Source organism: Rhodococcus wratislaviensis, assembly GCF_900455735.1.
Classification (GTDB): Bacteria; Actinomycetota; Actinomycetes; order Mycobacteriales; family Mycobacteriaceae; genus Rhodococcus_F; species Rhodococcus_F wratislaviensis.
This window is the reverse complement of record NZ_UAUI01000001.1, coordinates 111,264-572,636: the sequence shown is the minus strand read 5'-3', so window position 1 is coordinate 572,636 and position 461,373 is coordinate 111,264. Positions and strand designations below refer to the sequence as shown.

Below are 461,373 nucleotides of genomic sequence, written 5' to 3'. Positions count from 1 at the left end.
ACGGCATGTCACCGAGGCCGCGGCCAAGGAGTGCTTTCCCGAGTCAGCGGCAGTTGGGGTCCGAAAGTATCCGGCGATCGTCCGGCGGTGGGAGAGAACGCCTGGTCTGGGTTCGTTCCATTCCTCGATCACGCCGATCCAGCGTCTGGATCCTCCGATGCAACAGCAGCGCATCGTCTCATTCGCTCCTGGATGACGGACACGAGCGCCGCGGGATCGACTGTCGCGAATCGTTGTCGAGCGGAGCTACTTTCCGAGCATCGACCCGCGGTCGCCCAGCCTCTCGAGTGCCGTCATTTCTGCCATCAGTTCAATTCTGTGGGGTGCGGTCCGGTCCGGCCGTCCCGCTCCAGCGTATCGATCGCGGCGAGTTCGACGTCAGAGAGTTGAAAGCCGAAGATGTCGAAGTTCTCGGCGATCCGTGACGTGGTCACAGATTTTGGGATGATTACACGTCCTTGCTGGAGGTGCCACCGCAGCACGACCTGGGCGGGTGAGCGATCGTGCTTTGCGGCGAGGTCGGCGAGCAGGGGATCTTCGAGAATTTTCCCGTGAGCAAGTGGGCTCCATGCCTCGGTGACGACCTCGTGGCGTCTATTTGCCGCCACTGTTGCGCGGTTCTGCAGTGCGGGGTGAAGTTCCACCTGATTCACGGCCGGCGGAATATTGCCGGAGGCGACGAGTCGGTCGATGTGTGCGGGCTCGAAGTTGGAGATGCCGATCGCACGAACCCGTCCGTCGGAGTGCAGCTTCTCGAAGGCCCGCCAGGTTTCGAGATAGAGATCGCGTCGTGGTGTCGGCCAGTGCACGAGGTAGAGATCGAGATACTCGAGGCCGAGCTTGTGGAGGCTCTGGTCGAATGCCTCGAGTGTACTGTCGTATCCCTGGTCGGCGTTCCACAGCTTAGTCGTGATGAACAGTTCGTTGCGAGGAAGACCGGACTCAGCGATTGCCCGTCCGACGCCCTGCTCGTTGTCGTAGATGGCAGCTGTATCGATGCTCCGGTATCCGACCTCGAGGGCTGTTGTCACTGCTGCGGTCGCCTGGTCGTCGGGTACCTGAAATACTCCGAAGCCAATTTGGGGCATCGTGATGCCGTTGTTCAAGGTGACCGTGGGGATGTGCTGATTTGCCATGGTGGTATGTCTTCCCGGTGTTGTGGATGGTTGAGGAGATCGGGGCTGGTGTGCACGGAGTGCGCCTCGGGAGCGGGTGAGGTAGCTGCTACGACAGCGCTTGACTACCGCAATCCTGGTCCGCTGGCCGGATACTGTGCCGAAGCCGTAGCCACACGTGAGGGACGAGGAGACGATTGCTGGAATCTGACTACTCGGCGGGATGTGAATGTCGCGAGCATGACGACGAGAGCTGCGATGGATCCGATCAGACTTGGGTGGTGTGCTCACTGTCACTGAGTGATTCGGCGAGAGCTGTGAGCCCGTCCGCATAGATTCCGCGGAAGAGGGTGATGGCCTCATCGTCGCTGATGCCCACAGGAGTGAACTCACCGGACCATTCGATACGCGAACTGTTCTCGTCATTCTGGTGAACGGCGAGGGTGGACGTGTAGTTCGTGACGGGGAACGGTGCCTGGAGAATCGAGTATGTGTAGAAATGCCGGCTATTGTCGAATGCTTCGAGGCGTTCGATAACGGTCTCACCGTCCTGCGTGGTGAGTGTGCGCACTCGTCCACCTTCGCTGAGCTTGCTGAAGGGGATGAATGGCAGCCAGTCGGGCAGAGCGTCGAAGCCGCCAATCAGCTCCCAGACCTTGAAGTCGGGAACTGGCAGCTCGATGGAAGTCGACGTGCGGGCCATGGTGGTTCTCCTTCGAAGGTGTTGTCAGCGGGGGAGGGGTGCGTTCGGGGCGATGAGTTCTTGTTCGCGAAGGTCTTCCCAGAAACGTTGCGGGACAGTCTCCGATACCGCGGCGATGTCTTCAGTGATTCGGCTGGGGCGGGTGGCGCCGGGAATGACGGCCGCGGTGGCGGGGTGCGCCAGGGCGAACTGGAGGGCGGCCGCTTTGATGCTGATTCCGTATTGCTCGGCGAGCGTCGTCATTCTGCGGACCTTCTCGACAATCTCCGTGGGGGCTTGCTGGTACTCGAAGTGGCTTCCGCCGGCGAGGATTCCCGAGCTGTACGGGCCACCGATGACGATGTCCACGCCCCGCTTCTGCGCGGTGGGCATCAGTCGTTGCAATGCACGCTCGTGATCGAGGAGTGTGTACCGACCGGCAAGCAGAAACGCATCTGGCTGTGGTTCATCCAGGTCGAGGGTGATCTCCAGCGGTTCGACTCGGTTGACTCCCAGCCCCCAGGCTTTGATGACACCCTCCTCGCGGAGTCGGGTCAGGACACGGAAGGCGCCAGTGCGCGCGCTCTCGTACTGTTGCAGCCACTCGTCGCCGTAGAAATCTTGGGCGATGTCGTGGACCCAGACGATGTCGAGACGATCGGTCTTCAAGCGTCCGAGGCTGTCTTCGATCGAGCGCATTGTCGCGTCTGCGGTGTAGTCATTGACCATTCTGTTGGGTCGGCCGTGCTGGAACAGCCCACCTTTCTCGCCGAGTTGTCGGTCGTAGGGGTCCTCGATTTCATCGAAGATGACCCTTCCCACCTTCGTGCTCAGGACGAAGTCTTCACGGGGATGGTCCGCGAGGACCTCTCCCAGTCGGATCTCCGCGAGGCCGGCGCCGTAGAACGGCGCGGAGTCGAAATACCGGATGCCCTGGTCCCATGCCGCTCGTACGGTCGCTGAGGCCTCCGCGTCGGGAATGTCGCGGAACATGTTTCCCAGGGGGGCGGTTCCGAAGCCCAGGGGTGAGGAAAGAAGTGGAGAGATGCTCATGATGTGCTTTCTGATCTGACTGGCGGCTCGCTGAAGCCCGCACCTTGCATGTTCGACGATAGTTGCCTGAGCCGATAGTTGCAAGCGCGGTATAAAGGCGATCGGGACGGAATCGTGTCGACACCGAACCGGGGCCGTGTCCACCACCGCGCGCCCAACTCGGATATCGCGTACCTGTTGACCGAGTCGGGGGCAGGGGCTACCGGAAAGGGTGTAGTTCTGTCGGCGGTACTCAGTCTCGTGTGCTGCCGCGGATGACCAGTTCGCAGGGGAACTCCACCGTCCTGAACGGGGCATCTGGCGTGGAGATGCGTTGCAGCAGGAGTTGTGCACCGACACGGGCCATTTCGCGACTGGGCTGGCGGACCGTGGTCAGGTCGAACAGGGACCACGATGCCATTTCGATGTCGTCGTAGCCGATGACCCAGCACTCCGACGATGTCCGGTTCGCCGTCTTCAGCGTGTCGAGTGCACCGAACGCCAGATAGTCGTTCGCGCAGAAGACTGCGTCGGGCTTGTTCTTCCGGGCGAGCAGGGTGCCCATCGTCGTTGCGCTGAACTCATGGGAGAAGTCCCCGTGGAACTGGTTGCGGGAGTGAACAGGGTGCCCGAGTTCACGCATTCGCGCGAGAAATCCTTTCGCGCGGTCGCGGGACGTGCTCGCCCGGTCGTCAGCTCCGATGAATGCGACCCGGGTACGGCCGTGGGCGACGAGGTACTCGGCGACAGCGGCGCCGCCGGAGTGGTTGCTGCTGGTGACCTTGTCGCAGTCGAGGCCATCGACGACTCGGTTGATCAACACGATGGGGCTTCGTTGTTGGACGGCCGCTTCGAGTTCGACGGATTCCTCGGTCGCAGTGGTGAATACGACCCCGTCAACTGCGCGTTCCCGGATCGCTTTCAGGGCGTCGTGGTGACTGCCACCGCCGGCGTTCCACACCACGACGCGCATTCCCGCGGTGTCCAATTCCTTGGTGAGTTCGTCGAGGATCTCGGAGTAGAACGGATTGGTCAGGTCGGCGACCACGACTCCGATGACGTTGCTTCGGCGCGTTTTCATCGCCTGCGCCCCGGCGTGTGGCACATATCCGAGGGTCTCCATCGCCTCGAGGACCTTTGCCCTCGTGGCGGGGGCGAGCCCTGGGTAGGACGACATGACCCGGGACACGGTGGCCTGGGATACCCCCGCAACGCGAGCTACGTCCCGACTCGTGACCATGTCGTCCTCCTCCACCCCTGTACAGCCCGGCCTACCTCCCCGTCGTGGGGTCGTGCTCCTCGCTCAATCCTCGGCGTAGCCGCACCAGCGGCGCCGTCTCCGGGGACCAGAGCGCACCAACGATTGTAATGATCGAGGTCAGCACCATGTATACGGCTACAAGCCAATAGCGGTCAAAGTTGGGACCGATGAGTGCGGTGGCGATGAGCGGCGCAAATCCGCCGGCCAGGACGGCAGCGACCTGCGGGCCGACCGAAGCGCCGGAGTAGCGCAGCTTCGGCTCGAACAGTTCCGTGAAGTACGCCGGTTCGACCGAGTAGCACAGGTCCCGGCCGACGTTGCAGGTCAGGATCAGCACCAGCAGCACTATCAGGAAGTCACCGGTTTGCACGCCCCAGAAGAACGGGAAGGCCATCAGCGCCATCGTCACTGCCCCGGCCAGCACTGTGTATCGGCGGCCCCACCGGTCGGAGATCCAACCCCAGAACGGGATGGTGAACAAGCCGAGTCCCGCCATGATCATCGTCGCGAGCAGGATGTCGTTCTTGCCGACAAGGATGGCGGGACCGTAGGCGAGCAGGAACGTGGTGTAGATGTAGTAATTCGCGTTCTCCGCGAAGCGCATCATGATCACCCGCGCGATGGTCAGCGGGCGGGTCTTGATGACCTTGACTACGGGCAGCTTCTCGATCTCACCCTTGGCCTTGATCTCCTCGAACACAGGCGATTCGGCGACCTTGCTGCGGATGTAGAACGACAACGCGATCAGCGCGAGCGACGACAGGAAGGGGATCCGCCAGCCCCAGGCCTCGAACGCTTCGTCCGGCAGCAGCCCGACGACGAGGAAGAAGGCGCCGTTGGCGAGCAGGGTTCCGGCCGGTACACCGATCTGCGGCCAGGAGCCGAAGAACCCGCGACGTTTCGCGGGCGCGTACTCGGTCGCCATCAGTGCGGCACCGCCCCATTCGCCGCCGACTCCGAGGCCCTGCACGATCCGCAGCAACACCAGAATGATCGGTGCCGCGATACCGATCGCCGCGAAGTTCGGCAGGCAGCCGATCATGAATGTTCCGAAGCCCATGAGACCGAGAGTCATCATGAGCATCTTCTTGCGCCCGATTCGATCACCGAAGTGCGCGAAGATGACCCCGCCGATGGGCCGGGCAGCGAAGCCGATCGCATAGGTGCTGAAGGACAACAGGATTCCCATGAATGGATCGACGTTCGGGAAGAACTGGCCGTTGAGGACGATCGCCGCGGCCACCCCGTACACGTAGAAGTCGTACCACTCGATGCACGAGCCCAGCACCGACGACACCATCGCCCGTCGGCGCATGGCGGGATCGACGGCCGGGGCTGAAGTCGTTTGGCTCTGCGGTGGGTCTGTCGACGCGTCGACACTCATGTGCGCTCCAATTCTCGAGGGGGTAGAGGGTGGCGCAGGTTACATATGACCGCGCTACGACGGACGAGTGTATACGTAGTCATCGAATTTTCCGAGGGGTTTCCAAAACTTTCTGAATACGTACCCAAACTCTCTTACCTGCGAGGAAGTCGAGATTGTTCCCAGGTTACGAGGCGGTGCAGGTGAACCTCGGGGCGGCAATCCTGTACGCACTGCCTGGGGCGTTGCACGGTTGAATGAATACGTATACAGTGCTGGCACGTGACCGGGACCACATGTCCTGCGTCAACTGGATTCGACACGGCGGGCAATCTGTTCGCCATTCACGCTATGGAGGAGTCTTCCCATGACGATTACCGCAGATCACAGGTCTGGAATTCGCACCGTGGACCTCAAGGTGCCCCAACGGGAGAGCGACGAGCGGGGGAGTACCTCGTCGGTGCGTTCGACCGTGGAGGACGTCATCGCGGACATCCGCCACCGCGGCGACGCCGCGGTGCGCGAGTACTCGGAGAAGTTCGACAACTACTCGGCGGACAGCTACCTGCTCAGTTCCGAGCAGCTCGACGAGATCGTCGCCCGGGTGCCGCGTCAGGTGATCGAGGACATCACCTTCGTGCAGGAGCAGGTTCGGGTGATGGCGCAGAAGCAGCTCGAGTCCCTGACAGATTTCGAGATCGAAACGCTCCCAGGTGTTTTCCTCGGGCAGAAGAACGTTCCCATTCGAGCGGCCGGCGCCTACATTCCCGGTGGCAAGTACCCGCTGCTGGCAAGCGCGCACATGACGATCATCACCGCCAAGGTGGCCGGGGTCGAGCGGGTGGCGGCGTGCACCCCGCTCATTCGTGGTGAGGTCCCGGACGCGACGATCGCTGCGATGCGGCTGGCCGGCGCCGATGAGATCTACCTGCTCGGCGGTATTCAGGCGGTGGCCGCTCTGGCCGTCGGCACCGAGACCATCCGCCCGGTCAACATGCTCGCCGGTCCCGGTAACGCCTTCGTTGCCGAGGCCAAGCGTCAGCTGTTCGGCGAGGTCGGCATCGACCTTTTCGCCGGCCCGACCGAGGTGCTCATCGTCGCCGACGAGCACGCCGACCCGTTCATCGTCGCCGTGGACCTGCTCTCGCAGGCCGAACACGGCCCCGACTCACCCGCGGTCCTGATCACCACCAGCGAGGAACTCGGCCGCGCCGTGATCGAGCACATGGATACCATTCTGGTCGACATGCCCACGCGCGACTTCGCCGAGGCAGCATGGCGGGACTGGGGCGAGGTCCGGGTCGTCGAGGATCTGGATCAGGCGTACGCGCTGGCTGACGAGTACGCCTCCGAGCACGTGCAGATTCTCACCCGGAACCCGCGCGAGGCGCTCGAGAAGATGCACGACTACGGTGCCCTCTTCCTCGGCGAAGGAACCTGTGTTTCCTATGGAGACAAGGTCATCGGCACCAACCACGTGCTCCCTACGCGTGGGGCGGCCCGCTACACCGGTGGTCTCTGGGTCGGTAAGTACCTGCGCACGGTGACCTACCAGGAGGTGACCAACCCCGAGTCGAGCGCATTCTTCGGTGAACTGTGCGGTCGCGCGGCCCGCGTGGAGTACTTCGAGGGCCACGCCCGATCCGGCGACGTCCGCGCCGCCAAGTATCGCGGAGAGGCGCTCTCCTGGTCCGACCACCGCTTCACCAAATAGGGGAATCGTCATGACCACCTTCGATTTGAAGGGCAAAACTGCCCTCGTCACCGGGGCTGGTCGGGGCCTCGGCAAGGCCATCGCTGATGGTCTTGCCGAGGCCGGCGCGGTGGTCTACGGCACCACCCGCAGCCGTGAGACCGCCGAATCGGTCTCCGCCCGCTACGGCACCCCTGCGGTGACACTCGAGATGACCGACACAGCCTCGATTCGGCGTGGTGTCGCGGAACTCCTCGATGCCAGCGGCGGCATCGATCTGCTCGTCAACAACGCCGGCATCAACATCCCCAAACCCGCCATCGAGATCACCGACGAGGACTGGGACTCGGTCCTGGACACGAACCTGCGCGGCAGCTTCTTCCTCACCACCGAATTCGCCACATCATGGCTCGCGTCCTCGACCCCCGCGGCGGTGGTCAACATCGCCTCCCAGGCCGGGCTGGTCGCCATCGAGGAACGAGCCGCCTACGGCACCAGCAAGGCCGCTCTCATCCACTTGACGAAAGTGCTTGCGCTGGAATGGGCGTCGAGCGGAATCCGGGTCAATGCGGTGGCACCGACCTTCGTTCGCACCGAACTGACCGAGTCGACCCTCAGTCGCCCGGACTGGGCCGCAGAGCTCCAGTCACGGATCCCCATGGGGCGCTTCGGGGAGCCCGAAGACATCGTCGGCGCGGTCATCTTCCTTCTCAGCGACGCTGCCTCACTCGTCACCGGCCACACCATCGCGATCGACGGCGGCTACACCATCCGATAACCGCGCCCCGCCGGCAACCTACGTCGCACTCTCCAGGCGAACCCCGCCGCTCCTCCCGGAGTCCGAACTCGAAAGTAGAAGTGATGGCCAATCTAGACACGATCTCACGCACCAGTGTCGTGGGGTCCGGGTACATGGGCGGAGGAATAGCACACGTTCTCGCCTTGGCGGGATATCCCGTCGCCCTTGCCGATGTCGACGCGGCGACCGCCGAGAAATCACGAGATCGCCTGATCACCCAGGCGGCGCAATACGAATCTCTCGGCCTGTTCCCGGCCGACGCTGCCGCCGCGATTGCGGACAAACTGAGTGCGGCACCGTCGATCGAGCACGCAGTCTCCGACGCCGACTACATCACCGAAGCGGTGCCCGAGATCGTCGACGTCAAGCTGGAAACTCTGCGCCGGATATCGGGATCAGCGCGACCGGAGGCGATCATCGGCACCAACACGTCCGCGATACCCATCGACGAACTCGCCAAGGAAGTCCACGAACCGTCCCGCTTCCTCGGCGTGCACTGGATGAATCCGGCCACGTTCATTCCCGGTGTCGAGCTGATCGCCAGTACCTACACCGATACCGAGGCAGTCGATGTCGCCGAACTGTTCGTTCGATCCCTCGGGAAGATCACCGCCCGGGTTGCCGATGCTCCCGGCTTCGTCGCCAACCGTCTGCAGTTCGCGCTCTACAAAGAGGCGTTGGCGATCGTCGAGGAGGGAACTGCGACACCGGAGCAGGTCGACGCGGTCGTCAGCAACACCTTCGGCTTCCGCCTCGCCCTCTTCGGGCCCTTCGCGATCGGCGACATGGCTGGACTCGACGTCTACAAAGGTGCCTACGAAACCCTCGAGCAGGCCTTCGGGGAGAGGTTCGCCGTCCCTGAAGTCCTCACGACCCTGGTCGAGCAGGGCCGGCTCGGCGTCAAGTCGGGTCGCGGTCTGCTCGACATCGCCGAATCGGACAAGGACGCACTCCTCGCATACCGGGACAATGCGTACGGACGCCTGTCCGCGCTGCGGGCCGACCTCGGACCAGCGCCCGGACTGTAACGGCTCAGCACAGCACTACACCACACGCGGCTCGCTACCCGCCCGATGAGGCGGGTGGCGAGCCGGTGCACACCACCGCATCCCGGTGCGCAGACATGGCACCGCCATGCGGAAACCATGTCGGTGTCGAACAGCCCGACGGCGGTTACTGGATGCCGTTATTCGTCGACCTTGTCGACGGAGCGGAACTGATCGACCTAGTGGTGGAACGTATTCGGTCGGCCATCCGCACCAGACTATCGCCGCGCCACGTCCCCGACGAGGTGTTCGAGGTCCCCGCCCTTTCCCGCACGCTCACCGGGAAACGTCTGGAGATCCCCGTCAAACGGCTACTTCAGGGAGTTCCCGTCGAGCAGGTGATCAATCCCGCCGCTGTCGATCGCCCACAGGCTCTCGCGTGTTTCGCGCCCCGGGCGAGCGCCGATTCACATGGCTGACCGCCGACGCAGGTTGTCCGGCACGGAGCGGCTCGGCATCTCAGGGCAACTCGTCCGCGTAGCGCCCCAGGGCCCCGGGGCGGGGGAGGGAAGGGAACCGAAGACGAAAAGGCCAATGATTCAAGAGCGGACCAACTCTGCCGATCGGCGTTGTGCGTGTGCGACTGGGGAGCAGACCTGAGCTCTCTGGTCCCAGTTGTCGCCGGCGCTGAGGGCCTGCCAGTCTGGGCGGCGGGTTGGGGATCCTGCCGTCCGGAGGTGCTTGCTGCACTCGACGCGGTCTGCGCCCGGACGATGCCGCGGCCGCTATCGACATAGGGGGCGCGGCCAACTTCTACGCCCTCCTGCGGCGGCTCGGCGGCTTCGAGTCGAGATCATCAAATCGGAAGCCGCATACGTCATGTCGCAGTTGACCTCCCACCGCGAGCGACGAGGATCCCAGTGAAACCTGGGCGCCGGGCTGACAAATGCGCCGAGCCTCAGGGACTCGCATCCGGATCAGCCGATGGGTTGAGGCATCCGCACAGTTCGGTAGCTGCAGGTCAATTCGTCGGCTGTGGCCGGATCCTGCATCGTGACCTTCCATGAATCGGCGAACTGATTCACCCCGTGACGCATGGAGATCGTGCCCGATACCAGCACGGTTCCCGGCTTGTGCAACCCTTGCTCCCGAAGGACGTCGAGCCAGTATTTCGGAGCGAGGAGATCGGCCAGCGTCCCGGTCTGGATCAGGGTGGACGGTTCGCCGTCACCTTGACCGACCCATGCCGTCAGGGTGATGTCATCGAGGCGATCGGAAATCTCGGACAGCCGCCATGCGCGGGTACCGAGTACATCGGGTGCGGCGTTCTTGCTCCACGCCACGCTGTGCACTTCGAGGTCACGGTCGGTGTGGTCGCAGGCCACGGTCAGCAGAACATCGTCGTCGGTGATCACGAGTGCCCACTCGGCTTCACCCGAGGTCTGGCCGTGCTGCACGAAGACCTCGGTCGTCTGCTGCGCGAGGTAGGGGGAGATGGGGTACATCGCGGGGATGGTCGCGGGTGCCGGTACACCCAACTCTGCGAGTTCGGCGATGTGTGACGCCACCTCTTCCTGGTTCCGGCCGGCGTAACCGGCGTTGAGGAGTGTCGTGACCTCGACGGTTTCGACTGTGCCGTCCGGCAGGGTGAACGTGAGTTGCGACATGGGTAGAGGCTCCTGACTCCGGGCCTCTGGTTCCGGTCGGGACCAGGGCCGATTGTTACTTTCTTGTTTTTTCTGCGCCGAAGGGGTTGCGCATACGTCTTGTATACAGCAAGTATGTGACTAGTACAACGGCGTCGGTGAGCTGAACCACAGCACGGGCCGAGTCGTACGGGACAAGAATCCAACCCACAAGGAGTTGCCATGATCGGAGAGTCCACCTCCGTCGGTGCAGACAGACCCGCACCCGTCGACAAGAAGGGTCTGGCAAAGGCGTTCGCCGCCAGTCTCACGGGTACGGCGCTGGAGTGGTACGACTTCGCGGTCTACTCGGCGGCGGCCGCGTTGATCTTCCCCCAGATCTTCTTCCCGGACAGTGATCCCCTGACGGGGACCTTGCTGGCGTTCTCCACGTACGCCGTCGGCTACGTGGCGAGACCGATCGGCGGGTTCGTCTTCGGACGCCTCGGGGACGTGATCGGACGCAAGCAACTGCTCGTCATCACCTTGCTCCTGATCGGTGTGACGACCTTCGCGATCGGTCTGCTCCCCGGTTACGACCGGATCGGTGTCGCGGCTCCGATCATTCTCGTGATGTTGCGATTCGCCCAGGGTGTGGCGGTCGGTGGCGAATGGGGCGGCGCCGTCCTGCTATCGAGTGAGTACGGAAACCCACGCCAACGCGGCTTCTGGTCGTCGGCAGCTCAAATCGGTCCTCCCGCCGGAAACCTGATGGCCAACGGCGTACTCGCCATACTCACCGTCTCCATGACCGAGGCCCAGTTCGAGTCCTGGGGATGGCGACTTGCCTTCCTCCTGTCCGCCCTGTTGGTCGGCTTCGGTCTGTGGATTCGCCTGAAGCTCGAGGACACCCCCGTCTTCAAGGCACTGCAAGAATCTGGCGACCGCGCCGAGGCCCCCATCCGCGAGGTGTTCACGACGCAGACCCGTCCGCTTATTGCTGCCATCTTGTCGCGCATCGCGCCCGACGTGATCTACGCCCTGTTCACGGTATTCGCGATCACGTATGGAACCCGGAAGCTCGGCTTCGATCGCGGCGAGGTACTGACCGCGATCCTGATCGGCTCCGCATTCCAGCTCGGCCTGATTCCTCTTGCGGGGGCCATCTCGGATCGCATCAACCGGCGTCTGGTCTACGCCGTCGCCGCCGTCGGCGGTGTCGCCTGGAGCGCCATCTTCTTCGTCGTCATCGGTGGCGGCTCGTTTCCGCTGCTCATCGTCGGGGTGGTTGTCGGGTTGGGGTTCCACTCGTTCATGTACGGTCCGCAGGCCGCGTTCGTGACCGAACAGTTCACGGTCGCGTTGCGCTCGACGGGCAGTTCACTCGCCTACACGATCGCCGGCGTCTTCGGTGGCGCCATGGCACCGCTCATCTTCACCTACCTGCTGAGTGAGACGGACAGCTGGGTGCCGATCGCCGTCTACGTGCTGATCGTCGGCGCGGTGACCCTGGTCGGCCTCGCATTGGGACGTAACCCCGATCCCACCGAGGACGAGCACTATGCGTTGCTGGCGATCGAGAACGCTAGGCACGCAAGAGAATCTGAAGCGTAACCTCGAGGTGATTGTTGATCTGCTCGTGCACCAGGCCCTCGTCGCCGACTTCGAACGCGTCGATGATGGCCTGGTGCTCGGCGCACACCTTGTGCTGCCGGTCGGACGCGCTGAAGAGGGCCGTCATGCCGACGCGGAGCTGGCGCGCGCGCAGTCCGGCGTAGGTACGCGAGAGCAGCTCACTGCCGGCCGAATCGATGAGGAACTGATGGAAACGCCCGTCCCAGTCGATGAACGCACGGGCCGCTTCCGCACTCGGATCGCTCGCGAACTGTTCCTGCTCGGCCAGCGCGGAACGCATCGCCTCGATCGGCACCCGTCCCGCCCCCAGCGCCCGGCTCGCGGCGTGCCGTTCGAGCACGCCGCGCAATTCCATCAACTCCGCGATCTGCCGCCCCGACATGGCCGGGACGTGCGCTCCGCGCTTGGGCACCATCTCGACGAGGCCCTCCGCCTGGAGCATCAGCAACGCCTCCCGGACGGGAGTGCGGGACACCCCGATCCGCGTCGCGAGGTCCTGCTCGCTGAGGAACGAACCCGTGGCCGCCGGCGCCGTCAGCACCTGATCCCTGACGTACAGATAGGCTTTTTCGCGACCCGACAACTCGGTCGCCGAACCCTCGATCCCACCTATTTCCTGCATACAATATGTATACACCAGAGTGTGTCCAATGAGGAGCATCCCAGTGACGCTCCGTATCAGTCTCGCCCAGATCCCCAGCTCGACTGACCCCGCGGCCAACTTGGCGACGGTGGAGAAGCGGGTGACGGCGGCCACCGAGGCAGGTTCCCGGCTGGTGGTGTTCCCCGAGGCCGCGATGAACGCTTCGGTGGTCCGCTCGCCGACGTCGCGCAGCCTCTGGACGGTCCCTGGGCCGACGCCGTCCGCGAGTGCGCCGCCCGAGCAGGGATCACAGTCGTCGCCGGAATGTTCACACCCGCCGACGACGGCAGGGTGCGCAACACACTCCCTGTCACCGGTATCGGCCTCGCCACCTGCTACGACATCCGCTTTCCAGGGCTGTTTCAGACGCTCGCCGATCGCGGAGCCTCCCTGAACGTGGTCGCCGCGTCCTGGGGCGCAGGTCCCGGCAAGGTCGACCAATGGACGCTCCTCGCTCGGGCGCGGGCACTCGACTCCACCACCACCTTCGTCGCGGCGAGCGATCAGGCCGACCCGACCGCCTCGGGCGAGAAGATCCACGGCACGGCGCCACTGGGCGTCGGCCACGGCATCGTTCTCGCCCACGGGAGATGTTCTGGGACAACTCGATTCCGGCCCGGGAATCCTCACCGTCGACATCGATACGGATCTCGTCACACAGGTTCGCACGACCCTTCCGGTACTGGCGAACAGGCGGCACTGACGACAGCCGCCCGCACACTGCCCGGCATGGCGTTCATGAGCCAGGCCATCTCGCACGGCATGCTCCCATGGTTGGCCTCGTGAGTAGCGTTGCATGTCGTGAACGCCCGGTCGGCGGCCGGCGCGGCGGGTCCGCCGGCGTCGACGGAACCGGACAAACTCGCGCGCTCCCGTCAGGGTGAGTCACGCGCAACGACGACGGACCAGACCTTTCCCGCTCGGCCCCCTGGGAAGGGCGGTGTGTCCTCGCGGCTGTGCCACGCCGACATCGACCCGGCTCTCGCGCGGGAGCTGACCTACTGTTTTTGGCCGGCATCGCGGTGTATCGAGTCGGCGAGGCATCTGGCGGCATGGGTGCGGGGCCGCTTTTGCCGTTTCCTGGGTGGGGGAGTGGTTTCGACGATATCTGTCGAAAAGCTGTCACGAAGCCGATCAAAGGATCGCCAATCCTCCGGGCGTCGCATACGGATGTCCTCGTGTACGCGTCGATGCACGCAAGCAAACACCACAATATGTGAATACCCGTTCCAGAGTGCTTGCGGCACGCTCGCCGTGCGGGTCCGCGGCTGTTCAATTGCCGAGTTCAATCACCGCGTGTCGGCTCAATGCCAGTGTAGAACCACTTTCCGAGAGGAAACTCGCATCCGATCGATGGTCCAGCGGCACGCTGTCTGCGAGGGTCCGGTGTTCGACCCTTGACAATCCGTCGGAAAAAGTGAAAAGTCGTTTGTCATGGGAGAACTTAAGGTGCCCCAGATCGAGGAGTTTCTCGACGGGGCTCGGCAGTGGCTGAGTAGCAACGTCAACCCGCGGCCACCGCGTGGTGCGCTGGTGTGGGGAAGTGGGCTCGACAAGGTCTCGCTCTTCCGCGACAGTTGTCCGGAAGAGGAACGCGCCCAGATCGATGCCGTTCTGGCGTGGCAGCGCGCGAAGTTCGACGCAGGCTACGGCGCGATCAGCTACCCGCCGGAGTACGGCGGAGCGGGACTGCCTCGGGCGTACGAGTCTGCCTTCCGGCGACTCGAGCGCAGCTTCGCCATCCCGGCTGTCGCAGACGTGGCGTCGATCAGTCTCGAGATCGAGGCGCCCACGATCTTGACGCTCGGTACAGAGGAACAGAAGAGACAATGGCTGCCGAAGCTCCGTCGGGGTGACCTACTTTGTTGCCAACTGTTCTCCGAGCCTGGTGCGGGCTCTGATCTTGGTTCGATCGCGCTGCGTGCGAACCGTGCCGGAGACGATTGGATCCTCGACGGACAGAAGGTGTGGACCTCCGGCGCGCAGTTCGCCGACCTTGGCTATGTCATCTGCCGCACCTCCAAGGACGTGGACAACAAGACAGCGTTCACGGCGTTCGTGGTGCCGATGGACACCCCCGGAGTGACCGTCCGGCCCCTGCGGCAGATGACCGGCGGTGCCTGCTTCAACGAGGTCTTCTTCGATGGTGTGCGAGTGTCGGATACGGCCCGTATCGGTGAGGTCGGTGGCGGCTGGAAAGCCATGATGACCACACTCGGCTTCGAGCGAGCCTCGGCGGCCGAGGGCGGCGGCGGCGCCGGGCCCGACGTGATCGGCCGGATGATGATGACCGCGCAGCATCAGGGGCTCGATTCGGACCCACTGGTCCGGCAGTCCCTGGCAGACGTCTACGCCGTCAACAGAATGCGTTCTTGGACGTCGCATCGCGCGGCAGCCAACGCGAAGGCCGGAGTTCCTGGGCCGGAGGGGTCGATTTCCAAACTGACGATGACCCGATGGATGCAGTCGGTCAGCGAGCTGGCCACGACGATGCTGGGACCGTCTCTGGTGGCCGACACCGGCGAGTGGGGCACTTTTGCCTGGTCCGAGTTCGTGTGCTCGTTCCCGGGTGTCCGTCTGGGCGGCGGCACCGACGAGATCCAGAAGAACACGATTGCCGAGCGTGCACTCGGATTGCCGCGTGAACCGCGACAGCCGGCACCGGCGTCGGCAACGGGCCGTTCGTAACCACCAACCACGTGAGCTCTCGAGAGCTCCAGTACTTTCGACAATCTGTAGGAGAGTGAAGATGGCTCAGCGCACCTTCGTCATCGGTGTCGGTATGACCAAGTTCGAGAAGCCCGGGGCCCGGAACTGGGACTACCCGGAGATGGGAAAAGAAGCCGGTCAGGCCGCTTTGGATGATGCGGGGATCTCGTACGATCTCGTGCAGCGAGCGTTCGGCAGCTACGTGCACGGCGATTCGTGCTACGGCAACCGAGCACTCTACGAGCTCGGGATGACGGGGATTCCGATCGTCAATGTGAACAACAATTGCGCCTCAGGCGTTTCCGGGCTGTACATGGCCCGCGAAGCAGTCAAGTTCGGGCAAGCCGATTGCGTGATGGCGGTGGGGTTCGAGAAAATGAACAGCGGCGAAATTCAAATGGCCTTCGCCAACCGCCCGTCCCCGTTGCGCAAGCAGATCAAGGCGATGTGGACGCGACGGGGCCGCCAGTCCACACCGATCGCCGCCCAAATGTTCGCCAACGCGGCGAAGGAGCATTCCGAGACCTATGGCACCCCCGCAGAGACATGGGCGAAGGTTTCGGTCAAAAACTATTCGCACGCGGTGAACAACCCGCGGTCGCAGTTCCGGACGGCCCGTTCGCTCGATGAGATTCTGGCCGCGCCGATGATCAGCGATCCGCTCACCCGGATGATGTGCTGCCCGACCTCGGATGGCGGCGCGGCCGCGATCGTGGCCAGTGAGCGCTTCGTCGAGCAGCACGGCCTGTGGGACAAGGCTGTCGAAATCGCCGGAATGCACATGGTCACTGATACCCCGGACACCTTCGACGGGACCGACAAGGCAATCGTCGGGTGGCACATGAACCGGAAAATCGCGGAGGCGGTGTACGAGGAGTCCGGCCTCGGCCCAGAAAACGTCCAAGTAGTCGAGTTGCACGACTGCTTCGCGCCGGCCGAGGTCCTGCTGTACGAGGCCCTGGGTCTGTGCCCAGAGGGCAAGGGCGGCGACCTTCTTCTCTCCGGCGGCACCACCTACGGCGGCCAGTGGGTTGTGAACCCGTCCGGCGGCCTGCTCTCCAAAGGCCACCCGCTCGGAGCGACGGGCCTGGCCCAATGCGCCGAGCTCACCTGGCAGCTACGCGGTGAAGCCGACAAACGGCAGGTCACCGGGGCTACCGCAGCTTTGCAACACAACCTCGGACTGGGTGGCGCGGGTGTCGCCGCCGTATACAAGAAAGTGGGCTGAAGCATGAAAACACTTGATGGACGTGTCGCTGTCGTCACCGGCGCCGGGGGCGGCCTCGGCCGCGAGGAGGCGCTGCTACTGGCCGCCGAGGGTGCCGGAGTGGTCGTCAACGACATTGCCGGCGCGCAGGGTGTAGTCGACGAAATTATCGCCGCCGGCGGCAAGGCCGTCGCAGTCGAGGGCAGCGTGTCCGACCTCGCGGTCGGGAAGGCGATGGTCGATGCCGCAGTGGATTCGTTCGGCGACCTGCACATCATCGTCAACAATGCCGGGTTCATTCGGGATGCGTTGTTGGTCAACATGACCGAGCAGGAGTTCGATTCGGTCATCGACGTGCATCTGAAGGGTGCTTTCGCGCTCACCAAGGCTGCCGCCACGTATTGGCGGGGGCAGACGAAGGCAGGGCAGGAGGCTGACCGGTCGATCGTCAACACCACTTCCGGCGCCGGTCTGCACGGTAACGCCGGCCAGTTCAACTACTCGGCTGCGAAGGCCGGGACCGCCATGATGGTGATCTCTGCCGCTATCGAACTCAAACGGTTCGGGGTGCGCGCCAACGCAATTGCGCCCGTTGCCGGTACTGCACCGGTCCTCGCCACCCCGGGGCTCGGTGAGGCCATAGCCAACGCGGCCGCGGCCAACGGATTCGACCGCTTCGATCCCACAAACGTCGCACCGCTGGTCGGCTACCTGGCAACGGCGGACTGCCCGTTCACCGGACAGGTGTTCTCGGTGCACGGTGGGCATGTCGGCCTCTACCAGGGCTGGCACATCGCCCACGAACTCGACCGTGAGTCGCGATGGACGGTGGGTGAGCTCGCCACCGAGCTCGCCGTCTGGCCGACCCGAGTCAAGGTGAACCGCCAAAAGGTCGCCCTCTAAACCCAAGGAGCAGTACTCATGAGCTATACCATGCCGATCGAGCTCGGGAAGATCCGCGAGTTCTCCCGTGCCGTGAAGACCAAGAACCCAGCGCACAAGGGTGAAAGCCCCGTCGTCCCCCCGACCTTCCTCGTCAGTTCGCGCACATTGTGGGAGCCGGTTGCCGAGTCCGGCATTGCCAAGTTGGGTTTCGACATGCGACGGATCCTTCACGGTGAGGAGGAGTACATCTTCCACGGTCCGCTTCCGCGGGCGGGGCAGGTTCTCACCTGCGAGGCGAAGGTCACCGAGACCTACGAGAAGCCGGGGAAGCGCGGTGGCAGCATGCGGTTCGGTGTTGTCGTCACCGAGTTCCGCGACGAGCAAGGCGCATTGGTCGCCGAGGCACGCAGCACCCTGGTCGAAACCGAGAAGGCACCGAAGAAGGTCGAGGGCTGAAATGACCATTACCACCGATTCCGGAAAGATCGAACTGAAGGTCGGCGACAAGGCCGAACCGAAGACATATGCCCCGCTGACGCGGACCGACTTCGTCAGGTATCAGGGTGCCTCGGGTGACTTCCATCCTCTGCACCACGACGAATTATTCGCGAAGGCAACTGGTTTCCCCTCGGTGTTCTCGGTTGGAATGTTGCAGGCCGGACTGCTGGCGACGTACCTCACCGACTGGATGGGGGTCGAGCAGTTGCGGCGCTTCAAGGTGCGCTTCGCCGACCAGGTTTGGCCCGGTGACGAGCTGACGTGTTCGGCGACCGTGACCGACGTCGTCAACGCGGACGGCGGGACCCGGGTCACCGTCGAACTGCGGTGCATGCGTCAGACGGGTTCGACCGCACTCGAAGGGGACGCTGAGTTCGTCCTGGTGTAGCCCTGTGGCACGCCCCTCGGTAGCCGCCGACGGTGCCGGACGAGCGTGGACGTCCCTGGCGGGTACCAGGGACGTAACCCCCGGGCCGACTCCCGCCCGAACGACGAATCGTGAGAGGAAGACATTCATGGAATGGGTCTACAGCGCGGAGCAGGAAGAGCTTCGCAGCACCGTGAGGCGCTTTCTCCAGGAGAAGGCCCCGATGAACGAGGTCCGGCGCCTGGCGGAGACCGACGGGGGCTACGCGCCCGAGGTATGGCAACAGATGGCGGAGCAACTGGGGCTGCAGTCGATGGCCATTCCGGAGGAGTACGGCGGCGCCGGCTTCAGCCTCGTCGAGTTGACCATCGTCCTTCAGGAGATGGGGAGAGGGCTGTTTCCGTCCCCGTACTTTGCAAGCGTTGTGCTGGCGGCATACGCGCTGCTGAACTCCGGCGACGATGCGGCGAAGAAGGACCTGCTGCCGGGGATCGCATCCGGCCAGACGATTGCCACACTCGCATTGACGGAGGAGGGTGGCAGCTGGGACCTGCGCGCGCTCACCATGAGTGCACGTCGCGATCGGGAGGGCGGCTATCGGCTCGACGGTCGAAAGACGTTCGTGCTCGACGGGACTATCGCCGACCTGATCGTGGTGGTAGCGCGGACCGAGCGGGGACTGAGCCTGTTCACTGTGGACGCGGACGCGGCGGGACTCGAGCGCACTGCGCTGTCGACGCTCGATGGCACTCGCAAGCAGGCCCGACTGGACTTCGACGGCACCCCAGCCAGGCTCATCGGTGTGGATGGTGGCGCGCAGGGCGGTCTCGTCGAGACGTTGGACACCGCTGCCGTCGCGCTGGCCGCTGAGCAGATCGCCGCTGCGGAACGGTGCCTCGAATTGAGCGTCGCGTACGCAAAGGAACGCGTCCAGTTCGGACGGGCCATCGGTTCGTTCCAGGCCGTGAAGCACATACTCGCAGACATGTTCACGCAGATCGAGTTGGCCAAGTCGGCGGCCCACTATGCTGCGTGGCAGGCCGTCGAAGACACCGACGAGTTGCCGTCGTCTGCGTGCATCGCGCAGGCTTACGCCTCCCAGGCATTTTGGGACACCGCGGTCGAATCCATCGAAGTCCACGGTGGCATCGGTTTCACCTGGGAGCACGACCTGCACCTGTATTTCAAGCGGGCCAAGACGTCGCAGGTTCTGCTCGGCACCCCGGCCTACCATCGGGAGTTGCTGGCGCAGCGCATCGGACTCGACAAGCCCATTCCGGCAGCCTGATTCGGGACCGAGGAGATGTCCGAGATGCCCGGTTCGTTCACGAGGACGCAGACGAATACCGTCGACGCGGCCCCCGCAAGTTCCTTCCTGGAGGCCACTGCGGTCGAGTCCATTGGTCCGGGACGATTTGCGGCGCAGGTCGATCCGGCGTGGAGTGCGCGCGGTAAACCCAACGGAGGCCTTCTGCTGTCGATTGCCGCTCGGGCTGTGATGGCGGTGACCGGTCGCCCCCATCCGTATGCGGTCAGTGGGTCCTTCGTCCGGGCACCGGACGAGGGACCGGTGGAGATCCGCGTCGAGGTGCTCAAAGCCGGACGCCAGGTCGCACAGGTGCGTGCCAGCCTGTGGCAGCGTGGCGCGGTGGTGCTCGACACGCTGATCGTGGTCGGGGACACCCCTGACAGCACTCCGGCCTGGCGCGAGATTCCCGATCCCGTGCCCGCGCCCTACGCGATGTGCGTGCCGTTGGCCCGTCAGCCGGGTCGTACCGGCCTGGTCGAGCGAGTTGACATCCGGTACGACCCTGCTGCAGCGCCCACCCGCGGCAACCCGGTTCCCCGCCGGACCGGCATGGGCGACGCCCATCTTCGTGGGTGGGTGGAGTTCTCGGACGGCAGCGCACCGGATGTGCTGGCGGCGCTGCTCATGGCGGACGTGCTGCCTCCCTCCGTCCACAACCTCGGCCTGCCCGGCTGGGCTCCGACCGTGCAGATGTCGACCTATCTGCGGGCCGTGCCCGCTCCGGGTCCTCTCGCCGTGTCCGTCTCGGGCCGGCTGCTTTCCGGCCGCTGGTTCGACGAAGTGGCGGACGTGTACGACGTGGACGGGACGCTGGTCGCGCAGACCCGTCAGATCGCTCTGGTCGCGGGTCGTGCTCCCGCCCACAGCCGTGGGACGGAATCGCTGTGACGGTCGAGATCACCGGCCGGCAGCAGTGGCAGTCGTGGCAGTCGAACCTGCTTCCCGTGGTTGAACAGGTCCAGGACGGACTCTGGTCCATCCCCGTCCCAATTCCCGACAACCCGTTGCGCTACACCCTGGTTTACGCGCATGAGACTGCCAACGGGTTGGTACTGGTGGATGCTGGCTGGGACAGTGAGGAAACCTGGAAGGCGTTGGTCGCGGGCATCGCGGTCACCGGCTATCGGCCCGCGGATGTCGAGGGGGTGCTGGTCACCCACTACCACGCCGACCACTATGGACTCGCGGAACGCATCCGGGGGGTGTCCGGCGCCTGGGTTGCGATGCACGTCCGGGACGCCGAGGTCCTTGCGAACCTTCCGACTGATCGGGGCACCTGGGAGCGGAGGGTGGCGGAACAGCTGACCACCCACGGTTGCCCGGAGGGGCAGGCGCGTGCGGCTGCGGGTGAGATGCAGCTGGGGCGGTTCGTCGGTCGAGGCGTGCCGGATCGGCTTCTCCAGAACGGCCAAACCCTCGAGGTCGGCGGTGTGGAGCTGCGGGTGGTGTGGACCCCGGGGCACAGCCCCGGGCATTCCTGTTTCCATGCGCCGGACCGGCGGGTGTTGTTCTCCGGTGACCACGTGCTGCCCCGGATCACGCCGCAGGTCGCGGCGATGGATTCTGATGCGGCCGAGGATCCACTGACGGACTACCTGGGTTCACTCGAAAGGGTGAGGCTGGCGGACATCGAGGAGGTCCTGCCCGCGCACGAGTACCGCTTCCGCGGACTGGCCTCCAGGCTTCAGTTCCTGGCTTTGCACCACACTGAGCGACTGATCGAGCTCGGTGCCGCCGTGAGTGCTCATCCCGGTTCTACCGCTTGGGAACTGTGTTCCGTGCTGACCTGGTCCCGGCTCTGGGAGACCTTCAGTCCCCTTTCCCAGCGTTTCGCCCTCGGTGAGACGCTCGCTCACTTGATCATGCTGCGCGCTCGCGGCGAGGTGATCGGTCTGCCGTCGCGGCCGGTCCGGTGGTACACAGCGGCCGGAGGCTGCACCTGGTGATCGGCGTCCGCCCGGGTGCGTGCGTTCGACCCTGTCCGCGCAGGACTGTCCTCAGTTGGCCCCGGGCAAGGCGGCGAGCGGGTGGGCGTCAGAAGCACGATCGGCGAGCAGGAACTTCAACGCCAGGTCGCCGGTCGTGTGGGCGGTGGGGCGCCCGCGGCGCATCAGTCCGATCTCCTGAATCGCATTGATCACGGCGCCGAGCAGCATGCTCGCTTCTTCGTCGTTCAGGTCGGGCCGAACCTGGGTGATGACTGCGACGCAGACCTGCCGGTAGTCCGAACGGTGTCTGCTGATCCGCGCTCGGTCAGAGTCGGGGAGGGCGTCGCTCTCCCGATTCAGAACAGAGATGATGTCGGCGTTGTCGAAGACGGTCTCCGCGTAAGCCCGCACGATGTGAACGAGGGCCTCATCCGCGGAGCGGGCCGAGGCGAATGCCGCATCCAATGCGCAGGCGATCTTTCCGGAGGCGTAGTCGCATGCGTCGACCAGAATGTCGGCTTTGCTCGAGTAGGTGCCGTACACGGTTGGGCCGGAGATCCCTGCTGCCTTGCCGATGTCGTCGATGCCCACCCCGTGGTAGCCATACATGCGGAACAGGGAAGCGCTGGTGTCGCGGATCTCCTGGCGTCGTGACCGGGGTGGCAACCAGTCCGAGGGTCGAGTCGGTTCGACGAACGCTGGAGGTTGGTCGATCGGCGTGAGGACAAGGGCTAACAGCGAATTCGTGAACAGATCCTCCACCCGTGTCGGAGCCAGAGAGGTCTTGCTCCGGGCGAGATTCGCGAGTGCACCGTTGAGTGCGCGCCGACGAACTGCTGCCTCGGTCGGCGAGGTGCCGGGACCGGGACCGGCGTTACGGAGGGCGTCCTCCCAGAGTTGCGCCAAGTGCCGCTCTTTTTGGCGTAGCTCCTGCTGAGCTGTGTCGGACAACGAGTGCCACTCGCGTAGGGTGATGGCCACCTGGGCTGACTGGGACTGCGCGAGGGAAACCGCGTTTCGGATGGGTTTGCTCAATCGCGTTTCCGTCCGCGTGTGTTCGGCGGGCGGGTCGGGGAGTTCGCCTATCGCGGCGATGAAGGCGTCCATACACGTGGACACGATGCTTCGCAGGATGTCCTCTTTGCCGCCGGTGAAGTGCCGATACAAGGCACCCGGTGTGATGCCGACATGTTCGGCGATGTCGGCGAGACCGGTACCGGCATAGCCGTGCTCCGCGAACAGGTCCGCGGCAACCCGCCCGATCGTGGCGCGACGGTCCTTGGGGCGACGGGCGCGATTCGTTGCGCCGGCCCCGGACGGCCCCGAGGTCGAGGTGTCGCCGTTGTTCTGCGTCATGCTGCTCCCGCTCCTGTAGCTCTGCGGACCTGAATATAGGCCCCTGCGCCGACTCGACGCAGCCTCGCGTCTCAGAGTATTCGAAGTGTCATTCGGTTGGGCAGCAGCGTCCCGGACTTCGACCACCATGCGGGTGCGCTGGTCGGTGACTGCTCGGCTGGTCCAGCCGGGCCGTTCTTTATGCGACACAGTCGAATACAGACGAGCCGCTCCATGGTCGTTGTATCTGTGACTTGCTGTCCGGCTAGGAGTTTCGACTTTGTTTGTAAAGCAACGTTCTGTCGTGGGTTCGAGTGTCGTGCGTGTTCCCCGTGCAATCTCATGGTTGTGGCACCTGTGCAGATATAGTCTAACGATACATTACTTGAGACGTACTTTTACGCCAGCATGACCCAAGTGTCGTGCGCCAAGGGTGCGATACCACTATTTTTCGCCAAAAATGCTCGCTGCACCTCCAGGGTATTGTAACTAACGACAATTTACTTATAGGGTTGGGTGCGTCCCCTGTCCGGGACGGACCATCGCACATCCCTCGTTTGAGCAAGGAAAGTAGACACCCATGGGAACCCTCGACAACAGAGTCGCCATCGTCTCCGGATCCGGGCGCGGAATCGGCCGAGAAATCGCCCTGAAACTCGCCTCCGAGGGAGCGAGGGTCGTTGTCAACGACCTCGACGAGATTCCGGCGAAGGACACCGTCGCAGACATCCAGGCGGCCGGCGGCGACGCCGTCGCCTGTGTCGGGTCGGTGACCGAGGAGGGCTTTGCGACGCGATTCACCGACAGCGCGATCGAGGCCTTCGGCGGGTTGGACATCATTGTCAACAATGCGGGCTACACCTGGGACACCGTGATTCAGAAGATGACCGACGAGCAGTGGGACGCCATCCTCGATGTGCATCTGAGGGCGCCGTTCCAGATCCTGCGTGCCGCGCAACCGTACATCCGCTCGAACCCCACCGAGTACCACCGCAAGGTGGTCAATATCTCCTCGGCGTCGGGTGTCTTCGGCAGTGCCGGGCAGGCCAACTATGCGTCGGCAAAGGCCGGGCTCATCGGGCTCACGAAGACGCTCGCCAAGGAATGGGGCCGCTACAAGGTGAATGTCAATGCTGTCGCATTCGGTTGGATCCTCACTCGAATGACGGAGGCGGTCGTGGGGCAGGGGGATGCGTTCGTGGACATCGACGGCCGCAAGATCAAGGTCGGCGTCAGCGAACAGTTCGCTGCCAGTGCCGCCGCCACGATCCCGGTTGGGCGGCCCGGGACTCCGCAGGAAGCCGCCGCCGCCGTCTACATGCTGTGCACGAAGGACGCAGACTATGTCTCCGGGCAGTGCCTGAACGTCAACGGCGGCAAGGCCTGACGCGGCGCGTCACATACAGGTGTCGCCCCCGACCGCCGGTCGGGGGCGACACCTGTATGTGACGGACTTGGGTCCTCACTCGGTCTAGAGGTACATGTCCTTGGCGATGATCGTCTTCATGACTTCGTTCGAGCCGGCGAAGATTCGGCTGACGCGGGTGTCGGTGTAGAGGCGGGCGATGGGGTACTCGAGGATGTAGCCGTAGCCGCCGTGCAGTTGCAGGCACTTGTCGATCACCCGTCCGGCGACCTCGGTGCAGAACAGTTTCACCTTCGCGGCGTCTGCCGCGCCGAGCGCGTGTGCGTCGAAGAGCTCCACTGCCTTGTCCACCATCGCTTGGGCGGCTTCGACTTCGGCGGCACATTCGGCGAGGACGAACTTGGTGTTCTGGAAACTTGACAGTAGCTTGCCGAACACCTTGCGCTCCTGAACATAGTGGGTGGTGAAGGCGATTGCCGCCGCGGCTTGGGCGAAGCTTGTGTATCCGCAACCCAGCCGCTCCTGGACGAGGTTGTGAGTGAGGTAGCTGAACGCCATGCCCTCCTCCCCGAGGAGGTTCTCCGCGGGGACGGTGACGTCCGTGAACGACAGTTCGGCGGTGTCGGATGTGCGCATACCGATCTTGTCGAGGGTGCGACCGACCTCGAAACCCTCACTCTTGGTGTCGACGCACAGCAGAGACAGTCCCGCACGCCGATCGTCGGCAGCCGCCGGGGATGTGCGGCAGACGACAATGATCAGGTCAGCCTGGGCGCCGCCGCTGATGAAGGTTTTCGCGCCGTTGACGACGTAGTGGGAACCGTCAGCGGACAGGGTTGCGTTGGTGCGGATTCCGGCGAGATCGGAACCTGCCCCGGGTTCGGTCATTGCAAGGGCCGTCATGATGTCGCCGGACATGAATCCGGGCATCCACCGTCGACGTTGTTCGTCGGTGCCGAACTCGAGGAGGTAGGGGAGGCCGAGTAGAAGATGAGCGCCGGCCGCGCCGAGGCTGACTCCCACCCGGGATACTTCCTCGGCGACGACGGCCTGGTACTTGTACGAGCTGATTCCAGCACCGCCGTACTGCTCGGGGACTGCGATGCCGAAGTATCCGATGTCACCGAGCTTGCGATACAGATCTCTGGGTACCATTCCGTCCCGCTCCCACTGGGCGTAGTACGGAACGACCTCCTTGGCGAGGAAACCGCGAATTGATTCGCGGAAGGCATGGTGATCTTCGGTGAAGAGCGTTCGCTGCATCGGGCATTTCCTTGTTGTGCGTACGGGATGGGTGTGTGAGGGGCAAGCGGTCAGCTGCCGCTGTTGCACTCGAGACGGTCACGGAGCTTGGTCTTGAGGATCTTCCCGGTCGGAGTCGAGGGAAGGGAATCGACCACGTAGATCTCACGGACTTTCTGGTATGGCGCAACCCTGGCTGCGACAAAGGCCATCAGATCGTCGAGAAAGGTTTGGCTACAATGGATTGCGTCATCGTAGGGCGGTTGCAGCACCACGAATCCCACGGGCACCTGGCCGGCTGCGGGATCCTTCTTGCCGACCACCGCGGCCTGGGCGATTGCGGGGTGCGAGCAGAGGATTTCCTCGAGCGGTTGCGGGTAGACGTTGTAGCCCTTGTAGACCAGCATGTCCTTCGCGCGTCCGGCGAGCGAAATGCAACCGCTCTCGTCGACGCTCCCCAGGTCACCGGTGCGTAGCCAGCCGTCTACGAACTGTTCGGCGGTAAGGTCGGGCCGGCGATCATATCCGTCTGTGATCTGCGGTCCGCGTACCCACAGCTCGCCCGTCTCGCCCTGGGCGAGAACGGTGCGCCGGTCCTCGGCCCGGATCTCGACTTCGGTATCGAACACTGGAACACCGATACTGCCCTTTGGCACGAGCGATGCGTTTTCGCCGAGCGGGGTGGTCGTCACGAGTGCGGTCGCCTCGCTCAATCCGTAGGCGTCCGCGATGAGCGCGTTCGGAAAAGCTGTACGCAGACGGTTCTGGGATTCGGTATCGATCGGCCCGGCCCCGGACGAAAGCAACCGCACGGAGGACAGGTCCGCCTTCGCCATCACCGGGCTGTGCAGCAGCGCATAGAACATCGTTGGCGAGCCTCCGATGGAATTGATCCCGAAGCGACCGAAGGCATCGAGCACCCAGTCCGGGTCGAAGCGTCCGGAAAGGACCACAGTGGTGCCGAGCAGAACATGGACGTTGTAGCCCACCAAACCGAGGCTGTGAAAGAACGGGGCGATTGCGAGCGTCGCGCTCTGTCCCGGTTCGAGTGTGTACCTGGTCTGGGCGTTGGGCACACTGCGCAGTCGGATCCTGCCCGCCTCGTCCAAATCCGGGAGCGCGGCCGACTTCCAGCACCCGATCTGCAGTGTGTTGGCGACCAGGTTCCGGTGCAATACACGGACGGCTTTCGGCAGCCCCGTCGTGCCACCGGTCAATTGCAGGTGTGCCACCAGTTCGGGATCGGCATGGTAGCCGAGCAACGGATCGGTGCCGAGCAAGTCCTCGAGGGCGACCAGGCTGCCTGGCAGCGCCGGTTCGGGGGACCCCTGCTCAGCGGGAACAGGGGCAACGGCAGTGCCGGGAACCCCGACGAAGAACTGCACCGACTCCGGAGCGGTGTTCCCACCGAACACCGACCAGGTGCTGGGATGGATGAAGACAGCCTTGACGTCGCTGTCCGTCAACTGCTGCTTCAGTACCGTCGCGGGCTGAGCAGTGCTGAGAGGTGCCACTGCGGCACCCGAACACAGAACCCCGTAGTACGCGACGATGAACCACATCGAGTTCGGTAGGTGCAGGGCGACGGCATCACCGGGTGCGATTCCACGGGCTCGCAGTCCGCCGGCCACGCGGAGCGCCGCGTCGTGCAGTTCGGCATAGGTGAGCGTGTCGTCTCCGTCGCGCAAGGCGATCCGATCGGGGAAGGAGCGGGCCGCGCCCGCGAGAATCGCGTCCATCCCCACTCTCGGATAGTCGAGATGGTGGGGCATGCCCTTCGGCCAGACGACGGTCATTGGTTCTCCCTTGTGGGCCAGCGCCCCTTGTGTTGGTGTCTGTCCTGCTCCGGCGGGTCAGAGAAGTTCGAGAATCGTGGCGTTCGCCATCCCGCCGCCCTCGCACATCGACTGCAATCCGTAACGGATTCCGTTGTCGTGCATGTGATGGACCATGGTCGTCATGATGCGCGCACCCGAGCCTCCGATCGGATGTCCGATGGCCATCGCTCCGCCCAGGGGGTTCATACGTGCGTAGTCTGCCCCCGTTGCCCGGGTCCAGGCGAGGGACACCGAGGCGAAAGCCTCGTTGATCTCGTAGACGCCGATATCTCGAAGGCTCAGACCGGAGCGGCGTAGTGCCTTGGCGGTGGCAGGGATCGGACCCTTGAGCATCGTGACAGGGTCGGTGCCGGCGACCACAGCTGTGTGGATCCGGGCCATCGGGGTCCAGCCGTACGCCCGGGCCAGCTCGCTGGTCGTGATGAGTAGAGCTGCGGCGCCGTCGGAGATCTGCGAGGCATTTCCAGCCGTGATGGTGCCACCCTCACCGAAGGCGGGTCCGAGCCGGGCCAAGGCCTCCATCGTGGTGCTGCGACGTACACCCTCGTCGGTGTCGAAAACGTACACGCGCTCGTCCTCGCCGGTCACCTTGATCGGAGCAATCTGTCCAACGAAGCGCCCCTCGTCCTGGGCTGCGGCGGCACGGGCATGCGAGTCGAATCCATGCTGGTCCATCTCGGTGCGCGTGATGCCGTACTCATCGGCGATCATTTGGGCTCCCACGCCCTGATGGAACCGAACGCCGTCATAGCGGTTCCACACATCCGGACCGTATGGTTCACCGCAGCTCCCGTCCAGCCGGTTGGCTCCGAGCGGGACGGCACTCATGACTTCCACTCCGCCGGCGACCGCGATGTCGTACTGCCCGGACACGACGCCCGCGGCGGCCTGGTGCACGGCCTGCTGCGACGAACCGCATTGGCGGTCCACCGTCACACCCGGGACGGATTCGGGCCAGCCCGCCGCGAGGACCGCACCGCGGGCGATACAGCCGGCCTGCATTCCCACTGCGCTGCCGCAGCCCCAGACCACATCGTCGACAAGAGCCGGTTCCAGACCTGTGCGGTCGGCCAGCGCGACCAGGACATGAGCGGCCAGCGAGGCCGAGTGTGTCCGGGCCAGCGACCCACCCCGCTTACCGACTGCGGTCCGAACCGCGTCCACAATGACTGCATCCCGCATGTGTCTTCAGCTCCTGATCTCGTTGATTTGTTCTGGCAGAAGTTCCCTCAATGCAGCCTTGAGCACTTTTCCGGTAGCCGAGAGCGGCATCGCATCGACCACGTGCACCGCGTGGATTCGTTGGTAGGGCGCTACCCGTTCGGAAACATGTGCCAGCAACTCGGTGAGCAGCGTCTTGCGGTGTTCGGCGCCGGCGCGGACGACGACGAAAGCCACGGGGGTCTCACCGACCCCTTCGACGGCGGTGCCGACCACCGATACTTCGGCGACGTCCGGATGGTCGGCCAGAACTTCTTCCAAGTGTTGTGGGTAGACGTTGTAGCCCTTGTAGATGATCATGTCCTTGGCCCGGCCGGCAAGGAACAGAAAGCCCTTGTCATCGAGGTGGCCGAGGTCTCCGGTGCGCAGCCAGCCGCCGTCGAACTGCTTCGCAGTCAGTTGAGGGTCGCCATGGTAGCCGTCTGTGATTTGCGGTCCCCGCGCCCAGATTTCACCGATCTCGCCGGGTTCGAGCAGTGTTCGGCCGTCCTCCGAGCGGATCTGCAGGACAGTGTCGGGGGTTGGCGTGCCCACCGTGCCCTTGGGGTTCTCGGAGGGACGCGTCAACCGCATCGAGGCGAGGCTGCCGGTTGCTTCGCTCAACCCGTAGCCCTCGGCGACGACGGCGCAGGGCAGTGCCCGGCGAAGCCGGGTCAGGGTGTTGCTGTCCATCGGGGCGCCACCGCCGTACGCCAGCCGGACCGAACTCAGGTCGTATGATTCGAGGTCGGGGGCGGCCAGAAGAGCGTGGTAGAACGCGGGTGCGCCGGTCATGTACGTGGCTCGATGCTCCTCAACGGCGGCGAGGTATGCCGAGGCCTGGAACCGCCCGAAAAGGACCGTTGTCGTGCCGCAGAGGATGTTCAGAACCAGGCTCACCATTGCCAGCCCGTGGAACATCGGTGCGGTGGATACCTGCACGTCCCTGCCGGGATGGAGGGGGAAGTCGTCGGCGGACGCCAGCGGTTCGAGTGTGAGATCTTCGGAGTTGTCTATCCGGACCTGATGGCCGGCTCGCCATGCCGCCTGCTGAACGGCGTGCGCAAGAATGTTGCGATGCAGGACCCGGACCCCTTTGGAGCGTCCGGTCGTGCCACCCGTGAGCTGCAGGTGAGCGAGTGTGTCCGGCGTCGTCAATTTCTCGATGATCGGCTGTGCGGCAAGAAGTTCGGTGAAGTCGACGAGATGGGATGGAGTGAGGCCGGGGCTGGCGGGACCGATGTGGACGATCAGTCGCAGGTCCTCGGTCCCGGCGTCGGCCAGTCGTGTTCCGCAGCTGGACCCGGTGACTGCCGCGGTTACCCGCAGGTCCGCCATCTGTTGCCGGAGGGCGATGGGGGGCTGCGCCGGGTTGACCGGCGCTGCGGCGGCCCCGGCGGCGAGGATGCCGAAGTAGGCGACCTCGTGCCAGATCGAGTTGGGCAGGTGGATCATGACAATGTCGCCGGTGCCGATCCCGCGCTCGCGCAGTCCGCCGGCAACGCGCCGGACCCGATCGGCGAGTTCGGCGAAGGTCAGTGTCTCGGCTCCGTCGCGCAAGGCGATGCGATCGCCGTAGGCGCGGCCGGCGGCGTCGACGGCCGCGTCGACGCCTACATGCGGGTAAGTCAGTGAACGAGGCAAGTTCATCGTCGTGACCTCTGTCATCGAAAAGCTACCTTTCCTCTGCCCTCGTGGCGAGAGCGCGGGTTGTCGATGAGACCCGCGCAGTGAAGGGCTTGCGTAGCGTCATCGACGTTCGCCAACGGCATTGGCCGTCGCTTCGGGACGGGACAAACGCAACGTGTGCTCGTTGCGTTACAGGGGTGTGCGTCCCACTCGCGCCAGTGTCGGGTTCCTTACTGCGCAATCCTAGGTATCTGACCAACTCTTGTAAAGATTCGTTTTGCCAATCGATCCGAGTGATCTTCGAGTTGATGCTCTTGAAAGACGAGAGTCGGCGATGGATGTATAAAAGCAATCGGGTGTAGTGTCACGGTCTGGCGGTGTAGTCCGAGCAACGACCGCCATGGGCGACGACTTACGTGAAGCAGTCCGCTTCCTATTACGCCCCCGCGTGGTTGCCCACCCTGGCCCACGCGTGTACCCCGTCGGAGAAGTTGAGGTGCTTGCTGTGATACCGAAGAGATCAACCGGACCTCTGGCCGGTCTGCGGATAGTGGAACTCGGAGGAATCGGCCCGGCTCCGTACTGTGGAATGCTCCTCGCGGATCAAGGCGCGGATGTCATCCGGCTCGATCCTCCTCAGCTCACCGGTCGGCGCACACCGTTCCCCGTACTGCACCGGAACAAGCGATCGGTGACCGTCGACATGAAGACTGCTGCGGGCGTGGATCTCGTCCGAAGGATGGCCGTCGATGCGGACGCAGTGATCGAAGGTTTCCGCCCGGGCGTCGCCGAACGGCTCGGCGTCGGGCCCACCGCTTTGTGCGCGGCCAATTCCGCGCTGGTGTACGGCAGGATGACGGGCTGGGGACAGGACGGCCCGTTCGCTCAGGTACCTGGGCACGATGTGAATTACTTGGCGTTGAGTGGAGTCCTCCACAACACCGGTACGGCGGGAGGGCCGCCCATCATCCCGTTGAACCTGGTAGGAGACATGGGCGGGGGAGGGATGATGCTGGCCTACGGTCTGACCGCGGCCTTGCTGTCGGCGCGCGCGACCGGTGTCGGGCAAGTGGTGGATGCGGCGATGGTCGACGGCGCGGTGTCACAGCTGGCCGGAATATTCGGGGAGCTGAGCTTCGGCCGCTGGGTGGACGGCCGTGACACAGCGAATTTCGTTGCCGGCAACGCACCTTGGTATGGGGTCTATCGATGCGCCGACGACGGCTATGTCGCGGTCGGATGTCAGGAACCGCAATTCTACTCGGCGTTGTTGGCCGGGCTGGGGCTGGCGAATGAACCGTTGCTGGCCGACCAGATGAACCACGCGGCATGGCCGGCGATGACGGCGCGAATCGCCGAGGTCTTTGCAGCGCGTTGCCGTGACGAGTGGATGACGGTCTTCGACGGCGCCGAGACCTGCATCAGCCCGGTCCTCAGCATTGCCGAAGCGGCCGCTCATCCGCACAACATGGAGCGTGGAACCTTCGTCAGGGCTTCCGACGGGATGCTGCAGCCGGCCCCCGTGCCGAGGTTTCTGGGCACACCGGCCGCCGAGCCTGCCGGGGCAGTACGACTGGGCGCCCATACCCGCGAGGTGCTGTCCGAGCTCGGGCTGTCCGAGACCGAAGTCGACGAACTGACCGAACAGCACGTGATCCGCTGCGTTGCGGGCTGACCGTTCCACGAAAATGACTGGCCGGGAACGAGGTTCCCGGCCAGTCGTGGCTGTCTGTGTCAGAGCAGGCCGTCGGCGGCAACCTTCTTTGCCCACGGCCGATCGATCTTGCCATTCGCTGTGCGTTGCACCCTGTCGACGCGAATGATCTTCTTCGGCAGCTTGTATCGGGCGATGGATTCGGCAGCGGAGGCTTTGATTTCCTCGTCGGTGATCTCGATTCCGGCGGCGATCTCGACTATCGCGGTCACCTCCTGGCCCCAGCGCTCACTCGGCCTGCCCGCGACCGCGGCGTCCGCCACGGAGGGATGCATAGTCAGGGCCTCCTCGACTTCTTCGGCGAAAACTTTCTCGCCGCCGGTGTTGATGGTTGCCGAATCTCGACCCAACAACTCGACAAGTCCGTCGGCGCGTAGCCGTGCCAGATCGCCGGGAACGGAATAGCGCTGCCCGTCGAGGGTCGTGAACGTTGCCTCGGTCTTGGCTTGGTCGCCCAGGTAACCCAGCGGCAGCGAGCCTGCCTTGGCGAGGTATCCGGGTTCGCTGTGCCCCGCCTCGAGCTTGTGGGTGCGGGTCACATCGAGGACGGATACCCCGGCGCCCCGGCGAGGCCGGAAGACGCCGTTGGGGAGGTCTGCTCCGGTTGCATCGTGCCGTTCGAGTGCGCTCCCCGTTTCGGACGCCGCCATCAATTCGATGAATGCGGCGGGCTTCAGTGCGGCGGTCAGCGCCTGCTTGCTTCGTTGGGTGATTGGTGCACCACCTGAGAGCACCAGGCGCAGGCTGGAGATGTCGTGGCGTCCTGTGGCGAGTTCGGCGACGAGCGGTTTGGCGTAGGCTTCGCCGATCATCAGCAGGCTCGTTACGCGTTCGCGTGCGATCGTGTCCAGAACATCGTCGGCCCGGAAGTGTCCCTGTTCGCCGGTGTAGACGAGGGTGTCGCCGTAGACCAGGCCACTGAAGGTCTGGAATGCGCCGGATCCATGCATCATAGGAACGCACACCACGATCTTGCCCCGCTCGCGCGAGCCGACGTAGGCCACCAGTTCGTCGATCGTGGTCCCGTATCGGTGATCGCCCCGGGCGAGGCAGGCCGACCACACATCGTCCTGGCGCCACAACACGGCTTTGGGCATTCCGGTGGTCCCGCCGGTGTAGATCATCTGGATGTCGTCGCCGCAGTGTTCGGTTGCGCGCAGTCTTGTCGACGAGTCCGACAGTGTTTCTTCGTAATCCAGTGCCCCCGGAAGGAGGGGCGTGTGCGAGTCGTCGGCCACCTGAATCAGCAGAGGTTCTCTCCGTAGTCGCGGAAGCACTTCCGCAAGCACCGGAGCAAGGCGGGCGTGGTAGACGACGGCGGCCGCGCCGCCGTCGTTGAGCACGTACTCCATTTCGGCCGGCGTGTACGCGTAGTTGACGTTCATCGAAGCCACTCGGGAGGCGGACGCGGCCAACAGGCTCTCGGCGTACTCGACGCCGTTGTGCATTAACAGGGCCACGGTGTCTTGGCCGAGTTCCCACGGGTTCAGCTCGGACCGAGGAACACGGGTTCCGAGACCGTGTTCGGTCAGTACGTTGGCCAGTCGCGTGGCTCGCTCCCCGAGGTCGCGATACGTAAATCTTCGCTGGTGATCGATCACGGCTTCGAGCTGGGGGTGGGCGTCCGCGAGTGCGCGGAATATCTGCCAGATACTCAGATTCATGGGTTCATACTGACCCGCGTTCGACAATAAGTAAAGAATCAATTGGAACTAAAGTGTTGCATCTTTCGCTCGTGGGGGTGCCGACGAGCGTCGTGGGAGAGCGGACGTGTTACCCCACGCGGCATGGGTCGGTGCAGGCAAGGTCTCCGGTCGACTGCATTTCCGCGAGTGTCGGGCTGGTCCTCTGCGTGATCGGCCTGTCTGCGAGTACGTGCGGGCCTGGCGGCAGATTCTTCGGGTGATGTGAGTATTTCGCGGTGTGACGCTTGACACGCGACACTGTGAGCGGGAAAAGTGAAGAATCGTTCGGAGCTGAGGGTTCAGGGGGTTGCGCCGAGCATGTACATGGCATCCCTATCCGACACGAACCGACACGCCACTCGACACCCGTGTGCGGATCGCGACACATCATCCAGGCAGACAAAGCTAGGTAGACAGAGGAGTAGTAGCGGTGAGTACCGACACGGACACGGCGGGACGACGGGCCACATACCTGACCGAGGACCGACTGGCCATTCAGGCACTGGCCAGAGAGTTCGTCGCGAAGGAGGTCCTCCCAGTCGCCAACGAACTAGACCCTGTCGCCGGGGAAATTCCGGCAGCGTTGCGTCGCAAGATGGCCGACTTGGGATTCTTCGGGATTCTGATCCCAGAGGAATACGGCGGCCTCGGAATGGGTGTATTCGAGTACGCGATCGTTGTGGAGGAACTCGCCCGCGGGTGGATGAGCGTGGCCAGCATCATCGCTCGTGGCCAGCAGTTCACCCAGGGTTTCGATGACGAGCAGCGTGCGAAGTACCTCCCGCTCATGGCCACGGGGGACTTCCTCAGCGCATTTGCACTGTCCGAGGCAGATGCCGGATCGGATGTCGCCAACATGCGTTGCCGAGCAGAGCGCGACGCCGACGGCTGGCGGATCTCCGGCCAGAAGATGTGGTGCACGTTCGCAGACGGATCGGACTACCTCCAGGTGTTCGCCCGGACCGGCCCGCTCGGCACCGACCCCAAGCGTCGCTCCGACGGCATCAGCTGCTTCCTGATGCCGAAGCCACGCGGTGCATTGCCCGAAGGAGTAACCGGAAACCCGGTGCGAAAGATCGGCTACCACGGTTGGAAGACCTGGGAACTGTCCTTCGACAACGCCTACGTCGCACCCGGCATGATGCTGGGTGAGGAAGGCAAGGGATTCGCGATAGCCATGAGTGACCTGGACATCGCTCGAATCCACACTGCAGCCAGAGCCATCGGCCTGGCACGGGGCGCGCTCGAGGACTCGATCGACTATGCCCGCCAGCGGGTGCAGTTCGGTAAACCGATCGCCGACAAGCAGGTGATCCGCTTCAAAATCGCCGACATGGCCACGCAGATCGAAGCTGCCCGCGCGCTGATGTACCAAACATGCGCCGAGGTCGACGCGGGCCAACGCACCAGTGTGAAGGCGTCGATGGTGAAACAGTTCGCGACCGAGATGGCCGAGCGGGTCACCAGTGAAGGAATACAAATCCACGGTGGTGCCGGATACACCACCGACTTTGCTGTCGAACGCTATTGGCGCGACGCGCGGCTCACCAAGATCTTCGAGGGCACATCCGAAATTCAACTCAAGATCATCTCCGACGCACTACTCGGGCGCTAGTCGGCAAGCGCAGCCGAAGGTGCGTCAAACTGACATGGGTACGGTCGGCTTCCCCGGCCGAACGCCCTACCAGCCTCGCGGTGCCCGGCAACGATCCGCGCTTCCGGGATCAGCCGCCACCGAGAATCCGCCGGTCCCCGTCAACGTCGACGGGATCACCGCGGCCTGACCGCATCTCGAATTCATTGCCCATTGAATCCACGGCCCCGCCTGACGTGAACTCGCTCGTCGTCGGCTACCTGGAAACGCTCTCCGCCCCAGTACCTCTTCGCTTCGCATCGAAAGTGAGCTCTCGTGAATCTCAACGAATCCATTTCGGAACGGCAGGCACCTGTCGATTCACCGCCCCGCCCGAGTGGCGTCAGCCGCACACGCGCCTGGCAGATGACAGTTCTGCTCGCAGCCCTGTACGTCGTCAACTACGCAGACAAAGCCGTCCTCGGCATCATCGCTCAGCCGCTGGCGCGGGAGTTGGGATTGACCTCCGCCCAGGTCGGACTCGTCGGCAGCATGTTCTTCCTGGCCTTCACGATCGGTGGCTTCTTTGCCGGCGTGATCAACCGGTACACCAGTTTGCGTTGGGCGTTGCTGATCCTCGCCGCCGCATGGTCGGTCGTCATGTTGCCCCTCGTGCTTGCGGCGAGTATGACGGTTCTTCTCGTCTCACGCATGCTGCTTGGGCTGACGGAAGGCCCGAGTACCGCGCTTGTTCACACCGCTGCCTACTCATGGCATCCGCCAGTCAAGCGGGGGCTGCCGAGTGCGTTCGTCGGCGGGGCCGCATCCGTAGCAAAGATCGCCCTCGCACCCGCCCTTGCGTATATCACCATCGAGATGGGTTGGCGGGCGGCGATCGTCTCGCTTACGGTGCTCGGCGCTGTGTGGATGGTCGTGTGGATGCTCACCTGGACGGAGGGCCCTTACACAAAGAAGGTGGCCTCCGTCTCCGGCGACATCCAGCCTGAGGCCACTGAACCGAGCGTCCCGTGGTCTCGAATCCTGCTGTCGCGCACATTTGTTTCATGCTCCATCCTCATCATGGCGATCTACGCTCTGTCCACCGTCGTGCTGACATGGTTGCCGTCCTACTTCGAGGTCGGACTTGGCTACAGCGCGTTGCAGGCCGGATCGATGTTCGCGCTCCCGTCGGTCTTGGGCCTGGTCCTCATGCTCTCCGCTGGAACAATCACCGACAGGCTGCTGCAGCGAGGGGCCACCTCGCGAGCCTTGCGTATCGTTTTACCTGCGACCGGTGTCCTGGTCGGTGGAGTGGTACTCGTCTTCCTTCCCCAGATCGGTACCCCCGCACTCGCAGTTGCGACCGTGTCGGTCGGGTATGCCTGTGTCGCAGCGACGGTACCCCTACTCAACTCTGCGATATCCGAGTTGTGCCCTCCACAGCAGACGGCAGGCACGATGGGAATGTTCCTCGCGATCATGGCGATCGGAGGGTTGATTGCGCCCTACATGACAGGCGTCATGGTTGACAATGCCACCACGAAGGCGGAGGGCTATGCGCAGGCCTTCCAGCTCATCGGCGTCATCGGCGCCGTCGCCGCAATTATTGTTGTCATATTCGCGAACCCGGAGCGGGACAAGGCACGCATCAGGGGACTGTAGTAGCCACTCCGCCAGCACACAGTCGGGGCGGACTGCCGGCAGCTCGGGCCGGTGCCGGGAACTCAGAGGCAAGGACGAATTCATGAACTCCACGATCACAATTGGCCCATCAGACCAACTCACCTCCACATCGATGAAGCCGGACACACTCGTGGAGATCGAGCAGCGTGTGTTGTGGTTGGCGACGTCGATGATCCACCACGCCAACCGGGTTCGTCCGAACCCGTCGGGGTTGAAGGTGGGTGGTCATCAGGCGTCGTGCGCGTCGATGGTGTCGATCATGACGTCGCTGTGGTTCGAGCAGTTGCGGCCGGGGGATCGGGTGTCGGTGAAACCGCATGCCTCTCCGGTGCTGCACGGCATCAATTACCTGCTCGGGGAGCTGGACGAGAAGTATCTGACGACGTTGCGGGAGTTCGGTGGCCTGCAGTCGTACCCCAGCCGGTCGAAAGACCCGGATCCGGTGGACTATTCGACCGGGTCGGTGGGGATCGGGGCGACGGCCCCGATCTGGGGTGCCATCGCCCGCCGCTACGTGAATACCCAGATCGGTTCGGCGGGCACGGGTCGGCAGTATTCGCTGGTCGGGGACGCCGAGCTGGACGAGGGTGCGGTGTGGGAGGCGATCCTCGACACCTCCGTTGCCGAACTCGGTGAGATCGTGTGGATCGTGGACCTGAACCGGCAGTCCCTGGACCGGGTGGTGCCGAACATCGCCGCCGGCCGGCTCGAGGCGATGTTCTCGGCCGCCGGGTGGCAGGTGCTCACCGTGAAGTTCGGGACCCTGCTCGAGTCGCTGTTCACCCGGACCGGTGGGCCGGCGCTGCGGACCCGGATCCTGGACATGCCCAACCCCGAATACCAGCGGCTGCTGCGCTGTGACGCCGCGCAGGTCCGGGACCGGTTGCCCGGGGACGGCCCCGACGCCGCGGCGATCGCGTCGCTGATCGCCGAGTTGGACGACGGCACCCTGCTCCGGGCCATCCGCAACCTCGGTGGCCACGACCTGGACGCCCTGCGCGCGGCGTACGGGCAGATCGACGACACCCGCCCGACGGTGATCATCGCCTACACCATCAAGGGCCGCGGTCTGCCGACGCAGGGGCATCCGCAGAATCATTCGTCGCTGCTGACGGTGGAGCAGTACGAGCAGCTGGCCGCGGAGTTGGGGATGGACCCGGCGGACCCGTGGGCCCGGTTCGAGGCCGGTAGTGCGGCGGGCAGGGTGTGTGCGGCGACCGCGGACAGGTTGCGGCGGGAGAAGGTCGAATTCGGCACCCCGCCCGCGGTGCCGGCCGACATCGGTCGCACCCCGTCGGGGACGTCCACCACCCAGGCCGCACTGGGTCGGGCACTGCTGGACCTGTCCCGTCAGGCCCCCGAGGCGGCGAAGCGGGTCGTCACCGTCAGCCCCGACGTTTCCTCCACCACGAATCTGGCGGGGTGGCTGAACAAGGTCGGGGTGTGGTCGCCGAACGAGCGGCGCAACTGGTTCGACGACGACGCCGAGACGATCATGCACTGGCGGGAAAAGCCCACCGGGCAGCACATGGAACTGGGCATCGCCGAAACGAACCTGGTCGGCCTGATGGGTGAACTCGGCGCCACGTGGAGTCGGTGGGGACAACCGCTGTTCCCGATCGGGGTGATGTACGACCCGTTCGTCGAGCGGGCCCTCGAGCCCTGGTCGTATGGGATCTATGCGGGTGGGCAGTCGATCCTGGTCGGCACCCCGTCCGGGGTGACCCTGGCCGCGGAGGGTGGGGCGCATCAGTCGATCAAGACCCCGTCGATCGGCCTCGAGCAACCCGGGTGCGTCAGCTACGAACCCGCGTTCGCGATCGACGTCGAGTGGACGCTGCTCGACAGCATCTCCCGGCTGGGCCGCCCGGACGGCTCCTCGTCGTACCTGCGCCTGTCGACCCGCCCGGTCGATCAGACCCTCGCCGCCGTCCCCACCGACCCCGCGGCCCGGGAACGCCGCCGCCGTCAGGTCGTCGCCGGCGCGTACACCCTCCGCCGCACCGACACACCGGCGGTCACCCTGGTCGGCATGGGTGCGGTGATCACCGAAACCCTCACGGCCGCGGACCGGTTGGCCGAGCAGGGCATCGCCGCGGATGTGGTGTGTGTGACCAGTCCCGGGTTGCTGTTCGAGGCGGTGCAGGCCCGCCGCGGCCTCGCCGACGGCCCGTCCTGGATCCTGGACCAGGTGTTCCCCGCCGGCCGGGCCACACCGATGGTGACCGTCCTCGACGGGCACCCGCACACCCTCGCGTTCCTGACCGGGATCAACCACGTCCCCGGGGCCGCGCTCGGTGTCAGCCGGTTCGGGCAGGTCGGTTCCCTCGACGACGTCTACCGCTACCACGGCATCGACACCGATGCCGTCGTCCGCACCGTGCTCGACCTCGTCGACTAACCCAGGAAGACCCAGAATGACCACGACACAGACAGGCACCACGGTGGTGTTGCCGTCGCTCGGCGAGAACGTCACCGAGGCGACCATCACCCGCTGGCTCAAGGCCCGAGGGGACCGGGTCGAGGCGGGCGAGCCGCTGCTCGAGGTGGCCACCGACAAGGTCGACACCGAGATCCCGTCTCCGGCCGCCGGAATCGTTCTGGACATCCTGGTTCCCGAGCACGCACTGGTCGCAACCGGCGGCGCCATCGCGGTGATCAGCGACGGCGGGGCCGAAAAGGCAATGCCGGAGCACGCGCCCGAACCCCACCCGGTCGCGGTGTCCGGTACTGCCGATCGCGTCGAGACATTGCCCCGGATCCGCCGGATCATCGCACGGCGGATGCTCGAATCCCTGCAGACATCAGCCCAATTGACGACCGTCGTCGAGGTCGACGTCACCGAGATCGCCCGGCTGCGCAACCGGGAGAAGGAGGTTTTCCACCACCGGACCGGGGTGAAACTGTCGTTCCTGCCGTTCTTCGCCGCCGCCGCAGTCGAGGCGCTCGACGAGCACCCGGTGATCAACTCCTCCCTGAACACCGACTGCACCGAGGTGACCTACCACTCGGCGGTGCACCTAGGGATGACTGTCGACACCGACAAGGGCCTGATGGTGACCGTTATCAGAGATGCAGGTGCGCTTCGGATCCCAGAGCTCGCCCGGTAGATCTCGGATTCCGCAGATAGCGTTCGGTCGGGAACGATCCGTCCCGACGACATGTCCGGGGGCACGTTCACCATCACCAACACCGGCAGCCGCGGTGCACTGTTCGATACCCCGATCCTCAACCAGCCACAATCCGCCATCCTCGGGATCGGGTCCGCCGTCGACCGTGTCGTCCCCACCCGCGACGCCGCCGGAGCACTCCGGATCGATGTCCGATCGATGGCGTGCCTGTCGCTGTCCTACGACCACCGCATCATCGACGGCGCCGACGCCGCGCGGTACCTGACGGCGATCAAACGCCGACTCGGGAGTGGGTTCGCCGAAGAGGACGTTCGATGATCGATCTCCATTCACGTTGGGCTGCACATTCTTCTGTCGGGGAGACCGCGAAACACTCTCCGTCCGACGAGCGGACCGATGGCAGGAACGAGTTCATGCTTCGAAGTTCCCGACTATGAGCTGGTGCTGGCGTCCGACGAAGGAAAAGCCACCACCGAACTCGTTGAGGAATGGGTGAGCCGACTGATGAGGGCATCTTCAAGTTCGCGCTCACCTGTACCCCGGCGCCGCGGCCGAGCAAGTCGAGGTTGTACTGACTGGGCGTGCGCGCGCGATCGGACATCGCGAGTGTGCGCCGACGGGGCAAGCAGAAGCAGTCACCCTGGGGTCTGAGTAGACCGGCCCTTTCGATAGCACGCGTGCACCCCCACCGGGGATGTGTTTTCATCTCACATCGCCGCAAATTGCGGCGGCCGCGTCGATCCGGGCGGGGTGCCAGGTGCCCGGGTCAGTGGTGGGGGTGGTCATCGGATTCCTTCTGGACCTGTTCGGCGACCTCACCGAGCGACTCGGTACCGGTTTCCGGAGCCCATGCCCAGCAGATGAGGCCACCGATGGTCAGGACGACGACGCATGCGATCAGCGCCACGTCGACGTTGTACTGGGCGACCACGATCGGGAGCAGGAAGGTGCTGGCGGCGGATCCGATGCGGCTGGCGGCGACCGCGATTCCGACACCGGACGCGCGCAGGTCGGTGGGAAACAGCTCCGGCGGGTAGACGTATTCGAGGTTCACCGCGGCGGCGAGGACCAACGCGAACAGCGCGAAGATGACGACGGCGACGACGGGACTGGTGTCTGCGAAGGCGACGAGGGCGGCGAGGAGCGCGGCGCCGAGGAAGAACGTCCCGATCAGGAACGACCGACGGGAGAGCCGGTCGATGATCAGCAGCCCGATGACGGCTCCGATGAGCAGGAAGGTGTTGTAGGCGGCCCCGGCGCCGAGCTTGCTGGTCACCCCCAACGATTCCATTACCTGCGGTGAGAAGGTGCCCAGGGCGAAGAACGGAATGACCTGACAGACGTAGAACAGGGCGCCGACCGCGGTGCGCTTGCGGAACTTCGGTGTGAACAGCACCCGCATCCCGCGGCGCTTGATCGGGGTGACCTCCACGGGGGGTGGGAGCACGTCGGCGCCGAGGTGGGTTCGAACGACGGCGGCGGCCTCCTCGGTTCGGCCGTGCTGAGTCAGCCACAGCGGGGACTCCGGAACCCCGAGGCGGAACCAGAAGATCAGCAGAGCAGGAACGGCGCTGGCGGCGAGCATGTATCGCCAGGACTCGCCGCCGAGCTGGGTGAGTAGGTAACCGACGAGGTAGGCGGCAACGTAGCCGGTGGCCCAGGCCACCGCGAGCAGGCTCATCAGCCGGCCGCGGAAACTGCGAGGGGCGTGTTCGGTGACGAGGGACTTGCTCACCACGTAGTCGGCACCGAGGACCACCCCGATCAGGAGCCGCAGCACCAGCAGCTGCCAGGGCGATTCGATGAAGAACTGGATCGCGGACAGGACCGCGAAGATCAGCATGTCCCACGCGAATATGCCGCGGCGTCCGATTCGGTCGGCGATCGGGCCGGTGACGATCGCGCCGACGAACAGCCCCGCGAGTGTGGCGGCACCGAGGAGACCGACCCAGAGCGGAGTCAGGCCGAGGGCGCCGGTGGAGGCGGTGATGACGATACCGATGATGCCGAGAATGAATCCGTCACTGAACTGCCCGCCGGTGCCGGCAATGGTGACCTTGATCTGGAACTTCGTCAGCGGGGCGTCTTCATAGGCAACGGGAGAGAGCGTGCGGTCGGAGAGATTAGTCATGGCGGGCGCCATTCGAGACGGGGGCGGTCTGCGCCTGATCGTGGTAGCGGGTGGTGGTGGCTTCGTAGCCGGTGGTGGCGGACAGGGTGACCCAGGAGTCGAGGGCGCCACGGAGGTTCTCCTCGCGGCGCGGGCCGTCCCAGCTGATGCCGGCGACACAGCGGTGGGCGAACGAGGTTGCGGCGGCCGTGATGTCGTCGAGGATGGTGACGATCGAGTCGACGATCACCGGTTCCATGATGTTCAGCTCCAGCTCGCCGGCGGCCACTGCGCATTCGACGGTGTGGGCCGCGCCCCGGATCCGGTAGCTCAGCTGCATCACATACTCCGGTATCGCCGGGTTGACCTTGGCCGGCATGATCGACGACCCCGCCTGCACGGCAGGGATCGTCAGATCCCCGAAGCCGCCGGCGGGACCGGACGAGAGCAGGCGGATATCGGCGGCGATCTTCGCCATGGTCAGACCGGCGCGTGCGCCGGCATCGGCGATGGCGGCATACGGATCGAGGTTCGCCAGGGCGTCGAACAGGTCGGGGGCGGGCTCGAGATTCCGGCCGGCCACCGACGCGAGTTCGCGCACCGCGATCGCGCGGTAGCCCTCCGGAGCGCCGAGCCCGGTCCCGACCGCGGTCGCCCCGAGCGCAACGGCATGCATGTCCGCGACCGCGTCGCCGAGAGCGCGGGCCGTTCGACGAATCGCCGACGCTTGAGCGCGGTGGGATTGGCCTGCGGTGAGGATGACGGCATCGCGCACGCACGTTCGCCCCAAATGCGGTGTCTCGTCGAACTCGGCGCCCTTCACCTCCAGCGCGGTCGCCAGTTCCTCGAGCGCCTCCAGTGGACGCTGTGCCAGATCCAGCACCGTCAAGGCCATCGCGGTCGGGTAGGTGTCGTTCGTCGACTGCGAGGCATTGACGTGGTCGTTCGGGTGCACCTGCGCACTGAGCAGCTGTGATGCCCGGGCGGCGATGACCTCGTTGACGTTCATGTTCGTGGTGGTGCCGCCGCCCCCGAGTAGCAACGCCGAAGGGAACTGGGTGGCATGCGCTCCGGTCGCGATCTCCTCGCACGCCGCGACGATCGCATCCTTCCTGGATTCGTCGAGCACACCGACCTCGTAGTTGGCGCGGGCGGCGGCCAGTTTCACCAGCGCATAGTTCCGGACGAACACGGGCACATCACCGAAGGTTCGACCGGGTCCGGGGAAGTTCCCGAGCGAGAGGGCAGTCTGCTGACCGTAGAGCCGGGTTGTCGCCTCGGCGGTGGTCTGTGTGATGGCCATGGGTGAACCTTTCGTGTGACGCGAACCACTGGGGGAGTGGTGACTACTGTATGAATCGCACGCATCACGTCCAACCAGCCGTGCTGACACAGCAACACTTTTTTCGGCTTGCTGGTGGTTTGCGTAAATCCCATGAAATAGTGTTGTTCACACAGCAACGAAAGGCCGAATCGATGTCGGAATCGAGTGCGGAACGAGTGGCCGCATTGCTGCGCGCGTTCGGGCGCGGCGGCAACGCCCACGGCGAGCACTCCGTCAGCGACCTGTCGCGTGCGGTCGGGCGCGAGCGGAGCCAGGTCTCGCGCATGCTCAAAGCGCTCGAGCGTGGCGGACTGGTCGAACAACTCGCCGACAGCAAGCGTTACCGGCTCGGCTGGTCCCTGCTGGTCCTCGCCACCGGTGCCGGCGACACCCCGCTGCTGCGGGCGTCGAGGCCCGTCCTGCAGACCCTCGTCTCACGGGTCGGTGAGGTGGCGTTGCTGTCCGTGCAGCAGGGAAACCGATCCCTGACAGTGCTCCGGGAGGAGTCCCATCAGTCGCTTCGGGCCGGCGGGTGGGTCGGCCGTAGTTCCCCGATGCATTGCAGCGCATCCGGGCGAGCGCTGCTCTTCGACAGTGACGACGAACTCGTCGAAGCATTGACCGCCGAGGACCTGCTGACTCCGATCTCGACGCTCGCCGCCCCGATGAATCTGGACGAACTCCTCGAAAGACTGAAAACCGAACGAGCGCAGGGGTATTCCGTCGCCAGCGAGGAAATCGAGATCGGGTTGACCTCGGTGAGTGCACCGGTGAGGGACCGGAACGACACGATCACCGCCGTCATCAACATCTCCGGGCCCACCTCACGGCTCATCACGCACGTCGAGGACATCGCGAAGCTGCTGAAATCGGGCAGCGCCACGATCCAGCGAACCCTGACCTCGATAGACACCGCAGCTTTGTCACCACGGCGAGGCTAGACACCTCGTGGTCACGTCACCCGCACGTGCAGCGAACGGTACGGGGCGCCGACAATATCTACGAGGAACGGATTTCGGTTCCAGTCTGTGGTGTGTGGGGTGGGCCCATTTGGTCGACGAGTGGCCATCGACGGGGAAGTGTTGCGTGCGGCCGCTACTACGGCTCCGCGTCATCAGGAGCGGTGAGCGTGGTGGTGGGGGTCGGTGTGGGTCTCGTCGTCCGCGTCGGCAGCTCTGGTGGTGGCGGCAGCGTCCAGGTGGTGGTCGGCTCCGACGAGGGTGTCACCGGGAGCACCTCGAACGTCGTTTGCACCACCATCGACGGGATCGGCAGGCACCGCAGCCCGGCCACCTGGAAACCGCGACTGCCGCGGTTCGGCACCGCGGCGCGGAAGTCGGCGACGCTGCCGACCTGACGGGTCTCGCCCAGGACACGATCGCCGAACTCCACCGCCCACGGTCCGCCGCAGGTCGAGAGATTCGTCGCGTAGTACCGGATGCGGTCGCCCGGCTGACCGCGCGGCGGAGTGAGGGTGAGGACCGGCCCGGCGGGATCGAGCATGCGCGCCGCGTCCCTGCCGGGTTCGCTCGACGCACCGCCGCCGGTGTGGACTGCAAGCAGGAGAACAACGAACCCGAGCAATATCGTCGTCGTCAACCAGGGTGTCTGTCGCAACGGTCTCACCTCGCACCTCAATTATGCGGCTTCGCGGCCTCGGTGCACCGAGTCATTCCGCGGGCGGTGGGTGATCTCGTCAGATCCCCAACCGCGGGTTGATGGGGAGCTGACAGGCGCCGACTGTGGCGGACGCGCTGACGCCTGCGGTCGCGGCGACCCTGTCGCTGTGTTCCCGAGCATCGGGAGCGCGTGCAGGGGTTCATGTTCGGGGTACAGCTGGACGAGAAGACCCAGCTGCAGCCCACGTTCAACGGCTTACGTCGCCCTCGGTTCCGGAAGGCCAGGTCAGGACGTCCCGCATATCCGATCGACTCCACAACTCGACTGAACGGTGGCCTGCGAATAACGGTCGGAACCTCCCTGGGTTGCGACAGTCTCCGCCTAGAATCCCATTGAGCAGCGACTCCCGCTCGACCCTCCGCACGAAGGGATCGACCCCATGAGCATGTCGACTCGTATCCGGCTGCGTCGAACGGCCACCGCGCTCAGCATCGTTCTCGTCTTCGCCACCATCTCGTGCGGATCGGAGGATCGCAGCAGCGAACAGCAATCGACGGAGCACGGTCCTGACGTCGTGCACACGGACGATCCCGATACCGGCAAGATCGTCGATATTGTTCGCGGCAAGCTGGCGGAGCTCGATCTCAGCGGCGCCGTATTCGGCGTATGGCGCGGTGACGAGGAGATCGTCGCCGGAGCTGTGGGTGAGTCTCCTCTCGGCGTACCCGCGACGCGTGACATGCAAGTGCGAGTCGGCCAGCCGATGGAGCCGATGCTGTCGACAGTACTGTTGCAGCTCAACGAAGCAGGAACGCTGAGCCTGGACGAGCCGATCGACAAGTGGGTGCCCGACTTTCCGCGCGCCGACAAGATCACCCCGCGGATGCTCGCCAACAGCACTACTGGCATTTCGGACTACGTGACCAACCCGGAATTCCTGAAAATCTTCTACGCAAATCCGATCAAGGGCTTTACGTCTCAGGAAATCTTCGACTTGGCCAATTCCCGCCCGCCGCTGTTCGAGCCGGGGACCAGCTTTGCCTACGCGCACAGCGATCTGTGTCTGCTCGGGGTGGTACTCGAGAAGGCGACGGGAAAGCCTCTGGGCGACCTGCTGAAGGAGCGGATTTTCACGCCGCTCGGGATGGATGAGAGCGATGTGATGCTGACACCCCAGATGGCTGAACCGACCCTGCACGGCTATACGAACGAACGGGGCGTCTTCGAGGACTCCACGTTCTGGAGTCCCACGGCGTTCCTCAACAGCGGCAACATGAACTCCACCGTGGCCGAAGTCGCTCGTTGGGTTCGTGCGCTCGGCACCGGTGAGCTGCTGTCCGACGCGGCGTTCACGGAGATGATGGCGGACAAGACCGCCGGGCTGGGCCCGCTGACGGCGGACAAGTACTTCGCATTCGGAACCGTTCACTTGAGCAGTTGGCTGCTCATGAACCCGGCCTTCGGGGGCTACAACGGCGTCGCTCTCTACGAAAAGGAGACAAAGACCACGATCGTCGTATACGTCACTCTCGGACCGACGGCCAACGCAAACAACAACAATGCTGTGCCGATCGGCAACGAGATCGGTGCCGTTCTCCTCCCCGACAACCCGCCGAAGGTGCCCTGACCGACCCGGTACCTGCTTGGTCGGCCGGACCGACCCGACGAGCCGTCTCGCGGTGGTGAAAACAGTCGAGAACCCCTGTCGCCGAGACGGTTCGAGTCGGTCGTCGGGAAGATTCGCATCCCTCAGGACTGTCGACGCAGGGTGCACTGCGCAGCAGGGCACGGTCGGGTTTCTGTTATTCGGTGGACCACCTGTGCCACAACCGCACCCTCCATCTGATCGACGCCTCTGACAAACGAGGCTTGACCCTGACACAGTGACAAGGACTCGAATGGTCGACGAAGGAGGTGGTTGTCGTGAACACAACCAGCCACGGTGGGTCGAATGCTCACCTCGTCGACGCTCTGGCCGCAGCCGACCCGTCGGTTCGGCTGCGGGCGGCGCTCTCTGCAGGCACGCGTTCTGATCCGCGTCTCACGGACAGTCTCGTCGATCGGTGCGCCGTGGAACCGGACTTCTTCGTCCGCGACATGCTGACCTGGGCATTGTGCCGCCTGCCGACCGGGATCACGGTGCCGAGACTCGTCCGAGAGCTCGGTTCCGACACCGCGCAGGCCCGCAGTCAGTCGCTGCACACCCTGTCCAAGATCGGGGATCGGCTCGCCTGGCCCGCCGTGTCGGCACTGCTGCACGACGAGCACGACGACGTCGCGCGCAGCGCGTGGCGGGCGGCCGTGGCACTCGTGCCGCCCGGCGACGAGGCTGCGCTCGCGGCCGATCTGGCGACGGAACTCGGACGGGGCGACCAGCACATGCAGCTCAGTCTGAGCCGTGCGCTGGTGGCACTCGGGGACGTTGTCGTACCGGTCCTCGACGCAGCCGGGACGAGTTCAGATCCGCGGGTTCGTGCGCATGCGGAGGCGACGACGCAGCTCTGTCACGACCCCGACAGCGGGTTCACCCTCGCGGTCGAGACGGCGAAGCGTGTCGCGGTCGTCGGTCCGGACACATAGAAGGAGGAGATGGGATGTTGATCGGTGAGGTCTCTCGGCGTTGTGGTGTCAGTGCACGGATGTTGCGCCACTACGACAGGTTGGGACTGGTGAAGCCCACAGGCCGCACGTCCGGCGGCTACCGAGAGTACTCCGCCGACGACATCCGACGGCTCTTCCACGTCGAGAGCCTGAGAACATTGGGACTGTCGTTGAACGAGGCCAAGCGGGCACTGGACGAGCCTGATTTCGCACCGGCAGATCTGGTGGGAGACCTCATCCGACATACGCGCCAGCGGATCGCCGCCGAGGAGGAACTGCTCGGCAAGCTCGAACGCGTCGACGCCGCCTCGCCGGCGGAGTGGGAGGACGTCCTGCGCATCGTCGGTCTGTTGCGCGCGCTCGAATCGGAGTCCGCGGCACGTCGTCAACAAGCGATCCTGTCTCAGAGCGAGAATTCGTCGCTGCCCGTCGAAGCATTGGTCGAGGCCATCCTGTCGGAGGACGACCCCAATGTGGCCGGAGCGCTGCAGTGGTCGCTGGCGCGGGTCGCCGGCCGGGGACTCGCGGATCTGGCCAACGGTCTCGACGCCGAGGAGGTCGACGTCCGGCGTCGCGCCACTGCCGCGATAGCGGAAATCCAGACCCCGGAGGCAACGGTTCAGCTGAGACGAACTCTCGACGATTCGGACGCCACGGTCCGCGGTAACGCAGCACTCGCGCTCGGTTCTCGCGGAAGCGTCGACTCCATCCCCGCCCTGATCGAGATGGTCGTCGAGGGGCGCCGCGACGTCGAGGCTGCCGAAGTGCTGGGCCTGTTGACGACGGTGTCACCCTCGGCCGACGACATCGTCGAGGTCATGCAGGACAAGCTCGACAACGCCGATGATTCGCCCACGCGGTTGCGGATCACGCAGGCGCTTGCCGAGATTCCCGGCACGGCAGCACAGAGGGCACTGGACAGGCTGACCCACGACGGCGACCGGACGATCGCGTCCACTGCGGCAGCGATCGTGAACACGCAGGACCGCGGACGGAGACAGATCGGTGACGGTCGGTGACCCAGGACGTCTTTTCGACGGCCGGAGGGTGTCGTGGTATAGGCTGTGTGCATCGGTACGCAGATGTGCACCGCACGGCCATCGCCCAGGGTGGACACGTCGCCTTCTCTGATCCGTCGCCGACACCACGCCCGATGACGAGCTGAACGTGTGTCTGTGTTCGTCCGGCCCGGTCCAGGTTCACGCCGACCGCGCCCACGGCATCACGCGGACCGCGGAACATTTCGAACACTGATTTCCCCGGTCGACATCACGTCTGCCGGCTGCACCCATCACACCTGAAACAAAGGAACCGAATGACCATCGATCACGACAAGTCCGAACTTCCACTTTTCTCCGCGCAGCGAACGCTGACCCACAGCACCCCAGAGCCCGTCCACGAGGCGCCGCGCACCGGTGATTCACCCATTCCGACATCCGCCGAGATCCACCGGTCACTCTTCAGTGACGAATGAGCGAACGCTGCACCATACCGACCAGGTCGCACCCGGCGTCTCTGACGTCTGAGCTTCCGGATCGGCAGTGCTGCGCCGCTCACCGGTGAGGCCGACTTCGTCGCCGCCAGTGCAGAGTTCGTTCACGAGCGGTGCCGGCTACGGCACGAGATCACCCCTTCTGTGAGCCCGGGCCCGGCACAATGATCATCTGGGCGAGACAGTCGCCGAACTGCGGCCTCGTCGACGTCTCAGAGATCCAGTGATTTCGAGACGACACTCTTCATGACCTCACTCGTGCCACCGAAAATTCGGGACACGCGTGCATCGGTGTACAGCCGGGATATCGGATACTCGCGCATGTAGCCGTAACCACCGTGCAATTGCAGGCACCGGTCGATCACCCGGGACTGCATCTCCGTGCAGAATAGTTTCGCTTTCGCCGCATCGGCCGCGGTGAGGGTGCCCGCGTCGAGAGCGGTGATGGCGCGGTCTACGAGCGCCTGGCCGGCTTCGAGTTCGGTGGCGCAGTCGGCGAGCACGAATTTGGTGTTCTGGAAGTCCGCGACTCGTTGTCCGAACACCTTGCGCTCCTTGACGTAGTCGATCGCCATCTGCAGGGCGGCCATGGCCGTCGCCTGCGCGGTCACCGCGATCGTCAGTCTTTCCTGGGGCAGGTTCGCGGTCAGCATGGTGAAGGCCTCTCCCTCGGTTCCGAGCAGGTTTGCCGCGGGCACGCGGACGTCGTCGAACAGCAGCTCGGCGGTGTCCTGTGCCTTGAGACCCATCTTGTCGAGGTTGCGTCCGCGACTGAATCCGGGCATTCCGGATTCGACGACGAGCAGTGACAGCCCCTGACGACGGTTACCTCCGCCGTCGGAGGTGCGGGCCACCACCACGACGAGGTCGGCGTTGATACCGCCGGTGATAAAGGTCTTCGCGCCGTTGAGGATGTAGGAGTCGCCGTCGCGCACCGCGGTGGTAGTGATGCCCGCCAGGTCGGAACCGGTGCCGGGTTCGGTCATCGCGATCGAGCTGACCAGTGATCCGTCGGCGAACCCGGGGAGCCACCGTGCCTTCTGATTCTCGTCCGCGAATTCCAGGAAGTACGGCAGCACCGTGCACAGGTGCACCTGGAGGCCGCCCAACGTCGCTGCGGCGTAGCCGTTTTCCTCGAGCACGATCGCATTGAACCGGAAGCTGTCGACGCCGCCGCCGCCGAACTCCTCGGGGATCTGCAGGCCGTTGATGCCGATCTCAGCGGATTTTCTGAACAGTTCCCGTGGCACGAGCCCGGCCGCTTCCCACTCGGGGATGTGCGGCACGATCTCCTTGCCGACGAACTGCCGCACGGTCTGCCGGAACGCTTCGTGGTCCTCGGTGTAGATGTCTCTGATCATGGTCTCTCCTGAATCGGGTACGGGTAGGGGAGGAGTCGACATATTGCCGGTCCTCGTTGTCGAGATGGCAAGCGCTAGGGGAGGTGAATCACGCGCTGCGCCTGCAGATCCGCGATATCCTCCGGCGAGTAGCCGAGCCGGCCGAGGATTTCCGCCGTGTGCTGACCGAGGGTCGGCGCACCCGCACGGCTCGAACTGGGGACGCTACCCAGGTTCCACGGTGCCCCCAGCGTGGTGTGCTGTGTGCCGTCGGTACCGTCGACCTCGATGAAGAGACCGGTGGCCTCCACGTCGGGGTTCTTGCGCACCTCGTCGTAGCTGCTGATGCGCCCGGCGACAATCCCGTTCGGGGTGAGCAGGTCCATCGCCTGGTCGGTGCTCTGATCCGCGAAGGCGGCACGCAGCTCGATGAGTAGTGCTGATCGGTTCCGGACCCGCGCCGCGTTGGATTCGAACCGCTCGTCCCGTGCCAGGTCGGGGCGTGCGATCAGTTCGCACAGCTTCGCGAAGTGCGGTGCCGAATAGGCGGACAGCACGATCGCGCCGTCCAGTGTGGGCATGATGTCGGCTGCTGGGGCCACGGTCGGTTGCCCGTTACCACTGCGCACCGGTGGTTTGCCGGTCAGCAGGTATTCACCCCAGTTGGGTCCCTGCAGGTGCACTGCCACCTCGAGCAGGGAGACCTCCACCTCGTCCCCGGTTCCGAAGCGAAGCCTGCGGACGTAAGCGCCGAGGATCGCCTGCGCAAACACTTGGGCTGCGGCAGCGTCGACGACCGGGAAGCCGACTCGCTGCGGTTCGCCGTCGGCTTCACCGGTGACCCACATGATTCCGCTCTCGGCCTGGGCGGCGATGTCGAGGCCGGCTCGTTGCTTCGATGGCCCGTGTAGCCCGAATCCGCTCACCGTCGCATAGATCACCTGGGGGTGCGCCGCGCGGACGGCGGCAGCACCGAGCCCGAAACGCTCCATCACGCCCGGTCGTAAATTCTGCACGACGATGTCGGCATCGGCGATGAGCCGGTGTGCGAGCTGCTGTCCGCGCGGAGTCGCGAGGTCGACGGCGACGGCGCGCTTTCCGCGATTGTAGGTCCGCAGAATTGCCTCGCCGTAGAGTCCGATTGTCCGGGCCGCCTCACCGGTCACCGGCTCGACCTTGATGACATCTGCGCCCAGGTCGACCAGGATCTGCGTCGCAGCCGGAGCCGCGATGAACTGCCCGAAGTCGACTACCCGCACACCGTCGAGTGGCTGGTTCACTTCGACACCTCTACTCGTGCAGATATTTTGACCGCATCTCGATCTGGCCGGACCAAGAACGTGGCGGCCAGGCCGCCGAAGACCATGAGCAGTCCGGTGATCGCGAACCCCTGACCGTAACCGCTCGCCTTGTCCGCCGCGTCGCCGACGAAGTGGCCGAGCAGGAGCGGCGCGATGACACCGGCCATGCTGTAGAACGCGACGAGGCAGCCGAGGATGGTGCCACGCTGCTTGGGGTGCACCAGGTCGCCGACGGCGACGAAGGCCACCGCGTACGCGGCGGTGTTCAACGAGAATGCAAGCGTAATGAGGACCATCTGCAACGGCCCGGTACCGATCGTGGTGAACAGGAACATCGAGACTCCAGCGGCGACGACCAGACCACCGGTCAGATATCCCCTGGTGATCCGCCGTGAGACGCCGCGCGCGGTCAACGCGTTCGACAGAAGGCCCGCGCTGATCGAGGCTACGGCCGCGACCGCGTACGGAAGCGTGATCAACCGTCCGGCGGTGATCGTGTCGTAGCCCAGACCATCGGACAGGAACAGCGGCAGCCAGGAAATCTTCAGGGTGGTGGACCAGTACGAGAAGAAGGTCAGCAGTGCGATGCCGACGATGGTTCCGGTGGTGAGCAGGACTCGGTACGGCGCCTCCGCCGGAAGGTCGGCCGCTGCAGTGGTCTCCGGATTCCGGGTAGTGACCGATTCCGGGGCGTCCTTGCCGAGGAGGAGCCAAGCGATCGACCACACGAGGCCCGCCGCGATGAGCACTCCGAAGGCGGCGTGCCAGGACCACGTGACGATCACCCAGGTCAGGGTGGGTGCTGCGATGAGCGGTCCGATGGATGCCCCGGCGGCCACGACGCCGGCGGGCAGGGCGCGCCTCTCCGGCGGGAACCACGAGTGCACGACATGGGTTGCCAGCGCGAAGGCGGGACCTTCCGCGAATCCGAGCATGATGCGGCAGGCGAGCAGGACAATGAGGCTGACAGGACCGAGCAGCGGCAACATCGTAACGATCCAGACGAGCATGACCGCAGACAGTAGCCAGCGCACGTTGATCTTCGAAGTCAGTGCACCGATCACGATGGCGCCGACGGCGAAGAGCCAGAAGAATGCGCTCTGCACCATCCCGAACTGTTGGGGCGTGAGTCCCAGATCCTTCATGATGTGGACGCCCGCGAAACCGAGAACCGCCTTGTCGGCGAAATTCAGCAGCATGAAGACCAGTAGCAGAAGCGTTATCGTCCAAGCAGCCGGCGTGGAGGGCGTTGTAGCAACTGATCGTCGTCGACGAGAAGTATTGAGCGTCAAGGGGTGAACTCCGTTCATGGCATGCGGGAGGTGCGTCACTGTCCCGTGAAGGCGGGTCGGCGCTTCTGCAGGAAGGCCGCTGCGGCCTCCTTGGCGTCGTCGGTGTGGAAACACCGGACCATGCGATCGACTTCGGTGACGAGGTAGTCGGCGAGCGGCGCTGTCTGCGCATTGATCAGGTTCTGCTTCATCGCCCGCACGGCAATCGGCGCGCAGCGCGTCAGCCGATCGGCGAGTGCGTGCGCTGCCTTGTCGAGCCCGTCGGCCGGCACGATCTCACTCACGAGACCGAGTTCCGCGGCCCGGTCCGCGCCGAACTTGTCCGGTGCCAGGAACAGCTCTCGCGCTCGCGCACCGCCGAGGGCGCGGGTGAGGAACCAGATCCCGGCGAGGTCGCCGGACAAGCCGGCAGTCAGGAATGCGGTGTTGAATACGGCACTGTCCGCTGCGATCCGGAAGTCTGCGGCCGCTGCCAGCGACAGACCGGCACCGGCGCAGGCGCCGTTGATGGCGGCGATGGTCGGTTGCGGCATCAGATACAGCTGCTGCGCCACCTGGCTTGCCAGCCGAAGCCGGGCGGTGTCGCTTTCGATCGAGTCACCGCGCAGAGATCGCTTCTGTGGGTCGGCTGCGAGGTCGGCGCCGACACAGAAAGCCGAACCGGCGCCGGTGAGCACGATGACACGGACCTCCGCCGCCCCTTCGAGGGATCGAAATGTGTCTCCCAGTTCCTCGAACATCTGATATGAAAGTGCGTTTCGCCGTGCAGGATTGGTGAGCGTCACGGTCGCGACACCGTCGCTGATCGAACAATTGACATGAGCTGACATCGAACGCCTCCTGGAGTGCCGGTCATCGCGGGATCGTCCTCGAGATGACGTGCATCACATCTAACGTTCGCTAATCGGCAGCGTCAAAGATGCAGATCTGCCCATATCGACTGCAATTGCCTATCTGTTGGTTCAGGACGAAGAAGCTCTTCGGCTCTGCAGTGGCGACGCCTTGCGAAACTCGGCCAGGGTGCGACGCTCCATCGCCGCAACAGTGAGGGCGGCGGCCTCGATCCGCGAATGCCCTGCGTGCATACGGCGATCGATGGCCCTCGCCCACGAATCCACCAGTTCCGTGGACTCCTCCAGGAAGGCCGAGGCTGCTTCGGTGAGCCGGCCGCGCCGATGGACGATTCCGACGTCCCGGCGCAGGGGAGGGTCGAGTTCCTTCACGACGGCTCCCCGTTGCTGTGCCTCGACGGCGATCCGATGCGGCATGATCGCCGCTCCAGCTCCCGCCAGCACCATCGGGAGCACGGCTCCCCGCTGCGGTACCTCGACGACGATGTTGGCCTCGACTCCACTTCTGCGCAGCATCTCCTCGATGTAGTCGCGACTGGCGGTATGACGGTCACCGATGACGAGTGGGATGCCATTCAGCATCTCGAGCGGGGCGGGGTCGGGCAGGTCGTCCTCCGTTCCGGGTGGGCACACCAGTGCAAAATGCTGGCTGACCAGGGGATGACTCGCGAGCTCGTCCCGGGGCAGCGGAAGCATCGTCATGCCGAGCTCGCACGCACCGGTCTTGACGAGTTCCGCGACTCCCGCAACGTCATCGCGCTCTTCGACGCGCAGCCGAACGTCGGGATGGTTGACCCTGAAGCGGGCGACCCACACCGACAGAGGATCCGTCGACATGTCCGAGAGCGCGGCTATGTCGATCCGTCCGCGCTTGACCTCGCGGACCTCGCGGACCGCCGCGCGTGCGACATCCATTTCTCGCAACACTTGCCGTGCCGGCCCGACCAGCGCCTCACCGGCTGGAGCCAAAACCAGGCCCCGGCCGACGCGGTGAAACAGCTCGGTCTTCAGCTCCTGTTCGAGCTTGCGGACGGACTGGGACAACGACGGCTGGGCGACGTGCAAGGCCTCGGCCGCTCTGTTGATGCCGCCGTTGTCCACGACTGCAAGAAAATACTCCATCTGCCGCACGTCCATGCTGGAAACGTAACCCACAGGGCCCGTGGCGGCAGTGCCCCAGTCTGCCGGCGTTGTGCCCTCGGTCCCGGCCCGCCGGACGCACCTGACCAGAACCTATAGGCAAAACCGTATGGTCCGACCGCGAATTGCCAGTTGATGCTGCGCCGCGACTCGGCTGTGCTGTGGGTACCGCTTCAGGGTCTCCATTGCATATGCCATCGGGGCCATCCACTGCCTGAGCGCTCACACTTCCGGAGGATATTCATGGTGACGATCGAAACCAGTCCGGGCGACACCGGGCACCGGCCGCCGCGTCGTGCGAGCCGGCGTGCGTGGGGCATTGTCGTCCTGCTGTTCCTGTTCTTCACGCTGAACTTTGCCGACAAGGCCGCGATCGGACTGGCGAGCCACCAGATCCGTGACGACCTCGGAATCACCGCAGGTCAGTATGGGCTGCTCAGCAGTGCCTTCTTCTGGCTGTTCGCCATCGGTGCGGTCACCCTCACCGCGGTACTCCGCAAGATCTCGTACACCTGGGGTGCCGGACTGCTGATGGTGACCTGGATTGTCAGCATGCTGCCCCTGACCGCTCCGACGTCGTTCGGTGTGCTCCTCGTGTGCCGAATTGCGTTGGGCTTCTTCGAAGGTCCCGCGCACGCGCTATGTCAGTCGATCGTCGCCGACCGTTTTGCGCCCGACAGGAGGGCGACGGCCGGCGCCCTCGTCAACGCCGGCTCCTCGGTGGGCCCACTGGTGGCCGCCCCTGTCCTGACATGGGTGATCCTGACCTGGTCCTGGCACGCCGCATTCGCGGTCCTCGTTGCCCTGGGTGTGCTGTGGGTGATCGGGTGGTTCTGGTACACGGAGAAGTTGCCGTTCAAGCGGACGGAGGCTGCGGTCGAGGGCGTCGCGAAGATCGAAGACCCCAACGGCAAGATCGTGGTTCCCTTCCGGCGCCTGCTGACGTTGCAGAGTTTCTGGGGTCTCGTCCTCCTCTCGTTCGCCGGCTATCTCATCTCCTCGCTCAAGGTGGCGTGGCTGCCTGCCTACATGAACGAAGGGCTCGGATACTCGGCGAGCACCGTCGGCACGCTGGTGACATTGCCGTACGTCGTCGCGGTTGCGGTCCTGCTCTCGGCGGGCCTGCTGTCCGGGCGGCTGCTCCGCAAGGGTTACAGCGCACGGGTCGCACGCGGCTACCTCACCGGCGCGTACCTGCTGGTCGGAGGCATCTCGATGGTGATCTTCACTCAGCTCGCGCCGGGACCGTTGCAGTTGGTGTTCGTGATTGCCGCGTTTGCGGTCAACAGCGTCGCGTTCTCCGTCGCCTTCGCGGGTGCGTCCGACTTCCTGCCGGCGCGGCAGCGGGTGGCGTTCTTCGGCTGCATCATCGCCGCCTACAGCGTCGCGGGCATCGTCGCCCCATACGCCCTCGGACTGATCGTCGAGCATGCGCCCAGCGCGGCACAGGGCTACTCGACCGGTTTCATGTTCGTCGGCATCACGGTGTGCGTGCTCGGCGTCGTCGGTGGCGTGATGCTCAACCCGGAGCGGGCCAAGGCCAGGCTCGAGGATCTGACGGCCGAACACGCGGCGCGAGAGACACGGTGAGCGCCATGAGTGGACCTCTGACCGGCATCCGGGTACTCGACCTCGGCCAGTACATCGCCGGACCCAGCGCCTGCCAGACCCTCGCGGATCTCGGCGCGGACGTCCTGAAAGTCGAGAGCTTGCGCGGCGATCAGGCGCGGGTCATCGGCACGTTCGGCGAAGCGATGGTGCAGGCCTACAACAGGGACAAACGCAGCATCGCCCTCGATCTGAGCCGAGAAGAAGCCCGGGTGATTCTCCACCGGTTGCTGGCCGAAGCCGATGTGCTGGTTCAGAATTTCCGCAACGGCTCCGCCGAACGTCTGGGAATCGGAGCGGACGAGTTGAGCCGCCGTTACCCCCGACTCGTGCACGGGAGCGTGACCGGATTCGGGGTCAACGGGCCCTCGAGCGCCCGTCCGGGACTCGACATCGCAGCGCAGGCGGAGTTCGGGCTGATGCACGTCACTGGGGAAGCGGACGGGGAGCCGCAACGGCTGGGGCTGCCCGCCGCAGACGTCACCGCGGCCAATGCACTCGCCACCGGCATCCTCGCCGCGCTGTACCAACGAACGTCTACCGGTCGAGGCGCGCACGTTCAGACCTCGCTGATGGAGGCGGCACTCGCGATGCAGGCGGCGAACTGGGGGGAGTACACGATCACGGGGCAGGCGCCGCGGCGCAAAGGAAATGGTCAGGCGCACGCCGCACCGGCTGCGGATGTCGTCACCCTGACGGACGGAAAGATCGTGCTCTCGGCCTACACGGACGAAAAGTGGTCTGCGCTCTGTCATCTCATCGACCGCGCGGACATGATCGACGATCCGCGGTTCGCCGACAACCCGGCGCGCGTCGCGCACCGGCACGAACTCTTGACGACTCTCTCCGAGGCGTTCGGCACGATGACGCGCGATCAGGCCGTGGAGCGGTTGCTGTCCGCCCAGATCGTATGCGGCGCAATCCGATCCTTCGACGACCTGGCCGAGGACAAGGATGTCGTGGCTTCCGGCGTCCTCGTCGACGTCGCCGGCGCTGACGGCGCGTCGTTCACCAGTCCCGGGCTGGCTTTCACACTCGATGGCCGTCGCCGCACCGCATCGGTCGCCGCGCCGACCACCGGGCAGCACACGGCGGCCGTCCTGCACGAACTCGGCTACACGGACGAAGACGTGGCCGGACTGCTCGACAGCTGCGTCGTTGGCATTTCCGCACTCAACTGACACCTACTTCGAAAGGTTCCGCACATGATCGACCCAGAGATCCTGGACTACGACTTTCCCACCTACCGGAAGGCAATTGCCGACTTCACCCGAAACGAACTCATCCCCGCCGAGAACGAGATGGTCGAGGCGGGTGAGGTTCCCGCCCGAATCCTGGAGCGGATGGCGGCACTCGGCCTGTTCGGCATCTCCATCCCCCGTGCGTACGGTGGCCTCGAATGGTCGATGGAGCAGCAGGTCCAGCTCACCTTCGAATTCACCCGTGCGTCGTGCGTCTACCGGTCACGCTTCTCGACCGTGATCGGACTGTGTTCGCAGGCGATCCTCGACCACGGCACCGAGGAACAGCGCCGGCGGATGCTTCCGGCCATGGCCGCAGGCGAGTTGGTCACGGCATTCGCTCTCACCGAGGAAGCGGCGGGCTCGGATGCAGCCCACCTGCGCACCACCGCCGTGCGTCGAGGCGACGTGTACGTGCTCGACGGAAGCAAGCGGTACATCACGAACGCCGCCTGGGCGGACGCGTTCGTCGTCTTCGCACGGACCGACGAATCCGACGAGGGCGCCGGCGGGGTCTCAGCCCTCATCGTGGACGCCTCCTCGCCCGGCGTGCGGACGGTCCTGCCCACGATCATGAACGGGCACGCCGAGGCGCCGGTCGGTGAGATCTACTTCGACAGTGTCGAGGTGCCCGCGGCGAATCTTCTCGGGGGTCTCGAGGGCTCGGGGCTGACAATGGCACTGCGCGGCATCAACCATGCCCGCTTGCACGTCGCCGCGACCTGTGTCGGCCAGGCCACTCGAATGTTGGAAGAGACGACGTCGCATGTCAACGGCCGCCGACAGTTCGGTGCTCCGCTGGCGGATCTCGGCGCGGTTCAGGCGACACTCGGAGCCGGCTTCGCCGAACTCGAGGCCGGGCGTGCACTGACAGTGGAGAGTGCGCGAGCGTTCGACGCGGGCGACATCCCACGCCACCGCATCGCCGCCGCCAAGCTGTACAGCTCCGAGATGGCGAGCCGGGTCGCCGACCGTTGCGTTCAGCTACTGGGCGGTGAGGGCATCGTCGGGGCGCACCCTGTGCCGCGGATGTGGCGTGATGTTCGTGCGCTGCGCATCTACGAGGGATCCTCCCCGGTCCATGAACGAAACCTGGCCAAGGCGATGATCCGACAGGTCGCGACGGACGGCGCGCTACCCAACTCGTATCGAGTGTGAGCGATGCCGCCCACTGTTCCGTTGAAGGGATGATGGAATGATGGATCTCCGACAGCTCGAGTACTTCCTTGCCATCGTCGAGCACGGGGGAGTCAACCGCGCGGCCCAGCACCTCCACGTCGCACAGGCGACCCTGTCACAGGGAATACGCCAGCTCGAACGCGAACTGAAGTTGACCTTGTTCCACCGGACCGGACGTAATCTCGTCCTCAATCCGGCGGGTCAACTGCTGGTCGAGCCCGCACGCAGAGTGCTCGGTGACGTAGTCGCTGCGGAAGACATCATGCGGGGAGCCCGTGAACTGCAGGTCGGGTCCATCACGATCGGAACGATGCCGGAGATGTCCAGTGAGGCGGTCGCCGCGTGGAGTGCGTCGTTCACACGTCTGTACCCCGACATCCGAATCGACCTGTCGGAGTTTCCCGCCGCCCGAGAGCTGTGTGACGAGGTGCTGGCCGGGCATTGTGAGCTCGGATTCACCACGTTCCCGATTCCGACGGACAATCTCGAACGGGTGGAACTGGGGGTCCAGCGGTTGTTGCTGGTGAGGCCACCGGGCACCTCGTCGGAGACGGGCGGGCCCTTCGAGTTGGCTCGGCTTCATGACGTTCCGCTGGCGGTGAGCAATTCGGCCCGCCGGGAGAATGACATTGTCACGTCGATACTGCGACGGGAATCGGTGATCCCCGTGGTCAGAGCTCAGGTGCCGAACCGGCACGCGCAGATGACTCTCGTCCTCAATGGCGCCGCCAGTGCCTTTCTCCCGCTGCGGATGGCGACTGCCGCGCACCGACTCGGTGCCGTCGTGGTCGAAACGAGCCCTGAGATCCGTACCCCGTTCGGAATCGTGCATCGCCCCGGTTCCCTGAACCCGGCGGCACGCAGCTTTGTGGTTCAGTGTCACGCGGACCTGGCGCGGCGCAACGCGCGGATCGCCGAACTTCAAGGAGCAGGAGCGACCCTGCTCGACGCGGCCTTGACGGCGGACGACGAACTCGATTCGAGAAGACACAACACGTCGAAAGGGCCTGTCGACTGATGCCGAATTGGACACCGTTCCGCTCCGGGGAGGACCCCGATCCGCGCTTCACGCTCGCGAACGAACGCACGTATCTGGCCTGGGTGCGAACAGCCACGGCGCTCGTTGCATCCGGTCTCGGATTGGAGGCATTCGGTGGCGATCTGCTTGCTCCGGCGATCCGTGTGGCGATGGCTGCATTGCTCCTTGTTGCCGGTGGCGTGATTGCCATCGCCGCGTTCGTGCACTGGATCAGCGCTGAGCGAGCATTGCGTGCGGGCCGTACCCTGCCGGTGCCGGTGATGGCCCCGGTTGTCGGTGTGGTGCTCGTCATCTGCGCAACCGTGTTGGTCGTCGGAGTGGTGAACTCCTGAATGGGTGCGCCCGAGCCGACCGACACCGGGCTCCAACCCGAACGAACGTCGCTGTCCTTCGTGCGTACCAGTGTGTCGATACTCGGGTTGGTAGTGGCCTGTCTGCGTTGGCTTCCGCCCGGCAACGCCACAGCGCTGGTCGGCCCGGCGATCGTGGGCACTCTCGTTGCAGGAGTCACGGTTCACGAGCACCGCTCACGCACCCTCCGAATGACGCGATTTGCGGCAGAGTCCGCAACGCCGGCAATCGGCGCCGGCGCCCTCCTGGCTGTGAGCGTCGTACTGCTGAGTCTCAGCGGCCTGTGGATCCTGGTGTACTGAAGCCGGACTCGGGCTCCCGGATACATCCGAAATGTCGTGTTACGCGTGAGAGAGTCTCTGCCGCAATGGTTTACTCGTCGACCCGTGTCGCTACTTCGTTCAAGGGTGCCCGCTCTGTGCGGTAGTTGCTGGCCGGGTGGTCGGTGTCGGCGTAGCCGAACGAGATACCGGGCGCCGCTCACGGTACACGCCGCGGTACTCGGCTGGGGCGTCGAAGTCGAACTTGGGCTGGTTGTTTCGCGCCCCGCTCGTCATCGCCTCGCGGAACCGTTCGGTGCCTTCCCCGCTGGTCACGATGGCCTGCCACGGCTGCGTATTGCACCACGATGCCGACCGTTGCGCGATGGTGAGTAGTCGATCGATCGTCTCCTCGGGAACCGGACGGTCCTGGTAGGCGCGGCAACTCCACCGGGTTGCCAGAAGGTGCTCCAGGACAGCGGCCTCGTCCGTCTCGACGGTGGGGATATCGGCTGGCGCTCTCATGCTCGCATCAGCAGGGCGCGCCGGTTGCCTGCCAGGAACGACGCAGACACCGATCCGCTCCGCGCGTGTGTCCGCCGTGCGGTTACCGAAGCGCTGCAAGCACAGTGGTCATGGTGACCGCGACGAGGAGCAGCACGTAACTGACTGCGTGGACACGGTCGGGAAGGCGGGGTGGACGCCGCCTCAGCGTGACGATCACCGGGAGTGCGCCGAGGAGCAGTGCCAGGGCCGCGCCCACGTCGACGGAGCCGACCAGGGCGGCCCCGGCCGGGGATCCGGGACCGCTGTCGGCGAGAAAGGTCAGGGCCGCCGGCGCGCTGATGGCGAGGGTCATCGGGTTGGCGAGGGCGGTAGCGACACCCATCCCCAGTCCGGCGCGGCGCAGGAGAGGCACTGTCATGACACTGCCGCCGACGCCGAGGAAAGCTGCGCTCGCGCCGATCGGTAGCCCGAGCGAGGTCGGTATGGCGAACTCTTGCCGAGAGTCGATTGTGCGGCGCGCCGTCGGACGGAAGAATCCCGGGCGCAGAATGACATCAATGATCGTCCCGACAAGATAGGTGACGAACCCCCACTGGATGATTGCACCGGGGACGAGCCGGGCGAGTAGCGCGCCCGCGATGCCTCCGAGTCCGAGAAGCGCCAGGAGGCAACGCGAGTCACGCAGGTGGCGCAGAATGGTCCGGGATGTCGCGGAGGTGGCGACCGCAGCATTGACCACCATCACCGCCGCCGAGGTTGCGACCGCGACCTGAGCGGCAGAGTCACCGAGCCCTGCTTCTGCCCAGAGGACGACCGGTACGGTCACGAATCCACCCCCGAAACCGAACAGGACCGTGGTCAACCCGGTGAGGAGGCCGATGAGAACGAGCACGAACATATTCACTCGGACCAGTTCACCGTATCGGTGAGGTGGCGACAATCGAATGTCGGACGATTTCGTTCGATAGTCAGCCGGTAGATTGGAGTCGTGAGGAATGTCCCGCTCAGCGAGGTCGACGGTGTCGATCGGGACGTGCTGCCGATCGCGACCGACTATCCGGCCGGCTTCGTGCTGGACTGGCACGAACACCGTCGTGCGCAGTTCCTGTACGGCGCTACCGGAACAATGGTTGTCGAGACCGGCAGCGGCACCTGGACGGTTCCTACCGCGCAGGGCGTCATGATTCCGCCGGCCACACGGCATCGGGTGCGGATGATCGGTGTGAGTACGAGCAGTCTCTACATCGAACCGGGTGCGGTGCCGTGGTGGCCCACGGAGTGCGTGGTGGTCGAGGTGTCATCGCTGCTCCGCGAAATGCTGCTCGTCGCCGCCGACCTACCCGCCGAGTACGACCGCGACGGTCGCGAGGGTGCCATCGCGGCACTGCTCCTGTTCGAGCTGGCAACTCTCAGGTCGCTGCCCCTGCACCTGACTCTGCCCGCGTCGGCGGACCTGGTCGCGTTGTGTCGTGCCTATCTCGGCAAGCCGGAGGTCGGCGTGACGAATGCCGAGTGGGCAGGCCGAGTGGCGATGAGCGAACGTGCCTTCACCCGGCGATTCCTACGCGAGGTCGGGATCAGTCCGGCGGCCTGGCGCCTGCGGGCCCGGTTGCTGGCGGCCATCCCGCTGCTGCGCTCGCAGCCAGTGACTCGGGTCGCCTCGACCCTCGGTTACGCATCTCCCGCAGCGTTCTCCTTCGCCTTCAGCCGTGAGTTCGGAATGCCGCCGTCCGCGATCGGCCGCCGCGAGGACACGAATCGGTGAATTGCCGGGCAGGTGGGTCCGAGTTCGCCACTGTTCAGGCGATTCCGGCGGGTTCGGCACGTCGGACGGCGTGCCCACCGAACTGGTTGCGCAGCGCCGATACGGCTTTCATGGCGGGCGAATCGTGTTGTCGGGAGGCGAACCGCGCGAACAGTGCGGCGGAGATCACCGGCGCGGGGACCGCGTGTGCGATGGCTTCTTCTACGGTCCAGCGGCCTTCACCGGAATCCTCTGTGAAGCCGGACAGGGACGACAAGCCGGGATCCTCGGACAAGGCCTGCACCAGAAGATCGAGCAACCAGGACCGCACGACTGTGCCCTTCGACCAGGCACGCAGGACGGCGGGCACGTCCGCGATCGAGTCCTCGGCGGCGAGCAGTTCGTACCCCTCGGCGTAGGCCTGCATCAGCCCGTACTCGATGCCGTTGTGCACCATCTTCGCGTAGTGGCCGGCGCCGACCGGGCCGGCGTGGACGAACGAGTCCTCACGGTCACCGTCCGGTCGCAGCGCGTCGAAGACCGGCATCAACCGGTCGATGTCGGCGGCGTCGCCGCCGGCCATCAGCGCGTAACCATTCTGTCGTCCCCATATCCCACCGGAGACGCCGCAGTCGACGTAGCGGATGCCCAGTCCGGCGAGGACGTCCGCGTTGATCGTGTCGTCGGTGAACCGGGAGTTGCCACCGTCGACGACGAGGTCGCCGGGTGCGAGCAGGCGGGAGAGCTGCCCGATGACCTCACGGGTCGGCGCACCCGCAGGCACCATCACCCACACCGACCGCGGCGCCGGAAGCGACTCGACCAACGATTCGAGGCTGTCCACGTCGCGGGCAGCGGTGTGCGGGTCGTATCCGATCGCCTCGAGTCCGCGTTCGCGCAGCCGCTCGCGCATGTTCAGGCCCATGCGGCCCAGACCGACCAATCCCAGCTTCATCGTCACCGTTCCACCTTCGATTTCCAATATCGTGCCGAGTTCTATGTCTACGGGGGTTTCGGGGCCGTCTCACCTGACCGGAAGGGGAGCTGTCACTGGCCGCTCGGCCGAGTGCATTGCATCGCCGCGCCGTCGACACTGGTATCCGACGCATTGTCCGAGTGCGCGTGTGGTGGAGCGAAAGACGGAGTGCAACAGAAGTGACCGTGTCTGAAGTGCAGGAGAGGGACCCGCTGACAGCCGGCTCGGGCGGCCGAGTCGGTGAGGCGTCGATCGGCAACACCGGGCTCGTCGCCGAACCGGCGTCGATGGTGATCTTCGGGATCACCGGTGATCTCGCCCGCAAGAAGTTGGTCCCGGCAATCTACGACCTCGCGCACGGTAGTCAGCTGCCACCGGACTTCGATCTCGTCGGATTCGCCCGCGACAGCACAGACGTCGAAACCCGGCTGCGCGAGGCGGTGATTGCGCACGCGCGCACACCATTCGACCCTGCGGTGTGGGCGGCGCTCACCGAGCGTATCCACTTCGTGCAGGGATCGTTCGACGACACCGCGGCGTTCGCCGGACTCGCCGCCCGGCTGGGCGAGCTCGACGTCCGTCGCGGTAAGCCCGGCAATTACGTGTTCTACCTGTCAGTTCCGCCGTCCTCTTTTGCGTCGGTGTGTGACCAGCTCGCGATCTGCGGGCTGAATCGGAGTGCGCACGGTTGGCGCCGGGTGGTGGTGGAGAAGCCGTTCGGGCACGATCTCGCCAGTTCGCAGGCCCTCGGTGTCGCGCTGGAAAGAGTGTTTCCGCCGTCGTCGATCTACCGCATCGACCACTATCTGGGGAAGGAGACGGTGCAGAACATCCTCGCGCTGCGGTTCGCGAACGGGATGTTCGAGCCGTTGTGGAACAACCGGCACATCGACCACGTGCAGATCACGATGGCCGAGAGTGTCGGAGTGTCGGGCCGTGCCGGGTACTACGACGGCGTGGGTGCCGCTCGTGATGTCATCCAGAATCACCTGCTGCAACTGTTGGCGTTGATCGCGATGGAAGAACCGGTCGCATTCGACGCCGACAGCATCGCCGCCGAGAAGATCAAGGTCCTCTCCGCCACCGAGCTCCTCGGACCGCTCGCCGAGACATCGGCCCGTGGCCAATATGGTGCGGGCGTGGAGAACGGTGTTCCCGTACCGGGTTTGGCTGACGAGGCAGGATTCCCCGCCGACTCGGCAACGGAGACCTTCGCGGCCCTGACGGTCGGCATCGCGACCCGCCGGTGGGCCGGCGTGCCGTTCTTCATCCGCACCGGCAAACGCCTGGCACGGCGGACCGCCGAGATCGCGGTGACGCTCATACCCCCGGCCCACGGTTCACCGGCTGCCCGGGCGGCGGCGGTCTCGAACGTGCTGGTGTTCCGGGTCCAGCCGGACGACGGAATCGAATTACACATCGGTGCCAAACGCCCCGGTGGCGGTATGCATATTCAGCCGGTCAGCCTGGGGATGGACTTCCGGTCGGTGTTCGACCCGGCGCCGGAGGCCTACGAGCGGCTGATCTGTGACGTGTTGCGCGGCGACGCCACACTCTTCCCTCGCCGTGAGGAGGTCGAATGCTCCTGGCGTGTCATCGATCCTCTCCTCGAGCACTGGGCAGGCTTCGGTCGCCCGGACAACTATCCGTCCGGCTCTGCCGGCCCCGAGTCGGCGGAACGGATCCTCAGCCGGACCGGCCGGGAGTGGCGGTCGCTCTGACCCGTCCGGGCCGGTGAGACCCGTCCACCGGCCCGGTCACCTCTCCTGCTCGGCGCTTCGGTCTGCGGAGGAGGGAACACGGAGATCATTGACATAAAATAGTGACACAGACCATACTCCCGGGGCGCTGTTCGGTCAGGTGTGCGCATGCCGAACGGTGGGAGTGGGAGGAGTGCCTCTGGGTCGTGATCGTCGGGCGACCTTGCTGACCACGGAAAGGCGATCGGAAGAAATGACCGCGTCGTACAGCTCTCGGGGCAGTGGCCGGCCATCCGTGCCGATCCTCTTGCACAGCGGAGACGTCGAGGAGGCGACCGCAGGCGTGGGCCAGGTGTTCCATCCTCACGAACTCACGCGGGTTGCGCCGGTGTCCCGGTTCGAAGCGGATCTGAAAGCGGTAGCGACCGGTCCGTTGGTTGCGGGCCAAATCCGCTACAACAGCAACAGCGACCTCTTCTGCCCCTCGATCGAGGGCTATCACGTGAACATCCCGTTGTCGGGTCGACTCCTGTCGGAGTCGAATGGTGAGCACACCGTTGTCGAAGAGAACAGTGCGGTGGTCTATCAGACCGGTTCCGATGCTCGGATCCTGACTCCGCCGAACAGTCGGCTGAACATGTTTGCGATGAAGCTGGATCGTGTGGCCGTACACACTGCGCTGCAGGATCTGCTGGGTCGGCAGGTCTGCGGGCCGGTCCGGATCCACGGTGGACTCGATCTGACTGGTGTCGATGGAAGTGCTTGGCGCACACTTGTTCTGAACACATACCAGAGCCAGATCATCGGGTCGATGATGGTGAACCCGATGCTGGCCGAGCCGTTGGCATACTCGATCGTCGTGGGGCTGCTGTCTTTGACCGAGCATCAGTATGCGGATGATCTGGCGACTCCTGCGGCGTTGACCGCACCGGCCACGATTCGGCATGCCGTCGAGTTCATCGATGCACACGCGGCGTTGCCGCTGACACCGGCGGATATTGCCCGGGAGGTCGGGTTGAGCGTGCGCGCACTCCAGCGCGGATTCCGCGAGTTCATGGATGCGACTCCGATGGAGTATCTCCGCGGCGTCCGAATGAAAAGGGCGCACGAGGATCTGGTCTGTGGGCGCCATGACGCCGAGACGGTCGCCGGCGTCGCGGCACGGTGGGGGTTCTATCACTATGGGCGATTCTCACGGGATTACCGGCAAATGTACGGGGTCAGTCCTTCGCGGACCTTGCGGTACGGCTGACGAGCCGCACGCGGCTTCTCGTCCGGCGCCACCACAATGATGATGTGGTCCGCGTCGAGAATGGGCGCTGGATGGATGGTGTCGTCCGCTTTCGGGATAGATAGGACTGGTCGGGTGCGTAGATTCGTCGGTAAGGGTAGTGGGAAACCAGCCCGACCAGCACCCGCCGAACGGCGCTGACCGACCGATCACCTCCACGCCTCACCGCAATGGCACGGCATTGCGTGCAGTAGTCAGCGGAGCGGTCCGCACGACGCCTCCGAGGAGCAGCGGACATCGGGGTGTCGGCCCGCGGCGCTCTGCTGGGGTGGTTATCGCATGGGTCGAGCATGCCACCGGCAATGTCTGCTCCGGTGCGCATATCGCTGTCGCTGAGTGGACAGTCCGCGCCGCTGTGGGGATAGATATGGCGCAGGCAACTTCGTAACGTCGTCAGTGAGGCCGAACACAACTGCCATCGGCAGTGACAGCCTCGGTCCCTGAACTGAAAGTCGCTCTGTTAGCAGACTTTCCCGCTTCCCAAGCCATGGAGGCTCGTATGTCCACCGTCGCATCCGATACGACACCAGTTCTGCATCTGATCGTGGATGAGGTCCGCCGCGAATGTGACGACGTGCTCACGCTGAGTTTGATCGATAGCGCTGGAGAGGACCTTCCCGAATGGGAAGCAGGCGCGCACATCGACATTCACCTAGCCGGCGAAATGGTCAGGCAGTATTCGCTGCACAGCGATCCCGGTGATCGATCTCGTTACGAGGTCGCGATTCTGCGCGATCCGAACAGCCGGGGTGGATCGCAATACATCCACGACGAGATCAAGAAGGGCGCAACGCTCACCACATCGCATCCGCGGAACAATTTTCCACTCGAGTCCGCCGAAGAGTACCTGTTCATCGCCGGCGGTATCGGGATCACGCCGATACTTCCGATGATGGGGGCCGCCACGTCACGGCAACGCCCACATCGGCTGATCTACGCCGGCCGGTCCCGCAGGAATATGGCATTCGCCGATCAACTCGGCGATCAGGACAATGTTCAGTTGTGCGTGTCCAGTGAAGGCGCCCGCATGAATGTCGACGATCTCCTCGGAGCGCACCTCGGTCCTGGGGTGCACATCTACAGCTGCGGACCGCAACGCCTCCTCGACGCGGTCACTGCCCGCTGCGCCGAGCTCGGTATGTCGAAACAGCTGCACGTCGAACACTTCTCCGGAACCGCCGTGGAGCTCGACCCCGACGCCGAGATGGCCTTCGAAGTCGAACTCACGAGGTCGGGCAAGACGCTGACCGTCGCGCCCGACCAGACCATCCTCGACGCCGTCCTCGCGTGTGGCATCAAGGCATCGAACAGTTGCGCCGAAGGCGTCTGCGGTTCCTGCGAGACAGCGGTCCTCGAGGGCGAAGTCGACCATCGCGATCAGATCCTCGACGAGGACGAGCAGGCAGAAAACGACGTCATGATGATCTGTTGCTCACGTGCCCGTTCCGGACGGCTCGTCCTCGATCTCTGACGGACACACACGACCCCACACACTCCCTGGTTCGTCGCAGTCGGCGTGCCACCGCACCCGTCCACTCATAGGAGAATCGACATGACTGAAACCACCTCCGCGCCGCATGTTTCGGCAGCGTCGCCGGGCAAGTGCCCGGTGAGCCAGTTCGCGGCGGAGTTCAATCCGTTCGACGAGGAATACCTGCAGGACCCGTACGCCGTGTTCACCCGCGCCCGCAACGAGGAACCGGTCTTCTACAGTCCCGAGATCGGGTACTGGGTGGTGAGCCGATACGAGGATGTCGTCGCCATCTTCAGGGACACCGAGTCGTACAGTGCCACCGCAGCCGGTGAGCTGATCAAACCGCCCTGCCCGGCCGCGATGGAGAAACTCGCAGCCGTCGATTTCGTGCCCTCGACGATGCTCGTCGACGAGGACGCACCGCTGCACACCAAGCGGCGTCGTGTGCTTCGCAAGGGCGTCACTGACGACAGGGTTGCCGAGATCGAGCCGATAACCCGCCGCTTCGTCGGCAACTGCCTCGACGCGATGGTCAAGACCGGCAATGCAGACATGGTCGCGGACATGACGTTCCAGGTACCGGCCCTGACGGCGTTCGTGCTGATGGGAGTACCGGAGGCCGAGGTCGAACGCGCCCGCGGCTACGCGTCCCGCTTCGCGCTGTGGATCTGGGGGCGCCCGACCGATGAGCAGCAGGTGGAGTTGGCGGGCGAGTTCGCCGCCTACCTCCAGTACGCCCGCGAACACGTCGAGCGGTTGATTGCGAATCCCGGTGACGACTACATGAGCAATGCGATCAAGGCATGGCAGAAGGCCGGTAACGACGACGTCTGGGACAAGACGTACCTTGCCTCGATCATGCAGAGTCACCTCTACGCATCCCACGAGACCACGACGAACGCAACCGCGAACGGTTTCAAGGTGTTGCTCGAGAACCGTGATCAGTGGGAGTTGCTCTGCAACGAGCCCTCACTCATCCCGAACGCCGTCGAGGAGATCCTGCGCTACGCGTCCTCGGTGCCGGCCTGGCGGCGAGTGACCACCCGCCCGGTGACGATCGGTGGCTTCGACATCGCCGCCGGTGAACGCATCCTCGTGCTCACCGGATCGGCCAACCACGACGACGCCGTGTTCGACGACGGCGACCGCTTCGACATCACCCGCGAGAACGCCGACGAGCATGTGGCGTTCGGATGGGGCATCCACCTCTGCCTGGGGCAGGCTCTGGCCCGGATGGAGATGCGAGTGATGCTCGAGGAGACCACCAAGCGCGTTCCGCATCTGAATCTGGTGGAGGGTCAGGAGTGGACGTACTCGCCGAACACCTCCTTCCGGGGACCTGAGCGCCTCCTGGTCCAGTGGGATCCCGCTCAGAACCCCGCGCCCGACGATCGACCGTGACCGAGCAGGATATGTCCCTCGGAACGCACTACGACTTCGCCCGCGATTCCGTCCAGCCCTGACCACTGTTCTGAGAAGAGGAACGCAATGCACACCCTGATGGTCCTTTACGGCCGTCCTGACGACCACGACGCCTTCCGCGCGTACTACCGGGACACCCACCTGCCGATTGCCCGCAAGCTCCCGGGCGTCCGCGCGATCCGCCACACGGTAGACATTGCGGCAGCGGAGGGACCTACACCGTTCGCCGCGATCTTCGAGGCGGATTTCGATTCCGCAGAGGAAATGTTTGCGGCTCTCGCGTCCCCTGAGGGTGTGGCCGCTCAGGCTGATGTACCCCATTTCGCCACCGGGGGAGTACAGATCCTTCACTTCGAACCGACCTCCATGTAACCGCTCGGCCACAACCGCTCACGGGGTTCTCCGCCATTTATTGCCGGCGGAGAACCCCTTTCCGTTATCTGCACCAGGACCGGACCATGAGCGAACGACGATAGAAGAATGCGGGCGAAATGGGGTCATGCGAATGGGTGAAGGCCCTGAACTGGTGGTGTTCAGGGCCTTCACCCAGCGATCGCATGCTACTTGGCCAGTGCCTCCTCGAGCGCCTTCGCGGCCGCAGCGGGGTCCTCGGCGCTGTAGATGGCGCCACCGGCGACCGCGACCTCCGCGCCTGCGTCACGGACGGCGGCGATGGTGTCGACCTTCACGCCACCGGCGACGGAGAACGGGACACCGGCGATCTTGCCGTCGTCGAGGAGGGTCTGGATGGAGTACCCGGGCTGGGCCTGCTCGTCGAGTCCGGCGTGGATCTCGACGAACGCGACACCGAGCTTGGAGATCTCGCGGGCGCGCTCGACACGGTTCTCGACGCCGATGAGGTCGGCGACGACCTTCTTGCCGTGCTTCTTGCCTGCCTCGACGGCGCCCTTGATGGTGGCATCGCCGGCGGCGCCGAGGACGGTGACCAGGTCTGCTCCGGCGGAGAAGGCCAGATCTGCCTCGAGGAAGCCGGCGTCGGCGGTCTTGAGGTCGGCGAAGACCTCCTTGTCCGGGTGGGCGGCCTTGATCGCGGTGATGGCGCTGAGGCCGGCGCTCTTGATCAGGGGGGTGCCGAGTTCGATGATGTCGACGTACGGGGCCACCTTGTTGGTCAGGGCCAGCGCGTCGGCGGTGGTGAGCAGATCGACTGCAACCTGCAGCTTCGTCATGTGTATCTCCTGGTTATCTTCTGGTGGGATTCGTGGTCAGCCGATGTTGGCGTGGCGTTCCCACAGCCGCTCGGCGGTCTGGTCTTCGTTGCGCCACAGCGCCTGGAACAGTGCGTCGAAGGCGAGGAGCACGGACTGTTCGAACAGGCTGCCCGCGTACTGGGCGGTGATGGCGGCGCTGTGGTCCTGCTTGTCGGCCGCCGGCAGGACCAGGACCTCGTCGGCGCGCCGGGCGATCGGCGAGTCCGCGGAAGTCGTGACTGCCAGAACCGAGGCACCCACCTTGTTCGCGGTATCGGCCGCGCCGACGACCGAGGCGGTGGTGCCCGACCCCGACACGGCAATCAGTACATCCCCGGCGCCGATGGCGGGGGCGGTGACCTCGCCGGCCACGTGGACGCGCAGGCCGAGGTGCATCAGTCGCATCGCGGCCATCTGGACGGCCAGGCCGCTGCGCCCGTTGCCGATCACGAACACTGCCCGCGCGGTGGTGATGAGCGAGCCGGCGCGGTCCCACTGCTCTGAAGCGACGGAATTGAGTAGGCGCTCGTTCTCGTCGAGCACGATGCGGCGCCCGTCACTGAACCGTGTGCGTGTCTGCTCGACGGTGACGGTCATGGTCCTCCTCGGTGATAGCCGTTCTGGGTGTGAGAACAAGGCTGCCGACTGCGGTGCGGTGCGGCACCCGGTCGGTCGGCGGGTTCGGGCTGGCCGCTTGGCCAGTGCCGTTGCGCCGTGCCTGGCAATACGGTGAATGCGTGGTAAGCGCGGAGCACACTGTTCGGTTGCAGGTTGACGCCTGGGTGGAGATGCGTAAGGTGATCACGGGACCGCTCCCGGACATCGCGGCCCGCTTCTCCCGGTTCCTGGGCCAGTGGTGGTCGCACGATGCTCTGGTGATCTTCACCCGTGAGTGCACCGGACGCCCCCGAAAGGTCGCCGGAAACCGGGAGATCGTCGACCGGGTGACCATCGACGAACTCGACGAGATCAAACAATCCATCGAACCCGGTGGTGTCTTCGCCGGAATCCGTTCGCTGGGAGGTGGACGCCGCCGAGTCTGGGCGATCCGCGACACCGGCGACACCCTGCTCGTCCTGGTCCCGCGGCCATCTCGGACGGGCGCACCCGACCCCGATGAGATCGCGGCAATGTTCGGGATCGTCGCGACCTCCATCCAGCAACAGGTGGCGCAGGCCAGCCCCGACTATCTCGCCGAGTCCCGGGCCGCGTCGAGTGAACGCGCCCGCACCATCGCGGAACTGACGGAGGTGCACGAGGCGACCCTGTCGTCGATCCTGGGAACCCTGCGGTCGAACGACCTCGACGACCGGCGGTCCCGCATCACCGCGAGCGAAACGGCGTCGGCCGCTCTGATCGCGCTGCGGTCGGCGGGTGCCGCTGATCGCGCCCTGTCCGAGGAAGCGGTGACCACGGCATTCGCCAGGCTGCAGGGCGAATTGCGACCTCTGTTGCGGCATCGGGAGGTCGACGTCGACTACGTCGACCCGCCGGCCGACGGCCGTCCGCTTCCTGGTGAGGTGGCGCATGCGGCACGCGCGATGGTCCGCGCCATCGTGCTGGCCTTCGGCGCGCAACCGGTGCTGACCCGGCTGCGGATCGCGTGGGACTGCGACGGTGACAATGTCCTGATCGAGGTCCGCGACCAGGGGCCGGGCGCCATCGACCGCAACGCGCTGACTCGGCAACTGTCCGGACGCCTGCGCACGTTGCGCGGCCGGATCGACATCGAGTCCATCGCCGGGTGGGGGAGTCGGGTGACGCTGACCATTCCGTTGGACCCGCCCACCGCGCGTCCCGACGAGCATCTTCTGTCCACCCTGAACCCCCGCGAGCTCGAAGTCCTTGCGCACCTCGCGGTGGGCAAACGCAATCGCGCCATCGCCGAGGAACTCGGGATCAGCCAGAGCACGATCAAGTTTCACGTCGCGGCCGTGCTCAAGAAGCTCGACGTCGCCAATCGGGGGGAGGCCGGCGCAATCGGAATGCGAGCCGGAATCGCATCCGGCGATGCGTATGCCGCCCTCGGCACCAGCTAGAGCGCCGAACTTCGACCCGGTATGGGCCTCGGCTATGGGCGGGGTCAGCGGATGGTTGTCACATGCTGTCGAAGATGCGTTGTTCGGGGACGCCGGCGTTCTGTGCTGCGGTAACGGCGTCGAGGAGGTCGTCGGTGAGCTGCGCGAAGGTGGCGGATCGGACCCGTTCGGGGGGTCGGTTGCTCGGGTAGGTGGTCAGGAAGCTGTGCAGCATGGCGCAGGTGTCGCGTACGTGCTCGAGTGCCCGGCGTTGGTCGTCGTTCATCGACGGTCCGGATGACGGCCGACGTCCGAGGTCGGCGTTTGGTGCGGCGCCCTGGGCGGACAGGCGTGGTCGACCGCCCTCAACAGGTCGTGCGTGAGTCGTTTGTAGGTGGTGAGCCACCGGTGGTCGACGGGTTCGTCGCGGAGATACGCCGTCAGGGCGGCGGTGTTGTCGCCGGTATCCAACCATCGGCGTAGGTCGGTGGTGCGATCCTGGACGTGCTGTAAGGATGTGTGTGGCGAAACGGGCATCGAGTCTCCTCCGGTACGGACTTCCCTTCGGCGAGAATGAATTTGGCGTTGCTGCGTGTTTCTCGAGGCCATTGTTACCCATACCGGTGCCCGGTGCCAGGTGTTTCCCTGGTCTACACCGTTGGCAGGTAGATGCGGAAAACCCGGTCAACCCGGTACCGCCACGGTGGAACCGGGCGGACAATCGAGGGGTACATCACGGCCACGACCGAGAAGGAGTGGAGCGGTGAACCGAACCGAGCTCCCACAGACACTGCGGCGATCGTCGAAGGAGGTGCAGGCAGCCTTCGCGGCGGCCCACGAGATGGCCGTCCGGCGGTACGGCGAGGGCGAGGAGGCCCAACGAGCGGCGTACGGGGAGCTCAAACAGAGTTACGAGCTCGCAACCGACCACTGGGTTCCCAAGCAGGACTGATTTTCCTCGAGGGCCTGGTGGCGACTGGCGCGTGCATGTGCGTGGCGTCGGATTGGTGGTACCGCACTGGTCGCCACAGCGGTCAGCAGGGGAACGAGTGCGACACGAGACGGCGACGTCGGCCTGAAATGCCGACCGTTCCTGCGCCCGGCTGGGAGAATTCGGAGGATGAGCACCGCCAACGACTGGAACGCGGACATCATCGCAGAATTCAGGGCAAACCAGGGCCGAGTGGGTGGCCCATTCGAGGGCGCCCCGGTGGTGCTGGTTCACCACCGGGGCCGTAAGACCGGGCAGGACCGGGTGAGCCCGATGATGTATCTACTGGACGAGGAAGATCCGGACACGATCTACGTCTTTGCTTCCAAGGCCGGTGCCCCGACCAACCCCGACTGGTACTACAACCTCGTCACCGCGGGCAAGGCAGAGATCGAACGCGGCACCGAGCAGTACCCGGTGAGTGTCGTCGAGGTGACCGGTGACGATCGGGATCGGATCTACGCCGAGCAGGGGAGCCGGTATCCCGGCTTTGCCGAATACGCGGAAAAGACGGCGGGCATCCGGACGATCCCTGTGCTGGCACTGCGCCGCGGGTGAGATCCGCCAGAATCAGGGCCATTGCTGCCGAGCGCAGTCAGTCGGGGTGTGATTCGTCGAGCAGCCGTTCGAGGTAGTTCAGGTCCTGGCGGATCATGGCGATCGCTCGTGCGGGACCTTCCGGGGGTGCCGACTGCGGGTCCTGGTGGACCAACGAGCGTACTGCCATGTCTGCGAGTTGAGTGGCGATGACTCGGTCGTCGTCCGCGTTTCCCGGCTGATGCCACCAGGCGATCCAGTTGAGCATGCCGATGACGGCCAAAGCCGCGGTGCGCGGATCGACCGGTCGCATCTCGCCGGTGCGGATGCCGTCTTCGACGACGCGGATGAATTCCTTCAGCACGTGTCGGCGGCTCTGCTCGTAGTTGCGTGAGATGTCTTCGGGTAATTCGGCTTCCGATCGGATGATCAACCGGAATCGATCTGGAGCCTGCGCCTGATGCAATGCGATGGCGGTGGCCATCTCGCGGAGCTTTTCCGTCGGACCCAGATCGGTGCGCTCGTTGATTGTATGCAGCAACGCGGCCGGTGTCTCTGTGCTCTCGCTGACCAGGCGGGAGAGGAGTTCGTCCTTGTTGGCCACGTAGTGATAGAGGGCCGGCCGCGTCAGGCCGGTTGCGTCGGCGATGTCCTGCAGCGTGGTGCTCGCGAATCCTCTTTCGGCAAACAGCCGAGTGGCTTGCTCGATGATCTGCTTTTCCACGAGCTCACGGCGAGGGTTGCTGCGGATGCCCGCGCTCTCGGTCGCAGCCTGATCGGTAGAACGGGATTTGCCCCGGCCTCGGGGTCGGCGCTCTTTCGCGGCCTCCTCGCTTGTCATGTCCGAAGGATAACGGGCGCCGACCACTGGTCGCGCACTCATGTCAAGACCCGCGACGCGGACGACGCCGGATCAGCGTCCGGCGTCGCCGGATCAGTGAAGAACGCGAGGTGCATCCGTACGCTGGCCAAACCTGCCGCGACATCTGCGCGGCAGGATGTGGGGGCCTCGACGACGACGACTGCATCTGTGTCGTGACCGAGACGTTCGGCGAAATCGAGCCTGCTGAGCAGCGATGAGCGGGTAGATGGGCCGGTGAGCCAGAGAGTTCGTGCGGTTGGCGCGGTCTCGATGAGTGCGGTGGCCTCCGGGCCCCAGGCGGAGTCGAAGTCGATGTCGAGCACTGTAGTGGTGGTGGCGCCCCGCAGGTCCGCCGGTGCGATCCGGTGCTCGAATCGGCGGTCACCGTGGTCGAGTGGTTGCCCGAGTATCCAGTCCGTGATGTCTGTGCCGGGGATCGCGTCGGCCGGCAGGTCCGCGTAGCTCGACAGGCCTTTCCTCACAAGCATGGGCGCGGTGTCGTGGAATCGGCTGAGACTGACCTTTCCGGCGCGGGTCATGTAGGCGATCAGAAGCTGTTCGACCGGTAGGTTCATCCGCTGCGGGAAGGACTCCCACCAGAGTTCGCTGCGGTGCGCGATGTGCTGAAGGTATTCGACGGCGGGGCGGCGAGTTCGCTCGTAGTGCGCGAGCGCTTCCTCGAGGTTCGGGGAGGCGGTGAGTGCGTGGTCGAGTGCGATGGCGTCCTCCATGGCGAGCTTGGTGCCCGAGCCGATGGAGTAGTGCGCGGTGTGGGCGGCGTCGCCGAGTAGTACGACATTGCCGCTGTGCCAGTGCCCACACGAGATGGTTCGGAAGCGCATCCAGCGGGTGCGGTTACCGACCAGCGGGTGGTGCTGAAGGGTGTCGGCGAACGCCTCCTGCAGGTAGTGCAGTGACGTTTCGTCGCTGTCGAGCGGCGCTGTCTGCTCGGTGGAAACATCGAATCCTGCCCGTCGCCACGTGTCCTCGTCGGTTTCGATGAGGAAGGTGCTGCGGTGTGGTCCGTACGGGTAGGCGTGCGCCACGAACGTGCCGTGCTCGGTGGTCACCGGTGTGAATAGTGCGCTCGGAAGAGCGAAATCGGTTCCGCACCAGAGGTACAGGCCGGAGCCGGTCTCGATATGTGGATCGAAGCGGTCTGCGAACTGTGCGCGTGTCCCGCTGTTGATGCCGTCGGCCGCGATGATCAGGTCCGCGTCGAGGCCGGCGATGTCCCGGCGTTCGCCGAAGTGCAGTCGGACGCCGGCCTGTCGGGCTTGTTGCTGCAGTACTTCGAGCAGGGAGGTGCGCGCGATCGCGAGGAGGTCCCCGTTCGGTAGGTGGGCGATGTGCCCGCCGACCTGCATCGACATGTCGTGCGGGTGTGCGGCGGCAACGATGGCCTCGAGCGATGCCGAATCGGCCTCGCGAAGATTGCGCTGTGTGCGGGATGCGAGGCCGACGCCGAATCCGAATGTCTTGTCCGGGGCGCTCTGTTCGTACACGGTCACCTCGGCGTCCGGATGGCTGAGTTTGAGCAGTCTCGCGGCATAGAGGCCGCCGGGTCCACCTCCGAGAACTGCGACTCGCTCGAGATTCATGGCAAAACCCTTCAGTCTTTGTGACGTTTAAGTCGAGTATTCTACGTTGCTGTCGAACAGTCAATGTGATGCGTGCAGCCGAGGTCGTGTGGCGAGTGATCGACTTCGGGGCATGCCCGTGTGGACATGCCCCGAAGGTGTTGATCTTCAACAGAACCGGTCGACGGGGTTATCTACACGACCGCGCCGCGTGCGTCGGCTTCGGCGAGCAGTGTCGCGGCTATCTCGGTACGCAACCGCTTCTTGTCGATCTTGTTCACATTGGTGTGCGGCAAGGTCGGCACCCATTCGAGCCGTTCGGGCCACTTGAACTTCGCGACACCGAGCTGCGCCAGATGGTCTTGAATGGCGTTCATCGACAATGGTTCTCCGTCGGTGGCCACCAGATATGCGCAGGTTTTCTCCCCGAGTCGGGGATCGGGCATGGCGACTACCGCCGCGTCGGCGATGCGGGGGTGCTCGAGCAAGAGTAGTTCGAGTTCCTCGGCGTTGATCTTCTCTCCGCCCCTGTTGATGAGGTCCTTGATTCGGCCCTCGATCGACAGGTACCGCGTGCCGTCGATGACGGTGATCGCGGCGAGATCGCCGGTGCGGTAGAAGCCGTCGGAGGTGAAGGCATCCTGGTTGTGGACCGGTGCGTCGAAGTAGCCGGGGATCGTGTACGGGCCGCGGCAGCACAGTTCTCCGACGTCGCCGTCAGGGAGTTCGTTCTCGGTACCCGGCTCGAGGATGCGAATTTCGTCGTCGGGTGCGATCGGGGTTCCCACCGTCGTCAGGCGAGCGTGCGTGGAGGAGTCGAGCGGAGTCACCGTGAACAGCCCTTCGGACATGCCGAACAGCTGGCCTGCCCAATGCCCCGCACCGTCGTCGACTCGTTCGAACAGTTCGGGTGGAACTTTGGCACCCGACAGTACGACCCGTCGGAGAGATGCGCGGGCCTTGTCGAAGTCGGGGGTCAGAACTGCCTGGTAGTGGCCGTGCCCGATGAGGACTTCGGTCGCCTCCGTCCGTGCTATCAACTCGAATGCCGTGGGAGCGTCAGCGGTGGCCAGGACCAGGCAGGCGCCGACGGAATGCGCTGCGTGCAGCCCACACGAGATTCCGGCGTTGTGAATGATCGGTATCAGGTGTGCCACGCGACTGTGTTCGTCCCAGCCGAGCCGCCGCGCGTAGAGCAGGGCGTTGTTCCAGTATTCGGCATGTACGCGCGGAATGACCTTGGGTACACCGGTGGTACCGCCGGACAGCTGGAACGCGACGACATCGAGTGGGTCGATCTGCGCTTCGATCTGTTCGACCACGGCGCGGGCCGCGGCGGGATCGGTCTCGGGGCCGATGTCTTCCAGTCGGGTCACGCCCGGCTGAGTCTTACCCGCCTCGTCGCCGACGCTGATGATGTGCCGGATGCTGGGATGCCCGGCGGCGTGTTCGCGTGCGAACTCCACGAGATCGAATCCCGCGGTGCGGGCCTCGACGATGTGCCCCACAGCGCCGACCTTCCGGCTGACGTGCCCGATCTCGTGCATGCGGTGCGCGGCCAGAGTCGCGACGGGAACCAGGCCGGCCTTGAGGCAGCCGTACCAGGCAAGGACGGTCTCCAGGCGATTGGTCAGCTGGAATATGACCGGATCGAGTCGCTCGAGCCCGAGCCGGACCAGTCCGGCCGCGATCTGGTCGGTCCGCCGGTCCAGTTCGGCGAAGCTCATCGAGCCCTCCGCGCTGATCACCGCCGTTCGATCCGGGAACCGGGTGGCGATCTGGTGCAGTCGCCGGCCGGTGGGATCGGCGCTCCACATCCCGCTTTCGCGGTAATGCCTGGCCCGGTCGGCGGGGAACGTGACGAGGCGTCCGCCCCAATCCGAGAAGGTCACCGCCGCCCTCCTGGTTCCAGTGTCATCGAAGGTTTCGCCGACATTATCGCTCCGCTACCGCGGGGAGGAGGCGGGCGATGTCCAGGGCGTGATCGGGGTGATCGGCGGGGACGATGCCGGAGTAGATGGCGGTCCAGCAACCGGGGCAGCACAGCTGCCGGAAGACGACGGGGGCGTCGACGTACTCGCGCGGATCGGAGGTCACCTGTGGTCCGGCGGTCGAGGAGGGACCTTCGAACCGGGCGAGGTCCAGCGCAGCATTGGTCTTGTCGTCTCCGAGGAGGCGTCCGCACTGGGCGCAGGCGATTGCGCGGGTGTCCCCGATCGTGACCTCCGCCAGGTTGTCGTCGAGTCTGCGAGCCCCCGCCAGGTCGAGCACGGGGGCATCGGACCGAGTAGTGCCGGAGCGGTCTCGGCGCTCCGTGCGCATCTCGTCCCGCCGATCCGAGGTCCGGATCTCATCGGCGCCTCCGCCGGAGAGGATGACTCCATAGACGGTCTCGGCACCGTTTTCGGTGACCTTGCCTTCGCGGAAGTCGGCTGCCACGGCGGCCGGGTCGCGCAGCAACGGATCACCGTAGCCGCCGCCGCCCTGCCAGTGCATGTACAGCACCTCACCGGGTGCCACGTAGCTCTCGGCGTAGCAGGCTCCGAGTTCACGGCCGCCGCCGAGATCGTCGAGGGCGTCGGGGATGCGCCCGGCCGCGAACTGTTCGACGATGTCGGTGCCGCGCGCGAGGACCTCGACGCCGGTATTGCCGGGGTATCCGCCTGCGAGACCGTTGTTCTGGGCGACGGCCTTGCCCGCCGACGCCAGTACCAGGCCCATCGGCAGGCTGGTGCCGTAGGGGGTGATGGCGATGGAGGCACTGACGCCACCGCGCTGGCGTCCGGGTCCGCCGGAGTCGGGTTCCTCGCGGCGCCACAGGGTGAGCAGCGGGTAGAGGAATTCGGTCATTTCGGTGTCCGGGATGCGGCCCATCGGGATGCAGAAGAGGCCACCGGTGTCCATGCCGTCGGCGGTGGGGCGGGCCCCGTAGCCGCCGGCCATCGGCTCCATCATGATGTTGAGGAACGGCACCGACTGTTCGGGGCGTTCGTCGAGACCGGCGATCACGGCGGTGTCCCAGGTGCCGCAGCACGCGGCCTGCACGCTTGTGCCGAGATCGACCGACCGGTCGAGCATCTGCGACAGGCATTCGGCGATCAGGGTGCCGGTGAGCCAGGCGGGGCCGATCGGTCCGCGGCTGACCGCGGCGGGGAAGGTGGCGTTGTTGATCGTGCCTTCTTCGGATACCAGGTCGAAGCAGCGCATCAGCCCGCCCGCGGACCAGGGGATGTCGCCGGCGAGGATCGGAAGCAGGGCGAGCATGACTCCGCCGCGCATGCCCGCGTAAGTGCAGTTGATGACGCCGGTCTGCGGATCGGTGCCGGTGAAGTCGAAGGTGAGGTGGTCGGCGGCCTTGGTCATGGCCACGGTGATCTTGTGGATTCCGCGGTCGCCGGTGTGTGACTGATCCTGGTAGCCGGTGGCCTTCCAGGTTCCGTCGGGCAGCGAGGTGAGCTTGCCGCGCAGACGTCCCTCGGCGTCGGCCATCATCCTCTTCATCACGGCCTTGACGGTGTCGGCGCCATACTGCTCGATCACCGCGAGCAGTCGGTTGCGGCCCACCGTGTTGGCGCCGATCTTCGCGCGGAGATCGAGTCCGACGAGCATCGGCACCCGCGAGCGCCGCACCCAGGCGTCGGAGACGTCGCGTTGCAGCTCGTAGTCGCGGACCACCTTGATGGGGGGTGTCGGCAGCGACTCGGAGAACACGTCCTTTGCGGAGGGGTCGAACGAGCCGAGCCCGGATCCGCCGAGGTCGGGTTCGTGACAGATGGCGCTGGTCCAGGCGAAGAGCTTGCCCTCGTGGAAGATTGGTTGGTAGACGATCACGTCGTTCTGGTGCAGGCCGCCGCCGACCCAGGGGTCGTTGCACAGGAACATGTCGCCCTCGGTGATGCCCGGGTTGGTCGCGCGGTGCTGGAGCGTCCAGTAGATGGCGAGGTCGACGGCGCCGACGAGCATGGTGTTGTACAGCCCGACCTGCACTTCCTGCCCGATTTCGTCGCTGATCGCGAAGTCGAAGTCGTTGGCGTCGGTGACGATGGGGGAGCCGGACATGCGTTTGAGTGCTTCGCCCATTTCGTCGGTGACCGACCACAGCCGGTGCCGGATGACTTCGTAGGTCAGTGGGTCGAGGTTGTCGATGTGCTCCTGGCTGACGGTGTGGACTGCCAGCGTCGGGGGCAGCGATCGCGCGAGTGCGTCGGGATCGATGGGTCGGCTCGAGAAGATTTCGGAGCCGGGGATTTGCATGGTCATCTTCGGTGCTCCTACTGGGCGACGATGGTGAGGTTGCCGAGGCGGTCGACGGTGCCGGTGGTGTCGTGGGGAACGACGACGGTGGTCGTGGGGACTTCGATGATGGCCGGCCCGTGCAGGACGTGTCCGGCGAGCAGCTGGCTGTAGTCGTAGACGTCGGTGTCGACGTAGCCGATCCTGCCGTCCAGGCACACTTTTCGGGTTCCGATATGTGCTGGTGTGGGATCGGCGGAGTCCGCGGACTTGACCTCCGGCAGCGTGGGGGAGAACGGCAGGAGGCCGGTGGCCCGCACACGGTAGGTGATGGCCTGGATTCCGGCCTCACGGAAGCCGCTGTCTTTTCCGTAGAGTTCGGCGTACCGCTGCTCGAAGAGATCCGACGCAGCGTGGATACCGGCAGCGTCGAGGCTGCCGGAAGGCGCCGCTGTCGCTACCTCCGCGAGTTGCATGGTGTAACGCATGTCGATTTCGCGTTCGATCTCCACCCCGGTGAACGTCAGCCCCTGCCGGTTGAGTTGCTCGAGAACCTGGGACTCGAGTTGGGCGAAGTTGCGCTCGGCACGGGCAGGATCGAGCGGCATGGCGGCCGGGTCGGACAGTTCAGCGGCGAGGACGATGTTGGACGAGGCCAATCCGTAGGCGGAGAACGCCGAGGCCACCTGCCCGAGCGGGACGATGACTTCCTTGACGCCGACCTCTCGGGCGTAGGCGGCGCAGTGGGCTGGGCCGGCACCGCCGAAGGCGTAGAGCACGAAGTCGCGGGGGTCGTGTCCCGCCTCGACCACCGTCTTGCGCAGCAGGTCACCGGTCTGGGCGTTCTGTACGGCGTAGATCGCCGCGGCCGCGTCTTCGACCGACAGCCCGAGGGGCTCGGCGATCCTGGTGCGGATCGCATCCCGTGCGAGGTCCTTGTCCAGCGGCTTACGGCCGCCGAGGAGTCCGCGTTCGGGCAGGATTCCGAGCACCAGATTCGCATCGGCGTTGGTCGGTTCGGTGCCGCCCTGGCCGTAGCAGGCCGGGCCGGGGACGGCCTGGGCGCTGTGCGGGCCGATCTGCAGATTGCCGCCGGGGTCGACCCAGGCGATGGCGCCGCCGCCGGATCCGATGGCGTGCACCTCGAGGGTGGGGACGTTGATCGGGTGGTGGTTGATGATGGTGCTGGACGCCCGGACGGGTTCGCCGTCGACGACGAGGCCGACGAGGAAGGTGGTGCCGCCCACGTCGGTGGCAATGATGTTGCGGTGGCCGAGTTGCTTGCCGAGGGACACCGCACCGACCACGCCACCGGTCAGCACCGAACCGACGGTGCTGATCGCGTTCTTCGGTGCCTCGGCGGCTGCGACGGCACCGCCGTTGCTCTGCATCACCAGCAGGGGTCCGGCGAGTGTGCGTTCCCGCAGCTTCGACTCCAGTGAACCGAGGTAGTCCCGCAGCCCGGGCCCGATCTGGGTGCTCATGATGGTTGTCGCGTTGCGGGCAAATTCGCGGATGCGCGGGCTCACCTCACTCGACAGGGACACGAACACTGTCGGGTCGATCTCGTGGACGAGCTCGCGGATGCGCTGTTCATGCGTCGGGTTGCGGAACGACCACAGCAGTGAGACCGCGATCGCGGTGATGCCGTCGGCGAGAAGCGTGCGGATGGCTCGACGGGCGGATTCTTCGTCGAGTGCGACGACGACGTTGCCGTCGCGGTCGAGTCGTTCGGTTACTTCCAGGGCATGCTTCTTCGGTATCAGGCCATGAGATTTGCTCTGCCCCATGACATTTTGCAACTGCTCCGGTGAGCCACCCAGGTATCGGCCCTCGACATTCATGATGTAGATGGAGTCGCGGTGACCCTTGGTGGTGAGAAAGCCGACCGGGGGCACGTTGCCCATGACGAGCGCGTTGAGCGACGACGTGGTGCCGTGTGCGATGTGGTGGGTGTTCGCCAGCATTTCCTCGATCGGGCAGCCCAATTGCCCGGCGAGGACCTCGAGGACATCGATCACGCCGCGGGAGTAGTCCGGCGGTGTCGAGGGGGCCTTCGCAGCGAGAATAGTGCCGGCATCGTCGTCCAATACCGCGTCGGTGAACGTGCCACCGACGTCCACTCCGATCACATATGCCATTGCAGCTGCGCTCCTTCGTGCTGGGGGAAATTCAGGGGGCGGTGTGAGGTCATCCTCGAACACTCCTTACGTTTGTGTCGAGTATTCGACGTGAATGATGACATGTCAAGAGCCAACTGTGAGTGCCGTCACGGATGTGAGGAAGTTATGACGAACCCACACCCGCGCCACTCGGGGCTTGACGAATCATCATCAGCGTCGAATACTCGTCATAGGCGTAAATCTACGTCCGACTCCACAGCAGAAGGGCCACAACATGGGCATTCATCGCATCGGACTCGTCGTACCGAGTTCGAATGTGACGGTCGAGACGGAAATGCCGGCACTGCTCAACCGGCATGCGCACGCGCGGTTCTCGTTTCATTCGAGCCGGATGCGGATGCAGTCCGTATCCCCGGAACAGCTACGGGCGATGAACGCCCAACGCGAGCGGTGCATCCTCGAACTCGGTGATGCCGGGGTAGACGCCATCCTCTACGCGTGCCTGGTCGCCCTGATGTCGGTGGGGCCCGGAGAGCATCAGCGGGTGGAGGGGCTGATTGCCGAGCAACTGGCCACCGGCGGTTCGGAAGCGGCGATCCGCTCGAGCGCGGGCGCACTCGTCGAAGCGCTCCACGCCATCCACGCCGAACGGATCGTCCTGGTCACCCCCTACGTGCGTCCCCTCGCCGAACAGGTCGTCGCGTACATCGAGGCCGAAGGGATTCAGGTGACGGACTGGCGAGCCCTCGAAGTCGCCGACAACGCGGAGGTCGGCTGCATCCCGGGCCACCGGGTCATGGACGCCGCCCGATCGCTCGACCGTGCCGGAGCCGACGCGTTGGTGATTTCCGCGTGTGTGCAGATGCCCTCACTCGACCTCGTCCAATCGGCCGAAGACGAGTTCGGGCTGCCCGTCCTCTCGGCCGCCACCGCCGGCGCCTACAGCCTGCTGCGGGCGCTCGACCTTGCGGTCGACATTCCCGGAGCCGGCGGTCTGCTGCGTGCCGATGCTCCGGCCACCGCTGTTCAGTAGCCTCGAATCCATTGGAGTTCACCATGTCCGACCTGCAACACACAGTCAAAGGCGTCGACCACGTCGCCTACCCGACATTCGACCCCGCCGCGACCGTCACGTTCTACCGCGACGTTCTCGGGTTCCCGGTGGTGCACTCGATCTGCGCGGCCGGCTGGGGCCCGGAGAAACACCCCGACTTCATCCATTTCTTCTTCGATATCGGCAACGACGACCGATTGGCCTTCTTCTACTACTTCGGCCTCGAACCGTTCGACGGCGGCCCGCAGGGCGACTCCTACTCCCGGTTCGCCGAGGACGTCCCGATCTTCTTCATCCGCTCCCGCCATCTGGCAATCCACGTGGACAGCGAAGACGACCTGATGGAATACCGGCGGCGCTTGGATCACAGCTCGTGGCCGGTGGAGATGCAGATCCAGCACGAGACGATCGAGTCGATCTACACCCACGACCCCAACGGCTACATGATCGAAATTACCCGGGCGCTGCGCCCGGTCACCCCGCAGGAAGACCTCGACGCCAACCTGACCATCGACGCCCTCGTCGACATCGTGACCGGCCCGGACCCCAGCATGGCCGCGCTGCTCACCCGCAAAGCCGAACTGATCACCGAACGGGCAGCGGCCTGGCAGCAGGAGCAAGAATCGAAGGAGATGGTGACACGATGACGACCCTGTTCATCCTCGACGTCCCGGAGAACACGGCTGTCGCCGAGGTGGCCGGTCGCAACCCGGAGGTCACCGTCGACCACGTCGGACCCTATTTCCGAATCGTCTCCGACTCGGCCATCGTCATCGACCGCCGCGCCACCGGCTGCCGCCACGCCGTCTGGTACAGCAGCGTCGCAGGATTGGCGCAGTCCCGCATTACACAGTGGGACAAGGACGCCATGCGAGTCGAGCCGCAATGAGCGAGAGCACCCAACGGCTCGGCGCCGGACGGTACATCGACGCCGCGCAGGCCCCCGACGCCACCGTCACGTCGGTACACGAACTCGCCACCGCGGATGGCGCGAAGGTCTCCGGTGTCCTGCGGACGGTGCCCGGCGCGCACACTGTCGTCGCGCTGACGCACCCGCGCCAGGATCTGACTCACCACGTGCTGGTGCCCGAACTGCTCGCCCGCGGGTACGCGGTGTGGACGCAGGGCACCCGATCGGTCAACAATGACATCGCACTGGTGCACGAGCAGGCCTTGCTGGATGTCGCGGCCGGGCAAGTATTCCTGCGGGAGAGGGGTTTCGACCACGTTGTCACCCTCGGCCATTCCGGTGGCGGGACCCTCTTCGCGTTCTACCACCAGCAAGCCGGTTTTCCGTCGGGGGAGCGGCTGACCCATACCCCCGCGGGCAGACCCATCGATCTCGCAGGGACCGAGATGCCCCGGCCCGACGCGGCGATATTCATGGCGCCGCACCCCGGTCAGGGCGCACTGCTGCTGCGGCTGATCGACCCGTCGGTCGTCGACGAGTCCGACCCGCTCTCAACGGATTCGGACCTGAACCCGTTCGATCCCGCCAACGGATTCGCCGAACCGCCCCACAGTTCCTCCTACTCACCGGAATTCATCACCCGCTACCGCCAGGCGCAGCACGACCGCATCGCCCGCCTCGACACCATCGCCCGGCAACGTATCGACGAAGCCTCCGACGCGCGCCGACGGTACACGAGCACCGCCGATCCAGCGGATCGCCGCGCTGCCCTCGCACCCCGCGTCCTCACCGTCTACCGCACCGACGCGGACCTGCGGTTCGTCGATCTGTCGCTGAACCCGAACGAACGCCCTTACGGGTCGCTGTTCGGCCGCCGACCCGACCTGACCAACTACGGACTCGTCGGCTTCGGCCGCTTTTCCACGCCGGACGCCTGGTTGTCGACCTGGTCCGGGCTCAGCAGCAACGCCGACTTCCTGCGCTGCGCCCCGACGGTGACCGCACCGACGCTCTTTGTCGAACTCACCGGAGACCAAGCCTGCTTCCCCGACGATGCCAAGACGATGTGCGATGCACTCGGCTCGACGGACAAAACCCACGTCCGCGTCGCCGGCACCCACTTCGGCGGACCGATCCGCGACGGCGCACCCACCGGTGCCAGCCTCGCCGCCGGAGACATCGGCGCATGGCTGGCAATCAGATTCCCGTAAATAGACGACCACAACTCGACGCCGGACCTCGCGCCGCGGTGACCTGACTTCTTCCGCAGGTCACCGCGGTCGTCGGTCTGGGCCTACCCTCCGAGCGGAGAAACCGATGCGTGCCCGTATCTCACCCGCAGCCCCCGTTGTCGGGCTCTGCCTGATGGCCCTCGTCCTCGAGGGCTATGACCTCCTCATGTACGGAACAGTGGTTCCGTCACTGCTCACCTACGCCCCCTGGGACCTCGACGCCACAGACGTCGGGATGCTGGGCTCGCTCACCGGCATCGGCATGCTGGTCGGAGCCCTCCTCGCCGCGGCGGTTGCCGATCGGTGGGGACGCCGCCGCACCCTCCTCGCCGCCGTCGTCACGTTCTCCACAGCCATGGGTGCGTGCGCGATCGCACCCACCCCCGAGGTGTTCGGGGCGGGGCGCTTCGCCGTCGGACTCGGCGCCGGTGTCCTCATGCCCACAGCCGCCGCCACACTGATCGAATTCGCCGAACCCCGCGCCCGGGCCCGTCCGGTGGCCATGGGGTTCGTCGGCACCTGCATCGGCGGCATACTCGCCGGAGTGCTTTCCCTGTGGCTGGTGCCCACCCACGGCTTCCGGTCGATGTTTCTCGCCGGCATGGTGCCGGCGCTGATGTTCTTGCCCCTGATGCTCGCGTTCCTCCCGGAATCACCCGCCTACCTCGCCTTCCGTGGAGAACATGCCGCCGCGGCTGCGATTGCCGACCGGTATGGCGTCGAACGCACCGCCGCCCCTACTTCCACCCCGCCCAGCCGGGACCGTGGCCTACACGCACTCTTCGGTATGCACCGCACTCTCGCGACCCTGTTGTTCTGGTGCATGACGCTGCTCTGTTTGCTGGTGTTGTTCGGCGTGGCGACCTGGCTACCCGCGCTGATGAAATCGGCCGGATACCCGCTGGGCGCGTCCCTGTCTTTTCTCCTGACCCTGAACATCGGAGGCGCCCTGGGTGCCCTCGGCGGCGCCGTGCTCGCGGACCGGTACGGGATCAAACCCGTCACTGCAGCATTCTTTCTGTGCGGCGCGATCGCACTACTGCTCGTTACCACCACTCCGCCGTTGGTCGTCGTCTACTTGTTGGTGTTGCTCGCCGGAGTCGGCACGACCGGCACCCAGATCCTTCTCAATACGTTCATCGGCAGTCACTACCCCGCATCGAACCGTGCCACAGGACTGGGTATGGCCTCGGGTGTGGGTCGGATCGGGGCGATCGTCGGCCCCACCTACGGTAGCATCCTCGTCGCGATCGGGACCGGAACCAACTGGCAACTGGCGGCTTTCGCCGCACCGGCCGTCGTCGGTGCCATCCTGACCGTGCTCGTTCCTCAGCGCACACCGATCCACCGATTCGCTCAGACCCGACGTCCTTCCGCGGCCGCGGATATCGATCGGAACGCTGTTTCATGACCGTCGGCCGGGAGTGGCGCAGATCACGGTCGGATATAGGATGTTCTGCGACATGACGAAGCTGCTCATCGCGATGGCCGGGGCACGAACGATGGACACCTCCGGCTACCTGTTCCGCGCGAAACAGTAAGGGGCAACCACAGTGGCACGCCTGCAGTCACTCAACGTCGGTATGCCGAAAGACGTGCCCTGGCAAGGCCGGACCGTCCACACCGGAATCTTCAAGTACCCCGTCGACGGCCCCCGCATGGTCCGCACGCTCAACATCGACGGCGACGGTCAAGGCGATCTCGGCGGTCACGGCGGAGAAATTCGTGCCGTGCTCGTCTACCAATGTCAGTCCTACGACTTCTGGCGGCGTCATCTCGGTCGCGACGATCTCGAATACGGCCAGTTCGGGGAGAACTTCACCGTCGACGGCCTACCCGACGACGAGGTGCACATCGGTGACCGCTATCGGATCGGTGACGCCGAGTTCGAGGTCACTCAGCCACGCGTCACTTGTTATCGGGTCGGAATGCGCCTCGGTGAACCCGAGATGCCTGCGCTGCTGGTTGCCCACCACCGGCCCGGGTTCTACTTCCGGGTTATCACCGAAGGTTACGTGCATGCAGGCGACGAGATCATCCGCACCCGGATCGGCCGACACCGCATGAGCGTCGCCGCGATCGACGCACTGCTCTACCTACCCGACCGGGACATCGGCCAGCTCCGGAATGCAGTGGACATCCCCGCGCTCAGCCCCGGCTGGCAGCGATCGTTTCGCGATCTGCTCGACACCGCAGAGCACCCGACGCGCGCCGAAGAGCCGCCCGCCGGCGCCCAACCGGACGGCTGGGCCGGCTTCCGACCGCTGCGGGTGTCACGGATTGTTCCCGAGAGCACAACTGTGGCGTCGATCCACCTGGCACCACACGACGACGCCCCGCTGACCCGGCCGAAACCCGGCCAGTACCTCACCCTCCGCGTCGCCGGTGCCGCCGACCCACCACCGGTGCGCAACTATTCGCTGTCCGCCGCTCCGTCGGACAACGAGTACCGCATTAGCGTCAAACGCGAGACCCACGGCCTCGTCAGCACCTATCTCCACACGCAGTTGCGCGTCGGCGACACCGTCGACGTCGCCTCTCCGCGTGGCGATTTCGTTCTCACCGAAGACCACGATGACACCACGCCCGTGCTCCTGCTCTCGGCCGGCGTCGGGGTGACCCCCGTTCTGGCGATGCTGCATGCACTCGCCGCAGCCCACAGCAAGCGCGACATCTGGTGGCTGCACATCGCCCATTCAGCCGCCGAACATGCTTTCGCGGCCGAAGCGCACCGGTTGCTGACCAGCGTCGACCGAGGTCATGAACACGTCTACTACACCGCCCAGGGGCCGACGGCGAACCTGGTTCCGCCGGCCGTCCCCGGCCGCATCAACCGCGAAGCCTTGGCCGCACTGGGCCTGCCCACCAACGTGGTCACCTACCTGTGCGGTCCTACCGCGTTCATGGCCGCGCTCCGCGAGGTACTCATGCACATCGGTGTGGAGTCCGACCGCATCCACACCGAGTTGTTCGGCGCACTCCCGGCCATCAACCCTGGACTCACCGACTCCACCCACACCCCGCCGCACCAGCCCCCGGGACCCGGCGGCACCGGGCCGCGCATCACGTTCACCCGCAGCGGACTCACCGCGCCATGGAGCGACGAGTACAGCACCGTCCTCGATTTCGCCGAAGCATGCGACGTTCCGACCCGCTGGTCGTGTCGCACCGGCGTGTGCCACACCTGCCAGACCCCGGTCCTCTCCGGGACCGTCCGATACCGACCGGACCCCCTGGAACCCCCGATCCCGGGCACGACCCTCTTGTGCTGCTCGCAACCCGAAACCGACCTCGTTCTCGATCTCTGACAAGCCAGGGGGCCTACGTGGCTCCGTCGCGCCAACTACCGCTGGAAAACGCAAAGCGTCACGGATCGATGATTTCCCGCGCCTATTCACGCAGTAGCTAAGATTGCGTCGTGGACGGTGTCTGGCCGCTTACGGGCAGGGATGAGGAACTGCGGCGCATCTGGGCGGCTATCGAAGGCTCTGGTGATGGCTCTGGGGTTCTTGTGGCGGGCGGTGCCGGTGTTGGCAAGAGTCGGTTGGCGAGTGCCGCCGTCGCCGTACTTGCCAAACGGCACGCCGTCCGGTGGGTCACCGCTACGGCCTCGGCTCGAACTCTTCCGTTGGGAGCGTTTGCTCAATGGGCACCGATCTCGCAGGCCGACCCGATGATGGTCATCCATACCGTCATCAAGGCGCTCACTGCTGGCGACAAGCCCGTAGTCGTGGCCGTCGACGACGTTCACCTGCTCGACGACCTGTCCGTCGTCGTCATCCAACGGGCGTTCCCCCCGAGATGTGGACACCTATTTTTATGCGGCGGTGGCCAGCGTAGCCGATCGCCGTTCGAACTCGACCGGGCAGATCTGGCCCAGGCTCGAATGCCTCCTTCTGGTGTTGTAGCGCGTGATCCAACGGAAGACCGCGGCGCGTGCCTCACCCGCACTGTTCCAGCGCTTCCGGCCCTGCAGCGTCTCCCGTTTCAACGTCGCGTTCAGCGACTCGGCGGCCGCGTTGTCCGCCGACGTTCCGACTGCGCCCCGCGACCGGGTCACCCCCAACTCGCGACACAGGTCGGCGAACTCGGCCGATGCATACTGAGACCCGTTGTCGGAGTGGAAAATTGACCCATCGAGACCGGTGGCGCCGCGCACGGCGGCCGCCGCCCGCAGCGCGTCGGTGACCAACTCGGTACGCATGTGATCAGCGATCGACCAGCCCGCCAACCGGCGCGAGCCCAGGTCCATCACCGTCGCCAGATACAGAAATTCACCGTCACCCACCGGGAGGTAGGTGACGTCGCCGACGTACTTGGTGTTCGGGGCGCTCGCGGTGAAATCCCGCCGGATCAGGTCCGGAACCGCCGCCGCATCCGGGGCTGGGATAGTGGTGCGGACCGGTTTGCGCAGATGCACCCCGACGATCCCGTGCTCACGCATCACCCGCTCGACCCGCTTGTGATTGACCTCGATCCCGGCATCGCGCAGTTCAGCGGTCACCCGCGGGGCACCGTAGGTGCCGTCGGAATCGGCATGGATGGCGCGGATCCGCGCCGCCAGCTCCTGATCAGAGTGGGCGCGGGCCGCCCGGGCCGGCGCGGAGGCCCGCCACCGGTAGAAACCCGAGCGGGAGACCTCGAGAATCTGGCACAGCCACTTCACCGGAAAGGTGTCGCAGTGGTCATCAACGAATTGGAAGTGGCTGCTCACCAAGACGTCTCGCCCGCGAAATATTTCGCGGCCCTCCGCAGGATCTCCCGCTCGGTTTCGAGCTTCCGGATTTGGGCCTTGAGCTGCCTGTTCTCTTCCTCCAACACGGACTCGGACGATACCTCGCCCGGCGATACCGCCCGCTCCGCCCCACCGGACCGGAGCTCGGCCGTGGAGGTACCGGTGCGTTTGCGTTCGGCCCGCACCCAGTTGCGCAGGGTCTCGCGGCTGACTCCCAGGTCGTTGCCGATGCCCTCGAACGTGTGGCTCGGATCGGACAGGTACAACGCGACTGCATCGGCCTTGAACTCCGCCGAGTACGCCTTCATGACCATCAGTGAATCTCTTCCTCTGGACCTTCACGATCCAGTGTTCACGATGTCCTCACTCAGGGGGGAACGCCCAACAACTCGTGCAGCGCGGCCTTGCCAAGGTCGTGCTCACCCTGCGCAGCACAGAACCGGCCCCCGACACCATCACCACCCTCTGGAAAGACGGGTTCCTCAACCGGATCGATTTAGATCCCCTGCGCAAGAACGACACTGAACGCTTGCTTTCGCAAGCGCTCGCTGGGCCCGTCGCCCCCGCAACGGCGGCCGAACTGTGGAACCTGACCCGCGGCAACGTGCTGTTCCTGCGGCATCTCGTTTGCCAGGAACGCGACGCCGGACGGCTCGTGAGCGACGTCGGCACCTGGCGGTGGAGCGGTGAACCCGTCGTCTCACCCACCCTCGCCAAACTCATTACCGGCCAGCTTGGTTCGCTGACCGATGACACGGCAGAAGTCCTCGACTACCTCGCGATTGGCGAACCCATAGACGGCACGGTGTTGGAAGCCCTCACCAGTCCGCACGCGGTCAAGGAAGTGCATTCCCGCGGCCTCATCGACATGACCAGAGAAAACGGCGATATCGCCGTCCGCCTCAGCCACCCTCTCTACGGTGAAGTCCGTCGCAGCACTGGCAACCTCCTACAACTGCGCCGCCTGCGCGGTCGTCTCGCAACCGCTCTTTCCACCCGCGCTGATCCAACACCCGCAGCTTTGTTGCGACGCGCATTGCTGAGACTCGAATCCGACCTGCCGCCCGACCTGGGGCTCTACCTCGCCGCCACCGCCACCGCACTACGACTCCACGATGCTCCCCTCGCCCTTCGCTTCGCGGACGCCGGACATATATCTGACAGCGGCTTTCAAGGCGCGATGCTGCACTACTGGGTGCTCAATAACGTCGGTCGGGCACAGGATGCATTCACCCTGCTCGAGGCGCTCGATCAGAACGCGCTAACGCTCGAGGAGCAACGGCGACTGTCCGTTATGCGAGTCGGCACCCTCTGCTGGAGCCTCGGCGATCCCGAACGGGCGAGGCAAGAACTGGCAATCGCCAAGGTAGCGCCCTATAACCACAAATCGTCCGAGCTAGCCGCATTCGAAGCACTCCTCGAGTCGGTGCAAGGCCGACCCGACCACGCGATCGCCGCAGGAAACGTGGTCTTTCAGACTGCGCCGAGCGATATGGCATTCGTGCTCACCTCATGCGCCCTGGTCATTGCCCACGGTTACTCAGGAAATGCCGCCAAGGTTTTTCCGTTGACCAAGCGGGCCTCCGCCTTAGTCGCAACCTCTAGTGATGCGTCCGCGCTGGAGTACGGGATCGTCTACTTCCACATCGAAGCAATGTTCATCGCGGGGTACCTTCAGGCCGCGGAACAAGTCATGACCCAGTTTGTCGAGTATGCCGCGAACACTCCCGGAACCATAGGTTTGTTCGTCTCATTGCTCCACAGCTACGTTGACCTCTCCCAAGGCCATCTGAACGCTGCGCTCGAGGTTCTGAACAGGGCGGATCGCGAATTCCGTACCACCACGTACGACAGATCAGCTGTCGTCAGCTGCCGGGTTTACCTGATTCTCGCGTTATCGCATCGCGGGGACGGGAAACGCGCAGCGGAGCTGGTGCGCGATCTCGACACGCTGAATCCCTACGGCTTCCTCCGATCAGCGTGCACCCTCGCCAAAGCATGGGCTGCGGCCGCCCAGCAGATGATCGCCGAGGCAATCCGCCTCGCCCGGAAGGCGGCCGCGATCGCGGCCGATCGCGGCCACTTCGGCCAAGAACTCCTGTGTCTGCAAGCCGCATCGCAATTCGGCGATCACACCACAGCGCACCGGCTGAACGAGCTCACCGGCCTCGTCGACGGGCCACGGGTCCACGCCGTTGCACTGCATGCCAACGGTCTGACCAGCGTTGACGGCGAAAAACTTGCCGAGGCCTCACGGCGGTACGAAGAAATCGGTGACATCGTCGCAGCGACCGATGCCTCCGCCCAAGCCGGAACTCTCTTCCGCGAACAGCAACATCATGGTTCCGCACTGACAGCCATCGAACGTGCCAGGACGCTGGCAGGCACCCACCGCGGACTCAACACCCCCGCACTGCGCCAAGCCGGCGAAACCACCCCACTCACGAGACGGCAGCGCGAAATTGTCGCCCTCGTCTCCCAGGGCTTCACCAACAAAGAGATCGCCGAACGCCTCGGAGTCTCCATCCGCACAGTCGAAGGCCACCGCTACCACGCCAGACTGCGCTGATCGCGCGTCGCCGCAGTAACCAGAAAATCGCGTAGTCGACTACGCGGTTCAGATCCGCGACTGAGCGTGACGATCATTGCTGTCCCATGAAACTTGAGAAGCGCTTCGAGGCGATAAGCCAGCCCAGCCCCGGATGGTGCGTCCGGACTGCAGTTCGAGCGTCCTCATCGAGGAGTAACCCATGAATAACGACAAGCACCTCAAGCATCTCGGCGAGCTGGCGGTGGCAGTGGGCATAGGGCTTGCGGTCGCCCCGGCCGGCATCGCGGTGGCAGCACCGTCCGTCGGCGACTCGTCCACGTCGTCGAGTCCTGACTCCTCCGACCAGACATCGTCCGACCGGAGCTCCACGGACCGATCCACGGACCGATCCACGGACCGATCCACGGACCGATCCACGGACGGGACCTCGTCGGACAGGACGTCCTCCGGCGCATCGCGCACCGACTCGGACTCGTCGAGCGGCAGATCCGGATCGTCCACGACAGGCGACTCGACCACGGATTCGCAATCCACCTCCGGCACGGATTCACAATCCACCTCCGGCACCGATACCCACTCCACCACGGGCACCGACTCCACGTCCGCCACCTCGAACGACGACACGAACGGGTCCGGCGCGACGACCCCCGACACCGCCACGGCATCCGACCCCACGACACCCGACAGCTCGTCGACGGCGAACGGCGGTGGCATTCCGGATTCCGGCACGACAGCAGACGAGTCCGAGCAGGTCGGATCGAGTTCTGCCAACACGGCACAGGCCACGATCAACGAGTCCGGTGCCGCGATCGCACCGGCCGACCGGCCCCCGGCCGGAGCAGTCACCGAGTCATCGGATTCGTACGCGTCTTCGACACCGGCACAGGGTCACGACCGCGCATCTGCGGGTAGCGCCGTTGCGCCGAACCCCCCGACCGCCCCGGCGACGGGCAGCTCGCGCACGGCACCAGACCCGGCCGCCACGGCGGAGGACCCGGCAGCGCGCGGACCCGCCCCGGCCGCGCCGGCAGCGATTCCGGACGCAGTTCCGGCGACGGCGACGGCTCCCGCGATCACCACGACCGACGGCACGACAGCCCTGACGCGCCGGGTATCCGACACCCGCGCCGATGCACCGCACGTCGGGACGCAGGCATTGGCCCCGTCTCTCCCCACCCCGGCGGTGGACGTCGCATCCAGCGTCGTGTCGAAGGTGCTCGGAGCCCTCGGGCTACGTCCGTTCCTGTCGAATGACCCAACCGTACCGATCGAGTCGCCCACGTTCTGGGCGTTGGCCGCGGCATGGTGCCGTCGACAGGAAAAGGTAATCACCGCCGATGCGAGCCGAGCCCTGGCTGCCGCCCCCGTCACGACCGGCGAGCCGATCGAATCGTTCGCCGCCGCGAGCACCGCATCCACCGGCACGAGCTCTGCAGCCACTGCCGGGCCGATCGTCGGTGTGCCCGACCGCAGCACCGGTTCGGTTCTCGGCTCGATCAATTCGCCTGGAACCCAACTCGGTTACACGGTCACCGGACCGCCGAGCCGCGGAACGGTCACCGTCGACGCTACCGGCGGTTTCACCTACACCCCAACCCAGGTAACGCGCCAGGCGGCCGCGCTGAACCCGAGCGCCGATTACGACTCGTTCACCGTCACCGTGACCTCCGGGCAGTCCAGCAACCCGGTGACCGTGCAGGTGCCGGTGTCTGCGGCACGGATCCAGGTCGCGCAGTCCACCACTGTCGGGTCCAACCCGTCCGGTGCGGCGTTCGCAGGTACCAGAACCTATGTGGCAAATCAGGGTTCGAAGAGCATTTCCGTACTCGACGCAGGAAACGCCGTCATCGGCTCGGTGCCCGTCGGCACCTCGCCGACCGGCGTCGCAGCCAACCCCACCGGGACCCGGGTGTACGTCACCAACAGCGGCAGCGGCAACGTGTCGGTGATCGATACCGCCACCAACACGGTCGTTGCCACCGTCAAGACCGGCACCACACCCAGCGCCGTGGCCGTCAACCCTGCCGGCACTCGCGCGTACGTCACCAACAGCGGCAGCGGCAACGTGTCGGTGATCGATACCGCCACCAACACGGTCGTCGCGACCGTCAAGACCGGCACCACACCCAACGCCGTGGCCGTCAACCCTGCCGGCACTCGCGCGTACGTCACCAACCGCAGCAGCAACACCGTCTCGGTGATCAACACCGCCACCAACACGGTCGTCGCGACCGTCAAGACCGGCACCACACCCAACGCCGTGGCCGTCAACCCTGCCGGCACTCGCGCGTACGTCACCAACCGCGCCAGCAACACCGTCTCGGTGATCGACACCGCCACCAATACCGTCGTCGCCACCGTCGCCGTCGGTTCCCAGCCGACGGCCGTGCGCGTCACGCCCGACGGAAGCGCAGCCTATGTCGTCTCCAATCCGGACACCCTCACCGTCATCGACACGCGCACCAACACCGTCGTGTCCACCCTCTCCATCGACTCGCCCGCCGAGTCCGGCGACCACTCCATCGCGCTGAGTGCCGATGGTTCCCGGATGCTCGTCACCGATGCGAGCGACGGGCGGGTACGTGCCCTGACGCTCACATACGTGAACTCCGCGCCCACAGCGATCTGGACGGCCGGCACACCTCGGGCGTCCGACGGCGCGGTCGTCGTCACCCTCGTCGACCCCAAAGACCCCGATGGCGACCCGGTGACCTTCACGAACACCGCCCCCGGGTCCGGATCGGTCCTCTCCGACGGCTCGACTTTCACCTACACCCCGACCACCGCCGCCCGCGACCTCGCCCTGCAATCACCGGGCGAGGACGCCGACCAGTTCACCATTGCCCTCGCCGACGGCCACACAGTGACGAACATCGTTGTCACCGTTTCGGTCTCGCCGACGCAGGTTCCGGATGTCGTCGAGGTCGAGTCGACCGCCATCACGGTGGGAAGCGGTCCGACCGGCGCGGTGATCGCCGAGGACCGAATCTATGTCGTCAGCGAAGAGGGCTTCGTCCGGGTGATCGACCCCGAGACCAACACGGTCGTCGGTGCGCCGATCGAGGTCGACTGGGCGTCGTCGAACATCGCGGCCGCCCGCACGTGGGTGTATGTCAACAGCCCCTATTCCGGCACTGTCTCGGTGATCGATACGACGACCGGCACCGTCGTCGACACGATCTGGCTGCCCATCTCCCCTGACTTCCAGGGCTATTCCCTGGCGCAGGAGTTGGCCGTCAGCCCCGACGGGACGCGCCTCTACGCCAGCGGTGAGGACGGCACGGTGTCGGTCGTCGACACCGCCACGAACGACGTGATCACCTCCCAGCCCCTCGGATACTTCACCGATATGGCCGTCGGCGAGGACCGTCGCCTGTACGGCACGAGCGGCGCGTCCGTTACCGTGATCGACACCGAATCCATGACGGCGATCAGCACCCTGGGAGTCGGGCCGGTGTGGGACCTCACCCGCTCGAGCAGCGAGTTCACTGATGTCACCAGCAGTGTCGCTGTCAACGCGGACGGCACCCGAGCCTATGCCACCTACCACGTCAGCACGGTGGAGCTCGCCAGCGGCGGCTACTCCAACGGACATTTCATCGTCGACCGCACAGGACGGACCTGGCGCGTGACGGGCGGATACGAGGTCGTCGCGGTGATCGACGTCGACACGTCCAGCACCACCTACGGGACCCAGCTCGCGACGGTCCGGCTGCCCGAGGGAGCACAAGACGTGGCGATCAGCGCGGACGGCGATCTGCTGTATGTCTCCGGCGCGGACGGCCGGACCGTCTCGGTGATCGACACCTCGACATACGCCGTCCTCGGGACCTTCGTCACCGACCCGGACGGCTCGACCTCCGGGACGTACGGACCCTACCGATTCCTGCTCGTCGATCCCGATCCGGACACCGGCGGAACGCTGTACGTCACCGACTACGCCGACGGCGCCGTGTACGCCGTCACCGGCGCACCGGGCGGCGCACCTCCCGCTGTGCTCACCTGACCGAACCGACACGCTGGATGACGCGAACGACCCCCGATCCCTAGCGGGAGCGGGGGCCGATTCGTCGGACGCGACTAGCGGTAGTCGGAACCGAATCCATAGTCGTCCAGCGGAACCGCAGCGCCGGTGCCCTGGCCGAAGCCTTCCGGGCTGTACTGGCGACCGCCCAACCGTTGACCGCGCTGCCGGCCACGGTTCAGGACCGGGTAGGGAATTCCGAGGTGTGGCGGGTATACGCGCGCCAAGTTGTGGATCTGGTCTTGGGCGCAGTTCGATTTGGGGATGACTTGCCACAATCGCTCGATGAAACGCGGTCTAGTCATTCCGAAAGTTACGAGGATTTCCTCCGCGGTAGCGCCCCCGTATGGTGCCCACTTGCAAGCGAATTCGATGAGGCGCTCTGCTTCGATGTCAGGGTGGGCGCGTTTGCGGTCGGCTTCGTCCCAGGCGGCACGGCGGCTGTGGCGCCATCGGCTGTACTCGCGAGAATTCATAGGATTTCGTCGACCTTATTGTCGAAGGTGGGCCATCGGAATTTGGCAGGTCACTGTGCTCGTCTTGACTGTCAGAGCGTGTATCCCATAGCACGCGCTACCCGGGTAATAGTCGAATCCGAGCAGGTCATGTTCCTCGGGGACCGGACGTCAACGTGCACCGGCTGGTCCGCTGCGTCGCCCGGTTCCTGGTGCAAGTTGGTCCCACCTGAGAGGACTACTGCACGCCGACTGGTGAGTTCGTCCAGCGCCTGATCACTGTGGACTGAGTGCGTTGAACCTGTCACTGGCGGCGGCTCGCTCGGAAATCTCGAGCGCGCGGTAGCCGTGGTAGTAGGTCACGAGCATGAGTGTCCAAACCGACATCGCCAGGATGTAGAACAGCGTGTGATCCACATCATCACCGGGGATGGGGAAGAAGTCGTAGATCACGGCCACGAACGCCCCGAGTACCGTCGCCACGAACACCCATACCGCGATTCGTCGTTCGCCGATCCGCCACAGGCGAGCAGCGACTGCGAGCATGAACAGGGCGACAGCGAGATTGAGTACGAGGTAGAAGATCGCCCACCCCAGCTCGACGGGACGCACATCGAGTGCGCGGTTCATTCCCACCCCAACCGCCGCTGCGACCGCACCGGCATCGACCATCCACGAAGGACGGTATCCGTGGGTCACCGCCAACATCCCGAGCACGATGATCAGCGTCATGCCGAACGAACGCGAGAACGCGTCGAAGAACACCATCAGGTGATAGCTGAGGCTCGAGTGCGAGACTCCCGTGGCGGCCAACAGGACTACGTTGGCGCCGGACGCCCCGATCACCAGCCACTCCAGTGCGAGCAGGTAGTTGGGCCTGTCGCGGATGAACTTGACGCCGTAGTAGAAGCCGGCGGCCAGTATGCATAGGTCGGCAAGCGGGCCGCGTTCTCGTCGTCCAGCAGGCAGGCGGCGGCGCGGTCGCCGACGATGAGGAACCGCTCGTAGCCGAGCCGAGTGGGTGCCTGCTCGTCGAGATGGGTTTGCACGATCACCTCAAACAGCTGCAGGGCACGCGTAGTAGCCGGTAGGGGAACCGGAGAAGGGCCCTCGTGAGACCGCCGAGCGTCACACAGCTGCTCCCGACCAGGACCAATCCGATGACCTCACACCGGCACATCACCACCGATCACGACGAGATCCGCGGTTGGATTCAGGCGCACCACGGCGCACCGGCACGAACGGCGGCGACCACCGACGCCGTAGGCGCTCTGCATATCGACTTTGCCGGGGTCCGCACTGGCGCGCTCGAGCACATTTCCTGGCAGGAGTGGTTTACTGCGTTCGATGCGCAGGGCCTCGCCCTGTGCTACCCGGATCCGCATGTGCGCGGCGGAGCGAGCGCGTGGTTCGAACTCGTGCCCCGCGGTCTCGGCGGCGGGTTTCATCCCTGACGTGAGCGGAGTGCATACGTTCGGGGGGTGTTGGCAGTCGCACTCAGCGCCCACCTCGGTACACCATCGGGCCTGACCAGCGGGAATTCGCTCACGCCGTGACCGGCTCGTGCCATGTAGCGACACTCCGAGCGCATCGTGGGCGGTGGGGATGTGTCGGTTGCGCGCCCGCGTACCGGGGTACGCGTCGCGAAAGACCACGTTGATCCGAAGGTCGGGGCGCCGGAGGATGTCCGCCGATGACCGATATCGTCACTGTCGACGAGAACGGGCGCTACCGGCTGCATCTGGAGCGCCGTTTGCACCACGACTGTGACGAGGTGTGGCGGGTGCTCCGCCTGCTGCATCCCGAGTGCGGAGACACGGGCATGGCGTGCCGTGCCCGGCCGCCCAGCCTGCTCGAGTACGCCTGCGGGGAGAGCGTGCTGCGGTGGGACATCACCGGCGACGGGCACTCCCGGTCGGTTCTGCGGTTCAGCCACCAGTGCCCCCGCCGTCAAGACGGAATCGAAGAGATGGGCTGGTGGCTCACCGAGCTCGACGTCCTCGGCGAACTACTCGACGGGGTGGAGGTGACCGATTTCCAACGCCGTGCCGAGGACATGATCGACCGCTGTCGACGCGCGTTCGAATAGGGACATCCCACGGCAGTAGCTGAGCGGCATGCGCGATTTGGCGTGGCTCGCGGCCAACCAGGGAAGAATTGGCATATGGCCCAGCCACCCAGCTCTACGCGACCCGTGAGCCCGGGTGTAGTGCGGTAGCCCGACCACGCTTGTCCCCGAGTTCTCGCGTTGTGTGCCCGCGGTTCAGCGGCCCGTTCCGTGGGTATCGGGATGGTGCAGTGCGTAGCGGCCGGGCCCGGTGGCCTTGGCCCGGTACATCGCCCGGTCGGCGTGATGAATCAGCTCGTGCGGGGAGACGTTGGCACCGGTGACGGCGATACCGATACTCGCGGTGATCGGTCCGTCACCCGGGTGCGGGTCCACGGTGGCGATTCGGTCGGCGATCCTGATCACGTCCGCGGGGCCGGTGACGGCCGGGCACAGGATCAGGAATTCGTCGCCGCCCAGGCGCGCCACGGTGTCGGTGGGCCGGACCACGGACCGTAGGCGGTCGGCGAGTCGGATCAGGGCGGCGTCGCCGCCGGCGTGCCCCAATCGGGCGTTGAGGTGTCGGAAGTTGTCCAGGTCGATCACCAACACCGCCACCCGGCCGCCGGTGCGGGCCGCCTGGTCGAGGGCGGAATTGAGACGCTCCAGGGCCAGGGTGCGGTTGGGTAACCCGGTGAGCGGGTCGTGCAGGCTCCGGTGCCGCAATCGCTCCTCCGCCTCGATGCGGTCGATCGCGGTGGACAGCACCGCGGCCACCGCGCACAGGAGGGCCACCTCGCATTCCCGGGTGGGGCGCGGACGTATGCCGTATGCGGTCAGCACCCCCCAGATCGGGTCGTGCCCGATCGGCACGCCGATGCCGCCGCCCAGCCCGTGCGCGGCCATGTCCGCGGTCGCGAACCGTCGCTCGCGGGCGCGGTCCGGGCAGCACACTACCGCCGTCTCGGTGGCCGTGTACCCGGTCAGCGAACCGCGGCCGGCGGCGACGGTGCTCGGGCGCGGCCCGGGTCCGTGGTAACCAAGCACCGTCAGGGCCGCCCCGCCGGTGTCCGGCACCCGGGCCACCGCCGCGCACCGCGTCCCCAGCAGTGCGGTGACCTCAGCGGTCGCGGCGGTCAGGAGAGTGTCGAGGTCGGCGGTGACCGCCAGCCGGCTCAGCTCGGCGAGTACCTGTTGTTCCCGGCACCGCTGGTCGGCCGCCGCCAGGGCGGCGAGCAGCGATTGGTCCTGCTCGCCGGAGGCGGACGGCTCCCGGCCGATCACCCCGATCAGCAGCGGGTGCCCGTTTTCGTCGCGTTCGGTGACGAAGACCGACAGGACCAACGGGATCGGTGCCCCGGTGCGCAAATTCCGCAACTCCGTCGGCCCGCACCACCGACCCCGTCCGGTCAGGGCGGCCGAGACCTCCGGTGCCTGCGTTACCGCGCTGGCGGTGCAGACGTCGGCGGCCCTGCGCGCGGACACCTCGCCGCCGTCCGGGAACCCCACCAGGGCGGCCGCGGCCGGGTTCAGATAGCGGAGACGGCCCGAACCGAACTCCCACAGCGCCATCGGGGCGGGCGCGCATTCCAGTGCGGCGACCAGCTGCGCCGACGTCGCCGCGCCCGGGAACGATCCCGTCTCGGATCGGGTCACCTCTTCGGGGAACTCGGATTGTGCGGCGCCCTCCGGCACCCGGTACGGTTCGAATAATTCAGTCACGACTGGTCGGTTTCATTCTCAGACAATGCCTTTCAGTGAATAGCTATGTCGCAACGGCTACCGCATTCGTTTCACGAGAAGGTTCCCGGGTCGCGGCATCGGCGGCGGTGACACGCCCAGGCGGAGATCTCCACGGTCCCGATGCCCCACGCCGGGGCCCCTGCCGATTCACTGGCGTGCGGGGCGTGGTTTTGGGCAAGCCGCACTGGCCGATGATGCTGATGAAGACGCCGTATCCGGTGTTCATCCGCGCCGCCTCCGTGGGGTGTGCCCGTTGCACATGCTGCGCCGGGAATTTCCGAAACCCGTCACTCCCGTGCGCGGTGATGAAATGCAGACACGGGACTCTCGGATATCCGTGTCGGCAAAATCATTCGCACATACTGCGAAGCGCCCCTCATCCTCGAGCCGCGCTTATCTCGCGGAGATCCACATTCTCGAACCGCGCTTCACGAAAGTTATTCCGGGTTAGCCTCCCCAATTTCGGGGTGACGATATCGACTCGACTGCGCGGCCGCCTGCCGACCGGGAACCGGTAGGCCGAGATCACTTCACGGCCGAGGATGGCGGTAGGGGTTGGCGGCGAACTAGCCGGTGATCGTGCTGATCAGCGCGGTGGACCGGCTGCCCCCAGGTGAGCCGGGCCACCGCTGTCCTGGATTTGCTCCGTCGGTCAGCTCAGGCCGATGCCCATCAGAATTCACTCCTCTCGTGGTGATGAATCCACGGGATCGTCGATCCCCCGCTTACGGTGCCTATCGCGCTTGGGGTCGAGGAATGTTTCGCAAAAAACCCGAATTTCTCACATAATGAAATTAACAACCACCCATAGCGTTCTGGAAATTAACAACCGCCCATAATGTTCTGGGCAATCGATTGCGCAGCGGGGTGACTTAGAATTACTCGGCGCCTTTGTTTCTCGTGTGTATTTGCGTGATCCACGAGGTTGCGGAGGTGGGGGCCGCGCACTCGACCTCGCCCCGCCGCGGCGGGGCGCCCCGCCCGGCCGAAGGGGTTCGGCGGCCGGAGCGGGGCTGGCTGCCCGGTCCGCCTTCGCGGCGCGGGCAGCGTACTCAGCGGGTACCCGCAGACAACTGCGCTACGCGGGTAACCAGGAAGGCCGGCAGACCCCGCGGTCATTCGGTGCGGTCCTGTCCGATCGGGACGCCGTGACGAACGAACTGCTCGCCGAACACGACGACGAGTTCGCCTCCACCCTCCCGGAACTCGAGGGCTTCGCTCAGATTGAGCGTCGCCGACGCGGGGTAGTCGGCGGGAACGAAGGCACCACCCACCGACCACGGCCCCCACCCTTTTCGCCGACGCCGGCGCCGAGGTGCACCACATCTACTCGACGAAGGGGTTGGGCGATGACAGGCAAGGGGCAGATGGCGTTGGCCGTGGGTGCCGGGTACATGCTGGGCCGTACGAAGAAGATGAAGTTGGCGTTGATGCTGGCCGCCGGTGGGGCATCCAGACAATTATCCTCCGGCGGATCGTTGGGTCTTCTCAACGAGGGCCGCAAGTTGCTCGCGGACTCGCCCGAGGTCGCCAAGCTCGGCGAGACGGTCCGCAAGGAGTTGATGAACGCGGCGAAGACGGCCGCGGTCACCGCGGCCAGTCACCGCATCGACTCGCTCAACTCCCGGTTGCAATCGGGTGGCGACGAGGCCGCGGGCGGGAAGAGGTCCAAGCGCAAGAGTCAAGAGGAGCCCGAGGACGACTACGACGACGAGTACACGGAGGACGAGACCGCCGAGGAGGACGAAGCCGAGGAGGAGGCGCCCCGCGCCCGCAAGCGTCCGGCCCCACGCCGCCGCACCTCGAGCAGCGGTAGTTCCCGGCCCACCCGGTCACGGTCCCGGTCGTCGACGAACAACGACGACGAAGAAGACGATCTGGCCCGAGCCAGGGCCCGCAGGACGCGCGCGAAGGCGACGACCGATTCCGTACCCGTACGACGACGCACCCGGAAGTGATCAGCGATGACCTCGAATCTCGACAGTGCAGCGAAGAAGCTGCGCCAGAACGTGTCCGGTGAGGCCGCATCGGTGTCACCGCTGAAGAAGGCGGCGCAGGGCCTGCTTGGCACCGTGACCGACAAGGCGATGTCCACCGTGTCCGACAAGGTGCAGGGTGCGGCCGGCCGGCTGACCGACTACGCCGAGGGCGGCGGTGGAAGCCTGCTGTCCGCGGTCACCGGCAACGGCAACGGCAACGGTGACGGTGACGGGGACGGGGACGAGAAGGGCGACGGCAAGTCACTGTTCTCCGGGCTGACCGACAAGGTGAAGGACACGGCGTCGGATGTGAAGGACGCGGTCACCGGTGGTGGCGGTGGCGGCAAGGGCAAGAAGCTCAAGTTGACCAATATCGTCGAAACGATCGATGTCGGTGTCCCGGTCCAACTGGCGTATAACCAATGGACCCAGTTCGCGGACTTCCCCTCCTTCATGAAGAAGGTCGAGCGGGTGGAGCAGGAGGCGGACGAGAAGCTCGAGTGGAAGGCTCAGATCTTCTTGTCGCACCGCACCTGGGAAGCGTCGATCATCGAGCAAGTCCCGGATGAGCGGATCGTGTGGCGCTCGAAGGGCGCCAAGGGTTTCATCGACGGTGCGGTGACGTTCCACGAGGTGACCCCGGATCTCACCCGCATCGTTCTGATCCTCGAGTATCACCCGAAGGGATTGTTCGAGAAGACGGGAAACCTGTGGCGTGCACAGGGACGGCGAGCGCGTTTGGAGTTGAAGCACTTCGGACGCCATGTCATGACCCAGTCCGTTCTCCATCCCGACGAGATCGAAGGGTGGCGCGGAGAAATCCGGGACGGCAAGGTCGTCGAACCCGAGGAGTCCGAGGACATCATCGAGGAACCGGACGACGAGACTGCCGAAGACGAAGAGCCGCAGGACCAGGAGGACGAGTCCGGCGAGTACGAGGAAGAGGAGGAGCCGGAGGACGAGACCGGCGAGTACGAGGAGGAGGAGGAGGAGGAGCCGGAGGACGAGACTGGCGAGTACGAGGAGGAGGAGCCGGAGGACGAGGCCGCCGAGGCGGAGGAGGAGGAACCGGAGGAAGAGCCGGAGGACGAGACCGGGGAGTACGAGGAGGAGGAGCCGGAGGACGAGGCCGCCGAGGCGGAGGAGGAGGAACCGGAGGAAGAGCCGGAGGACGAGACCGGGGAGTACGAGGAGGAGGAGCCGGAGGACGAGGCCGCCGAGGCGGAGGAGGAGCCGGAGGACGAGACCGGGGAGTACGAGGAGGAAGAACCCGAGGAGGAGCCCGAGCCGCGCCGGCGTCCCGAGCCGCGGCGGCGTCGTCCCCGGAAGGCCGCAGCAAAGAAGGCCCCCGCAAAGAAGGCCCCCGCAAAGAAGGCCGCCGCGAAGAAGACCCCCGCGAAGAAGACCCCGGCAAAAAAGACCCCTGCAAAGAAGACCGCAGCAAAGAAGACCACAGCAAAGAAGGCAACGCCGCGGCGTAGGACAGGAGCACGCGCATGACCACGGCCGGTGGACCCAGCTCGAGCAGTCTCGCCGACGTCATCGACACCATCCTCGACAAGGGCCTGGTGATCGATGCGTACGTGCGGGTCTCGCTGGTCGGTATCGAACTGCTGACTATCGACGCCCGCGTTGTCGTCGCCAGCGTCGACACCTACCTGCGGTTCGCGGAAGCGGTGAACCGGCTCGAGATCGGCAGCGAGCCCAAGGGGCTGACGGACCTGGCTGGGGGCGGCGAGGGAGGCGCTGAATCGAAAACTCAGGGCGCACTCGGGGCCGCCGGCGAGAAACTCGGCGACCTCCTCGGCGGCGGACAGGAAGAACCTCAGCGCGAACGGGTTTCACGCAAGTCCACTCGCGAGGACAAGTGATGTCGACATCGGAACAGGCCAACGGGCACCCGAGGGCCGACCGGTCGGACCGTTTCGAGCAGTGGTGTAGTCGTCGAATTACTCAGTCCCTGGCGGTCTTTGATCGATTGAACTTCCGGAGTTCGGGGTAGTCCGGTAGTCCGCACTTACATCTCCACTTCGGGTATGCCACTGGCGAGCTGGACGCCGCGGCGGCGGTGAGAGCGCAGAGCGTGCCGAGGAGCGATCGATACCGCCACGCGTCGAGCCGCCCGCACACGGTGTTGCGGAGGGCGATAGCGGGGCAGGGAGGAGCGAGGAGGATGACCACAGCGGGTGGGCCGAGTTCGAGCAGCCTGGCCGATGTCATCGACACCATCTTGGACAAGGGCCTGGTGATCGACGCGTATGTGCGGGTCTCGCTGGTCGGTATCGAACTGCTCACCATCGACGCCCGCATCGTGGTCGCCAGCGTCGACACCTACCTGCGATTCGCGGAGGCGGCGAACCGGCTCGCGATCGGCAGCGAGCCGAAGGGGCTGTCCGATCTGGTGTCGGGCGGGACGGAAAAGATCGCGAAGTCGAAGACGAAGAGCGCCATCGAAGAGAAGCTCGGCGGCCTGCTGGGCGGGCAAGAGGAACCGGAACGGGAACGGGTGTCGCGCAAGTCGACTCGAGGTGACAGGTGATGGCTACATCGGAGCAGACGAAGAAGCAGAAGAGAGAGAACACAGAGAAGTCGGAAAAGTCGGACAAGAAGCAGACGGCGGGGGTGTACGTCTACGGCATCGTCCCGGCCGACGTCGAACCTGGGGACGACGCGACCGGGGTCGCGGATGGGAAGGTGGAGGTCGTCGCGAGCGGTGACGTCGCCGCCCTGGTGAGCGAAGTGTCCGTGGACCGTCCGATCGGCAAACCCGAAGACCTCCGTGCCCATGCGAACGTGCTGGACGGGACGTCCCGGGTGGCGCCGGTGCTGCCGCTGCGGTTCGGTGCGGTGCTCACCGACGCCGACGCAGTGAAGGAGGAACTGCTCTCGGCACATGCGGACGAGTTCGCGGCGGCCCTCGAACAACTGGAGGGCAAGGCCCAGTACGTGGTCAAGGGCCGGTATGCGGAGCAGGCGATCCTGCGGGAGATCCTCGACGAGAACGAGCAGGCGGCGCAGTTGCGTGAGGAGATCCGGGACAAGTCGGAGGACGCGGGCCGCCAGGCGCGGATGGCGCTCGGGGAAGTGGTGAACAACGCGATCGCCGGCAAGCGTGAGGAAGACACCCGCAAGACGGTCGATGCCCTGGGCGACCTCACCGACTTCGTCAACCGCCGCGAACCCACGCACGAGGAGGAGGCCGTGCAGGTCGCGGTCCTCGTCGACGTGGACAGGCAGGACGAACTCGAAGAGGCTGTGGGAAATCTGGCCGAGGTGTGGGACGGCCGGGTCGAGCTGAAGCTGCTCGGGCCCATGGCCGCCTACGACTTCGTGGTCACCCAGAATCCGGCGGGGCAGGGCTGAGCGATGGGTCTGTTGTCTTTCATCGTCACGCTGCCGCTCCAGCCGGTGAAGGGTGTGATCTCGCTGGCGGAGTTGATCAAGCGGCAGGTCGAGGAGGAGATGCACAATCCGGCGGCAATCCGCCGCGGGCTCGAGGAGCTCGAGGAGGCCCGTGCCCGGGGTGAGATCACGGCCGAAGAGGAGGAGCAGGCGCAACAGGCGCTCATCGACCGGTTGACGGGATCACCCTAGGGAAATCACCGGCAGGGCCGCGCTGGATCCGCGGCGTGGTAGCGATGGGACGGATGCGGTGCGTGGTCATCCCGATTCCGCGGTCCCGGACAGGCCTGCCGTGGTCGTGTGCCCGAGTTTGCTCTTCCATCCCTCGGCCGCGAGGGCGGACGGGGCGGCGGCCGGGTGTCGACGTGGCCCGATCGAGGGGTCGCCGCCGCTGCCGGTGTTTCAGCGTCGGGGGTAACAGCGGGGCCGCACCCTCGATACATCATTATGGAGAGACGACGTGCGGATCCGGATACCGCTCTGGGCTACCTCGAAGGACTTCCCGCGCTGGTGCTGCTGGAACGGCTCCCAGTGCCGGTGCTCGCTGTCGACCGCGACGGTCACGTCGTGCACGTCAATCGCGCGTTCGAGGCCATGATGGGGTATCCGCACGATGTGCTCTCGGGGCGATCCATGCGAGATCTGCTCCCGACGGCGTCCCCTCCGCGGCCGGTTGCAGAGGATCTGCAACAGTCGGCGGGGACGATCGTGACGCTCACGCACCGAGACGGTTCTGCCGTGCGGGCGGCGATCAGCAAGTCCGTGCTGACACGTGCGGACGATCCGGTATTGCTCGTCTGCTTCCAGGACGTGACCGAGCTGTTGTGGGACGGCGGAAACGCGCCGACCTTCGGGTGAGGCCGCGATCGTGTCCGGTCGCTGGTCAGTGTCCGGGGGCCCGGAGGGTGCGGCGCGCAGGTCTCGAACGACACGTCCTTCACGCATGGGTTCTCGGCACGCACTCGGTCGGCGGCATCGGCAAACGCCGCCGACCCGCGAACGCCCGTGGTCGGGGCGCTGTTCAAGAGGACGGTCGGTGGGGTACTCGCGATCGGTCGGGATCGGCGCGCCCAGGCGAAAACACCTGGGGGCCGGAAGTGAGGAGCACAGCAATGACCACAGCGGGTGGTCCGAGCTCGAGCAGCCTGGCGGACGTCATCGACACCATCTTGGACAAGGGCCTGGTCATCGACGCCTACGTGCGGGTGTCACTGGTCGGTATCGAACTGCTCACCATCGACGCCCGCATCGTGGTCGCCAGCGTCGACACCTACCTGCGCTTCGCCGAGGCGGCGAACCGGCTCGCGATCGGCAGTGAACCGAAGGGCCTGTCCGACCTCGTGTCCGATGTCAAGGGCAGTGGCAGCACGAAGTCCAAGACCAAGGGTGTCCTCGAGGGCGTGGGGGAGACGCTCGGTGAGCTGCTCAGCGGATCCGGAAGCGAACGCGAACCGGCACCCCGGCGGAGGCGGAAATGACCTCCGCCGACGACACCGACGACAACGACAACGACGAGGGTGCTTCGGCGGCGGTGATCTATGTGTATGGCATCGTGCCCGCGGACGTGCAACCCGAGGACGACGCCTCCGGCGTCCACGACGCCCCGATCGAGATCGTCGAACACGGCGACATCGCGGCGTTGGTCAGCGAGATCGACCCGGACCAACGACTGGGCACCCCCGCGGACCTGCAGGCCCACGCCCACATCCTCGACGGCACCTCGCACGTCGCCCCGGTGCTGCCGCTGCGGTTCGGTGCCGTCGTGTCCGACCGTGACGCGGTCATCAACGAGCTCCTCACCGAACACGAGGACGAGTTCGCTGCCGCTCTCAATGAGCTCGAGGGCTTCGCCCAGTACATGGTGAAGGGCCGCTATGTTGAGGAGACCATCATCCGCGAGATCGTCGACGAGAGCCCGAAGGCCACCGACCTGCTCGAAACGATCCGCGACCAGCCCGAGGAGCTCACCCGGGACGCCAGAATGGCCCTAGGGGAGATCATCGGCCAAGCCCTCGAGGCCAAACGGGACGCGGACACCCGCACCACCCTCGACGCGCTGTCACCGCTGACCGACACCGTCACCGTCCGCGAACCCACCCACGATGAGGACGCCGTCCACCTCGCGGTCCTCTTCGAGGTGGACCGGCAAGGCGAACTCGAACGGACGGTCGGCGACCTGGCCGAACGCTGGGACAACCGGGTCACCATGCGCATCCTCGGCCCCATGGCCCCCTACGACTTTGTGGTCACACCGAAGCCGGAGGGCTGACGAAAAGGTCTGTGGTCGTTCAGGGTTCCCAGAGGCTGTGCTCACCCTGCACGTACCGGCTTTCGTGCGAGGTGTCCCGGGTGCGCGTTGAACCGCACCCGGCATCGGAGCGTTGGGTGCTGCGGACGGTGTCTCCTGACATCACTACGCGGGCGGAAGCCCGGGCAGACGCACTCACCTGGCTGGACTTCGTTCTCGATGTCGATCTTCCCGACCCACCGACGTCACCACCGCATAGGTCGGGCGAAGTTCCCAGTACGTAGGACCGCCGGTTAGTTCTGTGCCTTCGGCGATGTGTCGGGGTGCTCGTAGCAGGGGGCGCGCCCGGCCGCCGCTCGCCCCCAACGAATGGTGAGGGTCCTGCGGCGCCTCGCCTCGGTGAGGGGAACCAGCCCACACCACTGGATGGACCGAAATCGCGTGTCGTGCATCGAATCTCACCGTTCCGGTGCGGCTGTTCTCGGTGCGTCTTCGGCCGACCGTGACCGATCATTCCGTCGCTGATGCCATTCCCGGCCCGTCCTGCGCCCGAAGCGGCGCGGCCGGCGCTTTCAGTGGTGTTCGCGTTTGCCGATGCCGGGGTTACCGGCGGTGCTCGTGTGGTCTGTACTGGTCTCGGGATCCTGCTCGGCGCGTAGTTGCGCGTTGTCGGCTTGCAGGCGGCGGTTGTGGCGTTCGAGTTCGTCCGTGCGGTGCTCGAGGTCGAGAACCCGGCCGATACCGACGAGGTTGACTCCGGCTTCGATGAGTTCGGCGATGCGCCGAAGCCGCGTCAGGTCGTAGTCGCTGTAGCGGCGGGTGCCGCCGTCGGTGCGGCCCGGGGTGATCAGCCCGTAGTCCTCGTACAGGCGCAGCGCGGCGACCCCGAATCCGGACAGCTCGGCGGCTACCGAAATGCCGTAAACGCCGCGCAGCGACGGTGATTCGGAGTCGTACCGCTCGAATTTTTCGGGCACTTTTGCTCCGATCGGGAATTTTCTCGCGCAACCTCTTGTCATGGTCTATGACAGATGCTATACCAAATCTACAGCATCTGCTGGAGTTTACCTGGTGGAATGAAGAGGGTTTCAGGAGGTGGACACGATGTTGATGCGTACGGATCCGTTCCGCGACCTCGACCGTCTGACACAGCAGGTCCTCGGCACCGCGGCCCGTCCGGCGGTGATGCCGATGGACGCCTGGCGTGAACAGGACCGGTTCGTGGTGGAGTTCGATCTACCCGGCGTGAATGCCGACTCGCTGGATCTGGACGTCGACAAGAACACTCTGACGGTGCGTGCCGAACGGTCCGCGCTCGACGAGAACCGAGAGATGGTTGCAGCCGAGCGTCCGCGCGGGGTGTTCAGCCGGCAGCTGTTCCTGGGGGAGAACCTCGATGCGGACAAGATCGAGGCGATTTACGACGCCGGGGTGCTGCGGTTGACGATCCCCGTCGCGGAGAAGGCCAAGCCCCGCAAGATCGAAATCAGTAGTGGGCATTCGGAGAAGAAGGCGGTCACCGCCTGAGCGCGGTCGACAGGGAGACCGTCAACGCTCGACTGAGATGACACGGCTCGGGAGGGGGTGAATTGTCGATGACACTGGCGAACATGGTCACCGACGTGAACGCCACCGTAATTCCGGAGCGCGGCGCACGCGAAGTGGTGTGGCCGTGGCACGAGCTCGACTACGCAGTGCTCGAGGCCGATTCGGATCGCATCCTCGCCGACGCGCTCACGCCGCAGGCCGTGGTCCTGCTCGCTCGGCTGGCGACTGCGCCGGCCGGTCCGCCGCAGCCCTTCCCTCCCGCTTCGATGGGGTGGACGGTGTCGGCTCCTCCGGTCCCGGAGATCCGGGCCACGCAGCGTTCGCCACCGGCACCCGGAAAGTCCATCCGCAAGATTATGTTTCGTCTGTGATGTAGTTCGGAAAGGGGTGATGAATCAGACGAGTGCACCAGCTCACGGGGTTCGACCGCTGCCGCCTCCTTCACCTGTCATTGCTTCGCGAGCGGCGCGGCGAACCCGGGGCACACCGCCCGGTGCCGCCGATCAACGAAAAGGACCACACTTCGGCGCCGACCGCGCACCCGACAACAATCCGTGGTGGTTGTGTCGGATCGACCGGGGCGCACGGCCATTAGTGGCAGACGGTCTTCGTCGGCTGTTCCGGGCGGGGCAGTGCCCACCTGTCACATTCACGAGAATCAGGAAAGCGGGTGGGCCTTTCGTGCGGGTCGGGCTCGCCCGTTCTGGTGGTTCCGGCACCTCGATGCCCGGGACCACCTCTTCTCCGGCGCATCGCAGGAACGAAACGAAGTGACGGCCGCCAATCGGGATCCGTATCAGGTGCTGGGACTGTCCTCGTCGGCGTCCCAGTCCGAAATCACCAGTGCTTACAGGCGGCTGCTGCGTGAACACCATCCCGACACCCGCACACGCCCCCGGTCCTCCAATCCGGCGGCGGACGAACACCTCCAGCGCATTCTGTCCGCCTACGCCCTGCTGCGCGATCCCGAGCACCGCGCCGCCCATGACCGGGCGGTGACCGAGAGGGCAGAGGCCGAATCCGATGTCCAGCCTCGGCGACGGCCGGAGGCTCCGACCCGGCCGGCCACCCCGATCCGCATCCGGGTCGTCGTGCGCGGTTCCCCGCCGCCGCAGGGCCCACCCGCAACGGGGTTGTGGGTGAGCCCGGTGCAGTGGCACCGCTGACATGAGCACTCACCCGGTTGCAGCGACATCGCGCCGCCGTGCGGGAGGTGCCGATGAGGATCATCAGGGCGTCGTTCCGCCGAGGTGAACAGGTAGGTAGGTGGTGGAACATCCGTTGCCGCTTCAGTCTCGTTCGGGGCCGCCGGGCCCTTCCGTGGAGTTGCGGTGGGCATGAGAAGGCTGCCCGCGCTGGCGCTGGGGGCCTCGACGGCTGCGGTCGCGGTGGTCATCGCAGCGCCGCCCGCCTCCGCCGATACTCCCGGCGACGCGGACTCGCCGTCCGTGCTCGCCGCCACCGGATCCGCCGCATCCGATGTGCTCGGCTCCTGCGCCGACGAACTCGGCGCCGTCGACGGCGGCATCGCCCCCGACTGGTTGCCGCACTCGAACTCGGTGACGTCTCCGAATCCGCAGGCCCCGGCTCGTTCGACCACACCCCCGCCGCTGACGAGGCATCATCGGAATCGGAGCCCGCCGAGGACATCGCACCGAAGCCGGCCGAGGACGAGGCCACCGGAACCGGGGAGGCAGGCACCACCACCGAGGAGCAGAGCGAGCCCACCGACCCCGCCGGTGTCGAGGCGCCCTCACCCCGAGGGGCCTTCACCGGAAGCGAACACGGGCACCGCCGCCGCGACCGGCGAGCGAGAGGCCGAGGCCGCCGCGACGCCGTCGGGGAGGTCTTCGACTTCACTTCGAACCGAACGTGGAGATCACGTTCACCGGTGCGTCCGGCCCGGGCCGCTTCGAGGTGTCCTACCTGACCGAGGAGACCGCCAAGGGAATCCGGCTGAGCTGCCACATACGGATGGAGCAGAAGGGGCTGTTCGCCCTCGCTGACCCGGTGGTGGCCGCGAGCCTGCGGCGGGACTTCGCCGCCAACCTGCGAAACCTCGAGGCTCTGCTCGAAACCCGCGCCGAGTAAAGCCGCGTCCCTGTGTGGTCAGGTCAGAGCGCTGCCGGCCTGCCATTGCTCCCACGGGACGGACCAGTCGCCGTTCTGCCACAGCTCGAGGGGAGCACCGCCGGTGTTGCGGACCTCGACGATGTCGCCGGGGACGGAGAAGTCGTAGAACCAGCGGGCGTTGTCGGGGCTCAGGTTCAGGCAGCCGTGCGAGACATTGGTGTTGCCCTGCGCCCAGATGGTGTCGGCGAGTTCGTGGAGGTAGATGCCGTCGTTGCTGATGCGGGTGGCGTAGTTGATCGATTCCTTGTATCCGAGGCGGGAGTTCACCGGCAGTCCGTAGGTGGAGGAGTCCATGATGACCGGGTTGGCTTTGTCGATGACGGTGTAGATGCCCGGTTGGGTCCAGAACGAGAGGGTCTGCCCGCCCACGACTTCGGTCCCGCCCCGGCCCATCGACGTCGGCATCGTGCGGACCACTTCGCCGTTGTCGGTGACGGTGACCTGTTTGGTGGTGTCGTCTGCGATGGAGATGTGTGCGTCGCCGATGGTGAACGAGGTCTGCGCGTCCTCCTGGCCGAAGAGGCCTTCGCCGAGCGCGATGCCGTAGACGTTGGCGCGGACGGTGACCTGGGTGCCGGGTGTCCAGTAGTTCTGGGGTCGCCAGTGCACGTTCTGATCGTCCGCCCAGTACCAGGATCCGGTCACCGGGGGTGTGGACTCCACGTGCAGGGCTCTTTCAGCGGCGGCGCGGTCGGTGATCGGTTCGTCGAAGTGCGTGACGATCACGATGCCGATACCGAAGGTGCCGCCGTCGGCGAGCAGGTTCCCGCCGCTGGTGACGAAGGTGGGTTTGGTTTGGTTGCCGGGGGTGACCGTGGAGAACGTGCTGGTCTTCTCGCTCCGGACACCTTGGTCGCCGACCGCGGTGACCGCGAGGGTGTAGGTGCGGCCGTAGCCGAGGGGCACTCCCGGTTTCCAGGACATGCGATCGGGGGTGAAGATGCCCTCGACCACCCGTCCCTCGTCGTTGGTCATGGTGACCGTCTCGAGGGTGCCACCGTTTGTGCTCACCGCTACCGGGTCCGTGGGGTTGACCGCGGCGGCGCCGTCGGCCGGGGACACGGTGATTTCCGGTCCCGGCGGCGGTGTGGCCGGTCCTGCAGGTTGGTCGGTGGAGGGTGCGCAGGCGGCGGCGAGAGCGAGCAGCAGGACTGCGAGGACAGCGGCGAGGTGACCGGGACGGCGACGGGCGTGCATGACAGTGATTCTCCCGTGCGGAAGGGCCCGGGCGTGTGCAGTCGCTATGCGACGGCGGTCACCAGGGCAGTTCGCGGCAGCGGCCTTCGCCCCCGGCGGGTTCGACCTAGGTGGCGCCATGCCCGTGGACAGCACCTCCACCAGGTGAACGGGGTGTCGCGGTTGTATCACCGCTGGCTCCCCATCTGCCGCGTCGGTGCGGTCATCCGTTGAACTCGTCGACGTCGATACGCCCGGCCAGAACTTCAGCGGCAAGTCGAGGATCGCGCGGCCCGTTGTATCGACGGCACAGGAATATTCCGCAGCTGGTGAGCGAGCATTCCGGCATCGGTGCCGCCGACCGCCTGTCGGCGTTCCGTGCTGATGATTAAGCGCCTCAGCCTGGGGTAAGCACGGCTTACGCACCCCGTCCGGCACCAGCTGCCCGCGACGCCGAGGTGCCCAGGTGCCAACACAGTGGGTGAAGACGATGAAAACCATTTGGCTGGTGTCGGCGGCCGCCGGGGCGGGATACCTGTTGAGGGGCTGGACCGCAAAGCTGACCGATTCCCCTGAGATCGTCAAACTCGGCGAGACAATTCGGGCTGACCTGATGAACTCCGCGAAAGCCGCGGCAGTCACCGCGGCCAGCTCGCGTATCGAATCGCTGAACAGCCGACTCCTAGCGAGCGGCGAGAAACCGGCGGGGAACGAGGACGCGGTTGCCGGAATCCCGCGCGGGTCGGGCGAGATCCGCGACTCCCACGTCGACGAGCCGCCGGAGAGCGAAGAAGAGCGCGCGGCGGATAGCAAGTCCGCGGCGGGCGAGCAGGTAGGTGAGGGCGGAAGGCTGTCGGAGGTCGAAGAAGAGAAGCAGGTCGAGAGGAGAGGCGAGACCGACGACAGCACCGCGCCCTACCCACCCGAGCAGGAGGAAGCGCCGAGACGCCGTCCCCGTAAACATGCCCGGAGTGCAAGCACGGCCAGAGAGATCCGCCAATGGGCGGTGCAAGAAGGCTATGAGATCTCCTCGCGCGGTCGCATACCCACGAACATCGAGCACGCCTTCCGCGTCGCCCACTAACCACCTCACCCCCGATGGGTAGAGCCACGGGTACCAGGCCCACGAGCTGATCATTTCGAACCGTGGCCGGAGGCGGACTCTGTGTGGGCCCGTTCCCTGGGTTTATCCTTCGCCCGGCAGGGGCTCCGTGGCACGCTATCGGTATGTGCGGTCGTTACGCCTCGACGACGAGCCGGGGAACGTTATCCGAAGATCGGCTCACGCATGATCAACGCTCGAGCCAATACCGTGCATGAGAAGCCTGCGTACAGGCAGTGTTTCAAGTCGCGGCAGGGATCGAGGCGATGCGGGCGGCAGGTGAGATCCGGGCCGGCGTCGATGCGCCGCGCACCGCGTCCGCATTCATCGCGGGAATTCAGGGTGGGGTGCAGGTCCTGCGGTCGACGGGCAGTGTCGAGGATCTCGAAGCCGTCCTCGACACGCTTATCGACTATCTTCGGGGCCCGGGATCGACCGGCGCTGCCTGCTGATCGGCCGGGATGCCACCGGGAATTGGCGTGCGCTGCACCGGTGCGTCGTCGGGGCAGCGCACGACAGCGTGGCACATTGCCTCGACACCGCAAGGAACCCTGCGATCTTCGCGGTGGGCCGGTGGGTCGGGCTACCGCTTTCGGCGGCGGTTGTTTCGCCCGTGAGGAGGGCATCAGGTGACGCACCGGCTACCAGCGGACGGGATCGGTGCCGTACCTGTCGGTGAGGTGGCGCGCGGCGGCGGCTTCGCACAGGTTCGGTGGGAGCCGCTGTGTCCGAATTGGGCAGGTCGGCTCAGCTGCCGACGTGACTGTCGAGTTCGCCGAGGTCGGGACGAGTGCGGCGGCAGGTGGTGCGGGGGCTGTATCGACGTGAGCGGGGCCGGCGGTGGTGGATCGTTGGTTCCGCGATCCGGGCTGCAATGCTAAAGTGCTGAAACGATCGTTTCAGTGCTTGGTTGTGCGATCGGAGCGAGGAGGACGTGATGCATCAGACCCACGTGGCCGGTGAGGGCGAGGCCGCCACTGAGGTCACCATTCGACCGCTGGGAGCGCCGGGCGATCTGGGGTGGGTGATCCAGGCCAACGGTGAGGTGTACGCCAACGAGTTCGGTTGGGACAGTGGTATCGAGGTGCTGGTGGCGCAACTGGTGGCCGAGTACGCACGCAATCACGACGAGCGTGAAGCGGCATGGATTGCCGAACTCGACGGCGCCCGCGTGGGTTGCGTGTTCTGTACCCACGGCGACGACGACGTCTCGGCGAAACTGCGTGTGCTGGTGGTCGACCCGAAGGCGCGAGGACACGCGCTCGGGCGTCGACTCGTCCATACGTGCGTCGACTTCGCTCGGCAGGCCGGATACCGCCGTATCGGCCTGTGGACCGTCGACACTCTGTCGTCGGCGCGGCGCATCTATCAGGCGGCCGGCTTCGAGCTGGACTCCGAAACGAGCAGCCGGCTCTTCGGACAGGACCTCGTCGAACAGTGCTGGTCACGAGAACTCTAGTGAACCGAGAACAACGCGGAGATCGAGTGGCGCATGAACGGCCCGCCGGCTCGGCGTCGGCCCGTCATATCGAGCTGCTCGATGCCGCGCACGCCTACGTCATGGCCAATGGGCTGGCAGAGCTCACCTTGCGGCCCCTGGCAGCAGCAATCGGGTCGAGTCCGCGGGTGCTGTTGTATCTCTTCGGCAGCAGGGAGGGATTGATACGCGCGATACTGGCGCGCGCCCGCCGTGACGAACTGGGCTTCCTCGACGAGATACGTCGCGACGCCGAAGACGATCCAGGGGCGATCTTCCAGGTCGCCCGAACGGTGTGGTCGTGGCTCGTGGCCGACGCACACCGGCCGATGCTCGCCCTATGGGTCGAGGCCTACGGCCGATCCTTGACCGACCCCACCGGACCATGGAACGAATTCGCCGAGGCGACCGTGACCGACTGGCTGGACGTCCTCGCCTCGGCGCAACCGGAACACACGCGCGGCACCGCTCGTGCGCGCGATCAACGGACCAGTGTGCTCGCCGCACTGCGGGGTGCGTTGTTGGACCTGCTGGCCACCGGCGACGCGCAACGCACAACGGCCGCGGTCGATCACATCCTTACCGCGCTGCACACCGCCCAGTCCGACGATCATTACCGATCCTGAAAACCCTGCACGGCAACGGGTATCGCATCGACGGTGCGGCTGGAACTTGTGGCAACCCACCCTGCCCGGGGCCGGGTTACCGCGCCACACCGTCATCCCGGTGGATCTGTTCTTCACTGAGCCCGCCGGATCACCGAACCGCACCCACGGCTCCGGTGTCGGGGTGTGTTCGCGAGCGATCCGGGAGCCACGTGTCCTATTCGGTGGGTGGCTAGTGCGTGCTCTCCTGTCGTAACGTCGCAGTAGAGCGAAATTCCAGGAGGTCCCTGATGGCCGCAGCGCGCATTCCATATCAGCGGGGCAGTCGTGGCTCCCGACTGACGCGAACAGCGAGATTCGGTCATGAGTGACCGGGCGCCGTTCCTGATGACCGGTGTGGGCGGCGGTTACAGCAGCATCAGCCGGCTGGTCGCGGAGCTGCTGCTGCGCAGTGGCGAGCCCGTGCGGGCGATGGTTCATCGCGACGACGGCCGCGCCGATGCCTTACGGGAGCTGGGAGCGGACATCGTCGTTGGCGATCTGACCCGACCTGGAGACGTCGCTGCGGCGCTGGCGGGCGTGACGCGGGTGTTCTTCAACATGAGCGTCTCCGCGGACTATTTGGAGGCCGCCGCTGTCGTCTGCGCGATTGCCGACGAGCGGGGCGACCTCGAGGCGTTGGTGAACATGTCGCAGATGACGGTGTCGCAGATGACGTCGACCAGCACCGCGGAGTCGCGGCACCAACGACTGCACTGGCTCGCCGAGCGCATCATGAACTGGTCCGGTCTGCCCGTCGTCCATGTCAGACCCACGGTCTTCCTGGACAACCCGCTGTTCACCGTCGTGGCGAGCCGTTCGGTCGCCGAACACGGTGTTTTGGCTTTGCCGTTCGGTACCGGCAGGACGTCGCCCGTCGCCGCCACCGACGTCGCCCGTGTCATCGCCGCCATTCTTCAGGATCCAGCAGGCCGTGTCGGGCAGGTCTACGAGCTGACCGGTCCCGCCGTCCTGGACATAGACGGACTCGCCGAGCAGTACACCCGTGGCTTGGGTCGGCCGGTAACGGGATCCGATCTGCCCTACGGAAAGTTCGTGGACATCATGGGCGCGGTGCCCGGCATCTCCTCGCACACCGTGCAACACCTCCTCACGGTCGCCGCACTGCACCGCGACGATCGCTACAACCGGCTGACCACCGACGTCGAGGACGTGACCGGCGAGCCCGCGCAGTCGGTCGAGCAGTACGTCGCCGCACACCGCGAGCTGTTCTCGAAGTCGGCTGACTCCGGGTAGTACGGGCCGGGGTCATCGCGGTGGTGCGTCGAGCCGAGTCCATTCGTACGCCCATTGCCGCCTCCGGGTCCGGGTCGACACCGCGTGTACGAGTGCCGGGACGAGGACGATGCCGCCCGATCCGAGCGCCCATAACCCGCCCGCGGCGGTCACGGCCACCACCGTGTCTTCCCGGTTGCTTCGGATGGGGCCGGTGAGGTTGCCGTCGGCGCCGACGCTGATGGTGGTGGTCTGACCGGCCGTTGTGGTTCGTCTCCTTTCGATTGTGCGACGGAATCCGCCGCGGTGCATTCCCGTCGTGCGACGTCACCGCGCATCCCTCGACCTGCGCCACGCGTTGGATGCGATCACGTCGCATACTGTGCTGATGATCGTGGAACACGCACTGTTGTCCGTGGCACCCGCGAGGGTCGAGGAGTTCGAATCTGCGTTCCGGCAGGCCGAGTCGATCATTTCGTCGATGCCCGGATTCCTGCGACTGCGGTTGTCACGCGGCCTCGAGCGACCGAACGTCTATCTCCTGCTGGTCGAGTGGGAGGAACTTGAAGACCACACCGAAGGCTTTCGTCGGTCGAGCGAGTACCAGCAATGGAAGGAGCTGCTGCACCACTTCTACGAGCCCTTCCCGCTCGTGGAGCACTACGAGCCTGTCCGCGAAGTGTGATGTTTCGACGCCTCGCCGAGGCTGGCGCAACACGCGGACACCAGCCTTGTGGTGGCGGGACTGCCGCCGTCTCCGCAGGACGGGCAGACCATTGTGACGGTCTGTGCGATTTCGTCGACAGTGACGGTGAGCGGGACGGCGCACTGGCGGCACCACCTGTGTCGCGTGACGGCGTTGACGTGCGTCGGCGACGCGACGCAGTGGTGGATCCACCGTCGGTGCAGCGGGCACGTGGTCCGGTCGTCGGGGGACAAGCGCCGCGCATCCTCGGCAGCGTCTTCCCAGGCCAGTCGATCACCCAAGGTGGTCGACTGGGCCGGTACCAGCCCTGATGAGCGGTGGCGGCCCGGCGCGGGCCGGATCGCGCAGGACGTGGTCATGGGGTCACCTCGACGAGATCGAACCGGGAGTGCAATTGCGCCCAGGTGGCCCGGCGACGGCCGTCGTGGGTGCGGTACCCGCTGCCCGGCTCCGGAACCCAGGTCCGCATCAGATCGTCACGTACCGCGGGGCGGTCGGCAGGTTCGCAAGTGTGCGCCAGCGCGGCGACCAACCACACCCGGGAGGTGGTGCTGCCGGGGAATGCCGAGTGGGTATCCGCGGCAGATGGGTTCGTATTCATGGGTCGTCCTCACGTCGGTCCCGGTCGCGTACCCGTACTCGAAAATGGTTGCCCGTCAACGAGTTGCTGATCCGCGTGGGAACTTCTGTCTGACCTCATGATCCGCCGGACTGGGTGTGGCGGCCGTCTCATTTCCTGACACTGGGGGGCGGACGACTTCAGATGTCGATGCCGAATTCCTTGATCTTGCGGTAGATGGTGGCCCGTGAGATGCCGAGAGCTGTTGCTGCGGCCCGCTTGTTGCCGTGGTTCTCTTCGAGGCTGCGCACGATGGCGTCGCGTTCGAGGGCTTCGATCTGTGTGAGTGTGTGTCGGCTCAGAGCGCGGCACATCGGGGGTAGCTGCTCGACCTCGACGACACCGGAGCGCTGACGCTGGACCACCTCGTGCAGAACCTGCCGGAGCTCGGTGACGTTTCCGGGCCAGCTGTACTTGCAGAGTTGGCGCATCGCCGCAGGCGAGAGCGACAGGTCCGCGCCGCGACCGAGCTGCCTCAGCAGATGCGGTACCAAACTGTGAAGATCGTCGATGCGATGACGCAGCGCGGGCATGGTGACGGTATGACTGAAGTGGGGAAGGACCAGGTTGTCGAGGTCGGTGTTGTGATCGGTTCCGCCGATGGTCGCGCCGATCCATCCTGCGTGTTCGCGTCCTTGAACGAGGTCGGCGACTATCCGCAGCTGTGACTCGCCGAGGAGGTCGATGTCGCGCAGGATGACGCTGAATCGGTCTTGTCCGAGTTCCTGTTCGAGTGCCGGCAGACCGGCGCTGTCGCCTGCGAGTTCGGCCACCGTGAAGATCCGTGTGCGGATGGGAATATGTTCGATGGCAGCAGCTTTGAGGGCTGATCCGCGGCCGCTTCCGGCTTCGCCGGAGACGGTGACCCACTGTTGCTCGCGCGCGCAGCGGGCGATTTGCTGGCAACTACGGCGCCAGGACGCGCTGCTGCCGGTGATTCCGGGCAAGACGCGGATGCTCTCGAGAGCAGGGGATCCCGAGGTGGGGATCTCGAGCAGATGTACGTAGAACAAGGCCATCTGCCTCCGGGCCCCGGGCCCGAAGTCCTCAACCGATGACAGCCGGGCCGTCTGCCCACTGGGCAGGGCGACGATGTGTCGTTGGGTGGCGGGCGCGCCGCTCAGATCGACGGCGTGTTCCAGCAAAGCGCCCTGATCCTGGGCATCCAGCGCCACGCGTAGTTTTCGGTTGACGAGCACGACATCGTCTCCGAGCGCCAACACTCCTGTTCGGGGTGACCGCCGACAGGCCTTCAGATAGGCGTTGAGTAACGCGGTCTGGTCTGCACTGGCCTGTGCCAGCAGGCGGCCTTCGATCTGAGCCGTGGCGGATTTGGCGAGGGTGGCCAGTAGTGGGCCCCCGTCCTCGACCCAGCCGGTGAGGTCGAGTGCACCGACGAGGGCGCCGGACATCGGGTGGGTGATCGGGACACCGGCGCAAGCCAGTTGCCCGAGACAATCGGCGTAATGCTCGGCGCCGGTCACCAGGGTGGGCTGACGGGTTTCGAGTGTGGTGCCGATGCCATTGGTGCCGGCGAATTCTTCCGAGTAGCTGTAACCGGGTATCAGTTGGACGTCGTCGAGTGTGTGATTGAGTCTTCGGCTGGCGGTGATCCTGGTCAAGATCACTCCGTCGGCCGAGGTCAGGATGACGCTCACCGGTTCGTCGACCAGTCCGTCCGCGAGCTGCCGCAAGACGGGTTCGGCGGCCGCAACGAGAGGGCAGTCCAGGTTCGGCTCTCGCACGAACGGGAGGTCGAGCTGATCCGGGCGCACCTTGAGCGACTTCGATCGCTGCCACGAGTACGAGATGGGCTGGCGAACGGAACTGTCGAGGTCGTCGTCGGCGAGGAACAGCTCTCGCGCCCGCTGTAGATCCTTGCTGGTCATGCTGTGTTTACGCCCCGATTCTCCACCGCTCACGTAGTTGAGACTACGTCGTCTCGTTGTGAGACGGGTCTCAATATGAGACGGGGTGGTCGACGTCAGTGCGGGGACGGCCGTTTCGTCGGCCGGGATTCGCGGTTATCGACGTGGCCTTTCGCCGCTCGGGAAGGGGGATGATCAACTCGCTGCAGCCGCGCGGCGCACACGGCGAGAAGACGCTGCCGGAGGGCGTCGTCGAGGGGCGGGAAACGGCGCCCTGCCAAGACCTGCAGGCGTTCGAAGTACTGTGCCTCGGTCCACCCGAACGTGACGAAGATGTCTTCGGCGCTGCCGCCGCCGAACAACGCCCACCGGTTTCCGAACTCCACGACGATGTCGTCGTCCCGCTTCGACCGGACATGTGGTTTCGTGGGCGTCATATCGCGCGCCCCGAATCGAGAAGTTCGGTGGGGTCGAACGGTGCCGCGGGGCTGGTCCTGACCACGGTCATGCCTTGTCCTTCCACAGTGATGTATTTCGTCAGGTTGTGCACCGGACCGGGTTACCGGCTGATCTCCAGTTCGCCCATGCGGGACCAGTCGGTGCCGGGTAGGTCGGTATGGATGATTCGCGGTGTCTCACTCAGCGCCGGGCGCATCGCGTCCAAACCCTTCCGGAAGTGATCGGCGGCGACGTGGTCCGAGCCGGCCTGTCCGTCCCGGAACGCCTCGATCAGCACGAATTCGGCGGGATCGTCTGCGCTGCGGTGCCATTCGAACCAGAGGTTGCCCGGTTCGGATCGGGTCGCGTCGGTGAACTCCTGGGTGACGAGCAACCAGTCGTTCCGGTACTTGTCGAGAACCTTGAACTTCACCACGATGAAAATCACAATGACTCACTTTCTTTCGGACGGATTCCTCACCGCCGGAACGGGGGAGTGGGTCACCGCCTCGTAAGACCGTCGAGGCGGTGACCCACTGGCTTGCTCTAGTAGATATTCGACGGGCGAACCATGCCTTCGGCGAGATCGCCGAAGCCGGGTGCCATGATGGCACCGGGATTGCCCAGCACCTCTTCCACGACAGCGGTTTCCGTGGTGATCAGAAGTGCCGCGATCGAGGCCGCGCTTTCGAGGGCGGCGCGGGTGACCTTGAACGGATCGATCACTCCGTCGTCGAACATGTCCCCGTATTCACCGGTGAGGGCGTTGAAACCGTGCCCGAGCGGCAGACCGGCGACCACCTCGACGACGTCGTCGCCGTCGAATCCTGCGTTGATCGCGATCCAGCGCAGCGGTTCGGGCAGGGCGCGGCGCACGACGTCGCATCCGATGGCCTCGTCGCCGGCCAGGTCGAGGTCGGCCAGAGCCCGGTGTGATTGCGCCAGCGCGGTGCCACCGCCGGAGACGATGCCCGCTTCTACCGCGGCGCGGGTGGCGGCCAGGGCGTCCTCGACTCGCAACATCCGCTCCTTGAGCTCGACGCTGGTCGCGCCGCCGACGCGGATGACGGCAACCCGACCGGTGAGCCGGGCGATGCGCAGTTCGAGGCTTTCCTGGTCCGCTTCGATCCTGGCGCGCTCGTGCTGGGACTCGAGCTGGGCGATGCGGGCGTCGAGCAGGCGCTGGTCTCCGTGCCCGCCGACGATCGTGGTCTCGTTTTCGGTCACGGTGATGCGGTCACACGAACCGAGATGCTCGACACTGATTTCGGACAGTTCGATGCCGGTGTCCTTGGCGATCACGTGCCCACCCAGTGCCACTGCGAGGTCTTCGAGCTCGGCGACGCGGCGGTGCCCGAATCCGGGGGCCCGGACGACCACCGACTGCATCGTCTTGTGCATGTTGCCGCCGACGAGCAGTTGCAGGGCCGGCCCGTCGACTTCCTCGGCCAGTACCACCAGGGGGCGGTCGGCGCGCTTGGCCACCTCGATGCTCGGCATGATGTCCTGGACCTGGGTGATCTTCTTGTTGGTCAGCAGAATCAGCGGATTTGTGTGCACCGCTTCCATCCGCTCCGGGTCGGTGACCATGTAGCCGGAGATGTACCCGTGATCGAACTCGATGCCATCGACGATGTCGACCGACAGCCCGAGGGTGTCGCTCTCCTCGGTGGTGACGACCCCGGACTTGCCGACGTAGTCGACGGCCCTCGAGATGGCGTGCCCGATCACTTCGTCGTCGCTGGCGGCGAGGGTCGCGATCCGCTGCAGATCGCTCTGCCCCCCGATCTGGGAGGCCTGCTCGCGGAGGGAGTCGACGACCGCGGACACGGCCCGCTCGATGCCGCGGCGCACCCGCATGGGGTTGGCGCCGGCGTCGACGGACCGCAGACCCTCGCGGACCATCGCCTGGGCGAGCACGGTTGCCGTGGTGGTGCCGTCGCCGACCACACCATTGGTTTTCATCGCCACTTCCTTGACCAGCTGGGCACCCATGTTGGCGAAGGGTTCGCGGAGCTGGATCTCGCGGGCGATGGTCACGCCGTCGTTGGTGATCGTCGGTGGTCCGGTGAGCTTTTCGAGCACCGCGTTGCGCCCCTTGGGGCCGAGGGTCACCTTGACCGCATCGGCGAGGGCGTTGACGCCGTGCTCGAGCCGGGCTCGGGCGTCCGTGTTGTACCGCAGCTCTTTTGCCATGGCTGATGTTCCTTTCGTGCTTCGAGCGGAGGATGCGGAGTGCTACGGGACGAGAATCGCGCGGCCGCGCACCCGGCCGGCATCGAGATCGTCGAGTGCTTGCTGGAAGTCCTCGAGCCGGTACCGGGTGGTGTGCAGGGTGACCTTGCCCTGGGCGGCAAGGGTCATCAGCTCCTGGAGGTCGTTGTAGGAGCCGACGAGATTTCCGATGAAGTTGATCTCGGTGGAGATCACATCGATCGTGGGGACGTCGATGTTCTCGCCGTACCCGACGACGTAGTAATTCCCGGCGCGGCGCAGCATCGCGATCCCTTCCCGGGTCGCGCCGCCCTCGCCGACGAAGTCGACGACGGCTTCGGCGCCGTGACCGCCGGTCAGGTCGAGCACCTGCTGGATGTGGGTGCCGTCGGCGACGATGCCGTGGTCGGCGCCGATCTTCACGGCGAGTTCGACGGCCGCGGGGTTGCGGTCGAGCACGACCACGGTGACGCCGGAGATCGCCTTGAGGACCTGGATGCCGATGTGGCCGAGTCCACCGGCCCCGATCACCACGCACACGTCTCCGGGCCGAGTCGTCTTCGCGGCCTTGGCAACGGCGTGGTAGGCCGTCAGACCTGCGTCGGCGAGGGCGGCGACGTCGGCCGGTTCGAGCGAGTCGTCGATCCGGACCACGCTGCGGGCGGTGGTGCGCAGATATTCGGCGTACCCGCCGTTGACGTCGATGCCGGGGAACGTGCTGTTCTGGCAGTGGACGTCGTCACCGAAACGGCACGCCCGGCACAGTCCGCACGTGATGAGCGGGTGCAGGATCACCTTGTCGCCGACCGTCACGTTGGTGACGGCGTCGCCCACGGCGTGGACCCAGCCGGCGTTTTCGTGGCCGATCGTGTACGGCAGCGCGACACCGGACTTCGCCTCCCACTGTCCTTCGAGGATGTGCAGGTCGGTGCGGCACACGCCCGCGCCGCCGATGCGCACGATGACATCGAGGGGGCCCTCGATGGTGGGTTCGGGAATGTCGGTGAGCTGCAGCTTGGTGTGGTATCCCACCACTTGCACGGCCTTCATCGCGGACTCCTGGTTCTGAGGTTGGTGATTCGCGTTGTGGCGCCGACGGATTCGCTCTCGGCGTAACGGGTGGCGAGCAGGCCCCGGCAGAAGTGGGCGTTGCCTTCCATCGAGATTCGCACCGACTTGGCGAAGCGCAGCCGCATCGGCACCGACTCCGGGGGGATGCGCTTGCCGTCGTCGTCGACGAACACCCGGCTGGCCGGGCAGATGCTCAACCCGATGCCGATCCGGCGACGCAGCAGCGCGGCCTTGGCCCGTCCGGGAGCGAGGTCGCTGAGGGTGAGTCGGTAGATCTCGTTCACACCCACATCGGTAGTCTTCAGATGCGCCTCGACGCACCGCTCCATCGCCGCGGCGTGCGCCTTGGACCGGAACGTTCGGCGCAATTCGTGCAGACTGTCCTCCGCCTCGGCGCCGAACGTCCCGACGTATCCGGCGTCGGCCGCGAGGCCGGCGTTGATCTTGTCGCTGTCGTGATGGTCGTCGAGCAGCACCCGCACCTCGCCGATGTCCTCGACCAGGCGCAGGGCGTCGAGGGCGTCGGAGGCCATGAGGTAGGCGAAGTTCGGCGAGCAGAACGCGGTGGGCAGCCGCAGGTGCACGGTCACCCCGCCGTCGTCGAGGGTGACCGACCGGACGAAGCCGAGATCGGTGATCGGCTCGTCCAGTTCCGGGTCGGTGACCGTCGACAGGGCCATCAGGACGTCCTGGTCGGTGCAGACAACGGCGGCGGTCATGACGACACGGTTTCCCGCGCCCCGGCAGCGACCTCCACACCTTCCTGCCCGGCCGGCTCGGCCAGTCGGAGGTCCGCGGGAACGTCGATGTCGTACAGCGCCGCCGCGTTGAGGCCGAGGATCTTCTGCTTCTGCGGGGCGGTGATGGGGGCGTACTCGGTCTGCATGTCCTCGGGGATCTGGAAGTCGACGAACTTCTCGATCAGCCACTTCGGGGTCCACAGCGCGTAGTCGCTGCCGAACAGGATCTTGTCCTCTCCGATCCAGTAGAGCAGCTCGCCGATGATCTGGGCGAAGTAGCGGGGCCGGGTGTGGATGAACGGCAGGGCCACCGCCAGGCCGCCGTACACGTTCGACTCCTGGGTGGCGATCCAGCAGAAGTCCTCGAGCCGCGGCAACCCCACGTGCTCGACGACGAATCGCAGGTCCAGGTAGTCGGTGGCGACCTTGTCGACGTCGGAGACGTCGAAGGCGTCGCGGTCGAGGGGGCGGATCGTCGGACCCTTGTGGACGTGAATGTTCTTGATCCCCAGCGTGATGCACTCCTCGAGGTAGCGCCGCGACCACTTGTCGTCGAGTTTGTAACCGCGGGAGTCGCCGTGCCATTCGGCGGTGTAGAGCTTGACGCCCTGCAGGTTCATCCGGTCGGCATCCTTGCGGAGCTGTTCGAGCCCGGCCTCCTCGTGGCGGGGATCGTAGGCGTGGTTGTAGGTCAGTTTGCCGGGGTGCTTGGCGACCAGGGCGAGTGCTTCGTCGGTTCGCCCGAATCCGTTGTGGTAGAAGTCGCTGAGCAAGGTTGCTTGGAAGATCGCGTGATCGACGTATCCCTCCACGAAGATGTCACGCTCGAAGCGTTCGCTGCCGTAGTACGTGTAGGTGTCGTAGTCCCACACGACCTCTTCGGGGCTGAGATTCTTGTGATAGTCGTAGAAGCAATCGATGAACTGCTTGCCGTGCACGTTCTTCTGGTTCGACTCGCGGGCGTCCCAGACGTGTACGTGGCCGTCCACGATGAAATACTTCTCGCCGTTCTTCTCATACATGTTGGATGCTCCGGTTTCAATCGATGGGTAAAAATCGGGCCACGGCTCGCCGCAGCTGCGTAATTCACCGGCTGATGGTGACTTTGAGTGCGTCGTGGGTGTCTGCATGTGCAAAGACGTCGTACGCGTCCATCATTTGCTCGAGCCCGAACGAGTGAGTGCTGAACGTCCCGACGTCGATCTTCTCGTGGGCCACCAGATCCAGGAGGGTAGGAATGGTGGTGCCGTTGACAAGTCCGGTGGTGATCGTGATGTTGTTGATCCACAGATCTTCGAGGTGTAGATCGACAGGTTTGCCGTGCACACCGACGTTGGCGATGTTCCCTCCGGGACGTACCAGGGCAGTGCACAATTCGAAGGTTTCCGGGATTCCGACTGCCTCGATCACCACGTTCGCGCCTAGACCGTGAGTGAGTTCGAGGACGCGGGCCCGGACGTCCACCGTGCCACTGTTGATGGTCTCGTCCGCACCGAAGCCGAGTGAACGCTGGAGCCGAGCTTCGGAAAGATCGACAGCAATGACGGTCGCGGCGCCGTAGAGCCCTGCCGTGCGCATCGACGCCAGCCCGACCGGGCCCGCACCCACTACCACGACGGTGTCGCCAGGTTGCACTCGAGCGTACTGCACCCCGATCTCGAAACCGGTGGGCAGAATGTCGGCAAGGAAGATTGCCTGCTCGTTCGTGACGGCCTCGGGCAACACGTGCACGCTCGTCTCGGCGAAGGGCACGCGCACGTACTCTGCCTGCGTACCGTCGATCAGGTGTCCGAAGATCCACCCGATGCCACCGACGGAGGCGCAATGGGAGGGCATGGCGCATTTGCAAGGCCCGCACTTGCCGCAGGAGGTTATCGCCGGCACAAGCACCCGATCTCCCACTGCGAGTGACGTAACGGCCGACCCGACTTCGGTGATGACGCCGACTGCCTCGTGCCCGAGCACGCGACCGGCGGTAACAGCGGGCACATCACCTTTGAGGATGTGCAGATCGGTCCCGCAGATCGTCGTCGTATTGACACGCACTACTACATCGGTGGGGTCGACCAGGTGTGCGTCGGGTACATCGGTCCACGACATCGAGCCGGGGCCCTGGAACACAAGTGCTTTCACATCGATCTCATTCTCTGAAGGGTTGACGACGCACCCGCCGAAACCTGGGATGCCTCTCAGGCCACCGGCGCCGCCCACCAAGTCCGGTCGGGCGGCGCCGGCACGGTGCAATGTCGGTTCGTATCTACTGTGCTGTGAGGTCGAATCCGATGTACTCGGCGGCGTCCTCGGGGCTGGCGAACAGCAGGGTCTTCTCGTCGAGGTGGACCATGCGCCCGTAGTGGGTGGAGCTGATCTCCTCGAAGATGGAGCCGTCGAACTCCTGGCCGAGGGCGTCGGTGAGTTCCTCGTAGTCGAAGTCGAGCACCTTCTGGCCGTCGACGCGGATCATCGACGGGTACTCGGTCAGCTCGACACCGTCCTTGGCGCCCATCACTTCCGCGACGACACGGCCGATGGGGGTGTTCATCAAGGTGACGCCACACATGTTGGAGAACTCGGTGGACGATCCGAATTGCATGCTCACTTGTCCAACTCCTTGGGGATGTCGAGCCCGAGGTCCTCGAGCAGGGAACGGAACTTGTCGGTGGCGGCGTCGAAACTGGTGGCGAAGGTGATCGCCTTGTCGGCCGGCTGCGACCAGATCGGCTGCAGCGCCCGGGCGGCGTCGAGGCACCGTGGCACCCAGATCGAGAGCCAGGCGCCGAACAGCTCCTTGTTCGTCTCCCCGTGCTCGGGGTCTCGGGTGAGCAACCGGAACAGGTTGCGGGTGTAGGCGAGGTCGCGGTCGTAGTCGTGTTCGCCGGTGCCGACGATGGTGGGGGTGATGTAGTCACCGTTACCGGCGGCGATCTGCATGACCAATTCGCTGCGGAACAGGGTGCCAACCAGCTGCTCGAAGACGATGTTCGAGGCGAACAGCAGCTCACACCAGTCCGGAACCGCGGTGAGCCGCTCGACGACCTCGCGGGTGGGCTGCCACTCGGGTGCGGACTGCCAGACCTCCTTGTGGGCGGTGCCGTCGAAGTCCTCGGTGGCCTCGGACAGGTCCAGGTTGAACAGGGCCAGGTCCTGGGCGAAGCGCATCTTGTGGGCGGCGTTCACCGCGACGGCGGTGTTGATCATGTTCGTCGGGCAGGACCGCTGGATCGAGGTGAACACGTGCAGCGCCAACCCGTTCTCGGCGTGCATCCAGGCCCCCAGGTTGCGGGAGATGAACGTCAGCCACGGGGTGTTCCAGGCGTCGTAAACTCGGGCACGCTTGGCGTTGGACAGGCACAACTCGACCTGATGGACCACCTTGGAGTTGTTGCGGAAGATGGTCTGGTCCCACTCCTCGTTCGGGTCGAGGAAGGCGTGCCAATTCGACGACTTCGCGGCCGTCCACTCCTGTGGGTAACCGCCGGGTCCGTCACCGAAGCCGTAGATCCAGCCCTGCGAGAGGTGACGGTCGGGGTCGGGCTGCACGTCGACGGTCACGTCCTCGTACATCGTCGACCGCTTCTTGGCCGGCGTGTAGTAGCTGAACGAGCGGCTGCGGGAGCTGGGGAACTCCAGCGCACCGGCTTCGGAGTCGGTGAACTCGATCTTCGGAAAGCTGCGTTGCTTGGACTCGGAGGTTGCGGTCATCTCGTTTCTCAGTTCTGTCGGTGAAGCAGGAAAGTGGTTTCCCAGGACGTTTATTCGAAGGCGGGGCTGGTGAACTTGTCGTAGAAGATCTGGTCGTGCGGGGTGCCCTTCGCCTCGAGCAGTGCCAGGGCGGCGTCGACCATCGGCGGCGGCCCGCACAGGTACACCTCGGCCCGCCCGAGCTCGGGTTCGCTGCAGCTGACGACGTCGGTGACGTTGCCGTCCTCGACGGTGATCGCACCCACCGGCGGCGGGTCCATCGATTCGGACAGGCAGGCCACGAAACTGAAATCCTTCAGTCCCTGTCCGAGTTCGAGGATCTCGTCGAGGTAGAACAGGTCCTGCGGGGTGCGGGCACCGTAGTAGAAGTGCACCTGCCGGGTGTTGCCCGTCTCGCTCATGTGCCGCAGCAACGACAGCAGCGGAGCCATCCCCGCGCCGCCGCCGATGAAGACCATCGGCAGAACGTGGCCTTCCTTGATGGTGAACGACCCGTACGGACCGGTCAGGGCGATCTCGTCACCCACCGAGATCCCGTCCTCGAGCAGGCCGGCGAACTTGCCGCCGGGGTACTTCTTGATGAGGAATTCGACGTGCCCCGGCGTCGATTGGGTTGTCGCCATGGAGAAGGACCGATGCTCGTCGGTGCCCGGGATGTGCAGGTCGGAGTATTGACCGGGTTTGAATTCGTACCCCGCGGGTTCGACGGGCGCCAGTCGCAGCGACACGATGTCCTTGGTCATCGACTCGATCCCGGTCACCTGGGTGCGCACATCCTGGATGGGGACACCGCCCAGGAGTTCGTCCTCGTCGAAATTGAGCAGTTCGATCGTGCAGTCGCTGTATGCGGTTGAGCGGCACAGCAGCACGTGCCCCTCGTCGACCTCGGCGTCGTTGCACGCAAATGTCGAGTAGTCCTCCATCTGGATATCGCCGTCGAGGACAAAGGATTTGCAGGCCGAGCAGCGTCCCTCGCGGCAGCCGTGCATCAGGTGGATGCCTTGCCGGAACGCGGCATCGAGGATGTACTCGTCTTCGCCGACTTCCATCTCGATGTCGACGGGCTCGAAGTTGATACGGTGCTTGTCGGCCACGGGGTCTCTCCTGGACTCGTGAAGTGAATGGTGAAGCGGTGGGTGGCGCCGGAGTGGCCGCGGCGCCACCCACCGGGCCTTGAATCAGGCCGGAACCGTGCCGCCGGCGCGGTACGCGGCGATGTGCGCGTTGCGTTCGGCGTCGGACATCTGGTTCAGCAGCACGTTCGGACTCTGGAAGGTGTTGCCTCGTACGTCGTCCAGAGTCCACATCTTCTTCGGGTCGTCCAGATGGAGGTGCGGCTGACCGATGAGGGTCTTACCGTCGTCGCGCACGTAACCGAGGTCCTGCACGATGTCAGCGAGATCCTTGCCGTGATGGAGGGTCTCCCACTCCCGGAATCCGGTGAGACGCCCCATATTCGGGGTTTCCCGGCCCTCGTACTCGCTGCGGAACGCGACCGCGTCGGTCCAGTAGCAAGTCTCCGAGCAGTAGGTCCGCCACTGGTCGTCGACCTTCTCCACGACCATGTCCTCGCGGATCAGGGCCGGCACCATGCAGGTCCAGCACCGGTGCGGGTACTGGTACCCGACCTCCTCGAACGCGATCGGCTTGTTACGGCCGGGGTAGGCGAGGCGGTTGTACTCCTCCCACCACTTGCCGTACTTCGAGTACCAGCCGGGGTACTTGTGCTCGAACCATTCGAAGTCCTTGTCGGTCATCGTGTCGATCCGCCAGTAGTTCACCGGCCAGCCGGTGGCGAAGAACCGGGCCACCTCGTGGACGTAGCCCTTCTCGGTGATCCGCTTCCACGACTCCTCGACCAGGTCGTGCGGGATCGTCAGGCCGTACTTCTCGAGCGGGATGAGGTAGCTGCGGTAGTAGTCGTCGTAGATCCACCGCCGCCACATCTCGGCGTAACTTTCGCGGTCCTTGCGGCGGTCCTTCGTGCCGTACTCGATGAAGGTGCCGATCGCTGCGTCGACGACACAGTGGTTGTTCCACCATGCGTACCGCAGATCCCGTTCGAGCAGCGGCCGGTTGCGCTCGTCGGCGAGCGCCATCAGCAGGATCGAATAGCCGTTGGAGATGTGCCGGGACTCGTCGGATTGCACCGAGTGGAACACCGTCGGCAGCAGGTAGTCACCGTTGGCGGCGGCCTCGTCGGGCATCGCGACGAACAGGGTGTTGGTAAACGCGGTCTCGGCGACCACGGTCAGGTAGATGTTCGCGGCGGTGATTGCGTCACCGGTGATGAACCCTTCGCCGAACTGCCGGCCGATAGTGCCCGCGTAGTTGTTCGAGAACGCCTTCTCGGTGATGTCGAACCCGGCGGGATCGATGTAGTTGTTCATGTACAGCTTCTTGAGGTTCATCTGGATCGTCGAGTGACGTACCTCGTCGATCATCTGCACCGCCAGCCCGTTGTGGATTTCCGGGTTGGGGACGGCGTCGATGGCCATCGGCATCGCTCGGGCCGCCGAGATCTCCGGGAACGGAATGATCGACAGGAACAGCTTCTGCCATTCGAGCCACCGCTGCTGCACCTGGCGGAACATGTTGCCGCGGATGGCACCGTCCATGGCGCCGTACACGCGGTTGTCCTTCTCTTCCTCCATCGGGAAGTAGGACCGCATGATCTGCTTGAGAGGGTCCTTCTTCGGAGCCTTCTCGAAGGTGTAGTCGGTGCCGAACCGGGTGGCCGGGGTGGCGAATGTCGGATCCCATGACAGTTCGGTGATCTTCGCGTGGGCCTTTGTCAGGCTTTGCCTACTCAATGTGCGCCTCCTGGATCGTGAGCCGGCCGGGTGCCGACTGTGGGGGGACGTTGTGGAAATTGATTGAACCCCGTGATCCAGCCCTCATTCGTCTCAGTGTGAGACGCAAGTCACTTCCGAGTGGGCGGTGGCTGCCTACACTTGCCCCGCGCCGCGGCAGACCCTCACACCCTCTATCAGCCGACACAGGAGACCAGAGCGAGTGACCCCACAGCCCTCCAGCACGTCGCACCACCGCACGACGCGAAATTCGAACTCGGACTCCGAGTTGGCTCCGGCCTCGAGTTCGCCTACGGGATCGGACCACCTTCGTCTGAGCACTTGGCTTCGGGTGTCCTGGTCGCGATCTCGGCAGGCGTTGGGCGACGACGACCGGCCCAACGCTGCATACGTCGAGCGCTCGACCACCGATACGGTGCTCGAGCGAGCCGCCCGATCCGTGCTGCCCGCATTGGCGGCCGACATCGAAAACGAGCCGGTATCACTGATTCTCACCGACTCGAACGGCATCGTGCTCTCCCGCACCGCCGGCGACAGCACCTTGCTCACCGCACTCGACCGAGTCGACCTCGCCCCGGGCTTTCGCTACGCGGAAACCCAGGTCGGCACCAACGGAATCGGCACCGCGCTCGAGGTCGGCCGACCCCTCCTGGTGGACGGAGACCAGCACTTCAGCGGCCCGCTCCGGTCCTTCTCCTGCGCGGGGGCTCCGGTGACGCACCCCATCACCGGAGCGATCCTCGGGGTCGTGGACCTGACCACCGCCTCGCAGAATTCCAACACCCTGTTGCTGTCCTTCGCCACACTCGCCGCGGCCCGCCTCCGTGAGCGCATGCTGGACGACGCAACCGAACCGGACCGGGCGATCTTCAGTGCCTACCGGTCCGCATGCCGACGTTCCAGCCGACCCGTCGTCGCCGTCGGTGACGAGGTCGTGATGATGAACTCGCTGACGCGGCAACAATTCGACTCACCAGACCAGATGGCGATTCTCGAACGCACCCGAGACATCGGCGGCGAAACGAAACCGATCACGATCCTCACCGACCTGCCCAGCGGAACGGTCGTACGCCTGAGTTACGAGCCGACATTCACCGGTGGCCGGCTGGCCGGAGGAATCGTCCGGATCACGAAACAGGTTGCTTCGCCCAGTTTTTCCATCCCGAAGGTGAGCGCGTCCACCCCGCCCTCGATCGCCGGTACCAGCCCGCTCTGGCGGCATACGGTCCATTCGGTTGTCGAGGCCTGCCGGCGACAGGACTGGCTCGTCGTCGACGGAGAACCAGGAGTGGGCAAGACAGCCCTGATCCGAGCGGCGCACCAACTCGTCCCGAACCGAAGACTTGCCGTACTCGATGCCGGCGAGATCGGCGGCGACGACCTCCTCACCCAGGCCTCCGTCGAACTCGGCAGCGGATCCGACCTGGCAATACTGCACGCACACGCCATGAGCGAGGCTCATCTCGCCGCACTCGCGGACCTACTGCAGGGCCCCCACGCGCAGGAGCCACCTCTCAGACCGTGGGTGGCGCTTACCCGGTATCCCCAGGACTCGACCGACACCAGTTCACTGCTGCGCATGTTCCCCAAATCGGTCACGGTGCCACCCCTGCGGCACCACCTGGACGATATTCCCGATCTTGTGCGCAGCCTGCTCGACACCCTGGGGGCCACCGGCCTCACCCTGGCTCCGGCCGCCTCGAATCAGCTCGCGCGTCTGGCGTGGCGCGGAAACGTCACCCAGCTGAAGAAGGTTCTCGAGGACACCTACCGGCGGCAACGGTCCGGCATCGTCGAACTCGACACCCTGCCTCCCGCATGCCGTTCCACTACACGCCGAACGTTGACCAGGATGCAGGCGCTCGAGCGGGACGCGATCGTGGACGCGCTCGCGCTTCATGCCGGCGACAAGACGGCCGCCGCCACCGCCATCGGCATGTCCCGAGCGACGATCTACCGCAAGATCCGCGAATTCGGAATCGTGCCCTGAACGACCCGGACCCCGGGAATGTCAAATTGAGACACCGCTGCGCTCTGCCCTGAGGGATGCTCTCGCCGAACCACATTCACCCGCCCAGCCTCGGGTGTCAGACAGGAGAAATCGATGACCAACCCGAACGGACTCACCACAGTCGCCGGTGCACCGGTACCCGACAACCAGAACAGCCTCACCGCCGGCGCACGCGGTCCGATGCTCCTGCAAGATGTCTGGCTTCTCGAGAAGCTCGCGCATTTCGACCGCGAAGTCATCCCCGAACGCCGCATGCACGCCAAAGGCTCGGCCGCGTTCGGCACCTTCCGCGTCACCCACGACATCACCGCACACACCAACGCCGCCGTATTCTCGGAGATCGGTAAGCGGACCGAAATCTTCCTGCGTTTTTCCACCGTGGCCGGCGAGCGCGGCGCAGCCGACGCCGAACGCGACATCCGCGGATTCGCCGTCCGCTTCTACACCGAGCACGGCAACTGGGACGTCGTCGGCAACAACACCCCCGTCTTCTTCTTCCGTGACCCCCTCAAATTCCCCGACCTCAACCACGCGGTCAAGCGCGATCCGAAGACCAACCTCCGCTCTGCGGAAAACAACTGGGACTTCTGGACCAATCTCCCGGAAGCGCTGCACCAGATCACCATCGTGATGTCCGACCGCGGCATCCCCGACGGCTACCGGCACATGCACGGATTCGGGTCACACACCTTCTCGTTCGTCAACGACGCCGGAGACCGCTCCTGGGTGAAATTCCACTTCCGCACCCAGCAGGGCATCAAGAACCTCACCGACGAAGAAGCCGCCGCCGTCGTCGCCGGCGACCGCGAGTCGGCGCAACGCGACCTCTTCGACGCGATCGAGGACGGCAACTACCCGAAGTGGACCCTTTTCGTGCAGATCATGCCGGAAGCCGACGCCCAGACCTACCGCTACCATCCGTTCGACCTCACCAAGGTGTGGTCCAAGAAGGACTACCCCCTCATCGAGGTCGGGGAACTCGAACTCGACCGGAACCCGGAGAACTACCACGCCGACGTCGAGCAGGCCACCTTCTCCCCGGCGAACGTCGTCCCCGGCATCGGATTCTCACCGGACCGCATGCTGCAGGGCCGGCTGTTCTCCTACGGCGACGCCGCCCGCTACCGGCTCGGTGTCAACCACCACCAGATCCCGGTCAACAGCCCCAGGGGCGCAACCCACGTCAATTCCTTCCACCGCGACGGTGCCATGCGCGTCGACGGGAACCAGGGCAGCGTCCCGAGCATCGAACCCAACTCCCACGGCCGATTCGCGGACCAGCGCAGCTACGCCGAACCGCCACTCGAAGTCGGCGTGGTCGCCGACCGGTTCGACTACCGAGCAGACGACGACAACTACTTCGAACAGCCCGGGAACCTCTTCCGCAGCATGAGCGCCGAGCAGCAGACCGTGCTGTTCGAGAACACCGCCCGTGCCATCACCGGAGCGTCGGCCGCCGTCATCGAGCGCCACATCGCCAACTGCACCCAAGCAGACCCCGCCTACGGCGAAGGCGTGCGAAAGGCCTGTGAAGCCCTCGGCACCTTGTAAGTCGCGGCATCCCGGCCCGCGGTCTGCGCGAATCGCCGCCAGATCACGGGTGGGGCCCGCACCGACCAACCAGTCGACCCCCGTCGTCGCGGCTATCGGACCGCGTTCGGCACCGCACCCTCACCGGAGACCGGGCCGCGTCCGTCAGCGGGTCCCCGCGGCACCGTGAAGGTGGCTGTCACGCACAGAATCGCAATCGCGAAGCAGGCGAGGGTATACCAGAGATTTCCGATGGGATCGCCATTGCTCGTGACGCCGTCGACAGCGCCGAAGTAGCTGGGCAACGCGGTCACCCACAGAACGCCCATCACGCCGAGGTAGACCACGCTGTAGACACGGACGAAGTCGTTGGAGTAAGTGGGAATGTCGGACGTCCCCCGGCGCAGCCGCGACCACTGCCGGACCAGGATCGGGATCGCGACGAGCACGACGACGACCAGTTCGGTCGCGTACAGAATTCCCCGGACCGTGGTGCTCTCCATTCCGAGGACCGTCGCCGGGATCGGGAGGATGAACGTGCCCGCCGACGCCAGGAGACCGATCACGATCGTGCGCCACACCAGTTCGAGTCCGGCGAAGTCCCGACCCCGGTCGGCGTAGCGACCCACGAAGAACTGAACGCACAGGGCCAGCGACATCGGCCACAGGGCCGCGAATACCACCACGCTGGGCAGTGGGACCGAGTCGAACATGGGCTGGTTGACCGGGTTGGTCGTCGACCATTCCCACCACCTCAGCTGCGGTCCGAGCTGGTCGAAGATCTCGTAGAACGCGTGGTGCACGAAGCCGACGCAGACCGCGCCGGCGAGTACGCCGTGCTTCCGGAAGACGCCGAGCATCCGGACGAGCTCGAAGGCCAGCGTCGCCATCAGCGGATAGATCGCGATGATGTACAGCGGCAGTCGGCCCCACAGGAAGTCCACGGTGAACACGTTGTGCGCGAACATCGTGTCCACGTGCTCTTCGATTCCGAAGGCCGCCGGAAAGTACAGCGGCGGCTCGATGACGAACAGGTACGCCGTGGCCCCGAACCAGAGCACCATCGTGGTCGGGTCGCCGTTGCGGCGCCAGCGCAGGATCGCGAAAACGAGCGCGAGCACCGACCCGACCACGATGGTGAGCTCGAGAACCGGCAGGGTCCAGTTCTCCAGTGCCAACGGGTTACGGACCTCGACGAGCCCGCCGGCCTCGGCGCAGGAGAAGCCGAGCGCTGTCGAGAGTTGATCGAAGGTGGGGGAGCAGAGATCGGCCATCAGTTGACCACCGCCGGGACGGGATCGGTGCGGCGTTCGCGCGATTCTGCGGTGTACCAGCGGGTGCAGTCGTAGCCTGCGTCGTAACGGGTGAACCACTTGTCGGCAAGCGTGGGCAGCTTTGCGTGGGTGGGGTCGTGGTTCGGCATCTGACTACGGACGATGCCGGCGAGGGCGGTCAGCTGTTCACCGCGCGGGAGGTCGTCGAACGCACGAGGCATGACGCCTTTGCTCAGGTAGGGCGCGAACGAGGTGAGCACTTTCTGCTTCGTGCGGTGCGTGGCGAACATCGACATCGAATCGACCTTCCGCTCCTTGATCGGCACATGCTGGTTGAAGCCGGCGCAGGCGATCCGCATCACCTTCATCACATGTGTGAAGATCGACGGTGCCATCCGCATCCGGTACAGCTCTTCCCCGACAAGTGAATTGAAGATGATCATTGCTGAACTCCGGTGTTCGACCTCCTCGACGAAGTGCCAGATGAACAGGGACGCAACCCGGTCGTCTCCCGGGCGGAAGAGGGTCGCGTCGTTGTCGAGCATCAGTTTGAACACCGGCGTGAAGGTCGCTTCCAGATCCGCGGTGTAGGCGAGTCGGTAGTTCAGAGTGGTCGCCTCGGTGAGCAGGTCGTATTCGCCGATCACGGCGTCGAGGGTGTTCTGGAGCCCCGGGTATCGCTTGATCAGCGCTTTGACGTGCTGGCGATGCGCGGTCGAGTGGTGGCCCTCCTGACGCATGAACGCCATGGCCTCTTCTGCGACCTCGGGATCGGTCATCCGTGGTTTGGCCTGCATGATCGCCTTGACGATCATCTTCTCGAAGCCGACGGCCAGGAACGAGATCGCGTTCGACATGCTCGACCAGGCCGGGTTGTCGGGGTTCCACAGGAACGGGACGTCCTGCTCGTCGAACGCGAAATCCATCTTTCGGGGGTGCAGGTCGGTCATGTGGGATACCTCGTCTCGTGCGGCATGAGTGGGCTGCAGCCTCTGGGTAGGTAGAGACCCGAGCGTTTAACAACATACACACATCGATGAACTTGTATGATTACGTTTCGGCGAATCCCTCGAGAGCGTCCGCGAAGCAGGGCTTCGGAGCGGAGGGGAATGTGTGCGCGGTAACCTCTGAGTCCGGGTCGGACGGTGCGCCGACAGCCCTTGCACGACGTTCGGGCCCAACGGCGCGTTGTGAGAGGTAGGGAAAGAAGTGGCTGGCAGGCGTGGGTGGGGTGGCAGTCCGCCTGGAAGTGACGAGGAAGCGTCCCGGCGAATCGTCGCCGCCGCAGTCGAGCTCATCAGCCGGAAAGATACGGCGATCAGCATCGCCGACGTTGCGGAATCCCTCGGCGTCATCCGGCAGACGGTGTACCGGTACTTTCCCAGCACCGACGCCCTCCTGCGAGCCGCAGCCATCGCCGCCGTCGCCGGATTCCTCGACCGCCTCACAGAACATCTCGTGGGTATCGAGGACCCCGCTGACGCTGTGGTCGAGGCCGTGATCTACACGCTCAACGAAGCGCCCCGCATTCCGCAGCTCGGCATCATGCTGTCCGGTTCTCATTCCCACACCGAGGGGATCACGTCCGACGAAGCCCTCTCCTTCGGGATGACGATGATCAGACGCTTCGACGTCGACTGGGAGCGGCACGGCTACGACGAGGCCGACCTGCGTGAGCTCGTCGAATATCAGCTGCGGACGATGCAGTCGTTCTTCATCTCGCCCGGAAACCCGCCGCGTAGCCAGGACGAACTGCGTGCGTATCTCCGACGGTGGGTGGGATCAACGGTCGCCGTCCCACACAGGCCGGCCTAGAGGCCGGGCGGCGATCTGCCGCGGGAACATGGTGGGCTGCCGGCGACCCCGGCGCGCCGACAGCCGCGCTGGTCACGGTCGTATCTGTGTAGCGAGGTGGGGATGGTGTCGCCCGTGCAGGCTGGCCATGCGCTGCGAAGGCCGGTGGTGCCCCGAAGTTTGTCCGCGGAGTCCTTCCCACTCGGGGAACGTGCCCGGACGGCGACTGGTGAGGTGCCGGGTGTTGCTGGTGAGGTCGATCAGGCACCGAGCGGCGCCCTGCACGGAGAGGTGGTGCCGTCGTGCCACGTCGAGCAGTTCGTCGAACGCCTGCGCATCACTGTAGCCGCGGCTGGTGATCAGCAGCGCCTTGGCAGTGGTCAAGAGTTCACGGTCGGAGGGCCCGCGGCGCCGGTCGAGGAAGCTTCGGGTGGGCCGCACGGGGTTGGGGTTCTCGGATTTCAACATCTGGCACCGTCCTTTGTCTACGAGATTCCCCCAGGTCGCGATCTCGTAAACGTGCGTACCCGAGTGCTGGTTCATGTGGTCGGACGCGTGAGGGTGGGATCGCGACCTCCGGGGAGGCCCGTCTGGGCCACGGTTATGACGACGTTGCCACTCTTGTGCCCGGTGTCGACATACCGATGCGCCTCGACGATGCGTTCCAGGGGATAGCTACGGTCGATGACGATCCGCAATGTGTCCGCTTCGAGGAGCTGCTTGATGTACGCCAAAGCGTCGTTCTTGCGGACGGACATACCGGTGACGACTTTCCGTCCGCCTCGGATCGACGTCCAGAGTTGCAGCACGTTGTTGTTCAGCCCGGATGTGGGAACGAAGCACCCGTGCTCGGTGAGCGAGCCCTTGCACCGCGCGAACGAGTTCCTGCCGATCGTGTCGAAGACGACGTCGTATGCGGCGGTGTTGGCGGTGAAATCCTCCGTGGTGTAGTCGATGACGTCGTCGGCGCCCAGGGATTTCACCAAATCCGTGTGGTGCGGACCGCACACTCCGGTGACCTCCGCGCCGAACGACTTGGCGAGTTGCACCGCGTAGGTGCCGACGCTGCCGGAGGCGCCGTTGACGAGGACCTTCTGGCCGGTTCGCACCTTCGCCTTGTCCCGAAGGAAGAACAGTGCGGTGGTGGCACCGTCGACGGCGGCGACGGCCTCCTCGTAGGTCTTGTTGACCGGCTTGAGTGCGAGCGAGGCGGTTTCCGGTAGGCACTTGTACTCGGCATAGGCGCCGATGTCGAACCCGGTGAACCCGAATACCTGATCGCCCGGCTGGAACCGGCGGACGTCCTTGCCGACGGCCTCGATCTCTCCGGCAAGCTCCAGGCCCAGAGTCCGCAGTTTCCTTCGTGGCCTTCGCAGCCCGAGGATCAACCGGCCCCACAGCGGCTCGCCGCGGCGCATCTTGCATTCGGCTGTTGTCACCGTTGTCGCGTGGACCTTCACCAGGACTTCGCCGTCCTTGGGTGTCGGCTTCGGGACCTGCGCGAGTTCGAGTACTTCGGGTCCGCCGAACCGAGTGTGGATGATCGCCTTCATCGCAGACCTCCTCGGCGGCGTTCCAGGTCGTCGCGCCTCGAACAAGCTCACGGCCAAGCATAGTTCTCCGGCATCCTCGTCGTGGGGTTGTGCTGGCGGTGCAGGGTGTCCACACCACACACCTAGGGTGTGTTTCCGCGCATGGCGATCCGCGGGACCGTAGTGGCGTCGGTATATCCGGCTGCCCCTGCCCACAAGGACCGAGCGTCCCGCCGTCGATCCAGCGGCGCAAGCACCCTGGTTGGTGATTTGATGGAACACGCTGCGCGAGCGAACTACCGAGAGCATCGATCCGATCCGTTCCCGCTGTCCGCGGCGCAGCACGGGCTGTGGTTTGCGCAGCAACTCGCCCCGGACGTCCCGATCTGCATCGCGCAGTATGTCGACATCCGCGGGCAGCTGGACGTCGATCTGTTTCGTGAGGTAGCGCTCGTTGCCGGCCACGAATACGAGTCGGTGTTCCTGCGTCTGGTCGTCGTCGACGGTGAGCCGCAGCAGGTGGTCGATCCGCCTGCCGATGCGGCCATGGGAATCGTCGACTTCCGCAGTGCATCCGACCCGATGGCCGCCGCGGAGGCGTGGATGCGGGAGAATTACACGGCACGAGTCGATTTCGAGCACGACTATCTGTGCGAATCGTCGCTGTTGCGGGTCGGTGACGAGCGGCACCTGTGGTACAGCAGGATCCACCACGTCGCCCTCGACGGATACGGGGCGATGACGATGGTCAACCGTGTCGCCGCCCTGTACACCGCGGCAGTCCAAGGCCTCGAGTTCGAACCGAACCGTGCAGCCGACCTGCACACCCTGCACCGCCTCGAAGGCGACTACCGGGCGTCCCACCGGTTCTCGTCCGACCGTGACTATTGGGCCGAACGTCTCCACACACGCACGAACGGCGCCTCCCTGACCGACATCGAGGCTCCGCCTGCCGCACACAGCCTGACCGTGCGCACGGCGCTGTCCGCCGATACCGTCGCACGACTCGAGGACACCGACGGCCGGCCGGGCGCGACGGCAGCAGCCGCATTGATCGCCGCCTTCGCCTGCTACCTCTCGCGGCGGACGGGACGGCAGGACGTGCTCGTGGACATTCCCCTGTCCGCGCGCACCACCGCTGTACTGCGACGATCCGGCGGAATGCTCGCCAACGTCGCGCCCCTGCGGGTGCAGGTCCGATCCGACGACACCGTCGGCGACCTCGTGACCCGGGTGCAGCACGAACTGATGGGGGCAATGCGGCACCAGCGCGGCAACGTCGAGGACATTCTGCGTGAGCTGGGTGTGTCCGCCGAGGCCCGCAGGATCTCGGGACCGATGATCAACGTGATGCTCTTCGACCAGGATCTCACCTTCGGGTCGCTGACCGGTGACTTCCGGATCCTCACCACCGGTCCTGTCCCGGACCTGTCCGTGAACGTGTACCGGAGCGGCACTCCGGCGTCGACGATCGTCGAGTTCGAGGCCAACCCGTACCGCTACCGCGACGACGACCTACGGTCGCATCACGCCGGCGTCGTCGGATTGATCGACGAACTGCTCGCCGCCGACCCCGGTACTCCGCTCGCCGTGATCGGGGTGGCGGAGTTGGAGTGCTTGACTCCGGTGGTGGGTGAGGTGTCGGTGTCGGAGGTGTCGTTGCCGGAGTTGTTGGCGGCGGCGGTGGGGGTGGATCCGGATGCGGTGGCGGTGGTGTGTGGGGATCGGCGTGTGACGTATCGGGAGTTGGATGAGGCGTCGAATCGGTTGGCGCGGGTGTTGCTGGGGGCGGGGGTGGGTGCCGAGTCGGTGGTGGCTGTGGCGGTGGCGCGGTCGGTCGAGTCGGTGTTGTCGGTGTGGGCGGTGGCGAAGGCGGGGGCGGCGTTTTTGCCGGTGGATCCGTTGTATCCGGTGGGGCGGATCGAGCATATGTTGGTGGATTCGGGTGTGGTTGTGGGGGTGACGGTCTCGGATGTGCGGGATCGGTTGCCGGGTTCGGTGCGGTGGGTGGTGCTCGATGATGCGGAGGTCGTGTCGCGGGTTGTGTCGGTGTCGGCGGGGGCGGTGACCGATGTGGATCGGGGTGCGCCGGTGCGGGTGGGTCAGGCTGCGTATGTGATTTATACGTCGGGGTCGACGGGTGTGCCGAAGGGGGTGGTGGTGACGCATCGGGGGTTGGCGAATGTGGTGGCTGCGCAGCGTTCGGGTTTCGGGGTTGGTGTGGGTGCTGGGGTTTTGCATTGTGCGTCACCGAGTTTCGATGCTTCGGTGTTCGAGTTGGTGTGGGCGTTGGGGATGGGTGCGCGGTTGGTGGTGGTTCCGCCGACGGTTTACGGTGGGGAGGAGTTGGCGCAGATCTTGGTTCGGGAGTGTGTGACGCATGCGGTGTTGACGCCGACGGCGTTGTCGTCGGTCGATCCGGTCGGGCTGGAGGCGTTGGGTGCTCTGGTGGTGGCGGGTGAGGCGTGCCCGCCGGAGTTGGTTGCGAGGTGGGCTCCGGGTCGGCGGATGTTCAATGCGTATGGGCCGACGGAGGCGACGATCATGTCGAATGCGAGCGGCGGTTTGGTGGTGGGGGAGTCGGTCACGGTCGGTGGTCCGGTTCGTGGGTTCGGTGAGTTGGTGTTGGATGGGCGGTTGCGGCCGGTGCCGTTCGGGGCGGCGGGGGAGTTGTATTTGTCGGGTCCGGCGCTGGCTCGGGGGTATCGGAATCGGTCCGGGTTGACGGCGGGGCGGTTTGTTGCGGATCCGTTCGGTGGGCCGGGGGAGCGGATGTATCGGACGGGGGATGTGGTGCGGTGGCGGCGTTCGGTGGGTGGGCCGGTGCTCGAGTATGTGGGTCGCTCGGATTTTCAGGTGAAGATTCGTGGTTTCCGGGTCGAACTCGGCGAAATCGACGCAGCGCTCACACGGCATCCCCGCGTCGCGTTCGCGGTGACCCTCGGCCGGACCGCCCCGTCCGGGGACACCGTCCTGGTGTCCTACGTGCTCCCGTTCGGCGACGGTGAACCCGACGTCGCCGAACTGACCGACCATGTACGCGGCTTCGTGCCCGCCCACATGGTTCCCGTGACGATCGTGATCCTCGACGAGCTGCCGCTCACCCCGGTGGGCAAGCTGGACCGGCAGGGTTTGCCCGCACCGGATTTCGCGATCGTCCGCACCGTTTTCCGCGCGACGACCAGCGAGACCGAGCACACCGTGGCAGGTGTCTTTGCCGAAGTGCTGGGACTCGACCGGGCCGGGCTCGACGACAACTTCTTCGACCTGGGCGGTAATTCGCTGAGCGCGACACGCGTCGTCGCCCGCATCAACTCCGCGCTCGGTGTCGGCTTGGGGGTCCGGGAACTGTTCGAGGCGCCCACGGTGGCGGGGCTCGCCGCCCGCGCCGCTTCCGCGGATCGCCGCACCGCGGCGCGTCCCGCCCTCACTGCGGCCCCGCGCCCCGACCGGGTGCCGCTGTCCCTCGCGCAGCAGCGGATGTGGATCGTCAACCAGGTCGACACCACCTCGCCCGCGTACAACGTTCCGATCGCGCTGCGCCTGACCGGTGAACTCGACATCGAAGCTCTGCGCGCCGCGTTCGGCGACGTCGTCGAACGACACGAGCCGCTCCGCACCGTCTATCCCGGGTCCGCAGACGGCCCGCACCAGGTGGTGCTGTCCGCGGATCGGGTGGCCCTCGACCTCACCCCGGTCATCGTGTCCGACGAGGCGGCGCTGCACACCGAGCTGGTGCCTCTGGCGTCGGCCGAATTCAACGTGAGCCGCGACGTCCCGATGCGCATCGCGGTGTTGCAGACCGGACCGGACGAGCACGTGGTGGTCCTGGTGCTGCACCATATCGCGGCGGACGGATCGTCGATGGCGCCGCTCGCCCGCGACGTGATGGTCGCGTACACCGCACGCACGCACGGACGTCCGCCCGGGTGGGCACCGATGCCGGTGCAGTACGCGGACTTCGCGCTGTGGCAACGCCGCACCCTGGGCAGCGACACCGACCCGGACTCGCCGATCTCGGAGCAGCTGGACTACTGGCGCCGGACCCTCGACGGGATGCCGGAGCTGCTCGAGCTGCCGACCGACCGCAGGCGCCCACTGCAGCGGTCCTCACACGGCACCGCCGTGCCGTTCGCGATCAGCGCGGACCTCCACAGGAAGCTGTCCGACCTCGCCCGGGACCACGATTCGACGCTGTTCATGGTCGCGCACGCCGCACTCGCCGTCCTTCTCGGCCGGTTGAGCGGCGAGGCGGACATCGCGGTGGGCACACCCGTCGCCGGTCGCGGCGACGCGGCACTGGACGAGATGGTCGGCATGTTCGTCAACACCGTGGTGCTGCGGACCCGCGTCGCACCCGAGCGCTCCTTCACCGACCTGATGGCGCACGTCCGCGAGACCGACCTCGGGGCATTCGGGCACGCGGAGGTGCCGTTCGACCGGGTGGTGCAGGCGGTCGACCCGGTGCGTTCGACCGCGCACACCCCGCTGTTCCAGGTGCTGCTCGAATTCCAGAACACCGAAGAGAGCCGCCTCGAACTTCCCGGGCTCACCGTCGAGGTCGTCGACGCCGGTGTCGAGGTCGCCAAATGCGACCTGTACCTGACCCTGAGTGAGAACGTCGACGGAACCGGCGAACCCACCGGAATGTCCGCGTCGTTCGGTTTCGCCACCGACATCCTGGACGCGAGCACCGTGCGCGGGTTCGCGGACCAGTTCGTCCGCATCCTCGACGCGGTCACGGCGTCACCCGACCGCCCGATCGGCGACATCGCCGTGATCGGGGTGGCGGAGTTGGAGTGCTTGACTCCGGTGGTGGGTGAGGTGTCGGTGTCGGAGGTGTCGTTGCCGGAGTTGTTGGCGGCGGCGGTGGGGGTGGATCCGGATGCGGTGGCGGTGGTGTGTGGGGATCGGCGTGTGACGTATCGGGAGTTGGATGAGGCGTCGAATCGGTTGGCGCGGGTGTTGCTGGGGGCGGGGGTGGGTGCCGAGTCGGTGGTGGCTGTGGCGGTGGCGCGGTCGGTCGAGTCGGTGTTGTCGGTGTGGGCGGTGGCGAAGGCGGGGGCGGCGTTTTTGCCGGTGGATCCGTTGTATCCGGTGGGGCGGATCGAGCATATGTTGGTGGATTCGGGTGTGGTTGTGGGGGTGACGGTCTCGGATGTGCGGGATCGGTTGCCGGGTTCGGTGCGGTGGGTGGTGCTCGATGATGCGGAGGTCGTGTCGCGGGTTGTGTCGGTGTCGGCGGGGGCGGTGACCGATGTGGATCGGGGTGCGCCGGTGCGGGTGGGTCAGGCTGCGTATGTGATTTATACGTCGGGGTCGACGGGTGTGCCGAAGGGGGTGGTGGTGACGCATCGGGGGTTGGCGAATGTGGTGGCTGCGCAGCGTTCGGGTTTCGGGGTTGGTGTGGGTGCTGGGGTTTTGCATTGTGCGTCACCGAGTTTCGATGCTTCGGTGTTCGAGTTGGTGTGGGCGTTGGGGATGGGTGCGCGGTTGGTGGTGGTTCCGCCGACGGTTTACGGTGGGGAGGAGTTGGCGCAGATCTTGGTTCGGGAGTGTGTGACGCATGCGGTGTTGACGCCGACGGCGTTGTCGTCGGTCGATCCGGTCGGGCTGGAGGCGTTGGGTGCTCTGGTGGTGGCGGGTGAGGCGTGCCCGCCGGAGTTGGTTGCGAGGTGGGCTCCGGGTCGGCGGATGTTCAATGCGTATGGGCCGACGGAGGCGACGATCATGTCGAATGCGAGCGGCGGTTTGGTGGTGGGGGAGTCGGTCACGGTCGGTGGTCCGGTTCGTGGGTTCGGTGAGTTGGTGTTGGATGGGCGGTTGCGGCCGGTGCCGTTCGGGGCGGCGGGGGAGTTGTATTTGTCGGGTCCGGCGCTGGCTCGGGGGTATCGGAATCGGTCCGGGTTGACGGCGGGGCGGTTTGTTGCGGATCCGTTCGGTGGGCCGGGGGAGCGGATGTATCGGACGGGGGATGTGGTGCGGTGGCGGCGTTCGGTGGGTGGGCCGGTGCTCGAGTATGTGGGTCGCTCGGATTTTCAGGTGAAGATTCGTGGTTTCCGGGTCGAACTCGGCGAAATCGAATCGGCACTCCTCGGATACCCCGGTATCGATCGCGCCGTCGTGAACACCAGCGGCGACCGGCTGGCCGGCTACGTCGTCCCCGCAGCGGGTTCACTACTGGACACGGCCGCGGTCCTGGCTCACGCCCGCGCACGGTTGGCCCCGCACATGGTCCCCGCGACCGTCACGGTGCTCGACGCCGTGCCGGTCACCGCGAACGGGAAACTCGACCGCGCCGCCCTGCCGGAGCCCGACTTCACTGCGGCGCGCGCCGCGTACCGGGCGCCGCGCAACGTGACCGAGGGAGTGGTGGCCGCCGCGTTCGCCGAGGGGCTCGGCCTGGACCGGGTCGGCCTCGACGACAACTACTTCACGCTCGGTGGCACGTCGCTCACCGCGACGAGCGTGATCGCCCGGATTGCCGAATCGTCTGCGCGCGCCGTGCCGGTGCAGTGGATCTTCACCCATCCGACGCCGGAAGCCCTGGCGCACATGATCGCCACGGCGCCGGAGGACCCCGGGGCGGAGGACGCAGCGGACCGGTCGCTCGACGTGCTGCTGCCGCTGCGGACCTCCGGAACCGGCAGCCCGGTATTCTGCATCCATCCGGCGATCGGGTTGGCCTGGTGCTTCACCGGACTGGTGCAGTATCTCGGCGATCGTCCGGTCTACGGGCTGCAATCCCCGGCGCTCACCGACCCGGACCTGCGTGTCGATTCCTTGAAGGATCTCGCCGCGGGGTACGTCCAACGGATCCGCTCGGTGCAGCCGCACGGCCCGTACCACCTGGTCGGCTATTCGGTCGGTGGTCAGATCGCCCATGAGATGGCGGTGCAACTCGCGGGTGACGGCGACGAAGTGGCCACCCTCGCGATGCTCGACACGCACCTGACCGGAGGATACGGTCGCCCGACGGAGAAGCCCACCGTGGCATCACTTCTGGCGGAGTTCGGCGCGGTGGTCCCGGGTGGCGAGGATGCGGCGCCGACCACGGATCGTGCCGTGGAAGCGCTGCGCCGCACCGGCGGACTGTTCGCCGCTGTGACCGCGGACGATCTCGAGGCCGTCCACCGGGTGTTCACCCACACGGTCGACCTCGCCCTCGCGCATCGCCCGTCGACACCGATCGGTCTCGATCTGCTGTATTTCGGTGCGGCAGATTCTGTGGATGCCCCCACCGGCGTCGCCGCGTGGAGGCCGCACATCAGCGGCGAGATCCACGAACACGCCATTCCCGTGTCGCACCAGCAGATGACGAGCCCGGAAGCGCTCGCCGACATCGGCCCCGTCCTCGCGCACCACGTGACGCTCGCCGAGCGCCGGCTCGCGCTGTCCGGTAACTCCGCGCGATCGGAAGGAACGACGTGACGTTCCCTCGGCACAGGATCGACGCTCCGAGCCGCGCCCGAGATGTTGCCGGTTGGGGTCAGGCGGTGTTTGTCTGGGCAACGGTGCTGGTGACCTGGTCGCTGTGGCCGTCACCGAGGGGGTCGGGCCATGTCGTCCAGGTGTCGGGGCCGAGTTCGATCTCGGCGGTGGTCAGCAGACACGCGTCGAGTTGGTGGCGCAGTGCGTCGGGGTCGATTCCTTGGCCGATGAAGACCAGTTCCTGCCGGCAGTCACCAACTGGTTCTTCCCATTTGTCGAGAATCCCCGCCCTGCGGTACTCGTCCTCAGGCCAGTAGGCCTCGGGCAGGAATTTCCACCACCGTCCGATATAGCCGTGTCGGATCACGTGGCCGGCCTGGGAAATGCTGCCGATCTCGGTGAATCGGTGCGCGTTCCAGAAGTAGCCTTTGGCGCGCAGGAGACGGCCATTCGACCATTCGCTGGTGAGGAACTGGTGCAGCCGGCCGGGGTGGAAGGGGGCGCGTTCACGGTAGACCACGGAACTGATTCCGTATTCCTCCGTCTCGGGAGTGTGTTCGCCTTGGAGTTCGTGGAGCCATCCGGGCGCCTGGGCGGCCTTCTCCAGGGAGAACAGGCCAGTGTCCAAAATACTCTCGAGCGGGATGTCGCCGTGAGACATCGACTGTATGCGGGCAGTGGGGTTGAGGGAGCGCAGGACCGCGGTCAGTTCGGTCAGGTGCTCTACGGTGACGAGGTCGGCTTTGCTGACCAAGATGACATCGGCGAACTCGATCTGATCGACCAAAAGGTCGGAGATGTCGCGTTCGTCGTCGGGTGCGTCGGCCTCGACGCGGCCGCCGGTCTGGTAGTCGTGAAGGAAGCTGTGGGCGTCGACGACGGTCACCATGGTGTCCAGGCGGGCGATGTCTGCCAGAGCATGTCCGTCGGTGTCGATGAAGGTGAACGTTTCAGCGACCGGCAACGGCTCGGAGATGCCGGACGATTCGATCAGGAGGTAGTCGAATCGTCCATCGGCGGCCAGTGCACTGATTTCTGCGAGAAGGTCTTCACGCAGGGTGCAGCAGATACAGCCGTTGGTCATCTCGACGAGCTTCTCTTGTGAGCGGCTCAGCGAGATCTCCCGTTCGACTTCGGCGCTGTCGATATTGATCTCGCTCATGTCGTTGACGATGACGGCCACCCGTCGGCCCTCACGGTTGCGCAGAATCTGGTTGAGGAGGGTGGTTTTTCCTGCACCCAGGAACCCTGACAGCACGGTCACGGGAAGTCGTGTGTCGGCCATGGCTTTTGAATCCTTCCGCGGGGTCGGGGAGATCCCGGCTACGTGGGCGTCGGCGGGTACGCGCAGTCGAGGTGCGTGCCCGCCGACGCCCGCTGGGGACAGTGTGGGCAGAGGGTCAGGCCGCCGGTTCGAGGTACCCCTCGAACAGGTCGACTACGACGCTGCCGGCGTCGGTGTCTTCTCCGAAGAGGTCCTCGGCCGCGAACTCGACGTGGTAGGTCGGTTCCTCGCCTGCGTCGGTGCGGCCGTGGCCGATGGCGTCCGGGAACGGCCATTGGTCGTTGGTGCGGTGGGTGACGGTCCCGACCCTGCCGCGGCAGTAGGCGGGCATGCGAATGTGCCCGGGAACGTACTCGTCGCGTACCCGGACGCGTTGACCGACTTCGAAGGTGATGGTGTCGGTGCGGGCTGGACGTCCCGCCGAGTCGGCGGGACGGGACAGCGGGAACGGGCCACCGGCGAGGACTTCGAGTTCGTCGTGGGTGAGAATGCCCTTCTCGACCATGAGGGTGGCAACGCCGATGACGTACCTCTCGTAATAGGGCGTCATCATGTAGTGGCGGGGTTCCATCCGTTCGACGACGTGGCGAACCTCGTCGACACTGAATGCCCCCAGGTCCGCCGCTCCGAGGAACAGCAGGCTGTAGGGCAGGTGTTCCCACTCGGCGTGGAAGGTAGGGCCGATATCGGCGTCGACGGTGTGGGGCACCTTGCCGAATCCTTGAACACCGGCGAGATCGTGTACTCCATCCATGGGTCTCTCTCCTTTGGTTCGGTGGTTCAGTTGGCCGGGACCTGCGGGACTGCGACCCCGATCAGGCAGTCCTTGGTCACGATCTGCTGCAGTTGCTCCCGGCTCCAGCCTTCGGTGCCGGCCGGTCGTTGGGGGAGCACGATGTAGCGGGTCTCGGCGGTGGTGTCGTACACGCGGATCTCGACATTCTTCGGGATGTCGGTGCCCATCTCCGACAGAACTTTTCGAGGTTCACGGACGACGCGGGCACGGTACTCGAAGCTCTTGTACCAGGTCGGCGGCAACCCGAGGATGGGCCACGCGGTGCACGAGCACAGGGAGCATACGATCACGTTCTTGAGGGTGGGGGTGTCTTCGAGCGCCACGATGTATTCGCCCTGAGGTCCGAGATAGCCGTACTGGTCGACGGCGGCGGTGCCATCGGTGAGGAGCAGGTTGCGGAATTCCGGGTCGGTCCAGGCTCGCGCGACGAGTTCGGCGCCGCGTTTCGGGCTGAAGTCCTCCTCGAAGGTCTTCTTCCACCCTTCGGTGTAACCCTCTGGGATCAGTCCCTTTCCGTCGAGCGCACGGAACAGGGCCCACGCGCGATCCGACGCCGGCGCTTGAGGTGGTGCCGCGTTGTCTGGTGTGTGTTCGATCGTTGCCGACATTGTTTCCACTTTCTGTAGGGGCTGATACTTGTGAAGTGGTGGTGTGAGTGGGCGAGTAGGACGCGCCTCGTCTCAGGCGAGACTCAGACGTGCACTGGTAGCCGGTTGGCCGGTCGCCGTGGGAAAGGCGCCGCGGATCTGTTCGAATGCGTGGCCGGCGCGTAACACGGTGGCGTCGTCGAATCGTTTCCCGATGATCATCATTCCGACGGGAAGGTCGTTCACCAGACCTGCCGGCACTGACAGGGCGGGGTGGCCGGTGACATCGAATGGGGCGGTGTTCGCGATCATTCCGAGGGCTTTGGTGACGTACGTGACTCGGTCCACATCCTGCGCCGGTAGTTCGGAGGCAACGTAGGGCAGGGTCGGCATGACCAGGACGTCGAAGCTTTCCAGCGCCGCATCGTAGGCGGCGCGAGCGCGCGGTACCAGGTTGCGGGCCTTGCCGTAGCTCGATCCGCCCAATGCGGTGACACCGTGATGGCCGCACAAGGCGACGAGTTTGACGGTTTCGGACAGGGCATCAGCGTGCTGGATTCGGCGCTGTGCAAAGTACGCCATCAGTTCGGGGTCGTAGAGGCCGTCTGCGTTGAGGCCGTAACCGTTGCCGTCGAGCATCTGATAGGCGCCGCCGTCGGTGGCGATCACGTTCCACACATGGAACGCGTGCAGGTGCCACGGAATGCTCACCTCGTCGACCACACCGCCGGCGTCGGTGAACCGGTGTGCGGCCGCGCGGACCGCATCATCGACCTCCGGCTGCGAGACCGCGTGCCCGAAGCCCTCACTCACGACCCCGACCCGCAGGCCCTCGATGCCGGAGTCGAGGGTCGACGCATAGTCATCCACCACGAGGTCGTCTGGTTGGCGGGGATCGTGGCCGTCTCGGCCCGCGATCACCGACAGAAGCAGGGCGGCGTCTTCGACCGTGCGGGTGATGGGCCCGAGATGATCGACCGTGCGCTCGATGGGGAAGGCGCCGGTGTAGGGAACCAGCCCGAACGTGGGTTTGTGGCCGACCACGCCGCAGAATGCGGCCGGAATGCGGATCGACCCGCCCTGGTCGCCGCCGATCGCGAAATCGACATCACCGGCTGCGACGAGGGCGGCGCTGCCACCGGAGGATCCACCGGCCTCGCGGTCAGGGTCCCACGGGTTGCGTACCGGACCGGTGGCCGGGGTGAAGCTCGAACCGGAAAAGCACAGATCCTCACATACCGCCTTGCCCGCCACCGTGGCGCCGGCATCGAGCAGTCGGGTGACCACGGTTGCATCGCGGGTGGGAACGAACCCCTCCAGCGACCGCGATCCATTCATCATGGGCACGCCGGCCACGGTCACATTGTCTTTGATCGCCACACGCCGGCCGGTCAGCGGACCTTCTGTCGTCGTCGAGATGCTCGTGGTGACATACCATGCGCCCAAGGGATTGTCGCTTGCATCAGGTGTCGCATGATTGCGGGACGGTGCCGAGACGCTCTCGTCCGCATACAGGGCGTCGACCACGTCGTACGAGCCGAGCGCGCCATCGACCAAGCTTGCGAACTCCTGACGAGTCGCGGCGTCGAAATGGAGGCCGTAATGATCTGCGGCAGAGCCGATTGCATCGGCGTTCGGTCGGATGACTGTCATCAGGTGGTGCTCCTCACGTGCTTGACCGGTTGGGCGTCGCGCATCATGCCGGTCTGGGGGTGGCAGTTGATGTACTCGTACAGCTGGTCGCACCCGTCGAACACCGAGACCTCGTGATAGAGCCGAAGTTTTGACAGGCCGGCGGCGACGCGGAAGAAGGTGGTGAAGATTCGCAGGTGGGTCGGATGGGATTCTGCCCAGCGCTCGAGTTTGTCGAGCGAACCCCAGTGGCCGATGTTGTAGCTCAGATCGAGGTAGTTCCCTTCCACATCGATGTTGCGCACGAACCTGTTGCTGTAGCAGCCCACCGACTCGCCGTTGTCGCGAAGAAAATCCATGCCCTGCTGCAAGGTCGGGAGGATTTCCTCGAGATACAGGGCGCGTTCTTCGGATTCGGCATCCTTCCAATCCTGGCCGGACCGAATCAGCGCGATATTGTCGTGGCCCTGTACCACGACACGGCCACCGGCAGCGGGATCGCCGCTGAGCACCCGCAGGTCGCCCGAGGGCTGCATCCAGTCATTCTGGGAGATCGGGAAGCGTTCGCGCATCGAACCCCAGTACCCGTGTTCGTTGATCTCGCCGCTGATCCCGTCCATCACAGCGCCGACACCAGGGAGGTGGTCCTGAAAGGCGTAGAGCGTTTCGAATTGCTCGGCCCGTGGGGCCACGATCTCGCGGAAGTAGCCAAGTCCCTCGGCCAGTCGTTGATCCGATGCCCACCAGTCGGCCACCGCAGGGTTGTGGAGCCAACGTGTGTGGGAAGAAACGTCTTTCCAGTAGCCCACGATCATCAGATTCTCGTAACCCTGATTGTCCGCATGATGGGTCAGGTCGTGGTGCAGCGGGCCGTCGCCCAGATCGAAACTGGCGACGATGTCGCGCATGGCAGCAAGCGCGGCCGGGCGTTGCTCGTCGCCGCGGAACTGCACGCCGAGATACGCCATCACCACCTGCTGCAAGCGCTCGTCGGCACGTCCCACCCACATGGGGAAGGGGGGTTGGTAGTCGTCGGGCACACGCCGGGTCAAACTCCGCGGACATGTGAGGTGGTCGCTGATTGCAGATTCCATGAGGACTCCTGAGTCATCGAGTTGGGGCTTGCCGAGAACGCTCGGCAACTCGGATCGAAATTGACGTTACCTTCGTGTGCCGGTGTGAATTTGACGACGAGCGACAGGTAGTTCGACGATCAGCGACACTCGGCGCAGAACGTGCTACCGGGCGGAGTGTTCAGTGTGGATTCCCCGCGGGACGTAGCTGTGCCGCCGAAATCAGCGGCGCACATGCGCTCGTCGTGTGCACCCGCGAAGTATGCGTGCAGGGCCATCGACCGTCGATCAGCGCGTGCCGTCGCAAGTCTGTTGACACCCTCCTTCAGGTCGGCCGGCCAACGGTAAGGGCGGATCAGCATTCGGAGAAGTGCAATGGCAGCGTCGAGCAGTAGTAGCGGCATGCTGTGTCTCTTCGTTTGGGCCCGGCCGCATAGGCCCGACGATGCCGATGGCGTTGGAGAATCGTCGCGGATGCGATGAAACTGATGGCCACCAACACTGATACGACGACGTCGGCGGCAGCGATTGGACGATCACGGCCACCGTGATTGCTCGGTCGAGGTCCACCGAGTGACGAACGGCAATGCCTTCATGTTGTCCTCCTGTCTACACCGGCGACCCGCCGGCGGTCAGGACGAGGAACCGGCAATCGGTCCCGTCCGGGATTTCCGGCGTACTCGAACGGTAGGAGTTTCCGAGGCGTGATGTTTGACGCTCAGCGACTGCCCGCTTTGCACTCCGCGACATCGTCATCGCGGGGGCGGAGCCACTGGCGCCGGAACTCACAGGGTTCGTGAGTCATACCCCGACAGGTATTCGGCTTTGTCACGGGTTGGAAATCGTGTTTCTTCCGCGTAAATGGGCGAGCGCGCGTTGACATGCGGTTTCGCCGCTCATAGCGTGAGGTTCACGCGAGGAGAAGGAGCTGTCCATGACGTCGTTGCCACCGCCTGATGGCGACCTCGTGGATGGGGACTGCTCGGATTCCCGGCCCGCGAACACAGCGGTGCGGCAACCGTCACTGTCGCGCGCCGGGTCGACACCTCAGCAGCGCCGCGAGGTGGTTCGGACCAGCACGCTCGGCACCTGGATCGACACGATCCGCGACACCTTCGTCGCGCTGGACATCGATCCCGCCGAGCCCACGCAGTTCACCGGCGCGGTCCACACCCGGCATTTCGCGCACCTGATGGCTGCCGACGTCACCGCGACATCGCAATCCTTCCGCCGAACGGCGAGGCTTGCCAACCGCCACCCACTCGAGTTGATGCAGATCGGCATGGTGGTCGCGGGTGAGGGACAGCTCATCCAGGACGGGCGTACCTGCATTCTCGGTCCGGGTGACTTCGCCCTCTACGAGACGTCACGGCCCTTTACCTGGAACCTGCATCCGGACTGGCACCTGCGCGTGTTCACCTGGCCGCGCGCCTCGGTGGCGCTCACCGAGAGCCAGTCACAGCAGTTGACAGCGCGGACCGTCAGCTCCACTTCCCCGGTGGGACAGTTACTGTCACCAATGTTGTCCAGCCTCCTCGTCGCCGACGGGGAGGTCTCCTCAGGAGGCGCGATCGGGCTCGCCGGCGGTTTGGCCGACCTGGCCATCACCGCGGCGCAGGAGGAGTGTCAGCCCGACGATCCAGATGCCGCCATGCGGGAGTTGTACGCGAATATGGTGCAGTACATCGGACAGCACCTCGACGACCCGGACCTGTCCCCGTCCGGCATCGCTCAGGCCTTCTTCGTCTCCACCAGAACCGTCCACAGAGTGTTCGCGCGCTTCGACGCAACCGCTGCTGCCACGATTCGCGAACACCGACTCGAGGCCTGCCGCCAAGCGATGGTGGCCCCACGCAACATCCCCCGATCCCTGACCGACATCGCAGCCCAGTTCGGGTTCATCGATCTGTCCGTCTTCAGCAGAGCATTCACGGCGACCTACGGCATCAGTCCGAGCCGCTACCGGGAACAGCACCGATGATCGAGGCCCGAAGGCCCATCCGCTGCCAGTAGGCGCCTCAGTGTGCTGTCGACCCCTACGTCGAGGCGATCTGGTCCCAGCCCTCGACGGATTCGGGGGTGCGGGGTGCGGGTCCGGTGTAGATGGCGGCGGGGCGGACGAGTTTGCCGAGGCGTTTCTGTTCGAGGGCGGCGGCGGCCTCGTAGCGGGGGGCGTTCAGGCGTTGGGCGGTGGCGCGGAGCACCCGGGCGCGGGGGTCTTCGGCGCGGTAGACGCGGTGCCCGAAGCCCATCAGCTTTTCCTTGCGGTCGAGGATGCCCTTGACCAGGGTGCGGGCGTCGCCGGTCTTTTCGGTGTCTTCGATCATCGGCAGGACGTGGGCGGTGTCGTCGTCGATGTCGAGGAGGGGTTGGTATCCCCAGATGGGGGCGAGCATGGCCAGGCCGGCCTGGACGTCGACGCGGACGTCGCCGGTGTGCACGGGCAGGGGGAACGGTTCGGCCGGGGGCAGTCCGGGGCCGAAGCGGCCGTCGACGAGCAGGGCCCACACGTTGCCGAAGGTGACGTGCCCCTCGACGAGTTCTTCGATGTCGACGCCGCGGTAGCGCAGGGCGCCGCCGTCCTTGTCGGGTTCGGCGATGTCGCTGGTGAACGCGACCACACCTTCCAATCCCGGGTTGAAATGGATTGGTACGGTCTGCTGTTCGTGTCCATGACGGGAGTCGTTCTGTGAGGAGAGCCATCTTCATGGCACGGGCGCGGCCGATCGACGCGGCGACGAGGGAGGTGCCTACGCCGTCCGGTATGAGACCGACCTTGCTGAACTCAAGAAGGAGTAGCTGGACTCCGTAGCGACGGTGAGGTCGCACGCGAGCGCCAGGGATACGCCGACACCCGCGGCGGTTACGACGCCTGACGTGGAAGAATGCGATGTCATCCCGCTGCAGCGTCGACGAAGATGTCGATCGTCAACGGGGCGGTTCCACCGTAGGGCGTGAAATCGGTGACACCGGCTTCGGTGAGTACTTCGACGTCGAGGACCGTGCGACCGTTGTCGGTGCCGGCGGGACGGCCGAGCAGTTCGATCGCGGCATCGGCCATGATCTCGGGGGAGCGGGAGTGTTCCAGGCTGTCGTGGCCGCCGAGTAGGTTCCCGACCGCTGCCGTCGCGATCATCGTCTGCGGCCACAGGCAGTTGCTGGAGATGGGTTGATTCGCGTACTCGGCGGCGATGCCCAACGCGGCCAGCGTCATCCCGTATTTGGCCAGCATGTAGCCCGGATGGGTGCCCAGCCAATGCTGCGACATGTTCAGTGGCGGTGAGAGCGTCAGTACGTGCGGGGCGGAGGATTTCTGCAGGTACGGAAGGCATGCCCGGGTCAGCGCGAAAGTGCCGCGCACGTTGACCTGTTGCATCAGATCGAACCGCTTGAGCGGCAGGTCCTCGGTCTTCGAGATATCCAGCACGCTGGCGTTGTTGACCACGATGTCGATGCCGCCGAAGTTGTCGAGGGCGGCGTCGACGACCCGGGCGATATCGCCATCGCTTCGGACGTCGCCGACAACGGGTACGGCGTGTCCGCCCAGCTCGTTCAGTTCTGCGACGGCGGTGTGAATCGTCCCGGGCAGTCGAGGGTCGGGGGTATCGGTCTTGGCAAGCAGGACGACGTTCCCACCGCGGCTCGCGATCGCGCGGGCGATGGCAAGTCCGATGCCACGACTTCCTCCGGACATGACGGCGGTTCTCCCGCGGAAGCTCGTGTTGTTCACTGTAATCCCTTCGTAGTTGACGCTGTGGGTGAGAAGCCGTTCCGCGCCTGTCGAACTTGGACGGTAACGCTCGAACCAATCCCGTACGACGGAGTCTCGGGGTGCCGTGAGTCGCTCACCGAGCAGTTCGCACGCGTTGGCCGAGCGCTCTTCACGATAGGAGAGTCCTGTGATGGTGACCACGTCCGCGAAGCATCAAGAAACGTGGTCCGTTTGTCCTATGGGGACATGCTCATGTCGTGTCGGTGAGGAGGTGGACAGCCGGATGGGCGGAAGTGTGCAGGTAGAGACGCTGAGCATGACGTTTTGGATAAATCGTCATGCTGGGGTGTCGACTGCTCTATTGTCTTCGCATGGCTTCACACGACGAGCGGGCCGCGCTGTTGGTCGCACGGATCGCGGGCTCGCTCAACCAGCGGTTGGTGACGTTGACGGCCGATATCACGGATGTTCTGTACAGCGAGATTCCCGATCTGCGTGCCGATCGGCAGCTGTTCGACCTGCTCGGTGCGAGTGTCGAAGGAAACCTCGACACCATCTTCCACACGCTGCAGCACAACATCGCACCGGAAAATCTGGAAGCGCCGGCTGCCGCGATGGAATACGCGAGACGTCTTGCTCAGCAAGGGGTTCCCGTGAACGCGCTCGTGCGCGCATACCGACTCGGACAGACCAACCTTCTCGAGCTGGTGTTCGACGAGCTGGGTGGGGAAGCGGTCGAGCCGGAGCTGGGTGTTCCGGTGCTCGAGCGCATCATCACGGTGATGTCGGTGTACATCGACAGGGTGTCGCAGCAGGTGGTCGAAGTCTACGAGCGTGAACGCGAACGGTGGCTTGCCCACCAGAGCAGCGTTCGTGCCGTCCGAGTCCAGGAAATCCTGGCGGGCAACGAACACCCGGACGCCGGGGCCAGCGCCGCCCTCAACTATGTGCTGCATCAGAATCACCTGGCGGCCATCATTTGGGTTCCCGATACCGGTTCGGGAGACATGCTGGCCAGAATCGAGTCGGCGGCACACGACTTCTCAGGGTTCATGGGCGCAGCGACCGATCCGTTGTTCGTTGCGGCCGACCGCGTCACCGGATGGGTATGGGTCCCACTCGGTACGCGCTCGGCTCCCCGGCGAGGTTACGGCGAACTGCGCGAGTTCCTCGAGGCGCGCCATCCGGGGCTTGTCATGGCGGTCGGCGGGGTCACCAACGGCCCGCAAGGATTTCGGCAGTCGTACACGCGTGCTCAACGCGCACGAGCGCTAGCTATCGCTGCAGGAAAGAATGCCCCCGTCGTGACCGCGTACGACGACCCAGGAGTGTCGACGGTCGCACTGCTGATAGAGGACCTCGCGGCCACCCGGACGTGGGTGCGCAGCGTCTTGCGCGGCCTGGCGGTGGACAATGAGAACGCGGCCCGCCTACGCGAGACCGTGCAGGTCTACCTCGCAAGCAACCTCAGTAACGTCGCTGCTTCGAAAAAGCTGGATCTGCACTACAATTCGGTCAAGTATCGGGTGAAGCGGGCCGCGGAGGAACGAGGGGAAGACTTCACCGGGGATCGCCTGGCCGTCGAACTCGCCCTGCTCGTGTGCCAATGGCTGGGACCGGTGGTCCTGACACCGGATCAGGCAAAGGGTGAGCCGGCGGTCAAAGGTGGGGGTGGGCGATGATGGCGGTCCGCGGCAGTTCGTCTGGATCGCTCACCGCGTCCTCGAGGGCGATGTAGTCGCCGAATGACAGTCCGGCTGCGGCCAGTAGGGCTGCGTACAGTCGTTCCAGCATGATTCCTCGGTTCGTCTTCGTCGTGGGGTGGGCGGCGGGCCCGGCACCACAGGATCGCTGCGGTGCCGGGAGGTGTTCCTGCCGGCGCGACGACGCATGACCGCTGCGCCGATCCCATCCAGGGGTGGAGGTGTCGTTGCGAGCGCACGCGCCAACCGCATGGCCTCCGGCAGTACTTCATGTGGATGGACGACCCTGTCGATCATTCCGCATCGCAGTGCCGTCTCCGGCTCGAGCGGGTCGCGAAGGAACACCGCCCTGGCCTGGACTCGGCGGCCGAGTCCTACAGAGTCAGGATCCCCGTCCTCATATCGTCCCATTTCCCGGGACCCGAGAGAGGCCGCCAGGCCGCCATCAGGACGACGAGCAGTTCCACCCGGTTCGGCAGCATCACCGCGACGACGTCACCCTCGCCGACCCCGTGTTCGCTCAGTTGTGTCGCGAACGCATCCACACGATCGGCGAACTGCCGGTACGTGAGGTCGATGTGGTCGTCGCGCAGGCATGGTGCGTCACCGTGTGTCGTCGCGAGGTCCCAGGTGAAATAGCCGATGTCGGACACTGTTTCGATCCCCTTCGATTCGCCGTGTGATCCATGACACTAAGCGCGGGAGGTGTGGTCCGACATATTCTGCGGGGATCGAGTTCGCCCCAGCGTTTGTCCGCGGCGGACAGTGAACCCTCCGGGATCGAAACAGACGAGAAATGACGGACCCCGATCCTCGAAGGTGAAGGCAACGGCCGACGGCGGCGGCTGGTGGCTCGGTGGCGATGTCGTCGATCCTCGACAATGGCTTTCACGCCGGAAGGCGCCTCGAACACCACATTTGAGCTCGCACGACGACAGGGTTGCCGGTCGACGCGATGGTGCGTCTGAGACACTGGGTGCTGAGCGATAGCGAGCGCACTGGCCGCGGAGCGGCCCAGGCGCCACTGTCCTCACGACACGGGACGACGAGGGGGACCGCGAAAGTATGTCGGGGATCGACGGGCACTTGGACTCGAGGCAGCGCGCGGGCGCGAGGTACTCACGGCGTACACGATTTGTCGCCCTCGTTGGCGGCCTCACCGCCACAGTCGCCGTGGGGGCGGTACCGCTCGCCACCGCGCAACCGGCACCGAGTGCCGGCCTTCGCTGGGAGTCCTGCCCGGCCGAATACGAGCTTGATCCGGCATCCGATCAGTGCGCCTCGGTCACCGTTCCCCGTAACTACGCGGACCCCGCCGCCGGCACGATCGACGTGCTCGTCACCCGCCACCGCGCCGAGGATCCCGGCTCGCGCCGTGGCGTGCTGTTCACCAATCCCGGTGGGCCCGGCGGCGATGCGATCGGCTCGAACAGCATGTTCGTCGAGATCCTGCCCGACGCGGTCCGCGCACAGTGGGATGTGATCGGTGTCCAACCGCGTGGGCTTCCCTATGCCGGCGCCGTCGAGTGTGTGCTGGCCCCCGAACACACGACGGCGATGAGCCTCGGGTTCGGTGGTGCCGCGATCCGTACCGCCTGCGAGTCTGCTGCACCGGGCAGCACGGCGCACCTGACGACCGAGAACACCGCGAAGGACTGGGAGCAGGTCAGGCTCGCACTCGGCGAGGACGTCATCGACATCTACGGCCTCTCTTACGGCACGATCCTCGGATCCACCTACGCGACGCTCTTCCCACAGCACACCGGTCGCATGGTCCTCGATTCCGCGGTCGACCAGAACTGGCTGTGGAACGACGTGCTGTGGCAGCAGAACGGCGGCTACAAGGATCGCTTCTACGACCTCATGAACTGGGTCTCCGCCCACGACGACACCTACGGGCTCGGTGACACGCCACTGAAGGTGTATCAGCGGTGGTCGGACCGGATCGTCGAGGAGGCCGGCGGGAATCCGACGCTCGCGCCGCCACCCGCCCAGGTCGGTGACGTACCGCCCGGCCTGGAAGCCCTTGCGGATGCCTACCGCGGCGGGGTCGATCTCACCGGACCGGCACGCGTTCAGTTCGAGGCCTTCGTTCGTAGCCTCGCCGACCCGTCGCGTACCCAGATGTCGTCCGGCATCTACGTGATGACGCGCCAGGTGCTTCCCGCCCGGAACAGTTGGCCGCTCATGGCCCGGGTGATCCGCGACGGCCCGGACGCGATTCCCGACGGTACCGCGATGGACGACCTGACGGAGCAGGAGTACGAGCGGATCGCCCAGTCCCAGATGATGCAGACACTCGTCCTGTGCAACGAGAACAGTGTGGCGGCCCGGCCGGACCGCATCCCGGGATGGCTCTTCTCCACATTCGTCACCGGAGATCTCTTCGACCTCATCGGGTACAGCTACAGCGCCGGACCCGCGTGTGGCGGTGCGCCGCCCGTCGCCGCGCTGCCCGCATTGAGCAATCGGGGACTGGCGACGGCGCCGCTCGTCCTGCAGGGGATGCGCGACCCCCAGACCCCCTATCAGGGCGGAGTCCAACTGGCCCGCGACATGGGGGCGCACCTCGTCACCGTCGACGGAGGCGATCACGGTGCGGGGATCCAGGGTGGAAACACCGTCATCGACCAGGCCGTCACCGAGTACCTCGAGGATGGACACACCACCGTCACGCACGCCCCCGAAGCACCGATCACCGCACCGTTGTGACACCCGTCTGGTTCCCCGCCGCGACCGGCGACAAGCGCACCGCCGGCCAGGTGGCGGCGGCCATGCCGGGCTACGAGACCGGCATTCCGGGTTCCGATAGGTGCACACCCGAATAGACTTGCCCAGGTGACCCGCGAGGATCCTGATCGGCTCTCCGCCGACGATGCGACCATCCTGGGGCTCGAATCGGCGGTGATAACCGGCCACACGCTCAAGCTCGTCGTTCTCGAGCCGGGCTCGGGTCCGCTCGACCTCGAGACCCTGCGAACCGCGGTGGCGGAGCGGCTTTCGAGCCAGCCGCGGGCGATGCAGCGGATCGACACCTCGGGACCGGAGCCGCGCTGGGTCGAGGCGACCGCGTTCGAGATCAGCGACCACGTCCGGCGCCGGGAAGGGCCCGGGTGCGCCTCGCGCAGCGATCTGTGGCAGGTCGTCAGCAAGCTGATGTCCGAGCACCTCGATCACGAGCGTCCACTGTGGACGTTCGATCTGATCGGCCCACTCGGCGACGGGCGCGAAGCGATCGCGGCCCGGATCCATCACGCGATGGCCGACGGGATCAGCGCGGTTCGCTTCCTGGACGACGTGCTCTGGGATCCACACCTCGAGCCGCCCCCGCGAGGAAAGCGACCCGGCCTCCGCGCCGCTTCGCCGCAGCATTCGCGGGTCGACGAGGCACTGCGGATGCCCGCGGCTGTGCATCGTGAGCTCGGCCATCGCGGCTCACGCTCGCCCTTCGACCGCCCGATCAGTGCCGCCCGCGAGCTTGCCTTCACCGTCGCCCCGCTCCCGGAGCTGAAGGCAATCGGCGCCTCGCGTCCCACCCGCGCAACTGTCAACGACGTGCTCCTCGCGATCGTCGCCGGCGGCCTGCGCAGCTGGCTCGGCGCCGGCGAGGCGGCGCTCCCGCATCTTCGAGCTCAAGTTCCGGTCAGCCTTCACCACCGAGATGAGGGAGCGGGTGAGCTCGGAAACCGTGATTCCTTCATGAACGTCGATCTCCCTCTGGGCGAGGCGGATCCGCTCACCCGACTCGACCGGATCAACGCCGAGACCAGCAAGCGCAAACTGCTCGACGATGCCGAAGAGCTCTTTGACCTCTTCCACGCACTCGGCCGCGTGAAGCGCGTAGAGGAGGCCGCACAGCGACTCGCCGGCAGCGCGCGCGAGTTCAGCCTGTCGATCTCGAACGTCCCCGGTCCGCGCGTGCCGGTCAGCGTTTCCGAACGCCGGGTCGAGCGACTCTTCTCCTCGTCGGAACCCGCCGCTCACCACGCACTGCGGATCTCGGCGATCTCCTGCGCCGGGATCGTCGGTATCGGGCTCTGCACCGACCCCGAGGCGCTGCCCGACGTTGCCCGGCTGGCGGAGGCGATGGAAGATTCATACGCCGAATTGCGAGACGCCTCCGGATGCAGGTAGGTCGTCAGGTGCGCCGGACGGGCATGATCGATCGCACCCGCGCGTCACGCAGGTACAGCCCGCCCCACACGAAGATGCCGACGTAGATCGGGAACAGGGTGGTGCTGATGATCGGCTGCTCGGTGAGCATGTTGGTGGCGACCGCTCCACCGAGGTATCCGGTCAGCAGTACGGCACCGAGGATCGACGTAGCGGGCACGAGGTAGAGGATCAGGCACACCAACAGAACCACCCCGATGACACGGTTGAGATTCTCGGCAAAACCCAGATCGGCCATCGCCTCGCGCACCATTTGGGTGTTCGCGATGTGGATGAGCGAGTCGAACAGGAGGAACAGCACCACGAGGACGCTGACGACAAGTCCGGCGACTCGGGTCTTCTTCGTGGTTCCGTCCGTCGGCGCCGGCGTCGCGTTGGAGGCTCCCGTGGAGGGTGGTGTCGATGTCATGAGACTTTCTCCTTGCTGTTCATGAAGCTGTACACCGCTGGCCTATGGCACCTGCCCGTCGGCGCACGGCGGACACGGTGGCCGCTCCGCACGCTTCGTGTCGACTCATACCTGTACAGACCAGAGGCGGCGGGAAAACTCACCGCGGCGAAGCATGACGTACGTGAAGTCTCGGAAGCGCGACCGCGCTGACGATGCCGTCTCTGCAGTCCGGAAAGTGGCTGTAGAGCACCTGTGGGCTGTATTCGATCTCGTTGGCGAGACGACGAGTCGTTTCGGCGGCCCGACCGTCGTTTTCGGCGATGTCGCGGGCGCAATCGACGATCGTCTTCACCTTCGCGGCCCGCGACCAACTCTACCGGCCGTGATCCCGCTGGGCGAGACGTGGATCGTGCTGTCGAACGGTGGCGACCGGAAGGCGGCGTTCGCGATCCACGGGGCTACGGCACCAGCACTGATCGTAGCCGTTGTCCTGCTGTCCGTCTGACCGAAACGACATGAGGAGAATGCGGATGACCGACAACTCCACCGAATGGGGTGTATCCGTCCGCACCGAGCAGGATGGCCGGACCACTTCGTCGATGCGCCGCAGTGGTGGCGGGAACGCAACGGTGCCCACTCGCCTATCGAGCCCACAATTGGTCCATGATTTGCGCGACGTGCTGGGCGCTCATCGGGATCGCGTCGAGATTGTCCGCGCCGGGTCGCAATCCCGCGATCATCACTGCCATGATCCGACGCCAACCTGTGTCGGTAACCCCGCGTGTTGTCGCGATGACGCCGCGTACGGACCAGAAGATGAGATCCAGGTCGGCGTCGGTGGCATCCTCGCGGATGCGGCCGTGCTGCTTGGCTCGCGCCAAGAGCTCGAACAGGATCCGTCGATACTCGTCCCTCAGGATCGTGGTCTCGTCGTCGCTCCACATGCGAGACAAACACCCGCGGTTCGAGGCCAGGAGTGTCCCGCTGCCGTAGAGCATCTGCTCCAGGCCCTCACCATCCGGTGCGGAAAGCGCCTCATTGGCCAGGGCCACGAACTCTTCGAGCACCTGTCGAACGAGCTCACTGATCAGCGCATCCTTGGTGGGGAACCGGCGGTAGAGGGTGCCGATGCCGACGCCGGCGACCCGTGCGATCTCGTCGACACCCACATCCAGGCCACGCGCACTGAACACGGTCGCTGCCGCGTCGAGTAACCGCTGCCGATTCTCCGCGGCGTCGCGGCGCAGTGCCTTGCCGTCTGCCTGACTGCTCACGTTGGACCTCATTCGGATTCGTCGCCCACCAGCGTGCCTCCCGCGACCATCGCAAGCTCCGGGTGTCGCAACTCGGTCGACTCTTCCAGTTGCGTGATCTTGTCCCGCTTCATTGCCGGGATGAACAGAGCAGCAACGGCGCCGAGGCCGACTGCCACACCCAGCATGATGAATCCGTTCGTGTAACCGGATTCCTGCGGGACCCCCGAGGAGGACGCCCCGGCGGTGACGATGCTGGCCATGAATGCAGCGCCCAGCGAGCCGCCGATTGTGCGGATGTTGGCGTTCATACCGCTCGCGACACCGGTCTGTTCCGGTGCCACCGCTGCGACGACAACATTCGACATCGCTGAGAAGGCCAGGCCGAAACCGATCCCGACCAATGACATGGCGACGTAGATGTCTATTTCGGTCTCATGCAGAAGCGCCACCGCGAAGTAGCCGATCGCACTGACGATCGACCCCGCGATCAACAGGTTTTTCGAACCCAGTCGGGCCGCCAGGCGGCCGGAGGCGAGCCCGAGCAGGAACATTCCCACGCTCACGGGCAGCAGCATCAGGCCCGACTCGGTGACCGAAGCACCGAAGCCGTATCCAGCCGACACCGGTGTCTGCAGAAACTGCGGAAGGAAGCCGAATGCTGCGTACATTCCGACCCCCATCAGCAGAGCCAACAGGTTGGCGGCCCACACACTTCGGATTCGCATCATCTTCATGTCGATCAGCGGGTTGGCGGATCGCGATTCTGCGGCCACCCAGGTGACCACGATGACCGCGGCAGCCACCAGTAGCCCAATGACGATCGGAGAATCCCAACCCCATGCGGGCGCCCTGCTCACGCCGAGCAACAACGTAACGAGCCATCCGGACAGCAGCAGGGCGGTGAGCCAGTTGATCCTCCCGGCGGTGCGAACGCGAGACTCGGGGACCAGAATCTGCGCGGCCAGCCCGGCCAGGACGACCATGATCAGCGGAATCCAAAAGAGCCAGTGGTAACTCAGCACGGTCACGATAGGACCAGCAAGGACGATGCCGAGACCGGCGCCGACAGCGGTGAGAGCGGCGATGATCCCGACCGCTCCCACCACCTTCTCCTCGGGGAACTCGTCGCGGATGATGCCGAACGCCAAGGGCAGCACACCGCCACCGATTCCCTGGATCACCCGGGCGGCGATCATCACCGACAGCGACGTCGCGAGGGCTGCGAGCAGAGACCCGACCGCCAGCGCGACGAGTGCAACCACGAACAGGCGCTTCTTGCCGTGCATGTCACCGAGGCGTCCCACGACCGGGGTGAAGATCGACGCCGACAGCAGGTAGGCAGTCAACACCCACGTGACATCGGCTTGTGTCGTGCCCAGCTCCGACTCGAGGGTGGGCAGCACCGGCATCACCAGTGACTGCAGAAGCGCAAAGGCGCCTACACCCAGAGTGAGAACGGCAAACGTCAGCTGATAGTGCGTCCGCAGCGAAGCGGGTCTCATAAATACTCCCAACAAAGCGGAGCGATCACTCCGCATGCCAGGAATCTATCATTCGAAGCGGAGGCTTGCCTGTATCGAGTGGGTCATGGTCGTCCGGGGTGGGCGGTGTCTGATCATGTGCAGGAAACGTCACCCGACGGGGCCGTCGGACGTGGTCGGCTCGGAACCAGCGGCTCTCACAACACTGTTGCATTGCGCACTGCAACGAATAGCGTGAAAAACGTCGACCCTCGGGGGCGGATACAACAGGATTATGAGATGTGGTTCGCTGACTCGACGGCTTGCGCTGCAACGCATTTGCGAGAGTCATCGAAACCCCGCCGTGGAGTCGTTCATCCATCTTCCTGATCGTGCGAACATCGACCTCGTGAACATTCTGCTTGTCTCAGGGAGCACCAGAGCGACCTCGACCAATGCTGCCGCTCTCGCGTCAATCGCCGAATCGGCTCCGCCGACGGCGACAACGACCATCTACCGCGGATTGTCGACACTTCCTGCGTTCAACCCCGACGACGACCACGATCCGCTTCCCGACGAAGTGTTCGCCCTGAGGCAGCTCATACGGGATGCCGGCATCGTGCTGTTCTGTACACCCGAGTACGCAGGCACACTGCCGGGCAGCTTCAAGAACCTGTTGGACTGGACAGTCGGTGGAACCGAGATGACCGACAAACCGGTGGCGTGGATCAACGTCGCCGCGCCGGGGCGCGGCCACGGTGCGGTGAGCACCCTGGAAACCGTATTGGGTTACGTCGGAGCGCGACTGCTCCGGTCGGCATGCATCGCCGTACCGGTCGGACGGGACGCGGTAGACGGGAAGGGCGAGATCCGGAACGAACACGTCGCGCAGTCGTTGGCACAGATCTGGAGTCAGGTGGGATGACACATTCCTCAGCTCATCTTTCACGTCGAGCTCTGCGCTTGCGCTCGCCGATATCCGGGCAGGGCCAGCAAGGCGTCGACGGTCGCCTGGCATTCCGGGACGGCGCGTTCGGCCACTGATGCGCTGTGCCGGCGAGGATCCGGCCGAACGACGGACTGCCTTCCGCCCCGGTCAGGCGGAATTCGGCGACCCAGCGTTGGTCCTGTGCGTTTCGCGGCCGTCGCCGTGTCCAAGTATGTCGATCGAGACGACGTGGAAACCGTCAGTGAGCACCGAGGAACGGGCTCGGGCCACGTGTGCCGGGTGTCCTTTCAGATCCTCGGCGCCATCGCCGAGTTCGAGCAGCGGCCGCGTTCGGGGTCGATACCCGCTATGTGGCGGCGGGAACCCATTGTGGGTCGCGTCCGGTGAGGCCGAGCAGTTGTTCGAGCAGTGGCGCGGAGTCTGGAACGGTCACCGGCGGCCCGAACAGTCCAGGTGTGCCGTGGGGGTTCTGGTCGGCCGACGACTTCGCGAACCCGTATGCGGCGCCGAGTAGTTCCGGTGTGCAGTGGAAGTTCTGGCCGGTGGCGACGGCGAGGTCCCAGCCGTGCACGACGATCTCGTCCACCGCGACCGCGCCTGCGATGTCGGCCGGTAGGTCGAGTCCACCCGCCTGGGTCATCCCGTGCCATGCCGTCTCCTCACGCCAGGCTCCGGCGAGAGCGGTGAGTCGCTGCGGGAGCCGGGTGCGCCAGTCGGTGCCGAGGCGAGCGACGTCGGCGGAGGGCGGCTGGCTGCCCCCGGCCGGCGGGGTCTTCGTCGCAGCGGCGGTGAACGCGAGTGACAGCCCGTCGATGTGGTCGAGGAGATCACCGACGGTGAGCTCCGGGCACGGTGTCGGTGCGGTGAGTTGCTCGTCGCGCACGGACTCGACGAGAGCGGCCATCACGTCGGTGGCGGGTTGGAGATCGAACATCTTCAGCACTCCTCGCGTCGGTCAGGCAGATCGGTGGAGATCCCACGTTACGACGGGCTGCAGTGATCGAGGTCGGAATCTGGGTCATCGGCGTGGGGGTCGACTTTCGGCCACCGTCCACGGCGTACTACTGGGAGGACTTGGCGATCAGTACTTCCCCTTCGAGTCCGTCGGGGTCGCGGAAGAAGATGCTCTGGACGGCGCCGAAGTCGTTGACGGTTCCGTCGCTGGCAGCCTTGTCGATCAGTCGTTGCCGAATCGTGGCGAATGCTTCGCGTGAGGCGGCCTGCAGGCCGACATGGTCGATGCGTCCCCGTCCCCACATGGGTGTTTGGCGCTCAGGCTCGGTGTTGCCTTCGATCACGAAGATGTTCAACTCGGTGTGCGGGCCGATGCGGATGATGGTCATCGTTTCTTTGCCGTCGTCGCCGTGGGTGCGTGTGGGTCCGACGTCGGCGTCGAACACATCGGCGTAGAACCGGCCCAACCGGGCGGCATCCTTCGAGATCCAGGCAATGTGGTTGACCCCATCGAGCAGCACGATGTTCTCCTGTCCTCCTGTGTGCATTGGTGAGGCCGCGCAGGACCGTGTGGGCTCGCAAATGGGCAGCTGCACGGCTAATGATTGCGGAGCTCGTCGATGAGTTCCTTCTTGTTCAGTGTCGAATAGCCCTGCAAACCCAGTTCTTTGGCACGTTTCTGGAGCTCGTCAACCGTCCAGTCCTCATACGACGGTGACTTCCCGCCCGACTTTCCGACGTTCTCGCGACCACGACTGGCCGCGGCGTTGGAGATTCGTGCCGCCTTCTCCTTGGAATCGCCCTTCTCGCGGAGTTCTTCGTACATTTCCTGGTCTTTGAGTTGGGGTTGCGAATCTTTGCGTGTGCCATCTCGTGTCCTCCCATCCAGCACAATCGACGGTGCTGCATCATCGGTGACAGGTCGTCGTCGGCGAGCTTGTGCCTTCCTCAGAAGAGTGCACACTTGCTTCGCCTACCCGTGTCAGAGGGAACCCAAACGACGGCAGAGCAATTTCGACCGGCCGAGGAAGGCTGATACGGCCGGGTTGGTTTTTGGGAAGACCGTCATCGTCGTAGATGATTGTGTCGGTGCTGTGGGCGAACCAGGGTTCGAGCGCGAGGGTCAATCAGGGCCGCACCGCGACGGCGTCCCGTGCCTGATTAATTCTTCGAGGTCAATGACCTGAGAAAGAATGCCAGATTGGCGGGGCGCTCGGCGAGACGACGCATGAAATAGCCGTACCACTGCTCACCGTAGGGCAGATAGACCCGCACGTGTTGCTGCTGCGTGACCAGACGCAACTGCTCGGTGTCCCGGATGCCGTGGAGCATTTGGATCTCGAACTCGTCGGTGGTGCGACCCGTGGCCTTCGCCTGCGCCAGTGCGGCGTCGACCATGGCCGGATCGTGGGAGGCGACCATCGGGTATCCCTGGCCGTTCATCAGGATCCGCAGGCACCGCAGGTATGCGTCGTCGACCGCGGGCTTGCCTTGGTAGGCAACAGATGCCGGTTCCTTGTATGCACCCTTGCACAACCTGATTCGCGATCCGGGCCCGGAGAGGTCCCGGCAGTCCGCTTCGGTGCGCTTGAGGTAGGCCTGCAGCACGGTGCCGAGAGTGGGAAAGTCCTCGCGGAGCTCGCCTACGATCGACAGGGTCGAGTCGGTGGTGGTGTGGTCCTCGGCGTCGACCGTGACCCAGACGCCGGCTTCTTCGGCCGCGGTGCAGATCTTGTGGGCGTTCTCGAGTGCCACGTCGTGACCGTCGCGGGGCAGGAACTGTCCGAGGGCGGACAACTTCAGGGATATCTCGATGTTGCGCGGCCCATTGCCGTTGTCGGTGGCCGGGGCCAGTTGCGCCAGCGAGGACAGCAGCGTCAGGTAATGCGAGACGGTGCCGGAAGCCTGCCCGAGGTCGGTGGTGTCTTCGCCGAGATGGTCGATGCTGATGTAGCGGCCGGAGTCGAGGATATCGGTGGTCGCGGCAATGGCCTGATCCTCGGTTTCGCCGGCGACGAACCGGTCGACGAGGTTGCGGGTCACCGGGATCTTGGTGACGGTCCGTTCCATGCGAGGGGAGCGGGCCGCGGCGAGCAGGGCGGGCCGGAGCAGATCGGAGGGTGCCATCAGATGTCCTGGTGGGGGTAGTGGTGGTTGGTGGCCGGGACGAATGTTTCCTTGATGGTGCGGGCGGAGGCCCAGCGCAGGAGGTTCTGCGGGGAGCCGGCCTTGTCGTTGGTGCCCGACGCACGGGCTCCGCCGAAGGGTTGCTGTCCGACGACGGCGCCGGTGGGTTTGTCGTTGATGTAGAAGTTGCCGGCGGCGAATCGCAGGTCGTCGGTGGCCTTCGCGATTGCGGTGCGGTCGTCGGCGATGATCGACCCGGTCAGCGCGTACGCGGACCCCGTGTCGACCAGGTCGAGGACCTTCTCGAACGATCCGGCGGCGGAGTCGTCGTAGACGTGGACGGACAGGATCGGTCCGAAGTACTCGGTGCGGAAGGCCTCGTCGGTGGGGTCGTCACCGAGCAGGACGGTGGGGTCGACGAAGTAGCCGATGCTGTCGTCGACGTGGCCGCCGGCGGCGATGGTGAGGCTGGGGGTGGCCTTGGCGCGGGCGATGGCGTCGGCGTTGCGGTCGAAGGCCCGCTGGTCGATGACGGCGCCACCGAAGTTCGAGAAGTCGGTGACATCGCCGTATTTCAGCGTCGACGCCTTCTCGATGAAGTCGTTGCCCATCTTCGCCCACACGGACTTCGGGACGAACGCGCGGGAGGCCGCGGAGCACTTCTGGCCCTGGTAGTCGAACGCGCCACGGAGCAGGGCGGTGGTGAGGGTGTCGGGGTTCGCGGAGCTGTGGGCGAGGACGAAGTCCTTTCCGCCAGTTTCGCCGACCAGTCGCGGGTAGCTGTTGTAGTTCGAGATGTTGTTGCCGACCTGGCGCCACAGGTGCTGGAACGTGGCGGTGGACCCGGTGAAGTGGATTCCGGCCAGGCGCGGGTCGGCGAGAACGACGTCGGAGACCTCGGCGCCGGCGCCGTTGACGAGGTTGATCACGCCGGGCGGCAGGCCTGCGGCCTCGAGCAGCTTCATCGTCCAGTACGCGGCGACGGCCTGGGTCTGCGACGGCTTCCACACCACGGTGTTGCCCATCAGGGCGGGTGCGGTGGGCAGGTTGCCGGCGATGGCGGTGAAGTTGAACGGGGTGATGGCGTAGACGAAGCCCTCGAGGGAGCGGTATTCGAGCTTGTTCCACACGCCGGGGGAGGAGATCGGCTGGTCGGCGAGGATCTGCCGGGCGAACTGGACGTTGAACCGCCAGAAGTCGATCAGTTCGCACGGGGTGTCGATCTCGGCCTGGTACGCGGTCTTGGACTGGCCGAGCATCGTTGCGGCGGCGAGGGTTTCACGCCACGGTCCGGACAGCAGGTCGGCCGCGCGCAGGAACACCGCGGCGCGGTCCTCGAACGACAGCGCCCGCCAGCCCGGGGCGGCGGCGGTGGCGGCGGTGACGGCGTCCTGGATGTCCTGGGCGCCGGCATTGGTGAAGGTGCCCAGGACCGCGGCGTGCCGGTGCGGTTGCACGACGTCGATCGCGGGGCCGTTGCCGCGCCGGTGCGCACCGCCGATGACGTTGTGGATCTCGGTGGGATTCGAACCCAGCTCGGCCAGCTTCGCCTGCAGGCGGGCACGCTCGGCGCTGCCCGGTGCGAAGGAGCCCACCGGCTCGTTGATCGGCTGGGGGGTGGTGGTGACGGCGTCCATGGAACCTCCTACGGGGGTGTGGCGGCGAAGGGACCGCCGCTCGAACTAGACGTAGTCAACACCGGAACAGGGCTCAAATAATGAGCCAGGAGAACAAGAAATGGTTCTGACGGTTGTACTGTTGGCTAAACCTGTTCTCCCCTTTCGGACGGAGCGATGTCGGTGTCTCCCGGAAATCGAAACCCGGCCGCGGCAGCCGCGGCGCCCGTTACCTCTGTCGAAACCATCACGCTGCGTGAGCTTCTCCGTGCTCTCGACACCGCGGTCGTCGAGCTGATCGACGCTCCCGCGGGCGATGACGTCCTCATCGCATCGGTGGCGCTCGTCGACAGCTCCGACCTGACGGTCGAAACCGAATCGCAATCTCCGATGCAGGATTTGTATCTCCATGTGGGGGTTGCCGACGCCGACGCCGTGCGCTGGTTCGACGACGTCTCCGGTCGTGCGCGCGAGCACCGGCCGCATGCGGTGATGTCGAAGACGGCGCACGAGTCGCGCGCAGTGCAAGCGGCGGCGCGCCGTGCCGGCGTCGCCCTCGTAGCGGTGCACCCGAAGGCCCGATGGGATCACGTGTTCCCGCTGGTCCAGCGCATGCTCGACCGCTCTCGCCGCGGGCGTGGCGCGCCGGCAGACCCGGATCTGCTCGCCACGGACACCGACCTGTTCGGCCTCGCGCAGATCGTCGCGCAGAATGCCGGAGGGATGGTCTCGATCGAGGACGCCCAGTCGAAGGTGCTCGCATACTCTGCGTCCGACGAAGCAGCGGACGAACTGCGAGCCTTGTCGATCCTCGGCCGCGAGGGCCCGCGCGACTACCTGCGGACACTGCAGAAGTGGGGAGTATTCGACCGGCTCCGTGAAAGCGACGAGGTCATCGACGTGCCCGCGCACGAGGAACTCGCCACCAAGCGACGCCTGGTGGTCAGCATCCGCCAGTCCACCGAGGACACCTCGACCGCACCACGGCTTCTCGGTTCGATCTGGGTGCAACAGGGCGACGCACCGTTCAACCCCGATGCGGTGGACGTGTTGCGCGGCGCTTCGGCGATCGCAGCCCGGATCATCTCGCGAAGTCTCAACGCCCCCTCCACCGAGGGGCTGCTGGTCCAGCGGTTGTTCGGTGCGCGTGGTGGGGGCGTCGACGTTCCCTCCGTGGCCAGCGCCCTGAACTTGCCGATGACCGGCGCGGCCGCTGTCGTGGGCTTCGCGCCGACCGGCTCGGAGAGCTCGACGGCCACCGGCGAGTTCGCCGGAATGGGCAGCATGCTCCGCCTGCACGCGAGCTCGTTCAGCCGCCATTCGGTCGCCACCGTGATCGGTGATCGCGCCTATGTGCTCCTTCCCCGCTACAAGTCCGCTGCAGGGGTCACCGCGTGGACGCGGCAGCTCGTCGACCAGTTCGAGGCCAAGCGGTCGATCGTGCTGCGGGCCGCCATCGCCGTTCCGGTTCCCGATCTCGCGCAGGTGGCCGCGGCGCGGATCGAGGTCGACAGGGTCCTCGACGGCACTGCCGCGACGTTCCCGGAGGGGCGGGTGACCACCCTCGCCGAATCCCGCACCGCGGTGCTGCTCGGGGAGATCCTCGACCTCGTCGGCGAACACCCGGAACTGCACGATCCGCGCGTCGATGCGCTGTACGAGTACGACCGCAAGCATGGTTCCAACCTGTGCGAGAGCGCCGAGACCTACCTCGCCGAGCACGGGGACGTTCGTAATGCCGCCGCCGTACTGAGCGTGCATCCCAACACGCTGCGGTACCGGATCCGCCGAGTGGAAGAGATCATCGGGATCGGTCTGCAGGACGCCGCCGACCGGCTGCTGTTCGAACTGCAACTTGCCGTGCACCGGCGCGCGACGCCGGAGAAGCCGCTGCAGGGTTGATGCGTTGGTCAGGAGATGACGGCGGACCAGATCTCGTCGACGGAGAGGCCGGAGTCGTCGCTGAGAACAGCTTGGGCGACAAGGAGTTTCCCGGTGTTGACCAGATGAACGCGCATGGCGGCTTCGGCTCCGTCGGGGTCCCCGGTGATGATGGCATCGATGATGGGCGCATGCTCGTCGTCGATGTCGGTGAGTGTTCTGGTCTTGTCGGCGGTGTTGGCCCCGAGTAGCCGGGTGGTCTCGCGAAGGGTCTTGACGATCGCGCGGGCTCGGGCGTTGTCGGCGGCGTCGAGAATTAGGTCGTGAAGCCCGAGATCATGATGGGCGAACTCGTGTTCGTCGCCGCCGGCGGCGGCGTCCTGCATCAGGCGTCGTTGCCGCTGCAGTGCATCCGAGAGCGTGGGGTCGGCGACGGCTGCGGCCTTGCGGACCGCGGGTAGTTCCAGGGCCAACCGGACTGCGAAGATCTCCGCGATCTCCTTCGGCTGGGGGAGGAGAATGCGGAAGCCCTGGCGTGCTTCGAACTTGATGACTCCCACTTCTTCCAGGCGCAGTAGAGCGTCCCGCACCGGGGTTCGGGAGATGCCCAGACCCTCGGCGAGTTGGTAGACCGAGTACTTCACTCCCGGTTTCATGCGGCCGTCGTCGATGGCCGCCCGCACCGCCGCGATCGCCTGCTCCATCCGTCGTCCCGCGAACGGGGTGAGCGGTTCGAGTTCGAGCGCTTCGTCTGCCACCCGATCACTGTAACAACATGGGGCTGTTCGTAGCATGCTAGAGGTTGTAGCATGCTACGAATGATCTCCGCTGAATCACTGGCCGCTGAGCTGCGCAGTTCGGGAGTGAGCGACGTTCTCTCCGACGGCACCACCCGCGCTGCCTATTCGTCCGATGCGTCCCTGTACCGGGTGCGACCGCTGGTCGTTGCGCGGCCGCGCCATGCCGACGAGGTCGCTGCCGCCCTCGCGGTGTGCCGCCGAGAGGGCGTGCCGCTGACCTCTCGCGGTGGCGGCACGTCCGTTGCGGGTAACGCCGTCGGGACGGGACTGATTCTCGACTTCAGCCGGCACATGAACCGGGTGCTCTCGATCGACGGGGACGCACAGACCGCCACCGTCGAGCCGGGCACGATTCAGACGGTGCTGCAGCAGGCCGTCGCACCGCACGGCCTGCGATTCGGGCCCGACCCATCGACGTTCACCCGCTGCACCATCGGCGGCATGATCGGAAACAATGCCTGCGGCTCACGCACGCTCGGATACGGCCGGACCTCGGACAATGTGAAGGGCTTGCACGTTCTGACCGGAACGGGGGAGTCGTTGCAACTGGGTTCGGCCGGTGAGGTGACAGCCTCCCCGGCGCTGAGTGCACTACAGCAGGTCACCCGCGCCGGTTTGGCGACCATCCGCACCGAGTTCGGACAATTCGGCCGTCAGGTATCCGGATACGCCCTCGAACACCTGCTGCCGGAGAATCGGTTCGACGTGACTCGCATGCTGGTCGGCACGGAGGGCACCCTCGCGGTGGCAACCCGCGCGACAGTCCGCTTGGTGTCCGAGCCCGCCCACCGCGTCCTGGTCGTGCTGGGGTACGCCGACATCGCGTCGGCGGGTGACGCGACCCCGCTGGTGCTGAAGTTCGATCCGACCGCCTGCGAGGGTATCGATTCCCGGATCGTCGAGGTGGTGCGTGAGCGCCGCGGCCCGGATGCGGTTCCGCCGTTGCCCGCGGGGGCGGCCTGGTTGTTCGTCGAGGTCGTCGGCGACGACCTCGACGAGACCATCGCCAGGGCCCGGCAGGTCGGACGCGACTGCGGAGCCGGGGACAGCCTCGTGGTCACCGACGAGGGCCGCACCGCCCAGCTGTGGCGGATCCGCGCCGATGGTGCCGGACTCGCCGGCCGCAGTCCTGCCGGCCTTCCCGCACACGCGGGATGGGAGGACGCGGCCGTGCCACCGGCCATGCTGGGCAACTACCTACGCGACTTCGACGCCCTGATGGACGAATTCGACGTCACCGGACTGCCGTACGGGCACTTCGGTGACGGCTGTATGCACGTGCGCATAGATTGGCCGCTCGACAAGCCCGGCGGCGACGGCATCTTCCGGGACTTCCTGATCGCGGCCAGCACACTCGTTGCCGGCTACGGCGGATCCCTGTCCGGTGAGCACGGGGACGGCCGCGCCCGCAGCGAACTCCTGCCGCTGATGTACTCACCGGACGCGATGAACCTCTTTGCTGCCGTCAAGCACGTCTTCGACCCGGACAACATCCTCAACCCCGGTGTTGTGGTCGACCCGCGCCCGGTCGACGCGGACCTGCGCATTCCCGCAGCCCCACTCCTGCGCCGCAACCTGGCCCTGGCCTACCACCACGACGACGGAGATTTCACCCAGGCGGTGCACCGCTGCACCGGCGTCGGAAAATGCCGGGCCGACAACACCGCCACCGGGGGAGTGATGTGCCCGTCGTATCAGGCGACCCGCGAGGAGAAGGACTCCACCCGCGGCCGTGCGCGCGTGCTCCAGGAGATGATCAACGGCACCGACATCGACGGTGGCTGGCGCTCGCCCGAGGTGCACGACGCCCTCGACCTGTGTCTGTCCTGCAAGGGCTGCTCCTCGGACTGCCCGACCGGTGTCGACATGGCCGCGTTCAAATCCGAAGTGCTGCACCAGAGCTACAAGGGCCGCATCCGCCCCGCCTCGCACTACTCGCTGGGATGGCTTCCGCGCTGGGCGAAGATCGCCGGCCACGCACCCGGTCTGGTCAACGCCACGATGCGGGTTCCCGGCATCGGACCGCTGGCGTTGTCGTCGGCTGGGGTGGACAAGCGCCGCACCATCCCACCGTTCGCGAAGCAGACGTTCCGGTCCTGGTTCAAGACCACGGAGCACGACCGCGCCACCACCGGTGACCCGGTGCTGCTGTTCGTGGACTCGTTCACCAACTACTTCACCCCCGAGGTCGGACACGCCACGGTGCGGGTTCTCGAGGCCGCCGGCTACCGGCCGCAATTGACCGACAAGCAGCAGTGCTGCGGGCTCACCTGGATCTCCACCGGGCAGCTCACCGCGGCGAAGAAGATCCTCGGCCGCACCGTGGACGCACTGGCCGGTAGCGCCGCGGCCGGAATTCCGATCGTCGGAATGGAGCCGTCCTGCACGGGTGTGCTGCGCTCGGACGCCGCGGAACTGCTCGGTAGGTCGGCGGCCGAACCGGTCGCCGACGCAACCCGCACCCTCGCGGAACTGTTGACGGACCGAGGGTGGGAACCGCCGTCTCTCGAAGGCAAGTCCGTTGTCGCGCAGCCGCACTGCCACCATCATTCGGTGATGGGGTGGAGTCCGGACGCGCAGCTTCTGGAGAGGGCCGGTGCACAGGTTCAGCGGCTGGGCGGATGCTGCGGGTTGGCCGGCAACTTCGGGGTGGAGAAGGGGCATTACGAAGTGTCGGTGGCGGTCGCCGAGCAGCAGCTCCTGCCCGCCGTGGCCGGGGCGGATGCGGACACCACGATCCTGGCCGACGGTTACTCCTGCCGGACCCAGTTGTCGGATCTGACCGATCGCCGCGGTGACCACTTGGCGCAATTGCTCGCCGCGCAGCTCGACGCCGATGCTGCGCGAAGACAGGACTGACGCTCGGTGGTCCCTCCGACGATGAACTTCGAGAGGGGTGCTCCCGCACAGCATGTGCGGGAGCACCCCTCTCGGGTCTTACTTCGAGGCGGGCCTGGTGATCGGCCCGGGAGCGGGAGCGGAGATGTTGTTCGCGAGCGGGCTCTGCGGGTTGATGCGCCGGCGAAGCCGGTAGGCGATCAACGTCGCGATGAGGGCTCCGACGCTCAGGGAGATCTGCGAGCGGGACGATTCGACGTAGAACATCGACACCAGCACGGCGAGGATGCCGCCGGCGGCGAGGATCGACAGGTAGGGGAACAGCCACATCTTCAGGCGGAGTTGCGCGACCTCTTCGCGGGTCATCAGGCCGCGCAGTTTGATCTGCGACATCGCGATCATGAGGTAGACCATCAGGATGGTGGCGCCGGATGCGTTGAGCAGGAAGGCGAAGACGGTGTCGGGGGAGAGGTAGTCGAGGCCGATGCAGGCGAAGCCGACGAGGGTGGCAAGGAGCAGCGAGTTGCGGGGGACGCCGTGCTTGTCCAGCTTTGCGATGCTCTGTGGCGCATCGCCTTTGTGCGCGAGGGTGAAGAGCATCCGCGAGGAGGTGTAGAGGCCGGAGTTCAGGCAGGAGAGTACGGCGACGAGCACCACGGCGTTCATGATGTCGGGTCCGCCGGGGATGCCCATGTGGGTGAGGGCGTCGACGAACGGCGACTGGCCGACCTCGACGTCGGTCCAGGGGACGATGATGGCGAGCAGCAGCACGGAGCCGATGTAGAAGAACCCGATGCGGGCGATCACGGAGTTGGTGGCCTTGGCGACGGCCTTTTCCGGCTCGGCGGATTCGGCGGCGGCGATGGTGGCGATTTCGGGGCCGACCATGGAGAAGACGGCGACGACGACGCCGGAGAGAATGACGGTCCAGCCGTTGGGGGTGAAGCCGCCGTGATCGGTGAGGTTGGAGAAATCGGCGGAATGGCTGGGCCACAGCCCGAAGACGTAGGCGGCACCGAGGGCGAGGAACAGCAGGATCGCGGCGACCTTGATTCCTGCGAACCAGTATTCGAACTCGCCGAAGTTGCGGACCGAGCGGAGGTTCGTGGCGACCATGGCCAACAGCAGGACGACCGCCATCACCCAGGAGGGCAGGTCGATCCAGCGCTGCAGCAGTTTGCCGCCGATGACGGCTTCGGCGCCGACCGCGACGACCCAGAAGAACCAGTACAGCCAGCCGGTCGTGAAGCCGGCCCACCCCCCGAAGGCCTTGCGCGCATAGCCGGCGAACGACCCGGTCGACGGGTTGGTGGTGGCCATTTCGCCGAGCATGCGCATCACGAGGACGATGACGACACCGGTGATGGCGTAGGACACGAATGCGGCGGGGCCGGAGGTGTGTAGCAGGGCGCTCGAGCCCACGAAGAGGCCGGCGCCGATGACACCCCCGATCGCGATCATGGTGAGGTGTCGTTGTTTCAGAGACTTCTGCAACGTCTCGGGCGGTTGTTCGAGAGTGGACATCAAACGCTCCAAAGGTCGAGTCGGACACGAGATCGAAAGCGCGAACTGTGCCCCGGTGGTCGCAGGCGTGATCGGACGCCGCGATACCGTGACGGGCCGAGGACGGAAATGCCGTCCAGGGCCCGGCGAGATGGCGAACTTCCGTTCGTGTGTGATCAACGTAACGGCCCACCACGTAGCATGCTAGGGACATGTGCCAGAACTTTCCGCCCCGTCAGTCAGACACATGTATGGCCGACTCCGAATGATCGCCATAGTTATCGCTCACGAAATACGCTGTTCACGGAGATGGTGAAGTGAATCTCGATGAAGTGGTCACCGAGGTGGCCGAACGCCTGTCAGCATCGGTCGTCCTGGTCGACCGGGCCTTTTCGCTGATCGCCTACAGCACCCAGTCGCCGGACGTCGACAAGGATCGGGTGCAGTCGATCCTCACGCGCAGTTGCCCGCCGGAGGCTCGCGCGTGGTACGAAAGCTTCGGGATTGCTGATACCACGCGCCCGGTGATCACGCCAGAGAATCCGGATATCGAAGCGTCGCCGCGGATCTGTCTTCCGGCTCGCTACGCAGGCGCGGCGTACGGATATCTGTTCGTCCTGCCGGATGAGAACAGCGCCGTGTCCGACGGCGATCTCACCCCCGCAATGTCCCTGGCCGGCCGGGCCGGGGCGCAACTCGCACACACCGCCCGGGGCCGTGACGATATGGCGGTCGCCGTCGCAGACCTCCTCGAAGGCGACCGAAAGGCCTTCGCCCGTGCGATTACTCGCATCGAAGACTCCGGGCTCTTTCCGGACGGCGGCGCGTTGACCGTGCTGGCCGTCGACGGTCTCCTGCCCGCCCCCGGCACACGCACTCTGCTGGCACCGATCGGATCCCTGACCGCGGTCATGGTTCCCGCCGTCGACGGCGCCGTAGACCCCGTTCGGTCCATTGCCGAAAGCGGTGCGGGTGCCGGAGCCCTGGTCGGGGTGGGGGGTTCGTACCAGGGGTTGCGAGCTGCCCGCCGAAGCTGGCAGCAAGCCAAACTCGGCGTCCGGGTCGCCCGGCACGACGGATCGATGGGACCGATCGCGTACTGGGAGGAACTCGGCGTCTACCGGCTGTCCTCGTGCGGGCCCACCGGCGTCGTCGCCGATGCAGTCCTCACCCCGTCCGTGCGGGCCCTGCTCGACCACCGCAACGTCGACCTGCTCGTCACCGCGCAGACTTACCTGGACCAGGCCGGTGACACCGGCGCAACAGCCGGTGTCCTCGGCATTCACCGTCAGACGCTGTACTACCGCCTCGCGAAGATCGAGGAAATCACGGGCCTCGATCTCTCGGTGGGTGCGCAGCGCCTCGAGTTGCATGTCGGCCTCACCCTCGGGCGCTTCATCTTCGAGCACCTCGGCACCGAGGAGGGCCGCAACGGCGAGCAGACCTGACTGCTGTGTCCGATCAGGCGATCAGATCTTCTCGGCCGCCGTCGACGCCGGGTCGACCGCGGCGCGAACGATGTCGGTGATGGCCCGCACCGTAGGCCTGGTCTCCGAGCCGGCGAGGCGTATGAGGACGATCCGCCGACCGATCTCCTGCTCGAGGTCGACCCGGATGATCGGCACCGAACTGTTGAGCCTGATCATCATGTCGGTGACCGGAGCGGCCCCCAGCCCCTTCCCGGCCAGTGCCAGAGATACCGCGGTATCGACGATTTCGTGCCGCACGATCGGCTCGAAACCCTCCTGCCGGCAGGCGATGCGGACAGCGCGACCGAACTGAGTCTCCGCAGGCGGCAGAATCCAGTTCCACTCCGCGGCCTCGCGCAGATCGATGGTCCCTTCGGTGCGGATGCCGTAGGCGCCAGAGGAGACGGCGAGCCCGAATCGCTCGCTGCGCAGGGTGATCATCTCGATATCCGGTGTGCGGGGCATCGGTGAATTGGGGTAGTCCAACCCGAAGGCGACGTCGACCTGACCGCGTTGGACCGCGGTGGCGGCCTCGTCGACGTCGAGTTCCCGGCTGCTCAGGGCGAGATGCGGGTATTTGCGCTGCGCTGCGGCGACCACCGGTGGCAACAACGCCGCAGCGGTACTACCGAAGGTGCCGAGAAGAAGGGGCGCAGCGACGTCGTCGTGCACCGCGCGCAGCGCGTCGAGGGCACTCTGTTCCGCGCTCAAGATCTTCACCGCATGCTCGGCCAGGACGGTGCCGGAATCGGTGAGCACGACATTGCGACCCACCCTGGTGACGAGCCGGGAGCCGACGGCTTTCTCCAAGGCTGCGATCTGCTGCGATACGGCGCCCGCGGTGTACCCGAGTTCCTCGGCGACCGCGACCATCGTTCCGCGCCGGGCCAGCTCTCGAAGTGCGACGAGGTGCGCCAAGCTCATATTCATATAGAGATTCTAAACGGTTGTGGCTAACTTTCTTCGCTGGTGCTATTGATTTCCGCGGACCACGATGAACGTGCGGAACGAAACGTCGGACACGTCGGGGCTCTTCGGAGCCGGCCGGCGACCACGATCTCGATCTCACCCGATCCTCGTCGACCCTGGAGTTGCACGCCATGCCGATCACCCAGCAGTGGGAACTGCGCGCCGAGTTCGCTCGCCGTCTCTCGCACATGTACGGGAAGGAAGTTCCCGCATACACCACGTTGCTCGAGGTATCGCAGGCCGTTAACGACACCGTGCTGTCGAATCTCGGTGCGGGCGCACAACGTCTGGGTTCCATCGCCCGGATCACCGCCGAACGTCACGGAGCCATCCGAGTGGGCACCCCCCAGGAGATGGCCCAGGTCGCCCGCGTGTTCGCGGCAATGGGCATGTACCCGGTGGGGTTCTACGACCTGCGCGAGGCCGCTGCCAGTTCGGTTCCGGTCGTCTCGACGGCTTTCCGTCCGACGAGCCCGGACGAACTGGCGCGCAACCCCTTCCGGGTGTTCACCTCCATGCTGGTGCCCTCGGATCGCCGCTTCTTCAGCTCCGATCTGCAGCAACGCCTCGAAAGCTTCCTCGCCAAGCGCAGGCTGTTCACCGCCGAACTGCTGGTACTCGCCGACCGGGCCACCGAGTACCGGGGGCTGAATTCCGGTGACGCCGAGATGTTCCTGACGTTGGCCACTGCGGCATTCACGCTGTCCACCAAGGCCGTCGACCGCGCCTGGTACCGCGAACTCGAGCAGGTTTCCTCGGTGGCCGCCGATATCGGTGGTGTCGCCAGCACACACATCAACCACCTGACCCCGCGTGTGCTCGACATCGACGGTCTCTACGCCCGCATGGAGCGTCGCCGGATCGACATGATCGACACGATCCAGGGTCCGCCGCGATGGGCCGGTCCGGATCTGCTGTTGCGGCAGACCTCGTTCCGGGCTCTCGCGGAACCACGGGTGTTCCGCGAGGCCGACGGCAGTGTCGAGAAGGGTTCACTGCGAGTGCGTTTCGGTGAGGTCGAGGCCCGCGGCATCGCCGCCACCGTCCGCGGCCGCGAGGTCTACGACCGCTTGACCTGCGAGATCGAGCAGGCCGTCAGGGAGGCGGCCGCGACCGCGCCGGTGTCGGCCGAGGTACGCAACGAGATCGCTGCGGCGCTGTGGAACCAGCAGGTGCCCGCCACCGAACAGGGGCTCGCGCTCCACGATCTGGCGTACTTCACCTACCGGGTCGACACCGACAAGCAACGCAACGGCACGGTGCCCGGACGATCACTACAGGATCTGATCGATCAGGGCTGGGTCCGCCCGGAGCCGATCGTCTACGAGGACTTTCTGCCGAAATCCGCGGCCGGGATCTTCCAGTCCAATCTGACCTCGGACGGACACAAGGACACCACGCAGTCGACGACCGATATCGACGCCGCCTGGATGGAAGGAGTTCTGGGCCGCACACTGCACGACCAGTACACGCTCTACGACGGGATCCGCCGCGCATCCCTCGATCACGTTGCCAACCAATTGGGAATCCGCGGACCCATCGAAGAACCGGCACCCATCGCTACCCAAGGAGTCAAGTAAATGAGCACCGCTGTCGCCGAGACCATCGCCCTGCCCACCACCGACGAACTGCGCACCCTCGCACGCACCAGCCTGCAGCGATGTGGGGTCGACCCGGCCGTACTCGATACCGCAGGGGTCGACAACACCATCACCACCCGCTCCCCGGTCACGGGGGAGAGCCTCTTCGACTATCCCGCCGCAGACGCCGCCGACGTCGAGGCCGCGATCGATGCCGCCCACGAGGCCTTCCTGCAGTGGCGCACCGTTCCCGGCCCGGTCCGCGGATTCCTGATCAAACGCCTCGGCGAACTGCTCACCGAGCACAAGGAAGACGTCGCCAACCTGATCAGCATCGAGGTCGGCAAGATCCGCTCGGAGGCCCTCGGCGAGGTTCAGGAAATGATCGACATCTGCGACTTCGCGGTCGGTCTGTCCCGGCAGCTCGACGGCCGCACCATGCCCTCGGAGCGTCCCGGACACCGACTGATGGAGACCTGGCACCCGCTCGGTGTCGTCGGTGTCGTCTCGGCGTTCAACTTCCCGGCCGCGGTATGGTCCTGGAACCTGGCTCTTGCCATCGTCTGCGGTGACTCGGTGATCTGGAAGCCCGCGCAGCTGACCACCCTCACCGCCGCCGCCTGCTCGGCGCTGTTCGACCGTGCCGCAAGAGAATCCGGCGCCCCGGCCAACCTGAACGTCCTCGTCTCGGCGAGCGCCGCCGACACCCAGGCCCTGATCGACAGCCCGAAGGTGCCGTTGATCAGTGCCACCGGTTCCGAGCGGATGGGTGAGCAGATCGCTCCCCGCGTCGCCGCCCGCTTCGGCCGCGCCATCCTCGAGCTCGGCGGAAACAACGCTGCGATCGTCACCCCGTCCGCGGACCTCGACATCGCCACCCGCGGAATCGTCTTCGCCGCCGCCGGCACCGCCGGCCAACGCTGCACCTCGATGCGCCGCATCATCGTCCACCAGGACATCGCCGACGAGCTGATCGACCGGATCTCCCAGGTCTACGGCCGCCTCCCGATCGGCGACCCGTTCGCCGACAGCACCCTGGTGGGCCCGCTGATCGACGGCAAGTCCCACGCCAACATGACCGCAGCCCTCGACAAGGCTGTCGCACAGGGCGGCGAGATCCTCGTCGGCGGCAAACGCCGCCCGAGCAGCGAAAACTCGTACTACGTCGAGCCGGCGATCGTGCGGATGCCGACCCAGAGTGAGATCGTCAAGGACGAAACCTTCGCCCCGATCCTCTACGTGCTGACCTACGACACGTTCGAGGAAGCGATCGCCCTGCACAACGACGTCCCGCAGGGTTTGTCGTCGTCGATCTTCACCACCGACCAGCGTGAGGCGGAGCGATTCATCGCCGCCGACGGTTCGGACTGCGGCATCGTCAACGTCAACATCGGCACGTCCGGCGCAGAGATCGGCGGCGCGTTCGGCGGCGAGAAGACCACCGGCGGCGGCCGCGAATCCGGCTCGGACGCCTGGCGCGCCTACATGCGCCGCGCGACCAACACCATCAACTACTCCCGCGAGCTGCCCCTGGCTCAGGGCGTCAACTTCGGCTGACATCCCCCCTTTCGAATCGCACGAGGAGCAACGACGATGTTCGAATTGATCGACGAATGGGGCCCGGAGAAGGTCGTGTGTGTCTCCGATGCACGCACCGGCATGCGCGGCGTTCTGGTCATCGACAACACCGCCCGCGGAATGGGCAAGGGCGGCACCCGCATGTCCACCACGGTCAGTGTCGGCGAGGTCGCCAGGCTGGCCCGCAACATGACCTGGAAGTGGGCGGGGGTCGACCTGTTCTACGGCGGCGCCAAGGCCGGCATCTGGGCCGACCCGACCGCCTCCTCCAAGGAAGCGGTTCTGCGTGCCTTCGTCCGGGCACTGCGCAACGAGGTCCCCGAGGAGTACGTTTTCGGGCTCGACGTGGGATTGACCGAGAAGGACGCCGCGATCATGCTCGACGAGGTCGGCGGTCGCGGCGGCGCGGTGGGCACCCCCCACGCGCTCGGCGGGCTCCCGTACGACCAACTCGGGGTCACCGGCCACGGTGTCGCGGAGTCGGCCGACGCCGCTGCGCAAGCCCTCGGCCTGTCCACCGGTTCGCTGAGCGTGTCGATTCAGGGCTTCGGAGAGGTCGGAGCTGCGTCCGCGAAGCGCCTCGCGGAACTCGGGGCGACCGTCGTCGCTGTGTCCACCTCGCAGGGCGGCATCCACAACCCGGACGGGCTCGACGTCGCCACCTTGCTCGACCTGCGCGATCAGTACGGTGACGGACTCGTCGACCAGTACTCCGACGCCAAGCCTCTCGCTGCCGGGGAAGAACTCTCGGTGACGGCGGACATCCTGATCCCGGCAGCGTTGCAGGACGTCATCGACGCCGATCTCGCTCGCACGTCGCCGGCCAAGATCGTCGTCGAAGGCGCGAACCTGCCGAGCAGCCCCGAGGCACAGTCGGTGCTGTTCGACCGCGGCGTGACCGTGGTTCCGGACTTCATCGCCAACGCCGGCGGTGTGGTCGCCGCAGCCGTGGCGATGGATGCCCGCTTCTCCGGAATCCGTCCCGAACCGGCAGCTGTGTTCGACAACATCTCGAACAAGCTGCGCGCCAGCACCATCGACACCCTCGATGCGTCGAAGGCTCAGGGTCGGACCACCCACGAGGTGGCCCGCGCCACCGCCCAGGAGCGCGTTCGCGAAGCCATGCTGCTCCGCGGGCGTGCCCCCCAGAACGCCGCATTCTGACCGACCCGGGCACTACATCTCTATTCTCGAAGGAAAGAAGAGGACGACATGAGCAAGGAACTCCCCGAGCAGGCATCCGTCGCCGTGATCGGCGGCGGCGTCATCGGCGCCAGCATTGCGTTCCACCTCGCCGAATCCGGGGTCTCCGACGTCGTCCTCCTGGAGAAGGACGAGTTGGCGTGCGGCTCGACCTGCAAGGCCGCCGGCGGTGTTCGCGCCTCCTTCAGCAACGAGGCCAACATCGCGATCGGTCTGCGCGGCCTCGACGTGTATTCGCGGTTCGCGCAGGAGTACCACCAGGAGATCGACTTCAGCCGCGACGGCTACCTCTACCTCCTCTCGGACCAGACGAACATCGACATCTTCACCGAGAGCGTCGCGCTGCAGAACCGACACGGCGTTCCGAGCCGCATGGTCACCCCCGAAGAAGCGCAGGAGATTTCGCCGCTCATCAGTACAGACGGACTCCTCGCCGCGTCCTGGTCGCCCCAGGACGGCAAGGCCACCCCCGAATCGGTCGTGATGGGATACGCCGCCGCTGCCCGACGACACGGCGCCCGCATCATCCGTCATTGCGCGGTCACCGACATCGAGAGCACAGGTGGCACGATCACCGCTGTGGTGACCGAACACGGACGCATCAAGACCGACACCGTGGTCTGCGCCGCCGGAGCCTGGTCGGCCGGCATCGGCGACATGCTCGGGGTGAACATCCCCGTCGTTCCCGTCCGTCGACAGATCGCCTTCACCGAGCCGCTCTCCGAGCTGCCCGAGTCCTCGCCGTCGCTGACCATCGACTTCCCGTCGAACTTCTACTTCCACCCGGAAGGCAAGGGTCTGCTTCTCGGCTGGTCCGACCCGAACGAGCGCGAGGGATTCAACCTCAAGTTCGAACTCGAGGACTGGCTGATGGGACTGGGCGCGATCGCCGAGACCCGGGTGCCGGCCGTACTGGATTACGGCATCAGCACCGGGTGGGCCGGCCTCTACGAGGTCACCCCCGACCGCAACCAGATCATCGACCGCTCCACCGAGGTCGAGGGCCTGCTCATCGCCACCGGCTACTCCGGCCACGGCTTCCTGATGGGACCGGCGACCGGTGAAATCGTGTGCGACCTCTACCACGGCAAGGAGCCCGGATACGACATCAGCTCCTTCGCCCTGGGACGCTTCGCGCAGGCCGGTATCGGCGCAGGTGAGACGAACATCGTCTGACCTCCACCCACTACACCGCCAGACAATCACCTGCCGAGTGGCCCGAGGACACGAGGCATCCCGCCGATTGGGTTCGCACGCAGCGCAAGCCGATGGAATTTGGGCGGACTCTCCCCGCGGGAGCGCCGCCGGTACACATGGTTCCACCCCTCGAGGAAGACTGGTACGTAACCTGTCCGAGCACGAACCGACACCTGGAGCAGTTGTGCCCACCTTCGATCCCGTACCGCAGGCTGAACCGTTACGTGCCCAGGCATTCGGCGGAATCGAAGTGTTCGACGCCAGCGAACACAACCTTGCCCACGTCGATGTGTTCATTCCCCGGGACTGCATCGTCGCGTTCACGGGAGTCTCGGGATCGGGTAAGTCTTCGTTGGCCTTCGGCACCATCTACGCCGAAGCGCAACGACGCTTCCTCGAGTCCGTGACCCCGTACGCGCGACGGCTGATGGATCAGATCGGAGCACCCAGGGTAGGGGACATCACCGGGCTTCCACCGGCGGTTGCATTGCAGCAGGCCCGCGGTCACACCTCCGCCAGATCGTCGGTCGGCACCCTCACCCACATCTCAAACGTGCTGCGGATGCTGTTCTCCCGAGTCGGAACCTACCCGCCGGGCGCTCCCGTCCTCGACTCGAACGCCTTCTCGTCCAACACACCCGAAGGTGGATGCCCGGCCTGTCACGGGCTCGGCCGCACCCACGACGTCGACATCGATGCCCTGGTGCCGGACCCGAGCCGAAGTATCCGCGGCGGCGCCGTCGCCGCATGGCCCGGCGCCTGGCTGGGGAAGAACTACCGTGACATCCTGGACACACTCGGCATCGACGTGGACCGCCCCTGGTCCGAGCTGCCGGAGGACCAGCGCGAGTGGATCCTCACCACCGATGAGCAACCCACGGTCACGGTGTCACCCGTGCGCGATCCGGGCAAGATGGTGCGCGATTACCAGGGAACGTTCTCGAGTGCCCGCACCTACGTTCTGCACACCTTCGCGACGACGAAGAGCGCAACTCAGCGGGCGAAGGTCACCCGATACCTGGTGTCCCGCCCCTGCAGTGCATGCAATGGCAAACGGCTACGCCCGGAGGCGTTGGCCGTACGGTTCGCCGGCCTCGACATAGCCGACGCCACGGATCTGTCACTGGCCGATCTGGCAGCCGTCCTCGACGCCGTCGTCGCATCCCACGAATCCGCCGCAAGTGACGCAACAGATCGAGCATCAGCGGCATTGGTGGACAATCTTCTCGGCCGCCTCGAGGGTTTGACCGAGCTCGGGCTGGGATACTTGAGCCTCAGCCGATCGACCACCACCCTCTCGCCGGGCGAACTTCAGCGCCTGCGGCTGGCCACCCAGCTCCAATCGGGTCTGTTCGGAGTGCTGTACGTCCTCGACGAACCGTCCGCAGGCCTGCATCCCGCCGACACCGAGGCGCTGGTCGCCGCCGTGCGGCGACTACGCGCGGCGGGTAACTCCGTCTTCGTCATCGAACACAACCTCGATGTCGTCCGGGCGGCAGATTGGATCGTCGACGTCGGTCCCGGTGCCGGGGAGCATGGTGGCCGGGTGCTCTACAGCGGCACGGTGGTCGGTCTCGCTCACGTCCCCGAATCCGTGACTCGCCGATTCCTTTTCGGAACCCCCGAGAGTTGCCCCGAGCCCGGACGTCCGGGCAGGTGGATCGAACTCGCCGGTATCACGATGCACAACCTGCGTGATCTGACAGTGCGGATTCCGCTCGGGGTGCTCACCGCGGTCACGGGCGTGTCCGGATCCGGAAAATCCACACTCGTGAGCCGTGTGCTCACCGACGTCGTCGCCCAACACCTCGGTGTCGACAGCGAAGCCGGCACCGACGCCGGGGCAGACGAAGCCGACGACTCCACGGTCGTACTGGCCGACGAGCGCGAGAACGACACCGGGCCGACGGTCGTGGCCGCTCATGGGCTCGGGCACGTCACCCGGCTGGTGCGCGTGGACCAGGCTCCCATCGGGCGGACTCCACGCTCGAATCTCGCGACCTACACCGGCCTCTTCGATGTGATCCGGCGACTCTTCGCTGCGAACCCCGTTGCCCGCGAACGGGGATACAACCCGGGCCGATTCTCATTCAATGTCAGGGGCGGCCGTTGCGAAGAATGCGAGGGCGCCGGTTCGATCACCATCGGCATGCTGTTCCTGCCCGAGGCCTCCGCTCCCTGCCCGGCCTGCGCGGGCGCACGATACAACGCAGAGACCCTCGAGATTCTCGTCGACGACCGGACGATCGCCGACGTTCTCGCCATGACGGTCGACGACGCCCGCGCGTTCCTGAGTCACGTTCCGGCAGCGGCGAAAAGCCTTGACATGTTGGTCGAAGTCGGTCTCGGATACCTGCGACTCGGCCAATCGGCAACCACCCTGTCCGGTGGGGAGGCCCAACGTGTGAAGCTCGCCAGCGAACTGCAGCGCATCCGATCCGGGCACACCCTCTACGTACTCGACGAACCGACCACTGGATTGCACCCCGCCGACGTCGACCGCCTCATGACGGTGTTGCGACGTCTCGTCGCGGCGGGAAATACCGTCGTACTCGTCGAACACGACATGCCGGTCATTGCCTCGGCGGACTGGATGATCGACCTCGGGCCGGGCGGCGGAGAAAACGGCGGCCGGATCATCGCCTCGGGGCCACCGACGGTCGTGGCCGAGACGGCCGGCTCCGCCACCGCCGCCTACCTCGCCCGGCACCTCGCCGTGTGACGTTGCGTAGGACGTAGTCGACATCCACTCGGTGTGGGACCGGTTCAATGCGCGTGGATTCCGTAGACGGTGACGACGAAGCTGTGCCCCTTGGCGGTGCAGGTGAGGTCGCCCATGAAGCCTGCGAGACAGGTGGTTCCCCCGTGGGTGATCGTCTTCTGGTACATGCTCTGGCTGGTAGCAACCTCGGAGATGTCGGGGTTGCCGCCGGGGAGGGTGAACGGGGTGCCGGGCGGGTAGATGGGGTGAGCGGGAAGCCAGGGACGATCGATGACGACATGCTGGACGGGTCCCAGCCACGGCAAACCGAACTCGCCGAGGATCGGAAAGTCCATCGGCAATGGTTGTGGCAGATCGCATCCCACGACGTCGTCGGGTGCGATCGAGCAGTTGAAGTTTCCCACGCGGAAGTAGACCGGGGTGGGGGAGGTCGCCTGCGCGGGTGTCGCGAACGCGAGGAACGCAGCTGCTGTGGCCGTGAACAGGCCGATGGCTCGCTTCACTGAAGGCTTCATACGAGGTATATACGCTGAGAGCGGGGCGGGCGTTAGCTGGGCGCGGGGTCGGCCGGCGGAGAACTGACCGTGAGGAGCGAGAACGTCATGGCGACGGCAGGCGAGCAGACGGACGGACCGGACAGTACGGCCGTGCGGGTTGCCCTGTGGCGGGCGATGCACCTACAGGTCGACGCTCCACCGCACGTTCTCGTCGACGAGATCGGCCTGCAGCTCGCGGCGCCGGACGAGGGCTGGCGGGCTCGCCCGGACATGGACCCGGCCGGCACCAGCGGGTTTCGGGCGGCGATCGTCGCGCGTGCTCGTTTCATCGAGGAGATGGTTGTCGAGCAGGCCGGCCGCGGTGTCGTCCAATACGTCATCCTGGGGGCGGGCCTGGACACGTTTGCCCAGCGTAGGCCGGAGATCGCCTCCCGGATGCGGGTGTTCGAGGTCGACCAGCCCGGCCCCCAAACCTGGAAGCGGAAACGGCTGATCGAGCTCGGCTTCGGTGTTCCCGACTGGCTGCGGCTGGTGCCGGTCGACTTCGAGGCGAGCGAGTCCTGGTCGGAGCAGCTGGCTGCGGCGGGCTTCGATCCTCGCCTGCCTGCGGTCGTCGTCTCGACCGGCGTCACGATGTACCTCACGAAAGACGCCACCGCGGCCACCCTGCGCCAGCTCGCCGGTCTCGCTGCCGGCTCGACGCTGGCGATGACGTTCCTTCTGCCGACCGAACTTCTCGACGACGCCGATCGCCCCGGACTCCAGGCGTCCGAGCGCGGTGCACGAGCGGCCGGAACACCGTTCATCAGTTTCTACACCCCGCAGGAAATGCTGACCCTGGCCCGCGAGGCCGGCTTCGACGGCGCGCAGCATGTGGCGGGAACTTCACTCGCCGAGCGCTACTTCGCCGGTCGATCCGACGGCCTGCGCCCGTCGAGTGGAGAAGATCTGTTGGTGGCCACTACCTGAGCGCTTTGTCATGTGACGGCACAGCTGGACATTTGTCTAGATGACAGGCGCGGCGCCGTCGGCTACAACTGTTGAGGCATCGACAGTGACGTGACTCACATTTTGCGTCCGGACGGGATCGTCGGCACACCGGCGGGCCGGCAGCCGATGCACGAGAGCGAAGGAGCATCGCGGAATGATCGAGGACAGCACCGAACCACTCACTCCGACTCCCGGCCCGACACGCCTGATCCCTCGTAGGCGTCCCGACGGACGCGAACTGCTCGGCACGGCGAAGGGAATCCTGATAGCCGGTCGCGGCTGCAGCGACGCCCAGGCGTTCGACGAACTCCTCGACGTCGCCCGGCGTCATCACCTCACCGTCCTCGGCGCTGCCCGGAGCCTGGTCGACCTCGCTGCCGGACCCTCGCCCCGTCGTCGCTCGCCCGAAGCCACCCGATTCGAAGAGTGGGAGCAACTGGTCAACCAGCTTCCGCCCCGCCGACACGCTCAGGCGAGTTGATGCGACAGGAATCGAGCCACCCGCGTGAAAGTACAGGGCCGCTCCCGGCCGACGCGATCGTGTGGCCGGAACCGAGCCCGCTCGACTCGTGGTGGAAGCACGTGGTCAACGACCATGCGGCCGCAGTCCCCGAGCGCGAGCCCCTCACCGACGCCGGCAAGTAGCAGACCGCGACGGTCGGGTGCTCCGGGACTTCCCTCAGCTTCGACTGCGTGGTGCCCGGCAGTGCGAGCCGATCATGCGAGATCGGCTTCGGCGGCGCGTTGGACCCAGGCCGCGAATTTCTCGGAGCCCTCGCGGCCGGCCACGTACCGTCGAACGATCCGCTCGACGTAGTCGGGCACCTCGGTGGCGGGAAGCTTGTGGCCGCGCAATTTGCGCCCGAAGCTCGTGTCCAGCCCGAGGCTGCCGCCGAGATGAACCTGGAATCCCTCGACCTGGTTGGAATCGACGTCGGTCACGATCATGCCCTTGAGGCCGATGTCGGCGACCTGAATACGTGCGCACGAGTTGGGGCACCCATTGAGGTGCAATGTGATCGGGTGCTCGAGCTGATCCTGCACGTCGGCCAGTCGTTCCTCGACCTCTGCGATGAGTGCGGCGGCTCGCGCCTTGGTCTCGACGATCCCGAACTTGCAGAATTCGATGCCAGTGCATGCCATGGTGCTCCGTCGCCACGGTGACGGGCGCGACGGGAACCCGAGAGTTTCGAGACTCGATCGAAGCGAGTCGACCTGTTCGTCGGGCACGTCGAGGATGACGAGCTTCTGCATCGGGGTGATCCGGACCCGTCGGGATCCGGATGCTTCTGCTACTCGCGCCAAATCGGTCAGCACGGTGCCGCCGACCCTGCCGACGACGGGTGCGATTCCCACGGCGTTGAGACCGTTCTTCTGGCGCTGGATACCGACGTGATCACGTGGTTCGTCGAGCGGTTCGGGTGCTGGTCCATCGAGCATCGCGCGTCCGAGGTACTCCGTTTCGAGCACGTCGCGGAACTTCTCGACACCCCAGTCCGCGACGAGGAACTTCAGGCGTGCCTTCGCCCGCAGTCTCCGGTACCCGTAGTCGCGGAAGAGGGAGACGATACCGATCCATACGTCGGGCACGTCTTCCAGCGGTACCCACGCGCCCAGGCGCTCGCCGATCCGCGGATTCGTCGAGAGACCGCCACCGACCCAGACATCCAGTCCGGGGCCGTGTTCCGGGTGCTCGACGCCGATGAATGCCACATCGTTGATCTCGTGGACCACGTCCTGGAGACCGGAGATGGCGGTTTTGAATTTGCGCGGCAGGTTGGAGTAGTCGGGGTTTGCGATCAATCGGCGGGTGATCTCGTGCAGAGCGGGTGTGGCGTCGAGGACCTCGTCGACGGCGATGCCGGCCATCGGCGAGCCGAGGACGACGCGCGGGGTGTCGCCTGCGGATTCGGCGGTCGTGAGGCCTACCCCTTCGAGCCTCCGCCAGATTTCGGGTAGGTCCTCGACCCTGATCCAGTGCAGCTGAATGTTCTGGCGGTCGGTGAGATCCGCGGTGTCGCGGGCGAACAGTCGGGAGACCTCACCGACGACGCGCAGCTGTTCGGTGGTCAGCGCCCCTCCGTCGATGCGGATGCGGAGCATGAAGTGCTCGTCCTCGAGTTCTTCCGGCGGCAACGTGGCGGTTCGGCCGCCCTCGATGCCAGGTGCGCGCTGGGTGTAGAGCCCCCACCAGCGGAACCTGCTTCGCCGATCGGTCGGGTCGATGCCGGCGACACCGGTGTGGCAGTACACCTCTTCGATCCGCTTGCGCACGTTGAGACCGTCATCATCCTGTTTGACCTGCTCGTTCACGTTGAGCGGCTCACGGTCGCCCTGGGCCCATTGCCCCTCCGCGCGCGGGGCCTTCGCCTGGGCGGGGCGGGTCTTCGCTGTTGTCATCGGTGCTCCTCCGAAACTGTGTGCCCGAAACTGTAGCGTAGACGAATAGATCGTGCATTAATGATACGTGCACGCTACAGTTGCCAACCATGCGAAGGATGAACGATGAGTAGAAGCAATTTTCTGGTCGACGCCGATTGGGTTGTCGAACACGGCAAGGACCCCGACGTCGTCCTTGTCGAGGTGGACGAGGACACCGCGCAGTACGAGAAGAACCACATCGACGGTGCCGTCCGCATCGACTGGAAGCGCGATCTTCAAGACCCGGTGCGCCGTGACTTCATCGACCGGCGATCGTTCGAGAAGCTGCTGTCCGGGAGAGGAATTGCCAACGGCGACACGGTGATCCTGTACGGCGGAAACAACAACTGGTTCGCGGCGTACGCGTACTGGTACTTCAAGCTCTACGGCCACCGGGACGTCCGGCTGCTCGACGGCGGACGTAAGAAGTGGGAGCTCGACGGTCGGCCTCTGTCGAGCGAGAAGGTCACCCGACCGGCTACCGATTACGTGGCGTCCGAGCCCGTGTCGGGAATCCGGGCGCACCGCGACGAGGTGATCGAGCAGATCGGGAAGAAGAATATCGTCGACGTCCGGTCTCCCGACGAATTCTCCGGGAGGATCCTCGCCCCGGCGCAGTTCCCGCAGGAACAACCCCAGGTTCCGGGGCACGTCCCGACTGCTGTCAACGTGCCGTGGTCCAAGGCTGCCGCTGACGACGGCACCTTCCGCAGCGAGGACGAACTCCGCGCGCTGTACGCCGACGCCGGCCTCGACGAGACGAAGGACATCATCGTCTATTGCCGGATCGGCGAAAGATCGGCGCACAGTTGGTTCGTTCTCCACGAACTGCTCGGTTACCCCGAGGTTCGGAACTACGACGGCTCCTGGGTGGAGTACGGCTCGTTGGTCGGCGTCCCGGTCGAGAGGTAGCCCGCCTTGACCGGTTCTCGCTTCACCGAACTCAATCAACGCGTGCGGTTCATGATGTTCACCGTGTTCCAGGTGGTCCCCGGCGCGTTGCCGGACGCGCGTGACGAGGTCGTGGAGGATGTGCAGACCTATTTCGAGGAGGTCGCCGAGTCCGGTGTCGCGATCCGCGGAATCTACGACGTCGCAGGGCTACGCGGAGATGCCGACTTCATGATCTGGACGCATGCCGACACCGTCGAAGGATTGCAGGCCGCCTACTCCGGTTTCCGGCGCTGCCGACTCGGTCGAGCGTGTACGACGGTGTGGAGTGCGGCCGCGCTCCACCGGCCGGCCGAATTCAACCGTAGTCACATCGCGGCGTACGTGGCCGATGAGGAGCCGGGGCAATTCGTGTGCGTGTACCCGTTCAACCGGTCGCTCGAGTGGTATCTGTTGCCGGACGCCGAACGGCGACGGCAGCTCGCCGAGCACGGCCGAGCGGCTCGCGCCTACCCGGACGTGCGGGCCAACACTGTCAGTTCCTTCGGGTTGAGCGACTACGAGTGGATCCTCGCCTTCGAGGCTCCGGACCCGACCCGGATCGTCGACATGATGCGCGACCTTCGCGCGACCGACGCGCGCCGGCACGTTCGGCTGGAGACGCCGTTCTTCTCCGGTCCGCGAACCGGCCTGGATGCCCTCGTTGCGCGTCTACCGTGACGATCGTCGACTACCTCCAGAATGATTCGTGCGATATTAGTTATTGCACGAATCATTCTGGTAGTCTGATGACATGACCGCAGACATCCAGCAAGGGAAGGCCGGCGACGATCTGCTCGCTCTCGACCGGCAGGTGTGTTTCGCGCTCGCGATCGCGAACCGGGCGGTGCTCGCCGTCTACCGCCCATTGCTCGAACCGATGGGGCTGACGCATCCGCAGTACCTCGTCATGCTCGCGCTCTGGGGCAAGGCCCCGATGGCGGTCAAGGAGATCGGGACCGCGCTGCAACTCGATTCACCCACCCTCTCGCCGCTCCTCAAGCGTCTCGAGGCGTCCGGGCTGATCACGCGCACCCGCAGCCGGGCCGACGAGAGGCAACTGGATGTCGAACTGACCGCAGCCGGTGCTGCACTACGTGCGGAAGCCGAGAAGATTCCGCCCGCCGTGATCGAGAAGCTCGGTGTCAGCCTGGCCGAACTCGAAGAACTTCACGACGTTCTCACCCGCGTCAATCAGGCTGCGCTCAGAGCGGGCGCGCTCGATCAATGAGGACAATCATGTCGAATTCGACTTCAGCACAACGTGAACAGGTAGTCGTCATGTCGCGAACCACGCAACGAACCCGGCCCGGCCCCATACAGTGGCTGGGCTACGCGGTAGGCCGCAAACTTCCCGACTCCATGCAGGACTGGGTCCGCAACGACCTGGTCGGTGACTGGGCGGTTCCCCGGCACCTCGTTCGCAGCATGGTCCCGTTCGTTCCGGTCTTCGCCGCGTTCTTCCTGTTCCCAGGACCGCTCGGACTGCGAGCCTCCATGGTTCTGCTCGGAGTGCTCCTCGCCGTGTTCTACGCAGTGTCGTATATGGCGCAGAACCGATCTCGACGCCTCGAGAGGCACGGGCTGCCGCCCGATCTGGAGAACCCGAGGAAGGCGTCACGTCATGACGCCGAAAAGGCAGCATACGAGAAGCTCCACGGCCCTTCCGGCACCTGGGGCGTCGAACGGCGGAGCGGCAACGAACTCCGCTGAAGGCAGGCGATCAACCCTGCCGAGAAGGATCACATGGTGAGGACCATCCGATAGCGTGCACGTCCTTCCTCCATCGCCGCGTAGGCCTCCGCCGCCCGAGTCAGGGGCCGTTCCTCGATTCGGGCCCGCACACCTGACAGGACCGCGAAGTGCATCGTCTCCTCGACGTCGCGGGCGGTGCCGGAGGGGTGGCCGGTGACATCGAGGCCGGGAGTGATCAGCTGCAGGGGACTGATCGGCAATGGGTCGGGCGTAACACCGACGACGGTGAGTTCACCGAGCGGAAGCAGTCCACCGACCACATCACCCATCGCTTTCGAGTTCGCCGCGGTCCCCAGAACCACTGACACACCACCAAGTGCCCGCAACGCTTCGCTGACGTCGCCGGCGGTGGAATCGATGTAGTGGTGGGCGCCGAGCTGACGGGCGTCGTCGCCTTTGTCGGCGCCGCGCGCGATGGCAATCGTCTCGAAGCCCATCGCCCGGGCGAACTGCACACCGAGGTGGCCGAGTCCGCCGATGCCGAGGATGGCGACGCGGTCGCCTGGGACGGCCCTGGTTTTGCGCAGTGCGTCGAACGTGGTGACCCCGGCACAGCTCATGGGTGCGGCTTCCGCGAAGGACAGCTCATTCGGAATCCGGGCCAGTGCGTTGGCCGGAACGGTCACCGACTCGGCGTAGCCGCCGGGGTACTGCCAGCTCGGCACCTGCAACTTCTCGCAATGAATGAAGGAGCCCTGACGGCAGGGGATGCACTGGTTACAGTGTCCACCGAACCAACCCACAGCGACGCGGTCGCCGACGGCGTAGTTGTCGACGCCGTCGCCGAGTTCGGCGATGGTTCCGGCGATCTCGTGTCCAGGTGTCAGGGGCCAAGACATGTCCGGGAACGCGCCGTTGACGAAGGCGTGGTCGGTGCCGCACACTCCGCACGCCGACACCGCGATGCGTACGTGGTCGCGCGGGGGCGACCCGGTTTCGACGTCGACGAGTGTCAGCGGCTCACCGGGGGCCTGGACGTGAACTGCCTGATGGGTTGGCATATGCATCCTCCCTGTCTGTTCGACCTGGGGCGATCGAGACCCAGGTTTCAGTCAAGCCCCTCAGCCGAGCTCCTGACAAGGGTTGACGGGTCCGACCCATCGACCGGAAGACACGAGGCGCTCGGCGACGCGACCGTCCGTGTCATGGCCGCGCCCCTTCGAGTAGTGCTTCCTCGGCGGTGGCATTCGTCTCCCCGCGCATCACGTGCTCGTCCGAGGCGGCGGGACGCAGGTGTCCGGCTGTGCTGATTCGTACGGTGATCAGGGCGGCGAGGGAGAATGCCATGACGGCTGCCGCGAACGTGATGACGGCTGCGCTGAAGGGTACGAATTGGATCAGATAGCCCGTTCCCACGGGTAGCAGAGCCGCAGGAATGTAGCCGGCAATGTTCAATGCCGCGTTTGCTTCGGCGCGATGGTTCGAGGGGATTCGGGTGCCGATCAGCGTCAGTGCCGCAAGCTGGCCGAGGCCCTGTGCGGCACCGGCAAGAAGTGCGGCGATGACGAACAACGCCGGTGTCGCGGAGATGGTGACGCTCGCCGTCAGCGTCACCATCGAGACGAACGCTGCGGAGGAACTCAGCGCGAGATGGGTTCTGGTACGCAGGTGCGCAAGGGCGAATTGGATTCCGGTTGCTACCAGAAACATGCCGCATGCCGCCGCACCCGCGAGTAGCGGGCTGGGGGCGTTGATGCCGGTCGCGAGGACCGAGGGTCCGAGGGAGAGGAAGAAGGAGGTCGAGGTAATACCCGGGGCGAATGCAGCTGCTCCCCAGACGAGTTCACGGCGATTCGGGCGCGGAACGGAAGGCCACGACCAGAGACGCTCGACAGGACCGTCCGGTGCGAATCCGCGGTGGAGTGGCAGCCGTATCGCGACGACCAGTGTCAGCGCCGTCACTGTCAGCACGATTCCAAATATCCAGGACTGGGGTGTGTCGATGAGCTGGGAGAACGTCCCGGACAGAAGGGGGCCGAGTCCGGCACCGAATACCATTGCAGCGGAGGCGATCATGGATCCGGTCCGGTGCCGGTGATCGGGGGCGAGATCGATCGTAGCCGACATGCCCGCGGTGACGGCCGCGCCGACTGCGGCCCCCGCGAGCAGCCTGGCCGCCAGCAACCACAGTACGTTCGTCGCCGACAGGAAGAGCCCCGCTGCGGTGACCGCGGCGATCAGGCCTGGGACGAGCACAATCTTCCGCCCGTATCGATCGGCGAGCTTCCCTGCGACGAGAAGGGTCCCGATCAACCCGACCATGTACGCCCCGAACACGATCGTCAAGGTTCCCGAACTGAATCCCCATTCCGCTTGCCAGCGCGTGTACAGCGGAGTGGGCGCGTTCGACAGCACGAACACGGCCGTCACGGTACTTGCGGCGGCGAGTGACCACCCCAGTTCCCTCGGGCCGGCCGAAGTCTGTGCCATCGCTGTCTCCTCTTCCATGTGCAGTTCGATACTGGTCGTACCAGTACGATAATTCTCGTACATGATGGTACGACAAAATTCGTACTGGCGCTATGCTGGATCTATGACTGATCTTGCGCCGACCTATCGCATGAGCGACAGCGAAGAGCTTTCCCTGCCGATGCCGCTGCCTGAACCGGCGGCATCGGAGATACGTCTGGAGCGGGTCATGGGCGTTCTCGCCGACCCGCTGCGACTGACAATCGTCAATCGGCTCTTGACCGGCTCGGAGGAATACGACCACACCTGCGGTTGGTTCGGATTCGACCGGCCGAAGTCGAGCCTCACCCATCACTTCAAAGCGCTCAGGGAAGCCGGCGTCATCCGACAGCGGCAGCACGGGCTCGAGCGGCGCAGCCGAGTCCGCACGGAAGACCTCGACGACCGCTTTCCCGGTCTCGTGGCACTTATTGCGAACTGGCAGCCGGCCGACGCTGAGGCGGTGTGAGTGATTCGGAACCTACTCGGCTCCTGATCTGCTCACCGATTTCCTCGGTGGAGCAGGATTGTTGTCCGCGGGATGCGACGTGGTCCCGAACTGCCTGGTCGATGGTGTTCGCCTCATGCGACAGCCCGAGGTGATGCAGCATCAACGCTGTCGAGAGGATCGCGGCCGTGGGATCGGCGACACCTCGACCCGCGATATCCGGGGCACTCCCGTGTACTGGTTCGAACATGGCGGGATTCCTTCGTGAGCCGTCGATGTTCGCGCTTGCCGCCAGCCCGACACCCCCGCCCAGGGCGGAAGTGAGGTCGGTGATGAGGTCGCCGAACAGGTTGTCGGTGGCGATGACGTCGAATCGGGCAGGGTTTGTGACGAGATGCAGCATGGCAGCATCGACGAGCATGTGATCGACCTCGACTTCTGGATACAGCGTCGCCAGTTCGTCGGCAGCGCGCGTCCACAAGGAGCCGGCGAACGCGAGAACGTTCGGTTTGTGCACGATCGTCACCCGCTGCCGCCGGACCGCGGCGCGTTCGAACGCCTCGCGGAGAAGTCGATCGACGCCGAAACGTGTGTTGACGCTGACTTCCGTAGCGACTTCGTGGGGAGTTCCGACGCGGAGTGCGCCCCCGTTGCCGGTGTACGGGCCTTCGGTTCCTTCCCGAACCACCAGCAGGTCGAGATTCGCATTTCCTGCAAGCACTCGAGGCGCGCCGGGCATCGTCTTCGTCGGACGTAGGTTGATGTGATGATCTAGCGCGAAGCGCATTTCGAGCAAGATGCCACGTTCGAGCGTGCCGGCGGGAACGGTCGGGTCGCCGATCGCGCCGAGCAGGATCGCATCGTGATGCCGGATCTCGTGGAGTGTTTCCCGGTCGAGCAGGCGACCTGTTGCCCGGTAGTTTCGGGCGCCTAGGTCGAAGTAGCTGGTTTCGATGGCAGGGGCAACCTCGTGCAAGGTCCTGACTGCCTGGTCGATGACTTCGGGTCCGATCCCGTCCCCGGGAATGACTGCGATTTTCATCAGATCTCCGAACTTCGAACGCGGGATGGATTCCGCGTGGGATGAGTCGTCCAGCCCGGGTGCAGGCGTGCGGCGGGCGGACGTGGGCGTCGGTCCTGACGCTACCGCTCTGATCCACATGCTGGAACAGTCGTTCCGCATAATGAGATGGACGTTCTGATGTCGAACCCTCCGGACCTTCCGCCTCGGGTGAACGGGCAGTCGCAGAAGGCTTACATCCAGTCCGCGACATCGCAAACCGACCGCCCCGGATTGCGCTGTGCGGAAAGCTCGCTCGGTCCGCTATGGAGCGGGCGGTTCGGGCACCGGGGTGCCGTCCAGCCTTATTGACAAATTGTGAGGCAGTGCACATACTCGAAAGTGACACGGCGTACCGCTCAACGGCACAGATCGACGAGAGTCTGTGGGCGCCATGTCTCGCGAACCCCACGCCGCCCGCGTGTGATCGCAGGTCGAATAGCGACTTCCTAGAAAGGGAAAGGCCATGCCATTTGTGGACACGGAGAGGTTCACGGAGGCGCTCAACTTGGATCCCGAATTCAAGATTGCGGCGCGCTTCTGGAACGCCATTGTCCGGTTGGAGATCGGCGATGAAACCTACGTGCTGGTGATCCGTGACGGTCGACTCGATTCCATCGCGCCGCCCGAGGGCAACAACCTCATGACCGTTGCGCGGAACTACGACATCGAGATCTCCGCGCCGATCGAAGAATGGGGCAAGTTCTTCCAGCGGGTGCCTCGCCCGTTCTACCAGGACCTCTTTTCGGCGGTCACCCGACACAACTTCCGTTACGGCGGAGACATGAAGATGTTCTTCGCCTACTACGCCGCGCTCAGGCGACTGTTCGATCTCATGCGTTCCTACACCAACGTCGCCGAGGAGGCGAAATGACCACGACGAAGTTCGACAAGGCGGTCGGGCGGTATGTCCATCTCACGATCGACGACATCGAGTACCGGGTCTACTACGAGGAGAGCGGCTCTGGAATCCCGCTACTTCTCCAGCACACCGCCGGCTGTGACGGGCGCCAGTATCGTCATCTGCTCGAAGACGAGGAGATCACGTCACACTTCCGCGTGATCACCTGGGATCTGCCGTATCACGGGCGGTCGCTGCCGCCGCTCTCGGTGCGATGGTGGGAGCAGGAGTACAACCTGACCCAGGACTTCTTCATGAAGTTCGTCGTGGCCCTCGCCGAGGCCCTCGACTGCGAGGACGCGGTCTACATGGGTAGCTCGATGGGCGGCAATCTCGCTCCCGATCTGGCCCTGCACTACCCCGGCGTGTTCCGTGCCGTGATCGGGCTCGAAGCGGCGCTGCATTCGCCCGGCTACTACCTCGACTACTGGTTCCACCCCGAGATCAGCAACGACTCCAAGCCGGCGGCGATGTACGCGCTCACCTCGCCGACGGCTCCAGAAGTCGGCCGTAGGGAAACGACCTGGGTCTACAGTCAGGGGTCCCCGCCGGTGTTCAAGGGTGATCTCCACTACTACAGCGTCGAGCATGATCTTCGGGAAACGGCACAGAACATCGATACCTCGAAGACCGCGGTGTACATCCTCAACGGCGAATACGATTTCGCGACGGGACCGGAGGAAGCCGAGGAACTCGGTGCGCAGATCGAGGGTGCGAAGGTCGTCCCGATGGCGGGCCTCGGGCACTTCCCGATGAGCGAGGACGCCGCCCAGTTCTTCCGCTGCATCAAGCCGGTGCTGTGGGAAATCCGTGACTCGGCTGTGCCGTCGAAGGTGCTGTCGGCTACCCAGTAACCCACTGACCGGTTGCGCGGCCTGCGTTTGCTCGTGGTGGTCACGGGCGCGCGGCCGGCGCAACCCTCGCGGGGCCGCCGGCGAGCGAGTTCCTCCAACCTCGCCGTCGGCGGCTCCGCACCGCCCATCAGCTCTCGACTCGCGTCGATGGGCACGAGAGATCGAAGCCAGGATGGAAGTAGAGGTTCGGCGTGAACGAAGTCGTATGGGACGAGGTCTACGACGGCGGGTTCATCGGGCTGATCGGTCCACTGCTGCTGCGTCACGGTGAAGGCGGTGCACGGGAGTACGGACTGCGGTGCGAGGTCAAGCATCGAAACCTTCGAGGAGTCGTGCAAGGGGGACTGATCATGGCCTTCGCCGACCGCGCTCTCGGATCGACCGCCCTCGCCGAAACCGGCACGCAGAACATGGCGACCGTGCAGCTGAATGTCAGTTTCCTCGGTATCGTCCGGGTCGGCGACCTCTTGACGAGCTCACCCCGTATCGTGCGGCGCACGGCATCGATCGTCTTCGCGGACTCCGACCTGCGGGTGAACGACTCGGTGGTGGCCACGGCGACGGGCGTCTTCAAGATCCTCGCGGACAGTTCGCCGCCTGTCGGCGTCGGCGGGGCCGCCGAGAGTCGGCTTCGGTGAATCCGTAGCGGACACCAAGGCTGGACATTTCGACATACTGTGCCGATAATCGGCACAGTACGGAATGTTGCACCGCGGCGGAGCGGCGGTCGAGGGAGAGGAACAGTAGGTGCAGGGCATCGAACGAGGTTTGCGCGTACTCGAAGCTGTGGCGGAGAGCCAGCCGGTCGGGGTAGGCGAACTGTCACGCACCCTTCAGTTGCCGAAATCGACCGTGCAACGGACTCTTCAGGCGCTCGCATCCGCCGGCTGGATCCGCAGCGATGGGAGCGAGTACACAAGATGGAAGCTCACGTCGCGCGCACTGGCCGTTGGCCGGCGTGGCTGGGACAAGGGCGACTTGCGAACGGTGGCGCTCGAGCCGATGCGTGAGCTGCGGGATCTGACGAACGAAACCATCACACTCCAGGTCCGCGATGGTGCGGAGCGGGTGGTTCAGATCGAACGCATGGATTCCCATCAGGCGGTTCGCACCTTCATCAAGGTCGGCAGCACCTGGCAGCTACCGCACACGTCGGGGGGAATGGCGATCATGGCGCGGCTGCCGGACGACGAGGTCGACCGAATTCTTTCCAGTCCCATCCAGCAACTGACGCCGCAGACAGACACCGACCCCGAATCGATCCGAAAGAAGATCGAGGAGATCCGCAGCGTCGGATATGCGGTGAACGTCAATCAGAACCGGATGGGAGTGTGTGCCGTCGGGGCGGCTGTGCTGGGGGAGGGGGGATGCCCCGTCGGTGGCATCGGGATCTCGATGCCGGAGACCCGTTTCGACGAGCATCGTGTGCCCTGGTGGGGAAAGCAGGTCTCCGACACTGCAGCGAATGTGAGTTCATTGCTCTGATCCCGTCTGGAGCCGGTCGGGACGCCCTTATCTAACCCGTGGAGACGAACTTCGTTTGCCGTGTTTCCCGGAAACGCCCCCGTGCCTCACAAGCGGCACGGGGGCGTCGACTGTGGTGCCCCTCGCAGGTCCGGCGATTCGTCGGCTGGATTTGCGGTTCCCCGTGTCGGCAACTGTGCCCGAGAGGAACGTCCGTTCCTCTCGGGCACAGTTGCAGCGCCGTCACAGGCGGGCGGTGACCGTCTTGAGCTGGCAGTAGTGCTTGAGCGCCTCGAAGCCCTTCTCCCTGCCGAAACCGCTCAACTTGTAGCCACCGAACGGGGTTTCGACACCACCGGCGAAGTACTGGTTGATGAAGACCTGCCCCGCCTCGATGGCGCCGGCCACGCGATGAGCCCGGCCGTGGTCCCGGGTCCAGACCCCCGCGACGAGTCCGTAGTCGCTGTCGTTGGCGATCTCGACCGCCTCCTCATCGGAATCGAATCGGAGCACCGTCAGCACGGGGCCGAAGATCTCCTCGCGTGCCACGCGCATGGTGTTGTCGACGTCGACGAAGATGGTCGGCTCGATGAACAGCCCGCGGCTCAGCCGCCCGGTGTCGGCGACGTGTCCACCGGTAGCGACACGTGCACCTTCGCTGGGTCCGAGTTCGAGATACGAGCGGACCTTGTCGAACTGCCCTCGCGTGGCCAAGGATCCGATGTCCGGGTCCTCGATCCCCGGGGCGATGACCGTTGTCCTGGCGTGCTGAACGAGCCGGTCGACCAGGTCGTCGTGCACCGACGAATGCACCAGCAACCGGCTGCCGGCCGAACACACCTGACCCGCTTTGGTGGTGAAGGCGGTCCAGGCGCCCGCGGCGGCGGCGTCGAGGTCGGCGTCGTCGAAGACGATGTTGGGGGACTTTCCGCCCAACTCGAGAGTCAGCGGAATCAGTCGTTGGGCGGCCGCCCGCATGATCGCCCGGCCGGTCTCCACCGAGCCGGTGAAGACGATCTTGCGGACCTTGTCGTGGCCGGTCAGGGCAGCGCCCGCGTCGGCGCCGAATCCGGGGACGACGTTGAGAACCCCCGCGGGCAGTCCCGCTTCGACGGCGAGACGGCTCATCTCGAGTGCCGAGAGCGGTGTGTCCTCGGCGGGTTTGAGGACCACCACGTTGCCCATCGCCAATGCGGGTGCGATGGCCCGTGCGGCCTGGTTGATCGGCGCATTCCAGGGTGTGACGACACCGATCACGCCGAACGGTTCGTTGCGGGTGTACGAGAGGTAGTCGGGTCCCAACGGAATCGTTTCGCCGTGGACCTTGTCTGCCGCCCCGCCGTAGTACTCGAAGTATCGTGCGGCGGTCTCGATATCCACCTTCGACTGCGACAGCGTCTGACCCGTGTCCAGTGTTTCGATTCGGGCCAGTTCGTCCGCGTGTTCACGCAGTGTGCGGGCTACCTCGAGGAGAATGCGACCGCGAGCGGCGGCCGGGGTGTCACGCCACGAGCGGAAGGCGCTCTGCGCTACGGCAACTGCTGCCTCGATATCCTCCGCCCCGCCGAGCGCGACTTCGGCGATGACGTCGCCTGTGGCGGGATCACGAGTGGAGAAGTACTGCCCACTCTTACTGCGCTCGTCCTGTCCGCCGACGAACGTTTCGTAACGCTCTCGCATAGTGCTTCCTATTCCGAGTGGTGCATCCGGGTGTCCGGCCGCACCGCGGTTGTGCCGATAACCGGCACAGTGTTTCTGTTGATAGCTTGGTTCGTTCCCGCGATCGCTGTCAAGGGCCGCCGGATCGCGACATCCCGGAGGTGGGGTGTCGAAACTCCGGCGTGCGGGCTGAGGGTCCTCCCTGCATCGGGTGAACACCCAGCCCGCATCGGAGCTCGGCGGGACGAAAACCTCGATCCGCGTATCACGCAGCCGCCCAGCAGCTCTCATCCGGTCTCTCGGTGAGGGCGGCCGCTTGTCTTGCGGGTGGGAGGGCTCCCACCGGAGTCGACTACGCGTGTGGCAGCGGTCGAGCGGGTTGTTCGCCGCCGCGCACGTCGCCGTAGCTTCGCTTGGGAACGAGAACTTTCCGTCGGAAGATGCAGACGATCTGCCCGTCCTGCTTGTAGCCGCGGGTCTCGACGTACACGACGCCCCGGTCGTCCTTGGACTTCGAGGGCGTGACTTCCAGGACCTCGGTTTCGCCATAGATCGTGTCACCGTGGAACGTCGGCTTGACGTGCCGCAACGACTCGATTTCGAGGTTGGCGATCGCCTTGCCGGACACATCCTGTACGGACATTCCGAGCAGTAGCGAGTAGACGTAGTTGCCGACGACCACATTGCGACCGAATTCTGTTGTTTCCTCGGCAAAGTGGGAGTTGAGGTGCAACGGGTGGTGGTTCATCGTCAGCAGGCAGAACAGGTGGTCGTCATACTCGGTGACGGTCTTGCCTGGCCAATGCTTGTAGATTGCTCCGACTTCGAAATCCTCGAAGTACCGGCCGAACTGCATGTTCTGCTCTTTTTCCGTGGTCGTCACTGTTCACACACCGCTCTCTACGGTTTCGATTTCCGGCTTCCACACGTCGAGGCGTTCCATGGCGGCGGCGCGGCCCTGGCCGGCGATGACCAACGCCATCTTGCGGGACGCCTCGTCGATCATTTCGTCGCCGAGCATCACGGCGCCCTTGCGGCCGCCCCGGTCGGAGGTGAACCACTCGTACGCGGCGAGGATGTTCTCGGCGTGGTCGTAGTCGGCCTGAGCTGGACTGAAGGTGTCGTTGGCGGCGTCGATCTGGGCCGGATGCAGCACCCATTTCCCGTCGTAGCCGAGTGCGGCGGCCTGTCCGGCAACCCGGCGGAAGCCCTCGACGTTCCGGACCTGCACATACGGTCCGTCGATTGCCTGCAACCCGTTCGCCCGGGCGGCCATCAGGATCCGCATCAGCGGGTAGTGGAATGCGTCACCGACCCCATAGCCCGGTGGCTGCTCACCGATCACGAGCGACTTCATGTTGATGCTCGCCATGAAATCGCCGGGGCCGAAGATGATCGTCTCGGTACGCGGCGACGCGGCTGCGATCTCGTCAACGTTGATCAATCCGGCGGCGTCCTCGATCTGGGCCTCGATTCCGATTCGGCCTACCTCGAAACCCATGGTCTTCTCGATCTGGGTCAGAGTGAAGTCGAGCCAGGCGATCTGGGCAGCCGACTGCACTTTCGGAAGCATGATGCAGTCGAGATTCTCACCGGCACCTTCGACGACCTCGACCACGTCACGATAGGTCCAATGGGTGGTGAGATCGTTGACCCGCACCACACGAATCTTCGATCCCCACCCGCCTTCGTTGAGTGCCGACACGATGGTCTTGCGCGCACCAGGTTTCGCGAGTGGAGCACACGCGTCCTCGAGGTCCAGGAAGACCTGGTCGGAATCGAGGCCCTTCGCCTTCTCGATCATCTTCGGACTCGAACCGGGCACCGCGAGGCAGGAACGCCGCGGTCGTTGTGTTCTGGACATGATCTCCCTATCTTGTTTCTTCGAGCTGGAAGGCAGCTGTGGTGGTTTCGAACTGGGCCAGCACTTCATCGGTATGTTCGCCGAGTAGCGGTGCTCGCCGGAGGTGGGTCGGGGGCGCATCCGCGAATTTGATCGGAGTGTTGGCGATCGTCAGCGGGTGGGATACGCCGGGATGATCGACCTCGACCAGCATGTTGCGGGCACGCACGTGGGGATCCGCATAGATGTCCTCGATGGTATTGACCGGTGCCACCGGGACCTTGCCGCCGAGTATTTCCACGATCTGGTCCTTGGTCCGCGTGGTCGTCCACGCGGTCACCGCAGACATGGTGAAGTCACGATTGGCCAGTCGGCTGACGTTGTCCCTCGTGCGTTCGTCCGTCGCCAACTCGGGGCGTCCGATTACCGCGCAGAGTTGCTGCCAGTGATTGTTGCCCGGCGCGGCGATACTGACCCACCCGTCCGCCGCGGGCACGACATCGAACGGGCAGAGCAGGGGATGGCTGTTTCCTTGCCGGGTCGGCACATCGCCGTTGTAGGAGTGCTGGTACACGGTGCGTTCGCACATTGCCAGCATGGCGTCGTACATCGACACATCGACGAAGCCACCGACGCCGTCGCGGCGAGCACGGTGCACGGCCGACAGCAGGCCTATCACCGCAAAGAGCGCAGGCACGGTGTCACCGAGACCGGGACCGGTCTTGATCGGGGGGCGGTCGGGCTCGCCGGTGATCTCCATCAAGCCGCTGAGGGCCTGGACGGTGATGTCGTACGCAGGCCAGTCCCGCATCGGGCTGCTACCGGTGCGTTCGTCGCCGAATCCGCGGATCGCCGCGTACACCAGGTGGGGATTCTTCTCCTGGAGTCGCTCGTAGGACAGCCCGAGCCGGTCCATGACGCCGTGGCGGAAGTTCTCTACGACGACATCGGCGTGCGCGACCAGTTCGAGCAGCGAGGTGCGTCCCTCTTCGGTGGTGAGGTCGAGAACGACGCTGCGCTTGTTGCGATTGACGCTCTGGAAATACCCACCGAATGCGCGTAGTTCGTCATCCGGTGCGAACGGTCCCTGCTCTCGGATGAAATCTCCATGAGGGGGTTCGATCTTGATCACGTCGGCACCCAGATCGCCGAGGACCATGGTGGCGAAGGGCCCCGCCAGCATGGTGGTCAGGTCGATCACCACGACATCGCTCAGTGGCCCGGCGGCCGGCTCTTTCATCTTGCCTGCCTTCCGAGGATCGAATCCGAAATGATCTTCAGCTGAATTTCGGATGTGCCCTCGAAGATCTTGGTGAGCTTGGCATCCCGCCAGTACCGTTCGACAGCGAAATCGGTGGTGTATCCGGCACCGCCGTGAATTTGCAGAGCCTCACTGGTCACTCGTTCGGCCATCTCGGTAGCGAGGTACTTGACCATCGACGCTTCCACGGTATTGCGCCGGCCGGCATCGACTTCGGTGCACACCCGGTACATCAGCGATCGGGCCGCCTCCAGTTCGGTGGCCATGTGCGCGATCTTGAACCGAATCGCCTGGTTGTCACCGATCGGACGGCCGAACTGGACGCGTTGCCGCGCATACGCAACGGAGTCCTCGAGCGCTCCGCGTGCCACGCCGATGGCGCGGGCGGCGGTATGAATCCGGGCGGTCTCGAGATCGCCCATGGCGACCTTGAAGCCCTCGCCTTCGGGGCCGACCATGGAGTCACCCGCTGCGTAGGCGTTGTCGAACGACAACTCCCAGGTCTGCCATCCGTGATATCCGATCTTGCGTACCGGTGTGCCCGTCACTCCCGCGGGCAGCTCACCGCGAGGCTTCGGCATGATGAAACAGCTGATACCGCGCGATCGGTGGTCGCGGTCAATGGGTGACGTACGGGCGAATACCTGGAGGTAGTCGGCTCCGTCGGCAAACGTGCACCACATCTTCTGGCCGCTGATCCGCCACCCGTCAGCTTCCCTGCGGGCCCGAGTCGACAGCGCCGCCACATCGGATCCTGCATCGGGCTCGGACAAGGCAAAGGCGCTGAGGAAGTCGCCCGTGGCCATCCGCGGGAGGTACTGTCGGCGCTGTTCCTCGGTGAAACCCGCGGTGAATTGTTGTCCGCGAGCGATAAGGCTCGACACGCTCATCCACGCGCGGGCAAGTTCCTCGACGATCAGGGCGTACTCGAAGACCCCGAGGCCCAGCCCGCCGTATTCCTCGGGAATCAGAACACCGAAGAAGCCGAGGTCGGCCATCTTCCGGCGCAGTTCCATCGGAATTTCGCCCTTGACCGGATCGAGTTCGTTCGCCACGGGCAGCACTTCCTTGGCGGCGAACTCCCGCGCCATCGCCTGGATCGCGAGCCGCTCGTCGGTGAGATATCCGGCTCCTGACGACCCGAGGTCGTCAACTACAGCAGTCATGAGGCTTCAACCCTTCATCCGTGCCTCTATACGGCACAGTGTTCCGATATGAATCAGAATGCCGTACTGAAGCCGTGTTGGTCAACCCTCGGTCCGGTGAGCGTCCGCGGAATTGTCGTCCGTACTGGTGCGAGGTGTCGGTGCATCGACGTCGACCCGGTCTGCGTACTCCGATGTCGGTCGGGACCCCGACGTGAGCGGGGAGGATGGGCGTGCCGGGACTCGACGGAGTGTGCCGCTATCTGGCATAACGTGCCAACGTCCACTACGATGGTTCGCGGACGATCCCTCTGGATCGGCATGGAAGACAGCGCGTCGCGGCAATGAATGATGCCGAAGGGCGACAGGAACGGATCGGTGTGGGCTCATGGGCCGCGACAACGAAGAGGCGCCGGCGCATCGGCGGTTGTCCCACGCGCTGCGCGAGCAAATCGCTGCGGGCCAGTTCCACGGTGGTCGACAGCTTCCCACAGAGCTCGAACTTGCCGGAAAGTATGGATTGAGTCGGCAGACCGTGCGGCGAGCATTCTACGATCTCGTGGCGGATGGCCTGGTGTATCGCGTTCCGGGGAGGGGCACTTATGTCTCCGAACTGGGGAGTAGACGCCTCCGGCGGCTCGGACCGATTGAAGAACTGACCAATCTTCCCGCTGGTACCACAACAGAAATCGTTGCGCCTCTGCGACGGAGGGCCGACATCGAAGCCGCAAGCCGGCTACGCCTCGACAGTGACCTCGTCTCCACGATCGCGTATGTACGCCGCCACGCGGGAATCCTGTTCGCGATGACGACCGTCCATCTGCCGGATCTTCACGCGCAGCACCTGTGCGGCGGCGCGGGGACGGAGCCGGGCGCGATCGGAGTGCACACGATCATCGGTCTCTTGGAACCTCACCTGGCGTCTCCCGTTGTCGAACTCGTGCAGTCGATCACCGTGGCGCCGGCAGCCGAGGAGATCGCCCATCACCTCGACTGCCCCGCCGAGCATCCCCTGTTGCGCGCCGATCGCGTCTACTTCGATTCGGACAGTCGGGCAGTCGAGCTGGCGGTCAGCTACTACTTGCCCGAGCACTACACCTACCGAAACACCATCGGCAGAAGTTGAGGACGGGTGGCTGGGAGTGAAGACGACTCGCCCCGCCGTCCATGTACGCCTGGACTACGACGGCTCCTTCTCGGGCCGTGCGGCGGGCCCGAGAAGGAGCGAATCCGTAATATCTCCCGAGGACTTCGACCGCATGTCTGCGCGAACGTCAGCTATGCGGGCAGGGGAGAATGCCGATCAGGATTCTTCGCCCGAAATGTCGCTGCGAAACGTTTCCGGTACCGATATGGCGCCCACGAGCGTAACAACCGCAGTGGCCACGATGTACCACGGAAAGTACTGGGAATAACCGGAATTGGCCAGTGCGGTGGCCACAAGCGGGACCGTTCCACCAAAGATTGCCACCGAGAGCGAGTAGGGAAAGCCTAGGCCGCTCACTCGCACGTGCGGTGGGAAGTTTTCGACCATCACAGCTGACGTGATCGACGTGCAGAAGCTGAGCAACAGAAGCCCGACGAGCTGAATGCATAGGAGTACCGCAAAGTTCGAACTCGTGATCGACAGCAGGAAAGGCGTCACAATGATGGTGCCGATGCCGAATACGTACATGCATGGTTTACGCCCGTACCTGTCGGAGATGAGCCCGGCCACCGGCTGTGCGATCGTGTAGAGAATCAGCGTGATAATGCCGACCGTCATTGCGGTGGTGGCGGAGGCGCCGTTCTGGATCTGGAAGTACGTAGTCAGGTACGTAGCCCAAAAATATTGTCCAACACCCATTCCGGTTGCGATGGCAAACACGATGAGGGACTGTCTGGGGTAACGCTGCAGAGCATTGAGCGGGTTGCGGCTCACCGGTGCCGCGCCGTCGTCGGAGACGGTAGTTCCGAGCGTCTCCTGAGTTCCGCGGCGAATGTACCAGGCCACGACCGCGGCCAAGGCGCCAACGGCGAAGGGGATTCGCCAACCGTAGTCGCGCATCGCATCTTCACCGATGAGCGCGACGAACGCGGTGATGAAGGCCAGACATGCCAATTTCCCCATGCCCGACGCGACGAACATGAAGCTCGAATAGAAACCGCGTCGACCGTCGGGGGCGGATTCGACGATGAAGGCACCCGCAGTCGTGTACTCGCCGCCAGCGGACAACCCCTGCAGAATGCGGGCAACAGTGAGAATTATGGGCGCGGCGACACCGATCTGGCTGTACGTGGGGCAGACCGCGACGAGCAGGCTGCCGCCGGCCATGAGGCTGATGGTGAGACTCAAGGCTCGCCGGCGGCCGTACCGATCTGCAAAGAGTCCGATGAAGAGCCCTGCCAGCGGACGGGCGAGGAACCCGACGGCAAAAACGCCGAAGGCGCTCAGGAGCGGGACCAATCCCGAGGATTCGGAAGAGGGAAAGAAGGAAGTTGCGAAGTAGACCGCGAGGTACGAGTACGCGAGGAAATCGAAAAACTCGACCGAGTGCCCGATGGTGCCGGCAATCAGCTGTCGCCTCGGGTTCAAGATGGCCGGTTTATCGGATGTCTCTATTCTCATTGCGAAGTGTCTTTCTCTGAAGGCGTTGCGCGTGGTTCCGCAGGGCTTCTGGTTGCCTGTGGCTCGATGAGGTTCACGTCGTGGGCGAAGTTTTGAGGCACTGACCGTCCAGGGCCCGAGGCGTCGAACCCCGAATCGGGGAAGCTCCGCGATTGATTCGATCTCTGCAACGACCCTGGTGTGCTACATAACGGCACAGTGTTTCGGAAAATGAGTATCGTGCCTCGGATCACACTCTGTCAAGGTTGGTTCACGAGGATCATCTGCGGTGAAGTGTGCTGGCCTACAAGCCAGGTAGACGAGATGGCGGGCGCGGATACGCAAGGGCGGCTTCATGCCGAACCGAGGAACGATTGCTTTTCCTGTGTGCCGTTCAACGGTATGGTGTTCCATTGAATGCTCAGCTAGCGCACCGGGCGCTCCGGTGCGGAAAAGGAGTGGGCTATGGCGATTGCGCCGCACGAATCAACCAGTGTCAGCGCGCACGATCTCGCAAGGTGGGCCGCCGGCATCGAGCCGGGGCCCGCGGAACTCGAACTCGCTCGACGTGCGCTTGTCGATACCGTTGCAGTGACCCTTGCTGCAATGGATGATCCGGTAGCAGCGTGGACGGACGGTCTGCCTGCTGCGTTGCGTTGGGCAGCGGTCGGACACGTGCTCGATTTCGATGATCTGCACATACCATCCACGACGCACATCAGTGTGGTCTGCGTTCCTGCCACGTTGGCGGCGGGCGGCGGTGCGCGGGAGTATCTGGCGGCGGCGGGCGTGATGGCGCGTCTGGGTACTGCGCTCGGTTGGAACCACTACACGCAGGGATGGCACACCACCGCGACGGTCGGTGCCATCGCGGCTGCTGTTGCGGCGGGGCTGTCGCTGGGGCTCGATTCTGACGGTATCGCTATCGCGATGGCGCACGCTGTCCCCGGCGCAGGTGGCGTCCGCCAGGCCTTCGGTACCGCAGGCAAGTCGATGCAGGTCGGATTCGCTGCCCAGGCCGGTGTGCGAGCGGCCAGACTCGCCGCAGCCGGCGCGACCGCCGACCCTCGTGCAGTCGGTGAATGGTTCCGGCTCGTCGGAGGGCGGAGATCACCGCAGGTCGAAGGTCCCATCATTCCGGATGGTCTCGGGCTGAAGCTTCACCCGTGTTGCTACGCGCTCCAGCGTCCGATCGCTGCGATCCGGTCGCTGGGTAGGTTGTCGATCGACGACATCGCCCGCATACGACTGCACACTCCGCGCAGCGCGGTACTGCCGTTGATCCACAACTATCCGAGTTCGGGTCTGGAAGGCAAGTTCTCGCTGAACTACGGTATAGCGGCCGCCCTGCTGGACGGGTTCCCCGATATCGGGAGCTTCACCGACGCTGCCGTGCAGCGGCCGGAAGTTCGGAACATCCTCGACAGCGTCAGCGTGGTTGCCGAGCCCGTGGGGGAGGGTGTGCTCGATGGAGACTGCACGGTAATCGTCGAACTCCGTGACGGATCACATCTCGAGGCCGTGGTTGAACTGCCCACGGGCCATCCGGGCCGGCCGGCATCCGTCACAGATTTCGAAGCCAAAGTTCGAGGGTGTGTCGGTGACGAACGCGCAGCCGAGATAGTGGAGCTGGACTGGATTTCGGCAGCAGCAATGCTGCAACGTCTTCTGCCGGGCGGTGTCAACTGAGGAACCGGGACGGAAATCATTCAGTCCAAGCAGAATTCAGAATCACATCGACGAAGTCACCCCGAACGAAGCCGGGTACGAAGTGTGCCAGCACATCGGCCTTCACGTTGCCGAACGTGGTGTCCGGGCGGTCTTCGAGACCGCCCGTGAAGGCAGCGAGGATCTCGTTCTTGAAGTTCGGCCGCGGGTGGGAGGCAACGACGGCGGCGCGTTCCTCGTCGGTGATCGCGTCGTAGCCGATACCGAGTACGTCGAGTTCGACTCCCCGGGTGAGCAGCGCGATCTCCGGTGCCATATGCAGTGGAATCTCGGGCGTGGTGTGAAGTGCGATGCTCGTCCACACGGTGTCTGCCTCGTCTTCGCCGATTCCGTGGGAGCGGAGAAAATTGCGGGCCTCGTCGGCGCCGTCGATCTCGAATCGCTGATCCGTGCGGCGGTATTTCGTCGTGAGGCCGAGGTCGTGGAACATCGCTCCGACGTAAAACAGCTCGGGATCGAACGTGACCTTCTGGTGACGGGCTCGGAGGGAACCGAACAGGAACACGCGGCGGGAATGGTGGTAGATCAACGGGTTCGCGGCCTCCCGCACCAGTTCGGTTGCCTCGGTGACCAGGGCGGTGTCGGGAATGTCGATGCCTGCGACAGTGTCGGTCATGCGTTTCTCGCTTCCGGAGTAGTGGTCCGCGGGGTGCGGCTGCTCTACTTCACAGTGGCATCGTCAACCGCGGCGGAAACCGGCATTCCGGTCCACTTCCGCACAGATCGGGACATGCCCTGGCGGCTGCTTTCAGCGCTGGGTGGAGTGGAATCGCTGCCGATACGCCCGGGGCGACACACCGAGATGCTGGATGAAACTGCGTCGTAAGGTCTCCGGGCTGCCGAACCCGCTGTGCTGAGCCGCGGAAGTCAACGTGTGTCCTGCATCCAGCATGGCTTTGGCGGTGTCGAATCGGATCAGCTCCACGTACTTGGCCGGGGTGGTGCCAGCTCGTCCTGGAACAGCCTGGTGAGATGCCGGGGGCTGACGTTGGCGCGCGCGGCGAGTCGGGTGATGGAGTGGTCACCGGTGGGGTCTGCGGCCACGGCATCGACCACCTTGCGGAGCTGTCCGGTGCGGGGCCGCGGCCCGCGCAAGCTGGGGGAGAACTGAGACTGACCGCCGGGTCGCTGCAGGAACACCACGAGCGACTGGGCTACCGCTCGTGCCAGTTCGGTGCCGTGATCGCGTTCGACGAGAGCCAGGGCCAAGTCGATGCCGGCTGTGACCCCTGCCGAGGAGAAGATGGTGCCGTCCTCGACGAAGATGGCGTCGGGTTCCACGGTGATCCGGGGATACCCGCGCGCAAGGGTAGCGGCGTGCTGCCAGTGGGTGGTCGCGCGCCGGCCGTCGAGGAGCCCGGCCGCCGCCAGGATGAACGCACCAGTGCAGATCGAGGCCATCCGGTCGGCATCGCCGGCCAGCGTGGTGGCCGCACCGGCGAGTTCCGGGCTCACCGGCGTCGACGGAAAAATATCGCCGCCCATCACCAGCGCGGTTGACAGATGGCCTGTGTCCGCGGCATCGGCATCGACGGAAATCCGCATCCCGGTGGACGCGGTCACGTCGACCGCCCCGACAGAGCACAGCACCAACTCGTACGTGGCGCCGAGTCGATTGGCCTCCGTGAAGACCTCGGATGGACCGGCGACGTCGAGCATCTTCACGCCGTCGAACACGAGCACGCCGACACGGTGGGGCACATCCATGAGCTCATCTTCCTCGCATCGTGTTTCCATGGCCGGCAGGCTCGGACCCTTCCGTAGTTCCGGTGTTGACACCGGGGGTGCTGGAGGTCACAATTCGCATAGTTGACATGACTGTCACGTCATACTTTGTTCGATTGCCGAGGAGGCAGGATGACCACGTCCGTATCCGATATGCGAGAGCTGGGCCGACGGGTGAGCAACTGGGGTCGCTGGGGCGTCGACGACGAGCGGGGGACCACGAACCTCATCACGCCCGAGTGTGTCGCGGCCGCCGCAGCGTTGATTCGGACCGGCACGATCTTCGAACTGGGCATCCCACTCGACGGTGACGGGCCGCAGCCGGGAGGCAATCGGATCAATCCGATCCGGCTGATGGCCGAGAACGGGCAGGAGCAGGTGCTTCCCGGCGGCTTCAAATGGGCCGACGACTATGTCTTCATGCCGCTGCAGGCGGGCTCGCAGTACGACTCGCTGTCCCATGTGCACTACGACGATCAGCTCTACAACGGGCATCCGGGATCCGGCGTCACCGTCAAGGGTGCCGACAAGTGCGGAATTCATACCCAGGCGAAGGGGATCGCCGGGCGCGGCGTACTGCTCGACGTGGCCCGGGCGCGCGGTGTGGACTGGCTCGAGGCCGGGACCGCTATCACTCCGGACGAACTCGACGCCGTCGCCGCAGCTCAGAACGTCGAGATCGGTTCGGGCGACATCGTGATGATCCGCACAGGTTGGCGCGCAAAGTTTCTCGCCGATCACGACCCGGCGGGTTTCATGGCCGGTGAACCGGGTCTGAGTCTGTCGTGCGCGTCCTGGTTGCGCGAGCGCGACGTCGCGGTGGTGGGCTCGGACAACTGGGCGGTCGAGGTGATGCCCGGTGAGAACCCCGGGGCGTTGTTCGAGCTTCACATGGTGCTCATCCGGGACATGGGCATGACCCTTGCCGAGTTGCTCGACTTCGAGGAGCTGTCCGCCTCCTGCGCTGCCGACGGCATCTACGACTTCTTCTACGCCGGACCGCCCCTACAGTTCACTCGCGGTGTGGGATCGCCGATCAACCCCCTCGCGATCCGGTGAGCACCGATTCCACCGCCACCTCACCAGTACCTAGGAGAAACTGAATGCTGGTCAGCGACATCGTCGAGTACGGCGCGCGCAAACATCCCGGCCGGATCGCGCTGCGATTCGAGGACGAGGCAGTGACCTACTCCGAGCTGCGTGACCGCAGCAGAAGGCTTGCAGGCGCGTTGCTCGGCGTCGCGGCTCCGGGGGACCGGGTCGCAATCTTGTCCACGAACTGCACCGAATACTTCGACTGCTACTACGGTGTGCCGATGGCCGGGATGGCCTTGACCATCCTCAACTTCCGCTTGCATCCCGACCAGATCGCCGCGCTGATCGAGCACTCCGGTGCGACCGTGCTGATCATGGCCGCGGAGTTCGCCGGCACTATCGCACAGATTCGCGATCGAATCCCGTCCGTGCACACCGTGGTCTCCATCGGAACCGCCCCGGGACCCCTCGGCTGGGACGAGTTCGTGGGCGACGGGCCGGCGCCGGCGCCGGCGGTGCGGCCGGCACCGGACGACATTGCGTGGCTGGTGTACACGTCGGGCACCACCGGCACGCCGAAAGGTGTGATGATCAGTCATCGCAACCTGGTCAGCGGGATCACGTCGTCGGCGCTGCAGTGGGCACTGCCGGAGGACACGGTCTTCCTGTTCTGCTTCCCGCTGTGCCACGTCGGCGGGTACGTGACGTTGCTCAACCACCTGATGGGCTGCACCGTCGGCATTCTCCGCACGTACGACAATGCGACGTTCCTGAGTCTCGTGGAACGGTGGCAGGTCACGCAGACGGGCCTGGCACCGACCATGATCAACTTTCTGCTCCAGGATCCCGCGCTCGACGACCACGACCTCAGCTCCCTACAGGCAATCGGCTACGGCTCGTCGGCAATCCCAGCCCCAGTACTGCGTCAGGGGCTCGAACGCCTCCGCTGCGACTTCTACCAGGGCATGGGCATGACGGAGCTCGCCGGCAACGTGCTGCACCTCGACTACGACGCGCACCGGCGTGCCGCAAGTGGTGAGAGCGAACTACTCTCCGCCGCAGGCAAACCCATGCGCCTGGTCGACATCCGCATCGTCGACGACACGATGCGCGACGTGCCCACCGGTCAGGTGGGGGAGATGGTGATCCGCGGCGACCAGGTGATGACCGGCTACTGGCACGACGAGGACGCGACCGCCTCCGCATTCACCGACGGATGGTTCCACACCGGCGACCTGGTCCGCCGAGACGACGAGGGCTTCGTCTACATCATCGACAGAAAGAAGGATCTGATCATCAGCGGCGGGGAGAATGTCGCGTCTCTGACCGTCGAGCAGGCTCTCTACCGTCACCCCGCCGTCGCCGAGGCCGCGGCGATCGGCGTCGAGGACGAGACCTGGGGAGAACTAGTCTGTGCGGTCGTCGTTCTCCGTGAAGGCGCCACCGCCACCGCCGACGACATCATCACCACCTGCCGAGAACAACTCGGCGGATTCCAAGTACCCCGGCGGGTCGTCTTCATCGACACCCTGCCCAGGAACGTCACCGGAAAAGTCCTCAAACGAGACCTGCGTGAACGCTTCTCTCACGTAACTGTCTAGGCCCCACACAGCGCACGGCGGCGACGACTCCCGGTCGCCGTCGCTGCGCCCTGCCGAAAACCTGAGCCCGACTTACTTCGGGCTTCCACGCCTTCCACCATGGAGCGACCATGAAACGCATCCTCGCCGTGGGCCTGACAGCCCTGTGCGCCACCGCGTCCCTGAGCGCATGCTCGGGCCGCGACACTGCGACCGCCGCAGGTGACTGCGACCCGGGCATCACCGACACCGAGATCCATTTCGGCACCAGCTTGGTGCAATCGATCGCCGGGCCTCAGGCGACCGCGGCATCGGCCCTGTTCGACGAGTTGAACGCTACGGGCGGCGTCGCCATGGGTGATGGCAAGTCCCGCAAGATCGTCTACACCGCACTCGACGACGGGTACGACCCGGCGCGCACGGTCGGCAACGTCCGGTCGCTGGTCGAACAGCAGCAGGTGTTCGCGATCCAGAACCTGATCGGCACCGCGTCGACCCTCGCCGTCGTCGACTATCTCGCGCAGAAGAACGTCCCGCTGGTGTTCCCCATGACCGGCACCGACGAACTGCTCGCCACCCTCGACAGACGGCCCGTGGTCGCCGGTGCGGTCAACCCGCAGACCGGCTGGGAGGTCGCCGAGCGCGCCGAGCAGATCCTGCGAGATCACCCGCAAGCGAAAGTCGGGGTGCTGTATCCGAACGACAGCATGGGCAACGGCAGCCTCGCGGCCTTGACATCCGCCCTCGACGGCAGCGGTGCGCGAATCGTCGCGCAGCAGTCGTACGAACAGACCACACCGTCCGTGGATTCCCAGGTCGTCAACCTCGCGAACTCCGGGGCCGACGTGTTCGTCAACTTCGCCACCGCCAGCTTCGTGACACAGTCCCTGAAGAAAACTCACGAGCTGAGCTGGAAGCCGGAGACCTACATCTACTCCGGTGCCACCGACACCAACTTCGTCCTGGCCCCGGCCGGTCTCGACGCCGCCGAAGATGTGCACTCCTTCTCCTGGATCTACGACGCCAGCAGCACCGACCACGACCAGCGACCGGGCATGCGCAACTGGCGGGCATTCGCCGAGCGGCACGCCGATGCGATCAAGTCCACCGACACCATCGCGGCGACCGGGTACAACACTGCTCAGCTGCTGGTCGCCGCCCTCGAACAGATGAAGGGGTGCACCCGCGCCGATCTGCTCGACTCCGTCCAGAACCTGCACGGAGTCACCACGGACCTGTCCATCGACGGCGTCACCTTCGATACCAGCGCGGACTACCCGTACGCGATCACCTCGATGGCTCCGATGACCTTCCGCGATGGCAGCTGGCACTACGACGCTGTGGTCACCCGCAGCACCGACCGATGAGCGCCGGGCCCCCGGATGTGCCCGCGCTGCAGGTGAGCGACGTTCGCCTGCGGTTCGGCGGAGTCGTCGCCCTCGATGGACCGTCGTTCACGATCGAGCCCGGACAGATCGTCGGGCTGATCGGCCCGAACGGCGCCGGGAAGACCACCTTGTTCAACTGCATCAGCAGGCTGTACCAACCGGATTCGGGACAGATCACCTTCGGGTCCACCGATCTGCTCGCGCTGTCGGCGGACGCTGTCGCCGACGCCGGAATCGCGCGCACGTTCCAGAACATCGGCTTGTTCCCGACGCTCTCGGTGCTCGACAACATCCTTACCGGGGCGTACTCACGCACCCGGGCAGGTTTCCTCGCCACCGCGTTGGGACTGCCGCGCACCCGCCGGGAGGAGGCCGACGAACAGCAGGAGGCCTGGGCGCTGCTCGAATCGATGAATCTCGAGCACGTCGGCCGCGAACTGGCAGGCAACCTGCCCTACGGCACGCTCAAACGGGTCGAGCTCGCACGCGCACTGATGCAACGACCCCGACTTCTGATGCTCGACGAACCGGCGAACGGCCTGATCCACGAGGAGGTCCTCGAACTCGCCGACACGGTCCGACGCCTGCGCGACGAACGGGGATTCTCGGTGCTGCTCGTCGAGCACCACATGGCCATGGTGATGTCGATCTCCGACCGCGTGGTGGTGCTGAACTTCGGGCAGAAGGTCACCGAGGGCGAACCGGCCGAGGTCGCTGCCCATCCCGAGGTCATCGAGGCATACCTGGGCGGTGCCGCATGAACATGCTCACCGTCGAAAACCTGCATGCCCGGTACGGGCGCGCGGAAGTGCTGCACGGCATCGACTTCCAGGTGCCGGCAGGGCAGGTGACCGTGGTACTCGGCGCGAACGGCGCCGGGAAGACCACCATTCTGCGATCGATCTGCCAGTTGGTGCGTACCACAGGGCGCATCACCCTCGACGGCCGCGACGTCACCGGCATGCGCACCGACCGGATCGCCCGACTCGGCGTGGCCCACGTCCCCCAGGGACGAGGCACGTTCGGAGATCTGACGGTGGAGGAAAACCTCCGCGTCGGTGGATACACCACTTCGGTCGCCGCCACCGACCGGGCGATCGAGCACTGGTACGACTTCTTCCCGCGGCTACGGGAACGACGTCGGCAACAGGCGGGCGGGCTCAGCGGCGGTGAACAACAGATGCTCGCGATCGCCCGGGCCCTCGTGGCAGGCCCGCGGTTGCTGCTGCTCGACGAGCCGTCCCTCGGCCTGGCACCACGCATCACCCAGGAGGTATTTCGCGTGCTCGGCCGGATCAGCGAGGAAACCGACACGACGATCCTCGTCGTCGAACAGAACGCGCATCTGGCCCTCGACATCGGGACGTCCGCGGTGCTCGTCGACGCAGGTCGTGTCGTCACCCAACGCGCCGCCGCCGGATTGGCCCACGACGAGTCGGTGCGACGCGCCTACCTCGGCTACTGAGCACAGGAGAGTGGTCATGGATGTATTTCTTCAACAGTTGGTGGACGGGCTCACGTGGGGCGCACTGTACGGCGCGTTCGCGTTGAGCATCGTCCTGGTCTACCGAGCCTCCGGGATCGTCAACTTCGCGCAGGGCGAGATGGCGATGTTCTCGGCTTTCTTCGCGTGGCAGTTCCACCAGTGGGGTGCGCCACTGCTCCTCGCTGTCCTCGGCTCGATGGTGGTGGCCTTCATCGGTGGCGCCGCCGCCGAACGAGTACTGATCCGGCCGCTGGCGTCCTCACCGAACCACATGCCGTTGGTCATCATCACACTCGGCCTGATGCTGGTACTCAACAGTGCCGCAGGGTGGATCTGGGGTGTGCAGAGCAAGGAGTTCCCGGCGATCGCCGCCGGACGGGTGCTCACCCTCGGTCCGGTCGCGGTCTCCCAGCAGTCACTGGTGATCGTCGGCGCCGTCAGCGTGGTCGCGGCGCTGCTGTTCGTCCTGTTCCAACGCACCAAGGTCGGATTGGCGATGCGGGCGGCGGCCGCCAACCCCGACTCCGCGCAACTGATCGGGGTCCCCGTCGGCCGCATGCTGATGATCGGCTGGGGCCTCGCCGCGGCCGTCGGGGCCCTCGCCGCCACCCTCGCGGCGCCGCAACTGTTCCTGCAACCGAACATGCTCGTCGCCTCGCTGATCTACGCATTCGCCGCCGCCGTCCTCGGCGGCCTCGACAGCCCGGTCGGCGCTCTTGTCGGCGGGTTGTGCGTAGGTGTCGCGGAAAATCTTGCCGGAACCTACGTTTCCTGGATCGGACACGATTTCAAACAGGCCGTGGCGTTGGCCCTCATCCTCGGGGTGCTGCTCCTCAAACCCGAGGGCCTGTTCGGTGCGCGGAAGGTGGCCCGGGTATGAGAATTATCGAACTGCTTCGCCGGCCCCGCGCCGAACTCGAACCACCGCGGTGGCTGGCAAGGGCCACAGTCGCACTGGTGGTCCTCGTAGCGGCGGTGGCACCGCTGGTGTCGGCGCCGTACGTCAACTTCGACCGCTCCATGGTGCTGGTGTACGTGGTGGTCGGCTTGGGGCTGAACCTGCTGACCGGCAACACCGGTCAGATCTCGCTCGGCCACGGCTTCTTCTTCGCCGTCGGCGCCTACCTCAGCGCGGTGCTGGTCGAGAACCACGGCGTCCCGTACCTGCTGCTCCTTCCGATCGCGTTCGCGGTCTGCTACGTCATCGGGTACCTGTTCGGTCTGCCCGCCCTTCGCCTGTACGGACTCCAGTTGGCGCTTGCCACGCTGGGTCTGGCGCTGGTGACCCCCGCGGTGATCAAGCGGTTCGAACACGTCACCGACGGGCAGGCGGGAATCAACATCGCCGGCGCCGAACCGCCCGGATTCAGCGGGCTCGAACGCGACCAGTGGGTGTACTACCTGTGCCTGGCGGTGGCGCTGATCGCCTACCTCGTCGTGCGACGGCTCTCCACGGGCCGGATCGGGCGATCACTGATCGGAATCCGAGACTACGAAGCCGTGGCCACCACCCTCGGTGTCCCGGCCACCCGCACGAAGACGACGGTGTTCGCGCTCAGCGCGGCCCTCGCCGGTGTGGGCGGCGTGCTGTACAGCTTCGTGGTCCAGTATGTCGGCCCCGAGGCATTCGGGCTGCCGTTGGCGATCGCCTTCATCACCATGATCGTCATCGGCGGCCTCGGCACCGTTCCTGGCGTCGTGTTCGGTGCGTTCTTCGTGCAGTACGTGCCGCAGTGGACAGCGGAGATCAATCAATCGGCGGCGGGTATGACCTATGGGGCGGCGCTGATCGTCTTCATCTTCGTCCTCCCGTACGGGGTGATCAGCCTGGTCCGATGGGCGCTGGGGCCGCTGGTGAGCAGGATTCCCGGAACCCGTCGACACACCCGGCCGGCGATGACGGCCGACGAGGATCCGCGGGAACTGGCAGTCTCCCACTGACGACCGACATCGGCTTCGTCGAAAACAGGCAGTGCCCGGCGGACGGATCCGCCGGGCACTGCCTGTTGTTCGCGTTCTATCGGTTCAGGTGCCGGGGAGCGGCCACACGCAGACGGGCCAGCACCGCAATCGAGATCGCGCGGCGCACTTCGTCGTTCGAACAGTCCACCGCTCCCTCGCGCAGCCGGGCGGCGAGCTCGGCCTCGGAGGCGCACCCGAGTGCACCGAGGGCGTCACCGAGAACGGAATCGATGCCGTTCCCGGCGTCGAGTTCGCGTCCCGCGGTGCGCAGCAGGTTGACGCAGATCCGCAGGAGATACCGCTGCCGTTCGTGCGTGCCCTCGAGGGTGGGGCCGATGTCGGTCGCCAGCGTGTCGGTGACCAGATCGACGATCTCGGTGACGCTGGGCCGCCCGTGCACGGTGGGTCCGGGCGGGGTGGGCGGTGGAGTAGGCACGGAGTCGTCGAGCAAACCCAGCACATCGAGCAAGTCGTACTCGGATTCGCAGACCCGCCGTCCGATTGCCGCCAACTCCAGGGACGGCTCCGCCCCACCGAAGTGACGTTCGGCCTGAAACCTGCTCAGTACCAACCATCTCAGCGTTCCGAAGGCTTCCCACCAGTGCAGTTCGGACACCGAGGGGCGTGTCCCGGTGGCCTTCTCGTAGCCGTCGAGGAGCTGTTCGCGGGTGCCGATGCCGGCGACCGGCGCGGGCGCACCGAACCGCCAGGCCCGCACACACAGCCAGCCGAGGTCCTCGACGGGATTACCGAGGTGGGCGAGTTCCCAGTCGAGCACCCCGCGGATGCCGGTTCCGTCGACGAGAAGGTTTCCGATCCGGAAGTCGCCGTGTACCAATGCATGCGGGCGATCGGTCGGGCGGTGGTCGCGCAACCACCGCAGGCCCGCCTCGACCGCCGGACGGGGATCGTTCAGGTCGCGGTAGACGGCCTCGATCGCGTCCACCGGGTCGGTGGCGTCGAGCATGTCGAGAGTGTCCAGGGGAGTGCGGTGGATCCGGCCGAGCACGTAACCCATGTCCACGGCGAGGTGGCGGCGCACCGCCTCGAACGCCGGATCCCGCTGCAGCCGCCGGGGGAGTGCTTCTCCCTCGACCTTGTCCATGAGCAGGTACGGAGCGTCGATGCCGGGCGCGGTGTCGCCGGAAGCGAGGACCGCGGGCACCGGGACCCCGGCGGAGGCGGTGGCCCGCAGGCACGCCACCTCCGTACGCATCCGGGCGACGTCGCCGTGCCCGGGAGGGTCGCGGCGCAGCACCACCGGAAGAGGACGCCCGTCCGGGCTCTCGGCGTCGACGGCCCACACCTGCCGGCTGGCACCGCCGGTGAGTTGCCGGGGTTCCCCGACGGTCGTCCCTGTTCCGTAGGCGGCAGTCAGAACGGCGCGGACGCCGTCTTCGAGGGTGACGGGGGCGTGAGTCATCGCCACGGGGCGGCCTCCGGATCGCGCAGCAACCGACGGGCGGTGGACATGCGGTGAACTTCGTCGGGTCCGTCGTAGATTCGTGCGTACCGCGCCTGCCGGTACATCCGTTCGAGCGGGGTATCGGCGGTCAGACCGAGGGCTCCGTGGATCTGGATGGCACGGTCGACGACGTCGTGCAGCATGCGGGCACCCCAGAACTTCACCAACCCGATGCGTACCCGGGCATCCTCTCCGGCGTCCATCGCTCGGGCGGCATCGAGCGTCATGAGCCGGGCGGCGTGGATCTGGGCGGCGGATTCAGCGATGTAGCGGTGCACTTCGCCCTTTTCGGCGAGCAGGGAACCGTGGGTGAAGCGGGTGTTCGCGCGGTCACACATCAGCTCGTATGCCCGCTGCGCCTGCCCGAGCCAGCGCATGCAATGGAAGATCCGCCCAGGGCCGAGCCGGTCCTGGGCCACCGCGAAACCCTTGCCGCGCTCGCCGAGGAGGGCGGAGGCCGGAACACGGACGTCGGTGAGCAGGACCTCGTAGTGATCACTCGGATTGTGCCCCATCGTGGGGATCGAGCGGACGATCTCGAACCCGGGGGTGTCGGTCGGCACGATGATCGCACTGATGCGCTCGTGCCGCGGGGTGGTGTCGGGTTCGGTCCGGGCGAAGACCGAACAGTAGCCCGCGTCCTGGACTCCGGTGGTGAACCACTTGTGCCCGTTGATCACCCAGGTGTCGTCGTCGAGCTCGGCACGCGTGGCGACCAGAGTGGGATCCGAGCCAGCCACTTCCGGCTCGGTCAGACCGACCGAGGGGAGCAGGTCGCCGGCGACCATCGGGGGTATCCATCTCTGCTTCTGCTCGGGGGTGCCGTGTTTGTGCAGCATCAGCGTGTCCTGCATGGAGACCGAGCCGACGGCCATCTGGCCGAATTCCGACCGTCCGATGATCTCGTTGAGGTAGACGAAGTCGAGGAAGGGGACGCCACCGCCCCCGAGTTCGGCGGGGTGGCCGAGCGCCCACAGGCCGAGTCCCTTGGCTCGCTCGCGCAATTCGGCGAGTGCCTCGTGCGCGGCCCCGTCCTCGTTCACCAGGACGGGTTCGGCGGGGATGACGGCCTCGTCGATGAACGAGCGCATCCGCGCGCACAGTTCGGCGAGGGGAACGTCGGAACGGGTGTCGGTCATGTCAGTGCTCCCGTGGGTGGGCGGCCAGCGTGCGCAGAGGCTGGGTGGCGGCGGAGTCGACGTATTCGTCGATGCGGGTGATCCGGCCGCCGACGACGCGGACGAACAGGCTCGCCGGCACCTCCAGCAGCCCGTGCCCGGGCAACGTGGCGCGCAGTACGTGCTGCTGAGCGAAGCCGTCCGGCAACTCGTGCCGGCGGATGTCCTCATAGCGCAGGTCGTCGAGGGTGCGTGAGAGCCAGCGCAGCACGCGCAGGTTCTCGGTGACCGTCTGCTCGCGCCCGTCGTCGTTGTGCCAGATCCGTGCGTCAGGTGCATAAAGTTCGGTCAGCGTCGTCTCGTCGCCGTCACTGACGGCGGCGAAGAAGCGATCGGCCAAGTCGTTCATGATCATTCGTCACTTCCGTGCGGTGCTACCGCTGTGGGCGGCGAAGCGGGTCGTCCGTCCCGGTGGCGGCAGCGAGGTGGTCAATTGCAGGCGGTGCCGGCCGGTACCGGTAGGCCTCCGGCCTGGAGCAGTCCGCTGGCGAGGGATTTGTGGAGCAGGCGCTCAGCCAGTCGAGCGGCGACGAGTTCCTTGTCGATGTCGATGCCGGTGGTGATGCCACCATCTTCGAACATGTAGACCAGTTCCTCGGTGGCGATGTTGCCGCTGGCGCCGGGCGCGAAAGGGCAACCACCGAGGCCACCGACGGAGGCGTCGAATTGGCGGATGCCCACGGTGGACGCCGCCCATGCATTGGCGAGGCCCTGACCGCGGGTGTTGTGCAGGTGCAGGCCGAGATCGATGTCGGGGGCGGCGGCGCGTACCCGGGTGAGCACGTCGGTGGTGCGCACCGGTGTCGCGGTACCGATGGTGTCGGCGACCGACAGGGCGTCCGCGCCCGAAAGAATTGCACGGCGAGCGATTTCGGCCACCCGATCCGGTGGGGTCGGGCCGTCGAACGGACAATCGAAGGCGATGGCGATGATCACTTCGAGATGGCCGCCGGCCTGGTGGACCAGTTCGGCGACGGGGGCGATCAGCGCGATCGACTCCTCGCTGCTGCGGCCGACGTTGGCTCGGTTGTGCCCGTCGGAGGCGGACACGACGTACTCGAGGCGGGACATGCCGGCCGTGAGTGCCCGCTTCACCCCGCCGAGACCGGCCACCAGCGCCGAGAACGTCACCTGCGGCCAGCGGCGGAGGTGGGCGGCGACGGCCTCGGCGTCGGCCAATGCCGGGACGGCTCGGGGGGAGACGAAGGACGTGACCTCGATGCGACCGACGCCGGTGGCCGCGAGTGCGTCGATCAGCTTCAGCTTGGCCTCGGTGGGAATGGGGTTCTCGATCTGCAGTCCATCGCGGGGTCCGACCTCGCGGATGTCGACCCTCGGTGGGGTCTCGGTCATGAGATCGTGCCCTGATCGCGCAGCGCGGCGAGCCGTTCGGCGTCGTAACCGAGGAGCTCGGTGAGGACCTCGTCGGTGTGGGTTCCCGGTCTGCTTGGCCCGCCCCAGCGGACCCCGCCCGCGGTCTCGCTGAGTTTCGGGATGACCCCGACTCCCTTCACCGGTTCCGGGTCGAATCCTTCGTCTCCGGGCCCGACGGACGGGTCGACATGGTCGACGAAAATCTCGCGTGCGTTGAACTGCGGGTCGGCCAGTACCTCGGCAACGGTGTTGACCGGTCCGGTGACCACCTCGAACTTGGTCAACAGTTCGATCAGGTCAGTGGCCGGGAAGCCGGCCGCCCACTCCGCGATGAGCGCGTCGAGTTCGTCCTGGTGATCACCGCGCGCCGTGTGGGTGGCGTAGCGGATGTCGGTGGCCAGCTCCGGACGACCCATCGCGGCAGCGAGGCGCGCGAACAGGGTGTCCTGGTTGGCCGCGATGATCACCCACAGTCCGTCCTGCGTCCGGTACAGATTGGACGGTGCGACGCGATCGAGTCGGGTGCCGGAGGGCTGCCGGACGTGCCCGGTCTTGTGGTAGTCCGGAACGGTGGATTCCTGGATTGCCAGGGCTGCCTCGGTGAGCGCGGCGTCGACGATCTGTCCCCGTCCGGTGCGCTCGCGCGCGATCAGTGCCGCGAGGACACCCTGGAAGGCGAACATCCCGGCGAGGCTGTCTCCGAGGGAGAGGGCGAGCCGCGGCGGCGCCTGTCCGGGAAACCCGTTGAGGTGGCGCAATCCGCTGATGCCTTCGGCGACCGAGGCGTATCCGGGACGGCCGGCGTACGGCCCGGTCTGGCCGTATCCGGAGACCCGTGCCAAGACCAGCCTCCGGTTGATCTCCCGCAGGACGTCGTAGCCGACGCCCCAGCGTTCGAGGGTTCCGGGCCGGAAGCTCTCGACGACGACGTCGGCGGTGGCGACGAGGTCGAGGAAGATCTGCCGTCCTGCTTCGGTTCGCAGGTCGAGATTGACGCATCGCTTGTTGCGGGCGTGCACGGACCAGAAGTACTGGTGTCCACCCTCTGCCTGCCCCCAATCCCGCAGTGGGTCAGGACGATCCGGGGCCTCGATCTTGATGATGTCGGCCCCCATGTCTCCGAGCAGTCGTCCGCAGTAGGGGCCGGCGATCAAGGTGCCCAGTTCGAGTACCCGCAGGCCGTCGAGTGCGCCCGGGGGGATCTCATCAGTGGCGGTCGAGGGCGGCGCATGCGTTGTCATGGTGCTTGCCTTTGGGGGATGAGAAGGGATGAAAAATTCGGTGCTCAATCCCGGTTCAGCCCGAGTGCGCCGAGGCACATCTGGTCGAGGGTGTCGAGCAGAGCCGCCTCGTCGGCCTCGTCGCCCTGGATCAACCACAGGTACAGGGTGTGGTCGACCATGGCGGCCATGGCGCGGGCGGCCAGTACCGGGTCGAGGGTGGCCGTCACCAGGCCGTCCTGCTGCCAGCGTGCGATGGCGCGGGAGGTCCGGTCGATCAACTGACGACGGTGCTCGTGTCGGAGTTCGCGGAACTCGGCGTTGAACGTCGCGACCTGTTCGACGATCGCCATCAGTCGGGCGTTTCGGCGATAGGCCTGATAGTACGAGCGGTTGGAGGCGATCAGCTTCTCCGCCGGAGACAAATCCGTATCGGTCGGCTCCCGGCGGTGCATGTCCTCGAACAGTCGCGTGCTCAGCTCCCGGAACACGTCGTCCTTCGACTCGAAATAGCGGTAGAAGGTGCCGTAGGAGACCTTCGCCTCCTGGGCGATGTGTTCGACCCTGGTGTCGAGGAATCCGACCGTCTCGAACACCTTCTGCGCGGCGTCGAGGAGTGCGTCACGCGTCTTGCGACCACGCGCGGTCAGGGTGTCGGCCGTCGCCGGCGTGGACGGGGTATTGACAGATGACTTGCTCACAGACAAACTCTCCCAATAGATGACATGACTGTCAAGTCATTTTTTAACCCTTCTCGCGACGACTTCACCACATCGGAAGGACCGCTATGAGCACTTCGAACTCCAAGTACGAACTTCGTGGTATCAACCACCTCGCGCTGGTGTGCTCGGACATGCAACGCACCATCGATTTCTACTCGGGCGTGTTGGGCATGCCCCTGATCAAGACCATCGAGCTGCCGGGGGACCTGGGTCAGCACTTCTTCTTCGACTGCGGCAACGGCAACACCATTGCCTTCTTCTGGCTAGCCGATTCCCCCGAGGCCGCGCCCGGTCTCGCCGCCCCCAAAGGACTGCCCGACGAGGGCGAACTCGCCAGTGCGGTGGGATCGATGAATCACGTCGCGTTCGCGGTGCCCCCGGAACAGTTCGACGAGTACTACAGCCGGATGCAGGCCGAAGGAATCAAGGTCAGCCGGATACTCAACCACGACGACAGTCCCTCCGGCGTGTCCCGGCACGTGCACCCGGGCACCTTCGTGCGCTCGTTCTATTTCCAGGACCCGGATGGCGTCCTGCTCGAATTCGCCTGCTGGACCCGCACCTTCACCGAAGCCGATGTCTCGCACGAACCGAGGACCGCCGCCGACCGGCGCGTACCCACCGCATCCTGACCCTGCCCGCCGTCCGAAAGGAGCCGCAGTGCCCCGCTTACGTGAAGTGCCCCGCGCCGAAGTCGCCGACGAGAAGATCCTCTTCTTCTACGATCGACTGTTCGGGCCTGACAAAGATCCCGCCGTCGATCACGGCACCGTCCACGGCACTCCCGGCGACTGGTGGACCGTATTCGCCCAGTCGCCGGATGTGTTCCGGCACGCCGTACGCGGGTTCTCGCTCTACCGCAATGCCTCCCTGGACCCGCTGCTGCGCGAACTGGGGCAGGGCCGGGCCGGGTACGCGCGCGGAAGCCAATTCGTCTTCTCTCAGCACTGCAAGCAGATGCGTTCCCTCGGGATGCCCGAGGGGAAGATCGCGGCCGTTCCGCACTGGCAGATCAGCGACTGCTTCTCCGCACTCGAGCGGGCCGTGCTTGCCTACACCGACGGCCTCGTGTACGACGGCGGCCGGGTACCGGACGAGGTATTCGCGGTCCTGAAGACCCACCTGACGGATCCCGAGATTCTGGAACTGACCTACATCACCAGCCTCTACGACATGCACGCGACCATGTGCCGCGCTCTTCGTCTCGAATTCGACGACCGGCCCGAGTTGGTCGCCGAGGTCGAGATTCCTGCAGGTGTCGAGGTTCGGGATCTTTCGGCCGACCTGTCCGGGGAATGACCTGATACTCGAACATCTGTACAGCAACACTATTCGGCCTGCGTGCTGTCCGCCTTACCTCACGTGTCCGACAAGGTGTGCTGATGTTCGGGGGCCTCGTGGTCGTGGACCGGGGGAGACGCCGAGCACGGATAGTGTGCGACGCTCCTTGTCCGGCAAGGCGTCGGCCCTCCACTTCTTCACCGCCCGGTAGAGCCATTGGCCCACCTGTTCACCGTCTGCGGTGACATAGTTCGCGGGAACAAGTGCGTTGCCGTGTTCTTCGCGGTAGGCGGCGATGGCGGTGAGCATCCGTCGCCGCTTGGCGTCGGTACGTGACACGGCCGGAAGTGGGTCGTCGTCATCACTCCACAGAAATCCGATCGCGTCGAGTTGCTCGATGCGCTGGGGCGGCAGTGTGCCGAGCATGCGGGCAATCCGCTGGCGGTCCTGCCAACGTCCCAGTCGGAAACCGCATTCGGTGACGTAGTCGGCCGGGACCGGAGTTCGGGGGTGCTGGTGCTGAAAGGTGCGGTAGAGCTGCAGTGCGGAGGTTGCGGGCCTGTTATCTCGCATCGAGATCGCATCCTTGTGAAAGCCGTCGAGCGTTATCCGGATAGTCATCACTTCAAGTATGTCAACGAGTTTGACGATCTGTCACGAAAGTCGGCTCGTGTCGCCCCGGGAATGCAATCTCTGCCGGGGCGACGAGTGCCCGAATGCGGTGCTAGTCGTGGATGTCGACGGCGATTCTCGTCGGTTCTGTGAGAGTCGTGACCTGGAACTGCGGGTAGTCGGTACGGAGGCCGACGAACGACTGGGTGCCTCTCTCGTAATTCGGTGTGAGGTGTACCTCGACGACGCTGTACGCCGCGGGGTCCGACAAGGGGTTCGGTCCGTTGTACGCGGCGATCCCACTCTCGGCCGAGGAGTCCGTGTCGAAGAAGTAGATCTGCAGTATCGATCGACCGTTGATTCGTGTCGCGGTCTCTCGACCGCGTTGCGTTGCCTCGGCGACGTATTCGGCGCGCCAGCCAGGCGCGTATGTGCCGCCGAAGTCGTAGACGATGCGATCGAACCCGTCGTGCCGCTCGACGTGCACGCCACTGGCCGTAACTCCGGGGACGGGTGGAGTCACCAGCGCTGTGTGCGGGAAGATTGGGATGCCGGATATCGTCGGGCCCGGTGTTGTCGGTGTTGTCGGTGTGGGAGGATCGGGGGAACCGGGACCCACGTTCGGGTCCGTCGGTGGGGGAGGATCCGGTGGGTGGGGCGCGGCACCTCCACCGGACTGTGCGGCGGGGACCGTGGCCCACGGGATCGTCGTCCCGTCGACGGATCCGGTGTGTTCGCTGGTCGACTGGCAGCCCGCAGCAAGGGCGATGCATGTCACCATTGCCACGAACGGAATCAGTGTGCGCGTGTCGCCTCTCATGGTCTGGATATCGCCGTGCGTCGACGAGTTGTGACTCACCTCGAATGGACGGCGCGATCTGCTCCGGTCGTCGTGCCGCCGCGAGGTCCCTCACCGAACGTCCCGACATCCGGCGGATCCCCGGCGCGAGGGTTCTCGAAAGTACTGTGCAGCAACGGAGTTCGTGACGGTCGCGTGCGGATGGCTCGATCCGCTCGGGCGAGTCGGAGATGGCCTGCCTCGCGGTGGACACGGCAGATGGCCGTGGCGTTCACAACTCCTCACGTGGGCAGGTCGGCCCCGGACTGTTCGGCGGCCATGTACTCGGCGTACCAGTCGGGCCAGTTCGGGTCTTCCTCACCGGTGCGCTCTTCGTGCCCGCCGTGGGCGGCCGCCGCGCGCCGGAGCGCGGTTGCGAGGTCGCGTGCAGAGCCGAACGAGGTGACGGCGGTGTCGATGCGCCCGGGAAGCCGGGTGGTGATCTCCTGCAGCACCCAGGCGTTGCCGTCGGGGTCGCTGAACGACGCCAGCGAGAAGTAGCTGCGACGGTCCGGGTCCAGCCCGTCGCCTGGGCCGTCCGTGCCGAGGTGGAACAGGGTCACCTCGATGCCGGCGGCAACCAGCTGGTCACGGGCAGCCTCGATGTCGGAGACGATGAGGTATCCCTTGGCGGAACCGGGTGCGGCCGTTGTGAGGTCGGCGCCGAAATGGATCGAGGCGTCGGCGCCGGGCGGGGTGAACTGGACGACGCCGGATCCCGGCGGTGTGACGTCTTGTCTCCAACCGAGCCGGGTGTAGAACTCGGTAGCGCGGTCGACATCCGTGACAGGGATGACGACGACCTCCAGCTTCATGTCGACTGACACGACATTCGTGTCGGTCGCTTCGTTGGTGTGAACTTCATTCGTGCTCATTTGGTTGCCTCTCTGGTCGAGTTGGGGATTGATCGGGGTGGTACTTCGACCCACCCACGTTTCGATGTCTGGACATCAGGAGACGAACTGCTGACCACCGTCGATGTCGTACGTCGCACCGGTGAGCGCGGTGTTGCTCATGATGTGGACGGCCAGTGCGGCGACGTCGGTGGGGCCGACGACCCGGCCGATCGGAAGCGTTGCCCGCAATTCGTTCCGGCGCTCGTCCAGTCGATCTCCGAGCAGCGAAGCCGACAGCGGGGTGTCGACGAAGCCGGCGGCGATGAGGTTGACGCGCACCGGCGCGAGCTCGAGCGCGAGGGCCGCCGTGAACGGGGGAAGTGCCGCAGTGGCGGCGGAGGCGATCCCCAGTCCGTGACCGATGCGCCGGCCACCGGTTCCGCCCATGAGTAGCAGCGTGCCTCCGGGCCTCATCTTGCTCGCCGCGTTGCGCGCGACCTCGAGCCCCAGCACCACATGTCCGCTGAGTTGCTCGCGCACCTCGTCGGAGTCCATCTCGAGCAGCGGCGCGTAGCGCGGGCCCCCGGCCGTGACCAGCACGTGGTCGATCGGTGTCGGCAGCTCCTGGAAGAACCTCGCCAAGGAGGCCGTGTCGTTGGCGTCGAAGGCCGCGGTGCGTTGCGCGCCGACTTCTGTCGCTGCTTGCTCGAGCCGGTCGGGGTTGCGGCCGGTGAGGACGACCTCGGCGCCCTCGGCGCGGGCGCGGCGAGCTGTTTCGAGGCCGATGCCTGCGCTGCCGCCGATCACGACCACGGTTTGTCCGGCCAGTTCCGGCTCGCGCTGGATGGAGACTGGAGTGGTTTCGGTGGTCATAGTTTCTCCGATCGGTAGCGTCGGCTGCCGATGGCCGGGATGCGTGCGAGCAGAGCTCCCACGCTTCCTCCTCGGGCCCGCCGCAGCCGTCGGCAGGACCAACCCGCGACCCAGGGGACGCCGTCGCGGGTTGCACCGTTTCGATCCCGGCAGTGGCGTGACATGTAGTCGCCGGACGGCGTCCACCTACGGAAATGCTTCTACAGTCGCCGCGGCCGGGCAAGGGCGGACGCACCCGAGGGGGCGACTACCGTCGGCACACGATCGTGGGTGGTCTTTCGAGGTGTGCCGGTCGAGAGCCTCAACTCCTCACGGGTGGGGGAGCGGTCTCGCGTTTCGAGTGTCGAGTATGGCTGTCATCACCGCGATTTCATTGCTCTGGTCGCGGATCATCCCGCGTGCGATGCGGCGGATCGGTTCGGATGCAACCGCGTGGGTGGCGGCCTCGGCCATGTCGACGCCCCCTTGGTGGTGCCGAATCATGAGCTGTAGAAACAGTGTCTCGGCATCTGCTCCGCGCAGGCGGGCGAGCTGGGTGATCTCGTTGGTACTCGCTGCTCCCGGCATGGGTGCGCCGCCCGGGTCGCTCATGGCGTGATCCGATCCGTGCATCCACTGCATCGGGTGCGGGGTGGTGAACGGCTCGTCGAAGAGGTTGAGCCAGCCGCGCATCGTCGCGATCTCGGAGGTCTGTGTGACGACGATCTGGTCGGCGATGACCCGGACCTGCGGATCGACGTCCTGCGGCAGCGTCTGGGCGATCAGCACGGCCTGCTCATGGTGCACCGACATGTCCTGTGCGAAGCCGATGTCCGCTGATGACAACTGGACCCCGCCGGGGTTCGTGTCGCGCTCCGACTGCAGCAACATTCCGGCGGCGACCCCGGCAGCACCGAGCACGATGGCGCACAGCAGAAGGACGAGGGGACGGCGGAACGATGAGGACATGGCGTCACTGCCCATAGGTCGAAGCCTGATTCGCCGGTGGTTGATAAACGGCGTCGTCGAGCTGCAACGCCATGAAGCCGTTGTCGCTGCACGAGCTCAAGATCTGGTTGCCGTGGAACTCCGGAGGCGAGAAGCACCAGTCCGCGGACAGGTCGCCGAACGCGACCATTCCGGCGCGCGGTCCGAACGCGACCCGAGGGTCCGTCTTGCCCTCGAAGACGGCGCGGGCGAGCGGAACGAAATTGAAGAGTGAGACACCGATCAGCGAGGACAGTGCGTGCGGTGAGTTGGTGAGCTGAACGTTCTTGCCGGTCTGTGCCGGCGGGTTGTAGTAGGCGATCTCGCTGATGCGGCTCAGATCGCGAACATCGAACACGCGGATCCCGGACGATTCCCAGGAGCACGCGAGCGCGGTCGGGTCGGCTGGGCGGTCGACCACGCAGTAGTGCGGATCGTAGGAGAACACCGAGCCGCCTTGCGACGACCGAAGGTTGGCGGCGGTATTGGCCGGAAGCTGGATCTCGAGCTTGATCTTCTGCACGATCTCGGCGTGCGCCGGGTCGGCGACGTCGAACACTTTGATTCCACCACCGCCGGTTTCGTCGACTGTGAAGATGTAGGGCTTGTCCCCATATGTGACCGGGATGCTGTGCTGGTTGAAGAAGCCGTCGGTCCACAGGTAGGTGGCGACCTGCGGCACCGTGGGATACGGGTCGCCGCGTTGCACCGCACTGATGTCGAGGACGGTGATCCCACCGAGATTCGACAGGTACATCCGGTTCCCGTCGGGGGTGATGCCGAATCCGTGCCCGCCGAGTCCGTGTAATCCCTGCCAGATGATCCGCGGCGAGGCCGGGTTTCTGATGTCGATGGCGGTGAGGAATCCCGGTGCGGGGCCGGACACCCAGTAGGTGTTGCCGTCCGGGGAGAAGCCGCCCTCATGGGAGATGAACGGCAGTGGCATCGTGGCGTCGGTACCGGCACCACGGTTGAGCAACCGGGGGTGGGCGCAGTCGGAAATGTCGTAGACGGAGAAGTAACCGGTGCCGGCAGCGATCGGCACCGCCGTGGCCGCGAGCAACTTGCGTGCCTTGTTGACCTTCAGGCTTTCCCAGGTTCCGCCCAGCATCGCGGGCTCGTTCAGCGTCGTGGACAACACCGGCTGCGCGGGGTTCGACACGTCGAGCACCTGTACGCCCGGCGTGGTGGGGTTGAGCAGGTTCCCGGGGAAGAACGTGCTGGTGTAGGAGCAGTGGTCGTAGGTCACCGACAGCAGGCCGCCACCGCGATCCTGTAGGCCTCCGACCAGCGACATGTTGCATCGATACCCCTGAGTGCTTCGGCCGTTGTTTCGGTCCTCGGCCGGAACGTCGCCCTGCAAACCCGTTTCCGGCAGCGAACCGGGACCGCAGTTCGCCCGCGGAACGGCCGTCGAACCGACGTCGTCGAAGAAGAACGTCTCGGCTGACGCGATGGCAGGCGCGGGGCTCGTCGCGACGCCGAGGACGACCGATACCGCCAGGGCCGCGGTCGCTACACCTCGCCGGGCACTTCCTGGGCCTGTCCGCGCGATCAGCATCGAGAACTCCCCCCGGCAATGTGGCCTCAATCACCGGAAGGCTAGCAACCCGTACTCGAGTTCACACACAAATCGGTCAACTCCGCAGAACCGGCAGACGGCGCGTGGACGGTGGCGAGATACGACGCGTCGGACGGATCCCTACACTGTGACTCGTGCGAATCGCGACCTTCAACGTCAACGGGATCCGCGCGGCGCAGCGGCGCGGCTTCGAGGACTGGCTTGGCGACCGCGGCCCCGATGTGGTCGCGCTTCAGGAGGTGCGGGCGCGTGCCGCGGCCATCCCGTCGGGGGTGTTCGGCGACTATCACCTCACGTACGACGAGGGGGATGTCGCGGGCCGCAACGGTGTCGCGGTCCTGACTCGGCGTGCGCCCGTCGCAGTCCGGACGTGGAGTGGCACGGCACTGATGCGTGCACCGGGTGAAATGCACACCGAGAGCGCCGAACTGGGCCCGGAGCCACTGGCTCGGGGTCTGGGAGAGTTCGCGAACCAGGGTCGGTACGTCGAGGTCGACCTCGCCGAGGCGCCGATCACCGTGGCGTCGATGTACCTGCCGAAAGGCGGTCTTCCGGCCCACCTCCAGAAGCCCGGGCGGATGCGGGAGGCGCCCGACGGCGGAGCCCGGTACGACCGCAAGATGCGCTTCCTCTCCGCGTTCGCGCGACAGTTGACCCGCTCGCGGCGCACGGCGCGCGCACGGGGCAGGGAGCTTCTGCTGATGGGTGACCTCAACATTGCGCACGCCCGTTCCGATGTACGGAACTGGCGGCGTAGCAATCAGGCCGAGGGTTTTCTGCCTGAGGAACGCGAGTGGTTCGACTCCATCCTGTCGCCGCGCACCCTCGTCGACGTCGTCCGGCGACACCATCCGGACGCCGACGGTCCGTACTCGTGGTGGTCGTGGCTGGGGCAGTCATTCGTGAACGACATCGGCTGGCGCATCGACTACCACCTCGCGACGCCGCAACTGGCTCGGGCCGCGGTCACGGCCGGCACCGATCGGGATCCGGCAGCCGACCGGCGGATGAGCGATCATGCTCCGGTCGTCGTGGACTACGACTTCTGAGCGGTCCGGTCCCTTGTGCGGCGTCGGCAACCTGGAACTCAGGTGGTCAGTTTCATCGACAAGAAGGCCAAGGTCGCCCCGAACTCCCGGATCTCGCTGGGCTGGTCCGGCCGACATGCCCACTCGATCAGGTCTCGATCGGCCACCAGGTCGGCTGCGCGACGGCGGGACTCTTCGGGGTCGGGCGGTGTAGCCCGCAGCGCATCACCCAACCGGCTCAGGGGTTCGACGAGGGGAATGAGCTCGGAGGGAGGTCGATTCTCAGGCGTGAAAACCCGCTGAGCGCTCTTGATCACCGTCATCGCCGCGAGCCAGGAACCTTCCCAAGTGCCGGCCCGGTCATTCGGTGGTTGCATAACGCCAGCGTAGACATCGAGCGTCGAGTCTCGCGGGTACTGCCCTGAAATCGCGGGTGATCGGTCTACGGCTGTGCGACTACGGTGTTCCCGTTGCCGTCGGTGCAGTTGATCGTGTAGCCGATCTCCGCGGATCCCGGGTCTCCCGCGAGGCGGCATTCCCAGCCGTCGAAGCTGTACACCGGTTCACTCTTGTCAGGCGCGGTGAAATACTTCGTGAGCATGGTGTGCGCCTCGTCGCAACGGAGTGTTCCCTTCACGATGACCACGGTCGCAGGCTTGCCGGTCTCCGGATAGACAATGGGGCCACACTGATTCGATCCGCGTGCCTGCTGGGGGAGCGGCGCTGGAGTGGGCGCGATCGGCGGCGGGATCGCACTGGGGAGGCTCACAGGTATCGGGGTGTACTCGAACTTGTAGCCGCTGGTGGAGATGGTGAACCCCTTGTCCGTTGCATCCTCCCTACACGAGACGCCGGAGAACTGCACATTGCAACTGAATCCGTCGATCGCCAGCGTGGTGTCGTAGGGGAGGACGTGGGCGTTGCCGGGAAAGGGTGCCTGGTTCCAGTTCTGGAAGCTCGGCTCCTTCCCCGCCTCGACCGCGATGACGTTCGCCTCCGCCGGCGGGCCGCCGTCGGGCGACGCGATCTGCGGAGTTCCCGGAACTCCCAATGGCCCCGCGGTGGGATGAGAGGCACATCCGGCCAACTTCTTCGTGGGAATGATCGCGCACAGCCATTTCCCTGACGGTGTGACGAAGCCGTAGGAATCGGTTTCCGGATCGCCGGCGGCGTACTCCTTCGCATCGACACCGTTGACAGGTGCCTCCGCTGCCGGTGCCTCGCCGGAGGTGCTCGGCGCAGCCGATTCGGTGCCACCGGTCGACGATGCGTCCTGGGTGCAGGCCGCAAGAAGCAGCAATGAGGCACCGGCAATCGATGCCAGTGCCACCGCGGGCCGAATCCTGGTCATGCACCACATCCCTCTCTCGTCAGTCTGCTGGACCGATCGGATGAGATGTTCCCACGAATACCGGTGTGCCGCGTGGCATCGATCGATCCGTCCCGAACACTGCCGGCGACACGTGACCGGAGGTGTCGAGAAGGTCCACCCAGGTGTCGCATTACCCCACCCTGTGGTGATGGTGCCGGATCCGGATTCCCACGAGGATCGATCTCGTGTTCCTCGAATTGTCCGGACTCGCGGGCGGCACCCGGTGAGCCTTCGCGCGCACAGTGCGACCGCCCTGGTGACCGCCGTACTGGCGGTCGCGGTGGCGGCATCGGTCGACTGGCAGGTGTGCCGGGGCGTGTTCAGTGCGACGGAACTGGCATTGTTCGTGTTGGTCGGAGTGGTGTTCGTGGCGGCCGGCCTGGTCGCCAAGAGCCACCGGCCGCAGGACAACCTGGGGTGGCTGCTGGTTGCCGCCGGGCTGCTGTGGCTGGTGAAGGGCTTTCGGCTCTCGACTGTTCCGGCGCTGTTCACGGCAGGTGCGGCGCTGACCAACATGTACATTCCGGTGCTGATCCAACTTGTGCTCAGTTTTCCCTGGGGGCGGTTGCGCCGCCGGTGGGAGCGATGGTTCGTCGGCGGAAGTTACGCGTACTACGCGGTCGCCGTCGTGTCCGAGCTTGCCTTCCTCGACACTCACCGCATCAGCCCGGCCCATCCGCCGTCGTTGAATCTGCTCCTGGTGCGTGACGACCCGCGGGTCTTCGCGGCGCTGCAGGTGATGTTCGGTGCGGTGGGGATCGCCCTCGGTGTGGTCCTGATCGGTGTCGTGGTCACTCGGTGGAGGTCAGGTTCTCCGGCCTACCGGGCGGCTGTGGCGCCACTGTGGATCGCCGCTCTGCTCGGGACCGCCGCAACCGCCTGGACACCGCTGGTCTCCGTGTGGGTGCACAGCCCGCAGCATGCGTGGACGCTGCTTCTGCGATATCCGTCGACTGCGCTCATCCCGCTTGCGGTGCTGGTCGGGATGTGGCGCTACCGAGTCGCCCGAGCTGCGGTACGCAACCTGATGATCGAGATCGGCACCACCCCGCTCGGTGACGGCTTCATCGACGCACTGCGGGCGGCATTGCGCGACCCGAACCTGTCGCTGTGGTCGTTCTCCCGCGCGCACGACGGATATGTGGACGCGCAGGGACGTCCCCAGGTTCTGCCACCCAGGAACGATCCCCGCGAGGCCACGGCCCTCATCCGCGACGGCGTCCTGGTGGGGGCGTTGGTGTACGACCGGGCGGTCGCCGACCAGCCGCGGCTTCTGGCGGCCGTGCGGGCCGCCACCGCTCTGGCGCTGGACAATCAGCGACTGCACGGCGAACTCGAGGCGCAGTTCGCGGAGATCCGCAGGGCCCGCGAGCAGACGGTCGAGTCCCGTGGTTCCGCCACTCGCCGGTGCTAGAATCTTGGGCATTGTCGCAGGTCCAGCAGTTGATGTCCTGGTATCTTCCTGTCGGAGTCGCCCGGCCGAGGAGGCCGTCCCATGGCTGAGTCATCGGTACTACCCGCGGATCTCGGCGGCAGCCCAGATCTCGAACGCATCATCCTCGAACACGCCTATCGCGGCGCGTATCTGCAACTCGCACTTCGTGGCGTGCTGGTGCTCTTCATCGCATTGACGCTCGCCTTCGTCCCGCCGATGAACGATGCGGGCGTCTGCGTCGCGATCCTGATCTGCTACGCACTCTGGTCCGGCGGGCTCGCGCTGTGGACTCGTCGGGGCGGTCCGGGGCCGGTGAACGCGATGTGGCTCGCGCTGTTCGTCGACCTTGCGGTACTCGGTTGCCTCACCTTGTTGACTGGTATTGCAGCACAACAGAGTTGGACCGCAGACATACTGAGCAACGGTTTGTTCGTGATCCCGCTGCTGGCCTCCACACAGCTGCGCCCGGGCGTGTGTGCGTCCGTGGTCGTGCCTACGGTTTTGGTGTTCCTGGCAGCCAGCTGGGCCACGATGGCCTCGAACGAAGAACCCTGGGCCTCCATCCTGCTCAGCACGATGGCCCTCGCCGTCCTCGGTGCGGGCGCCGTCATGCTCAGCAGAATCCAACGGTCCCGAGTGCTGACCATCGGTCACCTGGTTCGCGACCGCACCGCCCTGCTCGCCGAATTGATGGGTCTCGAACAACGCGAACGACGTGCGTTGTCCGAGCAACTCCACGACGGGGCGCTCCAATTCGTCCTGGCCGCAAAGATGGACCTCGACGACCTCACCGGCAGTGCCGACCCGGAGGCGGTCGATCGCATCACCCACGCACTCACCGAATCCGCGACCCTGCTCAGGGCGACCGTCTCGGAGCTGCACCCCACTGTGCTCGATCGTGTCGGTCTCGCTCGCGCTCTCGGCGATCTCACTCGCTCTGCCCAGGCGCGTGGCGGTTTCGACGTGGAGCTCCTGACGTCGGAGTGGGTCGACGACTTGCGCACATCGGCTGATGATGTGCTGTTCAGTGCGGCACGCGAATTGCTCAGCAACGTGGTCAAACACGCGCAAGCCCGTACCGTCCGAGTCGAGCTGGCGCGGTGGGGTGAGCATGCGGTGCTCGATGTCACCGACGACGGGTGCGGCATCTCCCGTGAGGCGATCGATCGAAGCCTCAGCAGAGGCCACATCGGACTGACATCGCACGAACTCCGTGTCGTCGCGGCCGGGGGCAGCTTCTACGTCCACCCCGGATCCCGATCCGGGACGGTTGCGCACATCGACATGCCGTTCGAGATCGTGACAGCACCCGATTCCCTCACCACCTCGGCGTACTAGCAGTGCGCGGGTCTCTGAACTGCTGAGGTTCGGGGGCTACTCGACGCCGAGCATCACCTCGGTGGATTTCACGAGCACCGTCGCAGCCACACCCGACTTCAGGCCGAGTTCCTCGACCGCCTCCTTCGTGATGGATGCGGTGACGATCTGCTCGCCGCCGTCGAGCTTCACCTTGACCGTGGCCATCACACTGCCGAGGGTCACCTCGGTGATCGTTCCGCTGAGCTGGTTCCGGGTGGACAAACGCATCGTGAACCTCCATCTCGGGCCATGTCCGTCCGACGCTAGCCGCAACTACCTCGAAATGGGAGTGGAGTGAACGTGTTCGGATCAGTCGGATGTGACAGTGGACGGGCTCGGTTCGAGGAGGGCAGTGACGCAGGTCGGGCCCAGGCCAATCTCCGGCCACCCCGCAGCGATCATGATGTCGTGCGGGCGCGTACACGTTCCGAGCCAATAATTCGGCTCCGTACGGTACGCGGGTACCCCGCCCCACTTCAGCGGCGAACCGGATCGTGGCAGGTAGGGGTCGGCTTCGCCCTCCACAGACCCCAGCTGCAGCAGCACCGACAGATACGACCACTGGGTGTCGGGATCGGTCGGATCGGACAGCGATCGTGTCTCGTGACGCGCACGTTCGGCGGCGCGCCCGGTCGCGGTCAGCGCGAGACGGACGTGGATTCCGGACGAGAAGGCGACGATTCCGAGCAAGTCGAGGGTGATGTGAGTCTTGGACGCCAGGATGGTGGGACCGTGCACTGCGGTCCCACTGGCTGCCGGCGGCGCGAATGCCGGCCAACGCACTCTGCGCATGCCCCGATGGTGCACCTACATCGAGGCAGAATCAACGTGCCACGCCCGCACCGCCGCGGTGTTGTGGAGGCCGCTTATCGTGGAGGGGGTCACAGGCGGGTGTGGGACGGAAGGTTCGCAGGGGAGGGAGTATCCATGGAGGCTCTGCCGGATTCGGGGATGTTGCTCGCGGTCCTCGAACACACTCCGGCGTTGGTGTTCGTGTCCGAATTCGTGTCGGGGCGGATCGCGTATGTCAATCCCGCCGGTGTCGGTCTGCTCGGATTGGGAGATGCCGTGAACGCGTACGCGAGGACGACGGCGGAGCTTTTCACGGATGTCGGCCTCGTGCAGGCCCGTGAGGTGGAGTCTGCTCTGGTCGAGCGGGGGGAGTGGAACGGGCTGACGGAATTCCGCCATTTCGTGACGGGTGAGCCGATCCCGATGCTGATCTCGACATTCGTGCTGCAGTACACGCGGACCGGGCCGTCGCTGATCGCATCGATTGCGCAGGATCGCCGCGGTGCAGAAGTGGACGAACAACGCCTGCACCGCGCTCTGGGGGAATCCGCGTACCGGGCGCGCGAGCAGCAGGCGATCGCCGACTTGAGCCAACTCGCCGTCGGCGGAGACCTCGACGAACTCCTCGGTGCGGCGGCCGGTGCGGCCGCCGCACTGATGGGTGTGCAGTGCTCGTCGATCGCGCAGATGTCCGACGACGGCGCACTCGCCGTGCTGGCCTATCGGGGACCCGAGCCCTCGCCGACGGTGTTCGCCCCGGGAAGGGGGTCGCAACCCGGATTTGCCGCGGCCAGCGGGTCGGTGATCGTGTGCGCCGATCGGGTCCACGAGACCCGGTTCTCCACTGTCGGGATGACGGGGCGCGGGCTGCACAGCGGGGTGTGCGTTCCGATCGGCTCCGAAGCGGTCTGGGGTGTGTTGACCGCGCACAGTCGTCGTCCCCGCGAATACACCGACCGTGATCTGACCTTTCTGCGCTCGGTGACGGCGGTGCTGTCCGCGGCTATCCGCCGCATCGAGGCCGAAGCCGCGTTGGTGCACCAGAGCTTGCACGATCCGCTGACCGGGTTACCGAACCGTGCGTTGGCCCGCCGTCGGCTCGACGAGGCCCTGGACGCCGCGCCGCGCGGCGGCACCCGCGTGGCGCTGTTGTTGGTCGATCTCGACGACTTCAAAATCGTCAACGACAGCCTCGGCCATGCCGGCGGCGACGACGCACTGATCGTTCTCGCCAGGCATCTCCGGTCGGCGGTGCGCCCGGGCGATACCGTTGCCCGCCTCGGCGGTGACGAATTCGTGGTGGTGTGTGAGCACGTCGCAGGTGCAACGGAGGCGGTGGCAATTGCCGCCCGGATCACCGGAAGCCTCGCCGACCTGAACCGGGCAGAATCTCTCGACTGGCCGATCAGTGCCAGTATCGGTGTCGCACTGTCCGATCCGGAGTGCACCCGCGAAGAACTCGTCCGCCGGGCCGACTCGGCGATGTATCGGGCGAAAGCTGCGGGGCCGGGCGGTTACGCGCTCTACGACGGCACCTTCTAGGACGGCACCAGAGCCCGATCGGTGCACGGTGGCCGACGTGGCAGGAAGTCGCGGCCGCCGATAGGCACCCTAGGGAGGGGAAATTGTCATCTTGACGCGGATCTCGACCCGTCGAATACTTGCTGGACAGGGCGGATCCCGTCGACATCCGACGAAAAGACTCCGCGCTTCGCCCTTGTGACAGAAAGATATTCGCGTCGTCGACTGCTGGTGAACGCATCGGCGTGTCTGGTCGACCTGCATCAGAGGTGAATGCGATGAACGCGTGTGCGCACGTTGGTACGAAGCCTGCCCCACTCGGCGGGCATCGCCGCGACGTCGTCGTGGATGTCGGACAGGACTGAGGCGCCCGATGGCCGATTTCGACCCACATGCGACACAGGCGGCGTCGGTCCGTGCAGTCGGCCACGGGATCGTGGCCGAGTTGGACGCCGCCGGGTTCGCAGGTGCCGAGGAGGTGGGCCGGGGCGGCTTCGGTGTGGTGTACCGCTGTCTGCAGCGTTCGCTGGGTCGAATCGTGGCGATCAAGGTCCTGACGTCGGACCTGGACCCGGAGAATCGTGAGCGTTTCCTGCGGGAGGGTTACGCGATGGGTGGGCTCTCCGGCCACCCGAACATCGTCAACATACTGCAGGTAGGCGTGACCGACGCCGGTCGCCCGTACATCGTCATGCACTATCACCCGCGCGATTCGCTGGCGGTCCAGATACGCCGAGAAGGTCCGTTGCCCTGGCCGGAGGCGATCAGCATCGGGGTGAAGTTGGCGGGAGCTCTGGAGACGGCGCACCGGACCGGCACGCTGCATCGCGACATCAAACCCGCGAACATCCTTCTCACCGACTACGGCGAGCCGCAGCTCACCGATTTCGGTATCGCGCACATCGCCGGCGGGTACGAAACGGCCACCGGCGGGTTTACCGGGTCACTGGCGTTCACCGCGCCGGAAGTGCTCAACGGGGAATCGCCGACGGCGAGATCCGACGTCTACGGATTGGGCGCGACGATCTTCTCGCTGATCGCGGGGAGGGCGGCGTTCGAACGGAAGACCGGTGAGGAGCTCGTTGCGCAGTTCGTGAGGATCAGCAGCCAGCCGGTGCCGGACATGCGCGCACAGGGCATCCCGGACGGCGTGTGCGCTGTGATCGAGAGGGCGATGGCGACGAATCCCGCTGCCCGGCCGGCGTCTGCCGAGGAGTTCGGACACGAACTCCAAGCTGCTCAGCAACACATCGGTTTGCGTTCGGACGCGATGGCGCTGGCACCCCTGGAGGCCGCGCAGGCGACCGAGGAGCGCCCGTCGGATTCCGGTGCCGATGGATACCGTCGAATCCAATACGAAGGTTCGGACAGCGGTCAGCGTCCGTGGGGCGAACCGACCCAGCAGCTCCAGCCGGATTCTCATCCGTCGGGACCGCCGTTCTGGCCGCCGAATGGCCCGCCGCCCTGGCCGCCGACCGGAGAATCGGGCAGCATCGGAGAGTCCCGCACAGGTCGGCGCGCGGTCCTGACCGTCCTGGCACTGGTCGTCGCGCTGGTGCTGGCCGGCGGCGGCTACCTCGTGCTTCGAGAAACCCCCGGCCCAGGCACCGCACGACCTACCGTCCAGGACGCCGGCGCGTCTCCTGCCGTCGACCCGACTGCGGCGTGGCGACCGGTCAAGGATGCCCGTGTTGCCCGCCAGCAGACGGCAACGACAGTCGCGGACGGGACGATCTGGGTGTTCGGAGGGTTGGACGACAACGGCGTCTCCGCCCAGCAGGAGGGCTATGACCCGGCCATCGACACCTGGAAGGCCGGCCCCGACCTTCCGGTCCCGCTCAATCATGCGATGGCTGTCACCTACAACGACGAACCCGTACTGATCGGCGGTTGGAAAGCGGAAGGTCAGAACCTGACCGCGGTCGACTCCGATCGGGTGATGGCCATGCGCGACGGCGGGTGGGTGGACCTGCCGCCGCTGAACGCACCGCGGGCGGCTGGGGCCGCGGCCGTGGTCGGCGACAAGATCGTGGTCACCGGGGGACAGGCGAACGGTCAACTGGTGGCGACGACCGAGGTGTTCGACGGCACGAATTGGACGACCGTCGCGCCTGTCCCCACGCCACGGGAGCATCTGGCCGGGGTGTCGGACGGGACGTATTTCTATGCGATCGGTGGGCGGGATCTGGCGTCGGACCAGAACACCGCCGCGGTCGAACGGTTCGATCCCGCCGCGGGAACGTGGACAACGTTGCCGGCCATGCCCACTCCTCGCGGTGGGCTCGGTGCGGTGTTCATCGACGGCCGCATCGTCGCGGTCGGTGGTGAAGAACCGACTCGCGTGCTGTCGACGGTCGAGGCCTACGACGTGGTGGCCGGGACGTGGTCGGAATTGCCGGCCCTGCGCACGCCGCGGCACGGGATGGCGGTCGGCGCGGTCGGCAACACGGTGTATGCCGTCGGCGGCGGCATCAAACCGACGCACGCCGAATCGACCGCTGTTTCCGAGGCCCTGCGGATCGCGCCCCGCAAGACCCAATGGGCGCCGGCGTGGCGTCCGCTGAAGGACGCGCCGATCGCTCGTCAGCAGACGGCGACCGCCGTCGCGGACGGCACGATCTGGGTGCTCGGCGGACTCGACAATGCGGGGTCGACCCCGAAGGTCGAGGGGAACGACCCCGCCATCGACACCTGGAAGGCGGGCCCCGACCTTCCGGTTCCCCTCAATCATGCAATGGCCGTCGAGTACGGGGGCGAGTTGGTGGTCCTCGGCGGCTGGGTGCCGAAAGGCCCGAATCTCAGCGGGACGACGTCCGACCGGGTGCTCGCGCTGCGGAACGGCAAGTGGGTGGATCTGCCCCCACTGAACGAGCCCCGGTCCGCTGGTGCCGCAGCGGTGGTGGGCGACAGGATCGTGGTGGCCGGAGGGCAGGCGAACGGCGCACTGGTGCCGACGACCGAAGTGTTCGACGGCACGAAGTGGACGACCGTCTCGGACATCCCCACGTCACGGGAGCATCTGGCCGGGGTGTCGGACGGGACCTACTTCTATGCGATCGGCGGGCGGGATCTGGCATCGGATCAGAACACCGCCGCGGTCGAACGCTACGACCCCGCCGCGGGAACGTGGACGACGTTGCCTGACATGCCGACCCCTCGCGGTGGGCTCGGTGCGGCGTTCATCGACGGCCGCATCGTCGCGGTCGGTGGTGAACAACCGACCAAGGTGCTGTCGACGGTCGAGGCCTACGACGTCGCCTCGGGGACCTGGTCACCATTGCCGCCCATGCCCACGGGGGCTCACGGCATGTCCGTTGCGACGGTCGGTCACACCGTCTACGCCATCGGCGGCGCACTACGGCCCACCCACGCGGAGTCCACCGCGACCGCCCAGGCACTAGATTTTTGGTGAGAGCGCCGGGTGCCGGGTGTCGATGGGTCGATTTTCCGAATGTCTTCTGTCCGTGTAGTTGTGCTCAGTAGAGGGGGACTAGACTTGTCGTTGGAGGGGGCGGGTTTCGGATGAGGTGCGACCCGGGCAGGAAGTGGTTCGTGATGAAGGTGACGGCGAAGGCCACCCGTCGTGGCGGCTGGTGGGTGGTGGAGGTTCCAGGAGTCGAGGCGGCTGTCACTCAGGCGCGGCGGCTCGATCAGGTTTCTGCCATGGTGGCGGATGCCGTGCATCTGGTCGAGGATGTGCCGGCCGAGGACGTCGAGGTGATCCTCGACTACGAGATCGGGGATTCGGCGGCGCTCATGGAGGCTCGAGCGGCCCACTTGCAGGTCGAGTCCGCCGCCCACGCGCAGGAATGTGCAGCGCGTGCCTCGCGGGCCGCGGTCGCGCATCTGCGCCGATCGGGTCTCTCGGTGCGTGATATCGGCGTCATCCTCGAGTTGAGCCCGCAACGGGTCTCCCAGCTCGACAGAGCCGGCGCGCGAGCCTGATGACGGTGCGAGCGGCGGGTGCATTCTCCGAGCCGTGATGTCGGTCGCCGAGTATGTTCCCGGCACTTGTGCTGTCGCAAAGGATTTCGATGTCCGACACCATCACGATGTTCCTCGCCGGCGACGTGATGACCGGTAGGGGAGTCGACCAGATCCTCCCCTTTCCCGGCGACCCGGAGTTGAGGGAGCGCTGCGTCCACGACGCCCGCGAGTACGTGGCGTTGGCGGAGAAGCGAAATGGCTCGATCCGCGGCCCCGTCGGGTTCGGGTGGCCGTGGGGTGAGGCGTTGCCCGTCCTCGACACGGCCGAGCCCGACGCGCGCGTGATCAATCTCGAAACGACCGTCACCACGTGTGCCCGCTTCGCCTCCAAGGGAATCAACTACAGAATGCATCCGTCGAACCTCGGGGTGCTCACCGCTGCGCGGATCGACGTCTGCGTGCTGGCGAACAATCACCTACTCGACTTCGGTGCCGATGGGCTCGTGGAGACCCTCGACGCGCTGGCCCGCAACGGCGTGCGGACCGTCGGAGCGGGGCGCACCGTGGCGCAGGCGTGGTGTCCCGTGGTCGTGGAGGCCGGGGCGGGTCGTCGGCTGCTGATCTGGGCGGCAGGGATGACGTCGAGCGGAGTCTCGCCGCGCGGGGCGGCCCGCCGGGGCCGGCCTGGTGTCGCGTTCCTTTCGGAGCCCACCGGCGCCGAGGCGGACCGTGTGCTCGACCGGACGCGGCTGATACGACGGAACACGGACGTGGTGGTGGTCTCTCTGCACTGGGGTTCGAACTGGGGCTACGACGTGCCGGACGCGCATGTCGAATTCGCGCATCGGCTCGTCGACGGTGGCGTCGACGTGGTCTTCGGGCACTCGTCGCATCACCCGCGCCCGGTCGAGATCTACCGTGGCCATCCGATCTTGTACGGCTGCGGTGACCTGATCAACGACTACGAGGGCATCGGGGGACACGAGGGCTACCGCGACGATCTGCGGCTGCTCTACCTGGTGACCCTCGACGCGCGCACCCACGAACTGTGCGAGCTGCGAATGGTGCCGATGAGTTCCCGGCAGATGCGACTGCAACGCGCGTCGACACGTGACACCGAATGGCTACGGCGGGTTCTCGACGGGATCAGCCGCGGCTTCGGCACCCGCATCGATGCAGGCGACGACGTCCTCGTCGCCCGCGCGAGGCACGCGAACTGGTAAGTGGCGGGTGTGTGCCGCAGCGGGGTGCGCAGCGCACACCGTGAGCGGATCCCACCAAGGTTTTGTCGGAAGGGCACTGCTTCTGGATTGGACGTATGGAGGGCACAGCACAGTCCTCGATACCGCTCGGAGACGTCCTGAATTCGAGGCGCAGGCGGACCATCGTCGGGCGCCGGGTCGAGCGCGAATTGGTTCGGGCCGGACTGGAGTCGGCCGATCCGCAGTTGTCCGTGCTGTTCCTGCACGGCCCCGGAGGGATCGGGAAGACCACGTTGCTGGGCGAGTTCGCGGAGATCGCGGCGGAAACGGGCGCGTCGGTCGCCCGGCTCGACGGGCGCGATGCCTAAGTGGGCACCGATTTTCCGCAGCCGGTGAGCGGAATGACCGTCGTGAGCGCCAGCCGACCATTCTTGGAGGGCTACGTGCGTGCCCGGGTGGGCGAACTGGAAGGGGTCACCATCGTGGATCGCTGCGATGCCGCGGGCATCACCACGACGCCCGACCGCCTTCGCGTCACCGGAGCCCGCGTTCTCCGGCGGGCCGACGGCAGTACCGAGGAGATCCTCGACGCCGACCTGGTGGTGGACGCGACCGGACGGGGCTCGCGTGCCCCAATGTGGTTGGCGGATCTCGGCTTCGGACGCCCGGACGAGGACAGGGTGCACGTCGGCCTCGGCTACGCTACCCGCATCTACCGCGCCCCGGCGCCGGGGTTGGGAGACGACCGAGGGATCGTGATCGGTCCGACACCCGATTCTCCGCGAGGGGGCGCGCTACAGCTGCTCGAGGGAAACCGCTTCCTGGTGACGCTGATGGGGATGCTCGGCGATTATCCGCCAGCCGATCCGGACGGCTACCTCGACTTTGCCAGGTCCCTGCGGATCCCCGACCTCTTCGAGGTGATCCGGGACGCAGAACCGCTCGAGCAAGCCCGGACCTTCCGGTTTCCGGCGAGCGTCCGCAGACGGTACGAACGACTGTCGATCCTCCCAGCCGGCTTCCTCGTGACGGGGGACGGCCTGTGCAGCTTCAACCCGATCTATGCGCAGGGGATGATCGTCGCGGCGCTCGAGGCGCTCACACTGCACCGTCACCTGCAGTGAGGCACCGAGCCACACGCACGCGGTTTCTTTCGCGATGTCGCGAAGGTGATCGACGTTCCGTGGGAGATGTCCGTCGGCGGGACTTGGCTTTCCCGGAAGTGATGGGAAACCGCAGCCCGAAGATGCGGCTCGGCAATGCCTACATCCTGCGCCTACACGAAGCTGCCGAGCACGATCCCGTGCTCGCTACCGCCTTCATCCGCGTCGCCGCCCTGGTCGATCGTCCCGAGCGGCTGATGAGCCCAGGGACCCTCCTGCGAGTCCTGCGTCAGAACGTGTGGCACCCCGCCCCGGGCGGCGCCCGAGTAGAAATCTGACGCCGCCGAAGAGCGGGACAAGGTCACCGATCAGCGTCGACGCCGCTGCGAATCCAGTGCTGGATCCGCCAGATCGCGTTGTACAGATTCCACGGTGCAACGTCGTAGGTGTCCCACGGCTGACCGACGTGCGCGGTCCATTCGGGAATCCGCCTACAACAGATCCGGTGATCGAACACGGAAAAGAGGGCATTGCAGAATGCAGTACGCATCAGGTTTCTCCTGAGTCGGGGCGGCCCCGGACCGGGGCAAGCCTAGGTGCGTTCTGCGCATACGAGGACACTACTGGGCTCCAACGAGACCCTATGGCCGCCACGGCATAGAATTTCGGGTGCACAGTTCCGCAGACGCGGCCGATTCGAGCGCGGAGAGTGGCAATGCAAGTGGGAACGCTGTTCGGCAAGTACCGGCTGGACCGTCCGCTGACGGTCGATGTGAGCGGCGAGGTGTGGGCGGCGTTCGACACGGTCACGTTCCGTCGCGTCGTGGTGCGGGCACTGCCGCCGGACGCTTCCGAGGACGACGAATTCTGCGATCGGTTCGAACGGGAAGCCGGCATCGCGGCGCACATCCGGAACCCGCACGTGGTACCGATCCACGACTTCGGGCAGATTGGCAACCGACTCTTTCTCGCAACGCCGACGACCCAGGGCACGAACCTGCGGACGATCCTCGCGACCACTGGGCCGATGGAGATATCACGCGCGGTCGGCGTTGTCGAGCAGCTGGCGTCGGCGCTGGAGGCAGTGCGCGCGGCCGGGCTGGTCGAGCAGGAAGTGTCGTCGGCGAACGTCGTCGTGCAGGACGGGGGACTGATCCAGCTCACCGATGTCGGGCTCCCGATGATCCTCGGCGCCGCGTCGGGCGTCTACGGCCTGACCTGCGTGTTGTACGAGTGCCTCACCGGCGAGGTGTTCCCGACATCGGCGATCCCGACGCCGCCCGTCGGCATGGCCGCCGTGATCGCACGCGGAACGGCGGTCGACCCCGCGCGGCGCTATCGGACTGCGGGCGAGCTGGCCGCTGCCGCTCGTCTCGCGGCGCCACCACCGCAGCCTGCCGCCGATACCACTCCCGCGACCCCACCGATCGTCCGGAATCGCCGTCTCGTCGTCGCCGGACTTGCGCTCGCCGCGATCATCGCTGCCGCAATCGTCGGCGGTGTGATCATCGGGTCGGGAGCGTCATCGCCCGACGTCGCCGTGCCCACGCCGTCCTCGGGCGCGGCCGGACCGGCTTCGCCGTCGTCGTCACCGACCGCCATGACGAACCCGACCGCTGCCGAGCAGGTGCCGCCGGTGCAAGCACCACCACCGACTCAGGCGCCGGTCGCGGAGGCTCCCGTTCGAGAGGAGGTCCCACCTTCACCGACGCCGGCACCGCAATCACCACCGATAGCGCCGCTACCCGCACCGCCTCCGGCAGCGTCCGCTCCGCAGGTGCTGCCGTGCTATCCGGGTTACGAGCACACCCCGCCCCCGGACGGTCCGTGTCTCCCGCCCGGCTCGCCACCGGCGAATGCACCGGCACCCGTGCCTGCCCCTGCACCCGCGCCCGCGCCTGCCCCGCAGGTGCTGCCGTGCTATCCGGGATACGAGCACACCCCGCCCCCGGACGGCCCGTGCTGGGCTCCTGCGGGCCCGTGATGTCTCACCGACGATTGTCGGCGGCGATCCAGGAGTCGTAGACCTCGCTGACAGCCGCAGCGATCGCTCGGCCGTGCAGCATTCGTGCGGGTCGGGATTGTTCGATCTGGATTCCGCCGGCCGCATCGGCAGTCAGGCGGTTGACGAGGTTGGATGCGGATTCACCGCAATACCGTTCTCCGGGGTCGGCCACGCGAACGCGGATTCCGCTTCCGTCGACTGCCTTCGCGATCGCGTTGCGGAGGTCCGACTTGAGCCGCGCGGGAGCGAGTCCGCCGATGAGGACGTCGTTTCCTCTGTAGCCGTGAAACGACAGCGCCCACTGGAATCGTCTCGCCGACAGCGAACGCAGGAGCGGAAAGCTGTGGACGCTGAGATCAGTCGAGGAAATGTGCCATGCCCGATAAGCGTGGCCTATCGGTCCCCACCCTTTGCACGCCCACAGCGTCGAGTCGTGTGATCCCAGTGAAGCGACGACCTGCTCAGCCTGCTGATCCGTTCGGGTTTCGATGGCCCCACCGTGCGGTGCCAGGACCACGAGACGGTGATGTCGCCCGTCGTCTTCGAGTCGCTCGATGAACTCACCCTCTATTTCGGCCTCTTTCTCGGTCATGGCGGGGTCGATGCACCGAAAGTCGAGGATCACCGTCTGTCCCGGCGCCGCGCCGAGCCGACGACAGCCACTCTCCGTTATCCGGATGGTGTCGACTTCTTCCACATCGGTGTCCGGGATCAGCGTGAACAGTGCGGTCGTTCCCCCGTGGCTGACACGAGCCTGCTGACGCGGCTCCGCTCCCATCCGAGTCAACATCCGCGGGTGAATCCCGATACGTTCGCCGGTGGACGCGCCGGTGGAGCGATCGTGACGTACTGCGAGGCACAACGGCATCGAAACCGGCTGGAACGGATGCTGTTCGAACACCTCTTCAGGTTAGGCGCGAATCCGTTGCGGGTGCGGTCGAAACACACAATCGCCACCGATCTCGACGCGCGAATCCTGTGACGCGACGAGCCCCCTTGTCGGCAGTCCTCGCGCGGCGAAGACTCGAATCCATGAGTAATAAAGCAGTGGTCAGTCTCACCACCGGTCTCGAGGACGCCGAGAAGGTGACGGTTGCGTTTCTGGTCGCGGTCGGCGCGGCAGAACAACAGCGCGAGACGCTGATGTTTCTCACGAAGGAAGCGGTACGGCTCGCGCTCGACGGCACTATTCAGGGCGTGGCATGCGAAGGTTGTCCGCCGCTTCCCGATCTGGCAGCACGATTCGAGACCGCGGGCGGCATCTACATGGTGTGCCCGATCTGCTTCGAGGCCAAGCACCTCGACAAGGACGCGCTGGTATCCAATGCCGAACTCGCCGGGACGGTACCGATGTGGAAGTGGATAGGCGACGAAGGGGCGGTCACGTTCAGTTACTGACCGGCGAAACCAGCGGGAGCCGGGTTCAGTTACACTGCGCGCGAGTGTAATCGAGTCGATTCCGATCTGGAATCACGGGGGACAGGACCGGAAGTGACGGACCGCTACGTACTCGTGGACACCGACACCGGAGTCGATGATGCCCTCGCCCTGCTCACCGTTGCACACCACCCCGGAACCGAGATCGTCGGTGTCGGAACCGTGTTCGGGAACTGCACCGAACGGCAGGCCGCGCGGAACGCCCTCACCGTGCTGTCCGTCGCCGGCCTACACGACGTTCCGGTGTGCATCGGACAACCACGTCCCGGGCCGCCACCTGCCACCAGCTCCCCACACGGACTCGACGGACTCGGCGACCGCGGATATCGGCCGCCACCGGGCGTGTATCCGGCGCCCGAGTCCGCCGTCGATCAACTGCTCCGCGTCGCCGAGGACCGGCCCGGCGCGGTGGACCTGCTGTGCCTGGGTCCGCTGGCCAACATCGCCGCCGCCGTCACACGCGACCCACGGCTGCTGACCCGGTACCGTTCGGTCACCGTCATGGGCGGCATGGGAACCGCCTCCCGTAGAGGCGTCGAGGCAGCAGTACAACCACAGTTCCTCGGGAAGGGTGACACCAACACCAACCACGATCCAGGCGCGGCCACGGTGGTCGCCGCGGCGCCTGGGCAGATTACGTGGGTGGGAATGAATGTCACCGGCCGACTCCGATTGGCCTGGGCCGATCTCGTCGCTCGTTCTGCGGTAGGAAAGACCGCGACCTTCGTCCGCGACATCACCGAGGACTATCACCGCTACTGCACCAGCACATACCGCGCCGAGAATCCGATCTACACCGCACACGATTCCGTCGCAGCCGCCGTGATGCTCGACCCCGCGGTCGTGCTGGCCGCCGACGATGCCCAACCCAGGGTGCGCCACGAGGACGGCCGGGCCGCCGTGTGGGGCGTCATTCCAGTACGGGGGCCGGCACACCGATTCGTGACCGACCTCGATTACGGTTCGATCGGAGCGCGGATCGCCGCCACGCTCGACGCTGATATTCCGCGATCGGGCGCGCGCTAGCGGTGCCCGTGTCACCTGTCGGTATTCGACACGGCGTCGACGGCCCTCATGTGAGGGCGTCGAGCAGATGCAGTTCCTCCGCCACGATCAGATCGACTTCTTCACTGGTCAGACCGGACAACAGATGTGCCGCCAACATCGCTCTCACCTCCTCATGTGCTCCTACTTATTCGTCGAATCGGCGATCGCGATATCGACAAACCGGGCACATTTTCGGTAGATGAATTTCGGCTTCGACCGCAGGAACCCGATCTCGTCCGAAGTGGGGTGGATATGTCCGGTGACGCGGCTACTTGCCGTCGACCGGAAACGCATCGGCACCCGGCGCGGATGGATCGAATGGTGGCGGGTCGGCCGGATCGAATCCACCGCGCACCGTCGAGCAGGTTGCCCCCGGTTCCGGGTACGTGTTCGGGTTCTGGCGCAAGGCCGTGAGGAAGTCGGAAATGCGCCGATCGTGGACGTCGTCGAGCTTCAGTTGGTGACCCCACGACTGCAGGGACACCGCCGAATCGAGCCCAGGGTACGGCGACATCAGGGTGTACGGTTCGCCGTCGACGTTCGCTGCCAATGTTGCGACGTCGTCGGCGCTCAGTCGTTCCGGGTCGTAGGTCACCCACACGGCCCCGTGTTCGAGGGAGTGCACGGCGTTCTCGCTGCGAATCGCTTCGGGATAGACAATGCCGGTGCACGTGGCCCAGTACTGGTCGTGTGCGCCGCCGAACGGGGGACTCTGGTCGTAGGCCACCCGCTGCGGCGCCTGGACATGGGCGGCGGGCGGATAGTCGACGGTGACGATCCCTTCGATCCCCAGTGACGGGTCAGGATTGTCCGCGCTCGGCGCGAAGTCATGGGCTTCGCGGCCGTCGTCGGCTCCGGAGGCCAGGGTGTAGGCAACGACGGCGACCACGCCCTCGACGACCACCACGGCGGCGAGCAGCAGCCAGGGCAGGCGCCGCCGTCTTCCTGGGGAGGGTCGAGATTTCGGGTCCTGTCCGCGGTCGATCGTCATTGCCCATCCTTCGTCTCACCGGGCGCCCTGACCGCGCATCCCCATCCACGAAGCATGGTAGTAGACGGTGGGATAACGCCCGGTTGCTCGCCGGTGCGGCGCCGGCGACTACCGCCGGGCCATTGCTGCGATTCGCAGATCACGGGTACGAGCCTGGTGCGCGATCATCAGGATCCGCGCCTTTTCGGCGTCGCCGCTCTGAACGGCGGTCAGGATCTCGCGGTGCTCCGTTTCGATTTGCTCCAGATTGGACGAAGCCTGGGCCTCCTCCGCGTCATAAACCCGCAACTGAGCGTCGAGCCGGTCCATCAGCTGGGTGATCGTCTGATTGTGAGCCGCGCTGCGAAGTGCGCTGTGCCATTCATTGTGTAGCGCCAGGCTTGTCGAGGGATCGGGTGATTCGATTGCCTGCTCGAACAACCGGCTCAACCGCGCCAGGTCCAACTCGGTGTGGCGGGTCGCGGCCGAGTACGCGATCGCGGACTCGAGTGCGATCCGTGCCTCGCAGATCTCGAGCACCTCCTCGGGGGTGCGCTCGCGCACCCGGTACCCACGCGGCGCCTGCACCACCAGGCCCTCGTATTCGAGTCGCTGCAACGCTTCCCGCACCGGTGTACGAGACAGTCCCAACTCCGCGCCGATCGTCGCCGGTATCAACATCGTCCCGGGCCGGTCGGCGCCGCCGGTGATCCGCTCACGCAGCTGTTTGTACGCCGATGATTCTCTCTCCATCGAGTTCCCCTGTCCGGGCACGAACGCCATGCCACGGAGCAAGCCTTACCAGAGGTGAACAGCCCGAGTAAAGAGTTTGAATCCATGTGTATACAGATGCAGACATAGTTGTGCAGATGTTCGTAGGCTCCTCCGCGTCAGCACAAGGAGTAGCCATGAATATCGACTCAGCACGCCGAGCTCTCAGCCGGAAAACAGGAACTGTCGGATCGGGCGTCGTCGGAGATGTCTGAGACGCAACTTGCCGCACCACACATCACGCGGCCGGAGCCGGCGAGGGAGGATCGTCGTCGGCCGCGCGGTGCCGGCGCGCGGCACCGACTTCAACCGTCATTGTTGCTGCCATGGGTGGTGCCCGTCCTCGTCATCCTCGGCTGGCAGTGGGCGTCCTCGACCGGGGCGATCTCACCCTCCATCCTGCCTCCGCCCAGCAAGGTCCTCGCCACGGCAGACCAGCTGTGGACCGCCGGAGAACTGCAGAAGCACCTGACGGTCAGCCTGCGCCGAATCCTGATCGGGTTCTCCCTCGGAGCGTCGATCGGACTCCTGCTCGGCTTCGTCGTCGGACTCTCGCGGATCGCCGAGGGACTGGTGGACCGCACCCTGCAGATGTTGCGTGCGCTTCCGCACCTCGCCCTGGTCCCGCTTCTGATCGCGGCGTTCGGTATCGGTGAGCTCCCGAAAGTCGTGCTCGTCACGCTGGGTGTGATCTTTCCGGTGTACCTCAACACGGTCGCGGGAATTCGTACGGTCGATCCGAAACTCGTTCAGCTCGGCGAGTCCTATGGGCTGGGTCGAGGCGCCCGAATCCGCGACATCATCGTTCCCGGAGCCATGCCGATGATTCTCACGGGCATCCGCTATGCACTCGGCGTCGCCTGGTTGACGCTGGTGATCGCCGAGACGATCGCCACCAGCGAGGGCATCGGATTCCTCGCTCAGAACGGCCGGGACATGCTGCGTAATGACCGCATCGTTCTCGCAATCCTGCTGTACGCCGTCGCCGGACTGCTCGCCGACCAGATCACCAGGCTGATCGAGGCCCGGGTCCTGCGCTGGAATCCCCACTATCAGGGAGGGAATCGCTGATGCCTGCCACCAACCTCGTCGGCCTCGATCTGATCGGCATCGGGCACCGATACCGTGACAAGACAGTTCTCCACGATCTCGACCTGACCGTCGCGCCCGGTGAGTTCGTCTCGTTCCTCGGCCCCAGCGGGGTCGGCAAGTCCACGCTTCTGCGGATCATCGCCGGGCTCGAACAACCGACGCACGGCGCCGTCGAATCCAGCGGCAGCACCTCCGGTGGCACGATGTCGCGGATGATGTTCCAGGAGGACCGTCTGCTTCCGTGGCGGAACGTCCTGGACAACGTGCAGCTCGGAACTCGGAGTCAACGCGAACGCGCCCTCGAGTTGCTGCGTGATGTAGGTCTGTCGGGGCGTGAGAGAGACTGGCCGTCAGAGCTTTCCGGAGGGCAGCGTCAACGGGTTGCGCTCGCCCGGGCGTTGCTGCATCGGCCTCATGTCCTCTTGCTCGACGAACCGTTCGGCGCCCTGGACGCGATCACCCGCGTGGCGATGCAGCAACTTCTCGAACGCGTCCTGGCCGAGCAGCCGAGGACGGTTCTGCTCGTGACCCACGACGTGGAAGAGGCGCTCGTGCTCTCCGACCGCGTGCTGCTCCTCACCGAACAGGGCATCACCCGTGATCTCAGGATCCCGCACGCCCGACCACGACACCGCGGAGACGCCCAACTCGCGGCCTGGAAGGAGGAGTTGCTCGACGGACTCCTCCAAGCAGACGACGCGCTCTCTTATCCCTAGTCCCACCTCCTGGTCCCATCGAAAGGCCCTCACCTCATGTCACCCCGCGTCACTTCACAACTCCGCGCCCTCGATCGGCGAGGATTCCTCAGGGCCGCCGGCGCCGGAGTCCTGGGTCTTTCCGCCCTCTCGCTGACCGGCTGCGGTGCGTCGGCATCCGGCGCGGCGGGTGGCCCGCTGACCGAGGTGCGTTACGCATTGATCGGCGACGGGAAGGCTGAGCCCGGCACGATCCTGCGCAACAACCTGGGCGGATTCGACCTCGCCACGGATCTAGGGGTCCCCGTCCAGTGGCCGTCCGGTTTCCCGGCTTCACTCCCGGTGATGGAGGCCGTCAAATCGGGAAGTGTCGACTTCTCCTTCGCCACTGCCACTGCGGTGATCTACGCCATCGGTGGTGGTGTGCCGATCGTTCCGCTGGTTGCATATCCACTTCCCGCCAACGAGGTCGACATCCTGGTTCCGCAGGGATCGGACATCAAGTCGGGTGCAGATCTGCGCGGACGCAAAGTCGCGGATCATCGCGGCACCACCGGCACGTACAGTTTGGTGAAGTATCTGGAGTCGGTCGGCCTCACACTCGACGACATCGAGTACGTCAATCTTCCCGCCGCAGATGCGGAGGCCGCCTTCGCGGAGGGCAAGGTCGACGCGTGGATCAGCTGGCAGCCCACCATCGAGTTGGCCAAGCGCAAACACAACGCGGTCGCACTTCCCGACGTGAAGACGTACGACTACGCCTTCTTCGTCGCGAGTGAGGACTTCGCATTCAACCATCCGGATGCCGCGGCCACACTGGTTCGGAACGTGCGCGATGCGCAACGCTGGATCGACGGCAACCCCGAGGTCGCGGTCTCCGCGTTCGCCGAACTGGGTGGATTCGGGAACAGTGATCTCGAGGAGCAGGTGTATCTCGACCTTGTGAAGGCGAGACGCCTGTCCTATTCCGGCGCAGGTGAATTCACTGCGCTGGATGCGGCCGCGATCAACGGAACCCAGGACCTCGCGGACAACTTCCACGACCTCGGTGTGTACCCGGACCGGGTCGACGTCACCACCTGGTTGCAGGATTCGCGTTTCGACTCGATCAAGTCAGTCATTACTCAGGCTCTCGCGAAGTAGGTATCATCACACATGTCTTCCTCCCGTATGCATCTGGCCGCCTTCGTTACCGCGGGCCCGGGTCGGCCCGGCGGCTGGCGGTACCCGGGGTCGGTACCCGGCTGGCTCAGCGCCGGCTACTACCAGAACATCGCTCGCACGCTCGAAGACGCTCGTTTCGATCTCGCGTTCTTCGCGGACATCCTCTCCGTGCCCGACCGCTTCGGCGGCAGCCCCGACACCCAGCTACGCAACGGTGCACTCGGTTCGATGCGCCTCGACCCGCTCCACGTGCTGTCGTCGATGGGTGCGGTCACTTCGCATCTCGGCCTCGCCGCCACGGTCTCCACCACGTACGCGCAACCGTTCACCGTCGCGCGATCCTTCGCCACCCTGGACCACCTGACCGAGGGACGTGCGGCCTGGAATGTGGTGACCTCCTTCCAGGAGTCGGAAGCGCGAAACTTCAACCGGGACGAACAGTTTCCCCGTGAACAGCGATACGAGCGGGCAGACGAGTTCCTCGAGGTCGCGGGAAAGCTCTGGGACAGCTGGGAGGACGACGCTCTCGTCCTCGATGCCGAACAGCCCCTGTTCGCCGACCCGGATCGAGTGCACCCGATCCGTCACAAGGGCGACTGGTTCACCGTGCAGGGGCCGCTGAACGTCCCCAGGCCTCCACAGGGCTACCCCGTGGTGATCCAGGCCGGTGCGTCCGCCAAGGGCAAGGACTTCGCAGCACGGTGGTCCGACGTGATCTTCTGCAGCCACGCGTCACTCGAGTCCGCGCAGGACTTCTACAAGGAGATCAAGGAACGGGCTGCCGCTCACGGCCGCGACCCCGAGGCTGTGAAGATCCTCCCGTCCATCGCGCCCGTCGTCGGGGCCACGACGGCGATCGCGCAGCAGACATTCGAAGAACTCTTCGACCTCGTACCGCCCCTCGGTGGATTGTCCACACTTGCCTACCACTTGGACGTGGACCTGTCGACGTTCCCACTGGACGAGCGACTCCCCGACGTCGAGGTTCCCGGCGTCGAAGGCCACTACCAGGAGGTCAGGGAGATGACCGAGCGGGAGGGGCTGACCCTGCGTGAGCTCGGGAAGCGCTACGGCGGTCGCGTGGAAGGTGGATTCATCGGCACTGCAACAGAAGTCGCCGACGGGCTCGAGGAATGGTTCGGGCGGGGGGCCTGCGACGGATTCATGGTGCAGGCTCCGTACCAGCCGGGAGGATTCGAGGACTTCACCCGCCACGTGGTTCCCGAGTTGCAGAAGCGAGGACTGTTCCGCAAGGACTACGAGGGGAGCACCCTGCGCGAGAACCTCGGGCTACCCCGAGTGCAGAGCGGGGAGTGGGCCAACCGGGTGCGTCGAGCCGCCGAGGCCGCACGGTGAGCTCCGGCGTCGCGGAAGTGTCCGGGCACACGGTATCCGGGGCGCCGGGACGATTCATCCTCGATGCCCGCGAGAACCACCTCGTCTCGGATTCACGGTTCGGCCCGGCCGAGGCCATTCAGGCCGGCGAACTGCTCCTGGCAGCGATCGTTTCGTGCGCAATGGCGAACATTCAGTCCAACGCCGAGGCCGACGACATCCGCGTCGACAACATCGAGGTACACGCGTCCCATCGACGGGGTACGACCGACCCGACTCGCTACGACTTCACTGAAGTGCGCATCGAGATTCACGGGGTGGACCAGCCGACGGCCGACTCACTGGCGGCGAAGTTCGCGGCGTCCTGCCCGATCTACAACACCATCGGGCGGGGGAGTGGAATCGATTTGACCGTCATTGCCCACCCCTAGTCGAGGTCGCGAGTGGCGCAGATTCAGAGTGACGGGCGTGTGCGAGAGATCGCGGTGTCGATCACGGCGAAGATGTCGCGCTGTGGAACCGTGTCGCCCGCGGCCGTCTGGGCTGCTTCGATCAGATCATCGACGAGACTGTCGAACAGCAGTGCCGTGTGAGGGTCGGTCCGGTGGCCGGGACTGTCGAACGCGTGCAGCGCATCGACCGCGTCGCGGAACCGGCCGAGCCCCTCGGGGGCCTCGCTCACCGGCATCGTCTGCACGTTCATCGTGCTCAGCTCCGAACCATGCTGTTGGACAGCCGGGATTCGTTCAATGCTCGGCTGGCGGGATCGCAGCGGTACTGACCGGTGGTGGTGTGCCGGTAGCCCGGACCGTCCTTGGCGACGGTGTGCCCGCAGTAGCGGCATTCGTGACCGGACTGCCCGATGCGGATGGTTTCGATGGTGGGATACGTGTTGGTGCTCATTGCTCTCGTTCGTCGGTGTGGTCGGCGGTGTCTGTGAAAGTGGGGTTGAACGGCCGGGGCGGACTTCGCGGCGCCACTGCTGTCGGCGGCAGCGTCATGCGTATTCGGCGACAGGCTCGGCCGAACCGACGTGGGCGCGCTCCAGTGCCTCCCAGACGAGGTCGTAGCGCTTGAGGGTCATCTCGTCCGCGTTCGCGAGCAGGGCGTCGAGGAGGGAGTGCGGATCGTCCTGCCAGGAGTGCAGCGCCGCCGCGACGGTTCTGTTGGTGAACAGACCCGATTGAGAAAGGGCATGACTCCACTCGTCGAACAGACCGCTGTGGATGCGTTCGACGGCGTCGTGGTCGAAACCCTCGGCGACGAAGTCGCGCGCGAAGGTTGCCGTGACGTAGTCACCGCAGGTAATCGGTTCTGCATTCATCGGTGCGAGCACCCTCCGTCAGTGGCGGCGTCGGACCAACGGGCGACCCCGGTTCGTGAGTATGAGACAGGTCACATCATCGCCGACTGCGGGGAGATGGCGCATCGGCCGAATCACCGGGGGGTATACCTATCTTCTGGTCCCCGCGGCCCTCGTCCGGCGGGGACACGGGCCGTTCTGCCTGGTCACGGCCTCTCGCCTCGGAAGGAAGCTCCTATGACCGTCACGGACCTCGATGTCCTCCCCAACCTGCGCGACCTCGGCGGGCTTCCGCTCACCGAGGGGCGACGGACCCGGGCCGGGGTGCTCTACCGCAGCGCTCTGCCCGCGCCCGGCGATGCCCGACCGACCACGGTCGAGGAGTGGCCGGCCCGCACCGTCGTCGACCTGCGCAGTCCCAAGGAATTCGCGACCCGCGAGCATCCGCTGCGGTCTGAGAAGACCGCCGTGCACCGGATCTCGCTGCTGTCCGATGCCGAGGTCGCCGCGCCGAACCAGGGTGACCGGCTCGCCGACGTCTATCTCGGGATTCTGAACAATGCGGGGGAGCGTCTCGTGGACGTCCTGCAGGTGGCGGCCACCGCCCCCGGCCCGGTGTTGCTGCACTGCGCGGCAGGTAAGGACCGCACCGGGGTCGCGGTGGCGTTGCTGCTGCGCACGGCCGGAGTCGAGCCCGACGACATCGTCGCCGACTACGAATCGACCAACCAGCACATGGACGCCGTCGTGGCCCGCATTACCCGCTTCGCTCCCGAACTCGGCCGGGCGCATCCCAGCGACCGCGATCTGCGGGGTGCGGTCCCCGAAGCCATCGAGGGTGTCCTCGCCCGCTGGGACACCCACCCGGGTGGCATGCACGCGTGGCTGCGGTCGCACGGTGCCACCGACGAGACGATCCGGCTCTGGATCGCGCGTTTCACCGGGTGACCGACGGACCCGGGCGCACCGCCGTTCTTCCGCGGGACTCAGCGACTCACGGCGACTCTCGTCCGGTCGTCGTGCGGAGCGCCGGTGATTCTGCTGCAGCCGCCCTCGCGGCCGAGCAGTGTCCTGCCCAGCAGCACCAAGCCCCACGGGCCTATCACCCAGACCGGCCACGGGTAGATCATGACGCCGGTCGCGAGCGAGACGATGCCCCAGATCACGATGTTGATTCCTCCGGCGGCGAGCCAGGCGAGCCACTCGATCCGCTGGTGACCCGGGATGAGACGACGCGCGGGGCGGATCGTCGGTGCCGCGGGCCGCGCGGTGGCGACCGCGGAGGGTGCCGACGGAAGATCACGTAACACCTCATGCGCCTGCTGCTGGGTGGTCGACCGATACACCTGTGCCACCCGCTGGTCGAACTCGCCGATGGTCAGTCGCCCGGCGGTGAGGTGCCGCCCGAGTTCACCGACGACCTGTTCGCGTTCGGAATCGGATATTCGGATGTTGTCCGCGTACTGCATCGGACCCTCCTCGGCGATGACATTCCACTATGGAATGTCGCTACTACCATGATCGATATGCCACAGTGGAATGTCAACCCCCGACTGCGCGAAGGACCGTGCCATGGCCGAACGCCCCCTCAATGCCACTGCGGCATCGCTCCTCGGGTTCCTGCACGAGGGATCCAAAACGGGATGGGATCTGGTGGTGACCGCGCAGGAACGCATCGGCAAGTTCTGGTCGATCACGACCAGCCAGGTGTATCGGGAACTCGCCGCGATGGAGCGTGCCGGGTTGATCGAGGCAGGGGAACGGGGCGCCCGAGAGCGCAAGCCCTACACGCTCACCGAGGATGGTCGCCAGGCGTTCGCGGAGTGGATCGAGCGCGACCCCGGCCCGGAGAACATTCGCTATCCGATGCTGCTCACCGTCGCGTTCGGCGCGCACCTTGCGCCCGAGCGGTTGGCCGCGATGCTGGACTCACACCGCGCAGCGCACGAGCGTCAGCTCGCCGAATACGAGCGTGACGCCGCAGCGCACGGTTCCAACCGATTCGCGCTGGCCACACTCGACTTCGGGATCGTGTACGAACGTGCGGTACTCGAATGGTTCGATCGTGTCGGGAACCGTCTGGGTCAGGGGCAGACAGGTCTCTGAGGACTGTCAGCCGATCACACCGTCTTCGGCACCGACAGTCGTCGGCAGGTCCACCAGTTGCGGCGCACCGGCTTCGTTGCAGATCACGGTGACGAACGCCGGAAACACTATTCGCCACGAGCCGCCGACAGGAGACAACGCGCTCGCGGCGAATTCGGCCCATTCCTCGGGCAGCAACGTCACGGGTTCTTCCTGCAGCCATTGCGGCGTGGGAATCCGGCGGTTCTGCACCTCGGCGGGATCGACGATGAACCGCACGTCGGTGGCGGTACCGGTTCCGACGTTGCGGAGCCGGAATCGGTCGACGGGTCCACGGATGCGCTGGACGTCGAACTCGACGTGCTGCGGCTGTGGGAATGCTCGCTGCGCGGCTTCGGCGATCCGGGTCAACGCGGCGACTTGGTCGAGCGCCGCGTCCAGCGCGGCCTCGGCCTCGTGTCTGGCCTGTTCGGCGAGGGTTGCCTTCCGCCACGCTGCGGCAGTGGTGGCAGCGAACAGCACCGCCGCCGCCGCGCTGACCCACGATGCGGTTCTCATGCGCGGAAACTTACCCGAACGCATTTCGGGGAGGCTCGCTGGTGACGTCTCCATGAGCGGTGAGGCGCCGGGCGATGGTCAGGGGTTGACGGAGAGGAACACGTAAGCAGCCAGCAGCACCAAGTGGACGCCGCCTTGGAGGCGGGTGGCACGCCCGGGGACCACCGTCAGCATGCCCACCACCACGGTGATGGCGAGTAGCACGACCTGAGTGGGACCGAGTCCGAGCAGAAGTGGGCCGTCCAGCCAGATCGAGGCGACGGCAATGGCCGGGATGGTCAAACCGATGCTGGCCATCGCCGATCCCAGGGCCAGATTCAAGCTGATCTGGATCCGGTTTCTCTGCGCCGCTCGCACCGCGGCGAGGGTTTCCGGCAGAAGCACGAGCAGCGCGATGACTACGCCGACGATGGATTGTGGCAATCCGGCGTCCTCGACCGCGTCCTCGATCGCAGGGGACTCGACCTTCGCCAATCCCACGACGGCGCACAACGCCAGTACCAGCAGGGCGAGGCTCAATCCCGCCATCCTGCCTGTCGGGGGTGCGGCGTTCCGGCCATCGGCGTCCACCGGTTCATCGGCGATGACGGGCAGGAAGAAGTGTCGATGTGGTCCGGTCTGGGTGAGGACGAACATCCCGTACAGAACCAGCGAGGCCACTGCGGCGAATATCAATTGTGCCGAAGAAAATTCGGGACCGGGCCGACTCGTGGTGAAGGTCGGCAGCACCAGGCTCAAGGTGGCCAGTGACGCCACCGTCGCCAGTGCGGCGCCGGTACCCTCCGCGTTGAACAGCGCGACCCCGTATCTTCGCGAGCCGACGAACAGCGACAACCCCATGATGCCGTTGACTGTGAGCATCACCGCCGCGAACACCGTGTCGCGGGCAAGCGAGGCCGTCGCCGGGCCACCCGAGATCATCAACGTCACGATCAATCCGACCTCGATGACGGTGACGGCGACAGCGAGAATCAACGATCCGAACGGCTCGCCGACCCTGTGTGCAACCACTTCGGCGTGATGAACAGCAGCCAGCACTGCACCGACCAGCACCACCGCAACGACGAGCGCCAGAACCGTGCCGATGTCTCGGCCCCAGGTCACGCCCAACACCGCAACGGAGACCGGTGGTATCAGCAGCGGCCACTCCGCAGTGACCGACCGCCACCCGAACGCCATGATTAGACCTTGCCAGTTCGGTCCGCTGACGTGCACGGCAATGCCGAGTTTCAGCCGCCCAGCACCGCGGACAGTCTGGGCAGTTCGCGAAGCGGATTCGTTCGTTCGATCTCCACGCGATCCGCTGCCGAGAATGTCTCGCTCAACTCTGGCTGAGGGTCACCGGACTCGAGGAGCGTGACCTGGCTGAACGGCCAGTCCGAGCCGAAGACGACGTGGTCCTTCGATGTCACTGCCAGGACACTGGTCATCGACGGTGGAGCGGGACTCAGTGCGGTGTCGTAGAAGAATCGATCGACGCGGTTCTTCACGTCCAGAACCGACAGCCGTTGCACGCCCGCGGGCCAGAGGTCTGCGATCGGAGTCTGCGCGGCGAGACCGATGCGGTGCGACAGGAACGGCAATGTGCCGCCGGCATGCGCGAGCTGGAAGCGAATGTTCGGGAAACGTGTCAGCGTTTCGGTCGCGATCATCAACGTCGCCGCACGAGTGGTGTCGAAGGTGAACTCCTCGACGAAATCCGGTATCGGCGACTCCGGTTTCGCATCCCCGGGAATGGATGCGGGGTGGACGAACACGTAGGCGCCGCGGGCGTTCAGGACTGCCATCAACGGATCGAAGCGCGGATCGCCGAGATAGATTCCGTCGTACGCGGACAGCAACACGACACCGTCGAGGTGCAATGTGTCCAAAGCATATTCGGCTTCGGCGATCGACGCGGCGACGTCGGGCATGGGCAGCACCGCGAACGCACCGAATCGTGTGGGGTGCTGTTGGAACAGATTCGCGGCATAGGTGTTGCAGTAGCGGGCCAGGTCGTTGGCTTCCCTGCCGCGTAGGAAAGAAACCCCCGGATCGGAGACGGACAGTGCTTGGGCGCCGATGCCGTATCGGTCCATGAAGTCGAGTGCCGCTTCTGGTGACCAGGTGGGTGTCGGGTATCCGCCGATGGCGACGTACCCGTGCGACAACAGCGCGGACCGATACTCGGGTGGCAGAAAATGCGCATGCAGATCGATGCGGTAGTTACCAGCGGGCAGTTGGGCATCCACCGCTGGCGCCGCGGAGGCTGTTCGCCCCACTGCCACAGCGGCGGTCGCACCGAGAAGCCCTCGCCGCGTCATCGTCGCACCGTTGTTGTTGTTCACTGAGCTCCTTGTGTCGTGTCGCCACACCGTTGACGGATTCCCTCGAAAGGATCCGGAGGACTACTGGTAGTCGGGTATTCCGTTCCCGCTGAGGGCGGGGACGGTCTCTTCTGCCACGCCGGCCCAGTGAACGGCGGCCTTGAACTGTGCCAGCTTGTCGATCACGGTCTGCCCCGAGCGTGAGTGGCCCCAGATGCTGATGCCCTGATGCGTTGCGGGCTCCCACGTGTTCTCATCGATGACGAGGGGATTCCAGCCGACCTCCCATTCGAACCCCGACGGGGTCTGGGCGTAATACGAGAGTTCACGGTCGTTCGTGTGCTGACCGACACCGAGGGCCATCCCGAAGCCCAGTTTCTTCACCCGCTCGAATGACTGGATCATGTCGTCGAGCTCGGCCACCTGAATGTTGAGATGCTGGATTCGCGTGCGGATCGGGTTGATCTTCATGCCCCGGACGTTCGCGATCGCGATCGAATGGTGTCGTTCGTTGACCCGCAGGAATCGAATCTCGAGCGTCAGACCGCTGATGGTCTCGTCGATGTAGTCCGTCAGGCGAGCATCGAAGACGGTGTCGTAGTAGCCGCGCAGCTTGTACGGCTCCTTCGATGTGATCGCCACGTGTCCCATGCCACCGGCACCGGTGACGAAGGCGTGATTCTTCATCACGAGAGGCGTCGCACTGATCAGTGCTCGGGTGAAGATCTCCTGGATGATCCCTTTGGGGCCCGGAAAACGCAGCAGCCGTTCCACTCCGCGAAGCGCGGCTTCGTCGGCAGTGCCCTCATCGATGGGGACTCCGTTCGCGACGACCCTCGCCACGATGCGATCGAACGTCTCGTGGTCGTCGATCTGCCAGCCGATGGCGGTGACGTCCTCGGCGGGGCCGTACTGCAGCAGGAAGCGGCACTCGTGGTCGTCCATGCGGAATCGGATGCGTCCGGTGTCCAAGTCGTCGACGTGCATGCCGATCGCTTCGGCCCCGAAGCGTCTCCAGTCGGCGAACTTGCGGGTCTCGATGACGATGTACCCGAGTTGGACGTTGCCGAAGACGGACGGGCCGACGACTGCATCGTCGGCGGCCGTGTCTTCACTGTTCAGCGTGTGTGTGCTCATCTGGTGTCCTCAGGCCGACAGGAAGGTGCGGGTGACGTCGTTGAAGAACTCGGCACGTTCCCACTGGACCCAGTGGCCGGCGCTCGAGACCTGCAGCAGGTCGCAGTTCGGCATGGTGTCGGCGAGCATGCGGCCGCCGGACGGTCTGTTCACCTTGTCTGCGGCGCCCCACACCACGAGGGTCGGGGTCTGCAGCGACGACAGTCGCTTGTCGCGGGTGAAGTCCATGCGCCACAGGGTCTCGAGCGCATTGCGGCCGGACGGGCGTCGCAAAGGTGGGTCGGCGACCACAGCAGGGTCGATGCTGGACTGGAAACGCTGATCTATCACCGCGTTGGGAACGGCGGCGCCGTCGAATACCAGGTAGTCGCGGATGAACGTCTCGAGCTTGCCCCGCGACGGTCCGTCCCCGCCGTAATAGGCCAGCAGCGATCTGAGGCCGGGCGTCGGCAAGCCGCGGGTGGTACCGATACCGCCGGGTCCCATGAGCACCATGCGGCCGACGCGGCCCGGGGTGTCCAGCGCGAGCCGCAACGCGCACGCACCGCCGTAGGAGTTGCCGAGCAGATGGGCCTTGTCGACACCGATGTCGTCGAGCAGGTCGCGGATCGCATCGGCGAGGTAGCCGAACGGATCGCTCTGATCGACGCCTTTCGTCGACCGCCCGTATCCCGGCAGATCGGGAACGATGACGCGGAACGACGAGGCGAGTGCGTCGATGTTGCGCGAGTAGTTCGACACGCCGGACGCGCCCGGTCCGCCGCCGTGGAGGAGCACCACGACCGGACCCTCTCCGGTCTCGGCGTAGAAGATGTCCTTACCGCCGACGTGCACTGTCTTCTCGGTCATGGTCGAGGTGGTCACTTGGTCCTCCGAGGTAGGTGGTCGAATTTGTCGATCGTCGGGACGGTCACGGGGGATACGTGCAGATCGAGGCCCTGTGGCGCGCGAGCGAGACCGGTGTCGGGTCCGCCTGCCGCGTAGACGAATCCGTCGGGTCGAATCGCGAGCACGGTGGCGCTCTTGCCGCGGATCCAGTCGATGAGGACATCGTCGGCGTCGACGATCGCCCCTTCTCGCGCGTACGCCCCGGCCGGCAGGATGTCGAGCACGGGGACACCGGCCGCCGTCCAGGAGGCGGTGCCCTCCGAGCTTCCAGCCCGAAGGATTGCCCACTGTCCAGCGAGGACGTCGTCGAGCCGTTCCCGCTCGCCTTTCTCGTCCAGGACCCACGGTTGCGGAATTTGATGGCCGATGGCGCGAGTGCCGCCGCGACCGGGCAGCCTGGTTGTCGGCGACGTTGCGAGAAACCCCTCGGGGTAGAACGCTGCCGGGATCCAGCGACTGTCACGGAGCCAGTTGTTCACTGCCGGCACCTTGGTTGCCAGTCGCAGACCGTGATTGCGCAGGGCAGAGATCGCAGGGCGGCGTTCGGTGATAATGTTGCCGGTCTTCACGGCTCTGCGAGTCACTTCGCGGACGTGCGGCATGCGTTCGATGTGGTAGGAATCGAGGACCGCCTCGGGCAACGACCCGGTGACGACGGCTGCCAGCTTCCAACACAGGTTCGCCGCGTCGCGCACCCCCGCCGACATTCCCTGCCCGATCCAGGGTGGCATCACGTGTGCGGCGTCTCCTGCGAGAAATATCCGCCCGACGCGCCACCGGTCGGCGAACCGCACGTGGTGGCTGTAGACGACCGCGCGCAGGATCTCGACCTGGGTGTTCGTGATGCCCTGCTTTTCGAGGACCGCCCAGATGGCATCGTGGGCGACCAGTTCCTCCTCGTCGGCGCCGGTGGGAACCGGGTATTCCCAGCGGTGATGACCGAGGGGCGTGGGGCAGTCGACAGTGGGCTGGGCCGGGTCGCAGTGGAAACGTAACGAGTCGTGGCCCGGCCACTCCTGGAGCACCTTGGTGTCGATGACCACCCATCGGTCCTCGTAGGTTTGTCCTTCGAATCCGATGCCCAGCTGCCCGCGAGTCGGGCTCGACCCCCCGTCCGCCGCGATCACATACGAAGCCCGAACACGCGTGAACACGTCCGTCGTCAGGTCGGCGAGCATGAGCTGCACGCCGGTGCCGTCCTGGACCACCCGCAGGCACTCGTGTTCGAGTAGTAGCTCGACATTGGGGAACCGCTCGACACCGCTGCGAAGTGCCTTCTCCACGGCCGGCTGATAGATGAACTGCTGGGGCGGGTGCCCCGCGCCGCGCGATACCGGGGCTGTGCGGACGAACGGTTTACCGTGGGAATCGACGAAGTTGACTGGCTTACCCGGCAACATCTCAACGTTCAGGCGGTCGGCCAGGCCTACCTGTTGCCAAATCCGCAGCACTTCTTCGTCTGTGGAAATTGCTCTGGCGCGCCCGTAGATGTTCGGGTCACGCTCGATGACCAGAACGCGTAATCCGTTCATTCCCAATAGGTTCGCGGCGGTCACACCAGTAGGTCCGTAGCCGATGACGGCTACGTCGTATGTCGTGTCGGGCACTTCGAGGACCTCTCGCCGGGTGGAGTATCTCCACCGCTGCCACTCTTACTGTAGTGGTCACTACAATATGTATTGATCGCTACAGTAAGATGGGATACGTTGAGAGTCAAGACACAACCTGCGGAGGTTACGAATGCTCGAGGACCGGAAACCGCGACGTACACGTTCGAACGGCGAAGAATCGCGGCGCCGCATTCTGGACGCGGCTGTCGAGGTCGCCAGCGAACGTGGATACGACGGAACCTCGATCGCACTCGTCAGTGCCTCGTGCGGTTTGCCCGCCAGTTCGATCTACTGGCACTTCAAGGACAAGGACGATCTGATCGCGGCGGTGATCGAGCGTTCCTTCGCCAGTTGGCTCGAAGCGGTCACCCTGCCGGCCGAGGGGACGCCTCGTGAGCGCATTACGGCGATGTCGATCCACATCGCCAAGGCGCTGCTCGATTCTCCCGATTTCCTACGGCTCGGGCTGATGCTGGCACTCGAGCGTCGTCCGACCGAACCACGCGCCCGAACGATGTTCCTCGAAGTCCGCGACGAAGCCACCCGGCGAATAGCGGACACGGTCCGGGAGTTCGCACCCGAATTGGACGGCGCCTCCGTTCACCTGTTGACGACGTATGCCGTGGCATCGGCAGACGGTCTGTTCATCGCCAAGGAGATCGGCGGGGACACCGTGGACCTCCTCGCTCTGTTCGAACTGCACGCCTCGCTCGTCTTCGACGCACTCACCGGGCTTCGGGCCGGCAACCGGAAATCGACCCAGGAGCATTCGTGACCGCTCGCATCGACACCCACCGGCATTTGATGCCACCCGCCTATCGTCGGATGCTCGACGACCGCGGCCTCACCGCGGGGGTTGGCCACCCCGGACTGGTCACCGGCATCGGCGATCGACCTCATGGACCGCTCGGAAATCGCAACCGGGATCCTCTCCCTGAGTGCTCCCTGCCCGATATCGACGGGTCGGGGTCGAGATCGGACGGGTCTTCGACGAACTCAACGCAGATGGTGTGGTGTTGGTATCGAATGCCCAGGGAAAATGCCTCGGCCACAATGATTTCGAGCCGACCTGGGCGAAGTTGGACAGCCGCGCCGCAGTTCAACCCAGGCATCGCACCCGCGGACAGGTGGATAGCGCTGTGACACAGTAGAGTTACGAACGCTCGAGCTTGGTTGAATTGTTCATGGCATTTACCTCGATCGGCCGAAGACGAGTTGGAAGGCCGGGGCGTACCGCCGGGCCGAGAACTACCCAGCGGTCGCCCGTTCACTTGCCCTTCGAGCTGTTCAGTCCTCGGACCTGAGATCGAGCGCGATGTCGGTGATCATGTCTTCCTGTCCGCCGACGAGTCCGCGTGTGCCGACTTCGAGGAGAATGGTACGGACGTCGATGCCGTACTGCTTGGCGGCGGTTTCGGCGTGGCGGAGGAAGCTGGAGTAGACACCGGCGTAGCCCAGGGTGAGGGTTTCCCGGTCCACGCGCACGGGCCGGTCCTGGAGGGGGCGGACGAGGTCGTCGGCGGCGTCTTGGAGGGCGAACAGGTCGCAGTTGTGTTTCCAGTCCTGGAGGTTGGCGACGGCGACGAATGCCTCGAGTGGGCAGTTGCCGGCGCCGGCGCCGTGCCCGGCGAGGGATGCGTCGACGCGGGTGACGCCCTCCTCGACGGCGACGACGCTGTTGGCCACCGAGAGTGACAGGTTCTCGTGGGCGTGGATGCCGATCTGGGTGGCGGGGTCGAGGATGTTCCGGTAGGCGCGAACCCGGTCGCGGACCCCGTCCATGGTCAGGCGGCCACCGGAGTCGGTGACGTAGACGCAGTGCGCCCCATACGATTCCATCAACTTCGCCTGCTTGGCCAGGTCGTCGGCGGTGCTCATGTGACTCATCATCAAGAATCCGGAGACGTCCATGCCGAGCTCACGGGCCTTGGCGATGTGCTGGGCGGACACGTCCGCCTCGGTGCAGTGCGTCGCGATGCGGATGGAGCGGACACCGAGCTGGTAGGCGTGTTCGAGTTCGGCGATGGTGCCGATGCCTGGCAGCAGCAGCGTGGTCAGGGTGGCGTGGTTCAGGTTGTCGGCGGCAGCCTCGATCCATTCCCAGTCGGTGTTGCTGCCGGGGCCGTAGTTGAGGGAGCCGCCGGCCAGTCCGTCGCCGTGTGCGACCTCGATGGCGTCGACACCGGCCGCGTCGAGAGCGGCGACGATGCGGCCGACGTCGGTGGGGGTGATGCGGTGCCGGACGGCGTGCATGCCGTCGCGGAGGGTGACGTCTTGGATGTAGAGCTGGGTGTCGGTCACTGGTGTGCCTCCGCGGGGATTGTGGTCTGGATGCGCCGGGCGATGGACTCGGCGGTGCGCAGGGCCGCGGAGGTCATGATGTCGAGGTTGCCGGCATAGGCGGGCAGGTAGTGCGCGGCGCCCTCGACTTCGAGGAAGATCGACACCTTGGTGGTGACCGGGCCGCCGCCGGCGGGCAGCAGGGTGTGCACGGGTTCGCCGTCGGGGATCGGGGTGAACTGGACGTCCTGCTTGAGCCGGTAGCCGGGGACGTACTCGGCGACCCGGGCGGCCATCTCCGCGACGGAGCCGCGGATCGCGTCGTGGTCGGCGTTGCCGATCAGCGCGAGGACGGTGTCGCGCATCAGCAGGGGTGGTTCGGCGGGGTTGAGGATGATGACGGCCTTGCCGCGGGCGGCGCCGCCGACCTGTTCGACGGCGTGCGAGGTGGTTTCGGTGAACTCGTCGATGTTCGCGCGGGTGCCGGGTCCGGCGGATTTGGAGGCGATGGACGCGACGATCTCGGCGTAGGCGACGGGGGTGATCCGGGAGATGGCGGCGACCATGGGGATGGTGGCCTGGCCGCCGCAGGTGACCATGTTGACGTTGTCGACGCCGGAGTCGAGGTGCTCGTCGAGGTTGACCGGGGGCACGACGAACGGGCCGATCGCGGCGGGGGTGAGGTCGACGAGCTTCTTGCCGTAGGGGGCCAGCGCTGCGGCGTTGGCCTGATGGGCCTTGGCGGAGGTGGCGTCGAAGACGATGTCGATGTCGTCGAAGCCGTCGAGGGCGATGAGGCCGTGCACGCCGTCGGCGGTGGTGGGCACGTTCAGGCGGGCGGCGCGGGCGAGGCCGTCTGAGGTCGGGTCGATGCCGACCATCGCGCCCATCTCGAGGCTGTCGGAGTTGCGCAGGACCTTGATCATCAGGTCGGTGCCGATGTTGCCGGATCCGATGATCGCGACTTTGATCTTGTGGGTGTGTGTCATGCGTTGTCCTTCGAGAAGGTGGCGGTCACGGTGCCGAGGGTGGACAGTTCGGCGCGGATGACCGTTCCGGGTGGAGTGGGGACCATCGGGCCGAGGGCACCGGAGAGGATGACCTGCCCGGCGCGCAGGGGGTGGCCGTAGTCGCGGGCGGTGCGGGCGAGCCAGGCGAGGGCTTGGAGGGGGTCGCCGAGGCAGGCGGCGCCGGTGCCCTCGGACACCAATTCCTCGCCGGAGAACAGGCGCATGGATACCTCGCGGGGTTCGAATTCGTCGAGGGTGAGCCAGCTTTCGCCGAGGACGTACAAGCCGGAGGAGCCGTTGTCGGCGACGGTGTCGGTGATGGTGATGTCCCAGTCGGCGATGCGGGAATCGACGATTTCGAGGGCTGCTGCGGCGCGGGCGACGGCGGCGCGCACCTGGGCGAGGCCGAGGTCGCCGTCGACGAGGTCGGCACCGAGTTCGAAGGCGATTTCGGCCTCGGCCTTCGGTTGCAGCAACCGGCCGCTCGGGACCTCGGGTAGGCCGGTGACGTCCATGTCGGCGAACAGCACACCGAAATCCGGTTGGTCCACTCCGAGTTGCTGTTGCACGGCGGGGGAGGTCAGGCCAATCTTCCGTCCGGTGATGGTGCCGCCGGCGGCGACGCGGAGGTCGGTCAACCGCTGCTGGACGGCGTAGGCGGCGTCGATATCGGTGACTCCCAGTAGATCTCGCACGGGTGCGCACGGACCCGCGGTTGCGGCCGCAAGTCGGTCGGCTGCGGCCACGATCGACGAATTCGACAGGGCTTTGGACGTGGTGGTTGGCATCGATGACCTCACGGTGTGCTGATTCGAGATGGATGTTGGGTGCGTTGTTGCTTGTACTGTGCCGGGCCGGATGGTGATACTCAACGAATGAGTCCCGTAGAACGGAACACTGTGGAACGGGGTGACGAGCCGACATCGGTGGTCCGGCGAATGTCGGATCTGCTCGCCGCGTTCGGTCCCACCGACACGGCGCTGGGCGTCAACGAGTTGACCCGGCGGACCGGGATACCGAAGGCGACGGTGTCGCGGCTGGTGAAGGAGATGGAAGGCGTCGGGTTTCTCGAACGCCGGGGTGTCAAGGTGGGGCTGGGCCTTCGGCTGTTCGAGCTAGGCGAGCGGGCCTCTCGTCGCCGGTCGGTCCGCGAGGTGGCGCTGCCGTTCCTCGCCGACCTGCGGGAGGCGACACGGCAGACGGTGCATCTGGCGATCCTCGACGGCGCCGAGGTGGTCTACGTCGAGATCCTGCCGGGGCGGGACGCACCGTGGCTGCCGTCCGGCGTGGGTGGTCGTCTCCCCGCGCACGCCACCGGGGTGGGCAAGGCCCTGCTCGCGGGAGCATCGCCTCAGGTGATCGGCGACGTGCTGGCAGCCGGCTTGGTCCGGGTCGGTCCACGCACCATCACCGCGCCCGGGCCGCTGGTGCGGCAGTTGCGGCGGATCGCTTCGAGCGGCATCGCCTACGAGCACGAGGAGTCGGCGCCGGGCGTCGCATGCGTTGCCAGCGCCGTTCGCGTCGACGACGGTCCGCCGGTGGCGGCCGTCTCCGCGTCCGGGTGGATCGGTAAGGTCGACATCCGACGAGTCGGTCCCGCTGTGCATACGACCGCCCTGAGCATTACCCGTGCACTCACCGAGGGTGGTGATCGAGACCGTCGAGCATGAAGCGCCGATCCTGACCCTCGCAGAGATGACGCGACGGCTATGTCCGGGCCGACTGGGCTCGGGTGAGTGCGGCCTGGGTCGCGGCCTCGACTGTCAGGACGATGAAGTCGCGTCGGCGCGAGTCCCGGTCGCGACCACGCGGAAGGGGTGTCGAGAACAGCCGGTCTGCGGTCTGGAGAGCTACCCATCCGTCGACGAGCGTGATGACAGTGATGAGCAGTTCCTGTGCATCGCTCTCGGACAGTTCGGGGACCGCTTCCCGTGCGCTGGCGACTAACGCTCGAGCGTGCTTCTGTCGTGATGCTTCCGCGACAGGTGCCTCGAGCTCGAGTCCTTCCCAGAACAGCAGCCGCGTGAAAGTGGGGTGCTCGCGTTGGTAGTCGAATCGGCGACCGGCATAGTCTGCGATGGCGGGGACCCCGTGACCGGAGAGTTCGACAGCGGCCAGCGTGGTTGCCAGTTCGTGTTCGAGTACCGCGCTGAAGAACGCCTCCTTCTTGCCGAAGTACTGGTAGATGCGCTCTTTGTTCACTCCTGCTGTGTCGGCGATCCGATCGACACGGGCGCCGGCCAGGCCGAACGAACTGAATTCGGTAACTCCGGCCTGGATGAGGAGCTTCTTGGTTCGTTCGGTATCCCACGCCACGGCTGCATCCTACGACAGACTCCAACTGTTTGGTTGCAATCTGCCGCCTCGGGCTCTACGGTCAAAGTGCAACTGAATAGTTGGAGTTTTGGGAAGGGTTGCCTCAGGATGGAATCTCTCGTTCTCGCATCCGCGGTGGTGGAACATCTCGCTCCGACGACTACGAGGTACCGGCCTGTACGGGTGAACCGGCTTGCTCGGGATCTCGTGCCGGCGCCGCCTCCGTCCATCCACGTGCGGGTGGTCGCCACCTGGGTGTCGATATTCCCGCTCGTCACGTTGGGCATGACCGTTATGGCCTTGTCGGGCCCGATCACGGCCGCCTGGCCGACGTGGCTGCGGGCCCTGTCGCTCACCGGTGTAGTCGTTCCCACCGCGGTGTATCTCGTCGTACCGCGTGTGCTTGCCGTGTCCGTCCGGTGGATGAGCTGGCGGCGCGGGCGGTCGGCAGCTGCCGAGCCCGGTGAACGCCTGTAGCGGCGCGCGCGGAGGCTCTCACTCGCACCGCCGGCTCCATGGCCTAAGGGGTGACAATTCGTGTCGGGGGAGCGAGGTATGTTCTGGTTGCGACGAAAGAGGTCGCCACTCACACTCACGCATCCGAGGCATTCCGGCTCGGGTGGATACGAGGTGCAACCGCGCCTCGTATCTCGGGGGAGTGGCGACCTTTCTCGGCTCGCCACCCCTTGGCTACACGTTCCGCACTGGGCAATTCCGCCGTGCCGCGTCAGGCCGGCTCTGCTGCGATCCGCCCCGATTTCACCGCGGCGACCAGCGTTGCGTGGTCGGCTTCGGTCTGATCGGCGTAGCTGACGGCATACCGTCCGATCACCTCGTCGAGGTCCGTGTCGCTGGCGAAGTACCCGGCGAGCGCCCGCGGATCGAGCGAGCGGGTGTGTGCACGCGCGAGCAGGGCGCCGGCGAGCCGGCCGTAGTCGTCGAGATGGTCTTGCTCCAGACCGGTTGGATCGATGTCCCCTTTGAGGTTTCGGAACTGCCGCACGATGTAAGGGAGGCCGTCGATGGTCGTCCAACCCAGCAGAATGTCTGATTCCGCCTGCACCAGCCGGGCGCCGTGCACGATCCGCTTGCCCTCGTGTTTCGGCTCGTCGACAGGTAGATACGCCGATAGTGCGGACGGCCGGGCCTGCTTCAGTTGAAGTACGAGCACCTCGTCCCGATTACCGTGCAGCAGGGCGATATAGCTGCGCAGACCCACGCTGCCGGTTCCGACGATCCGGAACGCGACGTCGGACACGGCGAATCGGGTGATCAGATTCCTGCGAGACTCGCGCAGTGACTCGACATACCGTTCCAGACCATCGGTCACGGCATCGGCGGTGGCGCGATCGACGTGGGTGAGGATCGGCGGGTCGTCGATGAACCGTCGTCGGCGGATCCCGGTATCGTGATCTTCGAGGTGGGCGGTCCATTTCTCCGCCACCTTCTCGCTCGTATTACGTCGTGCTTTCTGCGCAGCCTTGTCGAAGTCGTCGAGCAGCGCGTCGGCCTTTGCCCGCTCGAGCACCGATTTGTCCGGCAACGCATTCCAGGACTGAAGGAATGGCAGTTCGGCGAGATCGCGGATGGTGCGTCGATACGATTTGACGGCGTCTTCGGCGGCCTCGATGCAGCCGCTTTCGGACACACCGCCCTCGCGTCCGGCGAGGACCAGGCTTGCTGCGAGGCGCTTGAGATCCCATTCCCACGGGCCGGGGACTGTCTCGTCGAAATCATTGATGTCCATGACGATCTGACCGTCCGGCGTCCCATACAGGCCGAAGTTGGCAGCATGGGCGTCACCGCACAGCTGCGCTGTCAATCCGGTAACCGGCGAGGTGGCGAGGTCGGCCGCCATCAGGCCGGCGGCGCCGCGGAAGAAGGCGAACGGGGAGGCGATCATCCGGCCGATTCGCAGCGGGATCAGATTTGCCAGCCGTCCCTGATTGCTGGTCTCGACGAATTCGAGCACATCCGGCCGTCCTGCGCCGGCCGCGGCGCTCTCGTGCGCACTCGACGGCACGGTGGCCCGCAACGCGTCGCCACGCGCGAAGACATCGTCCGCCTCGATCTGGGTTCGCAGGTCGACGGCTCGCGCTCGATTCTTCGTCACCACGGCGACACTATCCCAGGGCCTCGCGGCTATCCGCTCGTCGGCGCCATCCCGTCGCGCGCGTCTGCCGTCGGTACCTGCGAAGAATGGGCCTCGCGAGCCCGATCCATCGTGCTGCCGTATCGCCAGGACGGGTTGCCGTCTCCGCCACACGACATTGTGGCGGCCGAGTGGTTATGCTTCGGTTTCCGGTGGTCGGCAGCATCCGGCGCTGGAGACACGTCCCGGCGGCATGCCGTGCCGCCGGGCCTTCCTTAACGGAGGAACGCCATGTCCGCTGAATCCGTCGCCGCCACCCCCGAGTCCGCCGGCGGCCACATCCGATTGACCTCACACAGCGGCGGTGTCGGAGCCCTGCCGATCCACTGGGGAGCACCCACGGCGTCCGAGCGCGGGCCGGTGGTCGGCACCACCACCAACCGCGCCCACCGCAACGTGATCGGAACGCACAGCGGCTCGTACAGCATCTACCGGGCACTGGCGGTGGCGTCGGGCGCGCTGTCGCGCCACCACAAGGCCGACCTCACCAATACCGCGCCCACCAACATCATCGGCCCGTATCCGCAGTGGAGCGAGCCCGGCAAGATCGTGAGCCTGGACCCGTGGGGCGCCACGGTAGCCGAGGTCTTCGCCGCCGAACTGGCGGCCGGTCACGACATCCGCCCCAGCATCGCGGTGACCAAGGCGCACGTGATCCTGCCGGAGGTCATGGAGGCTATCCAGAAAGGTCGTCTGCATCCGGACGGCCGCTTCCTGCTGCCCAGCGGTGCTGCGCTGGTCACCAAGGCGGCGATCGAACCCGTCTGGCACCTGCCGGGTGTGGCGGAGCGCTTTCACTGCAGCGAGACGGATCTGCGCCGCGTGCTGTTCGAGGAGACCGGCGGCATGTACCCCGAACTCGTGACGCGCTCGGACCTCGAGGTGTTCCTGCCCCCGATCGGGGGTCAGACCGTGTACATCTTCGGCGACGCGCGTGACCTGGCCGATCCTGGCGTGGAGCTGACCGCACGGGTACACGACGAATGCAACGGGTCGGACGTGTTCGGCTCCGACATCTGTACCTGCCGCCCGTACCTCACGCATGCGATCGAGGAGTGCATCCAGGGTGCGCAGCGCGGTGGTGTGGGCTTGGTGGCGTACTCCCGCAAGGAGGGCCGTGCGCTCGGCGAGGTGACCAAGTTCCTGGTCTACAACGCGCGGAAGCGCCAGGTGGGCGGCGACACGGCCGATCAGTACTTCGCCCGCACCGAATGCGTGGCCGGCGTGCAGGACATGCGCTTCCAGGAAATGATGCCCGACGTTCTGCATTGGCTGGGCGTCAGAAAGATCCACCGCCTGGTCTCGATGAGCAATATGAAGTACGACGCCATCACCGGCTCGGGTATCGAGGTCGTGGAGAGGGTGGACCTCCCCGCGGATCTGATCCCGGCCGACGCGCGCGTGGAGATCGACGCCAAGATGGCGGCCGGCTACTTCACGCCGGGCGCGGTGCCGGACGCGGACGAACTGGCGAAGGTCAAGGGCCGGGAGTTGGACGGATGAGCGTGATCGGCGTCCGTCCCGACCTGGACACCGGGCGGGCGGAGGGTGCGGCCGCGGCTCTGCGTACCACGTCGGCTGTGCGGGAGCGCGCACGACAGCTGCTGTCCCGTGCGCGCGAGGGCGATTCACTCTGGTTCGCCGTCGACGACGACGCGTTGCACTCGGCCGCGGCCGAGGTTGCCGACGTCACGCGTGCCCGCTATCCGGACCTGAAGATCCCGTACCACAGCCGCTGGCGCCATTTCGAAGCCGGCGGCGTAGACCGCAAGGCCGAGCTGGACACACGGCTGGCTGCGCTGGACGCGCCGGTCCGCGCTCGCGCCATGATCGACCTGGCCGTGGTCAGCGTGCTGCTCGATGCAGGCGCCGGTCCCGACTGGCATTACGACGAGGCAGCCAGCGGGCAGAGCTTCGCCCGTTCCGAGGGCCTGGGCGTCGCGAGCTGGCACGCGTTTCTCGGCGGCCTGTTCTCGAGCGACGCGGCACACCCGCTTCAGGTAGATGCGGCCGGACTGCGCGGCCTGGATGCGAACCGGCTGGCCGAGGTGTTCCAGGCCGGCCCGTCCAATCCGCTGGTGGGACTCGAAGGTCGCGTGCTGCTCCTGCGACGGCTGGGTGAGGTGCTCGGCGCACGGCCCGACGTGTTCGGCTCGCAGGGCAGGCCGGGTGGCCTGTTCGACCTGCTGGTCGCCCCGCAGGGTGCGGCCACGGCGACGGTCGCGGCCCACGACATCCTGTCGCAGCTCCTGACGTCGCTGTCGGGCATCTGGCCTGCGGGCAACGCCATCGGTGCCGAGCCGTTGGGCGACTGCTGGCGCCATGACGCGGTGGCCGGTCCCGGCTTGACCCAGGGCTGGATGCCGTTTCACAAACTGTCGCAGTGGCTGTGCTATTCGTTGCTGGAGCCCTTCCAGTGGGCCGGCGTTCGGGTGGTCGGGGTGGATGCGCTGACCGGCCTGCCCGAGTACCGGAACGGCGGCCTGCTTCTCGACACCGGCGTGCTCCGCCTGCACGATCGGGCCTGGGCTGCGCAAAGCTGGACGGCCGGCGACGAATTGGTAGTCGAGTGGCGGGCGTTGACGGTTGCACTCCTGGACGAACTGGCCCCGCAGGTGCGCGCGCGCCTGGGCGTGGATTCCCGGGCGATGCCGCTGGCCTGCGTCCTGGAAGGCGGCACCTGGGCGGCGGGCCGTGCGCTGGCACAGCGCTCGCGCGGCGGGCTGCCGCCGCTGGTCGTCGTCAGCGACGGCACGGTCTTCTAGAACGAAACGAGGACGAATACATGGGCACGGTACACGTGATCGACCACCCACTGGTGCAGCACAAGCTCACCATGATGCGCCGTAAGGATGCCTCCACCAACAGCTTTCGTCGACTGGCGAACGAGATCTCCGCGCTGATGACGTACGAGGTCCTTCGCGACATCCCGATGCAGGAGATCGACGTCGAGACACCGTTGGAATTCACGACCGGCAAGGTCATCGACGGCAAGAAGCTGGTGTTCGTCTCCATCCTGCGCGCGGGCACCGGCATCCTGGACGGCATGCTGACAATTGTGCCGGGCGCGCGCGTCGGCCATATCGGTCTCTACCGCGACCCCAAAACCCTCGGAGCCGTGGAGTACTACTTCAAAATGCCCGGCGATCTGCAGGAGCGCGACGTGGTGGTGATCGACCCGATGCTGGCCACCGGCAACTCTGCCGTGGCGGCGGTGGAGCGGCTGAAGGAATGCGGCCCCAAATCCATCAAGTTCGTGTGCCTGCTGACCTGCCCCGAAGGCGTTGCCGCCCTGCACAAGGCGCATCCCGACGTCCCGATCTACACTGCCGCCGTCGACCGCCAACTGGACGAACACGGCTACATTCTGCCCGGCATCGGGGACGCCGGCGACCGCCTCTTCGGCACCAAGTAGCAGGCGCTGTCGTCACAGGGCAGTGGTTTCCGGCGCTTCGAGTTCGGTGTCCGGGTGGGTGGGGAATCGCAGCGCGAGTGCTGTCTTGATCTCGACGTGACGCAGCAGGAAGGCGCGCTCGTCGAGTCGCTTGCGCCGCAGCCAGCCGGTGACTTCGTCATTGCATTTACTGGCGTTGCACGAGCCGCAGGCCGGGGCGATGTTGTCCAGGGTGTAACGCCCGCCGCGGGACAGTGCCTGCACGCAGTCGCGTTGCAGCGGCTTGTCGGTCGCGCCGCAGTACGCGCAGCCACCCCACGCCTCGGTCAGCGCACTCCACTGCTCGGCGGTGAGGTCGTGCTCGACACTCTCCATCCGACGCTTGCGTTTACGGGCGCCCCTGGCCCTGCGACTCCGGTTGACCGCCATCGCCCCAGCGTAGGACTCGGGACGGGTCAGCCGGTGACAGGGGCACGCTCTGCTCGAAGCTGAACACGTTCTCCGGGTCGTAGGTGGCCTTGACCTCGCGCAACCGCTCGCGGTTCGAGCCGTAGTACTCACGTTCCCATTCCGACTCGGCGGCGTTGGGCACGTTGACGTAGGCGCCGTCGCCGTAGGGGCGCAGTGCGCGCCAGAAGTCGGTCGCCCAGCCCAGCGCCGTCGAGTTCAGGGCCGGGTCGTTCCAGGCGGCGCCCGGCTCGCAGTAGAACAGCGCGTCACGGTGCGGGAACGCGGATCCGCCGGGCGGCGCCTTCCGCACAGCCCCACCGAAGCTCGAGCAGAAGAAGTTGCTCGGCGGACTGGGCGTTTTACCCATACGGCGGACGATCAGATCGATCGCCTCGTCAGGGAAGGGGCGGGTGACGAACTGCGAGTAGAACTTCCAGAGTGCGACGTCGTTCGGCCCCCTGTCGACCTCGCCGTACACGGTCGGCCAGGCGTCCTCCGTCACGCTCACGTCGGGATTCCCGATCGTCAGCAGCGAGCGCAGCTGGTCCTCGAGTTCTCGCCGCGAACCGCCGTACATCAGCGCAGACAGTTCGACCGCGCTCGAATCCACCTCGAGCGCGCTGGTCAGCCGCTCGTCGGCGACCGGAGCGTCGCGTTGCCACGTGCGAAGCAGGGCGGCCAGGTCGCCGTGACCGGTCCACCGCGCGACGAGGAATGTGACGTTCGAGAGCTCGTGAAGCCTCAACGTGTAGGACGTCGCAATCCCGAAGTTACCGCCGCCTCCACCACGGCACGCCCACAGCAGGTCGGAGTTGCTGTGCTCGGTGGCCTCCACGATCTTCGCCGAGCGCGAGCCGTCGGCCACCACGACCTCCGCGGCGAGCAGGTTGTCGCACGCCATGCCCATGCAGCGGGTCAGCAGCCCGAAGCCACCCCCGAGAATCACACCACCGAGACCGACGCCGCCCTCCGAGCCGGTCGGTACGACGAAGCCGCGTTGCCCGAGGGCCGCGACCGTCTCCTTCTGCGTCAGACCCGTCCCGACCGTCGCCGTGCGTGCCGTTTCGTCGATCACGATGCTCTTCATCCGACTGACGTCGACGACCAGCCCGCCGTCGATCGACGACCAGCCTTCGAGGCTGTGGCGGCCGCTGCGGGCACGCAGGGCGATGCCTTCCTCGCGAGCCCAGCGAACCGCATTGATCACGTCCTGTGTGTCACAGCAGAACACGATGGCCTCGGGGTACCGGGAATACAGGCGGTTCCAGCCGACCCGCGCCGCCTCGTAGCCGGAATCGCCCGCACGGACCACCTCACCCGTCAGCTTCGCGACAGTGGCAGTCAGGGGCTTCACCTCACGATCAGTGTGAGAAGACATCGGCGTCTCCGGGCTCGGTGTCCAGTACCTCGCGTTTGAAGATCAACAGGTAGGCGAAGTACACCCCGCCCGCGAGGAGCAACCCGACCGCTATCAGGATCGAGGTCACGGCACTCGAGGGCGACACGATGACGAACAGCACGACAGCCGACCAGACCAGCGCACCGATCGCGACCGGCATTTCGAAGCGACCGAGATCGAACGCGCCCTCCTTACGATCCAGTCGTCTCCGCACCGCAAGATAGAGGACGATGATCGCGCCGTAGAGGACCGCCGAGATGACCGTCCCGACCGTGAGCAACTCCAGCAGTGCGCCACCAGGCAGCACGGCCATCAGGACGACTCCCACGACGACGATCAGGATGGTCGCCGGAATGGGTGTCTGCGTACGCGGGTTGACCCGGCGCATCAGTCGGTAAGCAGGGAAACGTGCGTCGCGCGACATCGCGAACACCATCCGCGAGCAGGTGGCCAGGGTCACCATCCCGGCGCCGAAGAATGCAAACGCGATCGCGACCAGCAGCGTCCTCTCCATCACCGGACCCAGTTGATCGCGCAGGATCGCCGCCACCGGCGTGTCACTGGCGCTCACCCGGGGGATATCTTTGATCGCGATCGTGAGCGCGATCAAGAACACCAGTCCCAGCACTGCCGCCGCCACGACCGATCCCACGATCGCGCGCGGGACGCTGCGAAACGGATCCTTGGCCTCTTCAGCCATATTCGCCGCGGAGTCGAAGCCGACGAGCGTGGCGAGCCCCATGATCATCGCAGCCATCAACCCGCCGCCGACAGCGAAATAGTTGGGGGCGCCCTCGGTGATACCGCGCGAGGTGAGGTTGTCGACCGAGCCCTCGCCCGTGATCGCCACAGCGACGAAGAGTCCGATTGCCAGCACCACGACGATCACCAGTTCGAGCCCCACCGCGCCCGACGTGATCAAGCCGACGAGGCGCGTCGAGAACACGACGAGCACCGCCTGAACAAGCACTACGACGAGCGTGATCACGCGTGCCGTGTCCTCGTCGGGCTGCATGCCGAACAGCGGCATGAGCGCGGAGCTTGCCATCGCGTTGTCGACCGTCACCACGCCGAGCGCCAGGTAGCAGAAGGTCAGCCAACCGAACAGCCAGCCGACTTTCGGGTTCGCCAGCCGCGAGGCCCATTGGTAGGAGGAGCCGCTGAGTGGGATGCGGGCCGCGAATTGGGCGATCACCAGCGCCACCAGGGTCTGCCCCAGTGCCACGATGACCCAGAGCCAGATTCCCACCGGCCCGGCGTCTCGGAGTACGTCGTCGTAGGTGCCGAAGATCCCGACCGCCACCGAGATGAATGCGAACGAGACGGCGAACACCTGAAAGGAGCCCAGGGTTCGCTTCAGCTCCGGTTTGTAGCCGCAGTCTTGACATTCTTGATCGGCGTTCTGTGCGCCCATCACGTTTTCTGCCGTCATCTCGGCCGCCTCACGTTCAATCGGGAACTGCGGAGAAGTGGAATCGTTCGAAGAGACCCGTCACAACGAGGCTCGTTCCGCGATCAGAGCGAGACCGGTCTGTTTTATCGTCCTCCTCGAGGGTGCGGATGTCATCGATGGTTCGTCTGTCTAAATACTCCGAGACGCGCACGGCACGCGTCATCGCACACGTCTCGGCCGCCGAGGCCATTGGCCCCGGCGGCCGCGAGACTGTACTAGTGATCCTGAGTGAGTCGGCGTCGCACCAATGTCACATCCAGGGCATGTCGGGATCGAGCGAGTGGGAGATCACGCCGTCGTCGGGCTCGAGGGGGTAGTTGACCTGGTGGATGGTGGCGCCCTGCTGGGAGTGCACGGAAGCGGCGGCGGGGCCGAAGAGGGATGTGCCGCCGGGCTCGACCAGGGTGGTGCCGGGCTCGACGAGGGTTACCTGGTCGGGCACGTCCTCGTCGGGGGCGTCGCAGGCGACCATGGGCCATGCGTTTGCGCAGCCGATACGGTCCCTGACCTCGACCTTGTACGGGGAGAGTCCGGATTCGGGGGAGACGACTTGCGGGAACGTCGACTGGGCGGGTGCGGCGGCGGCAGTGGCGCTCTGGGCCATGAACATTCCCAGTCCGAGGGCGGCGCCCGTTGCGGCTGCTGCGGCGATGCGTGTCTTCGTCGAGTTCATTGCGTTGCTCCTGAGTGTGGTGTGTGGATTTCCGTGTCCCCTTGTGGACGAACACCAGTCTTCGCCGGAACGCGGGCCCGGCAACGCCCCCTAAAGGGGTGATCGGCCATCCATCCAGGGGTGGATGTTTGCACCCCAGGGGGAGTTCCGAATGCGTGAAAGGGCAGTGGCCTATTGCGGCCGGGACGTCAGAGATAGAGGTCGACGAGGGTACTGATCACCGACCAGTGCGTGGTTCGTGCCCGCACGGTTCTCAACTCGGGGTAGACGGTGCGGAAGGTGCGCGCGAGGGCCACGCTGAGTCCGCCGGTGATGTCGGGCAGCCCCGAGCGGGTTTCGGTGGCGAGGATGCCGTCGAGAGGCGGGTAGTCGGCCAACCGTTCGACGATCGGGTCAACCCGAAGGCTGGGGCCGAGCTCGCGGAACAACCCGATGTTCTCCTGCAACCCTCTGGTGATCGGCAGGTCGGTGGGTTCGACGATGTGCCGGTGCTGGGCCGCCGCGCTCTCCTGCGCGACGAGGAGCAGGTCGTAGAGTTTCGCGGTGACGACGTCGTCGAATCGGTGAAAATCGTCCCTGACGACGCCGAGGCTGGCGACGTCCCGGAAGATGTCCGCGAACTGGTCGAACGTCATGAGCGCCCCGTGGCTTCCGACCTCCGCACGTTCCATGAGGTGATCATCCTCCGCGATGCGGTCACACATCCGGCGAACCGCGCGCACAGGGTATGCCGTTGTCCGGCACGACGTCCTGCGTCCGGTGTGAGGGCCGCCCTGTCCACGCTCCGGACGTGAGAACCGGGCCCATGTGGCCTGCTCATGGGTTGTGCAGGACCACGAACAGCGAGTACAGCGAAAGATATGACGTCGACGAAGTGGACGCGGTGGTTGCCGTTGGCCGCCGTCGCGGTGCTCGTCGTCGTGCTCGCGGCGAGCGGGACGATTCCCGTCTGGCCGGGACTGCTGCACCTGGTCGCGCTGCCGCCGCTGGATCAGTTCGCGGACCTGCGACTTCTGCTGGTGCGTACCGCCTCGTGGCCCCAGTTCCTGGTGCTGCTGGCGGTGGTGTCGGTCGTGCGGGTCATGCTGATGGCCTGGCTTCTCGGTGGACTCGATGCCCGACGCCTCCGCTTCGCCGCGATGTTCTACGCGACGGCGTTCGGCCCTGTACTCCTGGCGACGCTCGGTGACGCGACCGCGTACGCGACGCTGTATTCGCGGGCGTTCTGGCCGGCGGTAGGGCTGGTCGGACTGCTGGTCGTGATACTCGGCCCGGTCCCGTGGCAGGGCGGGGTCACCCTGCGCGGGGCGATGGCGCGGGCGTGGCGCCGCGGCCTGCGGATCGAGGTGATGGTGCCGTACTGCGCGGCGGTCCTCGGGCTCGGCGCTCTGGCCGACCGGGCCCCGGCCGTCACTGTGCTGCTCGTGCCGATTTCGGCTGCGGCGACGGGGCTGACGGTGTGGGCGATGGACCGTGCGCCGCTCACCCGGCCCGTCACGGCGCTCGCTGCCGTCCTCGTCGCGTTGACTGCGATGTCGGTGGTCTTTGTTCAGACACGACGCTATGACGATCCGGAAACCGGGTCACCACAGGCCGGTTCGCTGTTCATCATGTCCGGAATCAATTCGCGTTCGGGGCAGGGGAGCATGCACCGGGCGGACGTCCACCGGCTGGGTTACGAATGCGATCAGGTCTACTACTTCTCCTACGCCGGCCCCGGTGACGGACAGCCTCAGCGCGACTCGACGTGTCCGATCAGATCGGGGGCCCCGTACGAACCTGCCGACACCCAGCGGCCCGTCGAGGAACAGGTCTCGCTGTTTGCCGAACAGATCGTGAACCTGCAGCGGCCGTTGACCGTTGCCGCACATTCCCACGCCGCCTGGATTGCGTGGGAAGCGGTCGCCACGGGTCGGGCGCGGGTGGATGTGCTGGTGCTGGTGGGTGTCTTTCCGGAGACCCCGCTCGGCTTTCCGCCTCCGGATGTCGACCGACCGGGCAGGGTGTTCGGCGACCTGTTGCGGTGGGCGGCGCCCGTGACCGACGTCGTCTTCTTCCACTTCGACCCGGACACGCCCGCGGCACGGCAACTGCTCGGCACCGCCGGCAGCGCACAAGCCATTCTCGGCGAGCCGCTGCCCGGGGAGGTGCGTGTTCTGAGTATCACCTCGGCTGCCGATCTTCCGCTGATGCCGCACGGCTGGAGGCTGGACGTCGAACGCAATGGCTGCCCGGTCCGCGCCGCACACTCGTCGCTGCCCACATCGGCAGCCTTCGACGACGAGGTGATCCGGTTCCTGGACCACCGGGATCCTCCACCGTGCCCGATGTCGCGGGACTGGGGTGCGATCGTGATGCGCGCGTTCGGCGTACCGCCGAGCGGGAGCTGACGGACACAGGTGCGCCCCGGCGGTCCGGATCGACGACACCGAATTGTGTCGAAGCGGACGAGGCGATTTCTCGGACGCCGGAGTGCGCCGCGGAGTTAAATGAATGACGCAGGCGTAATGGATTTCGGCAGCGAGTAAGCCCAACTCAAGGTCCGCCGCCGCCCGCTCCGGTCGCGTCTCAACCGTGCGGGAGGCATAGCGTCGGGGTGCGCGATGATCGAAGCAGTGACAGGGCTCCTTGCGAGGAGAACCGAACCCGCCGATGTGCGATCCGACTCACCCGATCACATGGATCACGACGAACGTGTCGGCGGCGTCGCACTCCGAAGACTCCTTGCGGTGGCGACGTTGACACCAGCGCAGGCCGCGCTGCTCGTCGCGGATGCGCTCCATCAGCTCGAATTGGCGCGTGGCGAGGGGCCCTACCCGCTCCGCCTCCGGGGCGTGACGGTGTCCGACAGTGGCCAGCTCACGATCGAGTGCGCGGGCAGTGCGTCCCGGCACGACACGAACGAGGAGGTGGCCGAGCTTTTCCGAAGTATCGCGACGAACGGCCGCGATTCGGCACTGGCCGACCGGTTGCACGAATCGCTCGCCGAAACAACGGATCTGGATGCGTTGGTGCAAAGGGTTCGTCGAGCGATCGCACCGGACGTCGACCCGGCCGAGGAGAGAAGGCGGCGCTGCCAACTCGCCGGGCTCGTCGCGGCCACCACGGGACGGCCGCGTCCTGACAGCCGGGTGGTGGGGGAGCGGGCGGACGTCGAGGACTGGCCCTTTGTGGCGGCCGGACCCACCCTCGCGCCGTCAGGATGGTTCCCGCCGGTCCGGGATCCGTGGCATCGCAAGAGGAGACGGCCGTCGCGGCGGCAAGGAGCAGTCGGCCTGATCGCGATCCTGCTACTCGTCGCTGCAGCGTGGATGGCTCCACGGGTGTGGTCGGAGCTGCGCCGGGGATGGGACGCCGTCCTGAATCCCGTGAATCCCACGGAGCAGAATCAGATTCGGGCCGTGTCGCCGCCGCCTCCACCGGAACCCCCGGCTGATCAGCCGGCGCCGCCGACGATCGATGCCGGCCGGCCGCCGCCGCCCGTCGACGTCGGTGCCCCCGCGAGCGCGGGGCCGATCACCCTCGTCACGGTCACGCGCGCCAACGGGGAGTGCCGGCCCGGGCAAGCATGCGCGATCCGCGTCGACATGCGCCTCGATCCGGCAGCGGCTGTCGGCGCCGTGACCTGGAAGGTCAACGTGTACGACCGCTGTTCCGGCGAGGCGCGGGCCACCAGTGACGTGACACTGCCCGTTCAGCCCGGATCACAACAGGTGTACGGCATCGTCCGGACGGATCTGCCGCCGGGCGCCGCGCTCGCCGTCGCAGCCGTCACCAGCGCCCCGGCGACGGCCGCGTCCGAGCCGCTGCTGGTGCCCGCCGAAAACGCTCGCTGCTGAGCGCCGGGGGGAGGGGTGGGATGCACGACGGCAAGCACGACGACAAGCACGAATCCGACCCGTGGATCGTCGGTGCGGCGATCGTTCTCGTTGTGCTCGGCCTTCTGAATTTGCTGTCGACAGGGAAGACGGCAGATGCTGTTCGCCACACGCTCTTCGCCGTTGCCGGTCTCGGCATCATGTATGTGGTGTCCCGCCTGCGGATGAGTGATCTCCGCGCCTTCGGCTGGGCGGTGTTCACCGTGGCGACCGTGTTACTGGCGGTCGTGCCGCTCGCGGGGGTCGCGACCAAGGGTGCTCAACGTTGGCTGGACTTCGGCGTATTCACCGTCCAGCCGTCCGAACTGGCCAAGCTCGCTCTGGTTCTCGTGCCCGCGAGCATGCTCGCCGTGGGGTTCACCCTGGCACGATTCGTCGCGACCCTCGTGATCGCGGGCGTGCCCATCGCACTCGTCGCACTCCAACCCGACCTGTCGACTGCCGTCGTCCTCGTTGCGACGGCGGGATTCATGCTCATCCTCGCCCGGGTCCCGCTGCTGCCTCTGGTTCCGCTGTTCGTGCTGGGTATCGCGTCGCTTCCGCTGGCCGTGCTCTTCCTCCGTCCCTACCAGCTCGAACGGGTGCACGTGTTCCTGTCGAGCAACGCCGACCCCGCCGGCGCGGGATGGGCCGAGTTGCAGGCGAACATCGCGATCGGTAGTGGTGGGCTGTGGGGTCTGGCGCGTGACCCGCTGTACGACGTGCGGGCCGAGTATCTACCCGAATCGGAGCACGATCTCGCGTTCGCCAGCCTCGTGTACGGGTGGGGTCTGATCGCCGGCCTGGCCGTCGTGGTGGCGACCTCGGTCATCGTGTGGCGGGCAGCCCTCGCCGCGCGAACGGCACGGACCCGGGAGGCTGCGCTCGTCGCGGCCGGGATCGGCGGACTGTTCGGGATCCACGCGCTGGTGTCGATCGGTCAGAGTCTGTCGCTGCTGCCCCACACCGGGATGCCGATTCCCCTCTTCAGCTACGGGGGTACGGCCGCCATCGTCGGATTCGCCGCCATCGGACTGATACTCGCGGTGCGCAGAGACGGCGTCGCGCGACCCCTGTGGGCCCCGGATCCCCGACGGCGGCGCCGACCGCGCGGAATGTCGGCGGGCACCCTGACGATGACCGCGGCACTCGTCGCGATGTCGATGTTCGCCTGGCAGTTGCAGCACGACCGGGGTGCTGAATTTCGGGCGATGAGCGACCAGCAGATGATGCGGTGCATCCGCCTGCCAGCAGAGCGCGGGCTGATCCTCGACCGCAACGGTGTTCCTCTTGCGGTCAATGTCGCCGAGTATGCGGTGGCGGTGGTCGCTCGGATGTTCGAGGAGAACGACGACGACGCCCGCAACCGGCTCGCCGCGCTGCTCGGCACGTCCCCCGGCGGGTTGGCGGACCTGATCGACGCCGGTGGCGAGGGGGAGTCTCAGGTGGCCGTGGGCAGAGTCGCGCCCGACCAGGCTCGGCGCATCGTGGATGCGCGACTTCCCGGTGTGCTCGTGGTGCCGTCCGGTCGCAGGCAGTATCCCTATGGTGCCGTGCTCGCTTCCGTCCTCGGCCACGTCGGGGTCGCCGACGCCGACGACATGGAACGCTGGCCGCATCTGGCGCTCGGGTCACGGGTCGGCAAGGCGGGACTCGAGAAGCAGTACGACGCTCTGCTCCGCGGCAGCGACGGCAAACAGTGCATCTACGTCGATCCATCCGGGCATCCGGTGGCCACCGGCGAACGCGTGGACCCGGTGCGGGGCCACGATCTGCGCTTGCACCTCGACATCGGGGTCCAGAACCTGGCCACCGACGCGCTCGTGGAGGCGATGCGAACCAGCAAGGGCGACCTCGGTGCCGCCGTCGTGATGGACGCGCGGACCGGAGCCGTGCTGGCCCTCGCCAGCGTCCCGGGGGCCGACAACAACGTCTACGGACCTCCGGCCGACCTCGTCGCCCTCGCGGCGCAGAGCCAGACCCCGGGGCCGAGCCCGTTGGTCAACAACGCCACCCAGACCGCGGTCCCGCCCGGTTCCACCTTCAAGATCGTCGTCGCGGCGGCGAATACCCGATACCCGGTTCTGTCGCCCGACACGGTGATCGACACGGGCGCGGCCTACACCTACGGTGGCCACACCTTCCGGAACTGGCAACCGATGGGCCCGCACAATCTGCTCCAGGCGATCCAGTGGTCCGACAACGTCTACTTCTACAAACTCGGTGAACTCCTGGGCCCGGAGAAGATGGCGGACGTCGCGGGGCAACTCGGCGTCGGCCGTCGTTCCGGGATCGATCTGCCCGGCGAGGCCGAGGGATTCCTCGGCACCCCGGAGAACGTCGGAAGCATCGGGGCCACCTGGTATCCCGGGTCGACCCTGTTGATGGGTATCGGGCAGGGCACCGTCAGCGCGACCCCGATCCAGGTTGCGCGCTGGACGTCGGGCATCGCCACGGGTGCGATGGTGACGCCTCAGCTCGCGGCCGCATACGGGTCGGAACTGACCCCCATCCCGACAGCGGAGCCACAGCGCCTACCGTTCGCGGACCTGCTCGGTCCCGTCCGGGCAGGCATGCGGGCGTCCGCGTCGGCCGGGACCGCCGGGCAACTCGCGGACCTCCCCGTACCGGCCGGCGCGAAGACCGGCACGGCGGAGGACCCGTCGGCGCCCGGCGAAGGACTCAACGCCTGGTTCTCTGCGGTCGCGCCGTTCGACGCCCCCCAGATCCAGGTGTCGGTGTTGATCCGCGGCGGTGGCTTCGGGTCGGCGACAGCGGGCCCCGTGGTCAAGAAACTCCTCGAACACTACTTCCCGCGACCGCCCGCGCCGCCGCCGAATCGGTGATCAGGCGCTGTAGGCGGCAACCACCTCAGGGTGCACCAGACACGCCGTAGCGCCCTCTGCGACACAGGTGAGTGGGCGCTCGGCCGTCTTCACCGGGAACCCGAAGGACTCCTCGAGCAGCTGGGACAGACCACGCAGCATCGCCCCGCCGCCGATGACGAGGAGTCCTTCCGACATCACGTCGCCGATCGCCTGGGGAGGAAGGTCCTCGAGACACTCGGTCAGTGTCTGGACGATTCCGGTTGTGGTCGGACGCAACGCATCCACGATCTCCTCGGTCTCGAGTGTGACGAATCGCGCCCGGCCGGTGACTGCGTCGCGGCCCTCCACGACGAGTGACTGCCCTTCGTCGGTCTCCGGTGCGCCCAGTTTCGCCCGCTCGGCGGTGAGTTCGCCGACCACGATCTTGTGCTCCGACCGCAAGTACTGGTACAGCGCGTTGGTCAGTTCATCTCCCGCGAGTCGGCAACTGCGGTGGGAGAGAATGCCACCGAAACAGATGGCGGTGATTTCCGAAGTGCCGCCACCGATGTCGACGACGAGGTGGGCCCGTGGCTCGAGCGGGTTGATCCCGCAGCCGAGGGCACCCGCGACCGGCTCCGGCACCAACCCCACTTTCCGCAGGCCCGCCTCGTGTCCGACCTCGAGCAGTGCCCGACGCTCGAGCGGGGTTGCGCCCGCAGGGACCGAGATGACGGCCTTGGGACGCAGACCGTATCGCCTGGCCGAGGAGACCCGTTTGACGACGGCCGTGACGAATGCCCGCGCCGACTCCAGGTCCACGATCACCCCGTCACGCAACGGTCGAACCGGCGTGATTCCGATAGGAGTGCGGCCGACGAGACTTCGCGCCTCCGTGCCGATCGCGAGAGCACGATGCGGATCCTTCGTTCGAACGAGCATGAAGGACGGCTCGTTCAGTACGATGCCGTCGTCGGGAGTTCCGACGACAGTGTTGGCAGTTCCGAGATCGATACCAAGTCCACCCACGTCGGCCTCCAGAGGGATTCCAGCGAGATGGATCTGATGTTACGCAGCGGCAGCGTCATTCGGAAGATAACGCGCGACACCAAAGACGCCGGACAACGTCAGGACGGCAGAGGGCCTTCCTCGGTGCGTCGTCGTGCCCGCTCCCACGGCCAGGTCATCAGCGCCCACACGACGAGAATCAGCATTGTCGCGGTCACTAGGTACACCGGCCAGGGACCCAGCACGTCCAGGAGGGTCGCGGTGGCGGGCTTTCTGTTGAGGAAGCCGTAGTTGGTTCCGGCGATGCTGTTGAACGTGAAGGTAGCTGCCGCCCACACGACCGTGACCAGGACCGTGAACCGGTAGCTGCGCCACCGGGGCCGCATCCTTCGTCCCCACGTCAGATAGATGGCCGCCCAGACCACGAGCAGATGAATCGCCCAGAACGCGAGGAACTGGTAATGGGGAAAGTCCGGGCCGGTCAGAACAGGCGAGATCAACGCCTGGGTGCTCAGCACGAGTCCCCAGTAGTACGTGAGTGCGTAGGCCCACTGCGCCCGGGACCACAGCGCACAGGCCGCCGCCACGGTCGCGAGATCGGTGAGGCGCAGCGGTACCGAGTCGGCGATCGTGGGCGGAATCGAGAAATGAACCAGCGTCGCGCCGTATATCGCGGCCGTCAGCACCGCAAGGACGCGGCCCAGGCGTCGGGCCTGCGATTCGGTCTGCCTTCGTCCGAGCCAGACCAGAATCGCGGCCCCCACGACGAACAGCACGATCATGGCCCAATAGGACGGTCCGTACGCCGTGAATTCCCTTTGCGAGGAGAACACTCTCGTTCAGCTCCGCACTGTCGTCACACGAAGTCGAAAACCGGTGGGAGAACGCCGACCATCAACGCCGCCCACACGCCGAAGACCGGGAGGTAGCGGGTCTGCCAGCGTTCGGTGGAGCTGAATCCGCGGCGGCCGCGAAGGAACCCGACGATGAGATGAGCCGACCACGCCAGGTTGACGAGGAGGACCAGATTCATTCCGAGCGCCGCCACCTTGTTCGGGGTGAAGCCGAATTCCGCGATTCGCGTGAGCATGGCGAACAGCATCAGCAGATCGACCGCGAGGGCACTGACGACGAGGACGAGTTGGAGGCGGTCGAACAGGTCGGGCGGCAGGTAGGGGTCACGGGCTGAGATCGCGTACAACAGCAATCCGAGGACGACGACGAGGATGAGATCCATCAGGATCAACAGATTTCGGTCGACGTCGACGACGCTGCCGGTCGTCGCGAATGCCGTCAGCAGCACCAGCAGCATGAGAGTCGTCAGGGGGGTGAACACGCGGGTGAGGACTGGGGCGATGTTCTCGACCACATTCTGCTTCGCCTCCACGAGCCATGCGGCGACGATGACCGCGCCTGCCGCCCCGAACGGCAGCACCCAGTCCTCGATGAACCACTCGACACTCAGGCCGAGTGCGTCGAACGCACCGATCGTCAGGCCGATGAGGACGCCGCCGCCGAGGGCGAGGAGGGTCAGGTAGACCACCCATTCGCCGGTGAAACGGATGAAGTCCATTCGCCGCCGATCCGATCGCCACTGACCCCCGACGTACGCGAGGCCGACGGCGAACCACAGCGCGATCGGTGCGTGGATCGCCGCGATCACCTCGGTGGAACCGTTCGACGCGAACGGGAAGACGTTCAGAAGTACCGCCGCCAGAACGAACGGCACCAGTAGTACCGCGGCGAGGCGGGGCGTCACCTGACGCTTCCAGGCGAAGTACGCGGCGAGGAACGGGAGAACGAAGAGGCTGAGGTTGCGCGCGAGGTCCTGCTCGTCGAGCGTCGCGACGCCGGCCTTGACCGACAGTGCCGCGCCGACGGCGAGCCCGAGAACGACGAACAGCTCACGCGTGGGGCGAGTGCCATCGCCATCCGACGCGGCGGGCATCAGGACGAGTTGCTTCCACAGCCGATCGGAGTGCTCGCGTGCGAACTCGCGGGAGATGTCGTCGACGTTGCCCATGCGTTTGACCGCGACGAGGAATGCCTCGTCGGCCTTCAGCCCGGCGGCGGACAGGTCCGAAATTTGATCGCGTAGATGGTCTTCCATCTCGTCGGTGTCGGCGGCGGATATCGCGTGACGGCGTTCGACGTAGCCCCGCCACTGACCGATCTGCGATTCCAGCTCCTTGTCGGTATCCATCACGTCCATCCTTCGGCGGAGGCGGGGGGCAGCTGGACGGAGCGCCACACCTGGCTCAGAGCGTCCGCGACGACGTCCCATTGGGCGCGCCGTTCCGCGAGCATCTCCCGGCCGGCAGCGGTGATCGTGTAGTGCTTGCGTCTGCGCCCGCTGTCGGAGGCTCCCCACGACGCCGACACGTATTCCAACCTTTCCAGACGATGCAGGAGGGGGTACAACATTCCGTCGGTCCACTGAATCCGTCCGCCGGACAGGTCGTTGACTCGCTTCAAGATTGCATACCCGTAGGACTCGCCTTCCGCGAGAATTCCGAGCACGAGGGGAGTGGCCGAGGCCGCCACCAGATCTTTCTCAATATGCATAGAACCCCTATCCCTAGATCTGCTAGTCATCAAAGTAACAGATCCGGTCGCGGGTCGGTGGGCTGCCGGCGAAAGCCGCAAGCGACAACCTGGGGTTGACGCTGCCGGATCGTCAACCTAGAGTTGACGCATGGAGAATTCGGACCGCACGACCCCACCCATCCGGCTCGACGAGCTCATCGATGCGATCAAGAAGGTGCACGCAGAAGCCCCGCTCGAGCAACTCACCGACGCGGTTCTCGCTGCGGAACACCTCGGTGAACTGGCCGACCATCTCATCGGTCACTTCGTCGACCAGGCTCGCCGCTCGGGGGCATCGTGGACCGAAATCGGCAAGAGCATGGGCGTCACGAAGCAGGCCGCGCAGAAGCGGTTCGTCCCCAAGGACCCCGGGCAAGCCTCCGACCTCGATCCGAATCAGGGATTCAGTCGGTTCACTCCGCGCGCACGACAGGTGGTGGTGATCGCTCAGAACGAGGCCAGGGCCGCTCGCAACGCCGAGATCCTGCCCCAGCATCTCGTCCTCGGACTCCTGACCGATCCCGAAGGGCTCGGCGCCCGGGCGATCGCCGCGCAGGGGGTGGAACTGGATTCGGTCCGGCACGCCGCAACCGCGACGCTGCCCCCCGCGGTCGAGGAGGTGCCCGCACTCATCCCCTTCGACACTCAGTCACGCAAGGCGCTCGAACTGACATTCCGTGAGGCGCTTCGTCTGGGGCACAACTACATCGGCACCGAGCACATCCTGCTCGCCCTGCTCGAGGTCGAGGACGGGGTCGGTGTGCTCACCGGACTGGGTGTGGACAAAGTTGCTGCCGAGGAGAACATCGCCGCAAACCTCGCCGCCATTGTCGCCGCCCGGGAAAAGGAATGACCTCGCAGGATCTCCGTCACCCGTGCAGTGCTCAGGTGAACGGCGTCCCGCCGGTCACGCCGAGCACTTCTCCGGTGACGTAGCTGGATTCGTTCGATGCGAGGAATACGTACGCGGGTGCCAGTTCGGCCGGCTGGCCGGGCCTGCCCAGAGGCACGTCGTCCCCGAATTGCCGATAACCGTCGGCGGGCATTGTCGCGGGGATCAGCGGCGTCCAGATCGGCCCCGGTGCAACGGCATTGACCCGGATTCCTCGTTTCGCCACATCAGCCGCCAGTCCTTTGGTGAAGTCGATTATGCCCGCCTTCGTGGTGGCGTAGTCGAGGAGCCCGGGAGACGGATTCATGCCCTGGATCGACGAGGTGTTCACGATCGTCGATCCAGGTTCCATGACGGCGACGGACTTCTTGCACAACCAGAACAGCGCGTAGAGGTTCGTCCGCAGGACACGGTCGAACTGCTCGGTGGTGATGTCGGCGATACCACCGGTCTGCACCATCTGAAAGGCGGCGTTGTTCACGAGGATGTCGAGACCGCCGAGTTCACGGACCGTCAGGTCGACCAGGGTCTGACAGTGGTCCTCCGACGTAATGTCGCCGGTCGCGACGACGCCTCGCCGGCCGGCTTCTTGCACCAGTCGCACCGTCTCCCGCGCATCCGACTCCTCGGCGTTCAGGCAACTGACGACGACATCGGCGCCCTCGCGGGCAAACGCGACCGCCACCGCTCGTCCGATGCCCGAATCCGCGCCGGTGATCAGGGCACGGCGGCCCTCGAGGCGACCGCTTCCCCGATAGGACCTCTCGCCGTGGTCCGGGGCGGTCACCATGTCGGAGGTCAGTCCCGGATGCAGTAGCTCCGGTTGATGTTCGCGATCGGGAGCGGGGTACTGCGTAGTGGGATCCTGCCGGGTGTACTGGTCGGCCATTCTCGTGCCCTTCTTCGTATTCGGTCGAATCGGCAAGCAGGACTGATGAATTCGTCGAATCAGTGATGCGCTTCCGTTACGCTTACCCCTTCGAGAGCACACGGAAACCGTCAGGGCAGGGGACCGGTGTGCGACAGTGTGGTGTTTGTGCGTAGGTCTTGGGTGTCCTTGCCCGGGGAGGCGCCGAACAGGCGGCGGTATTCGCGATTGAACTGTGAGGGGCTGTCGTAGCCGACGAGATGCCCTACGCCCGCGACGTCACCGGGATGGGCGACCAGCATCGAGCGGGCTTGTTGCAATCGAATGCGTTTCTGAAACTGCAAGGGGCTCATGGCCGTGACGGCTCGAAAGTGCCGGTGAAACGCCGAGGCACTCATGCTGGACAGCCGTGCGAGGTCGTCGATCCGCATCGGCTCGGCGTAGTTGTCGCGGATCCAGTGGATCGCCCGGCTGACATGCGACAGGTCGCTGTCGGCCATCCCGATCTGGCGCGTCGCGCTCCCGTGTGGGCCGGTGAGCAGCCGCCAGAGGATCTCCTGCTCGATCAGCGGGGCGAGCACGGGCGCGTCCGCCGGATGATCGAGCAGTCGCAGCATCCGGGCCGCGGCGTCGAGTAGATCGTCATCTGCGTCGCCGGTCTCGATCGCCTGCGGGCCGGCGGTGCCACGGGACCACCGTTCGGTGGGGGCCTGCAACACCAGTGCGGCGATGGCGGCCGGGCGCAGCACCAGTCCCATGGCCAACGACGGGGCGCCGTCGCTGATGTCGATGTACTGGCCGGTGACAGGCAAGTTGGCGGTGACGACAAGGCATTGCCCTGCCCGGTACTCGAACACCCGGTCGCCGAGCAGGAGTCGCTTACCGCCTTGGGTCATGATCACCAGCAGTGGCTCGGTCAGCGAATACTCCGGCGCCGCCGACTCGGCCGTCACTTTCGACAACAACAGCCCATCGATCGGCGTCTGCAGATCCGGCCGGGCATGCACCGTGATGCTGCCGCGGATCTCGTCCAGCAGGTCGGGAGAGTTACGCACAACTCACGAAAGCATCCGCGTCGCTGTCCGGCAACCCGATCGTCGCGACATCGGCAGGATCGTGCAATCCCCAGCGCCGATCGATCTACCACCGGTACCGCAGTTCGCGTTTCGATGGACGTGCACATTCCGACAAGCAAGGGAGCAGATCATGCGACTCGACCAGTACGTCACACTCGGCCGCTCGGGACTGCGGGTCAGCCCGTTCGCCCTCGGTGCGATGACCTTCGGCGAGGATGCCGGCGGCGCGGGGTGCAGCGCCGAGGAATCCGAGAAGATCCTCGCCACCTACCTCGACCTCGGCGGAAACTTCATCGACACCGCCAACTTCTACACGAACGGCCACTCGGAGAAGATCCTCGGCGACTTCTTCGCCGCCCATCGCGGTCTGCGCGAGCGCGTGGTGCTGGCATCGAAGTTCTTCGCGAACCTCTATCCCGGCGACCCGAACGGCGGCGGTGCGGGCCGCACGGCCATCATCGCCCAACTCAACGAGACGCTCCGGCGCCTGCGCACCGACTACGTCGACGTGTACTGGCTGCACAACTGGGACCGCCACACCCCGATCGAGGAAACCCTGCGCACCCTCGACGACCTGGTTCGCGCCGGCAAGATCCGCTACATCGGGATCTCCAACAACCCGGCGTGGGTGACCGCGCAGGCCCAGACCACAGCGCTGTTGCGAGGATGGACCCCGCTCATTGCGCTACAGGTCGAGTACTCATTGCTGGCCCGCACCGTCGAAGGCGAACTCGCGCCCCTCGCACTCGATCAGGGCATGGCTCTGGTGCCCTGGAGCCCACTGAAGAACGGATTCCTGTCCGGCAAGTATCGGCGCGGCACCGAGGTCACCGACTCCGCGCGCACCGTCTTCGTCGGCGGTCCCACCGACGCCGAGTTCGTCGTCATCGACGCCGTCGCCGCAATCGCCGACGACCTCGCGACCACCTCGGCTGCCGTCGCACTGGCCTGGCTGCGCGCGCGATCCGGGACAGTCGTTCCCATCCTCGGCGCCAGGCGAGTCGAACACCTCACGGACAACATAGCCGGGCTGGAGGTGACGCTCAGCCCCGAACACCTCCGCGCGCTCGACGACGTCTCGGCGCCGACGTTGAACTACCCGGCGCCGATGCACGGCGAGCAGCGGGCGATGCTCCAGTTCGCGGGCACCACCGTGGACGGGGAATCGTCCACCGTGTATCCACCACTGCTGCAGAGCGACGTCCGCTACTGATGGGCCGACGCTCAGCACCTACCTGCAGCACCGATGAAGTCCGGAATCTCGCGCGGTCCTACCTTGCGCGGTCCTACGCTGGTACGCGAGCGACGGAAGGCGGATGAGTAATGCTGCTGCAGAACCGCACCACGATCGTCCACGGTGGAAGTGGCGCCGTCGGCTCCGCGGTCGCGCGGGCGTATGCGCGGGAAGGCGCTGAGGTGCACCTCACCGGACGCACGCGAGCCACACTCGAGGACGTCGCCCACCGCATCAGGGACGAGGGCGGGACTGCCCACGTCGCTGTTCTCGACGCGGTGGACCGGAACGCGGTTGAACGACATGCCGCGGCGGTGGCGGACAAGAGCGGCGGCATCGACGTCTGCTTCAACGCCACCTTCAACGACGACATCCAAGGCACGCCGCTCGTCGACATGCAGGTCGGTGACGTCATGCAGCCGGTCGCCAAGGCGGTCACGTCGACCTTCACCGTGGCGACGGCCGCTGCGCGCCACATGGTGGGACGCGGCACCGGCGTCATCCTCGTCATGGCCGGCGGACGGGAGGCGATTCCGAACCTCGGTGGCTCCCACGTCGCGTGGGCCGCACTCGCCGGCCTGTGCCGGCAGCTCGCCGCCGAGCTCGGTCCGCGGGGTGTCCGTGTCGCCTGGCTGCTGTCGCCGGGCTCCCCGAAACCGGGCGAGCCCGACCCGGACGCCACCCGTCTGCTGCTGCCGCGTCGCCCGAGCTACGCCGATGTCGCGAACGCTGCCGTCTTCGCCGCCTCCGACTGGGCCTCGACGATGACCGCGACCGAGATCAACCTCACCGGGGGCGCTGTCGTCGACTGACGCGGGCTGGAGGATGTACGAACGCTCACAGGCACACTCGTCTCGAGGAAACCTGGCGGGGTCGGTCACCACCGAACCCGTGAGTATCGACAGGGAAGTGATGTGAGTCCGGTGGCGCGCGTCGCTGAGGACGGTACCTGGAAGATCACCCGTAGCTGGGCCTGCCCGGTCACCGGCGCCTCGAGCCATACCCCAGGAGGACAGGATTGCGGACGGCGCTGGCGCCCTCAGCAGTCGAACACTGACCAGCAGATGTCGTTCCGCAATCGCTGGTCGTCGAGTACGAGCTCGCGAATCGCTTCAGGGAGCTGGTCACGCTGCCACCGGCATTCACGTCGTCCTGCCGCCTCGCCCTCACCCTCCGGCGCGGCAGCACGCGCGGCTTTGATCGCATAGGCGGCAGCACCGAGTTCATGCGCTGCAACGTGCGCGACAGCTCCGGCCTGCCCCGCAGCGTATGCAGCGTGCCGTGCTGCACCACGCAGGTCCCTGGCCGCGCCCATCGCATGGCCGCCCGCCGCGCGGGCCTGCATCATCCTGACCTCCCCGCGCACCCAAGCGCGGGCGTGCTCGATCGCCTGACGCGGTCGTGGGTCGTCAGGCCGAGTCGACTCGAACAGGTGTAGGACGTGCTCCGCGCACGATGCTGCCCACAGGGCCAGAAGCTGGTGATCCGAGTCGGTGAGGGTCCCACCGCGGCGGACGGTGACGAAGCGAGGGTCTCGGACCTTCGGGAGGATCATGGCTAGAAGTTCTATCACTTGCATCCACCACAACACCCGATCGCGGCATGCCGGTCAGAGGGAACTTTCCAGGTCAGGTCGGCTGCTTGACGGGGTGGGTACATGGACGGACTCAGACATGCAGGGTGGGCTGGTAGACGAGCTCTTGGATGTTGCCGTCGAGTGTCCGGCTCTCGATCAGCTCGAGGTCGAAGTCGGCCGCACCCTGGAAGATCGGGTCATCACCGGTCTGACCTGTGATCACAGGGAAGAGCGTCACCTGCAGGCGGTCGACCAGGCCGGCGGCCATCAGCGCCCGGTTCATCGACAGGCTGCCGTGCGAGCGCAACGGCACCTCGGACTCCTGCTTGAGCCGGGCGACGACGTCGACCGCGTCACCGCTCACGACGGTCGCGTCCGGCCAGTCGAGAGGTCCCTGCAGGGTGGTCGACACGACCGTTGCCGGCAGGCTCCTCATCCGAGTGACCCATGGGTCGCGCACCGACTCCTCGGTGCTCGAGGCCAGCAGCTGCGTGAACGTCCGATAGGTGTTGGCCCCGAAGACCATCCGCTGTTCTGTCTCGTACAAGGCAAGGCGGTGGTCGAGCAACTCGGGGCCTTGCTTGCCCCAGTAGCCACCCCAGTCGCCGCCGCTGATGCCGCCGTAGCCGTCGAGGCTGGAAAAGACGTCGAAGGTGTAAGTGGCGGTCATGATGCTCTCCTCGGGTGCGGTTGATCGGGTCTGTGGATACAGACAGGAAAGCTCGGCGAAACTCATCGCCGTTCGACTCTTGGCGTCCGGCCGCCCCGGATGCCGCCCAGAACTCGAACACAGCAAAGCGTGGTCGGCAACACGGCAGGCAGGGAAAGGGGTGGCCCGCCGATCCACAGGTCGTGACTATTCCTCCTTCGTGGATCCTCGCCCTTGTGGTGTCGGCCCTCCCCGGAATCGTCGTGCTCTGGTGTCCGAGGACTCGAAGGGCGGGCCGCTGTACCTGGTGACGGCTCTACCGATCGGCCCACGCGACGAGGGGTTTTACTGATCCGAGGCGACGTATGAGCCGGTCGGTCTCCATGTCATTGTGGCTGCTCCTGGGCGGGCTAGTTGACGCGTGGTCCCCGGACGAGTTCGGCGTTGCGCGGCGGGAAAGGCTCGCCATTGTTGTATTTGCGTTCGAGAACGGCGAGGTAGTGGGCCAGGGCTTCGTCGACGAGGTCGGACCAACTGTCGGGGGCACCGGCGATGTGGCCGATGGCCGCGACGGCATTCTTGCCGTTCTCGACCTTGGCGCGGTTGATGCAGACGGATTCCTGCTTCTTGTCTGCGGGGACCCGTGTGGTGGTCTTCTTTTCCTCGCCGAGGCCCACCGGCCCCGGTTGGGGTTCGGCGACGGTGGCTGCTTCTCGAGCGACGTCCACGCACTGTTCGACGAGGTTCGGCAGTCGTGGCTTGCGGCGTTCGAGGGGGTTGCTGGCGAGTCCGGGTTTACGTGTCACGCTCGTGAGGAGGTCCTTGCGACGGGTTCTCGAGTACGTCCCGTCCTGGTGGGCGCCTGTGCGGGCCTGGTGGCGGCGTTCGAGGGGGTTGTTGGCGAGTCCGGGTTTACGTGTCGCGCTCATCAGAGGTCCTTTCGACGAGTTCTTGGGCGGCGTCGCGGTAGGCGCGGGCCGCGGAGGAGGACGGTGCCCACCTGACGACGGGTTCTTCGGCGCTGTAGCTTTCGCTGACACGGACGGACTTCGGGATGATGGTGCGCATCGTCTGGTCGGGGTAGGTCTCGCGGAGCGCGGCGAGGACCTGCTGGTCGATGACCTGGCCGAGTTCGACGCGGCCGCACAGGATGTGATTGAGCCGTGCAGTGGGGTTGAGCAGTTCGACCTGCTGAGTGATGTAATTCTCGATCCGCATGAGCGCTTCGAGTTCCATGGCTCCCGTCATGACAGCGGCGAGCACTTCGGTGCAGGCGACGAGTGCGCTGATCGTCAGGTGGTCGAAGTCGCCGGGGCAGTCGAGGAGATTGAAGTCGACTTCGGGGGCGCTGGCGAGGGTTTTGCGCAGGATGCCGTGTGCACCGGGCTTCTTGAGGAAGTAGGGACCGACGGAATCGAGTTCCTTGGTGGCAGGAACGAGGTGGATCCCGGACGCGGTGATGGTGGTGGCTTCTTCGATGCTCGCCACCAGCATGAGTACCGACAGGACATCGTTGTCGACGGCTTCGGGTGTGGCGCCGAGCCAGGTGGTGGCGTTGCATTGTGGGTCGAGGTCGACGACGCGGACGGTGTAGCCGGCTTCGACGAGGGCTTGGGCGAGGTTGACCGCGCTCGTGGTTTTGGTGGAGCCGCCTTTATGGTTGACCACTGCGATGGTGCGGGTCATGTGGGCCTGTCCCTTCGTGTAAATATAATGACGTAGCTCAAGATACTTAACTTGGTCGAGGCACGCGGATGACCCGCCGATAGAGGTACAACGCCGAGGACCGGATCATCACAAGGTCGAGCCGTGTGCCGGAGCGATCGGTGTCCAGCTACCGATGTGTTCGAACGCCCGAGCTCCTGACCGAGACAGAGATTCCCGCCGCTTGCGTTGAGCGGTTCACGCTGTGCGTGCCGCTGGTGGCAGTTCCGAAGTGTGCGGAAACGCAAGGTGCAGCGGTGTCGCCGAGGTATGTACCGTCGCTTCGGCCGCAGTGCCGACCTGGGTGCCTGCCTCGTCGAGCAGCACTACTCGGCCTTCGCGCACCGTCATCGGTGCACTGTACTTCTCGAGCGACTCCGCCGCGTCCGGTCCGAATCCGGCCGGCGGCGAGGCCGACCCCTATTTTGCCGGCAATATCCGCCGAACCGCGCGAATCGTGGCGGCGGGGGTCGCCGGATGCCAAACCTCGCAATCAGCGTAGGACCAGGCGTACGTCGGACTACCGTCACAAATGCAGTCGAGTAGCCCCGGCTCGTCGAGTTTTTCGGCTGACCATTCGTACAATCGCTGCAGTCGCGGCCCGATCAGGCCGTAATCCAGCATCTCGCCGACGTTGTGCTCAGCGGCGACATATGCCGCGACGTCGTCCCCGAGGGGATATCGGTCGGGGAGGACCCGAGAGAGGGACAGGAAGATCCCGGTCATCGAGAGGCGGGGATCTCCCAGAAGAGGACCGGCAGGCGCGAGCGGCCCGAGCGCCAGTCGCGGCGCCGCGACCAAGGCATGGGCATAGAGAACACGGAGCAGTACGACGTTGAGAAAGAAGCGCTCCGGACGGCTCTCGGTGCAGGCAAGGTCGCGATGGTCCAGGTAGGCGGAGGCGATGCTCGCATTGTGGGCGCGGTACCACGTGCGTGCGGTCGGATCGGCGACGAACCGCATCCACAGATCGACCGTGTGCGAGGACGGCGTCCCTCCCATTCCGCCGCTCCGGGCAACAGCCTCGCAGCCGTCGCGGATCAGCCGCTCGTTGACCGCTCGCCACCACGGACTTCCGGGCGGCATTGCACCGAGCGGCGCCAGCACGCCGCGGCGAATCTGCCAGCGCATGAACGACAAAGCCGCCCGACGGAACGGCAGGTGCCGGGGTGCGCTGCCGATCGGACCGTGATAGGTACGGGCGATGAGCTCGTGACGGGCTGCAGGATCGTCACGCACGGCATGGACCTGACTCAGCGCCCACTCTGCGGCGGAAGGTCGAGAACTCACGCTCCCTATTGTCGGACCCACGGGCTCGGGGCGGAAGTGTGCGATTTCTACTCGGCTACCTCGCCGGTTGGCCGGCGATCGGTCGCCGACACAGGGAGGGGTGCCGTCATCCCACCCCAGGGTGGCTGTCTCGGGCCGCGGCTCACGCCGACACTGGATGGCAATCCCACCCGGCGGATGCCACCGATGAATGTCGCGGGTGCAACAGCGGAGAAGCCCATGACTGCTTCGATAGCCAATGCAGAAGAGCTACAACACAGTTCCATTCTGGGGTTGGGTGTCTACCGGCCGGAGCGGGTGGTGACCAATGACGAGATCTGCCGGCAGATCGATTCCACCGACGAATGGATCCGAGTCCGATCCCGCATCCGAAACCGGCGATTCGCCGGGCCGGACGAAACGGTGATCGACATGGCCGCGGGACGGGACGCTCTGCGGGCTTCGCAGGTGTCCGCCGACCAGATCGGCTGCGAGCGTGCCAGCGAATTCGTCGACCTCACGGACAAGTCGACTGCATTCATCTTCGCCGACGGCGCGGGTGCTGTCGTGGTCGGTGCTTCATCACAGGCAGGAATCGGACCGGTGGAATGGGGCTCGGACGGCTCGCTCGCCCACGTCCTAGCGCAGGAACTGTCCTGGACGGAGTTTCGTGACAATCCCACGGGGCCACACCCGTGGGTGAATCAACGGTCCGGCTGTGTTTCGCTGGGCCACCGTCGAAATGGAGAAGATTGCACGAGCAGCCCTGGACCGAGCCGGCGTCACGGTGGAACAGTTGGATGCGTTCATCCCGCATCAGGCCAATCTGCGCATCACCGAAGCGATCTCCAAGCGCCCGAAACTGCTACCGAGCACGGTGGTCGCCCGCGACATCGTCGATGCTGGAAACACGTCCGCGGCCTCCGTCCCGCTGGCCGTGGAGACGCTCCTGCGGACCGGTCGAGCACACGCGGGAGACACCGCACTGCTCATCGGATTCGGTGCGGGTCTCACGTATGCCGCTCAGGTCGTCACGCTCCCCGCAGCGCCGGACGATCCCTGACGGCTGACAATCACCCGGGGATCGGAGGGGGTTGGGCGGTGGGGGGAGTAGCGTAGGGGATGTCGAGGGTTATTCGAATATGCGCGGTCATGCCATGTCGTCCTCGGCGCCCACACCGGCCTGCAGTCGAAGGGCCGAGAACTGGAGCGCCGCCATGGCGTCGAACCCGACTGAAGTGTCAGATTTCCTCGTCACCGAGTCACCGAGTCCCACGCCGGCGCTGGAATCGGCGGAGTCGTGCACGGCGTGCCCACACACCGCTGATTCCCACGATGCGCTCGGGATTCGCTTCTGTGCCGTGACCTCGGCGCGAAGCCTCGACCGTAAGTGCATCTGCGCCGGTGAGCAGGTGAGTGGACAGCACTACTCCCGCTACTGAAGCCGGCGCTGCCCCACGAGCGCTCCGTTCGATTCGCCGACGGCCTTGCATGACGGCACTATTGTGATGCCACGTCGTACGTTCGAGTCGAAAGGACGCCCATGGCTGGTGTGCCGTTCCGGTCCCCGTCGACGGGAAGCAAAATTCGCGCCGTGTTGTTCGATACCTTTGGCACCGTTGTCGACTGGCGCACCGGTATCGCCGCCGCTGTCGCGGACTACGCGGCGCGCCATGAGCTAGAGGTGGACGCATTTGCCTTCGCCGACCGGTGGCGCGCCCGTTACCGGCCGTCCATGGGAGCCATCCTTTCCGGCACCCGCGAGTTCGTGATTCTCGATGTCTTGCACCGCGAGAACCTCGACTTCGCGCTCCGCGAATCGGGCATCGACCCCACGAATCACGATGCCGGAGAGCTCGACGAGCTCGCGCGCGCCTGGCATGTGCTCACCCCCTGGCCCGACAGCGTGCCGGGCCTCACGGCACTCAAGACCGACTACATCATCGGCCCGCTCTCGAACGGCAATACTTCTCTTCTGCTCGACATGGCCAAGAACGCCGGAATCCCGTGGGACGTGATCATCGGCTCCGACATCAACCGAAAATACAAACCTGATCCCCAGGCCTACCTGCACACAGCGCAGTTTCTGGGTCTTCACCCGAGCGAAGTCATGCTCGCCGCCGCACACAACGACGACCTCGAGGCCGCTCACGCTGTGGGTCTGGCCACAGCGTTCATTCTCCGGCCCGTCGAACACGGACCTCACCAGAGCAGTGATCTCGCGCCAACAGGCAGCTGGGACATTTCCGCGACCGACATCACTCATCTCGCAGCGCTGCTCCGGGCGGGATCGACAGGGTGATTCGGCCGAGCCCGAACGATGGGTGGCAACCATATCCACGTCAGGTCCGGTCGCGAGTCCCTCGTGTCAGGTAATCCTTGACGCCGAGTCGGACCTCTGTCAGGCTGTACCTGACAGAATTGAGGTTGTCATGGAACTTGTCGAACGTGCCGTCAGTGCGAATATCGATGCCGCTGCTCGCGCGGTGATAACGGCTGCGGCCGCCGAAGCAAGCCGTCACGCGGACGAAATCATCGGCACCGGGCCGCTGCCCGGCACGGCGGAATGGGACGCCGAGCAGGGCACGGACATTCCCGATCAGCGCACCCTGGCCTGGCATCTGCTGAGTCTCCGCATACAGCTCGCCGCCGGGCTCGACGGCATCGAAACCGTTCTCGGCCTGCGCTTTCAGGGAGCGACGTGGGCAACCATCGGCAAGGCTGCCGGGATGACCCGTCAATCCGCGCACGAGCGATGGGGTTCCCGCACCACAGCCCTGCTCGACCCGATGGGGACCGGCCTGCCCAAGACCGTTGCTGACGACGATCCGAGCTGAACCGGGACGCGGTCAGTCCGGAGGATCGTCAGTCCTGGTACTGCGGCACCGGCGGTCCGGGTGCCGGGCCGAGCGACGACAGCCACCGATCGTAGAGAACAGTCCAGGTTCCGTCAGTGCGCAGGCGCTCCAGTGTGCCGTTGACGAACCGGACGAGGTCGTCGTTTCCGGGAGCGACTCCGATGGCGTATTCGGCAGAATCGGTTTCGGGACCGACGATTTCGAGATTCGGATCCTGGGCGACGAGGCCGGCGAGGACTGCGGCACCTGCTATCGCGTCGACCTGCCGCTGCTGGAGGGCCATGAGGCAGTCGTCCCAGTCGGGTACTGCGAGGATCGTGGCTTTGGGGGCGATACGCGACAGTGCCGACACCGACGCCGGGTCGTGGTGCGTGCAGACTCGTCGCCGGGCAAGGTCGGCCGGCTCGGAGATGCCGGACCCGTGCCGCACCACGAGCCGGCGGGATGCCTCGAGATACACCGTGGAGAACGCCAAGTCCTGGGGAGCTTCGCAGGGCAGCGCCACCGGACGCACGACCATGTCCGCGTCGCGGTGAGCGAGCATCTCGGCGCCGTCATCGGTTCCGAGCGGGCGGAACTCGACCTTGGTGGGGTCGCCGAGCAGATCACGTGCGACCTCCCGCGCCAGGTCGACGCCGAATCCGGTGAGCGCGCCGGTAGTCGGGTCGCGGAAACTGAACAGGTTGGTGTTCTGGTCGACCGCGACGACCACCGTCCCGCGGGCACGGATATCGCCGAGCGTGCCGCCGAGGCTCGGAGTCCCCGGACGGAGACTGGCGTGTGCTGCACATGCCGACGTCTCCGTGGCGGGTGGTGGCTCTTCGGGCGGCGCGATGAGCTGGGCGCCGGCCGACAGGGGAAACTCCGTGAAGTCCCCGGAGAACCTCGGGGTGGGTGCATCGGGGGCGCCGCAGCCGGCAAGCAGGACGGCTCCGACCGCGAGGCCGGCGAGCAGCCGGGCGGAGCGCGGTCGCCGTTCCGGGTGTGGTCGCACCATCAGTGGTACTCGCTCACTCTGGGCTCGATCCCCGCAACGACGGCGAGCGCTGCGGACACGGCGAGCACGATGCCACCCACGGCGAGCGCCGCCATCGTGCGGTACGACTCCCGCATCGCGTCGAGTTCCTCGGTGCGTAGAGCGGTGATGGCGTCTTCGAGCGATTCGTCGAGGGCCCGGAACTGGGCCGTCGATGCCGTCGATCCCGGACCGACCGCGACGTCCGCCGCGCCCTGGTAGTCGCCGTCTGCGAGCTTCTGCTGTAGATCCCGGTGCGCGCTCCGCCATCCGTCGAACGCGGCGGACGCACCGTCGATCGTCGGTGCGACGACGGTGTGCCGCGACGCGTCCGAGTTCAGAATCGCCGCGAGTGCGTCCGTGTGCCGGACGTAATCGCTTCCGGCCGGATCGAAACCCGGACGAAGCAGCCCGAGCGTCTCGTCGGCGCGGGCCTGCTGGGCGAGGATCCTCGCCTTCGTGACCGCAGCGAGGGGCTCGGCGCCGTCGATCCGTGCGCGTTCGCTCGCCGATGTCGACAACAGCCCGGCGACCACGATCCATACGACGAGAGCAGCCAGCAGCGCCGTCGCACACGCCAGTCCGGGATTGACCCGGCGGCGGCTTCGATGCCCGACGTACGCGTGCGCGACGGCGAGGACGACGACCCCGGCCGACGCGACCGCTATGGCGGTGGCGGGCAACCTGGCGGTATGGGACTGCGTGTCGGCGACGGCGCGAGCCTGGTCGTTGTAGAGGCGTTCGGCCAAGGGCAGGATGGTGTCCTGCATCAGAGCGGATGCAGTCCCGAGATACGCCACCCCGACCGGATTTCCCGCGGAATCGTTGGACCGTGCGGTCGCCACCAGGTCCGTGTACACGGCAACGTGCCGCGACATCTCGGTGAGCAGCCGCAGCGATTCCACGTCGCCGGAGGTGACGCCGTACGACGCGGTGACGAGTGCGTTCGACGCGTCGCCGATCGCCTGGTTGTACCGGTCGCGCACCGCGAGCGGCTCGATGGCACCCGCGATGAACGACGACGTCGCTGCCGCGTCGGCGATGGACAACGAGCTGAACAGATTCTGCGCGGCGTCCGCCAGCGGTTCGGTGTGGGCGCGAAGGGTTTCCATCCGTTGCTGCCTCGCGGCGACGACGGCGGACGTCACGAGACCAGCCGTCAGCGCCACCACGACGAGGACGACGGCGAGGAGGGACAGGCGTCCGGGCGTCGACGCGAGGAACTCGCGCCAGGGGCGCCGGCGGACCTCGGGTTCGACGAGTAGGGATTCGTTCAGGAGATGCTCGTCGGCCAGCGAAGTGTCACGATCTCCGCTGGATACGGCACCGCGGTCCTGGTCGAACAACCCACTCCTCCTCATCCCTGCACTCAGTGTGCGCCGATCACGGTCGGAAAACACCGAAAGCATCGACGGCGCAGGAGTAGCCTGCGTCGCCCGCGGGTACATCGAGACTGGGCACGATCAGCCCGGAGGTCCTCAGCTCATGAAGGCGGGCTCATGAAGACAGGGGTGCGCGCGTTCGGCGTCGCGGCCGCCGTCGCAGCGGTGGTTCTCGGGGCCTGCGCGGCCCCAGCGCCGCGGAGCGACGATGCCGCGGAGAAGGTCTTCTTTCTCTTGCCGAACACGACGACCACCCGATTCGTGGAGCGAGACGAACCCTTGTTCACCGACTTCCTGGAGCTGTTCGCGCCGGAGGCGACGGTCACCGTCCGCAACGCCGAAGGCGATCCCGCTCGCCAGCAGAGCCAGGTCGAGTCGGCGATCGCGGATGGCGCGTCCGTGCTCGTGCTGATCTCCACGGACGCGAGATACTCGGGTGGAGCCTTGACCGCCGCCGCCGAGGCGAACGTTCCGGTGGTGCTCTACGACCACGACGCGGTCGGTGGACCGGCGGACGTTCAGGTGATCTTCGACCCCCTCGAGGTCGGCCGACGGCAGGGGAGCCGCGCCGCGGACCTGATCGCCGCGATGCCCGGCGACGGTGTGAAGATCGCCCGGGTGGAGGGAAACCTCGGTGAATACGGCACCCGTCAATTTCTGCTCGGTCAGGACGAGTATCTGCAGCCGCTCGCCGACAGCGGCAAGATCCGCGTGGTCTGCGAGACCGCGATCGACGACTGGGACCCGGCCGAAGGTCAGGCATTCGCCGAGGAATGCCTGACCCGTGAGAACAACGACATCGCACTGTTCGTCACCATGAACGACGACCTGGGAGGCGGAATCGTCGCGGCTCTGGCCGGGCGCGGTCTCGCCGGGCGGATACCGGTCACCGGGGGACAAGATGCCAATCTCGCTGCGCTGCAACTGATTGCACAGGGGACTCTCGACAATACGATCTTCAAGAATCTGTCCGACCAGGCGAAGGTCGCCGCGCAGCTGACGACGTCGATCCTGCACGGCGAAGGCATTCCGGAGGACATGATCAACGGCACGATCGACAACCAGTACATGGCCGTGCCGACGGTGTTCCTGCCCGTGCAGAACATTACGAAGGACAACCTCTCCGTCGTGGTCGACTCCGGCTTCTACACGTGGCAGCAGATCTGCGCACCGGATCCGGCATCCGCGGTGTGCGGGGACCACAGCTGAGCCGTCGGCGAGGAGAACGTGTCCGAGGCGAGGGCGGAACTCGGCACGTTCAGCTCAGGGGCGCGATGACACCCCGGTCGCCGATTTCGGCGCGGACATCGATCACCCGCCCGGCCAGCAACCAGCCCGACGATCCGCGTCGCCACTCGTCCCGGTACTCGCCGAGGCATTCGTACGTCGTGCCGGCGCGGTCGCCGAGGCCGACGTGAAACGCCCGGAAGTAGGACCGAGTGCGCGCCTCGTCACCGTCGACCTCGATGCGGATGTTGCCGAGCAGGTGCTGGGTGGCGCCGCAGACGTCGAGGTGGGAGCGGACGCGGGCGACCACGTCCGCCGGCCCGGTCCGCCCGTAGGCCACGACATCTTCGGTGAGCGTCGCCGCGAACCCCGGCCAGTCTTTCGTGTCGAGCAGGACAGCCACGACGTGCAGGCGGTCGGCGATCTGGACGCGGGCGGGCAGGGACTCCGGCATGGCTCGATCTTCCTCGGACGACCGGCTGACTCGGCCGCGGCGTCCCGCTGATCGAGACCGTCGCGGTGACGGATCACCGCTGGGCCTGCGGGTGGGTGCCGAGGTTCGGTCGCATACGGTGGCAGTGGCTCGCCGGGCGGGCCGGATCGAGGAGGAATCGGTAATGAGTGCACGTACCCCCGAGGAGCGCATCCCCAGCCAGTGGGAGGAGATCACCGCAGCTGACCCAGGGCATTCGATGTGGTACGTCGAGCGGTTCCGGGCGATGGAGGCGCAGGGCAAGGACATCGTGGGGGAGGCGCGTCTGGTCGATGCGATGCTCGGCCGCGGCGGTCGGATACTCGACGCGGGGTGCGGACTCGGCCGCCTCGGTGGCTATTTGCACGATGCCGGTCATGTGGTGGTGGGTGTCGATGTAGATCCCGTGCTCATCCACGTGGCCGAGGAGGATCACCCGGGTCCGACGTGGCTGGTTGGTGATCTTGCGGAATTGGATCTGCCGGCCCGCGGGGTGGAGGCCGATTTCGAGGTGATCGTCTGTGCGGGCAACGTGATGACTTTCCTGGCGCCGTCGACCCGGGAGTCGGTGCTGGCGGGGTTTGCCGCTCATCTCGCCCCGACCGGCCGAGTGATTGTGGGGTTCGGCGCGGACCGAGGCTACGAGTTCTCGCAATTTCTCGCGGACGCTCAGGCCAGCGGCCTGACGGCGGACCTGCTGTTCTCGACATGGGATCTGCGCCCGTTCACGGAGGATTCCGACTTTCTGGTGGCGGTGTTTTCGCGCGCGCACTGACGGCCCCGTCGTGAAGTGTGAGGAGCACGGTGAGCGCGGCGGTTGCGTCGAGCAAGGCTCGGGAGCGGGCTGTGGTGGCCTGGTCGCGGGTAGCGAGCGCCGCGCCGATGTCACCTGATCCGGGTGTGCGCGCGAGTTGTGTCATGACCGCACGGAGAGGTGCGATGCGGTAACCGGCCTTGCGGAGCTGATGCACGACGCGAGCGTCGCGGACCTGGGACGGGGAGTATCGGCGCGCTCCTGTGGGTGTGTCCCGGTCTGGTACGACGAGTCCCTCTGTGTCCCAGTGCCGCAACGTGGAGGGGCGGATGCCCAGGGCGACGGCGAGTTCGCTCACGCTCATCCAGTCCGAGGCCTGTACGCCGTCGATCGGCTCGGTCGAGATCACATCGGCGGCCTGCTTCGCCAGCGCGAGTTCGGTTCGTTCTGCGTGGAGTCGGGCGTGCACGGCGTCGAGGAGGGCGAGCGTTGTCGCGGCCGGGCATGTGTGCGCGCTGCGCACGATCCGTTTGGCTTCGACCGGGCCGGCGCCGACGGCGAGGTCTCGATAGGCGATCGCGGATTGCACATGCGCGTCGGTGTAGATCCGGTATCCGGTGGCTGTGCGGGTCGCGGGAGGCAGCACCCCGTCGCGTTCGAGGTTGCGCACTTGCTGCACGGAGCACCCGGCACGCCGGGCCACATCGACGGTCCGGAGTTGACGTGATTGGAGACTTTTCACCGTATTTCTCCTGTATGTGCTCCTCGGGGTCTCCACGAGCACTTTAATGAAACGCTGGAAGCTATGACCATGGACGACATCATCGACTTCGTCGAAGGCCTCGGCGACGTTCTGACGCTCAGGCCTGCACCCGGCGACGGTTCGCCGGAGATCAGCTGGGGTGACACTTTCTTCTATTACGCGCCGGATCGAATCGTTCCCGACAGGACCCAGCCCTTTGCCACGATCGTCACCAAGAACTACCCCGGCGACGAAAGCTCGGGTCTGGACCGCGCGGGTGCGTTCCGGGTGAACATCCGTGCCGGGAAGGAGGCGTTCATCGAGGCAACCGGCCGCGCACCGCGAGAGCAGGGCGTCGCCGACCTCGACGCCGGTGCGCCCGACACCGTCATCGCGCATCCCGTCTATGGCTCCCTGGCCTGGCTGGCGGTCATCGACCCGGGCGCACGCACCGGCGAAGTCACGCGAGAGTTGCTGTGCCGGGCGCATACGATGGCTCGCTCGCGCTATGAGCGACGATCGGAATCCACTCCAGGCTGACTCGAGAAAGGCATGTGGGACCGAGGATGACGAAGACCGGCGTCGTCCTCGGTTCCGCCGCGCGTCGTCACATCTGGTGAATCCGACTGCTGTTCCATCCGACGAGGAGTTCGTCGAGCGTCATGCTCTGGTCCCTGCGTTCTTGCCGTTGGTCGCGTTGCCGGTCGTGGCGGGGGCCGTCACCGTTGTCACCGCGGTCGCCGGGGATGGTGGGTGCGGCGACTGTCGTGACGGGGTGTTCGGCCGCTGTCGCGATGGCGGTGGCGCCTCCGAGAGGGATGACGGCGAGCGCGGCGGCGACGGCGGCCGTGGCGAATCGGTTTCGCAGGGGGATTCGAGGGAGATGGCTCACGGCGGCTGAAGGATTCGTCGCGTATGAAATCTCCGAGTGGGGAAGTGAGGTGTGCATTTCGTAGTGTCCTGTTCGAATGCGTGGGCCCAACGTCCACAGCTACTCGAATGGTGTCTGCGAGAGCCCGGAACGTTACACCCGACGGTCCGGGAATTTCGTGGACGGCGGCACCGACGGACCTTCGGGGGTCGATCCACAGGGAAACCCTTTCGTTGTGGAGAAGTCCTCCATGGAGGGATCCCCCAGGCCGTACTACCGTCGCAGTAACCGCAGACGCGCACCATGGCGTGTCAGCCGGGACTCGCGAGTGCGACAGGAGAAGCAGTGCCATCCATCGAATTTGACGGGGATCGAATCGACTACACCGTGCACGGTGACGGCGGCTCGTCGTCGTGCGTGATCCTGCTGGCGGGTTTCACGGCCCCGGCCACGTCGTGGCGTTATCAGATCCCGTCGCTGATCCAGGCCGGTCACTGCGTCATAGCTGTGGATCTGCCAGGCCACGGGACGGCTCCCGCCATGCCGCACGGAACAACGATGCAGACACGCGCAGAACTTGTCCACGTACTCATCGAGAAACTCGATCTGCAAGGTGCGGCGATAATCGGAGGCTCGATGGGTGGGAACACGATCTGGTCGTACATCGACACGTACGGCACGGTGCGGCTTCGTGCGGCGGTTGTGGTCGATCAGACTCCGCGGATGCTCAATGCACCGGAGTGGGCGTATGGGTTCTACGGCTACGACCAGGACGCCGTCGACACGTTCTTTGCGGACGGGATTCCCTCGACCGGCCACGGCACCCCGATCTGGAAACGCGGCATGCGGTTGGTCCGCTTGCTCACCGCGATGGGCCGCGTCGACCGGGAACTGTCGTCACCGGAACTCGCCCTGTTGAACGATCATGCGAAATGCGACTGGCGTTCGACGATCCGTTCGTGCGATCTTCCCGTGCTCTTCGTTGCCGGTTCCGACAGTGAGTTCTGGCCGTCGGCACACGCCGCAGCGGCTGCAGCACTCGCACCGAACGGAGCGTCGATCGTCGTCCCGCGCGCAGGCCACGCGACGAACATGGAGCGACCACATTCCGTGAACAAGGCTGTCGCCGGATTTCTCGACTCCGCATCCTGAGCCCGGACGCGACGCGAGTGCCGCCGCAATCGCCGTCAGTCGACGGACGGCACGATGACTGTGCTGCCACTCTCGGCGGCCTCCCGAGCCGCTGCCAACACCGCGATGGTGCCGAGCGCGGTACGGGCCGGCACCGGTTGCTCGCCGGTGCCGGCAACTGCGGCCGCGAATTCCGTGTAGTAGTCCTGATACGCACCCCGTTGCGACGGGACCGTTTCCGCGCCATCCGCGGTGTGGAGGACGCCCCACCGTTCGCGTCGCTCGTATCCCCATCCGGTGGGATCGTCGACGGGCCGTGTCCCCGCGAACAGGGCCTGCGCCTGTACGTCCGTACCGTCCGCCACGTAGCTGCCCAAGCTGCCGAATGCGCGCAGCCGCCGCCCTTCGAGATGGTTGACCTTGCTCGACGAGACGCTCGAATAGACCCCACTGCGGTGTGCGATGTTGACGACGAAACCGGCGTCGGTGCGCCCCTCCGGGCGGTCGACATGATCGAGGTGGGCGTCGACCCTCTCTGCCGGACCGAACAACCACAGCATTTGGTCGACGACGTGTGCGCCGATGTCTCGCAGCAACCCGCCGGTCGGGCCGGATTCGAGCGTGTCGGCGCCGTCCAGGTCGAAATGGGATTCGATACGCCAGATGTCGCCGAGTCGCGGCAACACCGACATCAGCGTGCGGATGTCGGCGTCGTATCGACGGTTGTGGTAGACGCTGAGCAGCACGCCGGCGTGGTCTGCGGCTGCTACCAACTCGCGGGCCGTCTCGACATCCGGCGCGAAGGGCTTGTCCGCGATCACGTGCACGCCCCGCCCGATTGCCTCGAGTACGAGCTCGCGCCGCGTCTGCGGCGGGGTGGTGATCGTGACGGCATCGACGCCGGAGTCGATGACCTCGCCGAGGCTCGCGAACACCGGCACTCCAGGGAAGTCCGCTTCAGCCTGGGCGACACGGGAGGCGGAGCGGGTCACGATGCCGCCCAGTGTGATTCCCGTGGCCGCGTCGACGAACGGTGCATGGAAGTACCGGCCGCCCAGCCCGTACCCGACGATTCCGATTTTTACGCTCATGTCCAGATTATATGTTAAGACATCCGAACAATCTATTTCAGCAAATTGTAGTGCGGGCAGTCGTGGTGTCGAGGGTCGAGAACAGCGCAGTGCCGTGCCAAGATGAGGTGGCACGATCAGCTGCAGGGAGGCGACGAAGTTGTCGGAGCGATCAGGACCCCTGGCCGACGATCCGTTCAATGGTCGGCGCCCGACCAGTCACGAACGGATGACGGGACGGTCGTGGGATGCGTCCTACCAGGAGGGGCCTGCGCCGTGGGATGTCGGCAGGCCGCAGCCGGCGATCGTGCGGGTGGCGTCCGAGGGCGGATTCGCCGGAGCGGTGCTCGATGCGGGCTGCGGGACCGGCGAGAACGCCCTTCACGTCGCCTCACTGGGATTGCAGGTGCTGGGCGTCGACGTGGCTGAGACGGCACTGGCGATCGCCCGGGAGAAGGCCGACGACCGTCGGATCGAGGTCGAGTTCGCGCTGGCCGACGCGTTCCGGTTGGAACACACCGGCCGCCGGTTCGAGACCGTGCTGGACTGCGGACTGTTCCACACGTTCGACGCCGACGAGCGACCCCGTTACGTGGCGAGTGTGGCGTCGGTGACCGAACACGGCGGAACCGTATATGTGTTGTGCTTCAGCGACAATGGTCCCGATGCCAGCCCGCACCCCGTCAGCCGGGAGGAGCTGAGAGCGGCGTTCGACCCCAGCGATGGATGGAAGGTCGTCGCCATCGAACCGGACCGGATCGAGACGAGATTCCACGACGGCGGCGCACCGGCCTGGTTCGCCACCATTGAGAGGATCTAGCGTTCGGGCGTGCCGTCATTCGGCGTTACCCGTCGGGAAGTAGACCGATCCGTCGCTACCCACGCAGCCGCCCTGGACGGGGCCGGGACCGAAGTACGCGCCGTTGACCTGACCGGCGCCACCGGAGGAATTCGACCCGACTCCGGCCCCCGCGACGCCGACTGCCCCGCACGTGTAGCTGTTCGAATCGCCCGGTTCGCTTTCGACCTGAACCTGTGTGCCCGGCGTCTTCGGATCCCCGTGCAGGTTCGGTGCCGCGGCCGCGACACCGGGTGTTGAAAAGATGGCGAGTGCGGCGGTCGCCGCGACCGCCGATCGCACTGCGAATGTGTCCATGCGAAGTCACTCTCGATTCGTCTCACGGTAGGGACCCCAATTATCGTCCGCTCCATCCTGAAATCCCACCCCTGTGCGTGCGCGCCGGGAACCGGCCAGGCGGCCGGCTGGACCTGCGTCCTTGACATGAAGTGGACTTTAGGTTTCACCATGGTCGCAGATGTCACTGGAGGCAAGGAGTCTGCGATGAACGACACCAGGACGGCGCTGATCACAGGGGGATCGGCAGGGCTGGGACGGGCGAGCGCACTCGCGCTCGCGGAACGCGGCTGGGAGGTGATCGTCACCGGCAGGCGGGTCGAACCGCTCGATCGGGTCGCCGCTCGGGCACACACCATCACCGCGCTCCCCGGTGACGTGACCGATCCGCGGCAGCGCGAGCGCATCGGCGAGGAGATAGCGGCGCGGGGGCGCCTGGACCTGTTGCTCAACAACGCCAGCGCGCTCGGACCCAGCCCGATGCCCACCCTCGCCCGGTATCCGGAGGACGCGTTGGCGCAGGTCTTCGCGACCGATGTGCTGGCCCCGCTCGCATTGATCGCCGCGCTGATCGAATATGTGCGGAACGCGGGCGGGACCGTGATCAACATTTCCTCGGATGCCGCGGTCGAGGCCTACGCGGGCTGGGGCGGGTACGGGGCTGCGAAGGCGGCGCTCGACCACGCAACCGCGGTGCTGGCGGTCGAGGAGCCCGGCCTCGCGGTCTACGCATTCGATCCCGGCGACATGCGCACCGAGATGCACCAGGCGGCGTTCCCCGGCGAGGACATCTCGGATCGGCCCGACCCGGAGACCGTGGTACCGGCGCTGCTGGATTTGTTCGACACGAGCCCGCCCAGCGGCCGGTACCGTGCGTCGGATTTCGCGGTCGCAGCGAACACGGTGGTGTCGTCGTGACCGGCGCACGCGTCGCATCCGCGGCCGAGTTCCGGTTCGTGCTGCCTCGGCGATTGGAGGCGAGCGGTCCACCGGAGAGCCGGGGGCTGCTGCGCGACGCGGTGCGGCTTCTGGTGTCCGATCGGGGACGAGTGGAGCACACCAGATTTCACGACCTACCGCGCTTTCTCAGGCCGGGCGACGTGGTGGTGGTGAACGCGTCGTCGACGTTGGCCGCGGCGGTCGACGGGACCGTCGACGCCGTAGGACCCGTGGTCGTGCATTTCTCCACCGACCTCGGCGACGGTGACTGGGCGGTCGAGGTGCGAGCGCCGGGGCCGGTCTCCGGTGCCCTCGACACGGTCGCGGCGGAAACGCGGATCATTCTGCCGCGCGGCGTTGTCGCGACGCTCATGGAACCGTGGCCCGTCGGCTCGACGAGGCTGTGGCGGGCCTCGATCGTCGGCGTCAAGGACGTAGCCGCGGAACTGCTCGCCACATCGGGCCGTCCGATCACCTACGCGTATGTCCACGACCGCTGGCCGCTGCCGTCGTACCAGACGATCTTCGGCCGCACCGGTGGAAGCGCCGAGATGGCCAGCGCTGCGAGGCCGTTCACCCATCCGATGGTCACCGATCTGGCGACCTCGGGGGTGGTGATGGCGCCGATCCTGCTGCACACGGGTGTCTCCTCGCCGGAGCGTGGGGAGCCGCCGATCCCGGAGCGGTACGAGGTGCCGGAGCAGACGGCACAGCTGGTCAACGACCGGCGTGCCGCCGGTGGCCGCGTCATCGCGGTCGGCACCACCGTGACCAGGGCCCTCGAGACGCAGGCGACTTCGGACGGTATGGCGGTGGCGGGCGCCGGCTGGACGGACCTGGTGCTGAGTGCGGGGAGGCCGACCCGGGTGGTGGACGGCCTGATCACGGGTTGGCACGCACCGGGGGCGTCGCACCTGATGCTGCTCGAATCGGTGGTGGGGGAGGGCGCCGTCCGCCACGCCTACGACGAGGCGCTTGCACGCGGTTACCTGTGGCACGAGTTCGGAGACAGCGCGCTCTTGCTGCGACGGTGACGGCGCGATCGAGGTTCTCGACAGAGGCTCTGCGGGCGAGTTGACTGAAACTGGTGACCTCGGCAATCAGAAGGGGTCACGGAGGACAGGACGTCGTCATGAACATGGGAAAGAAGATCCGGCACAAGGTCGAAACCGCCGAAGGCGCCACCAAGAAGGCGGTCGGCAGGGCCACCGGGAACGCCCACCTCGAGGCGGAGGGGAGCAAGGAGCAGGCCAAGGGCAACGCCAAGCAGATGGGAGACAAAGTCAAGGACGCGGGCAAGAAGATCAAGAACGTCCTCAAACATTGATCGAAACCGGGTGAGCCGGACTACTCGTTCGACAGCAGCGGTCCCAGCGGTCCGAGGTCGATGTTCAGGTCCTCCGGCAGGAGATCGAAATGCTCACGCAACTCTGCCATTCGCTCCTCGAGCAGCATGAGCGTCGTGCCGATGCGTTCGATCTGCTCATCGCTGAGGTCGCCGTGCTCGACTCGGCGGATCGCCTGCCGTTCCATCAATTGGCGTAGTAGTTCGACGATCGTCAGGACCAGGGTGACCAGGCCCTTCTCGACGGATTCGGGATCGGCGTCGATTCGCTGCGGCAGAACACGGCGACCGAAGTCGGTCGGTGCGTCCGAATCGACGGGCTCGGACTCAGTCATCGGCGGTTTCCTCCCCGACCGGGTCGGGGACGAGCGCGCTGACCGATGCAATGAGTGTGCGCAGCGAGATTCGGACCATGTCGACGTCGGCGAGCGACAGAGTGATCTCACCGGTGATGACGACGCCACCGCCGAGCACCCGGTCGAGGAGGTCGACGAGCGCGATGCGGCGAGTGTCGTCCGCGGGGACCATCTCGCTCATGGGCTCACCCGTCGATCCCGGCGAATGAGTACGGCGGCCACGGTCCGGTCAGATCCAGTGTGACGCCCGGGCGTTCGGTGTCGAGTGCCGTAACCAGCGCAGCGAAGTCGTCGACCCGCTCGTTGTCCACGAGGTAGGTGCCGTTGAAGATCATCCAGGCCCGTTTACCGGTCAGTACCGGATCGGTGACTTGCCGTCGAAGCCCGTCGACGGCATGGCCCAGGAGCGCGGCGTGAATTTCCTCCGCGTGGCCGGCCGCGCTACGTTCCACGTCCTGCTGAGCGCTCAACTCCGCACGACGACGCAGTAAATACGCGGTCCCCTTTCCCGCCGTGCCTGTCGTGGAAGGCTCCTCTTTCGCGTTCTGCGCCAGGGCCTTCGCGTCTCCGTACGCTTTGACACCCCACTCGCTTCGTCCTGTCACCCGGCGCAGCGTCGCAGCGAACTCCTCCTGTCGTTCGTCGAGGAGGAGGCGAACGCGATCGTCGTCCAGGTAGAGGGTCGCCAACCGCAAGGGAACGGTGGGACCGCAGCGCACCACGGCAGCCACCACGGCATCGTGTGCTCTCGCGGTGGCGGCCAGCCAGTCGAGGTCCTCGAGGTTGCGCTGCAGAGGTTCCTGCCCGAATTCGCTCAGGCTCACCGTCCCCACCACCGCGACGAGCCCCGCCGACGCCACCGCGCGGACCGGCTCGCCGGCCACGCCGGTGACTCCGGCGAGTTGTGCGGCGCCGACGCTGTCGGTGGTGATGACGTAGAGCCAGACACCGTCATCCGCGGTCATCGCCGGGCTCCTGACGTTCCGCCTCCACCTCGACCGTTTCGGCTGCCTCGACGGCAGGGCGAACCGACCTGTCCGACTCGAGTTCGGCGATCCGCTCCCGCAGCTTCCGATTCTCGAGTTCGACGTCGCTGTTCCTGCCGGTCAGCCAGGGGTCGTGCTCCCACCAATCGATACCCACCTCCTTCGCGGTCTCCAGCGACGCGATCACCAGTCGCACCTTGATGGTCAGCAGTTCGATGTCGAGCAGATTGACCTGGATGTCCCCGGCGATCACCAGGCCCTTGTCGAGCACCCGCTCGAGGATCTCGCCGAGATTCGTCGACTGATGCCCGCCACCCATTCCGCCGCCCGAGCTCTGCGGAAGGTTGCTCGTACCGCCACCGGCGATGGTCATGACTGCGCGCTCCCGCCGTCGCCGACGCCGCGCACGTAGCGGCGGGTTCTGCGGTAGGACAACAGTTCTCCGTCGAGATCCAGCACCACCTCGTACAACGCGAGCATGTCGGTCGACGACGGGATTCGCCGATCCTCGACTACCTCCACCTCCACCGCCCAGCCGTCGTCGGTCGGCATGACCGATGTCGCACCCAGCGGTTTCCTGCCGGTCAACTGCGCAATGTCACGCGTGGCGATCTCGGCGATCTCGGGTGCCGGCAACGGAGGTGGCTGCTCTTCTGCCATCGCCTGTCACTCCTTCTCCGTACCGGAGGACGGCCGTGCCGTTCCGGTCATTCGGTCGAGAATGGCCTGCTGGGCCTGCTCTTCCTCCTCGGCGGAGATCTCGCCTGCCGCGCGGGCGTCCTCCAGCTCCTCGAGCGCGCGCCGCGCACTCGCGGGGTTGTGGAGTTCCTCCTCGACCTGCCGCTGTATCAACTCGGCCAGCGAGATCACCCCACGAACGGGGGCGAGTGGCAGCGTGGCGATGAACGACAGCAGACCCATCGGTCAGCCCTCCGGCTTCTGCGTCACCACGAAGTCGTAGGCGGCGAGCGGTCCGAGCAGGCGCATGTCGACTCGGCCGTCCCACTGCTCGGCGAGTTCTCCCACCGCCTTCTCGAGCTCTTCCTGGCGGGCAACCTCGACGAGGACGGCCACTTGCGCGGCCTCCTCCTCGTGAGTCGGCTCCCGGACGTTGACCGAAACGGACAGCGAGTCGAGCGCCCCGACCACCGTGCGGGTGTCTTCGTCCCGCTTGGCCTCGATGGCGTTACTCACGATCTCGCCGAGCGCCATCCGGGCGTCGCGGGTGGTCTCCTCGGGCTGATCGCGGATCGCGCCGAGCAGCTTGCTCGCTTGTTCGTTCTCTTCGATGATTTCACGAAGGATCGCATTCTCGACGTAGCGCCCCTTCACGACGTACTGTGCGCGTCCCTCGAGTTCCTCCAACGCCGCGGCGAACTCGTCGGCGTGTGCTGCGAGCAATTCCTCCTCGACGGCCTCTTCATCGGTCATGACCGCCCCGAAACGAAGAGGGAGTACCGGCGCCACACGCGACGTGCCGTCCAGCACGTGCGCATGGGTTCGGAGGTCCTCGGGCTTGCCGAGCGGCCTGTCCACCGAGATCTCGCTCACGAGCGCTGCGATGTCGCCGTGCTTGACGATGCTGACCGGTCCGTCACACACGCCGACCGCGTCCTCTTCGGCTTGCACGTCCGCGGGCACGATGCCGTACACGTAGACACCTCTGGTGCGCGGCTCCTCGGCCGAGTCGCTGCTCTGTTTCGACGTAGACATCACTTGTCACCTCGTGTGGACTTGCGCGAAACACGTTCGCGCTCAGGTTCTTCCTGCCCGCCGCCGAGGATGTCGCCGAGTTTCTCACCGGCGGACTCGAGTGCGCCTTTGGTCTTCGATTTGGCGCCTCCCTCGGTGACGTCCCCAACCAGATCTGTAAGGCCCTTCGGCTCGCCACTGCCGATCTCGAGCCGATTCACGGCCTCCGCGAACCGCAGGTAGGTATCGACACTGGCGACCACGACGCGTGCGTCTATGGTCAGCAATTCGATGCCGACCAGCGAGACACGCACGTAGGCGTCGATGACCAGGCCCTTGTCGAGGATGGTGTCGATGACGTCGGCGAGGCTACTCGAGCTGGGACCGCCGCTGACTCCGCCACCGCCGCCTCCCCCCGCCGGTTGAATCGACGTCATTGCCGTGCTCCCTGTCGCGAGCGGGCGGTCTTCGCGGCCGGAGTCTTACGCGGGCGACCTCGCCGTTTCGGGGCCTGGTCCTCAGCGGCAGCCGCGGTCTTGCGCGGGCGACCTCGGCGTTTCGGCGGCGGTGGTGCTTCTGCTTCCTCTTCCTCCTCGTCGGCGTCCTCGTCCGTTTCCTCGTTTTCGTCCTCGTTGGTCTCCTCAGCTTCTTCGTCCTCGGGCTCCTCGCCCTCGGCCTCGTCGCTTTCCTCGAGCTCTTCCGACTCCTCCGGCTGCGCTTCGTCCTCTTCGGGCTCGACTACCTCGCCGTCCCGGATCTCTCCGCGCCAGCCCTCGACGTCGTCGGGATGGAGAACGGACTGCGTCATGACGTGGCGTGCAAAGTGTTTCAATTCCAGCCGTGCTCGGCGTCCCTGCGCACGCCACAGGTTTCCCGTCTTCTCGAACAACCCCTTCGGGTGATACTCGAGAATCAGAACGATGCGAGTGAGATCCGGGGTCACCTCATGGAACGTCACCGCACCGTCGATGAAACCTTTGGCGCCCTTCGAGCGCCACACGATCCGCTCGTCGGGAACCTGCTCGAGGATCGACGCTTCCCAGGTTCGGTGCGACAGGAAGATCTGCGCCTTCCACTCGAGCTTTTCGTCCGATTCCTGCTCGACCCGTTCGACCTTCTTCATGAACGACGGAAAGTCGGCGAATTGGGTCCATTGGTTATAGGCCAGCTGAACCGGGACCCCGACATCGATCGTTTCGACGATGTTGGTCAATTTCAGCTTCTTGCCCTTGCCGCTACCGCCACCACCACCGCCGGTGACCGCGTCCTTGAGGTCGGACGCCTTGTCCTTGACCGTCTGCTTGGCACCCTCCCACCAGCCGCCACCGGTGTCGGACTTGTCCGGTGACTCATCGTCATCCGATTTCTCGGAACCGGTGAGGGCGGCAAGCAGCCCTCCTTCGCCGCCGTTCTCGGCGTAGTCGGTGAGCCGCCCGGAGGTGTTCGTCACCTTGTCCGAGACCGAGGACAGTGCCTTCTCTGCGACCGTGCCAACCAGTCTCTGCATTGCCTCCTGCAGCACGCTGGACGATCCGTTGCCGTCACCCGGTACGGCCTCTTGTAGTTTCTTCGCGGCGCTCGTCATCGCCATCACCTCCGTTCCCGTCGGACGGGCGCAGAGTCCGTCGTGGCCTTGGCCCGCGTCCTGCGTTTGCGGGCAGGAGCCTCTTCGTTATCGTCGTCTTCGTCGGATTCCGCGGTCCGCGACCTGCCTGCCGGCCGGGAGCTACCGTTGCTGGAAGTCCGTCGACGCGCGGCGGGGCGCTTGCGAGGGGCGGGTTCCTCGTCGGCGGCCTCTTCGTCCTCTTCGGGTTCTTCGGGCTCCTCGTACTCCTCGTCCTCTTCGGCGTACTGCTCGTCCGGCTCTTCGTCGACGTCGGATTCGTCGTACTCCTCGTCCTGGGACGTGCCGCGCCGCTTACGTCCGAGTTTTCCGACTCTGCTGAGCTTGCCGACCGAGCCGCCCACACCGCTGACAGTGTCGTCCACGGTGTCGCCCACGTTGTCGATGACTTCTCCGCCGCCTGACAGAAGCCGGTTGTTGAGCGAATTGATACGTTGGCTTGCGGCGGTGACCGCAGCGGCCTTCGCTGCACTGACCAGCTCTTCTCGCACCGAGTCGCTGATCTTGGCGAACTCGGGGGAGCTCGCGAGCATTTTCGTGCCGCGTTCCAGTAGGTCGCGGGGCCCGCCGGGAAAGCGTCCGGTCGCACCCGCAGCCGCGAGCATCAGTGCCATCTTCATTCTGTGTGTTCGGCCCAGCATGTATCCCGCGCCGACGGCCATTGCCACCTGACCTTTGGTCTTCATCGTCGAACCCCTTTACCGAGTAGTCACCGGCGCACCGCTCGCCCACTCCGGCAATGTGTCGCAGAACCGTCCGCGGAAATGTCTCGCACAACCGTGCGCGGTAAGAGGCGCCGCTTGTCGACTACCCCAGCCGCGGGCCACTCAACCAACAGCAGAAAACTCGATTCAGGTAACTTCGCGCGGCGACTGCGGCCCTTCGCTGCCTGCCGAGAGATGGGGGAGCGGACGATCCCGCGTTTCTGCCGCAGTGACCGTGACGCACCCGTGAGTCAGCGCATCCATGTGTAGTATCGCGAGTTGCGAGTTGAGTACCGAATTTCGAAAGTGATTGAGCGGCAGTGTGTTTTACCGGATACGTGCTGGGCGTCACGCGGAGGCGGCGCGCACCGCCGCGACGAGAGCTGCGACGACGAGCACCAGCAGCAGGACCACGACCAGTACCGGTGCAAGGACCAGCCCGAGCACCAGCAGGAGAACGAGGGCGACCTTAGCCTTGCCACTCAACCCGGACACCAGCGCTTTGATCGCGGCCCACACGGGATTCTTACCCGTCAGGGCGGCCCGAACGGCTGCGATTCCGGCTCCCATTCCCGCATCGTTGTGTGCAATCGCGTCGACGAGCGTGTCCATCCAATCCTGGAATTTCTGCCGAATATTCTGCGCCATCGTCGCACCGCGGTCGCGCACCGCGTCCACGAGACGGTGGGCATGGTTTTTCAGCCACTCACTGACGACCTCCACCGAATGCGACAGCAGGCCGTTTTCGGAACTCTGCGCAACCGGGTCGCGCCGGCGGGTGTGCGCCGGCGTTGCGCGGGACCCAGTGTCTCGAGAACGCTTCCGGGTCGTCGGCGTCGCAGTGTCGGCGGTGGCGTTTGTTCGCGTCGATCGGGGCGCTGGTTTCGTCCTCCGAGGAAGGCTGTGAGGTGAGGCGGCGGACGTCGGTTTCGCGGCCGGTCGCCTGGGTGGCAGCGGTCGCCTTCGTGGCAGCCGTCCGGGGAGTGCTTCGGAGGGCCGCGTCGAGCTTTTCCCACTCGTGGAGGACCGAGCCGTCGTCCTGGACTCGGCGGTTGCCGTCAGGTTGTCTCCTCCACTGTCAGGCCTGGCCGGTGTTTCCCGGCCGCTCGACCTCGCTCGTGCGCCCATACACCGCAATTACCCTCGGCGCAGTTCTTGAAACGGGAACGGTCTCGGTGTGCGACACATGCTGTCGGTGATTATTCCCCGACGCCGCGTTCGTCGAGCGGGTTGTTACGGGTGACGATGAGCGGGTCGGCGGAGGTGAACGGGAAGTTCGGCAAATCGTCGATGTGGGTGTCGAACGTGGCGGCGAGCACTTCGCGGGAGTACGCGCTGACCGCTGCGCGGTATCCGATGTCGCCGGGGGTGGGCTGGTCGAAGAAGATCAGGAAATGGATGTCCTCGGATCCCACGACCTCGATGTGGTGCGGGTACGCGCGGGGAATGAAATACACGTCACCCTCCTCGAGATACCAGGTGTCGAGGGAGCCGTCCGGGTCCATGACCGTCATCCGCGCTGATCCGCGGCGCACGTATCCCATCTCGGCAGTGATCGGGTGCCAGTGCGGTTCCCGCATCCCGTCCTCGCGGATCCGCAGCGAGTACATCGACAGATCTTTCAGCGCCGGCCAGAACTGGACGCGCGCCAGGTGGGCGGATCCGACGGCGAGGCTGATGGTCGGATTCTGGTCTTCGACGGCGAACTTGTGACCATCGGAGAAGCGGGCCGCCGGTGACACCACGGGATCGCCGATTCGTGCCGCCAGGGAGCGGTCGGTGGTGTCACGCCGGATCTTGGTGAAATCCGAAGCGTCCAGATCGTAGGTGTTGCCGAGGACTGCATCGGTCATCGCGCCGAACGCTGCGCCCAGACCGAAGTCTTCGGGCCGCTCGCTACGGAAGGCGATGATGAACTCCGCGACATCGTCGCCGACGTTCTCGATGTGGTGCAGCGAGCCCGAATCGATGTGGAACATTTCCCCGGCGCCGATCGTGAAGGTGGAGAACGTGCTGCCGGTATCCAGAACGGAGACCAGCGATGTTCCGGACACGCAGTAGGTGAGTTCGTTGGCGTTCGCGTGCCAATGGGGCGTGCGCATCGCTCCGGGATTGATCAGCACGCGCTTGATCGACATTCCTTTCAGTATCGGGAACGTGTCCGCTGTAATCCGGGTGATCGAGCCGAGATCGGATTGCTCGACGATCTCGCCGTCGGTCAGCGAGGTGCTATGGCTGCTGCGTCGCGTGCTCATGGAATTGCCTTCCGTGTCGGTGGTGGGAAGCAGTTCGCGCGTACAGGGAGAAGTATGTCGTTCCACGCAGGATTGTTCCGGTGAAGTCAAAGGAACGGGCGGGGCATCGGGGTTACGATGCACAGGGAGATCTGCCCAGCTGGTACCGCTCATCGGTGCGGTATCGAACCCTGCCGCGGAGGCGTTTATGCCGACGATGACGGATTCCCCCGCGCAGAACGCGCCGAGCCGGACGGCCGTAGGGCGTCGCCGCGCACCGCGTACCACCCTTTTCACTGCGCTCGCGGTGGGCGTTGCCCTGGTGATCGCGGGCTGTTCCACCACGTCCGAGCAGACGACGTCGCAGACGTCGCACGGTGCACAGCCCGCCGCGACGACCGCGACCGGTACCGCACCAGCGGGGGCGGCGCTGAAACCCATCGATCCGGTTTCCTTCCAGGCCGCCGTGGATGCTGCGGCCGAGGAACTGCTCGTCCCCGGCGCGGTGGTGCAACTCCGCGCTCCGCAGGGGAACTTCGACGCTGTGGTCGGCACAACCGAACTGGGCGCGCAGACGCCGCCCGATGGGCACACTCATTTCCGGATCGCCTCGAACACCAAGACCATGACCGCGGCGCTCATCGTGCTCCTCGCCCAGGACGGCAAACTCGAGTTCGGCGACCCGGTGTCCGCCTACGTTTCGGATGTGCCCAACGGCGAGAACATCACCGTCGCAGAGTTGTTGACGATGCGCAGTGGGCTGTACAACTATACGAATTCGCCCGAATTCGCGGCCACTCTGGATGCCGACCCGGCAAAGGCTTGGACGCCTCGAGAGGTTCTGGATATCGCGTTCCGGCAGCCGCCGGAATTCCCGCCGGGCACGTCCTACGAGTACAGCAATACGAACTACGCAGTGCTGGGTCTCATCGCAGAGAAGGTCGGCGGGCGCCCTTTGGCCGAGCAATTCCGGGATCGATTGTTCGGGCCCCTCGGGTTGCAGCAAACCTCGCTTCCCGCCGCCGACGACGCCGCGACCATCCCGGATCGCTACTCGCACGGCTACATGTACGGCGGATCGTCCTACGCGATGGTCGACGAGGAGTATCCCGCCGACATGCAGGCCGCCGCACGGGCGGGGACACTCCAGCCCCTCGACTACACCCACCAGAATTCCTCCTACGCCACCGCGGCCGGGGGCGCCATTTCCACCGCGGACGACCTGACCACGTGGATCCGGGCACTGGTGTCGGGCGACGTCCTGAATGCCGAGTACCAGCAGCAATGGCTCCACAGCCTGCAACCCGAGGATCCGAGTGCACCTGATGGGCAGCAGTACGGGTACGGCATCAGCTATCAGCGTTTCGGGCCGAACGCCTCGATGTACTACCACGGCGGTGAGCTGCCTGGTTTCAACTCGTTCATCGGTTACGACCCGGACAACGACGTCACGTTGGTGATCTGGACGAACCTGACCCTGTCGCCCGAGGGCAAGACCACGGCGAACGCTTTGCTGCCCACAGTTCTCGACGAGATCTACGCCGGGTTGTCACTGGCGCCCACACCGGCTCCGACCACCACCAGGTGAGGTGGTGGAGCGTGCTGCGCGGCGTCCTCGACGTAGGTGAGGACGTCCGGGCCGCCTGTTCACATCGCCGGGCTCGGGAAGGACGCGGCCGCCTTCGACTGCGTAGTGGGCGGGGCTGCTCTGGAAGACGACCAACACCCGGTCGGCCGGGATTCCGGTGATCCGCGTGGCGGCAGCAGCGATTTCGGTTGCGAGTCGGGTAGTTTCGTGTTCCGGATGCCCGTCGCGGACCCAACCGGTGATCAGCAGCGGTCGTGCGGGGACACCGTCCGTGCCAGGAGCGGACGCTCCGCACGATTGATCCGGCCCGCGAAGCTACGCAGCCGTTGCGTGTCGGGAGCCGTTCGCTCGCTGACCGATCTGATCACCGCAGGCCCGAGGGCGGGCGTGTGCCAAGCGTCCAGCGGTATCGACAGGAACACCGGGCCCATGGGCGGCTGCATCGCTACCGCATAGGCGCTAATGAACGCGGCGGGCACATCCTCGGCCCGTGCGGGCTGATAGGCCCACTTGACCCAGGGCTGCTGCATGAACGTTTCGTCGCGGTTGGCCAGATACGGATCGGCAACAGCATCTCGCGGGTCTGCTGTCCGGCGGTCACGATGAGCGGGGTACTGGCGCGGTACGCGGAGACGAGGCTGCCCATCGCATTTCCGGTATCCGCAGCGGTATGGAAATTTTCCAGTGCGGGCTCGCCCGTCGACTGCGCGAAGCCGTCCGCCATCGCCAGTACCGACGCTTCCTGCAACCCGAGCACATACGTGAAATCGTCCGGGAAGTCCTGCAGAAACGTCTGCTCGGTCGAACCTGGGTTTCCGAACACCGTTGTCAGACCTAGCGATCGGAGCGGATCGTAGGTGACGGAGTGCACGGTCTTGTCGTCAGCCATCGGGCTCACCAGCCTTCGTAGTGGGAATGATTTCGGCCTACGAGCGCGGCAGTCGGGCAGAATCGTCCCTTGTGACCGACATGTCCGCACGAACACCCGACGCGGCGGCGGAAGCCGAGGATGCCGACCTGGTCAGCGCCCGCGGCGGAGACGACGCCGCGTTCACCCGCCTGATCGGACCGTTGCGCCGTGAACTGCACGCCCACTGCTACCGCATGCTCGGCTCCAGTCACGACGCCGACGACGCGCTGCAGGATGCTCTGTTGCGGGCGTGGCGCGGCTTTGCGCGGTTCGAAGGTCGCAGCACGCTGCGTTCGTGGCTCTACACCGTCGCGACGCGCACGTGCCTGGACGCCGTCGAATCACGCGGTCGGCGGGCTCTGCCCGTCGACCTGGGCCCGTCCAGTGACCGGGCCGTCATCGGTGACGTTCCGGTCACGGAAGTGGCTTGGCTGGGTCCCTACGCCGACGCCGGTCTGACCGCCGGTTCGGCGGGGCCGGCCGCGCGGTACGAGCAACGCGAGGCTGTCGAACTGGCATTCGTTGCGGCACTGCAACATCTGCCGGGCAATCAGCGTGCGGCTCTGCTCCTCTTCGAGGTCTTGGGTTTTTCCGCCGCCGAGATCGCCGACACCATGGACACGTCGACGGCGTCGGTGAACAGCGCGCTGCAGCGGGCGCGGGCGATCGTCGCCGAGAAGATTCCGCCGGTCACGCAGGCGCAAACTGTGCGACAGATCGACGACACGCGTCTGCGTGCCATCGTCGCCGGGTACTCCACGGCATTGGAACGCGGTGATGCCGACGCCCTGGTTGCCCTGCTCACGGAGGACGTCACCTGGTCGATGCCGCCGATGGCGCACTGGTACCGCGGTCTGACCGCGGTGACCGATTTCGCGGTCCGGGTTCCGCTCACGGGGTGCGGTTCGTGGCGTCACCTCCCGGTGAGTGCGAACGGCCAGCCGGCCGTCGCCTTCTATCTGTGGGACGAAAAGGCCGGCACCCACCTCCGATGGTCGATCACCGTGCTGACCCTGCGTGGCACCAAGATCGCGGACCTGACCTCGTTCCTCGGGCCGGAACATTTCGAGCCCTTCGGGTTGCCGGAATCGTTGCCCTGACCTGCGGTCGGAGACCACCCTGCGCCACCGAGGCATCACAATGGCGCATGAGTTTCCCGTGAATCATTGCGATGGTGCCATTGTGATGCCATGATGGCACCATGGATCTCACACCCTATGTCGCTTCCCTCCGCCACGAACTGGCGGTAGCCGCCGAGGCCGGGGGAGAGGACGCCCGGGCCCTGGCCGAGCGACTCACCGCACCTCTGGAAGCCGGAGTCCGGCTCGCACTGCTGGACGCGTTGTCGGCGGCCGCCAGCGAAATAACCCGCGACCTCGCACCGGGCTCGGTGGATCTTCGTCTCCGCGGACGTGAGCCCAGCTTCGTCGTCACTCCCGCGCCCGTCGAGCACTCATTCGACGAGCCGGCCGCGTCGCCGGAGGTGTCACCGCCGCGAACACCGGAAGTCGACGACGGCGCCATGACTCGGATCAATCTCCGTCTCTCGCAGGATCTCAAGGATCGCGTCGAGGAGGCGGCGCGGGAGGCCGGACTGTCGGTGAACGCCTGGCTCGTCCGGTCCGCGGCCGCCGCGCTGGAGTCCGACGGCGACAGTCGCCGCTCCGAACGGCGCGCACCACGCGGCAGCGACCGTTTCACGGGCTGGGTGCGCTAGCCCGTCCGACCCGCACCGACTCTCGCCACCACCACATTCCGGAGGATCACCATGCCCACATTCAGCACCCCGGCACCGATATCGGCCACGATCGAGCTCGTCGTCGGTGACGCGCGCATCACGGCGAGCGACCGCGACGACACCGTCGTGGACGTCCGCCCCAGCGACGGCTCCCGGGAAGCGGACGTCCACGCCGCAGAGCAGACCCGCGTCGAATTCTCCGCCGGCAGCCTGCTGGTCAAGGCGCCGAAGCAACGTGGTCTCGGCCTGTTCGGCAAGACCGGGTCCGTCGATGTCACCATCGCGCTGCCGACCGGCTCCCAGGTCGAGGGAGAGGCGTCGGTTGCGACGTTCCGTGGCACCGGCCGACTCGGTGCGTGCCGCGTCACGACGTCGACGGGTGACGTTCAGCTGGGCGGCACGGGCGCGCTCGACGTGCACACCGGGGCGGGAACGGTCGTCGTGGAACACGTCGCGGGAGATGCGGACGTGAGCACAGGGTCGGGCAAGCTCCGACTCGGCGAGATCGATGGCAGCGCGGTGATCAAGAACTCCAACGGCGACAACTGGATCGGCGCGATCGGCGGCGGACTGCGAGTGAAGACGGCCAACGGGGACATCTCCGTCGACGACGCCCGCGCCGACCTCACGGCCGCAACCGCCAACGGCGACATCCGCATCGGGCAGGTGGTGCGGGGCGCGGCGTCGCTCGAGACCGCGTGCGGCCGAATCGAGATCGGCATCCGTTCCGGAACCGCTGCCCGGCTCGACGCCCACACGTCCTTCGGGAAGGTGCACAACCACCTGGACTCCGTGGACGGCCCCGAATCGGTCGACGAGAAGGTCGATGTGCGTGCACGTACCAGCTTCGGCGACATCGTGATTCGCCGCGCGAATTCCCAGAAGTCAACCAGTCGAAAGGCAGAGTGATGACAGCGTCGACCACCACCCGATAGCGATAACGGCCACCGGACTGCGAAAGTCGCGAGGGAACGATCTTCTCGCTCCTCGGGCCCAACGGTGCCGGCAAGACCACCATCGTCCAGATTCTGTCCACCCTCATCGATGCCGACGGCGGTGACATCCGTATCGCGGGTCACGATCTCGCCCGTGAGCCCGACGCAGTCCGCGCCACGATCGGTGTCACCGGCCAGTTCTCCGCGGTGGACAACCTCCTCACGGGCCGTGAGAACCTGATACTGATGGCCGATCTGCACCACCTGGGCCGAGATGCGGGGCGGGAGCGCGCCGCCGAACTGCTCGCGCAGTTCGATCTCGCCGAGGCGGGCGCGAAGCCGGCCGGGAGCTACTCCGGTGGCATGCGTCGACGGCTCGACCTCGCGATGACCCTCGTCGGCGATCCCCGGATCATCTTCCTCGACGAGCCGACGACGGGTCTCGATCCGCGAAGCCGCCGCACGATGTGGCAGATCATCCGAGAACTCGTGGCCGACGGTGTGACGATTTTTCTCACCACGCAGTACCTCGAGGAAGCCGACCGGATAGCGCTCCTCGACGGCGGCAGGCTGGTCGCGGAGGGCAAACCCGAACAGCTCGAGCGACTCGTACCGGGCGGTCACGTCACCCTGCACCTGACCGGTGCGGACGAACTCGACGCGGCCGCCCGGGTGCTCGGGGACGCGAGCCGGGACGAGGAAGCGCTCCCCTCCAGGTTCCCAGCGACGGAAGCGTGCACGCGCTGCGGTCTCTGCTCGATCGGCTCGACCTCGCGTCGATCGAGGTCGAGAACCTGTCCGTCCACACGCCCGATCTCGACGACGTCTTCCTCGCGCTCACCGAGCGCACCGAAACCAGGAAAGATAGCCTCCGATGACGACAATCGGCTACGCGCTGACCGATTCGGCGACGATGCTGCGACGCAGCCTCCGGCACAGGATCCGGTACCCGTCGATGACGGTGATTCTCGTCGGGATGCCAATCGTCCTACTGTTGCTGTTCGTGTACGTCTTCGGCGGCACGCTGGGAGCGGGACTCGGTGATCCTGCCGGCGGACGCGGTGCCTACGTCGACTATGTGGCACCGGGAATTATCTTGATGACTGTCGCCAGCGCCGCGCAGGGAACCGCGATCTCGGTCGCCACGGACATGACGGAAGGCATCATCGCCCGGTTCCGCACCATGGCGATCGCGCGCGTGCCCGTCCTGACCGGGCACGTCATCGGCAGCATGATCCAGACGTTGATCAGCCTCGTGGTGGTCGTCGGTGTCGCTGTGCTCATCGGCTTCCGGCCCACGGCCGCGCTCGGCGAGTGGGTCGCGGCGATGGCGGTGCTCGCACTGTTCACCTTTGCGCTCACCTGGCTGTCCGTCGCGTTCGGGCTCGTGTCCAAGAGCATCGAGACGGCGAGCAACCTCCCGATGGTGCTGGTCCTGCTGCCCTTCCTCGGCAGCGGATTCGTCCCCACCGACTCCATGCCTGCCGGCCTCCGCTGGTTCGCCGAGTACCAGCCGTTCAGCCCCGTCATCGAGACCGTTCGCGGACTGCTGCTCGGCGGGCCCATCGGCAGCAGCGCGGCGCTCGCGATCGCCTGGAGCGTCGGTATCGCGCTGTTCGGCTACCCGTGGGCGCAAAGACTGTTCAACCGGCGCACGAGCTGAACATTTCACCCGTGCCGGCGGGCAATCGCCGAGGTAGTCTTCCGATGCCGCGGTTTCGCCACCGATGATGCAGCCGCAGGTTACAGTCGGAACCGGTTTTTCCTTCTTCAGCAGGGTGGGATCGCGATGAACTTGATCAAGAAATCGGCAGCGTCGGTCCTCGTCGCAGCGACGGTGACACTCGGGGCAGGTACGGCCCACGCCGACCCGGTAGTACCGAACACGGGGACGCCGGCCCTGGCCATCCCCGGCAGGCACGAGGTCGACAAGCAGAAGGCCCTCGAGAACATGCTCAACGAGCTCGGCGTCGGCTGGGCCAACGGGGGAGCGGCCGGTACGGCGATCGGTGCGCTCATGGGTCTCGGCGTCGGATGTATCTCGATGTTCCCCGGCAGTCTCGCCGGTTGCATCATCGGCACACCGATCGGGGCGATCACCGGCGCGATCGTCGGTATCGGACAGGGCAACCCCCGGGCGCAGCAGGCCATCCAGGAATACATCAACACGCCGTGAGTCGTTGTCCGTCAACTCTGTTCGCGGAGTAGACGGATCACGGGCGCGAACAGCTCCAGATACGGTTCGTGGACGGTGATGTACGAGAAACCGTAGCGCTCCCGATGGCGTCGGAGTTGCGCGGCCATCTCCGCCACGGTTCCCACGAGGACATACGGGGTGTCGAGGACGTCGTCGACCGTCATCGTCCCACCGAGCCGGTCCGCGATCTCGTTGGCCGCGGCCCGGCGGTCGTCCGTCTCGACGACCATCTGGACCAGCAGATGCCACTCGATGTCTTCGGCTCTCGCTCCGGCGTGCTCCCGCACGAAGCGAATTCGCTCGGCGGTCTCGTCCGCGGTGGCGAGTCGGAAGGTGCCCGGGGGTCGGCCCGGAATCTGAAATGCTCCCGCGACACCGACGATGTCTGCGTGTGCCGCCGCGATGCGCAGCACCCGGTCGCCGGTGCCGCCGATGATCAGCGGCGGGCCCGAGCCGCCGAATCCGCGCCGCTGCAACGGTCGTGGCAGGGCGCGGCCCTCGGGTAGCTCGTCGAGATCCGCGGTGAAGAAGGTGCGTAGGCCATCGACCATGTCCGACAACTGTTCGACCCGTCCGCCGAGGGCTTTCCATTCGATACCGGCAGCGTCGAACTCCCACTTCATGTGTCCGGCACCGAGTCCGATGTCGAGCCTTCCGTCGGTGAGGACGTCCGTCGTCGCGATCTCGCGGGCGAGGAGGGCGGCATTCCAGAACGGTGCGTTGAGCACCAGAGTTCCGACACGCAAGCGTGTGGCATCGGCGACGGCCACCAGCAGCGGAAACGGAGCGGGGGCGCCGAGATGGTCCGCGGCGAACACGGTGTCGTAGCCGGCGCTCTCGCCGAGCCGGCATCGGTCGAGAAGGGCGTCGCGGGATTCGAAGCCGAAGATGTTGAACGAGAATCTGAAATCACGCATGGACTTCACGATGCACCCGAAGTGGCTCGGCCGGTGACCGAATGCAGTGAGTGAATCCGGAACCGCATGAAGGTGAATGTGATGCTCGCCACAAATGGATGAGTTTTCCCACGTCGCTGTGTCGCACCGGCGTGGTCGAGCAACGATTAGGGCAGGCATGCCTTATCTTCTGCGATGTGACAACTAAGAGCATTTCACGCCTTCACGGCCCCAGTGTCGACTACGCCATCGCGGCTTTTCGTGTGGTTATCGGCTTCTTGTTCTTCTGCCATGGCACGTCGACGTTGTTCGCGTGGCCGACCGCACCTCATGGCGGGCATACCGCAGCGGTGGGTGCCTGGCCGAGCTGGTGGGGCGCAGTCATTCAACTCGTCTGTGGCGCCGCGTTGTTCCTCGGTCTGGGGACGCGGATCGCCGCGTTCATTGCCTCGGGTTCGATGGCTTACGCCTACTTCTGGAGTCACCAGCCGGACGGTGTCCTCCCCATCCAGAACAATGGTGAACTCTCGGCCATCTTCTGCTGGGCCCTGTTCCTGATGATCTTCCTCGGCGCCGGTGCTCTCTCGCTCGATCGCGTCATTGCTGGCGGTGGGCGCGCGGCGCAGTCGGACGACGTCGTCGATGGCACCGCCGGTGATCATGGACCTACCACCGAATCGCGTGAGGTGAACGCCTGAACAGCTTCTCGTGAGCCGGGGCGATGACCGTCATCCCCCGGAGGTGAGGTAGGCATCGACCGCTTGCTGGAGGCGGTCGAGGGCGGCACCGAACGCACTGAAGTCGCCCCGCCGCTGGGCGTCGCGGAGCTGTTCGAGTGCCGCCTTCAGCTCGACAGCCGCAGCGGTCGCATCCGCCAGGACGCCGCCGTCGGCGATCGGGAGGGTCAGCAGGTGCCGTACTGGATTCTGTTCGATCGTTCGAGCAGGGTGCGTTCGGAGGCGAACGCGGGTGTCGGAGATCATCGAGTTCTGAATCTGTTGTGGGACTTGGGTGAGGGCGTCGCATCGTCGGCTCGCCTACACGTTCGGCACCACACACGCGGAATGGGTGCCGTCCCGGATTGCCTCGGACATGCGAACAGTGCCCAGCGTCACGGAGACTGCTGGGCACTGCTCTCGTGCTCGGTATCGACCGAGGTGAGGGTTCTTGTTGCGGCTACCGAGTCCGGTACGTCGACGAGAAGGGTGGCCGCGCCAGCCGGAGCAGTTCCAGGGCCAGCAGCGAGCCTCGGGGTCCCAGTTCGTCCTGATATCGGCGGATCACGTCCGTCTCCCCGCCGAGGGCGACCATCGGTGCACCGGACTCGACCCGAGTTCGAGCCGCGAGCTGTGCGAGAGCGAGGCGGCGATTGACCGCGTCCAGGATCTCCGCGTCGAGGCGGGCGATCTCGGCGTGAACGCGTGCCAGATCTGTGCCGTCGGAGACTGCGCCTGCGGCGTTCTCGGTGACTGCCCCGAAATCGGTGTCCGTCATCGTTGCTCCTCGTCTGGGTGACCGTGTATGACCATCCTCGGACGGGAGCGACCGTGAAGACAGACACCCTGGGGTGGAGATTGCCGACCCCTGGGCGTGCCACGAGGCACTTGCGGCCTATCGCAGTGCGATGAACCGCTGCAGCTTCCCGCTCGCCTGATGACGTTGCAGTTGGTCGACGACCTCGATCCGCACCTGCGGATCGGACAATCCTTGCCGGCGCAGCGCCACGGTGACGGCCGACGTCAGCGCGGAGACGTCGGGGTCGCCGACCGCGAAGATCTCCGCTCCGTCGGCCGTCTGCCTGACCTGGTACTCGGACACGCGCGGATCTGCGCCGAGGACGTAACGAAACGTGCTCGCGGGCACGGTCGTCGTTCCGTACCGGAAATCGTCGTCGCGCCGCCCGCCGATGTCGGCGACGCGCACGAACGCGCTTCCGCATGCGCACCTACCCGGCAGCAACGTGACCTGATCGCCGAGGTCGTAACGGATGAAGGGAAACGTCCGGTTGGCCAGGCCCGTGGCGAGCGTTCGCGCCGCGGGCACATCGGCTGCAACCGGAGCACCACTCTCGTCGACACGCTCGAGCACAACCTCGTCCTCGCACACGTGCAGGCCCTCGCCGTATCCGCACCCCACGGCCTGCACACCGATCTCGGTCGACCCCCACAGGTTGTGAATCGGCGCCGACCAGGCGTCGCGGATGGCCTGCCGGTCCTCGTCCAACAGAGGTTCGGAGTTTGTGCTCACCCGCACAGGGCTGATGTCGAGATCACCCGCCACTGCCGCTCGGGCAAGTTGTCCGATCACCGTCGCGTAGCCCACCAGGTGCGTGGGCCGGGCAGCGGCCACCGCGGCGACGACCTCGTCGAACGGTGCGCCCGCCGGGATCACGACGGTCTCCATCCCCGGTGCGGTCGGCACATCGAACAGTGGGGTGCTCGCATGCGGGGGGACGCCGGCCGCGAGTACGGCAAGTCGCGCACACGACGGCGCCGACGACGCTCGCCGTTCCTCGCGCGCCTGGACCCTCCAGGCAAGGCACGCCGCCGAAACGTAGAACTGCCAATCCCAGACGTAGACGCCCCGGACACCACTCGACCCACCCGAGCTGAAGATCTGCTCGTCGCCCGGCGTGTACGAAAACCATTGCTGCTCGGCCAGAATCCGTTCGGCCCGTTCGCGATCGAGGTTGCGAACCGTGACGATCGAATCCCACTCGTCCTGAGCGTCCTGCTTCGTCATCATCGGCAGCGACGCCAGGTCGGTGAGCGAGGCCGAGGACGGATCGAGACCACGAAGTCTCCGGGCATGAAATTGCGACCGCTCGCGTGCGTGCGCGAGCAGGGCCCGCAGCCGCTCGATTCGGTAGCGCTCGATCTGTTCTCTCGACCAATCCAGGCGTCCCATGTGATCCTCGAGGGCGGCCTGCACAGCCTTCACCTGGCCGGCGCGCACACACGCGTACGCCGTGTGCTCCGCGTCTTCCGACGCACTTCCGGGAACCGATCGGGACATGAAGCCCTCCGCATCACGGTGGTTCGGCGCACCACGTTCGTACGTACCCTTCCGAGTTTTGCACAACGACGCACCGGCCGTCAGGCACGTGCGCGAACCCAGTTCGGTGCCCACAAGTCTCTCAGCGGGTCAGCCCCGCCGGCCCGGGGGTAGATCTCGTTGTATCAAGCGGAGTTCGGTGGCTGGGATGACAGCGGGGAAGAAGTAGTGGCCCTCTGGAGATTGGATCAGGTCGTCAGCGTTGATCCCGTGGACCTCCCACACGTCGACCGCCCCTCCCGTGTTGTTCATCTGAATGAACCAGTCGCGTTCCCACTCGTCGGCGGCGAGAAAGCAACCCTCCTGCTCCGGCCGCCGGCTGCCGGCAATACCGGGGGCAGCACCCATTCGGCTCCAGTCCAGGCCGTAGCGCGAAATGGATGCACGATTCAGCACGGAGGTGACGTGGTAGCGGAGAGGCACCATCCCAACGTAACGGGGCCCGGGCCTTCAGAGTTCGGCGGCCGGTTCGCGTTCGTCGGTGCGAACCTTTCGCAGGAGCCGTTTCAGTGTTCGGGAGTCCCTCCACCCGAACGAGGTGCGGTCTGTGGCGCGGCGGTGGAGCATGTCGAAGATTCGTGCGGGGACGACCACCCGGTGTCTCGCCGCACTTGCTACGACCTCGACGACCGCGCGCTGGGGCCGGTCGTCCTCGAGCGCGAAGCCCGTGTCGTGCAGCGCCGCGGGAGGCAGTGCCGGCCGCAATGCCGAGATCACCTCGTAGGCAAAGGCGTTGAAATCTTCTCTGCCGAAGGCGTTCGTGAGGGTGACCGTGGCAACCGAACCGAGCAGTTCCTTCTCGCGGGCCAACCGGGGGAGTTGCCGTTCCCAGTCGGGCGTCGAGGTGATGCCCGCTCCGGCGACCACGCCGACTGCGCCGAGGGCTCGCACATGGTCGATCCACCCGTGCGGGGGTACGACGACACCTTCGAAGAGAACGTCCGTGTCGTCCTCGATCAACAGGGTGCGCCCGTCGACCGATCGCAACGACAGCACTGCCGACGTCAAGCCGTCGACGCCATCGAAGACGGGGCTGGGATCTCGCCATCCGCGTCCCGCCAACTTCCGCAGCAAGGGTTGCTGCGTGCCGGGTTCCACGCTGTAGTCGAGCGCCACCATCGGTGTAATTCGCTGGTTTGCTGCGTGGTAGATCGCGATCGCGTCGACTCCTGAATCCCCCATGGATCGTTACAATGCCATAGAAAAAGTCCGACTGGAAGGTTTGTTCTCCCTTTTCGCGTGTGAGTCCGCGCCCACGCGCTGCCTGCGAGGCAGTCAATTCGAGTTTCGAAGTTCGAACTTGAGGACCTTCCCGGTCGGGGTGCGGGGGAGTTCGAGGGGAAAGACGATCTCGTCGGGGACCTTGAACTTCGCGAGGCGCCCGCGGGTGTGCTCGGCGAGTTCCTCAGCCGTGACCGTGGCCCCCTTCCTCACGATGACGAATGCCTTGGGCCGCTCACCCCACTTGGGATGTGGGACACCGATGACCGCGACGTCGAGTACGGCGGGATGCGTTCTCAATGCCTGCTCCACCTCGATGGTCGAGATGTTCTCGCCGCCGGAGATGACGATATCCTTCGCGCGGTCCTTGAGCTGGATGTAGCCGTCCGGGTGCAGGACGCCGAGATCGCCCGTGTGGAACCAGCCGCCGGCGAAGGCTTCCGCGGTGGCCTCGGGGTTGCGGTAGTAGCCGAGCATGACGTTGTTGCCGCGCAGCACGATCTCGCCCATGGTCTCGCCGTCGGCGGGGACGTCGATCATCTGCGCGTCGACGACGCGGGCGTTCTCCGCCTGCACCATGCCCACGCCCTGCCGGGACAGCAGGGACGCGCGTTCCTCGGCGGTGCGCTCGCTCCACGACTCCTGGTACTCGCAGATCGTGTACGGCCCGTAGACCTCGGTCAGCCCGTACACGTGGACGACGGTGACGCCGATCGCCTCCAACTGGGCGATCACCGTCGGTGACGGCGGCGCCGCGGCGGTGGTGATCCGCAGTGCATCGACCGGATGTGCCTGGGGCGCTTCGGCAATGGTGGAACACACGGCGGGAGCGCCGCACAGGTGAGTGACCCCGAGGGTGTCGATGGCGTCCCAGATCGCGTCGGCGCGCACCGCGCGCAGGCAGATGTGCGTGCCGGCGGCCTGCGTGACCGCCCACGGGGTGCACCAGCCGTTGCAGTGGAACATCGGCAGCGTCCACAGGTATTTGGTGGACCCGGTGAAGCCGTTGTGGAACGTTTCGCCGAGGGAATTGAGGTATGCGCCGCGGTGCGTGTACATCACGCCCTTCGGTTTCCCCGTGGTTCCGGACGTGTAATTGATCGCGATCACCTGCTGTTCGTCGTCGACACCCCAGTGCAGAGGGATGTCGGCCACGTCGTCTGCGGCTGCGAGGAAGTCGGCGTACATCCCGGTCGCGATCCCCTCCGGGACCACCGGCCGCGCGATCGTGGAGTCGGGGATCTCGATCACCTCGCGCAGACTCGGAACGGCATCGCGGGCGGTCGCGACGGATCCGACCAGTTCGGAGTCGACGAACAGCAGGCTCGTCCCGGAGTGCTCGAGGATGTACTCCAGCTCGCGGCCCGCCAGTCGCGAGTTCAGCGCGATGAAGACGCCACCTGCGAGGGGCACCGCGAAGTGGGCGAACAGCATCTCGGGCGTGTTCGGGCACAGGAACGCAACGCGGTCGCCGGGCTCGATCCGGCTCCGCAGGACCCGGGCGAGTCTCTCGACCTCGTCGCCGAACTCGCGATAGCTGTAGCGTCGGTCGCCGTGAATGACGGCGACCCGGTCCGGGAACACGGTCGCCGAGCGCTCGAGGAAGCGCAGCGGACTGAGCGGTGTGTGGTTCGCGGGCGAGAGGGTCGGTCCGGACACTGGAACCTCCGAGATGTGGTGAAGGTGCTCTGACGGGCGATACACGCCCAAGACGACGTTATGGAACATCACGCCGGCACCGCTACCCTCCGAGGTGGGTATGCCGAATATGAGAGTGCCGGTCAACGACACGTCGAGACCCAGCGACACCGACGCGATCCGCGCCGAGCCGACCGGCTGTCGCTGAGCATCGAGACCGTCACGTCGTACATGCGCAATCTGATGGGCAAGTTGGAGATGCGCAGCAGTCGGGAGTCCGTCGTGGACGCCCGGCGACGGGGTTTGCTTCCCTGCCCGGTCACCGTCTCGGTGGGTGACCGAGATCCCCTGCCTTCGAGGGCTGTTCATCTCGTTTCGAACGGGACATCCATGCAGGCTGCCGCGGCGAAGACGGGGTGCGGAGGGTGCGCCGCGCGGGGTCGTGTCGAAATCGAGACCACGCAGCAGGGCTGGGAATGGGTGAGCCGCTGGGGCATTCGTTCGCCCGTCCGACGCATTACGGAATTGTCACGACATGACGTCGAAAAGGTATCGAAACCTCAGAACAGCACAATTTTCACTCGCGTTTCTCAATAGTCGAACATCCGTACCTTGTTCATGCCGTGTGAATTTCGGGAGGAGGCCACGTTCGGGGGCCCGCCGCTGCAGATCTGCCGACGCGGGTTCGTAATCCCGACACCTTCGAGGCGCGGGACGAGGCACCGAAAGGGATGGCTGGGCCGACAACCGAGGCGTTGTCGCCGGCACGCCGCGTCCGCAAGCGCGGAGAGGATTGAGCCAGCATGACCACTCGCAACATGGAGAAGCACACCCTCGGCTGGATCGCCCTGATCGGCGCGGTCGTCACCGTCCTGCTCGGGTTGGGCGCCGGAACCGCCGGAGGCGCCCCGCACGACTGGGAAGAAGTCGCCGAGTGCGAAAGTGGCGGCGACTGGACCACCGACACCGGAAACGGTTTCTACGGCGGACTGCAGTTCACACCGGAAACCTGGAAAGCCAACGGCGGAACGGGCGTGGCCTCGGAAGCCAGCCAGGCCGAGCAGATCCGGGTCGCCGAGAACGTCCTGAAAACCCAGGGCCCCGGCGCGTGGCCCGTGTGCGGACAGTATCTGAAGAAGGGCGGCACAGCGCCCGTCGAGGTACCTCACACCACGCCGGCGCCAGCACCTGCACCGGCAATCGAGGCTCCGGGCGCTGTTGAGACGCCGGACGTTGTCGAGACGCCGGATGCTGTCGAGACGCCGGATGCTGTCGAGACGCCGGACGTTGTCGAGACGCCGGATGCTGTCGAGACGCCGGACGTTGTCGAGACGCCGGACGTTGTCGAAGCGCCTGCGACCGTCGACGATTCCGCCGCGGTGAAGGCGGCGGTGAAGGCGGCCGCCCAGGAGGCGCTGAACAGCGCCCGTGAGCTTGCCGAGCAGAACGGGTCGGGTCAGGTCTTCGAGGAGCGGGCGTCGGCTCCCCGGTAACGTCCGACGGTTCTTGTGCGAACTAATCACACAGAACTGTCGTGTCGTCGCCTACGAAGGAGATTTCGTGCAGAAGAAGTCCGCTCGACGTACCGCAGCATTGGTCGGGATCGTGGCCACGCCCCTCGTCCTCGGGGCCACCGTCGGTGCCGGCACCGCGAGTGCCGAACCCTGGCACATCGGACCCGTCTACCGTGCCGAGACGTCCGGTGAAGGCGCGGAATATTTCTGCGGGAAGGCGGCGGCGCTCGAACAGACGTCGGGAGTCGTGATCGTGCCGTGCACGTTCGATGAACCGACCAACGTCTGGTACCGCGTCGTCTTCAACCCGGCCTCCTGGGACTTCGACTTCTGAGGTGGACTGCAGGGATCGGAGCCGCACCTGACGAAGCGGTGACCGGGCACGGTCGCCGCACTCCGCTTCGTCGAGTGCGTCGCCTCTCGGCCCAGCGCAAACTTCTCGGTATGGCCGAGGGAAGAGCAGGATGAGTGTCGAGACAGCCCAGCGCAGCGAGGCCGACCTCGCAATGGCGCGGAGTTGGCTTCTGGTTCCAGCAGGCGGTGGCGGGGGCCTCGCGGCGGCGGCTGCGTCCGGCGCCGACGCACTGATCATCGACCTCGAGGACGGCTTGCCGTTCGCGGCGAAAGACGCGGGGCGCGTCTGCACCGCCGAGTGGCTCATGGGGAATGCGGGTTGGGTGCGGATCAACGACGCGACCACCCCGCACTGGCAGCGCGATCTCGACGCGATCCGCGGCCTGCCCGGGCTGCGCGGGCTGATGCTGTCGAAAACCGAATCGCCCGAACAGGTGCGGGATACCGCCGCCGAGATACCCGGTGTTCCGGTGGTCGCCCTCGTCGAGTCCGCGGCCGCGATCGTGGCCGTGGACGACATCGCTCGCACCGCTCCCGTCTCTCGACTCGCGTTCGGGATCGGCGACTACTGCCGCGACACCGGTGCCGGGCGAACCCCGATGGCGTTGGCGTACGCCCGATCCCGGCTCGTCAATGCGAGCCGGGCAGCCCGGATCGGAGCCCCGATCGACGGGCCGACGCTGTCGCGTGACGCCGAGGTCGTCCGGGACGACACGCGACTGGCACGGGAGATGGGGATGACCGGAAAACTGACGCTCGCGACCGAGCAGGTGCAGGTGATCAATACCGCGTTCGCACCCGACTCGAATGACATCTCGTGGGCCGAAACGACGATCGAGCGTCTGGGTGCGGACGGTAGCCGTGTCACTCACGGCGGACATCCGCCGCAGCTCGCGCGGGCCCACGACATTCTCCGTCGCGCAGACCACTTCGCGTCGCAGGCCTAGGACGGTCCGGCGACCTCGTGTTCGGCCTGCCGGGTCGCGCGGTACGCGGTGAACACGCCGGCCGCCGCAATGACGCCGAGGCCGAGGAAGAGCACTCGGGCCGAGGTGAGGGTCGAGGGCGCACCGAGGTTGACCAGCACACCGGCGACGGCCGATCCGACGGCCATGGCGATCAACTCGACCGTGTTGAGCCCGGCCGCGGCCTTGGCCCCCTCCTGCTCGTCGTCGGTGCTCCGCATGGCTGCGACCATCAAGTGAGGGAAGGCGAGGCCGATCCCGGCACCCGCGGCGGCCAGGGCGCCTGCCCACAGAATCACCACGCCCAGTCCGGCGTCGTCACGCCAGAGCGCCGCGGTGAGGAGCAGGCCGGCGGCGAGGATCAGTGGTCCGGCGATTTTGGCCGCCGTCTGCGCACGTGGGCGGGTGATGTCGGAGCTGAAGATCATGGTCACCGACCATCCCACCGACATCATGGCGCCGAGGAATCCCGCGGCGAACGGAACCAGTCCGGCGAGCCGTTGACCGAACAGGGGTGTGAAGGCCTCCGACACGGTGCCGGACGCGAGCACCGCGATGGTGAGATAGATCCACTTCAGCGACGACCCCCGGGTGTACGTCGACTGCGGCAGCACACGGCGCGGTGATCGCCGCTCCCAGGCCAGGAAGAGAACGATGAACGCGGCGCCGACCGCGATCAGGGCCAGCATGTGGGTGCGGTTGCCGAGGATTCCCGCCACGCTGATCGCAATCGTGGCGAGGGTGAGCAGTACGAGTGACGTGGCAGGCACGGGTTCTCCGCCACGCACACGATCGGTGCGCGGCAACGCCCGGGGCGCGATCGCGGCGATGGCGGCGGCGACCACCGCCAGCGCGACGAATGCGAGGCGCCACTGGCCGAGTTGGGCGAACAGCCCACCGATCGCCGGTCCGGCGAGAGTTCCGACGCCCCACATGGCCGAGACCAGCGCGGTCGCGCGGGCCCACAGATGTTCCGGGAGCGCCTCGCGCAGTACGGCGTAACTCAACCCCGCGAGCAGGCCCCCGCCGAGCCCCTGGACCGCACGTCCGACGAGGAGCACTTCCATCGACGGGCTGAGGGCGCAGATCATGGTGCCGGCGAAGAACGGAGCCAGAGCGAACAGATACGCACCGAGCGCCCCTCGATGCGCGAGCAGCCGGCTGACGGTCATCGACGAGATCACGGACGCCACCATGAAGACGGTCGCACTCCACGCGTACAGCGATTCACGCCCGAGTTCACCGATGGCGGTGGGCAGCAGGCTCGTCGTCAGAAAGATGTTGACGGCGTGCAGTCCGACGCCGCCGGCGAGGACGGCGGAGGTGGAGCGGTAGCGGGGTCCGAGCAGTTCGGACCAGGTGGCCGGTGACGGGGCGGTCGTTGTCATGCACTCCACGCTAAAATCTCGAGTGGACTCGAGGTCAAGGGGATGATGCGATGTCTTTGGATCCGAAGGACCTGCTGTCGGTGGGGGAGGTGTCCCGTCGGACCGGTGTCGCCGTGTCGGCACTCCACTACTACGAGCAGCTCGGACTGATCGCGTCGACGAGGACGTCCGGGAATCAGCGCCGGTACGAACGCCACATGCTCCGGCGGATCTCGCTGATCGTGGTGGCCAAACGGCTCGGGATTCCGCTGGCGGACGTGGGAGCGGTATTCAAGACTCTCCCCGCCGACCGGATGCCGTCGATCCGCGACTGGCAGCGCGTATCGAAGCTGTGGCGGGTGCAGCTCGAGGATCAGCGCAAGCGAATCGAGCGCCTCGAACACGAGCTCACCGGATGCATCGGGTGCGGTTGCCTGTCGATGAAGGCGTGCTATCTTCTCAATCCCGAAGACCAACTTGCGGTGGAGGGTTCGGGTCCGAACCGGCTCTGAACGGATCGCGATCGCTCCGCGAGGGTGGGTGATTCCACTCCCATGGGTGCCGCAAACGCCCCCGAGGGTTGGTTCAGTTCGGGCGCTGCAGTGGGCAGAGTTGTCCCTGTCAACGAAGCACTATCCCACCACCCTTTGGAGATACTGAATGATCAACGCCCGCCGCACCATTGCCGCCATCGCTTTCGCTGCCCTTCCTGTTCTGAGTGCCTTGGGGGCGGCGTCCGTTGCGCATGCCGAGCCGATCGGCCCGAACGGGCCCACCGGTGGCCCGTGCCCGATCGTGAACACGGACTCGCAGGGCAACGAGACAGTGACGTACGGCAAGCCCGGAGACCGCAACGGCGCCCTGGTGTGCGGTGCTGACGGTGAATGGACGGTGGGTAAGGCCGGCGGCTTCAAGGGGGGTCCCGGACAGATTCAGACTCAGCCCGGACTCTCACGCGGGTAATATCAGCTTGAAACTCGCTGGGTTGAACGTTCTCGGCGGGCTTTGACGGACGGGTCAGAGGTATTCGTGCCGGTGTCCGCATTCGAGGCCGTCGGGCGCCGATCGTGGGCATCGATTCATGCAGTGGAAGACGCGATACCGCTTGCCCGGGGGCAGCGACGCGAAGCCCGCATGAGCGTCCTTGATTTCGTATCCGATCAGACCGCGGCAGAACGAACAGGTCTTGGTCTCGTCGGTTCCGGTCTCCATCCATCGATCGTAAGGCGGTTCACGGTGGGGAAGTCGGGAATCTCGCGTTCCGTCTGCCGCGGGTGACCTCACGTCTCGGATGTCGCCAAGATGTGTTTGAGGACGGCGAGGTCTGTCGTCGCGCCGAGGTCGGCGATCGTCACACCCGATAGTGATGCGCGCCAAGCCTGTTCGGCACCAGCCATAACTTTCGCGATGCCGCATGGGGAGCGGCACTGCTCTGGAGGGGCGGCGAGCACTCCTTGCCTGCGGATCTCCGTGCACCGAAAGGCGGGCTCGGTTCCGTCGACGGCCTGGACGACGTCGAGGACGGTGATGGCCTCGGGTTCGCGGGTCAGGACGTATCCGCCATCGCGGCCCTCGGTGGGGTGGACGAGGCAGGCACGTGCGAGCGACTGCAGGTGCTTGGCGAGGTATGTCTTCGACACACCGTGCAGTTCGGCCAGCCGGGCCGTGGGTACCGGACTCTCGGCCTGGCTGAGAACCACGCAGCAGTGAAGTGCCCACTCCACGCCGCCGGAAAGCTTCATGGCCACGACTCTATCCACGCCCCTGTGTCGGTGTTGCGGAGTGATACTGCATCATCGTTTCAGGCGTGTTCGCGCAACCAGTCGTCCAGCGTGGTCGGTGCGATCCAGGCGTTGGCGCCGGGTGTCGGAGTGATCGCAGCGTCATCGAGCTTGGCGCCGAAATAGCCGGCGTCGGGGTCGGTCGTCACGGTCCGCTGGTCGCCGGTCGAGGCGAACAGCCGTCGAACGAGTGCATCGATGCCGAGCGATTCAGGCCCGGCGATCTCGACCGTGCCGCCGAGCGGGGCACCGACAGCGACTTCCGCTACCCGGGTGACGACGTCGTGCGAGGCAATCGGCCGAAGGTGTGCCGGGGTCGCATGAACCGTGTCGCCGACAGTGCCTGCGTCGGCGATGCCGGCGATGAACTCGAAGAACTGCGTCGATCGCACGATCGAGTAGGGGATGGGGCCCGACTTGACCAGATCCTCCTGGGCGACTTTGGCGCGCATGTATCCGGAGGCGGGAAGCCGGTCGGCGCCGACGATGGACAGGACGACATGGTGGCCGACGCCTGCCGCCTCTTCGGCGGCGAGCAGGTGGTTCGTCGATTCGCGGAAAAAGGTCAGGACGTCGTCGTCTTCCCAGGACGGCGAGTTGGTCAGGTCTACGACGACGTCGGCGCCCTCCACGGCCTCCGCGACGCCCTTGCCGGCAGTGGTGTCGATGCCGTCGCCGCGACCGAGTGCAACGACGTCGTGACCGGTCTCGGTCAGCTTCGATGCGACCTGACTCCCGATGAGTCCGGTTCCGAATATAACGATCTTCATGCCCGTCTCCTAACTTGGATTTATATTGTCCTAGTTTACTTGGATGGTAGGTATCCGAGTCAAGGGTTGTAAGTTCCGTGCGCCGGGCGTGGGGTGGGTCTCCTCGTCCTTCGTGGCAGAAGGTCTGCACGCAGCGACAGTGATAATCAAATCTGTTCTGGTGCAAGGACTATGTCGAATTTGCATCGAGACCACGTCCGGTCGCCGACGTCGCTCCCATCGGGGGTGGGTGTCCCTGGGGGTTGCTCCACGAAGTCCTTGATCAGCGAGTCCTTCACGCCGAACACGCTGTCCCCGCGTTCGAGTTGCGGGTCCCCGGCGACGAAGATGTGCGTGACGAGGGTTCGCTGGCCGTCCGCGGTGACCATGAAGTGAAGGTGCGCGACCCTCATCGGTGATCGGTTGGTCGCGGCCAGCATCTTTCCGACCGGACCATCGCTAGGGATGGGGTACGGAACAGGTGTCATCCCCCAGAACCGGTAGCGTCCGTGTGCATCCGCGAACAGGTGCGCCCTCCCCGCGATCCGACCGTCCGAGTATTGGACGTCGTAGAACCCGCCTTCGTCGGCCTGCCACACCTCGATCCGGGCTCCGGGAACGGGGTTGCCCATGGTGTCGGTGACGGTTCCTTCGATCCAGCAGGGTTGCCCGGTCGCACCACCGGCAATGTCGCCGCCCACGGCGACTTCGGGCGCATCCTCGACGAAGAACGGTCCGAAGACGGTGGACTCGGTGGCATCCTTGTAGGCCGGGTTTCCGACGGCGATGGTCTGCATCGAGACGCCGAGAACGTCGGAGAGCAGGATGAACTCCTGGCGCCGATCATCGGTAACGTTTCCGACGGCGGTGAGGAACGCGATGGCGTTGCTCCACTCGCCCTCGCTGAGGCGCACCTCACGGATGAACGCATGCAGATGCCGGGCCAAGGATTGCATCAACTCCTTCAGCCGCGGGTCTGTCGTGGAGTCGAATGACGCGACCACACTGTCGACGAGCCGCTGCTCGATCGCCATCTGCTCGTCGAGGGTTTCAGTATCGCTGGTGTGCATCGGTAGTCCTCTCACAAAACCTGGGCGCATCCAAATGTGCAGCGCCCGGAGCTGGAACTGTCGGGCCGGGAACCTGCCCGGCCCGACAGCGCTGATCAGACCTTCTCGGTCTCCTTGTAATAGCCGTCTCGGACGTCCTGCTCCCGCGCGTACTCGGGTTGGTACGCAACGGACGCCCAGTTCGAGTTCTTCTCCACCTCGGCCGCGCGTGCGGCGAGCGCCTCGGTGTCGCCGAAGCCGAGAACCTGTCGCGCAAGGTCGGTCAACGGGCCGTCGACCTGGTACTCGGTGCGCTGCATCGTCAGCAATCTGACGAGGTAGAGGGGAGTGCCGTTGAACTTCTCGAACATCTCGTGGCGAGCACCCCACTGGGTGAGATAGCGTTCGCTGATCTGCCGGAAGATGGATACGCGGTCGCGCGCACTGATCGATGTGCCACGCAAGGCCTCTTCCAGCTTGGGGCCGAGGAACGGATGGTCGAAGTCGGCCTTCGTCGGTGACATCACGACACCGCGACCGCAGAACTCGATCAGCTGGTTGACGGCGTTGTGGATGTTCTCGAGGTAGTGGGCGCGTCCGAGGTCGACGTAGATGTTGTTGGGCTTGAACAGCCCGCCCGCTGTCGTGAATCCGGTCTCCTCGGCGGCAATGGCGAATGCCTTGCAGGTTTCGCGAAAACGGACGAGATCGGCAAGCTGCGACTGCACGATCGGGTTGTTGTTCGTCCCGAGCGCGTTGGTCAGCAGGAGGGCGAGACCGACGATCAGTTCGGCGTGGACCGCGTGCCGAATCTGGGTCTCGATGTGGACCCAGTCGAACTGGCGCTGCGGGTACCACTTCGCGTGATCGGGATTGCCGATGTGCTGAACGTTCTCCCACGGGATGAAGACGTCGTCGAAGTACGCCATTCCGTCGAGTTCGTCACCGATGGTCGACAGTGGATGGTCGTAGGGCTCGGCATCCGGAGTGGCGTTCGATTGGCGACACACCAGTGAGAGCCCAGGGGTGTTGACCGGAACAATTGCGTACACGGTCTGATCCGAGGTCTGCCCCGGTCGCCACAGGTTGCCGACGAGCAATTCGTTGACGAAGGGAAGAGATGTTCCCATCGCCTTCCAGCCGCGGACGACGATTCCCTGGTCGTTCTGTTCCACGATGCTGAGCATCGGGGTTTCTCCGAGCGCGTCGTCGCGTCCACGGTCGAATTGCACATCGACGAACATGGGGGACAGTGCGACGTCGTCGGTGGTCACACGCTGCCACTGAGACCGGATATTGTCCGCGAAGGAGATGGTGCGTCCGCCGGCGACGACTGCGTTGTCCTCCCACGGCTCCGGATCGTCGATCTGCGCGTACATCACGACATGCATTCCCGCCGGCGGCCGAGTGAAGATACCTCCCTGGAAGTGCCGGAACCAGAATTCGTGGTAGGCGCGGCGGCGCGCGGCATCGGCCTTCGATCGGGGGAGGAACCAGTGCATCGACTTCCGGACACCGTCGTCGTCGACGAAGGTCAGAACATCCTGATGCTCCGGGTCGAGATGCAGATCGTAGTACTCCGCAATCGCTTTCGCGTATCCACTCGTCTTGGGATGGGTGGTGACGTCGTCGATCAGTTCGCCGCCGACGTATACCTGGCGTCCGTCTCGAAGCGACTCGAGATACTGCTGTCCTGTCCTCATGGAGGAACCCTTCTCTCTTATTGGGGGAAAACTGCGTTGTCGGCCTGCGTGGTTCGCCACATCGCATTCCTGTAGGGAACGAAGTGGCCGAAGCGGCCTCGGTAGTACGAAAGTGGATTGCCGGTTCCGGCCTGCGCCTCCACGACTTCGGCGACGAAAATGCGGTGCGTGCCGCCTTCGAGATCGTCGACGACGCGGCACGTGAGGTATGCCAACGCTTCCGCCAGGCGGGGACCGTGTTGGCCATGGTGCACGGCTACGTCGGCGAACTTGTCCGCCCCGGGCGTTGCAAACGTGTGAGCCAGGGACGCTTGATCCTCACCGAGGATGTTGATCGTGAAATGGCGGGCATTGCGGATTGCAGCGTGCGTCCCCAGTTTCTGATTCACGCAGACCAGGACCATGGGGGGTGTGTCGCACAGCGATGTCACCGCGCTGATCGTTGCGCCGTAGCGGACACCGTCGTGTGCAGCCGTCACGATCGTGACACCACTCGCGAAGTGTCCGACAACGCTGCGGAATTCGGCTTTGTCCAAGGGCTGCAAGACATTCTGTTCCATCGGATCCTCCAACATTCGGTGTCGGGCCGGCTTGTCCGGATTTGGTGTCGTCTGGCTAGACCCGGCCGTTCACGCGCTCCGACCGCGATCTGCGGAGTGGAGTGGCCTGCGCCGTGTGAGCGGAAGACTGTGACCTACCTGACACGAAGAACGCTAGAACCTCATCCGGATTCAGTCCAACAGATGTGGCAGATGGGTAATATCGGCCGCACCGATATCCTGCGTTTCAGGACCGTGCGGCAATTGTCGAGACGGGCTCAACGCTCGCGCCCGTTACGACACGTCTCCGGTCGGGGTGAGGCGGGCCGCGGTGGCGGCGAGGCGCTGTCGAAGCCACCGATGACCCGGATCTTCGGTGTGCCGCGGATTCCAGTACATCGCATCGGTGATGCCCGGCACCGGAATCGGCGGCTCGACGAGGCGTAGGCCGTCGAGCGGCAGCATGGAAGCGGCCCGTTCGAGGACCAGGCTGACCAGTGATGTGCCGCGAATGAGGAGGGGTGCCATGAGAAAGCTTTCGACCGTGAGCTCTATTCGCCGTCGCACCCCGAGTGAGGCCAGATGACGATCGGCGAAGTTCAACTGCCTGTCCTGGCCGATGGAATAGACGAGATGGGGCAGCTGCAGATAATGGTCGCGGTCGAGTCGATCCAACACCGCCGGTTCGTGCATGCTGCCGTCGAGCATGCATACCCAGCGGTCGGAGAACAGTGAGACGCCGGGCGGTGGCGAGTCGCCCATCATCTCTCGGGGCTCGATGACAAGGTCGGCGGAATCGAGGCGAAGGACAGCAGAAACGTCGGGGGAGCGGGGCAGCACGTTCACCGTGACATTCGGGGCCTCGTCGGCGAGTCCGCGGAGCAGGGGTGCCAGAACGACCGCCGTCGCATAGTCCGATGCGCTGATCGAAAACGATCTGGTCGTTGTGCGTGGATCGAAGTCGTCGCTCTCTGCGAAGACGCCGTCGATCTGGTGCAGGATCTCCCTCACCGGCGGGATCAGGGCCTCCGCGCGAGGGGTGAGGACGAGTACTCGGCCGTTACGGACCATGAGCGGATCGTCGAACAATCGCCGCAGTCGCGACAACGAGCCACTCATCGCCGATTGGCTCAGGTTCAACCGTCGTGCAGCGTCGGTGACACTTCGCGTGCTCAGCAGGGCATCGAGATCAACCAGCAGGTTGAGGTCGACACTGCGGAGATCCTTCATCTGATCCACACTATCGGCACCAGCGATGTATTGCATCTGTGACATCCGTTGGACCGGACGACCTGGAATGGGTGATCATTTTCGAACCCGCAGCAGGCGGGCGTCGGCGTCAGTTCACGACGCCGACCGAACAGCGGTGGTGGGTGCCCCGCTACGAGTGGAGTTCATCGATGAATACAGCGGAACCTTCAGCGTCCTCGGATATTTCGGAGCGCGACCTGCCGAGCTCCATACCTTTCACTCGAACAACATTGCCTGGTCGAATAGTTTTCGGCGACGGGGCCCTGGCCCAGCTGGCACCGGAACTCGACAACGGAAACCTGCGCAGAGCCATGCTCATCGTCTCGGCCCGCCAGTCGAAACTTGTGGACCGCGGACGGTCCGCCTTAGGCCATCGAACGGCACTGGAATGGAACGAAGTTCGACAGCATGTACCTCGCGATCTGGCCGAACGCGCCACAGTCGCCGCCAGCACCGCCGACACAGACGTGATCGTCGCCATCGGCGGCGGCAGCACCGTCGGTCTCGGCAAAGCGGTCGCGGTGAATACCGGCCTCACCCTGGTCGCCGTCCCCACCACGTACGCCGGCAGCGAGATGACGCCCATCTACGGGCTCACCAGCGGAACGGACAAGAAGACCGCCCGCGATCCCGCGGCCCTGCCGAAGATCGTCGTCTACGACCCGCGACTCCTGACCGCGCTGCCGGCCTCGATCGTCGGCCCCAGCGGGATGAACGCCTTGGCCCACTGCGCCGAAGCCCTGTGGGCGACGAACCATGACCCGATCACCGACGCACTGGCTCTCGATGGTGCCAGCCGACTCCAGCGCTTCCTGCGCCGGGCGTACACCACAACCGACCTTGCAGCCCGTGGAGAGGTTCTCCTCGCCGCCTGCCTGGCCGGCATCGCGCTGGGGACGGTAGGCACCAGTCTGCATCACGCGCTGTGTCATCTCTTCGGAGGAATGTGCGACGCCCCCCACGCCGAAACCCACGCGATCGTCCTGCCCTACGTCATCCGGTACCTGGAACCCGCGATCCCCGACACCATCGCCCGTGTGGCCGAGGCGATGAAATGTGACCCGACGACACTCGCCGACAACGTCTGGTCGCTGGCCCGGTCGGTCGGCACACCGACAGGACTCCGAGCCATCGGCATCACGCGGGACCAGATCGATGCAGTTGCGGAAGCAGCCGTGGCCGAGAATCTTGTCAGTCCTCGGCCGCTGGAGATGCTACCGATTCGCTCACTCCTCCGCGAAGCGTGGAACGGAGACCTTCCCCAATCACTGTGACAGCAAGACCTTCCCCCGCGTCGAAGGCTGCCGAGCAAAGGAGACACCGATCATGAACTCACTCACCCAGATCGTGACCGATCTGTACACGGCATACAACAACCACCGCCCCGCGGACGTCGCAAAGCTCTACGCTCCGCTATGCCGCCACCGCGATATCGCAGCCGGCGCAGACCATCGCACACCGGAGAAGATCGCCGCCGGTCTCGCAGGGCTCTTCGCAGCCTTTCCCGACGCGCACTGGAACCTCGATGACACGCTCATCGATGGCAACCGTGCGGCGGTGACCTACGCACTATCCGGTCACTTGAATGGCCGCCTGGGCCCGTACGAGCCGAACGGGCAGAGGGTGCACCTGGCCGGAGTGCAGATGCTGGAAGTGAGAGGCAACCACATCATTACCAGCACCGACTATTGGGACGGAGGTGCCCTTCATCGCCAGCTCAGCGCGTCGTGACCCTTCAATGCGACTTCAGCCCTTGCTCTTTCGGATGACCTCCGTCGACTCCTGGGCCTTCGCCCGCTTCTCCGCCCGGCGCTCCTTCAGGGCGCGGGCGGACTGTTTCGAACTCTTGACGGCGGATTTGTCAGCCATTGTCGCTCCATCTTCGGAAGTGGCAACCACGAACTGATCCCGACCATACCCAGGAAAGTAGATAAGTCCACTTCGGCATCCGGCCCGAGCGTGGTGCCGAGCTGGAAGCATCCTTCCGTGAGATCCCAAGAACCGCAGGAACGCTCACGAACTTGCTTATTCCTGGGCGATGGCTATGGTCCATGCAAGCATCAACGGCATCTACCGGAGGACTGAAATGTGAATGCAGCTACCGATCGTCAATGGGCGGTTCGTGACGCTGTTCTGCGTTGGCTTCTCGCGAAGACCACGGAAGGGTACCGAAGTCCGATTCTGGACGCGGATGCCATCGGTGAGACCGTCGGCTGGGCGCCCTCGCCCCTGACCCGGGACGAGGTGGCCGATGCGTCGAATTACCTCTACCGGGAAGGGTATGTGACCGGGGTGCCGGTGATGGGTATCGGAATTCCGCGCCCGATGTTGACGGTGACCGGGCGGCGCGTCGCCAAGACGGAAAGGCCTCTGCGCCGGGCGATGCGCGGTCACGACGTCGTGAGCTAGCGACAACCTTCGGCGTCGGGGGAGTCGGGCCGTCACAGGTCGGCCCGCTCCCCGCGCCTTGCTCAGATGACTCACGGCGCAGTCAAGCCTTCGACGACGGCCGCGGTGGTGTCGGCGATCGCTTGGTTGTTACCCTGCGCGTCCTCCTGATTCGTGAGGCTGTCGGTGAGGATGGTGAGGACGACGGGTGCGCCGTCCGGACTCCACGCGACACCGGCATCGTTGGCGGTGCCGAATCCGCCGCCACCGGTCTTGTCGGCGGCAGTCCATCCGGTCGGCAGACCGGCGCGCATTCGCTTGTCCGACGTCTTGCTCGCCCGCATCCACTCGAGAAGCTGATCGCGGCTCGCCGTGTCGAGGGCGTCTCCCAGGAGCAGTGCCCGGAAACCCTGCGCGAGGCCGTTGGGTGTCGTCGTGTCCCGGGGATCGTCGCGGAATGCGGTGTTGAGTTCGGTCTCCCACCGGTCCAGTCGCGTGCTCTCGTCCCCGATGTCCCGGGCGAGGGCGGTGATCGCCTGCGGCCCGCCGATCTCGCGGAGCAGGTAGTTCCCGGCGGTGTTGTCGCTCTGCGTCAACGCCGCTTCGGCGATCTGCCCCAAGGTCATCGGGGTGCCGACCGCCGCGGCGGTGACCGGTGAGTTCTCGACGAGGTCGCCGGGTTCGACCACGACCGTCTTGTCGAGTGACGTCGACCCGTCCTCGGTCTTGCGCAGGACCGCCGCGGACGCGTAGGCCTTGAACGTCGAGCACATCGCGAACCGTTCGTCGCCCCGGTGGCTGTAGACCTCGCCGGTCGCGGGATTGACCGCCGCCACTCCGATCCGCGTGGAGTACTGCGCCTCCAAGGCGTCGATCGTCGCGTCGAGGGACCGGTGATCCGGTGCCGCGGCCACCGACGTCGTGGGCTGGGCCTGCTCCGCGGTGGCCGTGCACGCCCCGAGCAGCAAGGGCAGAGCCACCGCGAGAGCAACGGCACCGCGACGACCGGTGCGCCTGGGGTTCGGATGATTTCGGTATGTGGGCATGGACCCAATGTCGGATGCGGACGCTCATAGCGCAAAGACGCAAGCGGCGTCGTCGCGAGTCGGGCGGGATATCGCCCCAGTTCAGGGCAACGATTTGTGCCCGGCAAACGGTGGCGTCGCCCGATGGGGGCGGTCGGAACTGGTTCAATGGTCGCCATGGATCTGCTCCGCCACCTGAGTTTCTTTGTCGCCGTTGCGGAAGAGGGACACTTCGGCAACGCCGCATCGCGACTCGGCATGACGCAGCCGCCGCTGTCGCAGGGAGTGCGGCGGCTCGAACAGCGACTCGGCGCGGAGCTGGTTCAGCGCAGTGCCCGAGGAGTCGGGCTCACCGACGCCGGACGCCAATTGCTTCCGCGTGCGCGGCTTCTCGTCGCCGACGCGGCCCGATTCGAGGACGAGGCGCATCGCATCGCCGGCGGTCGCGATGCGGTGGTGCGCTGGGGTGTCCCGCACTCGGTGGCCGACGGTGTCGTGGTGCGCTGTGTCCGTGCCCTTCGCGACGCGGACGAGTCTCGGACCACCCGGGTGGTGACGACGACGGCGTCCACCACCGAACTCGTGGACGCCGTCCGCACGGGCAGTCTCGACGTCGCCGTGGTCGAACATCCCGCTCTGCTGACCGGTCTCGACAGCGGCCCGGTGCTGAAGCTTCGGCGATGGGTGGTGGTGCCGGACGACCACCCGGCGGCGGTCGCGAAGAAGGCGCAGGTCCGGATGCTGCGCGGGCTTGCGTTGGCCACCGGTCCCCGCTCGGACAATCCGCCGGCCCACGACCTGTTCGTCGACCTGTGGCGGGCCCGGGGGCTGGACCCGGGCATCGTGGTCGCACCGGGTCCGCGAGAAATTCTCACGCACGTGGCCGCAGGCGGTCACTTCGGCGTGACGGCGACGGCACCCACGGTGATGCCGGGTGTGGCCTGGGTCGATCTGCTGCACGAGGACCTCGCGCTGCGCCTGCGCATCGTCTGGCGCTCCGGGGCCGACGTCGCACCGTCCGCTGCCGCCCTCGACCGGGTGTTGTTCAGGGCCGATCGATGACCCCGTCGGCGGAAAAGGCCATCCGTGACGTCTTCGCCGACGCCGGGTGCACCGGATGGCTGCACGCCCGCCGCGTCGGGACCCCGACCGAGGACGGGGGTGACATCGCGGTCGGTGCGGACGACCTCGTGGTGCTGGCGTCGGTCTACAAACTTCCGCTGCTCGTCGCCCTGTGCCGCGCTTTCGAATCCGGGGAGTTGTCGCCGACCGCGACCGTCCGGGTGAATCCGGCCGACTGCACCCCGGGGCCGACCGGGGTGTCGACGTTCCATGACCCTGTGGTGCTGAGCTGGCGGGATCTGGCGCTGTCGATGATGACAGTGTCCGACAACGCCGCCGCCGACCTCGTTCTCGGGCACGTGGGACTGGAGAGCGTCGAGCTGGCACTGTCCGAGTTGGGCATGACGAGCACGCGGATCATCGGCGGCACGGCGGATGCGCACCGCAGCCTGGTGATCGACGCCCACGCGCACACCACCGCCGAAGCATTCGCGGCGCTCGCCGACAACGACGAGGCGTGGACGGTGTCCGCCTACGACCCGTCGTATGCGAGCGCGACGACCCCGCGGGAGATGACTTCGCTACTCGACGCGATCTGGACCGGACGGGCGGTGCCCGGGCCGCAGGGCGAGTTCGTCCGGCACGTGATGTCCGCGCAGATCTGGCAGCACCGCATCCGATCCGGGTTTCCGTATTCCGAGGTGGACGTGGCCGGAAAGACCGGGACCATCGGCGCCATCCGCAACGAGGTGGCCGTGGTGACGTTTCCCGGTGAGACTCCCGTCGCTGTCGCCGTCTTCACCCGCGCCGCCCGAACCGATCCCGTGCTTCCGGTGGTCGATGCCGCAATCGGGCATGCCGCCCGGATCGCGGTGACCGAACTCCGCTCCGGCCGCGTCGAGTGAGGTACTCAGCCCGGATAACGCCGGGGCGTGAACACCCTGGTCCCGTGTTCGTTCTCGACGACGGTCGTCATGGACGAGCCCACGATGAGCAGGCACCGCATATCGATCTCTGCCGGGTCGAGGTCCGCGAGCCGCACCACCCGCACCGACTCCTGCGCGCCTGCCACGTCGCGGCCGATGATCACCGGGGTGTCGGGGGAGCGGTGCTCGAGAACCAGGTCGCGCATCGCGGCGACCTGCCACGTGCGTGACTTCGATGCGGGGTTGTAGACCGCGAAGGCCATGTCGGCGCTCGCGACCGCCGAGATGCGCTGCGCCACCACGTCCCACGGTTTGAGCCGGTCCGACAGGGACAGGACGGCGTAGTCGTGCCCGAGGGGTGCGCCGACCCGGCTCGCGACGGCGTTCGCGGCGGTCATACCGGGCAGGACGCGCACGGGGACGCCGCGCCACTGCTCCTCGGCCGCGACTTCCAGCACCGCGGCGGCCATCGCGAACACACCCGGGTCGCCGGACGACACGACGGCGACGCGGGCACCGTTCTTCGCCAGGTCGAGAGCCATCGCGGCGCGTTCGGCCTCGACGCGGTTGTCGCTGGAGTGACGGCGCTGGCCCGGACGTTCGGGGACCCGGTCGATGTAGGGGCCGTAGCCGACGAGGTCGGTGGCGAGCGACAGTTCGTGCTGCACTTCCGGTGTCGTCCAGGCCTGGTCGCCGGGACCGAGCCCGACGACGACGAGTTCGCCCTTCGGTGCCGCATCGTCGCGGCGGGCGTTCGACGGGCTGGGAACGATGGCGATCGAGAAGTAGGGGACATCGCTGTCGGAGACGTCGTCCGCGGCGTCGATCTTCTGCCGCGTGGTGCTGGCCCGCTCGACGTACCACGTTTCGTCGATGCGGCCGGAGTCCTTCAACGCCTGCCGGACGGCCGGGTAGGTGCGTCCGAGTTTCAGGATCGCGGCGGCGTCGGTCTCGCGGAGGCGCCGCGTCAGCTCGCCGCGCGGCAGGGTTCCGGGCAGGACGGTGAGGATTTCCTCGCCCTCGACGAGGGGCATCGCGAGCGCGGCGGAGGCGGCGCTGATCGACGTGACCCCGGGAATCACCTCCGCCTCGAAACGCTGCGCCAGCCGCTTGTGCATGTGCATGTAGGAGCTGTAGAACAGCGGGTCGCCCGCGGCGAGGAGCGCCACCGAACGACCGGCGTCGAGGTGGGCGGCGAGTCGCTGCGACGCCTCCTCGTAGAACTCGTCCATCGCCCCCTGATATCCGCCCGGGTGGTCGACGGTCTCGGTGGTGACGGGGTAGACGAGGTGCTCCTCGATCTGGCCTTCACGCAGGTACGGCGCCGCGACCGCGCGGGAGATGCTCTTGCCGTGCCGGGCGCTGTGGAACGCCACCACATCGGCCTCGGCGATGACCCGCGCGGCCTTGACGGTCACCAGTTCCGGGTCGCCCGGTCCGATGCCGACGCCCCACAGTTTGCCGGTCACGCGCTGTTCGGAGCTCATTCGACCTCGCTCGCAATCGCATTCAGCGCCGCAGCCGTGATGGCACTGCCACCGCGGCGGCCGCGGACCACCAGATAGTCGAGATCACTCGGGTGCTCGATCAACGCTTCCTTCGACTCCGCGGCACCGATGAAACCGACCGGACCGCCCACGATCGCGGCAGGCCGGGGGGCACCGGACTCGATCATGTCCAGCAGGTAGAACAAGGCGGTCGGGGCGTTGCCGATCGCGACGACGGCACCCTCGAGTTTGCTGCCCCACAATTCGAGCGCGGCCGCCGAACGGGTGTTCCCGATCTGCTCCGCCAGCACCGGGACCCGGGGGTCGCGCAACGTGCAGAGCACCTCGTTGTCCGCCGGGAGACGCTTCCGGGTCACGCCGGCGGCCACCATCTGCGCGTCACACAGGATCGGGGCCCCGCCCGCCAACGCCGCGCGGGCCGCCTTCACGACACCGGGCGTGAACGCGACGTCGTCCACGAGGTCGACCTGACCGCTCGCGTGGATCATGCGGACCACGGCCTGCGAGACGTCCTCGGGAAAGGCACTGAGATCCGCCTCGGCGCGGATCGTGGCGAAGGACTGGCGGTAGATCTCCGCGCCGTCTCGGATGTACTCGATCATTCGCTCACGATAGAGGCACCGCGGTCACGGCTCCTCCACCCGGTAACCCGTCTCCGTGGCGACGACGTCGGCGACCTCCCCCTTGGGCCGCCCGCAGCACCGCTCACAGCCCGACCAGTGCTGTCGGCCCTCCACCGGGAGTTCGCCGCTCGCGACGGCGTCCCGCGCGTCGGACCGCACATCGGCGAGCGCCTTCTCGCATCCGGGCTGCCCGGTGCAGGCGCTGACGGTCAGCCAGGGTGAGTTCTCGTCGAAGATCAGACCCATCGGGGCGAGGACCCGGACCACCTGCTCGGCGGACCACTCGTCGAGATCGCACAGCAACACCGATTTCCACGGTGTGACGATCACCGGCTTCTCGACCGCGGCGAGGAACTCGGCCAGTCGGGCGTCGAGGATCCCGAATGCGAGACCGCCGCCGAGGGTCACGTTGCCATCCGGTTGGTCGAGCCACCCGATCGGCGGCCGATGCTCGTCGAACCCGCTCACCGGGTCGGCAATCGGTGCGAGCGTCAAGGCCGACAGGGTCCGTTCGACCCCGTCGGGGATCTCGGACAGCCGCCAGTGCTGATCGCGCAGCTCCAGGAAGACGCGGGCGGAGTCGAGGAGCACCGTCACCGATTCCGTCGTCGTGATCCGGGCGCCGGTGTCGCGACCGGCGAGAACCAGGGCGACCTCCGTCTCGCTCACCGCATGGACGCCGAAGTCGCCGCCGAGCGCCGAGACGTCGCCGCGCCCGTCGTCGAGGGTGAACAGGGTGCGGCCGGGGAGGTCCGCCAACGCCGAGTCCGCGCACAACGTCCGGTCGAGTTCGTCGACCAGATCCCTCAGGTCCGCGAGACCACCGATCCGGCCGGTCAGCGGCGAGGCGAGGATGTTGCGGACCCGTTCGTGCGTTTCCGACGGCAGGAGACCCGCGTCGGCGAGACGGCGGGCGAACTCCTGCGGCTCGCGGACCGCCCGCAGTTGCGCGTTGCCGCGGGATGTCAGTTCGATCTCGCCGTTCCCGAGGTCGCGGGCCGATTCCGCGAGGGTCTGCAGCTGGGTGGAGGTCAGCACACCTCCAGGGAGGCGGACCCGGGCGAGTGCACCGTCGGCGGCCTGGTGGACCTGCAGCGCGCCGGGGCATGCATCGGGGCGGGAACGGGAGTCGACCATGGTCCCAGGTTACGTCCGGCCCCGGGTAGCATCACCAGCACTTGCGACAGCAGGTGAGGAAGCCGGTGAAAGTCCGGTGCGGTCGCGCCACTGTGAGCCCTCCGAAACCGGTGGGCGAGCCAGACCCTCACCTGCCGTCCTCCGACCTACGGTTCCGTACAGAACCACCGCCACGGGGCGCGACACCCCCAGGAAGGCTCCACACGTGATCCTGCTGCTCTCGACCTCCGACACCGACCTGCTCAGCGCACGCGCCAGCGGGGCGGACTACCGCTGGGCCAACCCGGCACGGCTGCTGGTCGAGGAGGATCTGCCGGGACTGCTCGACGGCGCCGACCTGGTCGTGGTGCGCATCCTCGGTGGTCGTCGGGCGTGGGAAGAGGGGCTCGACGCGGTCCTGGCCAGTGGACTGCCCGTGGTGGTCCTCGGTGGCGAGCACGCCCCGGACGCCGAACTCATGGAGTGCTCGACCGTCACCGCCGGTGTCTCGGCTGAGGCACACAACTATCTCGCCGAGGGCGGCGCCGACAACCTCGCCCAGCTGCACCACTTCCTGTCCGACACCGTGCTGCTGACCGGTCACGGCTTCGAGGCGCCGGTCCACCTGCCGAGCTGGGGTGTCGCGCCGTTCGCTCCCGACGCGAACCCGGACCGCCCCACGATCGCCGTTCTCTACTACCGCGCCCAGCACCTGGCCGGGAACACCCGCTACATCGAGGCGCTGTGCGACGCCGTCGACACGGCGGGCGGCACCCCGCTGCCGATCTTCTGCGCGTCGCTGCGCACCGCCGAACCGGAGTTGCTGAACACGCTGCGCCGGGCGGACGCGATGGTGGTCACCGTGCTCGCCGCCGGCGGCACCAAGCCGGCCGGCGTCTCGGCCGGCGGCGACGACGAGGCGTGGGACGTCGCCGCGCTGGCCGCGCTGGACGTGCCGATCCTGCAGGGACTGTGCCTGACCAGCAGCCGTGAGTCGTGGGAGTCCAACGACGACGGATTGTCGCCGCTCGACGTCGCCACCCAGGTCGCGGTCCCCGAGTTCGACGGCCGGCTGATCACGGTGCCGTTCTCGTTCAAGGAGATCGACGCCGACGGTCTCTCCACCTACGTTCCCGACGCCGAGCGCGCCTCCCGGGTGGCGGGCATCGCCGTCCGGCACGCCCGACTCCGGCACATCCCCGCATCCGACCGCCGGATCGCTCTGATGCTGTCGGCGTATCCGACGAAGCACGCCCGCATCGGCAATGCCGTCGGTCTCGACACCCCGGCCAGCGCGATCAGGTTGCTCACCGAGATGCGGGCCGCTGGATACGACCTCGGCCCCGCGGACGGGCCGGATTCCGTGCCGGGTCTCGCGGCCCAGGACGGCGACGCGCTGATCCATGCCCTCATCGCCGCCGGCGGCCAGGACCCGGACTGGTTGACCGCGGAGCAGCTCGAGGGCAACCCGATCCGGATCTCCGCCGCCCGCTACCGCGAGTGGTTCTCGGCGCTGCCCGCCGATCTGCGCGAGGGTGTCGAGGAGCACTGGGGACCGGCGCCGGGCGAACTGTACGTCGACCGTTCGCAAGATCCTGCGGGTGAAATCGTGATCGCCGCAATGCAGTTCGGCAATCTCGTCCTGATGGTGCAGCCGCCGCGCGGATTCGGGGAGAAGCCGGTCGCCATCTACCACGACCCGGACCTGCCGCCGAGTCACCACTACCTCGCCGCCTACCGGTGGATCGCGGCGGACGCCGCCGCCGGCGGATTCGGCGCCGACGCCGTGGTCCATCTCGGCAAGCACGGCAATCTCGAATGGCTGCCCGGCAAGACGCTCGGCATGTCCGCGTCGTGCGGCACCGACGCCGCGCTGGGCGACCTGCCGCTGATCTACCCGTTCCTGGTCAACGATCCGGGGGAGGGCACGCAGGCCAAGCGCCGCGCCCACGCGACCCTCGTCGATCACCTGATTCCGCCGATGGCCCGCGCCGAGAGCTACGGCGACATCTCGCGACTCGAGCAGCTCCTCGACGAGCACTCGAACATCTCCGCGCTCGATCCGTCGAAGCTGCCGGCCATTCGCCAGCAGATCTGGACGCTGATGCGCGCCGCCAAGATGGACCACGACCTCGGACTCGAGGAACGGCCCGACGAGGACGTGTTCGACGACATGCTGCTGCACGTCGACGGCTGGCTGTGCGAGATCAAGGACGTCCAGATCCGTGACGGCCTCCACATCCTCGGTGCGGCCCCCCGCGACGACGCCGAGGTCGAACTGGTGCTCGCGATGCTGCGCGCCCGGCAGATGTGGGGCGGCGAACAGAACGTTCCCGGACTCCGCGAGGCGCTCGGCCTCAGCGAGGACGGCGACGAATCCCGCACCCGCGTAGACGACATCGAGCAGCAGGCGCACGCACTGGTGCAGGGCATGCACGACGCCGACTGGAATCCGGACGCCGCCGGCACCCTCACCGACGACGACACCGTCGCGAAGATCCTGCGTTTCGCTGCCACCGAGGTGGTGCCCCGGTTGCGGGAGACCGACAACGAGATCGCCCAGGTGCTGCACGCGCTCGACGGCGGTTTCATCGCCGCCGGGCCGAGCGGGTCGCCGCTGCGCGGCCTGATCAACGTGCTCCCGACGGGCCGCAACTTCTACTCCGTGGACCCGAAGGCCGTGCCGTCCCGGCTCGCCTGGGAGACCGGCCAGGCGATGGCCGAATCGTTGCTGGACCGCTACAAGTCCGATCACGGAGAGTGGCCGCGGTCGGTGGGTCTGTCCGTGTGGGGCACGTCCGCGATGCGCACGTCCGGCGACGACATCGCCGAGGTCTTCGCGCTCCTCGGTGTGCGCCCGGTGTGGGACGAGGCGAGCCGGCGCGTGGTGAACCTCGAGGTGATCGACCTCGAGGAACTGGGCCGGCCGCGCATCGACGTCACGGTCCGGATCAGCGGCTTCTTCCGTGATGCGTTCCCGCACGTCCTGGCACTGCTCGACGACGCCGTCCGGCTCGTCGCCGCGGTGGACGAACCCGCCGAAAGCAACTTCGTGCGCGCACATGCGCAGGCGGATCTCGCCGAGCACGGCGACGAACGGCGCGCGACCACCCGCATCTTCGGGTCGAAGCCGGGCACCTACGGGGCCGGACTGCTGCAGCTCATCGACTCCAAGAGCTGGCGCGGCGACGCCGACCTCGCCGACGTGTACACCACGTGGGGTGGTTTCGCGTACGGCCGCGGACTCGACGGCGCCCCCGCCGCCGACGACATGCGGACCGCCTATCGTCGAATCACCGTGGCGGCCAAGAACACCGACACCCGCGAACACGACATCGCCGACGCCGACGACTACTTCCAGTACCACGGCGGCATGGTCGCGACCGTGCGGGCGCTCACCGGGAAGTCGCCCGAGGCGTACATCGGCGACAGCACCCGGCCCGAGTCGGTGCGCACCCGAACCCTGTCGGAGGAGACGTCCCGGGTGTTCCGCGCCCGCGTCGTGAACCCGCGGTGGCTCGAGGCGATGCGCCGCCACGGCTACAAGGGTGCGTTCGAGATGGCGGCCACCGTCGACTACCTGTTCGGATACGACGCCACCACCAACGTCGTCGCCGACTGGATGTACGAGAAGCTCGCGGAGTCGTACGTGCTGGACGACCAGAACCGCAAGTTCATGGAACAGTCCAACCCGTGGGCCCTGCACGGCATCGCCGAACGCCTGCTCGAGGCGGCCGAGCGGAACATGTGGGAGCACCCCGAGCAGCAGACCCTCGACGGCCTGCGGCAGGTGTACCTCGAGACCGAAGGCGAACTCGAAGGGGACTGACGAACCGTCCGGCTCCGCGGTTCGGTCTAGCATGGGCCCGGTGACCACAGAATTCGACCGGGTGTCGGCCGCGAAATATGTCCTGCTCACCACGTTTCGGAAAGACGGCACCCCGGTGGCGACACCGCTGTGGGCCGCCGCAGACGGTGAACGCCTGCTGATGTGGACGGTCACCGACTCGTACAAGGTCAAACGCATCCGCCGCAACCCGGAGGTGACGGTGGCCGCGTGCGATGCGCGCGGCAAGCCGAAGGGACCCGAGGTTCCCGCCCGCGCCGTGATCCTCGACGCCGCCGACACCGATCACACGCGGGACGTGATCGCCCGCAAGTACGGCATCCTCGGCTGGCTCACGATGAAAGGCAGCCTCCTGCGCCGGGGAAAGACCGGAACCATCGGACTCGCCGTCACGCCCGACGACCGGTAGCCCCGGGAATCCAGGCCGGATCGAGCACCTAGGGGGCCGATGTCGCACCCTCGGGTGCGGGAAGGTCACCCCAGGGGGCCTGGTGGGGTGCGAGCACGGGGATCACGGTGGGTATGTCCCGTAGACGGGAGTATCACCGTGAACCACCACATCGCCCTGCGTCGCCGCGTTGACCGATCATCGCGATCGCGGCGCGTGAATGTTCCACGCCGGGACGCACACGCCGTCGTCATCGGCGGCAGCATCGCCGGCCTGCTCGCGTCCCGCGTCCTGGCGGACTACTTCGATACGGTCACGATATTCGAGAAGGATCACCTGGTCGACAGCGCCGAGCCGCGGATGGGAGTTCCCCAGGGCCGTCACGTCCACAGCATCTGGAAACGCGGCCTGAGCCTGATGGAGGAGTCCTTCCCCGGTCTCACCTCCGAACTGATCGAGGGAGGATCGGCAGAAGTCGAAATGACGTCGGACTTCGCCTGGTACCACCGCGGCGTGTGGAAGCTGCGGGTACCGAGCGGGATCTTCATCACCTGCCAGACCCGGCCGTTCCTCGAATGGCAGATCCGTCGGCGGGTGTGCCAGATCTCCAACATCGATCTCGTCGATCATTGCCACGTCAAGAGATTCGTCACCGACGCCACGGCGCAGCGGATCACCGGGGTGGCGGTCCAGTCGCGCCGAGCCGGCGCCACCGAGGAGACTGTGTCCGCCGACCTGGTGGTCGATGCGAGCGGTCGCGGCTCCCGGACGCCGCGCTGGCTCGAGGAGTTGGGGTACGGCCGACCCGACATGTCGGTCATCGACGTCGACGTCGGCTATGCGACACGGTTCTATGCCCGACCGCCGCACGAGGACTGCCCATGGAAGGCGCTGATCGTCGCGCCCACACCGCCGGACGGAACACGGTTGGGTGTCATCTTCCCGGTGGAGGGTCAGCGCTGGATCGTGATGCTCGGCGGCTGGAACGGTGATCACCCGCCGCGCGACGAGGACGGCCTTCTCGAGTTCGCGCGCAACCTCGAGGCGCCCGACATTTACACGTTCATGCGCGAGGCGGAGCCCCTGACACCGATCGCGGGGTACAAGTTCCGCGCCAACGTCCGCAGGCACTATGAACGGATGCGCCGTTTCCCGGGCGGTCTGATCGTGCTCGGCGACAGCCTGTGCAGCTTCAACCCGATCTACGGCCAGGGAATGACGACCAGCGCCCTCGATGCGATGACGTTGCGGGAATGTCTCGACCGGGCTGTCCACAGGGGTGAGAGTCTCGATGCGATGGCCCACCATTTCCTGAAGAGGGTGCCGAGGAGGCTCGACGCGCCGTGGAGGTTGGCCGCCGGGGAGGACATGAACTGGCCTGGAACACAGGGTGATGCGCCGTTCGGAACCCCCTTCATGAACTGGTACTTCGGACGGGTGCATGCGCTCGCCGCTCGTGATCCGCAGGTGCTGGTCCGATTCGTGCGTGTGGCGAACATGATCGATTCGCCGGTCCGGATCTTCCACCCCAGAGTCCTGGCGCCGGTCCTCACCCGATCGACGCGGGTCGCGCCGAGTCCGTGACCCCAACGCCCTCTGGGAGCGGCATCTCTCGCACGAAGGAGGTGAGCCATAGTATGCCGTCAGATACACGCCATTCGGACTGGCGTCCCTATGCCGTCGCTCATGTTGCGGTCGCCTTCGACGGGGCCACGACGGGCGTCCACCCCTGTCTTCCCGGCGCGCATCAATCGTCTGTGGCACGGAACTGCACCAGCGGCGATCCGGTTCGACCTCATCGCGAGCCGTGCCTTCGACGACGGCGTCGTCTGGCTCCGTTACCAGCCCGTGCGATAAGGCAGCGTGGTCGGATCTTCGTGGAATGGTATGTGGTACTGCATCTTCGGTGAACGGTCAGGCGAGTGCGCGGAGGTGCTCGGCGATCATGCGCTGGGCGGTCTCCGGGGTGTCGGTGTCGCCGAGCAGGACGTGCATCGCCGCGCCGTCGACGAGTGCGTGCAGGCGCATCGCCTCGGTGTCGACGTCGATGTCGGGTGCGAGCAGGCCCCGCCTGGCGAGGCCGGTCAGGATCGCGGCGCATGCACCACGGAGCTGCCGTTGGGCGTCGAGGGCGATGTCTTTCAGTAGGGGATGGGCGGGGCTTTCCGCGACGAGGGCCAAGTTCACTTCCATCTCGCAGCGTCGGCGATCGTCGAGCGGGAGGACCTCGTCCAGCACCGCGAGGGCGCGCTGCCACGGGTCGGTGATCGAGGCGTGAGCCTGCGCTCGCTCGCGGACACGCGTCGCGACGAGTCGCATCGAATAGGCGAGGAGTTCGGCCTTGCTGGCGAACACGTGTCGAAGCGATCCGCTCGAGATTCCGGCCTCGGCGGCCACATCGCGTACGGATACCGCACCGATGCCCTCGCGTTGGATCACCCGCCACACGGCCTCGGCGATCTCCTGCTGCCTTCGGTCGTGGTCGATGAGCTTCGGCACCCCGCCATGGTAACACGGTCGTGCTAGCATGAGCGTTTGTTGGCACGATCGTACTAACAAATACCGGAGGGCGGAAGGCATGACGTCGCAACTGTCGAGTTCCCACCGCTACGCCGCGCTCGACGTCATGCGCGGTGCAGCCATCTTGGGCACTCTCGCCACCAACATCTGGATCTTCACCAACGTCGAGGGTCTGGTGGGGTACGTCAACGGCACCGGAAAGGCCACCGGCGGATGGGCCCCGGTGCAGGTGGTTCTGCAGCAGTTCGCGCAGGGCAAGTTCCTCGGCCTGCTCACCGTCATGTTCGGCATCGGACTGGTCATCCAGCAGCGTTCCGCGCAGCGACGTGGCGCTCGGTGGCCGGGCGGCTACCCGTGGCGCGCGGGGCTGCTGATGCTCGACGGAGCACTGCATTTTCTGCTGTTCACCGAGTTCGACGTGCTGACCGGATACGCCCTCACCGGATTGATCGTCGCCTTCATCCTGACCACAGGCATTCGCGCGCAACGCGTCTGGGTGGCGTGCGCGGTGACCGTCCACGCGGCGATGCTGGGCCTCGTCGTCGCGGCATTGTCCTCGGCGCCCACGAGGGAGCCGCACCCACTGTCACCGAACCCCTATGCGGATGGCAGCTTCTGGGATCTCGTCGTCTTCCGTGCCGACCACGTGTTGCTGTTCCGGCTCGAGGTGCTCTTCATCCTGCCGCTGTCGATCGCCCTGTTCCTCGTCGGCGCCCACCTCTACGGTGCGCGCGTCCTCGACCCGGACCGCGGTGCCTTGCGCCGCCGCCTGATGATCGCGGGCCTGGCAATCGCACTTCCACTGGACTTCGCGCTCGGATTCTTCGGCGGAGACGCAGGCCTGATCCTCGGCAGGTACGGGACCGCTCCGGTGGTGGCGCTGGGGCTCCTCGCCGCGATCGCACACCGCTACGCCGACGGACGCGAACCCGGCCCGGCCGGTCGGGCGCTCTCGGGAGTCGGCCGCACTGCGCTCAGTTGCTACGTGCTGCAGAACATCCTGTGCTCGATCGTCTGCTACGGCTGGGGATTCGGTCTCGCGGCCCGGTTGACCGGCGCCACCGTCGTTCCGGCGACCGTCGCGTTGTTCGGTGCCGTTTCGACAACCCTGATCGTCGTGTCACGCCTGTGGTTGCGGCGGTTCGATCGGGGGCCGCTCGAATGGCTCACGCACCGGGGCTACCAGCGTCTCACCCGGGCGGACAGGGACGGTGTCACCGCGCCAGCAGTGTCGTCCATTCCGTGAACTCGAGGGCGTACGACGGTGCGGGCGTCGTCACCGAGGGGCACGGCTGCCGCCGGGTCGCCAACTCCACCAACGACTTCGCTGCCCGCATCACGCTGACGTGGTGATGTCGGGAGACGTCGAGCAACTCCTCGAACGCCTCGGCGTCGCCGTAACCGCGGGAAGCGATGAGAATGCCTTTCGCGGTGGCGAGAACCTCGCGTCCGTCGGGGTGACGGTGCGGAATCGAATGTGCAGGCGGTGCCGCCTCGAGTACGTCGTTCGACACTGTGATCTCCTTGATTGTCGTGCGTCGCTGATGTGTCGGCGCGGTCATACCGCCGCCACCATCAGGGCCGTGGCGAGGACGACGATCAGTCCCCCCGTCGCGGCGGCGAGAACGGAACCGGTGATGATGCCGATCCCGGCGGCGCAGACGAGGCAGACGAACGTCGTCAGTGCCACGTCGGCGAGAGCGAACCTTCTCGTGACCTTGGTGTGGCCCTGGAGCAGTTCGCGGGTGGTGGTATCGGAGTGCATGAAACCTCCTGGTCAGATGTACAAGGGACGCACTCGGCGCATGCACCGGCCACGCGGCGCTACGGTGAGTTTCGGCCCCGTTCTCTGGAGACCTGAATATGACATGCGCGGCGAAACTGCTCCGGAGTGAGCAATCTCATATGCGCGATGTCTGCAGCATTTATAACGGAAACGGCACGGGCTGTCACCTAGACGAGCGTCCGCATAGAATCCGCGCCTCAGAGCGCCTTGCTGACCGACGACATGTGGAAGTCCGGGACACGCAACGGTGGCATCGCGGTTCGGGTGAACCAGTCCTTCCATTCCCGGGGCAGCGTCCGCTCGGTGGCTCCGCCCTGGGTGACCCTCCGCAGCAGGTCGAGGGGGCTCTCGTTGAACCGGAAGTTGTTCACGGCACCGGTGACCTTCCCGTTCTCGACGAGGTAGACGCCGTCCCGCGTCAATCCCGTGAGCAGCAGGGTGGCGGGGTCGACTTCCCGGATGTACCAGAGGGTGGTCAGCAGCAGTCCTCGTTCGGTCTCGGCCACCATCTGGTCGAGTGACACCGAGCCGCCGGTGTCGAGGATCAGGTTGTCACCGGGCACGGTCACGTCGGCGCCGAACTCCTTCGCCGCCGCCCGCGGGTACGCGAGCGCGTTGACCGTGCCGTCACGGATCCAGTCGACCCGGCCCGCGTCCATCCCGTTGTCGAAGACGGACACGGATTCGGACGACGACCCGGTGACGACGAACGGCGTATATTCCACGCCGAGCGCGGCCGGATCGGAATAGAGGGTGAGCGGGAGCGCACTCAGCTTCTCCCCGATACGGGTGCCTCCGGGCGCCGACAGGGCGGAGTGCCCCTCTTCCGCGGCCCGGCCCTCCATGGTCCACATGAGGTAGATCATGAGGTCCGCGACCGCGGACGGCGGCAGGATCGTCTCGTAACGGCCCGCGGGCAACTCCACCCGGTTGCCGGCCCAGTCGAGGCGTGTCGACAGGTCCTGGAGCAACTTCACGCTGGCCACATCCGTGAAGTCCTTGGTGCTGGTGCCCACCCAGGCGCTGGCGTCGCCGCGTTTGCCGTTGATCTCCACCGACCCGGTCGGCTGGGCGAATCGGCGCCGGATCCCGGTCGACGTGCCCAGCCACGTGGTGTGCAGCTGGTGGTGGGCGAAACCGTAGAGCTGGTCGCTGCCGTCGAAGCCCATGCTCAGATCCTGGGCGAGCTGCTCGAACGCGCCGATCTCGGTGCGCTCCGCCGAATCGTCCCACCGCTCATCGGTGTCGGTGCCGGTGAGCAGCGGCATCGCGTCGGACGCGGGTGTGGCTGCGCGGGCCGCGATTTCGGCCGAACGGACCACTCCGTCGATGTCGGCGGCGTCGACGGACGCGGACGTGACGATGCCGACCTTCGCGTCCTCGCCGGCCCGGACGATCGAGATGACCGTCCAGCTGCGCGACGTGGACACGCCGTTGGTGGTCATCGAGTTGCCCGCCCACCGCAGGGACGCCTCGCTGGCATCGGTGACGATCACGATGGTTTCGTCCACGGTGGCCCGGGCCAGGACCTGCTCGACGAGTTGCTGCGGTGCGATCATCGGCCGCCTTCCGTCCGAGTGTTCAGTACGTTGACGCCGCGGAAGAGTGCCGACGGGCAGCCGTGGCTGACCGCCGCCACCTGGCCGGGTTGCGCCTTGCCGCAGTTGAAGGCGCCGCCGAGCTGCCAGGTGGAGCGTCCGCCGACGGCGTCCATCGAGCCCCAGAAGTCCGTGGTCGTCGCCTGGTACGCGACGTCGCGGAGTTGTCCGTCGATTTTCCCGCCGCGGATGCGGTAGAACCGCTGACCGGTGAACTGGAAGTTGTAGCGCTGCATGTCGATCGACCAGGATTTGTCGCCGACGACGTAGATGCCGTCCTCCACGCCGGAGATCAGGTCGTCGGTGCTGCGATCGGTGTCGGGATCGGGCTGCAACGACACGTTGGCCATCCGCTGGATGGGGACGTGGTGCGGCGAGTCGGCGTACGAGCAGCCGTTGGAACGCTCCAGCCCGAGCCGGGGCGCGAACGCCCGGTCGAGTTGGTAGCCGACGAGAATCCCGTCGGCCACCAGGTCCCAGGACTGTGTTTCGACTCCTTCGTCGTCGTAGCCGACCGTCGCGAGACCGTGCCGTTCGGTCCGGTCCGCGGTCACGTGCATGATCGGCGTCCCGTAGCGCAGCGTGCCGAGTTTGTCGGGAGTGGCGAACGACGTGCCGGCATACGCGGCCTCGTAGCCGATGGCGCGGTCGTACTCGGTGGCGTGCCCGATGGATTCGTGGATGGTCAGCCACAGGTTGGTCGGGTCGATCACCAGGTCGGTGGGACCGGCCACCACAGTGGGGGCCTTCACCTTCTCGGCCAGCAGGTCCGGGATCCGGGCGAGTTCGTCGGTCCAGTTCCACACCCCGTCTCCGGCGACGTATTCCCATCCGCGTCCGACGGGGGGAGCGAGGGTGCGCATCGTCTCGAACACACCGGCCGACTGGTCGACGGTGGTGGCTTCGAGTTGCGGATGCAACCGCACCCGCTGCTGCACGATGGACGATCCGGCGAGATCGGCGTAGAACGTCTGTTCCTTCACCTGCAGGCATCCGGCGGTGACGTGGTCGACGCCGTCGGACGCGAGGAGCCTGCGGGAGTATTCACCGAGCAACGAGATCTTGTCGGAGGCCGGAACTTCGAACGGATCGACGCCGTAATCGGACACCCAGTGGACATCGGTGTGCACCGGCTCGTCGGCGAGTTCGACGTGCTCCCGATTCAGTCCACGCAACGCCCGGGCGACCGCGACAGCCTGTTCCGCGGTCGCGGCGGCGGTCGCCGGTGTCAGCTCGGCATGCGAGGCGAAACCCCAGGTGCCGTCGACGACGACCCGCACCGCGAAGCCGAGTTCGTTGGTGTCCACCGCCGACTGCACCTCGCCGTCGCGCAGCCGCAGCGACTGGCTGGTCAGGCGATGCACCCGCAGGTCGGCGTGCGACGCGCCCGCCGCACGGGCAGCGGTGAGCGCCGCGTCCGCCAGCGAACGCAGGGGGAGGGCAAGGAATTCCGGATCAACCTGTCGTGGAGCCGTCACCTGGACCACCGTAGTCGGTCGCTCAGCCGAATTGCTGCCAACCCAACCGGATCACCATCGCGATCACCACGATCAGCAGCGTGACCCGGACGAATCCGGCGCCCTTGCTCAGCGCCATCCGCGAACCGATGACCGCGCCGATCACGTTGCAGACCGCCATGCCCAGGCCGAGTGCCCACAGAACATGACCGGTGGCGGCGAAGAACACCAGCGCACCGAGATTCGATCCGAGATTGATCACTTTCGCCATCGCGGCACTGCGCACGAATTCCGTGCCGAGGAACGTGGCGAAGCTGATGATGAGGAATGTTCCGGTGCCCGGCCCGAACAGTCCGTCGTAGAAACCGAGGAGTCCGGCGGACAGCAGGACGACCGCGACGACCTTCCGCCGTGTCGGCGGATCCTTCGCCAGCGTGGTCCCGAGCTGCGGACGGATCGTCACGAACACGGCGACGCCGACGAGCACCGCCATGATGAGCGGGATGAAGACGTCCTTGTCGATGCGCGACACCGTCGCCGCGCCGAGCGCGGACGCCACCGCCGCGAGTAGACCGGCCGGAACCAGCAACCGCCAGTTCATGGGGATCCGGCGCGCGAACGTGACGACGGCGGCGGAGGTGCCGGTGAACGCGGTGAGCTTGTTGGTGGCCAGCGCCGCCTGCGGCGTCAGCTGCGGTGCAACGAGAAACAGTGCGGGAATGAGGATCAGTCCGCCGCCGCCGACGACGGCGTCCACCCACCCGGCGGCCGTCGCAGCGGTGAGAAGAAGCGCCCAGTCACCCACATTCATGGTGCAGACTCAACCACACCCACCGTGAGGTACTTACGCTGTGCACATGCGGAGGTTCAGTCTGTGGCTGCGAGGAAAGCCGACGGTTGCGGACTCGATGTTGGCGGCGATCCTGTTCACCCTCGAGGTGTTCGTGTTCACCGCGTCGGGAGACCGCTCGCCGTGGGTGCAACTGGTCATGGGTTTCCTGCTGTGCCTGCCGATCGTGTGGCGTCGCAAGTACCCGCGGGCGGCGGCCGGTGCCGTTCTGGTGATGTCGATCACGATCACCTTCATCAGTTATTCGATCGGAGACCTCGACGCCGAACATCCCGGTCTGCTGGCGCTCGCCGTCGCCCTCTACACGCTCGTCGCCTACGTCGATCGCAGCACCGCCGCGGTGTACGCGGTGGGTCTCGCCGTCGATTCCGCCCTCTCGATCTGGTTGCTGGAACAGGAACTGGTGGCGGCCGGACTGTTCTCGGTCCTCGTCTTCGCGCTCTCCTGGATCACGGCGGAGTTCCTCGGCGCCCGCCGGGCCTACGACGAGGAGGTCGCCGCGCGCCTCGTCGTCGCCGACTACGACCGGGATCGCCGCGCCGAGGACGCGGTGGCGGCCGAGCGCACCCGGATCGCCCGGGAACTGCACGACGTCGTCGCGCACGCGGTGAGCGTGATGATCGTTCAGGCCGACGGCGCGTCGTATGCGCTGAAGACCAACCCTGACATCGCGAAGCAGGCACTCACCAACATCGCAAGCACCGGGCGGGAGGCTCTGGCGGAACTGCGGCGCACCGTCTCGCTGTTGCGCACCGAACCGGCGACCGACGACATGCCCCAGCACGGCACGGCCGGCCTCGCCCGGGTGGTCGACATGATGCGCAGCGCCGGCCTGCCTGTGGAACTCGAACTGACGGGCGAGTTGGACGACATCAGCCCCGCGGTCAGCCTCGGCGTCCACCGGCTCGTCCAGGAATCGCTGACAAATGTGCTGCGGCACGCCGGGGAGCGTCCGCGCGCGAAGGTGCGCGTGCGGCGCCGCGAGACGGACGTCCTCGTCGAAATCACCGACAACGGCAACTCGTCCGGGCAGTTCTCGCTCGGGTCGGGCAACGGGCTGCTCGGTATGCGGGAGCGGGTCGCCGTCCTGCACGGCACCCTCGAGGCGGGACGACAGACCGACGGCAGTTGGCGGGTCACCGCGGAGTTGCCGCTCGAGCTGGAGGACTGAGCGGCCTCGATCACTCTGTCTCCGGTGGTGCTGCTTCCTCCGGCTGGTCGAGGACGCTCACGGTGACACCGTAGGGCAGGAACCGCACGGAACGGTGGGGATCCGTGTTGTGCTTGTGCGCGCGGAGTGCATCGAGTTCGGTGGCATACACCTGCTCGACGCGTGCGACGCCCTCGTCGTCCAGCGTGTAGATCGCCCACACACCGTCACCGGTCTCCCCGGCGGTTTCCGGCTTCGACGCGGCGCGCGGAGAGCGGGCGAAGTCCGCGAACACGCCCGTCCACGGAATCTGAGAATCCGCCTGGTCCAGGAACCTGACGATACGGTCCTTGACGCCCTGCAATTCCTCGCCGGCCTCCCGGATCACGCGCTCGAGATCGTCGGGGTCGAACCCGAACGGCCTGTTGTCGCCCATCACTGTCTCCTGACTTCGGCGGGACACCTCCAGTGTGGCCGCGGATGCCGATCGGCGCCACGACCGTGCGCCGATCGACTCCCGCGCCGCAGAGTAGGGCCGACTACCGCTGGTCCTCAGGCGTTCGGTGCCGCGTAGACCCGATCACCGCCCACATAGGTCAGGACGGCGCGGGCCTCGCCGATCGTCTCGGCGGTTCCGGTGAACGGATCGCGGTCGAGGACCACCAGGTCGGCGAGCTTTCCCACCTCGATGCTCCCGGTGTCGTCGAGGTGGTTCACGTACGCCGACCCGGCGGTGTAGGCGGTGAGTGCGGCCGTCAGGTCGATTCGCTGCTCCGGGAGGAACACCGGGCGCCCCTGCCCGTCCCGGCCCGGGAGTACGCGATTGACCGCGACATGGATGCCGTGGATCGGGTCGGCGCTGCTGACCGGCCAGTCGCTGCCGGCTGCCAGCGTTGCGCCCGAGCGCAACAGGGAACCGAAAGGGTACTGCCTGCGGGAGCGTTCGTCCCCGAGGAAGGGGATGGTGAGTTCGTCCATCTGCGGTTCGTGGGCTGCCCACAGCGGTTGCATGTTGGCCGTGACACCGAGCGCGCGGAAACGGGGGATGTCGTCCGGGTCCACGACCTGCAGATGGGCGAGGTGCGGCCGGGTGTCGCGGAATCCGTTCGTCGTCCGAGCTGCGTCGACCGCGTCGAGCGCGTCGCGCACGGCCCGATCGCCGAGCGCGTGGAAGTGCACCTGAAATCCGAGGGCGTCGAGCTCGGTGACGTAGCCGCGCAGCTCGTCCGGGTCGACGAAGCTGGTTCCGGAATGGGCTGTCGCGCAGCCACATCCATCCAGATATGGAGAGATCATGGCCGCGGTGCGGGATTCGGCGACGCCGTCGAGCATGATCTTCACGGTGTCGGCCCGCATCCGCCCGAGCCGGAGACGGGACCGTCGACGGAGCAGGTCGGGGATCTGCTCGGCGCCCCGATCGCGATCCCACCACAAGGCACCCGCCACCCGTGCGGTGAGAGACCCGTCGCCGGCCGCGGCCACGTAGGCGTCCGAGACGTCGGAGATCCCGGACGTGTCGCCGAGGAGCGCGTCCTGCCAGGCCGTGATGCCGAGCGAATGCAGGTGCTGCTGGGCGTGAAGCAATGCCTTCAGCCGGTCGTCGGGGGTGTGCTGCGGGGTGTGGCAGCCGACCAGCTCCATCGCAGACTCCTGGAGCATGCCGGTCGGCTCACCGTCGGCGTCGCGTTCGATACGTCCGCCAACGGGGTCGGGGGTCTCTCGGGTGATGCCGGCGATGTCCAGCGCTCTCGTGTTGGCCCACGCGCCGTGGTGGTCGCGGTTGGGCAGAAACACCGGCCGATCCCGCACGACGGTGTCGAGGAGTTGCGCGGTGGGTGTGCCCCCGTCGAACGCCTCCATCGACCACCCGCCGCCGACGATCCACGGCAACTCCGGGTGTGCGTCGGCGTAGCCGCGGATGGCGTCGAGGGTGGCGGCGGCCTCGGTGATGCCGGTGAGGTTGCATCGGGCGTACTCGAGGCCGGCCACCACGGGATGGATGTGCGCGTCCTGGAAGCCCGGCAGCAGCAGCCTGCCGGTGAGGTCGACGACCTCGGTGCGGGCGCCGATCAGCTCCCGGACCTCGTCGTGGCCGACGGCTGTTATCCGGCCGCCGGTGACGGCGATCGTCGTGGCGCGGCTGCGGGCCGGGTCCAGGGTGGCAATCGATCCATGGGTGAAGACCAGATCTGCGGGTCCTGCTGACATCGGAAATCTCCTGTCGGGAAGTGCTTTGGTCGGTGTTCGGATCGGGTTGTGTCGCGCTGATCAGTGCGGGGCAGGAACTTCTCGGGGTGCAGGCCCTGCGAGCAGGTCGGCATCGTCGGCATCTGTTCCGCGGCCGGTGACGAAATAGGGCGACCGACGGACCCACTTCGCATACGCGGCCACCGCCAGCCCCGAGATCAGGATGAGGAGCGGGAACAGTAGCTGAAACCACCCGTTGGTCGCGCTGAATTCGAGATGATCCGCCGAGGTGTAGAAGATCCAGCCCAAGTAGCCGCCGAGTGCCAGCAACACCAGGGAACTGAGAGCGGGAAACACGACCGCGCGCAGTCCTTCCCACGGACGTTCCCGCAGGAGTCCGCGGAACCGGACAGCGGCGGCGAGTGCCGTCAGGCCGTACCAGAGGGCAACCACCAGGCCGATCGAACTGATGCCCGCACCGAGAAGGTCGCTGAGCTTGGGGATGACCGTGGCCAGCAGCGCGACCACGGCGGAGATTCCGCCGAGCAGGACGGTACCGGCCGCCGGGGTCCCGTAACGGGAATGGATCCGGGTCCACACCGGGCCGAGCGTGCGGTCGCGGCCCATCGCGAACAGTCCACGCGCGCTGGGTATCACAGTGGCCTGGAGGGATGCGACGACAGAGAACATCAGCGCCACCACGGGGAGCGCGGCCAGCGGCTGCCGGGCGAGTGCCTCGCCGAGGAACGCGAGTCCGACGGTCCCGTTGTCCGCCAGTTCCGCGGGGGTGAGGACGCGCTGGAACGCCACCGCACCGAGCAGGAACAAGCCGAGGACCAGGAAGACGGTGATCACTCCGGCGCGGGACGCGTCGCGCGGATCGCGCACCTCCTCGCTCACACTGAACGCCGCTTCGAAACCCCAGTAGAAGAAGACCGCGATCACCATGCCCTGAGCCAGCACGGCGAACGACGGGATTGCAAAAGGATCGAACCAGGAGAGGGAGAACGGCTGGCTCCCGGCGAACAGCCCGTACGTGCAGAAACCGATCAACACGACGTACTCGAAGACGAGGAGATACTTCTGCAGCCGTGCCGCCACCGCGACGCCCCGGACGGCGGTGAAGGTCACCGCACCGAGGATCGTCAGCCCCAGCATCGTCGACTGCAACGTGGAGTCGGGATCGAGAGTGAGCCCGCCGATGTCGTGCACGCCGGCCATGCCGGCGAGTTGCAGGATCGCCGACCCGGCGATCGCGGTGGTGTAGGCCATGAACACGACAACGGCGACGATGGCCATCCAGCCGGTGAGGAACCCCAGCCACGGACTGAGGCTGCGGCCCACCCAGACGTAGCTGTTGCCGCAATTGGGTTCGACCCGGTTGAGCCGGGCGTATCCGCTGGCAATTCCCAGGATGGGGACGAAGGCCAGTAACAGCACCACCGGCATCTGGAGGCCGACCACGGCGGCGATGACTCCCAAACCGACACCGATGCTCGTCGTCGCCGCGGTACTCGAGGCGGCGATCGCTATTCCGTCCATGACGCCGAGGGATTTGCGGAGGGCAGTCGCCCTCGGCGCGGCGGCCGCGCCGTTGTTCACTGCTGCCATGTGTGCGTCGCTTTCGCTGGAGGTATGGAGAGGGACGCGGGGCCACGCGCCGATCCGGGTTCTCGTGCCCGCGGCCTGGGGCTTCGCTCCCTGCTTGTGACATGCAACACCGTCGCGGTTTACACCGTCAACGGTGTTGGCATAAGCTCCGGTCGACAGAAGGAGCCGGGAATGGCGAAGCAGGTGGTCTCGGACGCGGCCCGGAGGAGGCGTAGGCCGACGAAGCAGGGTGCAGTTCTCTCGGAGCAGCTGATCATGGAGACGGCGCTGCGGTTGCTCCGGCACCACGGCAGTGCCGGTCTGTCCGTCCGCCGCCTCGGGGCTGCGCTCGGGGCCGATCCGAGCACTCTGTACCGGTACTTCCGCGGCATCGACGACCTGACGTTGGCGATCGCCGACGAGCTGATCGGCCGGTCGTTCCACGGGTGGGAACCCACCGGGGACTGGTGGCGGGACTTGCACTCGCTCGGAATACGTTCGCATGCAGCATATCTGGACCACCCCCAGGCGGCAGTCCTGTCGGCCAGCCGCGTCAGCGGTCGCACCTCGGAGAAGGCCGCCGTCGACACCATCCTCGGAATACTGCGCGAGGCAGGGTTCCCCGACGGTGCAGCGGTGCGCCTCTACCGTGCGTTCGTCGATCAGATGCTGGCGTTCGCCGCCCTCGACGGAGCCGAACTCGCGCTACCCGAGGACGTCCGCGAGTCCGACCGGCAACTGTGGCGATCCTCCTACGCGCAACTGCCCGCCGAGACGCACCCGCACATCGCCGCGACCGCGGGCCTCCTCGTCGAACTCTCCGACCGCAGTGCCTATCCCGACGCACTCGAACTGCTGCTCGACGGCGCGCGCGCCCTGCTTCACCGACTCGCCGCGAAACGAGAATCGGCACCCTCGTGCCCTTCTGCCGGGTCGTAGAATCCGGTGGAGGAGAAACCCGATGGACTGGCATCATCGAACTGCACGGACGACCGATCCGTCGCCACCGGCGCTGGACGGCGAGTTGCGCTTCGACCAGGTGGCACGCGAACAGGCCGCCGACGATTTCGGGCACGTCGTGCACACGGAACCGGAGGCCGTCCTGCTACCGGGATCCGCCGACGACGTCGCCGAGACGATCCGCTGGGCCGCGAAGCGGGGCCGCACGTTCGCCCCGCAGGGGCAGCGGCACTCGGTATGGGGACGATCCGGAGCCCGGAACGGCATCGTGGCCGACATGTCGACGCGGCGCTCCGTCGGCAGGGTTCAGAACGACCGGATCGTCGTCGGGGCGGGCGCGACATGGCGAGAGGTGCTCGCCGCGACGCTGCCGCGGGGAAAGACCCCACCCGTGCTCACCGACTACCTCGAGCTGTCGGTCGGCGGGACACTCGTCGTCGGGGGCGTCGGCGGCACGACCTCGCGATACGGCATCCAGAGCGACCGCGTCCTCTCGATGGACGTGGTGACCGGTACGGGGCAGACGATCACCTGTTCGGCCCGGAGCAACACCGACCTGTTCGACGCGGCGCGGGCAGGGCTCGGCCAGGTGGGCGTGATCACCGAGGCGACACTCGAGCTCGTCGCGGCGCCCGAGCAGGTGCGTAGGTTCGTGCTGTTCTACCCGGATCTGGCGGGGATGCTGACGGACGCGCGCCTCCTGTCCTCGGCCGCCGGCTTCGACGCGGTGCAGGGCGCGATTCTGGCAGCACCGACCGGAGGGCTGTCGTTCCAGTTGGACGTGGCGAAGTTCTTCACCGGGAACCCGCCGGACGACGACCTCCTGCTCGCCGGCCTGTCCGAAGACCCGGTCAGGCGGACGCCCGGCACGATTGCGTACGTCGACTACCTCGAGCGGCTGGCCGGGCTGGAAGCGGCGTTACGGGCCAACGGCCACTGGTTCCACCCGCACCCCTGGCTCACCACCTTCATCGGAGACTCGCACGTCGAGTCGGTGGTCGACGACGAGCTCGGCAGGGTTGATCCTGCGACCGACCTCGGCCGGTTCGGTCAGATCGTGCTGTCTCCGATCCGCACCGGAGCGATCACCAGTCCACTGCTGCGGACGCCCTCGGAGGGCCTGTGTTTCGCGTTCAACTTCGTCCGGGTGCCGACGACCGCCGACCCCGACAACGCCCACCGGCTCGTGGAGTCCAACCGGGCCGTGTACGAACGCATCCGCAACGCCGGCGGCACGCTCTATCCGGTGAGCGCGTTTCCGATGTCCCCCGGAGACTGGCGCAGGCATTTCGGGTCGGAGTTCCACCGCCTCGACGAGGCCAAACAGAAGTTCGACCCGGATCACGTCCTCACCCCCGGCTACGACGTCTTCGAGGGCATGCCGCACGACGGCGTCAGCCGCCGGCGAGCGGCACCAGGATGAAGTGGCCGGCTCCGCGGGCGGCGGAGAACACATCCCAGGACATCGGACCGCCGGGTCCATGGCCTTCCTCGTACCGGAGGTCGAACGCGGGGTTCACGGGTGCGAGCCGGTAGTCGAAGAAGGTGTAATTGGCGCGCAGCAGCGTCCGCGCCGGTTCGGTGGCCTCCGCGAGTCGCGGTACCAACCGGTCCTCGACCACCAGTCCGCGGTCGGAGAATTCGTCGACGATGACGCATTCACAGAAGTACGCGAGGGTCCCGATCTCACCGGGGGATCGCACCGGTGCCTCCCCGACGAGTGTCCCGACCGCCCGGCCGACCCGCTCGTAGTCCTGCGCGCTCGCCCAGTTACCGAAGATGGGGGGTGCGTCCCACGGGAGACCGCTTTCGACGTCGTAATAGACGGCGCCGACTCCCAGCACGGCGAGCAGGCCGGCCAGCGTGCCGGCGACGGCGCGATCCGAGGTGTCGCGCGCGGCGCTCCAGTGGATGCCGGCGGCGAGGACCGCGTACATGGCGAGCGTGGTCGCGGGTGCCACGTAATACCAGTGGTACGGCACGGTATCGAGCACGACGTAGGCGACGTAGTAGAGGGCACCGGACAGCCCGAGCGCGAGCAGCGGTACCGGCACCCGCACCGGTCGCTTCCAGGGTCTGGCGTACGAGGCGAGCGCGACGAGAATCAGGACGAGTGCGAGGGCGGCGGGACCGAATGCCGCCACGGTCCGCCACGGGCTGGACTCGAAGTACATGATCGGGCCGGTGAGGTAGTTGTAGCCGCCCACATCGGAGGCCTGACCCTGCTTGATCAGGAAGGTGTCGGGCAGCGCCGAACCCAGGACGATCCAGCTGAACAGGTACCACGGCCCGGCGATCGCGGCGAAGCCGGCGAGGGCGCGGCGCAGTTGCGTGCGGATCGCCGGTGACAGGGCGGCGATGACCACAACGAAGACGAGCAGGTCCAGACGTACCAGCGCCGCCATTCCCGCGGCCGCACCGAACCAGGCGGCCCTGCCCTCGAGCGCGAACCACACCATCACCGCGACGGCCGCCGGGATCAGCAGCACCTCGAGCCCGACCGCGGACAACACGAACGGGTTGAACACCACCAGCGCACCGGCGAGCACCGCCCACCCAGTCCCGAGACCGAGCCGGCGGCACATCCGCGCGAGCACCCAACCCAACAGGGCGGTGACCGCGGCGTTGAGCATTCCCAGTGCGAACAGGGGGTCGCCCGGGCCCCACAACCGGGTCAGGAACGTCAGCGCCCCGAGCACGAGCACATTGAGCGGGGACGTCGACGTGTTCGCGGTCAGTCCGTGGACGATCGCCCACTCGCCGTGGACGGCCAGGTTCCTGGCGGCCGACAAACTGATGTAGGCGTCGTCGGTGAGGCTGCCGGAGACGACCCAGAACAACACGGCCGCCACCACCGCGCCGGACGCGGCGAGGATCGCCGGTGCCCGGAACGGGCTCGGTACCGGTGGCGGGGCAGACCGCTCGAGCGGTTCGTTCAGCAATCCTGTGGACACCGCGACATCCTAGAGAGTGGAGCCGGGACTGCTGCTCGCAGCCACCGAACTCGACGGCAACACGGTCGCGTGTCCCCGGAAATGTCCTACCCCGCGAACTGTCTGGTGCCCGTCGGCTGTTTAGTCATTCGAGAAGACGGGAAATCGACGCCCCAGGGTCGGAAGCGTCACCGGTGGCACCACCGGCCCAGGTTCCGCGGGTTGAGCCCCCAGGTCGCGGGACCGCCCCCGGGGGGCTTCTCTATCCGCTGCGCCGCTCGTGAGCGGTGAGCAGCAGCGCGTCGAAACGGTCGCGAAACGAAGTGGGAGTGTGGATTTCGTCGCCGAACGCGAGAACGAGGTTCTCGGCGATCACGCGGATCTTCGTGTTCGTCGCCTGCGACCGCCACGTCAGGAGGTCGAAGGCCGCGTCGGCGGAAATGGAGTAGACGACCATCAGCGCACCCTTGGCCTGTTCGATGACTGCCCGCGAACGGACGACGTCGAGCGAAGCGACTTCGGCCTCGTCGAGCAAGCGGGGGTTGTCCCAGATCTCGTCGGTCCTGTCCTGCCACACGAGCACGACGAATCGGATGTCCGCGGAGGTGAACGCGGAGGCGAACCCGTGCGCCCACAGCCAGTTCCCATTCCTGTGCCGGATGCGGGCATACCCCGCGTGGGCGGTGCCGGTAGCGAGGACATCCCGGACGAGGCCGAACCAGCGCGGCGCGTCCGACGGGTGCATCAAACCCGCGAGGTCCACACGATCGAGTTCGTCCAATCGGTATCCGACGAGGTCGGCCAGAGCCGGGTTCGTCAATACCAGTCGCCGTCGGTCGTCGTAGACGCAGACGGCACGCGGAAGCGAGACGACCAGCGATGTGAACGCGTCGTGGCCGAGGCCGTCGGCCGGTTCGAGGGGGAACCCGGACATGCGTACTTCCTTCAAAATTTTTCGCCCCGACGACGACTCGTACAACGATCATCGCGGCGTGCGCAGAACGATCCGCTAGAGGTATTCGGAGCCGAGCCCTGTTCGGCTGGGTGTGACGTGCGTCCTACTCGCTGAATTCGCCCATCGCGGGCGTCCATCCGCGGATCTGCACCTTCTCCACCAGATTTTCCTGGGCGAACGGGTCCTGCGTGAACAGGCGTGCGACGGCGTCCTCGTCCTCGGCGTCGACGATGAACAACGCACCGTGGCCTTCGGTGAGGGGGCCGGTCGAGCGAATGACCTTGCGGCGGACGAGCTCGGTGAGCCACCCACGATGCTGCGTCCGGTGATCGTCGCGAAGGGACGACGTCTCGGGGCTGTACGTGTATTCCACGACGAACAGGGCCATGAGGATCTCGCTCAGCCGTGGTCGATGTAGGACTCGAGCTGGTCGCGCTCGGTCTGCAGCTCGCCGATCCGGCTCTTCACCACGTCGCCGATGCTGACGATGCCGACCAGCTGCCCGTCCACGATCACCGGCAGGTGCCGGATCCGGCGTTCGGTCATGGTTTCGGCGAGACTGTCGACGGTATCGGTCGGGAGACAGGCGAACACCGACGTCGTCATGATGTCCACGACCCGCGCATTCAGGATGTCGGGACCGCGCTCGTGGATGCGGCGCACCACGTCGCGTTCGGTGACGATCCCGACGACGGCGTCGTTCTCCGTCACCACCAGGGCGCCGACATTGTGTCTGGCGAGTTCGCCGATCAGCGTGCTGACCGGCATCTCCGGATCGACCGTCACCACGGCCGGACCCTTGTTCCGCAACACATCCGCGATTCGCATCTGGACACCCCGATCTCTGGGCACTCCGACTGGCCGCCGATTCGATCATAGGCAGACTTCGAGCGTATGCCAGCGCTTCCGCCGGTCTTGGTTTGGTTATCTACTCGTGACCGCCGTGTCCCGCGGCCCGGCATGCAGGTCGGGCGCCCACCGGGACCGCGGTGTTAGGTTGGCGCTGTGCCGATCACCGTGCTACTCGTCGACGACCAGGAACTGATGCGGATGGGCCTCAACATGGTGCTCGACGCCCAGGACGACATCACTGTCGTCGGTGAGGCGAGCGACGGCGCGGCCGCCGTCGCCGCGGTCCGCAAACTCGAACCCGACGTGGTGTTGATGGACGTCCGCATGCCGGTGGTGGACGGGGTCAGCGCGACCGCCCAGATCCTGGAGTCGGGGGTCGCGAGCCGCGTGCTGGTGATGACGACCTTCGACCTCGACGAGCACGCCATGGGTGCATTGCGGGCCGGGGCCAGCGGCTTCCTGCTCAAGGACACCCCGTCGGAAGACCTGGTATCGGCCATCCGCAGTGTGGCCGCGGGTGACGCAGTGGTGTCGCCGAAGGTGACCCGCCGGCTGCTGGCGCGGTTCCTCGACGACGGTCCGGGTCCGCTTCGTGACCCGGAGGTCCTCGATGTGCTGACCGAGCGTGAACGGGAAGTGCTGCAGCTGGTCGCCACCGGGTTGTCGAACACGGAGATCGCCGGTCAGCTGTTCCTCTCGGAGTCGACCATCAAATCGCACGTGGGCCGGATTCTGACCAAGTTGAACGTCCGCGACCGGGTCCAGGCAGTGGTGCTGGCCTACGAGACGGGTCTGGTACGACCCGGCTCGTAGGCCGGCGGGTGGGGAAGCGAACTGCGGCTAGACGGTGAAGGTGCCGACGGTCGGGACCACGGTGCACGTGACGGCGTCGGCGTAGCCGACCGTGCCGAACATCGTCGCGAGGACGGTTCCCTTGCCGGTGTCGACGATCTTCGACAGCAGCGGGGTGCCCAGGATCGGCAGCTTGTCGTCGAGCGTGACGATCCCGCCCTGGAACGTCGTGAGGTTGATCCACGCGACGCTGAGATCGGATGACTGCGGGATCGCGACGTAGGCGGGGATGGCCTGGAATCGGAGCTGGTTCGCGGTGATCTGGGGGAACAGGTTCGGTCCGCCCTGGGCGCTCGCCAGCGTGACCGTCGCGGGTTTGTCGGCGACGCCGCACCCGAGGGTGGGGGACGGGTACATGAAGTCCTGCGGTGTGGTGAGTCCGACCTCGAGCACGTCCTTCGGGATGAACACGCTGGCGCCGAGAAGGGCGTCCACGGCCGCCGTCGCGGCGGGGGAGACCTCGGTGGCCAGCGCCTGCAGTCCGGCGGCACCCTTCGCGAAGTCGGCGACCGGTGCTGCCGACGCCGGTCCCGAAGACAGCATGCCGAAGGCGGCTGCGGACGCGAGAACGATTGCGGCTCGGCGGAAGGCGGTGGAACGAGTCATATCGGCTCCTCGTTGTGCGCGGGGACGGAAGCCCCCATCGCAGTGAACTGCATCATGCGCAGAGTCTCAATGTCAACTTGAGGTTTAGGATCGTGAGCGCTTCGATATCTGCGGCCGGGAGAAAATCGGCGCCGTCGAACGTTGAACGATCAGACGGTTGACCCCAGACCCTCGATGAACCCGGCCGTCCGAAAGGGGGCGTCATGTACGCCGCACTGTTCCTGTCGTACGTAGTGGTGGAGATCGCCGCGCTCGTCCTGGTCGGCAACGCGATCGGCGTGCTGTGGACCGTGCTCCTCCTGCTCGGTGGAACGCTGATCGGACTACTGCTGATGCGGTCGCAGTGGCGTCGTGTGATGGACGGCCTGCGCCGGGCGGCGAGCGGCGACGGCTCTCCGGGTGCCGCGGTCGCGGACGGCGCGCTCGTCGCGCTGGGCTCCGCACTGATGTTCGTCCCCGGCCTGGTCACCTCGGTGCTCGGGCTACTGTTCCTCGTTCCCCCCACCCGGTGGGCGCTTCGGCCCGTCGTGGTCCTGCTGGCGGGAAGGCGTGCCGCCACCGTCGCGGCCGGGGCGGAAGCGTTCGCGCGGGCACCCCGGCGCGGTCGCGGCGAGGTGATCGAAGGAGAGGTGGTCGACGAGGTCTTCGAGGGTGAAGTGATCGACGAGGAGCCCCGAACCCCGACCCGTGATCCCCGCGTTCTGCCCTAACAGGCAGACTGGTTGCCTGTGACTACACAACTGCTGGTCGGCGGCCGAATCTACAGTTCCTTTGCTCCAGACGCCACGTCGATGGCAGTGACCGACGGCGTCGTGTCGTGGGTCGGCGACGACCGGGCGGCCCGCGCGCTGCACCCCGGCGCCGACGTGGCCGACCTGGGCGGCGCGTTCGTCACCCCGGCATTCGTCGACACCCACGTGCATGTCACGGCGCTCGGCCTGAACATCGTAGGCCTCGATCTGGTCGGTGTCGGATCGCTCCGCGAATGCCTCGACCGGCTCGCCTCCTTCGCCCGCACCCACGGCGACGCGGTCATCTGGGGACACGGCTGGGACGAATCGGCGTGGCCGGAAGGCGCCGGTCCCACCACGGCGCAACTCGACGAGGCCGCACCTGGACGCACGGTGTATCTGTCCCGAATCGACGTCCATTCGGCAGTCTGCTCGACCGCCCTTCGCCGGTCGGTCCCGGATCTGAGCGACACCGCCGGATTCTCGCCGGACGGGCCGCTCACATTCGAGGCGCACCACGCCGCCCGCACCGTCGCGCGCTCGCTGCTGACGGCCGAGCAGCGCTCCGCCGCCCGCATCGCCGCCCTCGACGCGATCGCCTCCCGCGGCATCGTCGCGGTACACGAGTGCGGGGGCCCCGACATCGCCGGACTCGACGACTTCCGGGAACTCCTCGCCACTCCGCACGTGGTCGAGGTCCGCGGCTACTGGGGTGAGGCGGTCACCGACGCCGACGAGGCCAGGAAATTGCTGAACGCCACCGGCGCCCACGCGCTGGGCGGCGACCTGTTCATCGACGGATCCCTCGGCTCCCACACGGCGTGGCTCAGCGAACCCTATGCCGATCTGGACGGCGGCACCGGCAAGAGCTACCTGGGAGTCGACGAGATCGCCGCACACGTGCGCGCCTGCACGATCGCCGGAATCCAGGCCGGATTCCACGTCATCGGCGACGCCGCCGTCCGGGCCGCGGTCGACGCGTTCGCCGTCGTCGCCGACGAGTTGGGCGGTCCCGCGGTCGCTAAGGCCGGGCACCGACTCGAACACGCCGAGATGATGACCGGTGACGACGCGGCGCGGCTCGCGCAGTGGGGTGTGATCGCCAGCGTCCAGCCCGCGTTCGACGCCCTGTGGGGTGGGCCCGACGGCCTGTACGCGCAGCGCCTCGGAACCGAGCGTGCGCTGACCCTCAACCCGTTCGCCGCCGCCGCCTCCGCCGGAGTGTCGCTGGCACTGAGCTCCGACGCACCCGTCACCCCGGTCGACCCCTGGGCGATGCTGCGCGCCGCCGTCCACCACCGCACGCCCGGCAGCGGGATCTCCCCGCGCGCGGCGTTCTCGGCTGCCACACGCGGGGCATGGCGGGCAGGCGGGGTCCGGGACGGTCTCGCCGGGACCCTCGACCCGGGAGCGCCGGCGTCGTACGCCGTGTGGGATGCCGGCGAACTCGTCGTCAGCGCGCCCAAAGACTCCGTGCAGCGGTGGTCGACCGATCCCCGGTCCCGGGTCCCGGCCCTGCCGCGGCTCGAGGACGACGCGCCCACGCCGGTGCTGCTGCGTTCGGTGCACCGGGGGAGCGTCGTCCATGAGCGGTAGCACGACGTCTCGCTGGACCACCGGAAAGCGCGGCGTGCTGGTGCGTTCCGTTCTGTCGGTGGCCGCGGGATTCCTCGTGTTCGCCGGCTTCCCGCCCCGCCCCCTCTGGTTCCTCGCGCCCATCGGCATCGCGCTGTTGACGCTGATCCTCACCGGCGCCGGCGGCGCGGCACCGAGACTGCGCGCGGGTTTCGGCTACGGCTACCTCGCGGGGCTCGGTTTCCTCGTGCCGCTGCTCCCGTGGATCGGGGTGTTCGTCGGAGCCCTCCCGTGGCTTGCACTCGCCGCGGTCGAGTCGCTGTTCATCGGACTGTTCGGAATGCTTTCCGTGCTCGTCTCCCGGCTGCGCTGGGCCCCGCTGTGGATCGCGGCGTGCTGGTCGCTCACCGAATGGCTGCGCGCGAGCGTGCCGTTCGGAGGCTTCCCCTGGGGGCGGTTGGCGTTCGGCCAGTCGGAGGGCTGGTTCCTGCCGCTCGCGAGCGTCGGCGGTTCCCCGCTGCTCAGCTTCGCCGTCGCACTGACCGGCGCCGGACTGGCATCCGTCGCCGTGACGGTGCGGGCCCGGGCGAACGGTGCCACGAACTGGACGCGGCCGCTCGCCGGCGGGCTGGTCGCCGCCCTCGCCGCGACCGTCGTGTCGCTCGCGTTGTGGCCGACATTGCCGGGTATGGACTCGGGAGACCGGACGATCACCGTCGCCGCGATCCAGGGCAGCGTCCCCAAACTCGGACTCGACTTCAACGACCAACGCAAGCGGGTCCTCGACAATCACGTCAACCGCACCCTCGAACTCGCCGGCGACGTCGCGTCGGGCGCGGCGCCGCAGCCCGACCTCGTCGTCTGGCCCGAGAACGCGTCCGACATCGATCCCCTGCGCAACGCCGACGCCGCCGCCGACATCTCCCGCGCGTCCGAGGCGATCGGCGCGCCCATCCTGGTGGGTGCGGTCCTCGTGAACTCCGACCGCACCACCACCAACTCGGTGATCGTGTGGGACGGCAATGCGGGACCGCAGGAGCAGCACGACAAGAAGATCATCCAGCCGTTCGGCGAATATCTGCCGTACCGCGGGTTCTTCCAGCACTTCTCCTCGTACGCCGACCGGGCGGGCAACTTCGTTCCCGGCGACGGTGACGGCGTCGTCCACGCGGACGGGATCGCGGTGGGCGTCGCGACCTGCTACGAAGTGGCCTTCGACCGGGCATTCGAGCAGTCGGTGCGCAGCGGCGCCGAACTGCTCGCCGTCCCCACCAACAACGCCACGTTCGGCGACACCGAGATGACGTACCAGCAGCTCGCCATGTCGAAGGTACGGGCCGTGGAGCACGGGCGCGCCGTCGTCGTCGCCGCGACCAGCGGTGTGAGCGCGATCATCGGCCCCGATGGGACCACTGTGCAGGAAACCTCACTTTTCGTACCCGCGGCCCTGGTGTCGCAGGTGCCGCTCCGCACCGGTACTACGCTGGCAAGTCGGCTCGGCCCGATTCCGGAGGTTCTTCTCTGTGTCGGCGCCGTCGCTGCCGTCGCGTTCGCCGTGGTGCAACGACGACGCACAGTTCGCACACTGGTTCAACGCAGTACCGAGAATGCGCCGGCAGTTGCCGGCAGGGAGGATCCTCATGGCATCGGAGACCGATTCCGGGCAGAGCGGGGCACCGAGCGCACGGACTCTGGTGATCATTCCGACGTATAACGAGCGGGAGAATCTCGGCCTGATCGTGGGGCGCCTGCATGCGGCGCTGCCGCGGACGCATGTTCTCGTCGTCGACGACGGCAGTCCGGACGGCACCGGAGACGTCGCGGACGCCCTCGCGTCGAGCGACGACGCCGGTCGCATCCACGTGATGCACCGCACCGAGAAGAACGGTCTCGGAGCCGCGTACATCGCCGGTTTCCACTGGGGACTGGACCGCGACTACACCGTCCTCGTCGAAATGGACGCGGACGGCAGCCACGCGCCCGAGCAGTTGCATCGCCTCCTCGACCAGGTGGACGCCGGCGCCGACCTCGTGCTCGGTTCGCGGTACGTGCCGGGCGGCACGGTGGTCAACTGGCCGAAGCACCGCGAGTGGCTCTCGCGCGGCGGGAACATCTACTCGCGGCTCGCGCTGGGCGTGAAGATCAAGGACATCACCGGCGGATACCGGGCGTACCGCCGTGAGGTGCTCGAGAAGCTCGACCTCGCCGCGGTGGAGTCGCACGGCTACTGCTTCCAGGTGGATCTCGCTTGGCGGGCCATTCAGGAGGGCTTCGACGTCCGCGAAGTTCCCATCACGTTCACGGAACGAGAGATCGGCGAGTCCAAGATGAGCGGTGGGATCGTTCGCGAGGCGCTCCTGAAGGTCACGCAGTGGGGGCTGCGGAACCGGATCGCCAAGATCAAGGGTGTGGCAGCCGGCTGACGCTCGGCAACCGACCGCTGCCCCATTCCTTCCTCGGAAGGCGTGGGGCGGCGCTGTATCGACGGCACCGAAACGTGATGCACGTGGGCAAACTCATGCGATGCCCACATTGTGAGACACCCTGAAACGGTCCGAACCGTACGCCCGATAGGAACCTGAAGCGTACTCCCGGGTAAGGTTCGGTAAATTCCCAGGTTCGCAGGTCACTATGAGTTTCTTCGGTGGCCGGTGGGTTCGTCCCACCGCCGGAGCGGGAAAGAGGACGAACAAGGTGGTCGAAGCTGTGCCGAGTGGTGACGTGACCACCGAGGGTCGCATTCCGGACGGTGCATTTCCGCTCTCGGCCGCTCAGCAGGGCATGTGGTTCGCCCAGCAACTCGATCCCGACGTTCCCGTCACCATCGCACAGTGCGTCGAACTGGTGGGTGCCCTCGACGTAGCGCTGCTGTCGGAGTCGATGATCACCGCGGGCCGCGAACTCGGCTCCGCGTTCCTCCGCCTCGTCGAGGTCGACGGAGTTCCCTATCAGCTGGTCGATCCGACCCTGGAAGCATCGGTCCGGTTCGTCGACCTGCAGCACGAGCCCGATCCGAGGGCAGCGGCAAAGGAGTGGATGCGGCAGGAGTACACCGCGCCGCTCGACGTGTGCCGCGATCGGCTCACGACTTCGGCTGTACTGCGCATCGGACCGGATCGCCACTACTGGTACAGCCGTGTCCACCACGTCGCGCTCGACGGCATGGGATCGGTGACGCTCGTCGACCGGACCGCCGAGTTGTACACCGCGGCCGTCGAGGGGCGCGCCGCTGGGCCGTCCAAGGCCGCCGAACTCACCGACGTCGCCCGAGTCGACGACGACTACCGGACGTCGTCGCGCTACCGCGCCGACCGGGACTACTGGTCCGAGCGGGTATCCACCATCGGCGAACCACACAGCCTGGTCGACCGGAGCGCCCCGGCGCGGGCACGGAGCCGCACGACGGGCGGCCAGATCCCCGACGCGCTCGTCGACCACCTCGAGGCCGCGACCGACCGCCACGACTCGTCGACCGCATTCGAGGTCGTCGCCGCCTTCGCCGCATACCTCTCCCGGATGACCGGACGCGAGGAGGTCGCGGTCAGCCTGCCCGTCACCGCCCGCACCACCGCGCTGCTCCGCCGCTCCGGCGGCATGGTGTCCAACGTCGTCCCGCTGCGCCTGCACGTGCGCCCGGATGCGACGAACGCGGAACTGGTGGCAGCGGTCCGGCTGGAAGTCACCGCGGCGCTCCGGCACCAGCGGTACCCGCACATCGACATCCGACGCGACGCGGCCACCGATCATCAGGGCTTCTACGGCCCACTGATCAACGTCATGCTGTTCCACAACGAGATCACCCTGGGCAGCATCGTCGGCCGACTCGAACTGCTGTCGACCGGCCCCATCACCGACCTCGCCGTCAACGTCTACCACGGGGTCGCCGGCACCAGCCTCAACCTGGACCTCGAGGCCAACCCCGACCTGTACTCCGAAGACACCCTCGCCGCCCACCACGCTCGGTTCACCCGGTTCCTCGGCGAGTTCCTCACATCCGACACACACGGACCACGACGGATCGGCGACCTCGAGATCCTCGACGAGAACGAACGCCGCAGCCTGGTGCCCGCCACCGGGGGCCCCGGATTCGCACCGATCACGCTGCCGGATCTGCTCGCCGGCGCCGTCCGCAGCAACCCGCACGGGGACGCCCTCCTCGCACCCGGGTGCGGAACGTCCGACGACCCCCTGAGCTATCGCGCCCTGGACGAGACGTCGAACCGGCTCGCGCGCCTCCTGATCGACCTTCAGGTCGGCCCGGAGGTTTCCGTCGCGCTGGCATTGCCACGGTCGCTCGAGTCCGTGGTCGCAACCTGGGCGGTGGCGAAGACGGGTGCGGCGTTCGTTCCGGTGGATCCGGGTTATCCGTCTGATCGCATTGCGTTCATGTTGGCGGATTGTGGGGCGCCGATCGGTGTGACCACGGCCGGGCTGCGCGAGGGTTTGCCGGACTGCACGCACTGGATCGTGCTCGACGACGCCGAGTTCGTGTCGGCGCTCGCCTCGTATCCGGCGGATGCGGTCACCGACGCCGACCGCACGGGTGTGTTGTCGGTGGATCATCCGGCGTATGTGATTTACACGTCGGGGTCGACGGGTCGGCCGAAGGGTGTGGCGGTCACGCATCGGGGGCTGGTGAATCTGGCTGCGGACGAGCGGGACCGGTTGGGTGTGTCGGCGGGGTCGCGGGTGTTGCATTTCGCGTCGCCGAGTTTCGATGCGTCGGTGTTCGAGTTGGTGATGGCGGTGTGTGCGGGGGCGACGCTGGTGGTTGCGCCGACCAGTATTTTCGGTGGCTTCGAGTTGGCGGAGTTCCTTGCCGGGCAGCGGGTGTCGCATGCGTTTTGCACGCCGGCGGCGTTGGCGTCGCTCGATCCGGCCGGGCTAGCGGGCCTCGAGACCGTCGTGGTGGCGGGTGATGTGTGTCCGCCGGAGTTGGTGGCGAGGTGGGCGCCGGGCCGGGTGATGGTCAATGCGTACGGTCCGAGTGAGACGACGATCATGTCGTCGGCGACCGGTCCGATGGTCCCCGGGCAGACGGTGAGCATCGGGTCACCGACCGTCGGGGTCGACCTCGTCGTCCTCGACCACCGGTTGCGTCCGGTCCCGGCCGGAGTGCGCGGCGAACTCTACGTCCTCGGGTCCAGCTTGGCTCGCGGGTATGTGCACAGGACCGGGTTGACGGCGGAGCGGTTCGTGGCGAGCCCGTTCGGTGTGGGTGGGCGGATGTACCGCACCGGTGATGTGGTCCGCTGGGTGACCACCCCGGACGGACCCCCGGTTCTGGAGTTTGTGGGCCGCAGTGATTTTCAGGTGAAGATCCGGGGTTTCCGGATCGAATTGGGTGAGATCGACGCCGCGCTGACTGCGCATCCGGTGGTGGAGTTCGCCCACACGGTCGGGTATGACGACGGGAGCGGCAGCAGTCGCCTGGTCTCGTATGTGTTGCCGGCGCCGGGAACTGACGTCGAAACCCGGGTGTTGTCGGAGTTCGTCGGGACGCGTCTTCCCGGATACATGGTGCCGTCGTCGATCATGGTGTTGGAGTCGTTGCCGCTGACGGCGGCGGGCAAGCTCGACCGCAACGCCCTCCCCACACCCGTCTTCGCCGCATCGTCGGCCGACCTCGTGCACCCCCGGACGGTCACCGAGGAGACCCTTCTCGGGATCTTCCGCGACGTCCTCGGCCTGCCCGAACTGAGCGTCGACACCAGCTTCTTCGACCTCGGCGGCAATTCGCTGACGGCAACCCAGGTCGTGTCCCGGGTGAACACCGCCCTCGGTGTGCGGATCGGGGTTCGGGACCTCTTCCAGTCGCCGTCGGTGTCGCAACTGGCCGCCGCCGCGGCACAAGCCGGTTCGCACACCGATCCGCGGCCGGCACTGGAGGCGCGGCAACGGCCCGACCGCGTGCCGCTGTCCTTAGCGCAGCAACGGATGTGGTTCCTCAACCAGTTCGACACGGCGTCGCCCGCCTACAACCTGCCGATCGCGCTGAGGCTGACCGGTGTACTCGACCGCGACGCCCTGCGCAGAGCGCTCGGCGACGTTCAGGAACGCCACGAGGCGCTGCGCACCGTCTTCCCCGACAGCGCCGACGGACCCCACCAGCGGGTCATGCCCGCCGTGAGCCTGCTGGCCGGCCACGATCCGATCGACGTCGACGCCGATTCGCTCACCGCCGCGGTGACGGCCCTCGGCGGCACCGGATTCGACCTCAGCACTGACACACCGCTGCGCGCCGGGCTGTTCCGTGAGGCGCCCGAGCGGCACGTCCTCGTCCTCGTCGTCCACCACATCGCCGCCGACGGCTGGTCGATGACACCACTCGCCGCCGACGTGATGGTCGCGTACGCGGCGCGCGCCGCCGGGCACGCACCCATCTGGGCGCCGCTCCCCGTGCAGTACCTCGACTACAGCCTCTGGCAGCGGGACCTACTGGGGTCGGAAGACGACCCGAACAGCCTGTCCGCCAAGCAGATCGCACACTGGCGGGCAGCGCTCGCCGGCGTGCCGCAGCTGATCGAGCTGCCCACCGACCGCACGAGGCCCGCCGAGATGTCGCACCGCGGCGGGCGCGTCGAGTTCACGATCCCCGCCGACGTCCACGGGCGTCTCGTCGATCTCGCACAGAGCACCGGCACGACGCCATTCATGGTCACGCACGCCGCGCTGGCCGTACTACTCCGCCGGCTCGGCGCCGGATCGGACATCGTGATCGGCACGCCCGTCGCGGGACGCGGCGAGGAGGCCCTCGACCACCTCGTCGGGATGTTCGTCAACACCCTCGCGCTCCGCACGACCGTCGACCTCGGTGACACGTTCGAGGACGTTCTCGCCCGGACCCGCGCCGCCGACCTCGCCGCCTTCCAGCACGGCGACGTCCCGTTCGAGCGCCTCGTGGAGGTGCTCAGCCCCGCCCGGTCGTCGGCGCACCATCCGCTGTTCCAGGTGATGCTCACGTTCCAGAACACGGCGAACACCCGGGTGGAACTCGACGGACTCGAGGTCGAGGCCGCCGAGATCGACGTCCACGTGGCGAAGTTCGACCTGCAGCTCACCGTTGTCGAGCAATTCGACTCCGCCGGCGCCGCCGCGGGTCTGGCCGGGCAACTGTCCTATGCGACAGACCTGTTCGACGAGAACACCGTCGTGTCGATCGGCGAACGGTTCGGCAGGCTCCTCGACGTGGTCGTCGACAACCCGCCGGTCTCGGTCGGCGACATCGACCTGCTCGACGCGGACGAACGGTCCGCCCTCGCGGCGGCCAACGCGACGGACCACCCGGTACCGGCAGACACTCTCGTGTCGTTGTTCGCGGCCCAGGCCACCGCCACTCCCGACGCGGTGGCGCTGGTATTCGAGGACCGGTGGCTGACGTACGCCGAATTCGACGAGCACACAGACCTCCTCGCCCGCTACCTGATCAGAAGTGGAGTGGGACCGGAGTCCGTCGTCGCGGTCGGGATGCGCCGTTCGATCGATCTGCTCGTCGCCGTCTATGCGATCGTGAAGGCTGGCGGCGCCTACCTGCCGATCGATCCCGATCACCCCGCCGAGCGCACCGCGTACGTGCTCGACACCGCCCAGCCGGTGTGCGTGCTGACGCGCGCCGCCGACGACACCACCTTCACTACCGCCGCACCGGTGGTGAACATCGACACCCTCGACCTTCCCGACGAGGACCCGGACCCGATCTCCACCGCGCTCACCGCGGGCAACGCGGCGTACGTGATCTTCACGTCCGGGTCGACGGGCCGGCCGAAGGGTGTCGCGGTCACCCATGGTGCGATCGTGAACCGCCTGCTGTGGATGCAGCACGAATACCGGCTGAGTCCGGACGACGCGGTGATGCAGAAGACTCCGGTGACGTTCGATGTGTCGGTGTGGGAGCTGTTCTGGCCGCTGCAGGTCGGTGCCACGCTGGTGATCGCCGCGCCGGACGGACACCGCGACCCCGACTACCTCGCCACCCTCATCCGTCGGCACCGCATCACCACGATGCACTTCGTGCCGTCGATGCTGTCGGTGTTCACTGCGGAACCGGCTGTGGTGGAATGTGATTCGTTGCGGTTGGTGTTCTGTTCGGGTGAGGCGTTGACGCCGGAGCAGGTGTCGCGGTTCCGGGCGGTCAGTGCTGCTGAGCTGCACAATTTGTACGGGCCGACGGAGGCCGCGGTCGACGTGACGTTCTGGGAGACCGGTGCTGCGGACACGGTGACGGTGCCGGTCGGGCGTCCGGTGTGGAACACGCAGTTGTATGTGCTCGATGCGCGGTTGCATCCGGTGCCGAGCGGGGTGGCGGGGGAGTTGTATCTGGCGGGTGATCAGCTGGCGCGGGGGTATCTGAATCGTCCGGATCTGTCGGCGGATCGGTTCGTGGCGAACCCGTTTGTTGCGGGTGGGCGGATGTATCGCACGGGGGATCTGGTGCGTCGTCGCGCGGATGGGGTTGTGGAGTATGTGGGGCGTACTGATTTCCAGGTGAAGTTGCGGGGGCAGCGGATCGAGTTGGGGGAGATCGAGGCGGCGCTGGAGACGCATGCGGATGTGTCGCAGGCGGTGGTGGTGGTGCACCGCGACGACCGCGGCGAGGACGCGCTGGTGGCGTATCTGGTGGGGCGGCGGGCGGCCGACTGGTCCGACGTGCGCGCACACCTGTCCGCCCGCGTCCCGTCGTACATGATCCCGGCGCACGTCGTGCACCTCGACGCCCTGCCGCTGTCGGTGAACGGCAAACTCGACCGCAAGGCCCTGCCCGCACCGGACCTCGACGCTGCGACCACCGAATACGTGGCGCCGCGGACCCCCGCCGAGGAGGTCGTCGCCGGTGTGTTCGCCGAAATCCTGGGGGTCGAGCGGGTCGGCATCCACGACCACTTCTTCGACCTCGGCGGCAACTCCCTCGTCGCCACCCGACTGGTGTCGCGACTGCGCACGGCGCTCGGCGTTCCGGTGTCGCTGCGCGACGTCTTCGATGCGCCGACCGTCGGCGGGCTCGCGCAACGGTACGAGGGCGTCGACCGCGACGCACACCTCTCGAGTCCGGCTCTGGCCCCGCAGGTGCGGCCCGAGCGAGTGCCGTTGTCGCCCGCCCAGCAGCGGGTGTGGTTCCTCAACCAGTTCGATACCTCGAGCCCCGTCTACAACCTGCCTCTCGCCGTGCGGTTCTCGGGTGACCTCGACGTCACGGCACTGAGTCGCGCGCTCCGTGACGTGCTGAACCGGCACGAATCGCTGCGCACCGTGTTCCCCGGTTCGGACACGGGACCCTGGCAGCGCATCCTCGACGCCCAGGACGTCGACCTCGGCGTCACCGTCGTCGAGGCCCGGGAGGCCGACCTCGACAACTCGATCCGGGCGTTCGCCCTCACCGGCTTCGACGTCACCACCGAGATCCCCGTGCGCGCACGACTGCTGCGCGTACGGGACGACGAACACGTGCTGACCTTGGTGGTGCACCACATCGCCGCCGACGGATGGTCTTTCGCGCCGCTGTCCCGCGACCTGATGCTCGCGTACGCCGCGCACAGCGGCGGCCACGACCTGCAGTGGACGCCGCTGCCGGTGCAGTACGCCGACTACACACTCTGGCAACGAGAACTCCTCGGCGCGGAGGACGACCCGAACTCCCGGGCCGCCCGTCAACTCGACTATTGGGGAACCGCACTGTCCGGGCTGCCGGACAGCATCGCCCTGCCCACCGACCGAGCCCGACCTGCGGTCGCGTCGAAACACGGCGCGACCCTGTCCTGGGAGATCTCAACGGAACTGCACCACCGCCTGTCGACCCTGGCCCGCACACAGAACGCCACCCTGTTCATGGTCGCGCACTCCGCCCTGGCGGTGCTGCTCGGCCGGCTCAGCGCGACCACCGACATCGCGATCGGCACGCCCGTCGCCGGCCGAGGCGACCGCGACCTCGACGACCTGGTCGGCATGTTTGTCAACACCCTCGTGCTCCGCGCGCAGGTGGACCCGGCGTCTCCGTTCACCGAACTGGTGCAGCAGGTCCGAGACGTGGACCTCACCGCGTTCGCCCACACGGATGTGCCGTTCGAACGTCTCGTGGAGCACCTGAACCCCACCCGCACCGCTGCCCACCACCCGCTGTTCCAGGTCGCCCTGTTCTTCCAGAACCACGCACCCGCGCACCTCGAACTCCCCGGCCTGTCGGTGTCGAGCGAACCGGTCCTCCCCGACGTCGCCGCATTCGACCTGCAACTCGTCCTCACCGACACCCACGGCGCCGACGGCAGGCCCGGCCCCATCGCCGCCGAATTCAACTACGCCACCGAACTGTTCGACGAGAGCACGATCCGCTCGTTCGGCGCACAGTTCGTCCGGATCCTCGAAGCCGTCACCGCCGCACCGCAGACGCCGGTCGGCGACATCGCGATCGCCGACCCCGCCGCGCGCCTCCGTGAACTGTCCGAGTGGAACGCCACAGACCACGACGTTCCCGTCACCACCCTGCCAGATCTGTTCGACGCACAGGTGGCGCGCACTCCCGGCGCGACGGCCCTGGTCTTCGGCACCGCCTCCTTGACTTACGCCGAGCTCGACGAGCGGGCGAACCGACTCGCCCGGTATCTCGTGTCGTGCGGTGTGGGTCCCGAGTCGCGGGTCGCGCTGGCGATGCGGCGCTCGCTGGACCTCGTGGTGGGAATGTACGCCGTCGTCAAGGCGGGCGGCGCCTACGTGCCCGTCGACCCGGATCATCCCGCCGACCGCATCGGATACGTGCTGCAGTCTGCCGGGCCGGTACGCGTCCTGACCACGAGTGCGGATCGCACCGCAATTCCGTCCGGCGTCGAGGTGGTCACCATCGACGACCTGGACCTGACCGACTTCTCCGCCACGCGCGTCACCGACACCGCTCGGTTGCTTCCCCTGCGCGCGGGCAACACCGCCTACGTCATCTACACGTCCGGGTCCACCGGTAAACCGAAGGGGGTGGCGGTGCCGCACGCGGGCATCGTCAACCAGTTGCTGTGGATGCAGTCGGAATATGCGCTCACCGAACGGGATGTGTTGTTGCAGAAGACGGCAACCACCTTCGACGTCTCCGTGTGGGGATTCTTCTGGCCGTTGCAGGTCGGCGCCACCATGGTGCTGGCCGCCCCGGACGGACACCGGGATCCGGCCTATCTCGCACGCACGATCGACGAGCACGAGGTGACGATCACCGACTTCGTGCCGTCGATGCTCGACGTCTTCATCGCCGCGGCCTCGGCAACCTCCTGCGTCACCCTGCGGCACGTGTTCGTGATCGGCGAGGCGCTTCCCCCCGAAACCTCGAGTCGGTTCCGGGCCTTGTCGTCCGCCGGACTCCACAATCTGTACGGGCCCACCGAGGCCGCGGTGTCGGTGACGTACTGGGAGACTTCCGACGCCGACGACACCACGGTGCCGATCGGGGTGCCGGAGTGGAACACCCAGGTGTACGTGCTGGATTCGCGGTTGCACCCGGTGCCTGCGGGAGTGTCGGGGGAGCTCTACCTCGGTGGCATCCAGCTCGCGCGGGGGTATCTCGGCCGGGTGGATTTGACGTCGGATCGGTTCGTGGCGAATCCGTTCGGTGGTGCCGGGGCGCGGATGTACCGGACGGGCGATCTGGTGCGACGCCGGAAGGACGGGGTGCTCGAGTACATCGGGCGGACCGATTTCCAGGTGAAGTTTCGTGGTCAGCGGATCGAGCTGGGTGAGATCGAGACGGTGCTGCGGTCGCATCCGGATCTGACGGGTGCTGCCGTTCTCGTCCACTCGGATGCCACGACGGGCGATCATCTCGTGGCGTATGTGGTTCCCGCGCCCGATCGCGCTGTCGACGCCGCGGCATTGCGCGCGTACGCGTCCGAAGCACTGCCCTCGTACATGTTGCCGTCGGCGACGATGCTGCTCGACGAGTTCCCGCTGAACACGAGCGGCAAGCTGGACCGCAAGGCCCTCCCCGCGCCGGAATTCTCCTCGGCTGCGGGTGAATACATCGCACCGTCCACGACCGTCGAACACTCCGTCGCTGCGGTGTTCGGCACGGTACTCGGACTCGACCGGGTGAGTGTCCACGACAGTTTCTTCGACCTCGGCGGCAACTCACTGATCGCTACCCAGCTGGTGTCCCGGATCCGCAATGAACTCGATGTGCCGCTCGCGGTGCGGGACCTGTTCGAGTCGCCGACCGTCGCGGAACTCGCCGCCCGACTGTCGCAGTGCGGCAGTGCGGACACCCGGCCGGCGCTGACCCGGCGGGAGCGGCCGGAACAGGTTCCGTTGTCGCCGGCCCAGCAGCGCATGTGGTTCCTCAACCAGTTCGACCCGTCGTCCCCTGCCTACAACCTGCCGTTCGCGGTGCGGTTCACCGGGACACTCGACCGGGCGGCCCTCGAGGCGGCCATCGCCGACCTGATCGACCGCCACGAAACGCTGCGCACGGTGTTCCCGGATTCGGCGACCGGCCCGCACCAGGTCGTGCGCGACACCGTCGACGCACGCCCGACCCTGTCTGTCGCGGCCGTCGGTGAGGACGAACTGGAGACCGTCCTCGGACGTTTCTTCGCCACCGGTTTCGACGTCACGATCGACCTGCCGGTCCGCGTCACGCTGATCCGGGTGGGCGCCGACGACCACGTACTGGCACTGGTGGTGCATCACATCTCCGGCGACGGCTGGTCTATGGCACCGATGGTGCGCGACGTGATGATCGCGTACGCGGCCCGCACACGGGGCGAGCGACCCACCTGGACGGCGCTTCCCGTGCAGTACGCCGATTACGCCCTCTGGCACCGTGACCTGCTCGGCGAAGAATCCGACCCCGACTCTCTCGCGGCCCGGCAACTCGACTTCTGGACGAACACCCTCGCGGGTGTTCCCGACGAGCTCGATCTCCCGGCGGACCGGCTGCGACCCGCGGAGCAGTCCTACCGCGGTCGGCACGTCGACTTCGCCGTCGGCGCGTCCACGCACCGCGCGCTGGCTGCACTCGCACAGTCCCGGCGGGCCACGCTGTTCATGGTCGTGCACACCGCACTCGCCGTCCTGCTCGGGCGTCTCAGCGCCTCCTCGGACGTCACCATCGGCACGCCCGTCGCGGGCCGCGGCGAACGCGAACTCGACGATCTGATCGGCATGTTCGTCAACACGGTGACCCTGCGGACCCCCGTCGATCCGGGTTCGGCATTCACCGACCTGCTCGACCACGTCCGGGACGCGGATCTCGCGGCGTTCTCCCACGCCGACGTGCCGTTCGAACGGCTGGTGGAGGTGCTCAGCCCCACCCGGCACGCTGCCCGGCACCCGTTGTTCCAGGTGATGCTCACCTTCCAGAACCTGGAGCAGACCACACTCGAACTCGACGGACTCACCCTGCGCGGACTCGACACCGACATCGACGTCGCGAAATTCGATCTGCACTTCACCCTCGTCGAGCGGTTCGCCGCCGACGGCGATCCCGACGGGATCACCGCGCAACTGACGTACGCCTCGGATCTGTTCGACGAGGACACGGCTGCCTCCATCGCCGCGCGATTCACCGCAATCCTCGGTGCGGTCACCACGGACGCCGGGACGCGTGTCGGCGACATCCCGTTGCTCGACACCGACGAGAGCGCCGCCCTGAGGCGCTGGAACTCGACCGACCACGACGTTCCTGTCGCCACGCTGCCGGATCTGTTCGATACGCAGGTGGCGCGCACCCCGGGCGCGACGGCGGTGGTGTTCGAGGGCGCTGCACTCACATACGCGGAGTTCGATGCTCGGGTGAACCGGTTGGCGCGGTACCTGGTCTCGTGTGGTGTGGGGCCGGAGTCGCGGGTGGTGCTGGCGATGCGACGCTCGCCGGACCTGGTGGTGGGCATGTATGCGGTGGTGAAGGCCGGTGGTGCGTATGTGCCGGTCGATCCGGATCACCCGGTCGATCGCATCGGCTACGTGCTCGCCTCGGCGAGGCCGGTGTGTGTTCTGAGCACCGCCGCTGACCGCGGCGACCTTCCCGGTACGTTCTCGGTGCTCGAGATCGACGGGCTGGATCTGTCCGAGTTCGAGTCGAATCCGATCACCGATGCCGACCGGATCGCTCCGCTGCGCCCGTCCAATACCGCGTACGTGATGTACACGTCGGGGTCGACGGGGAAGCCGAAGGGGGTGGCGGTCCCGCATGCGGCGATCGTCAACCAGTTGGTGTGGATGCAGTCCGAGTACGGGCTGACCGACCGCGACGTGTTGTTGCAGAAGACGGCGACGACGTTCGACGTGTCGGTGTGGGGGTTCTTCTGGCCGTTGCAGGCCGGTGCGGCGATGGTGTTGGCGAGTCCGGACGGGCACCGGGATCCGGTGTATCTGGCGGAGGTGATCGACGAACAGGGGGTGACGGTCACCGATTTCGTGCCGTCGATGCTGGATGTGTTCGTTGCGTCGGTACCCGCCGGCTCGTGTTCGAGTCTGCGGCACGTGTTCGTGATCGGTGAGGCGTTGCCGCCGGAGACGGTGGTGCGGTTCGGGGACATGTCGACTGCCGGCCTGCACAATCTGTACGGGCCGACGGAGGCCGCGGTGTCGGTGACGTACTGGGAGACTTCCGACGCCGACGACACCACGGTGCCGATCGGGGTGCCGGAGTGGAACACCCAGGTGTACGTGCTGGATTCGCGGTTGCACCCGGTGCCTGCGGGAGTGTCGGGGGAGCTCTACCTCGGTGGCATCCAGCTCGCGCGGGGGTATCTCGGTCGGGTGGATTTGACGTCGGATCGGTTCGTGGCGAATCCGTTCGGTGGTGCCGGGGCGCGGATGTACCGGACGGGCGATCTGGTGCGACGCCGGAAGGACGGGGTGCTCGAGTACATTGGGCGGACCGATTTCCAGGTGAAGTTTCGTGGTCAGCGGATCGAGCTGGGTGAGATCGAGACGGTGCTGCGGTCGCATCCGGATCTGACGGGTGCTGCCGTTCTCGTCTACTCGGATGCCACGACCGGCGACCACCTGGCTGCCTACGTGGTGGCAGTGCCCGGCACTCAGTTGGATGTCGCGGACCTGCGCCGCCACGCAGCGGGTTCACTTCCGTCGTACATGCTGCCGTCGGCCGTGGTGCTGCTCGACGAGTTTCCGCTGAACACGAGCGGCAAGCTGGACCGCAAGGCCCTCCCGGCACCCGAGTTCGTCTCGAATGCAACCGAATACGTGGCACCTCGCAACAAGGGGGAGCAGACGCTCGCGAACGTGTTCGCCGACGTGCTGGATGCCGGCCGGATCGGTGTGCACGACAGCTTCTTCGATCTCGGCGGCAACTCGCTGTCCGTCACCCGGGTGACGGCGCGCATCACCGAGGCGACCGGAACCCGCCTGTCGGTTCGCGACGTGTTCGATGCGCCCACCGTGGCCGCACTGGCGTTGCGCATCGACTCCACCACCAGTGATGCGCGCCCGGCCCTGACCGCAGTGACCCGGCCCGCCCGCATCCCGCTGTCGCTCGCGCAGCAGCGCATGTGGTTCCTCAACCAGTTCGACGCCGACTCACCGGCCTACAACCTGCCGTTCGCGGTGCGGTTGTCCGGCGCGATCGACACGGCGGCGTTGGCGGCGGCGTTCGACGACGTCGTCGAACGTCACGAGTCGCTGCGCACGGTGTTCCCGGACGGCGGGGACGGCCCCGAGCAGATCGTGGTGCCCGCATCCGACGTCTCGGTGACACTGGAGCCGGTCGACGTGACCGAGATCGACCTCCTCGGCCGAATGGTGGCGTTCGCGTCCCGCGGATTCGACGTCACCGCGGAGACACCGGTACGGGCGATGCTCTTCCGCACGGCCCCCACCGAGCACGTCCTGGCGGTCTCGCTGCACCACATCGCGGCCGACGGCTGGTCGTTCGGACCACTCGGCCGCGACGTCATGGTTGCCTACGCGGCCCGCGCGCACGGGCAGACCCCACAGTGGGCGCCGCTCGAGGTCCAGTACGCCGACTTCAGCGTGTGGCAGCGGGAGGTTCTCGGCAGCGGGGACGACGCCGAATCCGTCATGGCCACCCAACTCGGATACTGGACGCGCACACTCGCCGGCGCGCCCGACGAACTGCGGCTGCCCTTCGACCGGCCACGTCCGGCTCAGCCGACGTTCGCCGGGCGGTCCGTGGGCTTCAGCATCGACCCCGACACCCATCGGGGCATTCAGCGTCTGGCCCGGGAACACGGGGCCACCACGTTCATGGTGGCCCACGCCGCGTTCGCGCTTCTACTGGGGCGCCTGTCGGCCACCGACGACGTCGCGATCGGCACCCCGATCGCCGGACGCGGCGAACGCGCACTCGACGACCTGGTCGGCATGTTCGTCAACACCCTCGTTCTGCGCACAGCCGTTCGGAACGGAGACAGCTTCGCCGAGTTGCTGCGCACGGTGCGCGACACCGACCTCGCAGCGTTCGCCCACGCGGACATCCCGTTCGAGCGGCTGGTCGACGTGCTCGCCCCGGCGCGCACCCCGGCGCATCACCCGATCTATCAGGTTGCGCTGTCGATGAACCCGGTGCAGGCGGACGAGTACGAACTGCCGGGATTGCGGATCTGCGTCGAGGACGTGGATCCGGGGGTCGCCAAGATCGACCTCCAGCTGACGTTGGGCGAGAATGTCGACGACACCGGAGCACCGTCCGGGATGCGTGCCGAATTCACCTACGCCACCGACCTGTTCGACGAGTCCACCGTCCGCGACCTCGGGTGGCGACTGCAGCGGATTCTCGCGGCCGTGATCTCCGACCCGGGCACCGCCGTCGGTGATCTCGACATACTTCAGGACACCGAACGGGAAGTCCTCGTCCCGGCAACGGGCGGGCCCGGACTCGCACCCGCCACGCTGCCGGATCTGCTCGCCCGTGCCGTGCGCAGCAACCCGGACGGCGATGCCCTCGTCGCCCCGACAGTGCTCGGTGCGTCCGTGGACGCCACCAGCACGCTCACGTACCGGGAATTGGACGCCGAATCGAACCGCCTGGCGCGACTGCTCGCCGCCATGCAGGTCGGTCCGGAGGTTTCCGTCGCGCTGGCATTGCCACGGTCGCTCGAGTCCGTGGTCGCAACCTGGGCGGTGGCGAAGACGGGTGCGGCGTTCGTTCCGGTGGATCCGGGTTATCCGTCTGATCGCATTGCGTTCATGTTGGCGGATTGTGGGGCGCCGATCGGTGTGACCACGGCCGCGCTGCGCGAGGGTTTGCCGGACTGCACGCACTGGATCGTCCTCGACGACGCCGAGTTCGTGTCGGCGCTCGCCTCGTATCCGGCGGATGCGGTCACCGACGCCGACCGCACCGGTGTGTTGTCGTTGGATCATCCGGCGTATGTGATTTACACGTCGGGGTCGACGGGTCGGCCGAAGGGTGTGGCGGTCACGCATCGGGGTGTGGTGAATCTGGCTGCGGACGAGCGGGACCGGTTGGGGGTGTCGGCGGGGTCGCGGGTGTTGCATTTCGCGTCGCCGAGTTTCGATGCGTCGGTGTTCGAGTTGGTGATGGCGGTGTGTGCGGGGGCGACGCTGGTGGTTGCGCCGACCAGTATTTTCGGTGGTTCGGAGTTGGCGGAGTTCCTTGCCGGGCAGCGGGTGTCGCATGCGTTTTGCACGCCGGCGGCATTGGCGTCGCTCGATCCGGCCGGGATACCGGGCCTCGAGACCGTCGTGGTGGCGGGTGATGTGTGTCCGCCGGAGTTGGTGGCGAGGTGGGCGCCGGGCCGGGTGATGGTCAATGCGTACGGTCCGAGTGAGGCGACGATCATGTCGTCGGCGACCGGTCCGTTGGTGCCGGGGCAGCGGGTGAGCATCGGGTCACCGACCGTGGGTGTCGACCTCGTCGTCCTCGACCACTGGTTGCGTCCGGTTCCGTTGGGGGTGCGCGGCGAGTTGTACGTCCTCGGGTCCAGCTTGGCTCGTGGGTATGTGCACAGGACCGGGTTGACGGCGGAGCGGTTCGTGGCGTGTCCGTTCGGCACCGGCGGGCGGATGTACCGCACCGGTGACGTGGTCCGCTGGATGACCGCCCCGGACGGACCCCCGGTTCTGGAGTTTCTGGGCCGCAGTGATTTTCAGGTGAAGATCCGGGGTTTCCGGATCGAGCTGGGTGAGATCGATGTGGTGTTGGCGGCGCATGAGGTGGTGGAGTTCGCGCACACGGTCGGGTATGACGACGGTTCCGGGAGCAGTCGTCTGGTGTCGTATGTGTTGCCGGCGCCGAATGTGGTGGTCGATACCGGTGCACTCGCGGGGTTCGTGGGGGAGCGGTTGCCGGGGTATATGGTGCCGTCGTCGATCATGGTGTTGGAGTCGTTGCCGCTGACGGCGGCGGGCAAGCTCGACCGCAACGCCCTCCCCACACCGGTGTTCGCGCGCCGCAGCGAATTCACGGCGCCCCAGACCCCGGCCGAGGAGGCGATCGCCGCCGTCTTCGCCGACGTGGTTGGCGAGCCGTCGATCGGGTTGGACGACAACTTCTTCGACCTCGGCGGCAACTCGCTGTCCGCCACCCAGGTCGTCTCCCGGGTCGGTGCGGCGCTGGGAACACGCATCTCCGTCCGCACCCTGTTCGACCACCCCACCGTGCGCGAACTCGCGATCGCCGCGCTGTCCGAGACAACGGTCGAGCGGCCCGCCCTCGTCGCCGGTGAGCGGCCCGCGCTGATCCCGCTGTCGCCGGCGCAGCAGCGGATGTGGTTCCTGAACCAGTTCGACACCGCCTCGGCCGCGTACAACATTCCGCTCGCGCTGCGCATGTCCGGCAGGATCGATGTCGCAACCCTGCGTGCGGCGCTCGGCGACGTGCTGGAGCGGCACGAGGCGCTGCGCACCGTCTACCCGGCGACCGAGAACGGGGCGCATCAGGTGATCGTCCCGGTGGAGTCGATCCCCCTCGATCTGACACCGTCACGTCTGTCCGGTGAAGACCTGACCGGTGCGATCCTGCGGCACGCGTCCGCCGGGTTCGACGTCACCACCGACCTCCCGCTGCGGGTCCACCTGTTCCGTGAGAGCCGCTCGGAGCACATCCTGCTGTTCGTCGTCCATCACATCTCCGCGGACGGCTGGTCGTTCATTCCCCTCGCCTCCGATGTCATGACGTCCTACGCGGCCCGGACCACCGGTGACACGCCGGCCTGGGACGCGTTGCCGGTGCAGTACGCCGACTACGCGGTGTGGCAGCGTCAACTGCTGGGCGACGAGCACGATCCGCAGTCGCTGGCCGCCGGCCAGATCGCCTACTGGAAGCGAACACTCGCGGATCTGCCGGACCAGGTCGAACTGCCCACCGACCGCCCCCGTCCGCCGGCTCCGTCGAACCGCGGCGGCACGGTACGGCTGGCCCTGGACGGCGACGACCATCTGCGTCTGCTGGACGTGGCGCGCACCCACCACGCCAGCCTGTTCATGGTCGTCCACACCGCACTCGCCGCGCTCCTGTCCCGGATCGGGGCCGGCCCCGACGTCGCGATCGGAACATCCGTCGCGGGCCGCGGCGAGCAGTCCCTCGACGGACTCGTCGGCATGTTCGTCAACACCTTGGTGCTGCGCACCGACGTGCAACCCGAATCGACGGGCGCCGAACTGCTCGAGCAGGTCCGGCGCGTCGACCTCGAGGCGTTCTCCCATGTCGACGTGCCGTTCGAGCAGCTGGTCGACGCGATCAACCCGACCCGTTCCACCGCGTTCCACCCGCTGTTCCAGGTGGCGCTCGCACTGCAGAACCTGCGGACCCCGACACTCGAACTGCCGGGACTGGAGGTATCCGCGCTCGAGATCGCATCGCCGATCGCCAAGTTCGACCTCAACTTCGTGCTCGGCGAACGCCACGACGACGAGATGAACCCGGCAGGGCTCGATCTCGAACTCGGCTACGCCAAGGACCTTTTCGACGAGGACACCGCGCTGCGGATCGGCGAGTCCTTCCTCCGGGTCCTGACAGGACTGACCCGCGATCCTCGAACCACGGTCGGCGACCTCGACCTGCTCGGCGACGATGCCCGGCTGCGTCTGCTCGCACTGTCACACGGCGCGACACGGGAGACGGCGCAGCCCACCCTCGCCGGTCTCCTCGACAAACAGGCACGGACGACGCCGGATGCCGATGCGGTGCTCTGGCGCGACACGACGCTGACGTACGCGGAGTTCGATGCCCGGGTGAACCGCCTCGCGCGCAGGCTCATCGGCGACGGTGTCGGCCCCGACGTCGTCGTGGCGATCGAGATCCCGCGGTCGCTCGACCTGCTCGTCGCGGTCCACGCCGTGGTGAGGGCAGGCGGCGCCTACACCCCACTCGATCCCGGTCAACCGGCGCAGCGCAACAGCGACATCGTCGAGCAGTCCGCCGCATCCCTGGTGCTCACGAGCAGCGCGCTGCTCACACCGACCGCGACGACACGGTACGGGGTGCGGGCGATCGTCCCCGCAGACCCGGACCCGGCAGAGTTCGGCGGGGAGCCGATCCGCGCCGACGAACGGGTCGCGCCGCTGCGCCCGGACAACACGGCGTACGTCCTCTTCACCTCCGGTTCCACGGGGCGGCCCAAGGGGGTCGCCGTCTCCCATGCGGCGATCGCGGCGCAACTCGCATGGCTGCGTGAGCAGTACGCGCTCGGCACCGCCGACACGATGCTGCTCAAGACCCCGGTGACGTTCGACGTCTCGGTGTGGGAGTGCTTCGCGCCGCTCGTCTCCGGCGGCCGGCTCGTCGTTGCCGAACCCGACGGGCACCGCGACCCCGAGTACCTCGTGGGCGTCCTTCGCGCACACGGCGTCACCGTCGTGCACTTCGTGCCGGCGATGCTGGCGGCCCTGACGTCCGGCCCCGGCCTCGAGGACCTGCCGGCGCTGCGGCAGGTGCTGGTCGGCGGCGAAGCGGTGTCCCCGGAGACGATCGACGAGTTCCGGGCGTCCCATCCCGCGGAGATCGACAACACGTACGGACCCACCGAGGCGGCGGTGACCACCACATTCTTCGCGGCCCGGTCCGACAACTCCGACACCGTCCCGGTCGGTCTGCCCGTCTGGAACACCAGCACCCTCGTTCTGGACGGCCGACTGCGCCCGGTGCCGGTCGGTGTGGCGGGAGAGCTGTACCTCGGTGGCGTCCAGCTCGCCCGCGGATACCTGTCCCGCCCCGACCTCACCGCCGAACGCTTCGTCGCCGACCCCTTCTCCACATCGGGCGCGCGGCTGTACCGCACTGGCGACCTGGTCCGCTGGAACGCGGCGGGCCGGCTCGAGTACCTCGGGCGCACCGACTTCCAGGTGAAGGTCCGCGGATTCCGCATCGAACTCGGCGAAATCGTGTCGGCACTGCTTCGTCACGAAGACGTGGAGCAGGCGATCGTCGTCCCGCATTCGGACCCGCACGCCGGCGATCACCTGGTCGGGTACGTCGTGCCGAGGCGCGGAATCACACTGGACCCGGACGCCGTGCTCGCCGAGGCGGCGGGCAGCCTGCCCTCCTACATGATTCCGTCGCTGCTGATCACGCTGGCGGAACTGCCGCTGACACCGAACGGCAAAGTCGACCAGAGAGCCTTGCCCGCACCGGTGTTCACCGTGACGGCGGACTACACGGCGCCCCGCACCGAGACCGAACGCCTCGTCGCCGGGATCTTCGCCGAACTCCTCGGCGTCCCCCGGGTCGGCGTCGACGACAACTTCTTCGAACTCGGCGGCAACTCCCTGTCCGCCACCAAGCTCAGCACCCGCATCGGCGTGGCGGCGGAGATACGCGTCGCCATCCGCGACGTGTTCGACGCCCCCACCGTCGCGGCCCTGGCCCGGCGACTCGACGGGCACGGTCCGTCCGCCGCGATCGCACCCCTGACAGCGGCGGTCCGCCCCGACCGGATCCCGCTGTCACTCGCGCAGCAGCGGATGTGGTTCCTCAACCAGTTCGACACGTCCTCGCCCGCATACAACCTTCCCGCCGCGGTCCGGCTCACCGGACCGTTGGACACGGCGGCGCTGGCCGCGGCGATCGACGATCTGATCACCCGGCACGAATCGCTGCGGACCGTCTTCCCCGATTCCCGGGGCGGACCGCACCAGGTGATCCTCGAACCCGGAGAGTTCACCCCCGACGTCGCACCGGTCCGCGTGAGCGAGGCCGGGCTGCGCGCGGATCTCCAGCAGTTCCTGCTGACCGGCTTCGACGTCTCCCAGGCCGTGCCACTGCGGGTGAAGGTGTACTCGCTCGGCGACACCGAGCACGTGCTCGCCCTCGTCGTCCATCACATCTCCGCCGACGGCGTGTCGATGGAACCGCTGATCCGGGACGTGATGATCGCGTACTCGAGCCGCGCGGCAGGCCAGGCGCCCACCTGGGTGCCGCTGCCGGTGCAGTACGCCGACTACGCGCTGTGGCAGCGGGACGTGCTCGGTGCCGAATCCGACCCGGGCAGCCTCGCCGTCGCCCAGCTCGAGTATTGGACCCGGACACTCGCCGGTGTCCCGGACCAGTTGTATCTGCCGGGCGACCGGGGCAGGCCGGCCGTTCCGTCGCATCGGGGCGCGGCGACCCGTTTCACCCTGGACGCCGACACGCACCGGGCCCTGGCCGAGCTGGCACGCGCGCACGGCGCCAGCATCTTCATGGTCGCCCACGCCGCGCTCAGCGTCCTGCTGGGCCGGCTCAGCACCACCTCCGACATCACCGTCGGCACGGCTGTCGCCGGCCGCGGCCGGGTGGAACTCGACGACATCATCGGCATGTTCGTCAACACCCTCGTGTTGCGCACGACGCTGGACCCGGGGGCGTCGTTCGTGTCGCTGCTCGAACAGGCCCGGGACGTCGACCTCGAGGCGTTCGCCCACGCGGACCTGCCGTTCGAGCGGCTGGTGGAGGTTCTCAGCCCGGTCCGCTCCACCTCGCACCACCCGCTGTTCCAGGTGGCGCTCGGCGTGCAGGCGGTCTCCGCCGACCGACTCGAACTGGACGGACTGTCGGTGGAACCGCTCGCACTCGACGCGAGCATCGCGAAGTTCGACCTGCACTTCACGCTCACCGAACGGCTCGACGACACGGCCGAGGCGGCCGGCATCGACGCCGAACTGGTCTACGCGACAGATATTTTCGACGAGAGCACCGCCGCCGGGTACGCGACCCGGCTGCGGCGGATCTTCGAGGCGGTCGTCGCCGACCCGCAGCGGCCGATCGGCGACATCCCGGTCCTCGGCGACGAGGAATACGCGGCGCTCACCCCGGTGCGCGGCGCCGACGCGCGACCGGTGCAGATGCTGCCCGAGATCCTCGCCGACGCCGTCGCCGCGGCGCCCGACGGACCCGCCGTCGTCTTCGAGGGTGAGAGCCTCACGTACCGGGACCTCGACGAACAGTCGAACCAGCTGGCCCGGTTGCTCGTCGACAGGGGAGTGGGACCCGAAACCCGGGTCGCGCTGGCGCTTCCGCGGTCCTTCGAATCCGTGGTGGCCGTGTGGGCAGTGGCCAAGACGGGTGCCGCCTTCGTGCCCGTCGACCCCGGCTATCCCGCGGACCGCATCCTGCACATGGTGCAGGACTCCGGGGCGATGGTCGGGATCACCGTGTCCGCCAAACAGGATCTCCTCCCGGACTCGATCCGGTGGATGCTCCTCGACGACCCGGCACTCGAGGTGCGCTGCACCCAGGAATCCCGGTTGCCGCTCACCAACCGCGACCGCATGCGGCCGATCCTGTCCGACCAGGTGGCGTACGTCATCTACACATCGGGGTCCACCGGCCGGCCCAAGGGGGTCGCGGTCACGCATCGCGGTCTGATGAACCTGGTGACCGACGAGCGTGAGCTCCTCGGGCTCACCTCCCGTTCGCGAACACTGCATTTCGCGTCCCCGAGCTTCGACGCCTCGGTGTTCGAGATGCTGATGGCACTCGGCGCGGGAGCCACGATGGTCATCGCCCCGCCCACGATCTACGGCGGATCGGAACTCGCCGAACTGCTCGCCGCCGAGCACGTCACCCATGCGTTCTCCACTCCGGCGGCGCTGGCGTCGGTAGACCATCACGGGCTCGACGACCTTGCCGTCGTCGTGGTCGCCGGTGACGTGTGCCCACCGGAACTGGTGGCCCGCTGGGCGCCCGGGCGTCGCATGGTCAACGCGTACGGCCCCAGCGAGGCGACGATCATGTCGTCCATCACCGAACCCCTCCGCGCCGGCGAACCGGTCACCATCGGCGGACCGAGCCGCGGAGTGCGGGCACTCGTGCTGGACGGCCGGCTGCGTCCCGTGCCGGTGGGCGTGCCGGGCGAACTGTACGTCGCAGGCCCGAGCCTCGCCCGCGGCTATCTCGGACGGCCGGGACTGACCGCCGAACGCTTCGTCGCCGACCCGTACGGCGAGCCCGGCGACCTGATGTACCGCACCGGCGACCTCGTCCGGTGGCGGGAGAACCGCGTCCTCGATTTCGTCGGCCGCACCGACCACCAGGTGAAGATCCGCGGGTTCCGGATCGAACTCGGCGAGATCGATGCCGCGCTCACCGCACACCCGCAGATCGAGTACGCCACCACGATCGGATACGAGCACCCGAACGGGGAGACCTCCCTCGTCGCCTACGTGCTGCCGTTCACCGGTGAGGACGTGGACCGGGTCGAGGTCGCGAATTTCGTCGGGCGCACCCTGCCCGCCTACATGGTTCCCGCCTCCGTCACTCTCCTCGACGCCCTGCCGCTCACCCCGGCGGGCAAGCTCGACCGGGCCGCGCTGCCCGAGCCGATCTTCGCTGCCGCGGCCACGACATTCGAGGCACCGCGGAACCCGATGGAGGTGATCGTCGCCGGCATCTTCGCGGACATCCTCGCGTTGCCCGAGATCGGCATCCACGACAGCTTCTTCGATCTCGGCGGCAACTCGCTGCTCGCCACCCAGGTGGTGTCGCGGATCAACGCCGCACTCGACGTCCACGTCGGGGTCCGTGAAGTGTTCGAGTCGCCGACCGTCGCCGCGCTCGCGGCACACATCACCGAGACCACCACCCACGGTGTGCGACGCCCCGCGCTGACGGCGAAGCCCCGTCCCGAACACATTCCGCTGTCGCTCGCCCAGCAGCGGATGTGGTTCATCAACCAGTTCGACACCGCATCGCCCGCCTACAACCTGCCGGTCGCGCTCCGGTTGTCGGGCGAGGTGGACCTGCGTGCCATGCAGATCGCGATCGCCGATCTCGTCGGGCGGCACGAGGCGTTGCGCACCGTCTATCCCGACTCCGCCGACGGCCCGCACCAGGTGATCGTGCCCGCCGCAGACGCGGTGCCCGACCTGACACCGGTGGCGGCGCACCCCGACGACGTCCTCGAGCGGGTGCTCGCACTCGTGACGACAGGCTTCGACGTGACCGCGGACGTGCCCCTGCGGGCGCGGATGTACCGGGTCGGCGCCGACGACTACGTGCTCGTGATGGTCGCCCACCACATCTCGGGGGACGGCTGGTCGCTCGCCCCGCTGGCTCGCGACGTGATGCTCGCCTACACCGCCCGCGCCGAGGGGCACGTTCCCCGCTGGACGCCGCTGCCGGTGCAGTACGCCGACTACAGCCTGTGGCAGCGGGAACTCCTCGGCGACGAGGCCGATCCCGAATCGGTCGCCGCTGCTCAGATCGCGTACTGGACCCGCACACTGGAGGGCCTGCCCGACCGGCTGTCCCTGCCGACCGACCGTCCCCGCCCCGCGGTCGCGTCGCACCAGGGCGCGCACGTGCCGTTCACCATCGACGCCGGCACCCACCGCGCCCTGCTGGCGCTCGCACGCGGCCGGAACACCTCCCTGTTCATGGTGATGCACACCGCGCTCGCGGTACTGCTCGCGCGACTGAGCAACGAGTCCGACATCGCTGTCGGCGCACCCATCGCCGGCCGCGGTGAGGAATCCCTCGACGAACTCGTCGGCATGTTCGTCAACACCCTGGTACTGCGCACCCAGGTGGACCTCGCGAGTTCGTTCGCGGACAGCCTCGCCGACGCACGCTCTGCCGATCTGAATGCGTTCGCGCACTCCGACATTCCGTTCGAGCGCCTCGTCGACGTGCTGAACCCGGCCCGGTCCCGCGCGCACCACCCGCTGTTCCAGGTCGCGTTCTCGTTCCAGAACCTCGCCACCACCACACTCGAGCTTCCCGGACTGCACGTCGAGGGACTCGACGTGCCGAACACGATCTCCAACTTCGATCTGCACCTGACATTGTCGGAGAAGCACGACGCCGACGGGTCCCCGGACGTGATCGAGGCGCAGTTCACCTACGCCACCGACCTCTTCGACGAATCCACCGTGCGGGCATTCGCGGAACGCTTCACCCGCGTCCTCGCGTCGGTCGTACAGGATCCGGACATGGCCGTCGGGGCCATCGACCTGCTCGACGGCCCCGAACGCCGTTCGGTCCTCGCCGAATTCAACGACACCGGCGTCGATCTGCCGCCGACGACACTCGACGAACTGTTCTCCGCCCAGGTGGCGCGCACACCCGAGAAGGCCGCGGTGTTCTTCGAGGGCACCGAACTGACGTATGCAGAGTTCGACCGCCGCGTCGACGCGCTCGCCCACCGCCTGATCGGTCGCGGGGTGGGGCCGGAATCCGTGGTGGGACTCGCAATGAACCGGTCGATCGAACTGCTGGTCGGGATGTACGCGGTGCTGCGAGCCGGCGGCGCGTATCTGCCGATCGATCTCACCCATCCGGCCGACCGACTCGCCTACGTGCTCGAGACCGCACGCCCGGTGTGCATCCTCAGCACGTCCGCGGACGGGTTCGCCGCCGAGACCGTCCCGGTCCTCGAGATCGACACCCCCGACCTCACCGCCTCACCACGCGGATCGGTGACCGATGCGCAACGCCTCGCCCCGCTGCGGCCGGAGAACACGGCGTACCTGATCTTCACGTCCGGGTCCACCGGCAGACCCAAGGGTGTCGCCGTGACCCACGCCGCCATCGCGAACCAACTCCGCTGGAAGCAGCACGAATACCCGCTGGGCACCACCGACGCCGTCGTGCAGAAGACACCCGTCACGTTCGACCTGTCGGTGTGGGAACTGTTCTGGCCGCTGACCTCGGGCGCCCGACTCGTCATCGCCCGCCCGGACGGTCACCGCGACCCGGCCTACCTGGCGGACCTGATGCGTCAGCAGCGCATCACGACAGCACATTTCGTGCCGTCCCTGTTGGAGGCCTTCGTGGCGACCCCGGGTGCGGGGGAGCAGCCCGCCCTGCGGCGAGTGCTGTGCATCGGCGAGGCGCTGCCCGTCGACACCGCCGCCCGCTTCCGCCGCCGGTTCGGGACCGTCGCGCTGCACAACCTGTACGGGCCCACCGAGGCCGCCGTGTCCGTGACCGCCTGGACACACACCGAGACCGACGTCGACACCGTTCCCATCGGCGGACCCGAGTGGAACACGCAGGTGTTCGTGCTGGATGCCCGGCTGAACCCGGTCCCCGTCGGGGTGGCGGGTGAGCTGTACCTGGCCGGTGAGCAGCTGGCCCGCGGCTACGTCGCTCGCGCCGACCTGACGGCCGAACGTTTCGTGGCCAACCCCTTCGGCACACCCGGTTCGCGGCTCTACCGCACCGGCGACGTGGTCCGCTGGCGCGTCCGGGACAGCACGGGCGTCCTCGAGTACCTCGAGCGCTCCGACTTCCAGGTGAAGGTCCGCGGGTTCCGCATCGAACTCGGCGAGATCGAGTCCGCACTGGTCGCGAGCGCGGGGGTGGGGCAGGCCGTCGTCGTCGCCCACCAGCACCCGCACACCGGGACCGCCCTGGTCGCGTACGTGGTCCCCGAGGACGGCGCCACCGTCGACTCCGCCGCGGTGCTGGCCGAGGTCGGCGCCGCGGTGCCGCGCTACATGGTGCCCGCTGCCCTCGTCGTGCTCGCGCAACTGCCCCTGACCTCGAACGGCAAACTCGACCGCAAGGCCCTCCCCGCACCCGACTTCGCCTCGGCGACGGTCGAATACCGCGCTCCCGCGACACCCACGGAGGAAGCGGTTGCGGCTGTGTTCGCCGACGTGCTCGGCGTCGAACAGGTCGGTACCGCCGCGAACTTCTTCGACCTCGGTGGCAACTCCCTCGTCGCCACCCGGGTGATCGCCCGGCTGTCCGAGCGACTCGGGCGCCGTGTGGAGATTCGAACCCTGTTCGAGGCGCCCACCGTCGCCGCCCTTGCGGCACTGCTGGATTCGATCGAGGCGACCGCACCCGCCCGCCCGGCGCTGACACCGGCGGTGCGCCCCGAACGGATTCCGCTGTCGTCGGCGCAACACCGGATGTGGTTCCTCAACAGGTTCGACCCGAACTCCGCGGTGCACAACATTCCCGTGGCGGTCCGGCTGTCGGGCGCGCTGGACGTCGACGCACTGCAGCATGCGGTCGCCGACGTCGTCGGTAGGCACGAGTCGCTGCGGACGGTGTACCCGGACTCCGCCGACGGCCCGCACCAGGTGATCCTGCCCACCGACCGGGTGGGGGGCGAACTGTCCGTCGTCACGACGGACGAGGCTGCGCTGCCCGCGCTGATCGCCGGCCTGGTGACCACCGGATTCGACGTCACCACGGAGGTTCCGGTGCGGGTGCGGGTCTTCCGCATGTCCGCGACGGAGCACGTTCTCGCCCTGGTGGTCCATCACATCTCCGGCGACGGCTGGTCGATGGCGCCGATGGTGCGGGACGTGATGACGGCGTACGCGGCGCGGTCGGCGGACACCACGCCCGACTGGGCGCCGTTGCCGGTGCAGTACGCCGACTACGCACTGTGGCAGCGGGCGCTTCTCGGCGACGAGACCGATCCCGAATCGGTCGCGTCGCGGCAACTCGCGTTCTGGAAGCAGACCCTGGCGGGCGCACCGGATCAGCTGGACCTGCCCACCGACCGCCCGCGTCCCGCGGTCGCGTCGTACCGGGGCGGCACCGTCGACTTCGCCGTGCCGGCCGACCTGCACGGCACGCTCCTGGGTGTGGCGCGGGACGCGAACGCGTCCCTGTTCATGCTCGTGCACTCGGCGCTCGCGGTGTTGCTGAGCCGACTCTCCGGCACCGGGGACATCGCGATCGGCACCCCCGTCGCGGGTCGTGGCGAACGCGAACTCGACGACCTGATCGGCATGTTCGTCAACACGCTGGTCCTGCGCCAGCAGGTCGACGGAGGCCGGACCTTCGCCGAAGTGGTCGCCGACGTGCGCGAGACCGATCTCGCCGCCTTCTCCCACGCGGACGTTCCGTTCGAGCGCCTCGTGGAGGTCGTCAATCCGTCGCGGTCCACCGGGCGGCATCCCCTGTTCCAGGTGATGCTCACGTTCCAGAATCTCGACCAGGCGACCCTTCAACTGGGTGACCTGTCGGTGAGCGGCGTCGACTTCGATGTCGACATCGCCAAGTTCGACCTGCAGCTCACCCTGATGGAGCAATTCGACTCCGAGGGAAGTCCGGACGGGATCGCAGCCCGCCTCACGTACGCCTCCGACCTGTTCGACGAGCCGTCCATGCACGTGTTCGGACAGCGGTTCCTGCAGGTTCTACGGGCGGCCGCCGACGGTCCGGACACCGCGGTCGGCGACATCGACGTCCTCGGCAGCGGCGAACGGAAGCAGATCGCCGCCACCAACGCGACATCGCACGATGTGCCCGCCGGCACCCTGGCGTCGCTGTTCGACGCGAGGGTCGCGGCGGGCCCCGACCGGATCGCGCTGATCTTCGACCGGGACGAGTTGACGTACGCCGACTTCGACGCCCGCGGGAACAGGCTGGCGCGCCGACTGATCGAGCAGGGCGTCGGCCCCGAGTCGGTGGTGGCGGTCGCGATGCGCCGTTCGATCGATCTGCTCGTCGCGATCTACGCCGTCGTGAAGGCCGGCGGCGCCTACCTGCCGGTGGATCCGGACCATCCGGCCGAGCGCACCGCGCATGTACTCGACACCGCACAGCCGGCATGTGTGCTGGTCAGCGGTGCCGGACTCCCCGGCGGCGGATCGGTCCCCGTCATCGACGTCGCGTCCGAGGACGTCTCCGGCTTCGACAGCTCGCCCGTCACCGACGCGGACCGGCTGTGGCCGCTGACCCCGGCGAACACGGCGTACGTGATCTTCACGTCCGGGTCGACGGGCCGGCCGAAGGGTGTCGCGGTCACCCATGGTGCGATCGTGAACCGCCTGCTGTGGATGCAGCACGAATACACCCTGACCAGCGCGGACGTCGTCCTGCAGAAGACTCCGGTGACGTTCGATGTGTCGGTGTGGGAGCTGTTCTGGCCGCTGCAGGTCGGTGCCACGCTGGTGATCGCCGCGCCCGACGGACACCGCGATCCGCGGTACCTGACGGGGCTGATCCAGGAACGTCACGTGACGACCACCCACTTCGTGCCGTCGATGCTGTCGGTGTTCACTGCGGAACCGGCTGTGGTGGAATGTGATTCGTTGCGGTTGGTGTTCTGTTCGGGTGAGGCGTTGACGCCGGAGCAGGTGTCGCGGTTCCGGGCGGTCAGTGCTGCTGAGCTGCATAATTTGTACGGGCCGACGGAGGCCGCGGTCGACGTGACGTTCTGGGAGACCGGTGCTGCGGATACGGTGACGGTGCCGGTCGGGCGTCCGGTGTGGAACACGCAGTTGTATGTGCTCGATGCGCGGTTGCATCCGGTGCCGAGCGGGGTGGCGGGGGAGTTGTATCTGGCGGGTGATCAGCTGGCGCGGGGGTATCTGAATCGTCCGGATCTGTCGGCGGATCGGTTCGTGGCGAACCCGTTTGCGGGTGGGCGGATGTATCGCACGGGGGATCTGGTGCGTCGCCGCGCGGATGGGGTTGTGGAGTATGTGGGGCGTACCGATTTCCAGGTGAAGTTGCGGGGGCAGCGGATCGAGTTGGGGGAGATCGAGGCGGCTCTGGAGACGCATGCGGATGTGTCGCAGGCGGTGGTGGTGGTGCACCGCGACGACCGCGGCGAGGACGCGCTGGTGGCGTATCTGGTGGGGCGGCGGGCGGCCGACTGGTCCGACGTGCGCGCACACCTGTCCGCCCGCGTCCCGTCGTACATGATCCCGGCGCACGTCGTGCACCTGGACGCCCTGCCGCTGTCGGTGAACGGCAAACTCGACCGCAAGGCCCTGCCCGCACCGGCCGCCCGGTCGGCGGCCGACGAGTACCAGGCGCCGCGAACGGCGGCCGAGCGCGCTGTCGCCACGGTGTTCGCCGACGTGCTCGGGATCGACCGTGTGGGAGTCACGGACAGCTTCTTCGACCTCGGCGGCAACTCGCTGATCGCCACCCGGGTCGCGTCCGCGCTCGGGTCCGAGCTGGGAATCGACTTTCCGCTGCAATGGATGTTCAGCGATCCCACGCCGCAGTCGCTGGGACAGCGCATCCAGAAGTGGACGAACGACGGGGTCGACGGTGCCGGTGCGTCACTCGACGTGCTTCTGCCGATCCGCACGAGAGGGACGGCGGAGCCGCTGTTCTGTGTGCACCCGTTCATCGGGCTCGCGTGGAGCTACGCGGGGCTCGGCCGCGAGCTGACCCAGGACCGGCCGATCTACGGGCTGCAGTCGCCGGCGCTGACCGAGGACGAGCCGCATCCGGAGACGATCACCGATTTCGCCGGCCGCTACGTCCGGGAGATCCGGTCGATCCAGCCGCACGGCCCGTACCACCTGGTGGGGTGGTCGCTGGGCGGGGTCATCGCTCACGAGATGGCAGTGCAGTTGCAGGACGCCGGTGAAGAGGTGCGTCTGCTGGGGCTCCTCGACAGCTACGTCGGGATCGACCGCAGTGTGGAGAACTCCGCGACCACCGCCGATCTTCTCGGCGGTGTCGGCCTGGACCTCCCGGACGACAGTGTGCTCGACGAACTCGCGCCGGACGGGCAGTTCGACGCCGAGCGGGCCGCCGCTCTGCTGCGGGTCGTCGGAGGGCCGCTGGCGGCGCTGACCGCTGCGGAGCTGGAGCGGATCTACGGCAATGCGCTGCGGGCCCCCGAACTGATCGACGCACACCGTCCGAGGGTGTTCGACGGCGATCTGGTGTTCTTCACCGCCGCCCTCGACGACGGCTTCCACGTGGACCCGGTGACCTGCTGGGGCCGGTTCGTGAACGGGAACATCGACGAGCATCCGGTGGACGCGACGCACTGGACGATGACGACGCCGGACGCTCTCGCCGCGATCGCACCGCACCTCGAGCGTTCGCGCCGCCGGCCGCGGCATGCCGCACCCGACACCGGCAAGGACAGCGATCCCGACGACAGCGCGAACCGACCGCACTCGGTGCGCTGACCGCACCACCACCGCCCGACAGACCGGAAGGTTTGGTTTGGGTGGTGGTGGGGGAATACCACGAAATGTGAGCGGTTGTACTGGAAACGAGCGGTTGACCACCCGAAATGTCGTGGACGCCCGACCGGCCGTGGTTTCGGGGTGCCGATTTCATACCCCAGGTGTGAGATCTACCCGAAGAGAAGACCAAACCCTTGACTCCGCGGTACCGAATAGTAGATTGAGAGCGGTCATGTGACCTACCTCTCAAACGGTATGGAAGCCCGAGAGGTCGGTCATACGTGGTTTCTTCGACTGCGTGTTCGGGGCGTGACGCTCGGTGCTTTGTGTGCTCGGAATGTAACGCGCCCGCGTTCAGCAGATCGGAGTACTTGGATGAGTCCTGTCGAGACGGTGACCAGCCCAGTGACCAACAGAAGCTTGTCCGTGTCGAACACCCCGTCCGCGCCGAAGCCGGGGTCGCAGCCTCCCCGGACGCGGCGAACGCCGCCCCGGCAGAGCCGAGACGGCGTTCGTACGGTTCGGTTGCCTGTGTCAGGCTCCGCGGCGCTTCGCCTTCAGCAGGTCGAGGCGCTCCTTCAGCAGCTCCTCCAGTTCCTCCTTGGAACGGCGTTCGAGCAGCATGTCCCAGTGGGTACGCGGCGGCTTGACCTTCTTGGCCTCGGGTGCAGTCCCCTCGACCAGGGTTCCCTCGAGGCCGTTGCGGCACAGCCAGGTGCCGGGAATCTCGGCATCGTCGGCGAAGGGAATGTCGAAGACCTCACCGTTGTCGCACCGGTACTTTGCCATCCGACGGGGTGCGAGGTCGTGGTCACGGTCGGTCTCGTAGCTCACCGCTCCGAGACGACTCCCTCGAAGTACGCGATCTGCCATGGTTGTGTCCTCTCCTCGATCGTCTCCGCGCGAGTACGCCTGGACCAGAACCAAGCGTTCACACTCATCTACAACGCCACGGCCTCCCGATTGGTTCCCGCACGCCGCGCAGATGCAACCTCGACATCTTACCGGGCGGGCCGTGGGGCGCCGCGCAGTAAGGTGGTTGACCATGACCGGCGCCTCCCGCAGACCCGATTCCTGCGTGTGGTGCGGCCGGGAAGTGGCCGAGACGGGGATGGGCCGCCGCCGCCGGTACTGCCGCCAATCCTGCCGGCAGCGCGCGTACGAGCAGCGCAACCAGGTCAAGGGCACGAGCATCCCCGCCGATGCGGTGGTGCTCACCTCGGAGGAAGCCTCCGCTATGGTCGACCGAATTTTCCAGGTTCGATGTGCCGCCGAGGACGTGGCGACAGCCGTTGCCGAAGGTGCGGCGGCCCATGAGGTGGAGTCCCTGTGCGCCGACCTCGTGCAACTCGCACGTGAGGCCGAACGCTTCCGCTGAGCCTCGGACAGAGGCGGGGGAGCGTAGGACGCACTCTGCTCGACCGGTCCGACCGTCGCCCGTCGATGGCGATTCCGAAACGAACATCACGAATCGACGCACACCGGGCCCACGCGTACAGCACGATCAGTACAGCGTGGGAGACCGGCGTCGGTTGGTCCGTCTCACGCGCAGGACTTGCGCATCCAAGGTCTTCTACCCGCTGGGGGAACGAGATGACGAGTGTGAATTCGCCGCAGCCGAATAACGGCGCCGAAGATGTGAACGTTCCCGAAGGGGCCTTCCCGCTCTCCTCGGTGCAACGGAGCATGTGGTTTGCCCAACAGCTGAGCCCCACGGTTCCCAAGTTCATCGCGCAGTACATCGAGTTGCGGGGCGAAATCGACCTGGACCTGTTGAGCGACGCGGCGGTCCGGGCCGGTCAGGAGTTCCAGTCGCCGTTCCTGCGACTGCTGGACGTCGACGGGGAGCCCTACCAGGAGGTCGATTTCAGCATCGACCCGTCGATCGGCTTCCTCGACTTCCGGGGCGAGTCCGACCCGATGGCGGCCGCGCAGGCGTGGATCGACGAGGATTACGCGACACCGCTCCGGCTGACCCGGGACCGGCTCGTCGAGATGACCGTCCTCCAGGTCGGTGAGCGGCACTACTTGTGGTACACCAGGATTCACCACGTCGCGCTCGACGGGTACAGCGGCATGACGATGGTGAACCGGATCGCGGCGCTGTACACCGCGGCGGTCGAGGGCACCGAACCGGAACCGAACCGTGCGCTGGATCTGCGCGAACTCTACGAGCTGGACCAGAAGTACCGGGCGTCGAGCCGCTTCGAGAACGACCGGTTGTACTGGGCCGAACGCATTGTCGGCATCGAGCACGGTTCGACGCTCGCCACCCACGACGCACCCGCGGCGGCGAAGAGCCGGCTCGAGAGCGCGAAGATCTCCGAAACCGCACTGGGTTTCCTCGGGGAGTCGGATCAGCGGGTCGGCGCCACCTCGGCGGCCGTGCTCCTCGCCGGGTTCGCCTGCTATCTGTCCCGCATGACGGGGAAGCGGGACGTGCTCATCAACCTTCCGGTGTCGGCGCGCACCACGGCGCCGTTGCAGCGGTCCGGTGGCATGCTCGTCAACGTCGCCCCGCTGCGGATCACCGTCCGGCCGGAGGACACGGTGGCCGAGCTCGTGCAGCGGACACAGCTCGAACTGATGGGTGCGCTGCGCCATCAGCGGTGCAGTCTCGAGGACATCCGCCGCGATGCCGGACTCGCCGGGACGGCGGAGGGTCTCGCCGGTCCGATGGTGAACGTCATGCTGTTCCACCAGGCGTTCACGCTGGGCACGGTCACGGGCGAGTACCACATCGTGACGTCGGGCCCGGTGGACGACCTGCTGGTCAACATCTACCAGAGCGGTGACGGCCAGACGCTCCTCGATTTCCGCGGCAACCCCAACCGATACGGCTCGGAGGAGTTGCGCGCCCACCACCGTAGGTTCGTGGAGTTGGTCGAGGAGTTCGTCACCGCCGAGCCGCTGACGCGGACCGCCGACATTCACGCCGAGAGCGCACGCCTCGGCGCGCGGCTCCTCGAGCGGGAGGCCCAGCTCGCGTTCTGGAAGCGGGAGTTGGCGGGTCTGCCGGAGGTGACGGCCCTGCCGCTGGACCGTCCGCGTCCCGCCGAGCGGGCCGGGGCGGGCGAGGTCGTCGGGTTCGCCGTCGACGCGGACGTGCAGCTCCGGGCGGCACGACTGGCCGAGGAGGCGGGCACCGGGATCTTCACCACGCTGCACGCCGCGCTGGCCGTTCTCCTGGGCCGGCTGGGCGACACCGACGACGTCGTGATCGGAACGCCGATCGTCGGGCGCGAAGCGGACGACTCCGACGACCCGGAAGCCGGAGCGTTCTTCAACAAGACCGTCCTGCGGTCGCAGGTGGACACCGCATCGTCGTTCGTCGACCACCTGAGCCGGGTCCGGGACGCCGACCGGGCCGCGTTCGCGCATGCGGCGCTGCCCTTCGACGATCTCGTCGCCGCCCTCGGGGCCGAATCCGATCCCTCGCACACGCCGCTGTTCCAGGTGATGCTCGAATTCACCGACGGCGGGCACCCGCACGACACGTCGGGGAACGTGACGGTCAGCCCGATCCAGCGCGAACACCGCGCGCTGGGGCTGGATCTCGTGCTCGCCCTCACCGAATCGGAGACGGGCGGCATCATCGGCCGGCTGCGGTTCGCGACCGACGTGTGGGACCGCGACAGCGCGGAAGCCCTCGCCGCGCGCTTCGTCCGCATCCTGCAGGCGGTGACGGCGGACCCCACCGCGCCGATCGGGGACGTCGACCTCCTCGAACAGGTCGAATACGCGGAACTCGTGCCGGTTCGCGACGAACCCTCGGTGGAGCCCCGCACGCTGCCCGCGTTGCTCGCGCGCGCCGTGGAGGCGGGCGGAGCCGGGGACGCCCTCGTCTATCAGGGCCGCACCCTGACCTACCCCGAACTCGACGAGCAGTCGGACCGTCTCGCCCGCATGCTGATCGGCCACGGGGTGGGGCCGGGTTCGGTTGTGGCGCTGGCGATCGCGCGGTCGATCGAGTCGGTGCTGGCCACCTGGGCGGTCGCGAAGTCCGGGGCCGCGTTCGTCCCGGTCGACCCCAACTATCCGGTCGATCGCATCGAGCACATGCTCACCGATTCCGGTGCGGTCGTCGGTCTCACCGTGGCAGCGCACCGGTCGTCGCTGACCGCGACCACGCCGTGGCTCGTGATGGACGACGCGTCGTTCGGCCGCGACCTGGCGAAGCACGCGGCAGGCACGCTCACCGACGCCGACCGTCTCCGCCCGCTGCGGACCGCGGACCCGGCCTACCTCATCTACACGTCCGGCTCCACCGGCACACCCAAGGGTGTCGTCGTCACCCACGTCGGCCTGGCCAACTTCGCCGAGGACGAGCGGCAGCGGTTCGACGTCACCGCGGGGTCCCGCACCCTGCACTTCTCCTCACCGAGTTTCGACGCTTCCATCCTGGAACTGCTTCTCGCGGTGGGGGCCGGCGCCACGATGGTGGTGGCACCGTCGACGGTGTACGGCGGCACCGAACTCGCGGACCTGCTGCGCCGTGAACGGGTGACGCACGCGTTCGTGACCCCGGCCGCGCTCGCCTCCGTCGATCCCAGCGGGCTCGACCACATCCGGTGCGTCGTCACCGGCGGTGAGAGCTGTCCTCCTGCGCTGGTGGCGCAGTGGGCGCCGGGGCGCGTCATGTTCAACGCGTACGGACCCACCGAGGCCACCGTCGTCGCAAGCGTGGCAGGACCGCTGACGGTCGGTGAACCGGTGACGATCGGCCGTCCGTCCCGCGGTTGCGGTCTGCTGGTGCTCGATTCGCGGTTGCACCCCGTCCCGGCCGGGGTCCCCGGCGAGCTGTACATCACCGGCGACGGTGTGGCACGTGGGTACCACAATCGGTCGATCCCGACGGCCGAACGGTTCGTCGCCGACCCCCACGGGACGCCGGGCGAGCGAATGTACCGCACCGGCGACCTGGCGCGCTGGAACGCCGCCGGACAACTGGAATACCTGGGCCGCACCGACTTCCAGGTGAAGATCCGCGGTTTCCGCATCGAACTCGGCGAGATCGACGCCGTCGTCCGCTCGCACCCGAGTGTGGCGTTCGCGACCACGGTCGGACGGACCGCCCCGTCCGGCGACACGGTGCTGGTGACGTACGTGCTCCCCGAGGACGGGACGGACATCGTCGTCGGCGACATCCTCGAGCACGCCGCCGCCGCACTGCCCGCGCACATGGTGCCCGCCCGGGTGATGGTGCTTCTCGAGGTCCCGCTGACCCCGGCGGGCAAACTCGACCGGAAGGCGTTGCCGGAACCGCAATTCGAGGCCACGTCCACCGTCTACCGGGCACCGGTGACCCCGACCGAGATGCAGATCGCGGAGGTGTTCGCGGCGCTCCTGGGCGTCGAGCGCATCGGCGTCGACGACAGCTTCTTCGACCTGGGCGGCGACTCCCTCGTCGCGACCCGCGTGGTGTCCCGGGTCAACGTGGCCCTGAGCACCGAGATCGGGGTGCTCGATCTGTTCGAGGCGCCCAGCGTCGCGATGCTCAGTGCCCGTGTGGACGCGCTCGGGCCCCGCACCTCCGCCCGCCCCGTGCTCGCCCCGCGGGCCGGGTCCGGCCCGGTGCAGGTGTCGCTGGCGCAGCAGCGGATGTGGTTCATCAATCAGCTGGACACCGCCTCGCCCGCTTACAACATTCCCGTCGGTATCCGGCTGCGCGGCACGCTCGACGTGGAGGCACTGCGGACCGCGGTGAGTGACGTCCTCACCCGGCACGAGTCGCTGCGGACGGTGTTCCCGAACACCCCCAACGGACCCATCCAGGTGGTTCTGCCGGTCGCGGAGGTGAGCCCGCACCTCGACGCGGTCGAGGTGGCGGAGAACGAGCTCGAATCCCGCCTGATCGCCGACGCCGCAACCGGTTTCGACGTCACCGTCGAACCGCCGATCCGGGCGGAGCTCTACCGCACCGCGACCGACGATCACGTGCTGGTGTTCGTGGTGCACCACATCGCCGCCGACGGCCTGTCGATGACACCGCTGACCCGGGACGTGATGGTGGCCTACCACGCCCGCGCCGCCGGCGACACGCCGCAGTGGGCGCCGCTCGAGGTGCAGTACGCCGATTTCGCGGTGTGGCAGCGCGAGCTGCTCGGTTCCCCCGACGATCCGACGAGCCTCCTCGCCCGGCAGCTGGCGTTCTGGGCCCGCACCCTCGACGGTGCCCCCGAGGTCATGGATCTGCCGACCGATCGTCCCCGCCCGGCCCGGCAGTCGATGATCGGCGCCACCGCAGACTTCTCCATCCCGGCACGCATCCACGCCGCGCTGCTCGAGATCGCAGGCGCCAACGACGCCAGCCTGTTCATGGTGGTGCACGCCGCCCTCGCGGTGCTGCTGTCCCGGTCGAGCGGCTCGTCCGACGTGTCGATCGGATCCCCGGTCTCCGGTCGTGGGGAACGGCAACTCGACGACGTCGTCGGCATGTTCGTCAACACCGTCGTCCTGCGCACCACCGTCGACCCCGATCGCAGCTTCCCCGAGATCCTTTCGCACACCCGCTCCGTGGATCTGGAGGCGTTCAGCAACACCGATCTGCCGTACGAGCGGCTCGTCGACGAACTGAAGCCGACCCGTTCCGAGGCACATTCACCGCTGTTCCAGGTGATGCTGGTGCTGCAGGGATTCGCGAACACACGGCTCGAGCTGCCCGGACTCGACGTGGAGGTCGAGGCGCTCGAGACCGGCGCCGCCAAGTTCGATCTCCAGGTCATCCTCACCGAGCACACCGAGAATTCCGGCGCCCCCGGTGCGATCGACGTCCAATTCTCGTACGCGTCGGAACTGTTCGACCCGCCGACGATGACGGCGCTGGCCGAACGCTTCGTCACCCTGCTCGAGACCATCACCGCCGGTTCGGACGCAAAGGTCGGCGACATCGACCTGATCGGCGCGGACGAGACCCACCGGATGCTCGAGCAGTGGATCGACACCGACGTCGCAGTACCGGGCTCGGCCACCCTGGTCAGCCTGTTCGAGGCTCAGGTGGCACGGACCCCGGACGCCGTGGCCGTCGTGTTCGCCGAGGAGGAATTGCTGTACGCGGAGTTCGATGCCCGCGCCAACCGGCTGGCACGCGAACTCCTCGCCCGCGGCGTCGGACCCGAATCCCGGGTCGCCGTCGCCCTGCGCCGTTCACTCGAGCTGATGATCGCGATCTACGCGGTGGAGAAGACCGGGGCAGCGTACGTTCCGCTCGACCCCGACCATCCGGCCTCGCGGATCGCGTACGTGATCGAGAGTGCCGAACCCGCATGTGTTCTCACCGCCTCCCGCGACCGGTGCGAGGGCGTCGACAGCGCGGCCGGTGCCTCGGTGATCGAGATCGACACCCTGAACCTGTCCCGGCGGCCGAGCACGCCGATCACCGACGCCGAGCGGGGCGGTCCGATCCATCCCGATTCGACCGCCTACGTGATCTACACGTCCGGATCGACGGGCCGGCCCAAGGGGGTCGCCGTCAGCCACCGCGCGATCGTGAACCGGTTGCTGTGGATGCAGGACACGTACCGGATGGACCACACGGACGTGGTGCTGCAGAAGACCCCCGTCACGTTCGACGTGTCCGTGTGGGAACTGTTCTGGCCCCTCGAGGTCGGTGCCCGACTCGTCCTCGCCGCGCCGGACGGTCACCGCGACCCGACGTACCTGTCCCACGTCATCGCCGACCATCAGGTCACCACGATGCACTTCGTGCCGTCGATGCTGGCGGTGTTCACGGCAGGCGCCGAACCGGAACTCTGCGGTTCGCTGCGCCAGGTGTTCTGCAGTGGTGAGGCGCTCCCGCCCGCGACCGCCGACGCGTTCCGGGACTTCGGATCCGCGGCGCTGCACAACCTGTACGGCCCGACGGAGGCGGCGGTCGACGTCACCTACTGGGAGTGCACGGAAGGCGACCGGGCCTCGGTCCCGATCGGCGCGCCCGTGTGGAACACGCAACTGTACGTCCTCGACTCGCGGCTGCACCCGGTGCCGGTCGGGGTGCACGGCGAGCTGTACCTGGCCGGTATCCAGCTGGCCCGCGGTTACGTCGGTCGCAGCGATCTGACGTCGGACCGGTTCGTGGCGAACCCGTTCGGCGCGCCGGGGCAGCGGATGTACCGCACCGGCGACGTCGTCCGCTGGCGTGCCGACGGCAACATCGAGTACATCGGCCGTCGCGACTTCCAGGTCAAGCTCCGCGGTCAGCGCATCGAACTCGGCGAGGTCGAGGCGGCCGTGCTGGCGCACCCGTCGGTGGCGCAGGCGGTCGTCACCGTGCACCGCAGCGAGGCCACCGGCGAAAGCCTCGTCGGCTATGTGATCCCCGTGGCCGGCGCCGACATCGACACCGCCGTCGTGCGCGACGCGGCGGCGGAGGCGCTGCCCGCCTACATGGTGCCGACCCGGATCATCGTGCTCGACCGGTTCCCGCTCGGGGCCACCGGCAAGTTGGACCGGGGCGCACTGCCCGAGCCGGAATTCCTCAGCCCGTCCGCCGAATTCGTCACTCCACGCAACCCGATCGAGGAGATCCTCGCCTCGATCTTCGCGGATCTGCTCGACGCGCCCCGTATCGGTGTGTACGACAGCTTCTTCAACCTCGGCGGCAACTCACTGGTGGCCACCCGGCTGGTGGCGCGGGTCAACGCCGCGCTGGGCAGCCGGATCGGGGTCCGGGAGATCTTCGACGCCCCGACCGTCGCGACACTGGCCACCCGGATCGAGTCCGAGGCCGTGCAGGGCGCCGAACGGCCGCCGCTGGTGGCCGGGGTGCGCCCCGACCGACTGCCGGTCTCGCTGGCGCAGAAGCGCATGTGGTTCATCAACCAGTTCGACCTCGACTCCCCGGCTTACAACATCGCGCTCGCGGTCCGGTTGACGGGCGACCTCGACGAGGACGCGATGCAGGACGCCGTCGCCGACGTGATGGACCGGCACGAGTCGCTGCGCACCCGGTTCCCGATGGTGGAGGGCGAACCCCTCCAGGTGATCCTGCCGACCGAGGACGTGGTGCCGGATCTGTCGCCGATCGCCACGACGGAAGCGGAACTGCCCGAGCACATCTCGCGACTGGCGGGCGCCGGCTTCGACGTCACGGTGGCGGTGCCGGTGCGCGCCGCCCTGTTCCGCACCGATCCCGGCGAGCACGTCCTCGTCATCGTCGTCCACCACATCAGCGCCGACGGCTTCTCCATGGCCCCGCTCGCCCGGGACGTGATGACCGCCTACGCGGCCCGCACCGGGGGGCAGGCACCGGACTGGACGCCGCTGCCGGTGCAGTACGCCGACTTCGCGCTCTGGCAGCATCGGGTGCTCGGCAACGCCGAGGACCCCGACAGCCTGCTGGCCGCCCAGCTCGACTACTGGACGCACACGCTCGCCGGGCTTCCGGAACTGCTCGCGTTGCCGACGGACCACCCCCGGCCGACGCAACAGTCGATGCGCGGCGGCATCCACTCGTTCAGCATCGATCCGCAGGTGCACAGCCGGTTGATCACGACTGCCCGCGAACACAATTCGAGTGTGTTCATGGCCGTGCACGCGGCGCTGGCCGTGCTGCTCGCCCGGTTGGGAGACACGGACGACGTGTCGGTGGGCACCCCCATCGCCGGTCGTGGCGACGCCGCCCTGGACGACATGGTCGGCATGTTCGTCAACACCCTGGTGCTGCGGACCCCGGTCGAACCGGCCGGCACGTTCACCGACCTGCTGTCCACAGTCCGCGACACCGACCTGAACGCCTTCCACCACGCGGATCTGCCGTTCGAGCGACTGGTCGATGCGATCTCGCCCGAACGCGCGACGTCGCACTCGCCGCTGTTTCAGGTGGTGCTCGAGTTCCGCAACAACGAGCGGCCGCGGCTGGAGTTGCCCGGGTTGACCGTCACCGGCCTCGACCTGGCCACCGACATCTCCAACTTCGACCTGCAACTCACTCTCACGGAGGAATTCGGGGTGTCGGGGGAGCCCGCCGGGATCTCCGCGGCCTTCACCTACGCGTCGAGCCTGTTCGACGCGTCCACGATCGCCGGTTTCGCCGACTACCTGCAGCGGATCTTCGACGCGGTGACGTCCGAGCCGGGCATGGCCGTCGGGGACATCGACCTGATGGTGGCGTCCGAACGTGCGGCGCTCACCCCGGTGATGGACGGGCCCGACGCCGAACCGCGGACCCTGCCCGAACTGCTCGCGGCCGCGGCCTCCGTGGATCCCAAGGCGGCCGCGCTGTCCTACGAGGGCCGTGAAGTGACGTACCGCGAACTCGACGAGCGGTCGAACCGTCTCGCCCGCTTGCTGATCGGGCGCGGAATCGGTCCGGAATCGGTGGTCGCGCTGGCGCTGGCGCGGTCGCCGGAGTCGGTGCTGTCACTGTGGGCGGTCGCCAAGACCGGTGCCGCATTCGTTCCGGTCGACCCGAACTACCCGACCGACCGGATCGTCCACATGCTCAGCGACTCCGGTGCGGCGCTCGCGCTCACCGTCGCCGAGTTCCGTCCCACGCTGCCGGATTGCACGTCCTACGTCGTGGTCGACGCACCCGGATTCGACGACGAGGTGAGTGCGCACTCCGCCGCGGTCGTCACCGACGCCGACCGGACCCACCCGCTCGCGCTGGAGAACCCGGCCTACCTGATCTACACGTCCGGGTCCACCGGCACCCCGAAGGGTGTCGTCGTCACCCATCGCGGCCTGGCGAACTTCGCCACCGACGAACGCATCCGCTTCGGGGTCACCCCGCGGTCGCGCACACTGCACTTCTCGTCGCCGAGTTTCGACGCGTCGATCCTGGAACTGCTGCTGGCGGTCGGCTCCGGCGCGACCATGGTGATCGCGCCGGCGTCCGTCATCGGTGGCACCGAACTCGCCGACGTGCTCCGCGAGGGCCGGGTGACGCACGCCTTCATCACCCCGGCCGCCATGGCGTCCGTGGACCCCGCGGGCCTCGACCAGCTCGAATGTGTTGCCACCGGCGGCGACGTGTGCCCGCCGGAGCTGGTGGCGCAGTGGGTGACCGGGGGCAGGCGGATGTTCAACGCCTACGGCCCCACCGAGGCGACGGTCGTGTCGAGCGTGACGGGACCGATGATCCCCGGTGAGGGCGTCACCATCGGCCGTCCGCCGATGGGAACCGGCGAGATGGTGCTCGATTCACGCCTGCACCCGGTGCCCAACGGGGTGACCGGCGAACTGTATGTCACCGGTTCCGGTCTGGCCCGCGGCTACAAGGACCGGGCGGGCACGACGGCGGAGCGATTCGTCGCCAACCCGTACGGGGGCCTCGGGGCGCGCATGTACCGGACCGGTGACCTGGCGCGCTGGAACGGTGCCGGCCAGCTCGAGTACCTGGGCCGCAGCGACTTCCAGGTGAAGATCCGCGGGTTCCGCATCGAACTCGGCGAGATCGAGACCGCCCTCACGCGCTACCCGGGGGTCGCCCGCTCGGTGGTTTCCGCGCACAAGGGCAGCACCGGCGCCAACCGGCTCGTCGGGTACCTCGTCCCCACGGCGGGCGCGGAACTCGACCCGGAGGCGGTCCTCGACTTCGTCGGCGGATTCCTCGCCCCGTACATGGTGCCGTCCGCGCTGATCGTCCTCGACGAGTTGCCGCTCACTCCCGCAGGCAAGCTGGATCGCCGCGCGCTGCCCGAGCCGGACTTCGGGGCCCGGGTGTCGACCGGCCGCGCGCCGGTGTCGGAGATGGAGGAGGTGCTCGCCGGTCTGTTCGCCGAGGTCCTCGGTCTCGACTCCGCCGGTGTCGAGGACTCGTTCTTCGCCCTCGGCGGGGACAGCATCATGTCGATCCAGTTGGTGGCCCGCGCGAAGGCGGCGGGTGTGGTGCTGACACCGCGCGACGTGTTCGAGGCCAAGACCGTTTCCGGTCTCGCCGCGGTGGCGTCGTGGGTGGGCGCCGCCGACGTCGTGGTCCTCGACGAACTGCCCGGTGGCGGAGTCGGCGACATGCCGACCACCCCGATCACGAAGTGGCTCCTCGAACGGGGCGGCGAGTTCAACCGGATGTCGCAGTCCGCGCTGCTGACGGCACCGCCGAACCTCCGCGAACTCGAACCCCTGGCCGCCACGTTCCAGGCCGTCCTCGACCGGCACGACATGTTGCGCGCGCAGCTGATCGTCTCCGCCGAGGACTCGCACCTCGCCGTCCGCCCGGTCGGTGCGGTCGACGCGCAGGACCTGATCCGGCGGGTCGCCGTGTCCACGGCCCCGGGAACCCGGGCGTTCGCGGCGACGGTGATCGCGGAACTCGACGCCGCGCTGGACCGGCTCGATCCCGCGGCCGGCGTCATGGTGCAGGTGGTGTGGTTCGACGCCGGGGAGTCCGGCGGCCGCCTGCTCGTGGTCGCGCATCACCTCGTCGTCGACGGTGTCTCGTGGCGCATCCTCGTCCCCGACCTCGCGACCGCGTGGGCGCAGATCTCGGCAGGCCAGGAGCCGGTCCTCGAACAGGTCGGCACGTCCATGCGCCGGTGGGCGCACGGACTGGTCGACGAGGCGGCGAACCGGGCAGCCGAACTGGACCTGTGGCAGCGCATCCTCGACTGCGAGGACCCGCTCGTCGGCAGCCGTCCACTCGACCCCGACATCGACGTCAACGCGACCGTCGGCCGCGTCACGGTGCAACTGCCGGCCGAGGTCAGCGAAGCGGTCCTCACGGCTCTGCCGGAGGCGATCCACGGCAGCGTGAACGACGGCCTGCTCACCGCGCTGGCGATGGCGGTCACCCAATGGCGGCGCACTCGCGGCCACACCCTGCACGGCCGGTCCGTCGACGGGACACTGGTGAGCCTCGAGGGCCACGGCCGCGAAGACCAGGTCGTGCCGGGCGCCGATCTGGGCCGCACCGTCGGCTGGTTCACGGCCATGTTCCCGGTGCGTCTGGACCTGTCGGGGATCGACCTCGACGACGCGTTCGACGGCGGCAAGGCTGCCGGCTCCGCGATCAAGGCGATCAAGGAACAACTGCTCGCGATCCCGGACCACGGCATGGGTTACGGCATGCTGCGGTACCTCAACGCCGACACCGCACCGCTGCTCGCGGCCCGCTCGCTGCCGCAGATCAGCTTCAACTACCTGGGACGCTTCGCCGCCGACCTGTCCGAGGCGGCCACCCGCGCCGGCTGGACGCCGACCGGTGAAGTCGACATGGACCGTGCACAGGACCTCGACACCCCGGTCACTTCGGCCATCGACGTCAACGCGGTCACCACCGAGGTGGAGGACCGGCCTCAGCTGCGCGCCACCTGGGCGTACGCGGCCGGTGTCCTGACCGTCGCCGAGGTCCGGGAACTCGCCGAACTGTGGGTCCGGGCGCTCACCGCGCTCACGACGTACGCGGCCCGCCCCGACGCGGGTGGCGTGACCCCGTCCGACCTCGAATTGGTCAGCCTCGACCAGGACGCCATCGACCGCATCGAATCGCGCTTCCCGGCGCTCTCCGACATCTGGTCGCTGTCGCCGCTGCAGTCCGGACTGCTCTTCCACGCACTGCTGGCCGACCAGACGATCGATTCGTACACCGTGCAGGTGACACTCGAACTGCGCGGTGCCGTGCCGTCCCGCATGCGGGTGGCCGGGCAGGCCCTGCTCGACCGGCACGCGAACCTGCGGGCGTCGTTCGTCTACGACGAGGGCGGCACCCCCGTCCAGGCGATCCACGGGTACGCGGAACTGCCCTGGACGGAGATCGACCTGTCCGGTCTCGACGCGGAGAGCCGCGAAGCCGAGATCGTGCGACTCCTCGACGCCGACCGGCGCCGTGGGTTCGACATGGCCACCCCGCCGCTGTTGCGGTTCATGCTGATCCAGGTCGGTGGGGACGAGCAGCGCCTGATCGTCACCAACCACCACATCCTGCTCGACGGCTGGTCGATGCCGCTGCTGATCCGCGACCTCCTGACCCTGTACGCCACGGAGGGTGACGCCGCGGCGCTGCCGCGGGTGCACCCGTACCGTGACTACCTCACCTGGATGTCGCATCGCAGCACCGAGGACTCCCTCGGTGTGTGGCGGCGTGCCCTCGCCGGGGTGGAGGAGCCGACGCTGCTTGCCCCTGCCGACGCGCCGGTGCAGAGCGAGACGCAGTCCAGTGAACTGCTCGTCGAACTCGACGTCGACCGCACCGATCAGCTGAGTGTGCTCGCACGCGAGCACGGGCTGACCCTCAGCACCCTGATCCGCACCGCGTGGGGAATCGTGCTGGGCGGCTTGGTCGGCCGCTCCGATGTGGTCTTCGGTGGGACGGTCTCCGGTCGGCCACCGCAGATCGCGGGGATCGAGTCGATGGTAGGCCTGTTCATCAACACCCTGCCGGTCCGGGTGGTTCTCGATCCGCGAGAAACGCTGGGGGAGTTGCTCGAACGCATCCAGGGTGAGCAGGCCGCTCTGCTCGATCACCACTACGTCGGATTGACGGACATCCAGTCGGTGGCCGGGCCCGGCGCCGGTTTCGACACGCTGACCGTGTTCGAGTCGTATCCCGTCGATCGGGAGGGGCTGACCGAGCAGACCGACATCGCCGGCATGCACGTCCTCGACGTCCACGACAGCGCGAACGCCGCCCACTACCCGCTCGCGCTGATCGCCTCGGCGCACGAGAATCTGCAGCTGAAGCTCGAATACGTCGAGGACCTGTTCGACCGGGCAGACGTCGAGCGGATCGGCGACCGGATAGTCCGGGCGCTGATCGCGCTCGCCGAGCACCCCGGGATGAAACTCGCGCAACTGCGCCTGCTCACCGACGTCGAGGAAGCCGAACTGGTTCCGGCCCGCGGCAGGCCCGGCCGGTCCGTGCGCACACTGCCTCAGATGTTCACCGACACGGCCGCTGCGGCGGGTGACGCGACCGCGCTCGTGTTCGGGGACCGCCGGATGTCCTACCGGGAACTCGACGAACGGTCCAACCAGCTCGCGCGCCTGCTCATCGACCGCGGCGTCGGCCCGGAAGACATCGTGGCCCTGGGTATCTCACGGTCCATCGAATCGGTCCTCGCGGTGTGGTCGATCACCAAGACCGGCGCGGCGTTCGTTCCCGTCGATCCGACCTACCCGCGCGAGCGGGTCGAGCACATGGTCACGGATTCCGGGTGCACGTTCGGACTCCGCCTGGAGGCCGACCACGGCCGGCTCCCGGACACGGTCAGCTGGCTGACCCTCGACGACCCCGACACCGACGCCGCCATTCGGGCGATGTCCTCCGACACCGTGACCGACGACGACCGCGTGGTGCCCCTGCGTTTCGCACACCCGGCGTACGTCATCTACACGTCCGGCTCCACCGGCAAGCCGAAGGGCGTGGTGGTCAGCCACCGCGGCCTCGACAACTTCGCCGAGGAACAGCGGACCCGCTACGCGACGGATTCGACGTCGCGGACGTTGCACTTCTCCTCGCCGAGTTTCGACGCGTCGGTCCTCGAATACCTGCTGTCGTTCGCGGTCGGCGCGACCATGGTGATCGTGCCGCCGTCCGTGTACGGCGGCGAGGAACTCGCGGAACTGATCCGGACCGAGGGCGTCACCCACGGGTTCGTCACCCCCGCGGCGCTGGCCTCCGTGGACCCCGAGGGTCTCGAGGTGTTCCAGAACGTGGTCGCCGGTGGCGAGGCCGTCCCTCCGGAGCTGGTGACCCGGTGGGCACCGGGCCGCACCATGTACAACGGCTACGGCCCCACCGAGACCACCATCATGAGCAACCTCAGCGACCACCTGCAGGTGGGGGAGACGGTCACCATCGGTGCCCCCGTCCGCGGCGTCTCCGAGGTGATTCTCGACTCGCGGCTGCAACCGGTCTCCGTCGGCGTCGCCGGCGAGCTCTACATCTCCGGTGAGGGTCTGGCCCGCGGGTATCATGCTCGCGCCGGGCTGACCAGTGAGCGGTTCGTCGCCAACCCCTACGGCGAGCAGGGTGACCGGATGTACCGCACCGGCGACCTCGCGCGGTGGCGGTCCGATCACACGGTCGAATACCTGGGCCGCACCGACTTCCAGGTGAAGATCCGCGGCTTCCGCATCGAGCTCGGCGACATCGACAGCGCACTCGCCGGGCACCCGTCCGTCGCGTTCGCAGTCACCCTGGGGCGCCCCGGTCCCGCCGGCGACACTGTGCTCGTGTCGTACGTGCTGCCCGAGGCCGAGTCGGTGCTCGAACCGCCGGAACTGAAGGAGTGGACAGCGAACCTGCTGCCCGCACACATGGTGCCGTCGAGCATCATGATCCTCGACGAGATCCCGCTCACCCCGGTCGGCAAGCTCGATCGGGCGGCGTTGCCCGAACCGCAGTTCCTGCCCACGTCGGACGACTTCCGGCCGCCGTCGACGGTCCTCGAACACACGATCGCCGACGTCATCACCACGGTCCTGGGAATCGAACGAGTCGGCATCGACGACAACTTCTTCGACATCGGCGGAAACTCGCTGATCGCGACCCGTGTCGCCGCGCGCCTGACCGCGGAACTGGACACCGACATCGGCGTCCGCACCCTGTTCGAGGCGCCGACGATCCATCAGCTGGCCCGCCTCATCGAGTCGACGGCCTTCGCACCCGCGCAGGACGGTGCCCACGTCCGGATCCCGCTCGGCCCGATGCCGCGGCCCGCGCACGTTCCGGTGTCGCTGGCACAGAAGCGGATGTGGTTCCTCAACCAGTTCGACACATCGTCGGCGGCCTACAACATCCCCCTGGCCGTGCGGCTGACCGGTCACCTGGACGTGGAGTCGCTGCGCGCGGCGGTGACGGACGTCTTCGTCCGCCACGAATCGTTGCGGACCGTGTTCCCGTCCCACGACGGCGAACCGACGCAGGTGGTGCTCTCCCCGGGGCAGTGGACGCCGAACCTCGAGATCCTCGAGGTGTCCGAGGACGAACTCCGCGAGCACATCGCCGGTCTCGCGACCGCCGGCTTCGACGTGACGGCCGACGTGCCGATGCGGTCGGCGCTGTTCGCACTCGCCCCCGACGATCACGTGCTCGTCATCGTGGTGCACCACATCTGCGCCGACGGATTCTCACTGACCCCGCTCGCGCGGGACGTCATGACCGCGTACGCCGCCCGCATCGCGGGCAGCGCACCGCAGTGGAACCCGCTGTCGGTGCAGTACGCCGATTACACGCTGTGGCAGCTCCAACTCCTCGGCGACGAGGGCGACGCCGAATCGCTGATCTCCCAGCAACTCCGGTACTGGACGGATCAGCTGGCCGACCTGCCCGAACTCCTGCAGCTGCCGACCGACCGGGCGCGACCGGTCCAGCAGTCGTTCCGCGGTGCGCAGGTCGACTTCACGATCCCGGCGGACGTGCACCGGGCGCTGGCGGCGTTGGCGCGCAAGCACAACTCCACCATGTTCATGGCCGTCCACGCGGCCCTGTCGGTGCTGCTGTCGGCGCTGTCGTCCACCGAGGACATCGCGGTCGGCACACCCATCGCTGGCCGAGGTGACGCGGCGCTCGACGACATGGTCGGCATGTTCGTCAACACTCTGGTGCTGCGGAGCGCCGTCGACCCGGCGGAGGGTTTCGGCACCCTGATGGATCAGGTGCGGTCCACCGACCTCGCCGCGTTCCACCACTCCGATCTGCCGTTCGAGCGGCTCGTCGACGTCCTCGCGCCGGAGCGCTCCACCGCGCACTCGCCGCTGTTCCAGGCGCTGCTCGAGTTCCGGAACAACGAGACACCGCGGCTCGAGCTCCCGGAACTGACCGCGGCCGCCGTCGATTTCGATCTGGAGGTCGCCAAGTTCGACCTGCAGCTCAGCGTCGAGGAAGGATTCGACGTGGACGGGGTGGCATCGGGCATCGCCGCGTCGTTCATCTTCGCCACCGATCTGTTCGACGCCGGCACCGTCCGCACGTTCGCCGAACGCTTCCTGCGCATCCTCGGCGCCGTCACCTCCGACCCGCAGGCCCCGGTCGGTGACATCGTGATCACCGACGCCGCCGAGCGGTCGGCGATGGCGACCGAATGGAACACCGCCGGAGTGGACGCGGGCACCGCCACCCTCGCGGACCGCTTCGCGCAGAGTGTGGCCCGGTTCCCCGACGCCACGGCCGTGACGTCCGAGGACGTCGCACTGACCTACTCGGAGCTCGACGCCCGGTCGAATCGGCTGGCCCGCCTGCTGATCTCCCAGGGAGTGGGGCCGGAAACGCTGGTGGCCGTGGCACTCCCACGCACCTGCGATCTGATCATCGCCCTGCTGGCCGTGATCAAGACCGGCGGCGGCTATCTGCCCGTCGACATCACCTACCCGGCGGACCGGTTGGCGTTCGTGTTCGAGGATGCCGCACCGAACTGTGTCATCACCACGACGGGAGACGTCTCCGCCCTGCCCGACTCGGAGACCCCGGCGATCCTGCTCGACGACCCCGAGACCACCACGGACCTCGCGCAGCAGTCGCCGGCGACGATCACCGACGCCGACCGGGTGGCACCGCTCGACTCCGCATCGGTGGCGTACGTCATCTACACCTCCGGGTCGACGGGCCGCCCCAAGGGCGTCGTCGTCTCGCACCGCAACGTGCTGACGTTGTTCGCGAACACGCAGCCGCTCTACGGGTTCGACGAGAACGACGTGTGGACGATGTTCCACTCGTACGCGTTCGACTTCTCCGTGTGGGAGCTGTGGGGTCCGCTGCTCTACGGCGGCCGACTCGTCGTCGTCGACTACTACACCGCGCGGTCCCCGGAAATGTTCCACGAACTCCTGCGGAACGAGCAGGTCACCGTGCTCAATCAGACCCCGACCGCGTTCTATCAGCTCGCCGAGACCGACCGCATCGTCTCCGAGATCGACGTGAACGCGGCGGCACTGGCGCTGCGGTACGTGATCTTCGGTGGCGAGGCTCTCGACCTCGGTCAGCTCGGCCGCTGGTACTCGCGGCACGACGACTCCGCCCCGACCCTGGTGAACATGTACGGCATCACCGAGACGACGGTCCACGTCAGCTACCTGGCGCTCGACCGCGAGTTCGCCGAGTCCGCGTCGGCCAGCGTGATCGGGCGCGGAATCGCCGGGCTGCACGTCCACGTCCTCGACCGGCGCCTGCACCCGGTTCCCCCGGGCACCATCGGGGAGATGTACGTCTCGGGTGACCAGGTGACCCGCGGCTACCTCGGCCGGGCCGGGCTCAGTTCGACCCGGTTCGTGGCCGACCCGCTCCGTCCCGGGGCGCGGATGTACCGCACGGGTGACCTGGCGCGCTGGAACACCGACGGCCAACTCGAGTACCTGGGCCGCAGCGACTTCCAGGTGAAGATCCGCGGTTTCCGCATCGAACTCGGCGAGATCGAATCCGCGCTGCTCCGGTACCGCGGCATCGCGCAGGCCGTCGTCCTCACCCGCGACGACGGGCACGGCGGTCACCGGCTGATCGGCTACGTGGTTCCGGAATCTGGCGCCACCGTCGAGGTGTCGTCGGCGCTCGAATTCGTCGGCACCCAGCTCACCTCGTACATGGTGCCCGCCACCCTCGTGGTGCTCGACGCGCTGCCGTTGACGAGCAACGGCAAACTCGACCGCCGCGCGCTGCCGGAACCCGACTTCGGTGCCCGGGTGTCGGCGGGCCGCGCCCCGGCCACGGAGATGGAAACCATCCTCGCCGGTCTGTTCGCCGAGGTGCTCGGTCTGGAATCGGTGGGTGTGGACGATTCGTTCTTCGCCCTCGGCGGCGACAGCATCATGTCGATCCAGTTGGTGGCCCGCGCGAAGGCCGCCGGTGTGGTGCTCACGCCGCGCGACGTGTTCGAGGCCAAGACCGTTGCCGCGCTCGCCGAGGCCGCTTCCTGGGCGGGCGCCGCCGACGTGGTGGTACTCGACGAACTGCCCGGCGGCGGGATCGGCGAGATGCCGGTCACCCCGATCACCGCATGGCTGCTCGAACGCGGCGGCGACTTCCGCCGCTACACCCAGACCGCGCTGCTCTCCCTGCCCGCCGCGGCCGACGAGACTCTGCTGAAGCGCACGATCGCCGCCGTCGTGGATCACCACGACATGCTGCGGGCCCGTCTCCTCGGTGCCGAGCCGCAGTGGCGGATCGAGGTGCAGGCCGTGGGCGCGGTCGACGTGGACGACGTGCTGCACCGTGTCGAGGTCCCGTCGGTGGTCGGTTCCGGGTTCGCGGAAATCGCGACCCGTGAACTCGATGCCGCGGCAGGACGACTGGACCCCGAGGCCGGGGTGATGCTGCAGATGGTGTGGTTCGACGCCGGCGGCGGGGGCGGGCGGCTGCTGGTCGTGGCCCACCACCTGGTGGTCGACGGTGTGTCGTGGCGGATCCTCGTCCCCGACCTGGCGACCGCGTGGGCGCAGGTCTCCGCGGGTCAGGAACCGGTCCTCGAGCCGGTCGGCACGTCGATGCGGCGCTGGTCGCACGGACTCGTCGAGGCGACACGCGAACGCGCCGACGAGATCGAACTGTGGCGCCGGGTGCTCGAGGCCGACGACCCGCTGATCGGATCGCGGCCGCTGGACGCGGCGATCGACGTGGCGGGGACCGTCGAGAAGGTCACCGTGGAGGTGCCCGCCGATGTCACGGACGCACTGCTGACCCGTGTCCCGGAGGCATTCCACGGCGGCGTCAACGACGGACTCCTGACCGCGCTGGCACTGGCACTGGCCCAGTGGCGTCGCACCCACGGCGACTTCACGCGGGAGTCGCTGGTCAGCCTGGAAGGCCACGGCCGCGAGGACCAGGTGCTGCCGGGCGCCGATCTGGGCCGCACCGTCGGCTGGTTCACGGCGATGTTCCCGGTGCGCCTGGACCTGTCGGGGATCGACCTCGACGACGCCTTCGCCGGTGGCAAGGCCGCCGGGTCCGCGGTCAAGGCGATCAAGGAACAGCTGCTGGGCATCCCGGACCACGGCATCGGCTACGGCATGCTCCGCTATCTGGACCCGGAGACCGCGGATCAGCTGCGGGCGCTGGCGAAGCCGCAGGTCACGTTCAACTACCTGGGCCGGCTCGGTGGCGCGACGTCCACCGACATCCACGGTCACGCCTGGGTTCCGGTGACGGACACGAAGCTCGACGACATCCCCGCCTCCGACATCCCGGTGGCGTCGGCGCTCGACATCAACGCCGTCACCGGCACCGGGGCCGACGGCAACCGGCTGCGGGCCACCTGGGCGTTCCCGACCGGGGTCCTCACCCCGTCCGAGGTCCGTGCGCTCGCCGACCTGTGGGTGCAGGCGCTGACCGCGCTGACCACCCACGTCGCGCGGCCCGACGCCGGCGGCGTGACCCCGTCCGATCTGGACCTGGTCACCCTCGACCAGGACGCGATCGACCGGCTCGAGGCCAGGTTCCCGGCGCTGTCGGACATCTGGTCGCTGTCGCCGCTGCAATCGGGATTACTGTTCCACGCCCAGTTCTCGGACGCCACGGTCGACCCGTACCTGGTGCAGCTGGCGCTGAAACTGCGCGGCGAGGTCGACCCGGACCGGTTCCGCCGGGCCGGGCAGGCGCTGCTGGACCGGCACCCCAACCTGCGGGCCGCGTTCGTCCACGACAGCGCGGGCGCCTCCGCGCAGATCATCCAGCAGCACGTCGAACTGCCGTGGTCGGAGTTCGACCTCTCGGCACTCGACCCCGACGAGACCACCCGCGAATACGACCGGATCGTGGCACGGGACCGGTCGGTGAAGTTCGACATGGCGAACGCGCCGTTGCTGCGCCTCGCCCTCGTCCGGCTCACCGCGGACGACTACCGGCTGATCCTGACCAACCACCACATCCTGCTCGACGGCTGGTCGACTCCGCTGGTCATCCGTGACCTGCTGACGCTGTACGCGCTGGACGCCGACGGCAGCCTGCTGCCCCGGGTCCACTCGTACCGCGACTACCTGTCGTGGATGAAGCGGCACGACACCACGGACTCCCTCGACGCCTGGCGCACCGCGCTCGACGGTGTCGAGGAGCCGACGCTTCTCGCCCCGCTGGAGCGGGGTGAGGCGCACTCCGCCGTCGCGGAGGAGACCGCGTTCACACTGTCGGAGGAGCAGACCACCCGGCTGCGGGACCTGAGCCGCGAACGCGGGCTCACCCTCAACACCGTCGTCCAGACGGCGTGGGGAATCGTGCTGGGCGGCTTGGTCGGCCGCTCCGACGTGGTGTTCGGCGGGACGGTGTCGGGCCGGCCGCCGCAGATCGCCGGCATCGAGTCGATGGTGGGTCTGTTCATAAACACCCTGCCGGTACGAGTGACCCTCGACCCCTGGGAGTCGCTGGGCGAGTTGCTCGAACGAGTGCAGAGCGAACAGGCCGCACTGCTCGATCACCACTACGTGGGGCTGACCGACGTCCAGTCGGCGGTCGGCGGCGGCGGTGCCTTCGACACACTGACCGTGTTCGAGTCGTATCCGGTGGACGAGGCGGGGCTGACGGAACAGACCGACATCGCCGGGATGTTCGTCACCGGCATCGACGGCAAGGACTCCGCGCACTACCCGCTCGCCGTCGTCGCCTCCGGGGACGCTCGGCTGAACTTCAAGTTCGAGTACCTCCCCGAGGTCTTCGAGGAGAGCGCGGTCGACGAGATCGCGGATCGGCTGCAGCGGGTGCTCGACGCCCTCGCCGACCGGCCCGAGATCCCGCTCGCCCACATGCAACTGCTCACCGAGGCCGAACTCGCCGAGTTCGCGCCGGTGCGCGGCCGCCCGGGGTTCTCCGTCCGGACGCTGCCGCAGATCTTCGAGGACGCCGCCGCACTGGATCCGAACCGCACGGCGCTGACGTTCGAGGGCCGCAACGTCTCCTACCGGGAACTCAACGAACGCTCCAACCAGCTCGCCCGGGTTCTCATTTCCCGCGGCGCAGGCCCGGAGACGTTCGTGGCGCTCGGCATTCCCCGGTCGATCGAGTCGGTCCTCGCCGTGTGGGCGGTGGCCAAGACGGGCGCCGCGTTCGTCCCCGTCGACCCGAACTATCCGATGGACCGCATCGAGCACATGCTCACCGATTCGGGTGCCACCATCGGACTGACCATGGCCGCGTACGAGAAGGCGCTGCCCGACTCGGTGCCGTGGCTGCAGCTCGACTCACCCAAGTTCGAGAAGGCCTGCCAGTCGAAACCTGCGCTGCCGGTGGCCGATTCGGATCGACGTTCGCCGATAAGCCTCGACAACGCCGCCTACATCGTCTACACCTCCGGTTCGACGGGCAAGCCGAAGGGCGTCGTGGTCACGCACGAGGGCCTCGACAACTTCGCCGAGGACCAGCGGCAGCGTTTCGCCGCCGCACAGACGTCCCGCACACTGCACTTCTCGACGCCCAGCTTCGACGGATCGGTGTTCGAGTACCTGCAGGCGTTCGGGGTCGGCGCCACGATGGTGATCGCACCGCCGACGGTGTACGGCGGAGCGGAACTGGCCGAACTGATCAGGTCCGAACACGTCACCCACGCCTTCGTCACCACCGCGGCGCTGTCCACCGTCGACCCGACGGGGCTCGACGAGTTCCAGCACGTCGTGTTCGGCGGCGAGGCGTGCCCGCCGGAACTGGTGACCCGCTGGGCACCCGGCCGGCAGCTGTCGAATGCGTACGGCCCCACCGAGACCACGGTGATGGCCAATATCAGCGACCCGATGACGGTGGGCGACCCCATCACTCTCGGCGGGCCGATCCGCGGAGTCGGTGAGCTCGTGCTGGATTCACGCCTCCAGCCGGTGCCCGTCGGAGTTCCCGGCGAGCTGTACATCACCGGTGCGGGGCTCGCCCGCGGCTACCACCGGCGCCCGGAACTGAGCAGCCAGCGATTCGTCGCCAACCCGTTCGGGGAGGCAGGGGAGCGGATGTACCGCACCGGCGACATCGTCCGGTGGCGCGCCGACCACACCGTCGAGTACGTGGGCCGCAGCGACTTCCAGGTGAAGATCCGCGGTTTCCGCATCGAACTCGGCGAGATCGACAACGAGATCGCCACGTTCCCCGGGGTCAGCTTCGCCGCGACCCTCGGTGTTCCCGGCCCGTCCGGTGACACCGTCCTGGTGACCTACCTGCTGCCCAACACCGCCGGCGGCGTCGACCCGGCCGAGCTGACCGCACACCTGTCGACCCGGCTCCCCGCGCACATGGTGCCGACGAGCGTCATGTTCCTGGACGAGATCCCGTTGACCCCGGTGGGCAAACTGGACCGGTCGGCGCTGCCCGCGCCCGAGTTCCACGTCACCACGACCGAGTTCCAGCCGCCGACCAACGATCTCGAACGCAAGATCGTGGACATCTTCGCCGAAGTCCTCGGTATCGAACGGATCGGCATCGACGACAACTTCTTCGATCTCGGTGGAAACTCGCTGGTCGCGACCCGTGTCACGGCACGGTTGCGGGACGCCCTCGACACCGACATCGGTGTGCGCGCCCTGTTCGAGGCCCCCGACGTCCGGTCGCTGGCCGAACGCGTCGCCGACAGCGTGAGCGGCGGCGCCCGCCCCGCTCTCGCACCGGTCGAACGCCCCGACCAGATTCCGCTGTCGCTGGCGCAGAAGCGGATGTGGTTCCTCAACCAGTTCGACACGTCCTCACCGGCCTACAACATTCCGTTGGCCGTCCGGCTGACCGGAACCCTGGACGAGGACGCCCTGCGGCTGGCGATGGCCGACGTCCTCGAACGGCACGAGACGCTGCGCACCGTCTTCCCGACGGTGGACAACGAACCGACCCAGCGGATCCTGCCCGCCGCCGATGCGCAACCGGACGTCGACACCGTCTCGGTCGCGGCGGAGGACCTGCCGCGGCACATCATGGATCTGGTGTCCCGTGGGTTCGACGTCAGCACCGACGTGCCGGTCCGGGCGGCCCTGTTCCGGATTGCACCCGACCATCACGTGCTGACGATCGTGGTGCACCACATCAGCGCGGACGGATTCTCCCTGGCGCCGCTCGCCCGCGACGTCATGGTGGCGTACACGTCACGGCTCGGCGGCGACGGCCCGCAGTGGGATCCGCTGCACGTCCAGTACGCCGACTACACGCTGTGGCAGCATGCCGGACTCGGCTCGGAGAACGACCCCGAATCGATGATCAACCAGCAGTTGCGGTTCTGGTCGGACACGCTGGCTGGGGTGCCGGACGTCATCCAGTTGCCGACCGACCGGCCGCGCCCGATCCAGCAGACGTTCGAGGGTGATCGGGTCGAGTTCGCGATCGACGCCGACCTCCATCAGCGGCTGACGGCACTGGCCCGGGCCAACAACGCCACCATGTTCATGGCCGTCCACGCCGCGCTGGCCGTTCTGCTGTCGAGGCTCGGCAGCACCGACGACGTCGTCATCGGCACCCCCGTCGCCGGGCGTGGTGAAGCCGCCCTCGACGACATGGTCGGCATGTTCGTCAACACCCTGGTCCTGCGGAACCGGATCGACCCGGCGTCGACGTTCACCGAACTGGTGCAGCGGATCCGGGAAACCGACCTGGCCGCGTTCCAGCACTCGGATCTGCCGTTCGAGCGCCTCGTCGAGGAACTCAACCCGACCCGATCCACCTCGTACTCGCCCCTGTTCCAGGTGGCCCTCGAGTTCCAGAACAACGAGAACCCGACACTGGAACTGCCGGACCTGCGGGTCGAGAACGTGGACCTCGAGACCCGGGTGGTCAAGGAAGACCTCGAGGTGATCCTGGCCGAGCAGTTCGACCGGGACGGCGCGCCCGCGGGTGTTTCCGGCGGACTGGACTTCGCCGTCTCCCTGTTCGACCGCGGGACCGCACGCTCGATCGCGGACCGGTTCGTCCGGATCCTCGCGGCCGTCACCGCCGACCCGGACCGGCCGATCGGCACCCTCCCGCTGCTCGACGAGGCGGAGATCGAGGAAATGGTCCCGGCCCGCGGCAAACCCGACGTGCGCCCCGAGGTGTGGCCCGACCTGCTGACGGCCGCCGCGACACTCGACCCCGATTCGGTGGCGTTGTCCTTCGAGGACCGGCAGGTCACCTACCGCGAACTCGACGAATGGTCCAACCGGCTGGCACGGGTGCTGTGCGCCCAGGGAGTCGGGCCGGAAACGTTCGTGGCCATCGGTATGCCGCGGTCGATCGAGGAAGTGGTGTCGATCTGGTCGGTCGCGAAGTCGGGTGCGGCGTTCGTGCCCGTCGACCCGACCTACCCGCGGGACCGCATCGACTACATGCTCACCGACTGCCGGGCGTCCGTCGGCCTGACCGTCGCCGATCGTCGCGACAATCTGCCGGACACCGTGCCGTGGCTGGTGCTCGACGACGAGTCGTTCGCCGAACAGGTCGCGGCCGTCTCCTCGGCGCCGGTCACCGACGCCGACCGCACGCGCCCGCTCCATCTGGCCCACCCGGCGTACCTGATCTACACGTCGGGTTCGACCGGTAAGCCGAAGGGGGTCATCGTCACTCACCGCGGCATGGCCAACCTGACCGCGGAGGAACACGAACGGTTCCAGGTCACGCACGACTCCCGGGTCTCGCATCTGGCGTCCCCGAGCTTCGACGCGTCGATCTTCGAGCTGATGATGGCGTTCGGCGCGTCGGCCCGGGTCGTGATCGTGCCGCCCACCGTCTTCGGTGGCACGGAGCTGGCGGACCTGTTCCGGCGCAACGCGGTGACGCACGCGTTCATCACGCCCACCGCGCTGTCGTCCATCGAGGACGTGGGACTCGAATCGCTCCGGGTCCTCGCGGTGGCCGGCGAGGCCTGCCCGCCGGAGCTGGTGGAGATCTGGGGCAAGCACCGCAACATGCACAACGGGTACGGGCCCACGGAGACGACCATCCAGGCGAGCGTCAGCGCGCCGATGCGTCCGGGTGGGGTCGTGAACATCGGCGCACCCGCGCTGGGGTTCGGTTCGCTGGTCCTCGACGAGCGTCTGCAGCCCGTCCCGGTCGGTGTGCCCGGCGAGCTGTACATCACCGGACCCGGACTGGCACGCGGGTACCACAACCGGTCGGCTCTGACGTCGGAACGGTTCGTCGCCTGCCCGTTCGGGGAGCCCGGCCGCCGGATGTACCGCACCGGCGACGTGGTGCGCTGGCGCGGCGACCACACCATCGAGTACATCGGCCGCACCGACTTCCAGGTGAAGGTCCGCGGCTTCCGCATCGAACTCGGTGAGATCGACGCCGTCCTCGCCCGCCACCCCGCGGTCGCGTTCGCGGCCACCATCGGTCACACCGGGCCGTCCGGCGACACGCTCCTCGCGTCGTACGTGCGGGCAGCCGAGGGCCACGACCTCGAGCCGGCGGAGTTGCGTACCCACGCGGCCGACCGCCTGCCCGCACACATGGTCCCGTCCGCCGTGGTCGTCCTCGATCAGATTCCGATGACCCCGGTCGGCAAACTCGACCGCAAGGCGCTGCCCGCGCCCGAGTTCGGCACCACCGGTGCGGCCTTCCGGGCCCCGACGACGGCGACCGAGCGGATCATCGTCGAGGCCTTCGCCGAGGTGCTGGGCGTGGACCGCGTCGGTACCGCCGACAGCTTCTTCGACCTCGGCGGCAACTCGATCGTCGCCACCCGGGTGATCACGGTGCTGCAGGAACGCCTCGGACGGCAGATCCCGTTGCAGTCGATGTTCCTGGACCCGACGCCCGCCGGCCTGGCACTGCGGGTCGACACCGAGAACGCGGCCGGGTCGCCGGTGGACGAGGCGCTCGGCGTGGTCATCCCGCTGCGACCGACGGGGGAGAAGCCGCCACTGTTCTGCATCCATCCCGGGATCGGCCTGTCGTGGGGTTACGCGGGACTCCTGCAGCACCTCTCGCAGGACCGGCCGGCCTTCGGCCTGCAGTTGCCGATCATCAGCGGCGGCCCGAGCTTCGAGTCGATCGAGCAGCTGGCGCACCGGTACGTGCTGGAGATGCGCAAGGTTCAGGCGCACGGTCCCTACCACCTGCTGGGCTGGTCGCTCGGCGGCGTCATCGCCCACGCGATGGCCGTCGAACTGCGGCGGGAAGGCGAGGCGGTCGACACGCTGGCCGTCATGGACAGCTACGTGACGAACGGGACCGACCAGGGTCCGGAGAGCCTCACCGTGTCCGAGTTGCTCCACGGGCTCGGACTGGACCTCGAGTCCGTTGCCGGGGAGGAACTCACCTACGAGCGGGCGGTCGAGTTGCTGGACGACGCATTCGGGCAGAAGACGGGACTGACACCGCAGCACCTCGAGCGGATCAGCGCCGGATTCACGAACTCCTCGCGGATCATGAACAACTTCCGCCCGCAGGTGTTCGACGGGGATCTGCTGTTCTTCACCGCCGCCGGATCGGCGTCGACGGACCAGCATTCACCGGAGGAGTGGCGGAGTTCCGTCACCGGAGGCATCCGGGAAGTGAAGATCGAGTGCGAGCACAACCAGATGATCGAACCCGAGGTCCTGGCCGTGGTGGGGCCGGTCCTCGAGGATTATCTGAGCACGCACTGACCCGTTTTCGTTGCGGAGGGCCCGCCGTCCATTGCATTGCCGTAACGGGCGGGCCCGAATACCGATATCTCCTGCGAACTCGGTAACAATCGAGCTCTACGCAAACTAGGAGGCGGCATGACGCGCTCACGTATCACGAGCCTCACCGCGGGTGCACTGTGTGCCGCATTCGTCGCCTGCGCCACGGTCGCGAACATCGGAGTCGCGGCCGCCGTGCCGATCTATCCCGCCTCCGACCCCGATCCGTTCTACCTGCAGTCGCAGGGTCTGGCGGCTACGGCGGTCGGCGAGCCGCTCGCCGTCCGTCCGATGCCGCCTCTGCTCGCCTTCCCCGACACCGATGTCTGGCAGGTGAAGTACCGCACCACCAACTCGGAGGACCACCCGATCTCGTCGGTCACCACCGTGCTGGTACCCCGCAATCGGCCGGTGAACGGGCCGTTGCTGTCCTATCAGCACATCATCAACGCGCTCGGACCGCGGTGCGCGCCGTCGCGGACCCTGTACTCGAACGACCCCGACCTCCAGATCAAGGAGGCGCCGGCACTGAACCTCGCACTGCAGCGCGGCTGGACGGTCGCGCTGCCCGACCACCTGGGTCCGAACAGTGCCTACGGTGCCGCGAGACTCGGCGGAACCATCACCCTGGACGGCATCCGCGCGGTGCAGCGGGTGCCCGAACTCGCCGTGGCGGAGAGCCCGGTCGCGCTCGCCGGGTACTCCGGCGGCGGCATGGCGTCGGCGTGGGCCGCGGCGCTCGCACCCACGTACGCGCCGGAACTGGACATCGTCGGTGTCGCCGAGGGCGGTGTGCCCATGAACATCGGCAAGATGGCCAACGGACTCGGCATGCAACCGCATCCGGCGTTCGGCCTCGCGATGGCGGCGGCACTCGGACTCGAGCGTGAGTACCCGGACCGCCTTCCGATCAGCGAGCAACTCAACGATCGCGGTCTGGCGATGCGCGACGAGATGGTCAACGCGTGCACCAACGGCATTCTCGCGGCCGGCGCAGGCCGCAGCGCGACGGAGGTCGCCAAGACCACCGACCTCATGAGCAGTCCGCAGGCCTGGGAGGTGCTGAACGAGAACAGTGTCGAGCTGTATCCGGGTGTTCCGACCGCACCGATCTTCGAATGGCACAGCCCGACAGACGTACTCATCCCGGTCGACTCGATCGAGGCGACCGTCGCGCGTTACTGCGCCGCCGGCGCCAAGGTGCAGTCCGATCTGTTCCCGAGTCCCGACCACCTCACCACCGCCGTGCTGGGCCTGCCGACCGCCCTGGATTACCTCGACGCCCGGTTCCGCGGCGACCCGGCGCCGTCCAACTGCTGATCGGTGCGGCGCCGATCCGCGACGGGCCGCGTGTGCGGCTCTCGCCGGATTGTGTTCTGCCCGTGCACAGTCCGAAAGTTGAGCGTTTGAGCAGATCTACCAAGGGGTATTCGGAATCCATGCACCCCAGCACACGCACCGCAGTCGTGACGGGATCGGACTCGCCGATGGGCCGAGCGGTCGCACTGGCACTCGCGGACGACGGGTTCCACATCGGCCTCGCCTACGCCGCGGACCGGGACAGTGCCGAATCCACCGCCGCCGCCGTCCGGTCCAGATCGGTGAACGCGGCCGTACAGCGCATGGATCTGGCCGACCTGCCCGACTCCGCGGCCGCCGTCGACGAGTTCGCCCGGGAGCTGGGCGGAATCGGCGTTCTCGTCAGCTGCCCCGGCAGTACCGCCGTCGAATGCATCCAGCGCGCCGTCCGGTACATGATCGCGAGCGGCGGGGGCGGCCGTATCGTCAACATCACCCCCTCGTCGTCCGGGCTCGGCGGACTCACCGGTCTGCTCGCTGCCGAACTGGCGCGATACTCGATCACCGTCAATTCCGTCGTGGTGCCCGTGGCCGAACCGGACTTCGCATCGCCCGGCCCCGACGACCGGGAAGTCGCCGCCGTCGCGTCGTATCTGACTGCGCCTGCCGCAATGTTCGTCACCGGGGCCGCCTACGTGGTCGACGGCACCCGGATCGCCATGATCCCGCACAGCCTCACCGAGGCAGGCACGCGGCGGCCGGCCCGCCGCGCCAACCGCATCCGGTCGTACACCGGCCGCTGGGCGCCCACCCGCTGGACGCGGTGATCCGGTTCGCGGTGCCCTGAAACTCGCGGACCCGCAGCCGAAAGCGTCGTTGCCGCCGCGCACCGGGAGTACCGTGTGCGCAGGGGGCTGCGAGTCGAGAGTGACGGTGTGATGCCGGCGGCAGTGAAGGGCACAGTGGGAAATCTGCCCCACGAACTGACGAGCTTCGTCGGCCGTCGCCGTGAGGTGACCGAGGCGCGACGTCTGCTGTCCGTGTCACGGCTGGTGACACTCGCCGGGATCGGTGGTGTCGGGAAGACCCGGCTGGCGTTACGGGTGGGCGCCGATGCGAGTCGCGCATTCGAGGACGGCGTGTGGCTGGTCGAGCTGGGGGAACTGGACGACGACACGACACTCGTCGACGCCGTGTCGGCGGCACTGCGACTGCGCGAGCAGCGCTCCGGGAATCCGGAGGTGCTGCTGACCGAGTACCTCGCCACCCGGCAACTGCTGCTGGTGCTCGACAATTGCGAGCACGTGGTCGCCGCGGCCGCCGCGTTGTCGGAGACGTTGTTGCGGAGCTGCCCGGAGTTACGGATCCTCGCGACCAGCCGCGAACCACTGGCCATCGGCGGCGAGGCGGTGCTGCGGGTGCCGCCGTTGACGGTGCCCGAACCCGAACGCTCGTCGCTGCAGGGCCTGCCGCAGTACGAGGCGGTGACGCTGTTCGTCGAGCGGGCGGCCACGGCGGTGCCGGAGTTCGAACTCACCGAGGACAACCACGTGGCGGTCGCCCGGATCTGCCGCCAGCTGGACGGGTTGCCGTTGGCGATCGAGCTGGCGGCGGTGCGGCTGCGGGTGATGTCGGCGGAACAGATCCTGCAGCGGCTGACCGACCGCTATCGGTTGCTGACGGTCGGATCGCGGGGCGCGCCGAGCCGGCAGCAGACCCTGCGGCTGTGCGTCGACTGGAGTCACGAGCTGTGCACCGAGGAGGAACGTGAGCTGTGGGCGAGGCTGTCGGTGTTCGCCGGCGGCTTCGAACTGGACGCGGTGGAGGGAATCTGCGCCGGCGACCTGCCGGTGGAGAACGTCCTCGACGTGGTCGCGTCGTTGATCGACAAGTCGATCCTGATCCGTGAGGAGTCGGGGCCGGCGGTGCGGTACCACCTGCTCGAGACGGTGCGCGACTACGGACGGGAGAAATTGCAGGAGGCGGGGGAGTACGTGTCGCTGCGCCGCCGGCACCGCGACTGGTACGAGCAGTTGGTGGTGCGGTGCGAATCCGAGTGGATCGGACCCCGGCAGGTGATGTGGATCAGCCGGCTCGACGCGGAGACGCTGAATTTGCGGGCTGCCCTCCATTTCTGCCTGACCGAGCCGGCGGAGGCCGAGACGGGCCTGCGGATCGCCGCCGCCTTGTACCCGTACTGGCGCGCCCGCGGACTGCTCCGCGAGGGTCGCCGCTGGCTCGGGCAGCTGCTGGGACGGCACCCGGGCGGCGCGAGCCGGGAACGGATCGAGGCGCTGTACGTCGACAGCGTGCTCGCGGGCATGCACGGCGACCGCGAGGCCGCGAAAGCACTGGTCGACGAGGGCGCCCTCCTCGCCGAGAGGAACGGGGACACGCTGATGGTTGCCCTGGTGGTCCACGCCGCCGGGTGCTGCGCCATGTTCGCCGGGGACCTCCCGCGCGCGCGGGTGTGCTTCGAAGAGGCGCTCGCCGAGTTCCGCGACAAGGGCAGCCTGCTCCAATTGACGTGGGGACTGCTCGGGTTGGCCCTGGTCAGCGGCATGCAGGGCGACGGGGCGGTGGCGAAGATGTGCGGATCCGAGATCTTCGCGCTCACCGAGGCCCACGGCGAGTCCGTCTACCGGGGCTGGTCGCTGTGGGCCGCGGGGATGGCGGCGTGGCAACGCGGGCACCTCACCCTCGCCGACGACCACGTGAAGCAGGGGCTGCGGCTGTCACACCTGGTCGACGACCGGATCAGCGCCTGCGGGGCCCTCGAGGTGCTCGCCTGGGTCGCGGTCGGCTCCGGCCGGGCCCAGCAGGCCGCCGAACTGATGGGCACCGCGGAGGCCGTCGCGCAGACCGTCGGAAACCCGAGCACCGTCTACCCCAATCTGCTCGTCCACCACGCCGAATGCGAACAGCAGGCACGTGCCGTGATCGGGGACCGCGCGTTCGACGCCGCGTTCGACCACGGCATGCACATGTCGTTCGACGATGCCGTCGCCTACGCGCTGGACGAGCAGCGACCGGAGGCGGTGTCGGCGTCGAACGGGGCGACGCACCTGACCCGACGCGAATGGCAGGTCGCCGAACTGGTCGCCGACGGGCTCACCAACAAGGCGATCGCGGCCCGGTTGGTGATCTCGCAGCGCACCGCGCAGGGGCATGTCGAGCACATTCTCGCGAAACTGGGTTTCAATTCTCGCACCCAGATCGCGGCGTGGATCGTCGAACACGCACAGGATCCGCACCCCTGACCGGGCGCCCGCGCGGGACGAAATAGGTATGTCCCCGGGTCGTTCAGCCGCTGTACTTCGCCGCCGCGGACGGGATGCTCATACGCGTCCCCCCAATCCGGCTCCAGACCGAGGCCCCCGATGTCCACTGATCCCCGAACACACCGAAAGCCCGACCCCCAACTTCCACGGCCCCCGGTTCTCCGTCGGGCGCACACCGACCGGTGTCTTGTGTGGATCGGGGGAAACCGAATGGCAGACGACGTGGTGGGGCAGGAACTCACGGGGGTGACCGCGTGACCACGGACGGCATGACCCGCTGGCAGGGACTCGCCCAGAAATGCGAACTGATGATCCAGCGCTGCCTCAACTGCACGACCCTGCTCGCGCCGTTGATGGCCACCTGCTCCGCGTGTCAGGGCTCGAACCTCGAGCGGGTCCCGTCGTGCGGCGTCGGATCGATCGTGTCCTCGAAGGTGGTCCACCGTGAGGTGAACGAGGCGGACCGCGGTCTCGTCCCGTGCACGATCGCGATCGTCGAACTCGACGAGGGACCGTGGGTGTACACCTGGATCGACGGCGACGTCCCGGCACCGTCCGACTGTCCGGTTCGCGTCGAGTTCCGTCCCGCGTCGAGGGCGGAACAGTTGCCGGTGTTCGCGGTCCGCTCCGCCGGTCAGCGGTGATCGGCGTGACGACACAGACCGCGGACGAGCCGGAGGAGGCATTCGGCACCGACTGGCTGCGCCTGGCGCTTCGCCGGTGCGAGCTGCTCGCGCAGATGCACTCGGTGAGCTCGGATGCCCGGTGGATGATCAGCTTCGCGATCCAGTGGGCACCGTTCGGTGGTGCGAGCGCGGCGGAACTGCTGGAGCGTTTCGGCGTCAGCCGCCGACGCTTCATGGAACTCGTGCTCGAGGGACTTGCGCCGAAGTCCACCGACGTCCAGAAAATCCGGGCGATGAAAAGTCACCTGCGCACGTCCCTCGTGCAGGCGTGGAACGTGCAGTAGCCCCGCGCGATCACCCGGGCAGGAGATCGTCCAGGTGGATCGGCACCTTCCGGACCCGGACCCCGGTGGCGTGACGAACCGCATTCGCCACCGCGGCCGCGGCGCCGACGATGCCGATCTCACCGACACCCTTCGATCCCATCGGATTGGCGTGCTCGTCGACGTCGTCGAGGCACACCGCGTCGAGGTACCTGATGTCGGCGTGCGTGCTGACGTGGTAGGAGGCAAGGTCCTGGGTCACGACGTGACCGAACCGGGGGTCGTTCACACTGCTCTCGTGCAATGCCATGGAGATCCCCATCGTCATCCCGCCGAGGAGCTGCGACCGGACCGTGCGGCTGTTGATCACCCGGCCGATCGCGAACACCCCGAGCATGCGTTCGACGCGGATCTCGCAGGAGTCGCGGTGGACATGCGCCTCCACGAAGTGAGCACCGAACGAATGGAGCGCGACCCTGTCGGCGTCCGGGTTGCCGGGCGTCCCCGCACTCGCCTCCGCCCCCGGGGCGGGGGACGTGCCGTGCTCGTCCCGGAACGCGCGCGCCGCCGCGACGATCGCACTGCCCCAGGAACTGGTTCCGGTGGAGCCGCCCGCGACGGTCGCCGACGGAAGATTCGTGTCGCCGATCTGCAAGGCGATCGCGTCCAGGGGACAGCCCAGCGCGTCGGCGGCGATCTGGGTGAGCGCGGTCCACGCCCCGGTTCCGATGTCGACCGACCCGATCTGCACGGTGTAGGTGCCGTCGGATTCGTACACGATCCGGGCAACCGAACCCGGTGACGTGTTGGCGGGATACGTCGCGGACGCCATGCCCATCCCCACCTGCCACTCCGAGTCCGACCGAGCCCGCGCCGTCGCGTCGCGGTCCGCCCACCCGAAACGCCGGGAGCCCTCCCTCAGGCAGTCGGTGAGGCGCCGCCCCGACCACGGCCGGCCCGTACTCGGGTCGACCTCGGGTTCGTTACGGATCCGCAGTTCGATCGGGTCGAGCCCGCAGGCCTCGGCCAGTTCGTCCATCGCCACCTCGGCCGCGAACATGCCCGGGGTCTCGCCGGGCGCACGCATCCAGGAGGGGGCGGGCACGTCGAGGGACGCGAGACGGTGGGTGGTGTACCGGGTGGGTGTGGAGTACATCATCCGCGACGGGACCGCCGCCTGTTCGGCGAACTCCTTGATCTTCGCGGACTGCACGATCACCTCGTGGGAGAGCGCGGTCAGCCGTCCGTCCGCGTCCGCCCCGAGCCGGATGTGCTGCACCGTCGGCGTGCGATACGCCGACAGCGCGAACATCTGCTGCCGCGTGAGCGCGAACTTCACCGGCCTGCCTTCCACCCGCTGCGCCGCCATCACCACGAGCACGTCGTGCGCGTGAGGCAGTCCCTTGGAACCGAAGCCGCCGCCGACATACGGGGCGATCACCCGCATCTGCTCGACTTCGAGTCCGAACAGCGGTGCCAGCGTCTTCCGCACGGAATGGACGCCCTGCGTCGAATCGTGCAGCGTCAGAACCGGTCCGGTGCCACCCGGCGCCCACCGGGCGATGGCGGCGTGCGGTTCCATCGGATTGTTGTGTTCCATCGCCGTGGAGTACACCTCATCGACCGTGACCGCGGCGGCGGCGAGTGCCGCGCCGACGTCCCCGTCCTCGGTGTCGGTCGGGAACCCCGCGTTGACCTCCTCGGGGGCGTACAGGTCGTCTCGGCCGGAACGGAAGTCGGTGTCGTGGGCTTCCGCGTCGTACGCGACGCGCACCAGGCTCGCGCCGTGCCGCGCGACCTCCGGTGACTCCGCCACCACCGCACCCACGAATTGGCCGCGGAAGTGGACCTCGGGGTCCTGCAAGATCGCGAGTTCCCCGTCCGAGGTGTCCGCGAGGCGGGGCGCATCGAACACCGTCAAGACCGCGAGCACCCCGTTCAGCGCCTCGGCGTCCGCCGTGTGCATCGCCGTGACCCGGCCACGTCCGATCGTCGACAGGATCGGAAACAGGTACGTCGGGTCGTCCACCGAGTGCTCGAACGCGTACACCGCCGTACCGGTCACTTTGTCGTGGGCGTCCACGCGTTCGGCGGAGGTTCCGATCACCTTCGGTTCGACGAGAGTCATCGGCGCGTCTCCTCGGCGAGTGAACGGAGTACCGACGCGAGCACCCGGCGGGTCAGTGCGACCTTGAACTCGTTTCCCGGAAGGGGTTGTGCCGCACTGAGTTCCGCGTCGGCAGCCTCGGTGAACGTGTCCTCCGTGGGCGTCGCCCCGACGAGGACCTCCTCGGCGAGCGTGGCGCGCCAGGGCCGGTGCGCGACCCCGCCGAGCGCGACCCGGGCCGACGTGATCGATCCATCCCCGATCGTCAGCTCCGCGGCCACCGACACCAGCGCGAACGCGAAGGAGGCACGGTCGCGCACCTTCCGGTACGCGGACCGGTTCCCGGCAGGCGGCGGGGGCAGCTCCACGGCGGTCACGAGGTCGCCGTGTGCGAGGACGGTGTCGCGATCGGGCCGGTCCCCGGGAAGCCGGTAGAACTCGCTCAGCGGGATTCGCCGCTCACCGTCGGCACCGCGGACCACCACGACACCATCGAGTGCCGTCATCGCGACAGCCATGTCGGACGGGTGCACCGCGATGCAGTGTTCGGAGGCACCGAGAATGGCGTGGTAGCGAACGTAACCGCCGATCGCGGAACACCCGGTGCCGGGCTCCCGCTTGTTGCAGGGCGTCGCGACGTCCTGGAAGTACACGCAGCGCGTCCGCTGAAGCAGATTTCCCGCCGTGGTCGCGAGGGTGCGCAGCTGTCCCGACGCACCGGAGAGGAGCGCACGCGACAACATCGGGTACCGGGCGCGGACGACGTCGTGCGCGGCGAGGTCGCTGTTGCGGACGGCGGCCCCGACCCGGAGCCCGCCGTCCGGAAGTTCGACGACGTCATCGAGGGGGAGGCGGCTCACATCGACGAGGAGATGCGGTTGCGCCACCCCGAGCTTCATGTGGTCGACGAGGTTGGTGCCGCCGGCAAGGAACGACGCCCGAGGATCACCCGTGACCGTGGCGACGGCACTGTCGACGTCGGTGGCCCGCTCGTAGTCGAAGGGAATCACGCCTCCGCCGCCTGCCGGATCGCCGCGAGAATGTTCGGGTACGCCCCGCACCGGCAGAGGTTGCCGCTCATCCGCTCCCGTATCTCGTCGTCGGTCAGTTCGGGCGGAGCGGTCAGGTTCTCGGTGACGGCGCTCGGGTGCAGGGCCAGGAACTCGTCGAACATCCCGATCGCCGAGCAGATCTGACCGGGCGTGCAGTACCCGCATTGCAGCCCGTCCTGCTCGACGAACGCCTGTTGAACGGAATGCAGCACCTCCCCGTCGGCGAGCCCGTGTGCGGTGACGACGCGTTCACCGTCGTGGGCGACAGCGAACGTGAGGCAGGACGTGGCGCGTCTGCCGTCGAGGAGGACGGTGCACGAGCCGCACTGGCCGTGGTCGCAGCCCTTCTTCGGTGCGGTCACGCCGAGGTGGTCGCGGAGCGCGTCGAGCAGCGTCGTGCGGGTGTCGATTTCGAGGGTCCGTTCCTCACCGTCCACGGTGAGGACGACCTTCCGGTAGCGGGGGCTGTCCGCGACATTCATGTAGACGGGTTACCCGCGGTGACAGATCCCGAATCAGTGTCGGCGGCCGCGGGAATTGGTTCCCCTCACGACGGACTGGGTACTTGCTGAACCCGGAAACAGTGAGTGATCAGGAAGGGACGTCATGCGCGTCGAGCACATCACGGTGGTCGTGCCCGCCCACGACGAGGAAGCGCTGCTGCCGAAGTGCCTGGAGGGGTTGCGCACCGCCGCGCGGGCGGTATCCGTGCCGGTCACGACGGTGGTGGTACTCGACGGGTGCACCGATGGCAGCGAGGCCGTCGTCCGCAGAGAGGACGTCGACGTCGTGGTCCTGGGTGCGCGGAACGTCGGCGCGGCCCGGCGCGCGGGTTTCGAGTCGGTCGCGCCGCGACCACACGAATGGTTCGCCACGACGGACGCGGACTCGCGCGTCCCCGCGCACTGGCTGTCATCGCACCTGCAGCACGCGAGTCGTGGGGCGCAGTTGGTGGCGGGCACGGTGGCGGTGACCGACTGGTCGGGGTGGCCCGACCACGTCCGGTCACGGTACGGCAGCGCCTACCGGTCCGGCGCCGCCCATGGGCACGTGCACGGCGCGTCCCTCGGATTCTCCGCGGATCTGTATCGGGAGGTGGGAGGTTTCGCCGCACTACCCGCGCACGAGGACGTGGATCTGGTGCAGCGGATGATCGAGCGGGGAGCGAACGTGGTGTGGAGTATCGACTCCCCGGTGGAGACGTCGGCGCGCGTCGAGGCCCGCGCCCCGCAGGGTTTCGCCACGTACCTCGAGGGACTGCAGGACCGATGAGCGCCGACGTGACCCACGACAGCAGTCCCACCGACGCCGCAGTGTGGGCGATCATCCGTTCGGGGGACGCGGAACTGCCGCTGCCCGGCGGCGGGTCGACCGTTGCCAGATGGGCGCGGCTGACGGAGTGGTGCCGCCGCGATCTCTCGGTCGGCCGGCTCCTCGAGGCACATGCGGACGCGGACGCGATCCTCGCCGAACTCGACGGGACCCGCGCCGGCCGGGACGAGTTCTGGGGCGTGTGGGCCAGCGAGCCACCGCACCCCGTGGTGGACGCGTTCCACGACTCCTCCGGGTGGCGCCTGCGGGGCACGAAGGCGTGGTGCTCCGGGGCGTCGATGTGCACGCATGCCCTGGTCACGGCACGACTTGACGGGCAACCCCGGCTGTTCGCCGTCGATCTGCGGGAACCGGGGGTCACGGCGGGACACGGAGGCTGGCGGAATGCAGGCATGGCAGCGACCGACACCGAGTCGGTGACATTCGACAGCGTTCCCGCGCGACCGGTCGGCGCGGCGGCCGAGTACCTCGACCGTCCCGGGTTCTGGCACGGCGGCATCGGGGTTGCGGCGTGCTGGTTCGGGGGCGCGCTCGCCGTCGCGGAACCGCTGCGGGTGCGAGCCCGGAGCGGCCGCGCGGACAGTCACCAGCTCGCGCACCTCGGTGCGATCGACATCGCCGTCAGCGCGGCACGATGGGCACTCGGGTCCGCGGCCGGGGAAGTGGATACGAGTCCCCTGGATCGGAGGTCCGCCCAGGTGCGCGCTTTCCGGGTTCGGGGACTGATCGAACGGACCGCGAGCGACGTGATCGACCGCGTCGGCCGCGCGCTGGGTGCCGCGCCGCTCGCGACGGATGCCTGCCATGCCCGCAACGTCGCGGACCTCCTCGTCTACATCCGGCAATCTCACGCCGAGCGGGATCTGGCGACACTCGGCGCACTCGTCGCGGGGGAGGACTGACAGTGGACAACCGCACCAGGTTCCGGGAGAAGCCCATCTCCACGCGCGGCACACCCGAGGACGAATGGCAGCCGTGGCTGGCGTCGAACCCCTTCCTGCCGATACCACTCACGGAATGCGACCGGTTGGTCGTCGTCGCACCCCATCCCGACGACGAGGTGCTCGGCGTGGGCGCACTAATGGCCACCGCCGCGGCCGCCGGCACACCCGTCGTCGTGGTGGCGGTGACGGACGGTGCGGCGTCCCACCCGGGCTCGCCGACGCTGTCGCCCGACGCGCTGGCCGCCGCACGGATCGCGGAATCGAACCGGTCGACAGCATTGTTGGGCGTCGGCGAACCACTGCGACTCGGATTACCGGACGGCGGGGTGAGCGCGCACGAGCACGAACTCACCACCCGCCTCGTCGACGTGCTCACAGCGACCTCAGGTGAAGCGGAGAGGGTGTGGGTGCTGGCGACGTGGCGAGGCGACGGCCACCCCGATCACGAAGCCACCGGAAGAGCTGCGGCAGAAGCATGTTCGATCACCGGTCACCGACTGATCGAGTACCCGGTCTGGATGTGGCACTGGGCACGGCCGGCCGATCCGGCGGTGCCCTGGGACCGGATGCGCGTCCTGACCCCGGCCGCCGAGATCCTGGCACGCAAACGCCGTGCCGTCGACGAATTCCGCACCCAGATCCTCCCGCTGTCCGAGGACCCGCGGGACGCCGCGATCGTCCCACAGTGGGTGCTCGCGAGACTGATGCGGACAACGGAATGGGTGCTGTGGTGAGCGCGATGGATCCCGGCTACTTCGAGACGATGTACGCGGAATCGGCGGACCCGTGGGGTTTCGACGAACGGTGGTACGAACGCCGCAAGTACGCGCTCACTCTCGCCGCCCTGCCCCGTCGGCACTATCGGCGGGCGTTCGAACCGGGGTGCTCGATCGGCGTGCTCACCGCGCACTTGGCGCGGCGCTGCGACCGGGTCGTCGCAACGGACGTG

Annotated in this window: 389 protein-coding genes, 11 pseudogenes and 1 riboswitch (1 of these 401 cut by a window edge); of the genes and pseudogenes, 199 read left to right on the top strand and 201 right to left on the bottom strand. The window is 66.5% G+C overall.

The features are described from left to right. Positions 1-305: 305 nt before the first annotated feature. From DTA22_RS02635 to DTA22_RS02615, 5 genes are all read right to left on the bottom strand, one after another. Positions 306-1,136 (bottom strand): aldo/keto reductase, encoded by an 831-nt coding sequence (locus DTA22_RS02635; protein WP_112298412.1) that lies wholly within the window; start codon positions 1,134-1,136, stop codon positions 306-308. Between the two features lie 247 nt (positions 1,137-1,383). Then, entirely contained in the window at positions 1,384-1,818 is a 435-nt protein-coding gene (locus DTA22_RS02630; RefSeq protein WP_037231729.1) for an SRPBCC family protein, read from the bottom strand. Between the two features lie 24 nt (positions 1,819-1,842). After that, positions 1,843-2,997 carry an aldo/keto reductase gene (locus tag DTA22_RS02625; RefSeq protein WP_245973230.1) on the bottom strand — a complete coding sequence of 385 codons (1,155 nt, stop codon included), beginning with the start codon at positions 2,995-2,997 and terminating at the stop codon, positions 1,843-1,845. An 85-nt stretch (positions 2,998-3,082) separates the two neighbouring features. Continuing rightward, positions 3,083-4,069: a LacI family DNA-binding transcriptional regulator gene (locus DTA22_RS02620; RefSeq protein WP_037231851.1), complete on the bottom strand. Its 987-nt coding sequence runs from the start codon at positions 4,067-4,069 to the stop codon at positions 3,083-3,085. A 31-nt stretch (positions 4,070-4,100) separates the two neighbouring features. Next, positions 4,101-5,474, bottom strand: coding sequence for an MFS transporter (locus tag DTA22_RS02615; RefSeq protein ID WP_037231731.1), 1,374 nt, complete (start codon positions 5,472-5,474; stop codon positions 4,101-4,103). Between the two features lie 346 nt (positions 5,475-5,820). Between DTA22_RS02615 and hisD the strand changes: the two genes are divergently transcribed. The 4 genes from hisD (at position 5,821) to DTA22_RS02595 (ending at position 9,410) form a co-directional block, all read left to right on the top strand. Continuing rightward, the gene (hisD, locus tag DTA22_RS02610) at positions 5,821-7,167 is read left to right on the top strand and encodes a histidinol dehydrogenase (RefSeq protein WP_112298410.1); all 1,347 of its coding nucleotides are present in this window, start codon (positions 5,821-5,823) and stop codon (positions 7,165-7,167) included. A 10-nt stretch (positions 7,168-7,177) separates the two neighbouring features. Next, positions 7,178-7,924, top strand: a complete 747-nt coding sequence (locus tag DTA22_RS02605) for an SDR family NAD(P)-dependent oxidoreductase (protein ID WP_112298409.1) — start codon at positions 7,178-7,180, stop codon at positions 7,922-7,924. Positions 7,925-8,007: 83 nt separating this feature from the next. Then, complete coding sequence (locus DTA22_RS02600; protein ID WP_160118483.1) at positions 8,008-8,973, top strand: 3-hydroxyacyl-CoA dehydrogenase family protein; 966 nt, start codon at positions 8,008-8,010, stop codon at positions 8,971-8,973. Positions 8,974-9,068: 95 nt separating this feature from the next. Then, positions 9,069-9,410 (top strand): hypothetical protein, encoded by a 342-nt coding sequence (locus DTA22_RS02595; protein WP_037231737.1) that lies wholly within the window; start codon positions 9,069-9,071, stop codon positions 9,408-9,410. Between the two features lie 498 nt (positions 9,411-9,908). Here the strand turns inward: DTA22_RS02595 and DTA22_RS02590 are convergent, their stop codons facing one another. After that, the gene (locus DTA22_RS02590; protein ID WP_112298406.1) at positions 9,909-10,598 is read right to left on the bottom strand and encodes a DUF2848 domain-containing protein; all 690 of its coding nucleotides are present in this window, start codon (positions 10,596-10,598) and stop codon (positions 9,909-9,911) included. 201 nt (positions 10,599-10,799) lie between these two features. Here DTA22_RS02590 and DTA22_RS02585 point away from each other — a divergent pair, with 201 nt between their 5' ends. Further along, complete coding sequence (locus DTA22_RS02585) at positions 10,800-12,170, top strand: MFS transporter (protein ID WP_037231739.1); 1,371 nt, start codon at positions 10,800-10,802, stop codon at positions 12,168-12,170. Here DTA22_RS02585 and DTA22_RS02580 read toward each other — a convergent pair. After that, a complete protein-coding gene (locus tag DTA22_RS02580) occupies positions 12,142-12,813 on the bottom strand; it encodes a GntR family transcriptional regulator (protein WP_037231740.1) in 672 nt (223 codons plus the stop codon). The two genes, DTA22_RS02585 and DTA22_RS02580, sit on opposite strands and share 29 nt — an antisense overlap. A 28-nt stretch (positions 12,814-12,841) precedes the next feature. On the opposite strand from DTA22_RS02580, the pseudogene DTA22_RS02575 reads away from it, so the two are divergent. The 9 genes and pseudogenes from DTA22_RS02575 to DTA22_RS02535 all read left to right on the top strand — a co-directional run bounded on the left by DTA22_RS02575 (position 12,842) and on the right by DTA22_RS02535 (position 21,755). Beyond that, positions 12,842-13,537, top strand: a pseudogene (locus DTA22_RS02575) (nitrilase-related carbon-nitrogen hydrolase). A 731-nt stretch (positions 13,538-14,268) separates the two neighbouring features. Next, positions 14,269-15,522 carry an acyl-CoA dehydrogenase family protein gene (locus DTA22_RS02570; RefSeq protein WP_112298405.1) on the top strand — a complete coding sequence of 418 codons (1,254 nt, stop codon included), beginning with the start codon at positions 14,269-14,271 and terminating at the stop codon, positions 15,520-15,522. 61 nt (positions 15,523-15,583) lie between these two features. Beyond that, positions 15,584-16,771: a lipid-transfer protein gene (locus DTA22_RS02565; RefSeq protein ID WP_037231741.1), complete on the top strand. Its 1,188-nt coding sequence runs from the start codon at positions 15,584-15,586 to the stop codon at positions 16,769-16,771. A gap of 3 nt (positions 16,772-16,774) precedes the next feature. Then, positions 16,775-17,653, top strand: coding sequence for an SDR family NAD(P)-dependent oxidoreductase (locus tag DTA22_RS02560; protein ID WP_112298404.1), 879 nt, complete (start codon positions 16,775-16,777; stop codon positions 17,651-17,653). Between the two features lie 18 nt (positions 17,654-17,671). Next, positions 17,672-18,091 carry an FAS1-like dehydratase domain-containing protein gene (locus DTA22_RS02555; RefSeq protein ID WP_037231742.1) on the top strand — a complete coding sequence of 140 codons (420 nt, stop codon included), beginning with the start codon at positions 17,672-17,674 and terminating at the stop codon, positions 18,089-18,091. Between the two features lies 1 nt (position 18,092). Then, complete coding sequence (locus tag DTA22_RS02550; RefSeq protein WP_037231744.1) at positions 18,093-18,521, top strand: MaoC/PaaZ C-terminal domain-containing protein; 429 nt, start codon at positions 18,093-18,095, stop codon at positions 18,519-18,521. Positions 18,522-18,648: 127 nt separating this feature from the next. Then, the gene (locus tag DTA22_RS02545; RefSeq protein ID WP_112298403.1) at positions 18,649-19,788 is read left to right on the top strand and encodes an acyl-CoA dehydrogenase family protein; all 1,140 of its coding nucleotides are present in this window, start codon (positions 18,649-18,651) and stop codon (positions 19,786-19,788) included. Between the two features lie 24 nt (positions 19,789-19,812). After that, positions 19,813-20,697 carry a thioesterase family protein gene (locus DTA22_RS02540; protein WP_181910936.1) on the top strand — a complete coding sequence of 295 codons (885 nt, stop codon included), beginning with the start codon at positions 19,813-19,815 and terminating at the stop codon, positions 20,695-20,697. Next, positions 20,694-21,755, top strand: a complete 1,062-nt coding sequence (locus tag DTA22_RS02535) for an MBL fold metallo-hydrolase (protein ID WP_218027695.1) — start codon at positions 20,694-20,696, stop codon at positions 21,753-21,755. Before DTA22_RS02540 ends, DTA22_RS02535 begins: the two co-directional genes overlap by 4 nt. 51 nt (positions 21,756-21,806) lie before the next feature. Here the strand turns inward: DTA22_RS02535 and DTA22_RS02530 are convergent, their stop codons facing one another. Beyond that, positions 21,807-23,222 (bottom strand): TetR/AcrR family transcriptional regulator, encoded by a 1,416-nt coding sequence (locus tag DTA22_RS02530; protein ID WP_081792340.1) that lies wholly within the window; start codon positions 23,220-23,222, stop codon positions 21,807-21,809. Positions 23,223-23,652: 430 nt separating this feature from the next. Between DTA22_RS02530 and DTA22_RS02525 the strand changes: the two genes are divergently transcribed. Continuing rightward, positions 23,653-24,459, top strand: coding sequence for an SDR family NAD(P)-dependent oxidoreductase (locus DTA22_RS02525; protein ID WP_037231748.1), 807 nt, complete (start codon positions 23,653-23,655; stop codon positions 24,457-24,459). An 84-nt stretch (positions 24,460-24,543) separates the two neighbouring features. Here the strand turns inward: DTA22_RS02525 and DTA22_RS02520 are convergent, their stop codons facing one another. Genes DTA22_RS02520 through DTA22_RS02505 form a run of 4 tightly spaced genes read right to left on the bottom strand, consistent with a single transcriptional unit; the run spans position 24,544 to position 30,368 of the window. Then, positions 24,544-25,701 (bottom strand): acyl-CoA dehydrogenase family protein, encoded by a 1,158-nt coding sequence (locus DTA22_RS02520; protein WP_037231750.1) that lies wholly within the window; start codon positions 25,699-25,701, stop codon positions 24,544-24,546. A gap of 50 nt (positions 25,702-25,751) precedes the next feature. Then, positions 25,752-27,476, bottom strand: a complete 1,725-nt coding sequence (locus DTA22_RS02515) for a class I adenylate-forming enzyme family protein (RefSeq protein WP_112298401.1) — start codon at positions 27,474-27,476, stop codon at positions 25,752-25,754. Positions 27,477-27,533: 57 nt separating this feature from the next. Continuing rightward, positions 27,534-28,700: a thiolase family protein gene (locus tag DTA22_RS02510; protein WP_037231752.1), complete on the bottom strand. Its 1,167-nt coding sequence runs from the start codon at positions 28,698-28,700 to the stop codon at positions 27,534-27,536. A gap of 6 nt (positions 28,701-28,706) precedes the next feature. Further along, complete coding sequence (locus tag DTA22_RS02505) at positions 28,707-30,368, bottom strand: class I adenylate-forming enzyme family protein (RefSeq protein WP_218027694.1); 1,662 nt, start codon at positions 30,366-30,368, stop codon at positions 28,707-28,709. Between the two features lie 427 nt (positions 30,369-30,795). Between DTA22_RS02505 and DTA22_RS02500 the strand changes: the two genes are divergently transcribed. Next, positions 30,796-32,022 (top strand): CaiB/BaiF CoA transferase family protein, encoded by a 1,227-nt coding sequence (locus DTA22_RS02500; RefSeq protein ID WP_409372687.1) that lies wholly within the window; start codon positions 30,796-30,798, stop codon positions 32,020-32,022. Positions 32,023-32,081: 59 nt separating this feature from the next. Here DTA22_RS02500 and DTA22_RS02495 read toward each other — a convergent pair whose 3' ends face one another. After that, positions 32,082-33,725 (bottom strand): AMP-binding protein, encoded by a 1,644-nt coding sequence (locus DTA22_RS02495; RefSeq protein ID WP_112298398.1) that lies wholly within the window; start codon positions 33,723-33,725, stop codon positions 32,082-32,084. Between the two features lie 451 nt (positions 33,726-34,176). On the opposite strand from DTA22_RS02495, the gene DTA22_RS02490 reads away from it, so the two are divergent. The 5 genes and pseudogenes from DTA22_RS02490 (at position 34,177) to DTA22_RS02475 (ending at position 40,451) form a co-directional block, all read left to right on the top strand. Then, entirely contained in the window at positions 34,177-35,361 is a 1,185-nt protein-coding gene (locus tag DTA22_RS02490) for an acyl-CoA dehydrogenase family protein (RefSeq protein WP_037231758.1), read from the top strand. 34 nt (positions 35,362-35,395) lie between these two features. Continuing rightward, positions 35,396-35,530: a hypothetical protein gene (locus DTA22_RS36580; protein ID WP_255309387.1), complete on the top strand. Its 135-nt coding sequence runs from the start codon at positions 35,396-35,398 to the stop codon at positions 35,528-35,530. Between the two features lie 143 nt (positions 35,531-35,673). After that, positions 35,674-36,981: an MFS transporter gene (locus DTA22_RS02485; protein WP_245973502.1), complete on the top strand. Its 1,308-nt coding sequence runs from the start codon at positions 35,674-35,676 to the stop codon at positions 36,979-36,981. 82 nt (positions 36,982-37,063) lie between these two features. After that, complete coding sequence (locus tag DTA22_RS02480; RefSeq protein WP_112298396.1) at positions 37,064-39,403, top strand: transketolase-like TK C-terminal-containing protein; 2,340 nt, start codon at positions 37,064-37,066, stop codon at positions 39,401-39,403. A gap of 16 nt (positions 39,404-39,419) precedes the next feature. Beyond that, a pseudogene (locus DTA22_RS02475) lies at positions 39,420-40,451 on the top strand (2-oxo acid dehydrogenase subunit E2). Between the two features lie 448 nt (positions 40,452-40,899). Here the strand turns inward: DTA22_RS02475 and DTA22_RS02470 are convergent. Both DTA22_RS02470 and DTA22_RS02465 read right to left on the bottom strand, forming a co-directional pair. Continuing rightward, positions 40,900-42,264, bottom strand: coding sequence for an MFS transporter (locus tag DTA22_RS02470; RefSeq protein ID WP_112298395.1), 1,365 nt, complete (start codon positions 42,262-42,264; stop codon positions 40,900-40,902). Next, positions 42,257-43,546: a lyase family protein gene (locus DTA22_RS02465; RefSeq protein WP_112298394.1), complete on the bottom strand. Its 1,290-nt coding sequence runs from the start codon at positions 43,544-43,546 to the stop codon at positions 42,257-42,259. Before DTA22_RS02465 ends, DTA22_RS02470 begins: the two co-directional genes overlap by 8 nt. Before the next feature lie 173 nt (positions 43,547-43,719). Here DTA22_RS02465 and DTA22_RS02460 point away from each other — a divergent pair, with 173 nt between their 5' ends. Then, positions 43,720-44,508: an IclR family transcriptional regulator gene (locus DTA22_RS02460; RefSeq protein WP_112298393.1), complete on the top strand. Its 789-nt coding sequence runs from the start codon at positions 43,720-43,722 to the stop codon at positions 44,506-44,508. Positions 44,509-44,665: 157 nt separating this feature from the next. Here the strand turns inward: DTA22_RS02460 and DTA22_RS02455 are convergent, their stop codons facing one another. Continuing rightward, the gene (locus tag DTA22_RS02455) at positions 44,666-45,166 is read right to left on the bottom strand and encodes a hypothetical protein (protein WP_235214318.1); all 501 of its coding nucleotides are present in this window, start codon (positions 45,164-45,166) and stop codon (positions 44,666-44,668) included. A 460-nt stretch (positions 45,167-45,626) separates the two neighbouring features. Here DTA22_RS02455 and DTA22_RS02450 point away from each other — a divergent pair, with 460 nt between their 5' ends. The 4 genes from DTA22_RS02450 to DTA22_RS36170 all read left to right on the top strand — a co-directional run bounded on the left by DTA22_RS02450 (position 45,627) and on the right by DTA22_RS36170 (position 49,262). Beyond that, a complete protein-coding gene (locus DTA22_RS02450; RefSeq protein WP_112298392.1) occupies positions 45,627-46,814 on the top strand; it encodes a serine hydrolase domain-containing protein in 1,188 nt (395 codons plus the stop codon). Between the two features lie 287 nt (positions 46,815-47,101). Next, the gene (locus DTA22_RS02445) at positions 47,102-47,767 is read left to right on the top strand and encodes a HEAT repeat domain-containing protein (protein ID WP_081792344.1); all 666 of its coding nucleotides are present in this window, start codon (positions 47,102-47,104) and stop codon (positions 47,765-47,767) included. Positions 47,768-47,781: 14 nt separating this feature from the next. Continuing rightward, a complete protein-coding gene (locus DTA22_RS02440; RefSeq protein ID WP_037231768.1) occupies positions 47,782-48,807 on the top strand; it encodes a MerR family transcriptional regulator in 1,026 nt (341 codons plus the stop codon). Between the two features lie 296 nt (positions 48,808-49,103). Next, on the top strand, positions 49,104-49,262 hold the full coding sequence (locus tag DTA22_RS36170) for a hypothetical protein (RefSeq protein WP_167344030.1): 159 nt from the start codon (positions 49,104-49,106) through the stop codon (positions 49,260-49,262). Between the two features lie 230 nt (positions 49,263-49,492). On the opposite strand, the gene DTA22_RS02435 is transcribed toward DTA22_RS36170, so the two are convergent. The 5 genes from DTA22_RS02435 to DTA22_RS02415 all read right to left on the bottom strand — a co-directional run bounded on the left by DTA22_RS02435 (position 49,493) and on the right by DTA22_RS02415 (position 55,201). Next, the gene (locus DTA22_RS02435; RefSeq protein ID WP_037231769.1) at positions 49,493-50,641 is read right to left on the bottom strand and encodes an acyl-CoA dehydrogenase family protein; all 1,149 of its coding nucleotides are present in this window, start codon (positions 50,639-50,641) and stop codon (positions 49,493-49,495) included. A 74-nt stretch (positions 50,642-50,715) separates the two neighbouring features. After that, a complete protein-coding gene (locus tag DTA22_RS02430) occupies positions 50,716-51,900 on the bottom strand; it encodes a CaiB/BaiF CoA transferase family protein (RefSeq protein WP_112298391.1) in 1,185 nt (394 codons plus the stop codon). Next, complete coding sequence (locus tag DTA22_RS02425) at positions 51,897-53,120, bottom strand: MFS transporter (RefSeq protein WP_245973232.1); 1,224 nt, start codon at positions 53,118-53,120, stop codon at positions 51,897-51,899. Before DTA22_RS02425 ends, DTA22_RS02430 begins: the two co-directional genes overlap by 4 nt. Positions 53,121-53,248: 128 nt before the next feature. Further along, entirely contained in the window at positions 53,249-54,043 is a 795-nt protein-coding gene (locus tag DTA22_RS02420) for an enoyl-CoA hydratase-related protein (protein ID WP_112298390.1), read from the bottom strand. Between the two features lie 132 nt (positions 54,044-54,175). After that, complete coding sequence (locus DTA22_RS02415; protein WP_245973233.1) at positions 54,176-55,201, bottom strand: LysR family transcriptional regulator; 1,026 nt, start codon at positions 55,199-55,201, stop codon at positions 54,176-54,178. Between the two features lie 246 nt (positions 55,202-55,447). Here DTA22_RS02415 and DTA22_RS02410 point away from each other — a divergent pair, with 246 nt between their 5' ends. From DTA22_RS02410 to DTA22_RS02385, 6 genes are read left to right on the top strand one after another with little or no spacing between them, the layout of a single operon-like run. After that, on the top strand, positions 55,448-56,794 hold the full coding sequence (locus tag DTA22_RS02410) for an MFS transporter (RefSeq protein WP_112298389.1): 1,347 nt from the start codon (positions 55,448-55,450) through the stop codon (positions 56,792-56,794). A gap of 5 nt (positions 56,795-56,799) precedes the next feature. Further along, complete coding sequence (locus DTA22_RS02405) at positions 56,800-57,993, top strand: CaiB/BaiF CoA transferase family protein (protein ID WP_245973234.1); 1,194 nt, start codon at positions 56,800-56,802, stop codon at positions 57,991-57,993. Between the two features lie 24 nt (positions 57,994-58,017). Next, a complete protein-coding gene (locus DTA22_RS02400) occupies positions 58,018-59,211 on the top strand; it encodes an acyl-CoA dehydrogenase family protein (protein WP_112298387.1) in 1,194 nt (397 codons plus the stop codon). Between the two features lie 37 nt (positions 59,212-59,248). Further along, positions 59,249-60,250 (top strand): LysR family transcriptional regulator, encoded by a 1,002-nt coding sequence (locus tag DTA22_RS02395; RefSeq protein WP_245973235.1) that lies wholly within the window; start codon positions 59,249-59,251, stop codon positions 60,248-60,250. Beyond that, a complete protein-coding gene (locus DTA22_RS02390; protein ID WP_037231781.1) occupies positions 60,250-60,603 on the top strand; it encodes a YidH family protein in 354 nt (117 codons plus the stop codon). Before DTA22_RS02395 ends, DTA22_RS02390 begins: the two co-directional genes overlap by 1 nt. After that, the gene (locus DTA22_RS02385; protein WP_037231784.1) at positions 60,604-60,924 is read left to right on the top strand and encodes a DUF202 domain-containing protein; all 321 of its coding nucleotides are present in this window, start codon (positions 60,604-60,606) and stop codon (positions 60,922-60,924) included. Between the two features lie 99 nt (positions 60,925-61,023). On the opposite strand, the gene DTA22_RS02380 is transcribed toward DTA22_RS02385, so the two are convergent. Then, positions 61,024-61,407 (bottom strand): nitroreductase family protein, encoded by a 384-nt coding sequence (locus DTA22_RS02380; RefSeq protein WP_322789929.1) that lies wholly within the window; start codon positions 61,405-61,407, stop codon positions 61,024-61,026. Positions 61,408-61,489: 82 nt separating this feature from the next. Continuing rightward, positions 61,490-62,287 (bottom strand): sulfite exporter TauE/SafE family protein, encoded by a 798-nt coding sequence (locus tag DTA22_RS02375; protein ID WP_112298386.1) that lies wholly within the window; start codon positions 62,285-62,287, stop codon positions 61,490-61,492. Positions 62,288-62,377: 90 nt separating this feature from the next. Between DTA22_RS02375 and DTA22_RS02370 the strand changes: the two genes are divergently transcribed. Next, positions 62,378-63,154: an AraC family transcriptional regulator gene (locus DTA22_RS02370; RefSeq protein WP_174233731.1), complete on the top strand. Its 777-nt coding sequence runs from the start codon at positions 62,378-62,380 to the stop codon at positions 63,152-63,154. Positions 63,155-63,188: 34 nt separating this feature from the next. Here the strand turns inward: DTA22_RS02370 and gnd are convergent, their stop codons facing one another. Next, positions 63,189-64,088 carry a phosphogluconate dehydrogenase (NAD(+)-dependent, decarboxylating) gene (gene gnd / locus DTA22_RS02365; RefSeq protein ID WP_112298851.1) on the bottom strand — a complete coding sequence of 300 codons (900 nt, stop codon included), beginning with the start codon at positions 64,086-64,088 and terminating at the stop codon, positions 63,189-63,191. A 200-nt stretch (positions 64,089-64,288) separates the two neighbouring features. Here gnd and zwf point away from each other — a divergent pair, with 200 nt between their 5' ends. The 5 genes from zwf (at position 64,289) to DTA22_RS02340 (ending at position 70,368) form a co-directional block, all read left to right on the top strand. Continuing rightward, positions 64,289-65,830: a glucose-6-phosphate dehydrogenase gene (zwf, locus tag DTA22_RS02360; RefSeq protein ID WP_245973236.1), complete on the top strand. Its 1,542-nt coding sequence runs from the start codon at positions 64,289-64,291 to the stop codon at positions 65,828-65,830. Between the two features lie 232 nt (positions 65,831-66,062). Continuing rightward, positions 66,063-67,061, top strand: coding sequence for an AraC family transcriptional regulator (locus tag DTA22_RS02355; RefSeq protein WP_112298384.1), 999 nt, complete (start codon positions 66,063-66,065; stop codon positions 67,059-67,061). 538 nt (positions 67,062-67,599) lie between these two features. Next, a complete protein-coding gene (locus tag DTA22_RS02350; RefSeq protein WP_112298383.1) occupies positions 67,600-68,571 on the top strand; it encodes a PDR/VanB family oxidoreductase in 972 nt (323 codons plus the stop codon). Between the two features lie 81 nt (positions 68,572-68,652). After that, positions 68,653-69,975 carry a cytochrome P450 gene (locus tag DTA22_RS02345; protein ID WP_112298382.1) on the top strand — a complete coding sequence of 441 codons (1,323 nt, stop codon included), beginning with the start codon at positions 68,653-68,655 and terminating at the stop codon, positions 69,973-69,975. An 87-nt stretch (positions 69,976-70,062) separates the two neighbouring features. After that, entirely contained in the window at positions 70,063-70,368 is a 306-nt protein-coding gene (locus DTA22_RS02340) for an EthD family reductase (protein ID WP_112298381.1), read from the top strand. 188 nt (positions 70,369-70,556) lie between these two features. Here the strand turns inward: DTA22_RS02340 and hxlA are convergent, their stop codons facing one another. Next, positions 70,557-71,186 (bottom strand): 3-hexulose-6-phosphate synthase, encoded by a 630-nt coding sequence (gene hxlA, locus DTA22_RS02335; protein WP_037231807.1) that lies wholly within the window; start codon positions 71,184-71,186, stop codon positions 70,557-70,559. A gap of 36 nt (positions 71,187-71,222) precedes the next feature. Next, entirely contained in the window at positions 71,223-71,804 is a 582-nt protein-coding gene (gene hxlB / locus DTA22_RS02330; protein ID WP_112298380.1) for a 6-phospho-3-hexuloisomerase, read from the bottom strand. Positions 71,805-71,995: 191 nt separating this feature from the next. Between hxlB and DTA22_RS02325 the strand changes: the two genes are divergently transcribed. Further along, positions 71,996-73,246: a helix-turn-helix transcriptional regulator gene (locus DTA22_RS02325; RefSeq protein ID WP_112298849.1), complete on the top strand. Its 1,251-nt coding sequence runs from the start codon at positions 71,996-71,998 to the stop codon at positions 73,244-73,246. A 58-nt stretch (positions 73,247-73,304) separates the two neighbouring features. Here the strand turns inward: DTA22_RS02325 and DTA22_RS02320 are convergent, their stop codons facing one another. Together DTA22_RS02320 and DTA22_RS02315 are read right to left on the bottom strand one after the other, a co-directional pair. Continuing rightward, the gene (locus DTA22_RS02320) at positions 73,305-73,511 is read right to left on the bottom strand and encodes a hypothetical protein (RefSeq protein ID WP_037231813.1); all 207 of its coding nucleotides are present in this window, start codon (positions 73,509-73,511) and stop codon (positions 73,305-73,307) included. Next, positions 73,508-73,762, bottom strand: a complete 255-nt coding sequence (locus DTA22_RS02315) for a hypothetical protein (protein WP_235214329.1) — start codon at positions 73,760-73,762, stop codon at positions 73,508-73,510. The genes DTA22_RS02320 and DTA22_RS02315 overlap by 4 nt, the downstream gene beginning before the upstream one ends. 226 nt (positions 73,763-73,988) lie before the next feature. On the opposite strand from DTA22_RS02315, the gene DTA22_RS02310 reads away from it, so the two are divergent. Together DTA22_RS02310 and DTA22_RS02305 are read left to right on the top strand one after the other, a co-directional pair. Beyond that, positions 73,989-74,177 (top strand): ChaB family protein, encoded by a 189-nt coding sequence (locus tag DTA22_RS02310; RefSeq protein ID WP_009473096.1) that lies wholly within the window; start codon positions 73,989-73,991, stop codon positions 74,175-74,177. A gap of 168 nt (positions 74,178-74,345) precedes the next feature. Then, positions 74,346-74,774: a nitroreductase/quinone reductase family protein gene (locus DTA22_RS02305; protein WP_112298378.1), complete on the top strand. Its 429-nt coding sequence runs from the start codon at positions 74,346-74,348 to the stop codon at positions 74,772-74,774. Between the two features lie 37 nt (positions 74,775-74,811). Here DTA22_RS02305 and DTA22_RS02300 read toward each other — a convergent pair whose 3' ends face one another. The 5 genes from DTA22_RS02300 to DTA22_RS02280 all read right to left on the bottom strand — a co-directional run bounded on the left by DTA22_RS02300 (position 74,812) and on the right by DTA22_RS02280 (position 83,569). Next, entirely contained in the window at positions 74,812-75,594 is a 783-nt protein-coding gene (locus DTA22_RS02300; protein WP_174233730.1) for a TetR/AcrR family transcriptional regulator, read from the bottom strand. A 38-nt stretch (positions 75,595-75,632) separates the two neighbouring features. Beyond that, on the bottom strand, positions 75,633-77,216 hold the full coding sequence (locus tag DTA22_RS02295; protein WP_112298376.1) for an FAD-dependent monooxygenase: 1,584 nt from the start codon (positions 77,214-77,216) through the stop codon (positions 75,633-75,635). A 173-nt stretch (positions 77,217-77,389) separates the two neighbouring features. After that, positions 77,390-79,087 carry a (2,3-dihydroxybenzoyl)adenylate synthase gene (locus DTA22_RS02290; protein ID WP_112298375.1) on the bottom strand — a complete coding sequence of 566 codons (1,698 nt, stop codon included), beginning with the start codon at positions 79,085-79,087 and terminating at the stop codon, positions 77,390-77,392. Positions 79,088-79,130: 43 nt separating this feature from the next. Next, complete coding sequence (locus DTA22_RS02285) at positions 79,131-81,455, bottom strand: hydantoinase B/oxoprolinase family protein (protein ID WP_112298374.1); 2,325 nt, start codon at positions 81,453-81,455, stop codon at positions 79,131-79,133. Positions 81,456-81,466: 11 nt separating this feature from the next. Further along, positions 81,467-83,569 (bottom strand): hydantoinase/oxoprolinase family protein, encoded by a 2,103-nt coding sequence (locus DTA22_RS02280; protein ID WP_112298373.1) that lies wholly within the window; start codon positions 83,567-83,569, stop codon positions 81,467-81,469. A gap of 256 nt (positions 83,570-83,825) precedes the next feature. On the opposite strand from DTA22_RS02280, the gene DTA22_RS02275 reads away from it, so the two are divergent. The 7 genes and pseudogenes from DTA22_RS02275 to DTA22_RS02245 all read left to right on the top strand — a co-directional run. Further along, positions 83,826-84,584 carry a maleate cis-trans isomerase family protein gene (locus tag DTA22_RS02275; protein ID WP_037231830.1) on the top strand — a complete coding sequence of 253 codons (759 nt, stop codon included), beginning with the start codon at positions 83,826-83,828 and terminating at the stop codon, positions 84,582-84,584. 23 nt (positions 84,585-84,607) lie between these two features. Beyond that, positions 84,608-85,252, top strand: a complete 645-nt coding sequence (locus DTA22_RS02270) for a VOC family protein (RefSeq protein WP_112298848.1) — start codon at positions 84,608-84,610, stop codon at positions 85,250-85,252. After that, positions 85,249-85,494, top strand: a complete 246-nt coding sequence (locus DTA22_RS02265; RefSeq protein WP_112298372.1) for a hypothetical protein — start codon at positions 85,249-85,251, stop codon at positions 85,492-85,494. The genes DTA22_RS02270 and DTA22_RS02265 overlap by 4 nt, the downstream gene beginning before the upstream one ends. Then, on the top strand, positions 85,491-86,726 hold the full coding sequence (locus DTA22_RS02260; RefSeq protein WP_112298371.1) for an alpha/beta hydrolase: 1,236 nt from the start codon (positions 85,491-85,493) through the stop codon (positions 86,724-86,726). The genes DTA22_RS02265 and DTA22_RS02260 overlap by 4 nt, the downstream gene beginning before the upstream one ends. Before the next feature lie 106 nt (positions 86,727-86,832). Then, entirely contained in the window at positions 86,833-88,158 is a 1,326-nt protein-coding gene (locus DTA22_RS02255; RefSeq protein ID WP_112298370.1) for an MFS transporter, read from the top strand. 142 nt (positions 88,159-88,300) lie between these two features. Further along, entirely contained in the window at positions 88,301-90,055 is a 1,755-nt protein-coding gene (locus DTA22_RS02250) for an MOSC and FAD-binding oxidoreductase domain-containing protein (RefSeq protein WP_112298369.1), read from the top strand. 110 nt (positions 90,056-90,165) lie between these two features. Next, positions 90,166-90,471 (top strand): annotated as a pseudogene (locus tag DTA22_RS02245) (AAA family ATPase); the annotation flags it as partial. A gap of 93 nt (positions 90,472-90,564) precedes the next feature. On the opposite strand, the gene DTA22_RS02240 reads toward DTA22_RS02245, so the two are convergent. Then, a protein-coding gene (locus tag DTA22_RS02240; RefSeq protein ID WP_095864784.1) for an IS3 family transposase occupies positions 90,565-91,796 on the bottom strand; the annotation gives its coding sequence in 2 pieces (ribosomal slippage) (positions 90,565-91,478 and positions 91,478-91,796; 1,233 coding nt in all). A 2-nt stretch (positions 91,797-91,798) separates the two neighbouring features. Between DTA22_RS02240 and DTA22_RS02235 the strand changes: the two genes are divergently transcribed. Then, positions 91,799-94,051: a helix-turn-helix transcriptional regulator gene (locus tag DTA22_RS02235; RefSeq protein ID WP_255309384.1), complete on the top strand. Its 2,253-nt coding sequence runs from the start codon at positions 91,799-91,801 to the stop codon at positions 94,049-94,051. 181 nt (positions 94,052-94,232) lie between these two features. After that, positions 94,233-98,039: an Ig-like domain-containing protein gene (locus DTA22_RS02230; RefSeq protein ID WP_112298368.1), complete on the top strand. Its 3,807-nt coding sequence runs from the start codon at positions 94,233-94,235 to the stop codon at positions 98,037-98,039. 74 nt (positions 98,040-98,113) lie between these two features. On the opposite strand, the gene DTA22_RS37050 is transcribed toward DTA22_RS02230, so the two are convergent. Together DTA22_RS37050 and DTA22_RS02220 are read right to left on the bottom strand one after the other, a co-directional pair. Continuing rightward, positions 98,114-98,362 (bottom strand): hypothetical protein, encoded by a 249-nt coding sequence (locus DTA22_RS37050; RefSeq protein WP_322789928.1) that lies wholly within the window; start codon positions 98,360-98,362, stop codon positions 98,114-98,116. A gap of 426 nt (positions 98,363-98,788) precedes the next feature. Further along, the gene (locus DTA22_RS02220; protein ID WP_245973237.1) at positions 98,789-99,358 is read right to left on the bottom strand and encodes a hypothetical protein; all 570 of its coding nucleotides are present in this window, start codon (positions 99,356-99,358) and stop codon (positions 98,789-98,791) included. Positions 99,359-99,672: 314 nt separating this feature from the next. Between DTA22_RS02220 and DTA22_RS02210 the strand changes: the two genes are divergently transcribed. Further along, a complete protein-coding gene (locus DTA22_RS02210) occupies positions 99,673-99,966 on the top strand; it encodes a hypothetical protein (protein WP_037231836.1) in 294 nt (97 codons plus the stop codon). A gap of 239 nt (positions 99,967-100,205) precedes the next feature. Then, entirely contained in the window at positions 100,206-100,601 is a 396-nt protein-coding gene (locus DTA22_RS02205; RefSeq protein ID WP_037231839.1) for an SRPBCC family protein, read from the top strand. A gap of 174 nt (positions 100,602-100,775) precedes the next feature. On the opposite strand, the gene DTA22_RS02200 is transcribed toward DTA22_RS02205, so the two are convergent. Then, positions 100,776-102,281, bottom strand: a complete 1,506-nt coding sequence (locus tag DTA22_RS02200) for a sensor domain-containing diguanylate cyclase (protein ID WP_112298366.1) — start codon at positions 102,279-102,281, stop codon at positions 100,776-100,778. A 1,136-nt stretch (positions 102,282-103,417) separates the two neighbouring features. Further along, positions 103,418-103,576, bottom strand: a complete 159-nt coding sequence (locus tag DTA22_RS36000) for a hypothetical protein (RefSeq protein WP_160118482.1) — start codon at positions 103,574-103,576, stop codon at positions 103,418-103,420. Positions 103,577-103,651: 75 nt separating this feature from the next. Between DTA22_RS36000 and DTA22_RS02195 the strand changes: the two genes are divergently transcribed. The 9 genes from DTA22_RS02195 to DTA22_RS02155 all read left to right on the top strand — a co-directional run bounded on the left by DTA22_RS02195 (position 103,652) and on the right by DTA22_RS02155 (position 109,952). Then, positions 103,652-104,260: a hypothetical protein gene (locus tag DTA22_RS02195; protein WP_112298365.1), complete on the top strand. Its 609-nt coding sequence runs from the start codon at positions 103,652-103,654 to the stop codon at positions 104,258-104,260. Between the two features lie 6 nt (positions 104,261-104,266). Beyond that, complete coding sequence (locus tag DTA22_RS02190) at positions 104,267-105,781, top strand: SRPBCC family protein (protein WP_112298364.1); 1,515 nt, start codon at positions 104,267-104,269, stop codon at positions 105,779-105,781. Continuing rightward, positions 105,778-106,152, top strand: a complete 375-nt coding sequence (gvpJ, locus tag DTA22_RS02185; RefSeq protein WP_037231892.1) for a gas vesicle protein GvpJ — start codon at positions 105,778-105,780, stop codon at positions 106,150-106,152. The genes DTA22_RS02190 and gvpJ (DTA22_RS02185) overlap by 4 nt, the downstream gene beginning before the upstream one ends. Positions 106,153-106,454: 302 nt before the next feature. Further along, the gene (gene gvpJ, locus DTA22_RS02180) at positions 106,455-106,820 is read left to right on the top strand and encodes a gas vesicle protein GvpJ (RefSeq protein WP_005241539.1); all 366 of its coding nucleotides are present in this window, start codon (positions 106,455-106,457) and stop codon (positions 106,818-106,820) included. Further along, on the top strand, positions 106,820-107,644 hold the full coding sequence (locus tag DTA22_RS02175; protein ID WP_112298363.1) for a GvpL/GvpF family gas vesicle protein: 825 nt from the start codon (positions 106,820-106,822) through the stop codon (positions 107,642-107,644). Before gvpJ (DTA22_RS02180) ends, DTA22_RS02175 begins: the two co-directional genes overlap by 1 nt. A 3-nt stretch (positions 107,645-107,647) precedes the next feature. Next, positions 107,648-107,875 carry a gas vesicle protein GvpG gene (locus DTA22_RS02170; RefSeq protein ID WP_112298362.1) on the top strand — a complete coding sequence of 76 codons (228 nt, stop codon included), beginning with the start codon at positions 107,648-107,650 and terminating at the stop codon, positions 107,873-107,875. A gap of 255 nt (positions 107,876-108,130) precedes the next feature. Further along, positions 108,131-108,541 carry a PAS domain-containing protein gene (locus DTA22_RS02165; RefSeq protein ID WP_037231898.1) on the top strand — a complete coding sequence of 137 codons (411 nt, stop codon included), beginning with the start codon at positions 108,131-108,133 and terminating at the stop codon, positions 108,539-108,541. Positions 108,542-108,795: 254 nt separating this feature from the next. Continuing rightward, positions 108,796-109,161, top strand: coding sequence for a gas vesicle protein GvpJ (gene gvpJ, locus DTA22_RS02160; RefSeq protein WP_005241554.1), 366 nt, complete (start codon positions 108,796-108,798; stop codon positions 109,159-109,161). Next, complete coding sequence (locus DTA22_RS02155; protein ID WP_112298361.1) at positions 109,158-109,952, top strand: GvpL/GvpF family gas vesicle protein; 795 nt, start codon at positions 109,158-109,160, stop codon at positions 109,950-109,952. The genes gvpJ (DTA22_RS02160) and DTA22_RS02155 overlap by 4 nt, the downstream gene beginning before the upstream one ends. A 551-nt stretch (positions 109,953-110,503) precedes the next feature. Here DTA22_RS02155 and DTA22_RS02145 read toward each other — a convergent pair. Further along, positions 110,504-110,908: a MerR family transcriptional regulator gene (locus DTA22_RS02145; protein WP_245973238.1), complete on the bottom strand. Its 405-nt coding sequence runs from the start codon at positions 110,906-110,908 to the stop codon at positions 110,504-110,506. A 127-nt stretch (positions 110,909-111,035) separates the two neighbouring features. On the opposite strand from DTA22_RS02145, the gene DTA22_RS02140 reads away from it, so the two are divergent. From DTA22_RS02140 to DTA22_RS02120, 4 genes are all read left to right on the top strand, one after another. After that, on the top strand, positions 111,036-111,458 hold the full coding sequence (locus tag DTA22_RS02140) for an Hsp20/alpha crystallin family protein (RefSeq protein WP_112298847.1): 423 nt from the start codon (positions 111,036-111,038) through the stop codon (positions 111,456-111,458). A gap of 68 nt (positions 111,459-111,526) precedes the next feature. Then, complete coding sequence (locus DTA22_RS02135; RefSeq protein ID WP_112298360.1) at positions 111,527-111,850, top strand: hypothetical protein; 324 nt, start codon at positions 111,527-111,529, stop codon at positions 111,848-111,850. A 399-nt stretch (positions 111,851-112,249) separates the two neighbouring features. Beyond that, positions 112,250-112,645 (top strand): J domain-containing protein, encoded by a 396-nt coding sequence (locus tag DTA22_RS02130; protein WP_112298359.1) that lies wholly within the window; start codon positions 112,250-112,252, stop codon positions 112,643-112,645. A gap of 706 nt (positions 112,646-113,351) precedes the next feature. Continuing rightward, positions 113,352-113,570, top strand: coding sequence for an SRPBCC family protein (locus DTA22_RS02120; RefSeq protein ID WP_245973239.1), 219 nt, complete (start codon positions 113,352-113,354; stop codon positions 113,568-113,570). An 18-nt stretch (positions 113,571-113,588) separates the two neighbouring features. On the opposite strand, the gene DTA22_RS02115 is transcribed toward DTA22_RS02120, so the two are convergent. Next, positions 113,589-114,809, bottom strand: a complete 1,221-nt coding sequence (locus tag DTA22_RS02115) for a L,D-transpeptidase (protein WP_112298358.1) — start codon at positions 114,807-114,809, stop codon at positions 113,589-113,591. A 445-nt stretch (positions 114,810-115,254) separates the two neighbouring features. On the opposite strand from DTA22_RS02115, the gene DTA22_RS02110 reads away from it, so the two are divergent. The 6 genes from DTA22_RS02110 to DTA22_RS02075 all read left to right on the top strand — a co-directional run bounded on the left by DTA22_RS02110 (position 115,255) and on the right by DTA22_RS02075 (position 119,932). Beyond that, entirely contained in the window at positions 115,255-115,872 is a 618-nt protein-coding gene (locus tag DTA22_RS02110; protein ID WP_245973240.1) for an Lsr2 family DNA-binding protein, read from the top strand. 254 nt (positions 115,873-116,126) lie between these two features. Beyond that, entirely contained in the window at positions 116,127-116,342 is a 216-nt protein-coding gene (locus tag DTA22_RS02100) for a hypothetical protein (protein WP_052033114.1), read from the top strand. Between the two features lie 485 nt (positions 116,343-116,827). Then, positions 116,828-117,349: a GNAT family N-acetyltransferase gene (locus DTA22_RS02095; RefSeq protein WP_052033116.1), complete on the top strand. Its 522-nt coding sequence runs from the start codon at positions 116,828-116,830 to the stop codon at positions 117,347-117,349. Positions 117,350-117,375: 26 nt separating this feature from the next. Continuing rightward, entirely contained in the window at positions 117,376-117,993 is a 618-nt protein-coding gene (locus DTA22_RS02090) for a TetR/AcrR family transcriptional regulator (RefSeq protein ID WP_037231904.1), read from the top strand. A gap of 342 nt (positions 117,994-118,335) precedes the next feature. Continuing rightward, a complete protein-coding gene (locus tag DTA22_RS02085) occupies positions 118,336-119,268 on the top strand; it encodes an NAD(P)H-binding protein (RefSeq protein WP_037231906.1) in 933 nt (310 codons plus the stop codon). 367 nt (positions 119,269-119,635) lie between these two features. Further along, on the top strand, positions 119,636-119,932 hold the full coding sequence (locus tag DTA22_RS02075; protein WP_037231957.1) for an antibiotic biosynthesis monooxygenase family protein: 297 nt from the start codon (positions 119,636-119,638) through the stop codon (positions 119,930-119,932). Positions 119,933-120,308: 376 nt separating this feature from the next. On the opposite strand, the gene DTA22_RS02065 is transcribed toward DTA22_RS02075, so the two are convergent. The 13 genes from DTA22_RS02065 to DTA22_RS02005 all read right to left on the bottom strand — a co-directional run bounded on the left by DTA22_RS02065 (position 120,309) and on the right by DTA22_RS02005 (position 133,418). Further along, entirely contained in the window at positions 120,309-120,554 is a 246-nt protein-coding gene (locus tag DTA22_RS02065) for a hypothetical protein (RefSeq protein ID WP_037231908.1), read from the bottom strand. Between the two features lie 158 nt (positions 120,555-120,712). Beyond that, the gene (locus tag DTA22_RS02060; protein WP_037231909.1) at positions 120,713-122,461 is read right to left on the bottom strand and encodes a sigma-54-dependent Fis family transcriptional regulator; all 1,749 of its coding nucleotides are present in this window, start codon (positions 122,459-122,461) and stop codon (positions 120,713-120,715) included. 95 nt (positions 122,462-122,556) lie between these two features. After that, positions 122,557-122,877: a hypothetical protein gene (locus DTA22_RS02055; RefSeq protein ID WP_112298356.1), complete on the bottom strand. Its 321-nt coding sequence runs from the start codon at positions 122,875-122,877 to the stop codon at positions 122,557-122,559. Positions 122,878-122,999: 122 nt separating this feature from the next. Further along, positions 123,000-123,326, bottom strand: a complete 327-nt coding sequence (locus DTA22_RS02050; RefSeq protein ID WP_037231914.1) for a putative quinol monooxygenase — start codon at positions 123,324-123,326, stop codon at positions 123,000-123,002. Positions 123,327-123,424: 98 nt separating this feature from the next. Then, on the bottom strand, positions 123,425-125,074 hold the full coding sequence (groL, locus tag DTA22_RS02045) for a chaperonin GroEL (protein WP_037231915.1): 1,650 nt from the start codon (positions 125,072-125,074) through the stop codon (positions 123,425-123,427). A 42-nt stretch (positions 125,075-125,116) separates the two neighbouring features. Next, positions 125,117-126,142: an NAD(P)-dependent alcohol dehydrogenase gene (locus DTA22_RS02040; protein WP_037231917.1), complete on the bottom strand. Its 1,026-nt coding sequence runs from the start codon at positions 126,140-126,142 to the stop codon at positions 125,117-125,119. After that, on the bottom strand, positions 126,139-126,882 hold the full coding sequence (locus DTA22_RS02035) for an iron-sulfur cluster assembly protein (RefSeq protein WP_037231918.1): 744 nt from the start codon (positions 126,880-126,882) through the stop codon (positions 126,139-126,141). The genes DTA22_RS02040 and DTA22_RS02035 overlap by 4 nt, the downstream gene beginning before the upstream one ends. Then, positions 126,879-127,925 (bottom strand): amidohydrolase family protein, encoded by a 1,047-nt coding sequence (locus DTA22_RS02030; RefSeq protein WP_037231920.1) that lies wholly within the window; start codon positions 127,923-127,925, stop codon positions 126,879-126,881. Before DTA22_RS02030 ends, DTA22_RS02035 begins: the two co-directional genes overlap by 4 nt. Positions 127,926-127,989: 64 nt before the next feature. Then, a complete protein-coding gene (locus tag DTA22_RS02025; RefSeq protein ID WP_112298355.1) occupies positions 127,990-129,036 on the bottom strand; it encodes a zinc-binding dehydrogenase in 1,047 nt (348 codons plus the stop codon). A gap of 124 nt (positions 129,037-129,160) precedes the next feature. Next, complete coding sequence (mimD, locus tag DTA22_RS02020) at positions 129,161-129,502, bottom strand: propane 2-monooxygenase effector subunit MimD (protein ID WP_037231923.1); 342 nt, start codon at positions 129,500-129,502, stop codon at positions 129,161-129,163. Further along, positions 129,499-130,605: an aromatic/alkene monooxygenase hydroxylase subunit beta gene (locus DTA22_RS02015; RefSeq protein WP_037231925.1), complete on the bottom strand. Its 1,107-nt coding sequence runs from the start codon at positions 130,603-130,605 to the stop codon at positions 129,499-129,501. Before DTA22_RS02015 ends, mimD begins: the two co-directional genes overlap by 4 nt. A gap of 50 nt (positions 130,606-130,655) precedes the next feature. Further along, complete coding sequence (locus tag DTA22_RS02010; protein ID WP_112298353.1) at positions 130,656-131,699, bottom strand: FAD-binding oxidoreductase; 1,044 nt, start codon at positions 131,697-131,699, stop codon at positions 130,656-130,658. Positions 131,700-131,783: 84 nt separating this feature from the next. Then, complete coding sequence (locus tag DTA22_RS02005) at positions 131,784-133,418, bottom strand: ferritin family protein (RefSeq protein ID WP_037231929.1); 1,635 nt, start codon at positions 133,416-133,418, stop codon at positions 131,784-131,786. A gap of 358 nt (positions 133,419-133,776) precedes the next feature. Here DTA22_RS02005 and DTA22_RS02000 point away from each other — a divergent pair, with 358 nt between their 5' ends. Continuing rightward, complete coding sequence (locus DTA22_RS02000) at positions 133,777-135,408, top strand: sigma-54-dependent Fis family transcriptional regulator (protein ID WP_112298352.1); 1,632 nt, start codon at positions 133,777-133,779, stop codon at positions 135,406-135,408. Between the two features lie 114 nt (positions 135,409-135,522). Beyond that, complete coding sequence (locus tag DTA22_RS01995; RefSeq protein WP_112298351.1) at positions 135,523-136,980, top strand: catalase; 1,458 nt, start codon at positions 135,523-135,525, stop codon at positions 136,978-136,980. A gap of 92 nt (positions 136,981-137,072) precedes the next feature. Here the strand turns inward: DTA22_RS01995 and DTA22_RS01990 are convergent, their stop codons facing one another. Continuing rightward, on the bottom strand, positions 137,073-138,233 hold the full coding sequence (locus tag DTA22_RS01990) for a hypothetical protein (RefSeq protein ID WP_037231931.1): 1,161 nt from the start codon (positions 138,231-138,233) through the stop codon (positions 137,073-137,075). Continuing rightward, positions 138,233-139,183 (bottom strand): metal-dependent hydrolase, encoded by a 951-nt coding sequence (locus DTA22_RS01985; protein WP_037231932.1) that lies wholly within the window; start codon positions 139,181-139,183, stop codon positions 138,233-138,235. Before DTA22_RS01985 ends, DTA22_RS01990 begins: the two co-directional genes overlap by 1 nt. Positions 139,184-139,442: 259 nt before the next feature. Between DTA22_RS01985 and DTA22_RS01980 the strand changes: the two genes are divergently transcribed. Further along, a complete protein-coding gene (locus DTA22_RS01980) occupies positions 139,443-140,048 on the top strand; it encodes a TetR/AcrR family transcriptional regulator (protein ID WP_037231934.1) in 606 nt (201 codons plus the stop codon). 72 nt (positions 140,049-140,120) lie between these two features. Here DTA22_RS01980 and DTA22_RS01975 read toward each other — a convergent pair whose 3' ends face one another. Together DTA22_RS01975 and DTA22_RS01970 are read right to left on the bottom strand one after the other, a co-directional pair. Continuing rightward, the gene (locus DTA22_RS01975; protein WP_112298350.1) at positions 140,121-140,495 is read right to left on the bottom strand and encodes an ANTAR domain-containing protein; all 375 of its coding nucleotides are present in this window, start codon (positions 140,493-140,495) and stop codon (positions 140,121-140,123) included. 71 nt (positions 140,496-140,566) lie between these two features. Continuing rightward, positions 140,567-141,580 (bottom strand): NAD(P)-dependent alcohol dehydrogenase, encoded by a 1,014-nt coding sequence (locus DTA22_RS01970; protein WP_112298349.1) that lies wholly within the window; start codon positions 141,578-141,580, stop codon positions 140,567-140,569. A 252-nt stretch (positions 141,581-141,832) separates the two neighbouring features. Here DTA22_RS01970 and DTA22_RS36570 point away from each other — a divergent pair, with 252 nt between their 5' ends. Then, entirely contained in the window at positions 141,833-148,990 is a 7,158-nt protein-coding gene (locus tag DTA22_RS36570) for an amino acid adenylation domain-containing protein (RefSeq protein WP_255309381.1), read from the top strand. 58 nt (positions 148,991-149,048) lie between these two features. Here the strand turns inward: DTA22_RS36570 and zigA are convergent, their stop codons facing one another. The 5 genes from zigA to oxdA form a co-directional block, all read right to left on the bottom strand. After that, a complete protein-coding gene (zigA, locus tag DTA22_RS01960) occupies positions 149,049-150,275 on the bottom strand; it encodes a zinc metallochaperone GTPase ZigA (protein WP_112298347.1) in 1,227 nt (408 codons plus the stop codon). 115 nt (positions 150,276-150,390) lie between these two features. Further along, on the bottom strand, positions 150,391-151,029 hold the full coding sequence (nthB, locus tag DTA22_RS01955) for a nitrile hydratase subunit beta (RefSeq protein ID WP_112298346.1): 639 nt from the start codon (positions 151,027-151,029) through the stop codon (positions 150,391-150,393). Positions 151,030-151,055: 26 nt separating this feature from the next. Beyond that, positions 151,056-151,679: a nitrile hydratase subunit alpha gene (gene nthA / locus DTA22_RS01950; RefSeq protein ID WP_112298345.1), complete on the bottom strand. Its 624-nt coding sequence runs from the start codon at positions 151,677-151,679 to the stop codon at positions 151,056-151,058. A gap of 72 nt (positions 151,680-151,751) precedes the next feature. After that, on the bottom strand, positions 151,752-153,311 hold the full coding sequence (locus DTA22_RS01945; RefSeq protein ID WP_037239132.1) for an amidase: 1,560 nt from the start codon (positions 153,309-153,311) through the stop codon (positions 151,752-151,754). Next, positions 153,311-154,384, bottom strand: a complete 1,074-nt coding sequence (gene oxdA / locus DTA22_RS01940) for an aliphatic aldoxime dehydratase (RefSeq protein ID WP_112298344.1) — start codon at positions 154,382-154,384, stop codon at positions 153,311-153,313. The genes DTA22_RS01945 and oxdA overlap by 1 nt, the downstream gene beginning before the upstream one ends. 913 nt (positions 154,385-155,297) lie before the next feature. Here oxdA and DTA22_RS01935 point away from each other — a divergent pair. Continuing rightward, positions 155,298-156,344: a helix-turn-helix domain-containing protein gene (locus tag DTA22_RS01935; RefSeq protein ID WP_037239124.1), complete on the top strand. Its 1,047-nt coding sequence runs from the start codon at positions 155,298-155,300 to the stop codon at positions 156,342-156,344. Between the two features lie 55 nt (positions 156,345-156,399). Here DTA22_RS01935 and DTA22_RS01930 read toward each other — a convergent pair whose 3' ends face one another. The 3 genes and pseudogenes from DTA22_RS01930 to DTA22_RS01920 all read right to left on the bottom strand — a co-directional run bounded on the left by DTA22_RS01930 (position 156,400) and on the right by DTA22_RS01920 (position 158,057). Then, entirely contained in the window at positions 156,400-156,993 is a 594-nt protein-coding gene (locus DTA22_RS01930) for a citrate/2-methylcitrate synthase (RefSeq protein ID WP_409372684.1), read from the bottom strand. Positions 156,994-157,036: 43 nt separating this feature from the next. Next, positions 157,037-157,224: pseudogene (locus DTA22_RS36565) on the bottom strand (enoyl-CoA hydratase-related protein); the annotation flags it as partial. A gap of 32 nt (positions 157,225-157,256) precedes the next feature. Beyond that, positions 157,257-158,057, bottom strand: a complete 801-nt coding sequence (locus DTA22_RS01920) for an SDR family oxidoreductase (protein WP_245973241.1) — start codon at positions 158,055-158,057, stop codon at positions 157,257-157,259. Positions 158,058-158,515: 458 nt separating this feature from the next. Here DTA22_RS01920 and DTA22_RS01915 point away from each other — a divergent pair, with 458 nt between their 5' ends. Next, positions 158,516-159,757, top strand: coding sequence for a PucR family transcriptional regulator (locus DTA22_RS01915; protein ID WP_245973242.1), 1,242 nt, complete (start codon positions 158,516-158,518; stop codon positions 159,755-159,757). Here DTA22_RS01915 and DTA22_RS36560 read toward each other — a convergent pair. Further along, complete coding sequence (locus tag DTA22_RS36560; protein ID WP_255221683.1) at positions 159,735-159,869, bottom strand: hypothetical protein; 135 nt, start codon at positions 159,867-159,869, stop codon at positions 159,735-159,737. The genes DTA22_RS01915 and DTA22_RS36560 overlap by 23 nt on opposite strands. Positions 159,870-160,209: 340 nt before the next feature. Beyond that, positions 160,210-160,431, bottom strand: a pseudogene (locus tag DTA22_RS01905) (AMP-binding protein); the annotation flags it as partial. A 412-nt stretch (positions 160,432-160,843) separates the two neighbouring features. Here DTA22_RS01905 and DTA22_RS01900 point away from each other — a divergent pair. Further along, positions 160,844-162,490 (top strand): alpha/beta fold hydrolase, encoded by a 1,647-nt coding sequence (locus tag DTA22_RS01900; RefSeq protein ID WP_112298341.1) that lies wholly within the window; start codon positions 160,844-160,846, stop codon positions 162,488-162,490. A gap of 126 nt (positions 162,491-162,616) precedes the next feature. Further along, positions 162,617-163,912, top strand: a complete 1,296-nt coding sequence (locus DTA22_RS01895) for a wax ester/triacylglycerol synthase domain-containing protein (protein ID WP_037239068.1) — start codon at positions 162,617-162,619, stop codon at positions 163,910-163,912. A 4-nt stretch (positions 163,913-163,916) separates the two neighbouring features. On the opposite strand, the gene DTA22_RS01890 is transcribed toward DTA22_RS01895, so the two are convergent. Continuing rightward, complete coding sequence (locus DTA22_RS01890; protein WP_037239065.1) at positions 163,917-164,360, bottom strand: DoxX family protein; 444 nt, start codon at positions 164,358-164,360, stop codon at positions 163,917-163,919. Positions 164,361-164,523: 163 nt separating this feature from the next. Between DTA22_RS01890 and DTA22_RS01885 the strand changes: the two genes are divergently transcribed. Beyond that, complete coding sequence (locus DTA22_RS01885; RefSeq protein WP_146777747.1) at positions 164,524-164,847, top strand: DUF4267 domain-containing protein; 324 nt, start codon at positions 164,524-164,526, stop codon at positions 164,845-164,847. A 136-nt stretch (positions 164,848-164,983) separates the two neighbouring features. On the opposite strand, the gene DTA22_RS01880 is transcribed toward DTA22_RS01885, so the two are convergent. Continuing rightward, entirely contained in the window at positions 164,984-165,628 is a 645-nt protein-coding gene (locus tag DTA22_RS01880; protein ID WP_037239061.1) for a TetR/AcrR family transcriptional regulator, read from the bottom strand. Continuing rightward, positions 165,625-167,100 carry an MFS transporter gene (locus DTA22_RS01875; protein ID WP_037239059.1) on the bottom strand — a complete coding sequence of 492 codons (1,476 nt, stop codon included), beginning with the start codon at positions 167,098-167,100 and terminating at the stop codon, positions 165,625-165,627. The genes DTA22_RS01880 and DTA22_RS01875 overlap by 4 nt, the downstream gene beginning before the upstream one ends. A 367-nt stretch (positions 167,101-167,467) precedes the next feature. Here DTA22_RS01875 and DTA22_RS01870 point away from each other — a divergent pair, with 367 nt between their 5' ends. After that, entirely contained in the window at positions 167,468-167,983 is a 516-nt protein-coding gene (locus tag DTA22_RS01870; protein WP_218027693.1) for an NADPH-dependent FMN reductase, read from the top strand. 370 nt (positions 167,984-168,353) lie between these two features. Here the strand turns inward: DTA22_RS01870 and DTA22_RS01865 are convergent, their stop codons facing one another. The 5 genes from DTA22_RS01865 to pruA all read right to left on the bottom strand — a co-directional run bounded on the left by DTA22_RS01865 (position 168,354) and on the right by pruA (position 172,725). Beyond that, positions 168,354-168,941, bottom strand: a complete 588-nt coding sequence (locus DTA22_RS01865; RefSeq protein WP_037239144.1) for a TIGR03086 family metal-binding protein — start codon at positions 168,939-168,941, stop codon at positions 168,354-168,356. Positions 168,942-169,068: 127 nt separating this feature from the next. Next, a complete protein-coding gene (locus tag DTA22_RS01860; RefSeq protein WP_112298844.1) occupies positions 169,069-169,482 on the bottom strand; it encodes a VOC family protein in 414 nt (137 codons plus the stop codon). A 77-nt stretch (positions 169,483-169,559) separates the two neighbouring features. Further along, positions 169,560-169,787 (bottom strand): DUF7218 family protein, encoded by a 228-nt coding sequence (locus DTA22_RS01855; RefSeq protein WP_112298338.1) that lies wholly within the window; start codon positions 169,785-169,787, stop codon positions 169,560-169,562. 335 nt (positions 169,788-170,122) lie between these two features. Further along, on the bottom strand, positions 170,123-171,088 hold the full coding sequence (locus tag DTA22_RS01850) for a proline dehydrogenase family protein (RefSeq protein WP_112298337.1): 966 nt from the start codon (positions 171,086-171,088) through the stop codon (positions 170,123-170,125). Further along, entirely contained in the window at positions 171,088-172,725 is a 1,638-nt protein-coding gene (gene pruA, locus DTA22_RS01845) for an L-glutamate gamma-semialdehyde dehydrogenase (protein WP_112298336.1), read from the bottom strand. The genes DTA22_RS01850 and pruA overlap by 1 nt, the downstream gene beginning before the upstream one ends. Before the next feature lie 156 nt (positions 172,726-172,881). Here pruA and DTA22_RS01840 point away from each other — a divergent pair, with 156 nt between their 5' ends. Beyond that, the gene (locus tag DTA22_RS01840) at positions 172,882-174,606 is read left to right on the top strand and encodes a PucR family transcriptional regulator (RefSeq protein WP_037239347.1); all 1,725 of its coding nucleotides are present in this window, start codon (positions 172,882-172,884) and stop codon (positions 174,604-174,606) included. An 8-nt stretch (positions 174,607-174,614) separates the two neighbouring features. On the opposite strand, the gene DTA22_RS01835 is transcribed toward DTA22_RS01840, so the two are convergent. Beyond that, positions 174,615-175,343 carry a GntR family transcriptional regulator gene (locus DTA22_RS01835; protein WP_037239349.1) on the bottom strand — a complete coding sequence of 243 codons (729 nt, stop codon included), beginning with the start codon at positions 175,341-175,343 and terminating at the stop codon, positions 174,615-174,617. A gap of 51 nt (positions 175,344-175,394) precedes the next feature. On the opposite strand from DTA22_RS01835, the gene DTA22_RS01830 reads away from it, so the two are divergent. Continuing rightward, positions 175,395-178,244: an FAD-binding and (Fe-S)-binding domain-containing protein gene (locus DTA22_RS01830; protein ID WP_112298335.1), complete on the top strand. Its 2,850-nt coding sequence runs from the start codon at positions 175,395-175,397 to the stop codon at positions 178,242-178,244. Between the two features lie 78 nt (positions 178,245-178,322). Here the strand turns inward: DTA22_RS01830 and DTA22_RS01825 are convergent, their stop codons facing one another. Then, positions 178,323-179,747 (bottom strand): amino acid permease, encoded by a 1,425-nt coding sequence (locus DTA22_RS01825; protein ID WP_037239356.1) that lies wholly within the window; start codon positions 179,745-179,747, stop codon positions 178,323-178,325. Between the two features lie 296 nt (positions 179,748-180,043). On the opposite strand from DTA22_RS01825, the gene DTA22_RS01820 reads away from it, so the two are divergent. Next, the gene (locus DTA22_RS01820; protein WP_112298334.1) at positions 180,044-181,174 is read left to right on the top strand and encodes a PucR family transcriptional regulator; all 1,131 of its coding nucleotides are present in this window, start codon (positions 180,044-180,046) and stop codon (positions 181,172-181,174) included. Between the two features lie 21 nt (positions 181,175-181,195). Here the strand turns inward: DTA22_RS01820 and DTA22_RS01815 are convergent, their stop codons facing one another. Further along, complete coding sequence (locus tag DTA22_RS01815; protein WP_112298333.1) at positions 181,196-182,125, bottom strand: LysR family transcriptional regulator; 930 nt, start codon at positions 182,123-182,125, stop codon at positions 181,196-181,198. Between the two features lie 170 nt (positions 182,126-182,295). Here DTA22_RS01815 and hglS point away from each other — a divergent pair, with 170 nt between their 5' ends. The 5 genes from hglS to uvrA all read left to right on the top strand — a co-directional run bounded on the left by hglS (position 182,296) and on the right by uvrA (position 190,444). Continuing rightward, a complete protein-coding gene (gene hglS, locus DTA22_RS01810; RefSeq protein ID WP_112298332.1) occupies positions 182,296-183,744 on the top strand; it encodes a 2-oxoadipate dioxygenase/decarboxylase in 1,449 nt (482 codons plus the stop codon). Beyond that, the gene (amaB, locus tag DTA22_RS01805) at positions 183,745-185,301 is read left to right on the top strand and encodes an L-piperidine-6-carboxylate dehydrogenase (protein ID WP_112298331.1); all 1,557 of its coding nucleotides are present in this window, start codon (positions 183,745-183,747) and stop codon (positions 185,299-185,301) included. Between the two features lie 36 nt (positions 185,302-185,337). Continuing rightward, the gene (locus DTA22_RS01800; RefSeq protein WP_112298330.1) at positions 185,338-186,486 is read left to right on the top strand and encodes a Glu/Leu/Phe/Val family dehydrogenase; all 1,149 of its coding nucleotides are present in this window, start codon (positions 185,338-185,340) and stop codon (positions 186,484-186,486) included. A 48-nt stretch (positions 186,487-186,534) separates the two neighbouring features. Next, a complete protein-coding gene (locus DTA22_RS01795; RefSeq protein ID WP_112298329.1) occupies positions 186,535-187,701 on the top strand; it encodes an NAD(P)/FAD-dependent oxidoreductase in 1,167 nt (388 codons plus the stop codon). A gap of 205 nt (positions 187,702-187,906) precedes the next feature. Beyond that, entirely contained in the window at positions 187,907-190,444 is a 2,538-nt protein-coding gene (gene uvrA, locus DTA22_RS01790; protein WP_112298328.1) for an excinuclease ABC subunit UvrA, read from the top strand. Between the two features lie 44 nt (positions 190,445-190,488). Here the strand turns inward: uvrA and DTA22_RS01785 are convergent, their stop codons facing one another. Continuing rightward, complete coding sequence (locus DTA22_RS01785) at positions 190,489-190,947, bottom strand: hypothetical protein (RefSeq protein ID WP_112298327.1); 459 nt, start codon at positions 190,945-190,947, stop codon at positions 190,489-190,491. A gap of 168 nt (positions 190,948-191,115) precedes the next feature. On the opposite strand from DTA22_RS01785, the gene DTA22_RS01780 reads away from it, so the two are divergent. The 3 genes from DTA22_RS01780 (at position 191,116) to DTA22_RS36165 (ending at position 192,576) form a co-directional block, all read left to right on the top strand. Then, entirely contained in the window at positions 191,116-191,910 is a 795-nt protein-coding gene (locus DTA22_RS01780; protein WP_245973504.1) for a class I SAM-dependent methyltransferase, read from the top strand. Positions 191,911-192,085: 175 nt separating this feature from the next. Beyond that, positions 192,086-192,412, top strand: a complete 327-nt coding sequence (locus tag DTA22_RS01775) for an ANTAR domain-containing protein (protein WP_037239398.1) — start codon at positions 192,086-192,088, stop codon at positions 192,410-192,412. After that, positions 192,412-192,576 (top strand): hypothetical protein, encoded by a 165-nt coding sequence (locus DTA22_RS36165; protein WP_174233729.1) that lies wholly within the window; start codon positions 192,412-192,414, stop codon positions 192,574-192,576. Before DTA22_RS01775 ends, DTA22_RS36165 begins: the two co-directional genes overlap by 1 nt. 72 nt (positions 192,577-192,648) lie before the next feature. On the opposite strand, the gene DTA22_RS01770 is transcribed toward DTA22_RS36165, so the two are convergent. Further along, entirely contained in the window at positions 192,649-194,331 is a 1,683-nt protein-coding gene (locus DTA22_RS01770; protein WP_112298325.1) for a nitrite/sulfite reductase, read from the bottom strand. A 105-nt stretch (positions 194,332-194,436) separates the two neighbouring features. On the opposite strand from DTA22_RS01770, the gene DTA22_RS01765 reads away from it, so the two are divergent. The 4 genes from DTA22_RS01765 (at position 194,437) to DTA22_RS01750 (ending at position 196,995) form a co-directional block, all read left to right on the top strand. Then, positions 194,437-195,264, top strand: coding sequence for a sulfurtransferase (locus tag DTA22_RS01765; protein WP_037239402.1), 828 nt, complete (start codon positions 194,437-194,439; stop codon positions 195,262-195,264). A gap of 51 nt (positions 195,265-195,315) precedes the next feature. Further along, on the top strand, positions 195,316-195,963 hold the full coding sequence (hemQ, locus tag DTA22_RS01760; protein ID WP_052033558.1) for a hydrogen peroxide-dependent heme synthase: 648 nt from the start codon (positions 195,316-195,318) through the stop codon (positions 195,961-195,963). 73 nt (positions 195,964-196,036) lie between these two features. Continuing rightward, positions 196,037-196,513 carry a MarR family winged helix-turn-helix transcriptional regulator gene (locus DTA22_RS01755; RefSeq protein WP_037239406.1) on the top strand — a complete coding sequence of 159 codons (477 nt, stop codon included), beginning with the start codon at positions 196,037-196,039 and terminating at the stop codon, positions 196,511-196,513. Between the two features lie 50 nt (positions 196,514-196,563). After that, the gene (locus DTA22_RS01750) at positions 196,564-196,995 is read left to right on the top strand and encodes a DUF5313 family protein (protein ID WP_037239408.1); all 432 of its coding nucleotides are present in this window, start codon (positions 196,564-196,566) and stop codon (positions 196,993-196,995) included. Between the two features lie 29 nt (positions 196,996-197,024). Here the strand turns inward: DTA22_RS01750 and DTA22_RS01745 are convergent, their stop codons facing one another. Both DTA22_RS01745 and DTA22_RS01740 read right to left on the bottom strand, forming a co-directional pair. After that, positions 197,025-198,038, bottom strand: coding sequence for an alcohol dehydrogenase catalytic domain-containing protein (locus tag DTA22_RS01745; protein WP_037239410.1), 1,014 nt, complete (start codon positions 198,036-198,038; stop codon positions 197,025-197,027). Positions 198,039-198,180: 142 nt separating this feature from the next. Further along, on the bottom strand, positions 198,181-199,467 hold the full coding sequence (locus DTA22_RS01740; protein ID WP_112298843.1) for an MFS transporter: 1,287 nt from the start codon (positions 199,465-199,467) through the stop codon (positions 198,181-198,183). A gap of 103 nt (positions 199,468-199,570) precedes the next feature. On the opposite strand from DTA22_RS01740, the gene DTA22_RS01735 reads away from it, so the two are divergent. Further along, entirely contained in the window at positions 199,571-199,954 is a 384-nt protein-coding gene (locus DTA22_RS01735) for an ArsR/SmtB family transcription factor (RefSeq protein WP_037239412.1), read from the top strand. Here the strand turns inward: DTA22_RS01735 and DTA22_RS01730 are convergent. Then, on the bottom strand, positions 199,914-200,975 hold the full coding sequence (locus tag DTA22_RS01730) for a 3-isopropylmalate dehydrogenase (protein WP_112298324.1): 1,062 nt from the start codon (positions 200,973-200,975) through the stop codon (positions 199,914-199,916). The genes DTA22_RS01735 and DTA22_RS01730 overlap by 41 nt on opposite strands. A gap of 484 nt (positions 200,976-201,459) precedes the next feature. Here DTA22_RS01730 and DTA22_RS01725 point away from each other — a divergent pair, with 484 nt between their 5' ends. The 4 genes from DTA22_RS01725 to DTA22_RS01710 all read left to right on the top strand — a co-directional run bounded on the left by DTA22_RS01725 (position 201,460) and on the right by DTA22_RS01710 (position 204,233). After that, positions 201,460-201,867, top strand: a complete 408-nt coding sequence (locus tag DTA22_RS01725; RefSeq protein WP_112298323.1) for a hypothetical protein — start codon at positions 201,460-201,462, stop codon at positions 201,865-201,867. Beyond that, a complete protein-coding gene (locus DTA22_RS01720; RefSeq protein ID WP_037239421.1) occupies positions 201,864-202,748 on the top strand; it encodes an alpha/beta fold hydrolase in 885 nt (294 codons plus the stop codon). Before DTA22_RS01725 ends, DTA22_RS01720 begins: the two co-directional genes overlap by 4 nt. Before the next feature lie 191 nt (positions 202,749-202,939). Then, the gene (locus tag DTA22_RS01715) at positions 202,940-203,386 is read left to right on the top strand and encodes a PaaI family thioesterase (protein WP_112298322.1); all 447 of its coding nucleotides are present in this window, start codon (positions 202,940-202,942) and stop codon (positions 203,384-203,386) included. A 109-nt stretch (positions 203,387-203,495) separates the two neighbouring features. Then, positions 203,496-204,233: an IclR family transcriptional regulator gene (locus tag DTA22_RS01710; RefSeq protein WP_037239426.1), complete on the top strand. Its 738-nt coding sequence runs from the start codon at positions 203,496-203,498 to the stop codon at positions 204,231-204,233. Between the two features lie 222 nt (positions 204,234-204,455). Here DTA22_RS01710 and DTA22_RS01705 read toward each other — a convergent pair whose 3' ends face one another. From DTA22_RS01705 to DTA22_RS01685, 5 genes are all read right to left on the bottom strand, one after another. After that, positions 204,456-205,892 (bottom strand): aldehyde dehydrogenase family protein, encoded by a 1,437-nt coding sequence (locus DTA22_RS01705; protein ID WP_037239428.1) that lies wholly within the window; start codon positions 205,890-205,892, stop codon positions 204,456-204,458. A gap of 331 nt (positions 205,893-206,223) precedes the next feature. After that, on the bottom strand, positions 206,224-206,754 hold the full coding sequence (locus DTA22_RS01700) for a MaoC family dehydratase (RefSeq protein ID WP_217999473.1): 531 nt from the start codon (positions 206,752-206,754) through the stop codon (positions 206,224-206,226). A 3-nt stretch (positions 206,755-206,757) separates the two neighbouring features. Further along, complete coding sequence (locus DTA22_RS01695; RefSeq protein WP_037239430.1) at positions 206,758-207,735, bottom strand: HpcH/HpaI aldolase/citrate lyase family protein; 978 nt, start codon at positions 207,733-207,735, stop codon at positions 206,758-206,760. Between the two features lie 7 nt (positions 207,736-207,742). After that, on the bottom strand, positions 207,743-208,954 hold the full coding sequence (locus DTA22_RS01690; protein WP_037239432.1) for a CaiB/BaiF CoA transferase family protein: 1,212 nt from the start codon (positions 208,952-208,954) through the stop codon (positions 207,743-207,745). After that, complete coding sequence (locus tag DTA22_RS01685; RefSeq protein ID WP_037239438.1) at positions 208,951-210,141, bottom strand: acyl-CoA dehydrogenase family protein; 1,191 nt, start codon at positions 210,139-210,141, stop codon at positions 208,951-208,953. The genes DTA22_RS01690 and DTA22_RS01685 overlap by 4 nt, the downstream gene beginning before the upstream one ends. A gap of 367 nt (positions 210,142-210,508) precedes the next feature. On the opposite strand from DTA22_RS01685, the gene DTA22_RS01680 reads away from it, so the two are divergent. Continuing rightward, positions 210,509-211,246: a GntR family transcriptional regulator gene (locus DTA22_RS01680; protein ID WP_037239440.1), complete on the top strand. Its 738-nt coding sequence runs from the start codon at positions 210,509-210,511 to the stop codon at positions 211,244-211,246. A gap of 177 nt (positions 211,247-211,423) precedes the next feature. Here the strand turns inward: DTA22_RS01680 and DTA22_RS01675 are convergent, their stop codons facing one another. Continuing rightward, complete coding sequence (locus DTA22_RS01675) at positions 211,424-212,728, bottom strand: MFS transporter (RefSeq protein WP_112298321.1); 1,305 nt, start codon at positions 212,726-212,728, stop codon at positions 211,424-211,426. A gap of 585 nt (positions 212,729-213,313) precedes the next feature. Here DTA22_RS01675 and DTA22_RS01670 point away from each other — a divergent pair. After that, positions 213,314-214,396, top strand: a complete 1,083-nt coding sequence (locus DTA22_RS01670; protein ID WP_235214349.1) for an MmgE/PrpD family protein — start codon at positions 213,314-213,316, stop codon at positions 214,394-214,396. Positions 214,397-214,412: 16 nt separating this feature from the next. Here the strand turns inward: DTA22_RS01670 and DTA22_RS01665 are convergent, their stop codons facing one another. Both DTA22_RS01665 and DTA22_RS01660 read right to left on the bottom strand, forming a co-directional pair. After that, positions 214,413-215,051, bottom strand: coding sequence for an HD domain-containing protein (locus tag DTA22_RS01665; protein ID WP_112298320.1), 639 nt, complete (start codon positions 215,049-215,051; stop codon positions 214,413-214,415). A 132-nt stretch (positions 215,052-215,183) separates the two neighbouring features. Further along, a pseudogene (locus tag DTA22_RS01660) lies at positions 215,184-216,142 on the bottom strand (GlxA family transcriptional regulator). Positions 216,143-216,292: 150 nt separating this feature from the next. Here DTA22_RS01660 and DTA22_RS01655 point away from each other — a divergent pair. The 7 genes from DTA22_RS01655 to DTA22_RS01625 all read left to right on the top strand — a co-directional run bounded on the left by DTA22_RS01655 (position 216,293) and on the right by DTA22_RS01625 (position 223,590). After that, positions 216,293-217,219, top strand: a complete 927-nt coding sequence (locus DTA22_RS01655; protein ID WP_112298319.1) for a cyclase family protein — start codon at positions 216,293-216,295, stop codon at positions 217,217-217,219. A 44-nt stretch (positions 217,220-217,263) separates the two neighbouring features. Beyond that, complete coding sequence (locus DTA22_RS01650; RefSeq protein WP_112298318.1) at positions 217,264-218,796, top strand: acyl-CoA synthetase; 1,533 nt, start codon at positions 217,264-217,266, stop codon at positions 218,794-218,796. Between the two features lie 110 nt (positions 218,797-218,906). Beyond that, the gene (locus tag DTA22_RS01645; RefSeq protein WP_112298317.1) at positions 218,907-220,142 is read left to right on the top strand and encodes an ABC transporter substrate-binding protein; all 1,236 of its coding nucleotides are present in this window, start codon (positions 218,907-218,909) and stop codon (positions 220,140-220,142) included. Continuing rightward, a complete protein-coding gene (locus DTA22_RS01640) occupies positions 220,139-220,924 on the top strand; it encodes an ABC transporter ATP-binding protein (protein ID WP_112298316.1) in 786 nt (261 codons plus the stop codon). The genes DTA22_RS01645 and DTA22_RS01640 overlap by 4 nt, the downstream gene beginning before the upstream one ends. After that, the gene (locus tag DTA22_RS01635; protein WP_112298315.1) at positions 220,921-221,628 is read left to right on the top strand and encodes an ABC transporter ATP-binding protein; all 708 of its coding nucleotides are present in this window, start codon (positions 220,921-220,923) and stop codon (positions 221,626-221,628) included. The genes DTA22_RS01640 and DTA22_RS01635 overlap by 4 nt, the downstream gene beginning before the upstream one ends. Before the next feature lie 16 nt (positions 221,629-221,644). Next, positions 221,645-222,529 (top strand): branched-chain amino acid ABC transporter permease, encoded by an 885-nt coding sequence (locus DTA22_RS01630; RefSeq protein WP_112298314.1) that lies wholly within the window; start codon positions 221,645-221,647, stop codon positions 222,527-222,529. Next, the gene (locus DTA22_RS01625; RefSeq protein WP_112298313.1) at positions 222,526-223,590 is read left to right on the top strand and encodes a branched-chain amino acid ABC transporter permease; all 1,065 of its coding nucleotides are present in this window, start codon (positions 222,526-222,528) and stop codon (positions 223,588-223,590) included. Before DTA22_RS01630 ends, DTA22_RS01625 begins: the two co-directional genes overlap by 4 nt. Positions 223,591-223,666: 76 nt before the next feature. On the opposite strand, the gene DTA22_RS01620 is transcribed toward DTA22_RS01625, so the two are convergent. The 6 genes from DTA22_RS01620 to DTA22_RS01595 form a co-directional block, all read right to left on the bottom strand. Beyond that, a complete protein-coding gene (locus tag DTA22_RS01620) occupies positions 223,667-225,034 on the bottom strand; it encodes a phosphotransferase family protein (protein WP_112298842.1) in 1,368 nt (455 codons plus the stop codon). After that, entirely contained in the window at positions 225,031-226,215 is a 1,185-nt protein-coding gene (locus tag DTA22_RS01615; RefSeq protein WP_112298312.1) for an acyl-CoA dehydrogenase family protein, read from the bottom strand. The genes DTA22_RS01620 and DTA22_RS01615 overlap by 4 nt, the downstream gene beginning before the upstream one ends. A gap of 1 nt (position 226,216) precedes the next feature. Beyond that, a complete protein-coding gene (locus DTA22_RS01610) occupies positions 226,217-226,609 on the bottom strand; it encodes a nuclear transport factor 2 family protein (protein WP_235214351.1) in 393 nt (130 codons plus the stop codon). A 74-nt stretch (positions 226,610-226,683) separates the two neighbouring features. Beyond that, on the bottom strand, positions 226,684-227,607 hold the full coding sequence (locus DTA22_RS01605) for a hydroxymethylglutaryl-CoA lyase (protein ID WP_112298311.1): 924 nt from the start codon (positions 227,605-227,607) through the stop codon (positions 226,684-226,686). Continuing rightward, complete coding sequence (locus DTA22_RS01600) at positions 227,604-228,869, bottom strand: CaiB/BaiF CoA transferase family protein (RefSeq protein ID WP_112298310.1); 1,266 nt, start codon at positions 228,867-228,869, stop codon at positions 227,604-227,606. Before DTA22_RS01600 ends, DTA22_RS01605 begins: the two co-directional genes overlap by 4 nt. Before the next feature lie 44 nt (positions 228,870-228,913). After that, entirely contained in the window at positions 228,914-229,549 is a 636-nt protein-coding gene (locus tag DTA22_RS01595) for a TetR/AcrR family transcriptional regulator (RefSeq protein WP_112298309.1), read from the bottom strand. 86 nt (positions 229,550-229,635) lie between these two features. Between DTA22_RS01595 and DTA22_RS01590 the strand changes: the two genes are divergently transcribed. Beyond that, a complete protein-coding gene (locus DTA22_RS01590) occupies positions 229,636-230,202 on the top strand; it encodes a VOC family protein (protein WP_112298308.1) in 567 nt (188 codons plus the stop codon). Between the two features lie 28 nt (positions 230,203-230,230). After that, complete coding sequence (locus DTA22_RS01585) at positions 230,231-230,869, top strand: carboxymuconolactone decarboxylase family protein (protein ID WP_112298307.1); 639 nt, start codon at positions 230,231-230,233, stop codon at positions 230,867-230,869. A 54-nt stretch (positions 230,870-230,923) separates the two neighbouring features. On the opposite strand, the gene DTA22_RS01580 is transcribed toward DTA22_RS01585, so the two are convergent. The 6 genes from DTA22_RS01580 to DTA22_RS01555 all read right to left on the bottom strand — a co-directional run bounded on the left by DTA22_RS01580 (position 230,924) and on the right by DTA22_RS01555 (position 236,537). After that, positions 230,924-231,424, bottom strand: coding sequence for a helicase associated domain-containing protein (locus DTA22_RS01580; protein ID WP_112298306.1), 501 nt, complete (start codon positions 231,422-231,424; stop codon positions 230,924-230,926). 151 nt (positions 231,425-231,575) lie between these two features. After that, complete coding sequence (locus tag DTA22_RS01575) at positions 231,576-231,986, bottom strand: AMIN-like domain-containing (lipo)protein (protein WP_245973244.1); 411 nt, start codon at positions 231,984-231,986, stop codon at positions 231,576-231,578. Positions 231,987-232,543: 557 nt separating this feature from the next. Then, positions 232,544-233,176, bottom strand: coding sequence for a VOC family protein (locus tag DTA22_RS01570; protein ID WP_037239451.1), 633 nt, complete (start codon positions 233,174-233,176; stop codon positions 232,544-232,546). 75 nt (positions 233,177-233,251) lie between these two features. After that, a complete protein-coding gene (locus DTA22_RS01565) occupies positions 233,252-234,010 on the bottom strand; it encodes an SDR family oxidoreductase (RefSeq protein WP_112298305.1) in 759 nt (252 codons plus the stop codon). 309 nt (positions 234,011-234,319) lie between these two features. After that, positions 234,320-234,973: a DUF305 domain-containing protein gene (locus DTA22_RS01560; protein ID WP_112298304.1), complete on the bottom strand. Its 654-nt coding sequence runs from the start codon at positions 234,971-234,973 to the stop codon at positions 234,320-234,322. Beyond that, on the bottom strand, positions 234,963-236,537 hold the full coding sequence (locus DTA22_RS01555) for an LVIVD repeat-containing protein (RefSeq protein ID WP_112298303.1): 1,575 nt from the start codon (positions 236,535-236,537) through the stop codon (positions 234,963-234,965). The genes DTA22_RS01560 and DTA22_RS01555 overlap by 11 nt, the downstream gene beginning before the upstream one ends. Before the next feature lie 155 nt (positions 236,538-236,692). On the opposite strand from DTA22_RS01555, the gene DTA22_RS01550 reads away from it, so the two are divergent. Next, complete coding sequence (locus DTA22_RS01550) at positions 236,693-237,607, top strand: exodeoxyribonuclease III (RefSeq protein WP_112298302.1); 915 nt, start codon at positions 236,693-236,695, stop codon at positions 237,605-237,607. Positions 237,608-237,645: 38 nt separating this feature from the next. Here DTA22_RS01550 and DTA22_RS01545 read toward each other — a convergent pair whose 3' ends face one another. Both DTA22_RS01545 and DTA22_RS01540 read right to left on the bottom strand, forming a co-directional pair. Next, positions 237,646-237,909 (bottom strand): hypothetical protein, encoded by a 264-nt coding sequence (locus DTA22_RS01545; RefSeq protein WP_245973245.1) that lies wholly within the window; start codon positions 237,907-237,909, stop codon positions 237,646-237,648. 119 nt (positions 237,910-238,028) lie between these two features. Continuing rightward, positions 238,029-238,937, bottom strand: coding sequence for a hypothetical protein (locus DTA22_RS01540; protein ID WP_112298840.1), 909 nt, complete (start codon positions 238,935-238,937; stop codon positions 238,029-238,031). Between the two features lie 244 nt (positions 238,938-239,181). Here DTA22_RS01540 and DTA22_RS01535 point away from each other — a divergent pair, with 244 nt between their 5' ends. Both DTA22_RS01535 and DTA22_RS01530 read left to right on the top strand, forming a co-directional pair. Continuing rightward, positions 239,182-240,372 (top strand): hypothetical protein, encoded by a 1,191-nt coding sequence (locus tag DTA22_RS01535; protein ID WP_255309376.1) that lies wholly within the window; start codon positions 239,182-239,184, stop codon positions 240,370-240,372. An 81-nt stretch (positions 240,373-240,453) separates the two neighbouring features. Next, entirely contained in the window at positions 240,454-241,731 is a 1,278-nt protein-coding gene (locus DTA22_RS01530) for a sensor histidine kinase (RefSeq protein WP_112298301.1), read from the top strand. A gap of 36 nt (positions 241,732-241,767) precedes the next feature. On the opposite strand, the gene DTA22_RS01525 is transcribed toward DTA22_RS01530, so the two are convergent. Next, a complete protein-coding gene (locus DTA22_RS01525; protein ID WP_037233989.1) occupies positions 241,768-241,980 on the bottom strand; it encodes a TOBE domain-containing protein in 213 nt (70 codons plus the stop codon). A gap of 81 nt (positions 241,981-242,061) precedes the next feature. Then, positions 242,062-242,544, bottom strand: coding sequence for a hypothetical protein (locus tag DTA22_RS01520; protein WP_174233728.1), 483 nt, complete (start codon positions 242,542-242,544; stop codon positions 242,062-242,064). 135 nt (positions 242,545-242,679) lie between these two features. Here DTA22_RS01520 and DTA22_RS01515 point away from each other — a divergent pair, with 135 nt between their 5' ends. The 7 genes from DTA22_RS01515 (at position 242,680) to DTA22_RS36555 (ending at position 250,635) form a co-directional block, all read left to right on the top strand. Next, positions 242,680-244,086, top strand: coding sequence for a sensor domain-containing diguanylate cyclase (locus DTA22_RS01515; RefSeq protein ID WP_112298299.1), 1,407 nt, complete (start codon positions 242,680-242,682; stop codon positions 244,084-244,086). Between the two features lie 352 nt (positions 244,087-244,438). Next, positions 244,439-247,477: a serine/threonine-protein kinase gene (locus DTA22_RS01510; protein WP_112298298.1), complete on the top strand. Its 3,039-nt coding sequence runs from the start codon at positions 244,439-244,441 to the stop codon at positions 247,475-247,477. A 143-nt stretch (positions 247,478-247,620) separates the two neighbouring features. Further along, positions 247,621-248,010, top strand: coding sequence for a hypothetical protein (locus DTA22_RS01505; protein WP_037233983.1), 390 nt, complete (start codon positions 247,621-247,623; stop codon positions 248,008-248,010). 89 nt (positions 248,011-248,099) lie between these two features. Continuing rightward, positions 248,100-249,215, top strand: coding sequence for a CapA family protein (locus tag DTA22_RS01500; RefSeq protein ID WP_112298297.1), 1,116 nt, complete (start codon positions 248,100-248,102; stop codon positions 249,213-249,215). A gap of 95 nt (positions 249,216-249,310) precedes the next feature. After that, a complete protein-coding gene (locus tag DTA22_RS01495; RefSeq protein ID WP_245973247.1) occupies positions 249,311-249,562 on the top strand; it encodes an AAA family ATPase in 252 nt (83 codons plus the stop codon). A 33-nt stretch (positions 249,563-249,595) separates the two neighbouring features. Beyond that, a complete protein-coding gene (locus tag DTA22_RS01490; protein WP_245973248.1) occupies positions 249,596-250,318 on the top strand; it encodes an NAD(P)/FAD-dependent oxidoreductase in 723 nt (240 codons plus the stop codon). Positions 250,319-250,377: 59 nt separating this feature from the next. Further along, complete coding sequence (locus DTA22_RS36555; RefSeq protein WP_245973249.1) at positions 250,378-250,635, top strand: hypothetical protein; 258 nt, start codon at positions 250,378-250,380, stop codon at positions 250,633-250,635. A gap of 23 nt (positions 250,636-250,658) precedes the next feature. On the opposite strand, the gene DTA22_RS01485 is transcribed toward DTA22_RS36555, so the two are convergent. Beyond that, the gene (locus tag DTA22_RS01485) at positions 250,659-250,847 is read right to left on the bottom strand and encodes a hypothetical protein (RefSeq protein ID WP_112298296.1); all 189 of its coding nucleotides are present in this window, start codon (positions 250,845-250,847) and stop codon (positions 250,659-250,661) included. Between the two features lie 165 nt (positions 250,848-251,012). Between DTA22_RS01485 and DTA22_RS01480 the strand changes: the two genes are divergently transcribed. Continuing rightward, entirely contained in the window at positions 251,013-252,281 is a 1,269-nt protein-coding gene (locus DTA22_RS01480; RefSeq protein ID WP_112298295.1) for a serine/threonine-protein kinase, read from the top strand. 4 nt (positions 252,282-252,285) lie between these two features. On the opposite strand, the gene DTA22_RS01475 is transcribed toward DTA22_RS01480, so the two are convergent. Beyond that, positions 252,286-253,170: a poly-gamma-glutamate hydrolase family protein gene (locus DTA22_RS01475; RefSeq protein WP_112298294.1), complete on the bottom strand. Its 885-nt coding sequence runs from the start codon at positions 253,168-253,170 to the stop codon at positions 252,286-252,288. Positions 253,171-253,334: 164 nt separating this feature from the next. Here DTA22_RS01475 and DTA22_RS01470 point away from each other — a divergent pair, with 164 nt between their 5' ends. Both DTA22_RS01470 and DTA22_RS01465 read left to right on the top strand, forming a co-directional pair. After that, positions 253,335-253,700: a peroxiredoxin gene (locus tag DTA22_RS01470; RefSeq protein ID WP_037233968.1), complete on the top strand. Its 366-nt coding sequence runs from the start codon at positions 253,335-253,337 to the stop codon at positions 253,698-253,700. Between the two features lie 93 nt (positions 253,701-253,793). Further along, positions 253,794-254,765 (top strand): nucleoside hydrolase, encoded by a 972-nt coding sequence (locus tag DTA22_RS01465; RefSeq protein WP_037233966.1) that lies wholly within the window; start codon positions 253,794-253,796, stop codon positions 254,763-254,765. Positions 254,766-255,054: 289 nt separating this feature from the next. Here DTA22_RS01465 and DTA22_RS01460 read toward each other — a convergent pair whose 3' ends face one another. Then, positions 255,055-255,777: a DUF3105 domain-containing protein gene (locus tag DTA22_RS01460; protein WP_112298293.1), complete on the bottom strand. Its 723-nt coding sequence runs from the start codon at positions 255,775-255,777 to the stop codon at positions 255,055-255,057. Positions 255,778-255,885: 108 nt separating this feature from the next. Beyond that, positions 255,886-256,509, bottom strand: a complete 624-nt coding sequence (locus tag DTA22_RS01455; protein WP_037234053.1) for a GntR family transcriptional regulator — start codon at positions 256,507-256,509, stop codon at positions 255,886-255,888. A 333-nt stretch (positions 256,510-256,842) separates the two neighbouring features. On the opposite strand from DTA22_RS01455, the gene DTA22_RS01450 reads away from it, so the two are divergent. Genes DTA22_RS01450 through DTA22_RS01430 form a run of 5 tightly spaced genes read left to right on the top strand, consistent with a single transcriptional unit; the run spans position 256,843 to position 261,244 of the window. Continuing rightward, complete coding sequence (locus tag DTA22_RS01450) at positions 256,843-257,598, top strand: ABC transporter permease subunit (protein WP_245973251.1); 756 nt, start codon at positions 256,843-256,845, stop codon at positions 257,596-257,598. Beyond that, positions 257,598-258,335, top strand: a complete 738-nt coding sequence (locus DTA22_RS01445; protein WP_112298291.1) for an ABC transporter ATP-binding protein — start codon at positions 257,598-257,600, stop codon at positions 258,333-258,335. Before DTA22_RS01450 ends, DTA22_RS01445 begins: the two co-directional genes overlap by 1 nt. 36 nt (positions 258,336-258,371) lie before the next feature. Then, a complete protein-coding gene (locus DTA22_RS01440) occupies positions 258,372-259,457 on the top strand; it encodes an NrtA/SsuA/CpmA family ABC transporter substrate-binding protein (protein ID WP_037233956.1) in 1,086 nt (361 codons plus the stop codon). 12 nt (positions 259,458-259,469) lie between these two features. Then, positions 259,470-260,834, top strand: coding sequence for an LLM class flavin-dependent oxidoreductase (locus tag DTA22_RS01435; RefSeq protein ID WP_112298290.1), 1,365 nt, complete (start codon positions 259,470-259,472; stop codon positions 260,832-260,834). Continuing rightward, positions 260,831-261,244, top strand: coding sequence for an OsmC family protein (locus tag DTA22_RS01430; RefSeq protein ID WP_112298289.1), 414 nt, complete (start codon positions 260,831-260,833; stop codon positions 261,242-261,244). Before DTA22_RS01435 ends, DTA22_RS01430 begins: the two co-directional genes overlap by 4 nt. Positions 261,245-261,267: 23 nt before the next feature. On the opposite strand, the gene DTA22_RS01425 is transcribed toward DTA22_RS01430, so the two are convergent. The 3 genes from DTA22_RS01425 to DTA22_RS01415 form a co-directional block, all read right to left on the bottom strand. Then, positions 261,268-261,516, bottom strand: coding sequence for a hypothetical protein (locus tag DTA22_RS01425; RefSeq protein WP_037233947.1), 249 nt, complete (start codon positions 261,514-261,516; stop codon positions 261,268-261,270). Positions 261,517-261,521: 5 nt separating this feature from the next. Continuing rightward, the gene (locus DTA22_RS01420; RefSeq protein WP_037233944.1) at positions 261,522-261,716 is read right to left on the bottom strand and encodes a hypothetical protein; all 195 of its coding nucleotides are present in this window, start codon (positions 261,714-261,716) and stop codon (positions 261,522-261,524) included. A 94-nt stretch (positions 261,717-261,810) separates the two neighbouring features. Then, on the bottom strand, positions 261,811-262,137 hold the full coding sequence (locus DTA22_RS01415) for a hypothetical protein (protein ID WP_112298288.1): 327 nt from the start codon (positions 262,135-262,137) through the stop codon (positions 261,811-261,813). Positions 262,138-262,353: 216 nt separating this feature from the next. Between DTA22_RS01415 and DTA22_RS01410 the strand changes: the two genes are divergently transcribed. After that, positions 262,354-263,064: a tyrosine-protein phosphatase gene (locus DTA22_RS01410; RefSeq protein ID WP_112298287.1), complete on the top strand. Its 711-nt coding sequence runs from the start codon at positions 262,354-262,356 to the stop codon at positions 263,062-263,064. A 38-nt stretch (positions 263,065-263,102) separates the two neighbouring features. Here the strand turns inward: DTA22_RS01410 and DTA22_RS01405 are convergent, their stop codons facing one another. Further along, positions 263,103-263,585, bottom strand: coding sequence for a DUF1707 SHOCT-like domain-containing protein (locus DTA22_RS01405; protein WP_112298286.1), 483 nt, complete (start codon positions 263,583-263,585; stop codon positions 263,103-263,105). A 103-nt stretch (positions 263,586-263,688) separates the two neighbouring features. On the opposite strand from DTA22_RS01405, the gene DTA22_RS01400 reads away from it, so the two are divergent. Next, positions 263,689-264,222 (top strand): PadR family transcriptional regulator, encoded by a 534-nt coding sequence (locus DTA22_RS01400; RefSeq protein WP_112298838.1) that lies wholly within the window; start codon positions 263,689-263,691, stop codon positions 264,220-264,222. Positions 264,223-264,228: 6 nt separating this feature from the next. Here DTA22_RS01400 and DTA22_RS01395 read toward each other — a convergent pair whose 3' ends face one another. The 6 genes from DTA22_RS01395 to DTA22_RS01370 form a co-directional block, all read right to left on the bottom strand. After that, a complete protein-coding gene (locus DTA22_RS01395; protein WP_245973252.1) occupies positions 264,229-264,759 on the bottom strand; it encodes a hypothetical protein in 531 nt (176 codons plus the stop codon). A 78-nt stretch (positions 264,760-264,837) separates the two neighbouring features. Further along, on the bottom strand, positions 264,838-265,938 hold the full coding sequence (locus tag DTA22_RS01390; protein ID WP_112298284.1) for a calcium:cation antiporter: 1,101 nt from the start codon (positions 265,936-265,938) through the stop codon (positions 264,838-264,840). Between the two features lie 50 nt (positions 265,939-265,988). Beyond that, complete coding sequence (locus DTA22_RS01385) at positions 265,989-267,086, bottom strand: amidohydrolase family protein (protein ID WP_245973253.1); 1,098 nt, start codon at positions 267,084-267,086, stop codon at positions 265,989-265,991. Positions 267,087-267,146: 60 nt separating this feature from the next. Continuing rightward, on the bottom strand, positions 267,147-268,202 hold the full coding sequence (locus DTA22_RS01380; RefSeq protein ID WP_112298283.1) for a VOC family protein: 1,056 nt from the start codon (positions 268,200-268,202) through the stop codon (positions 267,147-267,149). Positions 268,203-268,211: 9 nt separating this feature from the next. Continuing rightward, positions 268,212-269,066, bottom strand: a complete 855-nt coding sequence (locus DTA22_RS01375; protein ID WP_112298282.1) for an alpha/beta fold hydrolase — start codon at positions 269,064-269,066, stop codon at positions 268,212-268,214. Then, positions 269,063-270,697 (bottom strand): bifunctional 3-(3-hydroxy-phenyl)propionate/3-hydroxycinnamic acid hydroxylase, encoded by a 1,635-nt coding sequence (locus DTA22_RS01370; protein WP_112298281.1) that lies wholly within the window; start codon positions 270,695-270,697, stop codon positions 269,063-269,065. The genes DTA22_RS01375 and DTA22_RS01370 overlap by 4 nt, the downstream gene beginning before the upstream one ends. A gap of 133 nt (positions 270,698-270,830) precedes the next feature. On the opposite strand from DTA22_RS01370, the gene DTA22_RS01365 reads away from it, so the two are divergent. Continuing rightward, positions 270,831-271,475, top strand: coding sequence for a TetR/AcrR family transcriptional regulator (locus DTA22_RS01365; protein WP_112298280.1), 645 nt, complete (start codon positions 270,831-270,833; stop codon positions 271,473-271,475). A gap of 512 nt (positions 271,476-271,987) precedes the next feature. On the opposite strand, the gene dmpG is transcribed toward DTA22_RS01365, so the two are convergent. The 3 genes from dmpG to DTA22_RS01350 are packed head-to-tail and all read right to left on the bottom strand — an operon-like array spanning position 271,988 to position 274,778. Next, positions 271,988-273,001, bottom strand: a complete 1,014-nt coding sequence (gene dmpG, locus DTA22_RS01360; protein ID WP_112298279.1) for a 4-hydroxy-2-oxovalerate aldolase — start codon at positions 272,999-273,001, stop codon at positions 271,988-271,990. Continuing rightward, on the bottom strand, positions 272,998-273,969 hold the full coding sequence (locus tag DTA22_RS01355; protein ID WP_112298278.1) for an acetaldehyde dehydrogenase (acetylating): 972 nt from the start codon (positions 273,967-273,969) through the stop codon (positions 272,998-273,000). Before DTA22_RS01355 ends, dmpG begins: the two co-directional genes overlap by 4 nt. Next, entirely contained in the window at positions 273,966-274,778 is an 813-nt protein-coding gene (locus DTA22_RS01350; RefSeq protein WP_112298277.1) for a 2-keto-4-pentenoate hydratase, read from the bottom strand. Before DTA22_RS01350 ends, DTA22_RS01355 begins: the two co-directional genes overlap by 4 nt. 87 nt (positions 274,779-274,865) lie before the next feature. Between DTA22_RS01350 and DTA22_RS01345 the strand changes: the two genes are divergently transcribed. After that, positions 274,866-275,660, top strand: a complete 795-nt coding sequence (locus tag DTA22_RS01345; protein WP_112298276.1) for an IclR family transcriptional regulator — start codon at positions 274,866-274,868, stop codon at positions 275,658-275,660. Positions 275,661-275,697: 37 nt separating this feature from the next. Here DTA22_RS01345 and DTA22_RS01340 read toward each other — a convergent pair whose 3' ends face one another. After that, complete coding sequence (locus DTA22_RS01340) at positions 275,698-276,306, bottom strand: TetR/AcrR family transcriptional regulator (RefSeq protein WP_112298275.1); 609 nt, start codon at positions 276,304-276,306, stop codon at positions 275,698-275,700. Positions 276,307-276,489: 183 nt separating this feature from the next. Here DTA22_RS01340 and DTA22_RS01335 point away from each other — a divergent pair, with 183 nt between their 5' ends. Next, positions 276,490-276,783 (top strand): hypothetical protein, encoded by a 294-nt coding sequence (locus DTA22_RS01335; RefSeq protein WP_255309369.1) that lies wholly within the window; start codon positions 276,490-276,492, stop codon positions 276,781-276,783. A gap of 250 nt (positions 276,784-277,033) precedes the next feature. Here DTA22_RS01335 and DTA22_RS01330 read toward each other — a convergent pair whose 3' ends face one another. Next, positions 277,034-278,419, bottom strand: a complete 1,386-nt coding sequence (locus DTA22_RS01330) for a DUF2252 domain-containing protein (RefSeq protein ID WP_112298836.1) — start codon at positions 278,417-278,419, stop codon at positions 277,034-277,036. A gap of 270 nt (positions 278,420-278,689) precedes the next feature. On the opposite strand from DTA22_RS01330, the gene DTA22_RS01325 reads away from it, so the two are divergent. Genes DTA22_RS01325 through upp form a run of 3 tightly spaced genes read left to right on the top strand, consistent with a single transcriptional unit; the run spans position 278,690 to position 281,873 of the window. Further along, complete coding sequence (locus DTA22_RS01325; protein WP_112298273.1) at positions 278,690-279,961, top strand: GTP cyclohydrolase II; 1,272 nt, start codon at positions 278,690-278,692, stop codon at positions 279,959-279,961. Continuing rightward, positions 279,958-281,223, top strand: coding sequence for a URC4/urg3 family protein (locus DTA22_RS01320; protein WP_112298272.1), 1,266 nt, complete (start codon positions 279,958-279,960; stop codon positions 281,221-281,223). The genes DTA22_RS01325 and DTA22_RS01320 overlap by 4 nt, the downstream gene beginning before the upstream one ends. Positions 281,224-281,243: 20 nt before the next feature. Beyond that, on the top strand, positions 281,244-281,873 hold the full coding sequence (gene upp / locus DTA22_RS01315; RefSeq protein ID WP_005246597.1) for a uracil phosphoribosyltransferase: 630 nt from the start codon (positions 281,244-281,246) through the stop codon (positions 281,871-281,873). Between the two features lie 12 nt (positions 281,874-281,885). Here the strand turns inward: upp and DTA22_RS01310 are convergent, their stop codons facing one another. From DTA22_RS01310 to DTA22_RS01285, 5 genes are all read right to left on the bottom strand, one after another. Continuing rightward, on the bottom strand, positions 281,886-282,227 hold the full coding sequence (locus tag DTA22_RS01310; RefSeq protein ID WP_037233907.1) for an HNH endonuclease: 342 nt from the start codon (positions 282,225-282,227) through the stop codon (positions 281,886-281,888). A 13-nt stretch (positions 282,228-282,240) separates the two neighbouring features. After that, positions 282,241-283,680: an FAD-binding oxidoreductase gene (locus DTA22_RS01305; RefSeq protein WP_174233727.1), complete on the bottom strand. Its 1,440-nt coding sequence runs from the start codon at positions 283,678-283,680 to the stop codon at positions 282,241-282,243. Further along, positions 283,664-285,133 carry an APC family permease gene (locus DTA22_RS01300; protein ID WP_037233903.1) on the bottom strand — a complete coding sequence of 490 codons (1,470 nt, stop codon included), beginning with the start codon at positions 285,131-285,133 and terminating at the stop codon, positions 283,664-283,666. The genes DTA22_RS01305 and DTA22_RS01300 overlap by 17 nt, the downstream gene beginning before the upstream one ends. Positions 285,134-285,404: 271 nt before the next feature. Next, positions 285,405-285,827, bottom strand: coding sequence for a hypothetical protein (locus DTA22_RS01290; RefSeq protein ID WP_112298269.1), 423 nt, complete (start codon positions 285,825-285,827; stop codon positions 285,405-285,407). A gap of 188 nt (positions 285,828-286,015) precedes the next feature. Beyond that, a complete protein-coding gene (locus DTA22_RS01285) occupies positions 286,016-286,498 on the bottom strand; it encodes a DUF1931 family protein (protein WP_037234037.1) in 483 nt (160 codons plus the stop codon). 189 nt (positions 286,499-286,687) lie between these two features. Here DTA22_RS01285 and DTA22_RS01280 point away from each other — a divergent pair, with 189 nt between their 5' ends. From DTA22_RS01280 to DTA22_RS01270, 3 genes are all read left to right on the top strand, one after another. Beyond that, positions 286,688-288,217 (top strand): hypothetical protein, encoded by a 1,530-nt coding sequence (locus tag DTA22_RS01280; RefSeq protein ID WP_112298268.1) that lies wholly within the window; start codon positions 286,688-286,690, stop codon positions 288,215-288,217. A gap of 213 nt (positions 288,218-288,430) precedes the next feature. Beyond that, positions 288,431-289,666 carry a hypothetical protein gene (locus DTA22_RS01275; RefSeq protein WP_112298267.1) on the top strand — a complete coding sequence of 412 codons (1,236 nt, stop codon included), beginning with the start codon at positions 288,431-288,433 and terminating at the stop codon, positions 289,664-289,666. Between the two features lie 20 nt (positions 289,667-289,686). Continuing rightward, entirely contained in the window at positions 289,687-292,530 is a 2,844-nt protein-coding gene (locus DTA22_RS01270; protein ID WP_112298266.1) for an FtsW/RodA/SpoVE family cell cycle protein, read from the top strand. On the opposite strand, the gene mreB is transcribed toward DTA22_RS01270, so the two are convergent. The 4 genes from mreB to DTA22_RS01250 all read right to left on the bottom strand — a co-directional run bounded on the left by mreB (position 292,531) and on the right by DTA22_RS01250 (position 296,064). Continuing rightward, a complete protein-coding gene (gene mreB, locus DTA22_RS01265; RefSeq protein WP_037233890.1) occupies positions 292,531-293,520 on the bottom strand; it encodes a rod shape-determining protein in 990 nt (329 codons plus the stop codon). 98 nt (positions 293,521-293,618) lie between these two features. Further along, on the bottom strand, positions 293,619-294,332 hold the full coding sequence (locus tag DTA22_RS01260) for a YwaF family protein (protein WP_112298265.1): 714 nt from the start codon (positions 294,330-294,332) through the stop codon (positions 293,619-293,621). A 23-nt stretch (positions 294,333-294,355) separates the two neighbouring features. After that, positions 294,356-295,702 (bottom strand): permease prefix domain 1-containing protein, encoded by a 1,347-nt coding sequence (locus DTA22_RS01255; protein ID WP_037233886.1) that lies wholly within the window; start codon positions 295,700-295,702, stop codon positions 294,356-294,358. After that, positions 295,702-296,064, bottom strand: coding sequence for a PadR family transcriptional regulator (locus DTA22_RS01250; RefSeq protein ID WP_037233884.1), 363 nt, complete (start codon positions 296,062-296,064; stop codon positions 295,702-295,704). Before DTA22_RS01250 ends, DTA22_RS01255 begins: the two co-directional genes overlap by 1 nt. A gap of 130 nt (positions 296,065-296,194) precedes the next feature. Here DTA22_RS01250 and DTA22_RS01245 point away from each other — a divergent pair, with 130 nt between their 5' ends. After that, positions 296,195-296,938: a Clp protease N-terminal domain-containing protein gene (locus tag DTA22_RS01245; RefSeq protein ID WP_037233882.1), complete on the top strand. Its 744-nt coding sequence runs from the start codon at positions 296,195-296,197 to the stop codon at positions 296,936-296,938. A 31-nt stretch (positions 296,939-296,969) separates the two neighbouring features. Here DTA22_RS01245 and DTA22_RS01240 read toward each other — a convergent pair whose 3' ends face one another. Together DTA22_RS01240 and DTA22_RS01235 are read right to left on the bottom strand one after the other, a co-directional pair. Then, positions 296,970-297,866 (bottom strand): glucose 1-dehydrogenase, encoded by an 897-nt coding sequence (locus tag DTA22_RS01240; RefSeq protein WP_037233880.1) that lies wholly within the window; start codon positions 297,864-297,866, stop codon positions 296,970-296,972. Positions 297,867-297,976: 110 nt separating this feature from the next. Beyond that, positions 297,977-298,900: an AraC family transcriptional regulator gene (locus tag DTA22_RS01235; protein WP_037233878.1), complete on the bottom strand. Its 924-nt coding sequence runs from the start codon at positions 298,898-298,900 to the stop codon at positions 297,977-297,979. 151 nt (positions 298,901-299,051) lie between these two features. Here DTA22_RS01235 and DTA22_RS01230 point away from each other — a divergent pair, with 151 nt between their 5' ends. Together DTA22_RS01230 and DTA22_RS01225 are read left to right on the top strand one after the other, a co-directional pair. Beyond that, positions 299,052-300,134, top strand: a complete 1,083-nt coding sequence (locus DTA22_RS01230) for an aldo/keto reductase (RefSeq protein ID WP_112298264.1) — start codon at positions 299,052-299,054, stop codon at positions 300,132-300,134. Positions 300,135-300,244: 110 nt separating this feature from the next. After that, a complete protein-coding gene (locus tag DTA22_RS01225; RefSeq protein ID WP_112298263.1) occupies positions 300,245-300,967 on the top strand; it encodes an SDR family NAD(P)-dependent oxidoreductase in 723 nt (240 codons plus the stop codon). A gap of 227 nt (positions 300,968-301,194) precedes the next feature. Here DTA22_RS01225 and DTA22_RS01220 read toward each other — a convergent pair whose 3' ends face one another. The 6 genes from DTA22_RS01220 to DTA22_RS01195 form a co-directional block, all read right to left on the bottom strand. Next, positions 301,195-301,710 carry a putative immunity protein gene (locus tag DTA22_RS01220; RefSeq protein ID WP_112298835.1) on the bottom strand — a complete coding sequence of 172 codons (516 nt, stop codon included), beginning with the start codon at positions 301,708-301,710 and terminating at the stop codon, positions 301,195-301,197. A 112-nt stretch (positions 301,711-301,822) separates the two neighbouring features. Continuing rightward, entirely contained in the window at positions 301,823-302,401 is a 579-nt protein-coding gene (locus DTA22_RS01215; protein ID WP_112298834.1) for a dihydrofolate reductase family protein, read from the bottom strand. Between the two features lie 389 nt (positions 302,402-302,790). Continuing rightward, positions 302,791-303,309 carry a hypothetical protein gene (locus tag DTA22_RS01210; protein WP_112298262.1) on the bottom strand — a complete coding sequence of 173 codons (519 nt, stop codon included), beginning with the start codon at positions 303,307-303,309 and terminating at the stop codon, positions 302,791-302,793. After that, on the bottom strand, positions 303,293-304,066 hold the full coding sequence (locus DTA22_RS01205) for a ParA family protein (protein ID WP_037233866.1): 774 nt from the start codon (positions 304,064-304,066) through the stop codon (positions 303,293-303,295). Before DTA22_RS01205 ends, DTA22_RS01210 begins: the two co-directional genes overlap by 17 nt. Positions 304,067-304,282: 216 nt before the next feature. Further along, positions 304,283-304,435 carry a hypothetical protein gene (locus DTA22_RS01200; protein WP_409372683.1) on the bottom strand — a complete coding sequence of 51 codons (153 nt, stop codon included), beginning with the start codon at positions 304,433-304,435 and terminating at the stop codon, positions 304,283-304,285. A 69-nt stretch (positions 304,436-304,504) separates the two neighbouring features. After that, the gene (locus tag DTA22_RS01195; RefSeq protein WP_235214364.1) at positions 304,505-305,215 is read right to left on the bottom strand and encodes a hypothetical protein; all 711 of its coding nucleotides are present in this window, start codon (positions 305,213-305,215) and stop codon (positions 304,505-304,507) included. 378 nt (positions 305,216-305,593) lie between these two features. Here DTA22_RS01195 and DTA22_RS01190 point away from each other — a divergent pair. The 4 genes and pseudogenes from DTA22_RS01190 to DTA22_RS01175 all read left to right on the top strand — a co-directional run bounded on the left by DTA22_RS01190 (position 305,594) and on the right by DTA22_RS01175 (position 308,190). After that, positions 305,594-306,416, top strand: a pseudogene (locus DTA22_RS01190) (3-oxoacyl-[acyl-carrier-protein] synthase III C-terminal domain-containing protein). A 154-nt stretch (positions 306,417-306,570) separates the two neighbouring features. Then, the gene (locus DTA22_RS36445) at positions 306,571-306,795 is read left to right on the top strand and encodes an RGCVC family protein (protein ID WP_245973255.1); all 225 of its coding nucleotides are present in this window, start codon (positions 306,571-306,573) and stop codon (positions 306,793-306,795) included. A gap of 101 nt (positions 306,796-306,896) precedes the next feature. Beyond that, positions 306,897-307,655 carry a haloacid dehalogenase type II gene (locus DTA22_RS01180; protein ID WP_112298260.1) on the top strand — a complete coding sequence of 253 codons (759 nt, stop codon included), beginning with the start codon at positions 306,897-306,899 and terminating at the stop codon, positions 307,653-307,655. A gap of 130 nt (positions 307,656-307,785) precedes the next feature. Then, positions 307,786-308,190: a hypothetical protein gene (locus tag DTA22_RS01175; protein WP_112298259.1), complete on the top strand. Its 405-nt coding sequence runs from the start codon at positions 307,786-307,788 to the stop codon at positions 308,188-308,190. A gap of 28 nt (positions 308,191-308,218) precedes the next feature. Here DTA22_RS01175 and DTA22_RS01170 read toward each other — a convergent pair whose 3' ends face one another. Further along, positions 308,219-309,208, bottom strand: a complete 990-nt coding sequence (locus DTA22_RS01170) for a glutamate ABC transporter substrate-binding protein (RefSeq protein ID WP_112298258.1) — start codon at positions 309,206-309,208, stop codon at positions 308,219-308,221. Beyond that, the gene (locus DTA22_RS01165; protein ID WP_037233847.1) at positions 309,208-310,572 is read right to left on the bottom strand and encodes a hypothetical protein; all 1,365 of its coding nucleotides are present in this window, start codon (positions 310,570-310,572) and stop codon (positions 309,208-309,210) included. Before DTA22_RS01165 ends, DTA22_RS01170 begins: the two co-directional genes overlap by 1 nt. Positions 310,573-310,725: 153 nt before the next feature. Between DTA22_RS01165 and DTA22_RS01160 the strand changes: the two genes are divergently transcribed. Beyond that, positions 310,726-311,817: a substrate-binding domain-containing protein gene (locus tag DTA22_RS01160; protein ID WP_037233844.1), complete on the top strand. Its 1,092-nt coding sequence runs from the start codon at positions 310,726-310,728 to the stop codon at positions 311,815-311,817. Positions 311,818-311,866: 49 nt separating this feature from the next. Here the strand turns inward: DTA22_RS01160 and DTA22_RS01155 are convergent, their stop codons facing one another. Then, the gene (locus tag DTA22_RS01155; RefSeq protein ID WP_037233840.1) at positions 311,867-312,289 is read right to left on the bottom strand and encodes a nuclear transport factor 2 family protein; all 423 of its coding nucleotides are present in this window, start codon (positions 312,287-312,289) and stop codon (positions 311,867-311,869) included. A gap of 163 nt (positions 312,290-312,452) precedes the next feature. Between DTA22_RS01155 and DTA22_RS01150 the strand changes: the two genes are divergently transcribed. Continuing rightward, positions 312,453-313,082: a class I SAM-dependent methyltransferase gene (locus DTA22_RS01150; RefSeq protein ID WP_112298257.1), complete on the top strand. Its 630-nt coding sequence runs from the start codon at positions 312,453-312,455 to the stop codon at positions 313,080-313,082. On the opposite strand, the gene DTA22_RS01145 is transcribed toward DTA22_RS01150, so the two are convergent. Further along, entirely contained in the window at positions 313,033-313,803 is a 771-nt protein-coding gene (locus tag DTA22_RS01145; RefSeq protein WP_037233834.1) for a MerR family transcriptional regulator, read from the bottom strand. The two genes, DTA22_RS01150 and DTA22_RS01145, sit on opposite strands and share 50 nt — an antisense overlap. Before the next feature lie 63 nt (positions 313,804-313,866). Between DTA22_RS01145 and DTA22_RS01140 the strand changes: the two genes are divergently transcribed. Further along, positions 313,867-314,343 carry a DUF6194 family protein gene (locus tag DTA22_RS01140; RefSeq protein ID WP_112298256.1) on the top strand — a complete coding sequence of 159 codons (477 nt, stop codon included), beginning with the start codon at positions 313,867-313,869 and terminating at the stop codon, positions 314,341-314,343. A gap of 67 nt (positions 314,344-314,410) precedes the next feature. On the opposite strand, the gene DTA22_RS01135 is transcribed toward DTA22_RS01140, so the two are convergent. Further along, complete coding sequence (locus tag DTA22_RS01135; protein WP_245973256.1) at positions 314,411-314,695, bottom strand: hypothetical protein; 285 nt, start codon at positions 314,693-314,695, stop codon at positions 314,411-314,413. Between the two features lie 324 nt (positions 314,696-315,019). On the opposite strand from DTA22_RS01135, the gene DTA22_RS01130 reads away from it, so the two are divergent. Then, on the top strand, positions 315,020-315,826 hold the full coding sequence (locus DTA22_RS01130; protein ID WP_112298255.1) for an alpha/beta fold hydrolase: 807 nt from the start codon (positions 315,020-315,022) through the stop codon (positions 315,824-315,826). 35 nt (positions 315,827-315,861) lie between these two features. On the opposite strand, the gene DTA22_RS01125 is transcribed toward DTA22_RS01130, so the two are convergent. Beyond that, positions 315,862-316,896, bottom strand: a complete 1,035-nt coding sequence (locus DTA22_RS01125; RefSeq protein WP_112298254.1) for a Gfo/Idh/MocA family oxidoreductase — start codon at positions 316,894-316,896, stop codon at positions 315,862-315,864. 208 nt (positions 316,897-317,104) lie between these two features. Here DTA22_RS01125 and DTA22_RS01120 point away from each other — a divergent pair, with 208 nt between their 5' ends. Then, complete coding sequence (locus DTA22_RS01120; RefSeq protein ID WP_112298253.1) at positions 317,105-317,695, top strand: class I SAM-dependent methyltransferase; 591 nt, start codon at positions 317,105-317,107, stop codon at positions 317,693-317,695. A gap of 15 nt (positions 317,696-317,710) precedes the next feature. Here the strand turns inward: DTA22_RS01120 and DTA22_RS01115 are convergent, their stop codons facing one another. Then, positions 317,711-318,031: a hypothetical protein gene (locus tag DTA22_RS01115; protein WP_112298252.1), complete on the bottom strand. Its 321-nt coding sequence runs from the start codon at positions 318,029-318,031 to the stop codon at positions 317,711-317,713. 186 nt (positions 318,032-318,217) lie between these two features. Between DTA22_RS01115 and DTA22_RS01110 the strand changes: the two genes are divergently transcribed. The 3 genes from DTA22_RS01110 (at position 318,218) to DTA22_RS01100 (ending at position 320,276) form a co-directional block, all read left to right on the top strand. Next, the gene (locus DTA22_RS01110; RefSeq protein ID WP_112298251.1) at positions 318,218-318,928 is read left to right on the top strand and encodes an SDR family NAD(P)-dependent oxidoreductase; all 711 of its coding nucleotides are present in this window, start codon (positions 318,218-318,220) and stop codon (positions 318,926-318,928) included. Next, positions 318,925-319,983 carry an S-adenosylmethionine:tRNA ribosyltransferase-isomerase gene (locus tag DTA22_RS01105; protein ID WP_112298250.1) on the top strand — a complete coding sequence of 353 codons (1,059 nt, stop codon included), beginning with the start codon at positions 318,925-318,927 and terminating at the stop codon, positions 319,981-319,983. The genes DTA22_RS01110 and DTA22_RS01105 overlap by 4 nt, the downstream gene beginning before the upstream one ends. Positions 319,984-320,081: 98 nt before the next feature. Further along, positions 320,082-320,276, top strand: a complete 195-nt coding sequence (locus DTA22_RS01100) for a CsbD family protein (RefSeq protein WP_112298249.1) — start codon at positions 320,082-320,084, stop codon at positions 320,274-320,276. 20 nt (positions 320,277-320,296) lie between these two features. Here the strand turns inward: DTA22_RS01100 and DTA22_RS01095 are convergent, their stop codons facing one another. From DTA22_RS01095 to DTA22_RS01040, 12 genes are all read right to left on the bottom strand, one after another. Continuing rightward, positions 320,297-320,629, bottom strand: coding sequence for a gas vesicle protein K (locus DTA22_RS01095; RefSeq protein WP_037233807.1), 333 nt, complete (start codon positions 320,627-320,629; stop codon positions 320,297-320,299). Next, positions 320,622-320,831 (bottom strand): gas vesicle protein, encoded by a 210-nt coding sequence (locus DTA22_RS01090; RefSeq protein ID WP_112298248.1) that lies wholly within the window; start codon positions 320,829-320,831, stop codon positions 320,622-320,624. Before DTA22_RS01090 ends, DTA22_RS01095 begins: the two co-directional genes overlap by 8 nt. 4 nt (positions 320,832-320,835) lie before the next feature. Beyond that, a complete protein-coding gene (locus tag DTA22_RS01085; RefSeq protein WP_037233802.1) occupies positions 320,836-321,615 on the bottom strand; it encodes a GvpL/GvpF family gas vesicle protein in 780 nt (259 codons plus the stop codon). After that, positions 321,602-322,009, bottom strand: a complete 408-nt coding sequence (locus DTA22_RS01080; RefSeq protein WP_112298247.1) for a gas vesicle protein — start codon at positions 322,007-322,009, stop codon at positions 321,602-321,604. Before DTA22_RS01080 ends, DTA22_RS01085 begins: the two co-directional genes overlap by 14 nt. Continuing rightward, entirely contained in the window at positions 322,006-322,296 is a 291-nt protein-coding gene (locus DTA22_RS01075; RefSeq protein WP_037233798.1) for a gas vesicle protein GvpO, read from the bottom strand. Before DTA22_RS01075 ends, DTA22_RS01080 begins: the two co-directional genes overlap by 4 nt. Positions 322,297-322,302: 6 nt before the next feature. Further along, positions 322,303-322,557, bottom strand: a complete 255-nt coding sequence (locus DTA22_RS01070) for a gas vesicle protein GvpG (protein ID WP_112298246.1) — start codon at positions 322,555-322,557, stop codon at positions 322,303-322,305. Positions 322,558-322,560: 3 nt separating this feature from the next. Continuing rightward, positions 322,561-323,349: a GvpL/GvpF family gas vesicle protein gene (locus DTA22_RS01065; protein ID WP_112298245.1), complete on the bottom strand. Its 789-nt coding sequence runs from the start codon at positions 323,347-323,349 to the stop codon at positions 322,561-322,563. After that, positions 323,349-323,765, bottom strand: coding sequence for a gas vesicle protein GvpJ (gene gvpJ / locus DTA22_RS01060; RefSeq protein WP_112298244.1), 417 nt, complete (start codon positions 323,763-323,765; stop codon positions 323,349-323,351). The genes DTA22_RS01065 and gvpJ (DTA22_RS01060) overlap by 1 nt, the downstream gene beginning before the upstream one ends. Further along, on the bottom strand, positions 323,762-324,913 hold the full coding sequence (locus tag DTA22_RS01055; protein WP_112298833.1) for an SRPBCC family protein: 1,152 nt from the start codon (positions 324,911-324,913) through the stop codon (positions 323,762-323,764). Before DTA22_RS01055 ends, gvpJ (DTA22_RS01060) begins: the two co-directional genes overlap by 4 nt. A 5-nt stretch (positions 324,914-324,918) precedes the next feature. Further along, positions 324,919-325,638 (bottom strand): hypothetical protein, encoded by a 720-nt coding sequence (locus DTA22_RS01050; RefSeq protein WP_112298243.1) that lies wholly within the window; start codon positions 325,636-325,638, stop codon positions 324,919-324,921. Positions 325,639-326,004: 366 nt separating this feature from the next. After that, positions 326,005-326,304, bottom strand: a complete 300-nt coding sequence (locus tag DTA22_RS01045) for a hypothetical protein (protein ID WP_245973257.1) — start codon at positions 326,302-326,304, stop codon at positions 326,005-326,007. Between the two features lie 551 nt (positions 326,305-326,855). Then, positions 326,856-327,911, bottom strand: coding sequence for a cupin domain-containing protein (locus DTA22_RS01040; protein ID WP_112298242.1), 1,056 nt, complete (start codon positions 327,909-327,911; stop codon positions 326,856-326,858). Between the two features lie 196 nt (positions 327,912-328,107). On the opposite strand from DTA22_RS01040, the gene DTA22_RS01035 reads away from it, so the two are divergent. Continuing rightward, the gene (locus tag DTA22_RS01035; RefSeq protein ID WP_245973258.1) at positions 328,108-329,478 is read left to right on the top strand and encodes a serine hydrolase domain-containing protein; all 1,371 of its coding nucleotides are present in this window, start codon (positions 328,108-328,110) and stop codon (positions 329,476-329,478) included. A gap of 275 nt (positions 329,479-329,753) precedes the next feature. On the opposite strand, the pseudogene DTA22_RS01025 reads toward DTA22_RS01035, so the two are convergent. Continuing rightward, a pseudogene (locus DTA22_RS01025) lies at positions 329,754-330,367 on the bottom strand (thiamine pyrophosphate-binding protein); the annotation flags it as partial. A gap of 80 nt (positions 330,368-330,447) precedes the next feature. On the opposite strand from DTA22_RS01025, the gene DTA22_RS01020 reads away from it, so the two are divergent. The 6 genes and pseudogenes from DTA22_RS01020 (at position 330,448) to DTA22_RS00995 (ending at position 335,237) form a co-directional block, all read left to right on the top strand. Continuing rightward, positions 330,448-331,488: a sigma-70 family RNA polymerase sigma factor gene (locus DTA22_RS01020; RefSeq protein WP_245973506.1), complete on the top strand. Its 1,041-nt coding sequence runs from the start codon at positions 330,448-330,450 to the stop codon at positions 331,486-331,488. Between the two features lie 101 nt (positions 331,489-331,589). Next, positions 331,590-332,105 (top strand): toxin-antitoxin system HicB family antitoxin, encoded by a 516-nt coding sequence (locus DTA22_RS01015; protein WP_112298241.1) that lies wholly within the window; start codon positions 331,590-331,592, stop codon positions 332,103-332,105. Positions 332,106-332,156: 51 nt separating this feature from the next. Further along, positions 332,157-333,035 carry a DUF4097 family beta strand repeat-containing protein gene (locus tag DTA22_RS01010; RefSeq protein ID WP_112298240.1) on the top strand — a complete coding sequence of 293 codons (879 nt, stop codon included), beginning with the start codon at positions 332,157-332,159 and terminating at the stop codon, positions 333,033-333,035. A 56-nt stretch (positions 333,036-333,091) separates the two neighbouring features. Further along, positions 333,092-333,939 (top strand): annotated as a pseudogene (locus DTA22_RS01005) (ATP-binding cassette domain-containing protein); the annotation flags it as partial. Beyond that, on the top strand, positions 333,936-334,724 hold the full coding sequence (locus DTA22_RS01000; RefSeq protein WP_112298239.1) for an ABC transporter permease: 789 nt from the start codon (positions 333,936-333,938) through the stop codon (positions 334,722-334,724). The pseudogene DTA22_RS01005 and the gene DTA22_RS01000, both read left to right, overlap by 4 nt. Before the next feature lie 126 nt (positions 334,725-334,850). Further along, positions 334,851-335,237 carry a hypothetical protein gene (locus tag DTA22_RS00995; RefSeq protein ID WP_009472745.1) on the top strand — a complete coding sequence of 129 codons (387 nt, stop codon included), beginning with the start codon at positions 334,851-334,853 and terminating at the stop codon, positions 335,235-335,237. Between the two features lie 11 nt (positions 335,238-335,248). On the opposite strand, the gene DTA22_RS00990 is transcribed toward DTA22_RS00995, so the two are convergent. Continuing rightward, positions 335,249-336,175 (bottom strand): LLM class F420-dependent oxidoreductase, encoded by a 927-nt coding sequence (locus tag DTA22_RS00990; protein ID WP_112298238.1) that lies wholly within the window; start codon positions 336,173-336,175, stop codon positions 335,249-335,251. A 176-nt stretch (positions 336,176-336,351) separates the two neighbouring features. Here DTA22_RS00990 and DTA22_RS00985 point away from each other — a divergent pair, with 176 nt between their 5' ends. Beyond that, complete coding sequence (locus tag DTA22_RS00985) at positions 336,352-336,852, top strand: DoxX family protein (RefSeq protein ID WP_063748230.1); 501 nt, start codon at positions 336,352-336,354, stop codon at positions 336,850-336,852. Positions 336,853-336,882: 30 nt separating this feature from the next. Here the strand turns inward: DTA22_RS00985 and DTA22_RS00980 are convergent. From DTA22_RS00980 to DTA22_RS00955, 6 genes and pseudogenes are all read right to left on the bottom strand, one after another. Then, positions 336,883-337,176 (bottom strand): annotated as a pseudogene (locus DTA22_RS00980) (hypothetical protein); the annotation flags it as partial. 154 nt (positions 337,177-337,330) lie between these two features. Then, positions 337,331-337,648 (bottom strand): chorismate mutase, encoded by a 318-nt coding sequence (locus DTA22_RS00975; protein WP_037233771.1) that lies wholly within the window; start codon positions 337,646-337,648, stop codon positions 337,331-337,333. Positions 337,649-337,765: 117 nt separating this feature from the next. Continuing rightward, positions 337,766-339,169: a phenylacetate--CoA ligase family protein gene (locus tag DTA22_RS00970; protein ID WP_112298830.1), complete on the bottom strand. Its 1,404-nt coding sequence runs from the start codon at positions 339,167-339,169 to the stop codon at positions 337,766-337,768. Positions 339,170-339,298: 129 nt separating this feature from the next. Further along, positions 339,299-339,556, bottom strand: coding sequence for a hypothetical protein (locus tag DTA22_RS00965; protein WP_174233726.1), 258 nt, complete (start codon positions 339,554-339,556; stop codon positions 339,299-339,301). 102 nt (positions 339,557-339,658) lie between these two features. After that, the gene (locus DTA22_RS00960; protein WP_112298236.1) at positions 339,659-340,390 is read right to left on the bottom strand and encodes a hypothetical protein; all 732 of its coding nucleotides are present in this window, start codon (positions 340,388-340,390) and stop codon (positions 339,659-339,661) included. A gap of 93 nt (positions 340,391-340,483) precedes the next feature. Continuing rightward, entirely contained in the window at positions 340,484-342,088 is a 1,605-nt protein-coding gene (locus DTA22_RS00955; protein WP_112298235.1) for an AMP-binding protein, read from the bottom strand. A 168-nt stretch (positions 342,089-342,256) separates the two neighbouring features. Between DTA22_RS00955 and DTA22_RS00950 the strand changes: the two are divergent. The 4 genes and pseudogenes from DTA22_RS00950 to DTA22_RS00935 all read left to right on the top strand — a co-directional run. Next, positions 342,257-342,379, top strand: a pseudogene (locus tag DTA22_RS00950) (LuxR C-terminal-related transcriptional regulator); the annotation flags it as partial. A 491-nt stretch (positions 342,380-342,870) separates the two neighbouring features. Continuing rightward, the gene (locus DTA22_RS00945; protein ID WP_112298234.1) at positions 342,871-343,560 is read left to right on the top strand and encodes a transglycosylase family protein; all 690 of its coding nucleotides are present in this window, start codon (positions 342,871-342,873) and stop codon (positions 343,558-343,560) included. Positions 343,561-343,627: 67 nt separating this feature from the next. After that, on the top strand, positions 343,628-343,915 hold the full coding sequence (locus DTA22_RS00940; RefSeq protein ID WP_112298233.1) for a hypothetical protein: 288 nt from the start codon (positions 343,628-343,630) through the stop codon (positions 343,913-343,915). 130 nt (positions 343,916-344,045) lie between these two features. Continuing rightward, complete coding sequence (locus tag DTA22_RS00935) at positions 344,046-344,882, top strand: HpcH/HpaI aldolase/citrate lyase family protein (protein WP_112298232.1); 837 nt, start codon at positions 344,046-344,048, stop codon at positions 344,880-344,882. On the opposite strand, the gene DTA22_RS00930 is transcribed toward DTA22_RS00935, so the two are convergent. Continuing rightward, positions 344,879-346,288, bottom strand: a complete 1,410-nt coding sequence (locus DTA22_RS00930; RefSeq protein ID WP_037233755.1) for an MFS transporter — start codon at positions 346,286-346,288, stop codon at positions 344,879-344,881. The two genes, DTA22_RS00935 and DTA22_RS00930, sit on opposite strands and share 4 nt — an antisense overlap. A gap of 50 nt (positions 346,289-346,338) precedes the next feature. On the opposite strand from DTA22_RS00930, the gene soxR reads away from it, so the two are divergent. Both soxR and DTA22_RS00920 read left to right on the top strand, forming a co-directional pair. Further along, positions 346,339-346,779: a redox-sensitive transcriptional activator SoxR gene (gene soxR, locus DTA22_RS00925; protein WP_037233753.1), complete on the top strand. Its 441-nt coding sequence runs from the start codon at positions 346,339-346,341 to the stop codon at positions 346,777-346,779. Between the two features lie 148 nt (positions 346,780-346,927). Further along, on the top strand, positions 346,928-347,230 hold the full coding sequence (locus DTA22_RS00920) for a hypothetical protein (RefSeq protein WP_037233751.1): 303 nt from the start codon (positions 346,928-346,930) through the stop codon (positions 347,228-347,230). A 54-nt stretch (positions 347,231-347,284) separates the two neighbouring features. On the opposite strand, the gene DTA22_RS00915 is transcribed toward DTA22_RS00920, so the two are convergent. The 7 genes from DTA22_RS00915 to DTA22_RS00885 all read right to left on the bottom strand — a co-directional run bounded on the left by DTA22_RS00915 (position 347,285) and on the right by DTA22_RS00885 (position 353,318). After that, positions 347,285-347,479 carry a hypothetical protein gene (locus DTA22_RS00915; protein ID WP_112298231.1) on the bottom strand — a complete coding sequence of 65 codons (195 nt, stop codon included), beginning with the start codon at positions 347,477-347,479 and terminating at the stop codon, positions 347,285-347,287. 68 nt (positions 347,480-347,547) lie between these two features. Further along, a complete protein-coding gene (locus tag DTA22_RS00910) occupies positions 347,548-348,009 on the bottom strand; it encodes an RrF2 family transcriptional regulator (protein WP_037233749.1) in 462 nt (153 codons plus the stop codon). A gap of 59 nt (positions 348,010-348,068) precedes the next feature. After that, positions 348,069-348,818, bottom strand: coding sequence for an SDR family oxidoreductase (locus DTA22_RS00905; protein WP_112298230.1), 750 nt, complete (start codon positions 348,816-348,818; stop codon positions 348,069-348,071). Positions 348,819-348,964: 146 nt separating this feature from the next. Beyond that, positions 348,965-349,867 (bottom strand): hydroxyquinol 1,2-dioxygenase, encoded by a 903-nt coding sequence (gene npcC, locus DTA22_RS00900; protein WP_112298229.1) that lies wholly within the window; start codon positions 349,865-349,867, stop codon positions 348,965-348,967. A gap of 95 nt (positions 349,868-349,962) precedes the next feature. Next, on the bottom strand, positions 349,963-351,549 hold the full coding sequence (gene npcA, locus DTA22_RS00895; RefSeq protein ID WP_112298228.1) for a 4-nitrophenol 4-monooxygenase/4-nitrocatechol 2-monooxygenase oxygenase component: 1,587 nt from the start codon (positions 351,547-351,549) through the stop codon (positions 349,963-349,965). A gap of 17 nt (positions 351,550-351,566) precedes the next feature. After that, the gene (gene npcB / locus DTA22_RS00890) at positions 351,567-352,124 is read right to left on the bottom strand and encodes a 4-nitrophenol 4-monooxygenase/4-nitrocatechol 2-monooxygenaser reductase component (protein ID WP_112298227.1); all 558 of its coding nucleotides are present in this window, start codon (positions 352,122-352,124) and stop codon (positions 351,567-351,569) included. Positions 352,125-352,382: 258 nt separating this feature from the next. Continuing rightward, entirely contained in the window at positions 352,383-353,318 is a 936-nt protein-coding gene (locus DTA22_RS00885; RefSeq protein WP_245973259.1) for a LysR family transcriptional regulator, read from the bottom strand. Between the two features lie 251 nt (positions 353,319-353,569). On the opposite strand from DTA22_RS00885, the gene DTA22_RS00880 reads away from it, so the two are divergent. Both DTA22_RS00880 and DTA22_RS00875 read left to right on the top strand, forming a co-directional pair. After that, positions 353,570-354,613, top strand: a complete 1,044-nt coding sequence (locus DTA22_RS00880) for a maleylacetate reductase (RefSeq protein WP_112298225.1) — start codon at positions 353,570-353,572, stop codon at positions 354,611-354,613. Between the two features lie 52 nt (positions 354,614-354,665). Continuing rightward, complete coding sequence (locus tag DTA22_RS00875) at positions 354,666-355,070, top strand: ester cyclase (protein ID WP_112298224.1); 405 nt, start codon at positions 354,666-354,668, stop codon at positions 355,068-355,070. A gap of 15 nt (positions 355,071-355,085) precedes the next feature. Here DTA22_RS00875 and DTA22_RS36545 read toward each other — a convergent pair whose 3' ends face one another. Beyond that, positions 355,086-355,208, bottom strand: coding sequence for a hypothetical protein (locus DTA22_RS36545; RefSeq protein ID WP_255309362.1), 123 nt, complete (start codon positions 355,206-355,208; stop codon positions 355,086-355,088). A 219-nt stretch (positions 355,209-355,427) separates the two neighbouring features. Between DTA22_RS36545 and DTA22_RS00870 the strand changes: the two genes are divergently transcribed. Beyond that, the gene (locus DTA22_RS00870; protein ID WP_037233742.1) at positions 355,428-355,748 is read left to right on the top strand and encodes a hypothetical protein; all 321 of its coding nucleotides are present in this window, start codon (positions 355,428-355,430) and stop codon (positions 355,746-355,748) included. A gap of 71 nt (positions 355,749-355,819) precedes the next feature. Here DTA22_RS00870 and bla read toward each other — a convergent pair whose 3' ends face one another. Continuing rightward, positions 355,820-356,773: a class A beta-lactamase gene (gene bla, locus DTA22_RS00865; RefSeq protein WP_112298223.1), complete on the bottom strand. Its 954-nt coding sequence runs from the start codon at positions 356,771-356,773 to the stop codon at positions 355,820-355,822. Between the two features lie 147 nt (positions 356,774-356,920). On the opposite strand from bla, the gene DTA22_RS00860 reads away from it, so the two are divergent. Next, positions 356,921-357,814 carry a LysR family transcriptional regulator gene (locus tag DTA22_RS00860; RefSeq protein ID WP_112298222.1) on the top strand — a complete coding sequence of 298 codons (894 nt, stop codon included), beginning with the start codon at positions 356,921-356,923 and terminating at the stop codon, positions 357,812-357,814. Then, positions 357,811-358,719 carry a serine hydrolase gene (locus DTA22_RS00855; RefSeq protein ID WP_112298221.1) on the top strand — a complete coding sequence of 303 codons (909 nt, stop codon included), beginning with the start codon at positions 357,811-357,813 and terminating at the stop codon, positions 358,717-358,719. Before DTA22_RS00860 ends, DTA22_RS00855 begins: the two co-directional genes overlap by 4 nt. Positions 358,720-358,724: 5 nt before the next feature. On the opposite strand, the gene DTA22_RS00850 is transcribed toward DTA22_RS00855, so the two are convergent. Genes DTA22_RS00850 through cobG form a run of 3 tightly spaced genes read right to left on the bottom strand, consistent with a single transcriptional unit; the run spans position 358,725 to position 362,008 of the window. After that, positions 358,725-360,227, bottom strand: a complete 1,503-nt coding sequence (locus DTA22_RS00850; protein ID WP_037233735.1) for a precorrin-2 C(20)-methyltransferase — start codon at positions 360,225-360,227, stop codon at positions 358,725-358,727. Beyond that, on the bottom strand, positions 360,224-360,850 hold the full coding sequence (locus DTA22_RS00845; RefSeq protein ID WP_112298220.1) for a precorrin-8X methylmutase: 627 nt from the start codon (positions 360,848-360,850) through the stop codon (positions 360,224-360,226). Before DTA22_RS00845 ends, DTA22_RS00850 begins: the two co-directional genes overlap by 4 nt. 24 nt (positions 360,851-360,874) lie before the next feature. Continuing rightward, positions 360,875-362,008, bottom strand: a complete 1,134-nt coding sequence (gene cobG / locus DTA22_RS00840) for a precorrin-3B synthase (RefSeq protein ID WP_112298219.1) — start codon at positions 362,006-362,008, stop codon at positions 360,875-360,877. Between the two features lie 34 nt (positions 362,009-362,042). Next, a riboswitch (cobalamin riboswitch) is annotated at positions 362,043-362,157 on the top strand. Between the two features lie 56 nt (positions 362,158-362,213). On the opposite strand from cobG, the gene cobN reads away from it, so the two are divergent. From cobN to DTA22_RS00825, 3 genes are all read left to right on the top strand, one after another. Further along, positions 362,214-365,816, top strand: coding sequence for a cobaltochelatase subunit CobN (cobN, locus tag DTA22_RS00835; protein ID WP_112298218.1), 3,603 nt, complete (start codon positions 362,214-362,216; stop codon positions 365,814-365,816). Positions 365,817-365,847: 31 nt separating this feature from the next. Continuing rightward, positions 365,848-366,243 carry a PPOX class F420-dependent oxidoreductase gene (locus tag DTA22_RS00830; protein WP_037233726.1) on the top strand — a complete coding sequence of 132 codons (396 nt, stop codon included), beginning with the start codon at positions 365,848-365,850 and terminating at the stop codon, positions 366,241-366,243. Between the two features lie 195 nt (positions 366,244-366,438). After that, positions 366,439-367,806 (top strand): FAD-dependent oxidoreductase, encoded by a 1,368-nt coding sequence (locus DTA22_RS00825; RefSeq protein WP_112298217.1) that lies wholly within the window; start codon positions 366,439-366,441, stop codon positions 367,804-367,806. A gap of 330 nt (positions 367,807-368,136) precedes the next feature. Here DTA22_RS00825 and DTA22_RS00815 read toward each other — a convergent pair whose 3' ends face one another. Beyond that, complete coding sequence (locus DTA22_RS00815; protein ID WP_112298216.1) at positions 368,137-368,721, bottom strand: TetR/AcrR family transcriptional regulator; 585 nt, start codon at positions 368,719-368,721, stop codon at positions 368,137-368,139. 79 nt (positions 368,722-368,800) lie between these two features. Between DTA22_RS00815 and DTA22_RS00810 the strand changes: the two genes are divergently transcribed. Next, positions 368,801-369,988 (top strand): DUF418 domain-containing protein, encoded by a 1,188-nt coding sequence (locus DTA22_RS00810; protein ID WP_112298215.1) that lies wholly within the window; start codon positions 368,801-368,803, stop codon positions 369,986-369,988. Here DTA22_RS00810 and DTA22_RS00805 read toward each other — a convergent pair. The 5 genes from DTA22_RS00805 to DTA22_RS00785 form a co-directional block, all read right to left on the bottom strand. Further along, on the bottom strand, positions 369,957-370,304 hold the full coding sequence (locus DTA22_RS00805) for an ANTAR domain-containing protein (RefSeq protein ID WP_112298214.1): 348 nt from the start codon (positions 370,302-370,304) through the stop codon (positions 369,957-369,959). The genes DTA22_RS00810 and DTA22_RS00805 overlap by 32 nt on opposite strands. Continuing rightward, positions 370,301-370,507, bottom strand: a complete 207-nt coding sequence (locus DTA22_RS00800) for a hypothetical protein (RefSeq protein ID WP_037233708.1) — start codon at positions 370,505-370,507, stop codon at positions 370,301-370,303. Before DTA22_RS00800 ends, DTA22_RS00805 begins: the two co-directional genes overlap by 4 nt. A 218-nt stretch (positions 370,508-370,725) precedes the next feature. Next, positions 370,726-372,087 (bottom strand): metallopeptidase TldD-related protein, encoded by a 1,362-nt coding sequence (locus tag DTA22_RS00795; protein WP_112298213.1) that lies wholly within the window; start codon positions 372,085-372,087, stop codon positions 370,726-370,728. After that, positions 372,084-373,604, bottom strand: a complete 1,521-nt coding sequence (locus DTA22_RS00790; protein ID WP_112298829.1) for a TldD/PmbA family protein — start codon at positions 373,602-373,604, stop codon at positions 372,084-372,086. The genes DTA22_RS00795 and DTA22_RS00790 overlap by 4 nt, the downstream gene beginning before the upstream one ends. A 22-nt stretch (positions 373,605-373,626) precedes the next feature. Next, on the bottom strand, positions 373,627-374,394 hold the full coding sequence (locus DTA22_RS00785) for a TSUP family transporter (protein WP_112298212.1): 768 nt from the start codon (positions 374,392-374,394) through the stop codon (positions 373,627-373,629). Between the two features lie 46 nt (positions 374,395-374,440). Here DTA22_RS00785 and DTA22_RS00780 point away from each other — a divergent pair, with 46 nt between their 5' ends. Then, positions 374,441-375,604: a sensor histidine kinase gene (locus DTA22_RS00780; protein ID WP_112298211.1), complete on the top strand. Its 1,164-nt coding sequence runs from the start codon at positions 374,441-374,443 to the stop codon at positions 375,602-375,604. Positions 375,605-375,614: 10 nt separating this feature from the next. Here the strand turns inward: DTA22_RS00780 and DTA22_RS00775 are convergent, their stop codons facing one another. From DTA22_RS00775 to DTA22_RS00765, 3 genes are all read right to left on the bottom strand, one after another. Continuing rightward, on the bottom strand, positions 375,615-376,019 hold the full coding sequence (locus DTA22_RS00775; protein ID WP_112298210.1) for a hypothetical protein: 405 nt from the start codon (positions 376,017-376,019) through the stop codon (positions 375,615-375,617). 116 nt (positions 376,020-376,135) lie between these two features. Continuing rightward, positions 376,136-377,791, bottom strand: a complete 1,656-nt coding sequence (locus DTA22_RS00770) for an amidohydrolase (protein ID WP_112298209.1) — start codon at positions 377,789-377,791, stop codon at positions 376,136-376,138. Between the two features lie 60 nt (positions 377,792-377,851). After that, positions 377,852-379,381, bottom strand: coding sequence for an APC family permease (locus tag DTA22_RS00765; RefSeq protein ID WP_112298208.1), 1,530 nt, complete (start codon positions 379,379-379,381; stop codon positions 377,852-377,854). A 171-nt stretch (positions 379,382-379,552) separates the two neighbouring features. Between DTA22_RS00765 and DTA22_RS00760 the strand changes: the two genes are divergently transcribed. Together DTA22_RS00760 and DTA22_RS00755 are read left to right on the top strand one after the other, a co-directional pair. Next, entirely contained in the window at positions 379,553-380,299 is a 747-nt protein-coding gene (locus DTA22_RS00760) for a TetR/AcrR family transcriptional regulator (RefSeq protein WP_112298207.1), read from the top strand. Between the two features lie 22 nt (positions 380,300-380,321). Next, positions 380,322-381,743 carry an FAD-binding protein gene (locus tag DTA22_RS00755; RefSeq protein WP_245973260.1) on the top strand — a complete coding sequence of 474 codons (1,422 nt, stop codon included), beginning with the start codon at positions 380,322-380,324 and terminating at the stop codon, positions 381,741-381,743. Here the strand turns inward: DTA22_RS00755 and DTA22_RS00750 are convergent. The 4 genes from DTA22_RS00750 to DTA22_RS00735 all read right to left on the bottom strand — a co-directional run bounded on the left by DTA22_RS00750 (position 381,715) and on the right by DTA22_RS00735 (position 385,036). Beyond that, positions 381,715-383,274 carry a glycosyltransferase family protein gene (locus DTA22_RS00750; RefSeq protein ID WP_112298206.1) on the bottom strand — a complete coding sequence of 520 codons (1,560 nt, stop codon included), beginning with the start codon at positions 383,272-383,274 and terminating at the stop codon, positions 381,715-381,717. The two genes, DTA22_RS00755 and DTA22_RS00750, sit on opposite strands and share 29 nt — an antisense overlap. 241 nt (positions 383,275-383,515) lie before the next feature. Further along, on the bottom strand, positions 383,516-384,187 hold the full coding sequence (locus DTA22_RS00745) for a PAS and ANTAR domain-containing protein (protein ID WP_112298205.1): 672 nt from the start codon (positions 384,185-384,187) through the stop codon (positions 383,516-383,518). Between the two features lie 124 nt (positions 384,188-384,311). After that, entirely contained in the window at positions 384,312-384,596 is a 285-nt protein-coding gene (locus DTA22_RS00740; protein ID WP_112298204.1) for a YciI family protein, read from the bottom strand. 11 nt (positions 384,597-384,607) lie between these two features. Further along, entirely contained in the window at positions 384,608-385,036 is a 429-nt protein-coding gene (locus tag DTA22_RS00735) for a CBS domain-containing protein (protein ID WP_009472696.1), read from the bottom strand. 177 nt (positions 385,037-385,213) lie between these two features. On the opposite strand from DTA22_RS00735, the gene DTA22_RS00730 reads away from it, so the two are divergent. After that, entirely contained in the window at positions 385,214-385,873 is a 660-nt protein-coding gene (locus DTA22_RS00730) for a response regulator (RefSeq protein WP_005260679.1), read from the top strand. Between the two features lie 27 nt (positions 385,874-385,900). On the opposite strand, the gene DTA22_RS00725 is transcribed toward DTA22_RS00730, so the two are convergent. Next, entirely contained in the window at positions 385,901-386,518 is a 618-nt protein-coding gene (locus DTA22_RS00725) for a hypothetical protein (RefSeq protein ID WP_037233675.1), read from the bottom strand. Between the two features lie 203 nt (positions 386,519-386,721). Here DTA22_RS00725 and DTA22_RS00720 point away from each other — a divergent pair, with 203 nt between their 5' ends. The 5 genes from DTA22_RS00720 (at position 386,722) to DTA22_RS00700 (ending at position 421,062) form a co-directional block, all read left to right on the top strand. Continuing rightward, complete coding sequence (locus tag DTA22_RS00720) at positions 386,722-387,228, top strand: FxsA family protein (protein WP_037233671.1); 507 nt, start codon at positions 386,722-386,724, stop codon at positions 387,226-387,228. A gap of 12 nt (positions 387,229-387,240) precedes the next feature. Continuing rightward, positions 387,241-388,845, top strand: a complete 1,605-nt coding sequence (locus DTA22_RS00715) for an amidohydrolase (RefSeq protein ID WP_112298203.1) — start codon at positions 387,241-387,243, stop codon at positions 388,843-388,845. After that, positions 388,835-390,538, top strand: coding sequence for an apolipoprotein N-acyltransferase (gene lnt / locus DTA22_RS00710; RefSeq protein ID WP_112298202.1), 1,704 nt, complete (start codon positions 388,835-388,837; stop codon positions 390,536-390,538). Before DTA22_RS00715 ends, lnt begins: the two co-directional genes overlap by 11 nt. Further along, positions 390,465-391,247 carry a polyprenol monophosphomannose synthase gene (locus DTA22_RS00705; RefSeq protein ID WP_037233662.1) on the top strand — a complete coding sequence of 261 codons (783 nt, stop codon included), beginning with the start codon at positions 390,465-390,467 and terminating at the stop codon, positions 391,245-391,247. The genes lnt and DTA22_RS00705 overlap by 74 nt, the downstream gene beginning before the upstream one ends. A 271-nt stretch (positions 391,248-391,518) precedes the next feature. After that, positions 391,519-421,062 carry a non-ribosomal peptide synthetase gene (locus tag DTA22_RS00700; protein ID WP_245973261.1) on the top strand — a complete coding sequence of 9,848 codons (29,544 nt, stop codon included), beginning with the start codon at positions 391,519-391,521 and terminating at the stop codon, positions 421,060-421,062. A 534-nt stretch (positions 421,063-421,596) separates the two neighbouring features. Here DTA22_RS00700 and DTA22_RS00695 read toward each other — a convergent pair. Continuing rightward, positions 421,597-421,935, bottom strand: coding sequence for an RNA polymerase-binding protein RbpA (locus DTA22_RS00695; RefSeq protein ID WP_005255751.1), 339 nt, complete (start codon positions 421,933-421,935; stop codon positions 421,597-421,599). Positions 421,936-422,107: 172 nt separating this feature from the next. On the opposite strand from DTA22_RS00695, the gene DTA22_RS00690 reads away from it, so the two are divergent. The 7 genes from DTA22_RS00690 (at position 422,108) to DTA22_RS00660 (ending at position 455,010) form a co-directional block, all read left to right on the top strand. Further along, a complete protein-coding gene (locus DTA22_RS00690; RefSeq protein ID WP_037232199.1) occupies positions 422,108-422,440 on the top strand; it encodes a hypothetical protein in 333 nt (110 codons plus the stop codon). 215 nt (positions 422,441-422,655) lie between these two features. Beyond that, on the top strand, positions 422,656-449,442 hold the full coding sequence (locus DTA22_RS00685) for a non-ribosomal peptide synthase/polyketide synthase (RefSeq protein ID WP_112298200.1): 26,787 nt from the start codon (positions 422,656-422,658) through the stop codon (positions 449,440-449,442). Positions 449,443-449,559: 117 nt separating this feature from the next. After that, positions 449,560-450,780, top strand: coding sequence for a lipase family protein (locus tag DTA22_RS00680; RefSeq protein ID WP_037232201.1), 1,221 nt, complete (start codon positions 449,560-449,562; stop codon positions 450,778-450,780). Positions 450,781-450,899: 119 nt separating this feature from the next. Then, the gene (locus DTA22_RS00675; RefSeq protein WP_037232202.1) at positions 450,900-451,586 is read left to right on the top strand and encodes an SDR family NAD(P)-dependent oxidoreductase; all 687 of its coding nucleotides are present in this window, start codon (positions 450,900-450,902) and stop codon (positions 451,584-451,586) included. Between the two features lie 75 nt (positions 451,587-451,661). After that, entirely contained in the window at positions 451,662-454,019 is a 2,358-nt protein-coding gene (locus DTA22_RS00670) for an ATP-binding protein (protein ID WP_112298199.1), read from the top strand. A 275-nt stretch (positions 454,020-454,294) separates the two neighbouring features. After that, positions 454,295-454,684, top strand: coding sequence for a Zn-ribbon domain-containing OB-fold protein (locus DTA22_RS00665; protein WP_005570623.1), 390 nt, complete (start codon positions 454,295-454,297; stop codon positions 454,682-454,684). 5 nt (positions 454,685-454,689) lie between these two features. Then, on the top strand, positions 454,690-455,010 hold the full coding sequence (locus tag DTA22_RS00660; RefSeq protein ID WP_235214404.1) for a hypothetical protein: 321 nt from the start codon (positions 454,690-454,692) through the stop codon (positions 455,008-455,010). Between the two features lie 10 nt (positions 455,011-455,020). On the opposite strand, the gene DTA22_RS00655 is transcribed toward DTA22_RS00660, so the two are convergent. From DTA22_RS00655 to DTA22_RS00645, 3 genes are read right to left on the bottom strand one after another with little or no spacing between them, the layout of a single operon-like run. Beyond that, complete coding sequence (locus DTA22_RS00655) at positions 455,021-457,117, bottom strand: xanthine dehydrogenase family protein molybdopterin-binding subunit (protein WP_112298198.1); 2,097 nt, start codon at positions 457,115-457,117, stop codon at positions 455,021-455,023. After that, positions 457,114-458,106, bottom strand: a complete 993-nt coding sequence (locus DTA22_RS00650; RefSeq protein ID WP_112298197.1) for an FAD binding domain-containing protein — start codon at positions 458,104-458,106, stop codon at positions 457,114-457,116. The genes DTA22_RS00655 and DTA22_RS00650 overlap by 4 nt, the downstream gene beginning before the upstream one ends. Continuing rightward, entirely contained in the window at positions 458,103-458,630 is a 528-nt protein-coding gene (locus DTA22_RS00645; protein WP_037232207.1) for a 2Fe-2S iron-sulfur cluster-binding protein, read from the bottom strand. Before DTA22_RS00645 ends, DTA22_RS00650 begins: the two co-directional genes overlap by 4 nt. Positions 458,631-458,754: 124 nt before the next feature. Between DTA22_RS00645 and DTA22_RS00640 the strand changes: the two genes are divergently transcribed. The 4 genes in view from DTA22_RS00640 to DTA22_RS00625 are tightly spaced (at most 2 nt apart) and all read left to right on the top strand, a layout consistent with a single transcriptional unit that may run on beyond the window. Beyond that, positions 458,755-459,420 (top strand): glycosyltransferase family 2 protein, encoded by a 666-nt coding sequence (locus tag DTA22_RS00640; protein ID WP_112298196.1) that lies wholly within the window; start codon positions 458,755-458,757, stop codon positions 459,418-459,420. Beyond that, the gene (locus tag DTA22_RS00635) at positions 459,417-460,382 is read left to right on the top strand and encodes an acyl-CoA dehydrogenase family protein (protein ID WP_112298195.1); all 966 of its coding nucleotides are present in this window, start codon (positions 459,417-459,419) and stop codon (positions 460,380-460,382) included. Before DTA22_RS00640 ends, DTA22_RS00635 begins: the two co-directional genes overlap by 4 nt. A 2-nt stretch (positions 460,383-460,384) precedes the next feature. Further along, positions 460,385-461,158 (top strand): PIG-L deacetylase family protein, encoded by a 774-nt coding sequence (locus DTA22_RS00630; RefSeq protein WP_112298194.1) that lies wholly within the window; start codon positions 460,385-460,387, stop codon positions 461,156-461,158. After that, a protein-coding gene (locus DTA22_RS00625; RefSeq protein ID WP_174233725.1) for an SAM-dependent methyltransferase crosses the window boundary here: on the top strand, positions 461,143-461,373 show its start. It continues 396 nt past the right edge of the window; only the first 231 of its 627 coding nucleotides appear in the window; its start codon is at positions 461,143-461,145; its stop codon lies off the right edge, out of view. The genes DTA22_RS00630 and DTA22_RS00625 overlap by 16 nt, the downstream gene beginning before the upstream one ends.

Excerpts from the sequence above, each read along its gene's own strand:
- DTA22_RS02635 (WP_112298412.1), bottom strand. The coding sequence starts at position 1,136 with ATGGCAAATCAGCACATCCCCACGGTCACCTTGAACAACGGCATCACG.
- DTA22_RS02630 (WP_037231729.1), bottom strand. The coding sequence starts at position 1,818 with ATGGCCCGCACGTCGACTTCCATCGAGCTGCCAGTTCCCGACTTCAAG.
- DTA22_RS02620 (WP_037231851.1), bottom strand. The coding sequence starts at position 4,069 with ATGGTCACGAGTCGGGACGTAGCTCGCGTTGCGGGGGTATCCCAGGCC.
- DTA22_RS02615 (WP_037231731.1), bottom strand. The coding sequence starts at position 5,474 with ATGAGTGTCGACGCGTCGACAGACCCACCGCAGAGCCAAACGACTTCA.
- hisD (WP_112298410.1), top strand. The coding sequence starts at position 5,821 with ATGACGATTACCGCAGATCACAGGTCTGGAATTCGCACCGTGGACCTC.
- DTA22_RS02605 (WP_112298409.1), top strand. The coding sequence starts at position 7,178 with ATGACCACCTTCGATTTGAAGGGCAAAACTGCCCTCGTCACCGGGGCT.
- DTA22_RS02600 (WP_160118483.1), top strand. The coding sequence starts at position 8,008 with ATGGCCAATCTAGACACGATCTCACGCACCAGTGTCGTGGGGTCCGGG.
- DTA22_RS02595 (WP_037231737.1), top strand. The coding sequence starts at position 9,069 with ATGGCACCGCCATGCGGAAACCATGTCGGTGTCGAACAGCCCGACGGC.
- DTA22_RS02590 (WP_112298406.1), bottom strand. The coding sequence starts at position 10,598 with ATGTCGCAACTCACGTTCACCCTGCCGGACGGCACAGTCGAAACCGTC.
- DTA22_RS02585 (WP_037231739.1), top strand. The coding sequence starts at position 10,800 with ATGATCGGAGAGTCCACCTCCGTCGGTGCAGACAGACCCGCACCCGTC.
- DTA22_RS02580 (WP_037231740.1), bottom strand. The coding sequence starts at position 12,813 with ATGCAGGAAATAGGTGGGATCGAGGGTTCGGCGACCGAGTTGTCGGGT.
- DTA22_RS02570 (WP_112298405.1), top strand. The coding sequence starts at position 14,269 with ATGGGAGAACTTAAGGTGCCCCAGATCGAGGAGTTTCTCGACGGGGCT.
- DTA22_RS02565 (WP_037231741.1), top strand. The coding sequence starts at position 15,584 with ATGGCTCAGCGCACCTTCGTCATCGGTGTCGGTATGACCAAGTTCGAG.
- DTA22_RS02560 (WP_112298404.1), top strand. The coding sequence starts at position 16,775 with ATGAAAACACTTGATGGACGTGTCGCTGTCGTCACCGGCGCCGGGGGC.
- DTA22_RS02555 (WP_037231742.1), top strand. The coding sequence starts at position 17,672 with ATGAGCTATACCATGCCGATCGAGCTCGGGAAGATCCGCGAGTTCTCC.
- DTA22_RS02550 (WP_037231744.1), top strand. The coding sequence starts at position 18,093 with ATGACCATTACCACCGATTCCGGAAAGATCGAACTGAAGGTCGGCGAC.
- DTA22_RS02545 (WP_112298403.1), top strand. The coding sequence starts at position 18,649 with ATGGAATGGGTCTACAGCGCGGAGCAGGAAGAGCTTCGCAGCACCGTG.
- DTA22_RS02540 (WP_181910936.1), top strand. The coding sequence starts at position 19,813 with ATGCCCGGTTCGTTCACGAGGACGCAGACGAATACCGTCGACGCGGCC.
- DTA22_RS02530 (WP_081792340.1), bottom strand. The coding sequence starts at position 23,222 with ATGGTGGTCGAAGTCCGGGACGCTGCTGCCCAACCGAATGACACTTCG.
- DTA22_RS02525 (WP_037231748.1), top strand. The coding sequence starts at position 23,653 with ATGGGAACCCTCGACAACAGAGTCGCCATCGTCTCCGGATCCGGGCGC.
- DTA22_RS02520 (WP_037231750.1), bottom strand. The coding sequence starts at position 25,701 with ATGCAGCGAACGCTCTTCACCGAAGATCACCATGCCTTCCGCGAATCA.
- DTA22_RS02515 (WP_112298401.1), bottom strand. The coding sequence starts at position 27,476 with ATGACCGTCGTCTGGCCGAAGGGCATGCCCCACCATCTCGACTATCCG.
- DTA22_RS02510 (WP_037231752.1), bottom strand. The coding sequence starts at position 28,700 with ATGCGGGATGCAGTCATTGTGGACGCGGTTCGGACCGCAGTCGGTAAG.
- DTA22_RS02505 (WP_218027694.1), bottom strand. The coding sequence starts at position 30,368 with ATGAACTTGCCTCGTTCACTGACTTACCCGCATGTAGGCGTCGACGCG.
- DTA22_RS02495 (WP_112298398.1), bottom strand. The coding sequence starts at position 33,725 with ATGAATCTGAGTATCTGGCAGATATTCCGCGCACTCGCGGACGCCCAC.
- DTA22_RS36580 (WP_255309387.1), top strand. The coding sequence starts at position 35,396 with ATGGGTACGGTCGGCTTCCCCGGCCGAACGCCCTACCAGCCTCGCGGT.
- DTA22_RS02480 (WP_112298396.1), top strand. The coding sequence starts at position 37,064 with ATGAACTCCACGATCACAATTGGCCCATCAGACCAACTCACCTCCACA.
- DTA22_RS02470 (WP_112298395.1), bottom strand. The coding sequence starts at position 42,264 with ATGACTAATCTCTCCGACCGCACGCTCTCTCCCGTTGCCTATGAAGAC.
- DTA22_RS02465 (WP_112298394.1), bottom strand. The coding sequence starts at position 43,546 with ATGGCCATCACACAGACCACCGCCGAGGCGACAACCCGGCTCTACGGT.
- DTA22_RS02460 (WP_112298393.1), top strand. The coding sequence starts at position 43,720 with ATGTCGGAATCGAGTGCGGAACGAGTGGCCGCATTGCTGCGCGCGTTC.
- DTA22_RS02450 (WP_112298392.1), top strand. The coding sequence starts at position 45,627 with ATGAGCATGTCGACTCGTATCCGGCTGCGTCGAACGGCCACCGCGCTC.
- DTA22_RS02440 (WP_037231768.1), top strand. The coding sequence starts at position 47,782 with ATGTTGATCGGTGAGGTCTCTCGGCGTTGTGGTGTCAGTGCACGGATG.
- DTA22_RS36170 (WP_167344030.1), top strand. The coding sequence starts at position 49,104 with ATGACCATCGATCACGACAAGTCCGAACTTCCACTTTTCTCCGCGCAG.
- DTA22_RS02435 (WP_037231769.1), bottom strand. The coding sequence starts at position 50,641 with ATGATCAGAGACATCTACACCGAGGACCACGAAGCGTTCCGGCAGACC.
- DTA22_RS02425 (WP_245973232.1), bottom strand. The coding sequence starts at position 53,120 with ATGCTGCTGAATTTCGCCGACAAGGCGGTTCTCGGTTTCGCGGGCGTC.
- DTA22_RS02420 (WP_112298390.1), bottom strand. The coding sequence starts at position 54,043 with ATGTCAGCTCATGTCAATTGTTCGATCAGCGACGGTGTCGCGACCGTG.
- DTA22_RS02415 (WP_245973233.1), bottom strand. The coding sequence starts at position 55,201 with ATGGACGTGCGGCAGATGGAGTATTTTCTTGCAGTCGTGGACAACGGC.
- DTA22_RS02410 (WP_112298389.1), top strand. The coding sequence starts at position 55,448 with ATGGTGACGATCGAAACCAGTCCGGGCGACACCGGGCACCGGCCGCCG.
- DTA22_RS02405 (WP_245973234.1), top strand. The coding sequence starts at position 56,800 with ATGAGTGGACCTCTGACCGGCATCCGGGTACTCGACCTCGGCCAGTAC.
- DTA22_RS02400 (WP_112298387.1), top strand. The coding sequence starts at position 58,018 with ATGATCGACCCAGAGATCCTGGACTACGACTTTCCCACCTACCGGAAG.
- DTA22_RS02395 (WP_245973235.1), top strand. The coding sequence starts at position 59,249 with ATGATGGATCTCCGACAGCTCGAGTACTTCCTTGCCATCGTCGAGCAC.
- DTA22_RS02390 (WP_037231781.1), top strand. The coding sequence starts at position 60,250 with ATGCCGAATTGGACACCGTTCCGCTCCGGGGAGGACCCCGATCCGCGC.
- DTA22_RS02385 (WP_037231784.1), top strand. The coding sequence starts at position 60,604 with ATGGGTGCGCCCGAGCCGACCGACACCGGGCTCCAACCCGAACGAACG.
- DTA22_RS02380 (WP_322789929.1), bottom strand. The coding sequence starts at position 61,407 with ATGAGAGCGCCAGCCGATATCCCCACCGTCGAGACGGACGAGGCCGCT.
- DTA22_RS02375 (WP_112298386.1), bottom strand. The coding sequence starts at position 62,287 with ATGTTCGTGCTCGTTCTCATCGGCCTCCTCACCGGGTTGACCACGGTC.
- gnd (WP_112298851.1), bottom strand. The coding sequence starts at position 64,088 with ATGAAGCTGGGATTGGTCGGTCTGGGCCGCATGGGCCTGAACATGCGC.
- DTA22_RS02355 (WP_112298384.1), top strand. The coding sequence starts at position 66,063 with ATGACCGCGTCGTACAGCTCTCGGGGCAGTGGCCGGCCATCCGTGCCG.
- DTA22_RS02350 (WP_112298383.1), top strand. The coding sequence starts at position 67,600 with ATGTCCACCGTCGCATCCGATACGACACCAGTTCTGCATCTGATCGTG.
- DTA22_RS02345 (WP_112298382.1), top strand. The coding sequence starts at position 68,653 with ATGACTGAAACCACCTCCGCGCCGCATGTTTCGGCAGCGTCGCCGGGC.
- DTA22_RS02340 (WP_112298381.1), top strand. The coding sequence starts at position 70,063 with ATGCACACCCTGATGGTCCTTTACGGCCGTCCTGACGACCACGACGCC.
- hxlA (WP_037231807.1), bottom strand. The coding sequence starts at position 71,186 with ATGACGAAGCTGCAGGTTGCAGTCGATCTGCTCACCACCGCCGACGCG.
- hxlB (WP_112298380.1), bottom strand. The coding sequence starts at position 71,804 with ATGACCGTCACCGTCGAGCAGACACGCACACGGTTCAGTGACGGGCGC.
- DTA22_RS02325 (WP_112298849.1), top strand. The coding sequence starts at position 71,996 with ATGCGTAAGGTGATCACGGGACCGCTCCCGGACATCGCGGCCCGCTTC.
- DTA22_RS02320 (WP_037231813.1), bottom strand. The coding sequence starts at position 73,511 with ATGAACGACGACCAACGCCGGGCACTCGAGCACGTACGCGACACCTGC.
- DTA22_RS02315 (WP_235214329.1), bottom strand. The coding sequence starts at position 73,762 with ATGCCCGTTTCGCCACACACATCCTTACAGCACGTCCAGGATCGCACC.
- DTA22_RS02305 (WP_112298378.1), top strand. The coding sequence starts at position 74,346 with ATGAGCACCGCCAACGACTGGAACGCGGACATCATCGCAGAATTCAGG.
- DTA22_RS02300 (WP_174233730.1), bottom strand. The coding sequence starts at position 75,594 with ATGACAAGCGAGGAGGCCGCGAAAGAGCGCCGACCCCGAGGCCGGGGC.
- DTA22_RS02295 (WP_112298376.1), bottom strand. The coding sequence starts at position 77,216 with ATGAATCTCGAGCGAGTCGCAGTTCTCGGAGGTGGACCCGGCGGCCTC.
- DTA22_RS02285 (WP_112298374.1), bottom strand. The coding sequence starts at position 81,455 with ATGACCATGCAAATCCCCGGCTCCGAAATCTTCTCGAGCCGACCCATC.
- DTA22_RS02280 (WP_112298373.1), bottom strand. The coding sequence starts at position 83,569 with ATGGCATATGTGATCGGAGTGGACGTCGGTGGCACGTTCACCGACGCG.
- DTA22_RS02275 (WP_037231830.1), top strand. The coding sequence starts at position 83,826 with ATGGGCATTCATCGCATCGGACTCGTCGTACCGAGTTCGAATGTGACG.
- DTA22_RS02270 (WP_112298848.1), top strand. The coding sequence starts at position 84,608 with ATGTCCGACCTGCAACACACAGTCAAAGGCGTCGACCACGTCGCCTAC.
- DTA22_RS02265 (WP_112298372.1), top strand. The coding sequence starts at position 85,249 with ATGACGACCCTGTTCATCCTCGACGTCCCGGAGAACACGGCTGTCGCC.
- DTA22_RS02260 (WP_112298371.1), top strand. The coding sequence starts at position 85,491 with ATGAGCGAGAGCACCCAACGGCTCGGCGCCGGACGGTACATCGACGCC.
- DTA22_RS02255 (WP_112298370.1), top strand. The coding sequence starts at position 86,833 with ATGCGTGCCCGTATCTCACCCGCAGCCCCCGTTGTCGGGCTCTGCCTG.
- DTA22_RS02230 (WP_112298368.1), top strand. The coding sequence starts at position 94,233 with ATGAATAACGACAAGCACCTCAAGCATCTCGGCGAGCTGGCGGTGGCA.
- DTA22_RS37050 (WP_322789928.1), bottom strand. The coding sequence starts at position 98,362 with ATGACTAGACCGCGTTTCATCGAGCGATTGTGGCAAGTCATCCCCAAA.
- DTA22_RS02210 (WP_037231836.1), top strand. The coding sequence starts at position 99,673 with ATGACCTCACACCGGCACATCACCACCGATCACGACGAGATCCGCGGT.
- DTA22_RS02205 (WP_037231839.1), top strand. The coding sequence starts at position 100,206 with ATGACCGATATCGTCACTGTCGACGAGAACGGGCGCTACCGGCTGCAT.
- DTA22_RS02195 (WP_112298365.1), top strand. The coding sequence starts at position 103,652 with ATGACAGGCAAGGGGCAGATGGCGTTGGCCGTGGGTGCCGGGTACATG.
- DTA22_RS02190 (WP_112298364.1), top strand. The coding sequence starts at position 104,267 with ATGACCTCGAATCTCGACAGTGCAGCGAAGAAGCTGCGCCAGAACGTG.
- gvpJ (WP_037231892.1), top strand. The coding sequence starts at position 105,778 with ATGACCACGGCCGGTGGACCCAGCTCGAGCAGTCTCGCCGACGTCATC.
- gvpJ (WP_005241539.1), top strand. The coding sequence starts at position 106,455 with ATGACCACAGCGGGTGGGCCGAGTTCGAGCAGCCTGGCCGATGTCATC.
- DTA22_RS02175 (WP_112298363.1), top strand. The coding sequence starts at position 106,820 with ATGGCTACATCGGAGCAGACGAAGAAGCAGAAGAGAGAGAACACAGAG.
- DTA22_RS02170 (WP_112298362.1), top strand. The coding sequence starts at position 107,648 with ATGGGTCTGTTGTCTTTCATCGTCACGCTGCCGCTCCAGCCGGTGAAG.
- DTA22_RS02165 (WP_037231898.1), top strand. The coding sequence starts at position 108,131 with ATGGAGAGACGACGTGCGGATCCGGATACCGCTCTGGGCTACCTCGAA.
- gvpJ (WP_005241554.1), top strand. The coding sequence starts at position 108,796 with ATGACCACAGCGGGTGGTCCGAGCTCGAGCAGCCTGGCGGACGTCATC.
- DTA22_RS02155 (WP_112298361.1), top strand. The coding sequence starts at position 109,158 with ATGACCTCCGCCGACGACACCGACGACAACGACAACGACGAGGGTGCT.
- DTA22_RS02140 (WP_112298847.1), top strand. The coding sequence starts at position 111,036 with ATGTTGATGCGTACGGATCCGTTCCGCGACCTCGACCGTCTGACACAG.
- DTA22_RS02135 (WP_112298360.1), top strand. The coding sequence starts at position 111,527 with ATGACACTGGCGAACATGGTCACCGACGTGAACGCCACCGTAATTCCG.
- DTA22_RS02115 (WP_112298358.1), bottom strand. The coding sequence starts at position 114,809 with ATGCACGCCCGTCGCCGTCCCGGTCACCTCGCCGCTGTCCTCGCAGTC.
- DTA22_RS02095 (WP_052033116.1), top strand. The coding sequence starts at position 116,828 with ATGCATCAGACCCACGTGGCCGGTGAGGGCGAGGCCGCCACTGAGGTC.
- DTA22_RS02085 (WP_037231906.1), top strand. The coding sequence starts at position 118,336 with ATGAGTGACCGGGCGCCGTTCCTGATGACCGGTGTGGGCGGCGGTTAC.
- DTA22_RS02075 (WP_037231957.1), top strand. The coding sequence starts at position 119,636 with ATGATCGTGGAACACGCACTGTTGTCCGTGGCACCCGCGAGGGTCGAG.
- DTA22_RS02065 (WP_037231908.1), bottom strand. The coding sequence starts at position 120,554 with ATGAATACGAACCCATCTGCCGCGGATACCCACTCGGCATTCCCCGGC.
- DTA22_RS02060 (WP_037231909.1), bottom strand. The coding sequence starts at position 122,461 with ATGACCAGCAAGGATCTACAGCGGGCGCGAGAGCTGTTCCTCGCCGAC.
- DTA22_RS02055 (WP_112298356.1), bottom strand. The coding sequence starts at position 122,877 with ATGACGCCCACGAAACCACATGTCCGGTCGAAGCGGGACGACGACATC.
- groL (WP_037231915.1), bottom strand. The coding sequence starts at position 125,074 with ATGGCAAAAGAGCTGCGGTACAACACGGACGCCCGAGCCCGGCTCGAG.
- DTA22_RS02040 (WP_037231917.1), bottom strand. The coding sequence starts at position 126,142 with ATGAAGGCCGTGCAAGTGGTGGGATACCACACCAAGCTGCAGCTCACC.
- DTA22_RS02035 (WP_037231918.1), bottom strand. The coding sequence starts at position 126,882 with ATGACCGCCGCCGTTGTCTGCACCGACCAGGACGTCCTGATGGCCCTG.
- DTA22_RS02030 (WP_037231920.1), bottom strand. The coding sequence starts at position 127,925 with ATGTATGAGAAGAACGGCGAGAAGTATTTCATCGTGGACGGCCACGTA.
- DTA22_RS02015 (WP_037231925.1), bottom strand. The coding sequence starts at position 130,605 with ATGACCGCAACCTCCGAGTCCAAGCAACGCAGCTTTCCGAAGATCGAG.
- DTA22_RS01995 (WP_112298351.1), top strand. The coding sequence starts at position 135,523 with ATGACCAACCCGAACGGACTCACCACAGTCGCCGGTGCACCGGTACCC.
- DTA22_RS01990 (WP_037231931.1), bottom strand. The coding sequence starts at position 138,233 with ATGGCCGATCTCTGCTCCCCCACCTTCGATCAACTCTCGACAGCGCTC.
- DTA22_RS01985 (WP_037231932.1), bottom strand. The coding sequence starts at position 139,183 with ATGACCGACCTGCACCCCCGAAAGATGGATTTCGCGTTCGACGAGCAG.
- DTA22_RS01975 (WP_112298350.1), bottom strand. The coding sequence starts at position 140,495 with ATGTTGAAATCCGAGAACCCCAACCCCGTGCGGCCCACCCGAAGCTTC.
- DTA22_RS01970 (WP_112298349.1), bottom strand. The coding sequence starts at position 141,580 with ATGAAGGCGATCATCCACACTCGGTTCGGCGGACCCGAAGTACTCGAA.
- DTA22_RS36570 (WP_255309381.1), top strand. The coding sequence starts at position 141,833 with ATGGAACACGCTGCGCGAGCGAACTACCGAGAGCATCGATCCGATCCG.
- zigA (WP_112298347.1), bottom strand. The coding sequence starts at position 150,275 with ATGGCCGACACACGACTTCCCGTGACCGTGCTGTCAGGGTTCCTGGGT.
- nthB (WP_112298346.1), bottom strand. The coding sequence starts at position 151,029 with ATGGATGGAGTACACGATCTCGCCGGTGTTCAAGGATTCGGCAAGGTG.
- nthA (WP_112298345.1), bottom strand. The coding sequence starts at position 151,679 with ATGTCGGCAACGATCGAACACACACCAGACAACGCGGCACCACCTCAA.
- DTA22_RS01945 (WP_037239132.1), bottom strand. The coding sequence starts at position 153,311 with ATGACAGTCATCCGACCGAACGCCGATGCAATCGGCTCTGCCGCAGAT.
- oxdA (WP_112298344.1), bottom strand. The coding sequence starts at position 154,384 with ATGGAATCTGCAATCAGCGACCACCTCACATGTCCGCGGAGTTTGACC.
- DTA22_RS01935 (WP_037239124.1), top strand. The coding sequence starts at position 155,298 with ATGACGTCGTTGCCACCGCCTGATGGCGACCTCGTGGATGGGGACTGC.
- DTA22_RS01920 (WP_245973241.1), bottom strand. The coding sequence starts at position 158,057 with ATGTCCGGAGGAAGTCGTGGCATCGGACTTGCCATCGCCCGCGCGATC.
- DTA22_RS36560 (WP_255221683.1), bottom strand. The coding sequence starts at position 159,869 with ATGCTGGAACGACTGTACGCAGCCCTACTGGCCGCAGCCGGACTGTCA.
- DTA22_RS01900 (WP_112298341.1), top strand. The coding sequence starts at position 160,844 with ATGTCGGGGATCGACGGGCACTTGGACTCGAGGCAGCGCGCGGGCGCG.
- DTA22_RS01890 (WP_037239065.1), bottom strand. The coding sequence starts at position 164,360 with ATGACATCGACACCACCCTCCACGGGAGCCTCCAACGCGACGCCGGCG.
- DTA22_RS01880 (WP_037239061.1), bottom strand. The coding sequence starts at position 165,628 with ATGAGGTCCAACGTGAGCAGTCAGGCAGACGGCAAGGCACTGCGCCGC.
- DTA22_RS01875 (WP_037239059.1), bottom strand. The coding sequence starts at position 167,100 with ATGAGACCCGCTTCGCTGCGGACGCACTATCAGCTGACGTTTGCCGTT.
- DTA22_RS01865 (WP_037239144.1), bottom strand. The coding sequence starts at position 168,941 with ATGTTCGATCTCCAACCCGCCACCGACGTGATGGCCGCTCTCGTCGAG.
- DTA22_RS01855 (WP_112298338.1), bottom strand. The coding sequence starts at position 169,787 with ATGTACGAAGAACTCCGCGAGAAGGGCGATTCCAAGGAGAAGGCGGCA.
- DTA22_RS01850 (WP_112298337.1), bottom strand. The coding sequence starts at position 171,088 with ATGGCACCCTCCGATCTGCTCCGGCCCGCCCTGCTCGCCGCGGCCCGC.
- pruA (WP_112298336.1), bottom strand. The coding sequence starts at position 172,725 with ATGGACGCCGTCACCACCACCCCCCAGCCGATCAACGAGCCGGTGGGC.
- DTA22_RS01840 (WP_037239347.1), top strand. The coding sequence starts at position 172,882 with ATGTCGGTGTCTCCCGGAAATCGAAACCCGGCCGCGGCAGCCGCGGCG.
- DTA22_RS01830 (WP_112298335.1), top strand. The coding sequence starts at position 175,395 with ATGCTACGAATGATCTCCGCTGAATCACTGGCCGCTGAGCTGCGCAGT.
- DTA22_RS01825 (WP_037239356.1), bottom strand. The coding sequence starts at position 179,747 with ATGTCCACTCTCGAACAACCGCCCGAGACGTTGCAGAAGTCTCTGAAA.
- DTA22_RS01815 (WP_112298333.1), bottom strand. The coding sequence starts at position 182,125 with ATGAATATGAGCTTGGCGCACCTCGTCGCACTTCGAGAGCTGGCCCGG.
- hglS (WP_112298332.1), top strand. The coding sequence starts at position 182,296 with ATGCCGATCACCCAGCAGTGGGAACTGCGCGCCGAGTTCGCTCGCCGT.
- amaB (WP_112298331.1), top strand. The coding sequence starts at position 183,745 with ATGAGCACCGCTGTCGCCGAGACCATCGCCCTGCCCACCACCGACGAA.
- DTA22_RS01800 (WP_112298330.1), top strand. The coding sequence starts at position 185,338 with ATGTTCGAATTGATCGACGAATGGGGCCCGGAGAAGGTCGTGTGTGTC.
- DTA22_RS01795 (WP_112298329.1), top strand. The coding sequence starts at position 186,535 with ATGAGCAAGGAACTCCCCGAGCAGGCATCCGTCGCCGTGATCGGCGGC.
- DTA22_RS01780 (WP_245973504.1), top strand. The coding sequence starts at position 191,116 with ATGCACCTACAGGTCGACGCTCCACCGCACGTTCTCGTCGACGAGATC.
- DTA22_RS01775 (WP_037239398.1), top strand. The coding sequence starts at position 192,086 with ATGATCGAGGACAGCACCGAACCACTCACTCCGACTCCCGGCCCGACA.
- DTA22_RS36165 (WP_174233729.1), top strand. The coding sequence starts at position 192,412 with ATGCGACAGGAATCGAGCCACCCGCGTGAAAGTACAGGGCCGCTCCCG.
- DTA22_RS01770 (WP_112298325.1), bottom strand. The coding sequence starts at position 194,331 with ATGACAACAGCGAAGACCCGCCCCGCCCAGGCGAAGGCCCCGCGCGCG.
- DTA22_RS01765 (WP_037239402.1), top strand. The coding sequence starts at position 194,437 with ATGAGTAGAAGCAATTTTCTGGTCGACGCCGATTGGGTTGTCGAACAC.
- hemQ (WP_052033558.1), top strand. The coding sequence starts at position 195,316 with ATGATGTTCACCGTGTTCCAGGTGGTCCCCGGCGCGTTGCCGGACGCG.
- DTA22_RS01755 (WP_037239406.1), top strand. The coding sequence starts at position 196,037 with ATGACCGCAGACATCCAGCAAGGGAAGGCCGGCGACGATCTGCTCGCT.
- DTA22_RS01750 (WP_037239408.1), top strand. The coding sequence starts at position 196,564 with ATGTCGCGAACCACGCAACGAACCCGGCCCGGCCCCATACAGTGGCTG.
- DTA22_RS01745 (WP_037239410.1), bottom strand. The coding sequence starts at position 198,038 with ATGCCAACCCATCAGGCAGTTCACGTCCAGGCCCCCGGTGAGCCGCTG.
- DTA22_RS01740 (WP_112298843.1), bottom strand. The coding sequence starts at position 199,467 with ATGGCACAGACTTCGGCCGGCCCGAGGGAACTGGGGTGGTCACTCGCC.
- DTA22_RS01735 (WP_037239412.1), top strand. The coding sequence starts at position 199,571 with ATGACTGATCTTGCGCCGACCTATCGCATGAGCGACAGCGAAGAGCTT.
- DTA22_RS01730 (WP_112298324.1), bottom strand. The coding sequence starts at position 200,975 with ATGAAAATCGCAGTCATTCCCGGGGACGGGATCGGACCCGAAGTCATC.
- DTA22_RS01725 (WP_112298323.1), top strand. The coding sequence starts at position 201,460 with ATGCCATTTGTGGACACGGAGAGGTTCACGGAGGCGCTCAACTTGGAT.
- DTA22_RS01720 (WP_037239421.1), top strand. The coding sequence starts at position 201,864 with ATGACCACGACGAAGTTCGACAAGGCGGTCGGGCGGTATGTCCATCTC.
- DTA22_RS01705 (WP_037239428.1), bottom strand. The coding sequence starts at position 205,892 with ATGCGAGAGCGTTACGAAACGTTCGTCGGCGGACAGGACGAGCGCAGT.
- DTA22_RS01695 (WP_037239430.1), bottom strand. The coding sequence starts at position 207,735 with ATGTCCAGAACACAACGACCGCGGCGTTCCTGCCTCGCGGTGCCCGGT.
- DTA22_RS01690 (WP_037239432.1), bottom strand. The coding sequence starts at position 208,954 with ATGAAAGAGCCGGCCGCCGGGCCACTGAGCGATGTCGTGGTGATCGAC.
- DTA22_RS01685 (WP_037239438.1), bottom strand. The coding sequence starts at position 210,141 with ATGACTGCTGTAGTTGACGACCTCGGGTCGTCAGGAGCCGGATATCTC.
- DTA22_RS01680 (WP_037239440.1), top strand. The coding sequence starts at position 210,509 with ATGGGCCGCGACAACGAAGAGGCGCCGGCGCATCGGCGGTTGTCCCAC.
- DTA22_RS01675 (WP_112298321.1), bottom strand. The coding sequence starts at position 212,728 with ATGAGAATAGAGACATCCGATAAACCGGCCATCTTGAACCCGAGGCGA.
- DTA22_RS01670 (WP_235214349.1), top strand. The coding sequence starts at position 213,314 with ATGGATGATCCGGTAGCAGCGTGGACGGACGGTCTGCCTGCTGCGTTG.
- DTA22_RS01665 (WP_112298320.1), bottom strand. The coding sequence starts at position 215,051 with ATGACCGACACTGTCGCAGGCATCGACATTCCCGACACCGCCCTGGTC.
- DTA22_RS01655 (WP_112298319.1), top strand. The coding sequence starts at position 216,293 with ATGACCACGTCCGTATCCGATATGCGAGAGCTGGGCCGACGGGTGAGC.
- DTA22_RS01650 (WP_112298318.1), top strand. The coding sequence starts at position 217,264 with ATGCTGGTCAGCGACATCGTCGAGTACGGCGCGCGCAAACATCCCGGC.
- DTA22_RS01645 (WP_112298317.1), top strand. The coding sequence starts at position 218,907 with ATGAAACGCATCCTCGCCGTGGGCCTGACAGCCCTGTGCGCCACCGCG.
- DTA22_RS01640 (WP_112298316.1), top strand. The coding sequence starts at position 220,139 with ATGAGCGCCGGGCCCCCGGATGTGCCCGCGCTGCAGGTGAGCGACGTT.
- DTA22_RS01635 (WP_112298315.1), top strand. The coding sequence starts at position 220,921 with ATGAACATGCTCACCGTCGAAAACCTGCATGCCCGGTACGGGCGCGCG.
- DTA22_RS01630 (WP_112298314.1), top strand. The coding sequence starts at position 221,645 with ATGGATGTATTTCTTCAACAGTTGGTGGACGGGCTCACGTGGGGCGCA.
- DTA22_RS01625 (WP_112298313.1), top strand. The coding sequence starts at position 222,526 with ATGAGAATTATCGAACTGCTTCGCCGGCCCCGCGCCGAACTCGAACCA.
- DTA22_RS01620 (WP_112298842.1), bottom strand. The coding sequence starts at position 225,034 with ATGACTCACGCCCCCGTCACCCTCGAAGACGGCGTCCGCGCCGTTCTG.
- DTA22_RS01615 (WP_112298312.1), bottom strand. The coding sequence starts at position 226,215 with ATGACCGACACCCGTTCCGACGTTCCCCTCGCCGAACTGTGCGCGCGG.
- DTA22_RS01610 (WP_235214351.1), bottom strand. The coding sequence starts at position 226,609 with ATGATCATGAACGACTTGGCCGATCGCTTCTTCGCCGCCGTCAGTGAC.
- DTA22_RS01605 (WP_112298311.1), bottom strand. The coding sequence starts at position 227,607 with ATGACCGAGACCCCACCGAGGGTCGACATCCGCGAGGTCGGACCCCGC.
- DTA22_RS01600 (WP_112298310.1), bottom strand. The coding sequence starts at position 228,869 with ATGACAACGCATGCGCCGCCCTCGACCGCCACTGATGAGATCCCCCCG.
- DTA22_RS01590 (WP_112298308.1), top strand. The coding sequence starts at position 229,636 with ATGAGCACTTCGAACTCCAAGTACGAACTTCGTGGTATCAACCACCTC.
- DTA22_RS01580 (WP_112298306.1), bottom strand. The coding sequence starts at position 231,424 with ATGCGAGATAACAGGCCCGCAACCTCCGCACTGCAGCTCTACCGCACC.
- DTA22_RS01570 (WP_037239451.1), bottom strand. The coding sequence starts at position 233,176 with ATGAGCACGAATGAAGTTCACACCAACGAAGCGACCGACACGAATGTC.
- DTA22_RS01565 (WP_112298305.1), bottom strand. The coding sequence starts at position 234,010 with ATGACCACCGAAACCACTCCAGTCTCCATCCAGCGCGAGCCGGAACTG.
- DTA22_RS01560 (WP_112298304.1), bottom strand. The coding sequence starts at position 234,973 with ATGGGCAGTGACGCCATGTCCTCATCGTTCCGCCGTCCCCTCGTCCTT.
- DTA22_RS01555 (WP_112298303.1), bottom strand. The coding sequence starts at position 236,537 with ATGCTGATCGCGCGGACAGGCCCAGGAAGTGCCCGGCGAGGTGTAGCG.
- DTA22_RS01545 (WP_245973245.1), bottom strand. The coding sequence starts at position 237,909 with ATGACGGTGATCAAGAGCGCTCAGCGGGTTTTCACGCCTGAGAATCGA.
- DTA22_RS01540 (WP_112298840.1), bottom strand. The coding sequence starts at position 238,937 with ATGACCAGGATTCGGCCCGCGGTGGCACTGGCATCGATTGCCGGTGCC.
- DTA22_RS01530 (WP_112298301.1), top strand. The coding sequence starts at position 240,454 with ATGGCTGAGTCATCGGTACTACCCGCGGATCTCGGCGGCAGCCCAGAT.
- DTA22_RS01525 (WP_037233989.1), bottom strand. The coding sequence starts at position 241,980 with ATGCGTTTGTCCACCCGGAACCAGCTCAGCGGAACGATCACCGAGGTG.
- DTA22_RS01520 (WP_174233728.1), bottom strand. The coding sequence starts at position 242,544 with ATGCGCAGAGTGCGTTGGCCGGCATTCGCGCCGCCGGCAGCCAGTGGG.
- DTA22_RS01515 (WP_112298299.1), top strand. The coding sequence starts at position 242,680 with ATGGAGGCTCTGCCGGATTCGGGGATGTTGCTCGCGGTCCTCGAACAC.
- DTA22_RS01510 (WP_112298298.1), top strand. The coding sequence starts at position 244,439 with ATGGCCGATTTCGACCCACATGCGACACAGGCGGCGTCGGTCCGTGCA.
- DTA22_RS01505 (WP_037233983.1), top strand. The coding sequence starts at position 247,621 with ATGAAGGTGACGGCGAAGGCCACCCGTCGTGGCGGCTGGTGGGTGGTG.
- DTA22_RS01500 (WP_112298297.1), top strand. The coding sequence starts at position 248,100 with ATGTCCGACACCATCACGATGTTCCTCGCCGGCGACGTGATGACCGGT.
- DTA22_RS01495 (WP_245973247.1), top strand. The coding sequence starts at position 249,311 with ATGGAGGGCACAGCACAGTCCTCGATACCGCTCGGAGACGTCCTGAAT.
- DTA22_RS01490 (WP_245973248.1), top strand. The coding sequence starts at position 249,596 with ATGACCGTCGTGAGCGCCAGCCGACCATTCTTGGAGGGCTACGTGCGT.
- DTA22_RS01485 (WP_112298296.1), bottom strand. The coding sequence starts at position 250,847 with ATGCGTACTGCATTCTGCAATGCCCTCTTTTCCGTGTTCGATCACCGG.
- DTA22_RS01480 (WP_112298295.1), top strand. The coding sequence starts at position 251,013 with ATGCAAGTGGGAACGCTGTTCGGCAAGTACCGGCTGGACCGTCCGCTG.
- DTA22_RS01475 (WP_112298294.1), bottom strand. The coding sequence starts at position 253,170 with ATGCCGTTGTGCCTCGCAGTACGTCACGATCGCTCCACCGGCGCGTCC.
- DTA22_RS01470 (WP_037233968.1), top strand. The coding sequence starts at position 253,335 with ATGAGTAATAAAGCAGTGGTCAGTCTCACCACCGGTCTCGAGGACGCC.
- DTA22_RS01460 (WP_112298293.1), bottom strand. The coding sequence starts at position 255,777 with ATGACGATCGACCGCGGACAGGACCCGAAATCTCGACCCTCCCCAGGA.
- DTA22_RS01455 (WP_037234053.1), bottom strand. The coding sequence starts at position 256,509 with ATGGAGAGAGAATCATCGGCGTACAAACAGCTGCGTGAGCGGATCACC.
- DTA22_RS01445 (WP_112298291.1), top strand. The coding sequence starts at position 257,598 with ATGCCTGCCACCAACCTCGTCGGCCTCGATCTGATCGGCATCGGGCAC.
- DTA22_RS01440 (WP_037233956.1), top strand. The coding sequence starts at position 258,372 with ATGTCACCCCGCGTCACTTCACAACTCCGCGCCCTCGATCGGCGAGGA.
- DTA22_RS01435 (WP_112298290.1), top strand. The coding sequence starts at position 259,470 with ATGTCTTCCTCCCGTATGCATCTGGCCGCCTTCGTTACCGCGGGCCCG.
- DTA22_RS01425 (WP_037233947.1), bottom strand. The coding sequence starts at position 261,516 with ATGAACGTGCAGACGATGCCGGTGAGCGAGGCCCCCGAGGGGCTCGGC.
- DTA22_RS01420 (WP_037233944.1), bottom strand. The coding sequence starts at position 261,716 with ATGAGCACCAACACGTATCCCACCATCGAAACCATCCGCATCGGGCAG.
- DTA22_RS01415 (WP_112298288.1), bottom strand. The coding sequence starts at position 262,137 with ATGAATGCAGAACCGATTACCTGCGGTGACTACGTCACGGCAACCTTC.
- DTA22_RS01410 (WP_112298287.1), top strand. The coding sequence starts at position 262,354 with ATGACCGTCACGGACCTCGATGTCCTCCCCAACCTGCGCGACCTCGGC.
- DTA22_RS01405 (WP_112298286.1), bottom strand. The coding sequence starts at position 263,585 with ATGCAGTACGCGGACAACATCCGAATATCCGATTCCGAACGCGAACAG.
- DTA22_RS01400 (WP_112298838.1), top strand. The coding sequence starts at position 263,689 with ATGGCCGAACGCCCCCTCAATGCCACTGCGGCATCGCTCCTCGGGTTC.
- DTA22_RS01395 (WP_245973252.1), bottom strand. The coding sequence starts at position 264,759 with ATGAGAACCGCATCGTGGGTCAGCGCGGCGGCGGCGGTGCTGTTCGCT.
- DTA22_RS01390 (WP_112298284.1), bottom strand. The coding sequence starts at position 265,938 with ATGGCGTTCGGGTGGCGGTCGGTCACTGCGGAGTGGCCGCTGCTGATA.
- DTA22_RS01380 (WP_112298283.1), bottom strand. The coding sequence starts at position 268,202 with ATGAGCACACACACGCTGAACAGTGAAGACACGGCCGCCGACGATGCA.
- DTA22_RS01365 (WP_112298280.1), top strand. The coding sequence starts at position 270,831 with ATGCTCGAGGACCGGAAACCGCGACGTACACGTTCGAACGGCGAAGAA.
- DTA22_RS01355 (WP_112298278.1), bottom strand. The coding sequence starts at position 273,969 with ATGACACACACCCACAAGATCAAAGTCGCGATCATCGGATCCGGCAAC.
- DTA22_RS01350 (WP_112298277.1), bottom strand. The coding sequence starts at position 274,778 with ATGCCAACCACCACGTCCAAAGCCCTGTCGAATTCGTCGATCGTGGCC.
- DTA22_RS01345 (WP_112298276.1), top strand. The coding sequence starts at position 274,866 with ATGAGTCCCGTAGAACGGAACACTGTGGAACGGGGTGACGAGCCGACA.
- DTA22_RS01325 (WP_112298273.1), top strand. The coding sequence starts at position 278,690 with ATGTCCGCTGAATCCGTCGCCGCCACCCCCGAGTCCGCCGGCGGCCAC.
- DTA22_RS01320 (WP_112298272.1), top strand. The coding sequence starts at position 279,958 with ATGAGCGTGATCGGCGTCCGTCCCGACCTGGACACCGGGCGGGCGGAG.
- upp (WP_005246597.1), top strand. The coding sequence starts at position 281,244 with ATGGGCACGGTACACGTGATCGACCACCCACTGGTGCAGCACAAGCTC.
- DTA22_RS01310 (WP_037233907.1), bottom strand. The coding sequence starts at position 282,227 with ATGGAGAGTGTCGAGCACGACCTCACCGCCGAGCAGTGGAGTGCGCTG.
- DTA22_RS01305 (WP_174233727.1), bottom strand. The coding sequence starts at position 283,680 with ATGTCTTCTCACACTGATCGTGAGGTGAAGCCCCTGACTGCCACTGTC.
- DTA22_RS01300 (WP_037233903.1), bottom strand. The coding sequence starts at position 285,133 with ATGACGGCAGAAAACGTGATGGGCGCACAGAACGCCGATCAAGAATGT.
- DTA22_RS01290 (WP_112298269.1), bottom strand. The coding sequence starts at position 285,827 with ATGAACTCGACGAAGACACGCATCGCCGCAGCAGCCGCAACGGGCGCC.
- DTA22_RS01285 (WP_037234037.1), bottom strand. The coding sequence starts at position 286,498 with ATGGAACGTGCGGAGGTCGGAAGCCACGGGGCGCTCATGACGTTCGAC.
- DTA22_RS01280 (WP_112298268.1), top strand. The coding sequence starts at position 286,688 with ATGACGTCGACGAAGTGGACGCGGTGGTTGCCGTTGGCCGCCGTCGCG.
- DTA22_RS01275 (WP_112298267.1), top strand. The coding sequence starts at position 288,431 with ATGATCGAAGCAGTGACAGGGCTCCTTGCGAGGAGAACCGAACCCGCC.
- DTA22_RS01270 (WP_112298266.1), top strand. The coding sequence starts at position 289,687 with ATGCACGACGGCAAGCACGACGACAAGCACGAATCCGACCCGTGGATC.
- DTA22_RS01255 (WP_037233886.1), bottom strand. The coding sequence starts at position 295,702 with ATGGATACCGACAAGGAGCTGGAATCGCAGATCGGTCAGTGGCGGGGC.
- DTA22_RS01250 (WP_037233884.1), bottom strand. The coding sequence starts at position 296,064 with ATGCATATTGAGAAAGATCTGGTGGCGGCCTCGGCCACTCCCCTCGTG.
- DTA22_RS01245 (WP_037233882.1), top strand. The coding sequence starts at position 296,195 with ATGGAGAATTCGGACCGCACGACCCCACCCATCCGGCTCGACGAGCTC.
- DTA22_RS01240 (WP_037233880.1), bottom strand. The coding sequence starts at position 297,866 with ATGGCCGACCAGTACACCCGGCAGGATCCCACTACGCAGTACCCCGCT.
- DTA22_RS01230 (WP_112298264.1), top strand. The coding sequence starts at position 299,052 with ATGCGACTCGACCAGTACGTCACACTCGGCCGCTCGGGACTGCGGGTC.
- DTA22_RS01225 (WP_112298263.1), top strand. The coding sequence starts at position 300,245 with ATGCTGCTGCAGAACCGCACCACGATCGTCCACGGTGGAAGTGGCGCC.
- DTA22_RS01220 (WP_112298835.1), bottom strand. The coding sequence starts at position 301,710 with ATGATCCTCCCGAAGGTCCGAGACCCTCGCTTCGTCACCGTCCGCCGC.
- DTA22_RS01215 (WP_112298834.1), bottom strand. The coding sequence starts at position 302,401 with ATGACCGCCACTTACACCTTCGACGTCTTTTCCAGCCTCGACGGCTAC.
- DTA22_RS01210 (WP_112298262.1), bottom strand. The coding sequence starts at position 303,309 with ATGAGCGCGACACGTAAACCCGGACTCGCCAACAACCCCCTCGAACGC.
- DTA22_RS01205 (WP_037233866.1), bottom strand. The coding sequence starts at position 304,066 with ATGACCCGCACCATCGCAGTGGTCAACCATAAAGGCGGCTCCACCAAA.
- DTA22_RS01200 (WP_409372683.1), bottom strand. The coding sequence starts at position 304,435 with ATGACGGTGCGCGAAGGCCGAGTAGTGCTGCTCGACGAGGCAGGCACC.
- DTA22_RS01195 (WP_235214364.1), bottom strand. The coding sequence starts at position 305,215 with ATGCGCTGGCAGATTCGCCGCGGCGTGCTGGCGCCGCTCGGTGCAATG.
- DTA22_RS36445 (WP_245973255.1), top strand. The coding sequence starts at position 306,571 with ATGGCGTCGAACCCGACTGAAGTGTCAGATTTCCTCGTCACCGAGTCA.
- DTA22_RS01180 (WP_112298260.1), top strand. The coding sequence starts at position 306,897 with ATGGCTGGTGTGCCGTTCCGGTCCCCGTCGACGGGAAGCAAAATTCGC.
- DTA22_RS01175 (WP_112298259.1), top strand. The coding sequence starts at position 307,786 with ATGGAACTTGTCGAACGTGCCGTCAGTGCGAATATCGATGCCGCTGCT.
- DTA22_RS01170 (WP_112298258.1), bottom strand. The coding sequence starts at position 309,208 with ATGGTGCGACCACACCCGGAACGGCGACCGCGCTCCGCCCGGCTGCTC.
- DTA22_RS01160 (WP_037233844.1), top strand. The coding sequence starts at position 310,726 with ATGAAGACAGGGGTGCGCGCGTTCGGCGTCGCGGCCGCCGTCGCAGCG.
- DTA22_RS01155 (WP_037233840.1), bottom strand. The coding sequence starts at position 312,289 with ATGCCGGAGTCCCTGCCCGCCCGCGTCCAGATCGCCGACCGCCTGCAC.
- DTA22_RS01150 (WP_112298257.1), top strand. The coding sequence starts at position 312,453 with ATGAGTGCACGTACCCCCGAGGAGCGCATCCCCAGCCAGTGGGAGGAG.
- DTA22_RS01140 (WP_112298256.1), top strand. The coding sequence starts at position 313,867 with ATGACCATGGACGACATCATCGACTTCGTCGAAGGCCTCGGCGACGTT.
- DTA22_RS01125 (WP_112298254.1), bottom strand. The coding sequence starts at position 316,896 with ATGAGCGTAAAAATCGGAATCGTCGGGTACGGGCTGGGCGGCCGGTAC.
- DTA22_RS01120 (WP_112298253.1), top strand. The coding sequence starts at position 317,105 with ATGACGGGACGGTCGTGGGATGCGTCCTACCAGGAGGGGCCTGCGCCG.
- DTA22_RS01115 (WP_112298252.1), bottom strand. The coding sequence starts at position 318,031 with ATGGACACATTCGCAGTGCGATCGGCGGTCGCGGCGACCGCCGCACTC.
- DTA22_RS01110 (WP_112298251.1), top strand. The coding sequence starts at position 318,218 with ATGAACGACACCAGGACGGCGCTGATCACAGGGGGATCGGCAGGGCTG.
- DTA22_RS01100 (WP_112298249.1), top strand. The coding sequence starts at position 320,082 with ATGAACATGGGAAAGAAGATCCGGCACAAGGTCGAAACCGCCGAAGGC.
- DTA22_RS01095 (WP_037233807.1), bottom strand. The coding sequence starts at position 320,629 with ATGACTGAGTCCGAGCCCGTCGATTCGGACGCACCGACCGACTTCGGT.
- DTA22_RS01090 (WP_112298248.1), bottom strand. The coding sequence starts at position 320,831 with ATGAGCGAGATGGTCCCCGCGGACGACACTCGCCGCATCGCGCTCGTC.
- DTA22_RS01085 (WP_037233802.1), bottom strand. The coding sequence starts at position 321,615 with ATGACCGCGGATGACGGTGTCTGGCTCTACGTCATCACCACCGACAGC.
- DTA22_RS01080 (WP_112298247.1), bottom strand. The coding sequence starts at position 322,009 with ATGACCATCGCCGGTGGCGGTACGAGCAACCTTCCGCAGAGCTCGGGC.
- DTA22_RS01075 (WP_037233798.1), bottom strand. The coding sequence starts at position 322,296 with ATGGCAGAAGAGCAGCCACCTCCGTTGCCGGCACCCGAGATCGCCGAG.
- DTA22_RS01070 (WP_112298246.1), bottom strand. The coding sequence starts at position 322,557 with ATGGGTCTGCTGTCGTTCATCGCCACGCTGCCACTCGCCCCCGTTCGT.
- DTA22_RS01065 (WP_112298245.1), bottom strand. The coding sequence starts at position 323,349 with ATGTCTACGTCGAAACAGAGCAGCGACTCGGCCGAGGAGCCGCGCACC.
- gvpJ (WP_112298244.1), bottom strand. The coding sequence starts at position 323,765 with ATGACGTCGATTCAACCGGCGGGGGGAGGCGGCGGTGGCGGAGTCAGC.
- DTA22_RS01055 (WP_112298833.1), bottom strand. The coding sequence starts at position 324,913 with ATGACGAGCGCCGCGAAGAAACTACAAGAGGCCGTACCGGGTGACGGC.
- DTA22_RS01050 (WP_112298243.1), bottom strand. The coding sequence starts at position 325,638 with ATGAAGACCAAAGGTCAGGTGGCAATGGCCGTCGGCGCGGGATACATG.
- DTA22_RS01045 (WP_245973257.1), bottom strand. The coding sequence starts at position 326,304 with ATGGCGCAGAATATTCGGCAGAAATTCCAGGATTGGATGGACACGCTC.
- DTA22_RS01040 (WP_112298242.1), bottom strand. The coding sequence starts at position 327,911 with ATGAGCACGCGACGCAGCAGCCATAGCACCTCGCTGACCGACGGCGAG.
- DTA22_RS01035 (WP_245973258.1), top strand. The coding sequence starts at position 328,108 with ATGACGGATTCCCCCGCGCAGAACGCGCCGAGCCGGACGGCCGTAGGG.
- DTA22_RS01020 (WP_245973506.1), top strand. The coding sequence starts at position 330,448 with ATGTCCGCACGAACACCCGACGCGGCGGCGGAAGCCGAGGATGCCGAC.
- DTA22_RS01015 (WP_112298241.1), top strand. The coding sequence starts at position 331,590 with ATGGATCTCACACCCTATGTCGCTTCCCTCCGCCACGAACTGGCGGTA.
- DTA22_RS01010 (WP_112298240.1), top strand. The coding sequence starts at position 332,157 with ATGCCCACATTCAGCACCCCGGCACCGATATCGGCCACGATCGAGCTC.
- DTA22_RS01000 (WP_112298239.1), top strand. The coding sequence starts at position 333,936 with ATGACGACAATCGGCTACGCGCTGACCGATTCGGCGACGATGCTGCGA.
- DTA22_RS00995 (WP_009472745.1), top strand. The coding sequence starts at position 334,851 with ATGAACTTGATCAAGAAATCGGCAGCGTCGGTCCTCGTCGCAGCGACG.
- DTA22_RS00990 (WP_112298238.1), bottom strand. The coding sequence starts at position 336,175 with ATGCGTGATTTCAGATTCTCGTTCAACATCTTCGGCTTCGAATCCCGC.
- DTA22_RS00975 (WP_037233771.1), bottom strand. The coding sequence starts at position 337,648 with ATGACGGACACCGATTTCGGGGCAGTCACCGAGAACGCCGCAGGCGCA.
- DTA22_RS00970 (WP_112298830.1), bottom strand. The coding sequence starts at position 339,169 with ATGTCCCGATCGGTTCCCGGAAGTGCGTCGGAAGACGCGGAGCACACG.
- DTA22_RS00965 (WP_174233726.1), bottom strand. The coding sequence starts at position 339,556 with ATGGGTGCTGCCCCCGGTATTGCCGGCAGCCGGCGGCCGGAGCAGGAG.
- DTA22_RS00960 (WP_112298236.1), bottom strand. The coding sequence starts at position 340,390 with ATGGGGGATTCAGGAGTCGACGCGATCGCGATCTACCACGCAGCAAAC.
- DTA22_RS00945 (WP_112298234.1), top strand. The coding sequence starts at position 342,871 with ATGACCACTCGCAACATGGAGAAGCACACCCTCGGCTGGATCGCCCTG.
- DTA22_RS00935 (WP_112298232.1), top strand. The coding sequence starts at position 344,046 with ATGAGTGTCGAGACAGCCCAGCGCAGCGAGGCCGACCTCGCAATGGCG.
- DTA22_RS00930 (WP_037233755.1), bottom strand. The coding sequence starts at position 346,288 with ATGACAACGACCGCCCCGTCACCGGCCACCTGGTCCGAACTGCTCGGA.
- soxR (WP_037233753.1), top strand. The coding sequence starts at position 346,339 with ATGTCTTTGGATCCGAAGGACCTGCTGTCGGTGGGGGAGGTGTCCCGT.
- DTA22_RS00920 (WP_037233751.1), top strand. The coding sequence starts at position 346,928 with ATGATCAACGCCCGCCGCACCATTGCCGCCATCGCTTTCGCTGCCCTT.
- DTA22_RS00915 (WP_112298231.1), bottom strand. The coding sequence starts at position 347,479 with ATGGAGACCGGAACCGACGAGACCAAGACCTGTTCGTTCTGCCGCGGT.
- DTA22_RS00910 (WP_037233749.1), bottom strand. The coding sequence starts at position 348,009 with ATGAAGCTTTCCGGCGGCGTGGAGTGGGCACTTCACTGCTGCGTGGTT.
- DTA22_RS00905 (WP_112298230.1), bottom strand. The coding sequence starts at position 348,818 with ATGAAGATCGTTATATTCGGAACCGGACTCATCGGGAGTCAGGTCGCA.
- npcC (WP_112298229.1), bottom strand. The coding sequence starts at position 349,867 with ATGCACACCAGCGATACTGAAACCCTCGACGAGCAGATGGCGATCGAG.
- npcA (WP_112298228.1), bottom strand. The coding sequence starts at position 351,549 with ATGAGGACAGGACAGCAGTATCTCGAGTCGCTTCGAGACGGACGCCAG.
- npcB (WP_112298227.1), bottom strand. The coding sequence starts at position 352,124 with ATGTTGGAGGATCCGATGGAACAGAATGTCTTGCAGCCCTTGGACAAA.
- DTA22_RS00885 (WP_245973259.1), bottom strand. The coding sequence starts at position 353,318 with ATGAAGGATCTCCGCAGTGTCGACCTCAACCTGCTGGTTGATCTCGAT.
- DTA22_RS00875 (WP_112298224.1), top strand. The coding sequence starts at position 354,666 with ATGAACTCACTCACCCAGATCGTGACCGATCTGTACACGGCATACAAC.
- DTA22_RS36545 (WP_255309362.1), bottom strand. The coding sequence starts at position 355,208 with ATGGCTGACAAATCCGCCGTCAAGAGTTCGAAACAGTCCGCCCGCGCC.
- bla (WP_112298223.1), bottom strand. The coding sequence starts at position 356,773 with ATGCCCACATACCGAAATCATCCGAACCCCAGGCGCACCGGTCGTCGC.
- DTA22_RS00860 (WP_112298222.1), top strand. The coding sequence starts at position 356,921 with ATGGTCGCCATGGATCTGCTCCGCCACCTGAGTTTCTTTGTCGCCGTT.
- DTA22_RS00855 (WP_112298221.1), top strand. The coding sequence starts at position 357,811 with ATGACCCCGTCGGCGGAAAAGGCCATCCGTGACGTCTTCGCCGACGCC.
- DTA22_RS00850 (WP_037233735.1), bottom strand. The coding sequence starts at position 360,227 with ATGAGCTCCGAACAGCGCGTGACCGGCAAACTGTGGGGCGTCGGCATC.
- DTA22_RS00845 (WP_112298220.1), bottom strand. The coding sequence starts at position 360,850 with ATGATCGAGTACATCCGAGACGGCGCGGAGATCTACCGCCAGTCCTTC.
- cobG (WP_112298219.1), bottom strand. The coding sequence starts at position 362,008 with ATGGTCGACTCCCGTTCCCGCCCCGATGCATGCCCCGGCGCGCTGCAG.
- DTA22_RS00830 (WP_037233726.1), top strand. The coding sequence starts at position 365,848 with ATGGGCCCGGTGACCACAGAATTCGACCGGGTGTCGGCCGCGAAATAT.
- DTA22_RS00810 (WP_112298215.1), top strand. The coding sequence starts at position 368,801 with ATGACGTCGCAACTGTCGAGTTCCCACCGCTACGCCGCGCTCGACGTC.
- DTA22_RS00805 (WP_112298214.1), bottom strand. The coding sequence starts at position 370,304 with ATGACCGCGCCGACACATCAGCGACGCACGACAATCAAGGAGATCACA.
- DTA22_RS00800 (WP_037233708.1), bottom strand. The coding sequence starts at position 370,507 with ATGCACTCCGATACCACCACCCGCGAACTGCTCCAGGGCCACACCAAG.
- DTA22_RS00795 (WP_112298213.1), bottom strand. The coding sequence starts at position 372,087 with ATGATCGCACCGCAGCAACTCGTCGAGCAGGTCCTGGCCCGGGCCACC.
- DTA22_RS00785 (WP_112298212.1), bottom strand. The coding sequence starts at position 374,394 with ATGAATGTGGGTGACTGGGCGCTTCTTCTCACCGCTGCGACGGCCGCC.
- DTA22_RS00780 (WP_112298211.1), top strand. The coding sequence starts at position 374,441 with ATGCGGAGGTTCAGTCTGTGGCTGCGAGGAAAGCCGACGGTTGCGGAC.
- DTA22_RS00775 (WP_112298210.1), bottom strand. The coding sequence starts at position 376,019 with ATGGGCGACAACAGGCCGTTCGGGTTCGACCCCGACGATCTCGAGCGC.
- DTA22_RS00770 (WP_112298209.1), bottom strand. The coding sequence starts at position 377,791 with ATGTCAGCAGGACCCGCAGATCTGGTCTTCACCCATGGATCGATTGCC.
- DTA22_RS00765 (WP_112298208.1), bottom strand. The coding sequence starts at position 379,381 with ATGGCAGCAGTGAACAACGGCGCGGCCGCCGCGCCGAGGGCGACTGCC.
- DTA22_RS00760 (WP_112298207.1), top strand. The coding sequence starts at position 379,553 with ATGGCGAAGCAGGTGGTCTCGGACGCGGCCCGGAGGAGGCGTAGGCCG.
- DTA22_RS00755 (WP_245973260.1), top strand. The coding sequence starts at position 380,322 with ATGGACTGGCATCATCGAACTGCACGGACGACCGATCCGTCGCCACCG.
- DTA22_RS00745 (WP_112298205.1), bottom strand. The coding sequence starts at position 384,187 with ATGTCCGGGTTCCCCCTCGAACCGGCCGACGGCCTCGGCCACGACGCG.
- DTA22_RS00740 (WP_112298204.1), bottom strand. The coding sequence starts at position 384,596 with ATGGCCCTGTTCGTCGTGGAATACACGTACAGCCCCGAGACGTCGTCC.
- DTA22_RS00735 (WP_009472696.1), bottom strand. The coding sequence starts at position 385,036 with ATGCGAATCGCGGATGTGTTGCGGAACAAGGGTCCGGCCGTGGTGACG.
- DTA22_RS00725 (WP_037233675.1), bottom strand. The coding sequence starts at position 386,518 with ATGACTCGTTCCACCGCCTTCCGCCGAGCCGCAATCGTTCTCGCGTCC.
- DTA22_RS00720 (WP_037233671.1), top strand. The coding sequence starts at position 386,722 with ATGTACGCCGCACTGTTCCTGTCGTACGTAGTGGTGGAGATCGCCGCG.
- lnt (WP_112298202.1), top strand. The coding sequence starts at position 388,835 with ATGAGCGGTAGCACGACGTCTCGCTGGACCACCGGAAAGCGCGGCGTG.
- DTA22_RS00705 (WP_037233662.1), top strand. The coding sequence starts at position 390,465 with ATGGCATCGGAGACCGATTCCGGGCAGAGCGGGGCACCGAGCGCACGG.
- DTA22_RS00695 (WP_005255751.1), bottom strand. The coding sequence starts at position 421,935 with ATGGCAGATCGCGTACTTCGAGGGAGTCGTCTCGGAGCGGTGAGCTAC.
- DTA22_RS00690 (WP_037232199.1), top strand. The coding sequence starts at position 422,108 with ATGACCGGCGCCTCCCGCAGACCCGATTCCTGCGTGTGGTGCGGCCGG.
- DTA22_RS00685 (WP_112298200.1), top strand. The coding sequence starts at position 422,656 with ATGACGAGTGTGAATTCGCCGCAGCCGAATAACGGCGCCGAAGATGTG.
- DTA22_RS00680 (WP_037232201.1), top strand. The coding sequence starts at position 449,560 with ATGACGCGCTCACGTATCACGAGCCTCACCGCGGGTGCACTGTGTGCC.
- DTA22_RS00675 (WP_037232202.1), top strand. The coding sequence starts at position 450,900 with ATGCACCCCAGCACACGCACCGCAGTCGTGACGGGATCGGACTCGCCG.
- DTA22_RS00655 (WP_112298198.1), bottom strand. The coding sequence starts at position 457,117 with ATGACTCTCGTCGAACCGAAGGTGATCGGAACCTCCGCCGAACGCGTG.
- DTA22_RS00645 (WP_037232207.1), bottom strand. The coding sequence starts at position 458,630 with ATGAATGTCGCGGACAGCCCCCGCTACCGGAAGGTCGTCCTCACCGTG.
- DTA22_RS00640 (WP_112298196.1), top strand. The coding sequence starts at position 458,755 with ATGCGCGTCGAGCACATCACGGTGGTCGTGCCCGCCCACGACGAGGAA.
- DTA22_RS00635 (WP_112298195.1), top strand. The coding sequence starts at position 459,417 with ATGAGCGCCGACGTGACCCACGACAGCAGTCCCACCGACGCCGCAGTG.